Raw genomic sequence first — 452,147 nt, forward strand, 5'->3', positions numbered from 1 at the left:
CGATCAAGGCAGCTATGACGCGAATGCGATCAAATCCTGGTCCCTTGTAACGCTTTAGGGCCATTTGATCTGCCAGCCGCATCATCCCACAGCTCCTCCATCATTCACGCGCCGATGATTATGAAGGCATAGGACCATTGCAAATGCTGTCGGGCAATAACTCTTCTGGTTGGGCTGCGACGGATAGGTAGAGAAAACGGCAAATCGATCGGCATGTTGAGATCCGTGCCGCATGCGTTCGCGCCAGTATTCGAAGGCGTGATTCTCGCTTTCGGCGAAACAGAGTTTGCAAGGTTAACCGGTCAAACCACTATTTATCGCCACAGATGCCGAAGAGAGCTTTGGGAAAGTTCTTATGCCCGTCGCCTAAGAGCGTTGCTGAGCCAGTGGTACTTTTCTGGCTCAAACATGTGGATGCCTCACTTTCCTTTTGTTCCGGATGTCGGCGGAGGCCCGTCATTTGCCTTATTCGCTGAGTATGAATCCGGTGCGGTTTCTGGGGGGAGGCCCTTGTCCACATTGGTGTTGTTGGTCATGGTCGGCAGGCGGCCCTGGCTGTCGGCGGTGATCTTCTCGTAGCCGTAATAGCCCTTGACCACATAATTGTCCGACCAGGTCACGTTGGTGATCGGCGACTTGGTGTAGGTGCCCATGTTGTAGACCGGGAAATTGCCCGGCGACGACAGGTAGTTGTGATGGATCGAGACGTTGTCGACCGGACCGAAGGTGTTGGCCACGAAGATCGCCGAAACGCCGATCGGGCTGCCGTCGTTGATGATCGTGTTGTGCGCGATCTCGATGTTCTTCATGGTGCCGACATCACCGAAGATCTGGATGCCGTCGAAATGCTCGTCGGGGCCGCCGCGGAAATCGTGGATGTAGTTGCCGATGATCTTGGAGCCGACCGCACCCTCGAGGTTGATGCCGTTGACGACGCCGCGGATGTCGTTGCCGAGGAACGTGCCGGCGCCGCCGATGCCGGTGCCCGAGCCACCCTGGCCGTCGATGTCGCAGTTCTGCACCACGGCACCTTGGATGCCCTTGTCGATGCGCACCACGTAGAAGTCCTTAGTGGTGATCTTGCAGTTCTTGAGCGTGACGTTATCGGCCTTGATGTAAACCTGGCCACGGATGTCGAGACCCTCGAGCACCGTGCCGGGCTTGGTCACCACGATCCCGCCCGACGGCAGAAGCTTCACCCCGTCCGGAACCCCAGTCGTCGCTGATGTCGGAAATGCCATGGAGGCAGATTGGGACTGCTGGCGAGCAGGTATAGGCAGGTCCGGATTTGCGCTCTGCGCAATTGCCAATAGAGACCCACATATGAGCGGCAAGAACGTGAAGCAGGATTTCATGGGAAAAGTCCCCGTTCACTCGTGGCTCATGCCCCACATTGGCAGGCAATGCAGGTGCCTGAAAGCCTGCAGATCATGGAAATTACCATGCCCATATGTTCACGGCATATGATCCTCTGCGCGTCCGGTAGCCTGCTAAACAGCGACCCTGCAGCTACGATACAGCGCGAATGTTCGAGACCTGCTTGGTTAGCGGACCAACTGACATCTAAATATCCGGACGGACAGAATTCACGCCGACCGATCACGCTATCGAAATGTACCAGCTTACCGGAGGCGCGAACGCATAATGCAGCAGGTCGTTGCAGGATAAGTTGGACGATGCAGAACACATACGGCTGTTACGATTCTTGCAGAAACTGACTTTGCTTACACCGTTCTCAAAGGGAGTAAGCCCTATTCCCGGCTCCCTGGGGTTTTGATTGCTATAAAATGAAAGAACTGAGGAAGACTGACCAGGGATATCATAAGGCGTGAAAGATACAGAATCTGCCAGTATTGCGATTATCATTCCGCACTACAACGATCTCGACCGGCTGGATCGATGCCTAAGGGCACTTTCTGCGTGTGACGGTATCTCCAATGCTGATGTTGTTGTTATCGATAATGGATCTGATGCAGATCTTGTGCCTCTTCAGATGCGCCATCCATCCATACGGTTCATCATAGAATATGCTCGCGGAGCCGCGGCCGCTCGTAACCGTGGGGTTCGCGAGACGTTTGCGCCAATGCTGTTCTTTCTGGATTCCGATTGTGTGCCAAAACGCAATTGGATCATTGCGGGCCTTAGATCTCTTAAGTGCTTCGATATCGTAGGCGGTTCAATCGAGCTCTTCGACGAAACACCTCTTCCTCGAAGTGGTGCGCAAGCCTTTGAATCGGTCTTTGCCTTCAATCAAAGGCAATACGTTGAAAAGAAAGGCTTCTCTGCCTCGGCCAATCTACTTACTTGGCGGCATGTCTTCGAAACCGTCGGGGGCTTTCGATCAGAGATCTCAGAGGATGTCGATTGGTGTCATCGCGCGGTCAAAAAAGGCTTCTTGCTAGGCTATGATGAGCATGTCAAGGTCGCGCATCCAACACGAACAAGCATGGCGGACCTGGAAAGGAAATGGCGTCGGATGACGCGAGAAAGGTTCGCGCTAGAGGTGCGTCAGCCTTATGGGCGCCTCCGCTGGATCATGCGCGCTGGCTTGGTTCTTTGTTCTCCAATGATCGACTTTTGGCGAGTCCTGTTCAGTAAAAGCTTGCATGGACCGACAGAGATTGGACGCGGAATCTACGTCCTGTTTCATCTGCGTATCATGCGTGCCTTATGGATGGTTCAACAGGCCCTTTCTCTGGATTCGACCAAGGCGCTTAGGCAAAAGAAAGAGGGTGCGCTGTGAGGTGCGGTCGCGGCCCCACGCACTACAGCAAAGGCTCGACCGTGCAAATTCCTCGCCAGGACTCACACCTTTACGTCGGGCGACGAGGCGTAAGAGGGCAATGTTCGCATAAGTTGGGCCTGAGCGCTGCTATGGGCCATTGGGGCGTGCCGTTCCGATCTCGCGATAGAAGCTATTCATATGAGAAATAGCGCGCATCGTACTCGTCCGCTGCCGTCCCGGGCATCGGAGATGCGCCTACAGGATCTGAGCGTGGATCGCTCTGGTCTCCCGCAATCACAAAACCGATTGGTCGTTCCGCATGGTAGGCGGGGCGAACTCAGGGCACAGCACTGGCATATACGGTGGCAAGTTCTATTGTTCCTCATAGGACTTATCATACCATGCATGTTCTGGCTCGGTCCGTTGAGACTATCCGTTTATAGGATCGCCCTGCTCATCACCATATTACCATGTCTATACATATGGGTGACCGGGAGGGCTGGCCGGATCCTCATGGCCGATATTGCTCTCTTGCTGTTCTGGCTATGGGGTACTCTGAGCCTCGCGATACATCACGGGCTTGCTGCCGCTCTCCAGTCCGGCGGGATCACATTTATCGAGACGATGGGAGCCTACCTGCTCGCGCGTTGTTATATTCGGACGGCCGATGATTTTCGAAGCGTCGTCAAATTTCTGTTCTGGATCGTGATATTTCTGCTTCCGTTCGGAATCCTTGAAGCCACAACTGGTCGGAAGCCTCTCATAGAGTTTTTCCAGTTGGTGGTTGATACGGTCCCGATCAACACGGATCCGCCCAGAATGGGTTTAACGCGTGTTCAAGGTCCGTTCGAGCATCCTATCCTGTTCGGCGTTTGTTGCGGCAGCATCTTCGCGATGGCCTACCTTGTCCTCGGTTATCAGAAGACCTTTTTTCAACGCGGCATCAGAGCGCTTCCGGTCCTCTTTGCTGCGTTCCTGGCTCTCTCTTCGGGGCCCTTAAGTGCGGTAGCAATCCAAGGGATGTTATTGTCATGGGATCGGTTGCTGAAGGGCATCCAGGCGCGATGGAAGATACTCTGGGCGTCGTTTGGGACAATCTACGTATTCTTGTCGCTGGCGTCGAATAGATCCGTCTATGCCCTTGCCGTTGGCCATGCTCCCTTGTTTGATCAGCAAACCGCTTATTACCGCCTCCTGATCTGGAAGTATGGTTCGGCTTCGGTTCTAAAGCACCCGCTTTTTGGAATCGGATATAATGAATATGAGCGCGAATCGTGGATGGTTTCCAGCATAGACATGTTCTGGATCATCCATTCTGTAATGTTTGGACTCCCTGCTGGCTTAATGCTCTTCCTGGCTTTTGGTTCTCTCATATATGCCGTGAGCCTTAAGAAAGGACTGGACCAACGGACAACGGAATACCGTACGGCCTATCTGATCTGCATGGCCGGCTTCTTTATCGCTGGCTGGGCCGTGCATTTCTGGAACGCAACCTATGTCTGGTTCGTGTTCCTTCTCGGGAGCGGGAGTTGGATTCTCGAGGCAAGAAGCGAGGGTAGCGTCACAACAAGCGCGCGAAAGCAATCCCGCCGCTCACCAGGCGGTGAGAGCGTTTATACACGTAAGAAAGTCGTGTCGATCAAGCGCGACTTGTAGGTCGGCACGACCGAAAAACCGCTTTCGGCCAGTACTCGATTGGTCGGGACGTGGAAAACACATTACGTGGAGTGTGTCCGGTTTCATGAGTGACCCGGCGTTGGGCGAGGATATCCGCCAAGCCAGTCTGCTCTCGAGTCCCATACCGCCTGCCATTTTTCGGCATCAGCAGCGAAGCGCTTCGGCACGAGCCGAGCGAGCACTTTGCTGGCGATACGGCGATTGGCACACCACAGCCACATCATGAGCATTCCCCATGGCACAGAAGGAGATGACCAATGGCGCCGGATCAGCGTCGTGCGCGCCTTCGCGATAAGGATCGTCCGGCTTGCCCGTCCAGAACTCGACGCCCCGACAAGATGCACGATCGTTGCATGTGGCGTAATCATGGGTGTGAATCCCAATGCTCTGGCTCTCAGGCAGAGATCTGCCTCCTCACCATACATCCAGTAGCTCGTATCGAGCCCATCGAGCCTATCCCACAATGTCTTTTGTATTAAGAGAAAGCACCCAACAACGATATCGACTTGTCGGATCTGATCGCGTTGGAAGGATCCCATCGCCTCCAGGTCGAACAGGTTGCTCCCTTTGAAGACAGTGGATAGGCCGACTGCCTGGCAGAAGGAACTCCACGGGGTTATACGTCCCCAACATGATGCGATATTCAGGCGTCCATCGGCGAAGACCGTGCGTCCCCCATAGATGCCCGCGGTCGGATGGTCTTCTCCAAATTCAACGATGTTGTCGATGGCGCCGTTAAGAATGATCGTGTCAGGATTTAACAGGAGCAACCATCTGCCCCGAGCTTGCTCCGCCGCAAGATTGTTCGCTCGGGCAAAGCCTAGGTTCTCAGTTGCGCGAATGAGTCTCACAGTTGGAAACATGTCGGCAATAGCGTCAGCCGAGCCGTCGCTCGAGGCGTTGTCGACAACGATAAGTTCAAAAACCGTTCTTTTCGTTTGATCAAAGACAGATTTTAGGGCCGCAAGAGTAATGTCCTTTGTGTTATAGCTGACGACAATTATCGTCAGGTCCGGTGTCGCAAGAGATGGGTTTGATGCTCGCGTTGCGGAATTCGATTCTTTCACCGGCATCAATTCCTCCGTCACCAAGTGGGCATTACAAGCTATAGTCCTGATATTGGCTAAATTTATACCATGCTTGCTGTGCAAGAACGTGGGCCTTATGGTTTCGCAGAATACCTCAAAAGATGTGCGATCGGCCGCATCTTCAATTCCCTCGCTAGAGGTATATATTAACGAGGGCGACGGTAGCTGGCCGCTGGAATACGTCTGGCTAGAAGCTCTTCCTCGGCAGCTTGGGCTGTACTGGAAATGGCCGTAGCTCCATTGCCGCTTGGGCGATGCCGCCTTGAGAGGGCCTTCGTCTGGGTGGGCACACAGACTATCCAAAATATTCAGTGAACTACAGTGCGCCTTGAGGCCATACTTGAAGTCCAGGTTCTGACATCCGGACGTTTCTTCGCTATCGCTTAAGGTCTCAGGGGGCAGGGAAAGTGAGTTCAGTAAATCATTCTGCCGCACATATTACACGGCGTGTCCGGCAAATCCGACAAATATGGAGTTCTCAAGGACCGCGCGCCGTTGGAGATCGCGCCAGATTGTTCTTAGCGGAACGGATCAGGCCAAACACGATACCACTGCCTGTTCGGCCCGCTGACGTCCTTGCAGCAGACCTGTCGCGCCGGCCGGATGTTCAGCTGCCGAGAGCGGAACCCGGGGAGCCGATAATTCTCAACTGGGTCATGACGCCACCTGCTCGGGGATCTGGAGGACATACGACCATATTCAGAATTCTAAATTACCTGGAGAGGAACGGTTACGCGAACCGGGTCTATTTTTATGATCCTTACGAAGCGGACCATGAATATTACGAACAAATTGTTCGAACCTATTACGGTTTCAATGGCCCAGTTGAGAGCGTGAAGAATCCTATGAAGGATGCTCATGGTGTGATAGCCACAAGTTGGCCAACCGCATATGCGGTATTCAACTCAACCTGCGCAGGAAAGCGGTTCTATTTCGTTCAGGATTTTGAGCCTTTCTTTCACCCTGTCAGCGCCGCCAGTATTCTGGCGGAAAATACTTATCATATGGGCTTCCATGCCATTACGGCGGGCCGTTGGCTGGCCGAGAAGCTTGGAAAAGAGTATGGCCTCACGGCAGACTACTTCGAATTCGGTTGCGACAGTTCTTGCTACATGCTGCAGCCGGAGAACAAGCGGAGTGGAATCGTCTATTACGCTCGCCGCGAGGCTCGCCGCGGTTTAGAGCTTGGCATCATGGCGCTTGAATTGTTTGCGAAGCGCCGGCCGGACATCGAGATCCATGTTTATGGCGATAAGATTGGTGCGCTGCCATTCAATATAATCGATCATGGGTGGGTTACGCCCAGCCAACTGAACGGGATTTATAACCGTTGCTTTGCGGGTTTGAGTTTATCTCTGACGAACGTGTCTCTCGTGCCTCATGAAATGTTGGCTGCCGGTTGCATTCCGGTGGTCAATGACGCTGAACACAATCGCATGGTGCTTAGCAACCCGTTTGTGCACTATGCCCGGCCGACGCCTCAAGAGCTTGCGACTGAACTTGAAGCCCTTGTGAAGCATCCAGATTTCGAGGCCCTGGCTCGCGCGGCTGCAGCCAGTGTGCGATCCGCGACCTGGGAAGGGGCTGGCGCTCGTGTCGACACCGCCTTGAGGAATGCCATTCAGTCTCAAAGCATGCCGAACAATTTGAGGATTGTCCCGATGGAGGTGAGCAGGGTGAAGCTGCCGGAGGCAGGTTAGACAGGATTCACCCAGACCATTCTGCTCACGGATGATTCTCTGGGTGATTGTTCCGGGAGCTTGATCCATTGAGCTGCCGTCGCGCGTGGCTCGGAGACATTCCCGTCCACCGCTGGAATGCATGTACAAATGAGCTTGCCTCTGCGTAGCCGAGCAGCCAAGTGATTTGAGAAATCGAGAGCTCCTTGTTACGAAGATAGCTTCTCGCAAGCACGGCCCGAAGTTCGTCGAGAATGCTGCTAAATGTCAGGCCTTCCTCGGCCAGGCGTCTTGAGAGGGTCCGAGGACTCATGCCGAGATCATTGGCAATGCTCACAATGCTGACATTTCCATGGGGCAGGCGTGGAGTTATGGCATTCTCGACACGTGTTCTGAGTGGGTTCTGGTTCGACTGACGCTGCGCAATAACCTTGTCGTAGTCCTCCACCAGGAACCTGTTAAGGAAAGGGTCAGCCGTGATGAGAGGTAAATCAGCTGTTTGAAGATCGAATGAGATTCGATCCGCTGGAGCTCCGAAGTTCAGGGCGCATGCAAAATAGCGCTCCATTTCGGAGAGGTCGCCTTCATGACGATGGACGAAACCTACATAAGCTGGCGTTAGCCCGCGGTTTGTGAAGAAGCGGCTTTTTCGAAGAGTGCAGGTTATCCAGAACTCCATTTCGTGGCGATCGAGATGGCGCTGAACACCGATATATTCAAAATCAATCGTGAAGACACTGGTCTTCTGATATGAGATCCGCAATCCTTCATTGACGATGGAGCTATAGTGCGCTTCGCGCGAGATTGCGTCACCCAGTTTTTCCGATGACGCCATGACGTAGTAAAACGGGCCAAGTTCGCGCAGGTCGAACTCCTGGGCGATATGAAAACCGAGGAGGTTATCCTTGATTGCCTCCGCCACCATATTGAGAAACAGAATCTGGCTTCGAACGCTAACGCGAACGTGGTTCTCACTTAGGAGGTTCGATGGCAGGCCAGCTTCTTTCAGCAGGGAGGTGACATCCTCGCCGGCTTGCATGGCACGCTCCGCCGCAAGTCGTGAGAGCACTCCAACGGCCGTTGGGAGCGCTGCGAGCCCCTTCCTTAGTGGCTGAAGTGAGTTTCTCTGGGGCATCTGTCTGATCTACCGCAGAGCTTCAATATCCGTTCACTTGAATATGCAGGCAAGGCCTTGTCGTAAACCGTTGTTAGCTATTCCGGACGACCCTAAGTGGAGACCGCATGAGGCACTTCCGTATCGAGCATTCACGCAAAGACCGGCATGCTTCGACTCGTGCGATGATTGAGGGTGGCACTTCGATCAACCGTAGCGTCGGTCTTGGATGCGCCTTCAGACCAGCCGCATGAGCCAGGGGCGGATTGCAGCGGGCAGGAACTCAGGAGGGTAAAGCGTGAGAAGAGTGCGGAGAGAATAGAAGCCCGTGAAGAGCAGAGCCGCGACTCCTATGCCGATTGCAGGCAAGGATGGAAGATACAATAAGCTGCAGAATACAACCCCTACCGTAGGCAAGAAAACTGCCGCGACTTTCATGTTCGCAGCCGACCACCGGAAGCCACTAAGCCGACGGACGACGATATAGCTCAGAATGCTATGCCAGACGTAAAGGATGAAAAAAGCGACACCTGCTCCGTCAATCCCAAACGAGATGACAAGAAGCCAAGCGGCTCCAACATGGACGAGAGTTGCCAGAACTTCGGTCCAAAAGAATATCTGCTGCGCTCCCTTTGCCAGGACGATGAAGCCCATCGGCCAGGCGATAACCCTCAGGACCATGCCGAGGCATATCCACCGGAGAAGGCCGATCGCGGCGTGAAAGTCGGAGGAATAGAATAGGGACACTACAATTGGTGCAAAGGTGAGTGTCGCGATAACGCCCGGGCCAGCGAGCAGGATGCTGACCTGAGCCTGCTCATTGACAAGGCGGTTGCATTCCGCGTTGTCCTGAGCCGACGCAGTGAGCCGTGGGTAGAAGTCTGCACCCATGGCCTGCAGAATGAAGCCGGCGTAAAGCCCTCCGAGCGTCCACGCAGCCTGATAGAGGCCAGCCGCGGAAACGCCGGCATTGGAGAGCACGATAATCCGAATTGCATATGCCGCCCCAAGGGTGAGGAAGCCGCTCGCCATGAACGCAAAGCCTAATTTGAGCAGCTTCGTGGATTCCGGCCACATTTGTTTTAAGGAGAGCGGATGCGTCGCTATCTGGATCTTCCGGCTGTACCACCACGAGGTGAGAATTGAAGCTGCCGCCATGGCTATCAGCGATGGCACGATGCCCTTTTCGCCAAACACGTAAATCAGAGGAATGCTGACCGCTGTGCTGAAAGCGGCTGCTAGAATGCTCATCCGGGCGAGGTCCGAGATTCGTCTCATGCCCTGGATCAGGGCCGCTTGGCCTGCCGATATGGACTTGAAGAATACGACGACGGCGAGCAACGCGACGCTAATAGCATGGTGGTCACTACCGAAAGTGAACTCTGAAATCGGTTGTGCGAATAACGCAAGGGCGAAGGCCCCGCAAAGCCCCAGAAGAAGAGAAATTCTGCGAAGGACGATAGTCGTTGTAGCAATTCTTTCCGCATCTTCCGTCCCGGCGGCCTCTGCAATCTGACGGACGCCGCTGCTCTGAATCCCCAGGCCTGCAACGCTTTGTGTGAGGTCGGCAATAGACGTATACAAGCCCATAAGGCCAACCCCCGATGGGCCAAGAATCATCGCAAGTGCTTTGTTTCTGATAATTCCGAAAGCAATGTTGATGACAGACGATCCGCCGATCTGAACTGTCGACTTAAGGATTTGAACATAAGTGTGCTTTTCTCGGCGATCGTCCTTAGTGAGCATATGTTCAACCGTTTGGAATGGAATCGGCTCTCACGTTCTAGCGGAAGGAAAAATGATCATCATTTATGGCCTCGCTAGACATCCGAAATTTTGCGTTTAGTAAGCCTACCGGCAATTCAGACCGGCGGCCGCATGAACCGAAGCTTCCCAGTAAGCAGGGCGCTATTGTGTCAATCCGCTCACCGTTGAGTTCGTCGGGCGCTTTCCAGCGGGTTCGCTGAGCGCAACCTTCACAACATCATTCGGCTTCAGCGGAGTCTGCTCCGAGGCGGATATTTCTTCGGCCTTTCCCTCGGACTGTCTTACAATTGTAAAGGTGAGGTTGGGTTCGACCGTATTCTCACGTTTGCTCTCACTGATCGGCGACGTGCCACTGACAACAAGAACTTTCTTTACGACGTCTTCCTTGATTTTCAGTCGCTCAAGATTGGCCTGAGCCTCCTGTAGTTCGACAGAGACGCTCGTCTGGTGCTTGTCTTTAAGGCTGAGGGCATTCCGAGTAGCTTCGCTTAAATTCTGCCGAGCGCGCATGGCAGCCGTGATCTCGTCGAGCCGATTGGACTGCAGATTCGATACAGCGAGTTCAAGCTCCGATCGTCTTGAGACTGTCGCAATGCCTCGCTCAACCAGCGACCTGACGCCGGCGAGCTCATCGCTTACAAGCTTGATACGGCTATCGAGTGTTTCGGTCTTCTTCTCCAGAATGTCGATTTCCGACGTGAACAGCTTTCTCAGCTCATCAAGGCTTTCGAGCTGGCGGCTAAGCTCGTTTCTGCGGGCGTTGAAAACAATCCGCTCCTGCGCCATGACTTCCGCGACTGTCGGATCCCCGGCCCGTGAAGTAAGATCGGCCGGGAAGCTGATGTCTTTAGCGCTGCTACTCTCTGCTTCCAGGCGGGAGATTCTGGCCAGGGTCCGAAGAATATCTTCCCGGAAGCTCTGCAGATCGCCCAGCATTCCGATCTGCCCTTTATCACCGTCCTGTGTCGCGGCTCGATAGCGCCCGCCGCTAAGGGCCAAGGCTTGGAGGACAGTCATGCCAGGCCGAAATTTGTATTCTCCCGGAGTGGTGACGCTCCCGACAATATAGATCGGTGGGTACTCCAGAATCTCTATTGTTGTATTCGGAGCGCTGATTAACCCAGTCTTATCCTTGAGTTGATCGGAGATTTTGGCAGCGAGTTCCACATTGTCCATCGTTCCAGTGGAAATGGTGCCGACCAAAGGCAACGATAGCGTGCCTGTAGAGGACACAGTAAATTCCCCGCCGATGGCGCCCCACGGCTGATACTCACCCTTCGACGGGACCCATTGCACAACGGAGACACGTAGTTTTGTTTGAGGGGCAATGGGGTAGGTGTCGGCATGTGACGCAAGGGGCCACGCGGCAAGAAGCCCAAAGGCGATGGCCGCGAGCAGTGGTGCGCGGGAAGATTGCATGGATACGCGGGCCCCTGACATGTTGAATTCCCTGCCATTGGGATGCTCGATAGCGTTTGAGCCGGACCGATTGTTGGCAAGTGAGCCCGCGACGTCAACGTTGTAGACGGCATGTAATACTTACGAGCCAAACCGTTAACTAGACTTCTCGCGACGCAAGAGTGTAAATTTAAGGCGTACGGCGAGAGGAAGTATAGGCTCTCTCTTAGCGTGAGGCTCATGAACTGCTCCTTTCGTCATCCCAAGAAATACGTAAAACGGACAGGAACTGGTGTGCGGCGCGCGCACTAATTCTTCCCAGATGAAGCGAGTGACCGCACGATGGGCAATATCGACGTCCGCTTTTATCTCTCGCTCTTTTTTCGGCGAATTCACTACTTCTTGGCGATAGTGGCGTTGGTTTCGACGGCGGGGGTTACGGTCGCTTATCTTCTTCCTCCCACCTATCGCGCAAACGCAAGAATCCTCGTGGAGTCCCCGCAGATTCCCACGGACCTGGCGCGCTCAACCGTGTCTGCTGAGATCCTGAAGCAGCTTCAGATTGTCGAGCTAAGACTGATGACGAGGGCCAATCTGCTGGCGCTAGCAGAACGGCTTAACCTCTACCGAAACCTGCCTGAGGCCTCGGAAGATGACATAGTTGACGACATGCGTTCGCGGATGAGCGTGGATCAGATGCAATTCGACGTCCCGCGCGGCAGGGATGCCGCTCTCGCCTTCACGGTATCGTACAAGGCGTCTCAGGGAGAGCTCGCGGCCAACATCGTAAACGAGTTCGTGAAACTTCTTATCCAAAAGAACACGGAGCTCCGCACTGAGCAGGCGAGCGAAACACTGCAGTTTTTTCAGCACGAAACGGACAGGCTGAGTGCGAAACTTGTACAGATTGAAGGGGAGATCTCTAGTTTCAAAAAGGACAACAGGGATGCGTTGCCAGAGGGGCTCAGCTTCCATTACAGCCAGCAACTTAATCTTCAGGACCGCTTGATGCAGCTTGGGCGTGAGGAGGCCTCGCTCCGCGATGGACGCTTACGGTTACTGCAGATGTACAACAGTACTGGACGGGTTGGGAGCGCCGTCAAGGGCGTCGAGGAGGTTACGCTCGACCAACTGCGCAAAGTGCTAATCGAACAGCGCACGATCTACTCAGATAGCAGTCCTGGCATTGTGGCTCTTCAAAAGCAGATTGCGGCACTTGAAAAAGCTGCGGCCGCAAAAAAGACGAGCGATGCCAAGTCTGGAGAGTCCGAAGAAAAACCCCTCCCTGCAGAGCTGAGCATGCAGCTTGCCGATATTGATCGCAGGCTGGAATTGATTGTCGATGACAAGGCTACAATCGAGCGAAACCTGTCGTCGATCAACAGGGCAATTGCCGCAACACCAGCCAACGAGGCGGTCTTAAACTCCTTGGAGCGTCAATATCAAAATATTCAGACGCAGTACAATGTTGCCGTATCAAGACTGGCAGACGCTTCCACGGGGGATCGAATCGAGCAGAGGTCCAAGGGTGAAAGACTTTCAGTCTTGGATTGGGCGCTGCCGCCGCAGCACCCCATCGGCCCCAAGCGTCTTGTTATCGCGGCCGGCAGCATCGTCGCCTCCATCATGCTTGGATTCGGTTTGATCCTGGCACTGGAGTTCCTGAACAAGACGATCCGTCGGCCCAGTGAATTGGTCGAAACACTGGAGATCGAACCGCTTGAGACCATTCCTTATATCCCCGTAAGGGGGCAGCCACCTTCTGGCGGTTTGAGACTAATTCCAACGGCATTCCGTCGTGCATCGGGGATGTAGGGGCTCATGATGGAGCGAATTCAATCTACATTAGAGAAACTGGAACGAGAGATCGCCTTGGTAGCGTATCGGGATAATGGAATGCCTCCTTTGCCGCCCTCGCAGGCGAGTGATCCCGTGTGGAAGAAGCTGCCTCAAGTGAGATTGGATCGGAAGCATACTGCACAGAGCCGGATTGTCACAATTGACCGCTTCGATGCAGCCAGCTTCAGATTTGACATACTCCGGACCAAGGTTCTGAAAGTCTTGCGTCAGAACAACTGGACCTCGGTTGCAATCACTTCCCCGACGCCGGGGTGTGGAAAGACCGTTCTTGCCGTCAACCTAGCTTTTAGTTTCGCCAACTTAAAGGATTGCAGGACCGTCCTTGTGGATCTCGATCTCAGGCGGCCTCAAGTCGGCAATGTCCTTGGCCTGGAGAAGAAGCACTCCATGGAACGGTTCCTGAGAGGCGACAGCTCCATCGAAGAATCCTTCACGCGGTGCGGCGAGAATATTGCTGTAGGTACGAATGAATATCCCGCATCCTGCGCCGCCGAGCTGTTGCAGGATCCTCGGACGGCTCCGGCCATAAGGAGTTTGAAAGAGAAGCTGAAGCCCGATGTTATGATCTTTGATCTACCGCCGATGCTGATCAATGACGACGTGCTGGCTTTCTTGCCGAATGTGGACTGCGTCATTCTGGTCGCCGCCGCCGAGACAAGCACCTTTAGTGAGGTGGATGCCTGCGAGCGGAATTTGGCTCGTGAGTCACAGGTCCTTGGGGTGGTTTTGAATAAATGCAGATATAGCCCCGAGCGGTACGGCTATTAGATCCTGCACGCTAACGAACGTGAGCATAGCTACGCTTTAAAAGGCCAGGCTTTCGCCAGGGGCTGCCTGACAATTGTGAAGCTCTTTCTACGCCCGAGATCTGTCTCGCTTGAATGCTGTACAAGAAGACGAAGCTCAAAGAGAAGCTGGGCGCAGGAGTCTCCTCCTGCGCCCAGCCCTTTGTCGGTTTTCGACTTACAGATAGAAGTCCGAAGCCGCCAGCTTCAGGTTAAGTCCGTGGAGGTCCACCTGGAACTTGAAGCCATCGGTGATGCCGTACAGATGGGTCACGTTGGCAGCCTTGTCCTCAACGGCCCAGATGTGGCCACTCTTTCCACCCTTGGCGTAACCGTCGAAGATGAAGGCCTGATCGCCGCTCCTGGAAGTGTTGGCGTCGATCTTGCGGAAGTCGAGCTTGTCGACGCCATGGACGAAGTCCATGACCTTGTCGCCGTTCGCGCTGTACTTGTCGCTGAACTCGAACACATCACGACCATTCCCGCCGATCAGGGTATCGGCTCCACCCCAGCCATTGAGCGTGTCGTTGCCATCGCCACCGTTGAGGATGTTCGATCCACCATAACCGGTGATGACGTTGTTCAGGCTGTTGCCCGTGCCGTTGATCGCACCCATGCCCGTAAGCTGCAGGTTCTCGACATTGCTGGGCAGTGTGTAGGTGATCGAGCTCTCGACGAGATCGGTGCCCTGACCGGCGAGCTCGATGACCTGATCTCCGGTGTGGTTAACCGTATAGGTATCGTTGCCGGCGAGTCCCTTCAGGATATCTCCGCCCGTCGTACCCTTCAGCGTGTCATGGCCGGAGGTTCCCGTGACAGTATGGTCCGGGTCGGGCGTGGGAGTGGGTTCAGGCGTCGGAGTGGGCTCGGGGGTGGGAGTCGGGGCGGGCGAGGAACCGGCGTATGAATCCGGTGCGGTCTCGGGCGGCAGACCCTTGTCCACATTGGTGTTGTTGGTCATGGTCGGCAGGCGGCCCTGGCTGTCGGCGGTGATCTTCTCGTAGCCGTAATAGCCCTTGACCACATAATTGTCCGACCAGGTCACGTTGGTGATCGGCGACTTGGTGTAGGTGCCCATGTTGTAGACCGGGAAATTGCCCGGCGACGACAGGTAGTTGTGATGGATCGAGACGTTGTCGACCGGACCGAAGGTGTTGGCCACGAAGATCGCCGAAACGCCGATCGGGCTGCCGTCGTTGATGATCGTGTTGTGCGCGATCTCGATGTTCTTCATGGTGCCGACATCACCGAAGATCTGGATGCCGTCGAAATGCTCGTCGGGGCCGCCGCGGAAATCGTGGATGTAGTTGCCGATGATCTTGGAGCCGACCGCACCCTCGAGGTTGATGCCGTTGACGACGCCGCGGATGTCGTTGCCGAGGAACGTGCCGGCGCCGCCGATGCCGGTGCCCGAGCCACCCTGGCCGTCGATGTCGCAGTTCTGCACCACGGCACCTTGGATGCCCTTGTCGATGCGCACCACGTAGAAGTCCTTAGTGGTGATCTTGCAGTTCTTGAGCGTGACGTTATCGGCCTTGATGTAAACCTGGCCACGGATGTCGAGACCCTCGAGCACCGTGCCGGGCTTGGTCACCACGATCCCGCCCGACGGCAGAAGCTTCACCCCGTCCGGAACCCCAGTCGTCGCTGATGTCGGAAATGCCATGATAAATCCTTCTCTAGGTTAAATAAAAAGGTGGATTGTTGAGACGGGCCAAAAGGGGAGCTCTCCGGCCGACATGCAAAGTCAGCCAGGTGATTGGTCGGCCCGACCAATGAGGTTACTCAGGCAGCAAGGTATCGGCGCAGATGTCGCGAGCGCATGCTCCACGGGAACCGAGCCGCAGCTATGAGGCCGTGGATTGCACGCACGTTCGGCATTTGCCAGAGCGCAATAGCGCCTTGGCTCTGCAGTCCCGAGGGACGACTACCGACTACTTGATGACTGAGATGCGAACGGCAGCGGAACTGAACGCACACGAGCTTCCGGCCGTCTCCAGCACTGGGAGAGGTACAGATACGACGTACCCATGTTGCCCAAGGCTTGGATACCTGTCGCTATCTCTCGGAGGTGAAAATGAGTGATTGCATGTGGCCCCTTTGTTTTTTCATACTTAAGCAAGCAGGATCCAGAGACGCCGCCTCTGCTCCAGCGTGCGCCGCACTTCTGGATACACTTAGTCGTTTTCTGTATGCTGATAGAGTGTCGATATATTCTCGAAGGGTCCCTATCTATACATGTAGTACACTTGAAACTGATACGCTCAAGTGCATGGCTCTGAACTACACATTAGGGCTAAGATCAGTCTTGTGATTATGCGCCACTTGCTTGGCAAAATGTGCCAGCTTGGCAAAAAGGCTGAATAAAATGCTCAGAATCATCAATATTGGCCATACTGTGGCACAGTTTAGGCGGAAATCAGCGCTACGTATTCTTGGTAGACGTAGGGGCGCCCCTATATTGGATGCGACAAGGGCGAAGGCGGTTAGTAACAATCATATGTAACATGGCATATATAGGAGAGAATTAGTTAAACAGCCTATGCAAATAGACAGGTCTCGCATTTGTCGAAGGGTCACTGGAAACATATCAGTTCCAATGGAAACCAGAATTGCGCCTGCTGTGGCTTGGACTAGCTCCTTGTGCACTGAAACGGCAATGTGAATTCATTCTGAATGCGTATGAATAGAGTTTTACACTTGGCTGCTATTGTTGCGTTTGCGACTTTCCTTCTGTGTTCGTCGGGCGCTCGAAAAGCGGCGCAATCGAGATATGTGTTGCGAGTCAGTTATTGATTGACGCGCGAGCCGGCTCCTCGACATCGCCTACGATCTTTGCCGGGCATCCCCAGGCTTTCTTGCCGGCAGGAATGTTGGCGTCAACATAGGACATGGCGCCGATGACCGCGCCTTTACCAATATGAACCCCCCGCCTAATAATACTGTTCGGCCCAATATATACGCCGTCTCCAACGGAGGTCGGTGAGTATTCTACAGGCTCTTGTCCTAAAGTGACGCTGCGCCTGACCGTGTCATGGGTATAAATCTGTACCCCTGCTGAAATCGAGCAGTGGCTTCCGATCGTGAGCCTACCTGAACCATCAAGAATAACATTCGGGCCAATCCAGGTGTATGGCCCCACTTCGACCTCACCCAGGATCAGGACGTTGTCATAGCAAGAGGAATTCTCTCCAAACCCATACTCGCGGGCATTCTCCCAGCGATCGGTTATCAGGTCTCCGAAGGAGACACGCCTTTTGAATTTTTCGAGCTTTTCCAATTGCAGAAGTTTCTGCAGTTCTCTCAAGTCCTCAAGCATTGCTGCCCCTTTCCATGATGGATCGCTAAGGCTTTCAGTACGCGCCGCCCGAGTTTCGTCCCAGGTTCAGTACAATTCAAGCCTTGGATGTCGCTTCCACAAATAGCAGTAAGAATAGCGAGGGAATTTAAAAGCAAGGGCAATATTCTATAAAGTTGACGGCCCTCAGCCGTGAGCTACGTCGCAAGTAGTACAACTCATGCCCAGGGTTATGCGCGTGCCGTAGCGCGATAGCTTATGAAACAGAGAGCTGCTTTCGGTTGGGGCAAATGCCTACGGTCAACGTCAAAACGAATGGTCGAATTCACATCACGCATCCTGATCTCGTCAATCTTTATGGGTGCACGATCGGCGACGGAACACGGATTGGGCCGTTTGTCGAAATCCAGAAGAACAGCTTCATTGGTGAAAGGTGCAAGATTTCCTCGCATTCCTTCATCTGCGAGGGCGTCACCATCGAAGATGAGGTCATGATCGCCCATGGCGTCATGTTTACGAACGATCTCTATCCCAGAGCCGTAAATGCAGATGGCGCATTGATGACCGAGCAGGACTGGGAAATGACCCCGACTTTGGTTCGGCGTGGTGCATCCATCGGATCCAACGCTACGATCTTATGCGGCATCGTGATCGGCCGAGGGGCCACTGTCGGTTGCGGAGCTGTGGTGACCCGCGATGTCCCGGATTTCGCAATCGTTGCAGGAGTTCCGGCACGCGTAATCGGCGATAGCCGCAGTCGAACCCGCATCCCTATTCGCGGCGGGGCTGAGAATATCACGCAGAGCATTCAACGGGGGCCGGCATGATCGGGATTGGCGTTATCGGGTACGGGTATTGGGGGCCTAACCTTGCACGGTGCGTGTCGGAGGTTGAGAGTTCAGAACTTGTCTCGATTGCAGATTTCTCTCCCGCCGCGCGCAAGCGCGCTGCATCGCGCTATCCTTCCGCTCGTATCGAGGGGGAATGGCAGACGCTCGTTAGCGATCCAGAGGTCGACGCGGTCATCGTTGCGACACCAACTCGCTGGCACTTCGAGATTGCTCTTGCGGCCCTTCGTGCGGGTAAGCATGTGCTCATCGAAAAGCCGATGGCCTCCTCATCCTGGGAAGCTGCCATCCTGATCGAAGAGGCTGAGAGACGTGGCCTTACACTCATGGTCGATCACACCTTCGTCTACACAGGCGCTGTCCAGAAGATCCGCAGCCTGATTTCAGACGGTGCTGTCGGAGACGTTTACTATTACGACTCGACTCGTATCAATCTCGGCCTCTTCCAGTCGGATGTGAATGTCATTTGGGATCTGGCGGTCCATGATCTCGCAATTCTCGATTTTGTCATGGACGCCCGTCCTTTGGCCGTTTCGGCAACGGGGGCAGGGCATATTCTCGGCAGTCCGGAGAACATGGCCCATATCACGCTTTACCTCGAAGGTGGGGCGACCGCGCATCTCAACGTGAACTGGCTTGCGCCCGTGAAGATCAGGCGAACGCTGATCGGCGGAAGTCAGCGTATGATCGTTTATGACGATGTTGAGCCGAGCGAGAAGGTCAAGGTCTATGATCGCGGCGTCTCCATCTCAGAAGAGCAGAGCGGGGCAAGCAGTACGGACGAAATTCACCGTATGCTTTTGAATTATCGCATGGGTGATGTGTGGGTGCCGCAGCTCTCCGTGAGAGAGGCGCTCCTCACAGAAATAGAGCATTTCACAGCCTGCATCGAAAATCGGCAGAGACCGATCACCAACGGCTCGAGCGGGCATCGTGTCGTCACACTCCTGGAAAGTGCAACGCAATCGCTCAAGAAGCGCGGCCATCCCGTGGAATTGGCCGAAATGAAGGAAGCGTCATGATCCCTTTTCTTGATCTCAAGGCTCAATATGAGACCATACGGGATCCCCTCGAGCAGGCTGTTCTCGATGCGCTCAGGAGTTGCGACTACGTCCTGGGCAGCCCGGTACAGAGATTTGAGACCGCATTTGCGGAGTACTGCGGAAGCCAGGAAGCCATTTCCGTCAGTAGCGGGACATCTGCCCTTCACCTGGCTCTCCTGGCGGCCGGGGTTCGTCCCGGCGACGAAGTCGTTACCGTGCCGATGACATTCGTCGCAACTGTTGCGGCCATTCTCTATGCGGGTGCCAAGCCCGTTCTCGTGGACGTGGACCCAGAAACGTTCACAATGGATGCGCAAGCATTCGAAGATGCCATTACGCCTCGGACACGGGCTGTCCTGCCTGTTCACCTCCATGGTCGCCTGGCCAACATGGCAGATATCTGTGACATCGCTCACAGACATGGAATTGTTGTGATCGAGGATGCCGCGCAAGCCCATGGTGCGGAGCGAGACGGAAAGAGGGCAGGTACCTTTGGGCTGATGGGATGCTTCAGCTTCTACCCTGGAAAGAATCTTGGCGCATGTGGGGAAGGCGGCGCGGTGGTTACAGATGACCCCGATATCGCCGCAACGCTCCGCTGCCTCCGGGATTGGGGGCAAAAGGGGAAGTACAATCATGTCCTTCACGGATACAATTATCGGCTGGACACAATTCAGGCCGCAGCCCTCGATGTGAAGCTCCGGTTTTTGCCTTCCTGGACGGAAAGTCGCCGGAGGATCGCAGCTCTCTATGATGAACTCCTGGACGAGACGGGCATTCAATATCCTGGGTCTGCCGGTCGCGATCACGTCTATCACGTATACGCTATACAGATTGCGGAGCGCGACCACGTAAAGACGCGGCTCGCCGATGCTGGTGTTTCAACGGGGATTCACTATCCGCTTCCAGTTCATCGACAGCCGGCGTATTCCAGCCTTGCCTCAGGCCTTGGATCATTCCCGGTCTCGGAGCGCCTTGCCAAGAACTTTCTGTCGCTCCCGATTTTCCCAGAGATGACTGAGACGCAAGTCCACGACGTCGTGGATGCACTGGCCAGAGTTGCTGAGACACGACATGTCGAGGCCGTTTGACAGCTGCCCAGCAGCGACGAAGGTCAAACTATCTGCTCATACCGGAGACGAGCATGACTTCCACGCATAGTGTTTTAGCGGGCAAACGTATTCTTGTGACAGGAGGGGCGGGATTTGTTGGGTCGCACATCGTCGACTTGCTGGTCGATGCTGGATGTCAGGACATCGTCGTCATTGACAACATGATCCGAGGGCGGCCCGAAAATCTGGATGATGCTATGGCCAGCGGCCGAGTGCGGCTGATCAATGGCGATATCCGTGACCGGAACCTGATGAACGAAGCCATCGCAGGAGTGGATACGGTATTCCATCAGGCTGCCATGCGCATCACCCATTGTGCAGCGGAGCCCCGCATGGCGATGGAGGTCATGGTAGATGCGACATACGATCTGCTGGAGCTTTGCGTTCGCGAGAAGGCCCGAAAGGTCGTCATGGCCTCGTCGGCTTCCGTATATGGAATGGCCGATGAGTTTCCGACGACGGAGCGACAAAACCCATATGGCAACCGCACTTTATATGGCGCCGCCAAAGCTTTTGGAGAGGGGTTGCTCCGTTCGTTCAACGATATGTATGGCCTTGATTACGTCGCTCTTCGTTATTTCAATGTCTTCGGTCCACGAATGGACATTCATGGCCGCTACACCGAGGTGATGATCCGCTGGATGGAGCGCATCGACGCAGGTTTGCCTCCCATCATTTTCGGCGACGGGTTGCAGACCATGGATCTGATCCATGTCAGGGACGTCGCTCGGGCCAATATCCTGGCTGCAATCTCTCCGGCAACGGATGTGGCTCTCAATGTTGGAAGCGGCCAAGAGACTTCTCTTCTCGATCTTGCCCGCTGTCTGGCACGTGTTATGGGGCGTCCAAGCTTGGTGCCTGTTCATGAAGCCGAGCGTGCCGTCAATCCCGTTCCACGGCGGCTAAGCGATCCACAGGCAGCACAACGCCTCATTGGATTCAGCGCGCAGCTTGATGCCGAGGCAGGCTTGGCGGAGCTCGTTGAATGGTGGCGAGGCCAGCAGGTTCAGCAGGAAGAGAGGGGTGTTGCCTAATGATCCCGATCATGACCCCCTTTATCGGAGAGGCAGAAGCCCAGGCCGCCTCGGCCGTCGTTCTATCAGGTTGGTTGTCCCAAGGGTCCGAGGTTGCGGCCTTTGAAAGAGAGTTCGCTGCAGCAGTCGGGTCCGACCATGCTTGTGCCGTGTCAAACTGCACAGTGGCGCTTCATCTCGCACTTTTGGCAGTAGGCGTCGGTCCAGGGGATGAGGTAATCCTTGCAAGCCACACCTTCATCGCCTGTGCGAATGTCGTTCTCCAGTGCGGTGCTGTGCCGGTATTCGTCGATATCGACCCAAATACTTTCAATATGAAGCCCGAACTCGTGGCGGCCGCAATTACGGAGCGCACCAAAGCCATCATGTGCATTCACCAAATGGGAATGCCGTGCGATATGGAAGCGATCATGCCGCTTGCCCGTGCCCATGGGGTCGCAGTGGTGGAGGACGCGGCTTGCGCCATCGGTTCTGAGATCCGCATGAACGGACAGTGGGAGCGGATCGGCCGCCCTATCGGGGATATCGCCTGCTTCTCCCTTCATCCCCGCAAGCTCCTGACAGTGGGGGACGGCGGCATGATGACGACGAGCAATGTCGAATACGACCGATTCGCTCGCCTCTTACGCCAGCACGGTATGAGCGTGTCAGACTCTGTTCGACATAACAGTCGTACTGTTATTCTGGAGGAGTATCCCGTTCCCGGCTACAATTATCGGCTAACCGATGTTCAGGCTGCTATCGGCCGCGTTCAGCTCACACGGCTTGACGAGATCGTGGCCCGTAGACGGCGGCTCGCTCAAACTTATCGGGAAATGCTAGCCGATATCCCGGGTGTAAGAGCTCCGTCTGAGCCGGAATGGGCAAAAACCAACTGGCAAAGCTATTGCGTCCGTCTGCCTGAAGGCGCCGATCAGCGCGAAGTCATGCAGAAGATGCTCGATCGCGGGGTCGCGACTCGACGCGGCATCATGTGCGCTCACCTGGAACGCGCATATGCACATCATGAATTGCGCCTTCCACTGCCTGAATCCGAGCGTGCTCACAGGGGCTGTATCCTTCTTCCCCTGTTCCATCAGATGACGGAGGATATGCAGGAGCAGGTTGTGTCTTCGCTCAAGGCGGCGCTTGTCAAACAGCCGGCTCTGGTCTGATGGAAGGCGCTTAGCTCGTTTGGACGCTGGAATTTCCTCTAGACAGCGGCTCGGATCCTGAGCCACGTATGAAATTCACTCGCGTCCAGACTTTCTGCCTCTGGAGAGTATTCCACCATATCGTATGACGTTGCCGCATAAGACTGGCCAGGGTGAAATTTCAAATTGTTCTGTTATGCGTGAGCAGCTCTATAACTGCCGTCCAACGAAGCGCATGATTTAACTTGTCATGGCTCTCGTATGCCTTCATCCAGACCCCGGAGAAGGGGATATAGGAAGTAGGACATGACGGTTCGCTGGCCAACCTTGACTTCTGCCTGAACGGACATGCCCGGGAGAAGGCGAAAGTCAGCCGGCGTGTCGCGAAGTTGAGTATCGTCGAGGCTCAGGCGAGCCTTGTACAAGAGATTCCCGGCCGCCTCGGAACCCTTCTCCTTATCCCCCGGAAAAGCGTCGTGGCTGATGGTTCTCACGGTGCCCGTGGCAGTCCCATGCTTCTGGAAGGGAAAGGCCTCGAACTTGATCCGGGCCGTCTGCCCGGTTCCGATATGGCCGATATCCTTGGGCTCGATCGATACCTCCGCTTCAAGGGGCACGTTGGAGGGGACGAGCACGAAAAGCGGCTCTGCCTGGCGTATGACCGAACCGACCGAACGCTGGGCGACTTCCAAGACGATAGCATCGGTCGGAGCCGTAAGAGAAACGAGGTTCCGGCGGAGCTCGGCTTTCTTCAATTCCTCCGCAGCCGCATCCCGCCGGCCGCGTGCCTCGACCAGCGACTCCAATGTGGCGCGCGTAAAATCGTTGATGAATTCCTGGCGTTGCGACCGGGCCTTCTCAAGCTCGTGCCCAGCTTCGACTTGAGCACCTTTCGTTCGCGCCAGCATAGCCTCCACATCGAGCCTCATGTCGCGAGCCTGAAGAAGATTGAGCTTCGAGCCGGTTTGATGCTCCAGGAGGACCATGCGCATCTGCTCGATATCCTGAATGCCAGTGAGCCTTTGTGACAAGATGGCCTCTTCTTGGCGGCTTTTTGCAAGACTGGCTTCCGAGCGCGCGATTTCCTCATCCAGATTGCGCAGACGGCTTTCACTAAAGGCTTTGCGTTGGGCCGCAAGCTTGGCTTCGACAAGCTGCTCGGGGCTTGATGGATTGGAAGGCTGGTAGGTTCGGTCGGCAAGCTCGGCCTCAAGCCTTTGCACCATAGCGTCGGCCGCATTGAACTTGGTCTGCACCTGTTGGACATCTGCTTCCGTGAAAGTGGGGTCTAGGACCCCAAGAAGCTGCCCGGCCGTGACCGCTTGGCCAACCTTGACCTTAACGCTCCTGACGACGGAGTTCTCAAGAGGCTGGATGATGATGTTCGGTTCTGTGGTGATCAGCTTGCCTTTGGCAACAGCGATCTCGTCGATTTCTGTGAGGCTGGCCCAGAGTATGGCCGTGCCGATGAGCGCAGTCGTGAAATAGAGCGTCAGCCGTGCAATTCTTGGTGGAGCGCGTTCCTCGACCTCAACGGCATCGGGCTGGAATTCCACCACATGGGCAGGGCGCTTCTTCGGTACAGGCGGCAGGATCTGCGGTGCAGGAACCTTTTCGCCGGACATGGGGCGGGTCGGAATCATGCCGCGTGCCTCGTTTGCTGGTTCCATAGATGGCGGTAGGTCGTGCACGAACTGAGGAGCTGATCGTGCCGACCCGCAGCGATGAGGCGTCCCCTGTCCACGACCAGAATGGCATTCGCATCCACGAGAGTGGACAGGCGGTGGGACACGATCAGCACGGTTCTTCCCTCGGCAATCTTCCGAAGGTTCTGCCTGATGATCATTTCGCTGTCCGGATCGAGGGCGCTCGTCGCCTCATCGAGGATGAGCAGGCGCGGGTCCGTCACAAGGGCCCGGGCGATCGCAAGGCGCTGCTTCTGGCCGCCGGATAGATTTTCCGCATTCTCTTCAAGCATCGTGTCGAATCCACGAGGCATGCGCTCGATGAATTCTTCCGCGCCGGCTGCCTTGGCTGCCCAGGCAATCTCCTCAAAGCTTGCCGACGGCTTCGCGGCCGCGATGTTTTCCCGAATAGTTCCTCGGAACAAGAAGTTGTCCTGCAGAACGACGCCGACGCACTTGCGAAGGTGAGCCAGATCGAGTTCCCGGATATCGTGACCGTCGATCCGGACGAGGCCTTTCTGGACCGCGTAGAGACGTTGAATCAGGCGCGTGATCGTTGTCTTACCTGAGCCGCTGCGCCCCACGATGCCAACGATGCTGCCTGCCTCGATGGTGAACGAGACGTCGTCAAGTGCCGGTGGACGGTCGGGCTGATATCCGAACGACACGTCCTCGAATTGGATCTCTCCCTGAAGAGGAGGGGAGAGGCCCCTTTGCGCCCCATCCGTCTCCGGCCTCTTGTCCATCACTTCCCCGAGCATGCGGACCGAGAGAGCGACCTCCTGATATTCATGCGCCATCGTCAGAATCTGGACGAGGGGCCCCGAAACACGCCCAGCCAGCATGTTGAAGGCAACCAATGCGCCGACGGTCATGGTGTGATCGAAGACATCGAGAGCGCCGAGGGCAATAATGGCGACGCTCATGAATTTCTCGAGAAAACCTGTGAGACTCTGCGCCGCCGCGGAGATCCTCTCGACATTGTAGCGCATCATCACGGACTGGGCCGATGAATTGTCCCAGCTGCGTCGATGGAGCGGCTCCATGGCAAGAGCCTTGATGGTGCGCATGCCGTGAACGGCTTCGACGAGAAGGGCCTGCCGTTCACCTTCCGCTTCATAGAGGGCCTGGAGGCGGCGGCGGAACGGCCCAATGAGAAGCCCGATCGTCACGGCAACACAGGCTGTGAACGCCAGAACCACAATTGTCAGCTTGACGCTGTAGAGCAGCAGAACGGGAATAAAGACCAGAAGGGAAAGGCCGTCGAGAATGGCCGTGAAGAGGCGGCCGGTCAGAAACTCCCGGATCCGATTGGCCTGCTGCATGTGCTTGATAAGAACGCCAGCAGGGATCCTCTCGAAAAATCCGAGGGGAAGCGAGAGAAGGTGCGCGAAAGTCCTAACGGCCACGCGCATGTCGATGCGATTGCTCGCGTAGAGCAGAAGATATTTTCTGAGAAAGCTGAAGACGGCATCGAACGCGAGTGCCAGCGCGACGCCGCCCGCAAGAACGTAAAGCGTTGCATAGGACTCGTGCATCAAAACCTTGTCGATCACGAGCTGGGAGAAGATCGGAACCGCGAGGCCCAAGGCATAGAGGACGAGCGCGGCTGCGATCACGTCCGTGAAAAGCCGGCGTTGACGTATCAGTTCGGGCGCAAACCATAGGAAGCCGAAGGGCCGCGTTGGATCCTTCAGACTTTTGCGGGCAGGCTTAACGAGGATGACGTCCCCATGCCAGGCTGCAGAGAAGTCATTTTCGTCCAGGTGCAATGGCTCGGGACGCGCGGCTTTGGGATCAAAGACGATGATCCTGTCGCCTTGGTCGCTTCTGTCGACACCTGCGACGACGACCCAATTGCCGTTTGCCAGGAGAGCGAGAGCCGGAAAAGCCGCGCCGAGCCCGAGGAGATCGGGCCATCCCAGATTGACCTTGCGGGCCCGCAGGCCCGATTCCCGCGCCATACGCAGGAGGAGCTGCCAGGAAACAGGCTCGTCCGTAATGGCATACGAATGAGCCAGTTGCTCGATGGTCAGGTCGGTGCCGTGGTGACGGGCGACTGCTACAAGGCAATGCAGGCCTGTTTCGGTTTCTGCGCCCACAGGATCGCCTCACGCTTAAGAAGAGAAATTGGGTGAGGAGTTGCGCTGTCCGTTCATGAACGGCGCCGCATCACCTTTTCGAGGCAGATGAGAGGCAGCGTCCTGTGGAGCCTGTGTCTGCTTGATGGCGCCGGCATCGATAAGGCCCTGCAGCGCCTTTTGCATCAGCTCGACCGAGTTCGCGAATGCCTCGACTGACATGACGATGCGCTGACGCAGCACGGGCTTAGGATTGTTCTTTGCATCGCGCTCTGTCGGCGACAGGCTCATGAGATCGACTCTCACGATCGGGCCTGTAACGGTGATCTCGGCAATGCCGTCCGAATAGACTTCCTGGTGCATGGGGGGCCTTCTGGTTTAACGGGGGTGGAGAAATATCTGAACGAGAGTGTGTTTGATCGTCGGAAGGTCCATGTGCTGCCCGCGCGTGAACCTTGCTTTGGCGGCATGCTCCGGAGAGAAGCATCGCGAGATGGAGGGCACGCGAACCAACACCGCGTGCTGTGGAGCGGCGGTTCCCGTTCCGGATGCAGATCGGCAAAGGGTGGGAGATCCCGTCCCAACCATTCGGAGGCTGTCCTCATCGAGCGTCCGCCAGTTGTCCTGGCTGTGTTGCCCTCCCAACATCAGCATCGCCAACCTCTCCAAGGCAAAGCCGTTGTGCCGCGCTCGTATAGGGTGTCACTTCAGAAATAGTCTTGGAAGTAGAAATTCCTTAGAGAACGTGTCCCTTAATGGGTATAGCCTGGAACAGAGGGCTCCGCGTCTTGAGGGATAGAGCAAATGTAGGCAGGAGACGCTGCCTATGCCTGACAAGCTTTCCTGCCAATGGCCTCTCTCATCTGCTTCAAGGAGCATTGTCTGAGTGCCTAAAGCTCGGTCCGGATGGCCGGTAGGCGGTTCTCGAAATGTGATGGCACGCGACGGTTGGGGGCGGCTCCTTACCTCGTGCGGAAGGCTCTAGATCCCCGATTGGCGGCTGATCGCGTGCTGGACCGATCGCAGGGCGTTCCAGCCTCTCGTGCCGATGGTGCGTTTGCCGGCAAGCTTCATCCACGGCCAAGAATATTTGATGTCAGGGCATGTTGAGAGCGCATATGTTCGGATCTGGTCGGAAAGATCCGGTAATCCTTCGTTGAAGGCAGTGCTCGCGCGTTTGATCGCGGCATGTCCAAATGACCGGTCAACATGCTGGCGAAGTTTGTCTGCGTCCGGCAGGGCCGATCCATCGTTCTCGAAGAAGTAGTCGATCGCGGCCTTTCGCTGTTGCAGGTCCGGAAAGACATTGGACATGTATCCTTGGGACATATTGCTTCTGTGCAGGCGATAGACTGCCTGGTGGGCGTTTACAAAGCCGACAGATCCGTGCGCTGCCAGGCGGAACCACATTTCCATATCGCCGCTATGGGGAAGCTCAGGCCGGTAGCCGCCGACCTGCTTCTGCAGGCTTGTTCGGACAACGGCTGTGGCTGTGGGAACAATGTTGGCCGCGCCACTGAAGGCGATGAACTCAGAGCCCTTCATCGTGCGATGCTTGGTTGTTTGCGTTAGCCGCCGCATAGGATCCATCGGCACCAACTCTCCATCTTCGTGGAGCAGGAACGCATTTCCGAATGAGAAGCTGATTTCGGGCTCGCTCTCCATAACAAGGGTCGCCCGTTCCAGTGCGCCCGGCAAAAGATAGTCGTCCGCCGACAGGAGCAGGAAGTAGTCCCGTGAGGCCCATTCGATGCCCTCGTTGTAGGTCGCGATGTGGCCCTTGTTGTCGGCATGCCGATGAAATGTGACCCGCGAATCCTCCCGCGCCAGCGCCTCGCCGACTTCAGGAGTGTGGTCGGGGGAGGCATCGTCCAGAACCAGCACGCGGACCTCGACGCCGGATTGGGTTAGGATGCTCTCCACGCATTGCCTCAGGAAATGTCCGTAGCGATAGCAAGGCACAACGACATCGACTGAACGCATCGCGAAATTCTCCTGCCAGGATCGCGGCTCCGTTATGCATCGTTCACGGCCGGCTGCCCTCTGCGGCGAGCAGATCTCCCGGCCGTTGCCGATGGTCATTCGTCTCGGTGCGAAATTCCGATGAACGGATGATGGTTTAATTTAACAGTAAGTAGCGTTCGGCTGCTTATGACTATTATGGATAGTCATGGCCACGCCTGCTGATTGGAGGGGGCAGCTTAGACTGTGTATCTGGTCGCGAGAGCGCCGGACAGTTTCGAATCATCTTTATAAAAATGTTTATTCGCGTACCAAAGCTAAGAGAATGTCCAAATTTCGCACGCTTTTGCTTCACGCATCAGCAATTTCGGTCGAGAGATTGCACGGTGTCTATGTAGGGATAGTTCAGCCCACTGGGCTCGCGGTCTGCCGAGCCTGGCCCTGAATCGGTTGGCGGTCATTCACCATGAAGGCTCGGAGCCTCTTCGTCTCGACCGCGTATCAAAAGGTCTTTGGTGACCGACGAGATGGACAGGAATAGCAGGGTCACGGCGAGGGGCAGATAAAGCAGGCGACTGCCACCCCATTCGAAAAAGATGGTTCCGGCAATCCCACCGACGAAGAACGAGCATAACAGAAGCCCCAGAAGCTTGAGTTTCCCCCGGTCCGCCAGGACCCGCGGCTTCGAATGATCCTGGTTCACGTAGCAGAACTTGCCGAGTTCGATGCCGATATCCGTCACGATGCCCGTGACATGTGTCGTTCGCATGCGGGCCCCGGAGATTTTCGTCACCGTGGCGTTCTGCAGCCCCATGATGAAGCAGAGCCAGGCGATCATCGCCGATGTAAAAGTCCAGGGCGACGTCAAGGCCCAGCCGTAGAGTCCAAAGGCCAGGAGCATCAGGCCTTCGAGCAGTAAGGGCAGGGCGTACTGGCTATCCAGGCCGCGTCGTCGGCCCCAGTTGATCAGGATGGCTGAGCAGGCCGCTCCAAGAGTAAATGAGCCGAGCGCCCCGAAGCCGAGCAGAAAAAGATCTAGCACGCCCAAAGCGAGGTGGTCGGCCATGCTTGAGACGATTCCCGACATGTGCGAGGTGTATTGCCCGACCGCAAGAAATCCCCCTGCATTGATGGCGCCGGCGACAAAGGTGAGGACCATGCCGAGTTGCAGGTCGGCCGCGCCCGTCCGCCTGGAGGATGCGACCGATCCGACGAGGGACACGGATCGAGCCGCGAGCCCCTTCCCGAGGACGTACTTCCTACCGTGCTGCCGTTGAGCCTTCGTCACGAGTCGCCTCTTATCTGCCCCTTCTCCCGCAGGGTGCTTCCATCCTGACAGGCGGTCCACTGTTTCTCATTGCGCAATGGTCGAGGACGAGGCGCGTTGGCCTGAAAGTGGAAAGGTGATCGTCTCCATGATCGAAACCTCTCCGACGGGTTCGGCCAGTGAATTGCTGCCGACAAAGACCTGGATCGCTCCAGCCTCGACCCAGTAGGTGCCGTCATCCTGATGGAAGCCCAGCGATTCTACAGGGACCCGCAGGGTAACGCGCTTTGCCTCTCCTGGTGCAAGGGCGATCTTCTCGAAGGCCTTCAACTCGCGCAAGGGGCGGCTCCGGCTCGCGATAGGATCCCGGGTATAGAGTTGCACGACCTCTTGGCCGGAGCGAGCACCCGTGTTGGTGACGGTCACGGTCAATTCCAGCGTGTCCCCGGCCCTGAGGCGGCGTTTCTTGAAAGCCGGGTCGCCATAGGAGAAATGAGTATAGCTCAGTCCCCAACCGAACGGGTAAAGGGGCGTAATCGGCGCATCGACGTATTTCAGCGTGAACCGGTTGTCCTCCAGGGTCGGACGGCCTGTGGGCAGGCGATTGTAATAGATCGGCAGCTGCCCGACCGTGCGTGGCCACGTGACGGGCAGTTTCCCGCTCGGACTGGCGTCTCCGAACAGGATATCGGCGACCGCTGGACCGCCCTCGGTCCCCGGATACCAGGCCATCAGGATGGACGGGATCAGGTCCGCAACCGCGCCGAGTTCCAGGGGGCGCCCCCCGACGATCACCAGCGCCACGGGCTTTCCGGTCGCCGCAAGCGCCTTCAAGGCCTCCGCCTGATGGCCGTTGAGGGTCAGGTGAGCGCGAGAGGCCGCCTCGCCCGAAAGATCGACCGGTTCTCCGAACACCGCGATGGTCAGGTCCGACTCCTTGGCGGCCTCGATCGCTGCCGGAAGGCTGTCCTGATTGTGGCAGAAGAGGTCGCAGCCGGGCGCGAACCTGACCTTGATTCCATCCCGGTCCGCCCTGCGACGAACACCCTCGAGAATCGAGACGCTGTCCTGCGCATGGCCCCGGGCCCCGTGGGGGCCGAACTGGTCCTGAGGCGCGTCCGCAAGAGGGCCGACGACCGCAATCGAGCGGACCGAGGACGGAATGGGCAGAACGTCATTCCTGTTCTGCAGGAGAACCAGGGTCTCGCGGGCTACCTCCCGCGCGGCCTTGCGCGCTTCCGGTGAGGGAAATGAGGAATCCACATGCTGCGGATCGACGTCGGGGCGATCGAACAATCCGAGGCGCATTTTGACCCGCAATACGCGCCTGACCGCTTCATCGACAGCGCTTTCCGGCACTCGTCCGGCCTGGACCTCTTCAGGGAGATACTGGATATAGAGCTTGCCCATCATATCCATGTCGACGCCGGCAAGGAGCGCCTTTCGCGCCGCTTCCGCCCCGTCGGCCGCAACGCCATGGCCGACCAGCTCCTTGATCCCGGCCCAGTCCGAGGTGACGAAGCCGTCGAACCCCCATTGGCGGCGCAGCACATCGGTCTGAAGCCAGGGATTGGCCGTCGACGGGACACCGTTCAGGGCGTTGAAGGCCGCCATGAAGCTGACGGATCCCGCCTCGACGGCCGCACGGAACGGTGGGAGATAGGTGTCATACATCTCCGCCCGCGGGATATAGGTGGTGTCATAGTCGCGCCCGCCCTGGGGAGCTCCATACCCGGCAAAGTGCTTGGTGGCGGTGGCGAGGCCGCCTTTCCGGAAGCCCTCTACCCGAGCGGCCGTGAGAACGGAGCCGAGATAGGGGTCTTCGCCGAAGCCTTCTACGATCCGGCCCCACCGGCTGTCGCGGGAGAGGTCCGCCATGGGCGCGAAGGTCCATTGGACGCCGACATAGGACGCCTCCCGCGCGGCCCATTCGGAGGCCAGGCTTGAAAGCCTGGGGTTGAAGGCTGCGGCCTCTCCCAGAGGAATCGGGAACTGGGTGCGAAAGCCGTGCAGCACGTCGAGGCCGAACAGGATCGGGATCTTGAGCCGGGATTGCCGGGCGGTGGCCTGGGCACGGGCGATGTCCTGGGCGTTGTTGAAGTTGAGCAGGGCACCCACCCGTCCCGCGGAGATGTCCTCCCATTGGAGGGGAGGGCCATTGGACACCAGGTTGAGCTGGCCGACCTTCTCTTCCAGGGTCATCTTGCCGAGAAGCTCGTCGACTTTCCGCTCGACGTCGTCCTGAGCCCGGAGAGCGGTCGCGGCGCCGATCAGGAGAAGGCCGGCAAGGCTCAGCCGCAGGGAGAGGGAAACACCGATACGCCGCACAACGATCTCCTCGAGACAGCACGGAAACTTTATCGCGGGGAGATCCCGCAGACCGCTCGTTCATGCTAAATAGGACATTTATGGGGAATGACGCGAGTTCTGTGCCCGGTCAACGCCATCCTCATCAGTCACGATCCGACGTGCTAAGTTTCTCGTGCCAAGTATCTCGTGCCATGTATCTGTTGCCGCCAAACCTGAGGCTTCTTCTCGCAGCCTCCTGTTTCACTCTGGTCCTCCTGGGCGGGGTCATCGGAGCGGCTGCCGTTTTGGGGCAGAGCGAGCTCGTGGCGATCTCCGCCATCGCCCTGACGGCCGTGGCTCTGGGGAGCATTCTCATGCTCGGCTGGCAGGCCGCGCGGCTCGTTCAGGCCCAAGGGCGCCTCTTGGATCGGCTCTCGGGACGCCTGACCGTTTTCGAAGAGACACCGGAGCCTCAGGTGGCCGTCGCGCCGCCCGCCCCGGAGAGCAGACCGAAACCTCCGGATGAGGACGTGCGCCATGCCCAGCAGGCTGAGGCCTTCGGGCGCCTTTGGAATGGGATTGCGCATGACCTCAACAACCGGCTCACGGTTATCGCCGGCAGCATGGATACCGTCGTCCGGCAGATGAAGGATCAGCCTGCCGTGCAGCGCAGGCTCCTTTCAGCGCTTGTCGCGGCCGACCAGGCTGCTGCGCTCATTGCCCGGTCAAGCGCCTTCGTGCAGCCGCGGGGCCAGAAGACACAGCATGTGAACCTTGCCGAAAGGGTCGAGTCCCTTGCCGCGCTGATGAGCCGTACTCTCCTGCGGGACACCGTGGAACTGCGACTGAGTTTGGAGGAGGGACTCTGGGGCACACAGGCCGATCCGGGCGATCTCGATACGGCCATCGTGACCCTTTGCGCCAATCTGCGGGATTCCCTCATGCAGGGGGATGCGATCACCATCGAGGCCAAGAACGTTACGGTCTCCAAAGGCGCCCTGTCCCGCACCGATCTTGAAGGGGATTTCGTCCGGATCACCATCGGCGCCAACATGTCCGGCGAGGTGCCGACAGGTTCCGGCACGCGGTCCGACAACATCTTCACCATGCAGGATATGGACCTCGCGAGTTGGGTCGAGTTCAACCGGAGCCTGCATTTCCTCCAGCCTCTCGGTGGAATGGCGGAGGTCGCGACCCTCGGCCCGAAATCCGTTGTCGCGCTTTACTTGCCGAGGGCAAAGGCGCCCGCGCATGCTCCCTTCCCGGCGCGGGTCGAGGAGGGAGTGGACGGAAAGGCTCCGAGCCGCACCGAAATTCTGGTCGTGGATGACGAAATCGAGGTTGCGCTCGCTTTCCAGGCTATGTTGGAGGAGCTCGGCTATCTCGTCCGCATCGGGACGGAGGCAGGTCAGGTGCTGAAGTCCCTGAAGACCCGCAAGCCGGGACTGCTCCTGGCCGGTGTTTCCATGCCGGGCCCCATGAGCGGGATTGCGCTGGCCCGCGAAGCCCGCAGCATCGTTCCCGGGCTTCCTGTCGTGCTGATTACGGGAAATCCCAGCGTCACCGAAAGCGACAGCGAGTTTCCGCTTCTTCGAAAGCCTATTGCCAGCCGGGATCTCCATGTGGCGATCCAAAGGCAGCTTGTGCCTGATGCGGGGAAAGTCGTTTCCCTGTTTCCCAGGGCCTCGCGACGGGTGCCCTAAATCACAGGGCGATTGCGGTATTTTCGAGTTTGGCCGGGGAGGCCAGGGCAGCCTCGACCAGGGCTGCGAACAGGCGTTGCTGGTGTCGTTTCCAGACCAGGAGTTCCGGGTGCCACTGGACCCCGAGGAGGAAGCGGGGGCCTTCGCCTTCGATAGCCTGGACGATCCCGCTTTCATCCTCGGCCGCAACCGCGAGACCATTTCCGAGTCTGTCGACGGATTGGTGATGAAGGGCATTCACGCGGCAGGGATTGCAGCCCAGGATCCTGTCCAGGCGTGAGCCGGGCACCACGGAAATGCGCTTGCGGGGCAGGACGGTCCTCATCTTGGGAGCCTGCATATAAACCTCGTAGATATCCGTGTGGAGCGTTCCTCCCAGGGCGACATTGATCATCTGTGAGCCCCGGCAGATTCCGAGAACCGGAACCTGTGACGGTAGCGCTACCTTCAGGAGATTGAGCTCCAGTTTGTCCCGGTCGGGATCGATTCGAACGTCGGGCAGGACCTTCCCGCCATAAATCTCGGCGCCGATATCGTCGCCGCCGCCGATCACCACCCCTTGCAGAGGCTCCTCCGGCAGGGGGTGGCCTGCCATGAGCCTGACCGCACGGGCGCCTGCACGGACGAGGGCCAGATGATGCATGAGATAGCTGCGCCACCCGCCCTGTCGTGAGGTTGTGACGCCGATGAGGGGCTTGGTCATGGCAGTGCGATACGTTCCACGATGTTGGCCCAGCTCTTGTCTTCTCCGGCAAAGGTGAGGAAGGCGGCGCCTAGGGCATTCAGCCGGTCACGATCCTCCGCCAGCCGCTCCACGGCGACCCAGCGGTTCCATTCCGGCGCGATGCTCCAGCCCGCGTCGCTGACGCGGGCATCAGGCAGTCGGTAGTGGAAAGTGGGGCGGCCGTTGATCTTCTCGTTGGGCAGCGCGGCCCGCACGCGTGGTGCATCGAAATGGTGCAGGAGCGGCAGGAGATCGAGATCCCGGTTCCGGGTCGGGTTGGCAGCCAGGTAATCATCGATGAAGGTGGCCATGTCCGGCCAGTACTCTGGTGCGACGATGTGGCGGACATAACCTGCCGGGAAGGGAGCGGCGAAGCCCAGCAGGTCGCGGGTTGCGTCTGGCGCGACCTCGCGGCGCAGCCAGGGGTTCAGCAGAACGAAGCTTTTCAGGACGGCCAAGGCCGTTTGCGCATCTTGGCGCGCAATTTCAGGGTTGAAATGCAGGCCGAAGGCATAGAAGGCCGCGTCCTGTGTTCCTTTCGCGCCGATGCCTCGCAGAACCGAAAGAACCTGGTCGATATCCTGCAGCCGGTCCATGGGAACGGGTGAGGTCACGAGCTCGCAGGGAACGATGTAGCTCGCCGCAAAACCGAACCATGCGGCAATGCGTGGCAGAAACCCGCTTTTTCCCTCGCTACTTTTGCTCGGGTGCAGCATGCGGCTGTCAAGCTCGATCGAAAGATCGCCGGCATTTGATCCCGTCAGCCGGTAGGCGTGAGGATCCTCCTCGACGATCCGTCCGCCAAAAGCGCGCTGAACGGCCTGCACGGCCGCCTCGGCCGAGGGCCCGGCAAACTCGACCTCGACGCCGACCGTGCGCATCTGTCCCGCCCCGTTTCGGAGCGTGGGAGGGAGAAGGAATTCGATCGAGGTAGGAAGCGCGGCCTGCGCCATCAGGAGCTCCGTGACGAACTGCCCAGGTGAACGAGCGCCGCACGGCGAGGTTCCGGTTTCACGACGATGCTGGGTCCGGGGTGTGGCGTTTCGTCCGCCGTTCGGGCTAAAAGCCCCGAAAGCGCCTTCCATGAGCATTTCCGATATGTCGAAAACGGATAAGTCCCTCTGGGCGGCCGAGCTGCGCGCGACTCTTGCGCTCAGCTGGCCCCTGGTCCTGACGAACCTGGCCCAGAACGCCCTCATGACGTCCGATGTCATCCTCATGGGCTGGCTCGGCTCGGAGGCTCTTGCGGCGGGTGCCCTGGGGACGAACCTCTATTTCGCGTTCCTGATCTTCGGAATCGGCCTGATCAATGCCACATCGCCTCTGATCGCCGAGGAGCTCGGCCGCAAGCGACATTCGGTCCGGGACGTGCGCCGGACGGTCCGACAGGGGTTTTGGGCCTCTGTCACCGTCGCAATTCCGATCTGGCTGCTGGCCTGGAACGGGGAGGCGCTCCTCCTGGCAATGGGCCAGGAGCCGGCCCTTGCCCATGCGGCCGGGGGGTATATTCGGGCCCTGCAGTGGAGCCTGCTGCCCTTCCTCCTCTCTCTGGTTCTGCGTTCCTTCATGTCGGCCCTGGAGCGGCCCGGATGGGCCTTGGTCATCGGCGTGCTCGCCGTTCCGGTGAATTTCGGAGCCGCTTATGTGCTGATGCTTGGCAAATTCGGCCTGCCGGCCCTCGGCCTTGTCGGTGCCGGCATCGGGACCGTCATATCGAGCAGCTTCATGTTTCTCAGCCTCGCCCTGGTCGTCGTCTACGACCGGCGCTTCCGGCGCTATCACCTCTTCGGGCGTTTCTGGCGTCCCGACTGGCAGCGCTACCGGACCCTGTGGCGGATCGGGGCCCCTATCGGCCTGACGGTCGCGTTCGAGGTCACGATCTTCAACGCCGCAGCCCTGTTCATGGGCTGGATCGGCGCCAATGAACTCGCGGCTCATGCCATTGCGCTTCAGATCGCCTCGTTCTGCTTCATGGTGCCGTTCGGTATCGGCCAGGCCGTAACCGTGCGGGTTGGGCGCGCCTTTGGGGCGCAGGATGCGCAGGGCGTAACCCGCGCCGGATGGACGGCCTTCGGCCTCGGCGTCGGCTTCATGATTTTGTCGGCCATGCTCATGCTCTTCGCCCCGCACTTGCTGATCGGGGCCTTTCTCGACCTCGCCGATCCTCGCAATGGCCCCGTGCTCCAGTTTGCCGTCTCATTCCTGACGCTTGCGGCCATATTCCAGCTGGCAGACGGAGCGCAGGCCGTCGGAGCAGGCATGCTACGGGGCCTCCAGGACACCCGCGTGCCGATGGTGTTCGCGGCTCTGGGCTACTGGGGCATCGGCCTGCCCCTGGGGCTGGCTCTTGCGTTCGGAACTGGTCTCCGTGGCGTGGGGATTTGGATTGGACTCGCTGCCGGGCTCGCCGTCGTGGCGTCTCTCATGCTCTGGCGTTGGCTGCGCCGTGACCGTCTGGGTCTGACCGAGCTGCCCATCGAAGACGCGCTCGCACGCTGAGGGTCCGGGCCCACTCGGAAAAGGTCAATCGGCTAAGCCGAGGGCATGGCAACTCGCTCAGTTTGCGTCATTTAAACGAAATAACATTATAAGTAAACGATAGGATATAACTTTATGCATCCTGTAGAGTTTTAAGATGATCTTAAGGATTAGCTTGGCGGTAAAAAGTAAGGCCACGTAAGGGAAAATCAGCTTCGCCTTATTCTCGCCCCTTTATCAGTCAGCTTTGCGGCAAGCACAAAGGAAGGGGAGCTTAATCCTTGAATAACATCCTCGCCCGCGCGCCTATTCTGGTGCCACTTCTTTTCGTTGCAGCTTGCAACACAACAGCGGGAGGACCGGTCAGTACCGGATCGGTCTCCTCAGTCGCCGAGAAGGCGTTTCAGAAAGGGACTGCCTCCTGGTACGGACCTGGTTTCCACGGTCGCCGCACAGCGAGCGGCGAAAAGTTCAATTCGCTGGCCATGACTGCTGCGCACAGGTCGCTGCCGTTCGGCACGAAGGTCCGCGTAGTGAACGAGAAGAATGGTCGTTCGGTCGTGGTCCGCGTCAATGATCGTGGGCCGTTCGCACGGCACCGGATCATCGATCTGGCCAAGGGACCGGCACAGGAACTCGGCCTGACCTCCAGCGGAACGGCCTACGTCTCCCTGCATCGGCTCGACTAAGGTTAGGCCCTTCTTAATTCCTTACGGCGATCCTTGGGCTGATTCGGGCCAAGGGTTGCATAAATGGATTCCAGATCGTTCTCGCCGTCGAACGTTGTCCGCTTTCCGGGCCCGCGCTCGACGAATTCCCCACGACGTGACCAGAAGAGCCTGATGGATGCCGTCTATGCGGCTGGCTCCCTGCCTATTGCCGCGGAGGACAGGACGACGAAGACCCTGGCAACGCGCCTGACCATTTTCGGGTTCGTGACCCTCGACGAGGTGCAGGCGGACGGCAGCGTCCGCCGTCTGCGTCCGTCGGAGGCGATCCATCTCTCGACCGAGCATCCGTGGCGGATATCGCGGCCCTCGAGTCGCTATGCGATCGGCAACGATTTTCCGGCATCCGATCTGGAGCTCTTCGCAGCCCAGATGGGATAAGGACTCGTCTTTCCGACTCTCTGCTCTAGTCTGAAGATCTCGACGATCCGAGGTCCTTCTTATTGGACCGGGGCAGGGGGCGGAAAACATGCATCTGGTGCAGATTCTCTTACCGTTGGCTGACAATGCCGGGCGCCGCTTCGCCAGCGCCGAATATGGACATGTCCGTTCCGAAATGTCGGAGCGCTTCGGTGGAATTACCAGCTTCACGCGCGCGCCTGCAGAAGGCACGTGGAAAGAGGGCGGCCATACCGCACATGACGATATCGTGGTCTTCGAAGTGATGGCACGCGAGATCGATCATGCGTGGTGGGAAAAGTATCGGGCGGAGCTCGAGCGCCGTTTCCAGCAGGAAACCATCGTCATCCGTGCAATCAAGGTCGAGATGCTCTAGCGGCGGAACCTTCGCGGCGGCGCTTGGCTTGTCTGATTGAAAGGAGCAGTGATGATGGCGAAACCCCTGATCGTGTCCATTCCCCATAACCTGGGCAAGGCCGAGGCGACACGTCGTCTGCATGGGGGACTGTCGAGCCTGAAATCCCAGTTCGGTGACAAGATCGCGTCCATCGAGGAAAGCTGGTCCGGCGACCGCATGGCATTCCAGGTCGGAGCCTTGGGGCAATCGATTTCCGGCCATATGGACGTCATGGAAGATCAGGTCCGGGTGGAAGTGCAATTGCCCTGGATTCTGTCGATGATCGCCGAAAAGGCCAAAGGGTTTATCCGCCAGCAGGGCACATTGATGCTCGAGAAGAAGTAGCCCCCGATCCTGAATAGTTGTTCATTTATATGAATGCGCTTGGAACTAAGTCGCATCTTTGGCGTTGATTGAGTGATTGCGACTGCGACCCTTCTGAGTCCGGTCGGCCAATACCAATGTCTTGCAAATCTCCGGACTGATCTTCTGTCCGCTCGTAACAACCTGCTTCACTTGAGGATCGCGCCATGCTCGAGCGTTCGATAACGCAGCCGCATGTTCTCCCGTCATCTGCCGAGCCTGCCAATCGAATGCCTCTCCTCGTCTGCTTTTCCCATCTGCGATGGGATTTTGTCTGGCAAAGGCCACAGCATCTTCTCAGCCGCGCCGCGCGCCAGTATCGCGTGCTGGTGATCGAAGAACCAATCTACAAGCCTGGTGCAAAGCCGCACATGGATATGAGCCCGCGTCCGCAGGGTGTTACGATTGCTGTCCCAATCCTGCCGGAGGGTATGGACCATCGCGACGCCCTCGCGGAGCAGCATGATCTGATCGAGCGTTTGATCGGACGTGAGGCCGCAGAGCCGCGTGTGTTCTGGTACTATACGCCCATGGCACTCGCCTTTACGAGCGACCTGGAATGCGATCTGTGCATCTACGATAACATGGATGAGCTCTCGCTGTTCAGAGGCGCATCACAAGAGCTTCTCACCTTGGAAGAGGAACTGTTCGCCCGCTGCGATCTCGTCTTCACGGGTGGCATGAGCCTCTATGAGGCCAAACGTGGCCGCCATCACAGCATTCACGCGTTCCCGTCGTCCATCGATTTCACGCATTTCGCAAAGGCGCGTAGCATCAAGAAGGACCCGGCGGATCAAGCGGGCATTCCGCATCCACGCCTCGGCTTCTTCGGGGTCATTGACGAGCGCATGGATATTGATCTGGTCGGTCAGGTTGCGGACATGCGCCCCGATTGGCATCTGATCATGATCGGCCCTGTCGTGAAAATCGATCCTGTCTCTTTGCCGCAGCGGCCCAACATCCACTGGCTCGGGGGCAAATCCTACAGCGAGTTGCCGCAATATCTCTCAGGATGGGATATCGGCTTCATGCCGTTCGCCCTTAACGAGGCGACGAAGTTCATCAGCCCGACCAAGACTCCGGAATTCCTTGCAGCGGGTGTTCCCGTGATCTCGACGGCGATCACCGACGTGGTGCGACCGTATGGCGAGAAGGGATTGGTCGAGATCGCCGGGAGTGCAGCCGAAGTGACTGCGAAAGCGGATGCGATTTTGCAACGCCGGCGGGATCCGTGGCTCGACAAAGTCGACCGTCATCTCGCATCGGGGTCGTGGGACAAGACCTGGGCGGCCATGCACCGGCTCATGCATGGCATCTCCGGCGATGCGGCGCCGGAGCGCACCGGTTCCTCCCTTCCGGCTTACGCTACGACGCCTGCGGAGTGACGCGAATGTACGACTGGCTAATTGTCGGCGCCGGCTTTGCGGGCAGCGTCCTGGCGGAGCGTCTCGCGAGCGAGCGCAACGAGCGTGTTCTTCTCATTGATCGCAGGCACCATATCGGTGGAAATGCCTATGACCGCTACAATGATGACGGTCTGCTGATCCACCAATACGGACCTCATATCTTCCACACCAATTCCAAGCAGATCTTCGACTACCTCTCCCGCTTCACGGAGTGGCGGTTCTACGAACACCGGGTGCTGGCCGAGGTGGACGGCATGCTGGTGCCGATCCCGATCAATCTGGATACGGTCAACAAGCTCTACGGCCTGAACCTGACATCGGAGGAGCTCCAGGCGTGGTTCGCCGAGCGGGCCGAGAAAGTGCCTGAGATCAAGACCTCCGAAGACGTCGTCGTTTCGGCGGTCGGCCGGGAGCTCTACGAAAAATTCTTCCGCGGCTATACGCGCAAGCAATGGGGGCTCGATCCCTCGGAACTGGACAAGTCCGTCACGTCCCGGGTTCCGACCCGCACGAACAGGGACGACCGTTACTTTGGGGACGAGCTCCAGTTCATGCCCGAGCACGGCTATACGCGCATGTTCGAACGCATGCTCGATCACCCTAACATTCACGTGATGACCCAGACGGATTACGATGACGTCAAAGACGTCATTCCGCATCGCAGGGTCATCTATACGGGACCGATCGACGAGTATTTCGGCTTCCGGTTCGGGCGGCTACCGTACCGCTCTCTTCAGTTCAAGCATGTCACGCTCGATCAGTCGTGGCATCAGCCGGTCGCCGTGGTCAATTATCCGCAGACGAACGACTACACGCGCATCACCGAGTACAAGCACCTGACCGGTCAGGAGCATGCCAGGACGGCCCTGACATACGAATATCCTTCTGCCGAAGGGGATCCCTATTATCCGATCCCGAAGCCCGAGAACCAGGAGCTCTTCAAGAAGTACGAGCGCCTCGCTTTGGCGACGCCGGATGTATGGTTCGTCGGCCGTCTCGCGACTTACCGCTACTACAACATGGACCAGATCGTCGGACAGGCCCTGGCTACCTTCCGGCGCATCAACGAGGCGCTGCCGGTTGAGGCCGATACCGCGACGGTCAAGGCCGTATCGTCGTCGGCCGCCCTCGCCTCGTAAACTTGCGTCTCCACGAAACAGCGCCCGGAAGGATGGGATTCCTTCCGGGCGCTGTTTTTCTTTTGAGCGGGCAGGCCGAGAGCGCCGCCTGATGCGAACACAATCAGGCGGCAGCCTCCGCAGCCCGTACAGCCTCCTCCAGGCGCGCCATTCGCGACTCGACGGCCAGTTCCACCAGACTGTCGAGGAGCATCGTGGCGGTCGGATCAGCCATCGGCTCGTCCCGGAACAGACGGAAGGTCGAAGCCACGATCCGCCCGCGCCCATAGGAGCGTTCCACGCCAAGCGCCACGGGCTTGTGGATCCAGCCGACGACGAGCCCAGCGAAGACACGAGCCTGGAAGTCGAGCAGGTTGCAGCCGGAAATGACGTAGTCAGGGATGACGCGGTCCATGGTCTCGTCGAGGAGCGGGCCGCTCGGGAAGCGGGCGAAATGTCCCGCCCGGCGCAGCCACGCGAACGACGATGCCCAGTCGCCGCGCCAAAGGGTGCCGTCGCGGGACTTGACCTGTACGTTCTGCCAATGAGGAAAGAACGGATACAGGCTGAGTTCGGTTTCCGGCAGGAGCAGAAGGCTCGCGCCCTGGCGGACGTGGTCGGCAATGGCCTTGTCGTGGCTGCGCGAGACCACGATGGCGGCCTCCTCGAGGCTGCGTGCCAGGGTATATCCCATCAGCTTCATCCGTTCCCGGATATCCTCGTCCGGTGACCAGATCGGTTGCCGCGCATGGGAGGGCTTGCCGCGTTGCGCATGGATGGCGAAGTCCACGTGGTTCTGCGCGACGAGGCGTCCGTCGGAGGCTCGCAGCTCAAGGGAGAGGCGCCGCAGAGCCGGCTCGCTGAGTTCGGGGACCGGAAGGTCCACATTGCCGAGATCGAGCACCGTTGGCGCTTCCAGTCGCGGGATCGGGAGGCGACGTGTCTCGTCGCACAGGCGGATTTCCAGCTGGCAATCTTCCAGGACAGGTCCGGCGCCATGGGCAATGGAGAGCTGGAGGCTCGCCGTCTCGCCCGTCCAGTACGAGACGCGCTCCCATTTCGGCACGATGACCGTATCGGCGTTGATGATGTGGAACAGCTCGTGGAAGACCCGCGGATTGCGGCGCATGTCGAGGAGACCGTTCGACTCCCAGTGACAGTCGTGGAGCTCGGTGATGACATAGCCGGCCAGGCTGGGCTTACGCCGCATCGCCTCGATTTCATACTTCAGGGCGCGGAATTGCTGCCACTGCGCCGCCATCACGAAGCGGCGCAGATCGCCGAACACGCGGTCCATGCTCCAGTCGGAAAACCGGTTCTCGACGCCGTGGGCATACATGACACCCTCGCCCCAATCATGCCCGGTCTCGAACCACCAGGGCTCCTCGCCCTTGTCGTTGCGCAGATCCTTCGGATAGGGCAGGCCCCAGTTGCCGAACTCGGAACACATGAGCGGCTCGCGCCCTGTAATCACTGCGTCGCCATGGGGCGAGTACAGCCAGGAGGCCCGTGCCGCGAGCTCGTCCACGAACCTGTCCCACTCGTCGCGGTGGTCCGGCACGGCCGCATAGAAGTGATAATCGGCGATGTCCGATTCCACGTGAAAGCTCGGAGCGAGCGGCGAATTGTCCACGACCAGGCGGGTCGGATCGTAAGCCTTGAGCCAGGCGAAGGTGCGCTTCAGCCAATCACGATGGTCGGGATCGTTGACGAGGTCGACGCCCCAGTTCTCGTTGATAATCGTCCAGATGATGATCGACGGATGGTTGCCGTCCCGGTCGACGATGCCCTTCAGGAGCTTTTCCTTGCGTCCGCGAGAACGATCGGTCGCCATGCCGCCGTTGGGCAGCTCCGTCCAGATGAGCAGGCCCATCCGGTCGGCGACCTCGTAGTACCGCGGATCCGCTGCCTTGATGTGGCAGCGCAGGCAATTGAGGCCGAGCTCCTTCGCCTTGCGGAACTGGTCCTCGAGAAACTCCACGGAGGGCACCGTGCAGATCGTATCGGGATAGTAGTCCTGATCGAGAGCTGCGCGCAGATAGAGCGGCTCGCCGTTCAGGTAGAACTTGCCGTCGCGGGTCTCGATGGTGCGGAAGCCGAAATGGTCGCCGAGCTCGTCACGGGGAGCGCCGTCCCGGACCAGAGACAGACGGATCGTGTAGAGGTGAGGTTCGTCCGGTGACCATGACTTGACATCCGCGAGGGTGAAGTCGAACGGCATGCTGGTCACACCGGCCTGAATCCCATGCGTTTCATCGAGGACCAGCGTCCCTGAGGGATCGCGCACCTCGATGCGGATCTCGGCCGTATCGCTGAGGGGGCGGGCGAAGAAAACGCCGGCCGTAACATGGCCCGTCTCCCGCTTGGGCACGAGACGAATGCGCGTCATGTGGTCGGGAATGCGGCGCTCGAGAAACACCGATTGCCAGATGCCGGACAGGGGCCCGTACCAGCTCTGCTTCCCAAAGGGAATCTCGGCAAAAGGGGAATCGGGGAATTCGGCCGGATTGTCGGTGGGAGAATCCACCCGCACCTTGATCTCGTTCGGGCCGGGCTTGAGATAGGGCGTCACGTCGAAGGAAAACGGCAGGAACCCACCTTCGTTCGTCCCGACAGGCTCGCCGTTCACGAAGACTTTCGCGTTGTGAAAAACCGCCCCGAAGCGCAGCCATATGCTGTCGCCGAGCCAGTCTTCCGGAATGTCGAGAAGCCTGCGGTAAATCCCGATGCCGGCACGCATCCGGAGATCGTGAAACTGGGCCTGCCAAGGGCTTGGGACCACGATCTCGCGCACTTCTGCCGGGCCGGGCATTCGGTCGTCGGCCACGTGCAAAAATTCCCAGTTCCCATCCAAGCTGATGCGATTGTCTTGCATGACAACTCCTTGAATCAGCGATTACCCAAGGGCATTCAAAGCGGCAAAAACATGACTGAGAGGGCGAGGAGCGGCGCTTTCGGCATCGGCGGTGCCGGATCCGTCTCCGAACATCGATTGTTCCGACATTTTTCGATCCGTGATCCCTTTTCCGGCGCCTTGTCCCGGTCTGACTCCTCAACGGCCAAACCCTGACATTGGATCCCCCGCGAGGGTCCCGGGCCTCCGACAGGCAGCCGGACGGGAGGGAGCTCACGTCCATGGAGGAACCGCTCCTGTCATGTGACGTTGGCCTTCCACAGTCGAGCCTCGCGGCTCGGCAGATTCCCCAGCAACGAGGCTCACAATGACTCGAATTGTTCCTGACGACCGCGCGCGGCAAGGCCCCCCGGGCCGGCCCGTGCTCGGCGTACTGATCGGAGGCTTGGTCCTGTGTGCCATCCTTCTTGGCGGTTACTTCATCTGGGCCAGCAGGACGGTGCCGGACGATCCCGGACAGGCGGCCTCCCGCGCGGCAGTGACCGGCTCGCCTTCCGGCTCCTCGGCAAATCCGACGGATCGCACATCCCCGGCCAACCCCGCCTATCCGGCGCCTACGGATCCTTCCGCCACAGGCACCACGAAGACGAAGTGATTGCAGAGCGTTGAACTCCATCCCGGGAGCGGTGGATCGCCACCGCTCCCGGTCCTTCTTGCCAACGCCCTCTCGGGCGGCGACTTTTCGCCTTATTGATTCGCATAACGAGCCTTCAAAGAGTTGCGACGGGGCGAAACCGCATGACATGGACGGGACGAGGGCGGCTTCTTCTGGCCGCGATGCTGGCTTTCGGGATCACCACGGCCGGCCTGGCTCAAGGGCCGAAGAGCCCCCCGGCTGCCCCCGCGCAAACCCAGGCTCCAGCACCTGCCCCTGCGGCAGCAACGCCGCCGGCTCCTGCGATCTCGGCAGACACGAAAGCGGTGCGGGCCAAGCTCGACGGTTTCAAGGCCGATCTCGAGCAGAAGGAACTGGCGATCCAGGGACGCGCGCAATCCGACGCGGAACTCCAGAATCTCAGGCAGCAGCTCGAACCCATTATCGGCAGTATCCGCGCCATTATCGCCGAACAGGCGCCCAAGCTCGAAGCCAGCAAGGCTCGGCTGGCCCAGCTCGGGCCCAAGCCCAAGGAGGGCGAGCCTGACGAGAGCGCCGATGCCGCCCGGGACCGCAGCGAGCGCGAGGCGGCCGTGGCCGAGCTCGACGAGACCCAGCGGCTCAGCCGGGCGCTCCTCGTCCAGGCGGAGCAGCTCGATGCCCAGATCAGCGATCTTCGCCGGGCCGGGTTCACCCGTGCCCTGTTCGAGAAAAGCGACAGCATCCTTAGTCTCGGGCTGTGGATGGACGTCATTCAGGCCGTTCCGCGGGAGCTGCGGGCGCAGAAGATCACCTTCGGCGACACGCTTGGCCAGATGCAGCGCAGCGCCACTCTCGGCGTCCTGCTCCTCATCGGCCTGTCCCTGGGCGTGGCCATCGCCCTCTATGCCGGTCGCCGGTCGATTGCGCCACGCCTGGTGCGGCGCGACCCGGCCATTCTCGACCCGGCCCGGCGCAGCCGGCTTCTCGCGGCTTTCGCGGTTCTCCTCCTGGGCACGGTCCCGGCCATTGCGGGGAGCTGGATCTTCTGGATCGCCTTCGACGCGGTCGATCTTTTTCCGCCCCGCCTGGAACAGGTCGTCGCCGCCATCCTGCGCGGCATCGCGTTCATCGCCTTCGTGCGGGCCCTCCTCGACGCCATCCTGGCCCCGGACCACGGATCATGGCGACTGGTTTCGGTGAGCGAGGCGTCGGCCGGGCGCATCATGAGCTTCGGCATCACTCTGGCGACCGTCATGGTGGTCGGAAAGGTGCTCGATTCCTTCAATCAGGCAATTGCGGCGGCCCTGCCCATCACGGTCGTCACGCGGGCGGTGTTTGCCCTGGCCTCGGCTCTCATCTTCGCCGAATTGCTGCGCCGTTTCGCGTCGCGGGCGAACCAGGACGAGGCCTGCCTCGGCCCCTATGTGGCGCCTGAGGTTTCCATCGGCGGACCTCTGCGGACATTGGGCTGGATCGTTGTCGCCATCGTCGTCGGCAGCGTTCTCGGCGGCTATGTGGCGCTGGCGTCCTTCATGGTGGACCAGGCCGTCTGGATCTCCATCCTCGTGGCCCTGCTGATCCTCATGATCGCCCTGGCGGACGAATTCATCAGCAATACCTTCAGGACCCAGAGCCGCGTCTCGACGATGCTCCAGGCCAATACGGGCCTGCGCCGGCGCTCCCTGGAGCAGATCGGCGTGCTGGTGAGCGGCGCATTGCGGCTGGCCATCATCATCATGGCGATCCTGCTCGCCCTGGCTCCGTGGGGGATCGAATCCACCGACCTGGTAGGCTCCCTGCGGGCGGTCTTCTTCGGTTTCAGCGTCGGGGACGTGACGATTTCCCTGTCGTCGATCCTCATCGCGGCGCTCCTGTTCACCGTCGGCTTCACGGTGACACGGGTTATCCAGCGCTGGCTCGACAACACGTTCCTGCCGGCGACGGAGCTCGATGCGGGCCTGCGGAACTCCATCCGCACGGCGGCGGGCTATGTGGGCGTCATCTCGGCGGGCGTCATCGCCTTCACTTATCTAGGCCTCAGCCTGGAGCGGGTCACGATCGTTGCCGGCGCGCTGTCGGTCGGTATCGGTTTCGGCCTGCAATCCATCGTCAACAACTTCATCTCAGGCCTCATCCTGCTCTGGGAGCGGCCCATCCGCGTCGGCGATCTCGTCGTGGTGGGCGACGGGGAGGGGTACGTACGCCGGATCAATGTGCGCTCCACGGAGATCCAGACCTTCGACCGCTCGACCCTCATCGTGCCGAACTCGAACCTCATCTCGGGCATCGTCCGCAACCGGGTCCGCAACGACCGGATCGGGCGCGTGCTCGTGTCTCTGCCGGTTCCCCGCGCGTCGGACCCGGATCATGTGGCGGAGATCATGCGGCAGAGCGCCCTGGCGCACCGGGAGGTGATGAGCGAGCCGGCCGCGCGGGTGATCTTCAAAAAGGTCACGGAGAACACCATCGATTTCGATCTCGTCTGCTTCGTCGACGACATCGATTCGGCGGGCCGCGTCGCGAGCGATCTGTATTTCGAAATCTTCCGTAAGCTGCGCGAGGAGGGGACCGGCGCGCCGCCTCCGGCGCCCGCCCAGCCGCCTGCGCCGCCGAAGGAGGAAGAGGAGCCGGAGGCCAAGCCCAAGGCCGCCCAGGACGAGGATGAAGGCTTAACCCTTCTCAAGGATAAGTAGGCCTCATGAAAAACCTCACCCTCCTCAGCGTCCTGGCGCTCGCGCTCGCGGCCTGCCAAGGCACGCCCCCGGCCAGCCGCACCGGAACCCCGAGCTTTTACGCATCCATGGCCAGGGCGGATGCCACGGTCGATGCCGCCATGGCCCGCGACATGATCAACGCCTATCGCCGCAACAAGGGCCTTCCGCCCCTGGCGCTCGACCCGGAGCTCCAGGCAGCCGCCGAGTCCGAGGCGCGGGCCATGGCGGCGGCCGACCGGCCGAGCTCGGCGGATGCCTTCAAGGCCCGCCTGGCCTCAGCCGGATACAAAGCCCCAGCCGCGAACCTGTCGGCCGGCTATCACACCCTGGCCGAGGCCTTCTCGGGCTGGCGCGAGAGCCCGCAACACGACCGGGTCCTCACGGATCCCCAGGCCTCCCGGATCGCCATCGCGACCGCTTATACGCCAAGCTCGAAATACAAGGTCTACTGGGCTCTCGCGGTGGCGGCCGACAGGCGCTGACCGGTCTTCCGACGCCAGAGCGGGGCTTTTCCCGAACAAAGTCACGGGAACGCCGTTGATTGTCGCAGGCTTCGCTTTATGAAGCAGGCCCCGGGACAGCGAGGGCGATGCGATGCAGGGACGGGTTTGGGCAGGCTCCGGCTCTTGGGCCGGGAGGATTGCGGCGGGTGACGGCGCATGTGGCTGATCCGTCTTTATGTCCGCGTCCTGGGCCAGCTCGGCTCCGATCTCCGGATCGGGGCGCTCCTGGCCATGGCGAACGTGGCCCTCGCCATCTCGGCCTTCGCCGAGCCCATCCTGTTCGGCCGCATCATCGACGTGCTGACCCGGGCCCAGACCCCGAACGCGGCGCCGATCACCTTCTCGGACCTCCTGCCCCTCATCCTGGCCTGGGTCGCGTTCGGCTTCTTCTCCATCGGCGCCGGAGTGCTCGTCGCGCTCCATGCGGACCGGCTCTCCCATCGGCGCCGCCTGGCCGTGATCGCGAACTATTTCGAGCACGTCCTGGAGCTGCCGCTGGCCTTCCACACATCGACCCATTCAGGACGGGTCCTGAAGGTGATGCTGGAAGGCTCCAACGGCATGGCCTGGCTCTGGCTCGGCTTCTTCCGCGAACATTTCGCGGCACTGATCGCCCTTGTCATTCTGCTGCCCCTGACGGTGTTCCTCAACTGGCGCCTTGGGCTCCTCCTTGTTGCCCTCATGGGCGTTTTCGCGGTGGTGACGACCATCGTGCTGCGCAAGACCGAGAGCCTCCAGGGCGCTGTCGAGCGCTATCATTCGAGCCTCGCGGAGCATGCCTCGGATGCCCTCGGCAACGTCCCGGTGATCCAGTCCTTCACGCGGGTCGAGGCGGAGGCCGGGTCCCTGCGGGCCATCATCGGCCAGCTCCTCCAGGCACAGAATCCGGTGCTCTCCTGGTGGGCGGTCGCGTCGGTGGCATCGCGCGCGTCCGCGACCATTACCGTCACGGCGATTTTCCTCGTCGGCACGGGGCTTCACCTGAACGGCCTTGCGACCATCGGCGAGGTCGTGATGTTCATGAGCATCGCCACGATGCTGATCGCGCGGCTGGAGCAGGCGGTGAGCTTCGTGAATCAGCTCTTCATGCAGGCGCCGAAAATGCGGGAGTTCTTCGAGATTCTCGATACGGCGCCGGCGGTCCGCGACCGCCCCAATGCCAAGGAAATTCCGCGCTTCGCCGGAAAGGTCGCGTTCGAGGACGTGAGCTTCTCGTATGACGGCAAGCGTCCGGCGATTCAGGACGTCACCTTCACGGCCCAGCCGGGCGAGACGATGGCCCTCGTTGGCGCTACAGGGTCCGGCAAGTCGACGACGCTCGGGCTCCTGCACCGGGCTTTCGATCCCCAATCCGGCGCCATCCGCATCGACGACATCGATATCCGGGACCTCACCCTGTCCTCGCTCCGGCGCAATATCGGCGTGGTGTTCCAGGAGCCGATGCTCTTTGCACGCACGATCCGCGAGAACCTTCAGGTCGGGAGGCCGGACGCCACCGATGCCGAGATGATCGAGGCCCTGGAGCGCGCGCAGGCGGTGGAGTTCATCTCCCGCCAGGCCGCAGGGCTCGATACCCTGATCGGAGAGCGCGGGCGCTCCCTGTCCGGCGGCGAGCGTCAGCGGCTCTCCATTGCCCGGGCTCTCCTGAAGAACCCGCCGATCCTGATCCTCGACGAGGCGACGAGCGCCCTCGATGCCGCAACCGAGCGAAAGCTGCAGTTGGCCCTCGACGAGGTCATGAAAGGCCGGACGACCTTCGTCATCGCCCACCGGCTTGCGACGATCCGCAATGCCGACCGGATCCTGGTCTTCGATCAGGGGCAGATCGTCGAATCCGGCACCTTCGACGAACTCGTCGCCCAGGGCGGGCGCTTCGCGGAGCTGGCGAAGGCGCAGTTCATCGCCAGCGAGGAGACCGCGCAGCGCCGGCCCGAGTCGGGCCGTCTGGAGGCGGTGCCGCTGCCGTAAGGCAAATTCCGGCTGCGGGCTTCAGGCCCGGTTTCGCCGCGCCACCAGCGCGGATGCCTCGTCGGCTTTCCGGGCGATCGCCAGGGGCGTGATCCTGAGGGCCGTGATCCGGTTGCGCGACTTGCGCAGGACCTGGAAGCGGAAGCCGTGGAAGGTGAAGATCTGGCCCGTATCCGGGATCGCCTGGGCCTCGTGGATGACGAGCCCGGCAATGGTCGTCGCCTCCTCGTCGGGCAGGTTCCAGTCCATGACCCGGTTGAGGTCGCGGATCGGCACGGAGCCGTCCACGTTCACGGAGCCGTTCGGCTGCGGCCGCACGCCCTGAACGGACAGGTCGTGCTCGTCCTTGATGTCGCCGACGATCTCCTCGAGGATGTCCTCGAGGGTAATGAGGCCCATCACCTCGCCGTATTCGTCGACCACGAGCGCGAAGTGGGTCTTCTTGGCCAGGAAGGCCTTGAGCTGGTCGCGCAGGGACGTGGTGTCGGGCACGAACCAGCTTTCCAGCGCGATGCTCTCCACCGAGAGCCTGCTCGCGTCACCGCCGACGGCGTCGAGGGCCCGGAGAAGGTCCTTGGCGTGGAGGACGCCGATGATGTTCTCCTGGCTGCCCCGCCAAAGCGGCAGGCGCGTATAGGGGGAAGACAGCACCTCGCGCACGATATCCTCGGACGAGAGGTCGGCATTGATGGTGCGCATCTTGGTGCGGTGAACCATCACCTCGGAGACGCTCAGCTCCTCCAGGTCCAGGAGACCGCCCACCATGTCGCGCTCCACCTTGGCGACGTTGCCTTCCCGATGCAGAAGATCGAGCTGGCCGCGGAGTTCCTCGCTGGCGGACAGGATCGGTGTGTTGGCGCCGATCCGGATGCCGAACGGCCGCAGCATGAGGCGCACCAGGCGCTCGATGGCTATGGCCAGGGGGCCGATGATCGCCACCACCCAGGTCATAGGCCGCGACAGGGCCAGGGACACGGTGTCGGGGGACGAAATGGCGATGGTCTTCGGCATCACCTCCGCGAAGACGATCACGAGGACCGACATGATGACGGTCGCATAGAGCGCTCCGCCGTCGCCGAAGATCGCCACGAGCACGCTGGTCGCAAAGGCCGAGACGCCGATATTGACGATGTTGTTGCCGATCAGAACCGTGCCGATGAGGCGCTCACGCATCTGGAGCAGGCGGTTCACCAGGGCGGCGCGCCCGTCGCCGTTCTTCTCCAGGAAGAGCATGCGCGAGCGTGAGGCGCCCGTGAAGGCGGTCTCGCCGGCCGAGAAGAAGGCCGAGAGAAGCAGGCAGAAGATCACGACCAGGGCCGCGACCCAGAGCTCGCCGGAGGAATCCTCGATCATGGTCAAGCTACGTTGATTTCCTTCGCCAGGAACGACTGGACATCGTCCACCGCGACGCCGGGAGCGATGAAGCTTTGCCCGATGCCCCGTGCCAGGATGAACGTGAGGGCTCCGCCCTTCACCTTCTTGTCCTGCGCCATGGCGTCAAGCAGCTCCTCCACGGTGCCGCAGCCTCCGGGAACATGGCTCAGGCGCGTCGGAAGTCCAGCGGCGGCGAGGTGAGCCTCCACGCGCTGAGCATCAGCCTCGGGGCAGAGCCCGAGCGAGGCCGAGAACCGGAAGGCCAGGCACAGGCCGATTGCCACGCCTTCTCCATGGACGAGCCTGGCGGAATCGTAGCGTGTGATCCGCTCCAGGGCATGGCCGAAGGTATGGCCGAGATTGAGCAGGGCGCGATCCCCGTCCTCCCGTTCGTCGCGCACGACGACGGCGGCCTTGGCCCGGCAGCTCCGGGCGACAGCCTCGTCACGCTCCGGTCCGCCCGAGAAGACTCCGCGCCAGTTCGCCTCGCACCAGTCGAAGAGGGCGGCATCGTCGATGAGGCCGTACTTCGCCACCTCCGCGTAGCCGGCCCGCATCTCACGCAAGGGAAGGGTGTCGAGGGCGGCCGTATCGGCCAGGACGAGGCTCGGCTGATGGAAGGCGCCGACGAGGTTCTTGCCGTGGCGCGAGTTGATGCCGGTCTTGCCGCCGACGGACGAATCCACCTGGGCCAGCAGGCTGGTGGGCACCTGGACGAAGCGCACACCACGGCGCACGACGGCAGCCGCGAAACCCGCGAGATCCCCGACGACGCCGCCGCCGAGGGCGATCACGAGATCGCCGCGCTCGATCCTTGCCTCCAGGGCGAAGTCGCAGACCTTCTCCAGGGACGTGTAGGATTTTGTCGCCTCGCCCGGGGGCAGGGTTAAGGTCTCGACCCTCAGCCCCTGCTGCCGCAGGCTCTCGGCCAGGGTCCCGGCATAGAGCGGTCCCACATGCGCGTCGGTGACGATGGCGGCGGCGCGGGCACCCAGGGCCGCGATGCGCGACCCCGCGCTCTCGAGCAGGCCGCGCCCGACCAGGATCTCGTAGGCCCTGTCTCCAAGGGGAACCGGGACCGTGATCGTCCCTGTTTCCGGCAACCGTGCCGCCAGACTACTCACCGGAAGAACTCCCATGCTCGTCGAACCAATCCTTGAGGGCCTGGATGGTGTCGGCCACGACCCGCTCATGCGGCGCCTCGTGCGAATAGACCGTCACGTCGGCGGTTGCATAGACCGGATAGCGGATCTCCATCAGGCGGCGCATGGTCCCTTCCGGGTCGGCGGTCTTGAGCAGAGGGCGTGTGGCCCTCTTGCGCACCCGCCGCATGAGGATGTCGAGATCCGCCTTGAGCCAGACCGAGACGCCGTTTTCCGCAATGGCGATCCGGGTCTCCTCGTTCATGAAGGCGCCGCCCCCGGTCGCCAGGACCATGGGGCCCTCCTGGAGGAGGCGGGCGATGACGCGCCTCTCGCCATCGCGGAAATGATCTTCGCCGTGAATAGCGAAGATGTCCGCGATGCTCATGCCCGCGGCGGCTTCGATCTCGTGATCCGCATCGCGGAACGGCAGGCCGAGCTTCTGGGCGAGCCTCCGGCCCACGGTACTTTTCCCGGCGCCCATGAGGCCGACGAGCACGAGGGAACGCGAGCCGAGTTGCCGGGCGATGGGGTGGCCGCCCCGGTCTCGGTCGTCCTGCCCGCCGGCTTCATCGAGGGAGTTGAAGCGGCTGATGGTGTTCATGGTCCTGTCCTAGCACGAGGCCATTGCTCTGTCACAGGATCGGGCAGGCGATCTCGGAAAAGCTTGCCTTTGTCCGCCATGCATGGTTGTACCTTGGAGATCTTGAAGAGGGGCCCGTGCCGACTTTATTCCGGTTTCTTGTCGTCGTCGCCATTCTCGCCGGGATCGGTTTCGCAGCCATCTTCGCCCTGGCGACCCTGGTCGAACCCGAGCCGCGGGAGATCTCCGTCCCGATTCCGAGCAGTCGCCTGTCCACTCCATGAGCGGGGCGCGGCACGCCAGCCTTTTCCTGGACATGCTTGCGGCCGAACGGGGCGCATCGAAGAACACCCTCGATGCCTACCGGCGGGATCTCGACGATTACCTGGCCTATCTGACTGAGACCGGCGGCCGGCCCGACAGCGCCTCGGCCGCCACGGTGCGTGGTTTTATGGCCAGCCTCGAGGAAAGGGGGCTGAAGGCCTCCTCGGCGGCGCGGCGCCTCTCGGCCGTCCGTCAGTTCCACAAGTTTCTTTACATGGAGGGCTACGCTCCTGCCGATCCGACCGCGGCCGTCTCGGCGCCCAAGCGGGGCAGGGGGCTTCCCAAGGTCCTCTCGGTGGATGAGGTCGACCGTCTCCTGCAGGTGGCCCATGCGGCGGCCGGGCAGGAGGAGGCTTCGCCAACGGAGCGGCTGCGTGCCGCACGTATGGGTTGTCTTCTGGAGCTCCTCTACGCCACGGGACTGCGCGTCTCGGAACTCGTCGCACTGCCTCGCGGCGCGGCGAAGACCCGCGACCGCTTCCTCGTCGTCCGGGGCAAGGGCGGCAAGGAGCGCCTCGTGCCCCTGACAGAGGCCGCGCGGGAGGCGAGCCGCGCCTATCTGGCACTTCTCGAAGGGCAGGGGAAGGCGGCCGGACCCTGGCTTTTCCCAGCCGACAGCGAGAGCGGCCACCTGACGCGCCAGGCCTTCGCCCGCGATCTGAAGGCCGTCGCAGGGGCGGCAGGACTGCGTGCCGACAAGGTCAGCCCCCACGTGCTGCGCCATGCCTTCGCGAGCCACCTCCTCCAGAACGGGGCGGATCTACGGATCGTTCAGGAACTCCTCGGCCATTCCGACATCTCGACCACGCAGATCTATACCCACGTGCTGGACGAGCGCCTGAAGAGCATGGTGCGCGACCTGCATCCGCTTGCGTCGGGAGCGAGTCCGGAGGGGTAACGGACCCTTTCGGCGCCAGGGCTGCGGCCGGCTGACGCTGGACGGCATTCTCTTCCCGACACGCTAGAACCCTCGATGATTCCATGCGTTAGCCGTGTCCCAAACGGGCAATCATGGAGTGTTGAGTGATGGCAAGCCGTTCTGGATCTTCGAGCCGTGGCTTCGGTTCGATGGACAAGGAGAAGCAGCACGAGATCTCCCGCAAAGGCGGCGAGAGCGTTTCGGCGGAAGATCGCTCCTTCTCGAAGGATCGCAATCTGGCGAGCGAGGCCGGCCGTAAGGGCGGTCAACGTTCGCGCGGCGGCAATTACTAGCGCCGCAACAAATCGGACTCCTCCCGGAGGGCTGCCGAAAGGCGGCCCTCTTGCTGTGAGAGCTTCCTCCCGAGAGACGGCACCCGCTTTATCGCCGGGTCAGCAGGAACACGCCCTGCTCGCCCAGTAGATTCCAGGCCCACCATGGCAGGACAACACGCACGGGGTGCCCTCCGGCGTCGAGGGCTGCCGCCTTCTCCATCTGTGCGCCGACCTCCCGGCACAACTCGACGAAATCGCGGATCGTGCAGAAATGGATATTGGGCGTGTCGTGCCAGGAATAGGGCAGGTTCTCGGTCACGGGCATCCGGCCCTTGAACAGAAGCTCCAGCCGCACGCGCCAATGGCCGAAATTCGGGAATGACACGATGGCGCGCCGCCCGATGCGCAGCAGCTGCTCCAGCACGACCTTGGGCTGGCGCGTCGCCTGGATGGTCTGCGATAGGATGACGTAATCGAAGGCGTCGTCCGGGTAATCGGCAAGGTCCGTGTCGGCATCGCCCTGAATCACCGGCAGGCCCTTGGCGAGGCAGGCATTCACGCCCTCGCGGGAGATCTCGATCCCGCGTCCGTCGACGCCCTTGCGGTCACGCAGCAGCGCCAAGAGCGATCCGTCGCCGCAGCCGACGTCGAGCACCCGCGAACCGGGCGCGACCATGTCGGCGACTAGAAGAAAGTCGAGGCGGGTTCCGTCCTGAGAGGCGGCCGTTCGCGGATCCATCAGGCGATCCCTCGAACACGGGCCGCCGCATCGATGAAGCCGCGCGCGGCCGCGAACATCTCGGGCTCGTCGAGGAGAAAGGCGTCGTGGCCCTTGTCGCTCTCCACCTCGACGAACGCGACGGACGCCGCGGCGGCATTGAGGGCATGGACGATGGCGCGGGAATCCGATGTGGGGAACAGCCAGTCTGACGTGAACGAGATGACGCAGAAGCGCGTCGCCGATCCCTTGAAGGCGCGCGCCAGGCTGCCGCCGTAATCGGCCGCGAGATCGAAGTAATCCATGGCCCGGGTCACGTAGAGGTAGGAATTGGCGTCGAAGCGCTCGACGAAGGACAGGCCCTGGTAGCGCAGATAGCTCTCGATCTGGAAATCCGCATCGAACGAGAAGGTCGGCGCGCTGCGATCCTGGTAGTTGCGCCCGAACTTCCTGTGGAGGGCCATTTCGGACAGATAGGTGATGTGCGCGCCCATGCGGGCGACCGCGAGGCCCTTCGTCGGCCGCGTTCCCTCGACGAGGTAGCGGCCGCCGCGCCAATCTGGATCGGCCATCACGGCCTGCCGGCCCACCTCGTGGAACGCGATGTTCTGCGGCGAATGGCGCGCCGCGGCCGCGATGGGCAGCGCCGCGAAGACCCGTTCCGGATAGCTCGCGGCCCATTGGAGCACCTGCATGCCGCCCATGGAGCCGCCGATGACGCAGAACAGGCTCTCGATCCCGAGCCGGTCGATCAGCGCCGCTTGTGCCCGCACCATGTCGTGGATGGTGATCACCGGAAAGTCGACCGCATAGGGCTGGCCGGTCTGCGGGTTGGTGGAGGCCGGGCCCGTCGTGCCCATGCAGCCGCCGATCACGTTGGCGCAGATCACGAAGAAGCGGTCCGTGTCGATCGGCCGCCCCGGTCCGACCATGGTGGTCCACCAGCCGGGCTTGCCCGTCACCGGGCTGACATTGGCCACATGCTGGTCGCCCGTCAGGGCATGGCAGATGAGGATGGCGTTGGACCGCTCGGCGTTCAGGGTCCCATAGGTCTGGTAGGCGATCTGCCAAGGGCCCAGGAGGACGCCCGCATCAAGCACCAGGGGCTCGTCCGCGCCGAAGCGTGCGACCGGGCTCGACGGATCGTCGACCTGGCTTCGCGGCTCGGGCGGTTGAAAAGCACTGGTCATACTCAGCCTGGCGAACGCGTTCGATCTTTCGAACAGCGGTAATGCGGCGCCGCGTCGAGGTCAACGAACATGACCGCATGGCAGGGAAGCGAAGGCCCATTCGAGGCCTCTTGAGAGCTTATTGAGACTTGGCAGGGGCGTTCCAGGCTGCGAAGAAGAGCGCCGTCATTCAGGAATGTCCCATGTCCACCGATAATCCGACCCCCGCGCCCGCCCTGGCCCAGCTGCGGCAGGAAATCGACCGGATCGACGAGGCCATGCACCGGCTTCTGATGGAGCGGGGCACGATCATCGACCGGCTGATCTCGGTCAAGAAAACCTCCGAATCCGGTTCGGCCTTCCGTCCGGGCCGCGAGGCCTCCATGATGCGGGCCCTCGCCGAGCGGCATAAGGGCCTCCTGCCCCTCGACACCGTGGAGAGCATCTGGCGGGTCATCATCGCGACCTTCACGTATGTCCAGGCGCCTTATGCGGTGCATGCGGACATTTCCGGCGGCGATGCGCCAATGCGCGATTCGGCCCGGTTCCACTTCGGCTTTACGGTTCCGTATCTCAGCCATCCGAGCGCCGCCGCCGTGATCGAGACCGTGGCGTCGAGCCGCGGCGATCTCGGCATCTTCCGGATCGACCAGGGCGCCTCCAGCGGCGCCTGGTGGCGGGCGCTCGCGGACAAGGACCGGCCGAAGATCATCGCGCGCCTGCCCTTCATCGAGCGGCCCGACCATCCGGCCGGCACGCCCGTCTACGTCATCTCCAAGCCCCTGACCGATGCGGCCGTGCGCGATGTCGTCCTCTATGCGGCCCAGTTCGAGCGCTGGCACAAGGACGTGACCGGGGCCCTGGCGGGCCTTGGCGGCGAGGCGGTCGCCAGCGCGGCCGATGCCTATGGCCTGTCCGTCCTGATCGCCGTTCCCGGAACCGTGGAGCCGTCCCGGCTGCACGGGGCTCTGACCGACGCGGGCGCGAGCCTGTCCGAGCTCGTCGAGATCGGCAGTCATGCGGAACGTTTCCGCGTGAAATGAGCCCAAAGCTGCGCTAGAGCGATGTCCACCTTTCGCGGCGATGGTCGAGAGCCATCCCGCATCCGGTCCCTTTTCCAGGAAGCGTCCCCATGTCCGCCCGTCCCGAACCCCGTCCCGGCGTCCTGAAGATCGAGGCCTATGTGCCCGGCAAGAGCGCGGCCGCAGGGGTTTCGAAGATCCATAAGCTCTCGTCCAACGAAACGCCCCTAGGCCCCTCGCCGAAGGCCATCGAGGCCATCCGCTCCTTCGACCATCTGGAGCTCTATCCGGACGGATCGGCCACCGCCCTGCGGGAGGCCATCGCGGCCAAATACGGCCTCGATGCCGGCCGCATCGTCTGCGGCGCCGGGTCCGACGAGCTTCTGGCGCTCCTCACTCACGCCTATGTGGGCCCGGGAGACGAGGGGATCTTCTCGGAGCACGGCTTCCTGGTCTACCGCATCGCCATCCTGGCGGCGGGTGGCGTGCCCGTGGTGGCGCCCGAGAAGGATTACCGCGCCGACGTGGACGCGATCCTGGCCCGGGTGACCCCGAAGACCCGGATCGTCTTCCTGGCCAATCCCAACAACCCGACGGGCACGTATCTTCCCTTCGACGAGGTGAAGCGCCTCCATGCGGGCCTGCCCCCGAACGTGCTCCTCGTGCTCGATGCGGCCTATGCGGAATACGTGCGCCGGAACGATTACGAGGCGGGCCTCGAGCTTGTGGCCACGGCCGAGAACGTGGTGATGACCCGCACCTTCTCGAAGATCTACGGCCTCGCCAATCTCCGGATCGGCTGGATGGTCGCGCCCGCGCACATCGTGGATGCGGTCAACCGGATCAGGGGGCCGTTCAACGTGAATGGTCCCGCCCTGGCGGCCGCCGTCGCGGCGATCCAGGACGACGCCCATGTGGCGAAGTCCATCGAGCACAACGAGACCTGGCTCGCCTGGCTCACCCGCGAGATCGAGGCGCTGGGCCTGACCGTGACTCCGAGCGTGGGCAACTTCCTGCTCATCCATTTCCCCCGGGAAGAGGGCCGGACCGCCAAGGACGCGGACGCCTTCCTGACGAGCCGGGGCCTCATCCTTCGCCGGATCGACGGCTACGGCCTGCCCCATGCCCTGCGCCTCACTATCGGGGACGAGGAGGCGAACCGGCTCCTGGTCGCAACCCTGCGCGAATTCCTGGGCAAGGGCGACCATGCCTGAGCGTCTCGGTCCTCCCCGTCAGACGCCGCTCTTCGGGCGCGTCGCCCTCATCGGCCTCGGCCTGATCGGCTCATCCATCGCCCGGGCCGCGCGGCACCTCAATCTCGCCGGCACCCTCGTGGCCATCGATCGGGACGAGGGCGTCCTGGCGCGGGTGCGGGCGCTCGGGCTCGCCGAGGAGGTGACGGCCGATTTCGCGGCCGGGGTCCGGAATGCGGATCTCGTCATCCTGTGCGTGCCGGTCGGGGTCTGCGGAGCCGTGGCTGCCGCTATGGCGCCCGGTCTCAAGCCTGGCGCGATCGTGTCCGACGTGGGCTCCGTGAAGGCCTCGGTGATTGCCCAGGTCCAGCCACATCTTCCAGCCGGAGTCCATTTCGTCCCGGCCCATCCGGTCGCCGGAACGGAGCATTCCGGCCCCGATGCGGGCTTCTCCACGCTGTTCTTCAACCGCTGGTGCATCCTCACGCCGCCTGAGGGCGCTGACGAGGGGGCCGTCGAGCGGGTGCGGGAATTCTGGTCCGCCATGGGGTCCAACGTCGAGGTCATGACGGCGCAGCACCATGACCTGGTCCTCGCCATCACGAGCCACGTGCCCCACCTCATTGCCTACAACATCGTCGGCACGGCCGCGGACCTGGAGACCGTGACCCAGTCGGAGGTGATCAAGTTCTCGGCCGGCGGCTTCAGGGATTTCACCCGCATCGCCGCCTCGGACCCGACCATGTGGCGGGACGTGTTCCTCCACAACAAGGAGGCGGTGCTGGAGATGCTCGGCCGCCTCAACGAGGACATCGCGCTCCTCGCCCGGGCGATCCGCTGGGGTGAGGGCGACAAGCTCTTCGACCTGTTCACCCGCACCCGGGCGATCCGCCGGGGCATCATCTCCGAAGGGCAGGAAACGCCGGAGCCCGATTTCGGGCGCCGCCGCGACGGTCAGTAGATCGCAGGCAGTTTCACGCTGGGGATCACGAAGGGGCCGAGCGCCAGGACACCGTTGTCGAGCCGCAGGGGCGGCAGCGGCGTCAGGGCCGGTTGCCCGGGCTTGGTGGCGTTGCCTGAGGCGCGCGCCCCGCCCAGCAGGGCTCCGAGCAGCGCGCCGCCGGTGCGGTTGCCCATGACGGAGCCCAGAATCCCGTCGAGGCCAGCGGCCGAGACGTTGAGGAGGCCCGAGGGGCGGTGCTGCGCGTCGAGGCCGAGCTCTCCCTTGGCCTCCACCCGGCGGGCCCCCTTGCTCAGGGACAGCATCTCGACGGCGAGACGGCCGCCGTCGCTGCGCCAGCGTTCCAACTCCTCAGCCATCGGCCTGCCCCGGAAGCCTTCCGCCTGGGTCACGGTCAGGTCGGCCCGAAGATCCGTCGGCTCGGCGCCGCCGATCAGGTTGCCCAGGAGCGGAAGCCGCGCCTTGTCGACGGAGAATGCCAGGTCGTAGGCCTTGTCCTGGCTGCGGGTCGGATCGGGCCTGACATGAAATTCCATCTCGCTCCCGGTCACGGCGATAGGGTCCGGCGTCACGCCGGTCACCGTGACGGCGGGGTTTTGAGCCACCGTCGAGAGCCGCTGCAGGCCGGTATTCGTGGCATGGACGCTGGTCTGGAGCAGGTCCCAACGGGCTTCGACCACGACGGTGCCGTCCGTCCAGCGGAAGGGGCCTTCGACCTCGGTGATGACGAAACGCGGCTGGTAGACCTGCGCCACCGATTCGACGCGGCCGAACGAGGCCTTCACGGCCCCATGGGTCAGATTCAGGGCGCTGCAGGTCACCTCCATGCGGAACGGGAAGCCCCCGACGCTCCGGTCCTGGCAGGTCCATTGCCGACCGGCCTTGGCCTCCAGGCCAAACCAGGTGTCGATGGAATCGCTCGTCCGGCTGCGGATCACGAACCAGGCGATGCTCCAGGCGACCGCTACCAGGAGCAGGAGCACGAAGGGCGTATAGAGCCAGAAGCGGCTGGAGCGGCCATTCTCTGCGGGGGTCTCGCCCATACGGGTCTCCTATTGTGTCGCTTCTTGGTAACTGATAGCCCATCCACCGCCGTGGAGGCGGCGGCTCCGGCAGGCCATGCGCTTCCATAAGGGAGAGCGGGATCGGGCGCAAAACCCATTCCCTGGGGCATCGTGCTTTAATCCCCGATCCGGGCAAGGATCGGGCATGGCGGTGAACATGCAGGACACCGACTTTTTGTGGGTTTTCGGGTACGGCTCGCTCATGTGGCGGCCGGGTTTCCCTTTCGTCGAAAGGCAGCGCGCCCAGCTCTTCGGCTATCACCGCTCCCTCTGCGTCTTCTCCCATGTCCATCGCGGCACGCCCGAGAGGCCGGGCCTCGTCCTCGGCCTCGACCGGGGCGGGCGCTGCCACGGGGTCGCGTTTCGCGTGGCGCCGGAGGAGGCCGACGCTACGGTCCATTACTTGAGAGAACGCGAGCAGGCGACCGCCGTTTATCTGGAGCGGCAGCTGCCCGTGCGCCTCGTCGATGGCCAGAGAATCACGGCCCTTGCCTATGTCGTGGACCGCAAGCACCCGCAATATGCGGGCCGCCTGTCCTTCGAGGAGACTGTGGACCTGGTCCGCCGTGGGGAAGGGATTTCGGGCCGCAATCCGGACTATGTCCGCTCGACCCATGAGCACCTGATCGGAATGGGTGTCGTCGATCCGCTGCTGGAGCGGTTGAGCGGGGCGGTGGAATAGTAATTTGCCCTCCGTCATTCCGGGGCGGCTCTGAGAGCCGAGCCCGGAACCCCTAACCACCAGCGTCTCAGAACAAGGCATTGCGAGAACCGCTGTGCTTTATCCTGCATCGTCAGCGGTTATGGGTTCCGGGCTCCGCGGCGTGGCCCCGGAATGACGGGGGCGATGCCATCAGTCTTAGCCGACCGATTCGTCGTCCTCACGCAGATCGTCGATCATGGCGCGCCGCTCGCCCTCGTCATGGGCGAGGCGGTGGACATGCATCTCGTTGGCGCCCCGGTTCTGGACCTCGGCCACCCAGCGGGCGCGGGCCTGCTCGCCCGGGTAGGACGCAATGGTGGCGACATCGATGACGTGGGCGGTTCCCGTCGCGTCGCGCTTGACCGCGAGAATCACCGCGTCCGTCGTCACCTCGAAGACCTCCGTCTCGACCAGGGGATGCACGCCGACGATGTAGCGCCGGCCGGAGCGGCCACGCCAGGAACTCAAGGTTTCGGTGGTCCTCAATCCCGCGGTCGCTCTCAGGCGCTCCTCACGCACACCTGCTCTCCTCGCCCGATCGTTGCGGAGATCCCGCATGGCCATGGACCATGATATGGTTCGTTTGTTCGCCATTTGTTCTAAGATAAGAATTGCCGACGCAAGCGTCAAGAATCCTTGAGGCGTAAACGTTCCAAACCCTTGTGAGGTCAGGCGGCGGACTCGTTCGGCGAAGGGGCCCGGAGGCCCAGCTCCCGGCGGCCTTCGGCCACGAGCCGTTCGGACGTCCCTTCGATGGCCTCCTGCATGCGCCGGAAGAAGGCGTCACGGGGCAGCCCCGGCGGGATCGGATCCAGGATCTCAACCAGGATCGTCCCGGGCCGCCGGATGAACTGGCGCCGGGGCCAGAAGAGGCCGGAATTCAGCGCGATCGGCAGGCAGGGAGCGTCCAGGTTCTGGTAGAGGTGGACGACGCCGAACTTGTAGGCCGGAGCGGCGCCGGGCGGACGCCGCGTCCCCTCGGGGAAGATCACGATCTGGCGGCCTTCCTTCGCCTCCTCATGGGCCCGCGCCATCATGCGCATCAGGGCCTGCGAGCCGGCCTTGCGGTTCACCGGCACGCAATCCGCCTTGCGGGCGTACCAGCCGAAGACGGGGATCCACATGAGCTCCCGCTTCAGGATGAAGGTCGGGTCCTTGAAGAGGGGCAGGAGCGCAAAGGTTTCCCACAGGGACTGGTGCTTTGCCGCCACGAGGAGACCGCCCTCGGGAATTCGCTCGCGCCCGCGAATCTCCACCTTCGTTCCGGCGATCACGCGAAGCAGCCAGAGGGACGAGAGGGCCCAGAGCTGCGCACCGCGCATGAAGACCCGCCGGGGCAGCGCGAACGTCGGAATCAGCGCGATCATCCAGAGGATGATGTTCACGTAGAAGGCGATGTTGAACAGAAGGGAGCGGAGGATCAGCATGGCTTCGGCGGGAGGGGCGGGTTATTCCCCGCATGCCTCTCTAAGCCATGTTCGTGCCCGGGGGACAAGGAAAAACCGGCCCCGGGGATACGGGACAGAGGGGAGCGCTCCCCGTCAGCGCCAGAGCGGACCCGCCGAGACGTGCTGGATCGGCCGGCCGCCGCTCAGGATCTTCGCGGCCGAGGAATGCTCGGGATCCTTCTCGAACCGGGTGCGGACCCAGACGACCAAGAACTTCAGATATTCGGAGAAGATCACCTTGGCGGTGGAGAGGTTGCGCCACCAATCGTGCGGGTCGATGGTCGCCGCTACGGGGTAGGGGATCTTCTGCAGGTTCGGCAGGGCGTGGTCGAGTTCCACCAGGGTGCGGGGCATGTGGTAGTTCGACGTGACCACGATCAGGGCGTCGAACTGGTGCTGCTCGGCCCAGCGCCGGGTCTCGATGGCGTTCCCGATGGTGTTGCGGGCGCGATAATCCAGGTCGACGCAGCAATCGAACAGGCGCCGCTGGCCGGGATTGAGGCGGAAGATCTCGTCCCGGCTGGTCTTTTCATTGACGCCGGAGATGAGGAGGCGCTTGGCATAGCCCTGGGCGAGCAGGTCGATGGCGTCGCCGATTCGCTGGGCGCCGCCCGTCAGGGCCACGATGCCGTCGGCCCGGGTCTCGGGCTTCTGCTCGAAACGGTCGAGGGAATAGACGAAGACGAGGAAGCCCAAGAAAAGCAGCACCAGGCTGGTTGCCGCAGCGTAAAATCCTAAACGCAGCACGCGTCTCCTCCGCGACCGTCTACCCGGAGCAGCGGGCGATCCCGACATGGTCCAGCCCCAGCCCAGGGCTTCCATCGTGTCTGCGGCACTGGCTATGGCCAGGTTCTGCGTGCGCGAGGTCATCTCGGCGGACGATAATGCAGAATGCGGCAATGGAGAGGCAACCCTTTTGACTGAGGGGAATCATCAACCATTTCCGTTAAGAAAGCGTCTCACGGTCAGTCGGGACACGATTCCTGTGATCAGCGCCACCGCGAGGGCGATCAGAATCACGACCAAATAGCCGCGCCAGCCGATGTTGAAGGAGCCGAACAGGGCCTCCAGCTGGTCGCCTGCGGGGCTTGCGCGCCAGGACTGGGTGAGAAGCCCGAGCCCGATGGTCATGGCGAGGGCCGCGCCGGCGCCCGCAGCGCTTCCGCGCAATCCGAGCTTGAAGAAGCGGCGCTGGAACTCGCGGGCGATGAAATCGTCGGTCGCTCCCACGAAATGCAGGACATCCACAACCTCCCGGTTCCCGGCCATGGCGCCCCGCGTCGCGAAGGTCACGGCGAGCCCGGCCGCCAGAAGGACCAGAGCGACGAGGACGACGCCCACGCCGATAATGGTATTGGCCATGGTCGAGAGGCGGGAGACCCAGAGCGCATGGTCGTCGAGGCTGGCGCCGGGCACTTGTTCGCGCAGGGATTGCCGCAGCTTCGTAAAGTCCGGTTTTGCCCCGGCCTCCAGTTTCAGGACGATCAGGCGCGGCACCGGCAGGTCGTTGAAGTCGAGCCCCGTGCCGAGCCAGGGCTCCAGGAGCCGCTCCGATTCGGCCTTCGAGAAGGCCTGGGTCTCCTCGATCCCGGGCGTCTGCCGGGCCAGGGCCACGGCGCGGGCCACGTCATCGTCCATCGAGCGCTGCGGGTTCGGGCGGACCTGGATGGTGACCTCCCGGGCCACGTCCGAGCGCCACTGGGTCGAGCTCGAGGCCACGAGCTCGGCGCCGCCGGCGCAGAGGGCCGCCAGGAAGGTCAGAATCGCGATTACGGCGGCGAGCGCCTGGCCCCCCGCCGAATCGACCGGCACCAGGGGCGCGTTGCGCCGCAGGGAGGCCGGCAGGGGACGCTTGTCCTGGGCCTGCGGGCGCGGACCGCGCGTGGGGGTGAGGTCGTTCATGTCGCTCACCCGCCGCTCACTCGTCGATATGCAGCCGGCCGTCGCCGAGAACGAGGCGGCGGACGTCGAGCTGGTCCATGAGGCTGAAATCGTGGGTCGCGATGACGACCGAGGTGCCGAGCCGGTTCAGCTCGATGAACAGGCGCAGGAGCCGCCGGGCGAGGGATGGGTCGACGTTGCCGGTGGGCTCGTCGGCGAGCAGCAGGTCGGGGCGCACGATGAGCGCGCGGGCGATGGCGGCGCGCTGCTTTTCGCCGCCCGAGAGGACCGGCGGCAGCACGTGCATGCGGTCCCCGAGGCCGACCCAGCGCAGCAGCTCCACCACCTCGGCCCGGTAGCTCGTCTCTTCCTTGCCCTGGACGCGCAGGGGAAGCGCCACGTTCTCGTAGGTGGTGAGGTGGTCGAGAAGGCGGAAATCCTGGAAGACGACGCCCATGCGCCGCCGCAGGTCCGTCAGGGAATCCTTGGAAATGCCCGACACGTCCTCCCCGAACAGGGAGATCAGCCCGCGCGTCGGCTTCACAGCGAGGAGGATCAGGCGCAGGAGCGTGGTCTTGCCGGCGCCCGACGGGCCGGTGAGGAACTGGAAGGAGTGGGGCTCGATCGAGAAGGTAAGATCCCGCAGGACCTCGGGGCCCATGCCGTAGCGTACGCCCACATTCTCGAAATGGACGACCGGGGCCGCGTCCCGGTCGAATTCGCTATCGTAAAACGCTTCCACGCGCAGCCAGACCGTCCTTCACGGGGTTTCGTTCGAGCGGCAGGCGGCCCGCCGCTTTTCGATTCGCATCGTTTATGGGCCACTCCCTGCAAACAAGTCCATAAGATCCGGGACGTCGAAGGGCGGGAGGATCCAGGCGTCGCGATGCTAGCGGAACTTCGTTGCCGGATGAACCTCCCCCGTCGCCCGGGAGCGAGTTGAAGCCGCAGGGGCGGCGTGTCCCGACTTCTCCGTTTGACTTCCCGGCGCCGTCATGGTCACGAAGGGGAAATTCTCCCGGCCCGGCCGTCCGCAGCGGGCCTTTCTGCGTGAACGGATTGACGATGACAGGTATCCCCCGCATCCGGGTTCTCTTCGACGAAGAGACGATCGCCAGGCGTAACGAGGAGCTGGCGCAGGACATCGCGCGCGCCAAGCCCGAAAACCTTCTGGTTGTCGCCATCCTGAAGGGCAGCTTCATGTTCGCGGCCGATCTCATCCGTGCCCTGCACCGGGCCGGGCTGGAGCCGCAGGTGGAGTTCGTACACCTCTCCAGCTATCTCGACGGCACCGTGTCGTCCGGGCAGGTGGCGATCCTGCGCGATGTGGAGAGCGACGTGCGCGGGCGCGACGTGCTCCTGGTGGACGACATCCTGGAATCCGGCCGCACCGTCACGTTCGCCAAGGACCTGCTGATGGCCCGCGGCGCCAAGCGCGTGATGACCACCGTGCTCCTGGAGAAGCCCGGCAAGCGGGCTGTGTCCATCGATGCGGATTTCGTGGGCTTTACCTGCCCGGACGTGTTCGTGGTCGGCTACGGCATGGACGTGGCCCATTCCTACCGCCAGCTGCCCTTTGTCGGGGTGGTCGATCACCTCGACAAGAACCCGGACCTGTTCGACCAGCCGGCCAAGGCTCCATCGGCTAAGGGTTGAGCCGCCAGATGGCGGCATTCAGCGCCGTCGCATAGGTCACCCAGGCGAGATAGGGCACGAGCAGCAGGGCCGCGGCGCGGTCCAGGGGCCAGAAGGCGCGGATCGTCGCCACGATGGCGACGATGAGCGCGAGAATCACCACGAGGCCCGCCAGCGGCGCCTGCGCGCCGAAGAAGGCCCAGGACCACAGGGCGTTGAGGGCGAGCTGGACGAAGAAGGCCGCGACGGCTCCCGGCCGTCCCGGGTGGTTCTTCGGCAGGGACAGGATGCGCCAGAGCGCGTAGGCCATCATGGCATAGAGCAGTGTCCAGACCGGGCCGAACAGCCAGTTCGGCGGCGTGAAGCCGGGCTTGGCGAGGCCCGCATACCAGGTCGGGATATTCGGGGTGGTGGCGATCGATCCCAGCACGCCCGCCGCCGCGACCGGCAGGACGGCAGCCAGAAAACGCCTGAAAGGCGGCGTCGGGCGGTCGGGCAGGGCGGTATCGCCGGGGTGCATGACGGTTCGATTCCCTGTAAAGGCCATGTGCTGTCCTGTCTGCAACCCGTCCCCCTTTTCGGAGGTTCCGATGTCGCCGTCGCATCTGCTCTGGTCTAAGCGTTCCCTTACGGCACAGGCCATGGGCCACGTGGATCCGATCACCAAGGCGGTCGTGCCGCCGATCCATGTCGCGACGACCTATATCCGTGACGAGGACAATGCCTATTCGTCGGGCTTTGTCTATGGGCGCCCGGACAACGCCACCGTCCGGGAGGCGGAGGCCGTGCTGGCCATGCTCGAAGAGGCGGATGCAGGCGCCCTGCTGTTCTCCTCCGGCATGGCGGCCGCGACCGCGGTGTTCCAGGCGCTGGAGCCGGGCGACCATGTGGTCGCGTCCAAGGTCATGTATTGGGCCCTGCGCAATTGGCTCGCCACCGAGGCGGCCCGTTGGGGCCTCGTGATCGATTTCGCCGAGACGGACGACCTCGACGCCCTGCGCAAGGCCGTCATCCCCGGGCGGACGAAGCTGGTCTGGGCCGAGACACCCTCGAACCCTCTCTGGACCATCACGGATATCGAGGCCGCGGCCGAGATCGCCCATGCGGCCGGCGCGCGGCTCGCGGTCGATTCCACCACCGCATCTCCGGTCCATACCCGGCCCCTGGCGCTCGGAGCCGACATCGTCATGCACGCGGCCACGAAGGTCCTGAACGGCCACTCGGACGTGGTGGCGGGTGTGCTCGCGGGCGCGAAGGCGGACGAGTTCTGGAACCGGATCGTCTCCATCCGCAAGATGCAGGGCGCGATCCTCGGGCCGTTCGAGGCCTATCTCCTCATGCGCGGCATGCGCACGCTCCACCTGCGCGCCGCCGCCCAGGCCCGCAGCGCCATGGTCCTGGCCGAGCGCCTGAGCGAGCACCCCAAGGTCGCCCGCGTGCTCTATCCGGGTCTCCCGCAGCACCCGGGACATGACGTTGCGGCACGGCAGATGGAGGGCGGGTTCGGCTACATGCTGTCCATCCAGCTCACGGGCGGGGAGGCGGCCGCCATTCGAGCCGCCGCGCGGGTCGGTCTGTGGAAGCGGGCCACGTCCCTCGGCGGGGTCGAGAGCCTGATCGAGCACCGGGCTTCCATCGAAGGGCCCGGCACGCCCTGTCCGCCTGATCTGCTTCGCCTCTCCACCGGCATCGAGGACGTGAACGACCTCTTCACGGATCTGGACGAGGCCCTGCGCGCGGCCTGAGGGCCCGTGTTGATCTTGTCACAAAACTCGTGTTCTCCTGGAGGCAAGAAGAACGACCTTCCGAGAGAAACACACATGACATCGCCCTCGATTACCCGCCGGCGCGTCCTGCAGACCGGCGTCGCCGCCGCTGCCGTCGTGGCCCTGCCGAAGGTCGGCTTCGGCGCCGAGCCGGTGGTGAAGCTCCGCATCCTGGAGACCACCGACCTGCACGTGAACATCATGCCGTACGATTATTATCGTGACGCGGCGGACGACACGGTGGGCCTGGCCCGGACCGCGACTCTCGTGAAGGATGCGCGGGCGAGGCGAAGAACAGCCTCCTGTTCGACAACGGCGACCTGATCCAGGGCTCGCCCCTCGGCGATTTCGTGGCCTATCGCCGCGGCATGAAGAAGGGCGACGTCCATCCCATGGTCGCCGCCATGAACACCCTGAATTACGATTGCGGGACGCTGGGCAATCACGAGTTCAACTACGGGCTCGAGTTCCTCGAGAATTCCCTTGGGGAAGCGAAATTCCCCATCGTCTGCGCCAATGTGATCAAGGCCGATGGCTCGCCTCTGCGTAAGCCCTGGCTCATCCTCGACCGGGAATTCACGGACGAGGCCGGCGCCAAGCAGAAGCTGAAGGTCGGCGTGATCGGCTTCGTGCCGCCGCAGATCGTGCAGTGGGACAAGGCCAATCTCGACGGCAAGGCGACCACCATCGACATTGTCGATGCGGCGCAGAAGCATCTGCCGGATCTCAAGAAGGCGGGTGCCGACATCGTCGTGGCGCTCTGCCATTCGGGCATCGCGGGCGGCGAGCGCAAGGGTGGCGAGGAGAACGCGGCCCTTCACCTCGCCAAGGTGGACGGCATCGACGTGATCCTCACCGGGCACCAGCATTTCACCTTCCCGGGCGGCAAGGAGTTCAACAACATTCCGGGCGTCGACGTGAAGGCCGGCACCCTGCACGGCAAGCCTGCCGTCATGGCGGGTTTCTGGGGCAGCCATCTCGGGATGATCGACCTGGAGCTGGCACGCGACGGCAGTGCCTGGAAGGTTGCGAATTTCCGCACCGAGCTGCGCCCGATCTACGACCGCGTCGACCGCAAGGTGGTGGCGAAGACCGAGTCGGACGCCGCCGTGCTGGCGGCCGTGAAGGCCGATCACGAGGCGACGCTGAAATACGTGCGCGAGCCGGTCGGCACCACGGCCGTTCCGATCCATTCCTATTACTCGCTGGTGGCGGACGACGCGTCCGTGAAGCTCGTGGCCGAGGCGCAGGCCTGGTATGTGGCGGACCTGCTCAAGACCACGCCGCACAAGGACCTGCCGCTCCTCTCGGCGGCCGCGCCGTTCAAGGCTGGCGGGCGCGGTGGCCCGAACTACTACACCGAGATCAAGCCGGGCCCGCTCGCCATCAAGGATATGGCGGACATCTACATCTATCCGAACACGATCCGCGCCGTGAAGGTGACGGGCGCGCAGGTGCGCGAATGGCTGGAGCGCTCGGCCGGCATCTACAACCAGATCGATCCGGCGAAGAGCGACGAGCAGGAGCTCATCAATCCCAAGTTCCCGGCCTACAATTTCGACGTGATCGCCGGCGTGCAGTACAAGATCGATCCGACGCAGGCCTCCCGCTACGACAATGACGGCAAGCTCGTGAACCCGGATGCGCACCGTATCAAGGACCTGACCTATAACGGCAAGCCCGTGGCGGACGATCAGGTCTTCATCGTGGCGACGAACAATTACCGCGCCGGAGGCGGCGGCAACTTCCCCGGCAACGACGGCACCACCATCGTGCTCGATGCGCCGGACCTCACCCGTGACGCCATCATGCGCTACATCATTGAACGCAAGGAGGTGGCGCCCAAGGCAGACGGCTCATGGTCGCTCCTGCCGCCGCCCGGCAACGCGACCGTCATCTTCACGACGGGTCCCAACGCGGTGGCCTACCAGCCGGCCGGGATCAAGGTGGAGAAGATGGGCGACGCGCCCGAGGGCTTCATCAAGTACCGCGTCGTCGGCTGACGAGCCCCTGCGAACAGCATTCGGCGGCCGGAAACCCTCTGGCCGCCTTTTTCGTGAGCGGAAGCCCTCCGCGCTTACGGCAGCTTCACCACGTCCTCGACCTGGTCGTAGCCCTTCATGTCGTCCAGGCGTCCCTGCTTGGCCGCCTGGATGGTGCCATTGAGCTCTCCCCCGAAAAGGAAGATCGCCCCGAGGGTGTAGAGGAAGATCAGCGCCACCATGGCGGTGGACAGGCCCCCATAGGTCGACGCATAGGCGCCGGGGTAATATTCGAGGTACCAGCCGAAGCCGAGGCCGCCGAGGAGCCAGAGCAGGAGCGTCACGCAGACCCCCGGCAAAATCGAGAGGATGCTGCGCCGTCCGGCCGGGATGAACTTGTGGGCGACGAGAAGCCCGGCCACGATGATGAGGGTCGCGGTCCCGATGCGGACGAAGCCGATCAGGCTGTCCAGGGGCCGGAGGGCCGGAACCCAGTAGAGCGCGCCGCGCCAGACGAAGGGCCCGAGCACCACGAGGAGCGCGAGGGCCAGCATCACCAGGGCGCCACCCATGACGAAGGCCAGCGATTCGAGGCGGGTGAGCCACCAGGCCCGCGTCTCGCGCAGGCCATAGGCGCGATTGAGGCCGACCCGCAGGCTTTCGACGCCGCTCGACGCGAAGTAGAGGGCCAGGACCAGGCCTAAGGTAAGCACATCGCTGCGCCGCCCGGTCAGGATCCGGTGAATCTCCCCGGCGATCGGCTCCGCCACTTCCCGCGGCCATGCTTCCAGAATGATGTTCGCGGCCTCGTCGGCCAGGGTCCCGGTTCCGAACAGGCCCGCCAGCGCCGTGAGCAGGATGAGGAATGGGAACATGGAGGTCAGCACCGAGAGGGCGATATGGCTGGCAATCGCCCAGGCGTCGTGAAGCAGGAAGCGGTTGGCGGCGACCGTAACGAGTTCAAAGCAAAGGCGCAGGCGGCTCAACAAACTTCCCCGACCGGTAAAACACGAGACAGGGAACTTAGGATGCTTCGCGTGCGAATCGATAGGCCTTTGCGGCCGTCCTTGCCTCTGGTCCGGTATTTCCTCTTCGAATGAGAGCATCGTCTAAGTGCAAACCGGGTCCACTTTTCCGCGGGATGCTCTAGGATGCCGGCCCGTCGCGGCCCGGCGCCGTGGCTCTTCCTCCCGTGTCCTGATCCCATGTCCTCCGACGCCCCGACCTCCGAACCCCTTCTGGCGCGCCTCGCGCCGCCCCTCTTCGTCGCGATCTGGGCCACGGGCTTCATCGTCGCGCGGATCGTCGCGCCCTATGCGGAACCGCTCACGTTCCTGCTGGTGCGCTACCTTCTCGCCCTCACGGTGCTCGTCGCGGTGGTCACCGTCGCGCGGGTGCCCTGGCCTCGGACCGGGCGGGAATGGACGAATGGTCTGGTCGCCGGAATCCTGCTGCACGGCTTCTACCTGGGCGGTGTCTTCTGGGCCGTGAAGAACGGGCTGCCGGCCGGGATCATGGCCCTGATCGCGGGCCTCCAGCCGCTCGCGACCGCCATCCTGTCCCGACCTCTCCTCGGCGAGCGCGTGCCGCTCCGGGGCTGGGCCGGAATCGCCATTGGCTTTCTCGGCGCCGCCCTGGTGATCCTGCCGAAGCTCGGGGAGAGCAGCATGCCGCCCGCGGCCCTCACGGTCGGCCTTCTGGGCATGCTCTCGATCACGCTCGGCACGGTCTGGCAGAAGCGGAGGGGCGGCACGGGCGATCTCAGGGCGAACGTCGCTATCCAGTATCTGGGCGCGGCCGCCGTGACGGTGCCGATGGTGCTTCTGACGGAAGAAGGGCGGATCGAATGGGCGATGCCGCTCATCGGCGCCCTGGCCTGGGCGGTGCTCGGCCTGTCCATCGGAGCCATCGGCCTCCTGCTCTATCTCATCCGCCGCGGAGCCGTGGTCGGGGTCGCGACCCTTCTGTATCTTGTGCCGCCGGTCGCGGCCCTCATGGCCTTCGCCCTGTTCGGCGAGACCCTGAGCCTCGTGCAGATCGTCGGCATGGGCTTCGCGGCCTTCGGGGTCGCCATCGCGAGCCGGCGCTAGGGTTTGCTCGCCTTCCCCTTGTGGAGAAGAAATCGCGGCGAACCCTATCGTCATTCCGGGATGGTCCGGAGGGCCAGGCCCGGAACCCAGAACCGCTGACAAAGCAGAAGAAATTGCAGCGGTTCTCGTAATGCCTCGTTCTGAAACGCTGGCGATTATGGGTTCCGGGCTCCGCTGATGCGGCCCCGGAATGACAGTGTATGACCTTCCCGTCATGGCGGGCTTGACTCCGGAATGACGAGGGAAACACTCTTCCTCTGGAGGATCCAGGCTCCAGATGCGCGAAAGCCCCAGGCGGGAGGCCTGAGGCTTTCAGGGGATGGCAGGATCCTACTTGGTGATCTTGACCGAGACCGGATCACTGGCCGGGAAGGTCTCTTCCACGCCCTCGTCGAGCTTGCGGTCGAGGCTTTCCTTTGAATTCTCGGGCAGCTTCTTATCCTTGATATCGCTCTTGTTGTGTTGCGACTCTTGGTTATGAGGCTTGTCCTTCATGAACGATCTCCTGCTCGGGCGAAGTCGGCCCGTTGTGGAATGACAACGCCCGAGAGCCGGATCCGATCCCTTTAAGAGGCAAGCGTTGCGTCAGCGCGGCTGGCCCTGCTGGGTATAGACGAAGTAGTCGAACGGCAGTTCGGCGATCCGGAACCAGGTATATTCCTTCTCGCGGAACGCATTCCACGAATCGTAGATCTTCTTGAACTTCGGATTGGCGGCAGCGATCTCATTGTAGAACGCGTAGGCTTCCTTGTAGCTCGATTCGAGAATATCCCGTGGGAAGGCGCGCAGCTGTGCGCCCTGCGCCACCAGGCGGCGGACCGCCTCGGCGTTCTCGGCGTCGTATTTCATGACGCACTGGGCGTTCGCCTCCGCGCAGGCCGCCTCAAGGATCGCCTTGTAGGAGGCCGGCAGCCCGTTCCACTTGTCCATGTTGACGTAGAGCGAGGGCTGGGCCGACCCTTCCCAGAAGCCGGGGTAGTAATAGTATTTGGCCACCTTCACGAAGCCGAGCTTCTCGTCGTCATAGGGGCCCGAGAACTCCACCGCATCGAGGGTGCCGCGCTCGAGGGCCGGGTAGATGTCGCCCGCGGCAAGCACCTGCGGCACGACGCCGAGGCGGGACATGATCTGCCCGCCCATGCCGGCAATGCGCATCTTCAGGCCCTTGAGATCCTGCGCGGCCTTGATCTCGCTGCGGAACCAGCCACCCATCTGCGCGCCGGTCTGGCCCGCCGGGAACGGCATGACATTGTAGTCCTTCATGAATTCGCGCACGAGCTGGAGCCCGCCGCCATACATCATCCAGGCGTTGTGATGGCGCACGTTCATGCCCCAGGGCATGGAGGTCTCGAACTGGAATGTGGGGTCCTTGCCGATATAGAAGCTCGACAGGGTGTAGCCGCATTCGACGGTGCCGTTCTGGACGCTGTCGAGCACCTGAAGTCCACTCACCAGCTCACCGGCCGCGAAGACCTGGATCTGGAACTTGTTGTCGGTCGCTTCGGCCACACGCTTGGCGATCTGGGCACCGGCACCATAGAGGGTGTCGAGGCTCTTCGGATAGCTGGAGGCCATGCGCCAGCGGATTTCCGGCTGGGTCTGCGCGATGGCCGGAGAAGCCACGCCTGCGGCGGCGGCCAATCCTGCACCCTTGAGCATCGTTCTTCTGTCCATGGGGTTCCTCTCCCTGCGAAGTTTGTCGGTCCGGTCGTGGCACGAGGCCTGTGCCGGGGCTGCGAACAGGTAGCATCGCACATCACGTAAGGGAAAGGCACGAGCCGGAAACGAATGGGTGCCGAGGGGTTCAGGGCATGGCTCGACGCCAGACGGCCTCCGCCCGTGGAGACGGGCGGAGGCCGGATCAGGCTTAGAGGGCAGGCCCTCCGGCTCAGCGTTCCTCGCTGCCGCCCTTGGACAGGGGCCGGCTCATCTGCGGGCCGTCGCCGCGAGCGGAGCGCTTCGGGGGCTTCTCGTCACCGGTGGAGGATTGCGAACGCCCGCCGGCCTGCGTCGCCGTGGGATGCCCGCGCACGAAGGCGCCCTTCGGAGCCGCGACCGCATTGCCCGGAGCGGGCACACGCTGGCGGCCCGAATCGGGCGTGATCCCCTTGGGCCGCCCCGCAGAGGACCCTTCCGATGCGCGCGCGGGTGCCTTTGCGGGGCTTTTGATGGCCGTGGTCGGCACGCTCTCGGCGATTTCAGCGTTGGTGAGCGTGACGCTCACATCCTCGGCGCCGCGCTCCGGCGGAACTTCGTGGAAGCCGCGGATTCCCGCATTGGAGCCGCTCCTGATGCGGCCATCCTCCACATGAGCGATGTCGAGATCGGGATCGAGCTTCTTGGTCGCGCCCATGATGCCGGTGGCCTTTGCGGCAGCGCGCTTGGCATTGCCGACCTCATTGCGCTGGGTCGGCCCCGCGATGAAGTCCGGGCCGCCTTGCTCTGCCTGCAGTTCCTCATTAAGCACCTCGTCCACATCCGGCTCCGGCGGACGGCCGCGCTTGTCCTGCGCCATGAAAAGCTCCTTTTTGCTTGTCGCGGGCCTCATGCCCACCTCTTCAAGGGCCAACGCCCCTTCGGGAAGACGGGTTCCTGAAACGGCGCGCCTGTAGCCTTGCTACTGGCCAAGCTCCTTCTGGATGTCCTGGAGCAGGGCGATGTGCTCCCTGATCTGGCCCATTGCGAGCTTCGCGACATTCATGAGTTCGCGGTTTTGCGGATTGCCCTGCAGGTAGCGCTCCTGGACGGCGAAGAGGTCCTGGTGGCCCTTGAGCTGCATGGCGACGTAGTCCTTGTCGAAGGCCGGACCACCTTGCGCCTTCGACATGCGCTCCATGGCGGCCGCATCATTCTGCGGCAGCTCCGGTGCCGTCGAGGCCGCCTGCTGCGCTCCTTTCGTGGTGGAGGAGGTGGCGGTCGGCTCGGCCATGGAATGCATCACGTCCGACAGGGTGTTCTGCTCGGCGATCTCGAACCCGGCGAATTGCTTCACGCGCGGGTTCTGCGCTTTCGTGGCGGCGAAGTTGGAGGCCTGGAGCGAGACGGTGCCGGCCGCGAGGGTCTGCTCCACATATTGCCGGTCGGCCTGGGATTGCTGCTGGCCCATCTGGGCCGTAGCGCCGGCCTGTCCCTGGTTCGTCTGCGCCCGGGTATCCTGAGGTGCGCCGCCCTGGCGGACCCGCTGCTCGCGCTGCTGGACATTCTGGCCGAGACCCTGGTTGGTCTGCGTTTCCGCAGGCTGCGGTGTGGTCGGATAGGGAATGGCCTGGTTCTGCTGCACCTGCTGGGCGAGGGCCGGACAGGCGAGAACGGCGGCAAGGCCGACAATGGCGAGACGGCGGGGCATCGGATGTCTCCTGCTGGGTTCACGGGGCGAACGCGCGTCGGAGGCGGTTTGTTCGGCCGAAGACCATGCAAAAAGCCCCGCGGTCTCCCGCGGGGCTTTGGTTTCAGGATAGTCCGAACGGCTTTAGTTCAGCCGCACGCCCTCCGGCGCGCGCTCGGCGGTCCTTGCCACCGGCACGCCGCCGATCGTCAGGCCCTCGGGGCCCGCTTGGACGGCCACGTGTTCGCCGTCGTGGATCTCGCCGGCCAGGATCTGCTCGGCGAGCGGGTCCTGCACGTTCTTCTGGATCACGCGCTTCAGGGGGCGCGCGCCATAGGCCGGGTCGTAGCCCTTGTCGGCGAGCCACTCGCGCGCCTCCGGAGCGAGCTCGAGGGTGATCTTGCGATCCTCTAGGAGCTTCTGCAGGCGGGCGACCTGGATATCCACGATGGCGCCCATCTCGGACCGCTTCAGCCGGTGGAACAGGATGATCTCGTCGACGCGGTTGAGGAATTCGGGCCGGAAATGCGCCCGCACCACGCCCATCACCTCGTCGCGGACCGCATCGGTGTCCTGGCCTTCCGGCTGGTTCACCAGATATTCGGCCCCGAGGTTAGACGTCATGATGATCAGCGTGTTGCGGAAGTCCACGGTGCGGCCCTGGCCGTCCGTGAGGCGCCCATCGTCGAGCACTTGGAGCAGCACGTTGAACACGTCCGGATGCGCCTTCTCGATCTCGTCGAACAGCACCACCTGATAGGGCCGGCGGCGGACGGCTTCTGTCAGCGCGCCGCCCTCCTCATAGCCCACATAGCCGGGAGGCGCGCCGATGAGCCGGGCGACCGAGTGCTTCTCCATGTATTCCGACATGTCGATGCGAACGAGCGCCGTCTCATCGTCGAACAGGAAGCTCGCCAGCGCCTTGGTCAGCTCGGTCTTGCCGACGCCTGTGGGGCCGAGGAACATGAACGAGCCGATGGGCCGGTTCGGATCCTGCAGGCCCGCGCGGGCACGGCGCACCGCTGTCGAGACGGCTTCCACCGCCTCGCGCTGACCGATGACGCGCTTCGCGAGCTGCAGCTCCATCTGGAGGAGCTTCTCGCGCTCGCCTTCGAGCATCTTGTCGACAGGCACGCCGGTCCAGCGCGAGACGACCTGCGCCACGTGGTCGGGCGTCACCGCCTCTTCCATCATGCCGGCGCCGTCGCCCTTGGCCTCCGTGTCGGCGAGCTCCTTCTCCAGACCCGGAATGATCCCGTAGGAGAGTTCGCCCGCCTTTGCCCAATCGCCTGTGCGCTGCGCCTGGCCGAGTTGCGTCCGCGCCTCGTCGAGGCGCTTCTTGAGCTCCGCGGCGCGGCCGAGCTTGTCCTTCTCGGATTTCCAGCGCGCCGTGATGGCGGCCGACTGCTCCTCGAGATCGGCAAGCTCCTTCTCGAGCCGCGCAAGGCGGTCCTTGGAGGCCGTATCGGTCTCCTTCTTGAGGGCCTCCTGCTCGATCTTCAGGCGCACGATCTCGCGGTCGATGTTGTCGAGCTCCTCAGGCTTCGAATCGACCTGCATGCGCAGGCGCGAGGAAGCCTCGTCCACGAGGTCGATGGCCTTGTCGGGCAGGAACCGGTCGGTGATGTAGCGGTTCGACAGCGTCGCGGCAGCCACCAGCGCCGAGTCGGTGATGCGCACCCCGTGATGCTGCTCGTACTTCTCCTTCAGGCCGCGCAGGATCGACACCGTGTCCTCCACGGTGGGCTCGCTGACGAAGACCGGCTGGAACCGGCGAGCGAGCGCCGCATCCTTCTCCACGTGCTTGCGGTACTCGTCGAGGGTCGTCGCGCCGACGCAGTGCAGCTCGCCGCGGGCAAGCGCGGGCTTGAGGAGGTTCGACGCGTCCATGGCGCCGTCCGCCTTGCCGGCTCCGACCAGCGTGTGCATCTCGTCGATGAACAGGATGATGCCGCCTTCCGCAGCCGTGACTTCGCTGAGCACGGCCTTCAGGCGCTCCTCGAACTCGCCGCGATATTTCGCGCCCGCAATCAGCGCGCCCATGTCGAGGGCGAGCAGCTGCTTGTCCTTGAGCGATTCCGGCACGTCGCCGTTGACGATGCGCAGCGCCAGGCCTTCAACGATGGCGGTCTTGCCGACGCCGGGCTCGCCGATGAGAACCGGGTTGTTCTTGGTGCGCCGGGACAGAACCTGGATCGTGCGGCGGATCTCCTCGTCGCGGCCGATCACCGGATCGAGCTTGCCCTCGCGGGCCGCTTCCGTCAGGTCGCGGGCATATTTCTTGAGCGCGTCATAGGCGTTCTCGGCAGTCGCGTTGTCGGCCGTGCGGCCCTTGCGGAGCGCATTGATGGCGGCGTTCAGCGATTGCGGCGTCACGCCCGCCTGCGCCAGGATGCGGCCGGCATCCGTGTCCTTCTCCATGGCGAGCGCCAGCAGCATGCGCTCCACGGTGACGTAGGAGTCGCCTGCCTTCTCGGCGGTCTTCTCGGCATTGTCGAAGAAGCGCATCAGCTCGCGCGTCGCCTGCGGCTGCGAGGCCGCGCCGGACACCTTGGGCTGCTTGGCGAGCCATTGCTCGACCGCGGCGTGAGCCTCGCGGGAGCGGCCGCCGGCCCGGTCGATCAGGCCTGCGCAGAGACCCTCCGGGTCGTCGAGCAGCACCTTCAGCACATGGCCCGGAGCCAGCTGCGGATGGCCTTCGCGCATGGCCAGATTCTGGGCCGCCTGCACGAAGCCGCGGGCGCGCTCGGTATATTTCTCGAAATTCATCTGTCACCCCTCCTGGAGCCTGTCCGTCCGTCACGCGGCCCGGGCAGGTCCTTTCGATGTCGGACCTTCCTTGCGAAGCATCCGCTGAGGATAAGGTGGTGTGGCGGATCAGCCACAACAAGAGGGGGAACCCCTTTGCAAGGCTGGCATTGACCTCCCATCAATCGAGGAGGTGAGCATGACACGCGATCCGCGTTCCGATGCCGAGAAAGCCCGGGCCGATCTGGCCCGCAATTCCGAGCTCGGCATGGCGGTTCCGGAGAGCCCGGCAGAGCGCAAGCCCTCCGTAACCCCACGGACCTTCGGCGACACGACCCAGAAAGCCAATGATTTCGTAGCCCAGGAGGGGCTGCAGGCCGGCCCCGAATGGGATGACGGCGATTCCACCGGTACCGGCACGATCCCACCGAGCGGACAGGTCCCCGTCTGGCCCGAAGGGTCCGAGCCGAACCGTAATCCAGACGAAACCGACGAGGACGTGCTCTCGCGCGCCAAGGAGTAAACGATGATCCTATCCAAGCTGACCGGTGCCCTGTCCAAGCTCAACCCGAGGACCCGCCGGGCCCAGAAGGCGCGTGAGGAGTTGCGCGCCAATGCCGAGAAGGCCCTGCGCATGAAGCAGGAAGCTGAGTCCGGTTCGCACGTCCCGCCGCATCGGACGGCGAATGAGGGCATGCAGCCGCACGAGGCCAAGAACCGCGATCACATTCCAGCCCGGGAAGGCTTCAACACCGCAGAACTCAAGCGCTCGCGGGTCGCCCGGTCGGGCGATGCCTCCTAACTCTTCGCGATAGGATTGCTGAAGGATACCTCCGGCTTAAGGCCGGAGGATCTTGTCGGCCACTTAAGGGCCGATTATCGAGGGAGGCATGAGCATCCGCATCGCCTCCCTCCAGCGCTATCCCGTCAAGGGACTTTCCCCCGAACGGCTGTCTTCCGCGGCCCTGACCCGGGGCAGCTACTTTCCGGGCGATCGGCTCTTCGCCATCGAGAACGGTCCGTCGGGTTTCGACCCTGATGATCCGCAGCATCAGCCGAAGATCAAGTTTCTGATGCTCATGCGCAACGAGTGCCTGGCACGCCTGAAGACCCGGTATCTCGATACGATCACGACCCTCTTCATTGAGGACGGTGGGCGTGAGGTCGCGCGGGGCGATCTCTCGAACCAGCAGGGGCGCCTCGCCATCGAGGCCTTCTTCCGCCGCTTCATGCCGGCGGAGCTGCGCGGTCCGCCCAAAGTACTTTCGGCTCCGGATGGCTTCCGCTTCACGGATTCCCGGCGCGGCTTCGTCTCTCTCATTAACCTCGCCAGCGTTAGGGATCTGGAAGGGGTCGTGGGCGCGCCCGTCGATCCCTTGCGCTTTCGCGGCAATCTTCATCTGGAGGGGCTTGCCCCCTGGGCCGAGCTCGATCTCGTGGGCCAGGTTCTGACAGCGCCGTCGGGGCTTCGCCTGAAGGTGACGAAGCGGATCGAGCGTTGCGCCGCCACTAACGTGGACCCGGAGACCGGGATCCGCGACCTGCAGATCCCCAAGAGCCTCATGGCGGCCTACGGGCATGTCGATTGCGGCGTCTACGCGGAGGTCCTGTCGGACGGCGTCATCGCCGAGGACGACAGCCTCGTGCCCGAGCAGGCGACGCTCGCGCTCTGAAGCGTCCTTCATAGATCAGACCACCAGACACAGCGCCGGACATGAAAAAGGGAGAGCCTGAGGCTCTCCCTTTCGATTCTCGTTCCCGGATCCGGGGCCTTACTCGGCGGCCGGAGTCTCGAAGCTCGGAGCCGTCTCGGCTGCCGCTTCCTCAGTGGTGCGGCGGGTCGTGGTGCGCCGGGTGCGGCGGCGGGGACGGGCGTCCTCGTCGTTGGCGGCTTCCTGCGGCGCCGGTACGGCACTCGCTTCAGGCGCCTCGACAACCGGCGGTGCACTGCGGACCGGGTTGGTCAGGAAGGCCGGGAGGCCTCCCGAATCCTGAGCCTCGGCAGCTTCCTCACGCTGGCGGTCGCGGCGGTAGGGCGCGCGTCCATTGCGTTCCGGGCGCTCGGCCCGCTCCGGACGTTCTGTCCGCTCCGGGCGTTCCGTCCGTTCCTGGCGCTCTGCGCGCTCCGGCCGGTCGAACTCGAGCCGGGGCTGCTCGTCCCGGGCGAAATCCTGGCGGGGCCCACGATCGCGCTGGAAACGCTCGCGCCGTTCGCCGCGATCCTGACGGTCGCCACGGTCCTGGCGCTCTCCACGCTCGCCCCGGTTCTGGCGCTCTTCGCGGTCGAAGCGGGAGGGGCGTTCACGATCGCCGTCCTGGCGCGACTCGAAGGGCTGCGGCTGGGAGCCGAGATCCCCGTCCTCGCCATTGGCGTAGGGCTGGCGGTCATTGGCCGTGAAGCCCTCGTCCTCGCCATCCTCGTCATAGGGACGCTGCTGATAGCCGTACTGCTCGCGCAGCTGCTCCTGGGCGGCTGCGATGATGCGGAAATAGTGCTCCGCATGCTGGAAGTAGTTCTCGGCCGCCACCGGGTCGCCGCTCGCAGTCGCGTCGCGGGCCAGCTGGCTGTATTTCTCGGCGATATGCTGCGCGGTGCCGCGGATTTTCACGTCCGGACCGTTCGATTCATAGCTCCGGGTCAGGGGATTGGGCCCCTTGTTGCCGTTGCGGTTACGACCGCGCATGCGCCTGTTCTGTCCTGGTCTCATTCTGGTCTACGACCCTCGCTGGTTCTTCAAGCCCACGCGATGCAAGCCTATCTCTCACCGAACGGGCTCAAGCCCACCGTTCGCGTGGAAACCGTCTGTCGTTAAGCCATAGCTTTCAAAGCCTTGGCCATCCTTCAGTGTCGGGTTCAAGTGATCGCGCCTGGCTGTTCAAATTGCCCCTGCCTGCGCGATTGATATCGTTTGGTCTCCGGCATTCGCCCGTTGGGGTTTCACCGATTTATGTCGACCGAGGACGATCTCTGAACCCGAATCTAGCGGGTTCCGCCCCGTCCAACAAGCGATATTTCAGTCTTTATCCCCTGCCGGAACGGAAAACGTCCTCCCATGGGATCGTGTCCGTTTCAGGGCAATGCAGCGGGTGTTACCTGATAGATCGTGCGCCAGGCGCAAAGTTTCAAGGCCAGAGGCCGCGGCCAGATGGCTGACTGACTCCCCCTGATCGTAGCCGATCTCGAACACCATCAGGCCATCCGGCGCGAGAAGGCGGTCTGCCTCGCCGAGCAGGACACGGTAGGGTTCGAGACCATCCGGGCCACCGTCGAGGGCAAGGCGTGGATCGTGCTCCCGTACCTCCCGATCGAGGGTTCCGACCACCTCCGAGGCGATATAGGGCGGGTTCGACACCACGAGCTCGAAAGGGCCCTTGAGGCAGTCGGCCCAGTTCCCGACGACGAAAGAGGCCCGGTCTCCGACGCCGTTCGCTCGGGCATTCTCCCGCGCCATCCGGGCCGCTCCTTCGGCAAGATCGACACCGATGCCCCAGGCCCGAGGCAGCTCGTGAAGGAGAGCCGTCAGGATCGCGCCTGAGCCCGTCCCGAAATCGACGATCCGGAGGGGCGCCTGCCGGTCCGGCAGTAGCGCAAGGGCGGTCTCGATGACCGTCTCAGTGTCCGGGCGCGGCACTAGGGTGTCGGCGGACAGGCGGAAGGGCATGCCCCAGAATTCCCGCTCGCCGAGGATCCGCGCCACGGGCTCACGGGCGAGGCGGCGGCGGGCGAAGTCTGCCAGGATTTCGGCCTCCCGCTCGGTCAGGAGCGCCTCGGGCCGCATCACCAGCTCCGCCGGAGAGATACCGAGAGCCGCGAGAAGCAGCAGGCGGGCATCGAGGGCCGGATTCTCGATCCCGCCCTCGGCCAGGCTGTGCCTGAGCCGGGCAAGCGCTTGGGCGCGGGTGATGGAGGCCGGATCAGGCGGGGAGGTCGAATCTCTGCTCATCGCTTTGGGCCGTCATCCCTTCCCTGATTATCTTCGGGGTACGCTGCCGGAGGCATCTACAGGGGGGTTACGCCCGCTCCGGCGAGAGTGCAAACCGTTGCGTATCCTGCCCCGTCATTCCGGGGCCGCGTAAGCGGAGCCCGGGACCCATAACCACCAGCGTCTCAGAATAGAGAACCAGGAGAGCCGCTGCGTCCTATTCGTGAAGCTCAGCGGTTATGGGTTCCGGGCCTGGTCCTCCGGACCATCCCGGAATGACGTTGGGAAAAAGGCTCGTCAGGCCGCCTCGTCCTGGGCGGCGAGTTGGGCCGCCTGGTGCTCGGTCACCAGGGCGTCGATCAGCTCGTCCAGGGCATTGCCGGCCAGGATCTCCTCAAGCCGGTAGAGCGTGAGGTTGATGCGGTGGTCGGTCACGCGCCCCTGCGGAAAGTTGTAGGTGCGGATGCGCTCCGAGCGGTCGCCGGAACCCACCTGGGACTTGCGGTCGGCCGCGCGGGCCGCGTCCTTGGCGGTGCGCTCGGCGTCATAGAGCCGGGCCTTGAGCAGGGCGAGCGCCCGGGCTCGGTTCTTGTGCTGGGAGCGCTCGTCCTGCACGAAAACCACGGTGCCCGTGGGGATATGGGTGATGCGGATGGCCGATTCTGTCTTGTTCACGTGCTGGCCGCCGGCACCCTGAGCCCGCATGGTGTCGATCTTCAGGTCAGCCTCGTTGATCGCGATATCCACATCCTCGGCTTCCGGCAGCACCGCCACGGTGGCCGCGGAGGTATGGATGCGCCCTTGCGTCTCCGTATCGGGCACCCGCTGGACCCGGTGGACGCCGCTCTCGAACTTGAGCCGGGCGAAGACCCCGCGTCCCTTCACCTCGGCCACGACCTCCTTGTAGCCGCCCGCCGTGCCCTCGCTCTCGGACACGATTTCGACCTTCCAGCCCTTCAGGTCAGCATAGCGGGTATACATGCGCAGGAGGTCCCCGGCGAAGAGAGCCGCCTCGTCGCCGCCGGTGCCGGCGCGGATTTCGAGGATGGCGCTCTTCTCGTCCGCCTCGTCCTTGGGCAGCAGCATGAGGCGCAGGCCCTGGGCGGCATTTTCCAGCTCCTCCCGGGCCCGGGGCAGCTCCTCGCCCGCGAGGGCCCGCATCTCAGGGTCGGAATCCTCCAGCATGGCCTCGAGCCCCGAGAGGTTGTCCTCCATGGAGCGGTAGGTTTTGATCGCCGCCACCACGTCGTCGAGTTCGGACAATTCGCGCGAGAGCGACACGATGGTCTCGGCATCGGTCGCGGCATTGAGCGTCGCCGTCACGATGTCGTGACGGGCCAGGATGGCGTCCAGGCGATCAGAGGGAGGCGATATCGACATCAGATCGGAATACCATGACTTTCCGCGAATTCGAGAAGCTTGGGCCGCAACGTATCGCCGCCCCCGCAATGCTCCAGCTCCTCACGGATGAAGGCGCCGAGGCGGCCCGCATCGAGGGCCAGCAGCATGGCCTTCACGGGGCCGATGGCGGCGGGAGACATGGACAGGGACCGGAAGCCGAGGCCGATCAGGGTCATGGCCTCGAGGGGACGTCCGCCGATCTCGCCGCAGACGGTCAGCTGGCAGTCCGTCGAGGCGGCCTCGTCCACCACCATCTTGAGGGCCCGCAGCATGGGCGGGCTCAAGGGGTCGAACCGGTCCGCAACCCGGCGGTTCTCCCGGTCGCTCGCGAAGAGGAACTGCATCAGGTCGTTGGAGCCGATGGACAGGAAATCGGCGACTGCGCAGATCTCCTTGAGCTGGAACAGTAGGGAGGGCACTTCCAGCATGGCCCCGAGCTTCAGGTCGCTCGGCAGGGTATAGCCGTGGCGCGACAGATGGGCCTTTTCCCGCTCGACGATCCGCTTCGCCCGGATGAACTCGTCGCAGGTCGCGATCATCGGGAACATGATCTTCAGGGGATGCCCGCCGGCGGCCTTCAAAAGCGCGCGAATCTGCACCCGCAGCAGGCCCGGCCGGTCGAGCCCGATGCGGATGGCGCGCCAGCCTAAGGCGGGATTCTCCTCCTCGATGGCGTTCATGTAGGGCAGGATCTTGTCGCCGCCGATATCGAGGGTCCGGAAGGTCACCGGCAGGTCGCCCACCGCCGCCACCACGGCGCTGTAGAGGGATTGCTGCTCGGTCGCAGTCGGCATCCGCTCCGCGATCATGAACTGCAGTTCCGTGCGGAACAGGCCGACGCCTTCCGCGCCGGTCTCGGCCAGGTGCGGCAGGTCCACCAGGAGGCCCGCATTGAGCTGCAGGGTGATCGGGACGCCGTCCGTCGTGACGGCCGGCACGTCGCGGAGCTTGAGATACTGCTCCTGCCGGCGGGCACGCAGGCGCGCCTTTTCGGCATAGGCCGCTTCCACGTCCGGAGTAGGACGGATCTGCACCTCGCCGGCCGCCCCGTCCACGATGATGGCGTCGCCCTGCTCGGTGAGCGATGTGGCGTTCGCCACCTCACCCACGGCCGGAATTCCGAGCGCCCTCGCCACGATGGCGATGTGGCTGGTCGGCCCGCCCTCTTCGAGGACGAGGCCGCGCAGGCGCGAGCGGTCGTAATCGAGGAGCGCCGCCGGTCCCATGGAGCGGGCCACGAGGATGGCATTGTCCGGCAGGGAGCCCCGCTCGGCCACAAGATCCCGCCCCACGAGGCGGTGCAGCAGCCGGTTGGCGAGGTCGTCCAGATCGTGGAGGCGCTCGCGCAGATAGGGATCCATCTGGCGCTGCATCCGGGCGCGGTTGTCGGACTGCACCCGCTCCACGGCGGCCTCGGCGGTCAGGCCCGAAATCACGGCCTCGCGCATGCGCCGCAGCCAGCCCTGGTCGTGGGCGAACATGCGGAAGGTTTCCAGCACCTCCCGGTGTTCCCCATGATGAGCCACGTCGCCGCGCTCGATCAGCTCGTCGATGGAGGTGCGGACCTCCGCGATGGCATGTTCGAGGCGCTGCAGCTCCGCCTCGACATTCTCGGCAATTAGGTTCCTGACCACCACCCGGGGCTCATGGGGCACCACGTAGCCGAGGCCGACCCCGTCCGCCAGGGCGGTGCCCTTGGAATGGACCGGCCGGCGCAAGGCGATGCCGGTCTCCACAGGCGCCAGGGCCTGGAGCTCTCCGGCGGCGATCATCTCGGCCAGGACCATGGCGGTGGTCTGGAGGGCCTCGATCTCCTCCTCGGCGTAGATCCGGTGGGTGCGGTTCTGGACGACCAGGACCCCGAGGGTGTTGCCGGCCCGCAGGAGCGGCACGCCCAGGAAGGCGTGGTAGATCTCCTCGCCCGTCTCGGGCTTGTACGAGAAGGCCGGGTGGCTCTGCGCGTCCGACAGGGACAGGGGTTCGGCGGTGGCGGCGATCAGGCCCACGAGGCCCTCGCCGGAGCGCATGGTGGTCCGGTGCACGGCCTCCCGGTTGAGGCCCTCGGTCGCGAACAGCTCCAGCATGCCGTCGCCGCGCATCACGTAGACGGAGCACACTTCCGCCACCATGTTGGCGGCGATCAGGACGACGATCTTGTCGAGGCGGTCCTGGGCCCCCACCGGCTCCGCCATGATCTCGCGGAGGCGGCGCAGCAGAAGGCGCGGACCGCCGGGGGCGCTTGGCATGAGAATTCGAATTCCCGTCCTGGTTGGCCGACGGGCGGTGCCGCCGGCTTCTTATGGTAAGTGTCGCAGCCTCATGGACTGGCCGTCAATCAGGCTTGATCAAGGCCGTATAGCGAGTGGAGCGTGCGCACCGCAAGCTCCGTGTAGGCGGAGTCGATGAGAACCGAGAACTTGATCTCCGAGGTCGTGATGGCCCGGATGTTGATGCCCTTGTCGGCCAAGGCCTTGAAGGCCCGGGCAGCCACGCCCGCGTGGCTGCGCATGCCGACCCCGATGGCCGAGACCTTCACGACGTCCGTGGCACCCTGGAGGTTCTTGAACGCGATCTCTTCCTTGTGCTGGTTCAGCACCGAGCAGGCGCGCTCGTAATCGGCGGCCGGGACCGTGAAGGTGATGTCCGTGGTGGTCGTGTCGTCGGACACCACCTGGATGATCATATCCACGTTGATGTTGGCCTCGGCCAGAGGCACGAAGATGGAGGCCGCGATGCCCGGTTTGTCCGCGACATTCCGCAGCGTGATCTGGGCTTCGTCACGCGAATAGGCAATGCCCGTGACTACCTGCTGTTCCATGATGTCTTCCTCGTCGCAGATGAGGGTGCCGAGCTTCGGGTCGGCGGGATCGTCGAAACTGGAGCGGACATAGGTGGGGACCCGGTGCATCATGGCGAGCTCGACCGAGCGCACCTGGAGCACCTTGGCGCCCAGCGACGCCATTTCCAGCATTTCCTCGTAGGACACCTTGTCCAGGCGGCGCGCCTTGGGGACGATCCGCGGGTCGGTGGTGTAGACGCCGTCCACGTCCGTGTAGATGTCGCAGCGTTCCGCCTGGATCGCGGCCGCGAGGGCCACGGCGCTCGTATCGGAGCCGCCCCGCCCGAGGGTGGTGATGCGCTGAGTCGGCTGATGCAGGCCCTGGAACCCGGAAACCACGGCGACTTCCCGGTCCCGGCCGAAGGCCTGGAGGATTCCGGTCCCGTCGATGGCGGCGATTCGCGCCGAGCCATGGGCGTCCGAGGTCATGATCGGGATCTGCCAGCCCTGCCAGGAGCGGGCCTTCAGGCCCATTTCCTGCAGCGCGATGGCCAGAAGGCCCGAGGTCACCTGCTCGCCGGAGGCGACGACCGCGTCGTATTCGCGGGAATCGTAGAACGCGGAAGCGTCCTTGACCCAGCCCACGAGCTCGTTGGTCTTGCCCGACATGGCCGAGACCACGACGGCCACGTCATAGCCGGCCTCGACCTCGCGTTTGACGTGCCGCGCCACGTTGCGGATGCGTTCAACATTGGCGACGGACGTGCCGCCGAACTTCATGACGAGACGAGGCATGGGATTCATGAGGCCGAGCAGGAGGAGGAACGTGCCTCTCCGCCGGGAGCGGAAGGCGCCCATACATGACTGTGGGGTAGCGCCCTGTCAACGCACCGTTTTGCGATCCTCCCCCTTGCGGGAGAGGGGGAGGGGGCTTAGCGGAGGGGGCTTGGCGGAGAAGGCTTGGCGGAGGTCGCAAAGCCGGAAGGCCTCGGCTATCGTCGATGCGCCTCTCCGTTTCCCTCCGGGGAGGCGAGGGCCGGGAGGGAGCACAGGAGTTTCATGATGCCTGATGGCGCCAGCACCACCATCGACCCGGCCGAGGTCGCCCGCTTCGAGAAGATCGCCGCGACCTGGTGGGACCCCAAGGGGCCCATGAAGGTCCTGCATCGCTTCAATCCGGTCCGCCTGGCCTATATCCGGGACGAGGCCTGCCGCCGGTTCGGCCGCGACCCGCGCTCCGCCCGGTCCCTGGAGGGCCTGAGCATCCTGGATGTGGGCTGCGGCGGTGGCGTGCTCTCCGAGCCCCTGGCCCGGCTCGGGGCCCGGGTGACGGGCCTCGACCCCGCGCCCACCAACGTGTCGGTGGCCCGGCTCCATGCGGAGCGGGCGGGGCTTGCCGTCGATTATCGTAACGAGACGGTCGAGGCGGTGGCAGCCCGTGGCGAGACCTTCGACCTGGTGCTCGCCATGGAGGTGGTGGAGCACGTGGCGGACGTGCAGGCCTTCGTGTCAGCCTGCGGGCAGGCCGTGAAGCCGGGCGGGGCCCTGGTCATGGCGACCCTCAACCGGACCCTGCGCTCCTTCGCGCTCGCCATCGTGGGCGCCGAATACGTGCTCGGCTGGCTGCCCAAGGGCACCCACGAATGGGACCGGTTCGTGACCCCGCAGGAGCTGGAGGACGCTCTCGGCGGAGCGGGCTTCGCGGTCGAGGACCTGACGGGCGTGGCCTATAACCCGCTCACCGGCGCCTGGTCCCTCTCGTCCGACACGGCCGTCAACTACATGCTCATCGCGGCCCGCCGCTGAGGCGCTACCCTCGGCGCGAAGCGCAGGATCAGGAAGCCTGCGATCGCCGACAGGAAGGACCCGGCGAGCACGCCGATCTTGGCGGAATCGACCAGATCGGCCCTGTCCCCGAACGCGAGGGCGTCGATGAAGAGGCTCATGGTGAAGCCGATCCCGCACAGGAGCGCGACCCCGTAGCATTGCAGGCGGGAGGCGCCGGCCGGCATATCCGCGAGGCCCAGGCGCACGGCGAGCCACACGGAGCCGTAGACGCCCACCTGCTTGCCGACGAACAGGCCCAGGGCCACTCCGAGCGGCAGGGATGCCACGAGGGACGACAGGGACAGGCCAGCGAAGGACAGGCCCGCATTGGCAAGGCCAAAGATCGGGATGATCCCGTAGGCGACCCAGGGCTGAAGCCAATGTTCCAGCCGGTGCAGGGGCGAATCCTCGGCCCGCGTCTTCTTGGGCTCGGGCTGGAGCGGAATGGTCAATGCGAGGGCGACGCCCGCGAGGGTCGCGTGGACGCCCGATTTCAGAACGAAGAACCAGAGCAGGGCGCCGACGGCCAGATAGGGCACAAGGGACGTGGTCCCGAACCGGTTGAGAAGAACAAGGACCACGAGGCACAGCGCGGCGAGGCCGAGCATCGGCAGCGCAAGTCCGCTCGTGTAGAACAGCGCGATGATCACGATGGCGCCGAGATCGTCCAGGATGGCGAGTGCCGTCAGGAAGATCTTCAACGAGGCCGGGACCCGCGGCCCTAGAAGGGTCAGCACGCCGAGTGCGAAGGCGATGTCCGTGGCGGCCGGGATCGCCCAGCCGGCCCTCAACGCCGGATCGCTCCAAGTTACGGCCGTGTAGACCAGGGCCGGCACCGCCATGCCGCCGAGGGCCGCAATCCCGGGCAGCACCCGGCGCGGCCAGGTGGAGAGCTGCCCGTCAAGGAATTCGCGCTTGATCTCGAGGCCGACGAGCAGGAAGAACACGGCCATGAGGCCGTCATTGATCCAGTGCAGGACGCTCAGGCCGAGGACATAGGTCTTGAGGATGCCGAAATAGGCTTCGCTCAAGGGAGAATTGGCGATCGCGAGGGCCGCTACCGTCACGCCCATCAGGAGGATGCCGCCCGACGCCTCGCTGTCGAAGAATCTCCGCATCAGCGAGACACGCCGCTTCACCTCTCGTTGACCGTCCATCCGCATCTCCTGTTCGGGTCCCTCCTAGGGTGAAGGGCCCGGGAGGGGAACCCTCATGGACCGGTTTTGCGATGACGAATTCGAGAGGAGCCCAGGATCTGCTCCAGGGTGATGGGGCGGTAATCCCACGCGTCGACGCCCACGTCGAACTGGCGGGTCTGGGGTTTCAGCTTGCCATGCGAGTGGCCGTGCAGGTCGATCCAGCCGCGCCCCATGTTCTTCCAGGTGCGGAAGGCATAATGGCAGAGAACCAGGCCGTAGCCCTCCAGCTGGAGCTCCGCATAGGCCTGCACGCTCGCCCAGTCCTTGGCGGCGAGCGTGTCGGGCCCGTCATTGTTGCCGGTGATCAGATGCTTGCGCCCGTGAAGCCGGGCGAGCAGTTCCTCGATGCGGCCCGGCCTGACGTGCAGCGCAAAGTCACCGAGGTGCCAGATCTCGTCCTGCGGGCCCACGGTCTCGTTCCAGCGCTCGATCAGGGCCTCGTCGTGCTCAGGGATATTCGCGAAGGGCCGCCTGTCGATCCTGAGCACCCGCGGGTCGCCGAAATGGGTGTCGCTGGTGAAGAAGACCGTCACGACGCCGGCGCAGCCGCCTAGTTCCGGTCGTCGGGAACGAGCGGCAGGGGCAGCACGTCGATGCCCTCCTCGATGAGAGCGCGGGCTTCGGCCGGCTCAGCCTCCCCGTAGATCGCGCGCTCCTCGGCCTCGCCGTAATGGATCTTGCGGGCCTCCTCGGCGAAGGCCTTTCCGACATTTTCCGAGTTCTGCATCACATGCTCGCGCACGGCGCGGATCATGGCGCGGATCTGCCGCTCCTTGTCGGACAGCATGGCGACCGCCTGCGGCTCCGGCGCGGAGGGCAGGGCGGCCTTGTCGGTCCGGCCGACGGAGGGCGCCATGATCTGCTTCTCCACCTTGTTCGACTGGCAATAGGGGCAGGTCACGAGGCCGCGCGTGCGCTGCGCCTCATAGGCCTCGCTCGAAGGAAACCAGCTTTCGAATTCGTGGGCCTGGTCGCAGGCCAGAGCGTACTTGATCATGTCCTCTTCAAGATGGGGGCAATGTCATCCTTGTCCAAGAGCGCAAGTCGGGCCTGAATGCAAGCCGAGGAAACGGACCGCTCAGGCATTGGCGGCTCGCCGCTCGGGCGCCGCGGAGACGATCTCCACGCCGAAGGAGCGGGCATTCTTGAGGGTCGGGATGCGCCCGCGCGCATCGGCCACCAAGCCGACATCGATCTCGGCCAGGATCACGCTGGGCTCGGTGCCGGCTTCCGCCAGCACCCGTCCCCACGGGTCCACGATGAGCGAATGCCCGAAGGTCTCGCGCCCGTCCTCATGCATGCCGCCCTGCGCGGCCGAGATCATGAAGGAGCCGGTCTCGATGGCCCGGGCCCGGTGCAGCACGTGCCAATGGGCCTCGCCGGTCTGTTTCGTGAAGCAGGCGGGGGCTGACAGGAATGCGGCGCCGTTCTCGGCGAGAGCCCGGTAAAGGGCCGCGAAGCGCACGTCGTAGCAGATGGTCAGGCCGAGATAGCCCCACGGGGTCTCGGCGAGGACGGCCTTGTCGCCGCCCGTATAGGTGGCCGATTCCCGCCAGCTCTCGCCATTCGGCAGGTCCACATCGAAGAGGTGCACCTTGTCGTAGGAGGTGACGAGCTCGCCGTCCCGGCCGATCAGGAAGGCACGGTTGGCGATCCTGTCGCCCTCTTTTACGGCGATGGAGCCGATCTGGATGACGATGCCGCGCTCCCGGGCCACCTCGCGAAGGGCCGCGAGGGTCGGGTCCCGGTCCTGCGGGCCGACCTTGTCGAAGAGGGCCTTTCGGTCGCGGTCCACCAGGGATGTCATTTCCGGGGTCTGGACGAAATCGGCGCCCTTGCCGGCCGCCTCCCGCACCAGGGCGACGGCCGCGTCGCGGTTGGCCAGGACGTCGCGCCCGGAGCGCATCTGCACGCAGGCGGCGGTGAAGCGGGAAGCGGTCATGGGATTCTCGATCTCCGTCAGGCCTGCAATAAGGCCTCAAGCCGGCCCTTCTCGTCCAGAGCATAAAGATCGTCGCAGCCGCCCACATGGCGCTCGCCGATGAAGATCTGCGGCACGGTGGTGCGCCCGCCGGCCTTCTGGACCATCTCGGCGCGCTTTTCCGGCTCTTCCTCGATATCGATCTCCGTGTAGGCGGCGCCTTTCTCGTCAAGAAGTCGCTTGGCGGCGGCGCAATAGGGGCACCAGCTCTTGGAGTAGATCGTGATCGGGGGCATGGCGGACCTTTCATTGAGGGTGCCCTGCATATAGGTGCCCTTCATGCTTCCGTCACGACCCGCGCGAATGCCAGCACGTCGACCGCGGCGGCGCCGGCGCGCAGGAGCGCTCGCGCGGCCGCATTCGCGGTGGCGCCGGTGGTGAGCACGTCGTCCACGAGCAGGACCCTCCGGCCCTTGAGCCGCGCCCGCGCCCCGGCCGGGACCAGGAAGGCGCCCTGGAGGTTCTCCTGCCGCTGCGCCCGGGTCAGGCCCACCTGCTGCCGGGTCCGCTTCACGCGGGCGAGAAGGAAGGGATCGCAGGGGACGCCGCTCGTCCGGGCGACGACGCTCGCCAGCGCCATGGCCTGGTTGAAGCGCCGCCGCCACAGGCGCCAGCGGTGGAGCGGGACCGGGACGATGATGTCGGCCTCGCCGAGAAGCTCTGCTCCGGCCTGGGCCATCATCCGGCCCATCGCCCGGGCGAGTTCCGGCCGGTCGCTGTATTTGAGCCGGTGCACCAGTGCGCTCGCGGTCCCGTCATAGCGCGCCACCGCCCGGGCGCGCTCGAAGACCGGCGGGTCCGCGATGGCGGCGGGCGAGAGCAGGGGCTGACCCAGATCGACCGGGAACGGGGTGCCGAGCCGCTCGCAATAGGGCCGCGCGATGAAGCCGATCCCGGACCAGCAGGCGGCGCACAGGGCATGAGGCTCTCCCGTCGCGCCGCCGCAGGCGATGCAGGCAGGCGGATAGAGAAGGCCGAGCATCGCCTCCTTCAGGCCGTCCATGGTCCGGCGGCAGGCCGGTCCGGCCCACTGCCGCAGGCGCTTTGCGACATCCGTCATGGGAGAAGACTAGCGGGGCCGGACGGCTGGGCCATCTCTCCGTGCGGAGGGGGCGGGCCGTTTCGGGCCGGCTTGCGATTTCTCTTGGCTCCCGCCGCTTTGCGCGCCATACCGGCGTTCCATGACAGCTCCCCTCGTCTTCGACCGCTCCCTCGTCCGCCGCCGTCTCGCGCGGGCGCTGCGCTCGGGCTACGCGGATTTCCTGCTCGAGCGTGCCGTCGCCGATCTCGACGAGCGGCTGGCCCCAGTGCTGCGCACCTTCCCGCAGGCCCTCGACCTGGGCACGCCCACACCCGCCGCCGCCGCTCTCCTGCGCTCCACGGGCCGGGCCGGGCATGTGCTGCGCGTGGCGCCGGTTCCTGAGACAGGAAGCGTTCTGGGCGACGAGGAGCGGCTGCCGGTCGTGGCCGGGCACTTCGACCTTGCCGTGTCCCTCCTGGCCCTTCAGGGCGTCAACGACCTGCCGGGCGCCCTCGTGCAGATCCGACGCGCCCTCAAGCCCGACGGGCTCTTCCTCGGGGCGCTGCTCGGCGGCGCGACACTGACCGAGCTACGCCAGGCCTTCACCCAGGCCGAGGCGGAGCTGGAGGGAGGCGTCAGCCCTCGGGTGGCGCCCTTTGCGGATGTGCGCGATCTCGGCGGATTGCTGCAGCGGGCGGGCTTCGCGCTGCCGGTGGCGGATTCGGAGATCGTGCGGGTGCGCTACGGCGATCCTTTCGCGCTCATGCGTGACCTGCGCCAGATGGGGCTGACCAATGCCCTCGTTCACCGGCGGAAAACGCCCTTGCGCCGCGCCACGCTCATGCGGGCGGCCGCCCTCTATGCGGAGCGCTTCGCGGATCCCGACGGACGCCTGCCTGCCACCTTCGAGATCGTCTGGCTGACCGGCTGGGCGCCCCATGAGAGCCAGCAGAAACCCCTGCGCCCCGGCTCGGCGAAGATGCGCCTTGCGGATGCGCTCGGCGTGAAGGAGCGGCCGGCCGGGGACGCGCCGAAAGGCTGAGGCACCTCTTCCTTCGGGAAACTCTTGCGGGAAGCGCTTGGGCTCCATGCGTCTCGCCCTATGTCTTTCAGGACGATCCTGGAGCATTGCCCGATGAAGACCCCCGGTCCCGACCACCCGATCACGATCACGCGGAACCCGCACCGGATCCGGGTCATGCTCGGAGGTTTCATCGTGGCCGAGACGACGGAGGCGTTGACCCTGCGGGAGGCGACCCTGGAGCCGGTGCAGTACATTCCGCGCAAGGATGCCCAGATGGATCTGTTCGAGCGGACGGATCATGCCTCACACTGCCCCTACAAGGGCGATGCCGCCTATTTCACCGTCACGGCCGGGGGATTGGTGCGGGAGAACGCGGTCTGGACCTACGAGGAACCCTATCCGGCCGTGAAGGAGATTGCCGGCTATCTGGCCTTCTATCCGGAACGTGTCGACGCCATCGAGGAATTCGAGCGCTGAGGATAGGCCTCAGGCCGTCTCCCGATCCTGCGTATAGGCTGCCAGATCCCGCCGCAGGCCGAGCGCCATCAGCGCCTCGGCCATGATGAACATCGGGCCGATGAAGGCCTGGAACAGGTTGTCCGTGAAGGCGGGCCGCCGGCCCTCATAGGCATGGCCGAGGAATTGCAGGGCCCAGCCGCCGATGAAGAGCACCCAGAACAGGATCCAGACGGCCCCTGACCCGAGATGGGACGTCAGCCAGCCCGCGACCAGCACCATCACGAGCGTCGCCACGGCCATGGCGAGGCCGATCGTGAGGTCGAGGGCGATCCAGCCCGCCACCGCCAGGAGCCCGACGATCCAGGCGCCGGATACCGCGTGTTCCCCCACCGGCAGCCGCCACAGGCTCAGGGCCAGGAGCAGCGAGAACACGATGGCCGGGATTCCGACAAAATGGGTCGCCCGGTTGCGATGGTCCCGGTGGTAGCCAGAATAGGCCTGGAGCTGGCGTTCGAACAGGCTGGCCATGGTCGGCTCCTCTGGTTCCCAATATAATGTAACAGAGAGGCGGGCCAGGAAAAGTCCCCGGGCGGACGCCCGTTGCGCCGCGCAGGCCGGAGCGGCACAGTGCGCGGCTCGCCAGCGAGGAAATCTCATGCGCCTGTTCTGCCAGGATCATCCGGATGTTTTCACCCTGGAGGCCGCCGTGATCGATGCGCGCCCGGGCGCCATCCTGCTGGCGCAATCCCCGGTCTTTCCGGGCGGTGGAGGGCAGCTCGCCGACAGGGCCACCCTCGCCTGGTCTCACGGCGAGGCGATGATCCTGGCCGTGCGGCCGGAGGAGCGGGGGCTTTGGCATGAGATCGAGGGCGGGGCCGACATCCACGGCACCGTCCGGATCATGGTCGATCCGGATTTCCGCCGCCTCATGAGCGAGCTCCACACCATGGCGCATGTGGCGAACAGCATCGTCTATCGGGAGTTCGGGGGCGCGCTCCTGACCGGCGCGCAGCTCTCAGGCGACGGGACCTTCCGGGTGGATTTCGACCTGCCGGGCGCCGATGCGGACCGCCTGCGGGCTCTCGACGGGGCCATGAACGACGTCATCCGGCAGGATCTGGCCGTGCGCGCCTTCCACATGCCATGGGACGAGGCGGCGGCCGTCCCTGGCCTCTTCCGCAGCAAGGCCGTGGCTCCGCCGCGGCAGCCGGACGGTCAGGTGCGCATCGTCGAGATTGCCGATCTCGACCGGCAGGGCTGCGGCGGCACGCATCTGTCCTCCACCGGCCAGGCGCGGCCCGTGACGGTGCTCAAGGTCGACAACAAGGGGCGGCAGAACCGGCGCCTCAAGGTCGGATTCGCGGCCTGAGAGAAGCCGTCAGGCGGGGCGCTTCGCTTTTCCGCTGAAGGTCACGATCGCGACGCCTGCGAGCACCACGGCGCCGCCGAGGATCTCACGCCCGCCGACCCGCTCGCCGAGGAAGAGCACGGCCAGGATGGCGGTCCAGACCGGCAGGAGATAGCCCACCATCGAGGCCCGGGTGGGGCCTGCGCGCCGGATCATATGCATGAACATGAGCATGGGCAGGGCGGTCGCGACGATGCCGAGGGCAAGCAGGGGCGCAACGAGCGAGGGCACTGCCGCGAAGGCGTCCGGTCCCGTGATCGCCAGGGCCAGCAGGGTGGCGGGCAGGCCTGAGCAGACCTGTTGGCCGAGGGCCAGCCGGGAAGGGTCCGCCTGCTTGATGGTGCGCACGAAAATATTCGCGGTCGCATAGCTCAAGGTCACGGCCACCATGGCCAGGGAGCCCATCGGGCTGATCCCGCTCTGCGGGATGGCCGCAGGGCCGATGAGAACGCCCATGCCGGCGAAGCCGACGAGGACGCCGACGAAGCGCAGGCGCGTCAGCCGCTCGTCCGGAAACAGCGCATGGGACATCACGGCCACGATGAGGGGGCCGGCGGCCTGCACCATCGCGGCGGACGCGGTGGTGATCTGGGTCAGGGCATAGGCCACGAGCACGTTGGGCAGCCAGCCGTTGAAGGTGCCGAGGACGATCCAGTTCTTCAGCTCATGCCGCTCCGGCAGGAGGCGCTTACCCTTGAGCTTGAACCAGACGGCCAGGGAGGTGGCGCCGAGGAGGCCGCGCATGGCTGCGATTGCGAAGGGGCTGAGATCGTCGCTGAGCTTGATGAACAGGAAGCCGCTCGCCCACAGGATCGAGCAGCCGAGGAGGTGGGACACCAGAAAGCTCTGGCTCACGGCCGGGGAGGGCGCAGCGGCCTGTACGGAGCCCGACATGATGAGAACCTCAGGCGCCGAGGAGATCGACGAGAAACGGGATCAGCGGCTCGTCCGCCGGCGGCATCGGATAGGCGCGCAGCTCCTGGGGCTTCACCCATTTCAGGGCCTGTCCCTCGAGGGACTGCACGAACCCTTCCCAGCGGCGGCAGATATAGAGCGGCATCAGGAGATGAAAGCTCTCATAGGCGTGGCTCGCGAAGGTTAGGGGCGCAAGGCAGGCCTCCTTCACGGTGATGCCGAGTTCCTCATGCAGCTCGCGGATCAGGGTCTCCTCGGGCCGCTCGCCGGGCTCCACCTTGCCGCCCGGAAATTCCCAAAGCCCCGCCAGCTGCTTCCCCTCCGGGCGCTGCGCCAGGAGGATGCGGTTGTCCGTGTCCACGAGGGCGACGGCGACGACGAGGGTGAGCTTGAGCGAGGACACGTTCGTTCCATTCGGCGGGGCCGGACGGGCCCGGCCTGACATCTGCAAGGCGCCTCTCATACCCTGCTTTGCCCCGCGCGCGAACCGATTTGCACGGCTTGATGAACGTGACGTTACGGTATATCCGAAAAGATAAAAATCATAATTCCGGAGGAAACCATGACACTGCTTGCACGGGTAGCCCCCGTTCTATGGGGGCTTGGCCTTGCGGCCGTCTGCACGCCGGCTGCCGCGGAGTGCGAGGCGGCCGCCGTCCCGATCAATTCGGCCGATTTCGAAGGGACCGGAACCTTGAAGGTGAGGGCCGGGACGGGCTGCCGGTTCAGCATCGGCAACGTTCCGGGCGTGGTCCAGAAAACCAGGATCGTCCAGGCGCCAAAGAGCGGAAAAGCGGGCGTGATCGGCCTCATCCCCTTTTATGCCGCCTCGCACGGCTACAGGGGATCCGACGAATTCGCCTATGAGATTACCGGGTTCGACCAGTATGGCGGCCCCATGAACGTGACCGTCACGTGGAAGGTGACGGTCATACCGTAAGGGCGGGCCGCCTCAGCTCCGGTAATCGCCATTGATCTCCACATAGGCCTTGGTGAGGTCGCAGGTCCACACGGTGGACTCGCCGCGGCCGAGGCCGAGATCGACCCGGATCGTGATGTCATCGCCCTTCATGTAGGTGGAGGTCCGGGCCTCGTCGTAATCCGGGTCCCGGGCGCCCTTCACGGCAACGCGGATGTCGCCGAACCAGATCGCGAGCTTGTCGCGCTCCGCCGGCTCGCCGGCCTTGCCGACCGCCATCACGACGCGGCCCCAATTGGCGTCCTCGCCGGCCACAGCGGTTTTCACGAGGGGCGAGTTGGCGATCGCCATGGCGATGCGCTTCGCCGAGGTGGCGCCGGTGGCGCCGGTCACCTTCACGGTCACGAACTTGCGCGCCCCTTCGCCGTCCCGCGCCACCTGCCGGGCAAGGTCGCAGAGCAGGCTCTCGAGGGCCTGCCGGAATTCCTTCAGGCGGCGGTCGCTCGGCAGCGCGATGGACGGCGCGCCCCGCTTGGCGGCGGCGCCGGTGGCGAAGAACAGGAGCGTATCCGAGGTCGAGGTGTCGCTGTCGACCGTCACGCAGTTGAAGCTCTTGTCGGCGCCCTTCTTGAGCAGGGCCTGCAGGACCGGCGCCGCGAGCGGCGCATCCGTGAAGACGAAGGACAGCATGGTGGCCATGTCGGGAGCAATCATGCCCGCGCCCTTGGCGATGCCATTGATGGTGACCTCCACGCCCCCGATGGTGGCCGTGCGGGTCGCGACCTTCGGGAAGGTGTCGGTGGTCATGATGGCCTTCGCGGCATCGACCCAGGCCTTCGGGGTCGCCTTCTGCTCGCAGGTCTCCAGCACGCCCGCGAATTTCGAGGCATCGAGCGGCTCGCCGATCACGCCCGTCGAGGCGATGAAGACCTGGGAGGCGCGGCAGCCCGCCGCCTTGGCGGCGATGTCGGCCGTGAGCTTCACGGCTTCCGCGCCCTTCCGGCCCGTGAAGGCGTTGGCGTTGCCGGAATTCACCACGAGCGCCCGAGCGACGCCCTTCTCCAGGTTCTTGCGGCACCAGTCCACCGGGGCCGACGGGCATTTCGAACGGGTGAAGACCCCTGCCACGGTCGTCTCCTTGGCGAGGGCCACGTAGAGCACGTCTGTCCGGTTCTTGTATCGGATCCCGGCTTCCGCCGTAGCAATCCTGACGCCCTCGATCTCGGGAAGCGTGGGATAGGACTTGGGCGCCAGCGGCGAGACGGTCTTGGACATGGAGGGACCCGGAAAAATGTGGAGAAAAAAGGCCTCAGCGACCGGCGACCTGTGGCTTTCCAAGGCTTTTTGTCAAGCCCGCGTTTCGTCGGGAGAGGTCCGCGGTGCCCACCCGCGGATGGAACGGCCGATTCCTCCCGCCGCTGACCCGACTGGCAAAAGGGAGACTTCCTCAAGCAACCGAAGGCCGAGCCCGGCGCTCCATCGTCCCGTCGACCGGCAGTCCAGCTCCCAAAACGAAAAGGGGCGGCCTTTCGGGCCGCCCCCTGTTGCCTCGATCCCTTAAAAATCAGGGCTTCTTCTGCTCGACCAGGTTGCCCTTGTCGTCGAGCTTCTCAATCTTGGCGTCCTTGCGCAGGCCGACGATCAGGTCCTGCTGGGCCTTGCGCTCCAGATAGGCGTTCACCTGGTCCTTCATCTCGTCGAAGGACGGGACGGGCTTGGCGCGCCGCTCCTCGACCTTGATCACGTGCCAGCCGAACTGGGACTTGACCGGGTCGGAGATCTCGCCGGGCTTGAGCTTGAAGGCGGCCTCGGCGAAGGGCTCGACCATGCGGTCCTTGGTGAAGAAGCCGAGATCGCCCCCGTCGGTCTTGGAGCCCGGGTCCTTCGAAAGCTCGCCCGCGACCTTGGCGAAGTCCTCTCCGCCCTTCACGCGGGCGGCCGCCTTCTTGGCATCCTCTTCGTTGTCCACGAGGATGTGGCGGGCATGGACCTCCTCTTCGGGGGTCATGTTCTTGGCGGTCTCGTCATAGAGCTTCTTGGCCGCCTCGGGGGTCACGGCCTTGCGGGCCTCCTGGTCGAGATACTCGTCGAGGAGGGTCTTGTCCCGGTTATAGGCCAGCTTGCGGGCGAAATCGGGGTTGTCGCCCACCTTGGCGGTCTCAGCAGCCTTGGCGCCGAGCTTGAGATCGATGAGGTAGCTGATCAGGAGCTCGCGCTTCTGCTCTTCCGGGATGCTCGGCAGCTGCAGGGCCGGGTCGGAGGCCGCCACGGCGAGGTCCGCTTCGGTGATGTCCTGGCCGTTGACCCGGGCGACGACCTTGTTGCCCGCCGGGGCAGTGGCCGCTGGGGCGGCCGGAGCCGCCGCGGGGGCTGTCCCCTGGGCAAAGGCCACGCCTGCCGTCAGGGGAAGGGCGACGCCGAGAGCCAAAACGCCCCTGCGCAGCGATGGTGAAACTGACATGTCTGATCCTCTCATGGGTATCGCCCACTGTCCCGTGGACCGATGACCGAGTTCATTGCCGTTTGCAAGCGACAGCCTATCTGTGGCACATCCGCGCCGGCGCGGATGGCCGGTGCCGAGCCGGCTGGGCGCCATGGGAGCGGGTCTCGAACGGGTCTTGGATATGCGCCCTCCTGGCGCAGTCTTTTAGATGCGCTCCTGCATAATTAAGTCTATAACGCGGCTCAAATTAACGTTTCTCCAGAATCCCAGAAGTCTGAAGGCTCTCGATGTTCGGAACACTCGCGAAGAAAATCTTTGGCTCGGTCAACGATCGCCGACTGAAGTCCTATCGGCCGAAAGTAGCGGCCATCAACGCGTTGGAGCCCGAGCTCGAAGCCCTTACGGACGATCAGCTCCGCGCCCGGACCGAGGAATTCAAGGCACAGATCGCCGCCGGCAAGTCCCTGGACGACCTGCTGGTCCCGGCCTTCGCGACGGTCCGCGAGGCCGCCAAGCGGGTCCTGGGCCAGCGGCACTTCGACGTCCAGCTCCTCGGCGGCATGGTGCTGCACGAGGGCTCCATCGCCGAGATGCGGACCGGCGAGGGCAAGACCCTGGTGGCCACCCTGCCGGTCTATCTCAATGCCTTGGCCGGCAAGGGCGTCCATGTGGTGACCGTGAACGACTACCTCGCCAGCCGCGACGCGGAATGGATGGGGCAGGTCTACCGCTTCCTCGGCCTCACGGTGGGCGTGATCGTCCATGGGCTCGACGACGGTCAGCGCGCCGCCGCCTATGCGGCCGACATTACCTACGGCACCAACAACGAATACGGCTTCGACTATCTTCGCGACAACATGAAGTACGAGATGTCGCAGATGGTCCAGCGCGGGCACAACTTCGCCATCGTGGACGAGGTGGACTCCATTCTCATCGACGAGGCCCGTACGCCCCTCATCATCTCCGGCCCCCTCGACGACCGCTCGGAGCTCTACAACGCCATCGACGTGGTCATCCCGCGCCTCGACAAGAGCGACTACGACCTCGACGAGAAGCAGCGCGCCGTGTCGCTGACCGAGGCCGGCACCGAGAAGATGGAAGGCCTCCTGCGCGAGATCGGCCTCCTGACCGAGGGCGACCTCTACGATGCCCATAACGCCACCCTGGTCCACCACATGAACCAGGCGCTGAGGGCCCACACCCTGTTCCAGCGCGACAAGGACTACATCGTCCGCAACGGCGAGGTGGTCATCATCGACGAGTTCACCGGCCGCATGATGCAGGGCCGGCGCTACTCGGAAGGCCTCCACCAGGCTCTCGAGGCCAAGGAGCGGGTCCAGGTTCAGCCCGAGAACCAGACCCTCGCGTCCATCACGTTCCAGAACTATTTCCGCCTCTACGACAAGCTGGGCGGCATGACCGGCACGGCCGCGACCGAGGCCGACGAGTTCCTGGAAATCTACAATCTCGAGGTGGTCGAGATCCCGACCAACCGGCCCGTCGCCCGTATCGACGACGATGACGAGGTTTACCGGACCGCCGAAGAGCGCTACCGGGCGGTGATCCGCGACATCGAGGAATCCTCCAAGAAGGGCCAGCCGATCCTCGTCGGCACCACCTCTATCGAGAAGTCGGAACTCCTGGCCGAGCTCCTGATCAAGGACGGGTTCAAGCTGATCGACTTCGAGAACCCCCAGGCTCTGGAGCCCCTCTACAAGGCGGCCCGCGAAGGCAAGGCCACGAAACACTTCGCCGTGCTCAACGCCCGCTTCCACGAGCAGGAGGCCTTCATCGTCGCCCAGGCCGGCGTGCCGGGCGCAATCACCATCGCGACCAACATGGCCGGTCGCGGCACCGACATCCAGCTCGGCGGCAACGCCAAGATGCGCATCGAGCGCGAGCTCAACGGTCTCGAGGGCGAGGAGCGCGCCCGCCGCGAGCGGGAGATCCTCGACGAGATCGCGGCCTTCAAGGAGAAGGCGCTCAATGCCGGCGGCCTCTACGTGCTCGGCACGGAGCGCCACGAATCCCGGCGCATCGACAACCAGCTGCGCGGCCGTTCGGGCCGTCAGGGCGACCCGGGCCGTTCCAAGTTCTACCTGTCCCTCCAGGACGACCTGATGCGCATCTTCGGGTCCGAGCGAATGGACGGCATGCTGCAGAAGCTCGGCCTGCAGGAAGGCGAAGCCATCATCCACCCCTGGATCAACAAGGCGATCGAGCGGGCACAGGCAAAGGTCGAGGCGCGCAACTTCGACATCCGCAAGAACATCCTCAAATACGACAACGTCATGAACGACCAGCGCAAGGTCGTGTTCGAGCAGCGCAAGGAGTTCATGGCCGAGGAGAGCGTGCGCGAGACCATCGACGACATGCGCCATGGCGTCATTGACGACCTCGTTGCCCGCACCATCCCCGAGCACGCCTATGCGGAGCAGTGGGACATCGCGGGCCTCAAGGAAAGCGTGGCCAACTTCCTCAACCTCGACCTGCCGGTGGACGAGTGGGCGAAGGAGGAGGGCATTGCCGACGACGAGATCCGCGAGCGCATCCGCAAGGCGGCGGACGAGTCCTATGCCAAGCGGATCGAGGAGAACACCTCCGATGTGATGAACTACGTCGAGAAGCAGGTGCTCCTCCAGAGCCTCGATCATCTCTGGCGCGAGCATCTCGTGACCCTCGACCACCTGCGCCAGGTCATCGGCTGGCGCGGCATGGCCCAGCGCGATCCGCTCAACGAGTACAAGTCCGAGGCCTTCGACCTCTTCAACGACCTCGTCGGGCGCCTGCGCGAGCAGGTCACGGGTCAGCTCATGCGCATCCAGGTGGTGTTCCAGCAGCCGGAGCAGCAGGAGCTTCCGCCCATGTTTGCCCAGCACCTCGACCCGGCGACCGGCGAGAACGAGTTCGACCTGGCTCAGGGCGCGTCCCCGGCCCTGGGCTTCGCGGCCTCCGAGGCCGGCTCGACCCGCGACCCGAACGACCCCTCCACCTGGGGTCGCGTCGGACGCAACGAGCCCTGCCCCTGCGGTTCCGGCAAGAAGTTCAAGCATTGCCACGGACAGTTCGTGGCCTGACGGCCTCAACAATTATCGAAGTTAAAGCCCGGCCCAGCGGCCGGGCTTTTCCTTTGGGGCGGTACCCGTGGTCCGGCATAAGGGCTTGCGTCACAGGGTGACCGTGGAGAAGCTGACGGCTTCAGCACGCGAGAAGCCGCATGACCCCTGATGATGTCCGCCGCCTTGCCCTCGCGCTTCCGGAAACGGTCGAGGGCATGCACATGAACCATCCGGATTTTCGTGTCGGCGGAAAGGTTTTCGCGACCCTGTGGCCGGACGAGAAGCGCGCCGTCGTCAGGCTCGAGCCGGACCACCAGCGGATGCTCGTGGAAAGCGAGCCCGCGGTCTTCGCGGCTGTGCCGGGAGGCTGGGGTCTCAAGGGCTGGACGAACGTCATGCTGGCGGAGAGCGACGAGGCAGGCCTGAGAAGCGCCCTTGCGGCCGCCTGGCGGAATGTGGCGCCCAGGCGCCTCCATGCTCGGCTGTGAGCCCGGGGCGTCCTGCATTTTCGGTCCGTGAACCGGTTCCCACATCGCGTGAGAATGCTCTACAGCATCGGACCCAAAAGTGGACCCACTTTTGGGATCAATCCGATGCTTCTTCTCTGGGCTGGAGCATCGTTCGGGGCGGAAAACCGGGTCCACTTTTCCGCACGATGCTCTAGTCTGGACGGAATGGAGGTCGCAACGTCCTGCCCCGCTCGATCGATACCTTTCTCGTCTCGGCCTGGCCCCGTCTTCTGGGATATGCCCTGAAGCTGACGCGCGAGCCGGACACGGCGCGTGACCTGATGCAGCAATCGGCCCTTCGGGCGTTGTCGTCCCGCGAAAGCCCGTCCGACGAGAAGGCCGCCCTGGCATGGCTGTTCACGATCATCCGCAATGTCTGGATCGACCAGACCCGCCGGCGCGCCGTGAGGGACCTTGCGGAAACCGGGCCGGAAGATGAGGCCCCGGGGTCGTTTCGCGATGACATGATTACGACCCTCGCCGTGAAACAGGCGTTGTCCGCCCTTTGCCCGACCGACCGGCAGGTGCTGATGCTGGTCGATCTCGAGGGCCGGACCTACCGGGAGGCGGCCGCCATCATGGGGGTGCCGACCGGCACGGTCATGAGCCGCCTGTCCCGCGCGCGTTCGCGCATGTTGGCGGCCATCGCGGCCGATCCGGCCCAAAACCCCGACCGGGAGACCCGCTGATGTGGGAGGCGATCAACGCCTATGTGGATGGCGAACTCTCGCCGGAGGAGGCCGAGGCGATGGCCGAACGTGCGGCGCAGGATCCGGAGCTGCGGGCCCGGATCGCGACCCTGTCCCGCCTGAAGTCCGCCACGGCGCAGGCGCTGCACGAGAGACGGCCTGCGCACGCCGCTCGCTCCTCCCGGCTCGTCTGGGGGCATTGGCCGTCGTGGCGGCCCTGTCCCTGACGGTCATGGGGCCGATGACCGGTTCCTTTACGTTCGGCGATGGGGAGAGGCCGGTCGAGCTCTATCGCAGCTGGCTCGCCGGAACCGAGCCGGCGGGCGTTCCCGTATCGAGCCATGTCGAGGTCGCAGCCTGGCACGGGGCTCCGCCCGATCTGGGAGCCGCGCATCTCGAGCTTGTCCGTGCGATCCCGGACGAACGTTCCGGCCGTGGATTTCTTCTCGGATATCAGGGTCCGCATGGGTGCCGCGTCGGGCTCTGGATCGGCCGCTCGGCCGACATGCCGCGGCAGGGTGCGGACAGGCGCGAGAACGGCATCCGGATCGTCGGTTGGGAGGTCGACGAAACGGGCTTCCTGCTCCTGACCCACGGCATGGACGATGCCCGCCTGGCCGCGCTCTCCGATGCTCTGGAGAGGCTCACGCACCGGGCCGATCCGGGCCAGGTGCGCATCGCCTTGGGCCAGAGTGCCGAACGGGGCGCGCCTTGCGCGGGCTGACCGCCAAGATTTTTTCGCGGCCGACCGAATAAACGGGCGGCCTCGCGCGTCTCTTCTCTCAAGGCACCCGTCGGCCGGTACTCCGGAGGCGGGTTGCGCAACAACGACAAGGGAGGGGAGCGCTCATGCTCGACAGACGGGAACTTCTCAGGCGGGCGGGAGCCGGAATGCTCGCCCTCGGCGGCAGCACGCTGACCGGATCGCTCAAGGCCCTGGCCGCCGATATGGTCACACTCCCCTTTGGGAATGGCGAGCGGCCCCTCGTCAAATATCCCGGCAAGCGGCCGCTGATCCAGATGACCGCGCGGCCTCCGCAGCTCGAGACTCCGTTCTCGGTTTTCAATGAGGGCGTCATCACGCCGAATGACGCCTTCTTCGTCCGTTACCACCTCGCGGATATTCCGCTCTCGATCGATCCGGAAACCTACCGGCTCGAGATCAAGGGCAAGGTGGAGAAGTCGCTCTCCCTTTCTCTGGCCGACCTCAAGGCCATGGATGCGGTCGAGATCGTCGCAGTGAACCAGTGCTCGGGCAACAGCCGTGGCCTCGTGGAGCCGCGAGTCGCCGGCGGCCAGCTTGCCAATGGCGCCATGGGCAATGCGCGCTGGAAGGGCGTGCCCCTCAAGGCTGTGCTCGACAAGGCCGGCGTGCAGGCGGGGGCGCGCCAGGTGACCTTCAACGGTCTCGACGGGCCGGTCGTCCCGGAGACGCCGGACTTCGTCAAGGCGCTCGACATCGATCACGCGCGGGACGGCGAGGTCATGATCGCCTATGCGATGAACGGCGAGGACCTGCCCTGGCTCAACGGCTTCCCGATCCGCCTCGTGGTGCCGGGCTATTACGGGACCTACTGGGTCAAGCATCTCAGCGAGATCACCGTCATCGACAGCGTCTATGACGGATTCTGGATGAAGTCCGCCTACCGGATTCCGGACAATGCCTGCGCCTGTGTCGAACCCGGCAAGGCGCCGTCGGCGACCGTGCCGATCAACCGTTTCGACGTGCGCTCCTTCATCACCAGCCTCACCGACGGCGCCGACGTGAAGGCCGGCGCCGATACGCTCGTCCGCGGGATCGCGTTCGACGGAGGATACGGCATCACCGACGTGGTCCTCTCCAGCGACGGCGGCAAGACCTGGACCGCGGCACGGCTCGGCCAGGATCTCGGGCGCTATTCGTTCCGGGAATGGCAGGCGACGATCAGGCTGCCGGCCGGCACGCACGACCTCAAGGTACGGGCGATCAACCGCATCGGGCAGACGCAGCCGATGGAGCCTCTTTGGAATCCGGCCGGCTACATGCGCAATGTCGTCGAGACGATCCGCGTGAAAGCGGCATGAGAGGGGGCAGAACCATGGCCAGAAAGATCCTTGTCGCCGCCATGCTCGGCGGAGCCTTCGCGGCATCGGCCGGCATCGTGGTGGCGAAACCGCTCACCTATGAGCTGCCCGAGGAAACCGCGACCTTGAAGCCCGGCCCTGGAGTCGATGTGGCCCAGAACAATTGCACGGCCTGCCATTCGGCGGACTACATCGCCATGCAGCCGCCCAAGAAGGGCAAGGCGTTCTGGGAGGCCGAGGTCACCAAGATGATCAAGACCTACCGTGCTCCCATCGACGAGGCCGATGCGAAGACCATCAGCGACTATCTCGCACAGACGTATTGATACAAAAAGGTCCGGACAGATCGTGAGATCTGCCCGGACCTTCAGGTAGGAACTTCCCCAGGCGGTCTTCATTCCGCTGGGGAATCCTCTGGCTCGGGATTCCGGCGCGGTCGCGCGGAATCGAAGTCTCAGCAGCCGTCAGTTCGCCACGGCGACCGCATGCGCCTTGCGCGGCGCCGCCGCGCTGACCGGCCTCTGCACGGCGCCCGGTTGGGCAGGGGCCGCCTGGGCCACATCCGTCGTCGGCTGGGCCGCAGACGAGCCGAACAGGTCGCCGATGCCGTTGAACATCTTCTTGTAGAAGGGCGTCTCGCCAGGAGCGCCCGCGGGCGCCGGAGCGGCGGCCGCAACCTTCGCGGCGGGAGCAGCAGGCTTCTCGGCAGGCGCGGCCTTGGCCGGCGCGGCAGGAGACTGATCGAGCGACGCGAAGGCGAGGGCCGTCGAGGGCAGCTCGGGCTTCGCCTTGCCAGTCTCGTCGAGAACGATCTGCTGCGGGCCGGACGAGAGGCCTTCCGGCCGGCTCACGGCGCCGAACTTGTTGCGCATCCGGGAATCGACCACCAGGGATCCGTCGGAGCCCATCGCGTCCGCCAGGGCGGTGCGGAAGGATTCGTGCGAATCGCCGTCATGGTAGACGAGCTTCACGGGCTTCTCGCCATGGGCGACGAGTTCCGCGACCTCCTGCTCGTCCTTCTGGCGCTTGGCCGCCATGGCCGAAGCGATTGCGGCCTCCGAAGCGTTGAACTGGTAGCGCCCGCCGGCCACGGCCACTCGGGGCTCTTCCTTGGTGATCTCGAAATAATCCGAGCCTTCCTTCAGGTTCTTCCAGAAGCCGATATTCGGATCGAGCCGGTGCTGGGCGAGGTTCTTGGCCGTCATCCGGAACGGGTAGGACTGGAACTGGAAGGCCCGCTGGCCGCTGGCGAAGGACTCGCGCGCGATGGCGTAGATCTCCGCAATATTCTCGTCGGTCATGGCGAAGCAGCCCCGCGACGAGCAGGAGCCGTGCACCATGATGTCTCCGCCGTTACGGCCGAGGGAGCGGTCGAAGGCGTTCGGATAGCCCGTGTCGAAGGACAGGTAATAGGCGGAGTTCGGGTTCATCTGCGACGGCGAGACCGTGTAGAAGCCCTCCGGCACCTGGCGGTCGCCCTCCCGGGTCTTGGGGCCGAGCTGGCCCGACCAGCGGCAGACCGGATAGGTCTTGAGGAGCGCGTAGCGTCCGTCGGAGCCGCGCTTCCAGATCTCCATCTCCGATTCCTTCTTGTAGGCTCGGATCAGGATGGGGTCGGTCTTGGACATCCCCTTGCTCGACATGAGCGCCATGGTGGCGGCCGGAATCGGCGTCAGGTGGCGCGTGGAGCTTCGGGAGAAGCCGTCATCCTGGCAGGCGGCAAGCGCGAGCGTCAGGCTCGCGGCCAATGCGATACGCTTCATCATAGGGGACCCCGCATTTTTTGATCTGTCCGGACGGTCTTCCGGACAGTTCCCCGATAGGCCTAGATTGTTAGCCTTAACTCAGGCTTACCGCAAGCGGTACCGTAACGGAGTTATACTGAACGAAGCCCTAAGGGAATGGTGTCGGGAGGTCGCACCAGCGGGCGGGGAATTTTGCGGAAAGCTTAGCAATATCAGCGAGATGGCGGGCGGTCTGGGTTCGCCCGACAGTCACGCTTCCCGGTCCGGCAAGCTGTCCACTGCTCGAAATTGCCACGGATCGTCAGGCGCTTTCCCGGGCCCGTTTCCGGTCGTGCCGGGACAGGGCATGGCCGATCAGGGCATCCATCAGGTCACGCTGGGTCAGGCCTGCGGCCTCCCACAGCTTGGGATACATGCTGATCGCCGTAAAACCCGGCAGGGTGTTGATCTCGTTGATGTAAACGCCCGCCGGATCCTCCGGGTCGACGAAGAAGTCGACCCGCGCCAGGCTTTCACAGCCGAGCACGCGGAAGGCCGCGAGGGCGAGGTCCCGGATGCGGTCGGAGAGGGCCCGGTCGAGAGCTGCCGGGATGCGAAGGTCGGCGCCCGCCGCATCCTCGTATTTGGCGGTGTAGCTGTAGAAGCCGTGGGATTGCGCCGGAGCGATCTCGCCGAGCGGGGAGGCGCGCAGCGTGCCGGAGGCCTCCTCCAGGACGGAGCATTCGATCTCCCGCGCTCCCGAGACGCTTCTTTCTACGAGGATCTTGGTGTCGTGGCCGAAGGCCAGGTCGCAGGCCCGGACGAAATCCTCCGCCGAGCGGGCAGGGGACACGCCCACCGACGAGCCCATATTGGCCGGCTTGACGAAGAGGTCCGTGGTGCCGAGCGCTTTGGCGGCAGCCTCGTAATCCACCCGGTTCTGTCGGGTTATGGTCAGGAACGGGACGATGGGCAGGTCAGCGTCGCGCAGCAGGCGCTTGGCGACGTCCTTGTCCATGCAGGCTGCCGAGCCCATGACGCCCGAGCCCACATAGGCGAGGTTCGCGAGTTCCAGCAATCCCTGGACGGAGCCGTCTTCCCCGTTCGGCCCATGCAGGACCGGGATTGCGATGTCGAGACGGATGGGGCCGGTCCCGCCGCTCAGGGCAACGAGCTCGCCGTTGCGGCCGGGCGGAAGCACGACTTCAGGGGCGCCGGAGGGGATTTCGAGGGATTTCGCGTCCGGCGGGGCGGAGTTGCCGAGGAACCATCGCCCGTCCCGGCGGATCCCGATGGGCACGATGTCGTATTTCGCAGGATCCAGGGCGCGCAGCACGTTGGCGGCCGACATCCGGGAGACGTCATGCTCTGCCGAGCATCCGCCGAACATGAGCCCGACGGTTCTGCGCGTATGAGTCATCGTCCATCCTCCGGCCGGTTTCAGGATGGGCCGGAGAGGTTGAGGGCCCGTTAAGGCCGCTTACAACTTCCGGCCGATATTAAGGAATTTGTCCGCGCGGTGATCGCGCAGCTCCGCCGGGCCCATGTTGTTGAGGTCCTGGAGCGCTTCCTCGATAGCCGTGCCGGCCGCCGCGATGGCGGCCTCCGGGTCCCGATGGGCGCCGCCCGTAGGCTCGGTGACGATCCCGTCGATGATGCCGAGGCGCAGGAGGTCCTGGGCCGTGATCTTCATGTTGGTGGCTGCGTCCTGCGCCCGGGCGGCGTCGCGCCAGAGGATCGAGGCCGCGCCCTCGGGCGAGATCACGCTGTAGATCGCGTGCTCCATCATGAGGACCTTGTTGGCGGTCGCAATCGCGATGGCGCCGCCGGATCCGCCTTCGCCGATCACCAGCGAGACGTTCGGAACGCCAAGGCCGAGCTGGGCCTCGGTGGAGCGGGCGATCGCCTCCGCCTGGCCGCGTTCTTCCGCCTCGATGCCCGGATAGGCGCCGGCGGTGTCCACGAAGGAGAGTACCGGCAGGCCGAAGCGGTCCGCCATCTCCATCAGACGCACGGCCTTGCGGTACCCCTCGGGCCGGGCCATGCCGAAATTGTGCCGGATGCGGGTTTCGGTGTTGTAACCTTTTTCCTGCCCCAGCACGCAGACCGGCTCGCCCCGGAAGCGGCCGAAGCCGCCGACGATGGCCTCGTCCTCGGCGAATTTGCGGTCGCCCGCGAGGGGCGTGAAATCCGTGATGAGGCCCGCGCAGTAATCGACGAAATGCGGGCGCTGGGGATGGCGGGCGACCAGGGTCTTTTGCCAGGGCGTGAGCTTGGCATAGAGGTCCTTCAGGGCCTCCGCGGCCTTGGCCTCCAGGCGGTTGATGTCGTCGGAAATCGAGACGGCATCCCGGTTCTCGCCGAGGGCCCTGAGCTCTTCGACCTTGGCCTCCAGCTCGGCGACCGGCTTTTCGAAATCGAGATAACTGCGCATCAGACTCTATGAAAATGAAAAACCGGCGCCGACCTTCGCGGCCCCGCCGGGTCGCGCGGACACTGGCGATTTGCCGGCCTCAAGTCAAGGCAAAGCCCGTTTTCACCCCCAGCCGGGGCCGTGCGGGCCGGGCTCCAGTGGGAGAATCCGTCCCCGATCTTCAGGTGCGAGCCGGGTTCGTGAGGCGGGCGCGGGAGCCGGCACGAAGACCGGGGCGAGCCGGGCCGAGCGGCGTACGGCGCGGACCGCGCCCGGCCGGTAGAGCTGCTTCGTCGCCTCCACGATGTGCAGGCCCGCGAAGGGCAGCGAGAAGCCGATGCCGATCTGCTCCCAGGCCTGGGCCGTCTGCAGGAGGAAGCGGTTGCGCAAGGGGGGCACGTAGAGGGTCTCGGCCCAGCCCTCCGGCGAGAACCAGGTCTGGCGCATGAGGCTCTTGAGCTGGGAGCGGCTATAGGGCTGGCCGTGGCCGAACGGGGTCGTATCCATGCGGGCCCAGAGCCCGCGTCGGTTCGGCGCCACCACGATGATGCGCCCGCCCGGGGTCAGGATCCGCCAGATCTCGTGAAGAAGCTCGGTGGGGCTTTCCACCGTCTCCAGGGCGTGGATCACGAGCACCCGGTCAATGGAGGCGTCCGGCAGGGGCATGATCAGCGGATCGACGAGGGCCGAGGCGGAGGGGCCCGTGGCCGGCCAGTTCACCACCCCCTGGCTCGCCGGCATGAACGCCAAGGTCCGCTCGCTTTCGACGCGAACCGCGGTCAGGTACGGGGCCGCATAGCCGAGCCCGAGCACACGCAGGCCCGTGAGCGGCCCCCAGAAACGGCCGATCGCCCGTCCGACGAAGCGGCGGGCGACGCCCCCGAGGGGGCTCGCATAGAAGCTGCGCAGGTCCGTGATGTCGATGCTCATGCGCCGTCCGTCGGTTCTCTTCCGTCGAGCCGTCCTGAGTTCCCGCGCGGTCCGGGGCTGGTTTCCTTTCCGGACTGTCCCATGATAACCGGTGATCCATCAAGCCAAGGTCGTTTCATGTCCGCTCAGATCCACGTCTTCCTCTGTCGCGAGGACAATATCGGTGCCCTCGTCCACGATCCCAAGTCGGGCGCCTGCGCCGCCATCGATGCCCCCGAAGAGGGCCCGATCCTCAAGGCGCTCTCCGAGACCGGCTGGTCCCTGTCGGACATCCTCATCACGCACCGGCATGGGGACCACGTGGAGGCGGTGGCGCCGCTCAAGGAACGTTTCGGCTGCCGGGTCGTCGCGCCCCTCAAGGCGAAAGGTGCGGTGCCGCAGGCCGACAGGCTGGTGCAGGAGGGCGATTTCGTGCAGGTGGGCGAGTTGCGCGCCGACGTGTGGGAGACGCCCGGCCATTGCAACGACCACATCTCCTACTGGTTCGCGGCCGACCGGGTCCTGTTTGCCGGCGACACGATCTTCACCCTCGGCTGCGGCCGGCTTCTGGAGGGGGATTACCCCACTTTCTGGGCCTCGCTCCAGCGCATCGCGGCCCTGCCGGACGATACCCGCATCTATAGCGGTCACGACTATACCCTCTCGAACGGCCGCTTCGCGCTGGCGGTCGAGCCCGACAACGCGGCGCTCAAGCGGCGCATGGCCGAGGCCGAGAAGGCCAAGGCGGAGGGGCGTTTCCTGATCCCCTCCACCCTCGGCGACGAGAAGGCCACGAATCCCTTCCTGCGGGCGGGTGAGCCTGATGTGGCACGGGCGGCAGGCCAGGAGGGGGCAGCCCCCGCCGAGGTGTTCCGGGCGCTGCGCGAATGGAAGAACAGGTTCTGACGGCCGACGGGCCGGCGGATCCTCTCGACGATGCTTCAGTCCGTCATCGGTCTGCGGGCCGGGAGAACGCGATACCATGAGCGACCACGACCACATCCTCGCCCTTGAGAGCCGCCTCATGAATGCCTGGCCGGCCTTCGACTACCAGGCCTATGAGGGGTGGATCCTGCGTCTCGCCAACGGCTACAGCAAGCGCGCCAATTCGGCGACGCCGTTCATGCCCGGAGCCCGCCTCGACGACGAGCTGATCGACTACATGATCCTGCGCTTCCTCGACGCCAACGTGCGGCCGACCTTCCGGCTCACGGGCCTGCAGGATCCGGCGGTCGACGGCACGCTCAAGGCGCGCGGCTTCCTGGAGATCGAGCCGACCTTCGTGCTCACCGCGCCGGTGAACGGGGATTGCGAGCCCGATCCGGAGGTGGCGATCGAGTCCCAGGTCTCGAAGCGGTGGGTGCGCGAGGCCGCCCAGTCCTATGGGGGCGACAAGGCGGACGACACCACCCTGATCGAGATCGTCTCCCGCATCCGGCAGAAAGCCGCCTTCGCGACCTTGAGCCTCGACGAGCGGCCCGTGGCTTGGGGGCTGGGCGTGGTGGAGCGCGGCTATGTGGGGCTCTACGACATCGTCGTGGCGCCGGACCTGCGCGGCATCGGGCTCGGGCGGCGGGTCGTCGCGAGCCTCATGGCCTGGGGCTGCCGCGAGGGCGCGCACACGGCCTATCTCCAGGTGCGCGAAGAGAACGAGATCGCCCTGTCCCTCTACCGGGCCTTCGGCTTCACGCCTGCCTACCGCTACACCCACCGGGTCATGCCGGGCGGCGCCTAGAGCATCGGGCGCAAAAGCGGGAACCGGTTTTGCGTGAAAAGATGCTCAAAAATCAGTAACTTCAAGCTTCGGGCGTGAGTGTGAACTCACGACCGAGACTTAGGCGTGACGGTGGCGACGAGCGCGCCGATGACGATGAGCCCGCACGCGATGGCGAGGGCGAGCGTCGGCTTGTCATATCCAAGCATGACGAGCAGCAGGGTCGACAGGACGGGCGCAGCATAGGATGCGATGCCCAGGAGACGGATATCCCCGTGCTTCATGCCGATGTCCCAGACGTAAAACGCCCCTCCCAGGGGGCCGACGCCGAGGGCCAGGATCGCCAGCCATTGCTGCAATGTCAGAGGCCAGACGGTCACTTCGAAGAGGATGTGACAGAGGAAGCTCAGAAGCGCGGTGGCGAGGCAGAAGCCCGCCACTGCGCTTGTGGGCACTTGACCGAAACGCCGGGACAGAACCGAATAACCTGCCCAGACGAAGGCAGCGACGACAGCGCAGCCATAACCAATCAGATACTCGGTGCGCACCTCGAGCGTGTCTCGTCCGGCGAGAAGCACCACGACTCCCGTGAAACCGAGCAGCGCTCCTGCGATATGGGCCCGTTTCAGATACTCGCCCGGCAACAGCGATGAGAACAGCACGATCAGGAGCGGCCAGAGGTAATTGAGCAACCCGACCTCCGCCGGCGCCGCCGGGGCAAGACGCAAGGCGGCTATGTAAAGGGCGTGATAGCCGAACAGCCCGCCAAGGCCGAGAACCCAAACAACCGGCTTTTGACGCAGCGACTTGAGACCGGCAGGCCGCTTCAGCCAGTTCGCCATGCCGATAAGTCCTCCGATGAGAAAGGTCATCGCCAGGAGCTGAAATGTCGGGACCGCGGACTGATACGAGGGAATCTCCCCCGTCAATACCGTCAGCAGGGCCAGGAGAGACCAGAGGAGGATGGCCGTGAAGCCGATCGAGGTGGCGGTGCGCGTCGTCATTCCGCCCGCATAGCCGAAAGAGTTTCGTCTGGGGAGAGCTTTCGTTTGTGCGGCAGTGGTTTGGGTTCGGACTTGGGTGACGGGGAGGGGGCGCACTTTCTCTGCTGGCTACGGATCTCGTGCGTTCGCGGGAAGCGCCACCTGCTCTCTCCCCCCTTGTGGGGGAGAGTTGGAGAGGGGGGTGAGCGCTGGACTTTCAAAACGTAGCGCCGACACCCCCACCCTGGCCCTCCCCACAAGGGGGAGGGGAGTAGGTCGAGCCAAGTCGCCGGCGTGTGACCTCTTCCCGTCATTCCGGGGCGCCTAAGGCCGTCCCGGAATGGCAGGGGAGGGGCGGTCTTCGTGTCCCTGTTTCCTCAGGCCATATATTGCCCGCCGTTCACCGTGAGCGTCGAGCCGGTGATGAAGCCCGCCTCGTCTCCGGCCAGGAAGAGAACGCTGCGCGCGATCTCGTCGGCCTCGCCCAGGCGCCCGACGGGGATGAGCGGCAGGATCTTGGACTTGAGGACTTCTTCAGGCACGGCCTGGACCATCTCGGTGGCGATGTAGCCCGGCGCGATGACGTTGACGGTGATGCCCCTGTTGGCATTCTCCAGGGCGAGCGCCTTGGCGAAGCCGATGACGCCGGCCTTGGCGGCCGAGTAGTTCGCCTGGCCCATCTGGCCCTTCTGCCCGTTGATGGACGAAATCAGGATGATGCGCCCGAAGCCCCGCTCGCGCATGCCCTCGATGACCGGGCGGGTGCAGGTGAACATGGAATCGAGGTTGGTGCGGATCACCGCAGACCATTGCTCGAAGGTCATGCGGTGGAACATCCCGTCCCGGGTGATGCCCGCATTGTTCACGAGAACTTCTATAGGGCCGAACTCGGACTCGATGGTGCGGATGCCGGCCTCGCAGGCGGCCGGATCGGACACGTCGAACTTGTAGACGGGGATCCCCGTCTCGGTCTTGAACCGGCTCGCGGCTTCGTCATTGCCGTGATAATTGGCAACGACCTTGTAGCCGGCCTCCTTCAGCTTCCGTGAAATCGCAGCTCCGATGCCACGGGTTCCTCCCGTGACCAGCGTGACGCGCGCCATCCTCGTCTCCTTCCCATAAGCCGTTCCGGGACGGTGCCCTCGTCGAAGCCCGTCTCTTGTGACGGCCCGATCGAGCGGGCCGTCATGGAGCATAACTTAGGACAATGGGCAGAGCCTAGGAGGGGCGCCCCATTCTTTGGGATGGCTCCGGACCGACGCCGCTCAGCGCTCCAGGCACATGGCGATGCCCATGCCGCCGCCGATGCACAGGGTCGCGAGGCCCTTCTTGGCGGTGCGGCGGCCCATTTCGTGCAGCAGCGTGACGAGGACGCGCCCGCCCGAGGCGCCGATGGGGTGGCCGATCGCGATGGCGCCGCCATTAACGTTCACGATGGATGGATCCCAGCCCATGTCCTTGTTGACCGCAAGCGCCTGGGCCGCGAAGGCCTCGTTGGCCTCGACCAGGTCGAGATCCGAGACCTTCCAGCCGGCCTTCTCCAGGGCCTTGCGGGAGGACGGGATCGGGCCCGTACCCATGATCGCCGGGTCGACGCCCGCAGTGGCCCAGGAGGCGATGCGCGCCAGAGGCGTCAGGCCGCGGCGCTCGGCCTCGGCCTCGGTCATGAGGACGATGGCGGCGGCGCCGTCATTGATGCCGGAGGCGTTGCCGGCCGTCACCGTGCCGTCCTTGGAAAAGGCGGGCTTCAGCTTCGCGATGGCCTCGATGGTGGTGCCGGGGCGGATGTACTCGTCCTGGTCCACCACGATGTCGCCCTTGCGGGTCGAGATGGTGACCGGCGTGATCTCGTCCTTGAAGCGCCCGGCCTTCTGGGCGGCTTCGGCCTTGTTCTGGGACGCGACCGCGAACTGGTCCTGCTCCTCGCGGGTGAGCTGCCAACGCTGGGCCACGTTCTCGGCGGTATTGCCCATGTGGTAGCCGTGGAAGGCGTCCATCAGGCCGTCCTTGAGCATGGTGTCGATGAGCTTGAAATCGCCCATCTTGGTGCCGCTGCGCATATGGGCCGCATGGGGCGCCTGGGACATGGATTCCTGGCCGCCGGCCACGATGATGCTGGCGTCGCCGTTGGCGATCTGCTGAAGGCCGATGGCGACCGTGCGCAGGCCCGAGCCGCAGAGCTGGTTGAGCCCCCAGGCCGTCTTCTCCTGCGGGATCCCGGCCGCCATGGCGGCCTGACGGGCCGGGTTCTGGCCCTGTCCGGCCGTGAGGATCTGGCCGAGGATCACCTCGTCGACCTCTGCGGCCTCCACCTTGGCGCGCTCGAGGGCGGCCTTGATCGCCACGGCGCCCAGCTCGTGGGCAGGGGTGTTGCCGAACGCGCCGTTGAACGAGCCGACGGCCGTGCGTGTCGCGCCGACGATGACGATGTTGTCCCGGGCCATTCCGATCTCCTGTGCGGTTGAGGCGAGCCGCCTCTTGACGTTCGATCAAAGCGCCGGACGAAGGGAAGTCAAGCGCCGACGCTCGCCGGGGGCTCCGAATATTCCGGTATATAGGGGCGGGGCTGGGGTACGCCCTTAGACTTTTAGGGCTTTGATCGCACGGCGGATTGCCTATAGCTTGATGCCGACGGCCCGGCTCGCGCGGGGCCGGGGCGCCGGCGCGCCGGTTTCGCATTCAAGCAGGACGTATCGGGTTCCATGGCGACGGACAAGCAGACCGAGACACAGACGGACAAGCAGCCCACTGTCATCAAGAAATACGCCAACCGACGTCTCTACCACACCGGCACCTCCACCTATGTGACCCTCGAGGATCTGGCCGGAATGGTCCGGCAGGGCGAGGATTTCGTGGTCTTCGATGCCAAGACCGGCGAGGACATCACCCGCTCGGTGCTGACGCAGATCATCTTCGAGCAGGAGAATAAGGAGGGGCAGAACCTTCTGCCCGTCACGGTCCTGCGCCAGCTGATCGGCTTCTATGGGGACAGCCTGCAATCCCTCGTGCCCAGCTACCTCGAATTCTCCATGGAGAACCTCTCGCGCGAGCAGAAGAAGCTGCGCGAGCAGATGACCCAGGCCTTCGGTCCCTCGGCGTTCCAGACCATGGAGGAGCAGGTCCGCAAGAACATGACCTTCTTCTCCGAAGCCATGCGCATGTTCTCACCCTTCGCCCAGCGGGACGGAGGCGCGGCCCGGCCGAAAACCGAGGCCGGCGAGGAAGGCTCCGCCGAGCTTCAGGACCTGAAGCGCCAGATGGCCGAGATGCAGGCCAAGCTCGACCGGCTCTCCCACAAGTAACGATCACGGGCTGCGCCGGCGCCTCAGGCGCGCCGGGCCCGCAGCGGCAGGAGACCCGGGAGCGGCAGGGGCTCGGCCTCGCCCGTCACCGTGCCCTGGAGATAATCCACGCCCCATGTGGCGAGCCTGCGCGCCTCCGCTTCGTCGTCCACCCCGTCCGCCAGGGTCGCGATGCCGAGATGCTGGGCAATGTCGATGAGGCGCCTCACGAAGAGCCGGTCCTCGGTCGAGCCGCAGAGAATCCGCGTGAAGACCCCGTCGATCTTCAGAATGTCGATGGGCAGGTGGCGCAGATGCGCCAGGGTCGCGTAGCCGCTCCCGAAGCCTGAGAGGACAACCCCGACGCCGAGCGCCTTGAGGGCGTCGAGCCGTCCCCGGGTCACGCCCGGATGCCGGAGGACGGATTCGGGCAGCTCGATCAGGAGGCGGGACTCGATGCCCGGCCGGGCGCCGAGATGGGCGGCCAGCATGGGCAGCCATTCGCCATCCCGCAGGGTCGCCGGGGCGACCGGAAGGCTTACCCGCGCATCGGGTCGCCGGGCCAGGTGATCCGCCGCCAGCTCCAGCATGCGCGCATCCACCAGGAGCGGCAGGTTCGCGCCCTTGAGGGGCCGGGCAGGCGCAAGGGGCCCGCCCTGATCGCCGGGCTCGCCCACCACGAAGGGCTGCGCATGGGCCAGGACGGCGCGACGGGTCTGCGCATCCACGACCGGCTGCAGGGCCAGGGTGAGGCGGCGTGCATTCAGGATGTGAACGGTGTCGAGCGGGTCAGGCGCAGGCCGGGCAGGCTGCGGCGCGCGGCGGCGTGCCTCGTGCAGGACGGTGGCGTCCGGTCCGGCCAGGGCCGTCTCGAGCGCCTGCTCCGCGAGGCGCAGGAGCTCCATGGCCCCGAGGGCATGTTCGGGGGCGGAGGCCGCTCCAAGCTTCACCGGCAGCCCATGGGCGGCCAGGAGCCCTGCAAGGCGCTTCATGGCGCTTGCCGCATCCCAGGCCGCGCAGGAGGCGAGCACCATGGCGAAGCGGTCGGACCCGAGCGCCGTGAGGAGATCGCGCCGGCGCATCATCGGTGCGAGAAGGCGGGCGAGCCGTTCCGGGGCCGGGCCGTCCTCCCCGTCCTCGATGCGGCCGAGGATGAGGGTGATGGAATGGGAGAAGCGCAGGGCCTCGGCGATGTCGGCATTGAGCCGCGCCAGGAGGGCGGAGCGCCGCCCGACCGCTCCGGGCAGCATGTCCTCGCTGGCCTTCTCGATCCGCAGGAAGCCGCGCACGGCGCTGACACCGCCTTGGCCGTCCGGGGTCGCGCGTCCGGCATCCCGCACCATGACGACGCGGTCGGTACCGAAGCGCAGGGCATAGCGCAGGTCGTAGGCGCGTCCCGCTGCCGCGATTGCCCCGGCCCGGTCGGCCGGGCCAGTTCCAGGCTCGACGAGACCCGCCAGGGCCTGCCCGGTCGGCGGCAGGGCGTCGGGCGGAAGGTTGAGCACCTCGGCCGCATTGGGCCCCCAGGCCAGCGCGTTGCTGGCCGCGTCCCATTCGTAGATCGTGCCCTGGAGCGCCGCGAGGGCGGCCTGCGGATCGGCGACAGGCGGGGAGTGGGTCGGCCGGGTCAGGGTCGCACCCTTGAAAAACCCAGTCCGCCCCTGCCGCTTCCGTGTCATGACCCGATCCTCGATACGCAATACGTGAGGACGGAGGAGCAGCGTGAATCGCTCCCTCGACGGCCCTCGACAACACGGGCCAGGATCGGGCCGGAGGCTTAACGAAGCCTAAAGGGAGGCGTTATCCACCGGTTGTTCAACAACAAAAAACCGGCGCTTGCGGCGCCGGTTCGATGGTCTGCGTCTGGCAGCCTGGGATCAGGCTTCCGACTTCACCTTGAGGACCTGACGGCCACGGTACATGCCGGACTTCAGGTCGACGTGGTGAGGACGGCGCAGCTCGCCGGAATCCTTGTCCTCGATGTAGGTCGGGGCCTTCAAGGCATCGGCGGAGCGACGCATGCCGCGCCGCGAAGGCGACGTTTTTCTCTTTGGAACGGCCATTTCTCGTCTCCGGTCAATAGCAGAGCGCCCGCTCAAACCGGGGAACGCTCACAATGGGAACTTGATGAGGTTGCGCCTCATACAAGGTATTTACGGAAATATCTAGCCCCAAACCGCTCTCTTTCGGGCTTCAGGGCGCCGTAAGACAACCCAATGCCGGAGGCCTACTCCCTGAGGCAGTCGCTGAAGGGGGCGGCCACGACCATGCGCTTCATCAGCCGGGCCGCCAGAGCCTGATGCCGGCGCTTGGGGCTGCCGGGATTGCGCGCGATCGGGTTGGGCAGGGCGGTCGCCAGGAGGGCGGCCTCCCGCCGGGTCAGGTTCTTGGCCGCCTTGCCGAAATATTTCCGCGCCGCCGCCTCGGCCCCGAAGACGCCGTCACCCCATTCGGCGATGTTGAGATAATTCTCCATCATCTTCCGCTTCGACCAGATGAGGTCGAGATAGAGCGCAACCGGCAGCTCCAGGCCCTTGCGGAGATAGGAACGCCCTGACCAGAGGAAGAGATTCTTGGCTGTCTGCATGGGGATCGTGGAGGCGCCCCGGGCCGGGCCGTCCTCATCCGCGGCCTCCACCACATCGCGCAGGGCGTCCCAGTCGACACCGCGGTGGTCGCAGAAGCGGCCGTCCTCCGAGGTCAGGACCGCGAGCGGAAGCTGCGGCGAGATCTCGTCGAGGCTCACGTAGGTGCGCTCCACCGGCTGGAGGGTCAGCCAGCGCCCGAGCATCAGGGTCGAGACTGGCGGTACGCCCCAGTACAAAAGGCCTAGCCAAAAGACCGCGGCCGCCCATAAGAGGATGAGCCCGAGGCCGAGCCCCACAAGGCGGCGGAGCCAGCGGGAGGCCGCCCAAGGCTTGCGCCGCAGGACCGGCTCCTGCGGCGGGCTCGGGCCCTCGTTTCCTTCGGACCGGTCGCCTTCGGCGCCCGAATTCAGGCTGAACATGATACCATCCACCGACTCTTTTCTGATGCGACTGACCGGCGTCGCAAGGGATGTCGAGGCCTGCCTCGAAGCGTTGCTATCAAACGAACCCCGTTCGGGCGAGATGGCAAGGCCCGATCGCCTCCTTTCGGCAATGCGTCATGCCGCCCTCGGCGGCGGCAAGCGCCTGCGCCCGTTCCTCACGGTCGAGACGGCGCGCCTGTTCGCCTGCACCGGGCCGGGACCCTTACGGTCGGGAAGCGCCATCGAGCTCCTTCATTGCTACTCTCTGGTCCATGACGATCTGCCCTCCATGGACGACGACGATCTCCGGCGCGGCCAGCCGACCGTCCATCGGGCCTTCGACGAGGCCACGGCGATCCTGGCGGGCGATGCCCTCCAGGCCCTGGCCTTCGAGATCCTGGCCGACCCGGCGACGGATCCGGACGGGTCGGTCCGCGCCGAGCTGGTGCTGGGCCTCGCCCGGGCATCCGGCCTCGGCGGCATGGTGGGCGGGCAGATCCTCGACCTTGCGGCCGAGGGCCGCTACGGCGAGGCGACCCTCACCGAGGGCGAGATCCGCCATCTCCAGATGATGAAGACCGGTGCCCTGCTCATCTTCTCGGTGGAGGCCGGCGCCATCCTTGGCCGGGCGGACGCAGCGGCCCGGGCTGCCTTGCGGACCTACGGCCGGGCCCTCGGTGCCGCCTTCCAGGTGGCGGACGATATCCTCGACCGGGAGGCTTCGGCGGAGGCGCTCGGCAAGCGCACCGGCAAGGACCTGGAGAAGGGCAAGGCGACCCTCGTCGACCATCTCGGCATGGAGGGGGCGAAGGGGGAATGCCGCCGGCTCGTCGAGGAGGCGCAGGGATCCCTGGAGATTTTCGGCGAGAAGGCCGCCACCTTGCGCGATGCGGTCCGCTTCGTGGCGGAGCGGGAGGTTTAAGGCCTCATACCTCCGCCGAGCGGCGCTCCTTCGCCCAGCGCGGCGGCTTGAGCTCGCTCACGATCACGCCGGCGACGATGAGGGCCGCGCCGATCAGGGCCGCGGCGGGCAGGCGCTCGCCCGCGAGGCGACCGACGATGCCGGCCCAGACCGGTTCGCCCGCGTAGATCACGGTGGCGCGGGTGGGCGAGACGGTCTTCTGCGCCCAGTTCATGGCGAGTTGGATCCCGGCGCTCGCGATGCCAAGACCGACGGCGCTCGCCACCAGCAGGCTGGACATGGCCGGAATAGGCTCCCCCATGGGTACCATGCCGCCGAAGGCCAGGAGCGACGCGGTGGCGAGCTGCACCACCGTGACGCGGCGCACGTCCACCCGGCCCGCATAGCCGCCGATGAGGATGATCTCGGCCGCGATCGCGATGGCGCTGATGAGCGTCAGCACTTCGCCGATGCCGAGCCCGATGGAGGTCCCGTCGGGGCCGGCGAGCAGGACAAGGCCGCCGAAGGCGAGCGCGATGCCGAGCCAGGACATGAGCCCGGGCGGACGCCGCAGGACGAACCATTGCAGCAGGGGCACGATGGGCACATAGAGCGCCGTGATGAAGGCGGATTTGCTGCTCGGGATCGTCTGCAGCCCGTAGGTCTGGAGCGTGTAGCCGAGGAAGATGCAGATCCCGATGAAGATTCCGGCCCTGGCCTCATGCCAGGTCAGCCCGCGCAGGACGGGCGCCGCGAAGAGGCCCATGAGCAGGGCGGCAGTGCCGAAACGCAGGCCCACGAAGAACAGCGGACCGCTGACCGCGAGTGCGTTCTGGACGGTCAGGAAGGTCGCGCCCCAGATTACCGTGATCACGATGAGGACGGCTTCGCTCTTGCTGAAGAAGAAGCGGAAACGGGGAGCGGAGGAGGTTGCGGCGACCACGGGCGATCCTTGCGCGAGAAGCGCTGTGGGTATGGGCAACGGCCCGGCGGGTCAAGCGGGAGGGCCCGCATTCGGAATGGACGGCCGCCGTGAAGCCGCCGGTCAACGCCTCCTGACGGCGGTGGCGTGCAGCCAGCGCGTCGGCAATCCGTCGTAGCCGCCGCCCATCTCCTCCTCGATGGCGATGCTCTCCCAGAGCGCGGGGTCGTAGGCCGAGCGCAGCCAGTCCGCGGAGGGGTAGTTGTAGTAGCGGTCGAGGCTGTCGCGCCCTTCCTGCTCGCCCGCCTTGAAGCTCGCATAGAAGACGCCGCCCGCCTTCAGAGCCGCATGGATGCGCCGGACGATGCGCGGCAGGTCCTGGCGCGGCACATGCAGCAGGCAGGCATTCGCCCAGATGCCGTCATAGGCGCTCTGTGCAACGAGTTCGTCGAACAGCAGCACGCGCACGGGCCGCCCGAGCCGCTTTTCGGCCTCCCGGGCGATTTCCGGCGTGCCATCCGTCGGCGTCACGTCGAAGCCCCGGGCCAGCATGGCCTCGCTGTCCTGACCACCCCCGCAACCAAGCTCCAGGATGGAGCCTCCGGCCGGCAGGGCCTTCAGGAAGCTGTCGATTCGCCGGTGGCTGGCTTCCTGTCCGCGCGCCGCATAGGTCTCGGCTTCGCCGGCATAGAAGTTCAGGGTCACGGAATCATGGCCGGACATGGGGTTATCCTTGCGGAAGAAGATCAGTGTGCCGGACCGTCACCGATGGTCGACACCCAGAACCGGAGCTTGGTCTGCCCGATTTGGCTCGGATGCACGAACGTGCCGTCGAGAATGCCGCCATTGGCGAGAATCACCTTCCGGGAGGCCTCGTTGGATTCGTCGCAGGTGATCGTGACCCGCGAAAAACCCTCCGCGCGCGCTACCGGCAGGATCAGGCGCAGGGCCTGCGTGGCGTAGCCGCGGCGCTGTTTCCACGGCACGATGGCGTAACCGATATGCCCGAGGCAGGTCGGCGGCAATTCTTCGGTGCCAGGCTGGAAGCGAAAGCCGATCCGGCCGCAGAATTCCCCGTCGCTGATCCAGAAATCACGGGACGGCAGGCGCGGCACCTCGCGCCCGTCGGGCAGGCGGAGGGTCGGGCTGCCATAGACCTCGTGGAGAAAGCTTGCCGGGTCGCGCCGCAGCCGCTCCAGCTGCTCCTGGCTTACGTCCTGGACCGTGTCCGGGGACCAACCCTGGGCGAGGGCATGCTCGTAGCCGGGCAGGTCGTCGAGGTTCGGCTGGATGAGAGTGATCGTCGTCATAGCGGCGCGAGACTGACACCGCGCCACCCTGATGACAACCGTCCTGGAGCCCCGTGCGGACCTGGAGATCCGACGGTGCTCTCATTTCAATAGAACGCTTCGGATCGATCCCAAAAGTGCAAATCCACTTTTGGGTCCGAAGCTCTAGACAGTCACCTGCGTGCCCACCTCGACCACGCGGCCCGTGGGGATCTGGAAGAAGTCGGTGGCATCGCTCGCCGACTTGGCGAGGCTGATGAACACCTTGTCCTGCCACAGCGGCATGCCCGACTGCGCGGCCGGGCGGATCGAGCGCCGGGACAGGAAGAACGACGTCGCCATGATGTCGAACTTGAAGCCCTGCTTGCGCAGGATCGCGAGGCCGCGGGGAATGTTGGGGGTTTCCATGTAGCCATAGGCGATCTGGACGCGCCAGAACGAGTCGCCCACATGCTCGATCCGGACCCGGTCCTCGTCCTCCAGGCGCGGGACGTCCTCGCTGCGCACGGTCAGGATCACGTTCTTCTCGTGCAGGACCTTGTTGTGCTTGAGGTTGTGGAGGAGTGCAGCTGGAGCTGTCTCCGGGTCGCTCGTCAGGAATACGGCCGTGCCCTTCACCCGGTGAGGTGGGCTCTTCTCCAGCATCTTGACCAGCTCGAGGAGCGGCACGTCGATCTTGCGGGTCTTCTCGAACAGGATGCTCGTGCCCTTCACCCAGGTCCACATGAGGGTCATGAGGGCGGCCGCGAGAATCACCGGGACGTAGCCGCCCGTGAAGATCTTCAGGAGGTTGGCGCCGAAGAACGCGAGGTCGATGAACAGGAAGGGCAGCATCACCAGGAGGGTGAGCCCCAGCGACCACCGCCAGCCCTTCCAGATGACCAGGATGGCCAGGACCGCGTCCACCGCCATCGCGCCGAACACCGACACGCCGTACGCGTGGGACAGGTTGCTCGACGAGCCGAAGATCAGGACCAGCACGACCACGCCGAAGAGCAGGAGCATGTTCACCCGCGGCAGGTAGATCTGGCCCTGATGCGTCTCGGACGTGAAGCGGATCTCGAGGCGGGGCAGGAGCCCCAGCTGCACCGCCTGGCGGGTCAGCGAGAAGGCTCCGGTGATCACGGACTGGCTCGCGATGATGGTCGCGAGGGTCGCAAGCCCGATCATCGGGAGGAGCGCCCAGTCAGGCACCAGGCGGAAGAGGGGCGATTCGGCTGCGGCCGGATGAGCCAGGACCAGGGCGCCCTGCCCGAAATAGTTGATCACCAGGGCCGGAAACACGATGTAGAGCCAGGCGCGGCGGATCGGCTGGGCGCCGAAATGGCCGAGATCCGCGTAGAGCGCCTCGGCTCCCGTCACGGACAGACAGACGGCCCCTAGCACCGCGAGCGACACGGCCGAATGGTTGTGGAAAAACGTGAGGGCATAGACCGGGTTCATGGCGAACATCACGGTCGGGTCGTCGGCGATGTGGAGGAGACCGGCCACCGCCAGCGCGGCAAACCAGGCGAGCATGACCGGGCCGAAAAAGGCCGCCACGCGCCCGGTCCCCCGGCTCTGCACCATGAAGAGGGCCGCCAGGATCGTCAGGGTGATCGGCACCACGTAGGGATCGAGCTCCGGGGTGGCGAGCTTCAGGCCCTCCACGGCGGATAGGACCGAGATGGCAGGGGTAAGCACCGCATCGCCATAGAACAGCCCTGCGCCGGCGATGCCCAGCACGAGGACGATGCCCCGCCGCTTGCCCAGGGCGCGCTGGGCGAGGGCCACCAGGGTCAGGGTCCCGCCCTCGCCCCGGTTGTCGGCGCGCAGCAGGATGAACACGTATTTCGCCGTGACGACCAGCACGAGCGACCACAGGATCAGGGACAGGACACCCAGGATGATGTCCCGCGTCACCGGCCCGCCGGCCGAGGCCGCCGCGACGGATTCCTTGAAGGCATAGAGAGGACTCGTGCCGATATCGCCGAACACGACGCCGATGGCGCCCATCATGAGCGTCCAGACGCTCACCTTGGGATGAGATTCGGGGAGGGTAGCCTCCGGCGCCGCGGAATCCGCGTGCCCGGGGGCGACAGCATGCTGTACCATAATGACTGTTCTTTGCGGATGCTCCGCGGACGGCCCTCGTTGAACGTCTCGGACGAATTGAAGAGCGGCCCCCCTCATCGGAAGCGGCAGCCGCCGGTGCCGGCGCGGCGGGCTCTCTAGCACATCACGCCAATGCGTAAAACGGAATTTGAGCTTACGGTTCCATGCCGGCGCGGCGGGGGGAGGGAATTGGCCCGGCCGAAACGGCGCCGGGCCGGCCATAATTCCGTTCGATATAATCCAGAACGATCTTCTGGAAATCCTGTGCGAGGGTCGGGCCCCGCAGGGTCATAGCCTTGCGTCCGTCGATGAAGACCGGAGCGGCCGGCTGCTCCCCCGTGCCGGGAAGCGAGATGCCGATATGGGCATGCTTGGATTCGCCCGGGCCGTTCACGATGCAGCCCATGACGGCCACGTTGAGGCCCTCGACGCCCGGATAGCGCCTGCGCCACTCGGGCATGGAATTGGAAATCCAGTTCTGGATGTCCTGCGCCAGCTCCTGGAAGACCGACGAGGTGGTCCGCCCGCAGCCGGGGCAGGCCGCCACGAGGGGCACGAAGGTGCGGAAGCCCATGGTCTGGAGCAATTCCTGGGAGGCCTTGACCTCCAGGGTCCGGTCCCCTCCCGGCTCCGGCGTAAGGGAATAGCGGATCGTGTCGCCGACGCCCTGCTGCAGGAGGATGCCCATGGCGGCCGAGGAGGAGACGATGCCCTTCGAGCCCATACCTGCCTCGGTGAGCCCGAGATGGAGCGCGTAATCGGACCGGCGGGCAAGTTCCTGGTAGACGGCGATCAGCTCCTGCACGGCCGAGACCTTGGCCGAGAGGATGATCCGGTCCCGCCCGAGACCGATCTCCTCGGCCCGTGCGGCGGACATAAGGGCGGACTGGATCATCGCCTCGCGGGTCACCCAGCGCATGTCGCGCGGCCGGCGAGAGGCGGCATTCTCGTTCATGAGGTGGGTCAGGAGTTCCTGATCGAGGGAGCCCCAGTTCGCGCCGATGCGCACCGCCTTGCCGTACCGGATCGCCATCTCGACGATGGCGCCGAACTGCCGGTCCTTCTTATCCTTGAAGCCCACATTGCCGGGGTTGATCCGGTACTTGTCCAGGGCCTCGGCGCAGCCCGGATGGTCTGCAAGGAGCTGGTGGCCGATATAATGGAAGTCACCCACCAGGGGCACCGCGACGCCGAGCCGGTCGAGCCGCTCACGGATACGCGGAACCGCCGCGGCGGCCTCGTCCCGGTCCACGGTGATGCGCACCAGCTCCGACCCGGCCCGGGCCAGGGCCGCGACCTGCGCGACGGTGGCGTCCACGTCAGCCGTGTCGGTATTGGTCATGGACTGCACGACGATGGGAGCGCCGCCGCCCACCATGACGGACCCGACCCGGACGCCGACGGTGCGGTGGCGGGGCGCAGGGCCAGCCACGTCGTCGGGAAGGGTCAAGGCGTCGGAGGACAAGGGGGTTACAGACATCGATCATCCTGAACGGCGGCATTCGGGCCGCGATGGCGGCATAGAGGCCGCCGCCGTTTAGCTGAGGCCTAATCGCGCCTCCGTCAAGCGTGGCTTGATCCTCTTATCGGCAATGGGCGCAGCATCCGACGATTTCGAGGAGCTTCGTCCTGGGGGCGAATCCCTCCCGGGACAGGAGGGCCGCGACCGTTTCGCTGAGATCGGCGGCGCTCGCCTCGTCCACCCCTCCGCAGGCCTCGCAGATCAGGAAAGCCACCGTGTCAGGGGCGCTGTCCCGGTGGAAGCTGCCGATATAGGCGTTCTGGCTGGCGAGCCTGTGGGCAAGGCCCTGCTCGGTGAGAAAATCCAGGGCGCGGTAGACCGTGATCGGCGCCAGGCGCCGGCCGGAAGTGCCGAGCCGTTCGGCAATCTCATAGGCTCCGAGAGGCTTGTGCGTGGCATAGAGAGTTTCGAGAACCTCGCGGCGGATCGCCGTCAGGCGGACGCGGCGGGCACGGCAGAGCTCCTCGGCCTGCGCCAGGGCCGGGCCGGCGCGCTCGGCCTGCCGTTCGGCATGAGGACAGGTCGTTTTCCGATCAACGAGAAAGGAGAGGGCGGTTCTGGTCACGGTTATGCCTCAGCTTCGGGACCCACCCTGTTCGTATAGGTTATACTGCTACTCTTTCATAGGGGGTGTCAGGAGCGGAAGCGCCAGACCCCGGTTTTCTTGATCTCCGCATCCTCCAGGGTCCGGGTGACTGGGACCTCATACAGGGCCACCTGGTCGAGCCGGTCTTTGGGGAGATAGCTGCGCCCCGGATCGCCGATGAGGACCGTTGCGCCGCGGCCGTTGAGGGCAAAGAGCCAGTCGACGACCCGCCGGGCGAGATCCTGCTCGTAGCAGATATCCCCGGCCAGGACCGTGTCCCAGCCCCTGTCCTTGCCCACGAGATCAGTCTGGAGAATGTCGAGATCGACCCCGTTCGCCTCCGCGTTGATCCGAATCGCCGCCACGGCGAAGTCGTCGATGTCGCAGGCCGTCACGGCCGCCGCGCCCGCCTTTCGGGCCGCGATGGCCACGAGGCCCGAGCCGGAGGCGAAATCCAGCACGCGCCGGCCGCGGACCGTCTCCGGATGGTCGAGGATATAGCGGGCAAGCGCCTGCCCACCGGCCCAGGCAAAGGCCCAGAAGGGTGGCGGCAGGCCGATGGCGCCGAGCTCCTCCTCGGTCTTCTGCCACAGCGCCGTGGCCTCGTCGGCCACGTGCAGCAAGATTTCCGGCGCATGGGGCACAGGCAGAAGCCGCGTTTCGGCGCGGATGAAGGCGGAGCGGTCCGTGATCACGCGGCCAGCACCTCCCGGTAGAGCTGTTTCACGGCGTCCATCACCTGCCGCTCGGTGAAGCCGTCGAGGACTCGGGCGCGGGCCGCCTGTCCCATCCGGGCAACGATGTCGGGCTGTCCGCTCAGGCTCACGAGCGCTTCAGCAAGTTGCCCGGCATCGCCCGGAGGAACGATTCTTCCCTCGATGCCGTCCCGGACCAGGGTCCGGCAGCCGGGAACGTCCGTGGTCACGATGGCGCGGCCGCAGGCGGCTGCCTCAAGGAGTGTCCGCGGCAGGCCTTCGCCGCCCCGTGAGGGCAGGCAGGCCACGTGATGCTCACGCCAGACGCCCGCCACGTCCCGGGTCGGCCCATGCCAGGCGATCCCGGGCTCCGCGCTCCAGGCCTTCAGGGTCGCTTCCGGGATCGCCTTGGGGTTGGAAGGGTCGGGCGCTCCGTAGAGGGACAATTCGACAGCGGCGCCGCGGGCCCGCGCCGTCCTGACCGCCTCCACGGCGAGGTCGACGCCCTTCGACCAGAGCATCCGGGCGACGAGCGCCACCTTCAGGGGCGGCTGGGCGGGAAGCGGCGCCGGCGCCAGGGCGTCCGGGTCTATCCCTGCGCCGCCCACCAGGGTGACGCGCGGATCCGCCGGGTCAAGCCCGAGAAGCCGAGGGTCGTCCGCATTCTCAAAGAGATAACGCGTTTCTTTGGTCTGGAGGCCGCGCACGAGCAGGCGCACCGCCTTGCGGGCCATGCGCGCGACCATGTCGGTCCGCGCCCCGAGGAAGCCGAGCCCGGTCAGGGCATAGACCCGCCGGCCGATCCCCGCCATGGAGGCGGCGGTGCCGCCGATCAGGATGCTGCGCAGCGCGATGCAATGGACGAGATCGGCCTTCTCGGCCTTGAGAATGGCCGCAAGCTGCCCCGCCGCATAGCCCGCGCTCATGGGGTTCAGGCTGCGGCGCTCCGCGTCGAGGGGCACGACCTTGCCGCCGAGCGCCTCGATGGCGTCCCGATGGGCGCGCACCCGCGTCACGACCGTGACGTCGAGCCCGAGCTCCTTCGCGGCGCGCAGCATGGGAAGGAAATGCGAGACGAAGAACCAGTCCTCGGTGACGACAAAGACGAGCTTTCGCCCGTGAAGGGCAGGGGAGGCAGCAGGCGGATGGGTCACGGTCGCTCCGAACAAGAGACGGGTTCTTCTAGGGCATTTTAGGCGCCAGGGAACCTCCTCCGCGACCGCCCGTTCTCCGCGTCCGGGCCGGTTGGTCTTGTAAAGGAGGGCCGGGCGACGTTCATGGGCGAGTGGTTTCCGACGGTTCTGGGCGTGACGGCGGGACTCGTTTCCACGTCCAGCTTTGTCCCGCAGGTCATCAAGGCGTGGCGGGACCGCGACACGGCTGCCCTCTCGAAGCGCATGTATGTCGTGACCGTGACGGCCTTCACGCTCTGGTCGCTCTACGGCTTCCTGATCGGCAGCGCCCCTATCGTCATCTTCAACCTTCTCAGTCTCGTCTTAAGCGGCACGATCCTGGCCCTGAAGATCCGCGACGAGCGCCGGGGCGCCATGGCACAATCTTCGGGAAGGGAACCCGAACCGACGCGATCCGGTTGACGCAAGCCCCCGAACCAAGGCGCGCCATGTCCCTTGACCCGTCCCTCGACTCGAAGCCCTCCACCGACGACATCGTCGATCCGCGCGATGCGGCCGAAACGGCTGGCCTCCTCTACGTGTCCGACGAAGAGCCCGGCATCCGGCGGCGCAAGGCCGGGAAAGGCTTTTCCTATAAGGGGCCAGACGGCCGCAAGGTGACCGACAAGGCGACCCTGGAGCGCATCCGGTCCCTCGCGATTCCCCCGGCCTATACGGATGTGTGGATCTGCGCCAAATCCAACGGTCATATCCAGGCGACGGGGCGCGATGCGCGTGGGCGCAAGCAGTACCGCTACCATCCCGCTTTCCGGGAGATCCGCGACAGCACGAAATACGAGCACATGCTCGATTTCGCGAAGGCCCTGCCGAATATCCGCAACACCATCGACACCCATATGTCCTTACGGGGGTTGCCGCGCGAGAAGGTGCTCGCCACCGTGGTGCATCTCCTCGAAGACACGCTCATCCGGGTCGGCAATTCCGACTATGCGCGGCAGAACAAGAGCTACGGGCTCACCACGCTGCGTGATCCTCACGTGAAGGTCGAGGGCGGGGAGCTGCGTTTCCAGTTCAAGGGCAAGAGCGGCAAGACCTGGAACCTCAAGGTCAGGGACCGACGCATCGCGAGGATCGTCAAGGCCTGCCAGGATCTGCCGGGGCAGCATCTCTTCCAGTATCTGGACGAGACGGGCACGCAGCAATCCGTCACGTCCGCCGACGTGAACGCCTATCTGCGCGAGATCACCGGGCGCGACATCACCGCGAAGGATTTCAGGACCTGGGCCGGAACCGTGCTCGCGGCCCTCGCCCTGTCCGAGTTCGAAGAATTCGACAGCGAGGCCATGGCGAAGAAGAACATCCGCTCCGCCATCGAGACGGTCGCTGCACGCCTCGGCAACACGCCGGCCATCTGCCGCAAATGCTATGTGCATCCCGAGGTCTTCTCGACCTATCTCGACGGTGGGCTTCTCCTGGAAATCCGGGAGGAGGTGGAGGCGGAACTGCGCGAGAACCTGCCGGCGCTCAAGCCCGAGGAGGCAGCTGTTCTCTCGCTCCTGCAGGCCCGCCTGTCGGCGGAGGCCGCCTCGTCCAAGGCAAAGTCCAACTCCAAGGCCGTATCCAATTCCAAGGCGCCGAAAACAAAGCGCAGCCCGCGCAAAACGAGCCACGGCGCGGAAGCGCGGGCCTGAACGAGAGGGCGTCGCGCTTCCGCGCCTGATCGCCTTTGCCGCACCTCTACGCCCTGGTTTTCTTCCCATCCGGCCCTAGAAGCTTGAGGGAACCGTTCGAAGGAGTGCGGACATGGAACTCGATGCCTTGATGTTGTCTCGGATCCAGTTCGCCTTCACGATTTCCTTCCACATCATCTTCCCGGCCTTCACCATCGGCCTCGCCAGCTGGCTCGTCGCCCTGGAATTCAGCTGGCTGCGCACGGGCAATCCGATCTACCGCAACCTGTTCCGGTTCTGGGTGAAGATCTTCGCGATCTCGTTCGGGCTCGGCGTCGTGTCCGGTATCGTGATGAGCTACCAGTTCGGCACCAACTGGTCCCGCTTCTCGGAGGTCGCCGGGAATATCGTGGGCCCGTTGATGGCCTACGAGGTGATCACGGCCTTCTTCCTGGAAGCGGCCTTTCTCGGGATCATGCTGTTCGGCTGGGAGAAGGTCGGCGACCGCCTGCATTTCTTCGCCACCTGCATGGTGGCGCTCGGCACTCTCACGTCCGCCTTCTGGATCCTCTCGGCGAATTCATGGATGCAGACCCCGGACGGCTTCGCGGTCGAGAACGGCCAATTGGTGCCCGTGGACTGGTTCAGGATCGTGTTCAATCCCTCGTTCCCCTACCGCTACGCGCATATGGTCCTGGCCTGCTATCTCACCACGGCCTTCGCGGTGGCGGGCATGTCCGCCTGGATGCTGCTGCGGGCGCGCCAGGAGCCGGAGGTGCGGCTTGCCGGCGCGCGGCGCTCCATGTCCATGGCCCTGTGGTTCGCGGCGATCTTCGTTCCGATCCAGATCGGCATCGGCGATCTCCACGGTTCGGGCGTCCTCAAATATCAACCGACCAAGCTCGCGGCCATCGAGGGCAATTGGGAGCGGCAGGGCAATATGCCCCTGCGCCTCTTTGCATGGCCCGATCAGGAGGCGGAGACGAACCACTACGAGATCGGCATTCCGAAGATCGGAAGCTTCATCCTCACCCATGCGTATGACGGCATCGTGCCGGGGCTGAAGGATGTGCCGCCCGACGAGCGCCCGCCGGTCTGGCCCGTGTTCTTCTCGTTCCGCATCATGGTCGGCATCGGCCTTGCCATGCTGGGGCTGGGGCTTTGGAGCCTTTATCTGCGCTGGAAGGGCGGGCTTTACACCAACAGGCTCTTCCTGACCGCCACTATGCTCATGACGCCGTCCGGATTCGGCGCGGTGCTCTTCGGCTGGTTCACGGCGGAGATCGGCCGGCAGCCATGGGTGATCTACGGGCATCTGCGCACCGCCGATGCGGTGTCGCCCGTGACGTCCACCGCCGTGGCCGCCTCGCTCGCGACCTTTGTGATCGTCTACACCTTCATCTTCGGCTTCGGCTCCTATTACCTCGCCAAGCTCCTGCGCAGAGGGCCCGAGCTGATCGAAGAGCTGGACGAGGACAGGCTGTCGAAAAAGCCGAAGCGGCCGTTCTCGGTGCCTGACGAGCGCCTGGAGGGACCAGGCAGCCAGCGCACTCTGCCGGTGCGATAGGAGACGGCCATGTTCGGATTCGGAACGGAATATGAGGGTCTCGCCTTCTGGCTGCCGCTGGTCTGGGCCGGGCTCATCGCGATCGCGGTCGCCATGTACGTCATCGTCGACGGGTTCGATCTCGGAATCGGCATCCTGTTCAAGAGCGCACGGGACGAAAACTGGCGCGACCGGATGATGTTTTCCGTTGCGCCGATCTGGGACGGCAACGAGACATGGCTCGTCTTGGGAGGAGGCGGGCTTCTGGCGGTCTTCCATATCGCCTATGCGATCCTGATGCCGGCACTCTACGTGCCCGTCATCGTCATGCTGATCGCCCTGATCTTCCGGGGCGTCGCGTTCGAGTTCCGGTTCAAGGCGAACCGCTCGAAATTTCTCTGGGACAACGCCTTCCATTACGGGTCGCTCGTCGCGACCTTCGCTCAGGGAATGGTGCTGGGCGCCTTCGTCCAGGGCTTCTCCCATGACGGACGCCAGTTCACCGGCGGGACCCTGGATTTCTTCACGCCGTTCAGCGTACTGACCGGCATCGGCCTTGTCTGCGGTTACGGCCTCCTCGGCGCGACCTGGTGCGTCATGAAGACCACCGGGGAACTCGAGATCTGGGCGCGGCGCATGTCCCTGCGCTTCCTCGTCGCGACTCTCGTGGCCATGGTGCTGGTCTCCCTGTGGGTGCCGTTCCTCGGGCGGCAGATCGAGGCGCGGTGGTTCTCCTGGCCCAACATCGCCCTCCTGGCGCCGATCCCTCTCGTGACCGCCTTTACGGCCTACAGGCTCTATCAGGACCTCGAGCTCGGCTACCACAGACGGCCCTTCTTCCTGGCCATCGGCCTCTTCCTGCTCGGCTATCTGGGCCTCGGCGTCAGCCTGTTCCCCTACATCGTGCCGCCGGCGCTGACGGTCTGGCAGGCCTCCAATACGGTGAGTTCGCAGCTCTTTGCCCTCGTGGGCTTCGCCATCGTCATGCCGGTGACCTTCGCGTACACGGCTTACGCCTATTACGTGTTCCGCGGAAAGGTAGCCGAGGAGGTCCAGGCTGGGGGCTATGGATACCACTAGGCCCAAGCCCGGCTCGCGCCCCCCAGGGTCTCGAAGCTCCCTGAAGCGGGTGGCCTGGTTCGTCCTGATCTATCTGGCAAGCCTCGTGGTCTTTGCGGCCGCCGTCTATGGCCTGCGTGGGTTGATTCCCCACTGAAACCCGCCGGACCTGCGGTTCTCGGTCGGGGTCGGAATGTCCCGATTCGAGCGGTGGGACGCCCTATCCTGTCCTTACGGAACGCCGGCTGCGACCACATGTCAGCCGCGTCACGGCATGGTGAATGGCGGTTAAGCCGCGGCGATTCCAGCCAAAAATCCCTTTTCCGCAGGCAAATTGCTCCTCCGGCAAAAAAAGGTTGCGCGCCTTTCAGTTGACATAATTACATGGAATAGGGTTACAAAAGGCGTGGCGTAAGGTAAACACCATGCCGGGGGCTTCCTCCTGATATGAACGTGATCGTCGAAGAAAGCGCTGTCCGAAAGGCGCTCGCGAAAGCCTTCATGACGTTAGCCCGCACCGTCGCCATCGCGAGATGGCCCCACGCCTCGGACGGCCATTCGCTCCGTTCGAGGGGTAACCGCAACGCATCGGCGCGGTTCGGCTCCGGCCGGTCCGCTTTATGGGACGACAGATGACGCAGGCATCGAAAAGGCACCGGGAAGACAGCACAGAGGTCTATGACGCTCTGAAAGCTTGCAGCCCCTCATTCATCGGCGTCGCCGCATTCTCGGCGGTGGTCAATCTCCTGGCCCTCACGGGCTCCCTCTACATGCTCCAGCTCTATGACCGGGTTCTCTCGAGCCGGAGCATCCCGACCCTGATCGGTCTGTCCCTCATCATGCTCGCGGCCTATGCCTTGTCGGGCGCCCTGGACATGCTGCGCGGCAAGATGCTGGCGCGCATCGGCGCCCGCTTCGACGAGCAGCTCTCGGCCCGCGTCTTCGACCTCGTGGCGCAGATGCCCCTGCGCGGCGCCAGGCAGACCGAAAGCCTCCAGCCGGTTCGCGATCTCGATCAGATCCGTGGCTTTCTCTCGAGCCTCGGCCCCACGGCTTTGTTCGACATGCCGTTCATGCCGATCTTCTTCATCGGCTGCTTCATGATCCACCCCTGGCTCGGCTGGATGTCCGTCATCGGCGGTATCTGCATCATCCTCCTGACCCTCTACACGGATGCCAAGAGCAAGGGCCCGTCCTACGAGATGACCAAGAGCTCCGCCGAGCGTCATGCGATGGCCGAGACCAGCCGCCGCAACGCCGAGGCGATCCGGGCGCTGGGCATGCTGGGCTTCCTCGCCAAGCGCTACGATGCGGTCCATTGCCGTCACGTCAATGACGGCCTGCGCGCCAGCGATTCGGCGTCCGGCATCAGCGCCTTCGCCAAGGTCTTCCGCATGGTGCTCCAGTCGGCCGTGCTGGGTGTCGGCGCCTATCTGGTGATCCAGGGCCAGATGTCCGGCGGCCTGATGATCGCGGCGTCCATCATGACGTCCCGCGCTCTCGCCCCGATCGAGATTGCAGTCGCGCACTGGAAAGGATTCACGGCCGCTCGCCAGGGCTATCGGCGCCTGCAGCACATCATGTCCCTGATCCCGCCGCAGTCGCAGCTTCTCGACCTGCCGGCACCCAAGACGACCCTTGCGGTGGAGGACGTCTTCGTCGGAGCGCCGGGTGCGCAGCAGCCCATCGTGCAGGCGGTGTCCCTGCAGCTTCAGGCCGGCCAGGGGCTCGGCCTCATCGGCCCCAGCGCCTCGGGCAAATCGACTCTGGCGCGTGCCCTGGTGGGCGTGTGGCCGAGCCTGCGCGGCGAGATCCGCCTCGACGGCGCTGCCCTCGACCAGTGGGAGGCAGACGCACTCGGACGCCACATCGGCTATCTGCCGCAGGATGTTGAGCTGTTCGACGGCACGGTGGCCGAGAACATCGCCCGCTTCCAGCCCGACGCGAAGCCCGACGACATCATTTCGGCTGCCCAGATGGCGGGCGCGCACGACCTGATCCTTGGCTTGCCGGAAGGGTACAACACCCGGATCGGCGAGGGAGGGTCGGCCCTGTCAGGTGGCCAGCGTCAGCGGGTGGCTCTAGCGCGCGCCCTTTACGGCGATCCCTTCCTGGTCGTGCTGGATGAGCCCAATGCAAGCCTGGACGGCGCGGGCGACGACGCCCTGAACCGGGCGATCCTGTCGGTGCGTCAGCGCGGCGGCGTCGTGGTGGTCATCACGCACCGCCCGGCTGCTCTCGGCCAGGTGGACCAGGTCGCCATCATGGAAGAAGGACGGATCAGGGCCATGGGCCCGCGGGACGAGGTTCTGCAATCCGTCATGAAGCGCAATACGACGCCTGCCCCAGCTGCTGCCGCACGGCCGCAGACCTCGGCGCCGGCCGGCACCCTGCGAGAGGTGGGTTAACATGACGACGATGATCCTTCAGAAGCCGAAGCCGAAGGCCTCGATTCACGAGAAGGCCCTCCGCCAGGCGACGATTGCGGGCAGCGCCATGATTGCGCTGTTCGCCGGCACCATCGGCCTCTGGGCCGCGACCGCGACCCTCTCGGGCGCTGTAGTGGCGGGCGGCCAGTTCGTGGTCGATACCAGCGTCAAGAAGGTGCAGCATGCTACGGGCGGCATCGTGGGTGAGTTGAAGGTGCAGGAGGGCGACAAGGTCGCGGCCGGCGATCTTCTGGTCCGCCTCGACGAGACCGTGACGCGCGCCAACCTCCTCCTGGTTACCAAGCAGCTCGACGAGTTCGTCGCCCGCCGCGCCCGCCTCGAGGCGGAGCGGGACGGGGCCGGCCAAGTCAAGGACCCGGAAGAGTTCGCCAATCGCCTTGATGAGCCGGGCGTCAAGACCATCATGACGTCCGAGCGGACGTTGTTCGATGCCCGCCGCTCGGCGCGCGACGCGCAGAAGGACCAGCTGCGCAAGCGGATCGCCCAGTCGCAGGACGAGATCGTCGGCCTGAAGGCGCAGCAGGACGCAAAAGCCCGCGAGGCCGAGTTCATCAAGGAAGAACTCAAGGGCGTGCGCGAGCTCTACCAGAAGAACCTCGTGCAGCTTCCGCGCCTGAACGCGCTGGAGCGGGACGCGGCGAGCATCGAGGGCCAGCGCGGCCAGCTCATTGCGGCTGTGGCGCAGGCCGAGGGCCGCATCGCCGAGACCCAGTTCCAGATCATTCAGATCGACGAGGAGATGCGGGCTGACGCGCTGAAGGAGCTGCGCGAGATCCAGGGCCGCATTGCGGAATACACGGAACGGCGCGTGGCCGCCGAGGACCAGCTCAAGCGCACCGACATCCGGTCGCCGAGCGCGGGCTTCGTGCATCAGCTCAACGTGCACACGATCGGCGGCGTGATCTCGCCGGCCGAGCCCGTGATGCTGATCGTGCCGACGAATGACAAGCTCGAACTCGAAGCCAAGGTGATGCCCAACGACATCGACCAGGTGAAGATCGGCCAGCAGGCGACGGTGCGGGTACACGCTTCGAACCAGCGCATGATCCCCGAGTTGCACGGTTCTGTGAGCCGGATCTCGGCGGATGTGTCGCGGGATCAGCAGACGGGCGTGACCTATTACACGATCCGGGTGGATCTGCCGCCGGATCAGATCAAGCGCCTGGAGAACCTCAAGCTCATGGCAGGCATGCAGGCCGAGGTGTTTGTGCAGGTCAACGAGCGCACGCCCTTCGAGTATTTCTTCAAGCCCATGGAAGAGCAGATCGCCCGCGCCTTCCGCGAGCACTAAAACACCCTGCTCCGACGAGACTGGAAAACGGCCGCAAGGCCGTTTTCTTTTTGCCCTTCACGGAAAGGGGCTCATCCTCGTGCCATGGCCCCGAACGCCTGGGCGATCTTCATCGCGGTGTTCCAGTTGCGGTTGGTCCCGACCGTCCCGAGGGCTTTCAAACTGAAACCCGCTGGGATCTTGGATTCCGAGATGAGAGACTCGCCGAACCAGACGTAAAGGTCGCCGCTTTCGGTGCGCGCGATACGCTCCGGGCCTCTGGCCCGGCGGAGAAGCTGCTCCAGTCCTTTGTCCGGGAGGGGCGTGCGCATGGCCCAGACCAAGAGACGGGACGGGGCGCGGGCGGCCTCCTCCGGAAAGGGATTAGCCGCAAGGAGCGCCTGCCATTCACCCGAGGTCTTGACCACCATCTCGGTCGCCCGACCGTAGAAGTCGCTGCAAGCCTTCTCCAATGCGTCCTCAAGGATTCGTGGTGCCTCGTCCGAGCGGAAAAGCAGGTTGCCGGTCGCGATCACCGAGCGCACATCCTTGCCACCCACTTTAGTCACGAGGGCACGCGCGTCCTCCATCTTCACCCGCTGGCCATTGACTAGGATGCTGCGCATGAGGGCGACTTTGAGAGACATGCCGATGGAGTCCGTATCGTACCGGCGCAGCTTGCGCCTCTTCGGGCGAGCCGATCAATCCCTGTCGGGAGCGCCGAGCGGAAAGAGCTGACGATAAGGTCTGGCCTCATCGACCGCACGGGCGAAGGAGGGGCGGGTGAGGAGTCGCGGGCGGTAAGCTTTGAGGACGGTGTGATCTGCGCCGATCGGATGCACCCAATCCGCATAGAACAGCGACGGTGCCGCTGCACAATCCGCCAGGCTGAACCCGTCGCCAGAAGCCCATTCCCGGCCTGCGAGAGCGCGGTCGAGCCAGGCATAAGCGGAATCGAGCATCTTCCGCGCCTCGGCAACCCCATGGGCATCACGCTGCGGTTCCGCCTGGATGCTGTCGAAGACGATCTTCTGCACGGGCGTCATGACGTAAAGGTCGAAGACCCTGTCCAGCTTCCGCACGTCCAGCGCCGCGCGGGGATCCTCGGGCAGCAGACGGACCGGGCCCGGATGCTCCAGGCCCAGATGCTCGATGATGATGCTCGATTCCATCACGGCCCGGTCCCCATCCAGAAGCACCGGCATGCGCTTGAGAGGCCAAAGGTCGGCCCACTCGGCTCCGGTTTCAGGTTCCTCAGGCCCGAGGAAGCGGAGCGTGAAGGGGGTCTAGTTTTCATAGAGGGCCGTCAGCACCTTCTGGCAATAGGACGAGAAGGGATGGGCGAAGAGCTGCAGGGACATGGTCTTATCCGATTTCACTTTGCAAGCAGTTGCAGCCTAAACAGACTGGTTTTATTTTGCAAGCAGTAGGAGCTTGCCATGAACGCCACGCACCGGTCGGGTTGTCCGATCAACCTGACCCTCGAAATGCTGGGGGATCGCTGGAGCCTGATCGTCATTCGGGACATCATCTTCGGGAACCGGCGCCATTACCGGGAATTGCTGACCCGGTCGGAGGAGGGGATCGCCTCCAACATCCTGGCCGACCGCCTGCGGCGGCTCGTGGATGCGGGGCTCCTGACGAAGAGCGATGATCCCACCCATCGGCAGAAGGCGCTCTACAGCCTGACGGAGCCTGCCATCCAACTCGTACCCCTTCTCGCACAGATGGGCGCCTGGGGCCGGCGGCATACGCCGGTATCGGCGGAGCTTTCGATCCGCGCCCAATTGCTTGAGGAGGGAGGCCCGGCTCTCTGGAACGATCTTATGGCCGAGTTGCGCCATATCCATCTCGGCCAACCGGAGCCTGGTCGATCCGTGCGCGAGGGATTGCAAAAGGCCTTCGAGCACGTCGTTGCGGCTGAACCCGGGAGGCGTATCGGTCGGCAAGACAATGATGTCGGCTCCTAGATTGACCGGTTATCCGGTCCCATAAGTCGCGGAGGAAACTTTGCCAGACCTCGCGAGTTAAAGCGTGGCCGTTCCGATTCCGCCGCATTCAACCCCCATTCAAGAGAAAGACGCTATTTAAGAAGTTTCGCTCCAGGACACGTCGCGTCCATGCAGGCGCCCAGCGTGCGAAACGCCTGCCGTGACAGCAAGCGTTGGCGTGGTCGGAGGACAAACCAAGCAGGTGTAAGGCAGCCGCGTGTTCATGCATGAGATTCTTTTGAAAACCGCCCCGCAATCCGAAACGCAGGAGAATTGGGCGCTCTTCCTCGATTTCGACGGGACGCTCGTCGATATCGTCGAACGGCCCGATGCGGTCTTCGTCGATCCTGCTCTTCCGAAGGTCCTGGCAGAGCTCGAAACCCGCCTCGGCGGCGCTCTCGCGGTCATCAGCGGGCGGCCCATCGCGTTTCTCGATGCGCGCCTCGGCGAGCACCGTTTCGACATTGCGGGCCTGCACGGGCTCGAACATCGCATCGGCGGACACCTGTTTCTGTGCGATCCGGACGATCATCCGCGGTTGCGCGAGATGGTGGACCGCCTTCAAACCGTTTTCCGCCCGAAGCCCGGGATCCTGATCGAGGACAAGGGGTGCTCCGTCGCCATTCACTGGCGCCTTGCGCCCATCGAGCGCGACTTCGTGCATGCCACCGTCCACGCGGCGCTTGAGGCGCTCGGAAGCGATTACCGGGTCCAGTTCGGCAAGGCCGTGGCCGAGATCCTTCCGTCCGCTGCCGGCAAGGGAAAGGTGATCGAGAAGTTTCTCCAGCAGGCTCCGTATCGGGGCCGCCGCCCCGTCTTCATCGGAGACGATCTCACCGACGAGAACGGCTTCAGGACGGTGAACGCCATGGGAGGCTTTTCGGTCCGCATCGGAGCGGGCGAAACGGTCGCACATGAGCGTCTTGGATCGCCTGCCGAACTGAGGCATTCCCTGTCGGTCTGGGCCGAAGGGGGCTCCTTTCCTTTCCAAGGGGGCAATTGACCATATGAGTTCGCTCGACCTTGCCGTCATCGGCAATTGCATGATCGCGGCTCTCGTGAATCGCCGTGCTCATATCGTCTGGAGCTGCTTCCCGCGCTTCGACGGCGATCCGGTCTTCTCGCACCTGCTCGACAGCCCGGAGGACCAGCCGGATGCCGAGCAGCGCGGCATCTTCGCCATCGACCTGGTCGGCCTCGAGACCTGCGAGCAGCATTACCTCGAGAACACGGCCGTTCTCGTCTCCACGATGACCGATTCCTTCGGCAACATCGTCGAGATCACGGATTTCGCGCCGCGCTTCAAGCATTACGACCGGACCTTCCGCCCGCCGCTTCTCATCCGCCGCGTCCGTCCCGTGAAGGGGCGGCCGCGTATCCGCGTGCGGCTGCGGCCGCATTTCGAATGGGGCGAACTGCCTCCTGCCAAAACGCGCGGCAGCAACCATCTGCGCTTCGTCGGTCCGCACCGGTCGCTGCGGCTGACGACGGATGCGCCGATTTCCTATGTGGACGAGGAGCGGCCCTTCGTGGTGGAGCGCCCCATCTCGTTCTTCTTCGGCGAGGACGAGCCTTTGCGCTCTGAAGCCGACACCACGGCGCGCGAGTTCCTCGACAAGACCGTCGATTTCTGGCGCGACTGGGTCCGCTCCCTGTCCATTCCGTTCGACTGGCAGGAAGCCGTGATCCGGGCCGCGATCACCCTCAAGCTCTGCAATTACGAGGAGACCGGCGCCATTGTGGCGGCGCTCACCACCTCTGTCCCGGAGGCACCGCACACCCAGCGCAACTGGGATTACCGCTATTGCTGGCTGCGTGATGCCTATTTCGTGATTCAGGCCCTGAACAGGCTTGGAACCACGAAGACCATGGAGGAATACCTCACCTACATCACCAATATCGTGGACGATGCGGAGGCGAAGCCCGAGTTGCGGGATATGCCGCCACTCTTCAGCATCACCCGCTCGCCCGACCTGGAAGAGCGCGAGGCCACGGCGCTCGCGGGCTATCGCGGGATGGGCCCTGTCCGCGTCGGCAACGCCGCCTATACGCAGATCCAGAACGACGCCTATGGCAGCATCGTCCTCGCCTCGACCCATGCGTTCCTTGACAAGCGTTTGATCCGGACGGGCAACCAAGCCCTCTTCGAGCATCTCGAAAAGCTCGGCCAGCGCGCCATCGAGGTGTTCGACAAGCCCGATGCCGGCCCCTGGGAGCTGAGGACGAAGGCGGCCGTTCACACATTCCCAAGCGTCATGTGCTGGGCCGCCTGCGACCGACTGGCCAAGATCGCCAAGGCCCTGAACCGTGCGGATCGCGCCGCCTTCTGGCGCGAGCATGCTGACCGCATGCACGCGATCATCGATGCCCGGGCCTACAATCGGGAGAAGGGGACCTTCGTCTCGTCCTTTGGCGGCGATCATCTGGATGCAACCCTGCTGCTCCTTGCGGAGCTGAGCTTCGTCGCTCCGGAGGATCCGCGTTTCGTCGCCACCGTCGACGCTATCGGGGCGGCCCTGCGCCGGGGCAACCTGCTCCTGCGCTATGACGTGGAAGACGATTTCGGCCTCATGCACACGGCGTTCATGATCTGCGGATTCTGGTACGTGGACGCTCTCAACGTCACGGGGCGCAAGAAGGAAGCGTGCGAACTCTTCGAGGAGATCCTGAAACTGCGGAACTCTTTCGGCCTCTTTTCGGAGGATGCGGACTTCACGACCGGGGAATTATGGGGCAATTTTCCGCAGACCTACTCCATGGTGGGTCTCATCAATTCTGCCGTTCGCCTCAGCCGCGGCTGGGAGGAAGCGTTCTGATCCTCCCGCAACGGCCACAAGAGCAGAAAGGTCGCTAAGGTTCGATGTTCGCGTTTCCCGTTCTGCTCGGCGATATCGGCGGCACCAATGCCCGTTTCGCCATTCTTCCGGCGCCCGAGGAACCCGTTCGTCTTCTGCCCCGTACCCTGACCGCACAGGCGTCCGGCCCGGTCGAGGCCATCGGAAAGGCACTCGAGGGCTATGACGGCCCGGCTCCGCGGTCTGCGATCTTTGCCGTGGCGACGCGGGTGGACCGGCCCGTCATCCGGCTCACGAACGCACACTGGACCATCGACGCGCAGGAGATCGGCACGGCTCTCGGGCTGGAGCGGGTGGTCCTCGTCAACGATTATACGCCGGTTGCCGCCTCCGTGACGGTCCTCGACGAGGCCCGGGGCGACCTTGCAGCCCTGGGTGAGGCAGGACAGGCCGGGCCTGGGACAAGGCTCGTCCTGGGGCCCGGAACAGGGTTCGGGGCGGCGGCGCTCGTCCCGGTCGAGGATCGCCTCGCAATTCTTGCCACCGAGGCGGGCCACGTGGAGTTCGGTCCCGTGGACGCCGACGAAATGGGCCTCTGGCCCCATCTCGAGCGGGTGGGCGGGCGTGTGACCGCCGAGGTCGTCCTGTCCGGCCCCGGCATTTTCCGCCTGTCCAAGGCGCTGGCCTCGAAACGGGGTGAGCCCTGTCCTTTCACCGTCCCGAACGACATCCTCGATGCCGCAAAAAGTGGGAACACCCTGGCCCGGGAGACCCTGGACTGTTTTTCCCGCTGGCTCGGGCGCTTTGCCGGCGACCTTGCACTCACGTTCGAGGCCGCCGGAGGGGTCTTCATCGCCGGCGGCATTGCGCCGCGCATGGTCGACGTGCTGCAGCAGGGCGGCTTCAGGGAGGCCTTTGACCGCAAGGCTCCCCACGACAGCTGGGCCCGGTCCGTGCCGGCTTTCGTGATCGTCAACCGGGAGCCCGCCCTCCAGGGGCTGGCCGCCCTGGTGACCTACCCCAGGCGCTTCGTCTACCAGTCCCAGGGCTGGATACGGGCCTGAGCCTCAGACGGAGGCGAAGAACCGAAGGCAAAAAAGAAAGGCCGCCCGGAGGCGGCCTTTCCATTGTCGGGTCCGCGGTCCGACAGGACCGCGCCTTGTGCGTTACGCACGAATCTCGGCAGAGGCCAAGATCCAGGCCACGGTGGTCGGGAACCGCTTCGTATGACAATGAGACACTGGATCACCTCCTTTCACTGTTGACGGGAAAGACCAATATGGGTTGAAACCCCATGAGACGTAAGGGGGCGGCGCTGCGGCGTCTTGCCCTCATCCCCAGGGCTTTGCCCAGAGAACTACGAGAGCCATGACCGATCTTCCGGCCCCTGTGGGCCGCCGCCGCACCTTTGCCATCATCTCCCACCCGGACGCCGGTAAGACCACGCTGACCGAGAAGCTGCTCCTCTTCGGAGGAGCGATCCAGCTGGCAGGCGAGGTGAAGGCCAAGAAGAATCGCGTCTCGACGCGCTCCGACTGGATGGGCATCGAGAAGGAGCGCGGCATCTCGGTCGTGACTTCGGTGATGACCTTCGAATATGGCGGGTGCGTCTTCAACCTGCTCGATACGCCCGGCCACGAGGACTTCTCGGAGGATACTTATCGCACGCTCACGGCGGTCGATTCCGCCATCATGGTCATCGACGCCGCCAAGGGCATCGAGGCGCGCACGCGCAAGCTCTTCGAAGTCTGCCGGATGCGCGACATTCCGATCGTGACGTTCATCAACAAGATGGACCGGGAGGCCCGCAGCCCCTTCGATCTCCTCGACGAGATCGAGAAGACCCTTGCGCTCGATACGTCGCCCGTTACCTGGCCCATGAGCCAGGGCCGCAGTTTCGCCGGCACCTTCGATCTGCGTCGCAACGTGGTGCGGCGCATCGACACGGACGAGGAGCCGATCCAGGTGTCCGGTCCCGAGGATTCTGCCATCGACAAGCTCCTCCCGGCCGAAGAACTCCAGACGTGGCGCGAGGAGGTGGAGCTCGCCCGCGAGGCCTGCAAGCCCTTCGATCTCGAATCCTTCCGCGAGGGCCATCTTACGCCCGTCTTCTTCGGCAGCGCCCTTCGCAATTTCGGCGTGCGCGATCTCATCGACGCCATGGCCGAATATGCGCCGCCACCGCGCGGCCAGGAGGCGGACAAGCGCCTTGTGGAAGCGGGTGAGCCGAAGATGACCGGCTTCGTGTTCAAGATCCAGGCCAACATGGATCCGAACCACCGGGACCGCATCGCCTTCATGCGCATCTGCTCGGGCAAGCTCACCCGCGGCATGAAGGCGAAGCTCGTGCGCACCGGAAAGCCCATGAGCCTCAACGCGCCGCAATTCTTCTTCGCTCAGGACCGGGCCATTGCCGACGAAGCCTGGGCCGGCGACGTGGTCGGTCTCCCGAACCACGGCACCCTGCGCATCGGTGACACGCTCACGGAAGGCGAGGACATCGTCTTCCGCGGTGTTCCGAGCTTCGCGCCGGAGATCCTGCGCCGCATCAAGCTGCAGGACGCCATGAAGGCGAAGAAGCTGCGCGAGGCCTTGCAGCAGATGGCCGAGGAGGGCGTGGTGCAGCTCTTCGTGCCGCAGGACGGGTCCGGTGCCATCGTGGGTGTCGTCGGCGCGCTCCAGCTCGACGTGCTGAAGGAGCGCCTGCAGGCCGAATACGGCCTGCCCATCGACTACGAGCCGACGCGCTTCTCGATCTGCCGCTGGATCTCGTCGGACGACCGGGTCGAGCTCGACAAGTTCGTCGACAGCCACCTCTCGGCCATGGCGCGGGACCTCGACGAGGCGCCCGTTTTCATGGCGGCCAATGCCTTCAACCTGCAATACGAGCAGGACCGCTACAAGGCGATCCGCTTCTCGGACGTGAAGGACTATCAGAAGAAGGCCTGAAGAGGCCGCGTTCCCGGCGAGGCACAGCTTCGCCGGAAATATTCTAGCCCGCGCTCTTCAGCCCGCGCTTTTGCGGCGCATCTTCCATGACGAACGCGCCCAGGCGGTTTTCCGGGAAGGCCGCTTGCGTTGCCGCGATGTCCGCAAGGGTCGGGAGGCTCGCCTCGTTGCCGAGATGCTGGATCGCGTAGGCCGAAGCCGCGCGTGCCAGAATGAAATGCTCGCGCCAGGGAAGATCCGGTCGCGCCATGGCCGAGTAGACATAGGCCCCGTGGAAGGTGTCGCCTGCGCCGTTGGTGTCGATCACCGCTTCGGCCGGGACGGACAGGGCCGGCATGACGCTTTCGGCGCCCGTTTCGTCGTACCAGAGAAGACCACGCTCACCCAACGTCACGCCGCCGATCCTGCAGCCCCGGCTCTTCAGGTAGGTGAGCATCTCACCATGGGTCAGGTTCATCTGCTCGCAGAGGCGGTCGGCCACGATGGCGACGTCGATGAACTCGAGGAGTTCGTGCGTGTTCGAGCGCAGGCCGCCGCCGTCGAGGGACGTGAGGATGCCCGCTTCGCGGCAGGTGCGGGCGTAATGCATGGCGGCATCGGCCTGGTGACCGTCCAGGTGCAGCGCCCGGCATCCCGTCAGGTTGAGCGGCGGAACGGGGTGAAGGTAATGGTCGTCGCGGCAGCGCACGATGGCGCGCTTGCCGCCGCGCGGCATGATGAAAGACAGGGAGGATTCCCGGACCTTCCGATGATGGACCGGGATCGTATATTTCGCCGCCATGTCGATGAACATGCGGCCCAGATAATCGTCCGCGACGGAGGTCAGAAGATCGGGCGCGATGCCGAGTTTGGCGCAGGCAAAGGCCGCCGTGACCGCATTGCCGCCGAACGAGATGGCGTAATCCCGCGCCACCGTCTTGTCGTCCCCGGTCGGAATCTCATCCGCCAGGAAGGTCACGTCGATATAGGTCTGGCCGACGAAAAGAGCATCCATTGCGCAACATTCATCCCATGATAAGGGCAACGAGCTTTGCCCAAGGCCCGGCGATTGTGCAACCTTCCTCCGGCAAGCTCAAGGCACCGCCGGCTTCGAGATGACGTGCAGCGCCTCCATGATGGGCCGTGGGGAAATGCGCCACGGGCCGTCGAAAGGTCGCTCACGGATTGCGATGAGCCCCAGGGTCGTCACGGCTGCCGTGGAAAAGATTACGAGAGCCGCGACCTGCGCCCGTGGGCGCTCCAGATGCACGATGCCGATAGCCACCTGGGTAATGAAGGCCAGGATCAGGACGGCGGTCCACTTCGTCCTGTCGGTCTGGTCTCCACTCAGGGCAAGCCGGTCGTCCCTGGTGGTGCGGAGCTTGAGCACCGTATCGAGGAGTGCCGTTTGGGCGGCAGACCCTGCCTCTACGGCAATTTGCGGATTCGAGATGCGCGTGAGCAGGTCGAGCAGGGCCTGCCCCGCCTTTGCCGAGCTCTCCTGATCAAGCATGCGCGGCCATTCTTCCTGAACCAGGGCCTCGGCATAAAGCCGCGCGGCCGCGCGGATGTCCTCCATATCGGTCACGGTCGCGGTGCTGATGGCCTGCACGGCCAGCAGGCCCTCTCGTTCGCCCAGAACGGTGCGCGCCGCCTGGCGGTTGCGCTCCCAGACCTCGTTCGCGAGGAAACCCGCCATGAGGGCGAACAGGACGGCCACAGCGCCGAAGAAGGGCGCCACGACTCCCGTGAAGGTGGAGGAATAAGGTTTGACGTATTTCCCGAAGCTCAGCCAGTAAATGACAAAGGCGGAGAGCGAGAAGGTCACGACAAGTGAGATGAAGATCCCCCAGATGGGCATGTCGAGCCAAGTTTCGAAAATCAAAGGTCTCTCCAGGAACGCAAAAGGGACGCGACACTAGAATGTGATGAAGAAAAGGGGAATCCCGCTTTGGTTCGATGGTTTGCGGCTTCTGTTGCGGCCCATGCGAGGAGGCGGGCGCTCCTTCCGGCTGGGTGGGCTGCCTTTCGCGACTCATGCGTGGAGGAGACTCACTCGACCAGTGCCGCCAGCCGGGCGGCCGTCATCGCGGCATCGACATCCGTATCGATCACGTCGACGGGCGCGCATAGCTCCTGCCGGAAGGCCGCCCCGATGATCGGATGAAGGCGCGTCCCGCCACCGACCAGCGCGACAGGGCGCGGCCCGACGCGCTTGATCAGGCTGTTGGCGAGCCGCGCCAGCTCACGACCCGCCTCGCGAAGGATGTTCAGGGAGAGAAGGTCGCCCGTCTGTGCGGCATCCGCGACGGCCCGGGCCAGGAGGCCGATTCGGCCCCGGTCGCCCCCATAGACGAAAGCGCGCACCGTGTCCCACTCGGTTCCCCCGAGCGCCTTTGCGAGCGCGGTTCCGACAGGGGTTGTCCACCCGTCGCCGGGGCTCTCCTCCTCCTTGCGCAGAACCGCTTTCAGCGCCTCCCGCGCAATCCAGAAACCGGATCCGCCGTCATCGATGAGGTTGCCCCGGCCGCCGATGCGGATCGCTTGCTTGTCCGACGAGAGATAATAGCCGATGGAGCCGGTTCCCCCGTAGACAAGGATGCCTTCGCCGAGAGCGAAGTAGGACAGGTAGGCGATCCACATATCCTCGGCCACGAAAATCCTGGCGGAGGGAAGGTCGAAAGCCTCGGCAAGAATGCCGCGCATGACGGCCTCGGCCCGCGTATCGCGGGTCAGGCCCGTGATGCCGGCGACGATTCCCGCAGGCCTCCCGGTCTGGGTGACGGCCTGGGCGAGCTCGCTGCTGATCCGCTTGGCGCGCTCTTCGGCGGCTGTCGAGAACAGGTGTCCGGTGAGCGGCTCCACGGAGCCTTGCGCAAGGCAGGTGCCCTCACGATCGACGAGGCGCCATCGCGTCGCCGTTCCTCCCGCGTCGATGCCAAGCCCCAGCCCCATGGTGCCCTGCTTCTCCGATATTCCGTCTGCCGGTTCGGGACGCTATCCTAGGACGAAATCCCCGGGAAGTGCGACAGGGCCTCACGAAGATTTCCATCGCTCTGCGTCAGGGCGCCCTGCGCCTCCGACGGGTCGACGCCTAAGGCGATGAGGGAAGCGAGTTTCATGTCGCCGTTCGCCCGGCGCAGGGCCTCGATGGCGGTGGCGTCATCGCAGCCGGTGATCTGGGACACCATGATCTCGCTGCGGCGGCGCAGTTTCGCGTTTGTGGCGCGCATATGCACCATCAGACCGCGATAGACGCGCCCGAGCCGCACCATGATGAGGGTGGACAGGAGGTTGAGGATGACCTTCTGCGCGGTGCCGGCCTTCATGCGGGTCGATCCCGCAATGACCTCCTCGCCCGTATCCGCCAGGATAGGATGCGAGCAGGCGTCCAGGATGGGAGCGGCAGGATTGTTGGAGATGCCGATGGTCTGGGCGCCACGAGCCCTCGCTTCCTCCAGGGCCGCGATGGTGAAGGGTGTCCGGCCGCTGGCCGCCACGCCGATCACGATATCGTCCGGCCCGACGCCGGAGTCCCGGATGCCGGCAATTCCCTGCTCGACCGAATCCTCCGCGTTCTCGACGGCCTTCAAAAGCGCGCCTTCGCCGCCCGCAATGAGGTACACGAGCTTGTCGTCCGGCCAGTTGAAGGTCGGAGGCAGCTCCGTGCCGTCCTGAACGCCGATCCGGCCCGAGGTTCCCGCGCCCACATAGACAAGGCGCCCGCCCCGGCGGAGCCTCTCAACGGCCGCTTCGGCCGCGGCCGCAATAGCCGGAAGCGCGGGCCGCACCGCCGCGACGGCGGCGAGCTGCCCTTCATAGAAGGCGGAGAGAATGTCGGAGCTCGGCCAGGCGTCGAGGTCTTGGAAACGGGTGCTGAAGTTTTCGGTGGGCATGATCGCTTGCTTTCTTGCAGACCAATATAGGTCCAGTTGCGGCTTTCAGCAATCGGCGCAAGGCTTGGCCCGAGAGATCCGAGGCGTGCTTCGCCGAAGATTTTCAGGCCTGTTGCGTAAGGGCATCGAACCGCGCGATCACCTGCTCGCCGGTTGCCCGGCGCAGGGGCAAGATCCCGCTATCCGTGTGGCGAGAGGGATGGACGCGGTTAGTGAGCAGGGACCACGCAAGACCACGCTCGAAGTCGATCCAGAGCCCGGTGCCCGTGAAGCCCGTATGGCCGATGGTGGAGGGCGAGCAGGCATCCCCGCCATGCCAGCCCGCATAAGCTCCCTCCCAGCCGACGGTGCGCTTCTCCGATTCGCGTTTCCTGATGGCCTCAAGGGAGGAGGGGGACAGGGCTGAGCCGTCGAGGATGGAACGGGCAAAGCCCAGCACGCCGTCGATGGTCCCGAACAGGCCCGCATGGCCGGAGGCGCCGCCGAGCGCGAAGGCGTTCTCATCATGCACCTCGCCGCGGATGACGCGCCCGCGCCACGTGCAGCGCTCGGTGGCGGCGCAGTGGCGCGGGTTGGGCCGGAAGGTGAGAAGCGGCGGGAGCGGCTGGTCGATCAGCGCCTGCCCGGTGAGGCGCTCGATGGCGATGCCGAGCAGCATGAAATTAATGTCGGAATAGACCGGAGGGCCGGACTGCCACACGCGCTGGAGGATGAACGCACGCAGGGTCTGCGGATCCTGCCCGTAGGTATAGAGCGGCTCGACCGCCGGAAGATGCGTCTGGTGTGCAAGGCACTGGCGGAACGTGAGCTTTCGCTCGGCGGCGTTCATGTCGTACTGGCGCAGGTCCGGAAGCGCCGTCACCAGGGGTGCATCGAGGTCGAGCTTTCCCTCCTCGGCCAGGCGCAGGATGCGCGTGGTCGTGAAGATGACCTTGGTGAGGGAGGCAAGATCGAACCAAGTGTCGCGGGAGATATCCTCCTGCTCCGGCTCGATCTGCGCCGCTCCGGCAAAGTGCACGGCGCTGCGTCCATCCGCCGTCGCGATGCCGAGAACCGCACCGGGAATAGCGCCGCGGCGGATCGCTTCGAGAGCCGGCGCGAAGGCCTGTTCGACAATGTTATTCAGCATCTCTTTTCCGGAATATCAGGCGGCGCGGTGCAATTCGCCGCCCGGCATCGGGTGCGGAACTCCGGTCGTGGTCGGAAGGCTCAATGGCAGCCCGCGCACGGAGCGAACTGCGAGATAGCCGAAGGCCTGCGCCTCGAGGAAATCCCCATTCCAGCCGACGCTCTCCACGGGATCGACGCTCACGCCAAGCTTTTCGCGCAGGCGCTTCATGAAATGGGCATTGCGCCGTCCACCGCCGGTTACGAGCCAGCGTCGGGGCGCCTGCGGCACATGACGGAGAGCAGCCACGACGGACTCGATCGTGAACTCCGCCAATGTTGCGGCGCCGTTCTCGTCCGAGAGCGCCTCGACGCCCTTGGCCCTGGCATGGAAATCCTGCCGGTCGAGGGATTTGGGGGCAGGGCGGTCGAAGAACGGGTTTGCCATGAAGGCGGCGACGAGCTGCGGATCGGCAGTGCCCGATGCCGCGAGGCGCCCGCCCTCGTCGAAGGCGATGCCGCGGCGCCGGAGAACGAAGTCGTCGAGCAGGGCGCTTGCTGGGCCGGTGTCGAACGCGATCACCGTGTCGCCGTCGATATAGGTAACGTTGCCGACGCCGCCGAGGTTGAGGATCATCAGGGGCTGGGCAAGGCCGCTTGCAAGGGCGCGGTGATAGAGTGGAACGAAGGGCGCGCCCTCGCCGCCGGAAGCGACATCCGCATGGCGGAACCGGTCCACCGTGTCGATGTTGAGTGCCGCGGCGACGCGGGTGCCGAGCCCGAGCTGGCGGGTGAATCGGACTTCCGGGCGGTGATAGACCGTCTGCCCGTGAAAGCCGATGAGGCCGACCTCTGCCGGATCGATTCCGTTCTCGCTCATGAAGCGGCGGATGGCGTCCACGTGCGCATCCGTGACGGCTTTGTCGAGGTTCTCGAGCGGCTCGCTCTGGGCGCGCGCGGGCTCGGCGATCAGCGCCAGCAGCTCCCGCCGAAGGTCGTCCGGGTAGGGATAGGTCCGGCCGGCGCCGGGGCGGACCATCGTGTCCCCGTCCGTCTCGACGATCGACACGTCGATCCCGTCCATGGACGTGCCGCTGATGACTCCGATTGCCTTCATGGGAAAACGCTGGACCATCGACCTCTCCGGAATGCCTGTCCGGCGGAACCATAGCATAGCCCAACAGCCGGTCTAGAGTGGTATGATATTGGACCATGACAGGTCCTGAGGGATGGCCTATAAAACCTCAGCGGCTTGCAAGGGAGAAAAGACGCATGTTCAGGTCGGTACTGCGCGGCGCCATCGGCGCAGGCTTCATGATGGCGGCCATGGCCTCGGCCTCGGCCCAGGTGCTGGAGATCGGCATGGATAACGGGCCCACGGGCCTCGATCCGCACCTCATCACCGCCTTTCCGAGCTTTATGGTGGTGAACGGCAACATCTATGAGGGCCTTACGGCCATCGACAAGGACCTGAAGGTCATTCCCGGCCTTGCGGAATCCTGGAACGTCTCGGCTGACGGCAAGACCTACACGTTCAAGCTGCGCTCCGGCGTGAAATTCCATGACGGCTCGGACATGACGGCCGAGGACGTGGTCTCGACGATCCGGCGCGTGCAGAGCAAGGACATTGCCTCGCCGCTCGCGAGCCGCCTGTCCGCCATCGAGAGCGCCAAGGCGGTCGATCCGCTGACCGTGGAACTGACGCTCAAGGAGCCATCCGCGCCGCTCCTGTCGTCGCTTGCGACTATCGCGGTCGTGCCGAGCGAGGTGGAGGCCAACAAGGACGCCCTCCAGAAGGCGCCGGTGGGCACGGGCCCGTTCAAGTTCCAGGAATGGCAGCCCAACGGCTTCATCCTGCTCGCGAAAAACGACGCCTATTGGCAGAAGGGCACGCCGAAGCTCTCAGGCCTCAAGTTCAACATCGTGCCCGAATCGGCGACTCGCCAGGTCGGCCTGACTAACGGCCAGTATGCACTGCTTCCCAATATCGACGCTGCGACGGCCCTGCAGCTGAAGGGCAAGCCCAACGTGAAGCTCGGCGAGACTCTGGACCTCGCCTACATGCTCATCGGCATGAACGTCTCGAAGCCGCCCTTCGACAACCCGAAGGTGCGTGAGGCGGTGAACTACGCCATCAACCGCCAGGAGATCGTCGATGCGGCGCTCTTCGGCGCCGGCGTCCCTGGCGGCCCCCTGTCGCCGGCCCTGAAATCCTGGGCGCTCGATGTCAAGGAATTCTCCTGCTACAAGCCCGACCCAGCCAAGGCACAGGCTCTGCTCAAGGAAGCCGGCGTCGCGATGCCCGTGGCCGTGACCATGAACGTCCTGCCGCGTCAGGACGTGAAGGACATCGCCCAGGTTGTCCAGGAGCAGTTGAACAAGGCCGGTTTCAAGGTCGAGCTGAAGAACCAGGAGCAGGGGCAGTTCATCCAGGACTGGCGCAACAGCAATTTCGACATGTTCGCCTCCATCAATGCCGGCAGCCCCGATCCGGACGAGTATTTCTACCGCACGTTCCGCACCGGCGGTTCGACCAACGTGTTCAAATACTCGAACCCGGAGATCGACCAGCTGCTCGACAAGGCGCGTACTCTCCAGGACCAGGCCGCGCGCAAGACCGCCTACGATCAGGTGCAGAAGACTCTCGCCTGCTCGGGCCCGGTGGCGCACCTGACCTACGGCACTCTCTTCTCGGCCATGCGCGATAAGCTGAAGGGCTACGACGTGATGCCGAACCGCTCGCTCGTGACCCTGAAGGACGCGAGCCTCTAATCCTGTATTCCCCGGCGCCGCATCGGGCGGCGCCGGGATTTTTTTTGAGCGTCAACACGAATTCACGATGAGTCGTATCCTGCTCTCGCGTCTGATCGATCTGGTCGTCGTTCTTTTCGGCGTCTCGATCATCGTCTTCCTGATGATCCGCCTCATCCCGGGCGACGCGGTGGCGATCATGCTCGGCGCCAATACGGAGATCACGCCCGAGCGCATGGCGGAGCTCAACAGCCGCGTCGGCCTCGACCGGCCGTTCGTCGAGCAGTACCTGAGATGGGCCGGCGCTGCCCTGCAGGGTGATTTCGGCACATCCCTGTGGACCGGGCGGCCCGTTGCGACCGAGATCCTCATCAATCTCTGGCCGACGCTCGAGCTGACCTTCCTGTCCCTCCTCATCGGTGCCGTCCTGGCCGTGCCACTCGGCTGCTGGATGGCGCAGACGCGGGGGCGCGGCGCCGATGTCGCGATGCGTATCGGAGCCATTGCCGGGCTGACGATCCCGTCCTTCTGGCTCGGAATCGTCCTGATCCTCCTGTTCTCGGCCTATGCACCTGGCTTCGCGTCTCTCGGCTACGTGCCGTTCTCGGAGGATCCCGTCGGCAATCTTCAGCGCATGATCCTGCCCTCCGTCGCGCTGGCGTTGCCGATCCTCGCCAATCTGTCGCGTCTCGTGCGGTCCGCCATGCTCGATGCCCTCGGGCAGGATTACGTCCGCACCGCGCGCGCCAAGGGCTTGAGCGAAAGCCGCGTCGTCTACAAGCACGCGTTGCGCAATGCCCTGATCCCCTTCCTCACCAGCGTCGGCATCATGACGGGCTATCTTCTCGGCGGTGCCATCGTAGTCGAGCAGGTCTTCGCCATTCCGGGCCTCGGCCGCCTCATCCTCGGCGCCATCGCGGAGCGCAATTATCCGCTGATCCAGGCCACCATCCTGGTGGTGACGGCAGGGTTCGTCTTCGTGAACTTCCTCGTTGATTTTCTCTACATGATCGTCGATCCGCGGGTGAGGGCCTGAAGCCGTGTCGCGTCTCGCCAAGAACAAACTCCTGACCTTCGCCGTCATCCTCGTGGCGCTGCAGATCATTCTTGCGATCGGCGCGCCGTGGTTCGCGCCCTATGACCCCATGGCACAGAGCATCGCTCGCCGTTTGAAGGGGCCGACTGCCCTCAACTGGCTCGGGACTGACCAACTGGGACGCGACGTGCTGGCGCGCATCCTCTACGGATACCGGACATCGCTCATCGCCTGCGTCCTGGCAGTCGGCATCGCCCTCATGGCTGGCGGGACTCTCGGGCTCGTGGCAGCTTACTACCGCGGCTGGCTTGACCGCATCATCATGCGCGTCATGGACGTGCTCTTTGCCTTCCCGGTCATGCTGCTCGCCATCGGTATCATCGCGGTTCTCGGGCCACACACCTACAGTGCAGCGGCTGCCATCGCGGTCGTCTATACGCCGATCTTCGCCCGTCTCCTGCGCGGCCCGGCCCTCGTCCTGTGCGAGAGCGAATACGTGGCGGGCGCCAAGGCCATCGGCGCGTCAGACGGGCGCATCATCTTCCTTCATATCCTGCCGAACCTCGCCTCGGTCATCCTGGTCCAGACGAGCCTTCTCCTCTCGGCCGCGATCCTGGTGGAGGCCTCGCTCTCGTTCCTTGGTCTGGGGACGCAGCCACCGACGCCGTCTCTCGGGCTCATGCTCTCCGAAGGGCGCAACTTCCTCCAGCTCTCCCCGTGGAGCGCGATCTTCGCCGGGTTCGCGATCCTGTTCCTGTCGTTCGGCTTCAACCTGCTCGGTGACGCGCTGCGCGACACGCTCGATCCGCGTCTCCGGGGACAATCGTGAAAGTGAGGGATGCGACGTGGGAGGATACTCCGGCGCTCGCAGACATCGCAGAGGCATCCTACCGCGCCGCCTTCTCGGCAATCCTCGAGGAAGAGGTCCTCGCTGGGCGCGATGCTGCCTTCTTCGCGCACCGCTTCGAGGAGGCATGGAGGCGGATGCTCGTAGTCTGTGCGGACGAGGTCCCGTCGGGATTCCTCCTCATGACCGACGGGCATATTGACATGCTCTTCATGACACCGACAGCCAGCGGGCAGGGCGGCGGTTTTAGCCTGCTTCGCGAGGCGGAGAGGCGCGGAGCAAAAAGCCTCGAATGCTTCCGCGACAATGCCGGTGCACGCCGATTTTACGAACGGCATGGCTGGCGCGTTGAGCGGGAATACGAACGGGACTTTGCAGGAAAAATCCGCAGCTTCGTCCTCTACGTCAGGGATTGAGCCTTAGAGGCTGACAACCTGACCTGAGCGCACCGACTCGTCTGCCGCAAGCACAATCCGCAGGGATCGGACCGCATCCTTCATATGGTCGGTCAGGTCCAGGTCTTCGTCGATGGCGCGCAGGAGGAAACGCTGCTCGCGCTCGCACAGGGCATCGTGATCGGGCTCGTCAGCCGTATCGATGGGCTCGTCGCGGCGAGCGAAGGTGCCATCCGGGTTCAGGCCTGCATGATGAAGCAGGATCCGGTTCGTTTTGGTGTGGGCATTGATGTCGTCCGACCGGATGCCACCTGCGGTCTCGGCCATGACGATGCTGACGCTGCCCTTCGGGCCGATGACGTCCTTCACGAAATAGGCCGTCTCGCTCATCATCGGTCCCCAGCCGGCCTCATACCAGCCCACGGAGCCATCCTCGAACTTCACGTGGAGGTGGCCGTAATTGTACATGCCCGCCGGCATGTCGTCCGTCAGCCGGGCGCCGACCGCATGGACCTGCACAGGCCTCGCGCGAGTGATCTGGCACATCACGTCCACATAGTGCACGCCGCAATCGACGATGGGCGAAAGGGATTGGAGCAGTCTTTTATGAGCTTCCCAGGCCGGGCCGCTCGATTGCTGGTTCAGGTTCATGCGGAAGACATGGGGCGGCCCGAGGGTCTTGGCGATCTCGATGAACTTCATCCAGGATGGATGGTGGCGCAGGATGTACCCGATGACGAGCTTGCGCTTCGTCCGAATTGCCGTCTCGACGACGCGCTCGGCATCCGCAACCGTGTCGGCCAATGGCTTCTCGACGAACACATGGGCGCCGGCTTCCATGGCCCGGATCGCATAATCGGCATGGGTGTCCGACCAGGTGTTGATGGAGACCACGTCGGGCTTGAGCGCCGCGAGTGCATCCTCATAGCGGCTGAAGCGCTGGGCCGATTGCAGGGATGCCGGCAGGGGCGCCTCGTCGATGTTGCGGGTGCAGAGCCCCACGACCTCGAACCCCTCGATGCGGTCGTAGGCCATTGCATGGGACATGCCCATATTGCCGAGCCCGACCACCAGAACCCGCTTCGTGCCCATGGCAGTTCCTCTATTCGCCGTCTATCCAGGTTTGCCGCACTTCGAGCGCGTCGTCGAGCAGCACGAGACTTGCCCGGTAGCCGGGCGCGATCCGTCCGAGTTCCCGGTCGAGGCGCAGGAATGCTGCCGGAGCCAAAGACGCCATCCGGAGGACATCCCGCAGGGGCAGGCCAAGGCGGTGGACGGCGTTACGCACGGCGCTCGCCATGTCGAGGTCCGACCCGGCAAGAGTGCCGTCCGCGGTGGTGAGCTTTCCGTCCCGGCGATAGATCATCCGGCCATGGAGCTCGAAACTGTCGAGATCGGTTCCTGTCACGGACATGGCATCCGTGACCAGCATCATCCGCTCGGTCCCCTTGGCCGCGATAGCGACGCGCAGGGACGCATCGTCCACATGGTGCCCGTCGACGATCAGGCCGCACCAGGTATCCCGGCTGTCCAGCGCCGCGCCCACCGGGCCCGGATCGCGTCCTGCAAGGGGCGGCATAGCGTTGAACAGATGGGTGAAGCCGCGCAGGCCGTGGCGATAGGCTTCCATGACTTCGTCGTAGCGGCCTGCCGTGTGGCCGGCGCAGACAAGGGCGCCCGCGTGGGTGAGCCGTGCGATCGCCTCCAGGCTGTTCCTCTCGGGAGCCAGGGTGACGAGGGTACGTCCTTCGCTCAGGGAGGTCAGGATGGCGATATCCTCGTCCTCCATGGGGCGCATATAGGTCGGGTTGTGAACACCCTTTCGTTCGGGATTGATGAAGGGGCCTTCCACATGGATACCGAGGATTCCAGGAACGCGCGCCGCCAGAGCCTGCCGCATGGCCGCAACCGCTTCCGCCATTTTCTCACGGGTATCCGTGATGAAGGTGGGGAGGAGCCCAACGGTTCCGAAGGTCCGATGCGCAGCCGCGATCCGGCGCAGCCCCTCGACGTTCCGCTCGTCGTTGAAGAGAACGCCGCCGCCGCCATTGACCTGTACGTCGATGAAGCCCGGGGCGAGAAGCCCTTTCGTCTCGCGTCGGTCGACGCCCGCGGGGAGATCCTTCTCAAACGGAATGGCGATGATCCGTCCGTTCTCGACGACGACAGCGCGGCCTTCGAGCATGTGGTCGCCGTCGAAGATGCGGGCTCCTGTCAGCGCGAAGGTCATCACATCGTCTCCGTCACCTTGCGCAGACGCGGCGGATTGTCGGGGTCCCGGCCCCGGGCCTGCGCAACGGCATTCACGAGGGGATAGAAGCTCTGGATCAGCGCGAGAGGAGCCACGAAGGGGTGAAGTCCATCAAGCCAAGGCAGCGTCACGGTTGCGGGTCCCTCCGCTGCACCGGCGACGATAACTGGGACGTTCTGGCTGCTCAGCTTCGAGACAAGATCGTTCACACCGCTCAAGGTCTCGTCACGCTGGCTGAGGACCAGGACGGGAAAATGTGCGCCCGCAAGCGTCCAGGGGCCGTGCATCAGCTCGGCGGCGCTCATGGCCTCCGCGTGAATGCCCGAGGTTTCCTTCAGCTTGAGCGCCGTCTCCTGGGCCATGGCAAAGCCGACGCCGCGCCCGACCACGAAGAGATTGTTGGAGTCCTTCAACAGAGGTAGCGCTGCCGACCAGTCAAGGGCCGCGGACTTTTCCAGAACGTCTGGGAGGCTATCGAGAGCCGCGAGCAGCTCCCGATCCTCGGACCAGTGGGCCACGAGCTGAAGGGACGCTGCAAGTGCCGCGATGAACGACTTCGTCGCGGCGACGCTTTTCTCAGGGCCGGCATGGAGAGGCAGGACGATTTCGCAGGTCTCTGCCAGCGGCGAGGATGTGTCGTTGACGAGTGCAACCGTCAGGGCGCCATCGTCGCGTCCGGCCTGAGCGAGGTTGAGGATGTCCGGGCTGCGCCCGGATTGCGAGACGGCGAGAAAGAGGGCATCCCGCATGCGCGGACGCGCCTCGTAGACCGACGTGACGGACGGGCCGACCGAGGCGGTCACGAGGCCGGAATGAATCTCCAAAAGATATTTGGCGAAAGTCGCTGCATTATCGGAGCTGCCACGGGCGCAGGTAACCGCAAAGGGCGGGGGGTCTGCACGCAGGCGCGCGCCGAGATCACGGCACAGATCCGCATTGATCGCGAGAAGACGCGAAACGACCTCCGGCGCTTCGCGAGCCTCGCGCAGCATGGCGGTCGATTTGGGTTGGTTCTTGTCAGGCATCATGTTGAGTCCGGTCAGGCGGGCTGATGGTTAGCTCAGCCACAAAGTCATAGGCATCGCCCCGGTAATAGGACGAGGTGAATTCGACAGGTTCTCCCGATCCCGTGAAGGAGCGGCGTTCGATGTAAAGCGCCGGGCTCTGTGTGGGTACTTGGAGGAGGGAGGCCTGTTCGTCGGACAGGAGCACGGCATGGAGCCGCTGCAGCGCCCGGGTCGGCGTGACGCCCTGTTCGTGCAGGACGGCATAAAGGGATTGCTTGACGAGGGACGGGTCGGGAAGGAAGCGGCTCGGCACCACCGCGTGCTCGATCGCCATCGGAATGCCGTTGGCCAGCCGAAGGCGATTGACGCGGCTGACCTGATCGCCCGGCGAAAGGCCCAGCGCCATAAGCTCATTAGGCGAGGCCTGCCCCACGGAGCGGCTGAGGAGGATAGCCGATGACGGAAGTCCTCGGGCCGACATATCGTCGGTGAAGCTGGAAAGTCGGGACAGGGGCTGCTCGAGGCGCATCTGTGGGGCGATGAAGGTGCCCGATCCCCAGCGCTGAACGAGAACGCCCTTCTTGACGAGACCTGTGATCGCCTTGCGCACCGTGACGCGCGAGACGCCCAGCTGCTTCGCGAGATCGCGCTCACCCGGCAGGGCGTCGTCCGCCTTGATGGTCCCCTTGCGAACAGCCTCCTCGATGGATTGCTGCAGCTGGAGATAGAGCGGCGTGGGATTGCCTTCGTCGAGAGGCAGCAGGGCGAGTGAGGCAGGGCTCTGGTCGGTCATCGACGCCTCCGGACCAACGGCTCCTGCGTCGCCTGTCTCGCCAGAAGGATCGCTCCGTCGAGCGCATCTGCCTGCGGTGGCACAATGACCTGCTGCAGAGGAGGCGGCAGCCATGGGCGGAGCGGCTCCGCCAGGCCACCGAACAGGCACAGGGCTGGTGCGCCGAGGTCGAGAAGACGAGTGGCGATCTGCGCCATCTGGTGTGCTGCGTCCGTAATCAGGTCGAGCCCGAGCGGATCACGCTGGAGAGCGTGTTGGAGGGCGATGGGTGCATAGCGGGCATAATCCGCCGGGCGGGCCTTGCCGACCCAATCCACGATCGCTTCCGGACTGTGATCGAACTCTGCCAGGATGGCCTGTGACAGCGCGCTTTGAGGGATGCGCCCATCATAGGCCCAGATCGTCCGGCGCAGGGCTTCGCGCCCGATGGCGGCACCGCTGCCTTCGTCCGAAATCTCATAGCCCCAGCCGCCCACATAGCGCCGCTCTCCGCCAACGACTCCATAGCCGCAGGAGCCCGTCCCGACGATGAGTATCGCGCCGTCGTTGCCGCTGAAGGCGCCGAGCCAGGCCGTGTGGGCATCCGTATCGATTGCAAAGGACGCAAACGGGTGGGGCCGCGCCATCAGCCGCTCGACGGCACTGGATTGCCCGGCTCCGGCAGCGCCCATTCCCGCATGGATGCGGCCGAGATCCGCTTCCCCAAGCCTTGCCTGATCGAGCGCAGCCCTGCAGGCGGTCAGAATCGCATTCCAGACAAGGTCAGGGTCAAGCCGGATGTTCGAAGGCCCGCCCGTGCCTTCGCCCAGGAGATTGCCTGCAGCGTCGCGTAACCGCGCCCGGCACTTGGTGCCGCCGCCGTCGATGCCAAGAAACAGGGAATCAATCATGGTCGCTGGGCTGTAAGTGACTATCCGCGAGGGTTGTGGCTTTGCGGAGCCACCATGCCACTTAATATCCAGTTCGTGAAGGGCGCATTTGGGAGAAAGGACATGTCCCCAAAAGCCCGTGCCCGGACGCCGCTTTCACACAGGGAGCGGAGCTCATCCAAGGGGATATGGTGTTCGATTTGCCAACGGCAAGGCGCTTGCCGGGTAGCAAAAGTGGCGATACCAATATGAGGTCACTTGTCCTTAAATACCTCAAACAGAATAGCCGGAAAGGCCCGAGAGGCAACACAAGAAGGCGGTTTCATCCGCACGGGGCAGGTCGAGGGTTCGAATAGAACGGGCATGGCAGGCGCCCGAAGCCTGCAGGAGGAAGACGACGATGAATCGTGTCGATACGAAAGCTTTTATGAAGCGGGCGGGTCGGTTCCTGGCCACCGTCTCCGTGGCTGCTTCTGCCCTTGCGTTCGCTCAAGCAGCATCGGCTCAGACGCTGACGATCGAAAGCTGGCGCAACGACGATGCGGATGTCTGGAACAACCAGATCATTCCTGCTTTCAACAAGAAATATCCGAACATCAAGGTTCAGTTCAAAGCGGACCCGCCAACGGAATACAATGCCGCCCTCAACGCGCGCCTGGCAGGCGGAACGGCCGGCGACCTCATCACCTGCCGTCCCTTCGACGCTTCTCTCGACCTGTTCAAGAAGGGGCAGCTCACCTCCGTCAACGACGTGAAGGGCATCGAGAATTTCTCGGATGTTGCCAGAAGCGCCTGGTCGACCGATGACGGTAAGACGACCTTCTGCATGCCCATGGCATCGGTCATCCATGGCTTCATCTATAACAAGGCCATCTTCGACGAGCTGAAGCTGACGCCTCCAAAGACCATGGCGGAGTTTCATGCCCTGCTCGACAAGATCAAATCGGACGGGAACTATACCCCCATCGCCATGGGAACGGCCGATCAATGGGAAGCCGCGACCATGGGCTTCCAGAACATCGGTGTGAACTACTGGAAGGGCGAGGAGGGACGCAAGGCTCTCATCGAGGGCAAGCAGAAGCTCACAGACCCGGCTTATGTGGAAACCTTCAAGGAGCTGGCGAGCTGGGCACCCTATATGGGTGACGGTTATAAGTCCCAGAAGTATCCAGACACCCAGAACCTCTTCACCCTCGGCCGCGCCGCGATCTATCCGGCAGGCTCCTGGGATATCCCAATCTTCCGCAAGCAGGCCGATTTCGAGTTCGATGCCTTCGCGCCTCCGGTGCCCGATGCATCCGGCAAATGCTATATCAGCGACCACACGGACATCGCGCTCGGCATCAATGCGAAGTCGAAGAATATCGAGGCTGCGAAAACCTTCCTCAGCTGGATCGCGTCTTCGGAATTCGCCGACATCTATGCGAATGCCCTGCCGGGATTCTTCCCGCTCTCCAAGGAAAAGGTCACGGTCAAGGATCCGGTTGCGGCCAAGTTCGTCGGCTGGCGCGATACATGCGAGAGCTCGATCCGGAACTCCTACCAGATCCTGTCGCGCGGAACGCCGAATCTGGAGAACGAGCTCTGGAACGTGAGCGCGCAGGTCATCAACGGCACCATGAAGCCTGATGAGGCCGCCAAGAAGGTCGAGGACGGTCTCGCCAGCTGGTACAAGCCCCACAAGAAGTAATCGCTTCATCGGCGAAGCGGGCCACCCACGGGTGACCCGCCCTTCACACGTCGGATGGCCATGCGATGCCGACCCAGTCAATCCAGTCGAGCCTGCCCCTCGAAAGCGCCCCAAGGCGCTCGGGCTTCCCCATGCATATCGCCGTCTTTCTGGCGCCGGCGGTGATCGTCTATTCGGTTTTCTCCATCTATCCGCTCATCGACACGATCCGGCTCAGCTTCTATGCCGGCGATCAATCGGGTGTCCGCCATTTCGCCGGATGGGATAATTTCCGGACCCTCCTTGCTGATCCCGCTTGGTCGGGTCAGTTCTGGAACGCCCTACGCAACAATCTCATGTTCTTCGCGATTCATATGGTCGTTCAGAATGGGATTGGTTTAGGCCTTGCGATGCTGCTCAGCCTGCCGCGCCTGACCGGCGGCAGCATTTACCGGACACTCATCTTTCTGCCGACCATGCTCTCTGTGGTCATCATCGGCTTCATCTGGCAGCTGATTCTCAATCCTCTTTGGGGGATCGCGCCGAGCCTCCTGAAAACCGTGGGCCTGGGCAGCCTCTTCAGGCCATGGCTTGGGCAGGAATCGACCGCCCTTGTGACGGTTTCGCTCATATCCGTATGGCAGTTCGTCGGCATTCCGATGATGCTGATCTACGCTGCCCTCATCAACATTCCGGACGATCTTCTGGATGCCGCAACGGTCGACGGCGCCGGCCCATTCAGCGTGTTCTGGTTCGTTCGCCTTCCCCTGATCCTGCCGACGCTCGGGGTCGTTTCGATCCTGACCTTCGTGGCGAATTTCAACGCTTTCGATCTGATCTATGCCGTCAAGGGCGCGCTCGCCGGGCCGAACTTCTCGACCGACATTCTCGGTACTTTCTTCTATCGCACCTTCTTCGGCTACCAGCTCCAGGTGGGCAGCCCGACCATGGGCGCGACGGTCGCAACCGCCATGCTGGTCGTCATCCTGATCGGCGTGATGATCTATCTGTTTGGCGTGCAACGGCGGTTGCAGAGACATGCGTTCTGAGGGTGCCATGAACCGATCCATCCGGCCGGGCCGCATCGCCGTTCATCTGGCTCTTATGCTCTATACGGTCATCGCCATCGGGCCGATCCTTCTGATCGTGATCAACTCCTTCAAGACGCGGAGGGCCATCTTCGCCGACCCTCTCGGATTTCCGGACGCGCGAACCTTCACGACCATTGGCTTCGATCAGGTTTTCGCGAAGTCCGACTTCGGGCTTTACTTCTTTAACAGCATGACCGTGACGGTCCTGTCGCTGGTTCTGATCATCCTCATCGGCGCGATGGCCGCATGGGCACTGACCGAATACAGGTTCCCGGGCAACACGCTTCTCACCCTCTATCTGGCGATCGGCATCATGGTGCCGATCCGTCTGGGAAGCGTCAGTATCCTGCGCATGATGGTGGAGTTGAACCTGGTCAACACTCTGACGGCGCTCGTACTCGTCTATGTGGCGCAGGGCCTGCCCCTGGCGATCCTGATCTTGGGGGAGTTCATCCAACAGATTCCAAAGGATCTCCGTGATGCGGCACGTTGCGACGGCGTTAGCGAATATCGCATCTTCGCCAGCATCATCCTGCCTCTCATTCGGCCTGCAATCGCCACGGTCGCGGTCTTCACCATGGTGCCGATCTGGAACGACCTTTGGTTTCCTCTCATCCTCTCGCCGGGGGATGGCAAGCAGACGATCACACTCGGCGTTCAGCAATTCATCGGGCAATATGTGACCGACTGGAACGCCGTCCTGGCTTCGTTGACCCTGGCGATTGCGCCGATCCTGGTGCTCTACGTCTTCTTCTCCCGCTATCTCGTCCGAGGCCTTACGGCTGGGGCGGTCAAGTAGTATCCTTCCTGCGACAGGTTGCATTGCATGGCTGATGTTTCTCTCCATGGATTGGCGAAGTCCTTTGGACCGGTCGACATCCTGCATGACATCAACCTGACGGTGGAGGACGGAGAGTTCGTCGTCTTCGTTGGCCCTTCGGGCTGCGGCAAGTCCACCCTCCTGCGCATCATCGCAGGACTTGAAAGCGTGAGTGCCGGCGAGATCCGGATCGGAGGAAGGAGGGTCAACGAGTTGCCGCCCGCCGACCGGAAGATCGCCATGGTCTTCCAGTCCTATGCCCTTTACCCACACATGTCAGTGTATAAGAACATGGCGTTTGGGCTTAAGTTCGCGAAGACGAACAGGGCCGAGGTCGATCGCCGCGTGAGACAGGCGGCCGAGATCCTGCAACTCACTCCCTACCTGAATCGTAAGCCCCGTGAGCTTTCCGGCGGGCAGCGCCAGCGTGTCGCTATCGGGCGGGCCATCGTGCGCAATCCAAGTGTTTTCCTGTTCGACGAGCCGCTCTCAAATCTCGATGCTGCCCTGCGCATCAACACAAGGCTGGAGATCGCAAAGCTCCACCGGGAGCTTGGTGCGACGATGATCTACGTTACCCACGATCAGGTCGAGGCGATGACGTTGGCATCGAAGATCGTTGTCCTCAACCACGGTCGGGTCGAGCAGGTCGGTGCGCCGCTCGATCTTTATCATCGTCCCAACAACCTCTTCGTCGCCGGGTTCATCGGATCTCCCAGGATGAACTTCATCGAGGGTACAGTGCGCACCGTAACGGAGAGCCACGTGACGATCGGCTTTGCCGGCGCCGAGGCGGTGATCGAGGGAGCGGTGGCGAGACTTGCGCCAGGTGATCCGGTGACGGTCGGGATCAGGCCCGAGCACATGGCGGAGCAGGGAGCCGAGGTCATCTCGCTCACGGGTCGGATCGACGCTGTGGAGCGGCTAGGGGAGGCCAGCTATATCTATATGAAGCTGGCATCCGGTAACGATGTGGTTGCCCGCATTCCTGGTGATTTGGAGTTGAGCCCGGGAAACGAATTCACGGCCCGCTTCGCGTCGCGAGCGCTTCATGTCTTTGACGCCGAGGGCCGCTCGGTCCATGCCGCGAAGGCTCTTTGATGGGCCAGCCGAAAAGGCAGGTTTTAGAATCAGGTACTGCGGACCCAGTTGATCACGGGTTTCTCCCGCCACATGCAACGTTCCAACCGCAAGCCGATCAAATGCTGCATGCGTGCAAGGGATTGCTCGTCCTCTGCTTCGACGACGAGTGTCAGATAGCGGTTTGAAGCCCGCATGATGCAATGGCCGAAGTCGAACTCTGCCCGCCCCTTGGTGCCCGAATAGGTGGCGGGGGTGCTGGGAGCGAACTGCTTGCAGAGCTGCGCGAGGTAGAGATCGGGCACCTCGGTTCCGATACTGGCCTCTGATCTCAAGGCTGGCATCACAGTCACTCTCATTCTTAGAAATAGCGGAATCCTGGGGGCCAATCTCTCGAATGGCAGCTCCCAGGTGACTTAAAATGCCTCATCTTGAGATGAGATTTCAATCAGCATTTTTAGTAAAGCGCTCTAAAGTAAGGATATTTCCTGTTATATCGTAAGGACTTTCTCTGGGATCAGAAGGATGCGGCCGACCAGTTGCGCAAAAAGGCCGGAACCTCTGCGGCGGCCATAGGATGCGCGAAGAAGTTCCCTTGGGCCTGGTGGCAGCCTTTTCCCCGCAGGAAATGGGCTTGCTCTGCAGTCTCTACCCCCTCGGCGATCACGATCAAGCCGAGACTGATACCCAGTTCGATGACGGCAAAGACGATAGCGGCGTTGTCCGGATCCGCCTCGAGGCCTTTGACGAAACTCTGATCGATCTTGATTTCATCGACCGGAAATTGCTTGAGGTGGATGAGAGAAGCATAGCCCGTTCCGAAGTCGTCCAGGGCAATTCGGATATTGCTGTCGTGAAACTGTTTCAGAGCTTGCGACACATGGGCCGCGCTCCGTCCTAGAAAAACGGTTTCGGTGATCTCGACATCCAGGCGCTCCTTGGGGACGCCGGCCGTGTGCAGAATATCGAGAAAGCGCTTGGCAAGGCCGATCCAGTTAAACTGGGCCGATGACAGGTTGACAGCGACCCGTCCGCAATCGATCTCCTGGCTGAGCCAGCGGCGGATGTCCGACGCAACTTGACGGAGGATGCTCTCCCCTACGCCGATGGACAGTTCGGGGTCGTCGAAGGCGCTGGAGAAGGATGCTGGCGTCAGCAAACCATATTGCGGATGGCGCCATCGGGCCAAGGCTTCAAAGCCGACGACCTGCCCTGACGCCAGGTCGATCTTCGGCTGGTAGAAGGGGACGATCTGGCCCTTCTGCAACGCCTCCTCGATGCCGCGCGCAACCGCAGCCTTGTGCTCGATATGATGGCGCATGTCAGGGGAGTAGACGACAGCACAGTTCTTGCCGCGTGCCTTCGCTGCGTAGAGGGCGAGATCCGCATCCTTCATCAGTTCGGCCGGCTTGTCGTCATGGGCCGGGTAGCTGGCAATCCCGATGCTGGCGTGGCAGGATAGAACGCTGTCCCCAAATGGAACTGGTTGCCGAAGCTCCATTAGAACCTGCTCCGAGAGCGCACGGGCACGGGCAAGAGCGTCGACACCTGTCGCGACGAGGACGAACTCGTCCCCACCCAGCCGTGCAACGGTACCGGTATCCTGTGCCAGACCGCGCAGTCGTTGAGCCACGGTCCTCAGTAGCGTATCCCCGGCATCGTGCCCGAGCGTATCGTTAGTCAGCTTGAAGTTATCAAGGTCGATCAGGAGAAGGATCACCCCATCCCCGTTCCGCTCGGCTTCGGCGAGCGCCTGCTCGAATCTGCTCTGGAAAAGGGCGCGATTGGGCAGATCCGTCAATGCGTCGTGGCTCGCCGCCCGCCAGGACCGCTCTTCGGCTGCCTTACGTTCTGTGATGTCCACGACTGCGGACATGATGTGCGGAACGCCACCAATATCGAGAGCTTTTCCTGCCAGAAGGACTGTACGGAAGGAGCCGTCGGCAATGCGGATCGTTGCCTCGAAGTCATGAACGTAGCCATCTCTCTCCAATGCCTCGAGGAAGGCCTGTCGTTCGGCGGGATCGACATAGATCTCATCGACGGTCTGAATGCCCAGCGTACGCCAATGGGCGCCGAAGAAGCGCATTCCTGCCTCGTTCGCATCGATGATCGTTCCATCTGCTCGGACTACTGCCAAGGGAATGGGAACGGTCTTGAACATCGTCTCGAACATGGCTTTGCTCTCGGCAATTTCCCGGTTGGCTTGCCGGAGGGCATCGCTTGCAAACCATTCCGTTCGCTGCAGGCGGTTCGAACGAGCGAGAACCAGAATGAGAGCCGCGTTCAGCGTGATCATTGCCAGAATGAGGCCCGGTATCGTGAGACTGGAGCGCTCAGGAGAGAGATAGCCGACGAGCATCAGGGTGCTGCACGCCACCCCGGACACAACCGACCAGCGGAAGGCCGTTGGAACGGCGAGATAGTAGATGGACGGCAGCAGGAGGACTGCAAAGAGCGCGATTTCGCTATGGGAGCTGACAAGGAACGCAACAGCTATTCCGGTGATCGACTCCCAGACGATCAAGTGCTTCTGGATTTGATGAAAGCTTGTGGCTTCTCGGACCAGCCATAGGCAGACGACGGCGGTCAGAACTACGACCAGTCGGGCCGGGATCGCAACCAGGAGGTGCGGTGTACCGTAAAAGCGCCAATCGCTGACGAGGAATAAGGCGTTGAGGATTGCCGAGAACATGAGAAGCAGGCGGACATGCCGCAGCGTCTCAGGGAAACGGCTGGCCTGGAACGCAGCCTCACGGTCGGGAGCGGTGAACTCCCCGCCGATGGGGGTTAAAGACGGAGATTGAGATTCTGGCATCAGGTCACGCAATGGTCCGTCGTCCAGTTAATGTCAGCTCCAGTGCCCTCCGCAAGAGGAAACGTCAGGGATTGTGGCTAAGTCCAGGGGAAGCAAGACTTATTTGGATGAGAGCTAGCGGTGGGCGGCCATGTTGGCTGAAAATTGACGCTAATGGCTGAGCCCGTAGGCTCAGATGAGTCTTTCGAGATCTGAGAAATTACGCCTTCGGTGTGAGGGAAGCCACCTTTGTGGCCGGATCCTGCAAAACAGCCGCGGGGGAGCCCGAAAGAAGGACTTTCCCTTGAGCGACCAGGACCATTTGGTCTGCCATATCTCTCACGTCCACAGGTGTGTGAATGGACATGATGACGGTTACGTTCTGCCGGCGTCGAAGCTTGTCCACAAGAGCGATCATGGTGTGACGCAATTGAGGATCAAGGCTGCTGAAGGGTTCGTCGAGCAGAACCAGTGGCCGGCTGGACACGAGGGCGCGAGCCAGGGCAACACGCTGTCGCTGGCCACCGGACATCTCGCCAGGGCGGCGGTCCTCAAAGTCCTTTAGCCCCACGGCGTCCATCATCTCGGAGACTCGGCTGCGCTCCTCCGCGCTCAGCCTGAGGGACGGACGGATTCCAAGGGCCACGTTCTCTGCAGCAGACAGGTGGGGAAAGAGATTATGGTCCTGAAACACAATGGCGACGGGCCGTTCGGACGGAGCCAGTGGCAGGAGATCCCGGCCACGGAAGGTAAGCATCCCGCGTTGAGGAGTTTCGAAGCCCGCGATCATGTGAAGCAATGTCGTCTTGCCTCCACCCGAAGGGCCGATAACGGCGCAGAAAGTCCCTTCCTTCACGTGGAGTGAATAGTCAGCCGTGAAATCCGGCCATGACAGATGGCAATTCTCAATCGCGAGCATAGGACAACCGGCCGGAAAGGCGTGCGAGGAAAAAGGCCACGAGAACGATGATCAGGCCGATCGCGGAAGCTTCTTCAAAACGGTAGGCGCCCAATCTTTCGTAGAGAAGATAGGGCAAAGTCCGCAACTCGGCCCCTCCGAACAGCGCGATGATGCCAAAATCGCCGAAGGACAGGGCCATCGCGAGAGCGAACGCTGAGCCCAGCGGGCGCTGCAGGAGTGGCCAGTCTACGATCCTGAGCTTGGCAAGACCTTCCAGGCCGAGTGCAGAGGACAGGCGTCCATAGCGCTCCTCGGCCAGCATGAGGCGCGGCGCGACGGAACGGTAGACGAAGGGGAGGGACGCTAATCCGTTGATGAGCGGCAGGAGCGCCAGACCGGCGAGTGACGGATCCGCAAAGGGTCTGACAATCAGGTAGAGGCCGGCCGTCAGGGCAAAGGGCGGCATAGCCAGGAGAAGACTCGGGATAAGATCGAACAACGCTGCCGTGCGAGGCGAGCGGAGCACAATACGGCGATTTCTTGCGGCTGCGCCCAGAAACAGGGCCAGGCAGCAGGCCAATGTGGCGGCTGTCGCTGCGATCCCGAGGCTTGTAACAAGCGCCTGGAGGAGATCGAGTTCCGTTATCGCGCCTATGTGGCTGAAGCCCGTGAGAATACTCAGGACCAAAGGCCCGATGAAGAGGAGGCCGATGGAGAGTACGACGAAATCAAGTGCTCTCAGACGGCGATCTGCGGCGTCGGGACGAGGAATGGCACCGCGCAGGGTTGTGGCTACAGGCGGTCGTGCCAGGGTGCCGTGAAGAAGAAGGGTTATCGTGAGGCAGATGGCGATCTGCACAAGAGACAGAGAGGCCGCGCGAGCGAAATCCAGATCGACCTTCAGCGCCTCGTAGATCGCTACCTCCAGCGTTGCGCGGCCTGGACCGCCTCCAAGGGCCAGAACAATGGCAAAACTCTTGAAGCAAAGAAGAAAGACCAGGCTGGCGAGGCCGGAAATCTCCGCACGGAGAACGGGCCAATCCAGATGCCGAAAGATCTGGGAGGGGCCGAAACCGAGCGATGATGCGAGGCGCCATTGTTCGGCAGGCACCGTGCCGAGCGCGTCCAGCGCAATCTTGGCTACGAACGGTGCGTTCAGGAACACATGTGCGATGAGGATGCCAGGGTAGCCGAAGATGCTCAAGGGAGCATCGATCCCGAATCCAATGAGGAGCTGGGCCAGCCAGCCGCTGCGGCCATAGACCGTGAGAACCGCAAAGACGACGACGATGGTCGGCATAACCATCGTCGTGCCGAGCAGGGCCAGAAGGGGCTCACGGCCCAGGAAACGCCGGCGGGTCAGTGCGAGCGCCAGCGCGACGCCAAAACTGAGCGACAGGATTGTCGAGATCCCCGCCTGGATAAGGGAGAAGGCGAGGACACGAAGAAGATAGGGGCCGATCGCAAGAAGGTTCGATCCCTCCGAGCCTGTCTGCAGAAGCGCGAGGAAGCCGCCCGCAACCAGTGCCAAAATGGCAAGAGCCACGAGGCTGCCGGGATGAGGCGGCTTGAGGCGCATGGCTTCGATCTTACCGGGCGGTGGCGTTAAGCCAACTGTCCACGAAGGCACGGCGGTTCGCCTGGACTTCGGCCGGGGTGAAGAGGAGTGCCTTGCTCGGTTCGATGATATCCTTGAAGGCTTCCGGCAGGCCGGACTTCGGGGCTTTAGCCGGCATCATCCAGTTGCCCTCGGGCATAGCGGACTGGAATGCCTCGGAGAGGACGAAGTCCATGAATTTCCTGGCGAGCTCGGGATTCTTGGAGGTTCTCGTCATCCCGGCAAGCTCGATATGGAGATAGTGACCCTCTTCGAAGGACGCTGCCTTGTACTGATCCTTTTTTTCGATCACCACATGGTAGGCTGGCGATGTCGTATAAGACATCACCATGTCGGCCTCGCCCTTGAGGAACAATCCATAGGCTTCCGACCATCCTTTGGTGAAGGTAACGACGCGGGGCTTCAACTGTGCCCAAGCCGCATCGCTCCGATCCCCATAAACCTTCTGCATCCAGAGCAGGAAGCCGAGACCCGGTGCGCTGGTCCGTGGATCCTGAAGCACCACCTTCGGCCCGCTCGGATCTTCCACCAGCTCTTTCAGACTCTTGGGAGGCTGAGGAAGTTTAGTGGCGTCATAGACGAAGGCCAGATACCCCCAGTCGTAGGGGATGAAGGTGTCGTCCGTCCAAGCGACGGGCAGGGTGAGGCCTGCCACATCCACACCATGCGGTGCGAAGATGTTGAGAGCCTTCGCCTCCGCGGCCAGGTTCATATCAAGGCCGACAACCGCGTCTGCCTTCGTTCCTTCCCCCTCCAGCCTCAGACGGCCAACGAGGCTGCCCGCGTCCTCAGCAGTCACCCAAGTGAGTTCGCAGTTGCAAACGGCCTCAAAGCGCTCCTTCACGATCTTGCCGGGCCCATACTTCCCGGCAAACGAACTGTAGGTATAGACCGTCAGAACCGGCTTCATCTGGGCAGAGGCGATGCCGCCTGCAAAGCAGAGCGAGAAAAAGGCAAGGGCAAGTCGGTAAAACATCAGGAGCGCTCCCATGCGTGGAATCGGCCGGGTCCGCGGCGTAGCGTGCAGGGGGCGCAGGTCTTCCCGCGATGTTGCATGCTCATTCCCTCCGCCGGCATGACCCGGATCAGGTTCAACGGGTCGGCAGCTCCGCTGCCTCTCAGCCCTTCAGGGCTCCCCGTGAGACGACTTCGCTTCTAGAACAGTTCGCCCGATGGGACAAGCTGGCCCTAGGCGGCAGGCGTTGAGGCTCGAAGGGAGAGAAAGCGACGGGACGTTGCCGCTCAGGGCAATTTCTGTTTGGAATGGCAGTACAGAGCGACAGGAGAGCAGATGGCGGAGCGGATATCGACTTATGACGTCGCCGTAGTGGGTTTGGGCGCTATGGGAGCGGCAGCCCTCTATCAGCTCGCCAAGCGGGGTGCGAAGGTCGTTGGCATCGACAGGTTCGCCCCGCCGCACGACAGGGGCTCGACCCATGGAGAAACCCGGATCACGCGGCAGGCGATCGGGGAAGGTATAGCCTATGTGCCTCTGGCCCTGCGCTCCAACGAGATCTGGCGGGAGCTGGAGGAGGAAACCGGCGACAAGCTCCTCAGCCAAGTCGGTTGCCTGATCATCGGAGCGTTAAGGCCGCCCGTGAGTGGGCCGATCCGTACGAGTTTCCTGGCAACCACGAAGCAGGCCGCGGAGGATTATGGCATCGCTCACGAGATCCTCAGCTCTGACGATATCCGGGCCCGCTATCCCCAGTTTACGCCGCGCGAGGACGAAATCGGCTATTTTGAGCCGGGTGGCGGATATCTGAACCCGGAGCGCTGCGTTGCCACGCAAATCGCCAGGGCACAGGCTCTTGGGGCTGATCTGCAGCTTGATACATCCGTGCGCTCCCTCTCGCCCGAAGGAGGCGGGGTCAGGATCGAGACCGGAAACGAGGATATCCATGCCTCTCAGGTCATCGTCTCTGCCGGCCCTTGGGCGCCAGCGCTCCTCGGGGCGCCGTTCGACAAGCTGCTTACCCCGAGCCGCCAAGTCATGCATTGGTTTCCCGTGAATGGTGATTGGTTGCCTCGCTGGACAGAGAGCCCCGTTTTTATCTGGGCACCTGGGGGAGATCCGAAGGACTTCTTTTACGGCTTCCCCTCCCTGACCGGCTCTGGAACTCTGAAGACGGCGGGCGAGCAATACGATGAGGCGACGACCCCTGAAACAATTGACCGTGTCGTCGCCCCAACAGAGGCTCAGGCTATGTATGGCGGCCATTTGGCGGGCCGCCTCCAAGGTATTGGGCCGCAGGCAGTTCGGTCCATCACGTGTCTTTATACGGTCACACCAGACTCGCACTTCTTGATTGATCGACACCCGGACAGTCAACGGATTCTCGTGGCGTCGCCCTGTTCTGGTCACGGCTTCAAGCATTCGGCCGCAATCGGAGAAGCCTTGGCGGAGATCATCATCGAGGGGCGAAGCCGGATCGACCTGTCGCCGTTCGCTCTCTCACGGTTCCAATCGGCCTTGGGGGTGGGATGATATTGCCGAGCTCGCATCCGTAGATCACAACGGTAGCACGTTCGAGATGTAATAAGATTATCATCCTGGACGATCCCTCGGAAGGCCTTGCCCCAAAGATCGGAATGCTGCTTTGCTTCACCAGGAGAGCGGTTTAATGATGAGGCAGCCGCAACGATGTGTGAGACGCGAGAAGCACCTTAGGATCGGTTGATGGAAGAGCTGCCGATATATAATGGGCAAGCGATCTTTTATGTCTTCATCGGGTGCCTAGCGCTCGCCGCTGCATGGCTGGCCGGACGGGCGTCCGCTCAGCGGCCGCTGGCTGCATTCAATCAGGCTGTCGAGCGGTGGCGGAGGGGTGATCTCCAAACCCGGATCAAGGTCTTGGACCCGCACACGCCTGTCGGCCAATTGAGCCTCGCATTCAATGACATGGCGACGAAGCTCAGCCTCCGCGAGGCTGAGCGTGAAACTGTCCTGCGCGTGCTGCACGAAGGGGAAGAGCGCCTTCAGATCGCACAGGATGTGGCAGGTCTCGGCATCTGGGATTGGAACCACCTGACTGGCGAGATCTCGTGGTCTGTCCAGATGTATCGGCTGGTAGGGCTCGACCCGGACACGACGGATGCCAACCTGTCTCTTGTGTGGCAACAACTCATCCATCCCGAGGATCGGTTATGGATGGAACAGGAGGTGCGACGTTTTTCACGCACCCTCGACCCGCTGACAGCGGAATACCGCATCCTTCGCGAGGATGGGTCTGTCCGGTGGCTCCTCATGCGCGGACAGTCGCTTCCCGATGCGGACGGAAAGCCCGTTCGGACGGTGATCGTCAATCTTGATATTACGTCCAGCAAGGATAGCGAGGTGCGTGAGCGCTTCCTCCTGTCCCTGAGCGACAAGATTCGCGATCTGGACCGTCCGGACGAGATTCTCATGACCGTGGCTGAGGTTTTAGGGCATCACCTCGGCGTCACACGTGTCGGCTATGGGGATGTGGACAATGCCACGATGGTCCTATCCACGCTCGTCGACTGGCATACCGATGAGGCGCCGGACGTTTTTGGACGGCACCCGTTGAAGCCCATGGGGCCGTCCTTCTGTTCCGACTTGAAATCCGGCCGGACAGTCGTGTTCGACGATGCGCTTTCGGACCCACGCGCCGAGGGGCATTATGCAGCCTATGCCGCCCTCGACTGCATTGCGTCCATTTCCGTGCCACTCGTCAAGGAGGGGCAGCTTAGAGCGGCTCTCTACATTCACAGCGAAACGCCACGGCGCTGGTCCCAGGCAGAGATCGATCTGTGCCGGGATGTAGCCGAGCGTACATGGGCGGCGGTTGAGCGAGCCAAATCCGATGCCCGCCGCCGGCTGCTGATCAATGAACTCAATCACCGTGTGAAGAACACGCTGGCGACCGTTCAGTCGATTGCCGCACAGAGCTTCAAGGTCGGAGAGCCAAAGACCGCACGGGACGTCTTCGAGGCGCGCCTTTTCGCTCTTTCCAAAACCCATGACGTGCTCACCCGGGAGAACTGGGAACGGGTCGATCTGCGCGATATCGCTGAGGAGGCAGTTGCGCCTTACCGGCGAGATCAGGTGGAGCGGTTCGCCATCGAAGGGCCAGCGCTGCATGTCCCGCCGAGAATTGCGCTTCCCCTCGCCATGGCCCTGCACGAACTGTCCACAAACGCAGTGAAGTACGGAGCGCTTTCAGTTGATAGCGGTCGGGTGATCATTCATTGGGATCTCGTCGACGGCTGGGACGAGAAGGGCCTGATCCTTCATTGGGAGGAGCAGGGTGGACCCTTGGTCAAGACGCCCACTCGGAAAGGTTTCGGATCAAGGCTGATCGAGCGCAGCTTGTCCCGGGAGCTTTCAGGAAGAGTCACCTTGGATTATCGTCCGACTGGCCTGTTCTGCGCGATCAGCCTCCCACTTCCAGCCGCGCAGGCCACTCTGAGTCCCTCCGTGCACTTTGCCTGATTGGTCAGGCTCTTCTGGTTGAGCAGCGCCAGCAGGAGCTGAACGGAAGCCGTGGCGGAACAGCAATGCTCGGTTCTCGTTTGATAAGGGTATCGAGAATGTTCCATGGCAACCCTTCTGCACGGCCCCCTCACCGAACGGTCGGTCCATCTCTGCATTGACATGCAGCGCCTGTTTGCACCCGAAGGCCCTTGGCCTACCCTCTGGATGGAGCGGGTATTACCCACGGTGGCTCGCATCGCCGAGCGCTTTCCCGAGAGGACGGTCTTCACCCGCTTTATCACTCCCCAGCGCCCCGAAGACATGCCCGGTACCTGGCGAACCTATTATGAGCGCTGGCGCGAGACGACCCGGGAGCACCTCGATCCGCGCTTACTGGAGCTGATGCCGCCCCTCGCAGGCCTCGCACCTCCCGCCACCGTCATCGACAAGCCGGTCTATTCGGCCTTTGCAGGACACAAGCTCGCGGATCTCCTCAAAGAGCGGCAAGCCGACACACTGGTCGTGACGGGTTCGGAGACGGATGTCTGTGTCCTGGCGACCGTGCTGGGCGCCGTTGATCACGGCTACCGTGTCGTGATTGTCGCGGACGGACTCTGCAGCTCGTCCGACGAGGGGCATGACAGCCTGCTCTCGCTCTACAGCAAGCGGTTCAGCCAGCAGATCGAAACTGTCGACAGTGAGACGGTTCTCTCAGCGTGGACCTGACGCTGCCGAAATTCTAGCGACGCGTTTTCCCACCGCTGCCGGAAAGGCCCGCACGGCGCAGAGCTTCCGCCATTGCGCCCGATGCGCCTGCCTCGCCTCTGTCCGATTGTTTGCCGGCAGTGTGGGACGAGCGACCCTTTGAAGAAGGTGAGCCCATAGGCCCTCGTGAAGCCTGCTCTTTGCTGACGGGATCACTCATGCGCATCGTCAGGGAGATGCGTTTGCGGGCCTGGTCCACCTCGAGAACCTTGACCCGGACGATGTCGCCCGGCTTCACGACGCTGCGGGGATCTTTCACGAACGAGTCCGAAAGGGCCGAGATGTGAACGAGACCGTCCTGGTGTACGCCGATATCCACGAAGGCGCCAAAGGCCGCGACATTCGTGACGACGCCTTCGAGCATCATCCCGGGTTTCAAATCGCCGATGGATTCTACGCCGTCGAGGAAGGTCGCTGTCTTGAATTCAGGGCGAGGATCCCGGCCCGGCTTTTCCAGTTCGCCGAGGATATCCTTCACGGTCGGAACGCCGAACTTCTCGTCGGTGAAACTGCTGGGCTTGAGACCCTTGAGGAGCGACCCGTTGCCGATCAGGATCTTGATGTCACTCTTGGTCGCTTCAAGGATGCGCCTCACGACTGGATAGGCTTCAGGATGCACGCCCGAGGCGTCGAGAGGGTCGTCTCCACTTGGAATGCGCAGGAAGCCTGCGGCCAGTTCGAACGTTTTCGGCCCGAGGCCCATCACGTCATTCAGGGCCTTGCGCGTGCGGAATGGGCCGTTGGCGTTCCGATGCGCCACGATGTTCTGCGCAACCCATTCGCCGAGCCCCGAGACGCGTGAGAGAAGCGGAGCTGAGGCCGTATTGAGGTCGACCCCAACGGCATTGACGCAGTCCTCGACGACGGCATCAAGAGAGCGCGACAGTTTGTGCTCGGCCAGATCATGCTGGTACTGGCCGACGCCGATGGACTTTGGGTCGATCTTGACGAGTTCTGCCAGCGGGTCCTGCAGGCGCCGGGCGATTGATACGGCCCCGCGCAGAGAAACGTCAAGATTGGGAAGCTCCTGACTGGCATAGGCGGATGCCGAATAAACAGAAGCACCAGCCTCGGAAACCATGATCTTCGTCAGCTTAAGGTCGGGGTGCTTTCCAACCAGTTCTCCGGCGAGCTTGTCTGTCTCGCGGGAAGCGGTCCCGTTGCCGATTGCGATGAGCTCCACCTTGTGAAGACGGCAAAGGCGGGCCAGAACCGCAATCGACTCATCCCATTGGCGCTTGGGCTCATGGGGATAAATGGTGTCGGTTGCGACCACTTTTCCGGTCGCATCCACGACCGCGACTTTCACACCCGTACGATAGCCCGGATCGAGGCCAAGGGTCGGCCGTGCTCCTGCTGGCGCCGCGAGCAGGAGATCGCGCAGGTTTCCGGCAAAGATCTTCACGGCCTCATCCTCGGCGATCTGCCAGAGGCGCATCTTCATGTCGAGCTCGATGGAGAAGCGCAGTTTCGTCCGCCAGGCCCACCGCACGGTCTCGAGCAACCAGCGATCCCCCAAACGCCCCTTATCGGCAATGCCGAAAACCAGGGCCGTGCGGCCTTCATAAGAACTTACATAGCCGGGCTCAGCTGCGTCCTTACTTTCCTCCATGCGCAGGTCGAGGATCTCCTCCTTCTCGCCGCGGAAAAGGGCAAGAATCCGGTGCGAGGGAAGCTTGGTCAGCGGCTCTGAAAAGTCGAAGTAATCGGCGAATTTCGCTCCGTCCTTCTCCTTGCCGTCACGCACCTTTGAAGTCAGGCGGCCCTGCTGCCAGTAATTTTCCCGCAAGGCGCCCACAAGTTCGGCATTCTCCGAAAATCGCTCGACCAGGATTGCGCGGGCGCCCTCCAGGGCAGCCTCGGGCGTCACGACGTCCTTGCCGGGATCGACGAAGGCCGCAGCTGCTTCCTTCGGATCGCGCTCAGGATGGGCAAGCAACCGGTCGGCCAGGGGCTCAAGGCCCGCTTCCCTGGCAATCTGCGCCTTGGTACGGCGCTTTGGCTTGAAGGGAAGATAAAGATCCTCGAGCCGGGCCTTCGTATCGGCGCCATTAATCTGTGCCGCGAGTTCCTCTGTGAGCTTTCCCTGTTCCCGGATGCTGTCCAAAATGGTCTTACGCCGGTCCTCAAGGTCCCTCAGGTAGCGCAGGCGCTCCTCCAAGGTGCGCAACTGAGCGTCGTCCAGCGTTCCCGTTGCCTCCTTACGGTAGCGGGCAATGAAGGGAACCGTCGCTCCACCATCAAGGAGCGTAATGGCGGCCTGGACCTGCCATTCCTGGACGCTCAGTTCGCTCGCGATACGCTGGCCGATGGTTTGCATGAGTCGCTTCCTTGAGAACAAGGCGCGGCTTCTACGGGCCATCCCTTGCCCGGTCAACGGGCAGCCCCTCGGGCCATGGCCCTATGCCGCAACGGAAAGAAGCCCGTTCAGGAGAAATCCCCCTTGGCCTCTGAAGGCTTGAGCGATAGACCGTCCGGCCCATTTGCCACAAGGTCGCGCCCGCCATGCCCCCAGCTTCTCAAGATCTGTCCATCGGCATCGACTTCGGCACGAGCAACACAGTGGTGGCCATTGCCGATCCGGCCGGCGGAGTCGAAGCGCTGACATTCGACCATCGAGGGGAAAGACTGAAAGTCTACACCACTGCCCTTTGCTTCTGGGATGAGCGGCACGGAAACGGCCTGAGAACCCGCGTCGAGGGTGGGCCTTGGGCCATCGAGCGGTTTCTCGAAGGGCTCTCTGCCCACCGCTTCATTCAGTCCTTCAAGACCTTTGCGGCGAGCGCTTCCTTTCAGGAAACCAGGATTTTCAGGGAGCGCTTCCGCTTTGAGGACCTCCTGAGCACTTTCCTTCGGACGCTCCTGCGCCACGGTGGCGAGCGGTTCGATCTTTCGGCGCGGAATGTAGTCATCGGGCGACCTGTCGAGTTCGCGGGGCATCGTCCGGATGATGTTCTCGCGATGCGTCGTTATGGAGCGGCCTTTGGCAATCTGGGAGCGAGCCACGCCCGTTATGTTTATGAGCCGGTCGGCGCCGCCTTTTTCTACGCCCGGGAGCTTGATCGCGACGCGACCGTTCTGGTCGCAGATTTCGGGGGTGGCACCAGCGACTTCTCCGTCATGCGCTTTTCAAGGTCCGGTGGCGTATTAAGAGCTGATCCCTTGAGCCATGCGGGGATCGGGGTGGCCGGGGACGCATTCGATTATCGGATCGTCGACCAGATCGTTTCGCCCCGCCTCGGGAAGGGAGGAAGCTACAGGTCGATGGGAAAGGTTCTCTCTATTCCCAATCACTATTATGCCAATTTTGCTCGCTGGAACCAGCTCGCCCTCATGAAGGGCAGCGGTGACCTTAAGGAACTGCGGGAGTTGGCTCGTTCTGCGCTCGATCCGGAGCCGCTGGAGCGGTTCGTCGACATTGTCGAGTACGATCTGGGCTTCGACCTGTATCAAGCAGTCTCTGCGACCAAGGTGGCTCTGTCCTCAAAGGAAGAAACCGAATTCCATTTCAAGGCCGAAGGTGTCGATATTCGCGCTCCCGTCACCCGAGCTCAGTTCGAGAGCTGGATTGCAGAGGATGTCGACCGCATCGCCGAGACCGTGGACCGGGCTCTCCAATCGGCGCGTGTCAGGCCCGAAGAGATTGATCGGGTGTTCCTGACGGGCGGCACCTCCTTCGTGCCGGCAATCCGCCGATTGTTCCTGGAGCGGTTTGGTGAGAGCCGGCTCACCTCGGCGGACCAATTCGAGTCCATTGCTTATGGTCTTGCCCTGATCGGCCGTGCAGAGGATCCGGATCGGTGGGCCGTGAAGGGGGACGGCCGAGAAAAGGTACCGATGCCCTTGCCGTGAGACGCTTAGCGGGCTTTATTTGCACTGCAGCAAAACTGAGCCCAAAGCGAGGCCCTGGCCATGTCTCAATCCGCTCCTGACATGACCCCCGATAAGGATCTGCCGCTCCGTGAGGATATCCGCCTCCTGGGGCGTCTCCTGGGGGATACCATCCGTGAACAGGAGGGTGAGGCGGTGTTCGATGTGGTCGAACACATCCGGCAAACCTCGATCCGCTTCCATCGGGATGAAGATGCAGCCGCCCGGCAAGAGCTTGAGACGATCCTGAACAGTCTGTCCCATGGTCGGACGAACCAGATCATCAGGGCCTACAGTTACTTCTCCCATCTCGCCAATCTCGCGGAGGACCAGCACCATGTGCGTCGATCCCGGGCCCATGCCATGGCTGAATCCGCGCCCCGAGAGGGAACGATCGCCAGGGCGCTGGAGCTCGTCCGAGAGGCCGGAATTTCCTCGGAGGAACTGCAACGCTTCTTCGCCTCCGCCCTGGTCTGCCCCGTCCTCACGGCCCATCCTACCGAGGTGAGGCGCAAGAGTACCATCGACCGTGAAATGGAGGTGTCACAGATCCTGGCACAGCGCGACCGCCAGCACCTGACCCCGGAGGAGACCGTCGCGTGTGAGGAGGCCATGCGCCGCGCTATTCTGACCCTTTGGCAGACCAGCATTTTACGCCGGACCAGGCTCAAGGTCATCGACGAGGTGGCTAACGGTCTCTCTTACTACGACTATACCTTCTTCCAGGAATTGCCCCGCTTCTACGCTCATCTGGAAGATCTGCTCGCCGGGATGGACTCTGCCTGGTCGAAGATCGAGCTACCGTCCTTCCTGCGCATGGGAAGCTGGATAGGAGGGGACCGGGACGGGAACCCCTTCGTTACGGCAGATGTCCTGCGTCAGGCCCTGCTTCTCCAGAGCAAGCAGGCAATTGGCTTTTACCTGGAGGAGATTCATCTGCTTGGGAGCGAGCTGTCCTTGGATGGCCGCTATGTGAATGTCTCCGACCAGCTGCAGAAGCTCGTTGAGATGTCGCCGGACCATTCTCCTCACCGGCAGGACGAGCCGTATCGCCGGGCGATCTCCGGCATTTATGCACGGCTCGCAGCGACCGCAAAGGCATTGGGATTTGGCGAGGTTGTCTATCACCCCGTCGCGGAGGTTCCTGCCTATGCCAACGCGGAAGAACTTGCAGGTGATCTTTCGATTCTTCATCGCTCTCTCACGTCTCATGGATCGGATGCACTCGCCCGTGGACGATTGCGCACGCTTCGCCGTGCCGTGGATGTGTTCGGTTTCCATCTCGCCAGCCTCGACCTGAGGCAGAATGCCGATGTTCATGAACGCGTCGTTGCGGAGCTTTTCGAGCAGGCCAACCCCGGGACCGCCTATATGCAGTTGTCGGAGGCGGACCGTGTAGAACTCCTTCTCAGGGAGCTTCGCACGTCGCGACCGCTAACGTCCCCCTATTTGGCTTATTCTCCGGACACTATGTCGGAGCTTGCCATTGTCCGAGAGGCTGCCAAGGCTCATGGCCTCTATGGACGCATATCGGTCCCTAATTACGTCATCTCGAAGGCTAGCGACCCCTCGGATGTCCTTGAAGTCGCACTGCTCCTCAAGGAGGCAGGTCTCCTCAGGAGTCGGGATGGCGAGATGAGCATCAACATCGTTCCGCTCTTCGAAACGATCGAAGACCTACGCCAATGCGGAAAAGTGATGGATGCTTTGTTCTCCATGCCGGATTACATGCGCTTCCTGCGCAGCCGGGGCCAAATACAGGAAGTGATGCTGGGTTACTCCGACAGCAACAAGGATGGCGGTTTCCTCACCTCCGGATGGGAGCTCTATAAGGCGGAGATCACGCTCGTCGAGATTTTCGCGCGCCATGGCGTGGCCCTGCGTCTCTTCCACGGACGTGGAGGTTCCGTCGGACGTGGTGGCGGTCCAAGCTATCAGGCCATTCTTGCGCAGCCAGGCGGTGCTGTTCAGGGGGCGATCCGCATCACGGAGCAGGGGGAGGTGATTGCGGGCAAGTACTCCAATCCCGACCTCGGACGGCGCAATCTCGAGATTCTTGCATCTGCGACTTTGGAGGCAAGCCTCCTGCATTCCGGCACCCCCGCTCCGCGCGACGAGTATCTGAAGGCAATGGAGGAGCTCTCCGCCAGCGCCTACCAAGCGTACCGCAACCTGGTTTACGAGACAGAGGGCTTCGAGCGCTATTTTTGGGAATCGACGGTCATCGGTGAGATCGCCAATCTGAATATCGGAAGCCGTCCTGCCTCGCGGACGAATTCACGTCGTATCGAGGATCTGCGAGCTATCCCGTGGGTGTTCGGCTGGGCGCAATGCCGCCTGATGCTTCCAGGGTGGTATGGATTTGGCTCGGCGGTCAATGCCTGGCTCAAGAACCATCCCGATACAGGCCTTTCGCTCTTGCAGGAGATGCACCGCAAATGGCCATTTTTCGAAACTCTTCTCTCGAACATGGACATGGTCCTTGCCAAGAGCAACATCGCGATCGCTTCACGCTATGCCAAGCTCGTTGAGGACGAGGAACTGAGGAAGGCGATCTTCCCCAGACTCCGGCAGGAATGGGAAGATTCTATTGGACAGCTCCTCGCCATCACGGGTCAGAATGGTCTGCTGGACCGAAATCCTCTGCTGGCTCGTTCAATCAGAAACCGCTTTCCCTATCTCGATCCGCTGAACCATCTCCAAGTCGAACTCCTGAAACGCCATCGTGCAGGAGATGCAGATGAGCGTGTTGTCCAGGGGATCCACCTCTCTATCAACGGCGTGGCGGCCGGCCTGCGCAACAGCGGCTGACCGCATCCGTCAAAGCAAATCAGGACGCTGCGTCTTATCAGGGCGGCTTGATCCGCTGGATGGGAAGAGATTGACGATTTGTTCGAGGAGCCTCAGCCCTTAGCCTTGCGACTGCTCTTCGAGAAAGAAACACCGCGGTCTTCCGTCTCAGTCAGTTCGGAGAGACGGACTGTCAAGTCCCGAAGCTGATCCGCCGTCAGAACAAGTTTCGTGCGGCGTCCAGCGAAATCCTCGAAAGCGAGCTCATACTCATCATGAACCGCCGACACATCGAACCTAAATAACCGGCGCGTTCGTACAGGACCAGCCACGGCCAAGCTCTCCAATAGGACGGTAAGCCTTTCGTTTAAGAAGCCGCCATTGGGTTTTCAACCCTGTGCAGGCCGGAAAAAGGTCCTGATTTTCAGTGTGCGCAAATATGATGCTGGAAAACCAGCACGATTATCATTTGCTTGTAAAATAATATAACAAATCGAAAAATCTCAGCCGCGACATGCGGAGCCGGAGTTCCGGCTCCGCATGTCGGCAAAGGTTATTCTGCAGCTATCAGGGATGGATGACCCGCTGCTTCCAGCGCCACTGCCGTTGACTGGATCACGGCCGCAAAACGCACGGCTGTGTGAACCTCGGCGGCGCCGACACCGGCGTCCCGAAGAACTTTTTCGTGGCTGTCGATGCACAGACCGCAACCGTTGATAGCCGAGACGGCAAGGGACCAGAGTTCGAAATCGATCTTGTCCACCCCAGGATTGCCGATCACGTTCATGCGCAGCCGCGCCGGCATCGTGCCGTACTCCTTGTTGGAGGCAAGGTGCACGAACCGATAATAGACATTATTCATCGCCATAATCGATGCGGCCGCCCGGGCCGCATCGAGGGCCTGTGGCGACAAATGCGCCTTGGCCTCTTCCTCAAGTGCTTGCGCCACCACTGGGTTCCGGGTGGCAAGGCCGCAGGCGACGAGGAGGCCGTACTTCCGCTGGGGCGAAAGGCTGTCGTCTGTCGCAAGGGCAGACAGGTTCAGGCGCACGTCCTTCGCAAAGGCCGGCAGCTTTTCTTTGAGGCTTTCGATGGACATGTGAAACCTTAAGCAGCCTTCAGCGTGTCGCCGCCAACCTCGCGGTTGCAGGGGCAGAGCTCGTCTGTCTGCAGGGCATCGAGCACACGCAAGGTATCCTTGGGATTGCGGCCGACATTGAGATTGGTCGCATAGACGTGCTGGATCGTATTGTCGGGATCGACAATGAAGGTATAGCGGTAGGCAACCCCATCAGGTGCTCGTACACCCAGACCATCGACGAGCGACCCGTTCGTATCGGCAAACTGCCAGATTGGGAGCTTATCAAGATCCCGGTGATCACGGCGCCAAGCCAGCTTAACGAACTCATTGTCGGTCGATCCGCCTAGAACAACGGCATCACGATCGTCGAACTCACCGGCCAGACGGGCGAATTCCGCAATCTCAGTAGGGCAGACGAAGGTGAAGTCCTTCGGATAGAAAAAGATAATCTTCCACTTGCCCGGGAAGCTTGCCTCCGTAAGGGCCTCGAAGGCGCTCTCGCCATTTTCGACATGGTTGTTGAACTTCGGCTTCACGCCGGTGATGGAAAAGGCAGGCAGCTTCTGGCCGATACCCAGCATCGGAAATTCTCCTAAAGTGGAATGTTGCGGCGCAGTGATGCAAAAGCCTCGCCAAAAGGTCAACAGGGCTGTCTGAAAAAGGGCCGAACAGGAACTGAAGGGGCCGCGACCCCGTTGAGAGAAAAGAGGATGCCTTGGAGGCACGGCTTGCAAGGCATTGATCAGACAGGAGAAATATGATGCCCCGTGGTGACAAGTCGGCTTATACGGATAAGCAGAAGCGCCAAGCCCAACATATCGAGGAATCGTATGAAGACCGGGGTGTGCCCGAGAAGGAAGCGGAGCGTAGAGCCTGGGCGACAGTGAATAAGGATTCGGGTGGCGGCAAGAAGGGCGGCTCCGGCCGAAGCTGACGGAGATAATCTCGGTTCACGAGAACTAGAAAGTATGCATGGCACGGGCGGTCCCGATCGACTGCCCCGCCAGCACGGGCTGGTCTTCGTCCTTTAGACGCTAGCACCAAGCAAAATGCTGTGGTGCCGGGATATGGCGCAATCCTTGGATCGCTTCATGCGAGCTAGCGGGTGAGCTTGCCGTATGTCCGGCCGTTAGCGGTGCTGCTTGCTAAGCCATAGGCGGAAAGCTTCGGACGGCTGCCAAACTGCAGGATGGAGCCCAGACGGTTTGACTTGCGGTTCGGTACCCAATTTTCTGCCGTCTAAGGCCGCTCTCCGAGTCCTATAGGGGCTTTCATCTGCGTGATAATGCGGCATTATCTGGAACTCCTATCCATCTCAGATAGGGGCTTCCCACCGTTGTGCGGTCCCCGCTTCCCAGGAGAATGCCTTGCTTACGAGTTCCGCTGCCGGAGTCTTCGTGATTTGTCCTACGCCTTTCCACAATGACGGCAGTCTCGATACCGGGTCGACCGACACAATGGTGGAAGCCTTCCTGGCTGCAGGCGCGACTGGTCTTACCATCCTTGGGATCATGGGCGAGGCTCCGAAACTGGCTGCGGAGGAAGCACTTTCCTTTGCCAAGCAGGTGATCGCAAGGGTTGCAGGACGCGTCCCGGTCGTAGTCGGTGTATCTGCTGCTGGCTTTGCCGCTATGTCGGCTTTGTCACGCAAAGTCATGGATGCCGGCGCAGCTGGAGTCATGATCGCCCCACCAGCCCATCTTCGGACGGACGATCAGATTGTGTCCTATTATGCCGATGCGGCTGAGGCCGTCGGTCCGGAAACGCCTTTCGTGATTCAGGATTATCCTCTGGTCACCGGCGTTGTCATGACGCCTCAGGTCATCATGCGTATTATCGAGCAAAACCCATCATGCGTCATGCTTAAGCATGAGGATTGGCCTGGTCTCGACAAGATTACGACCCTGCGTCGGGCCACTGAGGCCGGTCAAGTGCGTCGGGTATCGATCCTCTGCGGAAATGGAGGCCTTTTTCTTCCTTTCGAGATGGAAAGAGGAGCCGACGGGGCAATGACGGGATATGCCTATCCGGAGATGCTCGTGGGCGTCGTCAACCTGATGCGACAGGGTAAGCGCCGAGAAGCGCATGATCTCTTTGACAGACACATGCCGCTCGTTCGATATGAAACTCAGCCCGGTGTCGGGTTGTCCGTGCGCAAGTATGTGCTCCAGAAGCGTGGCATCATCGCATCGGCAGCGCTGCGTAAACCCGCACCGAGGCTCACTCCTGAAACAATCGCCGATATTAACTGGATGATGGAGCGCATTGAGCGCCCGCACGAGGGAGCCTAAAACATGGAAACGAATCTCAGAGGGAAACGTGCACTTGTGCTCGGTGCCAGCAAGGGACTGGGTTTCGGAATCGCGCAGGGGTTAGCAGAGGAGGGGGCTCGCGTTGCCATCGCAAGCCGCACCATGGAGGGCTCGACGTCGGCCGCTGACAAGATCGGTGCCATCCCTCTCGTTTGTGATACGGGAAACGTTGACCAGGTCGATGCGTTGGCAAGGGATGCTGTATCCGCATTGGGTGGTGTCGATGTACTGGTCTTAAACAGCGGTGGACCACCACCCGGAAAGGCGCAGGGTGTTTCGTCAGAGCAATGGCGAAACTCTTTCGAAGCCATGTTCGTCAACTTGGTTCGGCTGACCGATCATTTGCTGCCTGGGATGATTGAGCGCAAGTTCGGTCGAATTATCTCCGTGATCTCATCGGGCGTGATCCAGCCAATACCGAACCTTGCTATCTCCAATGCGATCCGTCCGGCACTCGTCGGCTGGGGCAAAACTCTTGCCAGCGAGGTTGCTGCATTCGGCATTACCGTCAATGCAATTGCTCCCGGACGGATCGCGACTGATCGGCTGAAGCAACTCGATGCCGCCAATGCGGAGCGTACGGGGCGATCGGTCGAGGATGTTGCTGCAGCTGCGCGGGCCGGGATTCCGGCTGGGCGCTATGGAGAAATTTCGGAGTTTGGCGCAGCGGCAGTCTTCCTCGCCAGCGAGAGGGCTTCGTTCGTGACAGGATCCATCCTGCGTGTGGATGGCGGCCAGATCTCCTGCACTTGATCTCTGACGCTGTTCATCTTAGCCCAATCCAGAAGCCGCCGGAGTTATTACCTTCGACGGCTTCTATCGAAGACGACGCGCTATCGCGTCGTTGACCTTGCTTGTTGCAGGTAACTATTTCCCAATCATTCGCGCGAAAGACGCAACCCGCCCCGAACGAGCTTCTGCCAAACCTCCTCTGCATCGTCTGCGAAGTCCATAAGCTCGTGATCGAAAGGGTCCGTCATTCCGTGCTCGATCAGAGCAGGGAAATTAATGATGTGAGTCCAATATTCCTTATCAAACAGTACAATGGGCAGGGGGGGAGCCTTGCCTGTCTGACGTAAGTTTAGAATTTCGAATAACTCATCGAGTGTTCCGAAACCACCTGGGAAGACCACAAGGGCATTGGCTCGCATGGCCAAGTGCATCTTACGCATTGCGAAATAATGAAATCGGAATGTCAGCTCCGGCGTTGAATAGGGATTGGGGCCCTGTTCGTGCGGTAGAGTGATATTGAACCCGATTGATGGCGCTCCCACGTCTGCCGCCCCTCGGTTTGCGGCTTCCATAAGACCTGGGCCGCCTCCCGTGGCAATGACGTTGTCGCGAACACCGTTTCCTACCGTAAGAGCTCCGCCTCTTTGGGAAGCAATAGCCGCAAATGACCGGGTCTGCTCATACCAAAAGCCCTGGCGCCCTGGTCCATTCTCTCGAACGCGAGCGCTGCCGAAAACAACGATGGTCGAGCGGACGCCCCATGCACGCAGAAAATGCTCTGCCTTGGCGTATTCCAACTGGAAACGGACGCCTCGCATATCGTCGCCAAGAAGGAAGTCCTGGTCGAGCGCAGGAAGCCTGTATGACGGCGATGCGATTTGAGCAGCGTTCGAAGCGTTCTCGTCATCCATGATCGTCTCCTTCCTAATGCCGGAGTCTAGCCGACTAGACTTGAAGCATCGACTTTCGCCAAGACTTGAGGTCATCAAGCGAGACGTTCGAACCGCAAAGCACAAGTCCGATCACGGAGTCTTTCGGAAGGGAGGGTGCGACTTTCGCAGCGGCAGTCAGGACGCAGGCGGCTGCTGGCTCGCACAGGACCTTTTCAGTCTGAAGGAGCCAAGTCAGATCTTCGACGACAGGTCTGTCCTCGACAAGGATAATGTCCTGCAAAAACTGCTTTGCGGCGGACAATGTCCGGTGCGTAGCGAAGGGGGCGCCTAGTGTCCGGGCTATGGAGGTGGCATGGATGGTGACGGGCGCATTGGCCTTCAAAGCCTCGGTCATCGTCGGGGCACCTGTCGTCTCTACGCCGTATATTGTGAGGTCTGGCCGCTTTGCCTTGAGAGCAGTAGCCACACCGGACATGAAGCCGCCTCCGCCGATCGACACGAACACATGAGTGAGGTCTGGTGTATCCTCGAGAAATTCAAGGCCGAGTGTGCCGTGGCCGGCGATAATTGCCGGGTCGTCATAAGGATGAATAAATAGCATGCCGTCGTTTGCATAAGCTTCCGCTTTGGCAAAGGCCTCCGCCGCATCTTCACAAAGCTCTATCGCAGCACCGTAGCGCGTTGTCAGATCAATATTGAAGCGCGGTGTGGCCTTCGACATGAGGATGAGCGCTTTCATCCCAAGTGTGCCGGCCACATACGCAAGTGCGATGGCGTGATTGCCCCCTGACACGGTCACGAGGCCCTTCTGGCGCTCGGTATCGCTCAAGCACAGTATCTTATTGAGAACTCCTCGGACTTTAAAAGAGCCTGCAATTTGCAGAGCCTCCAACTTGAGAGCTGCACGGCGGCCGAGGCGTGTAGCGACCTCTTGACTATCGAAAGCGGGAGTCCGCCTTACACGCCCGGAAATTCGTCCGCGGGCAGCCTCGACATCGGAAAGTGCAACGTCAAACCTCTCCATTAATCTGTCCTCTCTACGCAAGGGCGATACAATCGATCTCGATGAGAATATGCCCTGGGAAACGTGAAACCTCTACGGTCGACCGAGCCGGATAAGGCGACGAGAACATGTGGGCATAGACCTCGTTCATGGCGACAAAATCATCCAAGTTTGCGAGAAAAACTGTGGTCTTGGCGACTTTCTCCAAAGAACTGCCGGCCTCTTTGAGAATTGTACCCAGATTTTCAAGTACGGCCTTCGTCTGAATCCGGATGTCGCCGGACCCGATCAGGTTCCCGCGTTCATCGAGAGGGAGTTGCCCGGACACGAAAATCATGTCGCCGAGTCGTACGGCTTGGGAGTAAGGGCCCATCGGGCGAGGGGCTCGGTCTGTCAGAATTTGGGTGAGAGTCATGGCGGGTCCAGAAAGATGGCGGATCATGGTCGTATGATTTGGACTTCGTCAATCCAGGACGCATCGCGACCTCACGAATGCAGGAGGCTTGACCATTGAGGGGAGCGGGCACGATGCTGGCTTCCTTGAAGGAGGTCTGCCGCATGTCTCTGTCACCTCGCGAGATGCTTGCCCGTCTGGTCGCTTTTCCCAGTGTCTCGACCGTCAGCAATCTCGATCTCATCAATTTCGTCCAAGAGTGGCTTCAGAGCCATGGCGTCGACAGCAACCTTGTTCACAGTCCCGAGGGAGACAAGGCCAACCTTTATGCAACGATAGGACCTAAGGTCGAAGGTGGCGTCGTGCTCTCCGGGCACACCGATGTTGTGCCTGTAGAGGGGCAAGTCTGGACAACGAATCCTTGGACGCTGACAGATCGAGACGGGCGCCTCTACGGGCGCGGGACCACGGATATGAAGGGGTTTAATGCCCTGGCTCTGGCGCTTGTCCCGGACATGCTCGCGGCTAATCTGAAGCGCCCCATTCATCTTGCTTTGTCCTATGACGAAGAGCTTGCCTGCAGGGGGGCTCCATCCATGGTCAGAGCAATGGCCGAGACAATCCCCACACCCGCCGCCGTGATTGTGGGAGAGCCGACGCGTCACTGCGTCGTTACAGGCCACAAGGCCTCCGTCCAACTGCGGACGCGGCTTGCTGGGCATGCGGTTCATTCGAGCCGGGTGGACCAAGGCGTCAGTGCGGTCATGAACGCAGCACGGCTGGTCGTCTGGCTCGAGGATATCATGGAGCGCAACCGGCAGGAGGCAGACCCTGAAAATCCCTTCGAGCCTCCTTATTCCACGCTACATTGTGGAGTGATGGAGGGGGGCAGTGCGGCGAACATCGTTTCATCTTCCGCTTGGTTTTTTACGGATATACGAGCCATCCCGACGGAGAACCCCTGGCAATACGTGGAGCGGTATAGGGAATATATCAAAGAGATCATCGAGCCTCGCATGAAGGCGATTGCTCCGGCAGCCGGCGTCGAGGTCGAGGTGGTGTCCGAGGTTCCGGGCCTGAGCCCGGAGGAGGATGGGCAGGCGGAGGGACTGATGCGGCGCCTAACTGGCGATAATGCTACGCACGTGGTCGCCTATGGCACAGAAGCCGGTCTCTTCCAGGCGAACGGCTGGTCGACTGTCGTCTGTGGCCCTGGAGATATCGCGCAGGCCCACCAACCCGATGAATTCATAGAGATCAGCGAGCTAGAGGCCGGAGAGCGCCTGCTTCGGCGCCTTATCTCGGAACTCGCGGCCTGATCGGCGACGCACTAAAGAAGACAGGGACTAGACCGTAGCCCTATTCCCTGGGTAACCTCCCGTTCGGAGGAGGCAAGATCGGCATAAAGCCAGGCTTCCAACCCATAAAACATCGCGCAACGACGCGGGACTTCCAGTGGAGAACCAACAGAGATGACGATCCGAGCCAAAATTCTTGCGGCTGCCGCCGCCGCCCTTCTTGTAGGAACGGCGCTGCCGGCCATGGCCGTAACGCTCCGATATGCGAACCAGGGAGACCTTAAGTCTCTCGACCCCTACACTCTTAACGAGACCACGACCAATGCTCATCTGGGCCATATCTACGAGGGACTGACCAAACGCGGACGCGACCTTAAGGTTGAGCCGGGTCTTGCAGAGCGATGGGAGGTCAGTGATGACGGGCTGACTTGGCGCTTCTTCCTTCGCAAAGGGGTGAAGTTTCACAATGGCAATCCTTTCACAGCAGACGATGTGGTCTTCTCGGCCAATCGGGTTCGCGCCCAAGGGTCCAACTTCCAGACGCGGGTGCCGAGCGATGCCGAATTCGTCAAAGTTGATGACTACACGGTCGATGTAAAACTCAAGAAGCCCAATCCGATCCTGAATTACCAGTGGGATACATGGTACATCATGGACAAGGAGTGGAGCGAGGCCAACAACACGGCCGCACCGACACCGGCCGCTGCTACAAGTCCTAGCTATTCCTCACTCAATGCCAATGGCACGGGGCCGTTTAAGATCGAAAGTCACCAGCCGGGTGTGAAGACTGTCTTCAAGAAGAATCCGGATTGGTGGGGCAAGGTCGAGCACAATCTGGACGAAATCGTTTTCACGCCGATCAATTCTGATGCAACGCGGGTGGCGGCTCTCCTGTCAGGTGAAGTCGATGTCATCGAGCCAGTCCCGTTGCAGGACATTCAGCGTGTCAACAGCAGCCCCAATGCGCAGGTTCTCACCGGTCCAGAACTGCGCACGATCTTCCTCGGATTTGACCAAACTCGCGACGAGTTGCTGTTTTCCAACGTCAAGGGAAAGAATCCATTCAAGGATCCGAAGGTTCGTGAGGCTTTCTTCAAGGCCATCGATATCGAGACCATCAAGTCGAGAGTCATGCGCGGTCTTTCGACGCCATCGGCCCTTATGATCGCGCCGGAACTCTTCACCTATTCGAAGGATTTTCAGCGCCCGAAATACGATCCGGACACCTCCAAGAAGCTTCTGGCTGAGGCCGGCTATCCTAATGGCTTTGAGGTCGGAATGGATTGTCCGAACGACCGCTATGTCAATGACGAGGCAATTTGCCAGGCAGTGGTTGGAATGCTTGCCCGCGTTGGCGTGAAGGTCAATCTCATGGCACAGCCGAAGGCGCAGTACTTTGCCAAAGTGCTGAAGTCCGGAAATTATCAGACCTCGTTCTATCTCCTCGGATGGACCCCGGGCACTTTCGACAGCCATAACGTGCTCTATGACATCGAAGGCTGTCGGGACGATCAGAGCTCCTCGCGTGGAGAGTCAAATCTCGGCAACTACTGCAATAAGAAGCACGATGAGCTTGCCGACAAAATCCTTGTCGAGAACGATAAGGCCAAGCGTGATCAGCTGATCAAGGAGGCGTTCCAGATCACGACCGCGGACTATGGCTACATCCCGCTGCATCAGCAGTCCCTGTCCTGGGGTGTCTCGAAGAAGGTGAAGCTCAGCCAGCGCGCCGACAATTCCGTGCTGCTCTATTGGGCACACAAGGAATGATGCGCTCTTGAACCTGGGATCCTGGGTGTTGCTTTGTGACACCCAGGACGCTTTTGGCACGAGCTGTGCAGTCCGATGCACAGCTGAAGGGATCATGAGCTTTACCAATGCTTGCTTTTATCGTCCGTCGTATATTCCAGGCTATCGGCGTCCTGCTCGCCGTTGGCATCATTGCTTTTTCAATGTTCCGGTTCGCAGGAGATCCGGTCAATCAAATCGTATCGATCGATACTCCGGCCGCTCAGCGCGAAGAGGTGCGTCGGTCGCTTGGGCTGGACGATCCTGTGCCTATCCAGTTCGCGCGCTACCTTGGAGGGGCGGTACAAGGAGACTTCGGTGTATCCTACCAGTTCCGGCAACCAGTTTCGGACCTCCTGGCAGAACGGATGCCGGCAACTCTCGAACTCGCGTTTTGTGCTACGGTCTTTGCTGTCGTTTTTGGTATTCTGATGGGAGTCTATTCGGGCCTGAAGAGGGATAGTACTCTTGCCAAGCTGTTTCAGACCGTTTCCTTGATTGGCATCTCACTGCCCACGTTTCTCATCGGCATCCTCCTGATCTATCTTTTTGCCGTGACCTTGGGTTGGCTACCCTCATATGGGCGAGGGGATACCGTTCGCATCGGCTGGTGGTCGACAGGATTGCTGACATCGACGGGCCTTCTTGCGCTGATCATGCCATCGATCACGCTTGGTCTGTTTCAGATGACGCTCATCATGCGTATTGTGCGTGCAGAGATGATGGAGGTGTTGCGAACCGATTATATCAAATTCGCACGTGCCCGTGGCCTCACGACGCGGGCGATTCACTTCGGTCATGCTCTAAAGAACACCTTGATCCCTGTCATTACGATCGTCGGCCTTCAACTGGGATCGGTAATCGCATTCTCGATCATCACGGAAACCGTCTTCCAGTGGCCGGGAATGGGGCTCCTGTTTGTCCAGGCAGTACAGAATGTCGATATCCCGATTATGGCAGCCTATCTGATGCTCGTGGCGTTGATCTTTGTGTTGATCAACCTCGCTGTCGACATCCTTTATACTGTCGTTGACCCGCGCCTGCGCTCCACCATTCGTCAACCAGCGTAACGGAGGCGGATATGACGATTTCTACGCAGGCACCCTCTGCTGCTCAAAGCCTCCCAACCTCTCGAATTGGGCGCCTTCTCGATAGCGATATTTGGGCAAGCTTCCGGCGTTCGAAGTTGACCATGACGGCAGCGGCACTCACGCTGATCTTTCTCCTAGCCGCGATTTTTGCAGGGATCCTCTCGCCGCAAAATCCGTTCAACCCGGCCGAACTCGATCTGCTCAACAGTCGCCTTCCACCCATATGGGAGGCAGAGGGACAGGCGCCGTTCTTGCTGGGAACTGACGAGCAGGGCCGAGATATTCTCTCTGCTATTCTATACGGATTGCGTATCTCGCTCCTGGTCGGCTTCCTTGGAGTCGCATTCTCGGCGACGCTTGGGATCAGCCTGGGACTGATTGCAGGCTACTTTGGTGGCCTCGCAGATACGTTGATCATGCGCGTCGCGGACGTCCAGCTCACGTTTCCGGCCATCCTGATCGCGCTTCTCATCGATGGTGTGGTTAAATCCGTCCTGGGAGGAAACCTCGATGCGACGACCATCCTTTCCGTTCTGGTATTCTCTATTGGGTTGAGCTTCTGGGTCCAGTACGCGCGTACGGTGCGGGGCTCCGTGCTGGTAGAGAAGAACAAAGATTATGTTGCAGCAGCGCGCTTGATCGGACTGCCGGCGCCCGCGATCCTGATCAAGCATATCCTTCCAAACGTGACGGGCCCCGTTCTTGTCATTGCGACGATCAATCTCGCTCTCGCGGTAATTACCGAAGCGACGCTGTCCTTCCTCGGCACGGGAATGCCCGAGACGATGCCATCCTTGGGAACCTTAATCCGGATAGGGAACAACTATTTGTTCTCCGGCGAGTGGTGGATCGTTGCATTTCCGGGCATAGCTCTCGCGGCTCTAGTTCTCGCCATCAATCTGTTGGGCGATTGGTTGCGCGATGCCCTCAATCCCAAGCTGCGTTAGGGAGGCGAAGTTATGGATGATCCTGTTCTTTCCGTTCGCGACCTTCGCGTTGAGTTCGTGACCCGGCGCGGCATTCTCAAGGCCATCGACGGTATCTCGTTTGACATAGGTCGAGGCGAAGTCCTTGGAGTAGTCGGTGAGTCGGGCGCGGGCAAGTCCGTAACCGGTTCTGCCGTAATCGGCCTGATCGATCCTCCAGGTCGCATCGCAGGGGGGGAGATCCTCCTGGATGGCCGGCGAATCGACAATTTGCCCCCTGAGGAAATGCGTCGGATCCGTGGCAAGCGGATAGGGATGATTTTCCAGGACCCTCTGACGAGTCTCAACCCGCTCTATACAGTCGGGGAGCAATTGGTTGAGACGATCAGGACGCATATGCCTCTGTCGGCATCCGGCGCTCGCAAACGGGCGATAGATCTTCTGGCAGAGGTTGGGATTCCTGCACCTGAGCGAAGGATCGACAGCTATCCTCACGAGTTCTCCGGAGGCATGCGGCAGCGTGTTGTCATTGCACTTGCACTTTGCGTAGAGCCTGAACTCATCATCGCCGACGAACCGACAACAGCACTCGATGTATCAGTTCAGGCCCAGATTATATCGCTCCTGAAAAAGCTCGGCCGCGAGCATGGCACGGCTATCATGCTCGTGACGCATGATATGGGTGTAATCGCCGAAACGGCAGATCGCGTGGCGGTGATGTATGCCGGCCGCATTGCCGAAATCGGTCCTGTTCGAGAGGTTGTACGGCAGCCGCTCCATCCCTATGCGCAAGGATTGATGGGAGCCATTCCCTCTCTTCGTGGTGAAGCACTACGTTTAGCTCAGATCCCTGGCTCGATGCCGCGACTTTCCGCGATCCCAGCAGGGTGCTCTTTCAATCCACGCTGCCAGTTCGCGTTTGATCGATGCCGAGTGGAGCGACCTGAGGCTATTTCGCGTGGCAAGCACCCTGTCGCCTGCCATCTCTACGATTCCGCCCCTGCTGCAGTTGAGGCCGTCGCGTGACCGAAAAGCCTTATGCCGAAGTGAAGAACCTGCACCGGGTTTTCGATGTATCGAAGCCTTGGCTCAACCGGCTCCTTGAGGGTGGAGAACAGCAATTTCTAAAGGCTGTTGATGGAGTGTCTTTCCAACTTCAGAGAGGAGAAACCTTCGCCCTTGTGGGTGAATCGGGGTCGGGGAAGTCGACAGTTGCCCGCATGGTCGTTGGTCTCCTCCCGCCGACGGGCGGGAGCGTGTCGATCGATGGCGTGTCCATGATCGGACGTTCCGCAGGTAACGAGCGTCAAAAATTGCGCCGTCGTATTCAAATGATCTTTCAGGACCCGTATGCCAGCCTCAATCCACGCTGGCGAGTCTCGGAGATCATCGCGGAGCCAATCCGAGCCTTTCGGCTCATTGAGGGGGAGAACAACATCCGCGCCCGAACCAACGAGTTGCTGTCGTTGGTTGGACTTCATCCGGCTGATGGAACGAAGTTCCCGCATGAATTCTCCGGAGGGCAGCGACAGAGAATTGCGATTGCGCGGGCTCTTGCGTCAAACGCAGAGTTCATCGTCTGCGACGAGCCAACCTCTGCCCTTGATGTTTCCGTGCAAGCCCAGATTCTCAATCTCATGCGAGATCTGCAGGATCGTCTGGGGCTTACATACCTCTTTATTAGTCATAATCTCGCTGTTGTGAAGCACATGGCAACGCGGATTGGTGTGATGTATCTGGGACGGATCGTTGAGATTTCAGGAGGACAAGAACTCTTCTCTCGCCCGCAGCACCCCTACACGCAAATGCTTCTCGACGCGGTGCCCGATATGGACATGGCGGGACGTGAGCGTGTGCCGATAAGTGGAGAAATCCCCAATCCTATCAATCCACCAAGTGGCTGCACGTTTAATCCACGTTGCCCCTTTGCCAATGACAGGTGCCGTCGGGAGGCTCCAGCGCTTGTCAATGGTGTTGCCTGCCATGCCGTTCATGAAGGACGTCTCGCTTCTCCAGCTGCAGCATAGGGTCGCGGCATCTATAGAAGAGACATCCGCTCCGTCCGGTGGAGGCGGACAAAGGCGGCTGACGTTCGGCAGCCGCCTTTATTGCGAACTATGCAGCTCGAACGTTCCTTAGGAAAGCTTCCACTTCCTGGTTCAGAACAGAGGAGCTCCGCGAGAGGTCGCCTGCAGATGATAGAACCTGAGCCGCCGCGGCGCCTGACTGTGTCGCCGCATCCTGAATATGGACGATATTGCCGGTTACTTCGCGCGTTCCACGAGCAGCTTCGTTAACGGAGCGGGCAATTTCCTGCGTGGCTGCCTGTTGTTCCTCCGCCGCTGCCGATACGGATGTCGCTATTTGGTGCATGTCCTCGATCGTCAAACCGATCTCTCGGATCGCCGCGACGGCAGCCTGAGTATCCTGCTGTATCCGAGAAATCTGGAGGGAGATTTCGTCAGTGGCCTTCGAGGTCTGATTTGCAAGTTCTTTTACCTCGGAGGCAACGACAGCAAACCCTTTTCCTGCCTCGCCGGCGCGGGCTGCTTCGATCGTAGCATTAAGAGCGAGGAGATTGGTCTGGCTTGCAACATTGCTGATAAGGGCAACAACGTCCCCAATTTTTTGTGCGCTTGCAGCCAGCGCTTCAACACGCTCATTCGTTACGCGTGCCTTCTCGACCGCAGCGGACGCGATGTGAGACGATTGCAGAACCTGCGTGCCGATCTCGCCCGCAGATGCAGCCAGTTCTTCCGTCGCGGCAGCAACGGCCTGGACATTAGAAGAGGTCTCCTCTGAGGCCTGAGTCACGATACTCGACTGTTGATGGGCTTGGTGAGCCATTGAGGCCATGGACTGTGCTGTTACTTCCATCTCTTGGGCTGCAGCAGACAGATGCTGTACTAGGCTGCCAATGCTGCCTTCAAAGCTATTGGCAAGCGTGACCATTTCAGCATGCCGTCTCTGAGCTGCCATTTCGTCGACATGCGCCTGGTTCCGTTTGATCTCCTCAGCCTCCGACATCGCGGATGAGAACACCAACATGGCGCGCCAAATCTCACCAACTTCGTCCGTCCCGTGTTTCACATTAGGAAGGCGAAAATCTCCTGACGCGAGCCTCCGAATAGCATCTGTAACCGCTTGAAGAGGACGAGAGATCTGTAAATAGCCCATCATTCCGCCGACGACCATGCTGCCGATGACGCCAATCAGGGTTAGGCTGATAAGAAGTGTAAGATGTTGAGTATAGGACTCGCGCGCATTGTTATTGATTGCCGAGAGGCCGTCGTTGCTCCTCTTGGTGATGTTATCTATGGCCTGCTGAAAGGCCTTGCGGTTGGCTCTATTCCCCTCATTGAATCCCTGCTCGGCTGCAGCCTCCGGCGAAACCTGAGTACCTAAACGAACGGTTTCCGTCCTAAACCTCTTAAACTCCGCTGCGTCTCTTTTTACTTGTTCAAAGTGGGGTTTGTCGGCGGCGGGAACGAGAGGGCCCCATTGCTCAAGAAGCCTGTCAATTTCCTCTAAAAAGGTTACAACACCCTTCGCGTATTGCTGAGCCTCGGTCGTATCCTTCGCGGCATAGATTCCTCTGGCATCCATAACGACTGCGGTGACAAGACGGTTCAGGCGCTCACTGTAAAGAGTTCTTGCCGAAGCCGCCTTGCTGTCTTCAAGCGCTGTATTGAAACCCTGAAGCGTATCGATGCTGACTGCTGCGATGCTGGCGGTTACCAAGCTGAGTGCTCCAATAAGAGCAAATATCTTCGTGCGGATTTTCATTGCGCTGCCCGAGAAGGAATTGACATGGAAAGCTAACGAACCAAGTTGTAAATTATATGTGAATAAATGCTCGCATTCGCCTTTGATGGCCAAGTCTCCCAAGCGAAAACCTCTATTGAAAGCTGTGTTTAGAATAATTTGGGGACCGCCTCTTTGCATGATGGAAACGAACGCGGGTTTGCATGGGCGCTTTATGCATGTATTGGCGTGGTAATTAACGGTTTATAGATGGCTTTGCCTCTATTGGTTGACCTTGAGGAAGGAGCTTCTAGGGAGTTCCTGGCCAGAGACTCGAGCGAGCTCGTTATCCACTTATTGAGAAGCCTAGCCCGTGAAACATTGCCTAATAGTCGATGATTCAGCCGTTATTCGTAAGGTTGCGCGCCGTATCCTAGAGGAACTCGCATTTACCATTACAGAGGCAGAGAATGGCGAGATTGCACTCTCCGTATGTAGGGATGGTATGCCCGACGTTGTGCTTCTGGATTGGAATATGCCCGTAATGAACGGGTATGAGTTCTTAACGCACTTGCGCCAAGCCCCGGGCGGAGAGAAGCCTAAGGTTCTGTTCTGCACGACGGAGAATGACATCGCGCACATTACACGCGCTCTGCAGGCAGGTGCAGATGAGTATATCATGAAGCCATTTGACAAAGATATTGTCGCTGCAAAGCTGCAAGAAGTCGGTCTCGTGTAATCTCAGCGAGCGGTTCGAATATTTTCAGATGTTAGGCTTTGATAATGCCGCTACCAGTTGCAGCTCAGATAAGTTCCCAGCCAGGGCGGGCGCGAACACGTGTCATGGTTGTCGATGATAGCGCGGTTGTTCGAGGGCTTGTGACACGCTGGCTTACAGAAGCCGGAGAATTCGATGTCGTCACGACAGCGTCCAATGGACGTCTTGCGCTTGAAGCACTCGATCGCTTTGATCCCGACATCGTTCTCCTCGATCTCGAAATGCCCGAGATGGATGGGGTCGATGCGTTACCCTTGTTATTGAAGCGCCGCCCGGGGGTGAAGGTTGTCGTTGTCTCGACCCTTACACAGCGTAATGCTCAAATCTCTCTCAAGTGCCTTTCTTTGGGAGCTGCGGACTACCTGGCCAAGCCGGGTGGGCAGCGGCAGTCTGCTGCTGTGGATGAATTTCGAAAGGAACTGATAGATAAGCTTAACGCGCTCGCTTCCAGAAAGAGCAGAGGGGCTGAGAACACTGCAGTCGCCACGTCACAGCAGCCGAAACTTCCGAGGAAGCCTATAGGAACGCGTCCAGAGTGCCTCCTGATCGGAGCATCGACGGGCGGCCCGCGTGCGGTCGAGCGGGTCCTTGTGGGGCTTGGTCCAGCAATCAAACAAGTCCCGATCCTAATCGTCCAGCATATGCCGGCTATGTTCACGAGCGTCTTTGCCGAGCATCTTAGAGGGCAAACAGGTGTACATGCGCGTGAGCCGCTGGATGGAGAGCTTATCCAGCCAGGTGTCGTTTTCGTCGCTCCAGGAGGGCGGCACATGGGGCTCCTGGCCAGCCGGAATGGTCCTATCGTCCGTCTTGATGACACTGCGCCCGTCAATTTCTGTCGGCCCGCTGTCGATGTGCTCTTTCGCGATGCTGCGGCAATCTACGGCGGCGCAGCCCTCGCGGTCGTGTTGACCGGGATGGGCTCCGACGGAACGCATGGTGCGCGCTTGGTCGCCAATGCTGGAGGGGCCGTCATTGCTCAGGACGAGAGCACAAGCATCGTCTGGGGAATGCCAGGAAGCATCGTAAAAGCAGGACTGGCGCAGGAGGTCCTTCCTCTTGAGGCAATCGGCCCTACGCTAAAAAATTACATCACAGGTCTCTCCTCATGAACGAGCCTGATTTCGAATATCTCCGAGCTTTCTTGAAGGCCCGCTCCGGGCTCGCACTTCCTCAAGAGAAGCGCTACCTTGTGGAAAGCCGCTTGGCCGCCATTTGCAGAAGTTTTGGTGTCGCCGATCTGACCGAACTAGTGAAAGCTGTTCGAGGCGGGCGAAACCTCGCATTGGAGAATGCCGTCATTGAAGCAATGACGACGAACGAGACCTTCTTCTTTCGTGACAAAGGTCCTTTTGACCTATTTAAGGATGTCTTGCTGCCGCGCTATCTAAGTTCCAGAAGTAACGTTCGGCATCTCCGAATCTGGTGCGCAGCTGCGTCGACAGGTCAGGAACCTTATTCTCTTGCGATGCTTCTTGAAGAGGCTGCGCCACGCCTTGCTGGTTGGAAGATCGACATCCTTGCGACGGATATATCGAATGATGTGTTGTCCAAAGCCAGGGCTGGACTCTACAACCAGTTTGAGGTTCAGCGGGGGCTGCCGATACAGTTGTTATTGAAGCACTTTACACAGGTCGGAGACCAGTGGCAGATTTCAGCGAAAATGCGATCGAAGGTCGAGTTTAAGCAGCTCAACCTCATTAAAGATTTCAAACATTTCGGTGCTTTTGATATCATTTACTGCCGGAACGTACTGATCTATTTCGATAGCCCCACAAAGAGTGATGTACTCAAGCGCATCTCCCATGTTTTGGCGCCAGATGGCTCCTTGATCTTGGGGGCGGCCGAAACAGTGCTTGGTCTTACAGATGCTTTCCAGCCCGATGCTTCTCATCGAGGTCTTTATGGAAAGAGCCCGGAAAAGGTGGGTCAGAATGTGCTGACGCCAGCGCTCGCCATGTCTCGCTAGGCTTCCGGTATCGTCTGGGCTGAGGATTTCTTGCCATTCGCTCTTAGCGCGCGGGCTATCCTCAGCCGTTTGCAGAACTTGTTGTCTGACTCTGCCATTTCCCTTTGGAGCACTAATGCTCCAGAGCGATACGCGATATTTGAACGAAGTTTCGCCCACAGTTTCGGATCTTATAGATTTTCTCAGGCAGCTAAGCCTTAGCGATATCAGGTGTCGAGCACATCCCAAAATCGTCTGACAATCGGGCGCTCGTTTGCAAGGAAGCGATAGATACGAATGTCGACACTGAGGTCCCAGGACGGATCTCCAGCGCGAACGATGCGGCCTGCGACAAGGTCATCTCCGAGAATACTCTCGGGGATCCAGGCAAGACCCCAGCCGCATAGCGCCATTGCCTTCAGACCTTCAGACATAGTGTTTTCATAAACTTGGATGCGCTCCAAGGGACGATGCTCGAACAGACTCGTCAATGCATGGCCGAAGAAAGCCCCAGGACCATAGGCCAGGTAGTGAACTGGATTGCAGAACTCATCGATTCGATGAAGTGGGCGACCTTCAGCATCTGGCGCTGAGACGGGGATGATGTTCTCCTGGCCTAAGGTTCGATACATGAAGCGGGTCTCGTCGATCATGATGGGAACGTCAGGATGGGCATAGATAAGAAGGAAGTCGCTTTCCCCTTCGATGAGAGAGTTTACAAAGCCTTCCATGCTGCTGTTATCGGCGCTCAGGCGAGTTGAAAGAGTGCCAAAGCGTGGCTCAAGGCTTCGAAGCCAGCGTGGATAAAAGGTGATCGACAGAGTATGGAGCGCAGCAAAGCTCAGGGTATTTGCTCTGATGCCCTGGCTTTCGCGAATCTCATTGCGGGTTCGATTAAGGCTGGTCACGGCTTCCCGCGCAACCGGAAGAAAGTCCTGGCCTGCCTGGGTAAGATGAGCCGGATAGGTGGCGCGATCGACAAGAGGGACGCCAAGCCACGCTTCAAGCTGCTTGATGCGTCGGCTGAAGGCGGATTGCGTGACATGACGCTCTTCAGCTGATCGGGAGAAGCTCAACGTGTTTGCGAGGCTGATGAAATCCTCAAGCCACTTGATCTCCATGTTGGGCTCCAAGTGTGACCAATGCACGCTTTCGCGTTGTCGAGGCGGAGCATCGACAGCAAACTATGTCGTGGTGACAGCAGCACACTATCCAAGTCACTCTGGCAAGCAAGATCGGGCCATTAAGCGCGGACATAAAATGATATAACGAACGCGCGCGCTAGAATGTTGAATGGACCTTACTGCGACCAGAACTCGCGATAAATCGAGGACATCAGTACAAATGCTACGTTATAAGCAAGGTGTTCTCGCTGGCCTTATGTAGCGCGCTCAAACTGGATTACTCGGCTCCTGTTCAGGAAAAGCGCGATATGATTGCCATCGAAGACGAGACTTGAGCGTTTCGTCCACGGGCCATCCATGCCATCCATGAGAAGTCGCTTGCCTCCAAGCGGTGAGAGAGCGGCGCTCGTTCTTGCAGGACCGACGCCCATCTCCAGTTTGTCGCCCCTGATCGTGAAATCCGAATGATAGGCCGGGCATATCCAGTGACCCTGGGCGTATGACAGGCAGTCATCAGGCTGAACAGGGAAGAAGCGGCGGGCAACATGTCCAACCTCACCCTCGATAGCATTTCCTGTCCAGCGCAGGCGCATCGGCATGTGGGCTGAAAGCGAGACTGACCATCCATCCTCCCCTTGGTAGAGAGTTTCTCCTGCACCAAGGAAGGTTGCAACACCATCCTTCATCTCAAGCCAGAATGGGCCACTGTCTGTCGCGTACAGGCCGTTCGGAATTGAGATGCTGCGCGATGGCAAAGCGTGCCCAAGAAGCGACGCCATAACCTGGAGTGCTAAACTCGACGGTGCAGTGTCCTCGCGGTTAGATACAATGACGATACCGATATTGCGCTGAGGATCGAGAAGAAAATAGTTCTTATAGCCGGCGTGCGAGCCGCCATGGCCGACGAGCCAGTTGGTGCCGATTTGTGACCAAGCGAGCCCAAGCCCATAGCGGGTTGCCCGTCCATCGGCGAGGAATCGCGGCGCAGAGAGCCGCTCCAGCCAACCTGCCCCGGGGCCTCTGTTGCCTAGAAGCGCCTGTAGCCAAATCGCCAAATCGCGCGCACTGCCCGTCAGGCTGCCGGAGGCTGAGAGGTGCAGGCCCGCTGTCCCAAGCTGCCAACCCTCTTTGGATCGCCAATATCCCGGTACCAAGCCGGGTACGGGGTCGAACCATCGTTCAGGAGCTCGAAGAGCGATCCCGAGCGGCCGTGAGGTGCTCTCCTGGATCAGCTCGTCGAAAAGCAGTCCTTTGTTCTTCAGGGCGGCTTCGACGAGGCGGTAGCCTGTATTGGAATAGGAAATTTCGTGTCCAGCCGGAAAGTTCACACTTCCTAAGCTATAGAGAAACTCCAGGATCGGCTGTGCGTCCGTCGCCGTATAGACGGATAGGCCCAGCAAGGACAATGTATCGCGCACATCAGGCAGACCGCCGGTCATGTCAAGAGCCCGCCCGACGGTGACATCGGCCATGGGGCTGCGCAAATTGGGTAAATGGGTCCCTAGGCGATCTTCAAGGGTGAGCTTGCTTCCGTGGCTTAATGCCATTGCGGCAAAGATATGTTTAGTGATTGATGCATATCGCACGACACTGCCGCTAGAGAATGGCGTGCCTGTTGCCAGGCTCTCAAGGCCACCGCAGGCTTCAATCTTGATGTCTTTCGCGTCGAAGAGCACGATTGCCCCGCCGGGACCTTCCTCCCGAGCCCACATGTCGGTGATATGGGCGGCAGCTTCCTGAGCCGAAGACCAGTGCAAATCGGTCGAAGCAACAGACATCATCAGTTCCTGAGCTGAAGGAGATGGAAGGCTTAGATGAATCGCGGATTAGGCAGCTTCTTCGAGGTCGATGCTCAGAGCGCGCAATTGAGCCGTATGCGGATGGCGAGTCCTGCCAGCCCGCAGATCCTCAGAACTCAGCTGCTCGACCATCTCTCCGCCGATCATAACTCCAATCCGAGGACACAGATGTGCAATAACCGCGAGGTTGTGGCTGACGAGGACATACGTCAAATGTCGTCTCTCGCGCAGATCCGCGAGGAGGTTTAGGATTTCCGCCTGGACAGATACATCCAGCGCACTGGTAGGTTCATCGAGAAGGAGGACCTCCGGCTCTGCAATCAGCGCTCTTGCAATTGCAACACGTTGACGTTGCCCTCCGGAGAGTTGATGCGGATAGCGGAAGCGCACTGTGCCCGGCAATGCAACCTCAGCCAGCACCGTGTCTATACGTCGATCGATGTCGCCGATCCCATGTACCAGAAGAGGCTCGCTCAGAATGCGATCAATTGTCTGGCGGGGATGCAAGGAGCCGTAAGGATCCTGAAACACCATCTGGGTTTTACGGAAGAATGATTTGTCACGGCGCGGGCGCATGACCTTTCCGTCGATCGTGATGTGTCCAGACCATTCGGAGTTCAGACCAGCAAGGGCACGAAGAACGGTTGACTTGCCCGAACCGCTCTCTCCGACGATCCCAAAGCTGTCTCCGGTCTTAACCTGGAAAGAGATCCCCTTCACGACCTCGTTGTCGCCAAAGCGGACGCGAAGCTGGTTAACGTCGATCATGATTGAAGCCATGCGGCGTCGCGGCTCAAAACCGGCAAACGCGATTTGGGATGAGCAAGAGAGGGCAGGCAGTTGAGCAGGCCCCGCGTGTAAGGATGCTTGGCTTGACTGAGGCTGCCTGCTGCAAGCTCCTCCACGATGCGTCCCGTATACATGACCGCAACACGGTCGCAGAAATGAGAAACGAGGGGGAGATCGTGACTGATGAGGATCAGACCCATGCCGCGACGGGACACGAGATCCTCCATGAGACGCAGAATCTCCGCCTGAACAGTCGCATCCAGAGCACTCGTCGGCTCGTCGGCAATCAACAGCGACGGGTCAGGCGCCAGCATCATGGCGATCATAATGCGCTGGCCCATGCCTCCCGACACCTCATGTGGATAAAGGTCGTAGACGCGGCGCGGCTCTCGGATCCGCACTTGGTCGAGGAGGTCGACGGCGGCGTCCCTAACTTCCTTGCGCCCGCCACCTTTGTGGGTTCGCCATGCCTCTGCCACTTGCCGGCCGATCGTCATGACGGGGTTGAGCGAGTATTTCGGATCTTGAAGGATGAACCCAACCCGTTTGCCGCGGATGCGGCGCATGGCACGCTCGTCGGCCTTCACGATGTCCATGCCATCGAAGGAGAGGCGGTCCGCCGTAATGGTTGCGCTCTGTGGAAGCAGGCGCATCAAGGCGCGTGCCGTGAGCGACTTGCCCGAGCCGCTCTCCCCCACGATTCCAAGCTTCTCGGTGCCAAGAGAGAGTGAAATGCCGCGCACCGCCTCGAAGGTGCCTGTTCGGGTCTTGAAAGACACCCGGAGATTTTTGATATCGACCAGCATCATCGTTGCTTCGGATCGAGAACATCACGAAGGCCATCCCCCAAGAAATTGAAGGCTAGGGAGGCCAGGAATATGGCAAGTCCAGGAATGGTGGGAACCCACCATTGCTCGAAGATAAAACGCTTGGTAGTCGCGATCATTGCTCCCCATTCGGGTGAGGGCGGCTGGGCACCCATGCCGAGAAAGCCGAGGCTCGCGGCCGTGATAATGATGGAGCTCATATCCAGTGTGATGCGCACGATGAGGCTCGGAACGCACAACGGAGCTACATGCCGGAGCACGATGCGTCCTGATGGAGCACCCGTCAGACGGCAGGCAGCGATGAAATCGCTGTTGCGCACGGTCAAGGTCTCGGCTCTAGCAAGGCGCGCGTAAGGAGGCCAAGCCGTCAACGCGATTGCTAGGATTGCGCTCTCCACACCCGGCTTTAGGGCGGCCACGAAGGCCAGGGCCAGGATGAGGCGAGGAAAGGCCAGAAAAACGTCGGTTACGCGCATCAGCATCCGGTCGACAATGCCGCCTGCATAGCCAGCGATGCATCCTATGGCGAGACCCAGCGGTGCCACCAGGACAACCACTGCGATCACCATGCCGAGTGTCACCCGGCCGCCATAGAGGATACGGGAGTAGATATCGCGACCGAGCTCGTCCGTGCCCAGCCAATGTGCCGCTGAGGGGCGGGCGAGGCGATTCGTTAGGTCCTGTGCACCGGGATCATATGTCGCAAGTAGCGGGGCTGCTAGGGACAAAGCGATGAAGGCCACAATGATTATGAGGCCTATCATCGCCAATGGATTTGATCGCAGGTCGAGCCATGCACGGTAGCGTCGGCCCCAGGCGGCCTGGGTTCGGGAGGCCGGCGTTTCCGCCAGCAACCATTCGCGAGAAAGGACTGTACTCATCTGACACGCGGGTCCAGCTGCCGATAGAGAGCGTCTGCCAGCAGATTAAGGCCGACATAAACCAAGCCGACCAGCAGAGTGGCACCGATTACCGGGTTCATATCGGCGTTCATAAGGGAAACAGTGAGGTACTGCCCGAGACCTGGCCAACTAAAGACCGTCTCGGTGACGACCGCGCCTTCCAAAAGGCCTGCATAGGTTAGGGCTAGCACGGTAACGAGCTGAACGCCGACGTTTGGAAAGGCATGTATCCAAATCACTGTCGCCGGCGATAGGCCCTTCGCTCGTGCAGTGATGACGTATTCGCCATGCAAGGCATCCAGCATGAAGGCGCGCGTCATGCGTGTGATATACGCCATGCTGAAATAGGCCAGAATACAGACGGGCTGCACCATATGGGCCAGAGCATCCCAGAACGCGTCCCAGTCCCCGGCAATCAAGGCGTCGATCGTCAGAAGGCCGGTTACATGGGGCACCATATCCTGGAATATGATGTCCTGCCGCCCAGGGCCTGGTGCAATCCCGAGAACTGCATAGAAGACGAGAAGCGAGATTAGAGCCAAGACGAAGACAGGAACTGAGTGGCCGGCAAGACAGACGACACGGATTGCTTGATCAATCCATGTGCCTTGCCGGACGGCAGCCCAGACCCCTAGAGGAATTCCGATCAGAGCTGCGACGATGATCGCTGCTGTGGCAAGCTCCAATGTTGCCGGAAAATAGCGGGCAATGTCGCTAGTAACGAGATTCCTTGTCAGGATTGATCGACCAAGGTCGCCATGCAGCAGTTGTCCTAGAAAATAAAGGAACTGCTGCAGGATTGGCTGGTCCAGACCCATTTCCTGGCGAACTCTTTCGACGACCTCCTGAGGGGCGTTGTCCCCAACCGCGGCGAGTACCGGGTCGATGGGCATAACACGCCCGATTAAGAAGGTGATGATCACGAGCCCGATGAGAGTGAGAGAAACGCTGGCGAGAAGACCCGCCAGCGCGCTAAGTCGCTTCTTCACGCCTTGCTGGCCCCCGCATAGGAGTGAGTGTCAGAGAGTGTGCCCAGGCGCACCCCAGAGACGTTTTTGCGGCAGGCGGCCGTTGTAACGGCCTGCATCATGATCGCGAAGGGGCTGTTGGCCATGTGGTCGCGCTGGAGCTTTTCGTAGAGAGCAATACGCTTGGCAGGGTCGCGCTCCTTAAGAGCTTCCACAGAGCGCTCCGACATCTGCTTGTCCTGCCATGACGAACGCCAGGCAAGCGTGCGGTTGCGGGCGTCGTCGCCGTTGTCCGTGTTAACGCAGAAAGCTTCCACATTGGTATTCGGGTCGAAATAGTCGGAGCCCCATGCGGTCAGGATGAGCTCATGCTGGCGAGCGCGCATTTTGGTCAGGACCTGGCGGTTCTCTGCAGCCATTAGCTTAACACGAATCCCAATCTCGGCGAGGTTCGCCTGGATGGTTTGGGCGATGTCCGGATAGGGCTGGGCAGAGTAGTGGTCCATGGTCACCTCAAAGCCCTCTGCCAGTCCAGCCTCCGCCATCAGTGCCTTCGCCTTCGCCAGATCCTTCTGGTAGGGCTTATCGTCGATCGCGCCCGGGAAGCCCCCTGGAACCATGCTCTGATGCACCGTGTGCGTCAGGGGCACGATATTCTTCTGAATGCCCTGGTAGTCGAGGGCCCATTTGATAGCCTGCCAGACCTGCGGCTTTGCAAGGTTGGAGCTCTTCTGATTCATGGAGATGACCATGAGCGAGGCCACTCCCTTCCGGACCAGATTGTAGTTGGCGTCGCCCTGAAGTGTGCGGAGCTGCTCGGTCGTCAGATTGCGCGCAACATCTGCATCGCCCTTTTGAAGCATCAGGAGTTGCGCGGACGGGTCGACAATGTGGCGGAGGATGATCCGCTTGACATTGCCTTTCTGGCGGGTGGGATTGGCATCGAGCATGATGCTCTCGCTCGGCTTCCAGGAACGAAGCACCCACTCACCGGATCCGGCCGTATTCTGACGCAACCAGCCGTTGCCGAGATCGTCGCCCTGCGCCTTTTCGACAGCCACCTTCTTCTCGACAACGCTGCCAACATTGGCAGAGAGGCAGTAAAGAAGGAAAGATGGAGAGGTTGGCTCTTCCAGTGTTAGCACCAAGGTATTGGCATCGCGGGCCTTAATGCGCTCAGCCGCATTGTCCTTCGTGAAACCAAACTGGTTAATGATGAAGGCCGGACCCTTGTTCATGATCACAGCGCGCTGCAGCGAAAAGGCCGCGTCCTCAGCGGTTACAGGCTGGCCGCTTGCGAACTTTGCATCCTTGCGCAGTCGGAAGGTAATGGACTTGCCATCGGCGGCCGGCTCCCAGGATTCTGCTAGATCGCCGACGATTTCGGAGGGTTTGTCCAGGCTAGGCTTGACCAGTTTCTGATAGCAGTTGCTACTGATCTCGCTCCCCACGGCCTCAAAGCTCTCGTGAGGATCGAGACTAGTCATGTTGTCGAGCTGCTGCGCGACGACAAGGATGTCCTTCGGAGTGTCTCCAAACGCGGCAGACAGCGCCGAGTAGCTGAAGAATGACGCGGCTGCGGAGCCCGCGAGAAATGTGCGCCGATTAAACATCCCTGTCATCACCTCTGTTCAGGAAGATTGGGCTCTTGGCCCTTGTTGTCAGCGGAGGCAACCTATCGTTCCGATGGATGGCCTTCCTCTGTATGTCTGGTTTGGACAACCTTGAAACCGCGTTCCTATGTCTCGCTTGGATCCATAGGGTTTCGACAAAGAATCCGCACTCCAAGGTCATCTGCCTGAGCCGAGGAACGTACACGGTGTAGCTTTTGCCTGACAAATTCGGAAAATGGCATTCCTTATGCAGGAAGTGCATCAAAGGCCACCTCGATAGCTCTTATGCAAGTCGAGCATGACATCCGTCGGAATTAGAATTGGCCGAACCACTCAATGAAAATCTACACGGAATGTCCCTGAGGCAGAACGCCTTGCTCGCGAGCTCGAACCCATGACACCTGAAACACTCATCCCAGTCTTTGATGGACATAACGATGTATTGCTGCGCCTCTGGCGGGCAGGCGATAAATCTGCTGAGCTTGTGTTCCTTAACGGGGGAGGGATGGGTCATTTAGATCTTCCGCGCGCCAAATCAGGCGGCTTTGCTGGTGGTCTTTTCGCTATCTTCATTCCATCTTCGGCCAATGGTGTCGGGAGCGATGGAAAGCCGGAGGCCCTGTCGCCCTCTCTCGAAGAGGCACAGGCCGCGACTATTGAGTTGATGTCGCTGCTCGCTCGGATAGAGCATGCATCCGACGGGCGGGTAAAGATCTGTCGCAGTGGCCGGGATATTCGTATCGCCATGGAAAGCGAGGCTCTGGCGGCCGTTCTCCACGTGGAGGGAGCCGAGATGATCGACCCTGAACTGAAGATGCTCGACGTGCTCTATCAAGCGGGGTTGCGTTCCATAGGGCCAGTTTGGAGTCGGCCGAACATTTTTGGTTATGGCGTTCCGTTTCGTTTCCCCTCCACGGCCGACATTGGACCGGGCCTGACCGAAATCGGGTGCGAGCTGGTGAAGGCCTGCAATCGCATGAGGATCATGATTGATCTCTCGCACCTTAATGAGCAGGGGTTCTGGGATGTCGTCAGACTTTCGAGTGCCCCGCTCGTGGCAAGCCACTCCAATGTCTATGCCCTCTCACCGCATTCGCGCAATTTGACCGATCGCCAGCTGGACGCGATACGAGACTCGGATGGTCTGGTTGGTGTGAACTTCGGCACAATGTTCATTCGCGCCGACGGCCGCAAAGATCCGGACACGAAACTCGAGGAACTCGTACGTCATGTCGATTATCTCGTCGACCGCATTGGGATCGACCGTGTTGGCCTCGGGTCCGACTTCGACGGAACTACGGTCCCGCAGGGGCTGGCCGATGCCGGTCATCTGCCGGATCTCGTCAAGTGCTTGAAAGATAAAGGGTATAATGAAGAGGCGATGCGAAAGATCTGCCATGAGAATTGGATTGGCGTCTTGGAAAGAACCTGGGGCGCCTAAAGCATTGCCTCGGTCAGGCATCCGACGATTGCAAGAGAATCCTAATACTGCAACCTGATACAGGGGCGAGCCTGGTCTGAAGGCGCGCCGTAGAAAGGTTAGGTTCGGCATCGGGCTCGGCAGGGCGCCTCGTCCACACGGATGTCCTCCAAGAGAGGCGAGCCTCCCTGATTAACTTGGCCGGTCTTCTAGGTCCGAGATCAGATCCCCCACAGAGGTGGACCTCTGCCCTATTCAACAGCCCTCCTCGTGAAAGCAGACCAAATTTCGGAGAACATCGCCTCTAGGGGTCAGCCTGGGGCAAGATTGTTGGCTTACCCAGACCCTCAGGATACCCGTATCGGAGGTCTCAGTGGGGGATATCTATCTTTTCGATGTCGCCTCGAGACAGGCGCAATGGCTTGCGGTTCGGCAAGCAACGATCTCGAGCAACATCGCTAACGCAAATACGCCGGGCTTCAAGGCCAAGGACGTCGAGCCCTTCTCGAAGGTCTTCGACCAGACGCAGCTGACGATGGCTGCAACCGATAAAGGTCATCTTGGGTTCGATGCTGTTCACGCAAAGCCGGCGAAGGTCAAGAAAATCGATAGCTGGGATGTCATGCATTCTGGAAACTCCGTGAGTGTCGAGCAAGAGATGATGAAAGCCGGTGAGATCAGCCGGGAATACTCGCTCAATACTAGCATCGTGAAATCATTCCATAGAATGTTGCTGGCCAGCACGAGGTCAGGGCAATGATCGATCCTTTACAGGCCTCATCGCGATTGGCTGGAGCAGGGCTTGAAGCGCAGTCCATGCGCCTCCGTATCGTTTCCGAGAATATTGCCAATGCTCAGTCGACTGGGAAAACAGCGGGATCCGATCCTTACGCTCGCAAGACAATTACTTTCAGAAGCGAGCTCGATCGCGCTCTCGATACAGCGTCCGTGAAAGTTAAGGAAATCGGTATCGATCAGGCCCCCTTCCGAGTGGAGTATGATCCCGGCAATCCCGCCGCCGACGAAAACGGTTACGTCAAGATGCCGAACGTGAACATGCTCGTTGAAATGGCCGATATGCGGGAAGCCAATCGGTCCTACGAAGCCAATCTTCAAATGATGAAGCAGACACGCTCCATGATTTCAAGCCTCATCGATCTCCTGAGAGGTGCATGATGCTCGAAGCAATTTCATCGATTACTTCGGCCATCGATAAGGCGAACACCCTCTCCTCAACGCGTGCCGTCCAGGCAACAAGGCTTGCCCCCGCAGCTCCTTCCCAGAGTGTCGATTTTGGCGACATCATGGTGCAGGTTGCCTCAAATGCTGCTCAGACCCTGCGCGCTGGAGAATCGGCCGCGATCGCGGGCATCCAGGGAAAAGCCTCAGTCCAGCAAGTTGTTGAGGCAGTAATGTCGGCTGAGCAGGCCTTGCAGACCGCAATCGCGATCAGAGACAAGGTTGTCGCAGCCTATCAAGAAATCTCGCGTATGGCGATCTGAGGAAACGGCTATGAGAGCACTCGCAATCGCTGCAACAGGCATGAACGCTCAGCAGCTCAATGTTGAAGTCATTGCCAATAACATATCGAACGTAAACACAACGGCCTTTAAAGGGGCGCGCGCCGAGTTCACCGACCTGCTTTATCAGGCGGAGCGCCTTCAAGGCATTCCCAATCAGGGTGGCGAGACACCTCTTCCGGAAGGTGCCATGCTGGGTCTCGGCGTGAGAACGGCGGCAATTCGCAATCTGCATCGTCAGGGGCCCTTGACTAACACGACGAACCAGCTTGACGTTGCCTTGAACGGTCGCGGCTGGTTTCAGGTGCAAGGGCCGAACGGCGAAGTCATCTATACGCGTGCTGGATCCTTCAACAAGAGTGACACCGGCGCCATTGTCACGCTTGAAGGATATGCGCTTCCCGGCCTCAATCCTGTCCCCCAGAACACGACCGACATTTCGATCAACCAGGATGGGCGAGTGTTCGCCAAAGTCAGTGGAGAGGTCGATCCGGTAGAGCTCGGAAGAATCGAACTGGCCAACTTTGCGAACGATTCTGGCTTGGAGCCGATCGGAAGTAATTATTACCGTGAAACGCCTGCTTCAGGTGCGGCTGTTGCCGGTTTTCCGAACAATGAAGGTTTTGGAAGCGTCCATCAGGGATACTTGGAAAGCTCAAATGTCGACCCAGTGAAGGAAATCACAAATCTCATTTCGGCTCAGAGAGCCTACGAAATGAACTCCAAGGTTATTCAGGCCGCTGACGACATGGCTGGCACGGTCTCTAAGGGCATCCGCTAAATTAGCATATCGGCAACAATGGAGCGTGCGATGAAGAAATCCTTGTTAGTCATGCTGGTTGCTATCTTTGCTGCCGGTATCGCTTCCCATGCGAATGCTCAAAGTATCATCCTGCCTGTGCCCGCTGTAACGATCTATCCTGGGGATACAATCAAAGAGTCGATGCTCAAGGAGAGGAGCTTTCTCTCGACATTCCGTTCCCGCGCCGCAGTCATTGAGACACCCGTCCAGCTTATTGGGAAAGTTGCAAGGAGGACGCTGCTTCCCGGAGAGGCAATCCCAACCAATGCTGTTGATGACGCTCAGTTGGTGACGCGTGGATCGACAACGCAGATCATTTTTCAGGAAGACGGCCTAACCATCTCTGCCATAGGATCACCCCTGCAGTCAGGTAGTTTGGGAGAGCAGATCCGCGTTCGCAACGTTGATACCGGAAGAATTATTCTTGGTGTCGTTCAGGCTGACGGAACAGTGCGCATCGGTGTACGCTGATGAGATTCCTGGCTGTTGTTCTCCTCGCCCTTCTGATGCCGTGCTTCGCAAGCGCGTCGACACGCATCAAGGATATCGCCTCTGTTCAAGGCGTCCGCGATAACCAGCTTGTCGGATACGGACTCGTCATGGGCCTTCAGGGAACAGGTGACACCCTTAGGAACTCCCAGTTCACTGAACAGTCTCTCCAATCAATGCTTGACCGGATGGGAGTGAATGTCCGGGATATGCCTCTTCGGACCAGGAATGTAGCGGCTGTTGCAGTGACAGCGGATCTGCCTCCCTTCATTGGCACAGGGTCGCGAATTGACGTCACGGTCACGTCTCTTGGTGATGCAACATCCCTCAAAGGCGGCACACTGATGCTGACGTCCCTCATGGGCGGAGACGGACAGGTCTATGCGGTAGCGCAAGGCCCTGTCGCGGTTTCAGGTTTCAATGCAACCGGACAAGCGGAGAGCCTGACACAAGGTGTTGCCACTGCAGGTCGGATACCGAACGGTGCCCTCATTGAAAGAGAGGTGCCCGGGGCAATGAGGGAAATGTCCACCCTGGTGCTGGAGTTGAAGAATCCTGACTACAAAACAGCCACCTTAGTGACCGACGCGATTAACGCATATGCGCTGGGGCGTTATGGAAAGCGTGTCGCAACACCGCGTGACTTCCGGACAGTCGCTCTGAACAAGCCGCGTGATATCGGCACGACGCGATTTATCGCGGAACTGGGGGATTTGCGTGTGCAGCCTGATACCCCCGCCCGTGTTGTCGTGGACCAGAGAACGGGAACGGTTGTCATCGGCAAAAATGTGCAGATTTCGACGGTTGCGATGACACACGGAAATTTAACAGTGCGCGTGACCGAAACACCTCTTGTGTCACAGCCTGAGCCGTTCTCGAACGGGCGTACGACAGTTGTTCCTCGAACACAAATTACGGCAAGCGAGCCCGATGCTCACCTTGCGGTGATTGGCGGTTCGGATCTTCAGACGCTTGTCAAGGGGCTGAACCAGATTGGCCTCAAGCCGACGGACATTATCGCGATCCTGCAAGCCGTGAAGACTGCAGGCGCTCTGCAAGCCGACCTGATCGTGCAATGACTCCGTCTGGACCCATTGGCTGGTGCGATGCCGTTGCCAAACGAACGGTGGCTGATACCGTGAAAATGGATCGTGATCTTATGAAGACTTTCTCGCTCCCGTTTCAGCTCCTTCTCGCCACAGGCCTTATTCTAGGATCGCAAGGAGCGAGTATCGCTCAAGAGAAGTCGACGCAGGCGGCAAACAGTTTGCCGAAGGCGGAAGCTATAAAAGAACCGAAGCAGAACCCATACTGCGCTAACATTGCGGATGCCGCGGCAGATGCCCGATATGCCTGGCAGAAGGAAACTCTGACGGCTCTCGAGAAGGAAATTGAGGGCAGAATCAAGGTTCTCGAGGGAAAAAGAGCCGAATACGAGGAATGGCTACGCAAGCGCAATGAGTTCCTTGCGAAGGCTGATGAAACGGTCGTGGCAATCTATACCAGAATGCGCCCTGATGCTGCCGCGCTCCAACTCGCCAATATGCACGATGAAGCTGCCGCTGCCATACTGGCAAAACTAAGCCCTAGAAATGCAAGCGCCGTTCTTAATGAGATGGAGCCTGCCCGCGCAGCCCAGCTGACCGGTGTACTTACTGATGCTGCGAAGCGTTCTCAGGAGAGCGAAAAGTCATGATGAGATATATCTCCCTCTCTGTGATCGCACTCTCTCTGGGAGCCTGCGCATCGAGTGAACTTGGCCGTGAGCCGGCAATGACGCCTGTTGGATATGGTCTCACCGTTGCAAGAGAACCGGTTCCAACGGTGTTCGGAGCCGCCGCCAGAACGTCTCACTATTCGCTCTGGACGCAAAACAGCGCCGATCTCTTTCAGGATCCGCGAGCAAAAAAGGTAGGCGACGTCATCACGGTCAGCATTCAGATCAACGACAAAGCCCAGTTTGACAACGCGAGCGATCGGTCGCGCAGTTCCAAAATCAATCTGGGCTTCGGGGCCAAGTATGGCTTCAATGGGAACACTGGGGACTACTCCGGGAGCGGAGACATTCGTTCGGGATCATCCACCGAGGGCCAGGGATCAATTGATCGATCAGAGAAGCTTAGATTGTCAGTCGCAGCGGTCGTGACTGAGGTTCTACCGAATGGAAATCTCATCATCAGTGGCTCCCAGGAGGTGCGCGTCAATTTTGAGGTTCGCGTTCTGAACATCGCGGGCATCGTTCGCCCGAACGATGTCTCTCGGAAAAATACGATCAGCTACGAAAAGATTGCCGAGGCGCGAATATCCTACGGTGGGCGAGGGCGCATCACGGACGTCCAGCAGCCAGCCTGGGGGCAACAAGTCTATGACGCGATCACGCCGTTCTGAACGAGCGTGGGAGATATCTTATGAAGCGGAAGAAATTAGGACTTCCTGCCTCAGGAGAGCGAGGAAGCTGGCTTGTAATACTGACAGTCCTTAGCCTCCTTGCCGCAGGAACCGGAGGAGCCTTTGGCTTGTATCTTGTTTCAAAGGTCGAAAAGGCCGTCGATGAAAAGAAAAAGGGTGAGGAGGGTAAGAAGGCCCCAACCCTCGCATATTCAGGAGAGCTGACGTCCAAAGCAATCTTGCCCGTCGTCACGAACCTCGCCAACGGAGACGACACTTGGATACGCCTCGAATCCTCTATCATCTTCACGAATGGGGCCTTGCAGAACCCTGATGTTGCTGTCGCGGAAATTAGGCAAGATATTCTAGCCTATCTTAGGACTCTTTCTGTATCACAGATCCAGGGCGCCAGCGGTCTCCAGCATCTTCGAGAGGATCTGAACGAGCGCGTTGCCTTGCGGACCAAAGGGCTGGTCCGAGAGCTCATCGTAGAAACTCTTGTTGTGCAATGAGGCAGCCCAATCAAACATAACGTCACGTCGAGTTTCCACGACCTAGCGCACGTCATTGATAATATAGTTCATGCTATAATGGTCTGATAGATAATGAAATTGAGACTACTTTTCATCGCCGCTTTTTCGACATTTGCGACTGCGGCGATTGCCCAAGTTCCGGGCTTGGACGCCCTTCTGCCCCCAGGCGATGGAGCTGCGAGCGGGCGGATTGTTCAGATCATCGCACTACTTACCGTCCTTTCGCTTGCACCGGGCCTCCTCATCATGGTGACTAGCTTTACACGGTTTGTGGTGGCCCTGTCCTTTTTAAGGTCAGGCCTAGGACTTCAAAGCACGCCGGCCAACCTCTTCCTTATCAGTTTGTCATTGTTCATGACGTTCTACGTCATGGCGCCAACCTTTGATCGCGCATGGAACGAGGGCGTTCGGCCTCTGACGGAGAATAAAATAACAGAAGCAGAGGCTTTCGCGCGTGTCGCCGATCCCTTCCGCGACTTCATGCTCTCTCATGTTCGACCAAAAGATTTGCAGACGTTCAGCGATATGGCAGCGATAAATTTTCCTAAAGGAGAAGAGGGCGCGAAGGTCGATCTAAGGGTCATCATTCCGGCCTTCATGATTTCAGAATTAAGGCGTGGCTTCGAGATCGGCTTCCTCATCGCTCTTCCCTTCCTTGTAATTGATATGATCGTCGCAACGCTTGTAATGTCTATGGGCATGATGATGATGCCGCCGACAGTCCTATCTCTACCTTTTAAAATTCTGTTCTTTCTGCTGATCGACGGCTGGAATCTATTGATCAGCGGCCTCGTTCGATCCTACTTCTGAGCATCTGTGCTGACCGGGTTCAGCAGGTTGTCACTCGCAATGTGCTGATCAAATTCGACGAGAAGGTCGCACACACTTATGCCGGCAAGTCGATCCCCGCTGGATTGTAACGCGCTGCCGGCATCGCATAACCCTTTTTTGCGAGCAATGCGGTCTCAGCCCTTGCGTACACAGAGCGCCGGTATCGCGCATAGCCGTCCTTTGTAGATCCTGCGTAGGGTGACCGCTTCTCGCCTGCGCAATCTCCACACAAGGTTGAATAGTGAAATTGCCGCGACATTAGACGCTTTATATATCGAGCCATTGAATGACCGGTCGTCAGCACGCTGAAAAACTCTGGACGAATATTCTTGAGCTTGGAGCGCGTCGTCTAGCTGCGCTCGGACTGATCGGGCTAGCCGTTTTCCTGGGCGTTGGCATCGGCGCGTACTATTTGAGTCGCCCTGCCCAGGAAGCTCTGTATGTCGGCTTAGAGCGTGAAGACGTCAGCCGCATCGGTGCCGTCCTGAAGGATGCCGGAATTCCTTTCGATGTTAGCTCCGACGGAACGTCGGTTCTGGTTCGATATGGACATACGGCGCAGGCTCGGATGCTTCTTGCCGAGAAAGGTCTGCCCCAGAGCTCGAAGTCTGGATACGAGCTATTCAACGACCTGGGATCGCTCGGTCTGACTTCGTTTATGCAGGAAGTCACCCGCGTGAGGGCGCTGGAGGGTGAGATCGCCCGCACGATCCAAACCATGAAGGGCGTTAAGGCTGCTCGTGTCCATATCGTTTTGCCAGATCGAGGGTCCTTTCGCCGCGACCAGCAGCCTGCATCTGCCTCGGTCGTCGTTCGTACAGAGCCAGCAGATGATATGGGTTCAGCGCAGGCTATTAGACATCTTGTAGCCTCCGCCATACCCGGCATGAAAGCCGATCGCGTCACCGTTCTTAATACAGACGGAATGCTCCTCATGTCGGGAGACGACGGAGCGAATGCCTCAACGGGACGAATGGCAAGTCTGGAGCGAAATGTTGGCCGCGAGATACAGGAGAATATCCGCCGGACCCTGACCCCCTATTTGGGCCTTGGAAATTTTGAGGTCAGTGTCGCGGCACGCTTGAATACCGATAAAACCAGCATCAACGAGACCATCTTTAATCCTGAGTCTAAGGTCGAGCGTTCAATTAGAACCGTTAGAGAGACTGAGGTCTCGCAGAATCGTGCCAATCAGAAGCCTGCGACTGTCCAGCAGAATCTGCCTGAGGAAAGAGTAAGGGCAGAGGGTGGAGAAAGCTCCAGCGAGGATAATCAGCGTCGTGAAGAGCTGACGAACTACGAAATCTCTTCCAAGACAATCCAAACTGTGAGTGACGGATATGCAATCAAGAATCTATCGGTTGCTGTTCTGGTTAATAAGAGCCGCTTGTCTTCTCTCTCAGGTGGGGAAAGCGCAGATCAAGCAGCCATTGATGCAAAGATAACTGAGATCGAGCAGCTTGTCTCGTCCGCGGCAGGATTCGAAAAAGGACGGGGTGATCAGATTAAGGTTGCTGCTGTCGGGTTTGTCGACGACGGCCGCATGATGGAGCCGACGCCGGCGCTCGGATTCGCGGATGTTCTTATGCGCCAGTTTGGAAATGTCATCAATGCCCTGACGATCTTGGTTGTCACAACACTCTTGATTTGGTTCGGCCTGCGTCCGGCTGTGACCGCAATCCTCGCAAGGTCTGAAGCTGAGAAGGCCTTTGCGAGCGAAACGCCGGCACTAGAGAATGCTGAATCCATACTTGCGGAGGCCAATGCACAAATTGAGTCGGCCGAGACCGTGCCTAACCTGATTGAAGACCTTACCGGAAAGTTGAGCCGCTCGCCTCAGAAGAAGCTTGAGCAATTGATTGAGTATGACGAAGAGCATGCTGTATCCATTCTCAAGCAATGGCTGATTCAAGAGGCGGCATAGTGGCAGTCTCGATCGCTGACTACTTAATGGAATTCGACTTGGGGAACGGAGGCGAAAAGCCGCGACCGGTCCAGGCGAGCCTCATTGTTACACCTCATGAAGAAGCTCGAAACATTCAGGAGGAACTAATCAGGGCCGCGGAACTGCGCGTCCGTAATGAGGAAAGACAGACGGCTGAGCGCACACTTGAGGTGACTTTAGCTGCTGAGCGCGCCGCAGCAGAAGATCGCCTTCGCGTAGAGCGGGAACGTTGGGCGCGAGAGGAGGCTGAGAAGCTCTCCGCAGAGCTGACGACCGGCCTGAAAATCATTGAGGAGAAAGTCAGCGACAAGGTCGCTAAGATTTTAATTCCCTTCCTTGGCGCTACGCTTCGTGAAAAGGTTCTAAGCGAGCTTGCGTCCACTCTCGATGCATTGCTCGCTCGTGGGAATGCAACGTCTGTTACGATTGCGGCATCGGCTGATCTCATATCCGAGCTTGAGCCGCGCCTCAATGTCCCGAGCGATTCCATAAAATATCTTCGCAATCAGGAATCTGATTTTCGAATTGTCGCTGACGAGACCATTATCGAAACGCGATTAAGTGCTTGGCTGGGTCGGCTATCTGAACCCTTGAAGGGAGTTTAAATATGTCCGATTCCGATAAGCAGGAAATTATCATCGTCCGCCGCTATGAGGTTGAGGAAGAGAGCCACAAAGGCGGGGTTTGGAAGATCGCTCATGCTGACTTTATGACAGCCATGATGGCGTTTTTCCTCGTCATGTGGCTCATCAGCGTGACCGATAACGAAACGCGGTCTACAATTTCGAATTACTTCAATCCCTTAAAGCTGGCTGAAAGCACAACTGATCGCAAAGGGCTAAACGACCCTAAAAATGACTCTCATGAGACGAAGGAGGGGAGCAGCAAGACAACAACCCAGAAGGGGGCTGCTGACGACAAGGGGGGGCGTGCCCCGCAAACCAAAAAGTCTCGCTTTGAAGAAGGGGCCCTGTTCCAGGACCCCTATGCAGTGCTGGCAAAATTGGCGACTGAAGGCGAGCAGGACCAGGCGCGTGATACCTTAGGAGCAGACAGTCCCCTTGGCGAATCTGGCGATCCAGGTATGAACGGTGGCGAAGCATATCGTGACCCCTTTGATCCGCTCTATTGGCAGGTTGCCCCTATGCCAAAGGCCAAGACGAAGACGCCTGGAACTCCAGGAACGATGCCGCCCGCGCCAGAAGAAGGACTCATTGACGCGCTAGCGCCATCTTCCAAGGCGCAGATCGATGCGGCGAGTATGGATAGGGGCATGGGCCCCGGGGTGCCCGCGCCCTCTGCCGACAAGGTCGCTCCTTCCGAAAAGGCAACCTCGCTACAAGTTGCTGACAAGGCGGGGCTGGAGACGGAAATCAAGGCTGAGATTCAGAAAGCGGTTCCAACCTCAAGATCGGAACAGGCACCGAAGGTTGAGGTCAGCCGGACTAATGAAGGGGTCCTTATTAGTGTCACGGATGATCTTAATTTCAGCATGTTTGCGGTAGGCTCGGCTGAGCCTCAGCCAAAAGTAGTCCGTGCCATGGAGAAGATCGCGAAGGTTATCAGCAGTCGACCGGGCAAGATCGTCATTCGCGGCCATACAGACGGGCGCCCGTTCAAGTCAGCAACCTATGACAACTGGCGTTTGTCGACGGCGCGCGCACACATGGCGGCTTACATGCTTATCCGTGGAGGGATTGACGAAGCGCGGATTGCCCGAGTGGAGGGACATGCGGACAGGAGCTTAAGAAACTCCTCCGATGCTAATGCGGCTGAGAACAGACGGATCGAGATACTCCTGCAGGAGGGGTCGTAGTGCTGGCTCTTCGGCGTTCAGTACTGGCGTTTTTCGCGGTTCTATCCGCAGGGATGTCTTCTGCTGTGGCGCAGCAGAATCTGAACACATTGGAACCAGGTGCATCGCCGGTTGAACTTGTGCGAACACTCCAGATTTTGCAGGATCAAATTGCCTCTGGTTCAACTAATGCACATGTTGCTCAAAGAGCCCTGTTGACGCGGATCGATGAGAAGCTCACGTCCATGGACCCGTCAGTTTGGCGGGAACCAAAGAATACGAGGGCGGCTGTAACCTATGTTCTCAGTGGAGGTCGGCCCGATGTGCTCAAGAAGATCCTTCCAATAGAGGGACGAGAGCCACGGGACGATGCGCTTGTGAAAGGGGCGCTGGCTTACGTAGAGGGTCGGGAGGAAGAGGCACAAAAGATCCTTGGTGATATCGATCCAAATACGCTCCCTCCTACCATATCGGGCCAGGTCGCATTGGTGCAGGCGGCTCTTCATGTTCGTGACGATCCGTCTAAATCAATCATATTGCTGGACTTTGCGCGACTTCAGCTTCCGGGCACTCTCGTGGAAGAGGCGGCCCTAAGAAGAGAGATCTTCGTGGTCAGTCAAGCTGGCGATACGAAGAAATTCGATTTCCTGTCGCGGCAGTACCTGAGGCGATTCCGGTACTCCGTTTATGCAGGAAACTTCAGACAGCGCTTTGCTGCAGCACTCATGCGACTTGAGTTCACCCGTGATCCGGGCTTCTTCTCCAGGCTTGTGGCGATGCTAAGTGAACTGGAGCCAGCAGGGCAGCTTGAACTATATCTCCTAGTTGCTCGTGCGGCTGTCAGTCAGGGACAAACCCAGGCTGCAATTCTCGCCTCGGATAAAGCGGCTGAGCTTTCGTCAAGGGACAAGCTTAGCGCCAACAGAGCTCAACTTTATAGAGCTGCCGCTCTGATCGTCACGCGTCAAGGGTTTGAAGAGGCTGCTCGCCAGCTAGGAAGCGTTGATCGCTCTATTCTCGAGGCGACTGATATGGCGTTGCTGGATTCAGCGCTGTCAATGGCGACATACATTCGCAAAAGCCCTGGCGAGGCAGTTGCTGCTGCAGCCAATACTTTGCCTTCTCTGCCTCCGAAGGATGTGGACAGCCCCGCTCAAGCGCCTACCCCCACGATATCGCGTGCGCAGGAAGTTCTTGGTCAGATTGATAAGCTCGTTCGGAAGGGAAACTGATGACGACATTGGAATTCCTGGCCCAAAACCTAACTAGGAAGACTGAGGCGCAGCCTCACAAGGCTGGGATGATCCACGCCGGGGCCACGGAGGGAGACGCAGGCGAGGGCGCAGGGGCAAGCTTCGGTACTCTTCTGAATGCCTTATCGGCAAAAGAAGGGGGCCCAGATATACTTCTGCGAGCGAACTCTGCTGCGCCGGGGGGCAAGGACCCACGGGCTGACCAGAGGGCGTCGACTGAGAAACACCCGAACCTAATAACGGATCCGGGACTGCCTCTGGCGGACGCTTCGTCGTCCGGACCAGAAGGGTATGCCGAGGCGTTAGTCCAAGGCATTATCCCTCTTCTGGTACAGTCGCAGCAGGCCTCGACTGTGTATGCAACTCCCTCTGCCGCCACTTATGGATCAGGCCCCGAGGGTAACATAGGAAAAGGTCAAGGTAGCAGTGCCAGAGAAGGCCAAGGTATCGAAGGGATCTCATCGCTCAAGGTGAGCGTCCTTCATCAGGAGGCTCATTTCAAGCCTGTGCTAGGGAATAATCTCCCTCAGAATCCCCATCAAAGGGCTGATGAGACTAGTCCCGGCAATCATTTTGCGTCTCTTGTCGCAGGGTCCGGTGATGAAGCCGACGGCGCATCCCGAACCCATCCTGATGCCGAACAAGCCGTGAGCAACACTAGAGTGAGTTCCTCGGCAGTAAAATCCTCCGGAATCGATCTTGGGACTTCAACCGGGGAGACGCTCTTTCAACAGCTGACGAGTGCGATCGCAAAGGAAGCCATCAATTCTTCTGCGCAACAGGAACAGGATGTCGTTGGGGTCAGCCCCACTTCTACGAACATCGTCCTGAAGCCCTCGGAGAATGCTCTAAGAGTTCTAAACGTCCAGCTTCATCCCGTTGAACTCGGTGTTGTGACAGTCAAGATGCGCTTGTCAGGGGACCAGATCGAGATGGAGCTTCATGCGCACAACGAGGAGACAGCCGATCTCCTACGCAAGGATGTCGAGAAGCTTTCGGGCTTGCTTCGAACATCGGGATATCGGGCCGATATTGTGACGGTTCATACGATGCGAACCGAGATGCTGCAGCAGGAGAGCGCGGCCCGTGGGAATGATTCATGGGCATCCCAGCCGCAGTCCGGAGGCTCTCAACAGGGGCAGGCTGGACAACATGGCAGCGCAAGGCAATCTTCGGTCGATATGGATGAGCTGAAACATCGAGTGCGAGGCAATGGGGAAAGCGAGCGGGCTGCTGAAGGTCATTCTGGCGGTATCTATCTCTAGCTTTGTGTCGGAAGCTCGGGCCTCCAACAATGCCTGCGAGCGCGAGATGATACGGGCTGCTTCAAAGCATGGTGTTCCTCTTGGAATGCTTTACGCTGTGGGTTTAGCTGAGACAGGTAATCGTGGCTCTCTTCAGCCATATGCCATGAACATCGAAGGGCGCGCTTACTTCGCCCAAAGCGCCAGTGATGCCTTACGACGTTTCGAAGAGGCGCGACGCACTGGTGCCAAGCTCATCGACCTGGGATGTATGCAGATCAATCACTACTATCACAGGGAAAGGTTCGATTCCCTCGAGAGCATGCTGAGCCCCGAGAGAATGTCGAGTACGCGGCTGAGTACCTGAAGCAATTACGATTGAGAGAAGGCAGTTGGACGATGGCCGTCGCTCGCTATCATGCGGGCCCTAACAATGACCCAGCTCAGAAGCAGTATGTTTGTCGCGTCATAACGAACATGGTCGCGACTGGCTTCGGACAATGGACACCCGCGGCTCAGACCTTCTGTCAATAAAGACGGTTGGGGCGGTGACGCCGCTCTGCTGAAATCAGCGCGTCATTGATAGATCACGGTTCTCGATGCGCCCGCCATATGCGGAGCCGTTTGGCTCTAGATGGACGATCACGCGCCCTTTTGAATAAAGCTCAAGCGATTCGCCCCGTAGCGCCCAAGTGTTGACGTCCCGCAATCTGGCGTCATTGCAGCGACTTGTGGAGGCCTTGTAAAGGTCAAGCGTTGACGACGTAGATAGTTGGATCTGACATGTGTCCCGGCCGAGCCGAAGCATCCACCTTCCCGATAAAGAGGCGACGCTGACGGGCTGGGGTCCGATACTCGACTGCGGTCTGATTGCGTCCGTAGTGGCATCCGGCCCTTGTGGGGGCAGGGCTGGGGCCGAAGGGGAAGACGCTTCGGCATGCATCGGAACCGGCTCGTGTAAAACACTAACCGATTTGCTCGGTAAAGCCGCATGGCGAGACACCCAAGGGCCTACCGGTTCAAGTGGCACCTGTGCCTCGGACTTTCGTGGCACCACCTCTGACGGGATAAGGTAAGGCGGCGGCTCGGCCGGCTCCGGAAGCGGTGCGTTCCACGGACTTGAGTACAATGACAACGAACGGTCCCAATACTCAGCCGGCGCCCATGGAGAAGTGTAGGGAGTGCCGGCTCCCATGCAGCCCGACAAAATAAACAGGCAGGGAATAACTAGGGACGTGCGCACTATCACGGAATGAGATCTTCAGGCTTGACGGTGTAGAATGAGGAGGATTGTTTCCGCATATAGATTTTCCGACTGCTGGGAGGCTGCCACAGCCTTGTCGAAGTAAAAATCTGCCAGTGGTGAAGTTCGAAGTCCCACATATTGATCAGCCGACGAAGGTATATCCGATGTATCGTTTTGCCTCGATGGGATCGTAGCCGAGGCGGGCGCGCAGCTTCTTGCGCAGCTTGCTGACATGCCCCTCAATCACGCTCTCCTCGACATCGTTGGAATAGATGCCATAGATGGCGTTGAAGATCTGGGTCTTGGTCAGGCGCCGGCCCTTGTTGCGCACCAGATATTCGAGAATATGCCGCTCGCGGCGGGGCAGCGGCAGGCTGGTGCCGTCGATCTCAGGATCGCGCCCGTCGAAATACACCTTCAGGCGCTCCGTTGCCGCCGGCCCGGCCTGGCTGGAGCCGTTGACCCGGCGCCAGATGGCCTCGGAGCGGGCCAGGATCTCGCGCACATGCACAGGCTTGCGCACCACATCGTCGAACTTGGCGGTGAACAGCGCCAGGGTCTGCTCGAGGGAGCGGATTTCGCTCAAGGCGATGATCGGCGCCCGGGAATGGCGGCGAATGGCCTCGGCGCAGGCGATGCGCTCCTGGAACTCGCCGAGCAGGAAGCCCTGAATGGCATCGAGATCGGTGCTGGAGGCGGCTGTGAGCCAGTCCTTGAACTCGCCGGCGATGAGCCCGAGCGAGGAAACGCCTTCGCGATCGAAGCCAGCGACGTACGCAGCCGTCACCATCTGTCGTTCATCGACGACGATGTACATGATAGAAGCCCCCCGGCCTATGCAGTTTATAGTCGAACGCAGGTACGCGCGATGATATCGCGAGTTGCTGGCGGTGAACGCCTGAGCAACGACTTTTTTACTTTTACGTTTTACTACTGCTGGTGGGCGAGTGTGCTTGGTTGGACCGCTCTGGCCCCCCGAATCAGTAGGATTATTGATAAATGCCGGGTGGGCGCCGTTGCGTCAATGACAAAGGCGTGCGGCTTGGAGTTGGGCCGGTGCTTCTCTCCGAGTGTTGCAGGCAGGTCATACGGCCGCGCCCAAAGGCAACCCCGCCAACAGCAACGTCCACGCGCAAAAAATAGTCCAAGCGGCAACACACAAGGCCGCTCCTAATCACAGAGCTTTGCACGACCTTAGGCTCTCACTCCCCAGGCAGGTTAGGGATCAGTAGACCCTAAGTGACTGAAGAAGTGAGAGCCGAAGTTTGACTCTCTGTGAAAAGGAGCGATGTGGACGAAGGGGAAGCTGCGTTACGCCTAAGGATCCTATAAGAGATGTCTAGCGAGCAATTTTGAAACTAAGTATCAATTTCGCGATTTCTTACGTTAGACCGGCGACTATTGGAAACCTTAACTTTTTATAGAGACGGGGATTGTTATTTCTTTGCCATGAAATTGCCCGTTTCGTGGATCGGAGCTTGAGATGCGCCTTCTCAACAAGCTAAGGGTTATGACGAAGATTGCCATACCGGTTGCAATCTTCGTCGTTATTGCGATTGGCCTTGTTGCTCTTGCTAGAGCCGAGCTCGATCGTCTGGCCGCTGATACGCAGGAAGTTATCGAGGTCGACGTAGCTCATCTCAGAATGGTGATGGCGCTCGACTCTAAGATCAATCAAGTCACTATACATGAGAAGAGCATTCTCGGAGACCGTAACGTCGAGGGTCGCGGCGTCTACGGCCAGCGCTACGAAGAAACGAAACAGGAAGCACTGGCAGAGCTCGATAAACTGATGAAGTCGCTCGGGCCCGACGATGATCGTGCGGCTTACGACAAAGTAAAAGATACGATCCTCGGCTATTTCGCACTATCCGACCAGAGCGTCACCCACGGCCTAAAGGGATACATGGACGATGCTGCCATGAAGATCTCTAATGGCGAAGGGCAGGATATGCGGATCAAAGTCCGAGAAGAGCTCGCAGCCCTGGTTGATGCAAGCTCCAAAAAACTCGAGCAGTCCCGCAATGAGGCAATGGATCTTGCACGTCAAACTTCCACCATTCTTATTGCCTCTGCGGTCGTTGGAATCTCTGTCGCGCTGGTGCTTCTGGGTTCCATCATTATCTTTGGGATTGTCCGCCCTCTGTCCGGAATGACAGCCGCGATGTCACGATTGGCGGACGGAGATCTAACGGTTGCCGTTGCTGGCGCTGATCGCAAAGACGAGATCGGTCAGCTCGCCCGTGCGCTACAGGTGTTTAAGGACAATGCCGAAGAGGCAAAGCGTCTGGCAGTAGAGCAAGAAGTCGAGAACGACACTAAAATGCGTCGCGCCCAGCTCCTGGACCAACTTACCAGGCAGTTTGATCAAAAGGTATCTGCGCTAACCCAAAGCCTCGCGGCGGCTGCGACACAGATGGAGTCGACAGCGCAGACGATGACCCACGTGGCTGATCGCACAACAGATCAATCCACTAGCGTCTCAAGCGCTGCCGAAGAGACCTTCGCGAACGTTCAAACCGTTGCAGCTGCGACTGAAGAGTTGTCGATCTCTATCCGTGAGATTGCAAGTCAAGTCTCTCAGTCATCGCAAATTGCCGAGCGGGCCGTTCTTGATGCACAGCGTACGAACAACACCGTACAGACACTAGCGGTCTCGGCGGAGAAGATCGGAAACGTCATCGCGCTAATTAATAATATCGCCTCTCAAACAAACCTTCTGGCTCTCAATGCAACGATCGAAGCTGCGCGTGCGGGCGAGGCAGGTAAAGGGTTTGCGGTTGTCGCGAGCGAGGTCAAGGAGCTAGCAAACCAGACATCCAGGGCGACGGATGAGATCTCGCATCAAATCAATGCCGTCCAGCAGGCAACAGAAGAAGCCGTAGGTGCGATCCAACAGATTGCCCAAACGATTGCCGAGATGTCTCAGATCTCCACATCCATTGCAGCTGCGATGGAAGAGCAGGGCGCTGCCACTCAGGAGATCTCGAGGAACGTGCAGGAAGCTGCGCGTGGCACAGAAATGGTGACGAGCAATATCGGCGAGGTGCGCCAAGGGGCGAGTGAAACCGGATCTGCGGCTTCGCAAGTTCTATCAGCCGCGCAAGAACTCGCGCGACACTCGGAGAGCCTTGGCCGAGAGGTCGAGGACTTCCTCTCCGGTGTTCAGGCCGCTTAAAAACAAGCCAGAGGCGGAGGCCTGTTTCAATCCCCCGCTTAATGGTTCTCCTAGTAATATCGTATGTGAGTAGCTCTGATGGACGATCTTCTGCGTGAGTTTCTAACAGAGACGGCAGAACACCTCGACACTGTCGACGTAGAACTGGTGCGCTTTGAGCAAGACCCGAACAATAAGGCTATTCTGAGCAACATATTTCGGCTTGTGCATACGATTAAAGGAACCTGCGGCTTCCTCGGCCTGCCTAGGCTAGAAGCATTGGCCCACGCGGCCGAGACCCTGATGGGCAAATTCCGGGACGGCATGCCTGTCACCACGCCGGCAGTGTCGCTCATCCTGTCGACTCTCGACCGTATTAAGGACATCCTCGCTGAGCTGGAAAAGCATGCCGCTGAACCTGAAGGATCAGACAACGACCTGATCGAAGCGCTTGAAGCTATGGCTGCGGATGCGCAGACATCGACGGCGCCTGTGCGGGAGAGTGGAACCAGCGTTGGAACGCTGGCATATCAGGTCCTCGAAAGAGCTCTACTTCCAGGTGAAGTGCCGCTTGATGAGCTGGAGCGTGCATTTCGGGAGGCACCCGGCCCAGAAGTTCCCAAAAAGGAGGTAACCCCAGTCCAGGCGAGCGAGAGTGCTGCGACCGCAGCGGCTTCGGAGGAGAACGGAGAGGCAGTCGCGGCTAAAGTTCAGACCATTCGTGTGAATGTCGACACGCTCGAGCATCTCATGACAATGGTCTCGGAGTTGGTTCTGACTCGAAACCAGCTCCTTGAGATATCTCGTCGCGTCGATGACGGTAGCTATAAGGTTCCACTGCAGCGTCTCTCTCACGTTACTGCCGAGTTGCAGGAAGGCGTGATGCGGACGCGGATGCAGCCCATCGGGAACGCCTGGCAGAAGCTGCCACGTGTCGTACGCGATCTCTCTGCAGAACTTTCGAAAAAGATCGAGCTTGTCATGCAGGGGGCTGACACGGAGCTTGATCGCCAAGTCCTGGAGGTGATTAAGGATCCCCTCACGCATATGGTGAGGAACTCAGCGGACCATGGCATTGAGTCTCCTCTTGAGCGAAAGGCCGCGGGCAAGCCCGAACGCGGGACAATCCGCCTGAATGCCTATCACGAAGGTGGTACGATCACGATCGAAATTGCCGACGATGGGAAGGGTTTAAACTTCGGGGCAATTCGCCGGAAGGCTGTCGAGCGCGGCGTCGCGTCCGAGGCAGAAGTTGAGCGTATGAATGATGCTCAAGTTGCCAAGTTTATCTTCCACCCGGGCTTCTCGACCGCAGCCGCCGTCACTTCCGTTTCGGGGCGTGGCGTCGGCATGGACGTTGTCAAGACCAATATCGAACTGATTGGTGGCACAGTCGATATTCGCTCAGTGCCTGGCCATGGCACGACTTTCACGATTAAGATTCCGCTCACTTTGGCAATCGTTGCAGCCTTAATCGTCTCGTCGAAAGATCAGCGCTACGCAATCCCTCAGGTTGCGGTACTTGAACTGGTTCGTGTCACGCCGGGGTCTGAGCATACGATCGAGCGCATCAATGGGACGCCTGTGCTTCGTTTGAGAGATCGGCTCCTGCCAATCATCCCGCTCTCAAAAGTCTTGGACGTGTCAGACGAAGGGGAGGTTAATGAGGGCTTCGTTGTCGTCACGCAGGTCGGCAGACAGAGATTTGGAATTCTTGTCGACGGCGTGTTCCATACGGAAGAGATTGTCGTTAAACCGATGTCGTCCAAGCTGCGACATATCCAGCTCTTCTCTGGCAATACCATTCTCGGCGATGGCGCGGTCGTCCTTATCGTCGACCCAAATGGTTTAGCACGAATGGTCGGCTCAGGGACCGAGGACGGGCAGCTTCAGGGTGATATGGCCTTTGAGCAGTCAAGCGTCGCAACCGAGGAGACGACAACGCTTCTAGTTTTCCGGGGTGGTGGAGAGAGTTTAAAGGCCGTGCCTCTGTCTCTCGTAACTCGCCTGGAGGAGATTGATGCTTCGACTATCGAGTGGCTCGGAGGCCGGCCTCTAGTCCAGTACCGAGGACGCCTCATGCCCCTTGTCCCCTCTGACAGCGATCTTGAGATACGGCGAGACGGCATGCAGGCTCTTGTTGTCTTCTCCGATGACGATTTTGCGATGGGACTGGCGGTCGACGAGATTGTCGATATCGTCGAGGACAAGCTCGATATCGAACTTGTGGCCGATCGCTCCGACCTCGTCGGCTCAGCCGTTATTCGCGGCCGTGCCACTGAGGTCGTAAACGTTGCCCATTATCTGCCGCTCGTTGCGGAGGCATGGATGAGGTCTGCTCATCCGTCTACGAGCGCGCAGAGTAAGTCCGTCCTTCTGGTCGATGGCTCAGCTTTCTTCAGGGACATGCTATCGCCGGTACTCAAGGCGTCTGGGTTTAGGGTCCATACGGCAGCCAGCGCAGCTGAAGCTCTGCAGACCCTATCGTCCGGACCGGTGATTGATGTCCTTATCAGTGAACTCGATCTGCCGGACCGCTCCGGATTTGAGTTAATTGCTAGCTTACGTTCCTCGACACGCTATGGGCATCTGCCTGTGATCGGTCTCACGGTGAAGAACGATCCTAAGCAGATCGCCCAGGCACACAAGCTGCAGGTGACGGAGCTAGTCGCAAAGTTCGATCGAAGGGGCCTGATAGCAGCCCTATCCGAGTTGCAGGAAAATCTTGAAGAGGCGGCATAAGCATGACCCCGTCTAGCTTGAATAACACGAGTGCTAAGGTGTTCTCGAGGCAGATCGAGTATATTACCGTGACGGTCGCAGGTCAGTTGCTCGGCTTGGCAATCGACCGAGTTCATGACGTATTTGTCGCGAGCGAGATGACATCCGTGCCGCTCGCATCCCGTGAAATTGCCGGGCTCTTGAACCTCCGTGGTCGCGTTGTGACCGCAATATCACTGCGAAAAAGGCTACATTTGCCTGATTTGGAGGCCTGTGAACGCCGGATGGCTGTCGGCCTTGAATATCATGGTGAAGCATATGGTTTGCTCGTCGACGAAGTTGGTGAGGTTCTCAAGCTCGACCCTGAGGGCCTTCAGCCAAACCCTGTCCACATGGATCCCAAGTGGGCGGGTCTTTCCGAAGGTGTGTACCAGCTTCACGACAGGCTGTTGATTATCCTAGATGTAGAGTCTGTCCTTAAGTTCGATACCCAGCTCGCAGCATAGGAAACTTTCCTTTCGCATTTCTAAGAAGGTTCTGAACGTGAGTCTTGACTATTCTATCCCGGTTCTTGTCGTTGACGATTACCAGACGATGGTTCGCATTCTGCGCAACCTCCTCAAGCAGGTCGGTTTCAAGGACGTCGATGACGCTTCCGACGGCACGGCAGCACTGGCGAAGCTGCGGGAGCGGAAATACGGCCTGGTCATCTCGGACTGGAACATGGAGCCGATGACCGGCTACGAGCTGTTGCAGCAGGTGCGGGCGGACGAGCAGCTGCGGGATCTTCCCTTCATCATGGTCACGGCAGAGGCCAAGACGGAGAATGTGGTTGCGGCCAAGAAGGCCGGTGTCAACAACTACATCGTGAAGCCGTTCAATGCCCAAACCCTCCAGTCCAAGATCGCCGCCGTTCTCGGCGCAGAATAGTCTCTGAGAACGAAACATGAGCACGCCGAAGGTCTACAGCATCGAGATAACTGGCATCCAAATGCCGGACGATGCACATGAAGTTCAGCGTCATGCCGAAATTATGGAGGCTATCGCTTCTCTGAGAAGGCATGTGCAGCCGGCTCAGGTTTCGATCATGAGCGAGGAGCGTCGACACGATCTCCTCGAAGTGCAGCGGTTGAAAGCGGAGCTGGAAGCTATATCGAATGCAATTCAGCAGACGAAGCGCGAGATCGCTACGCTCCATTATACGGGAGCTCAGGGCCGAGAAATTGCACGCGTAACGGACGAACTCGGGGCCATCGTCGTGGGGACGGAAGCAGCAACTCACTCCATTTTGGAAGCGACGGAGGCCATAAACGACATTTCGGAGCAGCTGGTGGCCCGCCTCTCTAATCAGGACCGGGAAATGGTCTGCCAGATCAGCGAACGGATCGTCAGCATTTTTGAAGCCTGCAATTTCCAAGACATTACCGGTCAGCGGATCAGCAAGGTCGTCGGGGCCATGCGCTTCGTCGAAGAGCGCGTGGAGCAGATGATCCAAATCTGGGGAGGGCTCGAGGGCTTCAAGGACGTTGCAACTGCGGAGAACCCTGACCGTGAAGGTGATCGGGCCCTTCTAAATGGGCCGGCACTGGAAATGGAAGACAGTACGTCTCAAGCGGATATCGACGCATTCTTCAAATAGCTTGAAGTGCTGTATCGCGTCGGAGGGACATATACCTGTTCGCGCGGATTACACTGCGCCAGGATGGGTCATTCTATATAGAATTTGCTAAGATTGGGCTTTGGCGCCACAGCGCTAGAGGTCCGCATCGGCGCCACAGCGCTAGAGGTCTGCATCGAAAGACAGCATTTTCTAACTATTCGCGAGTCTATGTCGGGCGGTCTATAGTCTACCGTGCTCTAACTTGAGGTTCTGAACGTGAGTCTTGACTATTCTATCCCGGTTCTTGTCGTTGACGATTACCAGACGATGGTTCGCATTCTGCGCAACCTCCTCAAGCAGGTCGGTTTCAAGGACGTCGATGACGCTTCCGACGGCACGGCAGCACTGGCGAAGCTGCGGGAGCGGAAATACGGCCTGGTCATCTCGGACTGGAACATGGAGCCGATGACCGGCTACGAGCTGTTGCAGCAGGTGCGGGCGGACGAGCAGCTGCGGGATCTTCCCTTCATCATGGTCACGGCAGAGGCCAAGACGGAGAATGTGGTTGCGGCCAAGAAGGCCGGTGTCAACAACTACATCGTGAAGCCGTTCAATGCCCAAACCCTCCAGTCCAAGATCGCCGCCGTTCTCGGCGCAGAATAGTTGAGTCAATAGAATGACAATACGCAAAAGCTATCGCATAGAGAGTCATTCATCGTCAGGCTCTCCAGATGGCACATCAGAGATGCAACGGCATGCGGAGATCATGGCAGCCATTGCATCCGTAAAAGAGCTAATTGAACCAGCGCAAAGCGTTTCCTACTCTCTTCTGGAGGAGCATCGCAAAGATATGCACGAGGCTCTTCGGCTCAAAGTCGAGCTGGATGCTATCTCGGAAGCGATCCAACGGACCAAGCAAGAGATAGCAACATTGCACTATGCTGGTGTGCGGGGTCGAGAGATGGCACGAGCCACGGATGAACTCGGCGCGATTGTCATGGGAACAGAGACCGCGACGAATACCATTCTCGCAGCTTCCGAGCGGATTGATGAGTTGGCTGGGAATCTCGCTGCGCGCATTGTGGGCGACGATAAGGAGATTGCGCGCGAGATCTCCGATCAGGTGATCAGTATATTCGAAGCCTGCAATTTCCAAGACATTACCGGTCAGCGGATCAGCAAGGTCGTCGGGGCCATGCGCTTCGTCGAAGAACGCGTGGAGCAGATGATCCAAATCTGGGGAGGGCTTGAAAGCTTCAAGGAGATCGAAACCTTGGAACTGGCAGAGCAATCGGGAGACCGCGCTCTTCTTAACGGTCCTGCTCTCGAGAGCGAAAACGGATGTACGTCTCAAAGCGACATTGACGCGCTCTTCGGATAGGAAACATAGCCTCAAAAGGCGTTCGCTTAGTTAAAGCAAAAAATAAGCGTCACGTATGCATGGCCTGACAGGCGGACTTCGCTGCGATGAATAGAACGAAATGAGCTATCAAGTAGCATCGGGAACAGGCGTTGAGGCCTTCGAAATATCCACCGCTAGGATATGCAAGACTGAAATTTTAAGAAAAACTGCTGCATATGGGGCATATACTGGTTTCTGAAGAAATGTAGGAAGCGCCCCAGGGACTAGGATGAGGGTGGGCCTATCCTAGCCTCCATGAGGGCTTCCTCAAAGCGCTTAAGATCTTGATCCGGATCGCCGGTTTTTGTGCTCAACAAGATGCGCTGAATCGAAACCCCAACGTAATAGCCGTGCAATACGAGTTTGAAAAAGACAGTCATCCAGGAATTAACAAACTCCATATCTAGAATAACGGCTGGTGCCTTTCCCCATTCAAAATTGACATCCGCACCATGCCCATAAGTTAGTGTTCCGTCCCTAAAAAACAATTCGGTTGAAGAAGAAATAAGATCGTTAATGTTGCCGTGGTGCTCATCCAAAATGTAGGAAATTAGTATACTTGCATCGATGAGACAAATTTCGCCAACAACATCCTTAATATTGTAAGCCAAAATCTTCTCATATGGCAGTAAATCCGCCTCAGATGCGGGCTGCCTTGTATCAAATTCTTTCTCTTTAGGGCTCACTTTGCTCTCGTAAAGATGAAGAAAAGTATCTGGGCAACAGCCCGGTAAAAGTCGGGTGGAATCATGCGGTCTACCTCGACAAGATCATACATGGACCTTGCGAGAGCCTTGTCCTCTACCACGGGCACTCCATGTTTTTCCGCTGTCTCGCGGATCCTCAAGGCAATAAGATCCGTGCCCTTAGCAAGAACAATAGGGGCGCTAGTCTCCTGTCTATCATAGCGCAAAGCAATAGCATAATGGGTCGGATTTGCGATCACAACTGTTGCCCGCGGAACCGCAGCAAGCATACGTTTCCGTGATCGATCTTGGGCGAGGGACCTTAACCTTGACTTGACGAGCGGATCGCCCTCCATCTGTTTGAACTCATCCTTGATTTCCTGACGGGACATACGCAGGTCCCGGTGCCACCGAAACCGAGCCCAGATCAGATCGCCGGCCACAAGCACAATGGTTGCAATGCTAACGGCTGAGACTAGTCGGATAGCCATCGTCAGGATCATTTCCGGGACGAGACTCGGATCACTGAACATGGCGTTCACGACCTTGTATTGCTCTGACTTTAGGAGCAGACCACAAACAACAGCAATCGTGAAAAATTTAAAAACAGCTTTCAGAAATTCAACAAATCCAGATTTGCCAAAGATCCTGCTCCACCCACTCATAGGTGATATGCGCGACCATTGGGGGCGAATCCTCTCATAAACCACCTGGGGAAGGTTCTGGAGAATGGTGGATGCGAGGCCTGCAACAGACAGCACCGCAATTACGGGGGTTAAAAAGCGACCGACTTCAAGAGCAATGGCCTGAATAAGCTGAGTGACATCCCGCCCGGATTCCAACGAAAATTTATCAGGGGAGTCGATAAAAACAGAAAGCTTGTCGACAAGAACCGCCGCATTTTGCCGGGAAATAAATACCAAGACAATCAGTAGGGCCGCTATCGACGCGAATGTCGATAGCTCCCGAGATACAGGGATATTTCCTTTTTCGATCGCGTCGCGGATTTTCTTATCAGTTGCCGGTTCTGTTTTGCTTTCCTTGTCCTCCGTTCCGGCCATAATAAATTCCTGACGATGTAAAACTGACCAAATTGCTACTCGGCAGATGCAACACGGGCAGGGTGAGGTTCGAACGACCCCATCGCATGCAAGGCGGACGCAAACCTAGCGGAAATAGGCATCTCCATCATTGTCGGAGTTAAGCTCGATCTCTCCACGCCCCGCCATCTCAAGTGCGAGGTCGGTAATTGCGCGTCGAGCCTCGAGGACGTCGCGCTGAGAGGCGGGCTCCTTGCTATTCAACTCATGCTCAACCATGCGCCTAACGCGCGAGGCAAGAGAGCTGAGAATAATATTACGGAAAGTGTCTTCTGTACCCTTGAGTGCAAGAACAACACGATCATTCGGAATCTGGTCGAAGAGAGCGGTGCGGGCCCTGGGAGTAAGTCCTACAATATCGTCGAATGTGAACAGGAGCCCCTTCAGGATTTCCGCCGATTTCGGGCGAACCTCGCTGAGGCTCTGAAGCACATCTTCCATATGATCGCGCTCCATCTTGTTGATAATGTCTGCCATCTTGGCATGGGTATCCGCGCCCATATTCCTTGAGAAGTTAATCATGAAGTCCTCATGAATCGTCTTCTCAATGTGCCGCATGGTTTCATCAACAATTGGCTTGAACGTCAGCATCCGGCGCATAAGGCTGTTGCGCAATGGTGTCGGGAGATGCCCCATAACTTTTGCAGCGCAAGCAGGCTTCACTTTGGATAAAATCAACGCTGCCGTTTGAGGATGTTCCTTCATCAGATAGGTCGCAAGGACCGTCTCTGATACGTTGGAAATACGGTCCCAGATTGAGCGATTGGAGTTCCCCAGGACATCAGTCAACAGCTCGGCGATTTGTTCAGGTGGGAGGACGCCACTCAGTAGTTTCTCCACCTCGCTCGCAGTTCCGAATAGACTCGATCCGTTCGAGAATTGCGTGGCAAATTCATCGACAAGAGTTTCGAGCTGGGCAGCCGAAACAGGACCGAGTTCGGCAGCCGAACGGGTGATAAGTTTAATTTCCTCAGAGCTGAAGTGTTTGAGCAGCCGCCCTGCAGCGGGCTTCCCCATCGCTAGTAGGAGTGTAGCCACGCGGTCTACGCCCTGCAGGGGCTTGGCGCCAGAGTTGGCCTTGACTGGGGCACGCGTCACCATCGCCGATGATCCGATTAGCTGCTAAACTCGGAGCCCGATGGACCGACGATCTCGGTGAGAGATACGCCAAACCGCGAGTTGTCGTCCTCCACGACAACGACTTCCCCGCGAGCGATAACGCGCCCATTCACCACAACATCGACGGGCTCACCCACCCGGTGATCCAAGGGGACGATCGCTCCTCTACCGAGCTTCATAAGGTTCGCGACAGGCATTGTTGCGGATCCAAGAACGACTTGGATGAGAACCTGAATCCGGAGAATCGATTCAAGATTCTTGCCGCTCCCCATTTTCTCGTCCCGAAAGCCCATTTCGGCTGAAGCCGAATCTGATTTCGTGAAGAGCGCCTCATCGTGCCATGTGCCTTGCTCTTCTTGCATAGGCTTTGATTTCTCTGACATCAAATCAACCCTTGGTATTTAATGACAATTGCGCCAAGCGCGTGAAGACAAGTCGACTGCGAATCCTAGGACAGTGCAACTTCGACAGGAGAAGGGTCATTTAGAGGTGCGTTGTTCGAGATGAGACGGGCGCCCTTCGGCAGCAGAGCGTATGCTTTCAAGCGCGCGTATCATTTCTCTGGCCTCTTCGATCCTCTGCTCAAGAGAAAGGAGGATTTGCTGGCCGTCCTGATTCAATGTCCGAATAGCATCGCCAGCTTTTGAAAGCGCTTCCGATGTTTTTGCAAAAGCGCGGTTGTACTCGGCATGATGATTTTCAAAGCGCTTGAGTTTAAAATACATTGCGGCAACGCATATGCTCGTTATGACGAGCGCCACAAAGAGTATAAGATTAACGAGAGAGGACGTCATCGATGAATTCCTGCTCTTGATCAATGAAATCGTCTACGCGCAAAACGTATGACCCATCCGCCTTGCCAACGTGGCACCAGAAAAGAGGGTGGTCGTTCCCTTCAAGTTTAACCCTACTCCGTGGTGTCGCTTGCAACTCCAAAATCTGTCCGATCTTTAAATCGGCAATTTCCCCAAGCGACAAATAGCGTTCTTCTAAGACAGCCTTAAGGGTCACCTCAGTGCGCTTGACCTCACTGGCGATCTGCTTTGTCCAGCGAGGATCGCGCGCCGAAGAATCGCCGGAAAGTACTCGTGCCAAGGTCTGACGCATTGGGTTGAGAACAGACTGCGGAATGATGACAAACATCTCCCCGCCGCGGTTGAGAGCCTGAAGAAGAAATTTCGCGACGACGGATTGATTGTTGCGGCGACCAATCACCGCAAAATCCATGCGCGTCTCAAGTCGCTCAAATTTAAATCGCGTATCTGTTACAAGTGCAAAGGACGCCTGTAAGGCTTTACCGATTTGTTCGAAGATTGCCTGAGCTATTCTTAATTCGATATTGGAGAACCCGCGCTCCTCGTCGACTGGCGGTTCGGAACCGTCCGAGCCGAGCAGGACCTCCACCATTGTGAACACGAAATCCCGGTCGAAGCCAACTAGGACATGGCTGTCCCATTCAGGAGCGTGGAAAACGCCGGCGATAGCATTGGCTTCATACATCTCCAGAACGTCACCGATGCGTCCGCTCTCGATGCTGCTCAACGAATAGTACATTGGAGAGGCGGCCAGGTGCCGCAAGTGATCTGCACAGTGAGTTGCCATGCGATCAAAAATCACATGGAGCATAGGAAGGCGGTCGAGTGACAGCCCTGCCGCGTCGAGAAGCCGATCGCGAATGTCATTCGCATTGTGAGAGGCGTTCATGACTATGCAGCCTCCTTCTGTTCAGTATCGCCTCTCGAGCCGCCGGAGATGGTTGCCGCTTCCACTTCGTCGATTGTGGGGCGGTCTGCTGACGAGATTGCCTTTCGTCCGTGCTCAACGGCGATTTGCGGAAGAGCACCATTCAAAGATGCGAGAAGTGTCTGCTTGACAATAATGTAGACCCGACACTGCTTCTCACGGGTCGCCTTTATCTTCTGTGCAAGCGGCGACAGTATCGCGTATGACAGAAAGATACCTGCGAACGTGCCGACGAGAGCGGCGCCAATGAGGCCTCCAAGCAGCTGGGGCGACTGATCGAGGGCGCCCATCGCCTTTACGATGCCAAGAACCGCCGCCACGATTCCGAGAGCCGGAAGGGCTTCTGCGACCGTTGTGATCGTCATATAAGGCTTAAGCTTGTCACGCCGCAAGGTCGCGATCTCTTCGTCCATGAGCGCCTCGATTTCGTGCGGCCTGGCGTTGCCGATGATAATCAGGCGAACATAATCGCAAATGAAGAGGGTGAGTTCAGGATCTTTCTGAATTTCAGGGTAATTGTCGAAGACAGCGGAATTTTGGGGGTCGTCGATGTGACTTTCAACTTCGTTACGCGGCTTCGAGCGTAGCTCACGCATCAAGGCATAAAGTAAGCCGAGGAGCGCTAAGTACTTGGCGCGCTTTGGTACGACACCGAGAATTGCCTCAACAGAGGCACGTCCAGTGTCGGCCACAACGGACATCGGGTTAGCAACGATGTAGGTTCCAACCGCAATTCCGCCGATGATGACGAACTCCCATGGCTGCCATATGACAGCCAAGTGTCCTCCCATCGCGGCGAAGCCGCCGAACAATGAGCCGATGGCGATGAGCAGACCAATAGCAACGCCCAAGGATATAGCCTCAGAATAACACCTTCTGGAAAGGCTCCTTTAAAAGGAGAGGCTTGCGCGAGGCTGGAAGGCGGGATGAAAGGTTCAGGCAAGCTAGACAGCTTAAGACTGCCGAGAGGCGACAGAAAGTGAATTCGACAGATATGTGCTTCCGGCCAGTATTGCGCGGAAGGTTCTGTTGAGTAACTCCTTTCGTAAGGATTCCAGACCGCCGCGGTAATTGTGGAATCGACGGCACAATAGGCAAGCTTAAGGCAACTCAGGTGCAGTAAGACAATGCCAAAAGCGCTTCATTGTCGGAACGTGGCGAGGCGGCGTGATGTTGCCCCCCTGGTTTGGAGCCTAGCTGCACATGTCGCAAATCCGCTCGTAACGAAATCACGTGCATACGAAAAGGCAAATCAGGAAGTGATGCTTTAAACATGCAATCATCTCTCTATGTAGCTCTATCGGCTCAGGTCGCTCTCGAAAAGCGCTTGAATACTGTCGCCAATAACATTGCGAATATTAATACCGGCGGATACCGGGCCGAGGAGATTAAGTTTGAGACTATTCTCTCGCAAGCTGGTGCGGGAACCGTATCTTTTGCCTCTTCTGGCGAAACTTATACGTCGCGCCGTATAGGATCCGTGACCAGAACTGATAATCCGCTCGATGTTGCCATTCAGGGCGATGCCTGGCTGAGCATTAGTACACCATCAGGCCTCGCATACACGCGCGACGGCAGAATGAAGATGAATGAAGCAGGGGAACTGCAGACCATGGACGGCTATTCCGTTCTGGATCCTGGAGGGGCCCCCATTCTTCTGAATCCGCAGGATGGCGAGCCGACGATAGGGCGTGACGGGATGATCACGCAGCGAAATAATCAAATTGGTGCACTCGGTCTGTTTAAAATAGACAATAAGAGTCAACTCACGCGCATGGGAGGGTCAGCCGTGAAACCGAATCTTCCTGCGACGGCTATGCAGGACTTCACGTCCGTTGGAGTGCAGCAGGGATACGCCGAAGGTTCAAACGTCAATCCTGTGTTAGAGTTGACAAAGATGATCACGATCTCAAGGACCTTCGACAACGCAGCGGCGACAATATCTGAGACGGAATCGTCCATGATGAACGCTATTCGGTCGCTAGGCCCGAGCGCTTGACAGTATTGGGTGTTCTCTCTCCGAGGCCTTTAAGCTGTCTGTCTCGGATAAGGACTTGCCCTACAATGGATGTGGGAGACTGCGTCGGGCGGTTTACACAAGGATCTAATCATGCAGGCGCTGGATCGCCTCGAGTCCGCTATATTTGATGGTTTGCAGACCTTGCCGACAATTCTCGTTGGCGGAGAGGTCCGTGAGGTTACGCCGAGCTATTTTCGCGTTGCTGGAGTATCTTCATCTGTAAAGCTTGGAGATCGTATCGGATTCGAAAGCACATCTGGAATCCAGATCGGTGAGGTTGTCCGCATCGATGATGCTGGCGTAACAGTTAAGCCCTTTGACGGTCGCATCGATGCAACAGTTGGCGCTTATGCGTATCGAATAAGTGGGACGGGACTCAGCCCGCATCCGAGTTGGAAAGGGCGCGTTATTAATGCGCTCGGGGAGCCCATTGACGGGCTTGGAGCCCTTGTGCCGGGCGATTGTGCGATGTCGGCTGACATGGAGCCTCCGGCAGCGATGTCACGATCCCGCGTTTCAAAGCCCCTGCGGACCGGTGTGAGGGCGATAGACCTTTTCACACCTCTTTGTGCTGGGCAAAGGATTGGCATCTTCGCAGGCTCGGGGTAGGTAAGTCTACCCTTCTTTCGATGCTAGCGCGCTGTACAGGCTTTGATACAATCGTCATCGCTCTTGTGGGAGAGCGAGGGAGAGAAGTCCGGGAGTTTCTAGAGGGGCCAATTCTCGCAAATCGCGCCCGCTCGGTGACGATCGTCTCTACGGGTGACGAGAGCCCAATGATGCGTCGCCAAGCCCCAAAAACAGCCTTGAGCATTGCAGAGTATTTCAGGGACCTCGGCGAATCCGTTCTCCTAATCGTTGATTCCGTTACACGGTATGCTCATGCGGCACGAGATGTTGCTCTTGCGGCAGGTGAGCCGGCGGTAGCACGCGGATATCCTCCGAGCGTCTTCAGTGATCTTCCAAGGCTTCTGGAACGGTCGGGCCCCGGACTTGAGGGAAAGGGGACAATCTCAGGGATATTCTCCGTCCTCGTCGATGGAGATGATCACAACGATCCTGTGGCTGACAGTATCCGCGGGACGCTCGATGGTCATATTGTTTTGGATCGAGCGATTGCTGATCAGGGACGGTATCCAGCGATCAACGTGCTTGGCTCCATTTCACGCCTGTCCGAACATGTATGGTCATCCGAGCAAAAGGAACTCGTTCGACGATTGCGGACGCTGATTTCCCGCTACGAGGATACGCGCGACCTGCGACTAATGGGCGGCTACCAAGCCGGGAGTGACACGGAACTCGACCAAGCTGTCGTCCTCGTTCCTAGAATATATGAGGCATTGCGTCAGGATCCCTCCATGCCTCCCAGCGGAGACGCATTCATGGAACTCGCTCAGCTTTTGCGTCAGTAGAACAGTACTGACTGCCAGAGTGATTGGGTGGATGTAAAAACTGCAAAGCCAGCCTCACACAAGCCATTCGCCTTTTACTGAGTGGGCGACTTTTACCTTTTGGAGCCTAGCATGAGTCTCTATGGCGTTCTCCGCACTGGCGTTTCTGGTATGAATGCCCAGTCCAACAAGCTCGGGACAGTTGCCGAGAACATTCAGAACGCAAGCACGACGGGCTACAAGCGCTCCTCGACAGAGTTCTCATCGCTCATTTTGTCTTCGGGTAAGGGCGCATACAATTCCGGTGCCGTGACCACCACTGTCCGTTACTCGATCGGGGACCAGGGGCCGATTTCGTATACGACATCGGGAAGTGATCTGGCGATTTCGGGAAACGGATTCTTCGTAGTGTCAGACGGGGCCGGGACACCATATCTGACCCGAGCAGGAAACTTCGTTGTCGATGGACCGTCCGGGAATTTGTACAACGCTGCTGGCTTTAAGCTCATGGGCTACAATCTGTCCAAGGGGGATCCCTCGGTAGCGCTAAACAGTCTGGACGGGTTGGAGCCGGTCAATATTTCTTCGATGGCGATGCAGGCTCGCCCCTCTCGCACTGGATCCATTACAGGCAACCTGCCGTTTGATGCGACAGCCGTCGCTGCTGGGACCAGTCCCGGGGCTGGCGGAGCCGCATATACAAAGAAGTCGTCCCTTGTGACATATGATAATGTCGGCAACAAGGTGAAGCTCGACATCTACATGACTAAGATTGCAGATGCGGATCCTCTTGCTACCCCCCCAACAAGCGGGCAATGGGAAGTATCTGTCTTCGATTCTTCGGCGACTCCGACGCTGCCTGGAACGCCGATTACAAGTGCCACAGGAACGTTGACCTTTGACGCAATGGGGCAACTGACTGGGACGGACACGCTATCGTTTGACATACCCAACGGTCAGGCGGGATTTTCTCTTAGCATGAAGGGTATGACTCAGCTTGCAGGGGAGTATGACGTCGAGGGCGCCGCCGACGGAAATGCGCCTACTGCTGTGAAGGGGGCCGAGTTTGGGCCCGACGGCACGATCTTTGCCGTCTATGAGGATGGCACGCGCATTAAGGCCTACAAAATCCCGATCGCAGACGTTCCTAGTCCTGATAACCTGACCCCGCGAGCCGGCAATATTTACGAAGCCAGTATCGATTCCGGTGGGATTCAGGTTGGATTCGCAGGTCAAGGGGGACGAGGCACAATTGCAGTAGGGGCTCTCGAACAATCCAACGTAGATATTGGAACCGAGCTCACGGCAATGATCGAAGCACAGACCGGTTATACCGCAAACTCAAAGGTGTTTCAGACAGGGTCGGAGCTACTAGACGTTCTGATGAATCTGAAGCGCTGAGTGGATTGGTTTAGGAGGTCGGAATATGGGTCTGTCATTAGCGCTTAATACTGCGCGCTCGTCCATCCTTGCATCGTCGTCGCAGATGGCCGTAGTGTCCCGGAATACAGCTGGAGCGTCAGACCCAACATACTCGCGAAAGATCGCTACTCTGGTCGCGGGTGGAGGGGCTGCCCGTGTTGTCGTACAGCGCGCAGCAGATTCGGCTCTCTTTTATAAAATGCTCGAGACGACCTCTGACACTGTAAAGCAACAGGCAGTTCTCGAAGGCATAGACAAGCTAAAGCACACGGTTGGAGATTCCAACCTGAACCAATCGAGTGCAGCGCGGATTGGAGCGCTTAGTGCCGCACTTGAGCAATACGCGAACAAGCCGGATGACCCAATCTTGGCGCGAGCGGTCGTTGCGCGCGCCAATGAGCTTGTAACGATGCTCAATGATGCGACTGCGACAATTCAGAGGACACGTCAGGAGGCAGACGCCAGCATTGCTGGATCCGTTGCCCGTGTGAACGATCTTCTGTCTCAGTTTAAGTCGGTCAACGATGCTGTAGTCAAAGGCACCGCTTCAGGCATTGATGTTAGCGACCAACTCGACACGCGGGATCATTTACTCGCCCAGCTTTCAGAAGAGATGGGGATCAGTGTCGTCACTCGCGAGAACAACGATATTGCAATCTATACCGACAGCGGCGTGACGCTGTTCGAGAGGGTTCCCCGTAAGGTTGAGTTTTCTCCGACAAATACCTTTAACGCAAGTACAGTCGGATCGGCTGTTATCATTGATGGTGTTCCTGTAACGGGTTCAGGACCGATGCCCCTTAATTCAGGGAGATTGGTTGGACTTGTCCAGATACGTGACCAGGATGCGGTTCTTTATCAGCAGCAGCTTGACGAGGTCGCTGAAGCCCTGATTGCCTCCTTTGCCGAGCAGAGCAAGGCCGATCCAACTTTATTCAAGGCTGGTCTTTTCGCGCAGTCCGGAACGATCGATATGCCTCCGGGATGGGACGATGATCCGGCGAGCCAAGCTAGCGCAGGCCTTGCAGGCAAGATCACCGTGAACGCAGGTATCGATCCAGCGAAAGGTGGGGTCCTGGACCGTCTCAGGGATGGAGGGGCCAATGGGGATCCGGACTTCGTAGAGAACCCAGGGGTTCCGACGGGCTCAAATGCTGCCTACTCGGATCGGTTATACAAGCTTTCCCAAAACCTTAGCTCGGATCGTCCGTTCAACTCGGCGCTCGGGCTGGGCGATAAAACAAGCATCAAAAATTTTGCGGCCTCATCGGCGAGCTGGTTGGAGGGGAACCGCAAGACCGTATCGACAAACGTCAACTATCAGATGACGCTCCTAAGCCACGCATCGGAAGCACTATCGAACGCAACCGGCGTGAATATGGACGACGAAACGGCGCTCATGTTGCAGCTTGAGAAATCTTACTCCGCATCAGCAAAACTCATCTCTGTCGTCAATGAGATGCTGCAGACCCTTCTCAACGCAGTGCGGTAAGGCGATGAAGACAACATTCATTTCCACAATCAGTCTCTGGAATTCGCCTCGTAACGCGCTGGCAAAGATGCAAGTGGATCTTGCCAAAGCGAACCAAGAGATTGCTACCGGTCGTTATTCGGACGTTGGGCTGGAGCTTGGATATCGAGCCGGGCAGGGAATATCACTGCGGCAGGAACGTTCCGAGCTCGATGCGCTCATTGATGGAAACGGCACGGTTTCCCTGCGCTTGAATGTTACGAAGACTTCTCTCGACAATATCCGCAGCACAGCGGAAACGTACCTCAATTCCCTTCTGTCGTTGCCGCCGCTCGAACGCGGTGCGGAAACCGTCAGAGACAGTGCGGCACTTAATTTGAAAGCCTTGACGGCGGAGCTCAACAAATCCAGCGGCGGTCAGTATCTTTTCGCGGGAACTAACACGAAGCAAAAGCCGGTGAATGATTATATTGCTGGCTCTCCTGCGAAGACAGCTGTCGATGCAGCGTTCTTGGGACACTTTGGTAGGACGCAAACTGCCCCAACGGTCTTTGATATTACCGCGGAAGAGATGAGACTCTTCCTTAACGACAGTACCAATGACTTCAACAAGCTCTTTGATGGCTCTGATTGGGACAAGTGGTCTGCTGCGGCCGACAAGAATATTGAGAGCAAAATCTCGACATCAGAAAAGATCGAAACCTCAACGAACGCCAATGAAGCCGCCATGCGAAAGCTGGCCAAGGCCTATACGATAGCCTCGGATCTCGGCATAGCCGGGATGCGGACGGAGACCCAACAAGTTGTTGTTGATAAGGTAATGCAACTGCTCGGTGAGGTGACTAACGATCTCGTTGAGATCCAGGCGAGGCTTGGAGATGCCGAGACGAAGGTCAAGAGTGCCAATGATCGAATGGATCTGCAGCGGAAGATCCTCGATCAAGGAGTAGGCCGTCTTGAAGAGGTCGATCCGGCCGAAGCTAAGACAAGGGTCGATGCTCTGACGACGCAGATTCAGATGTCATATTCGCTGACGGCCCAGTTGAGGCAGCTAAGCCTCTTAAACTACCTTTGATATCAGTAGGATGCATGATGTACCGCTTCTCATATGCCGAGATCCTTGAGGATGCTTCCGATGGTTGCCGTGAGAGGGAGCGATTGGCGTTCGACCGAGCCATCGATCTCTTGAAGGCGGCTAACAATGCTCCTCAAAATGCACCCGAGCGTTCCGATGCGATCTCCTTCGTGCAGCGCCTTTGGACAATTCTTATCGAGGATCTCATGAGCTCTGAGAATGGCCTGCCGGAAACTCTAAGGGCACAACTTGTCTCCATTGGTCTGTGGGTTATGAAAGAGGCTGATCTTGTTCGGCGGGGAGATTCGCAGAATTTTACGGCTCTCATCGAGATCAACACCATGATCCGCGATGGCTTGAAATGAGCAAGTCGATGCACCTGTCCTTAAAAGCCGGGGAGCGGATATTTATCAATGGCGCCGTTCTGCGGGTTGATCGGAAAGTGTCCATCGAGCTTCTGAACGATGCCACGTTTCTGATGGAAAACCACGTTTTGCAGGTCAGCGACGCGACAACACCGCTCCGGCAGCTATACTTTGTAGTCCAGGCGATCCTTATCGACCCGAGTAGTGCAGACAGGGCCCGCTCTGTCTTTAAGGATTTGTTTGCTGCAACCCTCGAGTCCTTCTCGAATGAGGAGATCGTTCAAGGTCTGCATGATGTAGCGGCAATGGTTGAGGCAGAACGCCCCTTTGATGCGCTCAAGATTATTCGTGGTCTATACCCTGCTGAGAATGCAGTGTTATCCGGCGTCCCGCTTCCTCCTCATCGGGCCGCTTGAATAAGGAGATCAGCAATGGATGTCAGCAATGTCATGATGGCCAATGCGACTAATACGAAACAACGATCGAACTCGGCGGAAACAAACGCATCCGCAGCAAGCTTGAACTATAATACATTTCTTAAGCTGCTACTCGAGCAAATGCGGAACCAGGACCCGACAGCCCCCATGAAATCGACTGATTACATGGCGCAGCTCGCTACCTTTTCGCAGGTTGAACAGAGCATGATCGGCAACAACAAGCTTGATGCCTTGCTCTCGTCCTCAGCACTATCCCAGGTCGATAGCGTAATCGGCCGCACAGTTACGTCCGCGGATGGCTCCATCTCGGGTCAGGTCTCCTCGGTCCGGATCACCAACGATGGCGCTGTCGCGAAACTGTCGACTGGCGACGAAGTTCTAATCGGTCCGGGCATCGTGATCAGCTGAGATGAACGAGGTTGACGCCCTGGAGCTTGTTCGCTCTGCCATCTGGACGATTATTGTCGGTGCCGGGCCGGCGGTCGGCGCTGCCATGGTTGTTGGTATTGTTATCGCCCTGATCCAAGCTCTCACACAGATACAGGAAGTGACCCTTACATTCATTCCTAAGATCATAGCCATTCTTTTGGTGACATTGTTGACCGGTTCTTTCATTGGTTCGCAAATTTTTGCGTTCACTGAACAGGTCTATGCTCGGATTGAAACCGGGTTTTAAAGACGCTTCATGCTTCGGGTGCGCTCGTGGCGCTACTGGAGAGCCTCGCACAAGCTTTGTGGCTGAGTCCTACGGTTGAGAAACCGAACCGGACTCGAGTTGAATGGCCGTTACAGATGCTATAGCCCCGGAGCGCAACAAAAGCAGGGATATCGCTTTTGCTGGCGGTATCGTCGCTATCCTGGCGATCCTGTTTCTGCCCATCCCTGCACTTCTGATTGATATGGGGCTTGCCCTTTCGATCGCGCTCTCCGTCCTCATCCTCATGGTGGCGCTGTGGATTCAGAAGCCCCTTGAGTTCTCGGCCTTTCCGACGGTTCTTCTGATCGTAACTTTGCTTCGCCTGTCCTTAGGCATCGCAACGACCCGCTTGATCCTCGCGAAGGGACATGAGGGCGTTTCCGCTGCGGGCCACGTTATCTATGGATTCTCCCAGTTCGTGATGAGCGGTGACTTCGTCATCGGAATTGTCGTCTTTCTCATCCTCATCACGGTCAATTTTCTTGTCATCACCAAAGGTGCAACCCGTATCGCCGAGGTCGGCGCTCGTTTTACCTTGGATGCAATTCCAGGAAAGCAGATGGCCATCGATGCGGACCTTTCTGCAGGGCTCATTGATGACAAGGAGGCTCAACGCAGGCGCAGGGAACTCGAGGAGGAAAGTGCCTTTTTCGGTTCCATGGACGGTGCGTCGAAGTTCGTCCGTGGCGAAGCCGTAGCGAGCTTGATCACCATTGCGGTTAACATCTTCGGTGGAATCATCATTGGAGTGACCCGTCATGGCATGACCCTGTCTCACGCCGCAGATGTGTTTACTAAACTCTCCGTTGGCGACGGTCTTGTTGCTCAGATTCCGGCTCTGGTCGTGTCCTTGGCCGCTGGCCTGCTAGTCTCCAAGGGGGGAACACGCGGGACTGCAGAGCAAGCAGTCATGGGGCAATTGGGGGCTTATCCGCGGGCATTGTTTGTTGCCGCTATCCTTATGTTTGTCTTTGCCCTCGTGCCGGGGCTGCCATTTATCCCATTTATGGGGCTTGGGGGCCTCATGGCCTTCATTGCATATACTATTCCAAAGCGCCTGGCGGAGCAGCGGGCAGCCGAAAAGGCGAAAGCAGTTGCGGCTGAAGAGCAGAGCCGGACGGATACGAAGGACTCGGTGAAGGAATCTCTTAAGACCGCTGAAATTGAGCTCTGCCTAGGTAAGCATCTCGCGGTGCAGCTACTCAGTTCCCATAGCGAGTTGGCGCATCGTGTTAGCAAGATGCGACGGAAGTTTGCGCAACAGTATGGATTTGTTGTCCCGGATATTAAGCTATCTGACAGTCTCACAATTCCTCCGAAAAGCTATCAGGTGAAAATCCACGGCACGGTCGTCGTGAGCCAAGAGACACGTCCTGGCGAACTCTTGGTAGTCATCGGCGATGGCCCTAAGCCCGATGTGCCCGGCGATGAGGTTCGTGAGCCCGCTTTCGGCATGAAAGCGATGTGGATCTCCGATGCCTATGCCAGTGAAGTAAAGCGCGAAGGGTTTAGCCCTGTCGACAGCAATTCTGTTCTTCTGACTCATCTGAGCGAAGTCATCCGAAACAACCTGCCTCAGCTCTTGTCCTACAAGGACATGCGCTCACTCCTTGACCGGCTTGACCCGGAGTACAAGAAGCTTATCGATGATATTTGCCCTTCTCAGATATCATATTCTGGCCTTCAGGCGGTTCTAAAGCTGCTCCTGGCGGAGCGTGTCTCCATCCGCAACTTGCACTTGATACTCGAGGCAATCGCAGAAATTGCTCCGCATGCCCGTCGATCTGAGCAGATTGTGGAGCATGTTAGAATGCGTATTGCGCAGCAGATATGCGGGGATCTGGCGGATGGTAGTGTACTGAACGTCCTGCGCTTGGGTAACAGATGGGACCTTGCCTTCCACCAGAGCCTGAAGCGCGATGCAAAAGGCGATGTGGTTGAGTTCGACATCGACCCGCGCCTCGTTGAGCAATTTGGCTCGGAAGCTTCAGAGGCAATTAAAAAGCGCATGAAGGAAGTTCACAGCTTTGCGCTAGTGACTGCGCCGGACGCACGACCTTACGTGCGAATGATCATCGAGCGTCTCTTTACGACGCTTCCGGTGCTCTCACATCTGGAGATCGCTCGCGGCGTCGAAATCAAGTCGCTTGGGACAATTTCGTGATTCCGGTCACACAAGAGACGTTTCTAGCAGTCTTCCTCATTTTCTGCCGCGTTGGTGGGTGCCTGCTGATCGTCCCTGGCTTTTCAAGTGCCCGGATCCCTCCGCAGGTCCGGCTTTTCATGGCACTGGCCGTCAGCCTATCGATCTCGCCGTTGCTGATCAGCAAATTTCAAGGAGATCTCAAAGGGATAGCCCCAGGTACGACACTGTTCTGGATATTTTCTGAAAGTGTCACAGGGCTCCTGATCGGCCTTCTCGGGCGTATCTTTTTCATGGCTCTGCAGACCCTTTCGACGGCAATCGCTATGGGGATCGGCTTCGGTAGCCTAGCGGGCGCACCTATGGATGATGGTGAATCCCTCCCTGCGATCGGATCATTAATTATGATGGTCGCCACGGCACTGGTTTTCATGGCGGATCTGCACTGGGAGCTCTTTCGAGGATTAATTGCGTCCTACTCAAGATTACCGCCGGGCGAGAGCTTTGGCACACAACTCGCTCTGGTCCAGATCACTGACCAGATTACGGCTACATTCCTTCTTGCGCTTCGGATCAGTAGCCCATTTATCGTCTACTCCGTTATCGTGAATCTAGCGGTCGGACTTGCAAATAAGCTGACCCCAACTATTCCAGTCTACTTTCTGGCGACCCCTTTCGTGCTGCTGGGCGGTATGCTGATGCTATACTTCCTGTTCAAAGAGTTCATGCTCCTGTTCATTGCTGATTTCGCTGCATGGTTAAGCCGAGGGTAGAGTTTCTATGAACCAGCGCCTTACCAAAGCCAAACGTCTCTTAAAACTTCAAGAGCAGTTGCACGAAATCGAGAAATGGAAGCTCGCTGGCCTCCGGAAGAAAGGAGGGGAGCTTCGTGAGGCTCAGGCATCCCTCATTCAGACATTAAATGACGCCGAGGCCCTTTATGGTCTTTTTGTTGACGCCAGAGCTAGGCGGCTGCAGCAACTTGCATCTCAGGAAGCTCACAACAAGCAGCTTGAGGAACAACAAAGCGAGGTTGCTCTTGATCGAGCGAAGAAAGTCAAGCGTATCGAAAGAGCGGTTAGCCGCCTGAAGGTGGATGATCGGCGTGCGGTCGAGAAAGCTGACTACATGCAACTTCTGGATATTTTGACTTCAAAGCCGAAAGCAAGCCTCCCGTAAGCTAAAGACACTAAAGAGAGGCAAAGGGGAGAGCAAGAAGGAGCATTCATGGGAATCAAGCCGCCCTCAGACATCGTGCTAGATGTGGCACGCGCTGCGGATCCCGTGAAACTTCAGACTGCAAGCCGTAAGCTGATGGAACTATCTGATAGCGGTGGCGCCACCGAATTTGCGGAAGTTTTTAACTCCATGCCGCATAGAGGTGGAACAGCGACAAAGGATCCTTATGCAATTCAAGTGATCTCCCAGAATCAGACCACTCTGGGCAGTGCTGCGAAGCCTGGGTCTGCTTACCAGCAGTTTGAAGCCTTCGTTCTGCAGAGTTTCATAGAGTCGATGTTGCCGAAAGACTCCGAAGCGACCTTTGGAAAAGGGACTGCTGGTAGCGTATGGCGATCTATGATGGCTGAGCAGATTGGCGCACAAATCGCCAGGGCAGGAGGCATTGGGATCGCATCAAAGTTGCTCGCGGGGCGCGCAGTTTCAGCTAATGAAAACGCTGTGGCAAGCCCCACAGTGGCCGGACATGCGTCGGAGAGCGAGACCTAGAACTCGTCTTCTGTGAAGTAAGCGATCTTTGGGCATATCAGAGGGTACAGCCTTGTCGATGTTAAGAAAATCTATTGAGCGCCTTGAGGAGACAATTGAGGCTGAAACCGCCGCTCTTCTTGCTCATGTGCCAATCGATCATCAGGAATTCAACAGGCGTAAGAATCAGAGCCTTCTGGAGCTCACGCGTCTTGTTCGCCATTTGCAAGACGAGCCTACGAAGCAGGACCTGACAGAGCAACTTCAGAGCCTAAAGACGAAACTTGATCAGAACCACGCCGTTCTCGAAATGAATCTTCGAGCTGTTCAGGAGGTTGCTACCATCATTTCGGAAGCAATTCAGAGTTCCGAGTCAGATGGTACATACTCTGCTGGTATCCTTCCCGTATCGCCAGAGTAGTTGGTCATGGGGCGAATTCTGGTTACGGGCTTCTGGATTTGTGCGATCACGCTTCTGTCGTGCTACGGCGCGGTTTATTGGGGTACAGGCCTAAAGATTGTCAAGCAAGATGAATACTTAGAAGGACTAGAATATCGCAAGGTTCGAGCAATCAATGTCCCGGTGATTGCAGAGGGCGCCGTTCAGGGCTACGTGATTGCCAACTTGGTCTTCACAGCGGATGCAAGAACGCTCCGCAACCTCTCGGTGCCGATAGAGACGTTCTTTATCGATGAGACGTTTCGCCAAGTTTATTCCGATGAAAAATTAGATTTCAGGAAGCTCTCGAAATATGACGTGCCGGCTTTGCTTGCCAATGTTAAGCGTAAGGTAAACGAGCGGATGGGCGCGGAGATCGTTAGGGATGTGCTTGTTGAGAATTTCAATTTTGTCAGCAAGAGCGACATTCGTTCGTAGTTAGTGGAGTGTTCCTCCAATTGCACAGGATAATCCCTGCATTGACTAAAGCAGCTGCTCTAAGCCGAAAGCGGCGATCTCAGAGCTTTGAGGCTGCCCGTCGTTTGACGGTTCCTGGGTGAAATTTGAACTGTAAGCCGCTGCCCAAATTGTCGGTGTTTAATGTGGCGAGCTGAGCAGCTTCTCCCCCGCATATGACCGGATTGTATTCATAATTGTTTTATAGCTGGCTTCATCCATGGCCAGGACAGCGCCGCCGCAAACATTGCCATTTCCTTTGAAGCCGTAGCGAAGGACGTTCGTTGTTTGCAGAGGGCCCGGGCCGCGCGAGATATATCCCTGCGTGCCCAGAGAGCCGCTTCGGCCGTGAATAACTTCAAGGCCATCGGACGTGCCGGAGAGCCCCACTGGAACGATCCTTAGCCTTTGTCTCGATTGAGACCCGACCGCCAGTTGAGAGCCTGCAATAGAGACCATCGTTTCTGGCTCAAAGTGGAGAAACGCCTCGAACGATATCGGGTTGTGTAGACGGGTAAAGTGGTCGAAAACTGCAAGAGCCCCAAGGTTTTCGAGCACAATAAAAATCCTCTGGTGATTAAACGATGGGCCGTAGATGTTGCTGCCAACCTCGTAGAGATGAACGCCTGAGGTGCGGGTATGGGATGTAAGCCAGGATGTTCCCGAGCCAGGCTCACATCCGTTTGGAATCGCGAGGTTGTGGGCTTGTGGAGATCCTAAATAGCGGCGTGCTTCCTCGGTTTGGGGCGACAAGGACCCTGATGCCTCGGTGATCCACCGCCGGCCACCGCTCGCGAAGACGAAGGATGTTGAATCCCTGTGCCCTTCCAGGGAACTTTGTTCGGATAAATTTACGCAGAAGTACCCCCAACTGCGTCCCTGCTCGTAGAATCTTGTGGCGATTATGTCCGATGAAGGGCTCACAAAGGTCCTTGCGCCTTGAGGGTAGGAAAGCTCTGCGCGTATCCCTTTGTCGTGCATCCAATGTTTGCCGTAGCCGGACAATAGCTTCCGGATCCAAGCAGCATGACGGAGGTTAAAGGGGGTGTCGCCAAAGGGAGGAAGTGCCCCACCAGGGTCTGTTAGTGAAATGAGCTGTTGTGTCGCTTCCCTCAGCCGCGGCGCGAGATACTGACAGAGAGGCGCAACTTCCGGCATGCCATTCATGACCTCGTTGAGGATCACGCCTAATGAGACAAGCTCCAAACGCCCATGAAGCGAGTCTATAGTAAACTCACCATTCCGGCCCATGAGTTCGTCGAAACCTTCGCGGAGCTTGGATAGTGCTAAGAGCGTCCAGTATGGTGCCAAGGGGGCGCGAGAGAGCGTTCGTGACGCGTCGAGCAATGCGGCCGAGGCGAAGACATGGGACAGCGAATGGCAATGTGTATTCTGGCCAATGATCTCGGCTAAAGCGAAGCCATGGCGGATCACTTCTCCTAATAACCCTCGTATCTGTCTGGCATCATTCTTTTGACCCAGCGTTGCTCGACGGTACAGAAGCTCTAAAAGCACCTCCATCCGCTGCGCTACAGCTGTTGGATCGAGACTTATTTTGTCCCTGACATGGTTCCACGGGTTTGCCCGCGACCATGATAAAGCAAGCTCAATCGAGCGATTCAGTGCTTCAGGTTTATTCAGGCCCGGGAGGTCAAGCAGCCAAGTAAGGGATTGATACTGCGTCCGCCAAGCCGGCGATCCATAAGGATCCTCATCCCATGATGGAGAGGCAGGTAAAGGCCAGGCTGGAAAACCCTCGATGTTCAAATCGCCGGAGATGACACGATTGACGGGATGCTGTTGAAGGCCCCTCAAGCGGTAGAGCATTTGGGCTGGCCGTACGAGGTTTGTTGGCTCCGCCCATTCAGATATGGGTTTCGTTGGCTCGTCAGCTCCTGGGCCTGAAATGTCGCTTTTTAAGCGCCGAACAGCAGTACTGACGAAGTCGGCGTCCTCGTCAATCTCACCTTCGATATTCTCAAGAAGAAGATCGTACCCAAGAGAGATTTCCAGCGGCAAAACCAGTTCAACGCGCGAAGAGTCATTCCAAGTGCAGAAGCCCAGCTCCACAGTTGTGGCATTTGGTGGTGCTATGAGCTCAAGCGTAAAGCGCCGAGCCCGGGACCGCGTAGGAATGCCGATGAAGGCGCCGATCGTAGGAGCTGTAAGTGTCTCCGGATAGGGCTGCGGAATTTCGACTCCCTGCCCATCGCGATATGTCACGCGTACAAGCGCGCCCTCGGAGGCGGTGTCATCTGTAATTACTTGACCGCGAACGAAAAGATTATGACCTGGCACTAGACCGAAGTGAAGCCAGTGCGGACGAGATGACAAGATCAGCCAGTTTCGGCGAGCATCGAACGTGGCTTTGTTCTCGGCGCGAGAAGGTATCAGCGCGTCTGTGGATGAATCTGCCTGTCCCCCAGGCTGAACGAACTGAACCAGAGATACATCTCGGATCACGAAAGGCTTCGTGTTGCGCCAGCTTCGTATCGTTACCTGAACCTGCGTTGCAGGCGCTGGTACAAGAAAGCCGCTTCTAATGGTTCGAGTTCGTCTAAGGCGTGCCGTTCCAGGGCCGCTAACCGGATAATGGTATGGGTCGATCTGGCCCCGCACGAGACCTGGTACATAAGCAAAGTCGATACTCGAGCCATCCTCCGCCTGAAAGTCGACACCTATGACGGCGCAATCAGTCGCGTCATTCTCCGCCTCATCGCTTTGGAATTCGATCTCGAAGCTGAATTCGCACCAGACGTCAGGAGTAAGTTCCCGAAAAAGCAGGATGAGACGAGACCATCTGTTCTTCGTGGCAATGACGTGGGAGCCATCTTGCGAACCTGGCTCAGTGTCACCTGCATGTTGGATCAAAGCCGGCAAGATTTGTCTTACGCCCAACATGGAACCGGAGGTCTCCAAAACTCAGTAGCGATCGGACAGTCGCAGGACTGGACGATATCGTTTCAGCCCATTCTGCCCCGAGGCTAAACTCATCAGGATCCTTTGAGCAATCCTGGTCTTCGAAGGGTAGGTCCACCGAGCTACAGAAGCAACGAGAGCCCTGACAGGTCCCACATATTGATCAGCCGACGAAGGTATATCCGATGTATCGTTTTGCCTCGATGGGATCGTAGCCGAGGCGGGCGCGCAGCTTCTTGCGCAGCTTGCTGACATGCCCCTCAATCACGCTCTCCTCGACATCGTTGGAATAGATGCCATAGATGGCGTTGAAGATCTGGGTCTTGGTCAGGCGCCGGCCCTTGTTGCGCACCAGATATTCGAGAATATGCCGCTCGCGGCGGGGCAGCGGCAGGCTGGTGCCGTCGATCTCAGGATCGCGCCCGTCGAAATACACCTTCAGGCGCTCCGTTGCCGCCGGCCCGGCCTGGCTGGAGCCGTTGACCCGGCGCCAGATGGCCTCGGAGCGGGCCAGGATCTCGCGCACATGCACAGGCTTGCGCACCACATCGTCGAACTTGGCGGTGAACAGCGCCAGGGTCTGCTCGAGGGAGCGGATTTCGCTCAAGGCGATGATCGGCGCCCGGGAATGGCGGCGAATGGCCTCGGCGCAGGCGATGCGCTCCTGGAATTCGCCGAGCAGGAAGCCCTGAATGGCATCGAGATCGGTGCTGGAGGCGGCTGTGAGCCAGTCCTTGAACTCGCCGGCGATGAGCCCGAGCGAGGAAACGCCTTCGCGATCGAAGCCAGCGACGTACGCAGCCGTCACCATCTGTCGTTCATCGACGACGATGTACATGATAGAAGCCCCCCGGCCTATGCAGTTTATAGTCGAACGCAGGTACGCGCGATGATATCGCGAGTTGCTGGCGGTGAACGCCTGAGCAACGACTTTTTTACTTTTACGTTTTACTACTGCTGGTGGGCGAGTGTGCTTGGTTGGACCGCTCTGGCCCCCCGAATCAGTAGGATTATTGATAAATGCCGGGTGGGCGCCGTTGCGTCAATGACAAAGGCGTGCGGCTTGGAGTTGGGCCGGTGCTTCTCTCCGAGTGTTGCAGGCAGGTCATACGGCCGCGCCCAAAGGCAACCCCGCCAACAGCAACATCCACACCAAAAAGCGCGGACACCGAACCACATCAGCTACTGGAACGTGGTGGCTCTCGCGTCCTTATGGATCGGAAGCAGGAGCGGGTGCTGCTTTAAAAGAACGAAAGCTGTAAGCAGGCTCCAGTGCGTCCGCTGCCTCCAACCTGGCGCCCGCATAGTGCGATACTTTGTATCTATTCGTCCGGGCGAGACCAGTGACACAAGCGCCCGCTATCAAAGGTGAGCAAGTTAGAGAACTGCCCGACTGATATGTTATTAGATAAATTGAAATCTTCCCGTATCGCGACCGCGGAGGCCCTGTGAATGCGCATCCCTCGGAATTAACCTGACGCCTAGCTTTCTTTGGGATTGCGCTTAATCCGTTTGCCGATTCAGGCTTATAACTCTAGGTAAGCGGGGAGTTTCCGCATTTGCCCTGGAGTGCACGCCAAATGGTTTCAACAAGACGTTTTCTCATGGCCTCCTCTCTGGCGCGGCTTATCCGGAAGGAGCGCGGCGGCACGCGCGTGACGGAGGGCCACTTTCCCAACCAGGCAGACCGTAGCTCCTACGTGCACATCGAAGGGGATCAAGGCAGCCTCGTTCTCATCACAGGAGGCCCAGGATCCCCCCTTGAGGAGCGTACGGCTGTTCCCCGCTCGCATGCCGAGGCACTCCTTGATGTAACGCCTGGGAAGGTCGACTATGTTCGGACTGACCTGTCCATCGGCTCTCGCGAAATCCAGATAAACCGCTTCGTCACACCGGGCCCTCTCGACCTCATCGTGGTTGAGTTCGACGATAATGACGAACCTAAGGATTTCCGTCCTCTGCCGTGGTTTGGGCCCGAAGTCACCGCCGAGGCCGCGTACCAGAACCGTTCAATTGCGCTCAACGGGCTCCCGTCGGCCTTGGACGTTCCGCTCTCTAATGCTGCCCTCAACAGCCTGTTAGACACTCTGGAGAACCGCTTCAGCTCGTCCCGACAATTCTCCTATGCACCGTCGCAGAGCCATGCAGAGCAGTCGGAGCCACGCCGTCGCTCTGGAGGGGCATCTGAAAAGCAGGCTTCCTCGACGCCGCCTGCGAAACAGGCGCAAACAGCCGCAGCCTTAGAAGGGCCCTCCAGAGAGGAATTAAACCTCGACATCGAGGATAGCGTCATCCGAGAGCTTGCACGTTCGCTGCGGCCCCAACAAAGATAGGCGGAGAAAGCAGGCTTCTGCACCTCCCAACCTCTTGGGAAACAGGCACGCGCGAAGGCGGGCGAATTTTTATTGGCTCGCTGATGCTGCTCAAGGGAGCCTTCTATGCTAGCGGTTCAGGGTGATATCGCCCTGAACCGACCTCTCGCGCTCATAATGCGTACTGCTGCCAAGCTCAGCAGCATATTTACCTTTGGCGAACAAGCTATGATCCAAGTGGCAGGCGAAATCGCCTTGGCTATCGGCGATCCTGCGGCACGTAGCAGATTGATTGTAGGCATTGAGCCATCAGTGAATCGCGGTCCGGTCACGTGCCAACTGAGATAAGGCCGAAGCGAATTAAAGAGTTCGGGGGCTGTCGATTCCAAAATAGCAGATGCCGTCTCCCGGAACCGCATTTGCATTTGGAAACACGATATAGCCCGCTCTAGGCGCTGTAACCGGATCGCCATTCGCGCGCCGAGCGATGACCGCTCCTGACGGAACCGAATCCCCTGTCTTCCAGCTTCCCTCAAGGCTGTCGCCATTTTCCCTGCAGAGGACAACATCAACGATCTGAATGACTTTCTCGACGGAAGCTTTAGGCAAGGGGGCCTCAATTAATCCGAGATGCGCAAGAGCATTAAGGATTGCCCGATAGCCCACTTCGACGGCGGCTGGATCTTCATGGGTGCCACACTCCAGCGTGACGCCATAGCCACCAGAAAAGCGCATGTACTCTGTCGTGCCGACGCCCTCGGAAATCAACTTGTCAGTAAAGCCGAGTTGCTTCCGCTCGTTCAAAAAGCGCTCGTAGACATCGAGCCAGCCGTGAATCACGACCTGCACACCAAGGCTTGCCGCGAATGCTCCCTCTTGAGAGGCAAATCGGAAAGTCTCCATAAGGCCCCTGTTGTCTGGAGGGCCGGCGAAAATAAAGGGTTCGCCTTTGCCGCGGAATGAATGGATATCGAGAAGGACATCATGCTCACGCAAAAGGGCGCAGATTCGATTTCCAACCTTGTCTTCATAGTCGGCCGGGATCGTCTTTTCGCGCAGATCGCGATTGAGATTCCTGTCGCCTTCTCGCGTTCCCTGTCGATAGGCCTTCATGTTCGCAACGGGAACGAAGGTCACTTCTCCGCGGCGAATATTGAGCCTCCCGGTACGACAATCCGAAATTGCTTTTAGGATAGCTTGAGGACCACAAATTTCGTTGCCGTGAACAGCCCCTATGATGATCAGCCGAGGGCCGCGCTCAAGGCCAATAAAACGCACGACCTCGAGGGGTGTTGTTTCTGTATGATGCAGGGGGGCATCAGTGTCATCGTAATTGATATCGATCAGCATCCCGGGTTTTAGGTGTTGCGAGAACTCTGAGATTCGATCTGCTGGGATTCCGATGCACCCGGCCGTCCCGCTCATATCGGCACTTGCCGCATGAATGAAAAGAGCGCTGCCGCGTCCGACTTCAGGCATTGCATCATTGAAACCGATAGGCACGACAACTTCGAAAAGGGCCTCGTCGCGGGGCCTCTGCAATCTGTCATGGATACGCTGGTCATCTTCTGCGTAGACGAGACGGTTGTAAGCCTCCCCGTTCTCCTCCCAAATCATGCCATCCGACATGGGGACAAATGGGAATGCAAGATTATGTGCGAAGTCAGGGCGGGCAGACTCATTGAACAAGCCATAGCGCAATGGAAAGATCCCGATGGGGGTGCGCTTGTCGCCCTCGCGCTTAAGAGAGGCCTGAATTAGCCCCGCCGCTCCAACTGTGCATGGTGTTTGCCATTGGCCGATGGATAAGGTGCCGAGATGAAGCTCACCATTTTTGCGGGGAACGCGGACCCGTATCGTCGGGGCAGATGTCATCGGCGGGATCTTTCTGTCGCATACATGCTGAACGAGTACTTCAGCCTAAGGAATTTCTGGTTCGCTCATGACGTTGTCGGGAGCTCTTAAGACGCGTGAGGCTCCCATGCCGGAAGCTCGTTGTTGCGGCGGCAGCGAACAAAGTGGTGGGTTCCGACCTCCTTCAGATCCGGCCCAGGAGGCACCCGACAGAGATCTCTTGCCTCGGGGCAGCGTGGGTTGAACCCGCACCCAGCCGGAGGATTCAGAGGATTTGGAATCTCTCCGGTGATTTTATTGCCTTGGCGATTTCTGAATGGGTCGGGAATAGCCTCAATGAGTGCGCGTGTATAAGGATGGCCAGGTGTCGAGAAGATCGTCTCCCAACCACCCGACTCGACAATGCGGCCGAGATACATGACGGCGACCCTGTCGCTCATGTGTTCGACGACGCCGAGGTCGTGGCTGATCATGATATATGAGAGGCCGAAAGTTTCCTTCAGCTCTAGAAGAAGATTGATGATCTGTGCCCGGATCGACACGTCAAGTGCCGAGACAGGTTCATCCAGAATAACGATCTGAGGCTTCAGAATGAGAGCCCGGGCGATGCCGATCCGCTGCCTTTGGCCGCCAGAAAACTCATGGGGGTAGCGCTTCGCAACATCGGGACGCAGTCCGACACGGCGCAGCATGTCCGCAATTCTATCGTCGATCTCGCTTTTCGTCGTGATGCCATGAAGGCGTAACGGAGCTTCGAGGGTTGTACGCACCGTCTGACGCGGGTTTAGAGACGAGTATGGGTCTTGGAAGACCATCTGCGTCATGCGGGCTCGGTCCATCCGATCCTTCGCATCGCCCGAAATGGGTTGACCGTCGATAATGATCCTTCCTCTGGTCGGCGCTTGCAGACCCAGAATAGAAAGGGCCAAGGTTGACTTCCCGCAACCTGACTCGCCGACGAGCCCAAGGCACTCGCCTCGCTTCAATTCCAGGTCGACACCATCGACTGCATGTACGACCTTGTGGCCCCCGGCAAATAGACGGCCACCAACGGGGAAATGGACGGCTAGATCTTCGACCTTCAAAATGGTGTCGAGCATTGCCTCAGCCATGATGGTGACACCGTACAAGCCCGCCTCGCTCAAGCATGGTTGCGCCTGGCTCCTCAGTCCGGCAAATGTCGGTCGCCATGTGACATCTTGGATTGAACCGGCAGCCATTCGGAAAAGCCGACACTGGCGGGACCACTCCCTCGATTTCTTGGAGACGTTTTCTCCCATGTCGCGCCCGGGCACCGAGGAGGGGCAGCGAAGCCACCAGGCCATTCGTATATGGGTGACTGGGAGAGCGAAAGATATCTTCTGCGGCTCGCTCTTCCACAATATGGCCCGCATACATGACGCCGACACGACGGCACATATTGGCAATCAGGCCAAGATCATGGCTGATCATCAAAACCGCAGTCCCTTGAGCGGAGGATAATTCGCGAATGAGGTCCAGGATCTCAGCCTGTACGGTGACATCAAGCGCCGTGGTCGGCTCATCCGCCAGCAGGAGGTCAGGGCTGCAGGCGAGGGCAATGGCAATCATAACGCGCTGCCGCATGCCTCCGGACATCTGGTGCGGATAGTCCTTCACGCGACGATCAGGGGCGGGGACACGAACGCGCGCAAGGGCCTCGATAGCGAGTTTCTCAGCTTCATTCCAAGTCGCTCCTCTATGGAGAACGAACATTTCCGCGATCTGCCGCCCCACTGGTGAGAGTGGGTTGAGAGCCGTCATCGGCTCCTGAAAGATCATAGAGATCCGATTTCCTCTAAGCTTTCGCATCTCACGTGAAGGGAGCGCACGGATGTCGCGCCCGTCGAACCTGATCTCTCCTCCTGTGATGATCAGAGGGGGGCGAAGTAGCCCAATCAGTGCAAGAGCCGTGATACTCTTGCCGCAACCGGATTCTCCGACGAGGCCCAGGGTTTCACCTTTTTCGATCGTAAGGGATACGTTCTCGACGGCATGAAAAAGCGTGTTCCCAACAGCGAGACTGATCTGAAGATCTCTAACCTCTAGAAGTGGCGGCGCGCTCATATCCGACGTGTCCGGGATTGAGGGTCCAAAATATCTCGGAGGCCATCGCCCAAGAGGTTCAAGCCAAGAACGGTTACGAAGATCGCCAGCCCTGGAAAGATGGAAATCCACGGGGCTGTCGTGATTTGGTCGCGGGCGTCAGACAGCATGCTTCCCCAACTCGGATAGGGAGGGCGGATCCCAAGCCCAAGAAAGGACAGTGAAGCCTCTGCGAGAACGGCTCCCCCCATCCCAAGGGTTCCGATGACGATAATCGGGCCAAGCATGTTGGGCAGGAGTTGCGTGAGCATAATCCTGATATCGCTGTAGCCGAGCACCTTAGCGGCCTGAACGTAGCCCTGGCTTTTGAGAGAGAGCGTTGAGGCACGCGCCAGTCGGCATGTGAATGACCAGTTGGTTAGGCCCAGCGCGATTAAAAGGCTCGTCAAGCCCGGATTGAGAATGGCCATGATGGCGAGGGCAAAGATCAGGGACGGAATTGCCAGCATGAGGTTGGTAAGACCACTCACGAAGTCGTCCCACCAGCCTCCCCAGTAGCCAGCCGAAAGGCCGAGACATACTCCGATAATGGTGTTGATCAGCTGAGAGACGATGCCGACAGTGAGCGAGATCCGCGCCCCGTGCAGGACCCGGCTATAGATGTCGCGACCCTGCGCGTCAGTGCCAAACCAAAACTCGGCACCTGGAGGCTCCTCGGCATACATCAGGTTTGCATCCATGACAGGATCCGTGTGCGCCAGCAATGGAGCGAGCAGACCAGCTACGACCACAATCGCAAAAAGGATGCCTCCAATCAGGAGATTGGCTCTGATCTTCATTCTACGCTCTTATGTATATTTGATGCGTGGATCGATAAGGGCACAGAGGACGTCCACTAGGGTGTTAATGACTAGAAATGACAGGACAATCAGTAGAATTGCACCTTGAACGACGGGAATATCGCGCAAGGTCACGCTGTCAACGAGGAGAGATCCAAGTCCTGGCCAAGAGAACAGTTTTTCGATTACGACAGCCTGTCCGATAACGGTGCCGAACTGCAGGCCGATGGTTGTCAGGACAATGACGAGGGCATTACGTGTGAGGTGCCATTGAACCACCTTGCGCTCACTCATGCCTTTTGCGCGGGCCGTACGCACGAAATCGGCGTTCATGATCTCGAGCACAGCGGCTCTGGTCGTTCGTGCAAGCAGGGCCATCGGAGCGACGCCCAGAGCGATAGAGGGCAGAACTAGGTAGCGTAAACTGCCATCGCCATAGCCAAAGCTCGGGAGCCATCCGAGGACCAAGGCGAAGAGATACATCATCAGCAGGCCCAGCCAAAACTTTGGCAGCGACAGGCCGGAAACGGCGCCGACCATTGAAACCGTGTCGACCCAACTTCCCGGGCGCAGAGCCGCAATGAAGCCAAGCGGAACTCCAACGACAATGGAGAACAGCATCGACGCAAATGTGAGCATAAGGGTCGGCCACATGCGTTCCGCAAGGACCTTCGTCACTGGCTGGCGAGTTCGGAACGACGTGCCAAGATCGAGCTGGACCAGCTGGGCTACATACTTTCCGAAGCGCACATAAACAGGATCGTTAAATCCGAACTCCTTGTTCATGCGCTCCATCACCTGCACGTCGATGACACTGCGACCATCATCGCTCATGCTCGACGCGAAGGTGCCCGGTATGACGCTGAACAAAATGAATATGATCAGCGCCACAGCGAGCAGGATGGGAACGGTTTGAAGCAGGCGTCGAAGGAGAAAAGCAGCCATTCAGGAAACCGTTCCTGGCGCTTGGTCCAAGAGGACGCAGCGCCAGGATCCTTTCAGGACAAGAGGTTCTAGGTCGATGGTTTACTTTGCGGCTGGCGAAGATTCGTCGACCCACATCTCCTCGAAGTTCTGAATCGCGAGTTCGGTCGCGTTCGGCTGCAGGCCCTTGAGCCAAGGCTGATGGGCCATAACGGCTTTGTTGTAGTTGAAGAACCAATAAGGCGCTTCATCAAAGACGATGTTGTTGACCTTTGTGAGGTTCTCTACTTTTTTGGTCGCGTCATTGGTCGAGCCAGCTTCGTCCAGAAGTTTGTCGACTTCCTCGTTCTTGAAGAGGGTGTAGTTACAGGCAGTCTGGGGCGTCTTAGAGTGGAAGCACTTCAAGGCTGCCTGCGGATCCGGACCCGTGGAGAGAGACCAAAGGAAGGCCTGATATTCGCCCTTGCGGACGACTTCGGACAGAACCGATCCTTCAACCGGCTTAATCTTAGCCTTGATGCCCACTTTCTCGAGCATGGGGATGACGGCTTCAGCAATCGGGATGCCCCAACTCTCATTGGAGGTCGCGGTCCACTCGAACTCGAACCCGTTAGGATAGCCGGCTTCCGCAAGCAGCTTCTTGGCTTTCTCGGGATCATAGGGGTAGGGCTTCACGGACTTGTCGAAACCCGGCGAGGTCGGGGGGAGCCAGCTTGTCGCCCGGTATGCCTTATCCTTCACGAGACGCTTGATAATGAGGTCTGCATCGATGGCGTAATTGATGGCCTGCCGCACCCGCTTGTCCGCGAAAGGCTTGAATTCAGGGTTCATTCCCATGACGCGGGTATAAACCTCTGCGACTTCGAGCAGGCCCTTCGACAATTCGGGGTCATTTTTGTACGCCACGTATTGAGCCGGGCCCAAGATTGAGGCGTCGATTTCCTTGTTGCGGAATGCAACGTCACGGGCCGATGCTTCGCCCATGATCATGATCGCGACCTTATCGGCGTAGGGCTTGCCGGTATTATAGAATTTGTCCCAGCGCTCTGCCACCAGACGGGAGCCGGGCACGTACTCTGCGAGTTTGTACGGGCCGAGACCAATTGGGTTCGACGCGAAAGCCTCGTTCTGCGATTCCCCAGTTGGATAAATAGACGTTGTCGCTGTCCAGAAATAGAAGCCTGGGTCAATCCGCTCGGTAAGCGTCATCTCGAATGTGTTGTCGTCGATCTTGCGAAGGCCAGATATGGTCTTCGCTTGACCTTTCTCGACATCGACTGCGCCCTTGATCATGCGAACATAGCGCGCGCCGGGATAGGCCTTTCCGCCATCCATGAGATGGTTGTAGGTCCATATAATGTCGTCGGCACTGAGCTTTCGGCCGTTATGGAAATAAGCGTCGTCGCGCAGTTTGAAAGTATAAGTCAGGCCATCGCCGGAAGCCTCGACCGATTTCGCAAGCTCAAGGACAGGCTTTCCGGCTGCCGCATCCCAATTATAGAGGGAGCGATGGATTGCCTTTGCCCAAATCTCATCCTGCGCACGGTTTGACGTGTGAATGTCGAGATTCGCGAAGCTTGATCCGTAAGGGGCGGTGAAGCGGATCGTTCCTCCCTTCCGCGGCGTCTGCGCTTCTGCGACGCCGCCAATGGCCAAGGCGATCGCCGTTGTAATCAAAAGTCTTTTCAGCACGGTGGTCCTCCAGATATGTGGTCATGCGTGAAAAACCCTGCGGGCTGATCCATGCATGTCAGGCACCCATTGAAAGAGTGCCGGTTGCTGTCCAGGCGCGTCCCTCTTTATTTTTAAGCAACGCCATGGCGGTCGTGAACGATCACACCTCCTCGAATGGTAAGTTCACAGCTAGTGTTGTCAAGAATATCCTCAGGGGCAGCCGTCAGCAGATTCCGGGAGAAGACAGCAATATCGGCAAGTTGCCCTGGAATGAGGCGACCCTTAATGTGTTCGAGCTTCTGCGAGAAAGCCCCGAATTCGGTGTATGCTTGTAGTGCGTCCTCGATAGACACTCGCTCACGAGCGTCCATGACGGTACCCTTCCATGTTTTGCGGGTCAGCATGGCATAAAAGTTCGGGAAGGGATTGGGCTCGCAAACGGGAGCATCGCTCCCTGTCGCAGGTTTTAAACCGAGATCTATCCAGGTCCTGAAGGGATAGCTTCCTAACGACCTCTCTTCTCCGAGAACGGAAACGTAAGCATCTCCGAAGTCGTAGATGAATACCTGTTGAGGGCAGGGGTAGATCCCTGCAGCGACCATGCGCTGATGCTGCTCTGGTGTTGAAAAGCCGGAATGTTCAATCCGATGACGCCGATCTGTGTCTGGAATGGAAGCGAGCGCACGCTCATAGGCCGTGATCAGCTGCTCGATCGCAGCATCCCCGATCGCGTGACAGGCAAGCTGGTAGCCTTTGGCATGCGCGTCCATGACGAGTTCATTCACCACCTCGTCCGACATCATCTGCACGCCGGTTGTCTGGTCTTCGCCGAGGTAGGGGTAAGACATCCATGCCGTTCGGCCTCCGGCCGAGCCGTCGAGAAACAGCTTCACGGCACCGATCATCAGCATATCGTCTCCGGTGCCTGTAATTAGGCCGGCCTCAAAGCACTGCGGAACAATCGATCCGTCCGGATCTCCTAGCAGCGTCAGCCAAGTTCTGACGGGCAGGCGCCCTTCACGCTTTGCGCGATGATAGGCTGAAATTTCGCTAAACCCACCTCTTTGGCCAACGGCAGCATCCATGCAGCTCGTAATGCCATATGAGAGCAGATGTCGGCCGCCTCTTTCAATTGCAGAGACGAGTTGCTCCTCATTGGGTGGAGGAATGACTGCCCAAACCGGAGCGCGCGCATTCTCAGCCAGAAGACCGGTCAAGCGCCCGTTTTCCTGCTCGATCAATCCTCCGGGCGGGGTGGCCGATGACTCATCGATGTTAGCAAGCTTTAGAGCTAACGAGTTGCAGATCGACACATGCCCGCAAGTTCGGGTCAGCATTACGGGATTGTTAGGTGCGACCTTGTCCAGCTCGCTGCGATGTGGATGCCGCTGAACATCGAGCTTGGTCTGGTCATAGCCGCGCGCCAGAATCCACTCGCCAGGCTGAGCCTGTAAGGCCCGCGCCTGTATGTTCGAGAGCAGCCCGTCAAGAGTCGGCACGGTTGTCGGCCGAGCGTCGACCCAGTCCATCACAAGGCCAAGCGAGATGAGGTGGAGATGGGAGTCGTTCAGGCCCGGCGTTGCAAAGCGCCCCTCTAAATCTACCACACGTGTCGCTGGACCAATCAGCGTAGCGATTTCATCATCGCTTCCGACTGCCAGAACGCGCCCTTGCCATACAGCGAGGGCTTCAGCGACCCCGTCATTCCGCCCACACCAGATTGACCCATTACGCAGAACCAGATCCGCCTGCATTTGCACCATTCCCTCTCGAATTTTGTACTGTGTGATGTGCCCAGCATCCTAAAGAGCTCGCTCACTTTGGCAATCTCATATCGGATCGAGAGGCCAGATGGGGCGGCGAACCTTTCTATAGGGACGCTCCTTGAAATTACGTGTCGAGAGTGCGCCAGTGTCAACTTCGATGACCTCGCGTGCGATGGGTTCGAACGCAGCGCGGAAGTGCTGCATCGACTTAACCACCAATGTCGACTTTCGCGTCGGGTCGATGCCAAGTGACGTGAATTGCGCGAGATCCGTCGCCTGGCCATTGTGACTTATCACGATGATATCGACGCCACCAACGCGCAGAAGAAGACTTAAACCATAATTGCGCTGCGCCCCGCCACCCATCGGCCCATAAGCAATGAAGCGCCCATCCGTGATGGCTGCGACATGTCCCGTGACCTCCAATGGACCTCCCCCCATGCTGGGATCAGTCTTGCCTCCAAGCAGCATCGTAACCTCGTTCCCGACGCCGGCTGCCTGGGCCTGTCGCACAGCCTCGGGGTCGCAAATGGCGTGGAATCCGACGTTCTGGAGATCTGCATCGAGGATCGCTTTTAGAAGCGTCGTGGCGTCTCCGTAGGCTCCGGAGCCAGGATTGTCAGAGTAGTCAGCGATGACGAGAGGTTTCGAGGCGCTAGTTCCATCTTTAGCTTTCGCTATAGCCTCGTCGAGAGGCGTGAAATGAATCGAGGAGAATGCTCGCTGCTCCCACGCATAGTCCATGAGCTCCTCTGCGAGGGCCTGCGCCGCATCTCGGTCATTTCCTGTGACTGCAATGGAAGGGCCGATATCGTGGACATCGGCCGATGAGAAGCCTGCCTGGACGCTGACGACGAGAGCTTTTCCGGCGGTCTCGATAAGCTCTCCGCGGCGAAGCAGCTCCATCATAGGCGGCGATGTCGTCCGGCCTCCGTCAAGCGCGTAAAGGATAGGTCGCCGCGCTATGGCGACTTTTGGGCCGATTTTGCTCTCAAGGGCTTGCTGTAGAAGTGAAGCGCCCTGCCAGGTTCGCTCGTACTGATCCACGTGAGGATAGGTGCGATATGAAATCAAGGCATTGGCATGATCGGCCATCTGCTGCGTCACGGTCGCGTGCAGGTCGAGGATCACGACGATTGGAACATCGGGACCAACGCGAGTACGGAGACGGGACAGAAACTCTCCTTCGCCGTCGTCATAATCGTCCGTCGACATCGATCCATGCAGATGAAGGAGGATGCCGTCCACGTTATCGCTTGCGGCGATGACCCGTCCGGTCAACGAATCGAAACAGGCTGTTGTGACGCGACCTGACGGATTGGCCGATGCGACGAGCGGGTGAATGAGGTCCCATTGGAACCGCTCTGCGGCCTCGAAGGCTGCGCCCATCGACGTTCTGGTTCCACGGAAGGCTCGAGGGATTTCGTCATCGAGATAAAAGCTAGACTTTCTGAACGCGTCCTCATCTGTCTTTTGGATGCTGAATGTATTCGTCTCGTGCATGAATTCCGCAACAAGAACCCGCCTTCCCATGTCGCCTCCCTCCTCGAACGCAGATAGCGCGCTTGATATTTTATTTCGCTTGGGCGTGGCATTTAGCCTGAACTTTGCCAGGATCATGTCAAGGACGAAAGGATTCTTCAAATGCGAATCCCATTTTTGGTTTCATGATGATATGATGTTACAAAGAGATTTCTCTTACTAAGAAAATCTAGAGCGAGCATCTGGCGACCTTCTCGCCGGGATGACCGAAGCCAGCGCCTCTTCCGGTTTAAAAGCATATCTGCCGTTCTGCCTCTGCGGCCGTTTTTAATAGGGCGCCCATGACCATAGGGCCGTCCAGCGGACGCTATGCCTGGCATCAGGGGAATGGCTGGAGGCGGAAAAGGGCGGTAACGCAGATCGCTGATCCGAGAGGAGCTTGTATTCTTTTAAAAGGCAAGGCTTTGGCTCCGAGCGATTTTGAACTCGAGGATTTTCGGGAGGCCGATCTCATCTACTTGTCTGCACGCGGGCCTGTCATTGTGGGATCCTCGCGGATTATCAACATCAGGGTGCGCGGAGAACGTCCCGTCTCGGAGCGATGACGGTAGTGTGATTATGCGCCACTATGGCACTAGGGTTGGGCACGTCCCAGTATCCTAATGAAAGCCAGCCGATACTTAGATAGGCGCAGAACACGGCGCCGCTTGTCAGTGTCGAATTTTTCCATTGCCGGGATTTGCGGGCGCTCAAGGGCGAAGGATGGGGAAACGCATTCAGTCCAAGTGATGGAATTAAGCGTCTATTCTGGTTCTGCGTGCTCTGAGAGCGCTTTCAAAAGCTCGAAGCATTTCTCGGCCACAATCGGAGGGACCTTTGCGTCCCCATCGTAATGGCGCATGAGCACGGCATTCGCTTGCTCATAAAGGTCATTCAGGTTCCCTGAGATCCCAGGACGGCAGCTTGGAAACGCCTCTCGCTTACGGGTTTTGCGGCCTTTGATGTGGTGTGCTGGCTCTTTCTCGAAGAGAGACAGAATTTCCTCTTGCTTTGCGCTTTTTCTGAGATCTGCAAAAGCAATGATATCGGCCATACGCATCTCCACTACAACTGCCTGCAAACTTACCGCCTTTGACGAAAGGGCTCGGGGCAATTTCGAGTTATTTCAAAACTCTGCCGGAGGTGCTCCAGTTCCCGAACTTCGGTGGTCGTCCCCTCACCACCCTTCAATGTGCATATCGAGTGCGGCCTCAGGAATAAAATCCACAGCCTGCACAACTTGTTGACTGATTATGATCCGCCAGAAGCTTCAAAGTCGCTCGTGGCAAATTTAATTCAATTACCTTTGGAATAGGGCCGTCTGTAGGAAAATACGAAGAGAGTTTTAGCGGCCGCAAGGAATCCGCACCAAATAGGTGATCAAGATTGGTCAGAAGCTCCATAATTGATTGTATATGGGTTTCTATGGGGGATGCCTGACCTACATTCTGCTCCCGAGAAACTCAGGGGGCGTTCCCCTGCACAGAGCGGAAGGGAAGGATATAGGTTCTTATTGCATAAATATGTGGCACCCGTATCAAGCGGGCGATACCAAGCCGCCCTCTGTCTCGAGCCTGCCCTGAACAGACCGACCTCCGCTTCAAGATTAAGTATTTAACGTCGAAAGTCCGCAACGCTATGTCTGGCTTCAATCTCAAAGCCGCTTTCTTGAGGATTGCTGGGGTTCCCGAGACTGCCGATCTTCCTCCTGCTGTGAAGTTGTCGATCTCGGTTGCGGTTGTGATCGTCTTGACGGTCGTCACCACAATCGCTGCGTTCCTGTATAACAACCAGACCCAGCAAAGACTGTCGTCTTTACGTATCGAGAGCCGAGATGTCAGAATCGTCCAATTGGCGCTTCTGGATGTCGAGACCGGGGCGCGCGGCTTCGTTCTGACAGCGCGCCCAGAGTACCTGCAGCCCTATAGCGTCGGACTGCAGGTGCTAGACAACAACCAGCCGACGCTCGATCTGCTCGACAGATTTGTCGCTGACGAGGCTGGGGCGGCCCCAGGAACGCATGCATTCTCGGCGCTGGTGGCCCATTTTCGGTCTCAAATCGGAAAGATGATAGAGCCCGTCCAGGTTGGCGGTTCCAACGCTGCCGACCAGCGGATGTACCTGGACGGTAACAAGGCTGCCATGGATACGCTGCGGCAGTACATCGGTCAGTTTTTGGCCGCGAAGGCTGTTCAGGTCAATAAGGCCGAAGACAGTCTTGCGATGCTTCAGACGCTTCTCCTTGTGCTGCAGATCGTGAGTGGCATCGCCATCATGTTGGCGCTCTATTTGGCCTTCCGCGCCTTGGCGAGCCAAGCTCGCTCCCGTGCGGCCGCAATGTCAGCTTCCGTGCAGAGCCGAGAACAGGTTGAACATCTCCTCGCCATGGCAGACATGTTGCAAAGCGCAATGGGATACGAGGATGCAAACGCTGTCCTCCGAGCCACAGCGAAACGCCTGCTTTCCGGTTTGGGCGGCGCACTTTACATCTTCAATAATTCGCGTGATCGGCTTGACCTCTCGACCGCTTGGGGAGCCGACGAGGTCGACCCAACGTTGCCGCAAGTGATTTCACCCTCGCAATGCTGGGCGCTGAAGCGCGGCAAGCCTCATATCAACCAAGAGGGGTACGCGGCGTTGAAGTGCGATCACGCCCTAGAGGGACGAAGTGCACTGGAAATCCCGATGCTCGCGCGGGGTGAGATCCACGGTCTGCTCCAGATCTTCAGCAACGATTCGAGCGGAACACGGTTGGAGGCGCTCAAGCCCCTCGCAGTTGCGCTGGCTGATAATATGTCTTTGGCACTCTCAAGCATAGCGCTTCGGGAGCGGCTCCGAAATCAAGCGTTGCGTGATCCGCTGACGGGACTCTACAACCGCCGCTTCATGGAGGAGGTTCTTGAGAGCTTCGCGGTTCAGGCTGAGCGGCGCAACTCGCCAATGTCGGCTATCATGGTGGACCTGGACCATTTCAAAAAGCTCAACGACGAGCACGGACATGCTGTGGGCGACACCGTGCTCCGCGATGTTGCTGGCGTTATCCTGGCAACGATCCGCAAAAGCGATATCGCGTGCCGATATGGTGGCGAGGAACTGATCATTCTGATGCCGGACAGCGATCTGCCGGAAGCTAGGACGAAGGCAGAGGAAATTCGCAAGCGAATTGCTGAGCTCTCTCCGTCAGCTGATGTTGCTGTCAGCGCATCTCTCGGTGTTGCGTCAATCCCTCAAACATCCGCCGACCCGACCGAACTCCTCACGATGGCCGATGCCGCTCTATACAGAGCCAAGCATGAGGGGCGGAACAGGGTTGAGGCAGCTCCTCTGCGAATGGCCGCGGCAAGAAGATGAGGGAGAGCCCGTTCGCTGTCGGTGCAAGTTTGGCACTTAGAAGTCACTAGCATCTGCAAGGGAAAATGTACGCAGTCGCGTATTTCTGACGCTGCGACTGCGCCACCTTCTCGATTTCGGAGCTGCAGTCCTTACGCGCGCTCCTCCCAGATCCTGGCGAGCTCTACAACCGTTCTGACGGCCTTTTCCATATCCTGGCTGCTGACGAATTCTAGTGGAGAATGGAAGGCATGGCCACCGGCGAAGAGATTGGCACAGGGTAGCCCCATGAAGGACAGGCGTGAGCCGTCAGTGCCGCCGCGAATGCTGCCACGTACAGGTGTCATGCCAGCCCGGCGGATCGCCTCCATCGCGTATTCTGCAATCTCCGGATGCTGCTCAAGGACAACCTTCATGTTCCGATACTGCTCCTTGACCTCGAAGGTATAGCTGGAGCCTGGATAGTCTTTCAGGACCTCTCTCGCGATCGTTTCCAGCAAGGCTTCCTTGCTTTTGAGCCCCTCCTCGGTGAAATCGCGAATGATGAAGCTGAGATTTGCCTTCTCCATCACGCCTGAGGCGGCAATCGGGTGAATGAAGCCTTGACGGTCTCGTGTCGTTTCGGGGGCCATGTCCCTGGGTAGGCGCTCAATGATGGCGCTCATAATCTTGATGGCATTCTCCATTTTGCCGTAGGCGAAACCTGGGTGGATCGCCACGCCCCTGACGGTGATGTCGACGCCATCGGCTGAGAACGTCTCGTCTTCGAGCGTACCAGCCGTTTCCCCATCCAGGGTATAGGCAAAGGCAGCGCCGAGCTTGTTGAGGTCAACTTTGTCGACCCCACGTCCGATCTCCTCGTCCGTTGTAAAGAGGATCCGGATCGCACCATGCTTGATGTCAGGATTGTTGATCAGGAACTCGGCTGCCGTCATGATCTCGGCAATGCCGGCCTTGTCGTCGGCGCCGAGAAGGGTCGTGCCATCCGATGTGACGATATCATGCCCGGTAAGATCCTTCAGTACCGGATGATCGCCTACGCGAATGATCTGGTCAGGATCTCCCGGCAATTGAATGTCGCCACCCTGGTAGTTCCTCACGATCTGGGGCTTCACGTTGGTGCCACTGAAGTCCGGCGCCGTATCCATGTGAGCACAGAAGCATATGACGGGAACGCCGCTCTTGGCTGTGTTCTGCGGAATCGTCGCGTAGACGTAGCCGTGCTCGTCCAGATGCGCGTCGGAAATACCGATGGCGAGCAGTTCCTTGACCAGCAGGCGACCTAGGTTTTTCTGCTTTTCGGTCGAAGGCTGGGTCGATGAAGCGGGATCGGATTGAGTGTCAATGACGACGTAACGAAGAAAACGATCGGTAACGCTGGCGACCATGTTCGCAATCCAAACTATGAAGCGGGTCGTTGACTTTTAGCGGAGGAAAGCCGTCTCGTGAATGGGCTGCCCATAAGGCTAGTACCTAGGTCTCTTCTTCAAGCATTCGCACTCGCAAGGAGGGCTGCCCAAGACCGCTCTGCGATATTGTTATAGGGTCTTAGGTCCGCGCTGGAACAAATTACATCTGTCGAGCGGGCCGCCAAACAGTGCTTGGCCAAGGAACTCTGACGCTGATCAACAACGAAATCGATCAGGCCAGCGGGACCATCAAGCTGAAGGCGTCGTTCGAGAACAAGGATCAAGCCCTCTGGCCGGGGCAATTCGTGACCGTCCGGACTTTGCTCGAGACCCTCGATGCCCTGACCGTCCCGGCTGACGCGGTGCAGAGAACGCAGCAGGGACTTGCCGTCTACGTAGTGACAGCGAACGACACGGTCGAGTTCCGCAGTGTCAAGGTCGGCCCCATCACGCAGGGGCTCGCGGTCCTGGAGGATGGAGTGTCCGAGGGCGAGCGGATCGTCACCGCAGGCCAATACAGGCTCCAGCCTGGAGCGAAGGTGCATGTTGCGACTGATCGGCCGCCGCAGGAGGCGGCAGCGGACGGCACCACGAAAGCCCGGAGCCTCGCCAAGGATTAGGGAGACAATTCCCATGGCCCATGATCACCGCAACGACAGGGCGGACATTTCTAACGGCCGCACCGGAATTTCAGGTCCCTTCATCCGGCGACCCATTGGGACACCGCTGTTGATGCTGGGGCTCCTGTTCGTCGGGATGGTCGCGTATCCGTTCCTGCCCGTCGCACCGCTGCCGCAGATCGTGATGAAGTAGGCGATGAATATATTGGCGATGCCGTTTTCGTCGACGATAGGATAAGTAACTAGCAATACATATCACACGGCTTAGAGCCATGGCTGGGTCTCCGGCATACGAGTAGGGGTTAGGACTAGTGTACCTTGATTGAGCGCTGGCTAAGTAACTCAATTCATCTAATGCTTCGTGCAAGGTGCAAACCAGAACACAATCAGTACAATGACATACTTTTTTCTGGTGAGAGAACAGCCGTCGCAAGCTAAGCTCTTCAATAGTTTTTTGCTTCCTCGCGCAAATCAATATGCGGGCGCTTTGAGTCCCCTTCATTTCCAGGATTTCTGGGCATTTGATTGCGCTTAAGCATTTCGCCCCGGCACCTATGCACGCATAAGCTGCGTACAAGATATGCCCTCTTCTGAGTACATTATGCTTCAGCAGAAATAGCCCGCGAAGCTATGGGCCCAGGAAGTAGTAAGCCGAACAAACAATCACCTTTGGAGGGCCACTGTGCAGTTCGGGTGCGTTCTATAGGTGATTGTGAAAGTAGGTCCCGATCAGATCGCTGGAGCTCGTCTGTAACAAAGCCAAGGATCACGATGCCACCGTAGCTTTAGCTTGCTCAGGCTGATCAAGTCGCAGCCAGTTCGCCACGGTCTAAGGTGGTAGACAAAATTTTTATCAGCTAAGGAACTTTGGGGGTGCGTCTCCTTTAGTTCTAGATGCTGGCAGAAGCGGCTGCTTTCCCGACGCCTGCGGGTGACATACCTGCTGAAACGCCCGTCGGCCTGGATGTCAAGATGATGTTCAGAGTTTCAGGTAAAAGAGGCAACGACGTCGCCAAGGCTTGGCTTCGATGCATCCAAGCGCGTTATAAAGAAGCCGAAGCTTTTACGGCCGGGCTCACACTCAGCGGGTTGATAAGGGCGAGACCTTTACGGCCATTTTCAGCCGCGATTCATCTCTGCGGAAAGTGATCTATGGGCAGGAGGATATCAAGCCAGCGTGTCGCATTCTGCTGATCCACCGAAGCATTGCATACATCAATAAGTCGTTAGACCTAGAGAGTGAGATATTAATCAAGAACTTACCGTCGGTGCCTAAACGCTCGGATCAAAATTATGCCCAAGAGGTAGAAGGTGAGTATTCGAAAACTATGGATAGATCCCTTAGGACGTCGTTGACCGCAGCGAACGTCAAACGGCGTTCTCTACGACAGGACAAGATGCCCTTGGCATGGAGCTTGACGCCTGACGAGGTTGTAACGCGCTGCCAATTGGGTAGGCTTGGCCTGCCCGACATCGAACGGTCTCCGAAGCCAAGCAAGACCAAGTGCGTTCAGCTCGAGCTATGTCTCAAATCAAATGCGCGGACCTGTACATTCCGGACACTTCGCCTGAGCGGTTTCGCGTGGAGCACTGAATGTTCCATCCCTATATTGTCATTCGCATCGGATAATGTAGTTGTTCCAGACTGATCGAGCATCATGAAATTTGCCAATCGTGTTTTCGGCTCGAAAGCGATCGAGGCGGTAGCAACAGCCAGAGCTACCTCTGTGCCGCAATGGGACGCGATTGCCAATATTGAGGACCTCCGCGCGGTCGCTAGAAGTCGGGTTCCAAGAACCTTCTTTGAGTATGTTGAAGCCGGCTCCTACGATGAATTGACCTTGCGGGCGAATAGGGCTGCTCTCGGCGCGCTGGAGCTGCGCCAGCGGGTTATGGTGGACGTTTCCTCTCGAGTCCAAGCAACCACCATCGTCGACCAACCGGTCTCAATGCCGGTTGCGCTCGCGCCGGCTGGCCTGACAGGTGCGGTTCATGCCAACGGCGAGATCTATGCCGCACGGGCAGCGGAGGCGTTCGGGGTTCCGTTCTGCCTAAGCACTATGTCCGTCTGTTCAATCGAGGATGTGGCGGCCGCAGTCGTGAAACCCTTCTGGTTCCAGCTTTACCTGATGAAGGATCGTGGATTCAGTCGGTCGCTCATAGAACGAGCCCATGCGGCGCGATGCCCGGTACTCGTCCTGACGATGGACCTGCATGTGGAGGGGCGACGCACGGTTGACGTGCACAATGGCCTCGGCATTCCGCCAAGACTGACGCTGGCCAATATCCTGGACATCGCCATGCATCCGCGCTGGGCATTGGGAATGCTGCGGAGCAAGGAGTTTACTTTCGGCAATCTAAAGGATGCCATCAGGAACTCAGGCAATCTTGGCGCTCTGTCAGAATGGGTCAAACAGCAGTTCGACCCATCGTTTGATCGACACGATCTCGAGTGGGTACGTCAGCTCTGGCCAGGCAAGATCATCGTGAAAGGCATCCTTGATCCGCAGGATGCTGAGTTGGCGGTTGCCGCAGGCGCGGATGCAATCCTCGTTTCGAATCATGGGGGGCGGCAGCTCGACGGTGCACCCTCTACGGTGGAGGCATTCCCGGCCGTACGGGATGCAGTGGGCGAACGAGCCGAGCTCCTTCTCGATAGCGGAATCCGGTCAGGCTTAGATCTTTTGAAGGCACTCGGTCTTGGAGCGCGCGGGTGCTTCATTGGACGAGCTTATCTTTACGGGCTCGGTGCCTGGGGAGAGGCCGGCGTCCACAAGGCGTTGTCCCTGATATCAGAAGAGCTTGACGCTGGGATGGCCCTCACGGGCGTGACGGATGTGAAGATGGTTCCGCGTGACGTCCTCATGGGACGGGCGGGGTAGCACGCAAGCGATCGTAATCGGAGGACGCAAAGATGGCCAAGGTGGTGATGACTGAGGCCGACGCGCTGTCATCGGATAACCGCCGAAGGCATGCAGACCGGCGCATCGAGCGGGCGCCGGACGGGCGAATCAGAACCGCCTATACGGAGGTTCCCAATCTCGACGAAAGGGCACTCTTCCGGGAGCTCGAAGCTGCGCTCGAAGGTGAGGTTCGTTTCGATGACGGCAGCCGGGCGCTTTATGCAACCGATTCCTCAAATTACCGTCAGGTGCCCATCGGAGTGGTCATTCCGAAGACACGCAACGATGTCGTGAGAGCTGTTGAGATCTGCCGGCGTTATCGCGCCCCTGTTCTGCCGCGGGGCGGCGGGACGAGCCTTGCCGGGGAGTGTTGCAACACTGCGGTTGTAATCGATTTTTCGAAGTACCTGAACCGGGTGCTCGAGATCGATCCCGTGCGTCGTCTGGCGCGCGTCGAGCCGGGCTGCATTCTGGATGATCTGCGAGAGAAGGCTGCTCCGTATGGCCTCACATTCGGACCCGATCCGGCCACGCACGATCACAACACCCTGGGCGGCATGATCGGCAACGATTCCGGCGGCGTTCATGCGGTGATGAATGGGATCACGGTGCACAATGTGCACATGTTAGACGTCTTGACCTATGACGGACTGCAGCTGAGCGTTGGCCCAACAGACGATGAAGCTTTTCGCTCAATTCTTCGTGCGGGTGGACGCCGGGCGGAGATTTACCGCCGGCTTGATGAGTTGCGACACCGATACGGGGACCTCATCCTGGAGAAGTTTCCGGATATCCCACGCCGGGTTTCCGGTTACGAGAATCTCGACCAGCTCCTGCCCGAGAAGGGGATGAATGTCGCCCGTGCGCTTGTCGGGACAGAAGGCACATGCGTGACTGTTCTCGAGGCAACCCTGAACCTTATTCATAGCCCGCCTGAACGGGTCATCACGATTATCGGCTTCCCGGACATTTACCAGGCGGCCGATGCCGTGCCTCATGTTCTCAAGCATCATCCGGTCGGCCTTGAAGGCTTTGACGAAACCTTCGTGGATCGATATCGGGAGCGGGGGCTGCATGTCGATGACCTGAAGGTCCTGCCAGAAGGCCAGGGATGGCTCCTGGTCGAGTTCGGTGGTGAGACCGTCGATGATGCTGTAGCGAGGGCTCAAGGGCTCGTCGACGATGTCCGCAGCATGAAAAGCGTCGACCCGAAGCTTATCCGCGATAAGGCTCAGCAGAAGCGAATCTGGAACGTGCGCGACGATTCCCTCGGAGCTGAATCCTATGTCCCGAACCATCCTGACACATGGCCGGGATGGGAGGACAGTGCAGTTGCACCCGACCGGCTCGGGGACTACCTCAGGGAGTTGAAGGCCCTTTTCCGTAAGTACGGTTACGACCCTGTCATATATGGACATTTCGGCGGCGGGGTCGTCCATTGCGCCATCGCGTTCGATCTTTACGACGAGCCGGGAATCGAGCAGTGGCGCCGGTTCCTCGATGAGGCGGCGGAGCTTGTCGTGCGCCATGATGGCTCACTCTCTGGAGAGCATGGAGACGGCCAAGCTCGCGGAGCCCTCCTCGAGAAGATGTATGGGCCGGAGCTGGTCCAGGCATTTCGCGAATTCAAGGGCATTTGGGATCCACAATGGCGCATGAATCCCGGCAAGGTTGTCGATCCCTATCCGATCATCGCGGATCTTCGGGTTGGGCCAAGCTATCATCCGCGTAAGCTGAAGACCTATTTCAGCTTCCCGAACGAGGGGGGATTCGAACGGGCTGCCCAGCGCTGTGTCGGTGTCGGAAAATGCCGACGCCACGATAGCCATGAGGAGGTCATGTGCCCTAGCTATCTCGTGACGCACGAGGAGCAATATACGACACGAGGGCGAGCGCGACTGCTCTTCGAGATGTTGCACGGGGGGCCACTCAAGGACGGCTGGCGCAGCAAGGTGGTCGAAAATGCGCTAAGCCTGTGCTTGGCCTGCAAAGGGTGTAAGAGCGATTGTCCCGTGAACGTCGACATGGCGAGCTACAAGGCCGAGTTTCGCGCCCACCATTATGCTTGGCGGTTGCGGCCGCGACATGCCTACGCCATGGGGCAGATCCATCGACTTGCGCGCGCAGCAGCACGAACGCCCCGTATCGCCAACATGGTCACGCAAACACCGATTCTGCGGAGCCTTGCCAAGGCGGTTGGTGGGATTGCACAGCAGCGGTCAATCCCACCTTTTGCTCGCGAGACGTTCACGGACTGGTTCCGCCGTCGCGAGGTGCAGCAGGCTACGGGACCACGCGTCCTCCTCTGGCCTGATACCTTTAACAACTACTTTCGGCCTGGAACGGCCATCGCCGCGACGAAGGCTCTTGAGGCCCTAGGCTTTCAAGTCGCCATCCCGGATAGGCCGCTGTGTTGCGGGCGCCCCCTCTATGATTGGGGATGGCTTGGACAGGCTGAGCGGTTATGGAGGCAGACCATGACCACGCTTCACGACGACATTCGAGCCGGCACGCCGGTCATCGGCCTCGAGCCAGCTTGCATGGCTGCCTTCAAAGACGAGTTGCTCAACCTCTTCCCGGAGGATGACCTCGCTAAGCGTCTTGCCAGTCAGAGCGTCTTCTTCAGCGATTTTATCAGTGGACACATTGGTGATATCGAGCCCCCAGCGGGAGCCCGTGACGAGGCGCTAGTGCAGATTCACTGCCATCAGCATGCGGTTATCAAGTCCGATGGCGAGCGCAGGCTGCTCGATCGGATCGGACTCTCCTATCATGTCGTCCCTTCAGGTTGCTGTGGCATGGCGGGCGCTTTCGGTTTCAGCGCTGAAACCTACGATGTCGCGATAGCGGCGGGCGAGCGGGTGTTGCTGCCGACCGTGCGGGCTGCGGATGCAGAGACCCTCATCCTGGCAAACGGGTACAGCTGCCGGGAGCAAATCGAGCAAGGTACCGGCAGAGCGACGCTTCACGTAGCTGAACTCATAGCCCAGCGCATGAGGCTGGGATGTGACGATCGCGATCTATGAGGAAGGGGTCTACTGCCACTGTGGGGAGTAACAGCTCTCTGTAAAGCAGAGGAGAGGATTAAGGCATGCTGCCCGAGAGGGCCGGGAGCGCGCATTGCTACAAGAGTGGCTCAAGGAGTTCGACGATCCCGATATACCCTCCGGTCGATCGATTCGCATTCCGGCCTGGGTTACTTGAAATGTGGGATTTGGCGGGCTCTGAGCAGGCCAAAAGCTGCCTTATTCTTAAGGTCTCATAAGCAGGAATACTTGAGGCTTGCCCTTGATGTGGGAACGGCTCAGCTGGGCTTCGTTTAGCAAGGGCTGATATCATTCCACCGCAGTCTGTGGAGATGCTCATGCGTGTGAGCCAAGCGTCCAAGCTCTCAGCGATGGGAATATTTGCTAGAGCCAACCAAGCTTGGCGGAACACCGGACAGTTGAAGTCGTTGATCTAGGCTCTTCGCGCGAGGGGGGAGCAGTCTGACCGGGCAGGATACAATGCCTCAGATCTTCACGGCGAGCGCGGACACCAGGCTGAGGGTAGCGGTTTTCCTGCTTGGCACCGGAGTGGTGGGGGCGCTTCTGTTCGGAGGAGGGTACGTCAACTCCGCTTATGTCACGCGTGTCGGGTGGACACGTCATCAACCTGTTCCTTTCAGCCACAAGCATCATGTCGGCGATGACGGCATCGATTGCCGCTATTGCCACGATAAGGTCGAAGTGAGCTCGGAAGCGGGGCTTCCCTCGACCCATACCTGCATGACCTGCCATTCACAGCTCTACACCGGTGCGCCAGTCCTCGCCCCGGTGCGCCAGAGTTTCTCGACCGGCGAGCCCATCCGCTGGAATCGGGTCGCGAAGGTGCCCGACTATGTCTTTTTCAATCACGCGATTCACATCAGTCGTGGCGTTCCATGCGTTACTTGCCATGGACGTGTCGACCAGATGGCGCTCACATTTCGGGCGCAGCCCTTCCAGATGCAGTGGTGCCTCGATTGCCACCGCAATCCCGAGCCACACCTTCGACCACCCGAAATGGTGACACGCATGGACTGGTCAGACTGGGATCCTGACGCACATAAGGACTTTGGACGCCTTGCCGTAAAAGCCTATGGGATCGACCCGAAGCGTCTCGATGCCTGCACGGTGTGCCACCGATGAGATCGAGCGGACTACATACCGGCGATGCCGATTGGATTCGTCGCCACCTGGACGGGAAAAGCGGCCGCGCGTTCTGGCGCGGTCTCGAGCAGCTGAGCGAAGCTCCTGAATTCAAGCGTCTGCTCGCTGCCGAGTTTCCATCGCTAGCTCAAGGCCCGATGGATTTTGCGCGGCGCGATGTTCTGAAGTGCCTTGGCGCTTCGCTTGTCCTCGCCGGTCTCACCGGTTGCTCCGAGGACTTGAACTACAGCGTGCCCTATGTGGAGGCGCCGGAGAATATCATTCCCGGGCGCCCAAAATACTATGCAACGGCAGTCCTGATGGGAGGATATGCACAACCGGTTCTGGGCGAAACCCATGTGGGGCGGCCGACGAAGCTTGAAGGCAATCCGGACCATCCTGCGTGCCTCGGTGCAACGGATGCCTTTACGCAGGCAGCGGTCCTCAGCCTCTATGATCCTGATCGCTCACGGTCTCCGCGCTACATGGGACGTCCCGCGGCGTGGGCCGAACTCGATGCGATGCTGGTGTCCCAGGCCGCGCGCCTCGACGCGACGGCAGGACAGGGCTTCTGCCTTCTGACCGGTGCTACAAGTTCGCCAACCATGGGCCGCCAGCTGAAAGCGCTGACGGAGCGTTGGCCCAGGGCCCGCTGGTATATCCACGAACCAGCCGGAGAGGAGGGGCGCTTCGAAGCAACACGCCTTGCCTTCGGACAAAGGCTGGAACAGCGATTTCATCTCGATAGAGCTGAAGTCCTTGTCTGCCTTGACGATGACGTCTTAGGGCCAGGTCCGAAGCAGACTTATCACGCGCGCTGCTGGGCGACACGACGTCAGGCTGCGCAGCGGGGCGAAGGGGGCTGTAAGATCTGGGTGGCTGAGCCGACCCCATCGCTGACAGGCGTCATGGCAAGCCGGCGTGCCATTGTGACGCCTGGGAGGATCTCCGCTTTGGTTGCCGCGCTGGCTTCACAATTGGGCGTTCCTTCCGGACCAGCCCACTCTCTCGCTGAGGAGGAGCGGCGGTGGATCGAGGGAGCCGCAGCAGCACTTGAGGCTCACGGGGGGCGGGGCCTTGTGAGCGTCGGACATCAGCACGATCCTGCGGTGCAAGCCCTCGGGCTTCTCATTAATGCGAAACTTGGAAATGTAGGAGCGACACTGACTTTCGCCGAGCCAAGCCTTCTGCAGGCATCGGATGAAGGTGCCACCCTCCCCGATCTTGTTCGGAGGATGGAGGCCGATGAGGTCTCATCCCTCGCAGTCCTTGACTGCAATCCGGCCTATACGGCCCCGGCCGACCTGGGCTTTGCAGGAGCGATGGAACGGGTCGAGACGCGATTTCATGCAGGGTTATATTTCGACGAAACTGCGGCTCTGTGCCAGTGGCATGCTCCTCTGAAGCATGATCTCGAGACTTGGAGCGACGCACGTGCGGCCGATGGGCTCGCGACGATCCTTCAGCCGCTAATTGGTTTCTCTTTCGGCGGACGCTCCCAACACGTCATTCTGGAGAATTGTCTTGGTGACGTCTTCACCGAGGACCGTGCCGTTGTGGCTGAGACTTGGCGCGCAATCTGGGGCGAGCCATTCGAGGAACGCTGGCATTCTGCACTGGTTGCGGGCTTCATCCCAGGCAGTGCTCCGCCTGAGGTCGTGCCCCAGTTTCCTCTCGAATCCGCTCCACCTGTGGCAAGCGTATCCCGGGCTGAAGAGCTCACTGTCGTCGTCAGGACTGACCCTACGGTCTGGGACGGGCGCTTCGCCAATATTGCGTGGCTTCAGGAACTGCCGAAGCCTCTAACTAAGGTGACATGGGACAATGTGATCCTTGTGAGCCCGGCCCTCGCAGAGAAGCTCAAGATCGAAACCGGAAGCGAGGTCAGGCTCGAGGTTTCAGGTCGCTCGGTGACGGGCCCGGCATGGGTCATGCCAGGTCAGGAGCAGCGGACGGTCACGGTTTTCCTGGGCTATGGCCGTACGATGCCCGGGCGTGTGATGGAGGGGACGGGCTATGACGCCTACCGGATCCGGACATCCCGAGAGACCTGGCAGTTCGGCGGCGCAAGGCTCGCGCCAACTGGCAAGAAATGGCAGCTCGCCTCCACGCAACTTCACTTCGCCCTTGAAGGCCGGGACATGGTGCGCTTCATGCCCTCAGAGGAGGCGAGGGCTAACCGCAGCGGTGCGGAACAGGCGAAAGGGAAGGGCGCGCAGAGGGAAACGATCTATCCAGTCTTTGGCTATGAAAGCCCATCCTGGGGCATGTCGATCGATACGGATTTGTGCATCGGGTGCAATGCCTGTGTCGTGGCCTGCGTGGCGGAAAACAACATTCCGATGGTAGGGAAGGAACAGGTCGCCAAGGGCCGTGAGATGTTCTGGCTACGGGTCGATCGCTATTATGAGGGGCCGCCTGAGGATCCGAGGACCGTTTTCCAGCCCGTGCCTTGCATGCATTGCGAGAAGGCGCCGTGCGAGATGGGCTGTCCGGTGAATGCGACCACCCACAGCCCCGACGGCCTGAATCAGCAGGTCTACAACCGCTGCATCGGCACTAGGACCTGTTCGTCGTTCTGTCCCTACAAAGTACGCCGGTTCAACTGGTTCGACCTTACGGGCAATGACCCACCGGAGATTCAGGCCTTGCGAAACCCCGACGTGACCGTTCGCGCCCGGGGCGTCATGGAAAAATGCACCTACTGCGTCCAGCGAATCCGGTCCGCCGAGATCCAAGCCAAGATCGAGGGGCGCGCCGTTCGTGATGGGGAGATCCAGACAGCATGCCAGCAAGCCTGTCCGACCAGTGCCATTGCGTTCGGTGACGTAGCCGATTCTGAAACGATTGTGAGCCGCCGGAAGGCATCGCCCCGCGACTACAGCCTGCTGGAGGAAGTCAATACTTGGCCCAGAACAACCTACCTGGCCCGGATCGAGGACGAGACGCCAGGTAATGGGTCAAAGAGGGGATAGAGATCGTGGCTCAGGATGTCTCCATTCGAACAGCGTCCTCACGTAGCCGCTACGCTGAGATCACGCAGGAGGTCGTCGGCATTCCACTGAGCTATCCTCGCTGGCGCAACTGGTGGATCTGCTTTGGCATCGCTTTGGCACTTCTGCTCTTGTTCTTTGTCTCGGCTGGCGTGCTGTTCTGGAATGGTGTCGGGGTCTGGGGCAATAATATCCCGGTCAATTGGGGCATTGCGATCTCGAATTATGTCTGGTGGCTCGGGATCGGGCACGCCGGCACGCTGATCTCCGCCATGCTGCTTCTACTGAACCAGCCTTGGCGCAATGCTCTGAACCGGTTCGCCGAAGCGATGACGCTGTTCGCCGTCACATGTGCCGGGCTGTATCCGATTCTCCACCTTGGGCGTCCTTGGCGATTCTACTGGATGGCGCCCTATCCGAACACGATGAACATTTGGCCCCAGTTCAGGAGTCCCCTGACTTGGGATTTCTTTGCGGTGCTCACTTATCTCACAGTGTCGATCCTGTTCTGGTATATTGGGACCGCGCCGGATCTCGCCGCATCCCGGGATCGGGCCAGGGCCCGCTTCTGGCAGGTGTTCTACGGAATTCTGGCTCTCGGTTGGCGCGGGTCGGCAATTCACTGGGCCCGGTGGCGGCAAGCCTATCGATTGACGGCAGCCATTGCGGTGCCTCTCGTCGTTTCCGTGCATTCGGAGATTTCGCTCCTTTTCGCGGCGGGGCCGATTCCCGGCTGGAACTCGACGGTCTTTCCGCCTTATTTCGTTCTTGGTGCTGCCTTCTCAGGATTCGCGGTCGTGTCGATGATTGCGATTGTCCTGCGGCGTGCGTTCTACCTTCAGAATCTGGTGACTACACGACACCTCGATCTCCTCGGCAAGCTCCTGCTCGCGACGGGATTGATGACTGCCTATGGCTATATCATCGAGATCTACGCTGCGTACTATGGCGGAGAGCGGTATGAGATGGAAACGCTGTGGGATCGTTTCACGGGCGTCTATGCGTTCAGCTATTGGGGCGCGATTGCCTGCAACTTTGTGCCCTTGCAACTGCTCTGGCTGCGCGGTGCACGAACGAGTCCATTCCTGCTCTTCGTCATCAGTCTGTCGGTTGCTGTCGGCATGTGGTTTGAGCGCTACATGCTGCTCGTGACGGGGCTTTACAAGGATTATCTCCCGTCCTCCTGGGGCCTGTACGACGTCAGTATATGGGAATGGACGCTCTACGCCGGAATGATGGGCGTGTTCTTCGTGCCGTTCCTGCTCTTGATCCGGTTCTTACCGATGATCTCGGCTTTCGAGGTCAAGGAAACCCTTTACGAAGGCAAGGTTCAGCATAGCCCATCCGTTGAACGGACCGGCGCGGAAAGGATCTCCGGCCATGCGTGAGCCCCGGGCGTATGGCGAGACGTTACAGGAACTTTACGGGGTCATGGCAGAGTTCAAGAGCCCGGATGCACTCAAGCAAGCCGTGCATCAGGCGCGTATGCGTGGATACCGTCGACTGGATGCGTTCACGCCCTTTCCTGTGGAGGGGCTCGCGGAGGAGATCGGATTCTCAGACTGGCGCGTTCCGCTAGCCACACTTGCTGGAGGCGCTTTCGGTACGGGCTTGGGGTATGGCATGCAGGTCTACACGAACCTGAACTATCCCTTGAATGTCGGCGGACGCCCCATCGTGGCTCCCTCTGCGTTCATGCTGATCACGTTTGAGCTGCTCGTCCTGTTTGCAGTCGTGTTTGGGATCGGCGCGATGTTGATCCTCAATCGTCTGCCACGACTTCATCATCCACTGTTCGGTGCGGACCGTTTCGACACAGCATCGTTGGATCAGTTCTTTCTCGTCATTTTTAGTGATGACGAGAAGTTCGATGCCCGTCATATCCAGAATTTCCTCTGGTCCCTCGGCCCGGAGAGGGTTCAGACTGTCCCTTCAGCGGGAGGGCCTGGATGAACGGCCTCCGCTATATAGCAATCCCTGGTCTCTGCGCGATTCTTGCCGGCGGAATGGCAGGATGCCGCGACGAAATGGCCGATCAGCGGCGCTACGACCCCTATGGTGAAGCGAAGCTGTTCCCGGATAATAAGGTGATGCAGGCACCGCCTCCCGGAGCTATCGCGCGGGACGATCCCGCGTGGCAGCTCCCATACCTGGAGCGACCGCCGCTGACGGCGGCATTGCTGGCACGCGGGCGGGAGAGGTTCGATATCTATTGCTCGCCATGCCACGGCTATGCTGGGGACGGACATGGCATAGTGCCGAGCCGTGGTTTTCCTCAGCCTCCGACCTTTCATTCCAAGCGCCTGCGCGACCTGCCATCCAGACATGTCTTCGACGTGATCAGCAACGGGTATGGCGTGATGTACGCCTATGCCGACCGCGTTTCTCCGGCAGATCGATGGGCGATTGCCGCCTATGTGCGCGCACTGCAGGTAAGCCAAGGTGCTCGCGCCGATCAGCTCCCGGCGGATGATCGCGACGTGCTGAAGACACGCTCGCAAAAAGTGCCAGTGAGGCAGGGAGGCGCAGGATGAGCCATTTGGCACTGCACATTTCTCGTCGAGGGCCCGGTGATAGAGGCTCGTACCGCCGGATGGTCGCCATGACGGGCGGAGTGATCTGCCTTCTCGTCCTGGCTGCGTCCTGGCTCGCTCCCGAGGCGGTGATGCGCGCTTGGCTTGCCGCGACATTCGTATGGACGAGCGTTCCGATGGCGGCGCTGATGCTGCTGATGATGATGCGCCTCATCCCAGGTGCATGGAACATCGAGATGATGATTGCCACCGAAGCTGGCTGCCTCCTAGTGCCGGTTGCGGCGCTTGCATTCGTGCCAATCCTTCTGGGGCTGCGGAGCCTCTACCCCTGGGTCGATCAGGAACAGCAGACGGCGTTCCGAGCGATCTATCTTTCGGCACCCTTCTTCATCGGAAGAACTGTTTTATGGTTTGGGATTCTCTACGGTTTGACGATCCTGCTCATTCGTCGGCGGACTTGGTCCGTGCCGGTATCCTGTTTCGGGCTCATTGCGTTCACGTTGGGTGGAACTGTTGTCACAACCGATTGGCTGATGACGCTTGATCCCGATTTCCGCTCTTCCGGCTTCGGCCTGTACGCTCTGTCCGCACAGGCATGCATTGCCCTGTCCGGCATTGCTATCATGGTGCTCGTCTCTTCAGGCAGTCAGATCCGCTCCCCTTCGGTCCTGGGCGGACTTCTGCTCACGGCGGTCCTATTATGGGCCTATTTCTCGTATATGCAGTATATCGTTATCTGGTCGAGCGACTTTCCGCCATTGGTGCGCTGGTATCTCGAACGGGCACAGGGCTTCTGGGGCGGTGTCCTGTGGGTGTTTGCCCTGATTCATGGGGTCGCCGCGTTGCTCCTGATTTTGCCTCCCATCCTGCGGCGCCCCGGGATTCTACTTGCCCTTGCGTATGCAATTCTCGCGGGCAAGGTGCTTGAATGTGCCTGGCTCGTTCTTCCGGCCGGCGGCCAGGAGGCAGGCCTCCTGGCTTGTGCCTTGTTCCTACTTGCGGTCGTTGGCCTCGGTGGCATCTTCGTCAGTGTCTGGTCGATGGCATTTGACCTGCGGATCGTCGAAAGATTGCCGAAAGGAGTTCGGAGGGAGCGCTATGCAGGAGCCTCCTGATCATGTCTCCGCGTCAGGGAACACCATCCGAACGCGCGATGAGGAGCATCACGGCGTCGTCCCCAGCCAAGGCGAGCGTCGGACTGAAGTCGGTTTGGTCAGAACGCAGCGGGGTGCGCTGGAGGACATTCCCGAAGATGTGCGCCGTCGCGGCCACGAACCGACAGATGTGCGCGCCAGGAGCATCTTTTACGCCATTCTCGGCCTGATCGTGGCGATTGCCGTGTCAGGCGCCTTTGTGGGAGGTGTCTTGTTCACTATGCGAGATCGGGATGAGCAGGCTCGCGAAGGCTCGGTGGCCCGTGTTCCTGCCCGCGTAAGCCTCTATCCACCAGAGCCCCGCCTGCAGATTTCTCCGCAGGAGGATCGCAGAGCTTTTGAGGCAGCAGCTCGTGCCCAGCTCGACGGCTATGGTTGGACTGAGGAACGCGGACGGGCCCATATCCCGATTGGGCGCGCCATGGAATTGCTCGTTGCTCATGGATGGCCCGATCTCGACGAGCCGAATGCAAGCGCCGGAAATGAAGTAAACGCAGGGTCGCCGCCTCCACCTGCGCCAGAATCTCGGACAATGCGGCAGCCAACGCCGCGGGAGCCGTCCAATCCCGGTGCATCATCACTCGAGGCGCCCCCATGAGACGGTGGACTGGCCTTCTCATCATGCTTTTCGCCATCGGGGTCACGCCCTCGACAGTTCGGGCAGCTTCGTTCGATCCATTCGATGCCGCGGGAATCGACTCCGAGCCGGGTGCGCAGATACCGCTCGACTTGACCTTTCAGGACGAGACAGGGCGCACGGCCAGTCTGCGTTCCCTCGGAGGGGGCAGACCCATCGTTCTCGCACCCGTGCTGCATAAATGCCCCAATATCTGCGGTGTGACGCTGGGAGGATTGGCCGATGCAGTTGTGAGTCAGCCGCGCGATCCCGATTTCGTCGTAGTTGCTCTCAGCATCGACCCGCATGAAACACCCAGGGACGCTGCGGCCTCCCTGTCGGCGCTCGCGGCTCGGCAAGCAGACGGACCGTCGAGGAGCTACCATGCTTTGGTCGGAACCGCAGAAGCGGTGGAATCGATCACGGGTTCTTTGGGGTATCGCTACGCCTATGATCCTGAACTCGGTCAGTTCGCCCATGCGGCTGCCGTCGCCGTGCTGTCCTCAGAAGGACGTCTTGTGCGATGGGTCTACGGTCTGGCCCCCACTTCGGACGAGCTTAGGGATGCGATAGCTTCCGCGCAAAAAAATAGGGTCGGCGGCCTCGGTGAACGACTGATCCTGCTCTGCTACCATTATGATCCGCGTACAGGACGCTACACGCTCTTGATTAACCGCCTCGTGCAGATGGCCGGAACCGCGACGGTGCTGATCCTGGCCGCTGCGGTCGTGGTCTTGTGGCGCCGGGAGCGGGCAGTCCGGAGTGGGGGGCAATGAGCGGCTCTCTGCAACTCTGGCCGCAACAGGCCTCAGGTCATGCCGCACAGCTCGACACGTTTATCATGGCCTTCACGGTTTTTGTGGCCTTGCTGGTTATCCCAGTCGGAGTGCTGGTTTTCGTCTTTGCCGTCAAATACCGCCGCGGCAAGACTGTCGATCGCCAGCATGCGCCTAACCGTAAGGTCTGGCTTGAAGTATCTTGGTCCGTTGTGCCGTTTCTTGCCGCGCTCGGTTTCTATGTCTGGTCGACATCCCTTTTCTTCGAACTTAGGAATCCGCCGTCCGACACGCTCGATATTTTCATCGTTGCCAAACAGTGGATGTGGAAAGCTCAGCATCCCGGCGGCCAGCGAGAGATTGACGAATTGCACATTCCCGTCGGTCAGCCGGTGCGCCTGGTCATGAACTCTCAGGACGTGATTCATAGTTTCTATGTCCCGGCCCTGCGCGTCAAACAGGACGTTGTGCCCGGAAGGGTCTCCTCCCTATGGTTCAAGGCGGATAAGCCGGGCGTCTATTGGATGACATGCGCCGAGTTCTGCGGCACCGACCATTCGGTCATGGGCGGCAGGTTCTATGTACAGACGGCCGACGAATATGCCGCTTGGCTCTCCAGTTCCGGCGTCGATCAGTCGTTGGTGGCCTCAGGCGAGGTTCTGTTTCGCAAGTATGGCTGCAGTGGGTGCCATGCGGCCTCTTCGGCCGTTCACGCGCCCGATCTTGCAGGCCTCTACGGCCGCGCCGTCGCGCTCGCGAGCGGCGAGACCGTTATCGCCGACGAGCAGTATATCCAGGACAGCATTCTTCTGCCTCAAAAGCAGATTGCGGCCGGGTACGAGCCCATCATGCCGACATTCAAGAACATCTTGAGAGACGATGAGGTGATCCAGTTGGTCGCTTACATCAAGTCCCTCCGGCCAGCTTCGTGGAGAGTGAAGTGACAGTCGGTGCAACTCTTGAAACACCGTCCGAAAGGGCGAGTTACCTGAGGGCCGGATATAGTCTGCGGTCCTGGCTCACGACGACCGACCATAAGCGCATCGCTGTCCTGTATCTTTACGCGATCACGGCCTTTTTCTTTATCGGCGGCATCGCGGCCGCTCTGATAAGGCTCGACCTTGCGACTCCCGGCGGGGACCTGCTGTCGAACGAGGGCTATAATCGAGCCTTCACGCTCCACGGAGTCGTCATGGTGTGGTTCTTCCTCATTCCGTCGATTCCAGCCACGTTCGGCAATTTCCTCATCCCACTCATGATTGGTGCGCAAGATCTCGCCTTTCCCAGGATCAACCTGGCGAGCTGGTATCTGTACGTTCTGGCTGGTCTGTTTACGCTGTATGCCTTGATTGCAGGGGGCGTCGATACGGGCTGGACATTCTATACGCCGCTCTCGACCCTCTTCGCCAATGGCTACGTGGTGGCTGCCCTCCTGGCCGTGATCATCGTGGGCTTCTCGTCGATTTTCACGGGCATGAACTTCATCGTCACAGTGCATAAGCTGCGCTGCCCGGGGATGACGTGGTCGCGCTTGCCGCTCTTCGTCTGGTCACTCTATGCGACAGCCATGATTCTGGTTCTGGCGACGCCTGTGCTGACGATGCTGCTCATCCTTGTCTGTATCGAGCGCCTCTCCGGCATCGGAATTTTCAATCCGGATCTGGGCGGTGATCCACTGCTCTACCAGCATCTCTTCTGGTTCTACAGCCATCCGGCCGTCTATATCATGGTGCTGCCGGCCTTCGGCGTCTTGAGCGAGCTTGTCACCGCCGCGGCCCGTAAACGCATCTTTGGCTACTGGTTCATCGCCTATTCGAGCGTGGCGATTGCCGTCATCGGGTTTCTCGTGTGGGGACACCACATGTTCGTGGCCGGCGAGTCCACATATGCCAGTGCAGTGTTCTCCTTCCTGAGCATCGCCGTTGCGGTGCCGTCCGGGATCAAGGTCTACAACTGGATCGCGACGCTCTACAAAGGTTCGATTTCCCTCGACCCCGCTTTTCTCTTCGCCATGGGCTTCATTGGTCTTTTTGTAATCGGTGGCCTTACCGGTCTCATGCTCGCTATGCTTGCCGTCGACGTGCATGTCCATGACACGTATTTCGTCGTGGCCCACTTTCACTACATCATGGTCGGGGGTGCGGTCACGGCATTCTTCGGTGCGCTGCACTTCTGGTGGCCCAAGATCACCGGACGGATGTACAACATCACCTGGGGCCGGATCACGGCGGCGCTGATTTTCCTGGGATTTAACCTGACGTTCTTTCCGCAGTTCATCCTCGGCTATCTCGGAATGCCCCGGCGCTATCACGTGTATCCGCCGGAGTTTCAGGTCCTTCACGTACTGTCTTCGGCTGGGGCGAGTATTCTGGCCGTCGGATATCTTCTTCCTCTCATATATCTCCTCTACTCCCTGCGGCATGGACAGCCTGCAGGCTCAAATCCTTGGGGGGCGACCGGCCTTGAATGGACAGTTCCGTCACCTCCGCCAAAGCAGAACTTCGCCGAGATGCCTGTCGTTACGAGACCCCCGTACGACTATCCGATCAGGGATCCGATGAGCCGTGAGTGACCAGCCCGCCGCCCATTCGCCCTATGCGGAGCCAGCACAGCAGCGTGAGGCCGATCTTTTAGGCATGTATATCTTCCTCGTGACCGAGATCATGCTGTTCGGGGGCTTTCTGACTGCGGTCTACGTGGTGCGCGTCTTGCACCCCGAAGAGGCTTCATCGGCCGCAAAGCATCTGAATCTATGGCTCGGCAGTCTCAATACGGCAGTGCTCCTGACGTCCAGCCTGGCGATGGCGCTCGCCGTCCAGCTGTCACGTGAAGGAAAGTTCCGTGCAACCTCTGCTTGGCTTTGCCTGACGGTTGCACTCGGGCTTGTCTTCCTGGCGATCAAGAGTGTCGAGTACTACCAGGAATACGCCGAGGGCCTGATGCCGCTCTCTGACGGGATGAGGCCCCTGTCGAAGCCCGGCGAGCAGCTCTTTTTCAATTTTTACTTGGTGGGAACCGGCCTGCACGCCCTCCATCTCACGATCGGCATCATCCTGGTGTCCGGGCTTGCATGGCGTGTCGCACGTTCCGAAACTCCCTTGCCGCGCCGAGCCGTGACGGTGGAAATCGTGGGGCTCTACTGGCACCTCGTCGATGTGGTTTGGGTATTCATTTACCCGATCTTCTATCTTGCCCGGTGACTGCGATGACGGCCCATATTCGTACCCTCGTCCTCGTCTGGATTGCGCTCATGGCGCTTCTGGGACTGACACTCGGCGCAAGCTTTCTGCCGCTGGGTGCGTTCAAGCCGGTGGTAAATGTCGGTATCGGATTTGCCAAGGCGGCCCTGATCTTCTGGTTCTTCATGCACCTGAGGGAGGTAAGCGGGCTGATCCGGCTCGCTGCACTCGCAGGAGCAGTCGGCATCATCATCATGCTCGCCTTAATTTCGAGCGACTATCTCACCCGGCATTGGTTGGAGGTCCCTCTTTAAGCTGCTGTCCGACGAGAGCGGATCAAAGCACCTCAAAGATTCCATCGCACATCCGGGAGATTTCGTAAGGCAACCGGTCTCTAATATTCCACTTACGCCTTAAGGAGGCGTAACGCTTATAGAGCAAGAACTGTCTTCTATAGGCATATTTGCTTCCTGCACTCGCATGTGGCCAATTGATCGCCTCCGCAGTTGCCGACCACGCGACCAGCCGGCTAGGGAATTTTCAAATCAACAATAGACGATGAGGTCAAACTCTATAAAACCTTTTGAAGGCAGCAAGTGCTTATCCGAGGGTAATTGCCCGAAATTGCAGGGTGAATCCAGCCCTTGAGGCAGGTTTCGCAAGGGAAATCCAAAAAATCTGGGCTGGTCAGGTAATGGCGGAGGGAGAGGGATTCGAACCCTCGATACGGTTGCCCGTATACACACTTTCCAGGCGTGCGCCTTCAACCACTCGGCCACCCCTCCGTAAAGCTCTCAGGCTTTTCCGGCCGCTTGAGGGTTACTCCCCGACGGCCGAACATTCCGCATGCAGCGGAGGGCGTCCGTGTAGCTCCAAATGGACATAAAAGGCAAGATGCAAGTTGCATCGAAAAGGCGGCGACACTTTGCCTTCTTGCGAAAAGGCCCTAAAATAACCCCTTCGTTCGGAGAGGAATCTTGTTGAAGTTTCTGGCGCGTATGTTCGGCTTGCTGCTGGTCGCCGCTGGCTTCGTCGGTCTTGTGATCGACGGAACCCGCTCGATCGTCAATAATGTGATATCGTTCACGACGGTCGACAGCCTTATCGGCTTCCTTGTCCCGGGCGGCGTACCGGAGCTTCAGACCCGCGTTGCGGCTCGGCTATCGCCCTGGTTCTGGGATACCTTCCTCATCCATCTTCTCCAGTTCCCGGCATCCGTTACGGCTTTCCTTATCGGCGCCTTCCTGCTCTGGGCGGGGCAGAGATCCATGGAGCCTATCGGCTATCTGGCCGGGCGCTGATCCTCCCCGGAGGAGCCTCGCGGAATGGTGACGGAAGCAGGCCTTCGTTCGGAAACGAAGCGTCACTACATGTGAGGAAACGAGGACCCGCCATGTTTGGATTTCGCAAGCGACTCGATCTTCCCACGGCCTCGGAGGCCTTGCCGGGGCGTGAGATGCCCCTGGAGACGGCGCCGACCCATTTCATCAATGGGCATCCCCTCAAGCCGCCCTATCCGGAGGGCTTCGAGAAAGCCATGTTCGGGCTCGGCTGCTTCTGGGGAGCGGAGCGGAAGTTCTGGCAGCTCGAAGACGGTATCTGGATCACGGCTGCGGGATATTCGGCCGGGGTTACGCCGAACCCGACCTACGAGGAGGTCTGCACGGGTCTGACGGGCCATAACGAAGTGGTGCTCGTGGTCTTCGATCCCGGAAAGATCTCCTATGAGGCGCTCCTGAAAACATTCTGGGAGAGTCATGATCCCACCCAGGGGATGCGCCAGGGCAACGATATCGGCACCCAGTACCGCTCTGGGATCTATGTCTTTGACGAGAGCCAGCGACAGGCTGCGGAGGCCAGTCGCGGCGCCTATGAGACGGCGCTTGCCGGCAAGGGTTATGGGCCGGTGACGACCGAGATCCTCGAAGCCGGGCCTTTCTATTTTGCTGAGGATTATCATCAGCAATATCTGGCGAAGAACCCCAACGGCTATTGCGGGCTCGGCGGAACGGGCGTGGCCTGCCAAATCGGAACCGGTATCGCCGCCGAGTAGCGCGCCATTTCAGGCGAAAAGCAGCCCCACCTCAAAAAGAAAGGCCCCTGGTTGACGAGAACCAGGGGCCTTTCTTTTGGAGTGCGCATCGCGCTGCCCCATGATCAAGGGGCTGCCAGCACTCGACGGCATTCGGACGGAAGCTGTGCCAGCGTCAGGGGAGGGCGCGGCTTGCCCGGCTTCGGGTGGAGAAATTCGGGCGTGAACCAGCGGGCAAGTTCCGCTCCACAGCCGTCGCCGGCCGGAGGCGGGCTCTGGTCTTCGCAGGCCTCACTACCGCCCGGGCAGGCGAGACGGACATGGAAGTGGTAATTGTGCCCGAACATGGGCCGTATCTTTCGAAGCCACGCCCGGTCCTCACCGGCCTCACGGCAGAGCGCCTTCTTGATGGCAGCATTCACGAAGATGCGGGCAACGCTCCGCTGCGATGCGGCAGCACGCAGGAGGGCCGTGTGCTGGGGAGTCCAGGCCTCAGGATCCACGTCGATCCCATCCGGTCTCACGACATTCGTTGCGGACATTTCCTCGCGTTCGGCGCGGCTCAGGCGACGCGACGGCATGGGCGTCAGCCAGATGTCGGCATCGAGGCCGATCTGGTGAGAAGCATGACCTGTGATCATGGGGCCGCCGCGCGGTTGCGCCATGTCGCCGACGAGCAGGCCCGGCCAACCATTGACCTGGGGCACTTTCGCCGACAGCTGCCGGAGAAAGGCGACCATGTCGGGGTGGCCCCAGTTCCGGTTGCGGGACAGGCGCATGACCTGCCAGGTCTCCCCGTCTACCGGAATCTCGGCTCCGCCGGCCAGGCAACCGCGGGCATAGCCGCCGATGGAATGCGCCGGCAGTGCGGCGGGCTTTTCCCGGCGGCCGAACAATTCCTTCGCGGCGACGGACGGATCGTCGGGACGCGCCAGGGGTGGAAGCGGCTTGGGGTTGACGCTTCCTTTGTCCTGGGCCTGGGCCGCGGTGGCGAGGATGAGGAGAAGGCTCGAGGCGAGAATTCGAATCACATGCATGGAGGAAGGCTAGAGCATCGTACCGGAAAATGGAGTCGGCTGACCGGACTCCCAGGACAGGCGGGAGGTTGAGGCCGGAGGAGGTCTCCGGCTTCCCGTTCTCCCAAATCGCGATCGTGACCGGTCAGTGCCGTGCCTGCGGGCGGGCACCAGGTTCCATGCGCCGGGACATGTAACCAGGGCCGGGACCATGCTTGTCGTGGCCATTTCCCAGGCGGCGCGTCACGGTGCGGTAGGGTGGCGCCGGACGGCGGTGCGGACGGCGGCGAGAAGACCTGAGGGGAAGCAGCAAGGCCGCCACTGCGGCTCCTATGCCGGCAAGGATCGCGGTTGTGGCGACGGGATGCATCTGCGCCTCGAGAAGCAGGCTCGTCTTGCGCGGCTCACCCGGAAGCGAGGAATACATGTCCCCGTCCTGCCGGGCACGATAAAGATTGTCCCTCATTCCCGGGCGCTCCGGATGATGTGTGGTCTGGCTGGAATAGCCGGTCCATTCCATGGCGCGATCGACCATTCGCGGAGCGACCTTGCCCATGGCGCCGATGGCCCAGCCGCCGAACCCGATGGTCATTTCCCGCCGCTTGTTCTCGGCCGCAAACACAATGGCCCTCGCGACCAGGTGCGGATCGTAGCTGGGGGGCGGCACGGCGGCCTCCGCATCGAGGTAGTTGCGGGCATGCTCCACATAAGGCGTGTCGATGGACGACGGTTTGATCAGGCAAAGCCAGACCGGGGCGCCCTCGTTTTCCAGCTCCATGCGGAACCCGTCGGTAAAGCCCTTCACGGCATGTTTGGAAGCGGAATACTGCGTCTGGAGCATCATGGCGCGCTCGGACAGCACGCTTCCTACGTTGATGATGGTGCCGCCCCGTTTGCGCAGATGCTCGGCCGCAATCGTCGAGCCATAGACGACACCCCAGTAATTCACCTCGAAGAGCCGGCGCTGGTCCTGCATGGGGATGCGGTCGAGGGAGCCGTAGAGGGTCACGGCTGCGTCGTTGATCCAGGTATCGAAGCCGCCGAAGGTGTCGATCGTCTGTCGGGCCACCTGTTCCAGATCCTCGTATCTGCTGACGTCGGCCGGGACCGCAAGGGTCCGCGTTCCTGCCCGGTTCAGCTCATCGGCGATCTGTCGGAGGGCATCCGCATTGCGCGCGACGAGCACGAGGCGCCGTGCTCCGCGCTCGGCAAGAAGCCGGGCCGTAGCGAGCCCGATCCCGCTCGAAGCGCCGGTGACGACGACGACCTGTTCCTCGACCGGCTTCTGCTGAAATCTCATCTTTTGCTCCTCCGCTCCCATGGCGTCCGCGAACCCGGTTCAACGTGAGGGTAAAAGACGGGTTCCCAGGCCGTGCGGCGGCGGTCCGTCGCTCCCTGAGGCGAGCCGCGTCCGCATCCAGGCGCGCCAACGCTGAAAATGGCCCGGAACCGGCGTTTTTGCCCGAGCGTTGCCATGGCATCGAAGGACAAAGGAGAAGACGATGGAGACGACGACACAGAGCAGCGCCGTTCGTGAGACCCACAGTCTGATCGCCAGTGACAAGGTCGAAGGAACGCCGGTTCGGCGGACCGACGGCGACAAGATCGGGACGATCGAGCGCGTCATGATCGACAAGCGCTCCGGCAAGGTGGCCTATGCGGTCATGAGCTTCGGCGGCTTCATGGGCCTCGGAGAGGAGTACTACACCCTTCCTTGGGGCGTCCTGAAATACAACACGGAGCTGGATGCTTATGAGCTGAATCTCACCGAGGATCAGCTTCGCGGTGCCCCGCGCCGCACGGCGGAGGGGCACGATGCCTCCTACGATCGCCAGTGGGAGGAGCACGTCCACCGCTATTACAACGCCACGCCCTACTGGGGAGAGAGCGATCCGCTGAGCACCGGCCGCTGAGCCGATGCTCTACGACGGCCCTGAACGACAATCGCCCGGCTTTCGCCGGGCGATTTTTTGTCGGGTCCGGCGAGCAGGGAAGATCCCGCCGGCCGTACCGAACGGTTCAAGCTCAGCGCTTCGACTTCGTCGGAGACTTGCGAGAGCCGGAGGAGCGCTTCGTGCCGACGGCGCTCGACTTCTTGGTCGAGGACGTGCGGCTCGTGGCAGCTGCCGCGCGAGCCGGCGCCTTAGCCGTGCTGCGAGACTTGCCCGCGCTGCGGGACTTGGACGCAGAGCTCTTCGAGGGGCTCTTGGCCGCGGTGCGAGCCGAGGACTTCGAGGCCGAAGACCGGGTCGAGGACTTCGCCGCGGTCGACCGGGCGGACGACTTCGAAGCCGAAGACCGGGCCGCGGGCTTGGCGCTGCTGCGAGCCGAGGTGCTGCGGGATGCGCTCGAACGCGAGGACGCTGCGCTCCGGCTGGCCGTCTTGGACGGAGCCTTCCTGGCCGTCGTGCTGCGGGAAGCAGCGCTGCGGGTCGAGGACTTTGCTGCCGACTTGGCGGGTGCCTTCTTGGCGGCCGAACGCGAGGTGGTGGCCTTCGCGGCCGTCTTCTTGGCGCCGGACTTCGCCGCGCTGGTCCTGCTCGCGCTGGACTTGCTTGCGCCGGTCTTGGACGCTGCGCTCCGGCTCGTCGTCCTGGACGGAGCCTTCTTGGCCGCCGTGCTGCGGGAAGCAGCGCTGCGGGTCGAGGACTTCGCGGCCGACTTGGTGCCGGTCCTGGAAGCCGTCTTCGTGCCGCTCTTCGCGGCGCTCTTGCGGGACGAGGTCCCGGCCGATTTCGCGGCGGATTTACGGGCCGTCTTCGTGCCGCTCTTGGCACTGGACGATCCGCTCTTCTTGCTGGAAGAGCTGCGGCGGGCGCTGCTCTTCTTTTTGGTGCTGGTCGCACCAGAGTCACCCGTGAACAGCATCGTCAGCGGGTTTGACTTTTCGTCTGTCGGCATAGCCGCCTCCTTCAAGGGCCTTCGCGTGCAACCGTCACGCTTCGAAGGCAACGTCGTTATACCAAGCGGGTTCCGATTAACGGAAAGTGTAGAAAGTAAAACGGGCACATTTTCTGTGGATACTTTTCGCCTGCTGCTGCTTTCAGGCTTGCGCTCAGAGGGCGCGATGCACCCCGCAATACTGCTGTTCGATGTGTTGTGCCGTGTCTGTCGGTCGCTGCCATGTGATATGACGATGATTGTAAAAAGATCGTTTTATCAATGAGATAGAGCGTGTCTCGCATCGGATGAATTGCACGCTTTTCGATGCACCCTCTTCGTACGGAGAGGTATGATGTGCGCAAGCAATGCATGCTGGATCGTGTCCCAAAAGCGTGCCGAATGCGGGTGCAAATTTTTTTGCGATCCGTGTCCCGTGTCACGCTTCCCGCGACCTGAGCGGCACGCAAATCATGCTCTCGTGAGAGCCGAACCGGCATGCTCTGTGTATGACTCCGCATCGATCGGACATCCGACGCCCCCTCTGCTGCTGGTGCAGACGACACGCGCGGGGACCGTCGCTTGCCAGGAGCTGATCATCGCTCACGGCACATGCGCCTGACTGACCGAGAACCTTGGGCGCACCTGATGCTTGATCCTCCGGCCCGCATCCGACGATGCCTCTTGGCGGTTTGCACGGTGCGAAGCAGACGGCATCGGGCGAACTCCTGCCCTGTGAAAATTCCTTCACGGGAAAGGGATCTGGCGTTAATCCAGAGGGTGCTCCTCCACCGACTCCATTCGGCTTCCAGACGTGTCCCATCGCAGCATCCTTGCCGTCGTCTTTTGGATGACCGGCGCCCTCCTGTCCTTCTCGACGACGGCCGTTGCCGTGCGGGCTCTCTCGGGGACCTTCTCGGTGTTCGAGATCCTGTCCATCCGCAATGGTACGGCGGTCGTGTTTCTTCTTCTCCTTGCGGCGTTCCGGCCGGTGCTGCGCCCGGGTCTCATGTCAGGCCGCATCGGGCTGCATCTCGTGCGCAACGTGGTGCATTTCGCCGGCACGGCAGCCTGGGCGTTCAGCCTGACGATCCTGCCTTTGGCCACCGTATTCGCGCTCGAATTCACCACCCCCGCATGGGTGGCGCTCCTGGCTATCCCGTTCCTGCGGGAGCGGTTGACGCAGGGGCGTTTGGTGGCCGTGATACTCGGCTTCGTGGGTGTCCTCGTCATCCTCCGGCCAGGAGCCGAGACTGCACAGCCCGCGAGCCTCCTGGTTCTCGGCGTCGCGCTCGCATTCGCTCTGGTGGCCATCGTGACCAAGCGGCTCACGGCAACCGAGAGCACCTTCTCGATCATCTTTCTCATGAACCTGATGCAGCTGCCGATGAACCTCATTGGGGCGGGCTGGGGCTTCTGGCAGCGTCTGGAGGTTTCTCAGGCGCTGCCTCTCCTGGGGCTTTGCGCGGGTGGCCTGCTCTCGCATTTCTGCCTGACGAACGCCTATCGCCATGGGGATGCGAGCATGGTCGTGCCGCTCGACTTTCTGCGTATCCCCCTGATCGCTTTTGTCGGCTGGAGGCTTTATGGCGAGCCTCTCGATCCCTATGTGTTCGTCGGCAGTGCCTGCATCATTGCCGGAATCCTTTACTCCCTGCGCCGCGAGACGAAACTCTCATGAGCTGGTCCCCACAACAGGATGCCGCCCTCAAAGCCGTCGCCGAATGGCTACGGCGCGGAGACCGCCCGGTCTTCCGCCTCTTCGGCTATGCGGGCACGGGCAAGACGACCCTGGCGCGGCATGTCGCCGAAGGGGTGGATGGCGAGGTCGCCTTCGGTGCCTATACGGGCAAGGCAGCCCTGGTGCTGCGCTCCAAAGGATGCCGCGACGCTTCGACGATCCATTCCATGATTTATCGCTCCCGCGAATCCGACGAAGGTGGGCCGCAATTCGTCCTGAACAGGCAGAGCCAGGCCGCCAAGGCGGATCTGATCGTGATCGACGAATGCTCGATGGTGGACGAGGAACTCGGCCGCGACCTCCTGTCCTTCGGTCAGCCCGTTCTCGTGCTCGGCGATCCGGCACAGTTGCCACCCGTGAAGGGCGGTGGATTCTTCACCGAGGCGGAGCCGGACGTGATGCTGACGGAGGTGCATCGCCAGGCGCAGGACAACCCCATCGTGCACATGTCCATGAAGGTGCGGGAAGGGGGGCGTCTGGAACTCGGGACCTATGGTGAGAGCCGCGTCATCCGCCGTCGCGAGATCGACGCAGCCCGCGTGATGGAGGCTGACCAGGTGCTGGTCGGCCTCAACAAGACGCGGCGCATGTACAATACACGCTTGCGCGAGCTCAATGGCTACCGTGACCCCATGCCCGCAGCGGGCGAGAAGCTCGTGTGCCTGCGCAACGACAAGACGAAGGGACTTCTCAACGGGGGCACCTGGAGCATTCAGGCCCTGCGCGGCATCCGGAACGACTTCATCCGCATGGATGTGCTGCCCGACGACGATGGACGTCGGAAGACCGTGGAGGTCTCGGTTCACAAGGCCTTCTTCGAAGGAGGCGAGGAGGAGATTCCTTTTGCGCTACGCCGTGAGTCCGATGAATTCACCTACGGCTATGCGCTCACCGTCCACAAGGCTCAAGGCTCGCAGTGGGACGACCTGGTCCTGTTCGACGAATCCTATGCCTTCCGCGAGCACCGCAGCCGCTGGCTCTACACGGGCCTCACGCGGGCCGCCGAGAAGGCTACCGTGGTGATCTGACCGAGACGAGGGGTGAGCGGGCCTTCTTTTGTCGGAGAAACCGTTGATATGTGTGGGGCTACGCCCTATCGGTTATGCGGCACCCCAACAGGCAATATCCCGGTTGGCGGACAAGCCCTGTAACCGCCAACCCCGAGGGACATGGTGCCCGATATAGAAACGGCGACACGGATTGAGGAGCTTGAGCGTCAGATCGTCGATCTGCGTGATGCGGTTGCTGCGAGGGATGCCTTTCTGGCGATGGCCGCCCACGAATTGCGCAACCCCATGACGCCGATCCTGGCCCATGTACAACGTCTGCGCCGGATCATCGACGCGCCCAGGCCGCTGGGGGACGGCTCCGCCAGAGGCGATCTCGCAGGTGGGCTCGCCCGTCTCGAGAAACTGGTCGAGCATTATGTGCGCCGTGCGACCGCCCTGCTCGAAGTCTCGCGCATGACTACCGGCAAACGGAACCTGGATATCGAGTCCTTCGATCTGGCCGAACTGGCGCACGAGATCGTCGAGGCGGCGCAGCCTGCGGCCCATTACGCCGGCTCGTCCATCGCTCTCGATGCCCCGGATGCAGCCGTGGTCCGCAGCGACCGGCTGGCCATGGAGCAAATCCTCGACAATCTGGTCTCGAATGCCATCAAATATGGCCAAGGGCGTCCAATCGACCTCAAGGTCCGCTCGGATACGGATCGTGCCATCGTCTCGGTCCGGGATCGGGGCATCGGCATATCGGCTGCGGATCGGGCCCGAATCTTCGGCCAGTTCGAACGGGCCGTCGGCCTGGGATCGTCGATCGGAGGCTTCGGAGTGGGGCTGTGGGTGGTCGGACAATTGGTGGACGCAATGGGAGCGAGGATCCAGGTGGAAAGCTCGCCCGGGGAGGGGACGACCATGACGCTTCACCTCCCTCGAAACGAAACGGATCTGACATGAACGACAAGATGAGGGGCATCCGGTGAGCGACAGGCGCATCGAAAAGCTCTCGACAGGCATCGAGGGGCTGGACACCATCCTTGAGGGAGGCGTCCTCCGCGGAGGAATCTATATCGTGCAGGGCACCCCCGGTGCCGGCAAGACGATCCTCGGCAACCAGCTCTGTTTCAATCACGCGGCGCGGGGCGGGCGGGCACTCTACGTGACCCTGCTCGCCGAAACGCATGGGCGGATGCTCGCCCACATCAGTCAGCTTTCCTATTTTGACGAGACCGCCATTCCGGATGGCGTGTCGTATCTCAGCGCCTTCAGAATTTTGGAGACGGAGGGCCTCAAGGGACTTACCGAAGCACTACGGCGGGAAATCCGCGCACGACAGGTCGATCTCCTGATTCTCGACGGACTCGTCTCGGCCGAGGAAACCGCAGGTACACCCCGGGAGTTCAAGAAGTTCATCCATGAACTCCAGATCCAGGCAGACCTAGCGGATTGCACCATGGTTCTTCTCACCAGCGCAGCCGCCGATCAGGGCTTCGCGTCTGCGGAACACACGATGGTGGACGGCCTCATCGAGCTGAGGACCCGCCTGCGGGGGCGGCGCTCCGAGCGCGAGCTGATCGTTCACAAGATGCGTGGCGGCGGATTCATCCGTGGCCTGCATTCCTTCCAGGTCACGACGGACGGCATCGTTGTCCAGCCGCGCATCGAGGCTCTTCTCGCAACGCCCAGCCGCCCGGTCGCGACAGACGGGCCTATGCTGTCAACAGGCATCCCGGCTCTCGATGGGCTGCTCGGCGGCGGCCTGCACCGCCATTCCACGACCCTCGTGATGGGACCGGCCGGTTCCGGAAAGAGCACGATCGGTCAGCATTTCCTCGGCGCTGCGCATGAGCCGGGTCTCTATTTGAGCTTCGACGAGGACCCGAAGGCGATCCGCTTCAAGGCCCAGTCCCTGAACCTTCCGGTGGCACAGCTGTTCGACAGCGGAGAGGTCGAGATCATCTGGCAGCCATCGACGGAGGGGATCTTCGACGAGGTCTGCATCCGGCTTCTGGATCAGGTCCGGTCGCGGGGCGTGCGACGGGTATTCATCGACGGCATCAACGATTTCGTCCACATGACCGGCGAGGAGGACCGGATCGGCCCTGCATTGACCGCGCTGGCCAACGAGTTCAGCGCCCTCGGTGCAACCCTGGTCGGGACCTTCGAGCTGGACTTCAATGGCATCGTGCCGGGCCAGCCTCTCACGGGCCTGCCGATCCTGGGGCTGTCTCCGATTGCGGAGAACATCGTGGCCATGCGCTTTGCGGCCCTCGGCGCGGATATTCACCGCCTCATCGTGGCTCTGAAGGCGCGCGACAACGCTCTGCGACCTCAGTTCCGGCGCTATGAGCTGACCGCGCGGGGCGTCGAGATCGAAGCCGATTCCGGCCAGGCCGACCTGATCCTGCAGGAATTGGTGCGTCAGGGCGGAGCAAGTCCCGCTCCCTTCTCGACGGCTCCGTTCTATCCCGACAGGCCTTCGGGAGACGGCACGTGAAGACCATTCTCGTTGTGGACGATGAATGGGCGATCGCCGAGGTTCTCGAGGCACTGCTCGGGGATGAGGGCTATCGGGTCATCGTCGCCAATAATGGAAAGCAGGGGCTTGAACGCCTGGGGGAATGGCGTCCCGACCTCATCATGCTCGACTTCATGATGCCGATCATGGACGGGCCGGCGACGTTCGCGCTCCTCAAGGCGAACCCCGCCACATCCTCCATCCCGGTCATCCTCATGAGCTCCCTGCCGGAGGAGACCGTCGCGGAGCGATGCGCCGGCTACAGTGCCTTCCTGCGCAAGCCCTTTCGGATCGCGGCCGTTCTGGACGCCATCGACAAGGCCCTCGGCTGACGCGATCCTGATCCGTATGCGCGCCGCATGGAACCTGAACGGTTCCGTGACTTTATGTCTGGGAAGCGACCATGTTCCGGACAGGAGTCGGCGATGCTGAAATGGGCCCTCATCTTTCTCGTGATCTCCCTCGTGGCAGGGGCCCTGGGCTTCACGGGTGTCGCATCGGGCGCCAAGACCATCGCCAAGATCCTCTTCGGCCTATTCCTCGTTCTTTTCATCATCCTGCTGCTCCTTGCCTGGAGCGCGGGCGAAATGATGTTCTAGCTTTTTCAGCCCGCCGGCGCGGTCCCTGCATATTGCTCCGCTCACTCATGCGCGCAGTGCATGAGGACCCTGCTTCGTTGGGGTATGTTCCCTTAAGGAAGGCCCGCTAAGAGAGGCCCAAGCCAAACTCGTTCGTTTCCGGCCCGCTTCTCGAAACGTTCTTTCGTGCGGAAGTGGGCTCGCAACATCTTCCGAAAGGGACTTTCATGAAGCGTCGCACTTTCCTTCAGGCTGCCACGCTGGGAACGGCCGCCGGGACCGTTGCCATGCCGGCCATCGCCCAGTCCTCCCCAGAGATCCGCTGGCGTCTGACCTCGGGCTTCCCGAAATCGCTCGACACGCTCTTCGGTGGGGGCGAGCTCCTGGCAAAGTACGTGTCCGAGGCGACGGACGGCAAGTTCCAGATCCAGCCCTTCGCGTCGGGTGAGATCGTCGGCACGCCGCAGGCCGCCGATGCGGTCGGCAACGGCACCGTCGAGATGGCCCACAGCTGCTCCTACTACTACATCGGCAAGGATCCGACCTTCGCGATCGGCACGAACCTGCCCTTCGGCCTCAACTCGCGCCAGACCAATGCCTGGCTGTACCATGGCGACGGCAACAAGCTGCTCAATGAGTTCTACGCCAAGTACAACCTCTTCGCGCTGCCGGCCGGCAATACGGGCGCCCAGATGGGCGGCTGGTTCCGCAAGGAGATCAAGACCGTTCAGGACCTCCAGGGCCTGAAAATGCGCATTGCGGGCCTCGCCGGGCAGATCATGGCGAAGCTCGGCGTCGTGCCGCAGCAGATCGCCGGCGGTGACCTCTATCCGTCCCTCGAGCGCGGCACCATCGACGCCGCCGAGTGGGTGGCGCCCTACGACGACGAGAAGCTCGGCCTGAATAAGGTCGCGCCGTACTACTACTATCCCGGCTTCTGGGAAGGCGGCCCGGCCATCCATTTCTTCATCAACCTGGAGAAGTGGAACTCCCTGCCGAAATCCTATCAGGCGGCCATCCAGGCTGCGGCCGGCTACGCCAATGTGGACACGCAGGCCAAGTACGACGCACGCAACCCGGCCGCCCTGCGCAGCCTGATCGGCGCCGGCGCACAGCTGCGCCCGTTCTCCCAGGAGATCATGGAGGCCGCCTACAAGGCCGCCAATCAGATCTACGACGAACTCAGCGCCTCCAACCCGGCCTTCAAGAAGCTCTACGACAGCTACAAGGCCTTCCGGGGCGAGGAATATCTCTGGTTCCAAGTGGCGGAATACGCCTACGACAACTTCATGATCCGCGCCCGCGCCAAAGGCTGAGGCAGGGGCTGAGATCAGAATTGCGTTCGGGGCGGGCGTCGATGCGCCCGCCTCACGGCCTTACTGACTTGCGCCTTCGACGGCCATGTCCCGGCCAGCCAGCTTGCTGGCGAAATAGGCGACGGTCTGCGAATAGACCTGCGACTTGTTCCATTGCCGCAGAGCCTCGAAATTGGGCGTGCCGGGCGACCAGTCCGCGCCGCGCACCCAGCCGTGGCCCTTGAGGTAGTTCGCCGTGGAGGCGAGCACGTCGATCGGGCTGTGAAGCAGGTCCGCCCGTCCATCGCCGTCGAAATCGACCGCGTAGCGCACATAGGATGTGGGCATGAACTGAGTCTGGCCGAGCTCACCGGCCCATGCGCCGCGCATTTCGTCGGGCCTCAGGTCTCCCCGGTCCACGATCCGCAGGGCATCGAAGAGCTGCCCCTGGAACATCTCCGTGCGCCGGCAATCGTACGCGAGGGTCGCGACGGACCGGATCGTTGCCATATTGCCCTTCACGGCCCCGAAATCGCTCTCCAGCCCCCAGATCGCCACCAGAACAGGGCCCGGAACGCCGAATTGCTGCTCGATGCGCGCCAGCGCGCCCGCATGCTTGCGCAGCAGCGCCGCCCCGTTCTTGAGCCGGTAGGCCGAGACCATGCGGCCGGCGAACTGCTCGAAGCTCTGCTTGAAGACGCCCTGGCCGCGATCTTTCCGGATCACGCTCGGGTCGAAGGTGACGCCCGCCAATCCGGCCTCGACGGCCGCTGAGGAAATGCCCTGCTGAGCGGCTTCCTGGCGAATGTCGCCGAGCCATTTCTCGAAACCGGCAGGATCCCGGCAGGTTGCCGCACTGACCGGTCCCGCCGCCATCAGGCCCATCGCGAGAATCCAAAGGCGCATCGTGGCCGACATCGGTTCTCTCCAAATTTTGCCAAGTTTGCTTTGTCAAGGTTTCTGGCGACCTAGGGTCCGATCGGGACAACTCAAGAGGACGGCGCAACCGGAAGCTCCGCAGGGCGTTTCCATGACGAGCCCTTCTGCTTGCGGAGACATCCATGACATTGCGAGTGTGGCCGATTCATCTTCCGGCATTTTTCCTGGCCGCAATCGTCCTGTCGGTGGCTGGCGTTCCCGGGCAGGCGGCGGCACGCCTTGCCGGCGATATCGGATCCGGCATCTCGGCGGATTTCGACATGCGAGCGGACCGGACCCGCATTACCCGGCGTGTCGGGAATGCCTGTATGACGATGGTGCTTCCCCGCGCGTGGAATGTCGCATCGCAGGATGCGGAGCGTACCGTCCTGTCTGCCGCCGATGGTGTGGAACTCGAACTGGTCCTGCGCCCCGCCCGCGCCGCAAAGGACCTGCCGCAATCCGATATCGCGAGCCGGGACGCGGCGCTCCTCCAGCGGGATCACGAGGGCCTGTTCGGACGCCCTGCCCAGGCGGCCACCCTGGTGTCCCTGCCGGCAGGCGCCAAGCGCTGGACCGCCACATGGGTGGATGCCAGCCTGCCGAGCGCCTCCCGGGAGGTGACCCTGGACACCCTCATCGTCCCATTCTCCGACGAATGGGTGATCGAGTTGTCCCTGGCCCAGGCGGGAGCGCCCGCAGACTACGAGCGGCTGATGACGAACCTCCTCCTGAGCTTGCGGCGTGAGCCTGCCGAGACTTGCCCTGCCCGAACGCCGTGATGCGCCGCTCTCGTCCGGAGCCGCTCACGCCCTATCATGCGGGAATGCTCCGACCGTTCCGTCACCCACATCCGGAAAGCCGTTCATGGACGTCATCATCTATCACAATCCCGCCTGCGGCACCTCGCGCAACACCCTCGGGCTCATCCGCAACGCCGGCATCGAGCCGCACATCATCGAATATCTGAAGACGCCGCCGACCCGGCTCCTCCTGCGGCAGCTGATCGACAGGATGGGGATTCCGGTTCGGGATCTCGTCAGGGAAAAGGAAGACCTCTTTCGAGAGCTCGGCCTCGACCGCCCCGATGTGACCGACGATGCGCTTCTCGATGCCATGGTGGCGCATCCGAAGCTGATCAACCGCCCCATCGTGGTGACGTCGCGCGGCGTCAGACTGTGCCGCCCCTCGGAAGCGGTGCCCGATATTCTGCCCGCGCCCCAGCAGGGCGAATTCCGAAAGGAGAGCGGCGAGATCGTCATCGATGCGGCCGGCCGACGTGCCGGGACGGCCTGAGACAGGACCGAGGAAAGGACACGGGATGGAACTCGAAGGCAAGGTCGCTCTCGTTACGGGAGCCGGCTCGGGAATCGGCAAGGCCGCGGCGCTCCGGCTCGCGAAGGAGGGGGCTGCCATCGGCGCGCTGAGCCGCACGGAGAGCGAAGTTCGTAAGACCGTCGCGGAGATCGAGCGCAACGGCGGCAGGGCCGTCGCCCTGGTGGCGGACATTGCCGAGGAAGAGCCGATGAAGCAGGCGGTTTCCGATCTCGTCAGCGCTTTCGGCCGCCTCGACATCGTGTTCGCCAATGCGGGCATCAACGGCGTCTGGGCGCCCATCGACGATCTTACGCCTGCCGAGTGGGACCGGACCATCGGCATCAATCTGCGCGGCACCTATCTGACCCTTCATTATGCCGTCCCTCATCTCAAGAAGGCCAAGGGCGGCGCCATCGTGATCACGGCGTCGATCAACGGCACGCGCACCTTCACGAGCGCCGGCGCGACGGCCTATTCGGCTACGAAGGCGGCTCAGGTCGCCATGGCGCAGATGCTTGCCCTCGAACTCGCCAAACACCGCATCCGCGTCAACGCCATCTGCCCCGGTCACATCGCCACGAGCATTCCCGACAATACGTCCTGGCGCCACACGGACGAGGCGAGGGTCGCGGCGGAATACCCGGACGGCGACATCCCGCTCACCGGCGGCGAGGCGGGGACCAGCGAGGAGGTAGCCGACCTCGTGCTCTTCCTCGTCTCGGACCGGGCGCGGCACATCACCGGCACGCCGGTCTGGATCGACGGCGGGCAGTCTCTCCTGGTCTGACGATGTCCGGTCAGGAACTGGGCACCAGCTCGGTTCCCACCGGCACGGCAGGCTCCGGCACGAAAGCTTCCTTCTCGGCCTCGGGCGGCGCCGCGCGCTGCCTGATGCGATAGACGCCCCATGCGGCGATCAGCACTTGGGCCAGGATGGTCGTATAGGCAAGGCCGCGCGGCCCGAACAACGACATCGCCATTCCGGACACGATAGGGCCCGCGGTCGAGCCGGCACCGAGGACGATCAGGAGGCCGCCCGAGGCCGCCACGAACTCGCCCGGCTTCACCATGTCGTTCACGTGCGCCGTGACGATACTGTAGGTGGGGATGACACTCCCGCCGAAGACCGCGACACAGAAATAGAGCACCCAGGCGGGCGGCTTCGCGGGCACGAAGGTGAGGAGGGCGAGAATGATCGCGGCAGCCGCGCCCGCGGCCGCGATGATGACGAGGCGCCGGTCCATCCGGTCCGAGAGCCAGCCCAAGGGCCAGGTCATGGCGAAGCCGCCGAGGGTGCCGCAGGCCATGAAGATCGCGATACCGCCCGTATCGAGCCCCGCTTCGTGCGCGAACAGGGGGCCGAGGGCGAAGAAGGATGCGCTGGTGACGCCGCATAGGAAGGCCGCCACCAGTCCGAAAGGCGATTGCCCATAGAGCCGAGGCAGGCTGATTCCGGCTTCGCCCGTTGCGTGAGCCGGCGCCGTTGCGCGGGACAGGGCAATCGGCACGAGCGCCAGGGAAATGATCATCGACACAGCGCAGAACAGGCGAAATCCAGCCGGGTCGCCGGCCGGCAGGAGAAGCTGCCCGCCGATTCCCGCGATGAGCCCGGTCATGCCGTAAAGGCTCAGGATCTGACCGCGCGTCTCACCGCTGGCTGTGCTGTTGAGCCAGCTCTCTACCACCATGAAGAGCCCGGCGAAGCAGAAGCCCGTCAGAGCCCGGGCGGCGATCCACACGACCGGATGAATGGCGAGCAGATGAAACAGGGCCGTGGACGCGGCGACCGCTGCGAGCGCCGCGAAGGTGCGGGTATGCCCCACCCGCGCGATCACGGTTCCGGCCCAGAGCGAACCGAGCACGATCCCGGCCCAGAAGGCAGCGCCGACGGCCCCGACCTCCGTGGGCGAGAAGGTCTCGATGCTTCCGCGAATGCTCAGGAGCGTACCTTGCAGCGTGTTGCCCATCTGCATGAGGCCATAGCCCAGAAGGAGTGCCAGCAGGGTCGGCAGAACGTTGCGAAGGGAAGTCTGCATGAGGTGTCCTTCGGGAGTCATGGCGGTTCGCGTCAGGGGACGGATCCTCGATGGCTGGATTTTCGGCGCAGGTCCGAAGCGCGTAGGGCGGGCAATCCGCAGGATGCCCGACGAAGGGGCACGGTTCCTGGGTTGAACTCATCCCCGGAAGGACGGTTCCGTCTCCGCATGATCGTGCCGGAAGGGAGATTCGGGATAAGCGGACTGGCTCATGAGGGTGAGGCATGAGATGCGATGCGGGTCATGATGTCGCCACAGTCGAGCCGGCTAATCCGCGTCCTCGATCAATGGCCGAGGTTGTCGTGCGGGCCCACACCGGCATCGGTGCATTGTGGCCTAGCGACGAAGGAGGTGGCTGATGGACGACAATGTCGAAGAGACTGCCACGACCCATGCTGGCATCGTTCGCCCGCATGTCCTTCCGAGGTCAGAGCCGCATCTTGCGCGCGGCCAAGCGCTCCTGTCCTAAAACGCTTCTGTCGTAAGTCCCGTCTCTCCAGCCGAGGTTTCCGATGCGTTGCTTTTTCAATCTGACGAACGGCAAGTGTCATGTTGCCGACCGGGAAGGGGTCGAGGTCGCGAGCCTCGATCAAGCGCATGGAGAAGCCGTGGACGCGATCCGCGAGACCTTCCGGCATCACGAGGCGGCTGATCTCGATCTGGAGGGATGGGCTCTCGACGTCGTCGATCTTTCGGGGCGCGTCCTGTTGTCGATGTCCCTGGAGGACGCCATGGAGGCGCCGCGGATGCGCGGACGGTTCGACCGTCCGCTCGGCATCATGCAGTGATCGTTGCCTCGACGGAATGGACGGGTGGATCGGCGCCCGGGCAAGCCCGCTCCGGTCCGGTCAGCTGTCCATCTTGAGCGCTGCGATGAAGGCTTCCTGCGGGATGTCGACCTTGCCGAACTGGCGCATCCGCTTCTTGCCTTCCTTCTGCTTGTCGAGCAGCTTGCGCTTGCGCGAGGCGTCGCCGCCGTAGCACTTGGCGGTCACGTCCTTGCGCAGCGCGCGAATGGTTTCGCGGGCGATGATCTTGCCGCCGATGGCGGCCTGAACCGGGATCTGGAACATGTGCGGCGGGATCAGCTCTTTCAGCTTCTCGCACATGGCGCGGCCACGGCCCTCGGCGCGGTCGCGGTGGACCAGCATGGAGAGCGCGTCCACCGGCTCCGCATTGACCAGAACCGACATCTTCACGAGGTCGCCTTCGCGGTAATCGGAGATGTGATAGTCGAAGGAGGCGTAGCCCTTCGAGATCGACTTCAGGCGGTCATAGAAGTCGAACACCACCTCGTTGAGAGGCAGGTCATACACCACCATGGCGCGCTTGCCGACATAGTTCAGGTCGATCTGCACGCCACGCCGCTCCTGGCACAGCTTGAGCACGGAACCGAGATACTCGTCGGGGGTCAGGATCGTGGCGCGGATCCACGGCTCCTCGATGGTCTCGATCTTCATCACGTCCGGCATGTCGGCCGGATTGTGCAGTTCGATGATCGAGCCGTCGCGCAACTTCAGGTGATAGACCACGGAAGGCGCGGTGGAGATGAGGTCGAGGTTGAACTCGCGCTCCAGGCGCTCCTGGATGATTTCGAGATGCAGCAGGCCGAGGAAGCCGCAGCGGAAGCCGAAGCCCAGCGCCGCCGAGGTTTCCATCTCGTAGGAGAAGCTGGCATCGTTGAGGCGCAGCTTGCCCATGGCGGCGCGCAGGTTCTCGAACTCGGCCGCATCGACCGGGAAGAGGCCGCAGAACACCACCGGCTGTACGGGCTTGAAGCCCGGAAGCGCTTGCGCCGTCGGCTTGCGGTCATCCGTGATGGTGTCGCCGACGCGGGTATCGGCCACTTCCTTGATTGAGGCGGTGAAGAAGCCGACCTCGCCGGGGCCGAGCTGAGCCATCTCGGTCATCTTCGGCGAGAACACGCCGACACGATCGAGTCCATAAGAGGCGCCGGTGCCCATCATCTTGATGGTCTGGCCCTTCTTCATGGTGCCGTCCACGATGCGCACGAGCACGACCACGCCGAGATAGGCGTCGTACCAGGAATCGACCAGGAGAGCCTTCAGCGGCGCATCCGGGTCGCCCTTCGGGGGCGGCAGCTTGGTGACGATGGCCTCCAGCACACCCTCGATGTTGAGGCCGCTCTTGGCCGAAACCGGCACGGCCTCGGAGGCGTCGATGCCGATCACCTCCTCGATCTGCTCCTTGATCCGGTCCGGATCGGCGGCGGGCAGGTCGATTTTGTTGAGGACCGGGACGATCTCGTGATTGGCGTCGATGGCCTGATAGACGTTGGCCAGCGTCTGGGCCTCCACGCCCTGGCTGGCATCCACCACCAGGAGGGAGCCCTCGCAGGCCGCCAGCGACCGGGACACCTCATAGGCGAAGTCCACGTGGCCGGGGGTGTCCATCAGGTTCAGGATATAGGTCTTGCCGTCCTGCGCCTTGTATTCCAGGCGCACGGTCTGGGCCTTGATGGTAATGCCCCGCTCGCGCTCGATATCCATGTTGTCGAGCACCTGCTCCGTCATTTCACGGGCCGAAAGGGCGCCCGTGGTCTGGATCAGACGGTCGGCAAGCGTCGACTTCCCGTGGTCGATATGGGCCACGATGGAGAAGTTGCGGATGTTTTCGAAGGTGCGTGCGGTCATTTAAAGTTGCAATTACGACAATGTCTGTCGGCAGGGCCTTAGCAGCCTCGCCCCCTAATGCCAAGGGAAGTCGGTGTCGCGCAGTGGGTCAGATATTGGGCGGGCACCAAATATTTGGGCAGGAATGCCGAAAAAACGAGCGCCGTCACGGGGCTCGGCGGAAGCGTGGCCTGCCGCCGGAATGGTAGAACCGTCCGCAAAGGGTCGGGCGGTCAGACCTGCCGCGGCCCGTCCGAGGATCCGAACGATGACGATTGCCGTCAGGCCCGCCGCGGAGGCCGATCTCCCGGCCATTCTCGCTCTCCACAACCACCATATCGTCCACACCCTGTCCATCTGGCGCTATGCGCCCGTGGATCTGGCCGAGCGCCAGGCCTGGTTCCAGGAGCGGCTGTCCAAGGGCTATCCTGTCCTGGTGGCCGACGAGGGCGGCGAGGCGGTGGGATATGCGTCCTACGGTCCGTTCCGGACCGGCGAGGGCTATGGTCGCACCGTCGAGAACTCGATCTATGTCCGCCAGGACCGGCAGGGAAGGGGGATCGCCCGCACGCTCATGCAAGCCCTGATTACGGAGGCGCAGAACCAGGGGCGGCACACGATGATGGCCGGGATCGGGCTCCCCAACGGGGCCTCGGTGCGGCTGCACGAGAGCCTCGGCTTCGTCGAAGTGGGACGGCTCAAGGAGGTCGGCTGGAAATTCGACAGGCCCCTCGACCTGCTCCTGATGCAGCGGATGCTCTGACCCAACCGGCAACGCTTTTTCCGGTTGCGCGTTGACGTGTGTCTTCCCTTGCGGAAGGCATATTGCCCTATGCGGGTCGTTCCTCCCTCTCCTGCAGGAGTTTTCATCATGGCCAAGGTCCGCGCCCTGCCGCAACGCAAGAAGGTCGCTCCCCTCGACACGCCGACTGATCTGAAGCCGGAAGGCGTCGCGGCAATCTCCAAGGCCCTCAACGCGCTTCTGGCGGACACCTTTGCGCTCTACGTCAAGACCAAGAACTTCCACTGGCACGTGAGCGGGCCGCATTTCCGCGATTACCACCTCCTCCTGGACGAGCAGGCGGCCCAGATCTTCGCCACCACGGACGACATCGCCGAGCGGGTGCGCAAGATCGGCGGCATGACGCTGCGCTCCATCGGGCAGATCGCGTCCCTGAAACGGGTCGAGGACAATGATGCGGACTACGTCCCGCCGCTCGAGATGCTGCGCGAGTTGATGAACGACAACAAGGCTTTCGCCACGAACCTGCGCGAGGCGCACGAGGCCTGCGAGAAATACGAGGATTTCGCGACCGCGAGCCTGATCGAGAACTGGATCGACGAAACGGAGCGCCGCACCTGGTTTCTGTTCGAGGCAAGCCGCGGCGCCGATCGGTCCGGCCACTAAAAATGCGGGCCCTTCCGGGGACGCTGCGTCAGCGTCCCCGCTCCAGCAGGCGGGAGATTACGCGGGCGGTGTAATCCACCATCGGCACGATGCGCGCATAGTTGAGCCGGGTCGGCCCGATGACGCCGAGCACGCCGACGATCTTCTGGCTCCCGTCCCTGAACGGGGCAGCGATCATCGAGGAGCCGGACAGGGAAAAGAGCTTGTTTTCCGATCCGATGAAGATCCGCACGCCCTCGCCATCCTCTGCGCGGGTAAGGAGATCGATGACGTCGGTCTGCGTCTCCAGATCCTCGAACAGCAGGCGGATGCGGTCGAGGTCCTCCGCGGCCTTCAGGTCCTCGAGGAGGTTCGCCTGACCGCGCACGATGAGCTGGCGCGTCTCCGTTGCGCCGACCGGCGTAGCAAGCCCAGCCTCGACCAGTTTCGCCGTGAGGGCATCGAGCTCGCGCTCCATGTCGCTGCGGCGGATTGCGATCTCCTGCTTCACGTCCGCCAGGGTCTTGCCGCGGATGCGGGCGTTCAGGAAGTTGCTCGCTTCCGTAAGGGCACTCGCGGGCAGGCCGGCAGGAAGTATGAGGAGGCGGTTCTCCACCGATCCGTCCTCGCCCACGAGCACCACGAGGGCGCGGCTCGGGTCGAGGCGCACGAACTCGATATGCTTGAGGCGGGCATTCGACTTGGACGTCACGACGACGCCGGCGCCTCGCGAGATGCCGGACAGGAAAGCCGATGCCTCGGCCAAGGCCGTCTCCAGGGTGTGGCCGGAGGCCGCGGCCCTCATCTGGGCCTCGATGCGGGCGCGCTCCTCGCGGCCCACATCGCCGATCTCCATCATCGCGTCGACGAAGAAGCGCAGGCCCAGCTCGGTCGGCAGGCGGCCGGCGCTGGTATGGGGCGCAAAGATCAGGCCCGAGGCCTCGAGATCCGACATGACGTTGCGGATCGAGGCCGGGGACAGGGCCATGGGCAGGATGCGGGACAGGTTGCGCGAGCCGACGGGCTCCCCGGTCGCGAGATAGCTCTCCACGATCCGGCGGAAGATCTCCCGGGAGCGTTCGTTCAGCTCCGCCATGGCGCGGGTCTCGCCGAACGGTGCGGATGGGCTCTGCCGATTCATCGGGGCGCGTTCAATCCTCGGTTCACCTTGCCGTCTCATTATGTGAAGAGTGTCGCGGCCAAACGCAAGCCCATTGCGGGGCTGGCTTTTTCCGATGGCCCCAGGCTCTCCTTGCCGTCCTGCGTTCAGACCGATAAGACCACCGGAGCTTCGAAAACCCCATCCTCAAAGTCCTACGGAGACGAACCGAGATGCGCCCCTCCCAACGTGCCGCCGACGAACTGCGCCCCGTCAGCCTGGAGCGAGGCGTCGCGCGCTACGCGGAAGGGTCCTGCCTCGTCTCCTTCGGCAATACCCGGGTGCTGTGCACGGCCTCCCTTGAGGAGAAGGGGCCGCCATGGCTGCGCGGCACCGGCAAGGGCTGGGTCACGGCCGAATACGCCATGCTGCCCCGCGCCACCCACGAGCGCACGCGCCGGGAGGTCAATTCCGGTAAGCCGTCGGGCCGGACTCAGGAGATCCAGCGCCTCATCGGCCGCTCCTTGCGCGCCGTGGTCAATCTTCCGGCCATCGGCGAGCGGCAGATCGTGATCGATTGCGACGTGATCCAGGCGGATGGCGGCACCCGCACGGCCTCCATCACGGGCGCCTGGGTCGCTCTCCACGAGTGCTTCGCCTGGATGCAGAGCCGCTCCATCATCTCGATCAATCCCCTGCGCGAGCCGGTGGCGGCGATCTCCTGCGGCATCTACCAGGGCAAGCCAGTTCTGGATCTGGACTACGCCGAGGATTCCGCTGCCGAAACGGACGCCAATTTCGTGATCACCGGGTCCGGAGGTCTCGTCGAGGTCCAGGGCACGGCGGAAGGAAAGCCGTTCTCCGAGGAGGAATTTTTCAACCTCCTGCGCCTGGCGAAGGCCGGCGTCGCCCAGCTCGTCGAGTTGCAGAAGAAAGCGGTCGCCTAAAGGAAGTGATGTCCCGGCCGTCCGCCGGAGCCGGGAGCGACCCGTTTCGACCGTATGGAGGTTCACGATCATGCCCCGTCCCCTGACCGGAAAGGTCGTCATCGCCACCCACAATCCCGGCAAGTTGCGCGAGATGCGCGAGCTGTTCGCGCCCTTCGGCGTGGAGGCCGTCTCGGCCGGGGAGCTGGGGCTGCCGGTGCCGGCCGAGACCGGGCACATGTTCGCCGAGAACGCCGCCATCAAGGCCCACGCGGCCGCGCAGGCGACCGGGCTGCCGGCCCTTTCGGACGATTCCGGCCTGTGCGTCGATGCCCTGGACGGTGCGCCGGGGCTCTTCACGGCCGATTGGGCGGGCCCGACCAAGGATTTCGCCGCCGCCATGGCGCGGGTCGAGCGCGAATTGCAGAAGCGCGGCGTGACGGCGGAGGGAAACCGCAAGGCCCATTTCGTGTCGGCCCTGGTGGTTGCGTGGCCCGACGGACACGAGGAATTGTTCGAGGGCCGTGTCTTCGGCCAGGTGGTCTGGCCGCCGCGGGGAAGCCAGGGCTTCGGCTACGACCCCATGTTCCAGCCGGAGGGGTTCGACGAAACCTTCGGAGAGCTGTCTTCCGAGCGCAAGCACGGCATCGACTGGTCGGCCCCGACGGCGCAGGCCCTTTCCCACCGGGCGCGCGCCTTCGTGACGCTGGCAGCCGGCTGCCTGCGCAGGGGCTGAGCGGCCCCGAGATGACGACGGTTGTTGTCGTCAACGGTCCGATCAACAGCGGCAAGTCCACCCTGGGGCTTGCCCTGTCGCGCCGTCTGCCGGACGCCTGCTTCATCGACGGCGACGATCACGATGCGCCGGATGACGCTCCCTTGCTGGTGAGGGTCGAGGCGGCCCTGCGCCGAATCGAGGCTCGGATCGTCGGAGCTGAAGGCCGCTTCCTGGTCGTCGCCTATCCCTTGCGGCAGGAGGATTTCGAGCGCATCGGAAGGGCCTGCGGCCGGCGGGAGGCCGGTCTCCGGGTGATTACGCTCGCGCCGCCTCTCGCGGTCGCGCTCGCTGACCGGGGCGTGCGCAGGCTCGAACCCGCAGAGAGGAAGCGCATCGTCGAGATGTACCGGGAGGGATACCATGCCCGCCCATTCAGCGATCTCATCCTCGACACTGCCCGCCTTGATCCGGACCAAGCCGCCGACGAAGCCGCGGCCGCTGTCCTCAAAAGCGCAGCCCGCCTGGACCCGCAGGGCTGACTGAAAACGGAGGGCGGATCCGTGGACGCATGAAAAACGGGACGCCCGAGGGGCGTCCCGTCTGTCCGGGAACCGGCGGTTCTCCGGCCGAGCCATGCGAGGGGGCTGTCAGGCATTCGGCCGACCCGGAAGTCCGGACCTTTAGCCGTTCGCAGGGCCGCTCTTGTCGGCGCGACGCTTCGCCATGAAGGCGTCGAACTCCTCGCGGTCCTTCGCGCGCTTCAACTCCTCGACGAAGTCGCGGAACTCACGCGCTTCCTCGTCGAGCCGGCGACGCTCCTCTTCGAGGCGCTCCAGCTCGCTGCGGCGATACTCGTCGAAGGCTGCATTGCCCGTACCCATGCCCGCTCCGAACCCGCCGGCCGGGCGGCGATAGGCGAACAGGTCGTCGATCGGACGCCCGAAGTTCTCACGGAAGAAGGCCTTCGCCTCGTCGTATTTTGGATATCCCATGACTTTCCAGACCAGATAAGCGACCGCGAGCGGCCAGAACCAGATGAAGGCAAAGACGATGCCGACAATCTCCAGGGCGCGGCGGGGCGGACGCCCGCAGCGGTGGTGACGGCCGGCGCCGTTGTTCCAGGGCCCTGAGCGGCCTGGGCCGGGCCCGCCGGAGCCCGGAAAACCGGAGCCTGGAGTCCAGGCGGAGGAAGCAGAATCAGACATCACAGTTCCCGCATGTTAATGCTAACAACATTAACATGCGGATCGATTTGGGCGCTTTCAAGAGTTTTCGAGGCTGGCCATGTCGATTTTCTTGGCGAGTCTGCGGGCGACAGGCGACGGGCCGCTCTATCGACTCGTCCAGAGGGCAGGCTTGGGCGCTCGGATCGGCCTAGACGGCGGGAATCTTGCGCTGGAGCGCGCCATGGACGAGGGCGAGCACGCCGGCCCGCAGCAACTCGTACTTGTCCGGCAGGCCCGGACCTTTGGGAAGTTGGCCCGCCGCATCGAGGGTGGCGATACCGTGGGAGAGAGCCCAGACCTCGATGGCGATGAAGCGCACATCCACGTCCTTGAAGCCGTCCGGGAAGGTCTCCGAGAGAGCGCGCACCAGGAACGAGAAGGCATCGCCCTGACCGGCGCCCCCCTCCGGCTCCTTGACACCGGTCGCTTTGGTGCCCCGGGCCCAGGGCGGCCCGCAGGTCTCGGCTTCGGCCGGGCGGGGTGAGAACATGGCCGCGTAGAAGCCCGGCTCCTGCTCGGCGAAGGCCAGATAGGCCTCTCCCATGCGGGTGAAGCGCTCGAGAGGAGTGCCTTCGCCCGCCAGAGCCCGACCGAGCCGCTCGGCGAGCTGCGTGTAGCCCCGGAAAGCGACCTCGGCCACCAGGGCGTCGCGGCCCCGGAAATGGCGATAGAGCGCGGCGGGCGTCACGCCCACGAGCTTGGCCGCATCCGCCAGGGTGAATCCGCCAAGGCCCCGCTCGGCGATGAAGCGCTGCGCCGCCTCGATGAGCGCTTCCTTGAGATTGCCGTGGTGGTAGCCCTGCCGGTCGAACGGGGCGCGCCAATGCCGCATAACGATACCTGTACTGTCTCGGCCGCCAGCCTAAGCCTTCGAGCCCCGGGAGGCCAGCCAGGAACCTGAGGGGTGAACAGCGGCCAAGCGGAATGGTTCGCTCTTCGCACGGACTTTCGCCGTGCGGCAAGCCGGTGCGTGACGGAAAGGGGCCGAGATGCCATAACGCCGCCCATGATCGATCATCCGACGCGCGATGTGGGTTTCGGCGTTTACATCCACTGGCCCTTCTGCGCCTCCAAATGCCCCTATTGCGACTTCAACAGCCATGTCCGCCACCAGGGTGTGGACCAGGAACGGTTCCTGGCCGCCTTCCGGCGGGAGATCGCCCATACGGCCGCCCGAATCCCGGGACGCACGGTCACGAGCATCTTCTTCGGCGGCGGGACGCCCTCGCTCATGCGGCCCGAGACCGTGGGCGCGATCCTCGATGCCATCGGCGGCGCCTGGGCCGTGGCGCCGGACGCGGAAGTCACCCTGGAGGCCAATCCGACGAGCGTCGAAGCGGAGCGCTTCCGCGGCTATCGCCAGGCCGGGGTCAACCGGGTCTCGCTCGGCGTGCAGGCCCTCAACGACCCCGATCTCAAGCGCCTCGGCCGCATGCATAGCGTCGAGGAGGCGCTGGCGGCCGTGAAGGTCGCGGCCTCGATCTTCGAGCGCTATTCCTTCGACCTCATCTATGCCCGTCCCGGCCAGACCCCGCAGGCCTGGGCGGCCGAGCTGAAGGAGGCCATCGGCCATGCGGTGGAGCATCTCTCGCTCTACCAGCTCACCATCGAGCCCGGCACCTGGTTCGAGCGCCTGTTCAACGCCGGCAAGCTCACGGTGCCGGATGAGGAGACGGGCCGCGCGCTCTACGACGTCACGCAGGAGGTCTGCGAGGCTCATGGGCTACCGGCCTACGAGATCTCCAACCATGCCCGTCCCGGCGCCGAATCGAGGCACAACCTGCTCTATTGGCGCTATGGCGAATATGCGGGCATCGGGCCCGGCGCCCACGGGCGGCTCGTCACCGGCAATGCCCGGATCGCCACCGCGACTGAAAAGCACCCCGAGACCTGGCTGGCGCAGGTCGAGCGGGAGGACCATGGGGTGATTGAGGAGGAGATCCTCACCACCGAGGCGGCAGGCGACGAGTTCCTGCTCATGGGCCTGCGCCTGAAGGAGGGCATCGACCCGCGCCGCTACGAGGCCTTCGCGGGCCGCCCGCTGAACGCGGGTCGCGCGCGCATTCTTGAGGAAGAGGGCCTGATCCGCATGGATGGCACACGCCTGGCCGTAACCGAGAAGGGCTTCCCGGTGCTGAATGCGGTGATTGCGGAACTGGCGGCTTAAGGGAAGTCGCGGCGCGACGGATCTTGCTCCCCACAAGGGGGAGAGAGCAGGGCCGTGCTTCCACCGTCATTCCGGGGCCGCGTCAGCGGAGCCCGGAACCCATAACCACAAGCGGTTCAGACCAAGGTATTGCGATATCCACTGTGCTTTATCCTGCCTCGTCAGCGTATATGGGTTCCGGACCCGGCCCGAGGGCCGTCCCGGAATGACGGAGGAAAGGATCCTCAGGCGCGCCCGATCTTCGATTCGATCACGTCCCACACCTTCACGGAGAGGTCCGGCCCGCCGAGGCGCTTGATGGCGCGCAGGCCCGTGGGCGCCGTCACGTTGATCTCGGTGAGGTTGCCGTCGATCACGTCGATGCCGACGAGGATGAGGCCCATGCGCTTGAGCTCCGGCCCGATGGTCTCGCAGATCTCGCGCTCGCGCGGCGACAGGTCCGTCGGCTTCGCGGCGCCGCCGCGCACCATGTTGGAGCGGATGTCGTTGGCGGCCGGAACCCGGTTCACGGCGCCCGCCGCCTCACCGTCGATGAGGATGATGCGCTTGTCGCCCTCGGTGACCCGGGGCAGGAAGCGCTGGATCACCCACGGCTCCCGGAAGGTGGCCGCGAAGAGATCGTAGAGCGAGCCGAAATTCGGATCCTCCCGGCCGATCTTGAACACGCTCGCGCCGCCATGGCCATAGAGCGGCTTCATCACCACCTCGCCGTGCTCGCGGCGGAATTCCTCGATCTCGGCCTTGTCCCGGGAGATCAGGGTCGGCGGCATCAGGTGCGGAAACAAGGTGACGAAGATCTTCTCGGGCGCATTGCGCACATGGGTCGGATCGTTGACCACGAGGGTCTTCGGATGGATCCGCTCGAGGAAATGCGTCGCCGTGATATAGGCGAGGTCGAAGGGCGGGTCCTGGCGCATCAGCACCACGTCGACCGTCGACAGGTCCACCCGTTCGGTTTCGCCCAGGGTGAAGTGGTCCCCTTCCACGTCGCGGGCCTCGATCGGCTCCGCCATGGCCGTCACGGCGCCGTCCCGCAGGCTCAGGCGGTCCGGCGTGTAGTGGAAGACCCGATGCCCCCGCCGCTGTGCCTCGAGCAGCAGCGCGAAGCCCGTATCGCCCGCGATCTTGATGCTTCTGATGTGATCCATCTGGATCGCGACGGTCAGGGTCATGCGTTAGCCTCCGTGAGCAGCGAGGTTATTGGACGGAAATGCCGCAATGGCAACAGCCATCGCGGCGACGGGAGCAGCTATCGGGTGGACAGGCACGGAAGGCCGCATCCGGAAGGCTTTACGGCCCCGCCTCTTGCAGATGAGGCTCAGGTTGCCATCTGTAAGGCCATGTCCCGCCGCGCCCTTCTCATCGTCAATTCTCACAGCCGCAGCGGCGCATCCCAATGCGAGAGAGCCGTGGCCATCCTCAAGGCCCATGGGATCGAGCCCCTTCACCGGGAGTGCGAGAGCCGGGAGGATCTGTCGCCTCTGATCGCCCGGCATGCGGGCGATGTGGATTGCGTCGTCGTCGGCGGCGGGGACGGGACCTTGAATGCCGCGGCGCTCGGGGTGATCGACGCGAAGCTGCCCCTCGGCATCCTGCCCCTCGGCACGGCCAACGACCTTGCCCGCACCCTCGGCATCCCGTTCGATCTCGATGCGGCCGCCGACGTTATCGCGGCCGGGAAAACGCGCCGGATCGACCTCGGGCTCGTGAACGGGCAGCCCTTCTTCAATGTCGCGAGCATCGGCCTCTCGGCGGAACTGGCCCAGAAGCTGACGCGGGACATCAAGCGCCGTTTCGGCCGTCTCGGCTATGCGCTCGTCGCCGTGAAAGTGCTGGCGCAGGCGCGGCCCTTCAGGGCCACGATCATCGGCGAGGGCGAGTCCGTGCGGGTGAAGACCCTGCAGATCGCCATCGGCAACGGGCGCTATTACGGCGGCGGCAACGCGGTCGAGAAGGATGCGGCCATCGACGACGAGCATCTCGATCTCTACAGCCTCGAATTCAACCGCGCCTGGAAGCTCGCCCTCATGGCGCGCTCCTTCCGGAACGGCGCCCATGGGGCGTGGCGGGAAGTGAGGGCCGTGCGCGCCAAGGAGTTCGACATCCGGACGCGGATTCCGCGCCCCGTGAATGCGGACGGGGAAATCGTGACCCATACCCCCGCCCATTTCTCGATCAGGCCCAGCGCCGTCACGGTTTTCGCGCCCTAGGGAAAGTTGCTCACCGCCACTCCGTCAGGGAGAGGGGCAGGGAAGAGACTTCCTCCGAGAGAGCCGGCTCGACGATTCTCGAACGACCGAGCGACGGGCGTCCGTGCCGCACCGCATCCTCGACGCTGCCGCGCACCAGGCCGATATCGTGGAGCGCGGCGTCTCCGAAACCGGACAGAGCGCGCATGTCGCGGCGGATGCGGATCTCCCTCACCAGGGCTGCGGCGAGCCGGGCCAGGAGGGAAGGGCGGGAGGTGCGGGAGGTGCCGTTCCCCGCGAACGGGACCGAAAGGGGCGCAAGGGTGGACGACATGACGGATCTCCTGTGTGTTGCCCGCGGCCCCGGCCTTCGGCATGAGCCCTCCTTCGCCGTCCCGGAGGGCGGCGTCCCAAGAATGGCTGGTGCCGATGCTGTGGCGGCGGTTTCAGTCCCGCTGGACGGGTCTTTCGAAGCTCCCGTCCGGCGGCGATGAGAGAACCCTACGCCCAGCCCTTGCATAAGTGAAACGAATGTTCATAATGATGAAAATAATGGATCATTATGGATGTGAGCCATGGCCCGCAATCTCGACATCAGCCTGCTGCGCGCCTTCGTGGCAGTTGCCGACACGGGCGGCATGACCGCCGCGAGCGGTGTCCTGAACCTCACCCAGGCGGCCGTGAGCCAGCAGATCAAGCGGCTGGAGGAGCAGATCGGCGAAGAGCTCTTCGCCCGAGACCGGCGCGGCATGAAGCTGACGGGAGCGGGCGAGCGCCTGTTCGGCCGGGCGAAGCGCCTGCTCGCCCTCAATGACGAGATCTGGACCGAGATGACCACGCCCGAATACGAGGGCCAGGTCCGGCTCGGCATACCAAGCGATATCATCACGACCTATCTCCCGACCTTCCTGAAGAATTTCGCCCGCTCCTATCCGCGGGTGCAGATCTCCCTGCAAAGCGGATCGAGCGCGAGGCTGCGCTCCGAGCTCCAGGCCGGCAGGGTCGACGTGGTGCTCGCCACGGAGCTGTCATGCGATCCCGAGGGCGAGAACCTCGTGATGGATCGCCTCGTCTGGGTGGGCGCGCGCGGCGGCGAGGCGGCCCGGCAGCGTCCGCTGCCGGTCTCCATCGGGTGTTCGGATTGTGCCTTCAGGGCACCGATCCGCGAGGCGCTGCAGCAGGTAGGCATCGAGTGGCGCTCGACCTCCGAGGTCACCAACACGTCCGCTCAAGTGGCGACGGTCGCGGCCGACATCGCCGTCATGGCCTGGATGGCCTCCACGGTGCCCGAGGGGCTGGAGGTATTGGGCCGCGATTCCGGCCTGCCTCCGCTGCCGCCCTTCACGGTCAATCTCTACCTGCCCCGGGACGGGGGCGATCACATCGTGCAGGAACTGGCAAGGCACATCCGCGATGCCGTGGCAGGCCCGCGCCGCATGGTGGCCTGAGCCCCGGATCTGGGATTGCAGTCTTACTCTCGCCGTATTGGGCCTGCCTTTTCGGAGGCTTGGCCGTTCCATGATTCCCGCCCGAACGAGAGAAGATCCATTGCCCCGCATTACAAAGGCCGGCAGGTCATTTGCCCTTGCCATCATCGCGTCGTGCCTGCTCCCCATCGCAAGCCGGGCCGCCGACGGTTCCGCTGAAATCTCCGCCGCCGTGGACCGCGCCTTCCGTCCGCTGATGAAGGAATACGATGTGCCCGGGATGGCCGTTGCCGTCACGGTCGGCGGCCAGCAGCATGTCTTCACTTTTGGCGTCGCCTCGAAGGAGAGCAGGGCGCCCGTGACGAAGGATACGCTCTTCGAGATCGGCTCCGTCAGCAAGACGTTCAACGCGACGCTCGCCGCCTATGCGCAGGCGCAGGGCCGGATGTCGCTGGACGATCATCCGGGACAATACATGCCGCCCCTGCGCGGCAGCGCCATCGACAAGGCGAGCCTGCTTCATCTCGCGACCTACACGGCGGGCGGCTTGCCGCTGCAGTTTCCCGGCAATGTCACGAATGACGCCGGGATGACGGCCTATTTTCAGAAATGGAAGCCGGCCGCCGCTCCGGGCGAACAGCGGCGATACTCCAATCCCAGCATCGGCCTTTTCGGGCATGTTGCCGGTCTGGCGATGGGAGGCGATTTCGCTGACCTTGCCGAGACCGAACTCTTCCCCAGACTCGGCCTTGGCCAGACCTACATCCGCGTGCCGCAGGCCAAGATGAAGGATTATGCCTGGGGCTACGACAAGGCCGGCAAGGCGATCCGGGTCAGCCCAGGCGTTTTCGACGCGGAGGCGTACGGCGTCAAATCCACGGCTGCCGACATGATCCGCTTCGTCGAGGCCAATATCCGGCCGGAGAACCTCGAACCGCCGATGCGGCGGGCCGTCGAGGGCACGCATGTCGGGTATTTCAGGATCGGCGGAATGGTGCAGGGGCTCGGCTGGGAGCAATATCCCTATCCGGTCACCCTGGATGGGCTCCTGGCCGGCAATTCCGCCAAGATGGCCTTGCAGGCCAACGCCGCGACACAGCTCACGCCGCCGCTGGTCCCCTCAGGGCCGACGCTGTTCAACAAGACCGGCTCGACGAACGGGTTTGGGGCCTATGTGGCCTTCGTGCCGGAGAAGAAGATCGGCATCGTGATGCTGGCGAACAGGAGCATCCCCATGCCGGCACGCATCATGGCGGCCCATGCGGTGCTCGAGCAGCTGTCCGCCCTGAGTGGTCAAAATCGGGCGCAGCCGTAACGGAGCGCCTCGGCCGCCGCCGCTCGCATGAGCAAGCCGGCGCTAAAGCATCGGACCCAAAAGTGGATTTGCACTTTTGGGACCCATCCGGTGCTTTCTCCTTGAGTAAGAGCATCGCTGACGCGACCCGAAGGGCCGCGTCAGCGAATAACCGGGTCCACTTTTCGCTGCCGCGGCCCTCCGGGTCCGCACGATGCTCTAGGTGATCTCCAGCTCGAATGCGGACACGATGTGCTGCGGCCAGCGGCGCGGCGCGATGAAAACGGCGTCGGCCCGCCAGATCCGGTCCGCGGCCCAGGGATGGCGTGCGAGCCATGCACGGGCCGCGCGGGAGAAGCGTCGGCGCTTGGTGGCCGAGATGGCCGACAGCGCATCGTCCATCACGCCGCGCGCCTTCACCTCGATGAACGCAATGGTGCCGCCACGCGACATGACGAGATCGATCTCGCCCCCGGCAGCCGAGAAGCGGCGTGCGAGCGGACGATAGCCCTTAGCGATGAGGAAGAGCATTGCGATCCACTCGGCGCGCTGGCCGCGCAGGAACGTTGCGCGTCGCCGCTCGAGGGCCGTCCTCATGTGTTCCTTTTGGCGAGTTCGAGGGCGCGGGCATAGACCTCGCGCTTCGGCAGGCCGAGTTCCGCCGCGACGAGCGCGGTCGCGTCCTTGATGGAGTGATGTTCCAGCGCCGCCGTGAGCCTGCCGTCGAGGGCGGCATCGGCTTCGGCCGCGTGCATTTCCTTCGAGGCCTCGCCGATCAGCACCACTATCTCGCCTTTCGGCGGGCCCTCCTCGGCGAATTGCGCCGCGAGCTCCGGCAGGGTGCCGCGCCGGATGGTCTCGAACATCTTGGTGAGCTCGCGCGCTACCACCGCCTGCCGCTCCCCGAGAACGGCGGCCGCATCGGCCAGCATCTCGGGCAGGCGGTGCGGGCCCTCGAAGAGCATCAGCGTGCCAGGGATCGCCGCGAGTTCAGCGAGCCGCGCGCGCCGTGCCGCGCTTTTCGGCGGCAGGAAGCCCTCGAAGAAGAAACGGTCGGTGGGCAGGCCCGAAGCCACGAGTGCGGTCAGCACCGCAGACGGTCCCGGAATGGGCGTGACCGGCAGGCCTTCCTCGATGGCCGCCTGGACGAGCTTGTAGCCGGGGTCCGAGACGAGCGGCGTGCCGGCATCCGACACCAGGGCCAGGGCCTGGCCCTCCCGAATGCGGTGGACCATCCGCTCGCGCACCGCCTCGTTGGAATGCTCGTGATAGGCCACGAGCGGCGTCGTGATGCCGTAATGGGCGAGGAGCGTCTTGGTGACCCGCGTGTCCTCCGCGAGGATCGCGTCGGCCGCCGCGAGCACGCTCAGGGCCCGGAAGGACACGTCCCTCAGGTTGCCGATGGGCGTGGCGACCACGTAAAGGCCGGGCGCAAGGGGCTCGGCTTCGGCCGCGAGGCCGAAGGCCGTGAAGGTGGCGACCCGTGCACCGGGCTCACGCCGCCGGGTCCTGTTGTCGATTCTCTGCGTCATTGTCCGTCACTGTCGCACGAAGGCCGGGTCGAGCGGAAGCCGCCCGAGACGGGCGCCAGGCCTGGCTTGGATACAATGTTTACCATTTCGTGCGAGCCTTGGGCTGATCTGTCCGTTTCCGCGCATGCGGAAGGAGCAGGGAAGGGATGGGGGAAAGGATGACGGACTTTGCTTCCATAACGGCCGGAGCATCGCGGGTGTCCCGGCGCATGAACGCGCGTGCCGCAACGGCACTGACGCTCGCTGCGACCATGATGCTCGCCGGATGCGTCGGTTCGGGCAGCATGACCCCGCCACGCCGGAGCGCGAAATCCTCCCCTCCGTCGCAACCCGTCTTCGATGCGGACCTTCCGGTGACCGGCGCCACGGGCGGACTCGGCGCTCCCGCCGGTGCGCCGGCCGCAGCCCCCAGCGGCGAGACCATCGGCAACGGTTCCGTGCGCGTGGCGCTGCTCCTCCCGCTCTCCGGCGCCGGCCAGGGGGCCGTGGCGGCGCAGAGCATGCGCAACGCGGCGGAACTCGCCGTGACCGAGATCCAGAGCGCGCCCATCACGGTCCTCGTGAAGGACGACCGCGGCACTCCCGAAGGCGCGCGCGAGGCGGCGAGCCAGGCCATTGCCGAGGGGGCCGAGCTGATCATCGGCCCGCTCTTCGCAAGCTCCGTGCAGGCGGCCTCTCAGGTGGCGCGGCAGTCGGGCCGTCCCCTGGTCGCCTTCTCGACCGATACCAGCGTGGCATCGCGCGGCGTCTACCTCCTGAGCTTCCTCGTCCAGGAGGAGGTGGACCGGGTCGTGTCCTTTGCGGCCTCTCAAGGCCGCCGCTCCGTCGCGGCGCTCATCCCGCAATCGACCTATGGCAGCGTGGCCGAGGCGCAGTTCCGCGAAGCGGCGGCGCGGCAGGGCATGCGGGTCGTGGCGGTCGAGCATTATCCGCCGGGGCAGCCGCAGGCGGCGGTGCAGCGCATCGCTCCCCTCATCGGCGGAATGGCGCCCCAGGCCGATACGCTGTTCGTGCCTGATGGCGGCGATGGTTTGCCGGCGGTCGCCTTGGCGCTGCAATCCACGAGCTTCAATCCGCAGCGCGTGAAGCCCATTGGTACCGGCCTGTGGAACGAGGCGCGGGTCTTCGGCCTGCCGGCCTTCCAGGGCGGCTGGTTCTCGGCGCCCGACAATCGCGGCTTCGAGGCCTTTGCGGCCCGCTACCGGGCCCGCTTCAGCACCGACCCGATCCGGCTCGCCACCTTGTCCTACGATGCCGTGACGCTCGCCGCGACCCTGACGCAGGTCCAGGGCTCGCAGCGCTTCACGGAAGGCGTCCTCACCAATCCGTCCGGGTTTGCAGGCGCCGACGGCGTGTTCCGGTTCAATCCGGACGGCACGAATGGCCGGGCGCTCGCCGTGCAGGAGATCCGTGGCGGTGCAGCCGCCATGGTCAGCGCGCCGCCACGGTCTCTCGTGGCGACGAACTGACGATTGCATGGATCAGGCGCGGCGCGTTGCGGTCGCGCTCAGCTCCGGCCGGTTGTTCAGGGTCTGGAACACCACGCAATAGCGCTCCGTCAGCTTGAGGAGCTGGTCCAGCTTGTCCTGCGGCGCATCCGTATCGAGGTCGAAACTCAGGCGGATCGCCGTGAAGCCGACGGGCGCGGTCTTGTCAACCCCCAGCGTGCCGCGGAAGTCGAGATCGCCCTCGGCCTTCACGGTGCCGTGGCGCAGGTCGATCTCGAGGGCCGTCGCGACGGCCTTCAGGGTCACGCCCGCGCAGGCGACGAGCGCCTCGAGGAGCATGTCGCCGGAGCACAGCTCGGCGCCTGAGCCGCCGGTGGCCGGGTGCAGGCCCGCCACCGCGAGCGCCCGCCCGGTCTCGACCTTGCAGGCGATGTGCTGGTCGTCGAGGGTGCCCTGCGCCTTCAGGGTGATGGTGGCCGCCTCCGGTGTTTCCCGATAGCGGTCCTTCAGGGGCGCCTGCAGGGCGCGCAGTTGCGTCGAGTCCATGGAGCGGGTCCTTATCTTAGGCTCACCACCAGAGCGCGGCCGCCTCGCGGTCGCGTTCCCGCTGCGGCGAGCGGCGCGCGGGGTCGAGGGATTCGTCGAGCGCCGCCAGCACACGCCGGGCGGCCGCCTCGAAGGACGGCGCCGCCCTGTCGCGTGGACGGGAGAGTGCCAGCGGCAGCTCGTCGAAAATCCGTCCAGGCTTGGGTTGCATGACAATGGCCCGGTCCGCAAGTGCCACGGCTTCGTGGACGTCATGAGTCACCAGGAGGATTGTCGGGCGGGTCTCCCCCCAAAGGCTGAGCAGATGCTCGTGCAGGCTCGCGCGCGTGAAGGCGTCGAGGGCCGAGAACGGCTCGTCGAGAAGCAGCACCTTCGGATGCGTGACGAAGGCCCTGGCGATGGCGACGCGCTGCTGCTGCCCGCCGGAGAGGTCACGCGGCCAGCGCTGCGCATGTTCGCGAAGGCCGATCCTTTCAAGCGCATGGGAGACGCGGGCCCTGCGCTCCGCGGCGTTCAGATACGTGAGCCCGAACGCGATGTTGTCGGAGACCGTGAGCCAGGGCAGCAGGCGCGGTTCCTGGAACACGATCCCGACCGCCGGATGCGGCTCCCGGATGGATTCGCCGTCGAGGCCGATGGCCCCAGTGCTCGCCCGGTCGAGGCCGGCCACGAGGCGCAGCAGGGTGGTCTTGCCGCAGCCCGAGCCGCCGATCAGCGCGACGATCTCGCCCTTGCGGACCGAAAGGTTGATGTCCGAAAGGGCCTGGGTTCCGTCCGCATAGGTCTTGGAAAGGTGTTCGAGTTTGAGCATCACAGGCGCTCCCGCGCGACGTCCTGCCAGCGCACGAGGGGGCGCGTGAGAAGCACGATCAGGCTATCGGCCGCCTTGCCGAGAAGCGCGAACGCGATGATCGCCGCCAGGATCTGATCGGGCTTGCCCATCTGCTGCCCGTCGATCAGCAGGTAGCCGAGGCCCTCCGACGCACCCATGAACTCCGCCGCGACCACGAACATGAAGCCGAGGCCGAGCCCGGACCGGAGGGCGATGACCGCCTCCGGCAGGATCGCCGGCAGCAGGATGCGCCGGGCGAGGCCGATCCGCGACAGGCGGAAGACTCGCCCCACCTCCACGAGCTTTCGGTCGACCGACAGGATCGCACCGGCGATGCCGAGATAGACCGGGAAGAAGACGCCCACGGCGATCAGGGCCACCTTCGAGGCCTCGAAGATTCCGAGCCAGAGGATGAAGAGCGGCACCCAGGCGATGGACGGGATGGCCCGCAGGGCCTGGAGCGTGGGATCGAAGAGACGGCGTAAGGATTCGCTGGAGCCTGAGATGGCACCGAAGACGATGCCGGCCGCCGCTCCGATCGCGAAGCCGGCGAGGATCCGCCACAGGGTCACGGCGACATGGACCCACAATTCACCGGTCTGCGCGAGGCCCCACAGGGTCGCCAGGATCCGGCTCGGCGGGGGAACGAGGCGGCCCTGGGCAAGGCCCGCCTGAACGGCACCCTCCCAGAGGAGGGCCGCAAGAACGGGAAGGAAAAGGCCGAGAAGCACGCGCCCGTTAAAGGCGCGCCGCTTCCCGGCGAGGCGAGAAGCCGCGAGAGCGGCGGCTTCCTGTGGGGAGGACCAGCCTTGGCTCGCAGAGTGGATCGTGCCTTGGCCTGTCACGGCGCTCTCCCGTGATGAAGAGTGTTAGCGGGACGCGGTGGCGAAGCGGCGATCGACGAGGCTGTCGACGGCGGCGCGCACATCCGTGTCGGCTGGAATGACGCCCGCCTGCTGGAGGGCAAGGCCTGCGGCCAGGATCGTGTCGATCTGCGGCTGGCCGATGGCCGAGTGGGTCAGCTCCGTGCGCTCGAGCTGGCGCGTGATTACCGGATCGGGCAGCTTGGTGTAGGTCGCGAGGGACTTCTTGAGCTCTTCCGGATTGGCGAGCGCATAGGCGCGGGCCTCCTCGTAGGCCTTGAGGACCCGGGTCACGAGGGCGGGGTTCTCCTTCGCGAAGGCCTCGCTGACGTTGAGCACGCCCCAGGTATTGGCCGCCGCGTTGCGGTAGAAGAGCTTTGCGCCGCTTTCGATCTCGGCGGCGGCCATCAGAGGATCGAGCCCGGCCCAGGCATCCACGTCGCCACGCTCCAGGGCCGTGCGCCCGTCCGGATGCTGCAGCAGCACGAGCTTCACGTCCTTCTCGGTCAGCTTGGCCTCCTGAAGGGCGCGCACCAGGAAGATGTGCGGATCGGTGCCGCGGGTGACGGCGACCCGCTTGCCCTTCAGGTCCTCGACCTTGGCGATGGGGCTGTCCTTGGCCGTGACAAGGGCCGTCCATTCGGGGCGGGAATAGACATAGATCGACTTGATCGGGTTGCCGTTGATCCGGCCGATCAGCGCCGCGGCGCCGGCCGTGGAACCGAAATCGATGGAGCCGGCATTGAGGAATTCGAGGGCCTTGTTGGAGCCGAGCGTCTGCACCCAGCGCACGCCGATGCCGTCCTTCGCCAATTCCTTCTCCAGGAAGCCCTTGTCCTTCAGGACGAGGCTGACCGGGTTGTAGGTGGCGTAGTCGATGCGGATTTCCTTCGGCTGCGCGAAGGCTGCCGAGGTCAGGCCCGTGGCGAAGGCGGCGGCAAGGAAGAGACGACGGGACAGGCTCATGACGGTGCTCCTGGTTCGGCGCAGGAGCGTCCTTTTGGGGCCACCCGGCGCTTTAGCTGCATTTGTTTCGCGCCCGCAAGCTGCATGCTCAAATCGGCGCGTGTCCTTTTTGTAGGACCGAATCGTTCCTTATGTCAAACGTAGGTTCATAAAAAGAACAGGACTCCCTGCCATCACGCTGACCCCACAGGTCCCCGTTTCTCGAAGGCCATGGGCGAAAGCCGGCCGGGATGGTAAGCGAAAGGACCGAACAGGGTTTGCCATGGCCGCCTCCAGTGTCGAGACCGTTCTGACCCGCCTGGGCGACAGGCCGCTGCGCGATGCGGCAGAGCTGCGGGCGCGTCTTGTCCCCGAACTTAAGAGCCTTCTCGACGAGACGCGGGCGGCCGCGGAGGCGCGCCTTCTGGAGAAGGGGGACGGGCTCGCCTGCGCCCGCTTCCTGTCGGGCCGGATGGACGAGGTGATCCGCATCGTGCACGAGGCGGTGGTCCGCCATCTCTACCCTGCCGACAACCCTTCCATGGCCGAGCGTCTCGCGGTGGTCGCGACGGGCGGATACGGGCGCGGGACCCTGGCACCGGGCTCGGACGTCGATCTCCTGTTTCTCCTTCCCTACAAGAAGACCGCCTGGAGCGAGAGCGTCGTCGAGGCGATGCTCTACGTGCTCTGGGACCTCAGGCTGAAGGTCGGCCACGCCACCAGGTCGGTCGAGGAATGCCTGCGCGAGGGCGCAGCCGACATGACGATCCGCACCTCACTCCTTGACGCGCGGTTCCTGCTCGGCGACAGGAGCCTCTACGACGATCTCGTCACCCGCTTCGACCGGGAGATCGTCGCATCCTCGGCGGCCGAATTCGTCGACGCCAAGCTGAAGGAGCGGGATGCGCGCGTCGCGAAGGCAGGCGCATCGCGCTATCTCGTCGAGCCGAACGTGAAGGACGGCAAGGGAGGGCTGCGCGACCTCAACACGCTCTTCTGGATCGCCAAATACGTCTACCGGGTGCGCGAGCCGGAGGAGCTCGTGAAGGCCGGGCTCTTCACGCCGGAGGAGTTCAAGCTCTTCGCGCGCTGCGAGGAGTTTCTGTGGCGCGTGCGCTGTCACCTGCATTTCCTGACGGGCCGCGCGGAGGAGCGCCTGACCTTTGACCTGCAGCGCGTCATCGCGGAGCGCATCGGCTTCACGGGGCGTGGCGGGCTCTCGGGCGTCGAGCGCTTCATGAAAGCATATTTCCGCATTGCCAAAGATGTGGGCGACCTCACGGCCATCGTCTGCGCGGAGCTCGAAGCGCGCCAGACGAAGAAGCGCCCCGTCCTCGACCGCATGCTTGGACGCTTCCGTCGCCGGCGCGGCGGCGCGCTCGAAAACGACGCCTTCTTCATTGACAACAACCGGATCAACCTGCGTGGCGAGGATGCGTTCGAGCGCGATCCAGTGAACCTCATCCGCCTGTTCTGGCTCGCTGACCGGCATAACCTGCCGATCCATCCGGATGCCACGCGCCTTGCCACGCGCTCGCGCTCGCTGATCGGTCCGACCCTGCGCAACGATCCGGAGGCGAACCGCCTCTTCGTCGACATCCTCACGTCGCGCAATGCCCCGGAGGTGGTGCTGCGGCTGATGAACGAGGCAGGAGTGCTGGGGCGCTTCATCCCGGATTTCGGCCGCATCGTCGCGATGATGCAATTCAACATGTATCATCACTATACGGTAGACGAGCATCTGATCCGCTCCATCGGCGTCCTCACCGAGATCGAGAGCGGCGCCGGCAGTGCCGACCACCCGCTCGCGACGCAGATCGTCGGCACCATCCACAACAGGCGCGCGCTCTATGTGGCGGTGTTCCTGCACGACATCGCCAAGGGGCGGCCGGAGGACCATTCGACGGCGGGCGCTGCCATTGCGCGCAAGCTCGGCCCGCGCTTCGGTCTGACCGGGTCGGAGACGAATACGGTCGCGTGGCTCGTCGAGCATCACCTGCTCGCCTCAAACACCGCGCAGAGCCGCGACCTGTCGGACCCCGCCACCATCAAGGGCTTTGCCGACACGGTGCAGACCATGGAGCGCCTGAAGCTGCTCCACGTTCTCACCATTGCGGACATCAAGGCGGTGGGGCCCGGCGTGTGGAACGGGTGGAAGGGCCAACTTCTGCGCAACCTCTATATCGAGACCGAAGTCATGCTCGGCGGGGGTGCCGCCGATCTCGCCCGCTCGGATCGCATCCGCCTCGCGCAGGAGCAGCTGCGGGCCGCTTTGCCCGATTGGACGCAGGAGGAATTCGACGCCTATGCGGCCCGCCATGCGCCGGCCTATTGGCTCAAGACCGACGAGACGCGGCGCGAGAAACAGGCGCATTTCGTCAGGGCCGCGGATCGGGGAGGGCGCAGTGTCGCGACCGCTTACGAGACGGACAGTTTCCGCGGCGTGACCGAGTTCACCATCCTGTCTCCCGACCACCCGCGCCTGCTCGCCATCGTCACAGGCGCCTGTGCGGCGGCGGGCGGCAACATCGTGGATGCGCAGATCTTCACCACCACGGACGGCATGGCTCTCGACACCATCGTGCTTTCGCGCGCATTCGACCGGGACGAGGACGAGCTGCGCCGGGCCGAGCGGGTTGCCGTCTCCATCGAGCGCGCCCTGAAAGGCGAGGTGAAGATCGCCGATCTCGTAGCCGGCAAGCGCCCGGCCAAGGAGCGGGCGCGCACATTCCAACTCGCGCCGGAAGTCTCCATCGACAATTCCCTGTCGAGCCGTCAGACCGTGATCGAGGTGTCGGGCCTCGACCGGCCGGGCCTGCTCTACGATCTCACCACGGCGCTGGGCAAGCTCAACCTCAACATCGCGTCGGCCCATATCGTAACCTTCGGCGAAAAGGCCGTGGACGTATTCTACGTAACGGACCTCACGGGGACCAAGGTCACCCATGCGGGCCGCCAGGCCTCCATCCGGCGGGCCCTGCTCGAAGCCTTCAAGGCGGACGAAACGGAACCGGCCCATCGCCGCAGTGCTTGATTTGTCGGCCCCGGGACCTGATATGTGGCCCGACAACCCATTCTTCCCACTCAGTAGATCGACGATGAAGCCGCACGATACGGAAAACCAGAATACGACGCCGCAGACCGAGCCGAACGGCCAGGCCGCCAGCGACGCCGCTCCTCAGGAAACCGCCGATCCGGTGGCCGTTCTCGAGGCCGAAAAGGCCGAGCTGAAGGATAAGATGCTGCGCCTGATGGCCGATATGGAGAACCTGCGCCGGCGCACCGAGCGCGAGATCTCCGATGCCCGGGCCTATGGGGTGACCAATTTTGCCCGGGACATGCTGAACGTGGCCGACAATGTGCGCCGGGCCATCGAGAGCGTTCCCGAGGACGCGCGCAAGGCCGCCGAGGGTCTTTTCAAGGGCCTGATCGAGGGCATCGACCTTACCGAGCGTGACCTGCTCAACACCCTGGAGCGTCACGGGGTCAAGAAGCTCGACCCGCAGGGGCAGAAGTTCGATCCGAACCTGCACCAGGCCATGTTCGAGGTTCCTAATCCCGACGTCCCCGCCGGCACGGTCGTCCAGGTGGTCCAGTCCGGCTACGTGATCGGCGACCGGGTCCTGCGCCCCGCCCTCGTGGGCGTGGCCAAGGGCGGCCCGAAAGCAGCCGGCAACGGCGCCCAGGAAGCCGACAACCCCTCGACAGCGTCTTAAGGCGAACGTGTCATTCCGGGGCGGCATAGGCGAGCCTGGAATGACACGGGTAGCGCTTCTCCCTCTCCCGTGTGGGAGAGGGTTGGGGTGAGGAAGGGACCTCTCCGGAGAAGGCGTGACCCTCACCCGGACCTTCGGTCCGACCTCTCCCACACGGGAGCGGTGAGGGGGAGCGCTAACCTGCTCTCCTCCCCGTAGGTCTAGCGAGTTCGCGGGAGGCGCTATGCGGCCCTCTCCCCCCTTGTGGCGGAGAGTTGGAGAGGGGGGTGTGAGCGCCAGCCTGGATTCAGTTTTGCGCCGACACCCCCACCCTGGCCCTCCCCACAAGGGGGAGGGAAACAGGGCGCAGCACGTCGCTATCGTGCGCAACCTCTCCGCCGCGCATCTCCCTCTCCCATGGGGAGAGGGGCAGGGGTGAGGGGCGTGCCCTCTCCGGAGACGCCGCAACCTTCACCCGGGAGAGGTAAAAGGCGGCGCCGTTTGTTCTTCTTTCGTTCTTGACAGGTCGATCAAGCTAAGCTATATCCTTTCACATCTGCTCCCGCCGAGGGGCGCGCTCGCGAGGCGTCGCCGAATGCGGGGAGCGGAACGGTCCTGTGGTCCCACCCGACGCAAGGTGGGGCGCAGGTGGCCCCGGCAGAGCCGGAGGTCCGGGCTGGCCCGGCGCCGCGTGCGGTTCTCACCGCAAGGCCGCGTCCGGGCAGTACGTGGACCTCTCGCGGCCGGTCCGCCGAAACAAACCGTGCGCGCTGACGCTTCGGCTCACCGCATTATCCCTCATCCCCTCAGAGCCGGAGCGATCCTCTCGTCCCCCTCGATCCTGCATTCTCCTCCGGGCCTCACCGCCCGGAGGACGCAGCGGCATGCCTTTTCGACCCATCTTGCCACCACTGCAATTTCGGAAGAGAGGGTCCGCGGGACCGGCCGGTTCCACGGTCGCTCGGGGTGGGCTAAACTTGGCTTTGCCGCATTGCCCGCGGCGACAGAACTCTCGATCGAAAGCGCATTCCCGTGGGCCCCATCGGCAGCATTCCCTATGAGACCATCGGCGTGGCCGTCTTCGCCCTCACGGGGGCCCTGGTGGCGGCGCGCAAGGGCATGGATCCCTTCGGCTTCGCCCTCCTGGCCATCGTCACGGGTGTGGGCGGCGGGACCTTGCGGGATCTGCTGATCGGGACACGGCCGGTCTTCTGGGTGGGCGATCCGAGCGACGTGCTCGTCTGCATCGTGGTCGCCGGGGCCGTCTTCCTTCTCGGACCGGCCAGGGTCGCGGCCCTCGACGGCGGGCGGCGGGGGCGTATGCTCCTGTGGGCCGACGCCCTGGGCCTTGCGCTGTTCGCCGTCGTCGGGACCAACCGGGCCCTGATGGCGGGCGTTCCGCCTCTCTCGGCGGTCGCGCTCGGCACGGTCACGGCGACGTTCGGCGGCATCACCCGGGACATCCTGGCCGGTACGACTCCGCTTGTCCTGCGCAAGGAGATCTATGTCACGGCGGCGGCCCTGGGCGCGGCCGTCATGGTCGGCCTGCGTACCCTCGGGCTCGAGGCCATTGCGCCCGTGGCGGGCTTCGGGGCGGCGTTCAGCCTGCGAACACTCGCGATCCTGCGCGGCTGGTCCCTGCCGGTCTTTCCGAAGCGGGATGGGGAGGCCTGATCAGAAGGCCGTCTCCACTCCGTCAATCACCTTGCGGAAACGCGGCAAAAAGGCCTGGCGGTCCGCCACGCGGGCCATGCCGACCATCCGCACATAGCGGCCATTGTCGAAGCGGATCGTCTGCATGACGACGACCGGCTCTCCGGAGGCCGCCTCCTTGGCCTTGGCGACGATCTCGTGCCAGTCCTGCCCCTGGAGCCTGAAGGATTCCGAGCGCTCGATCGCGACCTCCTTCAGGATTTCGTTGGAATTGAGCGCCGCCTGGGCAAACTGGTCCCGCCGATCCGCCGGAAGCGCCATGGGGGCCTGGGACGCGGCCAGGATGAGGATCGGCTGTTCCACGGCCTTGATGGTGTCCTTGGGACCGTCCGTGAAGAGCACCGAATTCCCGGCGATGACCCGCACTGGCCGGAAGCCTGCCGGGTCGCGGATGCGGAACGGCAGGGCCCCGATCTGCTCCTCCAGGGAGACCGGGCCGCGCAGGGCCACGCTCTTCAGGGCTGCCCGGACCTCGGCTTCGCTGTACCCGTCATTGCCGCCCTCCACCTGGGCGACGAGGAGGGCAGTCAGATCCGCTCCCTTCAAGGCCAGCACCCATTTGCGGCCCTTGACCGGGCCCGTCATGGCGCCGGAGATCAGGAGCCCGCTCCGGCCGTCGATCTTCAAGGTCTCCCGCGACGTGACATCCAGCCCCTGCCGCCGCAGGGATTCCTTGGTCATCCCGGCCACCAGCTGCTCATAGGCCTGGGATGGCAGCTCCGTGATGGTGATGGCGGCGGCCTTCTGCGGGTTCTCGAAACCCGTGAAACGCCGGGAGGGCACCATGTCCTCGAGCGGCACAAGCCCGACCCGCGAGGCGGGCGGGTAGACCGGCTCGGCGGCCAGGGCGGCCTGAAGGGACAGGAGGAGACCAAGAGCGGCGACGGCGATTTTCATGGCCAGGAAGCTTCCGGAGGCGATGTCATGAGGTTTCCTCCTATGAATAGCCGCTGGAGGATTGGAGGCAAGCGCCCTCAGGGGCGGCTCACGGTCGCCCGGAAATGCTCCGGACGAAGGAGCGCAGGCGGGGCATGATCTCGTCCTGCCGGCTCTCCGGCGCGGTCATCACCACGCTCAGGGGCGTGCCGCCCGAAAGGAGGACCGTCACCGTGCGGATCGTTCCCAGCCCCGATCCGGCGGCCTTGCCCCGGGCCATAGCCTCGTAGCGAAGGGTGTCGTCCACCTGGATGGAGCCCAGTCTCTCCACGACGGCATCCGTCAGCTCGGGATCGTTGAGGGCGAACTGGCGCAGGATCTGGTCCCGCTGCACGTTCGGGACCACGGATAGGCTGCGGAATTGGGGTGAGGGCGAGAGGGTGATCGTGGCCCGCCCGCCGGCTCCGGCATCCGAGCCCTCATCCGTGAAGGATGCGCTCTCGCCCGCCACCCGCACCGGACGGAAGCCCGCGCGGTCACGGACCCGATAGGGCAGGGCGGCCATCTCGGCCTCGATGTCAGGGGCGGCGCGGGCCGCGGAGTCCTGCCGCATGGCCAGCGCATCCGTGGCTCCCTGGTCGGGTTTCACACTGGATGGCTGTGCATCGGCCGGGGCCGAGAGGGCAACGACCGGAAGAAGCAGGATGGCGGCAGTCCTGGGAAAGAAGGGGTTCATGATACGAAATTTACGATATTGCGTATCATAAGCTAATGCTGGGCACGACCTTTCTCAAGGTGAGATTCAGTCGACCTCCTTGGGGCAAAAGGTCAGAGGTCGCTGCAATCAGGCGGTCGACGCCGTGATGGATCAGCCGCGCCGGTCCGCCGAATACGATGGCGTCCCCGGATCGCAGCCGGACCGAGCGGGTCGGATCCTTCCGGTCGAGGCCGCCATAGCGGAACAAAGCCGTGTCCCCGAGGGACAGGGATACCACCGGCGCCGCGAGCTCTGCCTCGTCCTTGTCCTGGTGCATCCCCATCCGGGCCGCTGGCTCGTAGAAATTGATGAGGCAGGCATCCGGCGGATGCGGATAGCCGCTGAGCTCCTCCCAGGCCCGCAGCACCATAGGCGGCATCGGAGGCCAGGGCGCTCGGGTCTCCGGATGGGTCGGCTGGTAGCGGTAACCCCGCTCGTCCGAGACCCAGCCGAGGTGACCGCAATTGGTCATGCGCACGGAAAACGGCTTTCCCGTACGCGGCATGCGCGGAGCGTAGAGCGGCGCCGCACGGACGACGTCGCGCACGGCCTGGAGCAGCGCCTCCTGCGCGGGGCGGTCGAGGTAGTCAGGATAATAAGTCAGGCCGGGAGCAAGGGTGATGGCGTTCATGTGGGCTCCATCGCGTAGTGACGCCGATCGTTCCCGTCATCGAGGTGACTGGTCCTTGTCGCCTCAATGGCCGACCGTACGGGAGAACAGGTTGATCACCAGCACGCCCGCCAGGATCAGCGCAATCCCAAAAAGCGCGGGCAGGTCGAGGGTCTGGCGGAAGGCGATCCAGCCGACCGCTGCGATCAGCACGATCCCGATGCCCGACCACAGGGCATAGGCAATGCCGACTGGCATGGCCCGCAGGGTGAGTGAGAGACAGAAGAATGCCAAGCCGTAGCCGGCGACCACGATCACAGAGGGCCAGAGGCGTGTGAAACCCTCCGAGGCCTTCAGGGCAGAAGTCGCCACGACCTCGCTGACGATGGCGATGAACAGGTAGAGATAGGTCATGGGGCCTCGGTACACTGAAGGAACGTGCCGTCGGTCATACCCTGGATCGTGGGATTTTCGGAAGCGGCGAGGCTATCGCTTCCTTGCGCAAGACAACGCCGCCGCACGGGTGTTTTGGGAAAAGAGGCACGCTCCCGTGAGCAAGATTTCCCTCGAACATGCCCCTTCGAGATATATCTCGATGAAGGGCGCTTGTATTCCGCCTGGACGTTCAGATCATTTCTGTGAGGAGGCCGGATGATATCATGAATAGAATAAGTTAATAGGGCTTCATGCTTGCCAATACAGCCTATTTAAGTAGCTATATATTTATATGGTATTTTGCGAGATGGCTTGAGTGCGGAAATTTTGTTGATGGATCATTTATCTTTTGTTCCCTGTTCGATCTGGATAAATGTGTAACATTATCCGAAATGGGTAGCGAGTTGGCTGTTCCTCGTGAACGAAACGGGAATATGGCCCGTTCGGCCCGCTTGCCGGGCCGCAGACAGCAAAAAGGCCGGGCTCGAACCGCCCGGCCTCTTCATGTGGTCCCGCCGACTCAGATCACGATCACGGGCGCGCCCACCGGCACCCGGTTGTAGAGATCGATCACGTCCTTGTTCAGCATGCGGATGCAGCCGGAAGACACCGCCTGGCCGATGGTGTGCGGCTCATTCGTGCCGTGGATGCGATAGAGGGAGGAGCCGAGATAGAGCGCGCGGGCACCAAGGGGGTTGTCGGGCCCGCCCTCCATGTGGCGCGGCAGGTCTGGGCGGCGCTTCAGCATGTCGGACGGCGGACGCCAGTCGGGCCATTCGCGCTTCATGCTCACCGTCTTGCGGCCCGCCCATTCGAAGCCCGGGCGCCCGACACCGATTCCATAGCGAAGGGCGCGGCCCCCGGATTGGACCAGATAGAGATACCGGTTGGGCGTATCGATGATGATGGTCCCGGGCTTTTCCCGGCCGTTATAGGCGACGACCTGGCGCTCGTATTGCGGCTTGATCGCATAATCGAGCGCTCCTCCGATCTCGGCCCCGTACTCCGATTCGTCCGGCAGGGCGGCGCTGGCGCCGTAGGCGTAGCCGGTCAACGGGTCGGCTCCCCGATAGACCTGGCCGCGGGGAACAGGGCGCGTCACGCTCGGATAGGTCTCCCGATAGCCATCCTGGGGATAGCCTGGCGGGTAGCTGTATCCAGGCACCGCCAGCACGTTGCCGTAGACGTCGCGCGGGGCAGCGTAATAGCCGACCGGCTGAGCGAAGGCGGAAGACGAGGCGAAGAGGAAGAGGAGGGCGGTCGAAGGAAGCAGAGAACGCATCGAGGCATCCTGTCGTTTCAAGCTTTGACATTCACCCGGAATAACGACAAGCGCGGCGATTGTTTCCGGGATCATGGCAGGAAGGAGGGCACGGGTCCCGATTCCTTGCTGATTTTTGTCGATACACGAAAACCGCAGGTGATAAAGCCTTCCGACTGCGGTATGAGCCGGCCCTGGCCTGCGGCGGCACCATCCCGGACGCCCTTTTTCAGCGGTCGAGACAACATGCAGTTCGGTCCCGCCTTGCGGGCTGCCGCGGGAATCGCGGTCCTGTCCATCATGGATGCGGTCATCAAAGCGATGGCCGCCCATTACCCTATTTTCCAGATCGCGTTCCTGCGCTTTGCCTGCGGAACTCTCGTGGCCACCGGCGTGGTGGCGGTCATGCGTCCCGGCTGGCCCTCCCGGGAGACCGTAAAGGCCAACCTGTTGCGCTCCGTGGCGGCAGTCATCACGGCTCTGAGCTTCTTCTACGCCCTGGGGCAGCTGCCGCTCGCCGAGACGCTGGTGCTGTCCTTCCTGTCGCCCATGTTCATCGCGCTCTTCGGCGTCCTGCTCCTGCACGAAAGGGTGGACAGCCGGATCGTCCTTGCCATCGCGGTCGGCTTCGGGGGCACGCTCATCGTGGTCTTTGGCCAGACGGAGGGCGCGCACGCGGCGCGCTCCTGGTCCGGCGTCGCGGCGGCGCTCATGTCCGCCGTCACCTATGCGTTCAGCCTCGTCCTCCTGCGCCAGCGGGCCCAGCGGGACAAGTTCATACACATCGTCTTCTTTCAGACTACGGGGCCGGGGGTGCTGGTCGCCCCCCTGGCGCTCTGGGTCTGGCAACCCGTGGAATGGGCGCATATGGGCTGGTTCATGCTCATGGGCATGCTCGGGGTCCTCGGCCATATCCTCATGGCGACCGCCTATGCCAAGGCCGAGGCGGCCCGCCTTGCGCCCCTGGAATACACGGCCCTGATCTGGGCGGCTGCCATCGGCTATGGGGTCTTCAGCGAAATTCCGACCTGGGCGACCCTCGGCGGCGGGACCCTCATCGTGCTGGCGGCTCTCCTCACGTCGCGCCGCTAGATTGTTGCCGGATAAAGGAAATTGCGCCGTTCGGGCGAAACCGTCATGCGAGGGGAACGAGGTGGCGACACTTGGCCGGCACCTGCTCCGAGGGCGGATATTCACGATATCCGTTCGGGCGTCTTGACTCCTCCGCGGCCTCTCCTTATCTCGCGAGCGATGTTGGCACTCGATCCTTGACAGTGCTAACAGCCGAAAGACAAGGACGTGGCCATTGGGGGCTACGCTAACAGTCGAAGAGGAAGTTCCATGAAGTTCCGTCCGTTGCACGACCGCGTCGTCGTCCGCCGCCTCGAGAGCGAAGAGAAGACGAAGGGCGGCATCATCATCCCCGATACCGCCAAGGAAAAGCCCCAGGAGGGCGAGGTCGTCGCCGTCGGGCCCGGCGCCCGTGACGAGAGCGGCAAGGTGGTTGCCCTCGACGTGAAGGCTGGCGATCGCGTGCTGTTCGGCAAGTGGTCCGGCACCGAGGTGCGTATCGACGGTCAGGATCTCCTGATCATGAAAGAATCCGACATCATGGGCGTCGTCGCAGGCTAATCGCCGCGTCCGGCCCTTCCCCATCCGTTTTATCCAAGTCAACTGGAGGCTTAGCCCATGGCTGCCAAAGACGTAAAGTTTTCCTCCGACGCACGTGAGAAGATGCTGCGCGGCGTCGACATCCTCGCCGATGCCGTGAAGGTCACCCTCGGTCCGAAGGGCCGCAACGTGGTGATCGAGAAGTCCTTCGGCGCTCCGCGCATCACGAAGGACGGCGTCACTGTCGCCAAGGAAATCGAGCTTGCCGACAAGTTCGAGAACATGGGCGCCCAGATGGTCCGTGAGGTCGCCTCGAAGACCAACGACATCGCCGGCGACGGCACCACGACGGCGACCGTTCTCGCCCAGGCCATCGTCCGCGAAGGCGCCAAGGCTGTTGCGGCCGGCATGAACCCGATGGACCTCAAGCGCGGCATCGACCTCGCTACCTCCGAGGCCGTGAAGGACATCCAGGCCCGCGCCAAGAAGGTCGCTTCGTCCGATGAGGTTGCCCAGGTCGGCACGATTTCGGCCAACGGCGACAAGGACATCGGCGAGATGATCGCCCATGCCATGCAGAAGGTCGGCAACGAGGGCGTGATCACGGTCGAGGAAGCCAAGACCGCCGAGACCGAGCTCGATGTCGTGGAAGGCATGCAGTTCGACCGCGGCTACCTCTCGCCGTACTTCATCACGAACGCCGAGAAGATGGTGGCCGAGCTCGAGGATCCCTACATCCTCATCCACGAGAAGAAGCTCTCCTCGCTGCAGTCCATGCTGCCGATCCTCGAGGCCGTGGTGCAGACCGGCAAGCCGCTGCTCATCATCGCCGAGGACGTCGAGGGCGAGGCGCTCGCCACCCTCGTGGTCAACAAGCTGCGTGGCGGCCTGAAGATCGCCGCCGTGAAGGCTCCGGGCTTCGGTGATCGCCGCAAGGCCATGCTCGAAGACATCGCGATCCTGACCGCCGGTCAGACGATCTCCGAAGACCTCGGCATCAAGCTCGAGAACGTGACCCTCGACATGCTGGGCCGCGCCAAGCGCATCCGCATTGAGAAGGAAAACACCACGATCATCGACGGCGCCGGTTCCAAGCAGGACATCGAGGCCCGCGTCGGTCAGATCAAGGCGCAGATCGAGGAGACCACCTCGGACTACGACCGTGAGAAGCTCCAGGAGCGTCTCGCGAAGCTCGCAGGCGGCGTCGCGGTGATCCGCGTCGGCGGCGCGACCGAAGTCGAGGTGAAGGAGAAGAAGGACCGCGTGGACGACGCCCTCAACGCCACCCGCGCGGCAGTCGAGGAAGGCATCGTCCCGGGCGGCGGCACGGCTCTGCTGCGCGCCAAGGCCGCGGTCGCGAAGCTCTCCAGCGATAACGCCGACGTGAAGGCGGGCATCAAGATCGTCCTGCGCGCCCTTGAGGCGCCGATCCGCCAGATCGCCGAGAACGCCGGCGTGGAAGGCTCGATCGTTGTCGGCAAGATCAACGACAACACGAAGTCGGATACGTTCGGCTTCAACGCCCAGACGGAAGAGTTCGTCGACATGCTCCAGGCCGGTATCGTCGATCCGGCGAAGGTCGTGCGCACGGCTCTGCAGGACGCGGCCTCGGTCGCCGGCCTGCTCGTCACGACCGAAGCCATGGTCGCCGAGGCTCCCAAGCGCGAATCCGCTCCGGCCATGCCGGGCGGCGGCATGGGCGGCATGGGCGGCATGGACTTCTAAGAAGTCCTCGCTGAACAGCGCTGACTATAAGAAGGCCCCGGAGGAAACTCCGGGGCCTTCTCATTGGAGAGACATATTGCAAACTATATGAAATGATGTAACAAATAGGATTGAAATCAGTGGACTCGCCCTATGACCACCTATGTGATCGATCCTACTAATCCTCTTCCACCTACCACGCGGGACTACGAGCACGCCCTTCAAACTACCGAGGGTGATACAGTTATCCTTAGGGAAGGCGCTGACATCCGGGCCTCCGGCTACTTCGCAGACGGCATTCATGCCTCGGGATGGGTCAATCTGCTGATCGACGGAGGCGTTAGTAGCGCTCAATCTTTCGGGATTTTGATGAGCGGCACGCTCTCGATCGGGCAGTCCGGGAAGGTGGTTGGAGAGGAAGGGGTATTCCTCGAAGGGGGCTTCGATCACCTCAGCAACTTCGTCAACAACGCGGGGACAATCTCAGGAGAGGATGCTGGCATTTTCGTCAAGGCGTCCCAGACTGCGATCTACAACTCGGGCACGATCACGGGAGACCATGGTATTTGGTCATATCCGACTAACAGCAGCACGGCATCTCTGACGATCACCAATACCGGCGTCATCGAAGCCACTGGCGGTGAAGCGATCTTCGGTAGCGCTCACGGAAGAAACACAGTCATCAATTCAGGCATTATCAAGGGATCGGTGCTCCTAGGTTATGGCAATGATCTCTATGATGGACGAAGCGGTAGCCTGACGGGTGATATCTACCTTTACAGTGGCGATGATGTCGCTTTTGGCGGCGCAGGCTCAGAAACCTTCCGTATCGACGGCGGCACACATGTCATCGACGGTGGAGAGGGAAGCGATACAATTCAATTTCGCCGACAGGCCTTCGTGGATCTGAGGGTCACCGACGAGCAGAAGACGTCCGACACATCGTGGGATACGATCCGTAACGTCGAGAACCTGATCGGCAGTCCTTTGGCAGACCGCCTGTACGGAAGCGACGATGCAAACATCCTGGATGGGGCTGGGGGGAATGATCTTCTCGAGGGAAATGATGGGGACGATCTCCTCATTGGAGGTTCGGGAAGTGATTCCATCTCCGGAGGCTCTGGCGTTGACGTCTCCAAATACAGCGGAAACTTCGCGGATTATACCATCCGCAAGCAAGCTGACGGCAGCTACGCGATCCTGGATACTCGCACCGGCCTGAACGACGGCTCCGATGTGCTGATCGGTATCGAATATGCTCAGTTCGCCGATCGCACCATTGCCCTGACGTCCACGTCGAACTCTGCTCCGACCTCTGTCAGCCTGGATACGACGAGCGTCGATGCTAGCGCTAAGCCGGGCGCGCTCGTCGGCCACCTGAGTGGCGTCGATCCTGACGGGGATGCACTTGGGTATTTTCTGGCGTCCAACCCGGGCGGCCACTTCCGCATCCAAGGTGATCAGCTTCTCGTGGAAAAGGCTTTCGCACACGGAGACACGACTTTCGACGTCGTCGTGCGCGCCAGCGATCCTAAGGGCGCATCTCTCGATGAGCACTTCACTATCAAGGTCGTCAATGGAAGCGTAAGCGTCGTTCCGAAAGGACAGGTTTCGGGTCCAGCCCAGAGCGCCGATGATCCGTCGCGCCCTGAAGAAGTGGCTCCATCTCTCTCCCTCGGAGGCAGCAAGAAGGCGGACCGTCTCGTGGGGGGAGCGGGCGACGACCGGCTCGACGGGAAGCTCGGCGCGGACAAGCTGACGGGCGGGGCGGGCGACGATGTGTTCGCCTTCACGACGAAGCTCGGCAAAGGCAATGTCGACCGCATTCTCGATTTCAAGGCTGGCGACGACATGATCCAGCTCTCGGGAAAGATCTTCGCCAAGATCGGCAAAGGTCATCTGGACAAGGGCGAGTTCCGGCTCGGCACGAAAGCGCTGGATGAGGATGACCGGATCATCTATGACCGGAAGTCCGGCAACCTCTTCTATGACAAGGATGGTTCGGGCACTGCCTATGCGGCTGTGAAATTCGCTCACGTGAAGGCCAAGGCCGATCTGAGCGTGCACGATTTCCTGATCGTCTGACTCTCTTGATGAGGGAGCGCCCCTTGCTTCGGGCGCTCCAAAATCCTCGCCGTTCCTCATATGGCGTGAGAGGCGATGTCGCGCCTCACAGCAACGGGCTCACCAACCGCGCGATGTTCTCGATCACCTTGGAGGTCATGGGCCTGGCGCGCCAGGTTTCGAGGGAGAGTTCCTCGCTCGTGGCGAAGTAGCGCTCCTGTTCGGCGCGCAGCTCGGCGTTCACGTCCCGGTTGAAGATGATGAGGCTGACTTCGGAATTGAGGACGAAGGAGCGCATGTCCACGTTGCTGGAGCCGATCAGCGACACGCGACGGTCGACGCTCAGGTGCTTCGCGTGGAGGAGCTTGTCCCGGTAGAGGTGGATCCGGACACCGGCGGCCAGGAGCTGCGAATAATAGGAGCGCTGGGCGAGGCTCACGAGGATCTGGTCCACGGGCTTCGAGAGGACGAGATGCACTTCCACGCCGCGCAGGGTTGCAGTGCTCAGAGCGTTGAGAAGCGCTTCGCTCGGGATGAAATAGGGCGTCGTGATGACGACGCGTCGGCGCGCACCGTGGACGAGCGCCTCGATCAGGCGGCCGACGCTCGCTTCCGGATAATCGGGGCCGCTCGGCAGGACCTGCGCCACCGCATTGCCCGTGCGCGGCAGCTCGGGAAAGAGCTCGTGGGACTCCAGCACCTGCTGGGTCTCCATGAACCAGTCCGCCACGAACACGCCCTGCAATTCCTGCACGACCGGACCGGTGACGCGTACCACCAGTTCCTGGTTGACGATGCCCGGCTTGAAATCCGCATCGACGATGTTCTGCGAGCCCACATAGCCGATCCGGCCGTCGATCACGGCGATCTTGCGGTGGTTGCGCAGATCCGCGCGGGCGGATTTACGCCGCAGGAGGCCTACGGGCAGGACGAGGTAGACCGCAACGCCCCGCTCCGCGAGCGCCGCCACGACCCGCGGCGCCCAGGCCCGCGAGCCGAGGGCATCAATGAGGACCCGGCAGGTCACGCCCCGCTCCACCGCCCGCGCCAGGGCGTCGATCACGCTCCAGCCGGTCCGGTCATCGGCAAAGATGTAGTAGAGCAGATGCACGTGGTTGGTGGCGCCGTCGATATCCGCGACGAGCCGTGCGACGGAGCCGTCATAGGATGACAGGAGCGCAATGTCGTTCCCGTCCATGGTGGGAAAGCGCCCGAGATTCTGGATCAGTGTCGCAGCCTGCTGGAGGTTGCCGGGCAGCTCCGGCTCCTGGCAGGCGCTCAACGCTCCGATGCGCGCGGTGACCTGCGCGAAGGCTGCCGGCAACTTGGCAAAGCGTTCGCGCCGCCAGCGCGGATAATTGGGACGGCCGATGACATGGTAGAGCAGCAGAGCCGGCCAGGGCAGGAAGAACACGAAAAGCAGCCAGCCTTTCGCAGCCTCGGGCGAGCGCCGGAACGGCACCACGATCAGCATGACGAGACGGATGATCCACTCGGAGGCGAAATAGATCGCACCCCAGGAGAGATGGCCGAGAATATTCATGCGGAGTGCCGCAATGTGGTCATGAAACCTCGTCTCCGCCTGCTGTGCGCCCGGATGCACCTGTCGCCGGGCCCTGAAGGCCCTGCGGGGCGGCCGCATTCTGAGGGGGCGGTGCGCGCCTGTCCAGCGGGCGAGGGCCTTGCCCGATTGCCCGGCAGGGGCCGGGTCTCTAAGGATCGGGCCGTGAATGACCGCCGGTCTCGAGTCTCCGCCCTTGATCCTGATTGCCGCCTGCGACGCCTATCCCGATCCGACGCCGAGCGTCGAGGCGCTCCTGCGCGCCCTGCATGCGCAAGGGGTACGTGCGGATTACCGAAGCTGGAAGCGAACGCCGCCGGAGGCTTTGGCGGCAGCCGACGCGGTGCTGCCCCTGTGCTGTTGGGATTATCACGACCGCCCGGAGCAATTCCTGGACTGGGTCGCCGAAATTGAGGTTCGCGGCGGACGGCTTCTGAACACGCCCGCCACTCTGCGCTGGAACTTCCGCAAGACCTATCTCCTGGATCTTGCCGCACAGGGGCTGTCCGTGCCCCGGACGATCCACCTGACCCGCGCCTCCCGGTCCTCCGTGGAAGCCTGCCTCCAGCGGGAGGAATGGGGCACGGCCGTGCTGAAGCCGGTCTCCGGTCAGAGCGGCTACGGTGTCCGCAAGGTCGACCTTGCGGATCCTGCATCATGGTCGGACGACGCTTTTGCCGGCGAGGCCCTGGTCCAGGAGTTTCAGGACGATATCGGGCGTCTGGGCGAAACCACGCTCACCTTCATCGACGGGATTTTCTCCCATGCGATCCGGCGCGTCCTGCGGCCCGGCGAGTGGCGGGCCAATCTGCAATACGGAACGGTCCCCGAGCCGGTGGAGGTTGCGGCAGATGTGGTCTCGGCCGCGCAGCGTTTCCTCGAGGCGGTGCCGGACGCTCCCCTCTATGCCAGGGTGGATGGGCTCGTCCGTCCCGATGGCTTCATGCTCATGGAGCTGGAGCTGATCGAGCCCTATCTGTATCTCGAATTTGCTCCAGGCAGCGCCGACAGGTTCGCGCAGGCTCTGCTCCGGCGCCTCGCCTGAGGGGCAGGCCCGCCCGGCCTCAGGGCCGGACGGGCACGCGGCTGCGGGCCTTGCTTAAACCCCGGTAATCGGTGAGTTCCTTCAGGAACGAAGCGGCCCACCAGCTCACGTCGTAATCCTGGATCGTCTTCATCATGCGCCGCCAGCGCGCGATGCGCTCCTCACGGTCCATGTGAAGCGCGTCGCGGATGGCCTCGGCCACCTCGAACTTGTCGTTGGGGTTGACGATGAGCGCATCGGTCAGTTGCTGCGCGGCGCCTGCGAACTTGGACAGGATCAGGACGCCCGGATCCTCCGGGTTTTGGGCGGCCACGTATTCCTTCGCGACAAGGTTCATGCCGTCGCGCATGGGCGTGACCAAGCCGACCCGGGCAATCTTGTAGAGGCTCGCCAGGACAGTGCGCGGATAGGCGCTCGTGACATAATGGATCGGAACCCAGCCCGGCTCGCCGAGAGTGCCGTTGATGCGCCCCAGGGTCTCGCTCGCGGTGCGGCTTAAGGAGGCATATTCCGGCACTTCGCTGCGGCTCGTCGGAGCGATCTGCAGGAAGGTCACATGGCCCCGCTGGTCCGGGTTGGCGATGAGGAAGCGCTCGAAGGCTTCCATCCGTTCGGGGATACCTTTCGAGTAATCCAGGCGGTCGACGCCGATGATCAGCCGGCGCGAGCCGAGGCTCGCAAGGGTCTGCTTCACGACCCGGTGTGTCGGTGTCCGCCGGGCGACCTGCTGGAAGCCTTTCACGTCGATGCCGATAGGAAAGCCCTTCACACGCGTCTGATGCCCATTGAGCGTGATGACGTCCGCGCCCTGCTGGGTGGCGCCGACCTCCTGCACGATGGCGCGGCGCAGGTTATCTGCGTCGCGGTCCGTCTGCACGCCGACAAGGTCGTAATCGGCAATGGCGCGCAGAAGCTCGCGGCTTCCCGGCAGCGTCCCGAAGACTTCCGGGGCCGGCCAGGGGATGTGGTGGAAGTAACCGATCCGGTTGGTCACTCCCAGCGCCCGGAGTTCGGCCGCCAGCGGGATCAGGTGATAGTCGTGCACCCAGATCAGGTCGTCGGGGCGTATCATCCGCGACAGGGCATTGGCGAAGCTGCGGTTGACGCGCAGATACCCGGCATAATCCGCCCGCGAGAATTCGGACAGGCCGAGCCGGTAATGCATGTTGGGCCACAGGGCCCGGTTGGCGAAGCCGTTATAGTATTCCTGCCGGTCGATGGGTGTGAGGTCCATCAGGGCGTAGTGCACGTTCCCCTTGTCGACCAGTTTCGGCTCGATGGACGGCTGGGACGCGACACGCCCGCTCCAGCCGAACCAGAGCCCCTGATAGGCCTGAAACGCTTCCCGCAGAGCGACCGCGAGACCGCCGGCCGATCCTTTGCCGGTCGGGTCCGGAATGGCGACCCGATTGGAAACAACAACAAGTCGAGGCAACAATACTCTCCAATCGTTCTAAGACACTGCGATGCCCGAAATTGAAAGATGGCCGTGTTAAATAGCGCAGCTTGACGCGATGACAGCCTCAGCTGGCCCGTAAACATGGCACGTGCTTGCCCCAAATGAAAACCGCCAGAGCCGGAAACCCGCCGTTGGTGGCGTTTTCTCCTGAATATTGTGAGACTTAAGGGGTAGCCTCATGGAACTTCGTGCACCGCTACTTTTTCTGAAAGGCAATGCTGTCACGGCGACGCCGGTTCCGTCCGGCGCGCGGAACAAACGCAACGGCGACCACGTTCCGCAGCCGAGCTTTCGTGACATCGTGAGGAGAGCGCCGTGCCCGCACCGGAGCCGCGTAAGGGAACGCCGGACCCCACCTTGAGCGAAGAGGAGTTCCGCAGGCGCTTTCGCGGCCAGTTTCAGGACCCAGCCTTCGATCCGCTCTCGGCAGAGCTCGACCGCATTACGGCAGCTGCCTGGGATGCCTACAGCCACTCCCGCAAGAGCCCGCGGACCCGCAAGGCCGGGCCGGGCTTTGCGGATCCGGACTACGACCTCGCCGTCGATTGGAAGGCGGCTCAAGATGCGATCATCGACGCTCAGCGACGGCATGAGGATGCGGACGGGCCAACGCGCATTCTGCTGATCAGCGCGTCCTCCCGCAGCGAGCATACCTGCCCGGGCGAGATGTCGAAGAGCTATCGCCTGGTCGAGATTGCGCAGCAGGTCTTCGCCGGCGTGCCGGACATGGTCGTCGAAGTGCTGGAGCTGAGCCGGCTTGCGGCCGAATACGGCCGCCATATCCATCCCTGCAAGGCCTGCTTCTCGACTGCGGCTGCGCTTTGTCACTGGCCCTGTTCCTGCTACCCGAACTATTCCTTGGGCCAGACGCAGGACTGGATGAACGAGATCTATCCGAAATGGGTCGAGGCCCACGGAATCATGATCGTGACGCCCGTGAACTGGTATCAGGCCACGTCGCCCCTGAAGCTGATGATGGACCGTCTCGTCTGCGCCGATGGCGGAAACCCGGATCCGACGCGTACACACGGCAAGGATGCAAGGCGCGCCAAGGAGATCGAGCTGGAAGGCTGGGATTATCCCAAGCACCTGGCAAGGCGCCTGTTCTCGGTCGTGGTGCACGGAGACGCGGCGGGCGTCGAGAATTTGCGTCGCCTGATCGCCGACTGGCTCACCGACATGGAACTCATCCCGGCCGGCGCGCCTGCTGAACTCGACCGCTATATCGGCTACTGGCAGCCCTATGCGACGAGCCACGAAGATCTCGACCGGGATACCGCCGTGCAGGAGGAGGTACGCAACGCCGCCTATGCGCTGTGCGAGGCCGTCGTGGCGAAGCGAGCAGGACGCCTCGTCACGGCCGGACGAAACCTCAAGGAGCCGCGGCAGAAATGAGAAAGGCGCCGGGCCCTGGAGCCGCGGCGCCTTTCATTCCGTCGTGAAACAAAGCTCTATTTCGGAGCCGACTTCACCTCGGCGTCCCACTTCTTCAGGAGGCGCGTGCGCTCGGCCACCGAGCCGTATTTCGCGGTGTCATAGGTGATGAGCTTCATCTCGGAGAGCTTGGGCGCATCGGCCGAGACCGGAGCGCTCTTGTTGGACGGGATCGAGTAGATCTTCAGGTCCGCGCCAACGAGCTTCTGCGCATCGGCCGAGAGAGCCCAGTCCACGAATTTCTGCGCCGCCTCTGGGTTCTTGCCACCCTTCACGATGGAGACCGAGCCGGTCTCGTAGCCCGTTCCCTCGCAAGGTGCGATGGTCTTCACGGGCGCGCCGTCGGCAATCATCGTCACCATGTCGTGCATGAACGCGATGCCGATGGCGGTCTCGCCGAGGGCCGTGGCCTTCACGGGGGCGGCGCCGGACTTGGTGTACTGATTGATGTTCTTGTGCAGGGCCTTCATGTAGTCGAAAGCCTTGTCCTCGCCCATGAGTTGCACGAGGGTGGCCAGGAACACATAGGCCGTGCCGGAGGAGTTCGGGTCGGAGACCTGGACCTCGTCGTGATACTTCGGATCGAGCAGGTCGGCCCAGCATTTCGGCTCGGGCAGATTGCGGCTCGCCAGCACTTTGGTGTTGTAGCCGATACCCAGCGCACCGAGATAGGTGCCTGTGGAGCGGTAGCCCGCCTGCTCGGCGAAGCGGGCGGCCCAGTCGTGAAGCTGCGGCAGCATCGGCGACTTGTACTCGGCCGTCAGCCCTTCCTCGGCCGCCTGGATGTGCGAGTCGCCGGGGCCGCCCCACCACACGTCAGCGCGCGGGTTGGAGGCTTCGGCGCGGATCTGTGCGAGCGTCTCGCCTGTGCTCTTTCGCACCATCGTGACCTTCGCGCCCGTCGCCTTCTCAAAGGCCGCCACGCCGACGCGGCACTGCTCCTCGAGGATGGAGCAATAGACCGTAAGCGGTGCCTGCGCCTGAGCGGCGAGCGGCATGGCGCACACAGCGCTCGCCAATGAGAGGCCGAGGATCGAAAGACGCATGAGATTCCCTCCCGAATGCCGGAATCGTGAGCCGGCTTATTTCATCTGATGATCAAGGATGGATGCCGGGTTCTTGTCAAGCATGGGCCCATTCGAACCAAAGATTGTGGCGGGCGTTATCGCCCGCCCTATTTCGGAGCTGCTGGAACGGAGGGCCGTGTCCCGTCCGCTTCCGTAATGCAACGAGGTTCTCATGGTTTCGTCTATCAGCCGGCGTCATGTCCTAGCCGTGGTGGCCGCGCTGGCCCTTGCCGGAACAGGGCGCGCGATGGCACAGAACAGTCCGCTCAACCGCTACATGGCTACATGGAATGCACTCGCGGGCGGAGAGGTCCTGGGGCACCGCGAAATCGCCGCGCTGGTCGACGATCCTGCTGCCATGGCGGACGGGCCCGTCGATCTCGGTCGCTTCAGCGGCGCGCGGCCACATCTCGACGTGCTCTATGATGCCATTGCGCTGCAAATCCACAACGTGCTCGACCCGCAAGCCAAGGGTCTTCCTGCCATCGAGGATCGCGGGCAGGTCTTTGCGTGGTCCTGGTCCTATACGGGACGTGCCGCGATCCTCCTCTGGACGGTCAGCGGACAGGAGCGTTTCCGAACCCTGTTCGTCGATGCGGCTCGCCGGATCATGGCCCTGCGGGACGACCGCACGGGACGCAAGGACGAGGTAGCGGGCCGCGTGGTCAAATCCTGGGGGGCGCCCTGGCCGGTCCATGGCGCGACGAAGCGCATTACGGATGTAACTGTCACGGGACTCGTCTCCCTCCCGATCGCGGTCTTCGCTAACGCGCTTCCGCGAAACGATCCGCTCGCGGACGAGTTCGCCGCGCACATACATGATCTCTCCCAAGGGCTGTGGGAGTTCGACCATCTCTTCGCCGTGATGAAGGGCGGTCGGGAGGGCTATTATCGCTCCTGGCTGTCGCCCCAGACTTTCGAGGCACAGAACCATGTTCATGCGCTCGCGGCCGCAGGCACCGAAATCTATCGCGTTACGGGCGACCGCAAGCTCATGGGGCGCCTGGAGCTGCTCTGGAACGGGTTCAGGCGCGTCAGCATACAGGACGAGCGGGGCGCCGCTTATTGGGCTTATATCCCAGACCCCTTCTCAAAGCGGCCCGCTACGCCGGAGGCGTTCTGGAAGGCGGCCGTCACACTAGAATTTCCGCTCGCCTGCCAGCGTGCCGGCATCCTGGTCTCCGAGGCCGATATGGCTGCCTTCGCGCGCATCTATTCGGAGAATGTGCTCCTCTCCGACGAGACCTACAACGACCTGATTGGCCTACGCGGCCCCGCATCCACCCACCGCTGGGACGCGCTACCTGCCAGTGCCGAGCTCGAATCGCTCCTGCCGTTTATCCACCGCGGCCTGTGGTTCGCGACATATGAGCCGTCACTGAAGCCGCGGCTCACGAGTCTCCTGCGTCGCTTCCCTCACAGATTTCCCAACGGGCTTCTGGCCTCACCCTTCGGGCTCCTGGCGCGGGCCGCCTTATGGGCGGAGCTGCCGTGAACAGGCCATAAAAAGGCCGGGCATGGCGCCCGGCCAGTTCGGGAGGAATGGTTTCGACCGGCTTACCAGCTGGTCAGGACCGCGCCCTTGAAGGTCTTCTCGACGAACTCCTTCACCTCGGGCGTGTGGTAGGACTCGACCAGGGTCTTCACCCACGGCTTGTCCTGGTCCTCGCTGCGCACGACGATGATGTTCACGTAAGGACCCTTCGGGTTCTCGCGGGTCAGCGCGTCCTTTACTGGGTCGAGGCCGGCCTGCGTGGCGTAGTTGGTGTTGATGACGGCGATGTCCACGTCGTCGAGCACGCGGGGCGCCTGAGCGGCGTCGATCTCGACGAATTTCAACTTCTTGGCGTTCTCGGTGATGTCGATGATTGTCGGCTTGAAGCCGACACCGTCCTTCAGCTTCAGGAGACCTTTGTCCTGCAGCAGCAGAAGCGCGCGGCCGCCATTCGTAGGATCGTTCGGGATCGCCACGGTGGCGCCGTTCGGCAGCGCATCGAACGCCTTGTGCTTCTTCGAATAGACGCCGATCGGGAAGTTCACGGTCGTCGCCACGGTCTCAATCTTGTAGCCGCGGTCGGCCTTCTGGTTGTCGAGATAGGGCTGGTGCTGGAACGAGTTCGCCTCCAGTTCGCCGGACGCGAGCGCCGCGTTCGGCACCACATAGTCGGAGAACTCGACGATCTTGATGTCGAGGCCCTTCTTGGCCGCGATGGGCTTTACGGCTTCGAGGATCTGCGCGTGCGGGCCCGGCGTCACGCCGATGCGGATGGTCTGCGTCTGCTGCGCCAGGGCGGGCAGGCTAGCGAGGGAGAGAAGGGCTACGAGGCCCAGACGTTTCAGGGACATATCGGTCTTTCCTGTTCGACGAGTGAAATCAGGCGTGGCGGATGCGCTTGTTGACGTGGCGGGCAATGAGATCGCCGAGGCTCTGGAGAGCCTGCACGAGGACGATCAGCACCACGACCACGGCGAGCATCATCTCGGGCATGAAGCGCTGGTAGCCGTAGCGGATCCCGAGATCGCCGAGGCCGCCGCCACCGACCGCGCCGACCATGGCCGAGTAGCCGATGAGCGACACGACCGCGAGGGTCAGGCCCAGCACGATGCCGGGCAGCGCTTCCGGGATCAGCACCTTGAGAACGATCTGCAGCGGGCTTGCGCCGAAGGCGCGCGCGGCCTCGATCAGGCCCTGATCCACCTCGCGGATCGCACCTTCGATCAGGCGGGCGATGAACGGCGCGGCCGCGACCGTGAGGGGTACGATCGCCGCATTGGTGCCGATGGAGGTTCCGGCGACCAGACGCGTGAACGGGATGATCGCAACGACCAGGATGATGAAGGGGGTCGAGCGGGTGGCGTTGACAATGACGCCGAGCACCCGGTTTGCCCAGGGCGCCGCGAAGAGTTCGCCGCGTCCGCTGGTGGCCAGAAAGACACCAAGCGGCAGGCCAAAGAGCGTACCGAGGCCGGCCGAGATTGCGACCATGAGGAGGGTCTCGCCGGTAGCGCCGGCGAGCAGGCGGATCATCTCAGGCGACATGGCCGAGAACCTCCGTGTCGAGTCCGTATTGCTTGAGGAACGCGAGGGTCTTGTCGAGGGACGCCTCGGGCACGCCGACCACCAGGGTGCCGCAGGGCCGCCCGGCGATCTCGTCGACCGATCCGGCCAGGATATTCGCCTCGATGTTGAGGTTCCGCGCCAGTCGCGCGAGGACCGGGTCCGTCGCGTGGGGGCCGCGGAAGCCGATGCGCACCACCGCCTGGCCGCCCGGCTGGACGTCTGGCCGCAGGCGGTCCGCCACGTAGGGCGGCAGGGCGCGGCCGGTCTCGTCGGCCAGGAATGAGCGCGTCACCGCGTGCTGCGGCCGGGTGAACACGTCGAACACGTCGCCTTTCTCGACGATGCGTCCGCCGTCGATCACCGCCACTTCCTTGGCGATGGAGCGGATCACGGCCATCTCGTGGGTGATCAGCAGGATCGTGAGCCCGAGCTCCGCATTGATGCGGGAGAGCAGGTCGAGGATCGAGCGGGTCGTCTCCGGGTCGAGGGCGGAGGTCGCCTCATCTGAGAGAAGCACCTTCGGGTTGGTGGCGAGCGCGCGGGCGATGCCGACGCGCTGCTTCTGCCCGCCCGAAAGCTCGGACGGATAACGGTTGCGCTTGTCCGAGAGGCCGACGAGGGCCAAAAGCTCGTCCACCCGCGCCGGGATCGCGGCCTTGTCGTAGCCCGCCACCTCGAGGGGCAAGGCCACGTTCTCGGCCGCCGTGCGGGAGGAGAGCAGGTTGAAGTGCTGAAAGATCATCCCGATGGAGCGCCGCGCATGACGCAGCGCCTTCTCGGGCAGGGCCGAGATGTCGGACCCGTCGACGATCACGCGGCCGGAGCTTGGTTTCTCGAGTCCGTTGACGAGGCGGATCAGGGTCGACTTGCCGGCCCCCGAACGGCCGATGACACCCAGCACCGAGCCTTTCGCGACCGTGAGGTCGATGCCGTCCAAGGCCGAAACGGGCGCGCCGTGGCGGCCGGGATAGACCTTGGACACGCCCACGAGCCGGACGATGGGCTCAGCCGGCACGAGGCGCTGAAGCGCAGGATCGTCGAGATATCCAAGAGGTGCATTCATTCGGGGCCGTCGCTTTCTTCGGCGGAGCAATGCCCGATGGTGTTCTCTATGTCAATCTTTTCGTTCTATAAATCGGATAATCCTGACGGACAGAACGTCGCGCTGCCGGTCTATAAGTCCTGTGTCGACGCCCGTTCGGCGTGCAAGGTTCCGTGGCATTCCCGGCTAAGGTCGGGGCCAAATTCCAGCCAAGTAAGGCTTTCTCCGCATTACGAAAAATTCAGTCGCAACAAAACAGAAATCTGTCCATATCTTTGCCACGGCTTCGTCGGATCGGCTGCCGGGCCGGCCCCGGGCCGTGGCGTATGATTAAGAGGATCATGTGATGGTGAAGGCCAGCCTAGCGGCGGGACTCCTGGGTCTTGCCCTGTTCTCGTTCCCGATGAGCGGGGTTCCCGTGTCATTTCTGCTGCCGGTCTCCCTGCTCGGGCTGGCCGTGGCCCTGTTCCTGGCGCGGGACATGCCCAAGTTTCTCAAGGTCTTCGTGGCCGTGCTGGCGGGCGTGGAAGTCCTCATGGCCGGGCTTCTCGTCGCGGATGCGTTCGGGCTCATCACGGGAGACCTGGGCGGCTACGTGCCGCCGGCTTCGATGCCAGTGGGCGCGACAATCTTCGCCTTCGTGATCTACGGCGTGTCGCGAATTCCCGTGATCCGGAAGATCATGGGGATCGCCGACCGCTATTTCGACTCCGCTGCGCCGAGCGAGATTCGCATCCCGATCATCGGCACGGTGCGGGCCTCCGAGGGGGCGATCGGCACGGCCCTGCTCGCCTTCCTGATCCTGATCAATCTGGGCCAGGTGGCGCTCAGCGTCCGGTTCAACTTCTTCAGCCGCGACATGTTCAACGCGCTCCAGGCGAAGGACGGGGCGGCCTTCTGGTATCAGCTGTTCTGGATCTTCGTGCCGCTCGCCGCCGTGTACATCTCCGTGGCGCTGGTCGAGATCGTGTCGCAATACGTGCTGCGCATCCGCTGGCGCACATTCCTCAACGGCCTTTATGTGCGCGAATGGCTGGGGGACGGGACCCACTACCGCATGCAGCTCGTCTCGCGCGAGGCGGACAACCCGGACCAGCGTATCGCGGACGATCTGCGCAATTACGTGGACCAGACCTATACGCTCTCCATCGGCCTCATGAACCAGTCGGCGACCCTGGTCTCCTTCATCGCCATCCTGTGGGCCCTGTCCCGGGACTTCACCCTGCCGGGAACCGACATCCCCGTGCCGGGCCTCCTGGTTTGGGTCGCGATCCTCTACGCCCTGATGGGCACTTGGCTCACCCACGTGATCGGCCGGCCGCTTATCGGCCTCTACTTCCAGCAGGAGAGGGTGGAGGCGGATTACCGCTTCTCCCTGGCGCGCCTGCGCGAATACACCGAGCAGGTCGCCCTTCTCGGCGGTGAGGATGCCGAGAAGCAGGCCCTCGGCGGGCGCTTCGGCATGATCGTCGACAACTTCATGCGCATCGTGCGCCGGGTGATGAACCTCACGATTTTCCAGGCTGCCTATTTCCAGGCCAACGTGGTGGTGCCCTACATCCTGACCGCGCCCTACTACTTCATCGACAAGATCAGCCTCGGCCAGATGCAGCAGACCGTGGGCGCCTTCTCGAGCGTCCAGGGGGCGCTGGACTTCTTCATCACGTCCTATTCGACGATCGCGAGCTACAAGGCCGTGGTCGACCGTCTCCTGACCTTCGAGGCCGCCATCGAGAATGTGCGCCGGAGGGGCAAGGACGAGCATGTGGAGCTGGTCGAGACCCCCGAGGCGGACCTGGAGGTCTCGGGCCTCACGGTGGCGCTGCCGGAGGGCCGGCCGCTCATGCGGGCGGACGGCATCGCGTTCCGCCAGGGCGAGACCACGCTCCTCACCGGGCCTTCGGGCTCCGGCAAATCCACCCTGTTCCGCGCCATTTCGGGGATCTGGCCCTACGGCGAGGGGCAGATTCGGATCCCGGCCGGGCAGACTATGATGCTCCTGCCCCAGCGGCCGTACATCCCGATGGGCTCCCTGCGCGCGGCCGTCACCTATCCGGGCATGCAGGGCATCTACGACGATGCTGTCATCCGGGAGGCCCTGCGCGCCGCCAGGCTGCCGGCCCTCGTGGACAGGCTCGACGAGGAGCGCGCCTGGGCGCAGACCCTCTCGCTCGGCGAGCAGCAGCGCCTTGCCATCGCCCGCGCCGTGCTGGCGCGGCCCGACTGGCTCTTCCTCGACGAGGCGACGGCGGCCCTCGATGAGCCGACCGAGGCCGAGATCTACGACATGTTGAAGGCCAAGCTGCCGGAGACCACCATCGTGTCCATCGGCCATCGCTCCACTCTCGCGGCCTTCCATGACCGGCGTGTGGACATGCAGAAGCAGCCGGACGGCCTCTACGCCCCCGTCGATCTGCGCCACCAGCCCCAGCCGGCCGAGTAGGGCACTTCGCGGAGACAAGCGCGACGGGTTTCCCTCCCCCTTGTGGGGAGGGGCTCCCGCCTTTCACCAGAAATCAGCGCGCATCAAATCCGCGCACGAAAAAGGCCGGCGTGAAGCCGGCCTTCGTTCCATTTTCCGAACGTGGAGCCTCAGAGGGCTCGCTCGAACTTCAGTTCGCCGTTCTGGGTGCGGATGGTCAGGATCGGGCCTTGGATGTCCCACTGGGCCGCGGTGCGCAGGGCGATCAGGAAGGCCTGTTCGGATGCCATGGCGGGCTTGGCGCAGTTCTTCTTCGTCAGGGCGAAGGGGCCGACCGCGAGGCGCTGCTCACGCAGCGGATAGGCGGTCGCCGAATAGTTGTTGCAGCCCCCGAAGCCGCGGGCACGCAGCTGGTCGTCCAGGGTGAAGCTGGGACGGTCGCCCGTGAAGGGCTTGCCGTTCAGGCTGACGGCGGTCCAGCTGGAGCCGAGGGGGAAGATCTTGTCCTGCTGGCCCGGCTGCGGGACCTTGGAATCGACCGTGCGCGTGGGTCCGGCCTGGCGGCCGGGCGGGGGCGATGACTGAGCGTAGGCGGCGGGCACCGCGGCCAGGGCGGTCAGGAGCGCCGCAAGTCGAAGCGCATTCATGGAGACCTCATTCACAGAGACGGCGGGACCATAAGGGGCCTTTGCCGCAGAGGCAACGCCCATCGTATCGTTGTCCCGTTGCCGGACGATAGGGAAGGCGGAAGGGGCGGCTCAGCCGAGCCGCCTCAGGAGCCGCTCGGTCAAGGCGTTGCTGGAGCCGAACAGGTAGTCGAAGGCGCGCACGCTGATGTTCCGTGCCCCGAGATTCTGGAGCCCGGCGACGATCTCGAAGGCTGTGGAGGCCTTGCAATGGATCACCGTCTCGCGGCCTTCCGGCTCGCCGAACGGCAGGGTGGCGCCGAAATCCTGGAGGATCGCCGCAAGCCCCGCGGCCCGGGCCGGGTCGAGGGCCGCCCGGATCTCCCGGCTGTTGCGGGCTTCTTCCTCAGCGGCAATGCGGGTCAGCACCGTGGTCGCGGCGTCCCGGGCGGCCGGGCTCCAGGAAGCCCGGACCGAGGCCACGAGGTTGGCCTCCGAACGCAGCATGACGCCGTCGTCCAGGACCTTGAGGGCATTGGCCGTCAGGGTCGCGCCCGTGGTGGTGATGTCGACGATCAGCTCCGCCGATCCGGCGCCGGGTGCGCCCTCGGTGGCGCCGAGGCTCTCGACGATCCGGTAATCGGCGATGCCGTGCTCGGCGAAGAACCGGCGGGTGAGGTTCACGTATTTGGTCGCGACCCGCATCTTGTAGCCGTGGCGGGCGCGAATGTCGGCCGCCACCTCGTCGAGATCCGCCATGCTGCGCACGTCGATCCAGGCCTGCGGCACGGCCACCACCACGTTGGCATGACCGAAGCCGAGGGGTGTCAGCATCTCGACCGTCGCATCCGCGTCAGCGATCTGCTCGCGGACCAGGTCCTCGCCGGTCACGCCGAGATGGGCGGCTCCGGTGGCGAGCTGGTTGACGATCTCGGAGGCCGAGAGGAACGCGACCTCCACGTTAGGCACGCCGGCGAGCGTTCCGCGATAGTCGCGGGCGCCGCGGGACTGGGTGAAGACCAGCCCGGCGCGGGCGAAGAAGGCCGTCGCGTTCTCCTGCAGCCGCCCCTTGGACGGGACTGCCAGGATGAGGGGAGAATCGGTCATCGGGCGCTCCCTGCGATACGGTCGAGCCAGAAGGAGCAGCCGACCGCCGGGATCGTCTCGTCGGCGCCGAGATGCTCCAGGAGGCGGTCGTAGCGTCCGCCGCCCACCACCGGCTTACCGTCGGCCCGGCCGGGATCCTGCACCTCGAAGATGAAGCCCGTATAATAGTCGAGATTGCGCGCGAAGGTGGCCGCGAACGAGAAGGCGCCCACATCGAGCCCCCGCGCGGCCATGAAGCCGGTGCGCTCCTCGAAGAGGTCGAGGGCCGCCGACAGGTCGAGGCCGGCCTCTTGGGCGAGCTGTCTGACGGCCTCTGCCGCCTGGTCCGGATCCCCTGAAATCGCGAGATAGCGCTCGAGCACCGCCCGCGCCTCGTCGCCGAGCCCGCCCCGGTTCGCCGCGCGGGCCAGGAAGCGCTCGGCGATCTCGCCGGCGCTGCGTCCGCCGACCCGGGCGATGCCGGCGATCGACAGGATATCCTCCACGAAGGCCTTGGCGGCCTGCGGGGCCTGGCCCTCAATGGCCGCAAGAAGGCCCGCATGCTCCGCCTGGCCCTGTGGCTCCGGCTCGTTCAGGGCCGCAAGCCCCCGGCCTGACACGATGGCCCGGATCACCCGGCGCCGGGCTGCGGGCGCGAGGCCCAGGGCATCGACGAGGGCGTTGAGAAGGCCCATGTCGCCGATTCGGACCCGGACATTCGTCAGACCGATCTGACCCAGGCCCTCGAGTGCAAGTCCCAGGATCTCGGCATCGGTCGCCGAAATGTCGCGCCGGCCGATGGATTCGAGGCCCGCCTGCAGGAATTCGCCCGTCTCGCCGGGGCGCATGCGGAACACGGGCCCGCCATAGCTGTAGCCGGCGGGCTCCGCCCCATGGGTGCCGAGATGCCGGAGGCAGACCGGGATGGTGTATTCCGGACGCAGGCACAGTTCCGTGCCGGAGGCGTCCTGGGTCACGAACATGCGTCGCCGCATGTCCTCGCCGGACAGGTCCACGAAGACGTCCGCCGGCTGCAGCACCGGCGGCTCGACACGCGCATAGCCTTCGCGCTCGAAAAGCGCGATCAGCGCAAGAATGGCATCCGTCTCCGTCACTGGCTCGCTCAAACCCTCGTGGTCGCCTGCTCTCTAGCAATGCTTGGCCGCGAACGCGACCGTTTTCGACCGGAAGGGTGAATGGCGGCCGGGCGGGATCGGGATCAGGCCTGTTTCGCGGCCCCTCCGCCCTTGCCGGATTTCTCCGTCTTGGCGACCTTGCGGGTGGTCTTGCGCTTGCTGTGGTCGCTCGTCCGGTGGACGTAGCGGGGCTTCGTCTCCTTGGCGGTGGAGCGGGCCGGGGCGCGCTCGTCCTTGTCCTCATCGCCCAGGAGGGTGGCGGGCAGGAACTGGCGGGCGGTCTCGCTCACCACGCCGGCCACCGCGCCGGCGGCGGTCTGCATGGCGTCCCGGGTTGCGTCGGCGGCGAGGCTGCCCGCCTCGGCGGTCGCGGCACCGGCCTTCTTGGCCGTGCGGCTGCGGGTCAGCGCCGCGGCGGCGGCGCCTGCGGCCGCGATCAGCGCATCGGCCAGGAGCTCGCGGCCGAGATCCGAGTTCATCAGATCCTTCAGGGGCGCGAACTTGCTCAGCGCCTTCGAGAGCTTCGCGCCGGAATCCTTCTTGCCCTTGCCTTTGGTCTTGTCGGAACTCTTCTTCGCTTTGGCTTTCGCCATGATGTCCTCCTGATCGGTCAAGCTTGACGGGACAACCCGGGAAGCCGTCGCGGGGTTCCCGAGACGGCGGAACAAGAGGGGAGGCGGAACAGCGCGGGTGGCCCTGTCCGCTCGCCTTTTCCAGGGTGAGTGCCTTCGCGCGACAGTGACAGGGCACGACGGATTTCCCTCCCCCTTGTGGGGAGGGCTAGGGTGGGGGTGTCGGCGCTGAACTGAATCCAGCGTAGCGCTCGCACCCCCTCTCCAACTCTCCCCCACAAGGGGGAGAGGGCCGGATAGCGCCTCCCGTAAACCCTCGCGAACCGCGGCAGGAAGGCGAATGCGGCCCTACCCGAAATGCCGGCTCAGCACCTCGCGCACGGCTTCCACCAGGCTGTCCTCGGAGACCGAGAACTGGGCCGGGCGGGCGGCTTTCCATTCGGCGTTGGACGCGATGGCGTCTGCCGCCTTGGCGCCCTCGATCAGGTCCTTGATCTCGACCTCGCCCCGCTCGCGCTCGTTGGAGCCCTGGATCACCACGCAGGGGCTCTGGCGCTTGTCGGCATATTTCATCTGCGCCTTCATGCCCGAGGAGCCGAGATAGAGCTCTGAGCGGATGCCGGCCTGCCGGAGCCGCGCGACCATGCGCTGGTAGGCGGCGGTCTGGTCCCGGTCCATCACGAGCACCACCACGGGGCCGGGCTGCTCGGCGCCGGATACGACGGAGCTGTTCACCATGCGCAGGGCCGAGAAGAGGCGCGAGACGCCGATGGAGAACCCGGTGGCGGGCACCGGCTCGGAGCGGAAGCGTCCCACGAGCCCGTCATAGCGCCCGCCGCCGCCCACGGAACCGAAGCGCACCGGGCGCCCATCCTCGTCCTGGACCTGGAAGGTCAGCTCGGCCTCGTAGACCGGGCCGGTATAGTATTCGAGGCCGCGCACCACGGAGGGATCGATCACGATGCGATCCCCATAGCCGGAGGCGGTCACGAGGGCGGCGATCTCGGCGAGCTCGTTCGTCCCCTCGAGTCCCCGGGCCGAGGAGCCCACGACCTGGCGCAGGTTCTCGACCGTCGCGGCGTTGTCCGCACCTTTGGCGTCCGTGAAGGCCAGCACCCGGGCGATGGCTTCCGGGTCGAGCCCCGCACCCTTGGTGAAATCGCCGCTCTCGTCCTTGCGGCCTGCGCCAAGGAGCTGGCGCACGCCCTCGGGGCCGAGGCGGTCGAGCTTGTCGATGGCGCGCAGCACCGTGAGGCGCTGGCCCGCCTGGTCCTCCCCGCCGAGGCCGATAGCCTCCAGCACGCCGTCGAGCACCTTGCGGTTATTGACCTTGATGACGAAGTCGCCGCGCCCGATGCCGACCCGCTCCAGGGTGTCGGCCGCCATCATGCAGATCTCCGCATCGGCCGCCACGGAAGCCGCGCCCACCGTGTCGGCGTCGAACTGCATGAACTGGCGGAAGCGGCCGGGGCCGGGCTTCTCGTTGCGGAACACCCAGCCGGCCCGATAGCTGCGATAAGGCTTTGGCAGGGCGTCGAAATTCTCGGCCACGTAGCGGGCGAGCGGCGCCGTCAGGTCGTAGCGCAGCGAGAGCCATTGCTCGTCATCGTCCTGGAACGAGAACACGCCCTCGTTGGGCCGGTCCTGGTCGGGCAGGAACTTGCCGAGCGCGTCCGTGTACTCGACGAAGGGCGTCTCGACCCCCTCGAAGCCGTAGAGTTCGTAAACCTCGCGGATCGCCGCGAGCATGCGCTCGGTCGCGGCGATTTCGGCAGGGCCGCGGTCGGCAAAGCCGCGCGGTGCACGCGCCTTGAGTTTGTCGGGCTTGGACATGGGTCGGAATGGCCGGTTCTGTGAGAAAACGTGAGGCGTCCTAACCCTTCGGACCCGGAGGGGCAAGGGTTGAGGCGTGGCGAAGGGCTCGCCGCCACGAACCGTTGCGCCGTAGGACCTACGTCACGGCGCATCTTCAGGGTGCGAGTGGCGTGCCGAGAGGATCCGGCTTCCGGCCGCCATGGCGAGCGCGAGGACGATGAGACCCGCCGCGACCCTGAAAGTGGTCCCCATGCCGGCGGCCACGGCTTCGGGGCGTGCCGACGTGATGTCGGTCGTCGCCGACCCGAGGGTGAATACCGCGCCCAGAACGGATGCTCCCGTGATGAGTCCGAGATTGCGCGACAGATTGAGCAGGCCGGACATGACGCCCCGCTGGTCGGGGCGGGCATTCTTCATGACAGCGGTGTTGTTGGCTGCCTGGAAAAGCGCATATCCGGCCGTGAGAACGACGAGCGGGGCAATGTAGCCGGCGATTCCGAACCGCAGCGGCATCAGGGACAGAATGAAGGAGCCGGCCGCCATCCCGGCGAGCCCAGCCACCGTCATGCGATCCGTGCCGAAACGGTCGACAGCGCGGCCAGCCGGCACACCGGTCGAGGCGGCGACGATCGGGCCGACCGACAGGACCAGGCCGACAACAGCCGCATCGAGCCCGAGGGCACGGGAAAGATAGAAGGGCCCGACGATCAGGGTTGCCATCATCACGGCCGAGACAAGGGCGCTCATGGAAAGGCTCGCGTTCACCCGCGAGTCGCGGATCATAGTCGGTCGGATCAGCGGGGAGACTGCCTTCGCCTCGGCGAGCGCGAGCAGACCGGCGCCGAAGGCCGCCGCCGCGAGCAGGGCCACGTTGAGCATGCCGAAGCCGCCGCGCCCAACCGTCATGGCGAGCGCATAGGCCGCAAGCGTCAGAGAAAGCAGCAACGTGCCCAGGATGTCCAGGTCCGCCCGGTCGGATTTCGGCCCTTGGCGGTCGACCGGCAGGGCACGCTGCACGAGCAGAAAAGCCAGGAGCCCCAGCGGCACGTTCACCAGGAAGATTGCCGGCCAGCCAAGAGCGGCGATCAGAACGCCGCCGAGCGACGGACCGAGTGCGGTGCCGATCGCTGACATCGTTCCGAGGAGTCCCATGGCGCTACCGGTCCGCGCTTTCGGTATCGCCTCGCCGACCAGTGCCATGGCAAGAGCCATCATAACGGCGGCTCCGAGGCCCTGCATGGCCCTTGCGGCGATCAGCAGCCAGAGCATGGGCGCAACGCCACACAGGGCCGAGGCGGCCGTGAACAGACCAATTCCCGTGAGCAACAGCCGTCGGCGACCGATAACGTCGCCAAGCCGCCCGACACCGACAATCAAGGCCGTGACGGCAAGGAGATAAGCGAGGACGACCCACTGGACATGCTGGAAGGAGGCCCCGAAGGCCTGCGCCAGGGTCGGCAAGCCGACATTGGCGATGCTGGTGCCGAGCGAGGAAAGCAGCATGGACAGGGACAGGCCGGCAAGCGCCCAAGGCGCCGAAGAAGCTGATTGCCCATCGCCGAGCCCTATCCCGTCCCTCTCCGCGACTGTCGGTTTCATGATCAACTCCGCTTTCTGGCGGCTCCGAAGGGAGCTATCGGGCAACGTAAGCACCTGTCAGACAAGGCGGAACACGCATCATTTGCACTTTATTCGTGCGTCTGGCGCCATATGTCGGCAATGCCGTGCTAGAGTCGATCCATGCCGAGACCCGATCTCAACCTGCTCGTCACTCTCGATGTGCTACTTACGGAAGGCAGCGTTGCGCGCGCCGCCCGGCGGCTGCGGCTCAGCCCCTCGGCCATGAGCCGGGCCTTGGCGCGGTTGCGTGAGACAATGGGCGATCCGCTGCTGGTCAGGGCCGGGCGCGGTCTCGTCCCCACGCCCCGGGCGCTCGAACTCCGTGAGCGGGTCGGGTCTCTCGTGCAGGACGTGGAGGCGGTTCTACGCCCTGTCGAGGCGCTCGATCTCCAAAAGCTCGTCCGGACGTTTACGCTGCGGACCGGCGAGGGCTTCGCCGAGAATTTCGGGCCAAGCCTCCTGGCACGCGTCACTGCGGCCGCTCCCGGAGTGCGGCTGCGCTTCATGCCGAAGCCGGACAAGGACAGTACATCCCTTCGCGACGGGACCGTCGATCTCGAAACGGGAGTCGTCGGGAAGGCGACTGGTCCGGAGGTACGTGCACAAAGCTTGTTCCGGGACCGGTTCGTCGGTGTCGTGCGGCAGGGGCACCCGCTGAGCAAGGACGAGATCACCCCCGCCCGTTATGCGGCCGGGCGGCACATTCTTGTTTCGCGGCGAGGGCTAGACAGGGGGCCGATCGATGATGCTCTGGTGCCGTTCGGGCTCGAACGGGAGATCGTTACGATCGTCGGGGGCTTCTCGACCGCGCTGGCTCTCGCGCGGGTCTCCGATCTGATCGCCAGCGTCCCCGAACGACATACCGGCAACCTGCGCGCCGGGATGTACAGCTTCCCCCTCCCGGTCCCCATGCCGGAGGTTACGGTCTCGTTGCTCTGGCATCCGCGGCTCGATGCCGATCCGGCCCATCGCTGGCTGCGCGGATGTGTTCGAGACGTTTGCGACACGCAGCGGCATGGTGCGCCGCCGATGCCCCAAACCGGCCGCTCCCTTTAGAGCAAGGTGGAAGCGTGGCGCTGCCTGCGCCTGTCCGTCGCCTTGCTGTCGAAAACAGTCATGGCCGGGACGGGCCCGGCCATGACGGAATGGTAGGTCTCACGCCACCTTCTTGATCACCCGGGCGACCTTGTCGGCGATTTCGCCGATCTGGTTCTCGGTGATGATGAGCGGGGGCGAGAGCGCGATGGTGTCGCCCGTGATGCGGATCATCAGGCCCTCTTCCTGGAAGCCGCGGTCCATGGCCTCGAAGGCGCGGGCGCCGACCGCGTCGGGGCGCGATGCGAGGTCGATGGCGCCCACGAGGCCGATAGTGCGGATGTCGAGCACGTTCGGCAGGCCCTTCAGGCCCTGGATCGCGTCCGCCCAGATGGGCTCCAGCGTCTTGGCGCGCTCGAAGAGCTTCTCGTCCCGGTAGATGTCCTGGGCCGCGAGGCCCGCCGCGCAGGCGAGCGGATGGCCCGAATAGGTGTAGCCGTGGAAGAGCTCGATAGCGTGGTCCGGACCCTTCATGAAGGTGTCGTAGATGCCTTTGCGCACCAGCACGCCGCCCATGGGCACGGCGCCGGAATTGACGCCCTTGGCGAAGGTGATCATGTCCGGCACGACCCCGTAGCGCTCCGCCGCGAAGGCGGTGCCGAGGCGGCCGAAGCCCGTGATGACTTCATCGAAGATCAGCAGGATGCCGTACTTGTCGCAGATCTGGCGCAGGCGCTGGAGATAGCCTTTCGGCGCCGCCAGCACGCCCGTGGAGCCGGCCATCGGCTCGACGATGACGGCCGCGATGGTGGAGGCGTCGTGCAGGGCCACGATGCGCTCCAGGTCGTCCGCCAGATGCGCGCCCCATTCGGGCTCGCCGCGCGAGAAGGCCTGTTCGGCCCGGTTGTAGGTGTGAGGCAGGTGGTCGACGCCGGCCAGGAGCGAGCCGAAGAACTGGCGGTTCTTCACGATGCCGCCCACCGAGATGCCGCCGAAGCCGACGCCGTGATAGCCGCGCTCGCGGCCGATGAGCCGGGTGCGGCTGCCTTGGCCGGAGACGTTCCAATAGGCGAGGGCGATCTTGAGCGCCGTGTCGACGGCCTCGGAGCCCGAATTGCAGAAGAACACGTGGTCGAGGTCGCCCGGCGCCAGCTGGGCGAGGCGGGACGCGAGCGCGAAGCCGGCCGTATGGCCGAACTGGAAGGCCGGGGAATAGTCGAGCTCGGCCGCCTGGGTCTGGATCGCAGCCGTGATCTCGTCCCGGTTGTGGCCCGCATTGCAGCACCACAGCCCGGCGGCGCCGTCGATCACCTCGCGGCCGTCCGGAGTGTAGTAGTACATGCCCTTCGCCCGGGCGATCATGCGCGGGCGCTGCTTGAAGGAGCGGTTCGCCGTGAACGGAAGCCACCAGGCTTCGAGGTCGTTGGGCGCGGACAGGTCGTTGGCGGCTCTGGAAGGTTGGGCGTTCATGGCTTTCCCCGGAACGATGGATTCGCCGGAGCCTAGCGCATCGGGCGGAAAAGGGGAGCCGGTTCTTCGAGGGCGCCCGCTGTCCGGCTCCTAAGCCAGCCCGTCTGGATCAGCCCGTCATGGCCTCGGCCTCGTAGCCGGCGGCGTTGAGGGCCTGGGCGACCTCCAGGCTCTGGGCCTTCGTATGGACGTGCACGCGCCCATGCGCGAGGTCGACCTCCACCTGCGCCCCGGGGTCGAGGCTCTGGATGGCCTTGGTGACGGCATTCACGCAGCCCTGGCAGGTCATGCCCTCGACCTGCATGAGGAGATCCTTGCGGGGTTCGTCCATGATGGCATTCCTCGGTCCGGCGCCCGCGAGGCAAGCGCCGGAACCGCCACGGGAAATCCCATCGTTTCGGAACGGTAACGCTTGCGGTTCTGGACTTGGTCGGACAACATCGTTGCAATAGTGATTCGCCTTTTACCACGGGAGCGGGGGCACCCATGGTCATAACGGCCAAAAGGCCATATTCCATGTTTAAGGGCCGGGGAGCGAAATGGTTCGCCCTCGGCGCCGGCGTCGCAACGGCCGCAATTGCCGTTGCGGCAGCTATTGCGGCCGAAAGCCTTCTGCCGCTCGTCGCCATCCTCAATATCGCGGCTCTTGTGGTCACGGGCGCCATCGGCCTGCGGATGGACGGAACGTCGCAGGAGCTGCGCCGGATCGCGTCCGATCTGGGCGGACTGGCGATCCGCGTCACCCGGCTCGAACGGCAGACCCAGAAGGCGGCGCAGGACCCGAGTGGGGCGTCCGCTCCTATCCTGCGTTCCACGGTGGCGGAGGTCACCGGGACGGTCGGGCTCCTCGGCGGCGTGGTGCGCGAGCTTGCGCGCAACGTGGCCGCCCAGAACCAGGACGTCGCCGATCTCAAGAGCACCCTGCGCCCCGCCAACTCGGAGACCGCACAGGCGCCGGCCCTCAGGGTCGGGCCGGAGCTGCGCGCCCGGGCCATGCCGGTTCAGACCCTGCCCGCCGAAGATGTCGCCGGGCCGGAGCCCTCGCTTCTGCCTCTGCCGGGGCAGAAGGGAGCGGGCCGGGACCAGCCGGCCGGTCCCATTCTCCGGGCTTTCGAGGCGGAGGATATCGAGCTGCATCTTCAGCCCGTGCTCGCCCTGCCGGAGCGCCGGGTTCGCGCCTATGAGGCGCTCGCCCGGCTTCGGCTTGCGGACGGCACCCTGATCGGCCCGGGCGAGTTTCTGCCGCTCCTGGAGCGGATGGGCCGGGCCCCGGCCTTCGACCGTGCCATGCTCCGGCGCGCCGTGACCGTGGCCCGCCATCTGGTGGCGCGAGGGAGCGAGGCTCTCATCACGGTCAATCTCTCGCCCCGCTCCTTGAGCGAGCCCGGCTTCCTGCTCTCGGTTTTGCGGCTCCTCGAATCCGCCCCGGAAGTGACCGGCAAGATCGCACTCGAATGGTCCCGAACCTGCTGGCAGGCCCTCGATGGGCCGAGCCGGGACGTGGTGCTGGCCCTGTGTGGGCATGGCGTTCCTCTCTCGGTCGACGGAACCGGGGGGCTTCCGCTACGGGACCTGCATCTCGATGTGCGGTCCCTGGCGGAGCACGGGATCCGGTTCGTCAAGCTGCCGGCCGAGACGATCCTCGCGGCGGCCCAGGGCCCGGACGGCGATGCGGATATCCGCGACCTGATCGCGCATCTGCGCCGCTCGGGAATCAGGCTGGTGGCCGAGCGGGTGGAGCGGGACGAGACAGTTCCGGCCCTGGTCGCGCTGGGCGTGCCGCTTGCGCAGGGCTTCATCTTCGCGGCGCCCCGGGCGGTGCGGGCCGAAATCCTCGGCAGCCCATCCCGGCAGGCGGATGTCGCGCCGATGCCCTTACGTCGCGCCGGTTGACTTCACGCCGCCGAGGGCCTACCGCCCGGCGGAACTGTGCGATGCGGCCGGGCCGAAATCGCATCCGACCCAAGTCCGGGGACGGTTCGGATCCCGCGTGCCGCACCGGCCCTCAAGCTGTGAGATCCGATGACCGTTTCGCTCCGCCCCGCCCTGATCGATGGGCTTCAGCCCATGGCAGGCCGCTACGACCTGATCCTCTGCGATGTGTGGGGGGTGCTCCACAACGGCGTCAAGGCTTTCGCGCCGGCCAGTGAGGCCCTCGTCCGCTTCCGGGAAGGGGGCGGCCGGGTGGTGCTCGTCTCCAATGCGCCCCGTCCGGGCTCCGCGGTGGTCACGCAGCTCGACGGGTTCGGGGTTCCGCGCCGGGCCTATGATTCCATCGTCACGTCCGGCGACCTGACGCGGCTCGCCATCGAGGAGCGGATCGACAAGGTCGTCTACCATATCGGCCCGCCCCGGGACATGCCGATCTATCAAGGGCTTAATGTGCGTTTCGGCTCCGTCGAGGAGGCCGATTACGTGGTCGTCTCGGGCTTCGAGGACGACGAGCGGGAGACGATCGAGAATTATCGGGAGCGGCTCGAGGCCATGCGGGCGCGGGAGCTTCTGATGGTCTGCGCCAATCCCGATCTCATCGTGGAGCGCGGCAACACGATTGTGCCCTGCGCCGGAACCATCGCGCTCGCCTACGAGGAGATGGGCGGGCCGGTGTTCTATGCGGGCAAGCCCCACGGGCCCATTTACGACCGGGCGATTGCAGTCGGCGCCAGGCTCAAGGGCGCGCCCATCGGCAAGGACCGGGTGCTCGCCATCGGCGACGCTATCCGCACCGACATCGCGGGCGCGGCCGGCTACGGCATCGATTCCCTCCTGGTGGCCCGCGGAATCCACGCGGAGGAACTCGGCGCCCATCGCGGTCCCCTCGTGTCCCAGCACGTGCAGGACTGGGTCGACCTCCAGCCCGTGAGGCCCCAGGCCATCACGGACGCCCTGTCCTGGGCGGCTTGAGCCGGTTCTTTTGCCTCTGGCTTTGGGAGAGGGAGAGGCATTATCCCGTCATTCCGGGGCGCACCTTTAGGTGCGAGCCCGGAACCCATAACTGCTGACAGTGTAGGATTAGGCACAGCGGTTATCGTTAGCTTTGTTCTGAGACGCTGGTAATTATGGGTTCCGGGCTCTGCTGCGCAGCCCCGGAATGACGGTGAGCCCGTCCATGCTCTCTTGACCCTCGCGACGCTTTTCGACAGGGTCGCGGCCGTTTCAGCCCGCCCCAGGTCCCATGCGTTCCGACCCTTCCCCATCCCGTCCCTTCATGGTGTGCCGCGACGGTGAGGCCGTGCCGGGAGGCCTTGAAGGCGCCGTGGCGGCCATCGGCAATTTCGACGGGGTCCACAGGGGCCACCAATCCCTGATCCGCATGGCCCTGGAGGCCGGTCGCCCCGCCGCGGTGGTGACCTTCGAGCCGCACCCGCGCACCTTCTTCCGGCCCTCCGAACCGCTGTTCCGCATCACGCCGGAACCGGTGAAGCTCGCCATCCTCCGCCGCATCGGCCTGGACGGCGCCTTCGTGCGGCGGTTCGATGCGCGGCTCGCATCCTTGAGCGCCGGGGAATTCGTGGATCTTCTCGCCCAGGACCTGAAACTCTCCGGGGTGGTGATCGGGCACGATTTCCATTTCGGCCGCGGACGTGAGGGGACGCCCGCGCTGATGAAGGAGCTCTGTGCTGCCCGCGGCCTCAGCTGCCGCATCGTCGAGGCGGTCCGTGACGGAGCCGAGCCGGTCTCCTCCAGCGCCATCCGGGCTGCCTTGGAGGCAGGCGACGTGGCGCGGGCCAACGAGCTCCTCGGTTATCGCTGGTTCGTGCAGGGCGAGGTGCGCCACGGGGACAAGCGCGGCCGGCTCCTCAACTATCCCACGGCCAATATGCGCCTGCCGGAGGATTGCCGCCTCCGCTACGGGATCTATGCCGTCAGGGCCGCGGTCGACGGCCGCCCGGTGGACGGCGTCGCGAGCTTCGGGCGTCGCCCCACCTTCGACAACGGCGCGCCGCTTCTCGAAACGCACCTGTTCGGCTTCGACGGCGATCTCTACGGAAAGGTCCTGGACGTGGAACTCGTCGGCTGGATCCGCGGCGAGGAAAAGTTCGACAGCGTCGAGGCGCTGGTCGCCCGGATGGACCGGGACTCGGACGAGGCCCGCCAGATCCTGGCGACGGATCGCACCGCCTCGATGATCGAGTGAAGAGTTACGCCGGATCGGAGAGGCGCCTCCCTCGTCATTCCGGATTGCCGTCAGGCAAGTCCGGAACCTATATCCGCTGATATTGCTGGAGAATGCGCAGCGGATGCCGTTGCTCCCTATCCTCTACCGTCGGTGTTTATGGGTTCCGGGCTCCGCTCCGCGGCCCCGGAATGACGTGAATCACACCCCCTTCAGGGCTTGGGCTGCCATGGCGTAGCCACCCATGGCGCCGTCGACGAAGTGGATGTGGTCGCTGCGGGTGACGGAGGGGACGAAGCAGGTCATCAGGGCGGCATCCTGCCGGTGCAGGCCGTAGCGGGCGATGCCCTGACGGGAGGCCCGAGTGAGCAGGGCCTCGATCCTGTCCGCGAGGGTCGGGGTGCAGTCGAGGGTCATGCGCAGGCCGTCATCGAACTTGCGGAAATCCGTGTTTTCCACGAGCTGGCGCCGGTAGCGCGTCGTGTCGAAGCTCCCGACCCTCAGCCTGAGACGGTAGATCGTGAAGGACGCGAGCCTCTCCAGTCCCAGAACGGCTTTATGCAGGCCCTTCCATCTCCGACCGCCCTTGGCCTTGACCTCCAGATCGAAGCCCAGGAAGGGCGAAGACATGTCCGGCCCCATCTCGGGCACCGGCCGGCGGGCCTCGGCCCGGTCCTCCGCGAGGGCCAGGATGCGGTCGACGAGGCCCGCGAAGGCCGCCGCATCCGCCGCCTCGCCTGGGACCACGATCAGGGACAGGATAACCCCGCGCTCGGCGGGGATCTGGTCGAAGCGGCACGCAAGCCCCGTCAGGTCGGGGCGGGTGCCGGGCTCAGCCGGCGGCAGCGCGAAGGCGCCCTCCTTCATCCGGCGCTCCGCATAGGCCATGCCGCCGCCGTCGAACATCGCATAGGCCACGTCCGGCGAGGCGGCGAAACGGGCGACGCGCACATCGTGCCCGGCTTCCCGCACGGCCCCGACGGGCACGAGGGCGACCCGCAGATCGAGGCCGAAGGCGTCCCGCACCCAGGCGGCCACGCCCGACAGGGCCGTGCGGGCGATCTCGGCCCGGTCCGGCGGCAGGGCGAAATTCGCCCCGTCGCCCCCGAATACGAAGGGAAAGTCCTCGTCCTTTGGCAGGGCATTGGCGACGGCGGCGATCACGGCTGCGGCTGCCGTGTTCACCTCCTTGTAGTGCCCCGCCGCAATGGCGGCCGTCGAGCGCACGATGTCCGCGAGCCCCAGCACCCAATCCTCAGGCAGTGGCGCATAGATCGCCGGGTCTGTGAGCCGCGAGAACCGGTCGAAGACCGGCAGCCGGCCGTAGAAGCCGGTCGGCTCCGTCTCCGGGGCGTCCGGGTTCAGGCGGTCGGGGCGCATGGGCCTGTCCGGGCGGTCAGGTCTGGGCCTCGCCCTCGGGTGCGCCCCGGTCCAGCAGGTCCGGCAGGGGCTCGCCCTCGGGGACGAAGCTCAGGGAGACCGAGTTCATGCAATAGCGCTCGCCCGTGGGGGGAGGGCCGTCGTTGAACACGTGGCCGAGATGGCCGTCGCAGCGGGTGCAGCGGATCTCGGTGCGGACCATGCCGTAGCTCGTATCGCGCACGAAGGCCACGTGGGAGCGGTCGATGGGATCGAAGAAGCTCGGCCAGCCCGTGCCGGATTCGAACTTGGTGCCGGAGCGGAAGAGCGGCAGGCCGCACTGGCGGCACGTATAGGTGCCCCTGGCCTTGGCTTCGTTGAACACGCCGCAGAACGGGCGCTCCGTTCCGTGCTCCAGGATGACGTGGCGCTCCTCGTCGGTCAGGTCGGCCACGAGGCGCTCGCGCTGCGCCGGGGTAGGGGGCGTGAGGTCGAAGCCTGCCTGCGAGCGCCGCTCCGTGGCGGCAGGGGTCGGGTGGTCCATGGCGCGGTCCTTCTCGAAAAAATGGAAGCGACAGCCAATATGGTGGACCTGCCCGCCAATAAGAAGCGTTCCCGGCCGCGGTCACGCTTTATTCTCGGCCTGCGCGCTGCTAAAAGGCTCGCCATGTCCGTGCTTTTCCAGGCTTCAGGCGGGATCGTCGCCCGCGCTCCGCGAATTATCGGCCCGGCCCTCGTTTGAGCGCGAGGGTCCGGGATTCAAGCCTTTTCGCCCCGATACGACCCGATTTCGAATGCCTGATCGTCCGCATGCCAGCGGACAGACGAGATTATCGACCGCCATGTCAGACAAGACGACCGACAAGACCGCCACGCCTGCGCGCGATTATTCCGAGACCCTGTTCCTGCCCCAGACGGATTTTCCCATGCGGGCCGGGCTGCCGCAGCGCGAGCCGGAGATCCTCCGGCGCTGGAACGAGATCGACCTTTATCGGCGGCTGCGCGAGGTCCAGAAGGGCCGTGACCGCTTCGTGCTCCATGACGGGCCTCCCTACGCCAACGGCAACATCCATATCGGCCACGCCCTCAACAAGATCCTGAAGGACCTGGTCGTCCGCTCCCAGGGGATGCTCGGCTACGATTCCAACTATGTCCCCGGCTGGGACTGCCACGGCCTGCCCATCGAGTGGAAGATCGAGGAGGAATATCGGGCCAAGGGCAAGAACAAGGACGAGGTGCCGATCGTCGAGTTCCGCCGCGAGTGCCGGGCCTTCGCCGAGAAGTGGATCGACATCCAGCGCGAGGAGTTCAAGCGCCTCGGCGTCGAGGGCGACTGGTCCCATCCCTACCTGACCATGTCGTATGACGCGGAGGCCCAGATCGCCCGCGAGATCATGAAGTTCGCGGTCTCGGGTCAGCTCTACCGCGGCTCCAAGCCCGTCATGTGGTCCTCCGTGGAGCGGACCGCGCTGGCCGAGGCGGAGGTCGAGTACCACGAGAAGACCTCGACCACGATCTGGGTGAGGTTCCCCATCGTCCGGACCCTCGATGGCGACCTCGACGGCGCCTCGGTGGTGATCTGGACGACGACTCCCTGGACGATCCCGGCGAACCGCGCCATCGCGTTCGGGTCCGAGATCGCCTATGGCCTCTACCGGGTCACGGAAGCCGCCGACGACAACTGGGCCAAGGTGGGCGACCGCCTCGTGATGGCGGACAAGCTGGCCGCCGACGTGTTCGCGGCCGCCCGCGTGACGGGCTACGAGCGCGTGAAGGACGTGCTGCCGGTCATGATCGAGCGCTGCGCGCATCCGTTCCGCGGGCTCGAAGGCGCGAACGGCTACTGGGACTTCGACGTGCCCGTGCTGCCGGCCGACTACGTCACGGACGATGCCGGTACGGGCTTCGTGCACACGGCCCCCGGCCACGGCGCGGACGACTACAACACTTACGTGAAGCACCGGGACGTGTTCGCGGCCTGCGGCATCAAGGAAGTGCCGCACACGGTGGCGCCGGACTCGTCCTACTTCCCGGACGTGCCGTTCTTCGCGGGCGAGCGGATCTACGACGACAAGGGCAAGGATGCGGGCGCCAACGAGGCGGTGATCCGGAAGCTGGTCGAGGTTGGCGCCCTGATCGCACGTGGGCGCCTCAAGCACCAATATCCCCATTCCTGGCGCTCCAAGGGTCCGCTGATCTTCCGCAACACGCCGCAATGGTTCATCGCCATGGACAAGCCCCTCGACCGCGAGGGCGACACCCTGCGGCAGCGGGCGCTCCATGCGATCCGGACCGTCGAATGGGTGCCGGAGGCGGGCGAGAACCGCATCACCGGCATGATCGAGAACCGCCCCGACTGGGTGGTGTCGCGCCAGCGCGCCTGGGGCGTGCCGATCGCCGTCTTCGTGCGGAAGGGCACCAACGAGATCCTCAAGGACGAGACGGTGAATGCCGCCATTGCGGACGCCTTCGAGCAAGAGGGCGCGGATGCCTGGTACAAGGATGACGGCGCGCGCTACCTGAAGGCGGGCGGCTACGACATCGCGGATTTCGACAAGATCGGCGACATTCTCGACGTGTGGTTCGATTCCGGCTCCACCCACGCCTTCGCGCTGGAGAAGCGTGACGATCTGAAGGTGCGCCGCAAGGTCGATGGCGGGCCCGATCAGGTCATGTATCTGGAAGGGACCGACCAGCACCGCGGCTGGTTCCACTCCTCGCTGCTCGAGAGCTGCGGCACCCGCGGCCGCGCGCCCTACGACATCGTGCTGACCCACGGCTTCGTCCTCGACGAAAAGGGGCAGAAGATGTCGAAATCCGTCGGCAACGTGGTCTCGCCGCAGAAGGTGATGCAGGATTCCGGCGCCGACATCCTCCGCCTGTGGGTGGCGGCATCGGATTATTCCGACGACCTTCGCATTGGCCCGGAGATCCTGAAGACCTTCGTCGAGACCTACCGGAAGCTGCGCAACACGATCCGCTGGATGCTGGGCTCGCTTGCGCATTTCCACGAGGCCGACCGGGTCGAGCCGGCCTCCATGCCGGAGCTGGAGCGCTTCGTGCTCCACCGCCTTGCCGAGCTCGACGGCGAGATGCGCGAGGCCTACCGTGCCTTCGACTACAAGCGGGTGGTCGCGCTCCTCAACTCCTTCATGACCACGGATCTGTCGGCCTTCTATTTCGACATCCGCAAGGACGCGCTCTATTGCGACCCGCTGTCGAGCCATGTGCGCAAGAGCGCGCTCACGGTGATCGACCAGACCTTCCGGGCGGTCGCCACCTGGATCGCGCCGATCCTGGCCTTCACGGCCGAGGAGGCGTGGCTCGCGCGCTACCCGCAGGCGGAATCCGTGCATCTGGAGACCTTCCCGGCCATTCCGGCGGAATGGCGCAACGAGGCGCTCGCCGAGCGCTGGGCCAAGGTCCGGCGCGTGCGCCGCGTCGTCACGGGCGCCCTTGAAATCGAGCGGGCGCAGAAGCGCATCGGCGCGAGCCTGGAGGCGGCCCCGACCGTCTTCATCGCCGACGAGGCGCTCCTCGAGGCCGTGCAGGGCCTCGACCTCGCGGAGATCGCCATCACGTCCGGCATCCGGGTGGAGCGGGGCGAGGGTCCAGCGGAGGCCTTCCGGCTCGACGAGATCAAGGGCGTGGCGGTGGTGCCCGCCCTGGCCGAGGGACGCAAATGCGCCCGGTCCTGGAAGGTCTCGCCCGAAGTCGGGTCCGACCCGGATTATCCGGACGTCACGCCCCGCGACGCCGAGGCCCTGCGTGAGTGGGACCGTCTCAGGACGGCCGCCGAATGAGCAGGAGCAGCGAACCCGATATGCCCCTGGGGCCCGGCGATGACGGGCTGAGCGACGCTGCACCGAGCAGCCCCGCCCCCGCGCGTCCCGCATCCCCCCGCCGCGCCTCCCCGGCAAAGGGAGGCGCCGGCAAGGGAGCGGGCAAAGGAACAGGGAAAGGCAAGGGACGGCGAAAGGCCTCCGGCGGTCTGTCGCTCGCGGCCATGATCGGCTTCTCGCTGGCCTTCCTGACCCTGGTCCTCGATCAGGCGAGCAAGCTCTATTTCCTGTTCGTCTACGACCTGCCCATCCGCGAGCCGGTGGTCGTCAACCCGTTCCTGAGCCTGATCGTGGTCTGGAACCGGGGGATCTCCTATGGCCTCTTCCAGCAGCACAGCACCCTTGGGCGCTGGATCTTGATCGTCGTGTCGATCGCGGCCGCCATCGGCCTGTCGGTCTGGATCCGCCGGACTTCGGCCAAGCTCCTGGCCGCCTCCCTGGGGCTGATCGTCGGCGGCGCCGTCGGCAACGTGATCGACCGGCTCGCCTACGGGGCCGTGTTCGATTTCATCCAATTCCAGGTCGGAGGCTGGTCCTGGTACGTGTTCAACGTGGCCGATGCGGCCATCGTTGCGGGGGTGGCCGGTTTGCTTTATGACTCCTTCCTGCTGGAAAGACGCCGCAAGGCTTGACCGGGCGCGGGAGAATGCCCGGCTGCCTTATGTTCGCCAGAATGAGCAATCAGGCGTTCCGGCAAGAATGGAACAACCAGGTGGTGGGTACCATGAAGGGATTGAAGGTCATCGGTTGCGCAGGCGCTCTCGCGCTCTTCGTCGCCGCCTCGGGCGCCTCGGCCGAGGAGGGTGAAGCCGTGAAGAGCCTGCTCGGCAGCATCGGCATCATCCCCAAGGAGAAGGCTCCCATCATCTATAACGAGCGTCCTCCGCTCGTCCTGCCGCCGAAGATGGACCTGCGTCCCCCGGCGCCGGGTGGTGGGGCCGAGGCCCGCAACGCCAATTGGCCCAAGGACCCCGACGTGATCGCCGCCCGCAAGGCGGCCGCCGAGGCCCGCACGCCCTATACGAGCTCGGAGCTCTACAAGAACAGCGAAGGCAAGCGCCTCTCTGTCGAAGAGATGCGGGCCGGCCGCGACCCGAGCAACTACGTCTCCGGCAATGCCATGCCGGCCCCGGTTGGCCGCCAGCTGGACAAGAGCGTCATGAGCCCGGACGAGCTCAGGGCCTTCGACACCAAGGGCGATGACGTCAAGCTCGCGGGAGACGGCCTGGAGCGCCGCTATCTCAGCGATCCACCCTCCGGCCTCCTGAAGGCCGCCGGAGGCGCGCCGCTCAAGGCCTCGGCCGATCCGGTCCCGATGGGCGACCCGGATAGCCCGCTGGCCTTCATTCGGCAGCAGCAGCAGCGCTAAGGCCACCCTCATAGGCACTCATTCAGGCGAACGGTTTTCCCCCGGTTCGCCTGAAGTCGTTTTGGGGCAAGCGTAGCCGGCCTTTGGCCCGCATTTCCCGTAAAAGGTGTGCTGCTTCGCTTGCCTGGCCTCTCAATTGCAGTATTCCCCTGAATTCGGACCCAAGAGCCGTATTGATTCCGCTAAGATTGGAAATGTCATGGACACAGCCCTGAAGCCCCTGTCTCGTACCGTAACCCCCTCGGAGGGACGGACCGAAGGCGGTGGGCCGGACGTTTCCTCTTTCACGCTCGACAACGGCCTCGACGTGGTGGTCATCCCCGACCACCGGGTGCCGGTCGTCACCCATATGGTCTGGTACCGCAACGGTTCGGCCGACGATCCGCTCGGCCAGTCCGGTATCGCCCACTTCCTCGAGCACCTGATGTTCAAGGGCACCGAGAAGCATCCGGCGGGCGAGTTCTCGAAGGTGGTCTCCGGCCTCGGCGGCCAGGAGAACGCCTTCACGTCCTTCGACTACACGGCTTATTTTCAGCGCGTCGCGCGCGAGCACCTCAAGACCATGATGGCCTTCGAGGCCGACCGCATGACTAACCTCCTCCTGGAGGAGGACGTTATCGGGCCGGAGCGGGACGTGGTGCTGGAGGAGCGGCGCATGCGCGTCGAGACGGATCCGGCCTCCCAGCTCTCGGAGGCCATGGCGGCGGCCCTCTTCGTGCATCATCCCTACGGGATCCCGATCATCGGCTGGATGCACGAGATCGAGACCCTCAACCGGGACCATGCCCTCGATTACTACCGCCGCTTCTACACGCCCGAGAACGCCATCCTGGTCGTGGCCGGCGACGTGACGGCCGACGAGGTGCGCCGCCTGAGCGAGGAGACCTACGGACGTGTCGCGCCCTGCGGCAAGCGGCCCGTGCGCTTCCGCCCGCGCGATCCCGAGCCGGTCGCGGCGCGCCACATCACGGTGGCCGATCCCAAGGTCGAGCAGCCGACGCTCCAGCGCCTCTACCTCGTCCCCTCCTGCCGCACGGCCAAGGACCGGGACTGCTACGCCCTCGAGCTCCTCGCCGAGGTGATCGGCGGCGGCCCGACCTCCTATCTCTACCGCAAGCTCGTCCTGGAGCGCGGCATCGCCGTGAATGCGGGCGCCTGGTACATGTCCTCCGCCATGGAGGAGACCCGGTTCTGCATTTATGCGGTGCCGGCAGAGGGCGTGTCCCTCCCGGCTCTCGAAGAGGCCGTGGACGAGGCCCTGCGGGCGATTTCCGCCGAGGCGCTCGATTCCGAAGCCATCGAGCGGGCCAAGACGCGCCTGGTGGCGGAGACCATCTATTCCACCGACAGCCAGTCATCGCTCGCCCGCATCTACGGCTCCGCGCTCGCCATCGGCGAGACCCTGGAGGACGTGCGTCGCTGGCCGCTTGAAATCGAGGCCGTGCTCAAGGACGACCTGGCCTCCGCCTCCGAGCGCTACCTCATCCCACGCCGGTCCGTGACGGGCTACCTGCAGAAGCCGGCCTCCTGAGGCCGCTCCCCCGCACCACGAGGTTTCCGAGACGAAATGATCATGACCGCTTCCGCCGATACCCGCCCCGCCGTTTCCCCCACCATGGTGAAGACGCTCACGTCTCCCGGCGGCGTCGAGGCCTGGCACGTGGAATCCGACGTGGTGCCGCTGATCGCGGTCGCCTTCACGTTCGAGGGCGGCTCCGCCCACGACCCGGAGGACAAGCCGGGCGTCGCCCAGATGCTGGCGCGCCTGCTCGACGAGGGCGCCGGACCTTACGATTCCGACGCCTTCCAGGAGCGCCTGGCCGCGCGGGCCATCGAATTATCGTTCAATGCGGGCAACGATGCCGTGGGCGGGTCGCTCAAGACCCTGGTCAAGCACGCGGACGAGGCCTTCGAGCTTCTGCGCCTGGCGCTCCTGGAGCCGCGCTTCGACCAGGATTCCATCGAGCGCGTCCGTGCCCAGACCATCGCGGGCCTGCGTTACCAGCAGAACGATCCCGGCGTCATGGCGACACGGCGCTTCTTCGAGGAGGGCTTCGCGGGCCATGCCTATGCGCGGCCGACCTCTGGCACCGTGGAGAGCGTCGGGGCGATCACGCGGGACGATCTCGTGTCCATGCACCATGCCCTCATCGCGCGCGGCCGCGTGAAGGTCGCGGTGGTCGGCGCCATCGATGCGGAACGTCTCTCGGTCCTCCTCGACAAGGCGTTCGGCGATCTGCCCGAGGCCAAGCCGCTGAAGCTCGTCGAACCTCTGGTGCTCCAGAATCTCGGCACACGCCATGTGGTCGATCTCGACGTTCCGCAATCGGTCATCCGTTTCGGCACGCCCGGCATCGCTTGGCGGGATCCCGGCTTCATTCCGGCCTATGTGCTCAACCACATCCTCGGCGGCGGCGCCTTCACGTCGCGCCTGTTCCAGGAGGTGCGCGAGAAGCGCGGCCTCGCCTATAGCGTCGGGACCTCCCTCGTGAGCTACCGGGCCGCCGCCATGACCTGGGGCTACACGGCCACCAAGAACGAGCGGGTAGCCGAGGCGCTCGACGTGATCGCCGGCGAGATGATGCGCCTCAAGGAGGAGGGGCCCTCGGCCGAGGAGCTTCAGAAGGCGAAGGACTACCTGATCGGCTCCTATGCGCTGGGCTTCGACACCTCGACGAAAATCGCCCACACGCTGGTGCAGATCGCCTTCGAGGATCTCGGCATCGACTACATCGCCCGCCGCAACGACCTCGTAGCCGCCGTGTCTCCCGAGGACATCGCCGGCGCCGCGGAGCGCATCTTCGGCGACGGCCGCATGCTCACGGTCATCGCCGGCCGGCCGACGGGGTTGTAACGGCAAGCGCCGTTTTGTGACCGGTTGTTCTCGTCATTCCGGGACGGCCCTTCGGGCCGGGCCCGGAACCCATAAACACAACGATTCACAATAAAGATCTGCGATATCCGCTGCGTTCTATTCGGGAAGTTTAGGGATTATGGGTTCCGGGCTCTCGCTGCGCTCGCCCCGGAATGACAGCGGGGCGCCCTAGCCGTAGCCGTCCTGCTGCCCTAGTGTTCCGCTCCCCTATGACGAGTTGGAGCATCCGGATGGCCCTGCAGCAATCGATCGACCTTGCCCTTGCGTCCCAGATCGGCGACGGCGGCCTGCCCGGGACGGCGCTGGAGGCTGCACTGGCGGTGGTCGGGCGGGCCATGAAGCGCCTGGCCGAGGACGACGCGACCGGACGGCTGCCGCTCCTGCACATGCCACGCACCACCGACGACCTCGACAGCATCCGTGAAGCCGCGTCCTGGCTGCGCCGGGATGCCACCGACGTGGTGTTCCTCGGCACCGGCGGGTCGAGCCTCGGCGGCCAGACCCTGGCGCAGCTCAAGGATTATGCGGTGCCCGGCGCAGGCCGCTTCGCAGACGGGCCGCGGGTGCATTTCCTCGACAATCTCGATCCCATCACGTTCGACCGCATTCTCCACAAGCTGCCGCTTTCCTCGACCCGCTTCGTGGCGATCTCGAAATCCGGCGGCACCGGCGAGACCCTGATGCAGACGATGGCTGTCCTCTCGGCGCTCGACAAGGCGGGCCTGAAGGCGCGTCCGGCCGAGGCGTTCCTCGGCCTGTCGGAGCCGCGCAAGAACGGGGGCAAGAACGCCCTGCGTGACCTCCTCGAGCCCGAGGGCGTGCGCTTTCTCGAGCATCACACGGGCATCGGCGGGCGCTATTCGGTGCTGACCAATGTGGGCCTCCTGCCGGCCGCCGTACTGGGGCTCGACATCGCGGCGATCCGCCAGGGCGCCGCGGAGGCCTACGAGCCCTTCCGGGCCGGCCGGCCCGCCCAGGAGGCGCCGGCGGCCGTCGGCGCCGCGCTCAACATCGCCATGTCGCTCGAAGGCCGGAACATCGCCGTTACCATGGCCTATGCGGACCGGCTGGAGCGCTACACGCGCTGGTGGGTGCAGCTCTGGGCCGAGAGCATCGGCAAGGACGGCAAGGGCTCCCAGCCCGTGGCGGCCATCGGCCCGGTTGACCAGCACAGCCAACTCCAGCTCTATCTCGCGGGCCCGAACGACAAGCTCTTCACGGTGATCACCACGAACACCGAAGGGCAGGGGCCTGTGATGGATGAAAAGCTCGCGCAGCGCGCAGGCGTCGCGGAGTTCGGCGCCAAGCACATCGGCGATCTCGTGGCCGCGCAGGGCCGCGCCACGGCCGACACGCTCGCCCGCAACCGCCGCCCGACCCGCCGGATCCATATCGAGACGCTCGACGAGCGCGCCATGGGCGAGCTGCTCATGCACGGCATGCTGGAAACGATCCTCACCGGCTACGCGCTCGGCGTCGACCCGTTCGATCAGCCCGCCGTGGAAGAGGGCAAAATCCTCGCCAAGAAGTACCTCGCTCAGGAGAAGTGAGGGGGCGGGTGGCGCTTCCCTTCACCTCTTCAGGAGGAAAAGGACGCGCACCGTAGCTTCAGGCGCGACGGCTTTCCCTCCCCCTTGTGGGGAGGGTTAGGGTGGGGGAGTGAGCGCTGAACTTTCAGAACGAAGCGCCAACACCCCCCTCTCCAACTCTCCCCCACAAGGGGGGAGAGAGCCGCGCGGCGCTTCCCACGTCATTCCGGAGCGCCGACCGGCGCGAATGTCGCGCCGTCTGGAAAGCCTTGGCCCGGCGCCTTATTGTCTTGTGTCGATTCTCGAAAATCCGAAGGATTTCATGGCCGTTCGCCGCCTCGATCCCGTTCTGGTCGACCGCATCGCCGCCGGCGAGGTGGTGGAGCGCCCGGCTGCCGCCGTGAAGGAGCTCGTGGAGAACGCCATCGATGCGGGCGCCACCTCGGTCGAGATCGCCGTCGAGGCGGGTGGGCGCCGGCTGATCCGCATCGTGGACGACGGCGCCGGCATGACGCCGGAGGATCTCGAACTCGCTGTCGAGCGCCACGCCACCTCCAAGATCCCGAATGGGGACCTGTTCGCCATCGACACCCTGGGCTTCCGTGGCGAGGCGCTGCCCTCCATCGGAGCCGTGGCGCGGCTTGCCATCACGACCCGCACCGCCGATGCCGAGACGGGGTCCGCCATCGTCGTGGAGGCGGGCGCCAAGGGGCCGGTCCGGCCCGCGGCGGCGCCGAGGGGCACCAAGGTCGAGGTGACGGACCTGTTCGCGGCCACGCCCGCCCGGCTGAAATTCCTCAAGAGCGACCGTTCCGAGGCGCAGGCCGTCGCCGAGATCGTCAAGCGTCTTGCGATCGCGCATCCGACCGTGCGCTTCACCCTCACGGGCGAGCACATCACGCCCTTCACCTATCCGCCGGAGCCTGAGGGCGAGCACGGTTTCCTGCGGCGCCTGTCACGGGTGCTGGGGTCCGAGTTCAACGACAACGCCATGGCCGTGTCGGTGGAGCGCGAGGGCGTGCGCCTGTCGGGTTTTGCGGGGCTGCCGACCTTCCATCGCGGCACGTCAACGCAGATCCATTTCGTCGTCAACGGGAGGCCCGTACGCGACAAGCTCCTGCTCGGAGCAGTGCGCGGCGCCTATGCGGACGTGATGGCGTCTGACCGGCATCCGGTGCTCGCGCTGATGGTCGATTGCGACCCGCGCATCGTCGACGTGAACGTGCATCCGGCCAAGACCGAGGTGCGCTTTAGAGACCCCGCCTTCGTGCGCGGCTTCGTGGTAGCAGCCCTGAGGGAGGCGATCACCCGCTTCGGCTTCCGCTCCGCCTCGACGGGCGGCGCGCGTACCCTGGAGAGCTTGCGCCCGCAGGTGGCGCCGCCCCTGCGGCCCGCCTCCGTGGCGCACCGGGCGCCCTCGTTCCGGCATGTCCAGGCCTTCGCTGGCTGGCAGGCGCCGCACGAGGGTGCTGCGCGGGCGGTCGGGCTCGCCGAAACCCAAGCGCTCTTGCCCGATCTCGCGGCGCCTTCGGCCGACAGCCGGGCGGCCTATGCGGAGCCTGAGACGGGCGCCGAGCAGGCGCCACTCGGTGCGGCCCGGGCGCAGATCCACGGCACTTACATCGTCGCGCAGACGGGGGACGGCATTGTCATCGTCGATCAGCACGCGGCCCATGAGCGGCTCGTCTATGAGCGCCTGAAACGCGAGCGTGCCGCCTCCGGCATCGCTCGCCAGCTCCTGCTGATCCCCGAGGTGGTCGATCTCGATCCGGTCGATGCGGACCGTGTCATGGCGGAAGCCGCGACCCTGGAGAGCCTCGGGCTGGTGCTGGAGTCCTTCGGGCCGGGCGCGCTCCTGGTGCGCGAGGTTCCGTCCGCCCTGGCGGGCGGGCGCATCAAGGCCCTGGTTCAGGACGTAGCCGACGCCCTCGCCGAATGGGGGCAGGGGGCATCAGCGCCGCTGGAGGAGAGGCTCGACGCGGTGCTCTCCCGCATGTCCTGTCACGGCTCCGTGCGGGCCGGCCGGCGCATGAGACCGGAGGAGATGAACGCCCTCCTGCGCGAGATGGAGGCCACGCCCCTGTCGGGCCAGTGCAACCACGGGCGGCCAACTTATGTGGAATTGAAGCTCTCCGACATCGAGCGCCTGTTCGGCCGGCGCTGAACTATCGGACCAGGTTAAGACAGACGCGGCCCGGCACTATTTCATTCGCCACGACAGAGGCCATGCTGGGCCTGCCAGCACAGCTTCCTCATGCGCCAATGCCGATTCAGTGTCAGGCGGCGCGGCTGTCGCGCACGAAATGCGTGGGCGACACTTCTCTCATCGGCAAATGATGAGGGACAAAGTCCAACGCGCGAACGGCACTTGGGATCTCGTCGAAAATCGGTGTTCGACCCTCCGGCCGGCGCGTGGGATCCGCCACCGGCACGGTTGACAGGAGTTTGCGCGTATAAGGGTGCTGTGGATTCCCGAAAACCGAGCGGCGGTCCCCAATCTCCACGATTTCACCGAGATACATCACCGCGACCCGGTGTGCGATCCTTTCGACCACAGCCATATCGTGACTGATGAACAGGATCGCGATGCCCATCTCGCGCTGCAGGTCCATCAGCAAGTTGATGACCTGCGCTTGGATCGTGACATCAAGGGAGGCAACCGCCTCATCGGCAATGATGAGGCGGGGATCGAGAGCCAAGGCACGTGCGATGCAGATCCGCTGACGTTGCCCACCGGAGAATGCGTGAGGATAGCGCTCCAGATGCTCCGCTGACAGTTCCACTTTGGCCAGAAGATCCGCAGCCCGGGCCCGCATGGCCGCCTTTGATCCGAGACGGTGTACGCGCATAGGATCCATCAAGGCCTGGGCAATGGTCATTCTGGGGTTCAGCGAAGAGAACGGGTCCTGAAAGATCATCTGCACTTCGCGGCGGAAGCGCGTTATCGCCTTGCCTGATCCTCCAATCAGCTCCACGCCGTCGTAGCGTATCGATCCAGCCTGCGGCCGGTCCAATTGCATGATTGTCCGTGCGACCGTCGACTTTCCGCAGCCGGACTCGCCGACCAGAGCCAAGGTTTCACCGGGAAAGATGTCAAAGGACACCTTTTCCACCGCGTGGACACGACCTGAGGGGCGGCCCAGGACGCCTGACCTGAGATCAAACCGCGTGACCAGATCACGCACTTCGACAAGCGGCGCGAGAGCTTCTCGTTTCAGCATCGGCGTCACGTTAAACTTCTGCCCGCTCACTAGCTGGTTCATAAACTACCAATGGGAATTTCTCGGGCGCATCCTTCTCTGCCATGCTTCCGAGCCGCGGAACCGCGGATATGAGCGCGCGGGTATATGGGTGTTTGGAATTTGCGAAGATCTCGTAAACACTGCCAGCCTCCACAATCTCGCCCTTCAGCATCACGCAGACTCTGTCGGCAATCTCCGCCACGACACCCATATCGTGCGTAATGAACAGAACCGACATGCCGATCTCGTTCTGCAGTGCGCGCACGAGGTCCAGGATCTGCGCTTGGATCGTCACGTCCAGTGCTGTCGTCGGCTCGTCGAGGATCATCAGCGAGGGCCGGCACGCCAATGCTATCGCGATCATCACCCGCTGCCGCATTCCGCCGGACAGTTGATGAGGATATTGATCCAATCTGCGGGCCGCATCAGGAACACGAACCAGCTTCAGCACATTCAAGGCAATCTCGCGCGCTTCGCTGCGAGTTTTGCCCTGGTGCCGAATGACTGCTTCGGCAATCTGATCGCCAACGGTAAAAACCGGGTTCAGGCTCGACATGGGGTCCTGAAACACGATCGAGATTTCGGATCCTCTGAGCTTTTCGATCTGCTTTTCGGTCAAATGCGCCAGATCGACGACCCTTTCGTCCTTGAGGCGCATGAGAATGCGCCCATGGGTCACTTTGGCGCCATCATGCTCCGTAAGTCGCATAATGGTCATCGCCGTGACCGACTTACCCGAGCCTGATTCTCCCACAAGAGCGACCGTCTCACCTCGGCCGATGGAGAACGAGACCCCGCGAACAGCTCGGATCGGCGTCAATGAGTTGTTCGCGTAGCTGACTTCCAGAGCCTCGACCACCAGGATGGCATCGTTTGGGACGGTCGAAATATCGGCTTCAGTTCTGGGCAAGACTGTACCTGGGATCAAATCAGCTGCGCTCTCCCATATCGAACGCGTTCCCCCCGAACGATGTCAATAGTCGCAAGACGCCAATTCTGTTCGAGAGAGGCGGAGCATCAATCATTCCGCAGGCGAATATTCTATCGGCTGGTCTACGCGTGGGCATAAACAACCTTCTTGCGGAGCATAATTATGCGTTTTTTGCATTGCGCCGCAAATTTTCACATAGCGCGGAGTTGTGCTCTGGCGGCTTTCCATGTGCCTTGTTTGACGGACTCGGCTCAGCGCGTGATGGGAAGAGCTCTGCCGGGCCTCCGCTCGGCGTGATCGGCAAGATGCCGCCAAAGGAGTTCGCCTGCCCGGCCCATGGAGCCTGCTCGGCGGAAGATCCGTATTTCCATCGCTAGGGACATCTGTTGACCGCCAATTTGGACGAGTTCACGCTCTGCGATGGACTTGCGGACGCAGATTTGCGGAAGCCAAGCGATGCCATGTCCTGCAACCACCATGTGCTTCAGGCTCTCGGCAAGCGAGGATTGATAGACGGTGTTGAGGTTCAAGGGGCGCCGCCAGCGTGAACGAATGAGCGAGATCAGTTTTCCCAGATAGCCGTCGTTCCACGAATAGGCGAGAAACGGAATCTCATTGTCGCCGGCCTGGTTGATGTCGAAAAGCGGCCTGCCGGATTGGTCCGTTCCGGAAACGAGAATGAGCCTGTCGGCGCCAATCTGAAGGGATTCAAAGGGGCCGGTTTTCAGAACTGGAGGCCCGTCAGGATGATCGTAGGTGATTGCAAAATCGCATCGGCTCGATGACAAATGTTCGATGCATTCCATGAAATCCGTGGCATGCATGCTGCTGCGCATTCCGAGAGCCGATATGGGCGCTGACCCGATCCAGGGTGGGAAGAAGTAGATCGAAAGGGTATGCAGAGCCGCGAATGTGACGAGCTGCGAGTTGGCTCCCGCGGCATTGCGACAGTCAGTGCGCAGTCGATACATCTCACGCACCTGCTCCTGACACCGCGGCAGGAACAGGTTACCTGCCTCCGTCAAATGCACAGGATAGGTACTTCGATCGACTAAATCAGCCCCAATCCAGGCTTCCAGAGATTTAATGCGTCGACTGAAGGCCGGTTGGGAAATGCTGCGGGCCGTTGCGGCAGTGGAGAAGTTTCGCGTCGCGACGAGCGCCAGAAAATCCTCTAGCCAGGCCAGCTCCATACGCGGCTCCATGCTTTTTTTGCATGGTCAATCCTATCTGCACATTGGACAGTAGCACAAGTGTGCTTTTAGCTTTCCGCCAAAAGAAGAAGACGGCCGACCTCCAGCCAGTAGGAACAATGAACGATGCGAGCTCTTACTATTGCCGCAGGCCTTCTTCTAGGTCTTGCCGCTTCCTCCGCTAGCGCTGAAACGAAAAATCCGGGAACTTTCGTCTTTCTCTGGACGGATGACGTTCAATCCTTCGATCCGGCCTATATCGCCAATACTCCAAGTTCATATGGAGTGCTGAACGTCTATAGCCGTCTGTTGAATTACAAGGGATCCGAAATATCGGAATTCGTCCCCGCCATCTCGACCGAAGTGCCGTCGCTTGAAAATGGCCTGATCAAGCAAGGTCCGGACGGATCGGTGACCTACACTTTTCCCATCCGCAAAGGCGTGCGCACCCACAAGGTCGGCGTGAAGGGCGCTGACGGGAAGGTCACCTGGGAATATCTCGATACCCTCACGGATGCCCAGAAATCCTCAGTCGAACCCGGTTACGGCGAGATCACGGCCGAGGATGTGCGCTACTCATTCTTGCGCGCGATCCTCATGGGGCAGTCGTGGATGTCCAATGCCATCACGGAGGTCATCACGGCGGGCAAATACCCTGATATTGCCAAATGGGTGGAGGCAGAAGGCGGCGGCGCGAAGATCAAGGAAGCAAGCCCGGACGTCTTGCGCAAGGTGTACGACCAGCTTGCATCACAGATCACCGTAGAAGGTGATAAAGTAACAATGAAGCTGCCGAAGTCGTTTCCTGCAACCCTTGGCGTCGTCGCTTTGCCGTTTGGTGCCTCGATCGTCGACAAGGAATGGGTCGCGTCGGTCGGAGGCTGGGATGGTTCGGGTGATACTTGGATCAAGTACTACCGCCCGGAGCTGAGCGCCGATCCTCTCTTCGCACAGGAGAACGGCAGCGGCCCCTTCATGCTCGAGGACTGGAACCGAACCGAGCGGCGCATCACTTTGAAGCGCTTCAACAACTACTTCTTGGAGCCTGCTTCTCTTGAGCGGGTCGTCATGCGCACCGTCCCCGAGTGGACGACGCGGCGGCTCCAGCTATTGTCGGGAGACGCGGACTTCGTGACGACGCCAGTCGAGTTCCTGGACGAGTTGAGCAAGACGGACGGCATCAAGGTCGTCGATGGTCTTCCCAAGGTCTTCGGCCGAGGCCTGTTTTTTGCCTGGCCGGTGGATGATGCGGACAATCCAGCGATCGGCAGTGGCAAGCTCGACGGGGCGGGCATTCCGCCGGACTTCTTTGCCGATATCGATGTCCGCAAGGGCTTCAACTATGCGCAGAATTATGACGCGCTCCTGAAGCAGGTCCTGCTCGGTAAGACCGTGCAGTCGCGTGGTCCGTCCGTGCGTGGGATCATGGGGTACCGTCCGGATTCGCCGGTCTATTCCTACAACCCGGCAAAGGCCGCGGAGCACTTCAAGAAGGCCTACGGAGGCAAGCTGTGGGAGACCGGCTTCACCCTTACGGCGTATGTGCAGGAGGGTACGCCTCAGGGAACGGCGGCATTGTCTGCCTTGCAGCAGGGCCTGCAGCGCATCAACCCGAAGTTCAAGCTCAAGATTCAGTCGCTCCCGTGGGCCTCGATCTCGGACAAGCTCAATAACCGGGCAAAGCCGGCGTCGCCGCTGACCTACATGGGTTGGGGACCTGATTACTCCGATCCGGGCGGGCCGCTCGGAGCTGCGTCCTATTACCTTTCCCCCACGGGCCTCGTCGGCGGCATGGTCGGCCAGGGCTATCGCGACCTGATGGCCGAGAAGTTCAAGCCTCTCCTGGATGAGGCGTGGGCCTCCAACGATCCGGCCGTGCGCGAGCCGATCTACGCGAAGCTACAGGAAATGTCGTACGAGTATGCGACGACCCAGTTCCTCTGGGAGGAATTCGGATACATCGTGACACGCAGCAACATCGATGGTTTCGTCAATAACATGATCCTCTACGGGGCCTGGGACTTTTCGACCATCAAGAAGGCGAACTGAGCCCGATTCACAGCCGGACGGCTCGTCCGTCCGGCTCCTCCTTCTCCAATCGGAACGCTACGTGTGCTGAACTACGCTTTTCGGCGGCTCCTCATGCTGCCCGTCGTGATGTTCGCTTTATCCCTGATGATATTTGCGTTGCAGATGTCATTGACTCCAACCCAGCGGCTTGCGGCCTATGCTCCCTCGCCGGACTTCTTGAAAGGCGGACAGGAGAGCATCCGCGCGCTCATCGAGCAGTATGGCCTGAACGATCCATTCTACATTCAATACGGCCGCTGGATCGGAAACATCCTCACGGGAAATCTGGGCTGGTCTGAAACCGCCAGGCAGCCAGTTGGGGTCGCACTCGCGTCTCTTCTGCCGGCGACGATCGAACTGGTCTTCCTGGCCTTCTTTCCAGGACTGTTCCTCGCCATCTATCTCGGCTCGCGTGCCGGAATCCATCTCAACCGCTGGCCCGATCACCTCATCCGCGTCTTCACGATCCTCGGCTGGTCGTTCCCCGTCTATGTCTTCGGCCTGCTGATGCTGCTGATCTTCTATTCTGCGCTCGACTGGTTCCCGCCAGGACGCCTGAGCCAATGGGCACAAGCCGTCGTCTCCTCGCCCGATTTCGTCCGCTATACCGGAGCGAACACCGTGGACGCGCTCCTGAACGGCAACTTCTCCGTCTTCCTGGATGCGCTCCGCCATCTCGTGGCTCCCGTCGTCACCCTGATCTACGTCAATCTGGCGAACATGACGCGCGTCATGCGCACATCGATGCTTGAGACGCTGCGGCAGGACTATGTGCGAACCGCACGAGCCAAGGGAATGCCGCGGCGTGTTGTGGAGCTCCATCATGCCCGGCGCAATGCTCTGCTCCCGGTTGCCACGATCGCCGGAATGGAACTGGCCTATATGATGGGCGGCGTCGTCATCACGGAAACGATCTTCGATTATTCCGGCCTCGGGCAATTTGCCGCAAAGTCTGCAGCGAACCTAGATTTCCCGGCGATCCTGGGCTTCGGCCTCTACTTTGCGGTGGTCCTCGTCGTTCTCAATCTCTTGGTCGACCTCATCTATCCGCTCCTCGATCCTAGAGTGAAGACAAAGTGAAAACGCTCCGGTACTTCGCTAGAAATCCCATGTCGGTCCTCGGCGTGGCCATTCTCGTGGCCTTCGTGCTGATCGCCATCTTCGCGCCCGTCCTGGCACCTCCGCAGGAGTTCCAGATCACGCCCTACGACACCCCGAGGGCCGGCTTCACGGCGACGCCGCAGCCGCCCTCAGAGGAAGCGATCTTCGGGACGACCGAAGGGCAATACGACATCTACTATGCGGTGGTGTGGGGCACACGGACTGCGTTCAAGATCGGGCTCGGTGTCGTTGCGATCTCGGTCCTTGTCGGAACCATCGTAGGGGCCATCGCCGCATACTACGGAGGGATGGTGGACGAAGTTCTGATGCGTACGGTCGACGTGTTCATGGCAGTCCCCTTCCTGATCGCCGCGATGGTGCTCACGGCTCTGCTCGGCAAGGGTATCGTTCCCGTCACCATCGCGTTGGCGACTTTCGGCTGGATGGGTTACGCCCGCATCATCCGCAGCGAGATGCTCCGCATCCGTGAAATGGACTACGTCCACGCGGCAAGGACATATGGAGCGAGCGACCTCAGGCTCATCGCGCTTCATATCATCCCGAATGCCTTCTTTCCTGTGCTTGTCCTTGCGACGATGGCCACAGGATCGATGGTCCTGTCGGCATCGGCTCTCAGCTTCCTCGGCGTCGGCACCGAAGAGGGCTATGCCGACTGGGGGCAGTTCATCGCCTATTCGCGCAATTGGATCGTCGGACAACCAGGGAACCCGTTCCAGTACTGGTACACGTTGGCATTCCCGGGCGCCGCGATTTTCCTGTTCGTCTTATCGTGGAACCTCGTAGGTGACACGCTGCGGGACATCCTGGATCCCCGCCACTCTCATTGACAAAGGAGACGGTCATTGACCTCACTCAACGCCACTGCCGTCGAGCAGTTCGAAGACTTGATCCGTCATGAGGTAGAGGACAAGGCGATCCCCTCGATCTCATACGCCCTTGTCGACCGAGACTTCGTTCTGGCGCAAGGTCACATCCAGCGGCACGATCTTGACTTCGATATGCGCGAGGATACGTGTTTCCGCATTGGCTCCATCACCAAGACCTTCACGGCTGTTGCGATCATGCAGCTCGTGGAGGAGGGTCTCGTCGATCTCGATGCAGACGTGTCGGAGTACCTGCCAGGATTTCAGCCGCTGAATCCGTTCAAGGGTCGTGAAACGGGACCCTATGGATCCCAGATCAGCCTCCGGAAACTGATGAGCCACACGGCCGGTATCGTTCGCGAGCCCAAAAGCGGCCACTATCTGGATTCGACACGGCCGCCCCTCGCCGAAACCGTGGCCGAGCTTGCGACATCGACGCTGAAGCAGGATCCGAGCGCAGGCGTCATGCATTATTCCAACGCGGGCATCGCGGTAGTCGGCATGGTCATCGAGAAAGTCACCCGCAAGACCTATTCCGAGTACATCAGCGAGAAAATCCTGCGGCCGCTCGGGATGCATCATACCTCGTCCGGGATGGCCCCCGGCATCCGTGAGCGGCTTGCGCCTGCCAATATGTGGACGCTCGATGGGGACAGCCCTGCGCCGGTCTTCAGCCTGGGAGGCTCCCCGGCCGGGAATATCTTTTCGACAACAGGCGATATGGCGAAATATGCACAATGCCTGCTCCGGGGCGGATTCGGGCCCGATGGAAGTGCAATCGTCTCGCCCGCTTCGCTAAGGGAAATGTGGCAGCCGATCGGAAAGCGCCCTTCCGGTCATGACAAGGCGCTGAACGGATACGGCCTAGGCTTCGGCATCGGCGACATCGATGGTTGGACATCGGTCGGCCATGGCGGCGCTGTTTACGGCTATGCATCGCAGATGATGTTGCTGCCAAGTGCGGGCTTAGGCGTTCTCATCTTCGCAACTCTGGACTTCGTCAATCAGATTGCCTCGAGAATCGGTGCGGATGGGCTGCGGATCGCTTTGGCTGAGCGAAATATGGGACCGCGTCTTCCCCGGCTGCAGAATCCTCCACCCATCACGGACGAGCAGCTGGCGACGCTTCCCGGTCACTATCGGCATGAATCGACCGGCGAGATTGTGGAGGTCAAGGAGCATACGAAGAAGCTCTACCTCATGGGCGAAGGAGTCCCGCTCCAAATCAAGCCTGTTGCCGGTACCGATTTCGTCATCGATGGTCGCATCTACGGCCGAGGCTCAGAATATCCGCATATGAATCTCTCATTTCCCGAGCCGGAGACTCTGGTTTGGAAAGGCGCCCGCTGGAAGCGCATCGCAACGCTCCCGACCGAACAGGTGCCACCCGAGATAGCGCCTCATCTGGGTGAATATGGCCCGGACTTCAATATAACGTACCTGTATTACAGTCACGGTGAACTGCGGTGCCTCATCGAGTATTTCTGCACGCATGTATGCGAACCGGTCGATGCAGGACGGTTCCGTATGCACGGGCTTCTATACGAAGAAGAGATCCTCGAGCTTGGCGCCGTGGATGACCAGGGACGCAGCGGAATTCGCGTCGGCCCCATGTTTCTTGCTCGGCGCAATCAACCGGCAGAGTGTGCAAGTTGAGTGCGGTTCCCAAAGTGAACGATCTCACGACCATGGAGTCTCCGCTCGGTCCGAGAATGCGGATCAATGGTCGTGAGGTCGATTATTTTTGTGGCACCAGCTACTACTGTCTCCATGGTCATTCCGAGGTCATCGATGCTGCATGTGCGGCAACCCGCCAGTTCGGAATGGGGCCCGGCACCCTTGCTCAGATGGGCGTTTATCAGGACCTTCAAGAGCGGCTGAATGCGTGGTTTGGCGTCGAGCACGTTGTCAGCCTCATGTCGGGCTATTCAAGTCCGATGGCGCTTTTGCAGGGCCTGCGCGATGACTTCGATGTGGTCTTTGTCGATGCTGCCACCCATTACAGTGCCCGTGATGCCCTCGGCACGCTTTCCAAGCCTATCTTCAGCTTCCGCCACCTCGATCCCGAATCCCTGGCCGACGCTCTTGCGCGCCATGTCGGAGCGCGGCAGCGACCTCTCATCGTCACGGATGGCGTCTTCCCTTCATCCGGAGCGCTCGCGCCTCTCAAGGACTACAGGCGCGCGATGGAGCCGTACGAAGGAGCCTGTCTTGCTGTCGACGATTCCCACGGCGTTGGCACGCTCGGCAGCAGCGGACGCGGCTCACTGCAGCATGCCGGGATCGAAACCGAAGGCAATTTTCTTGCAGGTACATTGAGCAAGGCCTTCGGGGCATCCGGCGGTATTGTTCCGGGCAACCGTGCGCTTGCGGACAAGATATCCGCAAACGCAATGGTCATGCGCGGTGCCTCGCCCATGACGCCGGGGGCGGCGGCGGCCGCCACCGCAGCGTTGAAGATCCTACAATCCAAGCCTCAGATGCGCGAGAATCTGATACGGAACGTCCAGCATATGCGCGGCGGGCTTCGGAAGATCGGCTTCGATATCGCCGATACGCCCGTCCCGATTGTCAGTGTCCGCGGCGCGGTCGATTTCGATCGCCTCCGTGAGAGGCTTGACGCTAGGGACATCATCGTCAAGGTGGTCAAACCGTCAGGATACTCGGATGCGCCGGATGTCCCGAGCATGCGCCTGGCTGTGTTCTCGGAGCATTCCCCCGAGCAGATCGACGGCCTTCTATCGTCAATCTCAGAACTCGCATAATCAGAGGAACGTATGAAAGTCTTCATCAGCGCAGACATTGAAGGCACGGCAGGAATCACCGCCTGGGACGAAGCCAAGAAGGGCAACCCGGAATACGCGGAGTTCCGTGAATACATGACGGACGAGCTCGTCGCCGCATGCGAGGGCGCAAAGGCTGCGGGTGCTACGGAAGTGTTCGTGAAGGATGCGCACTCCACGGCACGAAACCTGAACCTCTCCCGGTTGCCCGAATACGTCCGCATCATGCGCGGCTGGAGCGGGCATCCGGACATGATGATGTTCGGTATCGATTCGAGCTTTTCCGCGGCTCTCTACACCGGCTATCACAACAAGGCAGGAACGGATACAAATCCGCTGGCTCACACTCTGACTGGCACCGTTTCGAGACTTTTGATCAACGGCGAAGTTGCCTCCGAGTTTACGATCAATGCCCTCTGCGCGGCGCGCTATGGCGTCCCGTCGGCGTTCCTTTCCGGTGATGCCGGCATGTGCGAAGACGCAAAGGCCATTGTGGCCGGCATCGGAACAGTGGCGACGAGCGAAGGCTTCGGTCCCGCAACGTCTTCGCTGTCGCCACGTGCATCCGTGGAGGCGATCCGCAACGGCGTCGAGGCGGCGCTGTCGGGCGACCTTTCAAAATGCTTGCCTCGCCTTGCCAAAGACTTCGAGCTGATTGTCGAATATACGACGCCGACCGAAGCCTTCCGCGGGAGCTGGTATCCGGGCATGGAGCACATGGCGCCGCGCAAGCTTCGCTACCGGTCGAATGACTTCTTCGAAATCCAGCGAGCGATCCGTTTCATCGTCTGAGCCTCGGCTGAAATTTTAGGTTGACGCCTGCTCAATGGATTGATGGTCCGTACATCCGTGCCTAGCGCACGGATGTTCATCTTTGTCGGTCATGCACCCGGCAATTCGGAACGTTATTGAACAACATGCCCAGCATATATGGTCAGCCCTGGTCGCCTCCGACACCGGGAACATAGCCCATCAAGCGCCAGTTGCAGGATGTTGTTATGTCACGCCGGAGGTGAAACTGTGAGGGGTAGATGGGCGGGCATGGCTACGCCTATCAATGCCGCGGGCCATTCTTTACTCGCGAAATTTTAGAACATGCGCGGGGCACCTGCACGAATGCATCATGAGACTGGCGGTGTCTCGCGCGGCCCATTAATACACCTCTCGACGCATTTATGCCCGCCCGTGGGCACGCCTCATAGTCCGATGACAGGAGCAGACATCAATGGCCGCGGTTCTTGACGCATTGCGCGATGTGCTTGGCAGCGGTGGCCTCAAAACCGGAGACGACATTCCGCGCAAGAACTTCGGCGATGCAAGCAGCGCTAAGCCCCATGCGCCTCTTGCCCTTCTTCTCCCTCGCTCGACGGAGGAGGTGTCACGCTGTCTGGCGATCTGTAATACCTTTAACCAAAGGCTTGTTCTACAAGGCGGAATGACTGGGCTGGCGGGCGGCGCGAATCCGCAGGAGGACGAGATCGCTCTCTCGCTCGAACGGATGGTGGGCGTAGAGGAAATCGACCGTGACAGCGCGACGTTGACGGCGCTTGCCGGCACGCCGCTCGCCGTCATCCAATCCGCAGCCGAGGAAGCGGGCTTTATGTGTGGAATTGATCTCGGCGCCCGCGGAAGCTGCACCATCGGCGGGAATGTCGCAACGAATGCAGGCGGCAACCAGGTTTACCGCTATGGAATGACGCGCCGGAACGTTCTCGGGCTCGAGGTTGTGCTGGCCGACGGCCGTATCGTCCGATCGCTCAACAAGATGATGAAGAACAATGCCGGCTACGACTGGACGCAACTCTTCATTGGCAGCGAGGGCACGCTTGGTGTCGTGACCCGCGTGGTGATCCCCTTGCATCCGCGCTCATCGGGGCTCGCATCTGCTCTCTGCGGGATCGATACCTTTAGCGATGCGCTCACGGTGCTTCGTCGATTCGACAGCCGCTTTCCCGGCCGGCTTCTCGTGTTCGAGGCCATGTGGCGGGAGTATATGGATATTGCCATCGATCGATCGGGTCTCGCGCAACCGTTCGGGGAACGGCATGAAATTACCCTGCTCGTGGAGGCAACTATGGGGGATGACGCAGGCGGAGAGGAAGCCTTTACGGAGACCCTTGCAGAACTCATCGAGCAGGGTGTCATCAAGGACGCGCTGATTGCGCAATCGGGCAGTGACCGCAATCGATTCTGGGCATACCGTGAGGCCAATTACGAGTTTGACCGTGTCCTCCCCAAGGGATCCCACTTTGACGTGAGTGTCCCTTTGTCCCGGATGGCGGAGGCTGTCGATCTGCTGCGCCAGCGAAGCCGTGGCCGGTGGCCAAATTCGGTGCTGATCGTGTACGGCCATGTGGCGGACAGCAACATCCACCTCTCACTTTTCGACGCGGGCTACGACGAAACCGTCGGCCAAGAGATGAATGCGGTCGTTTATGGCATCATCTCTGATGTGGGCGGCACTGTCTCGGCAGAGCATGGGATCGGCTTTCTCAAGCGCCCCTATCTCGCCATGAGCCGCACCGCGCCGGAGCTCGATCTGATGAGGGTCATCAAGCAGGCACTCGATCCAAATGGAATTCTCAATTCGGGTCGCATTCTTGCTCCGGCATAAGCCGGATATCCGAACGAAGTTTTCCCAGATGATGCAAGGAAACCTCTATCCATTCGGATGGGCGTGCGGCTCATGTCGACGATCACGAAAGCCTACGACAGTTTCCCCTACCTAGCGCAGGGGAGCTGCCTCGCGAGCCCATTCTTCGGATGAAGGACTCTTCGCAGCTCCACAAGATTGTATCATGTTGCTGGCCGGGCTTTGCGTCCACGTGATGAAGCACAGGCGGCCGCATTCCCGAGCACTCCCGTGAATACGAGGTGGACATGCGCCTTCATTCCAGCCTTAAGAGCATCCACCGTCATCGTCTCGTCCGAGATGAACAGGCTGAAATGATGAGTGCCGAGGGCCGTAATCAGTGTGGCCAGCTCGGAGATATTCACGTGCTCCCCGATCACCCCGCGAGCGCGCATTCCATCGAACATCTTCACGTAGTGCTTGATGATCAGCCAGTTGAAGAAGATTCCGGCGCGGTGGAGGCGGTCGCCGGGCTGAGTATACGGCGTCGCGAGAATCACACGCCAGCATTCCCGGCCTAACGTACGTAGTGCCTGGTCTGCGAGGAGATTCTCGAACCCCTGGACAGCCTCGACAGGATCCCGCGGTGGATTGCGGATATAGGCCCTCCGCTCTGGCAGAGCAGTTCGCGCATGCCGCATTGCGAGCGCTGTAAGAATGTTCGTCTTCGTCGAGAAGTAGTTATAGACCGTCGCGGGTGCAACGCCCGCCGCTTCCGCGATCTCCTCGATCCGTGTGCCTTCGTACCCTTGGGACGCGAACAGCTGTGATGCAACCGTCAGAATGAGTTCGTGACGATTGCGCCGGTTTCGGCTTCTTCGGCTTATTGAAGGCTTGGTCGCTTCCATTGGTACGAGAATGGAGAAGAAAAAACTTAGAGTCCACTCTTTTTTGTACTTGACTCCAAATTTGAGCCGTTGTCCCCTGATGGTGCCCAGGACATTACGCTTCGGCAGTATGTCCTCATAATCCAAATAAAGAGGGACGGGGCGTAAGTATGAAAACAGAAGAGACCGGGCGCGATCTGCATATCGATCGAGTTTGCAAGCAATTCGGTTCGTTCAAAGCGGTCGATGACCTGTCACTGGATATCGCGCAGGGGGAGTTTCTTACACTCCTCGGCCCCTCCGGCTCGGGAAAGACAACACTTTTGATGATGATTGCCGGCTTCGTGCAGCCCAATTCCGGCAACATCTTTCTCGACAATCGTCCCATTATCCATTTGCCGCCGGAGGCGCGCAACTTTGGAATGGTTTTCCAGGGCTACGCACTCTTCCCTCACATGAGTGTGTTCGAGAACGTGGCCTTTCCGCTCAAGGTCCGTAAGGTTCCGCGGGAGGAGATCAAGCGCCGCGTCGAAGCCGCCCTCGACTTGGTGCAACTCCGGGCCAAGATGGATCGGCTTCCGCGCCAGCTCTCCGGCGGCCAGCAGCAGCGAGTTGCGCTCGCCCGAGCCATGGTGTTCACCCCGCATCTGCTGCTCCTCGACGAGCCGTTGAGCGCTCTCGACAAGAAACTGCGCGCGGAATTGCAGGACGAGCTCAAGCGGCTGCATCGAAAGGTCGGCCTGACATTCATCTACGTGACGCATGACCAGGACGAGGCGCTCTCCATGTCGGACCGGATCGCGATCATGCGCGACGGCCAGCTGGTCCAGCACGGCACGCCTACGGATCTCTATGAACGCCCGCGGACGACTTTCGTCGCCGACTTCCTCGGCAAAAGCAATTTCATCCGCGGCCGGGTCAGTGCCGTTTGTGAGGGCGAGTTTCGCTTCACGACGCCGCAGGGCGAGTTCCTGCAGAAGACGAACGGGCCGCAGCCGCAACTGGGAGCAGACGTGGCAATTGCCGTGCGGCCGGAAAAGATGTCCGTCGTCGGCGCAGGCGACGAACCCGGCAACGTCATTTCTGGCACCGTCGCCGAGTGGAACTATTTCGGTTCCGAATTCCGCCTGGTCGTCGATGCAGGCGAGGTCGGTCCTATTGCCGTGATGCTGCCCGCTTGGCGGTCGGGCGGTGCACCGGAACTCGGCCAAAGGCTGAAGATCGGCTGGGAGCCGCGTGCGGGAATGCAGGTGATGGAAGCCTGAGACGAGAACCGCCGCCGTCAACTCAAAAACAGAGAGGGATCATCATGACGCTACAAACCTTTGCCGAGGATTGCCGGGAGATTGCAAAGGAGGAGGGGAAGGGGCTGTCACGCCGCGACATGCTGCGCGCTGCCTTCGCGCTTGGCGTCGCACCCGCCGTACTCGGAAGCGGATCAGCCCTGGCGCAGGACCGCAAGGAGGTCGTCCTCGTTAATTTCGGTGGCGAAGCCATCAAGGCATTCGAGGAAGCCTATGTGAAGCCCTTCGCCGCGCAGGGCGGCCGCATGGTCCTCGACGGCAGTGGCGCTCTCAACGGCAAGATCCTGACGATGGTGCAGTCCGGGCACGTGACCTGGGATATCTGCGACGCAGGAATAACGACCCTGGCCGAGCTCGGGCCGAAGAACGCCCTCGAAAAGATCGACTATACCATCGTAGACAAGTCCAAGGTGCCGGCCGAGTTCGCTTACGAAGACGGCGTCGTGAACTACATGTTCAGCACGGTTCTCGCCTGGGACAAGAGCAAGATTCAGGGCCAGCCGACTCTTGCGGATTACTTTGACGTGAAGAAATATCCGGGTCGCCGGATGATGCGCAAAGATTCGCAGGGGATGCTTGAGCTTGCGCTCCTTGCGGACGGTGTGCCCATCGACAAGCTCTATCCCCTCGACGTGAAACGCGCCTTCGCGAAGATCGAAAGCATCAAGAAAGATCTGCTCTTCTGGAGCAGTGGCTCCGAGAGCCAGAGCCTGATGCGGGACGGCGAGTGCGTCATGGGCCTTCTGTGGCACACCCGCGGCAACATTCTGCGCCGCGAGACGCAGGGTCGGGTGGATTATACCTTCAAGGACGGCCTGCTCCAGCCCGGCCTCTGGGTCGTTCCGCGCGGAAATCCCGCAGGCAAGGAAGCCTTCCGTGCTATCGCGTCCATGCAGCAGCCGGAGGGCCAGGTGAAGCTTCTGGCAGCCATGGGCAACGGCCCGGCGAACCCGGCAGCGCAGGCTCTCGTTCCGCCGGACCAACGCACGCAGAACCCGGCCGATCCGGAGAACGCGAAGGTCCAGGCGAAGATCGACGCGGCCTGGTACCGGGAAAATCACTCGAAGACCTTCCAGAATTTCCTCGACCTGATCTCGTCTTAATCCGGCTAAGGGGCGCCGGCCATGCCGGTGCCCCATTCATTAAACGACGTCGTGCCCGACGCCGGTTCCCGGCGAACGCGGCACCATGCCATCCCGCGCCACCGAACCGGACAGCCCGATGACAATCGTCACCAGAGCGAATGCCCCGCGTGCCATCACCCGGCCGTTCTTCACGCCAACGACGCGCTACTGGCTGCTGATTGCACCGGCGCTCGCCATGATGGTTGTGTTCTATCTCTATCCGGTCGGTCGGGTCCTTTGGATGAGCGTGACCGAACCGAGCCCGGGGTTAGACAATTACGCACTTCTCGCAACCAGCGCCTCGATCCAAAGGATGCTGATGACTACGGCGAGGATCGGTGTTCTTACGACAGTAATCACGCTGATCCTCGCCTATATCGTTTCGTACGCTCTGGTGCACGCTTCTCCATCGACGCAACGCTGGATGTTCCTCGGCGTCCTGATTCCTTTGTGGATCTCGGTCCTTGTACGGGCCTTCGCCTGGTTCGTGCTCCTGCGCCGCGAAGGTCTCATCAACACGGCGCTCCTTTCCACCGGGCTCGTGGATACGCCCCTGAACCTGATCTGGAACGAAACCGGCGTGATGATCGGCATGGTGCATTACATGCTGCCGCTCGGCATTCTTCCGATTTATGCGAATATGCGCGACATCGATCAGCGATGCATTGCGGCCGCCCGCGGCCTAGGTGCGACCCCGTTTGAAGCATTCCGAAAGGTGTTCCTGCCTCTCTCCCTTCCGGGCGTCGTCGGTGCGAGCATCCTGGTCTTCATCTTCTCCCTAGGCTTCTTCGTCACCCCAGCGCTTCTGGGCGGCGGGAAGACGCTCATGATCGCCGAGTACATCAAAGTGCAGATCCTCGAAGTGGTGCGCTGGGGTGTCGGCACCATGCTCGCCGCAACCCTGCTCATCGTGATCGCTTCTCTCCTGGCCGGCCTTAGCCGCGTCGTCGACCTTCGCAAACTTTTCGGGGCCGGCTGATCATGACCGCGAACGGCTTCGGCAACATCTCCATCATGACGCGATCCCTCGCGTGGGCGATCATTTGCTTCCTCGTCCTTCCGATCACCATCGTGTTCGCGGTATCGGTGACCGACCGGCATTACCTCTCGTTGCCGGAGCACGGCATCTCCTTCCAGTACTACCGCAATCTATTCACCAGCGGGCCATGGCTCAGCAGTATCGCCCAGAGCTTTGTGATTGCTTGCGCATCGACGGCCATCGCGGGCGTCACGGGTACGCTGTGCGCCATCGGCTGCTGGAGGCTCGGGAATCGCGCCAGCAACTTCATCCGGTTGCTCATGCTCGCCCCGATCATGGTGCCGACAATCGTCTATGCGCTCGGGATTTATCAGTTCTGGATCGATCTCAGGTTGCTCGACTCCTACACCGGGCTGATCATCGCCCATGCGGTGACGGGCATTCCCTACGTGGTGATCACCGTTTCGACCGCCCTGGCGGGCTTCGATCCGCGGCTCGAACAGGCGTCGCTCAATCTCGGCGCGTCAATGTTCCAGACCCTCCGGCTTGTCATCATTCCGAGCATCATGCCGGGTGTCGCTTCGGGCCTGATCTTCGCCTTCATCCACAGCTGGGACGAGCTCGTCCTCGCGCTCTTCATCGCCGGACGAGGCGTGTTCACCCTCCCGCGCCGGATGTGGGACGGCATCAACGAAGCACTCGATCCGACCATGGCCTCGGTCGCAGCCGTGCTCGTCCTCATCACGGTCGGGCTCCTTGTCGCCGACATCGCCATTCGCGCCAGCCGCAAAGCCTAGCATTGGAAGGACAAGAAAATGTCGTCACATTCATTCGGCCCTGAAAAGGCGGCCGCCCTGGCCTGGATTGAGGGCAACACGGAAAACCTATCCCGAGATCACAAGACGATCTGGGATCTGCACGAGCCTTCATGGCGGGAATATCGCTCCGCCGCCTGGTACGTGGAGCGGCTGCGTCGCGAAGGCTTCACGGTCGAGGAAGGGTCAGGGGATATGCCCACGGCCTTCTGTGCCGAGTGGTCGAACGGATCGGGCCCCACGATCGGCGGATATGCGGAATACGACGCCGTGCCCGGAACCTCGCAGGAAGCCGTGCCCTATCGCAAGCCCCGGGAAGGCGTCAGCAGGCATGCCGCCGGTCACACCGACCCGCACTCGGCCCTCGGCATCGGATCCTTTACGGGCTTCCTCGCAGCCAAGCACGCGATGGAGAAGCACGGGATCAAGGGCCGTCTCAAATTCATGGGCGAGCCGGCCGAGAAGATGTGCGGCTCGAAACCCGTGCACGCCGCCAAGGGTTACTACGACGACCTCGACGCGGCGATCAGTTTTCACCCTCACTCCTTCCCGGCACTCGCGAACAGCTGCTTCTGGGACACGCACAGCGCCCCCTATTGGAGCCGCATCTACACCTTTGAATGCCCTCATCCGGAGACTTGGCAGCGCTCGGGCGCATTCGCAGGCGTTACCCATAGCCATTCGACTGCGCGTGCGCCCGGGGCCATCGACGCGGTGTGCCTCATGTACACCTCTTCGAAGTACACGAAGGAAGCTATGCTCCCCCATCATGGGAGTTGGAGCCTCAACGAGTTCATCCTCCATGCCGGCCACGCGGCGGCGGACAATCTCGCGCCTGGACTCGCGCAGATCCAGTACTCGCTGCGAGCGCCAACTCTCGATATGTGCGAGCGCGTCTTCGAAGTGCTCGATCGCAACGCGGAGCATTGCGCCGCCATGGCCCATTGTACGGTCAAGTCGGCATGGATCACGCGGACCCGCGCAGGCCTGCCCAACCACGCCATGGCAGAGACGGCTTGGCGGAATTTCGAGGCCATCGGGGCACCGCAGTGGAGCGAGGAGGCTCGTGCCTTCGGTCGCGAGATCCAGAAAAGCCTCGGGGTCGAGCCGATGGACGACCCGTTCATGCCCGAGATCCAGAAGTTGACGCCGCCATGGGAGGGCGAGAAGGCGTTCCGCGAGCAGCTGCCCTCCTGGCAGAAGAACCTCGCTGCCGACGATTACGTGGACTACACCTGGCACGCTCCGACAGTTCGTCTCTATGTCGGACGTCCAACCCTCAAGGCGCCGCCCGGATACCGTTATCCGGAATGGACCCGCTATGCGATGGGCGGCATGCCCGCCTGCATCGACCCCATGTGGACGACTGCGGGCAAGGTGATCGCCGCAACCATCGTCGATCTCCTCACCGACGGAACGTCTCTCGCCAAGGCACAAGCCGAATTCCGAGAGCGGACGGGCGGCGGCATCGGTGGCGAGCGATGGGTCGCACCGCTGCTGCCCGCCGATTTCGAGCCGCCCGTGAACTACCGCTGGCCGGAATATGTCGCGACACCCCGCGGCACCGAGTGGACCATTCCCACTGCCGCCGAATGAACCCTAGTGTTTCCAGGAGAAAATGATGTCCATCATCTCTGAAGGCGAATATCGCTACAATATGCTCATCAAGACTTTCGCGTCCCGGCCCGAGCCACCGTTCCACGACGAGAGCGAGCAGGTCGAAGTCTGGGGCCAGCGCTGGGGCTGCAACAACGACGTCGGTCAGATCCGGAAAGTGCTCATGCACCGGCCGGGACCTGAGCTGAAGATCGTCGATCCGTCCATGCGTCTGCCCGACATCGGCGCTTTTGGCGACCCGGAAAAGGGCTGGTACTGGCGCGGCGACACGGTTCCGGATCTTGCAGCGCAACAGGAGCAGCACGACGGCCTTGTGGCGGCGCTGCGGGAGGAGGGGGCGGAGGTCGTCTTCGTCGATGAATGTGCCCCCGGCAAGATGAAGACGGTCTATACCCGTGACAGCGTGATCGCCGTTGACGGGGGAGCGATCGTCACCCGGCTCGGCCCCCCGGTTCGCCGGGGAGAGGAAGCGCCTGTGACGCGCTCGCTCGCCAAGATCGGCATGCCGATCCTGCGCACCATCACCGGGACCGGCCTGCTCGAAGGCGGCAGTTTCGCGTTCCTCACGCCCAAAGTCGCCGTCCTGGGATTGTCGAGCCGGGTTAACGAAGAGGGTGCCCGCCAGCTCGAGGAAGTGCTGCGTACGCAGGGAGTCGAGCTTCTGCGAGTCGAACTGACCGGCTACCGTCTTCACATCGACGGCATGATCGTCATGGTCGACGCAGACACCGCCTTCGTCAATCCGACGCTGCTTCCATTCTGGTTCCTGGAGCGGTTGAAGGAGCTTGGCATCCGGCAGATCGAAGTCTGCCCGGACGACGGGCCGTGGGTCATCAACTGCCTTGCGGTGCGACCTGGCCGGGTCCTCATGGCGGGCGGATTGTCGGATCGTACCGCTGAGAAGTTCGACAAGGCCGGGATTTCCGTGCGGGTCGTTCCTTACGACAAGGTTGGTCTTGGCGGCGGTGGCATCCACTGCTCGACTGCGCCGCTGATCCGTGATCCTCTTTAAGAGGCACTGAGCCGCGCGGTCTTGCCGCGCGGCTCCCATGTCCTGACCACGGGCCCTGTCTTCCTACGAGGTTCCTTCATGAACGGCGCCGAAAGCCTGGTGCGCACGCTGATCGCGAGCGGCATCGATACATGCTTCGCCAATCCCGGCACATCCGAGATGCACTTCGTCGCCGCCCTCGACCGGGTGTCGGGGATGCGCTGCGTCCTCGGCCTTTTTGAGGGGGTCGTGTCGGGGGCAGCGGATGGTTATGCGCGCATGGCCGACAAGCCGGCCGCAACGCTGCTCCACCTGGGGCCTGGGCTCGGCAATGCGCTCGCCAATCTTCATAATGCCCGCAAGGCGGGGACGCCGATCGTCAACATTGTCGGCGATCATGCCACCACTCATCGTCGCTACGACGCACCGCTCACGGCCGACGTGGAAGGGGTCGCCCGCCCGATGTCGGCCTGGGTGCATACCTCTATGGATGCCAAGAGCGTTGCCCGCGACGGCGCGGAAGCCGTGGCCGCCGCTCTTTCGCCTCCCGGCTGTGTCGCAACGCTGATCCTGCCAGCCGACACGGCATGGAACGAATCCGACGGCCCCGCTTCGGCTGTTGCACCCAAGCAATCCGCGAAGGTGAGCGACGAGGCCATTCGACAGGCAGCGGCACATCTGCGATCGGGCGAGCCGACTCTTCTCCTCGTCGGCGGCAGGGCGCTGCGCGCGAAACCACTGGAGCTGGCAAGCCGCATTGCGCAGGAGACCGGTGCCAAGCTGATGGCGCCTACGTCCAATGCGCGGATCGAGCGCGGCGCGGGCCGCGTCGCCATCGACCGGATCTTCTACCCCATAGGGCAGGCTCTGGAGCAGCTTGCCCCCTATAAGCGCGCCGTCATCATAGGCACTCAGAACCCGGTTGCCTTCTTTGCCTATCCGGGGAAGCCCAGCCTCGTGCTGCCGCCCTCCTGCGAGGTTCAGGTCCTCGCCGAGCCTGGAAACGATCTCCTCGACACTCTCGAGCGTCTTTGCGACGAGCTCGGAGCGCGCAGCCAAGCTCCTCAGCTGCAGGCAGGCTCACGGCCCGAGCTCCCCCGAGGCAGCCTGACCCTCGATGCCATTGCGGCGGCAGTCGCCGCGCTCGTTCCCGAAAACGCCATTCTCGTCGACGAGAGCATCAACTCGGGCGGAGCGATTTATCCGTTCACGCAGGGCGCGCCGGCCCATGATTGGCTGCAGCTCACCGGCGGCTCTATCGGTATCGGTCTTCCCCTCGCGACCGGCGCCGCCGTCGCCTGTCCTGACCGACGGGTCGTGGCGCTCCAGGCGGACGGGAGTGGGATGTACACCCTTCAGGCCTTGTGGACACAGGCACGCGAGAAGCTCGATGTTACGACGATCATCTTCGCGAACCGAGCCTATGCCAGCCTCGATATCGAGCTGCGGAACGTGGGAGCATCGCAGCCAGGCCAAGTTGCTCTCGACATGCTGGACCTGTCCCGGCCGGACCTCGACTGGGTCAAGATGGCCGAGGGTATGGGCGTCGAGGCCGCCCGGGCCGATACGGTCGAGCGCCTGATCGATCTTCTGCGCGGCTCCTTCGCCCGGCGCGGCCCCTTCCTCATCGAAGTTCCTTGCTAGGAGAGTGCCATGCGGACGCCAAACCTTATGATAGACGCCGAGCGGTTGTGGTCCGACCTCATGGAAACAGCCCGGATCGGAGGTACGACGAAAGGTGGCATCCGGCGTCTGACCCTGACTGACGAAGACCGGGCGGTACGCGAGTGGTTCCGGAGCCAGTGCGAACGGATCGGCTGCACGGTGCGCATCGACGAAGTCGGCAACATGTTTGCTCTCCGCCCGGGCCGCCGGGCCGATCTAGCGCCCATCGCGATTGGCAGTCATCTCGATACACAGCCGACCGGCGGCAAGTTCGACGGTGTGCTCGGCGTGCTCGCAGGGCTTGAGTGCCTGCGCACGCTTCACGAAGCCGGGTATGAGACCAATGCGCCGCTGGCTCTCGTCAACTGGACGAATGAGGAAGGATCCCGGTTCGCTCCGGCGATGCTCGGTTCCGGCGTTCATGCGGGCGTGTTCGATAGGGCCTATGCTGACGCGCGCCAGGATCCGGCCGGCGTTCTCTTTGGCGAGGCCCTCGACGGCATCGGCTTCCGCGGCGACGAGCGGGTGGGAAGCATCGCTCTCGGCGCCATGTTCGAGCTGCATATCGAACAGGGGCCGATCCTGGAGGAGGAGGGCCGGACCATCGGCGTGGTCAAGGGCGTGCAGGGGATGCGCTGGTATGACGTAGAGATTGTCGGCCGAGAGTCTCACGCTGGCTCGACCCCCATGCGCTCGCGCAAGGACGCCCTTTCGGTGGCCGCTCGTCTCGTCATTGACGTCGAGCGTCTCGCACGCGACGTCGCTGACGCAGTCGCGACCGTGGGGATGGTTGCCGTGCACCCGAATTCGCGGAACGTCGTTCCTGGCCGCGTCAACCTCTCGATCGATCTTCGCCATCCGGATGCGGCGGTGCTCGATGAGCTCGAGCTCGGCTTCGAGAAGGTCCTGAAGACTTTGGAGGCGGAGAACGCTATAACGGCGACGCTGACCCGGATCTGGGACTCGCCTCCGGTTCCGTTCGACGAAGGATGCCTCGCATCCATCCGCAAGGCGTCGGAGGATGCCGGTTTCCCATGGCGCGAGATGGTTTCTGGAGCGGGGCACGATGCAGCCTATATCGCCCGCATCGCCCCGACCGCGATGATCTTCATTCCGTGTGCCGGCGGCCTTAGTCACAATGAGGAGGAAGATGCCTCCTTCGACGATTGCCGCGCCGGCGCACAGGTGCTGCTGCAGGCAGTGCTCGACTACGACCGCCGCTTCGCCGACAGCGTTCCTGAGTTTCAGCGGTCGCGGAGCGGGGCAAGGTGAGGCACAGGTTCGGTCCAGAATGGAACATCCTCGGTCCTGGGTGTCCATTCGCCGTTCGCCACGAGCTGACGCACGTGAGCAGCGATCTCGCTCATGGGTGCGAACCAGACGCTGCCCTTGGCGATCATATGCTCGATCAGTGCGATCATGGCTTCTGCGCGTGACAGGCGTCCCGAGAGAAAAGGGTGCCAGATCGAAATCCAAAGACCGCCATGGTTCCAGGCCGCATCGAACTCGGCCTGGTACACCTCCAGCGCCCGCGCCGGTGCTCGAATGGGCATGCGCCAGGAAAATTCCTCTAGGCTCGCGTACTGATTCCAATCGTCGAGGGAGAAGTCGGACGGAATCTCGATGAGGGATCCACGCTGCGTTTGAAGAAGATAGGGCACGTCGTCGCCAACAAGCGAGGCGTCGTACGTGAAGCCTCGCTCGACGAGGAGTTCGACGGTATGTTCGGACAGAGCATATCCCGGCGCACGGTATCCGACCGGAGCATTCCCGACGAGATGCTCGAAGGCCTTGATCGCGCGGTCGAGCACGCGGGCTTCCCCGTCGCGGGTAATGGTATTCGGCCGCTCGTGCAGCCAGCCATGGTGACCAATCTCGTGCCCAGCCTCGACGAGGGCAGTTACAGCATGCGGATAGGCCTCCATGGTCCAGCCCGGAATGAAGACGGTCTGCCGCAGCTTATAGGCCTCCCATATCTTGATGAGGCGCGGTATCGCCACGAAGGGGCCGTAGCGGAGAGCCGAGGACAGCGCCAACCGCGAGGGTGCGCTCTGTTGGTGATAGATGTGGAGGAGGCTTTCCGCGTCGAGATCGAAGGAGAAGCACACCGCGCAGCGGGCTCCGCCTGGCCAGGGTGGAGGATTGGCGAGAAGGGGCCGAGGCATCTCAATATCTTCCTGGACGCGAAGAGCGTCGGCCCAATTAAATCAGAGCATTTTGGATTCGCAAAGGCGGACGGAGAACGCCGCGTTGGCCGCTCCCGCCGTGTGCGCGCTCGATCATGCACAGGGTTTTGTCGCAAATTCAGGAGTGGACGAGAGGAGAGCAATTGCGCGGTCGGGCAGCGCGCAGGTGAAACTGTTCGCCGAGCGTTGGCCGCCTTTAGCCAACCACTACCGAATGCAGAGCAGAATCGATCAAATGCCTGCTCTTGAACACGTCCCCTCCGCTCGCGGGACTTGGCGAATGGTCATCGCAACATAAAAGCAAAAGGATTGCGGCGAATCCCTTAGCATAGCCGCCTTCGATCTACCCTCGAGTCATCGACGACAATGCTGGATTTCTAGGTATCTGCGGCGCAGGAGGGTGCTATTCCCAAGCTGAACATGGCTGGCGTACCACCCGTATGGACGATGCATGCGGCCTCATGGCTGGGAATATCCCCTCGCCCGAGGCAGCTCAGCAGCCCTGCGAAGGTCTTCGCCACATAGGTTTGTTCGAGCATGAGCGCCTCGAGGCGCGCAAACAGACGACAGGCCTCGATGGACGCATCGGTCGGGATGCCATATCCGGCACCCAATTGATCCATGTGAATCTGGACACGCTCCAGCATGTCGTATGCGGGTCTGAAATCGATCAGCCGGCACAGATCCATGAGGATGGCCCCAATCAGCGCTTTAAGTTCCTCGGCGACATACTCGACGCTGACGAGATGAAAGGTCCACGGCAGGTCGAGCATGGCCGCACCCAGGATCATCCCGGCTTCCGTGACGCCCATGGAGCCGGGCAGAACGATGTGGCGCAGATCGACGCCGGCCGCGACGGCCTGCTCGTAGAGTTCCCGGGCAGCGTTGACGTAACCGAGTGCGCCGATCACCGGATCGCCTACCAGATAGGGGCGACGCCCGGCAGCGGCGAGCTTTGCGACGGCATCGCTCGCCAAGCGTGAGCGCTCCGCCTCGTCGACTTGGCCCAGGTAACAGATACGCGCGCCCATCATTTCCGTCAGCAGGCGATTGCTATGCATGGGCGAGGAGTCGGACCCCGCATAAAGCACCAAGCATTCCAGTCCTATTCTGGCTGCAGCCGCTGCCGTCAACCTGACCTGGTTCGATGCAGCTGCGCCTGCGATGACCAGAAGATCGCTGTTCCGCTCCAGCGCTTGGCCCAGCCAGAACTCGAGATTGCGCAACTTATTGCCGCCGAAGGCGAGGGGCATGCAGTCGTCGCGCTTGACCCAGAGCTGCGAATGCCCGGCATGGGCCCCAGCCCGCACCATCGGCTCCAGAGGCGTCTGCCCTGACAAGAGTGACACGCGCGGAAAAGCATCCAGCATCCGGTTAATCCAGATCGACGGGTCGGGCCGCTCCCACGCGGCGCTCGGCCCAGCGCGCGAAGCGTAGGACAGGATAGCAATACAGGAAGTAGATGAACGCGATGAGCCCGTAGATGAACAGAACGTCCCGCGGGAAGCGCAGGATCGACACCTCGCCCTGGCGGGTTAGTTCCGAGATGCCAACCACCGAGAGAATCGCGGTGCTCTTGATGATCATCACGTAGACGCCGCTCATCGGCGGCACAGTCAGCTTCAGCGCCTGCGGGATGACGACGTGCCAGAGGCGCTGCAGGCGGGTCATGCCAAGCGCGGTCGCCGCCTCCGATTGGCCGCGCGGTACGGCCTCGATGGCGGCCTTCACGATCTCGGCCACATAGCTAGAGGTGTAGACCGAGAGCGCAACGAAGGCAGCCGTGCGCGAGTCCCAGCTGAGCCAGGAGACCCCCGTGTTCGGGAGCACGAAGTAGAAGACATAGAGCTGCACGAGGAACGGGGTTCCGCGCAGCGCATGGATGTACAGGCCGAAAAGCCCCGTGAGGAAAGGCACACGCTGGCTGCGTACGAGGCCAATCACCGCGCCGATCAACGAGCCGGCCACAATGGCCACGAGGGAAACGTAGAGCGTCTCCAGAAACCCTTTCCAGAGGAACGGCAGTAGGGACGACGTGATGGACCAGTAGCGTTCGAGCATCGCATCAGCCCTGCGCATTCCAGGCTGGGCCAGCCAGCCACTGCTTCGCGCCGCGGGAGAGAAGGAGAACCACGAGGTATATGAGCAGGTAGCCAAGAGCAATCGTCAGGAAGCTCTCGTTAGGCCGTACCCGTTCGCTGTTCAGAAGAATGCCGGCGCTCGTGAACTCAAAAACCGTAATGATGGACAACAGGGACGTGTCCTTGATGAGAACCGCCGTCTGGCCGATCAGTGGGGGAAGCGTGTTGGCGAAAGCCTGCGGCAGAACGATGTAGCGCATGCGTTGGCCGTAATTCATCCCGACCGCCTTGGCGCCCTCGATCTGGCCCCGGGGAACGGATTCGATCCCGGCGCGGATGATCTCGCCCATATAAGGGGCGCTGTTCAGGGTCAGGGCGGCAATGCCGAAATACATGTCGTTCCAGCTCTTCGCGAAAGGCAGAAGGGCAGGGAGGCCGTAGTAGACAAGATAAATCTGGACGAGGAGCGGCGTCGCCCGGATGAAGGCCACATAGCCTTCGATCGGCTTGCGGAGACCCATGCGGTTCGACAGGAGCGCGAGGGCGACGAACGTGCCGAGCAGAAGCGACAGGACGAGGCTCGCTCCGGCAGCCGTTAACGTGTTGCCCAGTCCCTCGGCGAAGCGACCGAGATACTGCGCCACGATTCGGTAATTATAATAGTCGAGGAGCCAGGTCATCACTGTCGAGGGAATTCTTGTGCGAGGGGCGCAGCCGGCCGTCTGGCCGGCTGCCGGTGGATAGACCGCTTACTTGTGGTCTTTTTCCCAGTCGCTGGTGTTCCACCAGTAGTTCACCAGGTTCTCAAGACGGCGGTCCGCCGTAATCAGCTCCACATAATTGTCGAGCCAGAGCTTCAGGTGGAACGCATTGGCTTGAGTGGCGAAAGCGAGGGGCTCGCGGGTGATGACGCCCTCGAGGATCTTCAGGTTGCCGAATTCGCGCACGAAGTTGGTGACGTTGCCGAGGTCCGATACCGCGCCGTCGAGACGGCCGCTGGAGAGAGCCTGGGCCACGGCCGCCGTGCCGCCGGCGAATTCCTTGAGGTTCGCCTTGGGCATGAATTTCTTCACCGCATCGCCATAGGAGCTGGCCTGGGTGGCGCCGATGTTGAGGCCATCCTTGTTGATCTCTTGCCAGGTCTTGTAGGGCGCATCCTTGGCGACAACCGCGACGGTTTCCTGATAGAACATTGGGCGGGAGAACAGGAGCTGCGCGGCGCGCTGGGGCGTCGGGGTCATGTCGGCAGCGATCATGTCGACCTTGCCGGACAGGAGCGCCGGGATCAGGCCCTTCCAATCGTAGTCCTGGAACGTGACTTTCACGCCGAGATCCGCCGCCATCATTTTGGCGAGCTCGACCGCGAGGCCGGTGCGCTCCCCCTTCTTGTCGACGAAGCTGACTGGCGCACCCTGCGTCTGAACGGCGACACGGAGCTCACCGCGCTTCAGGATATCGTCCATTTCGTCCGCTTGAGCGGCACTGGCGAAGCCCAGGCAAGCCGTCACGGCCGCCATGATCAAGTTCCGTAGTTTCATCATGTGGTCTCTCCCTCTGTCAGTCTTTTGGCATGTTCCTCAGGAGCCCGCGGCTCAGAGGATCTGGTCTAGAAACGCCCGGGTCCTTTCGTGGGATGGTGACGCGAAGAAGGGGCCGGGCTCTCCTTCTTCGACAATCCGTCCCTCGTCCATGAAGACGATGCGATCCGCGACCTCGCGGGCGAAGCCCATCTCGTGGGTCACGACTGCCATCGTCATACCTTCCGCCGCCAAATTGCGCATGAGATCCAGAATGCCGCCAACCATTTCCGGATCAAGAGCGGAGGTTGCCTCGTCGAACAGCATGATCTTTGGATTCATGGCAAGCGCGCGAGCGATTGCGACGCGCTGCTGCTGCCCGCCAGAGAGTTGGCTCGGATAGTGGCTGGCACGGTCCGCAATGCCGACCTTTTCTAGCAGGTCCCGTGCGCGTGAGACCGCCTCCTCGCGCGAGCGCCTGCGCACGACCATCTGGGGAAGTACGACATTATCCAACGCCGTCTTGTGCTGGAAAAGGTTGAAGTGCTGGAACACCATTCCGATCTCGGCCCGCAGGCGGTTGAGATCCGTATTCTTGTCGCTCAGAGAGACGCCATCGATCATGATGCGGCCGGTATCAAAGCTCTCCAAAGCGTTCAGGGTGCGCAACAATGTGCTTTTGCCGGAACCGGACGGACCGATAATGACGAGCACCTGACCCGGCTCGATGGACAGTGACACATTGTCGAGAGCGCGATGCTCACTGCGCCCGTGAGCTGCTCGAAACGTCTTGGAAATCTGGTCAACAAGGACAATGGGGTTGGCGGTCATCATGCTACTTTCAAGTCGATCGGACGCTCGCCCGAGAATGCGACGGCCGCGGGGAGACGCCATGATCGCTCGCGCACGCCGCCTTTATCATCCCGCCGAGAGTTTCCAGGATGAGACGGATGCAAACGCGTACACGCAGCAGGAGCCACTTGATGCGCGGGAGTGCATTCAGTCCTGCCTGGGCTTCAGCTCCGTCGATATTGTCGATTCGCATTCGCGCAGGGGCGCCTGTTGTCGCGGCCGGTTCGATCAGCGGCCGCTGGTCTCTGCTGGTGCCGATATGACGATTGCAGACCCAATAGATCTCCTCGTGCGCGGGCTGAAGCAGCTCGTCACGACCATCAACAACGACGCAATGGTTGCCAAGGCCATGCATTTTCAAGAACCGACGGGCACTAGGAATAATGAAGTTATCACATTATATCGCTTCATACCAGGAAAGCCGACACCCAATCCGTCTTCGATGGGGATGTGAACACTGGGTTCCGTCTCAGGGCGAGTCAAGGCGGGGCTCCCCCTCGCAAATTAGACAATAGTTAGCATCGAAGTTAAAGCACATGGCAAGTTTCATCTGGCATCGCTTCCCCCGCGGACGATGGCGAGGGGCAGTGTCGTTACGCCAGGCTGCTTCCGGTCGAAACCCTTGCCGCAACTGCGGGCCTGAGCCCATCATCCTTTTACGAACATTTCCGCGCTGTGACGTCTCTGACGTCTCTGCAATTTCAGTAGCAAGTGCGCCTGACCGAGGCCCGGCGCCTGGTGATGACTGCAGGTGCGAGTGCGAGCCTCGCCGTCTGTTTGGCCGGGTATGAGAGCGTGCAACAGTTCACGTGCGAGTGTAGGCGGATATTCGGCCTGCCATCCTCGCGGGACGTGGAAGTAGCAAAGGGCGGGCTGGAGGGGGTTGCCTGAAGGCGTCGACGGGATTGGATTGGGGCGGGTTCAGACTTATCCAGCATCCCCTCGATGCCGTAGCGGACTGCGCCTCAGGCCGCGAGATTGCGAACCATCTCGAACTGGCCGATCGGCGTCCGCTCGAATCCCATTCGGGTCATGAAGCCAGGAGCGAGGTCCTCCGGGACGTTGGCGGTGACCAGGAGATCCTGCTGCGGATGGGCGGCCGCCACGGTAGAGATCATGGCTTGCCCTAATCCGCGTCCCCGCGCATCGCGGTTTACGAAGAGGGTCCGCAGGGCGAGGCTTCCGGGCTGCGGTGCAGGCTCCACGATGGCAAAGGCGGTCCCTTCCAGGGACAGCCCGCGCGCGGGTGCCGCAATCGCCGCCAAGGTCTCGGGAGCCAGAAACCACGGGAGATCGGCCGGGCCTTCTTCGGCGAGCTTGCGGGCGATCGACAGCGGGTCGACCTCCACGAGGTCAGCCACGGCGGCGGGTATCCCGGCCGTCGCAGCGCGGCGATATCCGATCAGCCGGCGGCGGCTCTCAAATCCGAGGCTGCGATAGAGGCGCACGGCAGGCTCGTTGGTGTCGATGACCTCCAGCAGCAGGTGACGGTCGCCGAGCTTGCGCAGGTCTTCGATGACCTTGCCCAGTGCGAGCCGCCCCAGGCCGCGAGCCCGGTGGGAGGGCACGATGCCCATCGCGGCGATCCGGGCCGTCCAGCCGCGGCGGGCCACGAGGATGAGGGCGACAGGGTGCTCCCCGTCCGTGAACACGCGGCTGGCGCGAAGGTCGAGGGTCTCACGCCGGAAGCGAGCGTTGAACATCTCCCCGTTGATCGCCTGCGGAATGACATAGCCTTCGAAGCAGGCGGTCATGATCTCGGCTAGGGCGCTGGTCGTGAACGCGAGGGCAGGATGGCTGACCACGCCGGCAGGCAGGGGCATCGGGAAGGTTTCCATTGCGTGGATCTCTGATGGCGAAAACTGAAGTAAGGGCTAGTCCGGAAGCCACGCGGCGATCTGCTGCGGTGTCAGGTTTGCGCCGCACAGGACGCTGGCCACGCGGGAGCCCGCATAGTCCTGCTGTTTCTGGATCAGCCCGGCGAGACCTGCGACGCCTGCCGGCTCGACCACCCGGCCGAGATGCCGCCGGACGAGCCGCATGGCTTCGAGGATCAGTTCGTCGCTGACCAGCACCACCTCGTCGACCGTGTCCCTCATGGAGGTGACCGCAAAGGGTACCGGCACCCGGACGGCAATGCCGTCGGCGATTGTGTTGACGGAGAGTGTTTCCAGCGGCTGGCTCGCCGCGAAGGAATGCGCCATGCACGGCGCTCCCATGGCCGCGACCGCGACGATCCGGGTCTGGGGCGACCGATGCCTGAGCCACGATCCCATGCCTGTTGCGAGCGCACCGTTGCCGAGAGGGACGAAGATGGCATCGAGCGGCGGCAGGGCTTCCGTGATCTCGAGCGCGATCGTGCCGGCTCCCTCGGCAATGGCTGGCTCCGCCCCGTCTTCGACGAAGCGGAAGTCCTTATCGGCCGCAAATGCCCGTGCCTCAGCCTTCGCTGCATCCAGATCGGGCCCGTGAAGGATCACCTCGGCCCCGAGCCGGCGCATAGCCTCGATCTTGAGGGGGCTTGCCGTCTCGGCGGCAAAGACGATGACCCGGTGTCCGGCCCGGACGGCCGCATAGGCGAGCCCCTGACCGAAATTGCCGGCCGAGGCCGCGACCAGCGTGCTGCCTTCGCTCAGGTCACGGGCGACGAACAGGCTCGTGCCACGGCCCTTGAAGGAGCGGATCGGGTTGTCGGTCTCGTCCTTCAGCCACAGGGACAATCCCAGATGCCGGTCGAGATCCGGCGACGTTCGCAGGGCGGAGCCGCGGAAGACAGGCGGGATCTGGTGGCGGGCCTCGGCGATCCGAGCAGGGGACAGGGAAGTGATGTTCATAATAAAAAGCTTAGCAGGATCGCGCGATGCGTGTTCCCAATATTTGCGCTAAGTGCGCTGCAAAGCCGCGTAAGCTGACGCTTCCTTGCAGGATTCTCGCATGCCCGATCTTGATGAGCTTGATCTCCGAATCCTTGACCTTGTCCAGGATGATGCCGATCAGTCGAGCGAAGCGATGGCTGGCGCGGTGGGGCTGTCGGCCTCCGCCGTGCAGCGGCGGTTGGCGCGCCTGAAGCGCGACGGCATCATCGAGAGGGTCGTCGCCCTGGCGGAGCCCCGATCCGTAGGCCACACCGTGACGGTGCTGGTCGAGGTGGAGATCGACAACGAGCGCCGCAGTGCCCTGGAGGGCTTCCAGCGCTGGGTTCTCGATGCGCCGGAGGTGCAGTCCTGCTGGTATGTCACGGGCGACGCCGACTACGCGCTCCTGGTCTGCACCCGGGACCTGGACGCCTACAATGCCTTCATCGAGCGCCTGATGACCGAGCAGCCGGTGGTGCGCAAATACAAGAGCCTGATCGCGCTCAAGACGATCAAGCGCGGGCTGAAGGTCCCTGTGAGGTGCTCGGACCCGGGCACTGGCGCATAAGGAAGCCATACCGTCAGGCTCCTCATAACCGCTATCGCGGTTCATGAAACAGCGCCAGGGCGGGGTGCTACGTGGTCTTCTGGCCGGTCAGAGGGGCCGGCCGACATCCGTCATCAGGTTGTACAGGCAGTCGCCCCGGGCAGTCATCGTCGGGAAGCGCCGGCAGCTGACCATGCCGCCCGTCGGGAAGCGGAGCACCACGGGCGGGGTCAGGGGACTCTCGTAGGAGTGGATGCAGCCCGCCTCCTGGCCGGCTTCCACGACGTCGCCGACTGCGGCGAACGGTTGGAACAGCCCGCTCTCGGTCGCGTAGACGGCGGCGTTGCGGCCGAGCGATCTCATCAGCCGGCACCCATTCGTCTCCCGCACGGCCATGTCCGGTACGATCCCGTAATGCTTGAGGACCCGGCGGACCCCGGTCTCGGCGATCGCCAAGCCGACGGGCGAGAGGGTCGCGCCTCCGCCGAGTTCGGTCGTCAGAGCCGGAATGCCCCGCTGCTCGGCCGCGGCGTAGAGCGTCGTGGCCCCGCCGCCACCCTCTCCGTCGGTGAGCACGCCGACCGGGGCGTCGAACGCCCGCAAGAGCTCCCGCACGGCCTCCTGGTGCTCGGGCGTCAGCCCCGGCCGGGCCAGCGCGAGCGGCAGATATTCGAGCGAGCGTCCGCCGGAGTGAAGATCGATCACCAGATCGGAGATCGGGAACAGGACGTCGTCGATGTAATGGGCGAGCATCTCGGTCGGCGAGCCATGGGCCTTGCCCGGGAACAGGCGGTTGAGATTGCCTTCGTCAATTGGGGACACCCGCTGGCCCGCCGCCACTGCCGGATAGTTCAGGGACGGCAGGATGATGATCCGCCCGTTGACCTGGGACGGAGAAATCTCCCGGGCCAGCTTGATCAGAGCAATTTGGCCCTCGTACTCGTCTCCATGATTCCCGGCCGAGAGCAGGATTGTCGGGCCGCGGCCGTTCCGGATGCAGATCAGCGGGATTGGAATCCAGCCATAGGCCGACATGTTCGACGAATACGGAAGCCGGAGGTAGTCCGCTTGCTTGCCGTCCAGATCGAAATCGATGGCCGTCCAAATGCGGGTGGTGTTCGACACGACGTGTTCTCCAGTGGCAAGCGGTACTTATTGGACGGGGGATTTTGTCGGCTCAGAGGATTTGACGGAGAAAGGCCCTCGTCCGCTCGTTCTGCGGGTTCGTGAAGAACTCCGACGGAGGAGCGCTCTCGACAATGCGGCCGCCATCCATGAACACGATCGAGTCGGCCACCTTGCGGGCAAACCCCATCTCGTGCGTGACGCACATCATCGTCATGCCGTCCCGCGCGAGCTCTATCATGACATCGAGCACCTCGTTGATCATTTCCGGATCGAGCGCGGAGGTGGGCTCGTCGAACAGCATCACCTTCGGCTTCATGCACAATGCGCGCGCAATCGCGACACGCTGCTGCTGCCCGCCGGAGAGCTGGCTCGGGAACTTGTGCACCTGCTCGGGGATCCTGACCCTTTCCAGATAGTGACGAGCAATGTCCTCGGCCTCTCGGCGCGGGATGCTGCGGGCCCGTCGCATCGCCAGGGTGCAATTCTGCAGGACCGTAAGGTGAGGGAACAGGTTGAAGTGCTGAAAGACCATGCCGACGTCGCGCCGCAGCTCATGGAGGCGCTTGGCGACCGCTCCGACCTCCTGGCCGTAGATGAAGATCTGGCCGTCCTGATGGCGCTCAAGCTGGTTGACGCACCGGATCAGGGTCGACTTGCCCGATCCCGATGGACCGCAGACGACGACCTGCTGTCCCACGTGGATGCGCAGATCGATGTCCTTCAGGACATGGAACGTCCCGTACCACTTGTTCAGTGACTGGATGTCGACTGCGACCTCGCGCGGCTCCGCGACACTGCTTCCGGTTTTAAGGGTGCTGATTTCCATCACGATGTCCGGTTAGCGTTTGGCGGATTTCAGGAGCCGGGTTTCCATCAGGCGCACGAGCTGGGCGATTGAAACCGCGAGGACCAGGAAGATGACCCCGACGGTCAGCATAGGCTCGGCATATCTGAACGTGTCGGATGCGATCTCCATCGCCTGCCCGAGCATCTCCGGGACTGCGATGATCGCCAGATACGGCGTGGCCTTCAGGATCGACACGAAATAGTTCCCCATCGGGGCCGCGATGTTGCGCAGCATCTGGGGCGCGATGACGAAGATCACGATGTCGAGCCGCCGGAGACCGAGCGCGTGTGCGGCCTCGAACTGGCCGCTCGGGATCCCGTCGATTCCGGCCTTGAACACCTCTGCAAGATACCCGCTGTAGTACAGGCTCAGGCCGAGGATGCCGACCACATAGGACGGGAGGGTGACTCCGTAGAACGGCAGGACGAAGTACAGGAAATAGAGCTGCACCAGGACGGGAGTGGAGCGGATGAAGTCGATCAGGAACCGCATCACGTAGGACATGACGCGGCTGGAGCGGCGCAGGATCTCGAAGGTAAAGCCCAGGAGCGCCGCGCCAAGGCAGCTCACGATCGTCACCCAGATGGTTGTCCCCAGGGCGGATAGAATGATCGGCAGGCTCGCGATGGCGAAATCGAGGTTAAAATTCACCGCGGGTCCTTTCGCTGACCGCCACCCGCTTCTCCACCCACCGGCCGAGGATCGTGGCCGGGTAGCAGACGATGAAGTAGGCGACGAGAAGGGCCGAATAGGTGCCGACCGGGTCGTATTGGAGCTGCGAGATCTCCTTTGCCCGGAATGTCATGTCGGTCAGCGTGATCAGGGACACCAGGGCGGTACCCTTGATCAGCTGGATGACCTGGTTGATGAAGGTCGGCGTCATGGCCTTGAAGGCCTGCGGCAGCTCGATCAGCGCGAGGATGTGCAGGCGGCGCAGGCCGAGGGCCCTACCGGCCTCGACCTGGCCCGGATCGAGCGCCTGCAGGGCCGCACGGACTGCCTGGCTGCCGTAGCCGCCGATGTTCAGCCCGAGCGCCATCGCCGCAACGGTGATGCCCGACAGAGTGATGCCGAAACTCGGCAGAGTGTAGTAGAAGACGAACAGCAGAACGATGACGGGCGAGCTTCGCCAGAACTCGATGATCGCCGTAACGATCCATCGCGCCGGGCCAGTGGTGAAGTGCTGCAGTATTCCGAACACCAGCGCAAAGGGGACAGCGTAGGCCATCCCCCACAGCGTGACGGTGGCCGTGACGCCGAAGCCTTCGAAAATGCCGGCCAGGATCTCGACGAAGCTCATTCCCGCACATCCTCAATGTCGCATGAGCGATCAGTCGCCCTTGCAGACATCCGCGGTCTTGATTTCGGGAGCCATTTCGGCATCGGTGAAGCCGTAGGTCTCCATGATCTTTTTGACCGTGCCGTCGGCCTTCAGCTTCGCCAGACGCTCGTTGAACAGGTCGCGAAGCGCCGCGTCGTTGGTCCGGAACGCGATGGCCGTATACATGGCGGACGGAAGGCCGTTCTCCTTGGTGAGGCCCGTGAATGGCGCCGCCCGTTCGAGGCCCTTGACGTTCTTGTCCTGCAGCAGGGAGACGACGCTCGGCGCCGAGAGCGTCGCTGCATCGGCGCGCCCGCCAAGCACGGCGGAGACGAGATCAGTGGTCTCGTGGAGCTGGAGAATCTGGTCCTGCGGAACTCCGGCCGCGATGGCGTTCTTGGTGTTCTCAGTGCCCCGGCCACCGGCAAGACGGATCTTCGGATTCGACGCAATGTCCGCGTAGCTGTGAATGTTCAGCGGGTTGCCCTGCTTGACGATGAGCCCGTCGCCGACTGCGAGGTCCGGCTCGCTGAAGATCACTTCCTGGCAGCGCTTGGGCGTGATCGCGATTCCGGAAGCGATCATGTCGAACCGATTAGCATTGAGGCCCGGGATGAGTGCTCCGAACTCCGAGATGACGAAATTGATGTTCTTGATGCCGAGAGGCTCGAGCGCCGCCTTGACCAGATCGGGGTGATAGCCCTGGACTTCGCCCGTGCTGCTGCGGAAGCCCCAGGGCGCGCGGTTATGGATGCCGATCGTCAGGGTCCCGGAGGCGAGGCGCTCCTTCGCATCCGACTGGGCCAGCGCCGCAGGCCCGCTGCCCGCGAAGGCCGCGAGCGCAAGCGCCGCGAGTCCTGCCTTGATGGTCAGTCTTCTGGTCATGTTCAACATCACAAGTCCCTCTCGTTGTTGGTTTGCTGTGTGAAGAATTCGGGCGTCACGCACCCGCCGGCGCGGGAGACGCGGTTTCGCAGAACGTGTCGAGCGCCGCGAAGAACCGGTCGAGATCCTCCTGCAGATCCGACAGGGCCTCCACGCCGATGCTGACGCGCAGGACCAGATCCTCTCCGGGCCATGGTTGAGCGGTGCGATTGGCCTTGACGGGCATCGGGGCCACCAGGCTCCGGGTCCCGCCCCAGGATGCCCCGATGGCGAAGATCTTCAGGGCATCGAGCGCCGCGAAGACATGCGGCGTTGCGGCCGGGGTGAAGATGATCCCGAAGACGCCGCTCGCTCCGTTGAAGTCGCGCTTCCAGAACTCATGGCCCGGATTCCCCGGCAGGGGAGGGTAGAGGATCCGATCCACACTCGGCTGATCGGCGATTGCGGGCAGCAGGCGCCTGGTCGTCTCGGCGCAGTAGTGGAGACGCACCGCCATCGTCTCCATCCCCCGGAGAACGAGCGAACAATCGTCAGGGGAGACCCCGATGCCCAGGCGGCTCAGTTTGCCCTTGACGGTGGACGCCATCGCCTGATCGCGAACCGTAATCGATCCCATCAGCACGTCCGAGTGGCCGGAGAAATACTTCGTCAGCGCCTCGACGACGATATCGGCGCCGTGTTGGAGAGGCTTGAAGAGCAGTGGGGTGGCCCAGGTATTGTCACAGCCGAGCAGGGCGCCGTGTCGATGGGCAATCTCCGCGAGGCGACGCATGTCCTGGACCTCCATGGTCGTGGAGCCGGGCGATTCCGCCCAGATCATCCGCGTCCGGCGATCCATCATGCGCTCGAGCTCGTCCGGCGCCGTCGGGTCGTAGAACGCGACGTCGATCCCGAGCGTCCTGAGATCCTTCTCGGCGAAATCCCGGAGGGGCGGGTAGACCGTGTCGGCGATAAGGATTCGATCCCCCGCTTGGACGAAGGACAGAATCGCGACCGTGATCGCGGCCTGGCCGGACGGGACCAGGAAGGTCCTATGGCCTTGCTGGAGAGCGGTGATCTTATGGGCGAGCGTGCGCGAGGTCGGCGTTCCGGACAACCCGTAGCTGTAACCCTCGTCGCCGCGCTCATGGCGCTTCTGATAGCTCTGCGCATTCGGGAACGGGATCGTGGATGCCCGATAGACCGGAACTCCAAGGCTCGCGAAGCCGTCCCGGCTAGCTTCGGAGGAAATGACGCAACGTGTCCAGTCGTCCATAGGCGCTATCCTTGCTGGGTTCCCTATAGATCATGGTGACCCTATTCCGTCCAATACGAATATTGTGCCTGACTATTCTCTGTGGTTATATGTTTCCTATCCTGTGAGGGCGGCATGAATCAGCGCCAAATCGAAGTCTTTCATGCCGTAATGACGGCCGGGACGGCCTCCCGCGCGGCGGAGGTCCTGCGTATCTCGCAGCCCGCCGTCAGCAAGGCGATCCAGGAGCTAGAGCGATCTGTCGGGTTCGCGCTCTTCGAGAGGATCAAGGGCCGTATGGTCCCGACGCCAGAGGGCCAGCTCTTCCAGCGGGAGGTGGAAGCCTCCTTCCTCGGCATGGCGCACCTGCGCAGCATCGCGGCACGGATCCGGGACTTCGGCTCGGGTGAAATTCGTCTGGCCAGCCTCTCGGCGCTGAGCACGAATATCGTTCCGCTCGCCCTTCGCCGTTTCAGGGACAGGCACCCGCAGGTGGCCATCACTTTGCAGGCCCAATTGTCGTCGACCATCCGCGATCTGGTCGCGTCTGGGCAGTTCGATCTCGGCATCGCGGCGGACGAGGTCGACGTCACGGGTGTCGTTGCCCGGCCCTTCATGACCTGTCGCGCCTCGATTGCCGTCTATCCGGGGCACCGGCTCGAGAGCGCCCGCTCCATAACGGCGGCGGATCTGCATGGCGAGGAATTCATTGCTCTGGCGCCGCAGGACACGACGCGGATGGAGGCGGATTCCATCTTCGCCGCTGCGCAGGTGCAGCCCCGCATCGTCCTCGAGACGCCGTTCTCGTCAACCGTCTGCGCGATGGTGCGGGCAAAGCTCGGTTGCGGCCTCGTGAATCCGCTGACCGCCGAGATCTATCTGAACAACGGATTGATCCTGAAGCCGTTCGAGCCGGCCGTGCATTTCCGGACCCTGCTGCTGTTCCCGCTCAATCCAAGGCCGTCACGGATTCTCCAGGACTGCGTCGAGGAACTGGACCGCGCCGTGGCCGAACTGTCCTCGCAGCTCGGAACCTCCGACGCCGACCTCTTGTGAACCATTCCGGTGCCGCCCGGTACCGCGGCGTGCCCGATCCTTGGGGGCATCGCCCCGGCATTGAAAAGCAGCGGCACGGCGACATAACCTCGGCCGAGAGGGCGGGAGGTCCGACATGACCACAATGACGGTCCGGTTGCGGAGCGTTCCCGAGACGCAGGCCTGTCTCGGCTGGGCGGGCGCCCATTCGGTTGTCGTCGACCGGCCGGCCGGCAAAGCCGGTGGGCAGGGGCTCGGCTTCAATGGCGGGCAGCTGCTTGCCCTCGCCATCGGCGGCTGCTTCTGCAACGATCTCCATTATGTCGCTCACGCCATGGGAATCGAGCTCGTCTCGGTGGCCGTCGACGTTACCGTGAAGTTCGAAGGCGAGCCTCTCCTGGCGACGGGTGCGGATGTTCGGGTCTCTGTCGAGGCCGCCGACGCGAAGGCCGATCTGGACGCGTTGATCGCGCGGGCGCAGGCGACGTCCACCGTCAGCAATTCCATCGCGCGCGGCGTCCCCGTTCGCGTCTCGCCGGTTTCCGGTCCGGCGCCGGAGATCCTGGCGCTCTCCCGCTAGAACGACAAAGGCTTGCCCGAGACCGGCTCCAGGGCGTCGCCCTTGCGCTCGTAGATGACCGTGGCAGGCGGCAAAGGCTTGCCGTTGCGCTTGCCGCGATAGGCGAGGGTCAGACGGCCTGCGGGATCCACCTTCCAGGATCCGTTGATGTCCGTGCAGGACTTGCCTTTCTCGACCGCATCGCAATCGCTCCGCGAGAGCACGATGCCGTCCTCCGGGCTGATCCGCACCGCATGCCCGTCGCGGAAGATGAAGACCTGAAGGATGCTCGTGGTCTCGCCCTGGAACGTGCCGCCGCCCTGAATGACGATCCCGTCATCGGCGCCCATGCGCATGGGCGTGATGGCCGTCACGTCTCCCCAGGAGCCCGCCTCCGTGAATTCCGGGTGCCGCGCCACCGTCACGAGCTGCTTCCCGTCCCGCCGCAGGAAGGTGGCGGTGATTTTCGCGCCGCAGCCATGGCAGGCTTCGCCCGGCACCTGGCCGAAGGTGAAGAGCACCACCGCGTCGCCGAAAGCGTTCGCCTGGTACGGGTAGATGCAGGGCTCGGGCTCCCCCTCGTCCGGATCGGCCTTGCGTTCGGGCACATTCGGATAGGCGGCCTGCATGGCGCTGCGCAACAGGGCGTGCCCACGCAGGGCGGCTGCGGAACCGGGGCAGAGCGGGCCCGCCCCGCCCTGGGCCTGCACCTCCGGGGCGGTCATCAGAAGGCTCGCGGCTGCGAGCAGAACAAGACGCCCGATCATGGGAACGACACCGACCCTCAAGGCCGATGACGGCCCGCGGTTCCATAGCCGATTTCCATTGCGCCGCAACGGAAACTTCGCAGTGCTCCGCCACACTTTCCGGCCCTGTGGCGCCCTTGCGACGGACCGGAGATGTTTTTAGCGGGAAGGGCCGGGACGCTCCGAGGAGGCCGCCCAGATGTTCACGCCGCCCTCGACCGCGTGCCGGTCGATCTCGGCCAGTTCCTCCGGCGAGAACGCGAGGGTCTTCAGCGCCGCCACGCAATCAGCGATCTGCTCGGGGCGGCTCGCGCCGATGAGCGCGGTCGTCACCCGCGGGTCACGCAGCACCCAGGCCAGGGCCATCTGGGCCAGGGTCTGGCCGCGCTTCTCGGCGATGGCGTTGAGACCCCGGATCCGGCGCAGGTTGTCCTCGCTCAGGAAGCTCTGGCGCAGGGACTTTCCGGCCGCCGCGCGGCTGCCTTCCGGAACTCCGCCGAGATATTTGCCCGTGAGCATGCCCTGGGCGAGGGGCGAGAACACGATGGTGCCCATGCCGGATTCTTCCAGCACGTCGAGGAGCCCGTCCTCCTCGATCCACCGGTTAATCATGGAATAGCTCGGCTGGTGGATGATGCAGGGCGTCTTCAGTTCGCGCAGGATCGCCACCGCCTCGCGGGTGCGGCGGGCATTGTAGGACGAGAGGCCCACATAGAGCGCCTTGCCCTGCCGCACGGCGGAATCGAGGGCCATCATGGTCTCTTCCAGCGGCGTCTCCGGGTCGAAGCGGTGGGAATAGAAGATGTCCACGTAATCGAGACCCATGCGCTTCAGGCTCTGGTCGAGGCTGGAGAGCAGGTATTTGCGGCTGCCCCATTCGCCATAGGGGCCCGGCCACATGCGGTAGCCCGCCTTGGTGGAGATCACGAGCTCGTCGCGAAAAGCTCGGAAATCCGTGCGCAGCACCTCGCCGAAGAGGCTCTCGGCGGCGCCGGGCGGCGGGCCGTAATTGTTGGCGAGGTCGAAATGGGTGATGCCGAGGTCGAAGGCCGTGCGGCACATCTCACGGGCATTGGCGGCGGTCCGGTCCTCGCCGAAATTGTGCCAGAGCCCCAGGGAGATCGCCGGCAGCTTGAGGCCGCTGCGGCCGCACCGGTTGTAGATCATCGAATCGTAGCGGGTCTCGGCGGGCAGGTAGGACATGGTCGTCTCCGGAAATTCGCGCGTCGGACTGAACGCTCGCACATCGCGCCCCGCCGGTTCAAGACGGCTTCGTCAGAAGCGGGTGATCACCGTGATGCCCGTCCCCTCGAAGCGGTCCATGGCCATGAGCGCTTCGGGTGCCTCGTCGAGAGCGATATGCCGGCCGATGAGCCGCTGCGGCGCGAGCTTGCCGGTCGCGATCATGGCCATCATCGCGTCGTAGCGGAAAGCCTGCATGCCGTGACTGCCGTAGATCTCGAGCTCATGCGCGATGACCTTGTCCATGGGGATGACCGGGCGGGCATGGTCCCCGAGCATCAGCCCCACCTGCACGTGGCGCCCGCGGCGGCGCAGATTGGAGATGGAGTTGAAGCAGGTGGCAGGATGCCCGAGCGCATCGATGGAGACATGCGCGCCGCCATCCGTGACGTCCCTGACGGCCGCCACCACGTCCGTGCCGGGGGAGGCTTGGATTGTCGCGACGGCGCCGAGCGTGCGCGCGAGATCGAGCTTGTCGGGCGTAAGGTCCACCGCCACCACGTTGGCGCCCATGGCGGACGCGATCATGATGGCCGAGAGGCCGACGCCGCCGCAGCCATGTACCGCCACCCACTCGCCCGGCTTCACGCGGCCCTGGTCCACCACGGCCCGGAAGGAGGTCACGAACCGACAGCCGAGGCTGGCGGCGGTCGCGTAATCGAGGCTCTCCGGCAACGCAACGAGGTTGAGGTCAGCATGGTCGAGCGCCACGTATTCGGCAAACGAGCCCCAGGCCGTGAAGCCGGGCTGGAACTGGTGTTCGCAGACCTGCTGGTTGCCCGAATGGCATTCCCGGCAATGGCCGCATCCGGCCACGAACGGCACCGTCACCCGGTCGCCGACCTTGAAGCGCGTCACCTGCCGGCCGGTGGCGAGCACCGTGCCGGCGAGCTCATGCCCGGGCACGTGCGGCAGCACGATGTCGGGGTCGTGCCCCATCCAGCCGTGCCAGTCGCTCCGGCACAGACCCGTCGCCTCCACCTTCACCACCACGCCCTCGTCGGAGGGCTCCGGATCCGGCACATTCATGATGCGCGGCGGCGCGGAGAACTGCTCGTAGACGACGGCTTTCATGGGCGGCCTTTCCTCATCTCGCAACGGGGAGGTTTAGCCCGAGGGTGACGATGGGGCAAATACATCGCGGGCCCTTCCAGGAGAGGTGAAAGGAGGAGGGGATCAGGCCCGGTAGCGCCCGAACACCACCTTGGTCTCCCCGTAATCCCGCCGCTCGATCTCGTCGAAACCGTCCGGCAGCGAGACGGTGACGCCTTGCGCTTCCTCGACCACCACGAGCGCATCGGGCACGAGCCAGCCGCCGGCCGCGCAGGAGGTGAGCGCCTTCGGGGCCAGGTCCTTGCCGTAGGGCGGGTCGCAGAAGACGAGCGAGAAGGGGGCGTTCGGTGCCGCCGCACCCATGCGGGTGGCGTCGCGGCGGAAGAGGCGCGTGGCGCCGCCGGCGCCGACGGCTTCCACGTTTTCGCGGATCAGGCCGCGCGCCTGGGCGCCGTCGTCCACGAACAGCGCGAAGGCGGCCCCGCGGGAGAGTGCTTCCAACCCCATGGCGCCGGTGCCGGCGAAGAGGTCGAGCACGCGCGCGCCCTCGACCGGGTCGTCATAGGAATGCTGGAGGATGTTGAAGAGCGTCTCGCGCAGGCGGTCCGAGGTCGGGCGGATCGCATCCGAGCTCGGCCCCTTGAGCGAGCGGCCGCGCCAGCGCCCGCCCACGATTCTCATGGATCAGCCCTCACGGACGGCGGCCTCGCGGCCCCCCTTTGGAGCCGCCGCGCGGACCTCCCTTGAAGCCGCCACCTTTCGGGCCGCCCTTGCTGAAGCTGCCGGGACGTCCCTTCCCGGCGCCGTGCGGCGCGGAGCCACGGGGCGAGCCGTCGCCCCGGGGCGGGCCACGGCGGGGCCGGTCGTCGTCCCCACGGGCGCGGAAGGGCCTGTCGCCCTCGTCGCGCCGCGGCTTGAACGGCCGTCCGCCGGCCTCATCACGGGATCGGAAGGGTCGATCCCCCTCCGGGCGTGGGCGGCGCGGGCGCTCGCCCTCATCGCTGCGGGCCCTGAACGGCCTGTCGCCGGCTGCGCGGCGCGGGCGGTCCTCGTCGTCCCGTCGCGGACGGGAGAACCCGCCCTCGCGTTCGCCCCTCGGGGTTCCTTTCGACACTCCCCGCGGGCCCGGCCTGCGGGTCCGCTCCTCGTCGCGGGCCGGAGCTTCGTCCCGCGTCTCGCCGACCAGGCGCTCGACCACCACCTTCCGGCCTTCGCCGGACTCGATGGCGCCGACTCGCTGGCGCGGTCGCTCCGCATTGGCCGCGCGGGCCGCCTTCGGGTCGGCACCGCGGCGCGGCGCCTTGTGCGGCGCGGATTCGTCCTCGTCGGTCGCGCGCCAGACGCTCCGCTTCGCTTCCAGGCGGGAGGGGCGCTTCTTCGGCTCCTCATCCTCAAAGCCCCGGCGCTCGTCGCCGCCGCGGCTGCGGAAGGGCCGCTCGTCCTCGTCCCGATGGCGGCGCGGGCGCTCGTCGTCCCGTCCCCGGCCGAAGCGGGAGGGGCGCTCCTCGCGGTGCTCGCCGCGTTCCGCACGTTCCTTCTTCGGCGACCCGAAGGGCGCGATGGGCTCACGTACGGGGCTTTCGAAATCGACGCCCGCCTCAGTCGCGAGCGCAGTGCCGAGCTGGTCCTTGAGGACCTTGGTGCGGACTTCCTCGACCAGGCCCTGCTCGATGTCCCCGAGCTGGAACGGCCCGAAGGACAGGCGGATCAGCCGGTTCACCTGAAGGCCGAGATGCTCGAGGATGCGCTTGACCTCACGGTTCTTGCCCTCGCGCAGGCCGAGTGTCAGCCACACGTTGTCGCCCTGCATCCGGTCGAGCCGTGCCTCGACGGGGCCGTATTCCATATCGTCGACCGTGACGCCGTCCTTCAGCCGGTCAAGGTCCGCCTGGGTCACCTCTCCGTGGGCGCGCACCTTGTAGCGGCGCAGCCAGCCCGTTTCCGGATGGGCGATCACCTTGGCGAGGCCGCCGTCATTGGTGAGGAGCAGGAGCCCTTCCGTGTTGATGTCGAGGCGGCCGATGGCCACCACCCGGGGCAGGTCCTCCGGCAGGCTCTCGAATACGGTGGGGCGTCCCTCCGGGTCGCGGGCCGTGGTCACGAGGCCGCGCGGCTTGTGGTAGAGCCAAAGGCGCGTGCGCTCCTTGGCCGGCAGGGGCTCGCCGTCCACGGTGATCTTGTCGGCCGCCGTCACGTTGATGGCCGGGGAGGTAAGCACCTCGCCGTTGAGGGTCACGCGGCCCTCGGCGATCAGCACCTCTGCGTCCCGGCGCGATGCGATGCCGGCCCGGGCGATGACCTTGGCGATCCGCTCTTCGGCCGGCTCGATGGCCCGGGTCTCGGGCTGGGCTTCGCGGGCCGCGCGCGGGCGCTCCTCGCGCACAGGCGCGGGACGGCGCGGGCGCTCGTCGCCGCCACGGCCGCGGAAGGGACGGTCTCCCTCCTCGCGGCGGGGGCGGAAAGGCTTGTCGCCATCGGCCCGCGGACGGCGCGGACGGTCGTCGGCGTCACGGCTGCGGAACGGCTTGTCGTCGCCACGCGCGCGGAACGGCCGGTCGCCGGCCTCGCGGGGCTTGCGGAAGGGCCGGTCACCGGAAGTGCGGCCACGATCGGGGCGTCCGGGAGGACGGCCCTTACGATGATCATCGTTGCTGTCGGTCATAGGAGCCTGATAGCAGAGGAGAAGAAGAGAAGCGAGGACAATGGATAAACCCGTTTCCGGCAAAACCGATCCCGGACTCGATCCGATGGGTGCGGCCTTCGCGGAGGCCCATGCGGCGGCCGCGCGCGGCGAGGTGCCGGTGGGCGCGGCCGTGGTCAAGGACGGCCGGGTAATCGCCTCCGCCGGCAATGCCCCGCGCGCCCTGCGTGACCCCTCGGCCCATGCAGAGATCCTGGCCATCCGCCGGGCCTGCGAGGCCCTGGACGACGAGCGCCTGGCGGGCTGCGATCTCTATGTGACGCTCGAGCCTTGCACCATGTGTGCGGCCGCGATTTCCTTCGCGCGCATCCGCCGGATCTATTTTGCGGCCTCGGACCCGAAGGGCGGCGCCGTCGAGAACGGCGTCCGCTTCTTCCACCAGCCCACCTGCCACCACGCCCCGGAGGTCTATGGCGGCATCCGCGAGGGGGAGGCGGCGGCTTTGCTCAGGGAGTTCTTTGCGGAAAGGCGCGAGGGATCCATGCCCCCGGGCGAGGGGAGCTGACGCACCCTGGAATGGTGCGGGCAGCGCTGCCTTTTACCTCTCCCGTGTGGGAGAGGTCGCGCCGCAGGCGCGGGTGAGGGTTGCGGTTTCTCCTGGGAGCGATCTCCTCTCACCCCTGTCCCTCTCCCCACGGGAGAGCGAGAAGTGCGGTGGAGAGATTGCGCACAACCGGGACGTAGCACAGCAGAATCCCCTCCCCACAGGGGGAAGGAGAGCCGGTTGAGGGTCTCCCTCAGACGAAGAAGAAGTCCTTTTCGGTCAGCTTGAGGCCCTTCTTGAGGGTCGCAATCTCCACCGCTGCCTTCGACCCGGACCCGTCGGCATCATAGGACAGCACGCCCGTCTTCTTGTCGTAGATGAAGAAGTCGTTGGCATCCTTGGCCTTGTCGCCGACCGTGAAGAACTTGCTCGCCATCTTCGCCGGCTTGGCCTCGCTGCCCTTCTTGATCGCGGCGTAAAGCGTCTTGTTCGCCTTGAACAGGCTGTTCTCCAGCCAGAGCGTGTCGTCCTTGACGGTAAAGTCGGCGATCTTGTCGAGGTTGGTCTTTTTGTTGAACTTGGCATCGAACACAAAGATGTCCTGGCCGGCGCCACCATAAAGCACGTCCTTGCCGGCCCCGCCGTAGAGCTTGTCGTTGCCGGCTTGGCCCTTGAGCACATCGTTGCCAGCGAGGCCCTTGATCACATCGTTGCCGTCCGCGCCGGTGAGCCGGTCGGCCCGGGACGTGCCTTGGAGAACAGGAGCCGAACCGGCGGGATTGCTCGGCTGGCTGGGGGTGTCCGGCGTGCTTGGCCCCGAAGGCACATCGGCCGTGCCGAAAAGTTCTGTCTTGAACGAGAACCCTTCGTCCCTCCAGCCGATGATGAATGAGCCGTTCGCAAGAGGCGCCACGAAGGGATTGTATTGTGAGCCCGCCGTAGTAGTTCCCACCGTGGCCGCTTCTTGGGTAATCGTGCCGTCGGCTGAGCAGGCAGCTACATAGATGTCTGTATCGCCGGCGCCCACCCGAACCGTGAAGCTGACGGCAAAGCCGCCATTTGCCAGAGGCGAGATCTGAGGGGAGCCTTCGATCGGCAGATTGGGCATCGCGAACAGCACGGGCTTCCCGACCGCCTGGCCCTCGGAGCTGAAGACCTGGAGGTGCATGACCGGGCTGTTTGCCGCCGATCGATCGTCCCAGGCCGCCACAAACCCGCCATTCGCAAGGGCCGTGAGGCCTGGATGGGTTTCCTCCGTCGTCGCAATCGTCGCGAGAGTCCAGATTTTCTTTGGATTATTGATGATATCCGGGATTGCCAGGAGCGTCGTATCTGTCGTGCCGGCTTGCGCGACCAGGGTCGTGACGTTCCCATTGGGCATCGCTTGAGACGCAACTATGCCGCCTTCATGAGCAGGGGAGCTGTGAACCGCCTCGGCGACATGGCCCCACGTTCCGTCGTTCTGTGTCACAGCGCTTCGGATCAACCAGTTTTCGGAACCGGATTCGGTCGTGATGGAGCCTGCATAGACAACGGAGAACCCGCCATTTGCCTGGGCTGCGACGCTATGGGGAATGACGGTCGAAGTATCCGCATCGCTTATGACGAGCGGATCCCCTGACTTCAACTCATGGCCCTGTTGGGGAGGGCCGAAAAACTTGACCTGTATTTTGTCGACCGAAGGGTCGCTCCACACGAGGACCGTCGAGCCGTCCGATAGGGTTTTCCCTATGACGGTCATAAAATCCGTCCCCTGTTTCTGGTAGACGGTCTCCTTCCCGCGTAGCACCGTGCCATCTGGCCTGAGGATCATGTCGTAAATGGAGGCGACCTGGGTCTGGCCCTCGGTCTCCGCCCACGCGACCATGTAATTCCCGTCCGACAGGGAGACGATGGTAGCGCCAAAGGTGCCGGACAGATTCACCTGCATGGCGTGGGGAAGCGATACTGACATATGGAGCTCCGATGCTCATTATTCGATATGTTATATCGAATAATGAGCATCGGAGCTTCGAAGTGTGCCTTCGCACATGGGGCCGTACGGTACGCCGGCCGGGAGCGCCTATGTCCCTAGGAACTCCCGCAGGGCCGCCAGCGTCGCGCCTGGCATCTCCTCCGCCACGAAATGGCCGGACGAGACGCCGACGCCCGTGATATCCGGCGCGAAGGTGGAGCGCCAGATGTCGAGCGGGTGCTGGTTCTCGCCGCTCGTGCCGCTCACCAGGTAGAAATCGCTCCAGATGAGCTGCACGGGGCACTGGATCGTACGGCGCGCTGACCGGTCCGCCTCGTCGGCCTCGATGTCCCGGGTCGCGCCGGCGCGGTAATCCTCGCAGAAGGCGTGGATGCGGGTGGGCTCGTTGAAGCCGTCCCGGTAAGCGCGCATGGCGCGCGGGTCGAAGGCGGACAGGTCGCCTGGGGCGGACCAGAGCTTCATGAGGCCCTCGAAATAGGGAATCGGATTACGGCCGATTTCTTGCTCGGGCTCGGGGGCCGGCCGGGAGAGGAAGCCCCAATGGGCCTCCGGAACGTGGCCTGCCTTCATCTGCGCCCAGACATAGGAGGTCGGCAGGATGTCGAGGAGCGAAAGCCTCTCGACGCGGCCCGGATGGTCGAGGGCGAGGCGATAGGCGACCCGCGCGCCCCGGTCGTGCCCCGCGAGCGCGAAGCGCACATGGCCCAGGGCCTCCATGACGGCGATCACGTCCCGCCCCATGGCGCGCTTGGAATAAGTCTCGTGCGCGGCATCGCTGCGCGGGACCGAGGACCAGCCGTAGCCGCGCAGGTCCATGCAGACCACCCGGTGCGTCTCGGCCAAAGCGGGCGCGAGGCGGTGCCACATCACATGGGTCTGAGGAAAGCCGTGCAGCAGCATGAGGGGAGGGCCGTCGCCCTTCGAACGTGCGAAGATGCGCCCCGCCTCCGTGTCGATCCAGTGGGATTCGAAGCCGGGAAAAAGATCGTCGCTCATGGGGTTCGCTCGTGAAAGGTGGCGGTGTTCCCCATACCTAGGCCAGCGTGGCGTTTCGTCAGCCCCGCTCGCGCTCCACCGCGCGCCAGCCGATGTCGTGTCGGCAGAACCCCTCCGGCCAGTCGATGCGGGCCACCGCCTCGTAGGCGCGCTTCTGCGCCGCCGTGATCGTGGTGCCCAGGGCAGTGACATTGAGGACCCGCCCGCCCTGGCTCACGATCCTGTCGCCCTCCTGCTTCGTGCCTGCGTGGAAGACGATCACGTCCTCCATGCCCTCGGCCTGGGCGATGCCGCGGATCTCGGAGCCCTTCTCGACCGGGCCGGGATAGCCCTTCGCGGCCATGACGACCGTGAGCGCCGCCTCCGGCCGCCATTGTAGCGAGATGCTGTCGAGAACGCCGTCGCAGGCGGCGAGGAAAGCAGTCACGAGGTCCGACTTCAGGCGCGGCAGCAGGACCTGTGTTTCGGGGTCTCCGAGGCGCGCATTGTATTCGATGAGCTGGGGACCATCCTTCGTGAGCATCAGGCCCGCATAGAGGATGCCCGTATAGGGCGTGCCCCGAGCACGCATTCCGGCCAGCGTTGGCTCGATGATCTCGCGCATCACGCGCGACTGGAGTTCCGGTGTCAGCACCGCGGCGGGCGAATAGGCGCCCATGCCGCCGGTATTCGGCCCTTCGTCGCCATCATGGACGCGCTTGTGGTCCTGCGCGGTGCCGAACGGGATCGCAGTCTTTCCATCGCACAGGGCGAAGAAGCTCGCCTCCTCGCCTTCCAGATAGGCCTCGATCACCACTTCGGCCCCAGCCTCTCCGAAACTTCCGCCGAGCATGGCGTCCACGGCGGCCTCCGCCTCCTCGAACGAGGTCGCGACGACCACGCCCTTGCCGGCCGCGAGGCCGTCCGCCTTGACGACGATCGGCACCCCATAATTTCGGAGATAGGTCTTGGCCGCCTCCGCATCCGTGAAGCGGCGGTAGGCGGCTGTCGGAATGCCGAATTCGGCGCAGAAATCCTTGGTGAAGGCTTTCGAGCCTTCGAGCTGCGCGGCCGCCCGGGTGGGCCCGAAAGCCTTGATCCCGGCAGCCGCCAGATCGTCCACGAGCCCCGCCACGAGCGGCGCCTCCGGCCCGACCACCACGAAATCGATGCTCTCCCGGCGACAGAACGCGATGACGGCCGCATGATCCGTCACGTCGAGGGCGACGTTCTCGCCCTGCTGCGCCGTGCCCGGATTGCCGGGCGCGACGAAAAGCCGGTCGCAGAGAGGGCTCGCCGCCATGCTCCAGGCCAAGGCGTGCTCGCGCCCGCCGGATCCGATGAGAAGGATGTTCATGCCCGCCGTCCTGTGATGACAGGCCGCTCTTAACCGGAGGAGCGCCCCCCATCAACCGGGCAGCGTTGTCTCAGTTACTTCCTACAGAAGGATAGGTCAGTGCGAAGCACCGAGCGAGGGGTTGCGTCAGATCCGAAGGAGCCGCGCCCGATAGCGATGAGGCGCAACGCGATTCCCTCCCCCTTGTGGGGAGGGTTAGGGTGGGGGTGTGGGCGCTAAGCTGGATTCAGTTCAGAGCCAACACCCCCACCTCCACCTCCTCCCCACAAGGGGGAGGAGAGCAGCGCTTCTCCCTTAGACGAAGAAGAAGTCCTTTTCGGTCAGCTTGAGGCCCTTCTTGAGCGTGGCGATCTCGACCGCAGCCTTCGACCCGGACCCGTCCGCATCATAGGACAGCACACCCTTCTTCTTGTCGTAGATGAAGAAGTCATCGGCGTCCTTGGCCTTGTCTCCCACCGTGAAGAACTTGCTCGCCATCTTCGCTGGCTTGGCCTCGCTGCCCTTCTTGATCGCGGCGTAAAGCGTCTTGTTCGCCTTGAACAGGCTGTTCTCCAGCCAGAGCGTGTCGTCCTTGACGGTAAAGTCGGCGATCTTGTCGAGGTTGGTCTTTTTGTTGAACTTGGCATCGAACACAAAGATGTCCTGGCCGGCGCCACCATAAAGCACGTCCTTGCCGGCCCCGCCGTAGAGCTTGTCGTTGCCGGCTTGGCCCTTGAGCACATCGTTGCCAGCGAGGCCCTTGATCACATCGTTGCCGTCCGCGCCGGTGAGACGGTCAACCCGCGCCGTGCCGATCAGAGTCAGCGAGACCGGACCGGGCGGAGGAGGTGGAGGAGGAGGCGAAACGGACTGCGATAGATCGAGGAGCTGGTCGCCAAACTGGGCGAACTGGATGTCCTTGAGAACGTCGGTGCCGTCCCCCGTGGCCCGCATGTCCGTGATTGTGACACTGCCATCGGCATTCCGGATGATCGAATACTGGTCCTTCGCGCCGGAGAACATGGCTGTGTCCGTGCCCGTACCGCCGTCGAGGGTGTCATTGCCTCCGCCGCCCGTGAGGGTGTCGTTACCAGCGTCTCCATAGAGCATGTCGGCATCGTTGCCCGACTCATGGATGCTGTCATCTCCTTCGCCGCCATGGACCGTATCGGCACCTGTCGCTCCATAGAGTTGGTCGCGGCCGGCACCGCCGTCGAGGACATTGTTGCCGTCATTTCCGAAGATCGTGTTGTCGAGATCGTTGCCGGTTCCGTTGATGTTGCCGCCGGCATTCTCCAGAGCGAGATATTCGACGTTCGCGCTCAGCACATAGCTGATCTTGGCGATTACCCGGTCGAATGTGCCGCCGGACGCATCCTCGGTCACCGTGTCGCCGGTGGAATCGACGAAGTAGAGGTCGTTTCCGGCCCCGCCGGTCATCACGTCATCGCCCGCTCCACCGACGAGCATGTCCTCACCTGCGCCGCCATCAAGGCGGTCGGCGCCGGCACCGCCGTCGAGGGTGTCATTGCCGCCGCCTCCGCTGAAAACATTGACGCCGCTGTTGCCGGTCAGAAGATTGTTCAGCGTGTTCCCGGTCGCCGTGAAGTCGCGTGTACCAGTGACTGTTAGATTTTCGATATTGTCCACCAATGTATAGGAATTCGGCGTAAAGGCATCGGTGATCTTGATGGTGTCCGTACCTTCGTCCTTCACCTCGACGACGGTGTCGCCAGCATCGATGATGTAGACATCGTCCCCTTTGAGGCCTCCTAGGAGATCATTTCCTCCCTTGCCGTCCAAAATGTTGTTGTGGTCGTTGCCGAGGATCTCATTGCTCAGATCATTGCCGGTCCCGTCGATATCGCCGGAGCCAGTCAGGGTAAGGAATTCCACGAAATCCGTCAGGGTATAGCTGACGGAGGCCCGGACAGAGTCGATGCCTTCATCATTGGCTTCGACCACGACATCTCCGGCATCGTTGACAACGAAGGTGTCGTCGCCCAGTCCACCGATCATCTGGTCCGCCCCGAGTCCGCCGTCGAGGATATCGTTTCCTTTGCCACCATCCAGCAGATTGGCTTCGGCGTTGCCCGTCAGGCGATTATCGTAATCATTGCCGGTCGCCTTCTGGCCGACCATCAGCTCGATATTCTCGAGCTCAGTCCCGACGAGGGAATAATCGAAGAGAGCGTAGACTGTATCGTCCCCGCCATCGGCAAGCTCGACGATGACGTCGTTGACATCATCCACAAAATAGACATCGTGGCCGAGCCCGCCGATCAGATGATCGCTACCCTTGCCGCCGTCCAGAGTGTCATTGCCTGCGCCGCCATTGAGAATATTGGCGAGATCGTTCCCGTAGATCTGGTTGTTCGCGTCGTTTCCGGTTGCCTCCTGAGCTTGTCCCTCAAGCAGGACGTGCTCCACGTTGGCGTAGTCCTTCAGATCGATGTTGAAGTGCGAGATGATCGCATCCTCGCCCTCGTCGGCGAGCTCTGTGACCACGACGCCTGCTCCTGCATCGTAAAGCACATAGAGGTCGTCCCCCTTGCCCCCGATCAGGGTATCCTTGCCTTCCTTCCCATCGAGCGCATTGCTCCAATCGTTCCCCGTCAGGATGTTGTCCAGGGCGTTGCCGATGATGCTGGCGTCGGCATCGCTCGCTTGCAGCGTGTAGTTCTGCTCCTGGTCCGTGAGCGTGTAGGTCTTGGTGACGGGATCATAGGTCGGCACGGAAATTCTCCTCGCGGGTTTTTCGCAAGGTATTTTATTCTATATAACGTATCAGTATATTTATCGGAGCGGTCTCACTTACCGCTGCGGATGCAGGTCAGGGCCGGTGCGGAAGAACTTCGCCCCGAAGGAAACCGGCCAGATCGTCCGTGATGTGGTCGATGTGGAGGGCTCTCACGGCCTCCTGCTCGAACTCCTCGCGGAAGGGATCGGCCGTCCGCGGCACCACGAGGGTGGTGGTCATGCCCAGATCATGGGGAACGACCAGGTTCTTGGCGATGTCCTCGAACATAGCGGCTCGCTTCGGCTCGACCGCGTGCTTGTCCAGGAAGCTCTCATAGGCGCGTCGGTCGGGCTTGGGCACGAAATTGGCCGCCGCGATGTCAAACACGTCGTCGAAATGGTCGAGGATGCCGATCTTCCGGGCCACGTTCTCCGCATGCTTGCGGGAGCCGTTGGTCAGGATCAGCTTCCGCCCGGGAAGCTTCTCGATCGCGAACCCTAAGCGCTCGTCCAGGGCGATGTCCGTGTGGTCGATGTCGTGGGCGAAATCGAGGAAGTCGTAAGGATCGATGTCGTATTCGTCGATCAGGGCCCGCAGGGTCGTGCCGTATTTATGGTAGAAATACTTCTGCAGGGCACGGGCCGAAAGGCCGTCGATCCCAAAGAGCTCGGCAATATACAGGGTGATCCGCTCGTCCACCTGTGGCCAGATCCGGGAGGTATGGGGATAGAGCGTGTTGTCGAGATCGAAGATCCATGTGTCCACATGGGAGAAATCCCGTGCTTCCCCTAAGGACAGTTTGTCGTCGATCGGCAGAGCTTTCATGGCACCCTAAAGATGAATATGGGGCCGCAGCGGCCCCATATCGGTAATATAGGCACGGAATGCGTGCATTTGAAGGGGCCTACCCCCGCCGGATGAGGGTGCCGGCGCCGTGGTCCGTGAAGAGCTCGAGCAGAACCGCGTGGGGCACCTTGCCGTCGAGGATGACGACCGCCTCGACGCCCCGCTCCAGGGCATAGATGCAGGTCTCGATCTTCGGGATCATGCCGTCCGTGATAGTGCCGTCGGCGATCAGGCGGCGGCAATCCTCGATGGTCAGCTCGGGGATCAGGTTCTTGTTCTTGTCGAGGACGCCGGGCACGTCGGTGAGCAGAAGGAGGCGCTTCGCCATCATGGCGCCCGCAATGGCGCCCGCGAAGGTGTCGGCGTTGACGTTGTAGGTCTCGCCGTCATGGCCCACCGCCACCGGCGCCAGGACCGGGATCAGCTCGGCGCTGAGAACCTGGTCCAGAACCGCGCGGTTGACGGAATCGGGTTCGCCCACGAAGCCGAGATCCACCACCTTCTCGATGTTCGAATCCGGGTCCACAGCCGTGCGGGTCACCTTGCGGGCCGTGACCATGTTGCCGTCCTTGCCGCACAGGCCGACCGCCTTGCCGCCCTCGGCGCCGATCCAGCCGACGATCTGCTTGTTGATGGAGCCGGCCAGGACCATCTCCACAACCTCGACGGTCGCCGCGTCGGTGACGCGCAGGCCCGCCTTGAACTCGGACTTGATGCCGAGCTTGTCGAGCATCTTGCCGATCTGCGGACCGCCGCCATGCACCACGATGGGCTTGATCCCCGACTGCTCGAGCAGCACCACGTCCTCGGCGAAATCCTCCGCGGCGGCGCGGTCCCCCATGGCGTGTCCGCCGTACTTGATCACCACGACCTGCTGGTCGTAGCGCTGCATGTGCGGAAGGGCCTGGACCAGCACTTCGGCTTGCACATGGACGTCGGGCAGCTGCTGGGCTGCGGGATTGGAACTGGACATGAACGGCCCCGGCGCGTGAGAGAACGGAACGGCGAGGGTTCTAGCCGAAGGGGAGCGCTCTGCAAACAGAGACTTCAGCCCCGCGGGCGAAGAATCCCGGCCACGCCCGCAAGCAGCCAGCCGCCCATGAGCAGGAAACCGCCGGTCGGGGCCGCCATGGGCGCGAGGGCCACGCCCGAAAAGGCGCGGCGGGAAAGGTCGCCGCAGAACAGGGCGAGCCCGAGAACAAGCGCGAGGCCGGCGAGGCGCCCCAGGACAGAGTGGAGAGCGCCCAGGGCCATGAGGGCAGCCAGCGCCAGGAGGGCCGGGGCGTGGAACAGGAGGAATTGCGCAGCGGTCTGCAGCTGGCCGCCGCCGGTCAGGTGCGAGGCTGCGGCCGAGAGGGCGACGCCCAGGCAGCCGGCGAGGCCCGCCATCAGGACCAGGAGGCGCTCCGGCAGGGTCACGCCTCGCCCCGCTCGCTCAGGAGGCGGGCGATCTGTGCGCGAAGTTCCGGGATGCCCGCGCCCGTACGGCTCGAGGTGGGCATGATCACCGGAAAGGCCGCGGCGCGCTTGGCGATCTTCTGGGCCGTGTCGGCGATCCGCTTCTCGATCTCGCCATTCTTCAGCTCGTCCGCCTTGGTCAGCACGATCTGATAGGACACGGCAGCCTTGTCGAGGGTCTCCAGCACCGCCTCATCCACCGGCTTGATGCCGTGGCGGGCATCGATCAGGACATAGACGCGGGCCAGGCTTGCCCGTCCGCGAAGGTAGTCGTGGATCAGTTTTGTCCAGGCCTGCACCTTCTCCTTCTCGACGGCCGCATAGCCGTAGCCCGGCATGTCGACGAGGTGGAAGCGCCCGCCGATGTCGAAGAAGTTGAGCTGCTGCGTCCGCCCGGGTGTATGGGAGGTGCGCGCCAGGGTGTTGCGGCCCGTCAGGGCGTTGACGAGGCTCGACTTGCCCACGTTGGAGCGCCCCGCGAAGGCGATCTCCACCTTGCTCATGGGAGGCAGGTTCGTCAGGGCGTTCGCCGCCCATTTGAAATCCGCCTCGCCGGCAAAAAGCTTGCGGCCGGGCTCGAGGAAGGGTTCGATATCGGATGCCGTGTCTGTCATGGGCTCCTTATCGACGCTCACACGGCGTTGTTCAAGGCGCTTTACCGGTTCCGGCTGCCTTGCGGCTCCAGAACGGCTTTGCCTTCTCCAGCCGCCCCGCCAAGGTTCCCGCCCGGGACAGGTGGCGCTTTCTGCGTCGGGCTGCCATGCGTTCGTCCCACGAGGCGGGAGAGAGCTGCCTCGCCATGACGAGATCGTTCAATTCTCCGAGCTCGTCCTGAAGGTCCTGGAGGATCGGCCGCATGATCCTGTGCCGCTTTTCTGCCTTTTCCCCCGGAAATGTTGCGGAAAAGAACTCGATTCCGTAGCGCAGCCCCTTGATCCGGATCCGGAGGCGGTGCCGCTTTCCGTCGCTGACCTTCGTCAGGCTACGGGTCGCCTTGCGGATCTGTTTCCACCGGCATCCCAGCTCCCGGCGCGCCCTGTCCATGGCCGGGACCGAGCGGGCACTGCGTGCCTTTTTGCGGCTCGCCCACCGGCCTGCCTCGATCCAGGCGGCGAGCCGGAGGATCGCGGACCGGAAGCGGGGCTTTTCGAGCGTCTTGAGCAGCGCCGCATACGCCCGGACCTGCTCCTTCTCGGCCTTCGCCAAAGCCTCCGGATCGAGCTCGGCGCCCGCGTTCCGCAGGGTGTCGATATGGACGTCGACATCGCGCACGCGGCCCAGTTTCTTGCCGATCCAGCGCAGATCCTTCATCGCCGCGAGGCTCTCCCGGTCGTCGAGCATGTCTTCGAAGAGCGAGATCGCTGCCTTGAGGCGCCGCGTTCCTACCCTCATCTGGTGCAGGGCTTCGGGCGCCCGCGTGCGCCGGAGGACCTCCTCGTTCCTGACAACCTGGAGGAGGCAGGAGCGGGCAATGGTCCGGAACGCATCGGCACTGCTCCAGGTCGGCGGCACGAGGATGGGAGCGGCGTGAGCCGCTTCCACCTCCGGAGCGTGCAGAAGCCGGTAGCCTCGCTCGGACTTGGTCAGGAGCGAGAGGCGTACCGTGTCGGCAAGGTCCCGGGCCAACGAAAACAGGGACGAGACGTCTCCCCGCTGCAGCTCGAACTCGATCTCGGTGAAATCCGCCGTCTTCGGTCCTGCCGTGACCCGGCCCTGATCGAGACTGATCTCGATGAGCGAATCCCGATGCGCGCATTCGAAGACGCGCCGTTCCGTTTCGAGGGTGAAGGCGGGAGCGAGGCGCTCGGTGAGGCCGGGCCGAGCGAGAAGGGAGGCGAGCGGCGTCGCGGCCGCGACGTCGAGGGCAAGGCGGTTCTCCGCAAGGGGCCATTCCCATTCGGGCCTGCCCAGGGCAAGCCCCTGATCCGCATCCTCCGCCTTGAGAGTCTGGACGAAGCGTCCGTCCCACTCCCGGATGCGCAGGGACAATCCTGCCTGCCGCAGCGCGAGGTCCGGCGTATCGTAATAGGTGGTGCGCAGGGTCCCGCTCCGTTCAGGGAGCGGCTCCGCCCTCTGGAACAGGGGGAGGGCCAGCAGGTCCGTTATGGGGCCTGCCGCCCATTCGAGTTTCAGCTCGATCTCGTGTGGGGTCGGCACGGGGTTTGCTCGATGCATCGTGCGCCATCCGGATTCTGCAACGGGGCTTCGCTTCACGGCGGGGCGGTAGCCTGTCCGAATAAGGATGTAGAGGAGGGACGGCGACGAGCAATGTCAGCCGGAGGTTCCTCAAGTTTGATGGCCTGGGCCACGAACCTGGCGGGGTGTTCTTTTGAGCCGCTTGTGCTTTCTTCCGGATGCGGAGGCTCGGCTCGCCCCGTGCAGGAGAGAAGCGCCATGAAGACCGACCCGGTCCGCATCTATTCCGTCGAAATCCTGTCGGACGATTGGGCGGTGCTGAAGAAGGTGACCTTCGACTATACGCGCCGGGACGGGCGGGTCGAGCGGCAGGTCCGCCAGACCTATGACCGGGGCAACGGCGCCGTGATCCTGCCCTACGATCCTGACCGGAAGACCGTTCTGCTCGTTCGGCAGTTCCGGCTTCCGGCCTATGTGAGCGGCCATCCCGCGCCCCTCATCGAGGCCTGCGCCGGGCTTCTCGACGACCGCGATCCCGAAACCTGCATCCGCCGGGAGGCCGAGGAGGAGTTGGGTTACCGCCTGCGCGAGCCCCGGCGCGTCCTGAGCGCCTTCATGAGCCCGGGCAGCGTCACCGAGCGGCTCGCCTTCTTCGTGGCGCGCTATTCCCCCGCCGACCGAATCGGCGCTGGCGGCGGCGCCGAGGGGGAGGGCGAGGACATCGAGGTGCTGGAGCCGACCCTCGACGAGGCTCTTTGCATGATCGACCGGGGCGAGATCATCGACGGCAAGACCATCATGCTCCTGCAGCACGTGAAGCTGAAGGGACTGATGGAGGCCTGAGCCGCGCCTCTCAGGCGGCCCCGCGCAGGGCCGCGAGGTCCGATCCGCGGATGGCCTCGAGGTTGCGGGAGATCTTCCCGGCATCCCAGTCCCACCAGCGGATCGTCAGGAGTTCTGCGATCACGTCGTCTGGGAAGCGCCTGCGGATGAGCCGCGCCGGATTGCCGCCGACGATCGCATAGGGCGGCACGTCGGCGGTCACGACGGATTTCGCCGCCACGATGGCGCCGTCGCCGATGGTGATTCCCGGCATGATCGTCGCCTCCTGGCCGATCCACACGTCGTTTCCGACGATTGTGTCGCCCTTCAGCCCCGCCTGGATCGTCGCCCAGTCGAATCCTTCCTCCCAGCCGTTCCCGAAAATGTTGAACGGATAGGTGGAGAAGCCCGTCATGGCGTGGTTGGCACCGTTCATGATGAAGGTGACGCCGCTCGCGATGGCGCAGAACCGCCCGATCACCAGCCTGTCGCCGATGAAGTCGTAATGGTGCTGGACGCAGCTTTCCACGAAATGCTCGGGGCCGCGCGGATCGTCGTAATAGGTGTAGTCGCCGACCTGGATGTTGGGCTGTTTCACGAAGGCCTTGAGAAAGCCCACCCGCGGGTGGCCGGGCATCGGATGCGGCGTCCTGGGATCGGGTCCTGCGGTCATGTGGGCTCCTTTGAAACGAAAATCCCCGGAGCAGGGCTCCGGGGATCCATGATGTCGCTCGGTTCCGGTCCGGTCAGCCCTTGGCGGGCGTCTTCCGGCCGAACGTTCCGCGCAGGTTGTGCCAGAGCTCGATCCGCACCCCGTTGCGCTTCATGATGAAGGCCTGCTGGGTCACGGAGAGGAGGTTGTTCCAGGCCCAGTAGATCACAAGACCTGCCGGGAACGAGCCGAGCATGAAGGTGAAGATCACCGGCATCCAGGCAAAGACCTGCTTCTGGACCGGGTCCGGCGGCTCCGGGTTCATCTTCATCTGGAGCCACATGGTCACGCCCATGATGAGCGGCCAGGCGCCGAGCATCAGGAAGTGGCCGATCACCGGAACGGCGCCCGGATCGTAGGGCAGGAGGCCGAACAGGTTGAAGACGGAGGTCGGGTCCGGCGCCGCGAGGTCGCGGATCCAGCCGAAGAACGGCGCATGGCGCATTTCGATGGTGACGAAGAGCACCTTGTAGAGCGCGAAGAAGACCGGGATCTGGATGAGCACGGGCCAGCAGCCTGCCACCGGATTGATCTTCTCCTTGCGGTACAGCTCCATCAGCGCCTGCTGCTGCTTCATCTTGTCGTCAGCATAGCGCTCGCGGATGGCCGCCATCTCCGGCTGCACGGCCTTCATCTTCGCCATGGAGGCGTAGGACTTGCTGGCGAGCGGGAAGAACAGCGCCTTCAGGACCACCGTGACGAGAAGGATCGCGATGCCGAAATTGCCGAAGAGCTTGTAGAAGAAGTCGAGGACCTTAAAGAGCGGCTTGGTGATGAAGTAGAACCAGCCCCAATCGATCAGCAGGTCGAAGTTCTTGATGTTCAGGTTCGAGGCGTACTGATCGACCGTCGCAACTTCCTTTGCGCCTGCGAACACGCGCTGAGTCGTCTCCACGGTGGCGCCCGGCTGCACCGTCTGGGGCGCGCCCAGGACGTTGGCCTGATAGGTCGGGCCGGTCGGGTTCTGGCGGACCGTGAAGGAGCCCTGATAGCCCTGAGCCTGGTCCGGAATGACCGCGGCTGCCCAGTACTTATCCGTGATGCCGAGGAAGCCGCCGGTCACATTGTCCCACGTCTTGCCGACGAGGCCCTGCCCGGGGACGGGGTTCTCCTTGTCGAGCTTGGCATAGGTGAATTCCTGCAGGCCCTGGTCGCCGAGGACGCCGATCAGGCCCTCGTGCAGGACGTAGTAGCCGAGGGTGGTGGGCTTCCCGTGGCGGGAGACGAGGCCATAGGGGTGGAGCGTCACGGGCTCCGTGCCGCGGTTCTCGACGCTGTCCTTCACGGTGAACATGAACTTGTCGTCCACCGAGATGGTGCGGTGGAAGACCTGGCCCTTGCCGTTGTCCCAGGTCAGGGTCACGGGGCTTGCGGGGGTCAGCCTGTCCTTGTCGGCGGTCCAGACCGTGTTAGGGCCCGGGACGGAATCGGCCTGGGGACCGACCCAGCCGAAATCGGCGTAGTAGGGGTTCTGGCTCCCGGAGGGCGACAGGAGCACGATGTTCGGGCTCTTGGGGTCGACCGTCTCGTGATAGTGCCGCAGCGCCACGTCATCGAGGCGGCCGCCGCGGAGGTTGATGGAGCCGAGGATGGCGGGCGTCTCGACGGGCAGGCGCGGCGAGCGGGCGAGGGCGGCCTCGCGGGTCTCGACCGTCGGGGCGGCAGGGGTTGCCGGAACGGTGCCCGGGACCGGTGCCGAGGGGCCTCCGGCCTGACTCGGGGTCGGCGTCGGCGTCGCCGGATTGGCCTGCTGAGCCGTCTGCTGGGCGTGCTGGGCGGCCTGGCGCTGCCGTTCGGCTTCGGGGGCCGCGAAGAAGTATTGCCAACCGATCAAAACCGCCATCGACAGCACGATGGCGACGATGAGGTTCTTGTTCTCATTGCGCATGGGAATGTCCGCGACGCTCGCCGTTGGGAGGTGAGGAGGGGGTAGGGCGGCCCTCGGGCCGCGCCGTCTTCGGCTTGGTGACGACACGCAACGCCCGCCGAAGGTCGTCGATGAGCACGTCGTAATCCGCAGCCAGGATGTCGCGCCGTCCGATCACCACGATATCGGCACGAATGTCGGCATAATCCAGACCGACCATCCCGCATGCGCTCCTGAGTCGCCGCTTGATCCGGTTGCGCTCAGTGGCGTGACCGACCCGCTTGGTTACGGTCAGGCCGATCCGGAGACCGTCTTCGGGAAGGCGGCTGGTGTTCCGGTCGTCGCGCAGGAGGCCCTGGACCGTCATCCGCTCCGTATGAAAGCGGCGGCCCGAGGCCGCCGCAACGAAATCAGATCGTTTCGTCAGGCGCCCGACCGTGGTTGCGCGAGGCTCGCGCACCGGTCAGTCCTGAACGCCGGGTTACGCCGACAGGCGCTTGCGGCCATGGGCGCGGCGAGCCGCGATGACCTTGCGGCCACCCTTGGTCGCCATGCGCGCACGGAAGCCATGGCGGCGCTTGCGAACGAGCTTGCTCGGTTGATACGTCCTTTTCACGGCTCTTCTCCGGTCGAAAGGGGCAGCGGTGCTCGAGGCTCGCGCCCGTCTGGATTGTGGGGGAAACCCCGAAACTGTCTCGAAAAAACGATCAGCGCCCGAAACGAGCGCCGTCAGCTTGCGGGCTTATGACGGAAGGGCGGCCCAAAGTCAACGCCGCAACCGCCCTCGATCATGCCGCAAAACGCCCTCACGAGGAAGTGACCGGCGCAGGGGGTCGCTGCGCCGCTTGGGTCCGCGGCGCATCCGTTCTAGATGAGGGGCACGAACGGGGGAACAGCGTGGCGGGCAGCAGGCAGCGGGAGGAGGCGGAGAAGCCGGGCGGCCTGTGGCGATTCCTTCCCCTGGTTCTCGTCGCCCTTGCGGCCGGCGCATTCTTTGCCAGCGGGCTTCATCGCAGCCTGACCCTGGACAGCCTCATGCGCCACCATGACGCCGCGCAGGCCTTCGCGACGGACCATCGAGCCGCCGCCCTCGGCTTCTATGCCCTGGCCTATATCGTCATGGTAACCCTCTCGATTCCGGCCTCTGCGCTCCTGGCCACCCTGGGAGGCTATCTCTTCGGCTGGGTCCTGGGGGGCAGTATCGCGGCCCTTGCGGCCACCATCGGAGCCGTGAACATCTTCCTGATCGCGCGCACCTCCCTCGGGGAGCTGCTCCGGCGCCGGGCTGGGCGGCGGCTTCAGGCCCTCGCCGAGGGCTTTCGACGCGAGGCCTTCTCCTATGTGCTCTTTCTGCGCCTCCTGCCGGTCATGCCCTTCTGGGTGACGAATCTCGCGGCGGCCCTGTTCAGGGTGCGCCTGAAGACCTTCGTGCTGGCGACGCAGATCGGCGTCCTGCCCACCACATTCGCGTTTGCGGTGGCGGGTTCAGGCCTAGACGAGGTCGTCGATCGACAGGAGGAGGTTTATCGGCAGTGCCTGGCGGCTGGCGGGAGCGCATGCAGCCTCTCCTTGAGCCCGCAGAACCTCCTGACCTCCGAACTGGTGATCGCTCTGGCCATACTGGGTACCCTTGCCCTGGCGCCCATCCTGTTTCGGCAATGGCGGGGACGGAGCCGAGAGGAGAGACCGTGACGAACGAATCTGCCCCCACCTTGACCCTCAGGCCCGACCTCTGCGTCATCGGCGCGACCCCGGCCGGCCTTTCGGCCGCCTCCCTGGCAGCTGCCCTCGGCGCGTCCGTCGTCCTCGTGGGGAAGAGGCCCTGGGGCGTGGAGCGCCCTGAGCCGGGTGACCTATCCTCCAGCGCGCTCATCGCCGCTGCCGGTCATGCGGAAGCCCTGCGCCGGGCGGGCGCTTTCGGGATCGGGCAGGGCCTCGAGCCGGGCGTGGATGCCGCGAAGCTCCGGGCTCACGTGCAGGAGGTGGTGCGTTCCGCCGCTCCCATGGATTCGCCGGAACGCTACAGGGCGATGGGCGTCCGGGTCATCGAGGCCGGGGCGTGCTTCATCGATCGGCGGACCGTGACGGCCGGCGAGCACGTGATCAGGGCGCGCCGATTCGTCATCGCCATGGGGGCGCGGCCGGCAATGCCCGAGCTCCCGGGTCTCCAAGATATTCCTTGCCTGACGGATGAGAGTCTTCTCGACCTCGCGGTCAGGCCCGACCATCTGGTGATCCTGGGCGGGGGCGTGACCGGCATCGAGATGGCCCAGGCCTATCGCCGCCTTGGCGCCCAGGTGACGGTGATCGAGGCCGGGGAGCGCATTCTCACCCGGGAGGATCCCGAAATGGCCGCCGTGATCGGGCGGGCGCTCCGGGCCGAGGGTGTCACGATCCGGACGGACGCGACGGTCCTGCGCGTCGAGCGCCGGGCGCAGGAGTGCCTTGCCATCGTCCTGAAGAGCGGTGAGCGGGAAAAGATGGTCGAGGGAAGCCATCTCTTCGCCGCGGCCGGCCGAACGCCCGACATCGAAGGCCTCGATCTCGATAAGGCCGGGATCGAGGCTGGGCCTGCGGGAATCAAAGTCGGCAGCGGCCTGCGGACGACGAACGCGAAGGTCTATGCGATCGGCGGCTGCGTCTCGGGTCAGGCCGAGGATCCCCCTCAGGTGGCGAATCATCAGGCGGGTCTCGTGGTCCGTAATGCCCTCTTACGGGTGCCCGTCGGGTACGGCGCCGTGCCGATCTCGCGCGTGGTCCGGACAGATCCCGAGCTCGCAAGCGTCGGACTGACCGAGGAGGAGGCACGCGCCCAGCAGCACGACATTCGGATCCTGCGTTGGCCCTTTGCCGACAATGAACGGGCCCTGGCCGAGCGGGAGGTGGCCGGACACGTCAAGGCTATCGCGACCCGAAACGGCCGCATCCACGGCTGCGCTATCGCAGGTCCTCGGGCCGGCGAGCTGATCGCACCCTGGTGCCTCGCCATGGCCAAGGGCCTGAGGGTGGGCGACCTGGCGGGGCTGGTCTATCCCTATCCGACCCTGTCCGAGGCGACGCGGAGCGCCGCAGTGGAATTTTTGAAGCCGTCGGCGCAGAATCCGTGGATCAGGCGCCTGATCGGCTTCGTCGGTCGCCTGGGGTAAGGGTCCGGATGAGAGCTGAGCGGCCGCATTTCCTGAAAGGGGGTTTTTCGAGGTACCTGGGACTCTCCGGGCGCCTGCTCCTGCTCACCGCGCTCTTCGTCATGGTGGCGGATGTGCTCATCTATGTGCCGTCTGTCGCCAATTTCCGGCTGACCTGGTTGAATGATCGCCTCGCGGCGGCGCAGATCGCCGCCCTCGTGCTCGATGCCGCGCCCGACCAGAATCCGTCCGGCGAGCTCGAGATGCGCATCCTGTCCGGCGTTGGAGCCAAGGCCATTGCGATTCGGGGTGGCGGGCGGCGAAGCCTCCTCGCCGCCGGCGACATGCCGACCGAGGTGGGCAAGACCGTCGACCTGCGCAGCGTGACCTGGGCCCAGAGCATCCGTGACGCCTTCGCGCTCATGCTCCATCCGCCGAGCCACCCCATCCGCGTCATCGGGTCCGGCATGGGCGTCGAGTTCGTCGAGATGCTGCTCGACACCAAGCCCCTGCGCCACGCGATGCTCATCTTCTCGCGCAATATCCTGCTGGTCTCCCTGTTCGTGTCGGGGCTGACCGCGTGCCTGCTCTATCTCGCGCTGCAATGGGGGATCGTGCGCCCTGTGCGGCGGCTCACCGGCAACATCGCCGAGTTTTCCAGCAACCCGGAGGACGCCTCGCGGGTCATTCGGCCGAGCGGCCGGGCGGACGAGATCGGGCTCGCCGAACAGGCTCTGGCGCGCATGGAGACGGCCTTGGCGGACGAGTTGCGCCAGAAGCGGCGCCTGGCCGAACTCGGCCTCGCGGTCAGCAAGATCAATCACGAGCTGCGCAACATGCTCACGACCGCCCAGCTCCTCACGGACCGGCTCGACCGGGTGAACGACGAGCGGGTGCAGCGAATCGCTCCACGTCTCGTGGCGACGCTCGGCCGCGCCATCGCGTTCTGCGAGGCAACCCTCGCATATGGCCGTGCCACGGAACGCCTGCCGCAGCGCCGGATGCTGCCGCTCGCACCCCTGGTGGCCGATCTGGCGCACCTGACCGACCTCGCGCCGGAGCGGGGCATCGTGTTCGAGCAGGACGTCGCTGAGGAGCTGATGATCGATGCTGATCCCGACCAATTGTCGCGGATCCTGGTGAACCTCGTCCGCAATGCCGTGCAGGCGCTGAGCCAGGCGGGCGCGTTCGAGGGCGAACCCCGGGTCACGGTGTCGGCCTGGAGGGAGGGTGATACGGTCCTCATCGACGTGAAGGATAATGGACCAGGCATCCCCGGCCGCCTGCGGGCCGGGCTCTTCACGCCGTTCCAGGGCTCCGCTCAAAAGGGTGGGTCGGGGCTCGGCCTCGCGATCACGGCGGAACTGGTCCAGCTACACGGAGGCACGATCTCGCTCGCAGAGAGCAACACCGGAACATGTTTCCGGGTGCGGATTCCCGACCGTCAGGGCTCCTGAAAATTTTTTTTGGTCCGCCTGCGCAGCTTCGTCAGAAAGAGGCTTGCCAACCCGATCCGAACCCATTAACTCAGCGGTCCTCCGGACAACGCTGCTTCTCGCAAGCAGCTGCCGAGTAAGCGCCCGTAGCTCAGCTGGATAGAGCACCAGACTACGAATCTGGGGGTCAGAGGTTCGAATCCTTTCGGGCGCGCCATTATCTTCGATCAGCGATGAGCTGCTTTGAGGAGGGACTACCCTCAGAATCCGGCCGCCAGGCTCGGGAGCTGAGGCATGACATCGCAGTACGGTTTGGGGCCATAGCTCAGTTGGGAGAGCGCTTGAATGGCATTCAAGAGGTCGGCGGTTCGATTCCGCCTGGCTCCACCAAACCGGACCGCATGGAGCGTGCGGGTGTAGCTCAGGGGTAGAGCACAACCTTGCCAAGGTTGGGGTCGAGGGTTCGAATCCCTTCGCCCGCTCCAAATACGATCGATGCGCGGGCGTAGCTCAGTCGGTTAGAGTGCCGGCCTGTCACGCCGGAGGTCGCGGGTTCGAGCCCCGTCGCCCGCGCCAGTCGATCCGCTCCCCAAGCACGGCGGGGCCTCCGCCGGCCGATTTCACGGCATTCGAAACGGGGCCGCAACCTTAGCCACTTCTGTGCGTTTCCTGTGTGCTACCGGACACGGGGAACATCTCATGGGTATTATCTGGACAATCATCATCGGTTTCGTCGCTGGCGTCATCGCCAAGCTCATCATGCCGGGTCGGAATGAGCCCTCGGGCTTCATTCTCACGACCATCCTGGGCATCGTGGGCGCGTTCGTGGCCACCTATCTCGGCCAGGCGCTCGGGTGGTACCGGGCTGATGAGGGCGCCGGCTTCATCGGCGCCATCGTCGGCGCGATCATCGTCCTGTTCATCTGGGGCCTGATCGCAGGACGCAGCCGCTCCACCTCGTCCTACTAAGGGCGATTCGGATCCGTCGATACGAAAACGGGCTGCAAGATGATCTTGCAGCCCGCTTTTTCATGGCCGCGCCGCGAAAGGGGGCACGGTCGTTTTCTTAAATTCGCTCAGCGCAGGCGCGGGGTCGAATCGTCCGGGCCGAAGAGGGCGGCCTTCACGGGGCAGTTGCCCACATAGCCCCGCCACGCCAGATAAGACCCGCCAAGCAGCGCGGCGACGTTCAGGAGCGGATTGGGGCGCGGCTTGGCGCCCGCCGCAGCCAGTCCGAGCCCTGCCACAATATAGGCGGCACGCTCCATGGTCGTCAGGTTCTGTTCGTCGGAAGCCGCATTCACCACGTTCATCTCCTTTGAAAATTCGTAACCGAAACGCGACGCTTGCGCCGTTGTTCCAGGCCGGAGCGGCCAGGCCCGGCATCGCAAATCGGGGCGGAGAAAACTCGGGAACCAGCCAGCTTGGCTGTCGTTGAGTCCACGCTCAACGATAGGGAGTTGCCGCTATGCCGAGTAAGGAAAAGACTTTGCACGACCTGTTCCTTCATACCCTGAAGGACGTCTATTACGCCGAGAAGCAGATCCTGAAGGCTCTGCCGAAAATGGCGAAGAATGCCGAATCCGAGGAACTCAAGCAGGCCTTCGAGAAGCACCGTGACGAGACCGAAGGGCAGATCGAGCGCCTGGAGCAGGTGTTCAAGCTGCTCGACAAGCCGGCTCGCGGCGTCCAGTGCGAGGCCATCAACGGAATCATCGAGGAAGGCAAGGAAGTGATGGAGGACTTTGCCGAAAGCGAAGCCCTCGACGCCGGCATCCTCGCGGCCGCACAGGCGGTCGAGCATTACGAGATCACCCGCTACGGCACCCTGCGGACCTGGGCGATGGAGCTCGGCCTGAAGGATGCGGCCCGGCTTCTGGAGCAGAATCTCGAGGAGGAGAAGAAGACCGATCAGCTTTTGACCAAGCTGGCCGAAGCGCGGGTCAATACCAAGGCCGCCTGAGCACTCTCATAGGTCCGGAATTCCCGACGCGCCGCGAGCCATCGCGGCGCGTCTCGTTTGGGCAGACGTTCAGTGCTTCTGAGCCTGGGCAGCGCCCGGCTCTGCGCTCAGGGTAAGACGCAGGTCCCCCGAGGCGCCGACCTCGAGGCGGGTCCGCAAGGAATCCGGCTTCTCGAGAAGGTGCAGGAAGGCCAGGATCCTCAGGCGCGAGACCGGCCCCAGCCCGGCAATGACGCGCAGGATGCTGTCGCTCAGCGCGAGCATCAGCTCCTCCTGGATCCGCTCCTCCTGTGGGAGAACCCCGCAGGGCAGGTCGTCAGGCCGCCGCATGGGGCACCTGCCGCAAAACTGGGACGGACAGATTGTGTCTGACAAGACACGGGCCCCGAAGCCCCGCCAGCTGGCGGAGGTGATCGAGGCTCTGGGGTGAGACCGCGATCGCGACCGCGAGGCAGGGCTGTCCCTCGATCGGCGTCGGAAGGCCCAGGGGGCGAACCTTGAAGCCGGCCTGTTGCCATCGCGGGAGCCACCACATCTCGACCACCGCCGTGACCTCCGTGATGCCCTCTTCCAGGCAGAATTGTTGGAATGCCGCGAGAAGGCGGCAATCCGTCCGGCCCGTGCGCCGCTCCCGCACGACGAAATAGCGTGTGCATTCGAAGATGGTCGGGCCGCACAGGGGGCGACCATGCACGAGGTGGGGAAAGGCCTCGCTGATCATGTGCGGCAGGAGTGTCGGGTAGAGCCGCAGGCCGCCGACGGGGCGGTCGTCCTCCAAGGCCAGGAGATAGATGGCTTCGTCGTTGTCGTAGGCGTCCACGTCGCGGCCATCGCCACGGTCGAGGGCACGCCAGCCCCTTTCCTTCACGAAGACCTCGTGGCGGGCGCTGTGATAGGCGTCGAGAACGTGGCGATAGGACGATCTGTTTTCCGCAGTGATGACGTGGACCGATGTCATGCCGGTGACCTCCGATGACTCGGACAGCACTGTCCACGGCGGGCGCCGGATGCCTATTGTAGGAAATTACAGATGCCGCAGCGTCAGGGTCGGATGAGGCGGTGCTGGAGCGCGCGGGCCACCGCATGGGTCTTATTCAGGGCCCCCAGCTTGTGGCATGCATTGGCGATATGAGCCGTGATGGTCCGCTCCGTCACGCCCATGATGATGCTCGTATCGAGGGCGGACTTACCGGCGGCGGCCCAGCAAAGGGCCTCCCGCTCGCGGGCCGTAAGGGGATTGGTGTGGTGTGGAGGCGCCAGGATCTGCCGGATCCGCTCGAAGGCATACATGGCCATCAGGTGGATCGCCGGTTTCGTCTGAGGCGTGAGGTCGAGCTGCGGGCCGCTCATGGACAGGCAGGCCTCGTAGCCGTTCAGCCCATGGATGGGCAGGCAAAAGCCCTCCCGCATGCCGAAGGCGCCGGCCCCGTTCATAACCTCGGCGGCCCGAGGCTCGGTTGCCGGGTCATAGGAGGCTTCCGACCATTCGAAGGGCTGAACGGTCTGGCGGCAGAGGCGGATTACAGGGTCGAAGCGGTCGTAGGACCGGCCCGTATAGAGCAGGTACCATTCCATGGGCCATTTCTTGAGCAGCACCAGCGTCTCGATCCGCTGGTCGGGATGGGGCAGACCGGTGACGATGAAATTCTCGAAGCCGAACCGGGAGAAAGAGCGCTCCATGGCGTCGATCACGGCCTGAGCGGCTGTCAGCAGATCGAGTTCCTCGATGAAGGCGAAAGCATCTTTTGCGTAATCGACGCTGCGGCCGGTCACGGCATCCTCCCCAAATTTATACAATTATGAGGTGAATTCACAATAAATTCAACTTTGGGTTTGAGATCGGGAGGGCTCCCGTTATGGTGGCGCCAACGCAGGAGGTGTTCGTGCAGAAGAAGTCCCCCGGCCCGATCGACAGGCATATCGGCAACCGTGTCCGCCTGCGGCGGATGTCGATCGGCATGAGTCAGGAAAGGCTGGGAGAGGCGCTTGGCCTGACGTTCCAGCAGGTCCAGAAATACGAGAAGGGCACCAACCGCATAGGCGCAGGCCGGCTCTTGGCCGTTGCCAAGATCCTGGGCGTCGGCATTGAGTTCTTCTTCGAAGGCCTGCCGGAGCTGGAGCCGTCGGGTGATCCGGGCGAACGGATCATGAACGCGTTCATGCTGGTCCCCGAGAGCGAGCGCCTCGTCCGGAGTTTCATGCGCCTTCCGGATGGGGAGGCGCGCCGCAAGGTCGTCGATCTGGTGGATTGGCTTGCCTCGAGCCGCTGAGACAGCCCGGAGAGGTCAGGCCCTCGCCTCGCCGACATCGTCCGCCATGGTCGCTCCGCGCGCCCCCAAGGGCTTGGTCGGGCCGACCGTGGTGTCCTGCGCGGTCTGGTGCTCGATCTCCGCATTGAGCTCGGCGCCCACGAGCACGACCCAGAGAGACAGATAGATCCACATCATGACGCCGATGATGGTGCCGAGAGAGCCGTATGTGGCGGAATAATCGGTCCAGTTGGACAGGTACCATGAAAACAGGATCGAGAAGACGAGCCAAATCGCGGCGGCCGCGGCGGAGCCGGGCGTGATCCAGTGCCACCGCGCCTCCCGACGGCTCGGGCCGTAGCGGTAGAGCAGGGCGAGCCCGAAAAGAGCGACGCCGAACATCAGGATAGCGGGCAGGAACGTGACCAGCATCTCGCCCACGAAGCCCAGATGGAGGAACCGCACGAGCAGCGGAACGCCGATCACGAGATTGATGAGCACCACGAAGAACACGATGGCGCCGAGCGTGAAGCCGAGGGACACGAGGAGCAGCCGGAAGAAGCTGCGCTTCTCGGTCTCGTCATAGGCGACGTTGAGCGCGGCGAACAG

At 62.1% G+C, this 452,147-nt stretch carries 412 protein-coding genes, 5 tRNA genes, 7 pseudogenes and 2 riboswitches (2 of these 426 running past the window's edge); of the genes and pseudogenes, 224 read left to right on the forward strand and 200 right to left on the reverse strand.

Annotated features, from left to right (window positions below; all coding sequences use genetic code 11):
* Together C4E04_RS02360 and C4E04_RS02365 are read right to left on the reverse strand one after the other, a co-directional pair.
* A protein-coding gene (locus C4E04_RS02360) for an acyltransferase (protein ID WP_109594602.1) crosses the window boundary here: on the reverse strand, nucleotides 1-85 show its 5' end (the start). It extends 1,022 nt beyond the left edge of the window; only the first 85 of its 1,107 coding nucleotides appear in the window; the start codon lies at nucleotides 83-85; the stop codon falls past the left edge of the window.
* Between the two features lie 334 nt (nucleotides 86-419).
* Complete coding sequence (locus tag C4E04_RS02365) at nucleotides 420-1,241, reverse strand: right-handed parallel beta-helix repeat-containing protein (protein ID WP_162559241.1); 822 nt, start codon at nucleotides 1,239-1,241, stop codon at nucleotides 420-422.
* A 587-nt stretch (nucleotides 1,242-1,828) separates the two neighbouring features.
* On the opposite strand from C4E04_RS02365, the gene C4E04_RS02370 reads away from it, so the two are divergent.
* Nucleotides 1,829-2,743, forward strand: coding sequence for a glycosyltransferase family 2 protein (locus tag C4E04_RS02370; protein ID WP_109594607.1), 915 nt, complete (start codon nucleotides 1,829-1,831; stop codon nucleotides 2,741-2,743).
* Nucleotides 2,744-3,238: 495 nt separating this feature from the next.
* Nucleotides 3,239-4,381: an O-antigen ligase gene (locus C4E04_RS20750; protein WP_162559242.1), complete on the forward strand. Its 1,143-nt coding sequence runs from the start codon at nucleotides 3,239-3,241 to the stop codon at nucleotides 4,379-4,381.
* An 83-nt stretch (nucleotides 4,382-4,464) separates the two neighbouring features.
* Here the strand turns inward: C4E04_RS20750 and C4E04_RS02380 are convergent, their stop codons facing one another.
* Nucleotides 4,465-5,475 (reverse strand): glycosyltransferase family 2 protein, encoded by a 1,011-nt coding sequence (locus C4E04_RS02380; RefSeq protein WP_109594609.1) that lies wholly within the window; start codon nucleotides 5,473-5,475, stop codon nucleotides 4,465-4,467.
* 860 nt (nucleotides 5,476-6,335) lie between these two features.
* Here C4E04_RS02380 and C4E04_RS02385 point away from each other — a divergent pair.
* Nucleotides 6,336-7,190, forward strand: a complete 855-nt coding sequence (locus C4E04_RS02385; RefSeq protein ID WP_210204594.1) for a hypothetical protein — start codon at nucleotides 6,336-6,338, stop codon at nucleotides 7,188-7,190.
* 25 nt (nucleotides 7,191-7,215) lie between these two features.
* On the opposite strand, the gene C4E04_RS02390 is transcribed toward C4E04_RS02385, so the two are convergent.
* The 3 genes from C4E04_RS02390 to C4E04_RS02400 form a co-directional block, all read right to left on the reverse strand.
* Nucleotides 7,216-8,208, reverse strand: a complete 993-nt coding sequence (locus C4E04_RS02390; protein ID WP_162559243.1) for an AraC family transcriptional regulator — start codon at nucleotides 8,206-8,208, stop codon at nucleotides 7,216-7,218.
* A 312-nt stretch (nucleotides 8,209-8,520) separates the two neighbouring features.
* Nucleotides 8,521-10,029 (reverse strand): O-antigen translocase, encoded by a 1,509-nt coding sequence (locus C4E04_RS02395; protein WP_109594613.1) that lies wholly within the window; start codon nucleotides 10,027-10,029, stop codon nucleotides 8,521-8,523.
* 162 nt (nucleotides 10,030-10,191) lie between these two features.
* Nucleotides 10,192-11,469 carry a polysaccharide biosynthesis/export family protein gene (locus C4E04_RS02400; protein ID WP_162559244.1) on the reverse strand — a complete coding sequence of 426 codons (1,278 nt, stop codon included), beginning with the start codon at nucleotides 11,467-11,469 and terminating at the stop codon, nucleotides 10,192-10,194.
* 321 nt (nucleotides 11,470-11,790) lie between these two features.
* Here C4E04_RS02400 and C4E04_RS02405 point away from each other — a divergent pair, with 321 nt between their 5' ends.
* Together C4E04_RS02405 and C4E04_RS02410 are read left to right on the forward strand one after the other, a co-directional pair.
* Entirely contained in the window at nucleotides 11,791-13,263 is a 1,473-nt protein-coding gene (locus tag C4E04_RS02405; protein WP_109594617.1) for a Wzz/FepE/Etk N-terminal domain-containing protein, read from the forward strand.
* A gap of 6 nt (nucleotides 13,264-13,269) precedes the next feature.
* Entirely contained in the window at nucleotides 13,270-14,076 is an 807-nt protein-coding gene (locus tag C4E04_RS02410; RefSeq protein WP_245416207.1) for a CpsD/CapB family tyrosine-protein kinase, read from the forward strand.
* Nucleotides 14,077-14,271: 195 nt separating this feature from the next.
* Here the strand turns inward: C4E04_RS02410 and C4E04_RS21595 are convergent, their stop codons facing one another.
* Together C4E04_RS21595 and C4E04_RS02420 are read right to left on the reverse strand one after the other, a co-directional pair.
* Nucleotides 14,272-15,759, reverse strand: coding sequence for a M10 family metallopeptidase C-terminal domain-containing protein (locus tag C4E04_RS21595; protein WP_109594619.1), 1,488 nt, complete (start codon nucleotides 15,757-15,759; stop codon nucleotides 14,272-14,274).
* Between the two features lie 1,119 nt (nucleotides 15,760-16,878).
* Nucleotides 16,879-17,412 (reverse strand): DapH/DapD/GlmU-related protein, encoded by a 534-nt coding sequence (locus tag C4E04_RS02420; protein ID WP_109594621.1) that lies wholly within the window; start codon nucleotides 17,410-17,412, stop codon nucleotides 16,879-16,881.
* Between the two features lie 269 nt (nucleotides 17,413-17,681).
* Between C4E04_RS02420 and C4E04_RS02425 the strand changes: the two genes are divergently transcribed.
* The 5 genes from C4E04_RS02425 to C4E04_RS02445 are packed head-to-tail and all read left to right on the forward strand — an operon-like array spanning nucleotide 17,682 to nucleotide 22,582.
* Entirely contained in the window at nucleotides 17,682-18,218 is a 537-nt protein-coding gene (locus C4E04_RS02425; RefSeq protein WP_109594623.1) for an acyltransferase, read from the forward strand.
* Nucleotides 18,215-19,261: a Gfo/Idh/MocA family protein gene (locus tag C4E04_RS02430; RefSeq protein ID WP_109594626.1), complete on the forward strand. Its 1,047-nt coding sequence runs from the start codon at nucleotides 18,215-18,217 to the stop codon at nucleotides 19,259-19,261. Before C4E04_RS02425 ends, C4E04_RS02430 begins: the two co-directional genes overlap by 4 nt.
* Nucleotides 19,258-20,373, forward strand: a complete 1,116-nt coding sequence (locus tag C4E04_RS02435; RefSeq protein ID WP_109594628.1) for a DegT/DnrJ/EryC1/StrS aminotransferase family protein — start codon at nucleotides 19,258-19,260, stop codon at nucleotides 20,371-20,373. The genes C4E04_RS02430 and C4E04_RS02435 overlap by 4 nt, the downstream gene beginning before the upstream one ends.
* Nucleotides 20,374-20,426: 53 nt before the next feature.
* Nucleotides 20,427-21,428 (forward strand): NAD-dependent epimerase/dehydratase family protein, encoded by a 1,002-nt coding sequence (locus tag C4E04_RS02440; RefSeq protein WP_109594630.1) that lies wholly within the window; start codon nucleotides 20,427-20,429, stop codon nucleotides 21,426-21,428.
* Nucleotides 21,428-22,582, forward strand: a complete 1,155-nt coding sequence (locus C4E04_RS02445) for a DegT/DnrJ/EryC1/StrS aminotransferase family protein (RefSeq protein ID WP_109594632.1) — start codon at nucleotides 21,428-21,430, stop codon at nucleotides 22,580-22,582. The genes C4E04_RS02440 and C4E04_RS02445 overlap by 1 nt, the downstream gene beginning before the upstream one ends.
* A 227-nt stretch (nucleotides 22,583-22,809) precedes the next feature.
* Here the strand turns inward: C4E04_RS02445 and C4E04_RS02450 are convergent, their stop codons facing one another.
* From C4E04_RS02450 to bglX, 6 genes are all read right to left on the reverse strand, one after another.
* Entirely contained in the window at nucleotides 22,810-24,204 is a 1,395-nt protein-coding gene (locus tag C4E04_RS02450; protein WP_245416208.1) for an HlyD family type I secretion periplasmic adaptor subunit, read from the reverse strand.
* Complete coding sequence (locus tag C4E04_RS02455) at nucleotides 24,201-26,348, reverse strand: peptidase domain-containing ABC transporter (protein ID WP_109594634.1); 2,148 nt, start codon at nucleotides 26,346-26,348, stop codon at nucleotides 24,201-24,203. The genes C4E04_RS02450 and C4E04_RS02455 overlap by 4 nt, the downstream gene beginning before the upstream one ends.
* A 15-nt stretch (nucleotides 26,349-26,363) precedes the next feature.
* Entirely contained in the window at nucleotides 26,364-26,690 is a 327-nt protein-coding gene (locus tag C4E04_RS02460; RefSeq protein ID WP_245416209.1) for a hypothetical protein, read from the reverse strand.
* Between the two features lie 618 nt (nucleotides 26,691-27,308).
* On the reverse strand, nucleotides 27,309-28,310 hold the full coding sequence (locus tag C4E04_RS02470) for a glycosyltransferase family A protein (protein WP_109600688.1): 1,002 nt from the start codon (nucleotides 28,308-28,310) through the stop codon (nucleotides 27,309-27,311).
* Between the two features lie 436 nt (nucleotides 28,311-28,746).
* The gene (locus C4E04_RS02475) at nucleotides 28,747-29,577 is read right to left on the reverse strand and encodes a YoaK family protein (protein WP_371682027.1); all 831 of its coding nucleotides are present in this window, start codon (nucleotides 29,575-29,577) and stop codon (nucleotides 28,747-28,749) included.
* Between the two features lie 66 nt (nucleotides 29,578-29,643).
* Nucleotides 29,644-31,884, reverse strand: a complete 2,241-nt coding sequence (gene bglX, locus C4E04_RS02480; RefSeq protein WP_109594638.1) for a beta-glucosidase BglX — start codon at nucleotides 31,882-31,884, stop codon at nucleotides 29,644-29,646.
* A gap of 173 nt (nucleotides 31,885-32,057) precedes the next feature.
* Here bglX and C4E04_RS02485 point away from each other — a divergent pair, with 173 nt between their 5' ends.
* A complete protein-coding gene (locus C4E04_RS02485; RefSeq protein WP_162559245.1) occupies nucleotides 32,058-33,548 on the forward strand; it encodes a response regulator in 1,491 nt (496 codons plus the stop codon).
* Nucleotide 33,549: 1 nt separating this feature from the next.
* Here C4E04_RS02485 and C4E04_RS02490 read toward each other — a convergent pair whose 3' ends face one another.
* Nucleotides 33,550-34,251, reverse strand: coding sequence for a gamma-glutamyl-gamma-aminobutyrate hydrolase family protein (locus C4E04_RS02490; protein WP_109594643.1), 702 nt, complete (start codon nucleotides 34,249-34,251; stop codon nucleotides 33,550-33,552).
* Nucleotides 34,248-35,153, reverse strand: a complete 906-nt coding sequence (locus tag C4E04_RS02495) for an amidoligase family protein (RefSeq protein ID WP_109600692.1) — start codon at nucleotides 35,151-35,153, stop codon at nucleotides 34,248-34,250. The genes C4E04_RS02490 and C4E04_RS02495 overlap by 4 nt, the downstream gene beginning before the upstream one ends.
* 217 nt (nucleotides 35,154-35,370) lie before the next feature.
* Here C4E04_RS02495 and C4E04_RS02500 point away from each other — a divergent pair, with 217 nt between their 5' ends.
* The 7 genes from C4E04_RS02500 (at nucleotide 35,371) to glf (ending at nucleotide 41,182) form a co-directional block, all read left to right on the forward strand.
* Complete coding sequence (locus C4E04_RS02500) at nucleotides 35,371-36,771, forward strand: MATE family efflux transporter (protein WP_245416210.1); 1,401 nt, start codon at nucleotides 35,371-35,373, stop codon at nucleotides 36,769-36,771.
* 260 nt (nucleotides 36,772-37,031) lie between these two features.
* Nucleotides 37,032-37,439 (forward strand): septal ring lytic transglycosylase RlpA family protein, encoded by a 408-nt coding sequence (locus C4E04_RS02505; RefSeq protein WP_109594647.1) that lies wholly within the window; start codon nucleotides 37,032-37,034, stop codon nucleotides 37,437-37,439.
* A gap of 63 nt (nucleotides 37,440-37,502) precedes the next feature.
* On the forward strand, nucleotides 37,503-37,859 hold the full coding sequence (locus tag C4E04_RS02510) for a hypothetical protein (RefSeq protein WP_162559246.1): 357 nt from the start codon (nucleotides 37,503-37,505) through the stop codon (nucleotides 37,857-37,859).
* Between the two features lie 88 nt (nucleotides 37,860-37,947).
* Nucleotides 37,948-38,253, forward strand: coding sequence for a hypothetical protein (locus C4E04_RS02515; protein WP_109594651.1), 306 nt, complete (start codon nucleotides 37,948-37,950; stop codon nucleotides 38,251-38,253).
* A gap of 54 nt (nucleotides 38,254-38,307) precedes the next feature.
* The gene (locus C4E04_RS02520) at nucleotides 38,308-38,619 is read left to right on the forward strand and encodes a polyhydroxyalkanoic acid system family protein (RefSeq protein ID WP_109600694.1); all 312 of its coding nucleotides are present in this window, start codon (nucleotides 38,308-38,310) and stop codon (nucleotides 38,617-38,619) included.
* Between the two features lie 185 nt (nucleotides 38,620-38,804).
* Complete coding sequence (locus C4E04_RS02525; protein ID WP_109594653.1) at nucleotides 38,805-40,022, forward strand: glycosyltransferase; 1,218 nt, start codon at nucleotides 38,805-38,807, stop codon at nucleotides 40,020-40,022.
* A 5-nt stretch (nucleotides 40,023-40,027) separates the two neighbouring features.
* The gene (gene glf / locus C4E04_RS02530) at nucleotides 40,028-41,182 is read left to right on the forward strand and encodes a UDP-galactopyranose mutase (RefSeq protein WP_109594655.1); all 1,155 of its coding nucleotides are present in this window, start codon (nucleotides 40,028-40,030) and stop codon (nucleotides 41,180-41,182) included.
* A 103-nt stretch (nucleotides 41,183-41,285) separates the two neighbouring features.
* Here the strand turns inward: glf and C4E04_RS02535 are convergent, their stop codons facing one another.
* Nucleotides 41,286-44,036 carry a glycoside hydrolase family 2 protein gene (locus C4E04_RS02535; RefSeq protein ID WP_109594658.1) on the reverse strand — a complete coding sequence of 917 codons (2,751 nt, stop codon included), beginning with the start codon at nucleotides 44,034-44,036 and terminating at the stop codon, nucleotides 41,286-41,288.
* A 346-nt stretch (nucleotides 44,037-44,382) separates the two neighbouring features.
* Between C4E04_RS02535 and C4E04_RS02540 the strand changes: the two genes are divergently transcribed.
* The 4 genes from C4E04_RS02540 to C4E04_RS02555 all read left to right on the forward strand — a co-directional run bounded on the left by C4E04_RS02540 (nucleotide 44,383) and on the right by C4E04_RS02555 (nucleotide 49,837).
* Nucleotides 44,383-44,670 (forward strand): hypothetical protein, encoded by a 288-nt coding sequence (locus C4E04_RS02540; RefSeq protein WP_109594660.1) that lies wholly within the window; start codon nucleotides 44,383-44,385, stop codon nucleotides 44,668-44,670.
* A 143-nt stretch (nucleotides 44,671-44,813) separates the two neighbouring features.
* The gene (locus tag C4E04_RS02545) at nucleotides 44,814-47,345 is read left to right on the forward strand and encodes a DUF3772 domain-containing protein (protein WP_109594662.1); all 2,532 of its coding nucleotides are present in this window, start codon (nucleotides 44,814-44,816) and stop codon (nucleotides 47,343-47,345) included.
* Nucleotides 47,346-47,350: 5 nt separating this feature from the next.
* Nucleotides 47,351-47,848, forward strand: a complete 498-nt coding sequence (locus tag C4E04_RS02550) for a CAP domain-containing protein (protein ID WP_109594664.1) — start codon at nucleotides 47,351-47,353, stop codon at nucleotides 47,846-47,848.
* Nucleotides 47,849-48,025: 177 nt separating this feature from the next.
* The gene (locus C4E04_RS02555; RefSeq protein WP_109594666.1) at nucleotides 48,026-49,837 is read left to right on the forward strand and encodes a glucan ABC transporter ATP-binding protein/ permease; all 1,812 of its coding nucleotides are present in this window, start codon (nucleotides 48,026-48,028) and stop codon (nucleotides 49,835-49,837) included.
* Nucleotides 49,838-49,858: 21 nt separating this feature from the next.
* Here the strand turns inward: C4E04_RS02555 and C4E04_RS02560 are convergent, their stop codons facing one another.
* From C4E04_RS02560 to C4E04_RS02570, 3 genes are read right to left on the reverse strand one after another with little or no spacing between them, the layout of a single operon-like run.
* The gene (locus tag C4E04_RS02560; protein WP_109594668.1) at nucleotides 49,859-51,190 is read right to left on the reverse strand and encodes an HlyC/CorC family transporter; all 1,332 of its coding nucleotides are present in this window, start codon (nucleotides 51,188-51,190) and stop codon (nucleotides 49,859-49,861) included.
* A gap of 2 nt (nucleotides 51,191-51,192) precedes the next feature.
* Nucleotides 51,193-52,335, reverse strand: a complete 1,143-nt coding sequence (gene aroB, locus C4E04_RS02565) for a 3-dehydroquinate synthase (protein ID WP_245416211.1) — start codon at nucleotides 52,333-52,335, stop codon at nucleotides 51,193-51,195.
* The gene (locus tag C4E04_RS02570; RefSeq protein WP_109594672.1) at nucleotides 52,328-52,957 is read right to left on the reverse strand and encodes a shikimate kinase; all 630 of its coding nucleotides are present in this window, start codon (nucleotides 52,955-52,957) and stop codon (nucleotides 52,328-52,330) included. The genes aroB and C4E04_RS02570 overlap by 8 nt, the downstream gene beginning before the upstream one ends.
* A gap of 116 nt (nucleotides 52,958-53,073) precedes the next feature.
* Between C4E04_RS02570 and C4E04_RS02575 the strand changes: the two genes are divergently transcribed.
* From C4E04_RS02575 to C4E04_RS02585, 3 genes are all read left to right on the forward strand, one after another.
* Nucleotides 53,074-53,220 carry a histidine kinase gene (locus C4E04_RS02575; RefSeq protein ID WP_109600696.1) on the forward strand — a complete coding sequence of 49 codons (147 nt, stop codon included), beginning with the start codon at nucleotides 53,074-53,076 and terminating at the stop codon, nucleotides 53,218-53,220.
* Nucleotides 53,217-54,158, forward strand: a complete 942-nt coding sequence (gene xerD / locus C4E04_RS02580; RefSeq protein WP_109594675.1) for a site-specific tyrosine recombinase XerD — start codon at nucleotides 53,217-53,219, stop codon at nucleotides 54,156-54,158. The genes C4E04_RS02575 and xerD overlap by 4 nt, the downstream gene beginning before the upstream one ends.
* 128 nt (nucleotides 54,159-54,286) lie before the next feature.
* Nucleotides 54,287-54,472 carry a general stress protein gene (locus tag C4E04_RS02585; RefSeq protein ID WP_109594677.1) on the forward strand — a complete coding sequence of 62 codons (186 nt, stop codon included), beginning with the start codon at nucleotides 54,287-54,289 and terminating at the stop codon, nucleotides 54,470-54,472.
* A gap of 88 nt (nucleotides 54,473-54,560) precedes the next feature.
* Here the strand turns inward: C4E04_RS02585 and metW are convergent, their stop codons facing one another.
* Nucleotides 54,561-55,193 (reverse strand): methionine biosynthesis protein MetW, encoded by a 633-nt coding sequence (gene metW / locus C4E04_RS02590; protein WP_109594679.1) that lies wholly within the window; start codon nucleotides 55,191-55,193, stop codon nucleotides 54,561-54,563.
* Nucleotides 55,193-56,362: a homoserine O-acetyltransferase gene (locus C4E04_RS02595; RefSeq protein WP_109594681.1), complete on the reverse strand. Its 1,170-nt coding sequence runs from the start codon at nucleotides 56,360-56,362 to the stop codon at nucleotides 55,193-55,195. Before C4E04_RS02595 ends, metW begins: the two co-directional genes overlap by 1 nt.
* Before the next feature lie 182 nt (nucleotides 56,363-56,544).
* Between C4E04_RS02595 and C4E04_RS02600 the strand changes: the two genes are divergently transcribed.
* From C4E04_RS02600 to C4E04_RS02610, 3 genes are all read left to right on the forward strand, one after another.
* Nucleotides 56,545-57,384, forward strand: a complete 840-nt coding sequence (locus C4E04_RS02600) for a chorismate mutase (RefSeq protein WP_109600698.1) — start codon at nucleotides 56,545-56,547, stop codon at nucleotides 57,382-57,384.
* 89 nt (nucleotides 57,385-57,473) lie between these two features.
* Complete coding sequence (gene hisC / locus C4E04_RS02605) at nucleotides 57,474-58,577, forward strand: histidinol-phosphate transaminase (RefSeq protein ID WP_109594683.1); 1,104 nt, start codon at nucleotides 57,474-57,476, stop codon at nucleotides 58,575-58,577.
* Nucleotides 58,570-59,517 carry a prephenate/arogenate dehydrogenase family protein gene (locus C4E04_RS02610; protein WP_109594685.1) on the forward strand — a complete coding sequence of 316 codons (948 nt, stop codon included), beginning with the start codon at nucleotides 58,570-58,572 and terminating at the stop codon, nucleotides 59,515-59,517. The genes hisC and C4E04_RS02610 overlap by 8 nt, the downstream gene beginning before the upstream one ends.
* Here the strand turns inward: C4E04_RS02610 and C4E04_RS02615 are convergent.
* The gene (locus tag C4E04_RS02615; protein ID WP_109594688.1) at nucleotides 59,511-60,560 is read right to left on the reverse strand and encodes a DUF2125 domain-containing protein; all 1,050 of its coding nucleotides are present in this window, start codon (nucleotides 60,558-60,560) and stop codon (nucleotides 59,511-59,513) included. The genes C4E04_RS02610 and C4E04_RS02615 overlap by 7 nt on opposite strands.
* Nucleotides 60,561-60,726: 166 nt before the next feature.
* Between C4E04_RS02615 and C4E04_RS02620 the strand changes: the two genes are divergently transcribed.
* Nucleotides 60,727-61,263, forward strand: a complete 537-nt coding sequence (locus C4E04_RS02620) for a gamma-glutamylcyclotransferase (RefSeq protein WP_245416212.1) — start codon at nucleotides 60,727-60,729, stop codon at nucleotides 61,261-61,263.
* Nucleotides 61,264-61,440: 177 nt separating this feature from the next.
* Here C4E04_RS02620 and C4E04_RS02625 read toward each other — a convergent pair whose 3' ends face one another.
* The 5 genes from C4E04_RS02625 to C4E04_RS02645 form a co-directional block, all read right to left on the reverse strand.
* On the reverse strand, nucleotides 61,441-61,803 hold the full coding sequence (locus C4E04_RS02625; RefSeq protein WP_371682028.1) for a hypothetical protein: 363 nt from the start codon (nucleotides 61,801-61,803) through the stop codon (nucleotides 61,441-61,443).
* Nucleotides 61,804-61,952: 149 nt separating this feature from the next.
* Nucleotides 61,953-62,711 (reverse strand): 1-acyl-sn-glycerol-3-phosphate acyltransferase, encoded by a 759-nt coding sequence (locus tag C4E04_RS02630; protein WP_109594692.1) that lies wholly within the window; start codon nucleotides 62,709-62,711, stop codon nucleotides 61,953-61,955.
* A gap of 114 nt (nucleotides 62,712-62,825) precedes the next feature.
* Complete coding sequence (locus tag C4E04_RS02635) at nucleotides 62,826-63,527, reverse strand: YdcF family protein (RefSeq protein ID WP_371682073.1); 702 nt, start codon at nucleotides 63,525-63,527, stop codon at nucleotides 62,826-62,828.
* A gap of 138 nt (nucleotides 63,528-63,665) precedes the next feature.
* Nucleotides 63,666-64,634, reverse strand: a complete 969-nt coding sequence (locus C4E04_RS02640; protein WP_109600705.1) for an ABC transporter permease — start codon at nucleotides 64,632-64,634, stop codon at nucleotides 63,666-63,668.
* A gap of 16 nt (nucleotides 64,635-64,650) precedes the next feature.
* A complete protein-coding gene (locus C4E04_RS02645; RefSeq protein WP_371682074.1) occupies nucleotides 64,651-65,274 on the reverse strand; it encodes a cell division ATP-binding protein FtsE in 624 nt (207 codons plus the stop codon).
* Nucleotides 65,275-65,678: 404 nt separating this feature from the next.
* Between C4E04_RS02645 and hpt the strand changes: the two genes are divergently transcribed.
* Nucleotides 65,679-66,269 carry a hypoxanthine phosphoribosyltransferase gene (hpt, locus tag C4E04_RS02650; protein ID WP_109594696.1) on the forward strand — a complete coding sequence of 197 codons (591 nt, stop codon included), beginning with the start codon at nucleotides 65,679-65,681 and terminating at the stop codon, nucleotides 66,267-66,269.
* On the opposite strand, the gene C4E04_RS02655 is transcribed toward hpt, so the two are convergent.
* Nucleotides 66,259-66,795, reverse strand: coding sequence for a TspO/MBR family protein (locus C4E04_RS02655; protein WP_371682029.1), 537 nt, complete (start codon nucleotides 66,793-66,795; stop codon nucleotides 66,259-66,261). The two genes, hpt and C4E04_RS02655, sit on opposite strands and share 11 nt — an antisense overlap.
* A 43-nt stretch (nucleotides 66,796-66,838) precedes the next feature.
* On the opposite strand from C4E04_RS02655, the gene C4E04_RS02660 reads away from it, so the two are divergent.
* Both C4E04_RS02660 and C4E04_RS02665 read left to right on the forward strand, forming a co-directional pair.
* Nucleotides 66,839-67,993, forward strand: coding sequence for a PLP-dependent aspartate aminotransferase family protein (locus C4E04_RS02660; protein WP_109594700.1), 1,155 nt, complete (start codon nucleotides 66,839-66,841; stop codon nucleotides 67,991-67,993).
* A 75-nt stretch (nucleotides 67,994-68,068) separates the two neighbouring features.
* Nucleotides 68,069-70,017 (forward strand): annotated as a pseudogene (locus tag C4E04_RS02665) (bifunctional 2',3'-cyclic-nucleotide 2'-phosphodiesterase/3'-nucleotidase).
* A 74-nt stretch (nucleotides 70,018-70,091) separates the two neighbouring features.
* Here C4E04_RS02665 and C4E04_RS02670 read toward each other — a convergent pair.
* Nucleotides 70,092-70,982, reverse strand: a complete 891-nt coding sequence (locus C4E04_RS02670; protein ID WP_174219246.1) for a YihY/virulence factor BrkB family protein — start codon at nucleotides 70,980-70,982, stop codon at nucleotides 70,092-70,094.
* Between the two features lie 219 nt (nucleotides 70,983-71,201).
* Between C4E04_RS02670 and C4E04_RS02675 the strand changes: the two genes are divergently transcribed.
* Nucleotides 71,202-72,086, forward strand: coding sequence for a DMT family transporter (locus C4E04_RS02675; RefSeq protein WP_109594704.1), 885 nt, complete (start codon nucleotides 71,202-71,204; stop codon nucleotides 72,084-72,086).
* A gap of 330 nt (nucleotides 72,087-72,416) precedes the next feature.
* Here C4E04_RS02675 and C4E04_RS21080 read toward each other — a convergent pair whose 3' ends face one another.
* The 5 genes from C4E04_RS21080 to clpB form a co-directional block, all read right to left on the reverse strand.
* The gene (locus tag C4E04_RS21080) at nucleotides 72,417-72,581 is read right to left on the reverse strand and encodes a hypothetical protein (RefSeq protein ID WP_174219247.1); all 165 of its coding nucleotides are present in this window, start codon (nucleotides 72,579-72,581) and stop codon (nucleotides 72,417-72,419) included.
* A gap of 90 nt (nucleotides 72,582-72,671) precedes the next feature.
* Nucleotides 72,672-73,760: a TRAP transporter substrate-binding protein gene (locus tag C4E04_RS02680; RefSeq protein ID WP_109594706.1), complete on the reverse strand. Its 1,089-nt coding sequence runs from the start codon at nucleotides 73,758-73,760 to the stop codon at nucleotides 72,672-72,674.
* A 214-nt stretch (nucleotides 73,761-73,974) separates the two neighbouring features.
* Nucleotides 73,975-74,601, reverse strand: a complete 627-nt coding sequence (locus tag C4E04_RS02685) for a hypothetical protein (protein ID WP_162559247.1) — start codon at nucleotides 74,599-74,601, stop codon at nucleotides 73,975-73,977.
* Nucleotides 74,602-74,703: 102 nt separating this feature from the next.
* The gene (locus C4E04_RS02690; protein WP_109594709.1) at nucleotides 74,704-75,432 is read right to left on the reverse strand and encodes a DUF4142 domain-containing protein; all 729 of its coding nucleotides are present in this window, start codon (nucleotides 75,430-75,432) and stop codon (nucleotides 74,704-74,706) included.
* 123 nt (nucleotides 75,433-75,555) lie between these two features.
* A complete protein-coding gene (clpB, locus tag C4E04_RS02695; RefSeq protein ID WP_109594711.1) occupies nucleotides 75,556-78,180 on the reverse strand; it encodes an ATP-dependent chaperone ClpB in 2,625 nt (874 codons plus the stop codon).
* Nucleotides 78,181-78,358: 178 nt separating this feature from the next.
* Between clpB and C4E04_RS02700 the strand changes: the two genes are divergently transcribed.
* The 3 genes from C4E04_RS02700 (at nucleotide 78,359) to C4E04_RS02710 (ending at nucleotide 79,832) form a co-directional block, all read left to right on the forward strand.
* Nucleotides 78,359-78,682: a hypothetical protein gene (locus C4E04_RS02700; RefSeq protein ID WP_109594713.1), complete on the forward strand. Its 324-nt coding sequence runs from the start codon at nucleotides 78,359-78,361 to the stop codon at nucleotides 78,680-78,682.
* 3 nt (nucleotides 78,683-78,685) lie between these two features.
* Nucleotides 78,686-78,961 (forward strand): hypothetical protein, encoded by a 276-nt coding sequence (locus C4E04_RS02705; RefSeq protein WP_109594715.1) that lies wholly within the window; start codon nucleotides 78,686-78,688, stop codon nucleotides 78,959-78,961.
* A gap of 88 nt (nucleotides 78,962-79,049) precedes the next feature.
* Nucleotides 79,050-79,832, forward strand: a complete 783-nt coding sequence (locus C4E04_RS02710) for an MOSC domain-containing protein (protein WP_109594717.1) — start codon at nucleotides 79,050-79,052, stop codon at nucleotides 79,830-79,832.
* 99 nt (nucleotides 79,833-79,931) lie between these two features.
* Here the strand turns inward: C4E04_RS02710 and C4E04_RS02715 are convergent, their stop codons facing one another.
* The 5 genes from C4E04_RS02715 to C4E04_RS02735 form a co-directional block, all read right to left on the reverse strand.
* Nucleotides 79,932-80,843: a DUF4167 domain-containing protein gene (locus tag C4E04_RS02715; RefSeq protein WP_109594719.1), complete on the reverse strand. Its 912-nt coding sequence runs from the start codon at nucleotides 80,841-80,843 to the stop codon at nucleotides 79,932-79,934.
* 330 nt (nucleotides 80,844-81,173) lie between these two features.
* Complete coding sequence (prmC, locus tag C4E04_RS02720; RefSeq protein ID WP_109594721.1) at nucleotides 81,174-82,103, reverse strand: peptide chain release factor N(5)-glutamine methyltransferase; 930 nt, start codon at nucleotides 82,101-82,103, stop codon at nucleotides 81,174-81,176.
* A 276-nt stretch (nucleotides 82,104-82,379) separates the two neighbouring features.
* Nucleotides 82,380-83,462 carry a peptide chain release factor 1 gene (gene prfA, locus C4E04_RS02725; RefSeq protein ID WP_109594723.1) on the reverse strand — a complete coding sequence of 361 codons (1,083 nt, stop codon included), beginning with the start codon at nucleotides 83,460-83,462 and terminating at the stop codon, nucleotides 82,380-82,382.
* Nucleotides 83,462-85,729, reverse strand: coding sequence for a phosphoenolpyruvate--protein phosphotransferase (gene ptsP / locus C4E04_RS02730; RefSeq protein ID WP_109594725.1), 2,268 nt, complete (start codon nucleotides 85,727-85,729; stop codon nucleotides 83,462-83,464). The genes prfA and ptsP overlap by 1 nt, the downstream gene beginning before the upstream one ends.
* 89 nt (nucleotides 85,730-85,818) lie before the next feature.
* Nucleotides 85,819-87,057: an aspartate kinase gene (locus C4E04_RS02735; RefSeq protein WP_109600707.1), complete on the reverse strand. Its 1,239-nt coding sequence runs from the start codon at nucleotides 87,055-87,057 to the stop codon at nucleotides 85,819-85,821.
* 267 nt (nucleotides 87,058-87,324) lie between these two features.
* Between C4E04_RS02735 and ubiG the strand changes: the two genes are divergently transcribed.
* Entirely contained in the window at nucleotides 87,325-88,068 is a 744-nt protein-coding gene (gene ubiG / locus C4E04_RS02740; RefSeq protein ID WP_109600709.1) for a bifunctional 2-polyprenyl-6-hydroxyphenol methylase/3-demethylubiquinol 3-O-methyltransferase UbiG, read from the forward strand.
* Here ubiG and nhaA read toward each other — a convergent pair.
* The 6 genes from nhaA to C4E04_RS02770 form a co-directional block, all read right to left on the reverse strand.
* Nucleotides 88,041-89,246 carry a Na+/H+ antiporter NhaA gene (gene nhaA, locus C4E04_RS02745; RefSeq protein ID WP_109594727.1) on the reverse strand — a complete coding sequence of 402 codons (1,206 nt, stop codon included), beginning with the start codon at nucleotides 89,244-89,246 and terminating at the stop codon, nucleotides 88,041-88,043. The two genes, ubiG and nhaA, sit on opposite strands and share 28 nt — an antisense overlap.
* 53 nt (nucleotides 89,247-89,299) lie before the next feature.
* A complete protein-coding gene (locus C4E04_RS02750; protein WP_109594729.1) occupies nucleotides 89,300-89,821 on the reverse strand; it encodes a metallophosphoesterase family protein in 522 nt (173 codons plus the stop codon).
* 17 nt (nucleotides 89,822-89,838) lie between these two features.
* On the reverse strand, nucleotides 89,839-90,285 hold the full coding sequence (locus tag C4E04_RS02755; RefSeq protein ID WP_109594731.1) for a DUF1178 family protein: 447 nt from the start codon (nucleotides 90,283-90,285) through the stop codon (nucleotides 89,839-89,841).
* 81 nt (nucleotides 90,286-90,366) lie between these two features.
* The gene (locus tag C4E04_RS02760) at nucleotides 90,367-91,230 is read right to left on the reverse strand and encodes a carbon-nitrogen hydrolase family protein (RefSeq protein WP_109594733.1); all 864 of its coding nucleotides are present in this window, start codon (nucleotides 91,228-91,230) and stop codon (nucleotides 90,367-90,369) included.
* 17 nt (nucleotides 91,231-91,247) lie between these two features.
* Nucleotides 91,248-91,505, reverse strand: a complete 258-nt coding sequence (gene grxC, locus C4E04_RS02765) for a glutaredoxin 3 (RefSeq protein ID WP_109600711.1) — start codon at nucleotides 91,503-91,505, stop codon at nucleotides 91,248-91,250.
* Nucleotides 91,506-91,546: 41 nt separating this feature from the next.
* Nucleotides 91,547-92,272, reverse strand: coding sequence for a ComF family protein (locus C4E04_RS02770; RefSeq protein ID WP_174219312.1), 726 nt, complete (start codon nucleotides 92,270-92,272; stop codon nucleotides 91,547-91,549).
* A 178-nt stretch (nucleotides 92,273-92,450) separates the two neighbouring features.
* Here C4E04_RS02770 and C4E04_RS02775 point away from each other — a divergent pair, with 178 nt between their 5' ends.
* Nucleotides 92,451-93,332 (forward strand): methyltransferase domain-containing protein, encoded by an 882-nt coding sequence (locus C4E04_RS02775; RefSeq protein ID WP_109594737.1) that lies wholly within the window; start codon nucleotides 92,451-92,453, stop codon nucleotides 93,330-93,332.
* A 93-nt stretch (nucleotides 93,333-93,425) separates the two neighbouring features.
* Nucleotides 93,426-93,791: a DUF427 domain-containing protein gene (locus C4E04_RS02780; RefSeq protein WP_109594739.1), complete on the forward strand. Its 366-nt coding sequence runs from the start codon at nucleotides 93,426-93,428 to the stop codon at nucleotides 93,789-93,791.
* A gap of 9 nt (nucleotides 93,792-93,800) precedes the next feature.
* On the opposite strand, the gene C4E04_RS02785 is transcribed toward C4E04_RS02780, so the two are convergent.
* Nucleotides 93,801-94,301, reverse strand: coding sequence for a DUF962 domain-containing protein (locus C4E04_RS02785; protein ID WP_162559248.1), 501 nt, complete (start codon nucleotides 94,299-94,301; stop codon nucleotides 93,801-93,803).
* Between the two features lie 127 nt (nucleotides 94,302-94,428).
* Here C4E04_RS02785 and C4E04_RS02790 point away from each other — a divergent pair, with 127 nt between their 5' ends.
* Complete coding sequence (locus tag C4E04_RS02790) at nucleotides 94,429-95,142, forward strand: alanyl-tRNA editing protein (protein WP_109594743.1); 714 nt, start codon at nucleotides 94,429-94,431, stop codon at nucleotides 95,140-95,142.
* 9 nt (nucleotides 95,143-95,151) lie between these two features.
* On the opposite strand, the gene C4E04_RS02795 is transcribed toward C4E04_RS02790, so the two are convergent.
* Together C4E04_RS02795 and mutT are read right to left on the reverse strand one after the other, a co-directional pair.
* Nucleotides 95,152-96,075, reverse strand: a complete 924-nt coding sequence (locus C4E04_RS02795) for a DMT family transporter (protein WP_109594745.1) — start codon at nucleotides 96,073-96,075, stop codon at nucleotides 95,152-95,154.
* A gap of 10 nt (nucleotides 96,076-96,085) precedes the next feature.
* Nucleotides 96,086-96,541, reverse strand: a complete 456-nt coding sequence (mutT, locus tag C4E04_RS02800; protein ID WP_109594747.1) for an 8-oxo-dGTP diphosphatase MutT — start codon at nucleotides 96,539-96,541, stop codon at nucleotides 96,086-96,088.
* 117 nt (nucleotides 96,542-96,658) lie between these two features.
* Between mutT and C4E04_RS02805 the strand changes: the two genes are divergently transcribed.
* Nucleotides 96,659-97,036, forward strand: a complete 378-nt coding sequence (locus C4E04_RS02805; RefSeq protein WP_109594749.1) for a hypothetical protein — start codon at nucleotides 96,659-96,661, stop codon at nucleotides 97,034-97,036.
* Nucleotides 97,037-97,048: 12 nt separating this feature from the next.
* On the opposite strand, the gene argJ is transcribed toward C4E04_RS02805, so the two are convergent.
* Together argJ and C4E04_RS02815 are read right to left on the reverse strand one after the other, a co-directional pair.
* Nucleotides 97,049-98,290, reverse strand: coding sequence for a bifunctional glutamate N-acetyltransferase/amino-acid acetyltransferase ArgJ (argJ, locus tag C4E04_RS02810; RefSeq protein WP_109594751.1), 1,242 nt, complete (start codon nucleotides 98,288-98,290; stop codon nucleotides 97,049-97,051).
* Between the two features lie 289 nt (nucleotides 98,291-98,579).
* Entirely contained in the window at nucleotides 98,580-99,476 is an 897-nt protein-coding gene (locus tag C4E04_RS02815; protein ID WP_109594753.1) for a peptidylprolyl isomerase, read from the reverse strand.
* 269 nt (nucleotides 99,477-99,745) lie between these two features.
* Between C4E04_RS02815 and secA the strand changes: the two genes are divergently transcribed.
* The 7 genes from secA (at nucleotide 99,746) to C4E04_RS02850 (ending at nucleotide 106,105) form a co-directional block, all read left to right on the forward strand.
* Complete coding sequence (gene secA / locus C4E04_RS02820; RefSeq protein ID WP_109594755.1) at nucleotides 99,746-102,535, forward strand: preprotein translocase subunit SecA; 2,790 nt, start codon at nucleotides 99,746-99,748, stop codon at nucleotides 102,533-102,535.
* Between the two features lie 140 nt (nucleotides 102,536-102,675).
* Nucleotides 102,676-103,005, forward strand: a complete 330-nt coding sequence (locus C4E04_RS02825) for an MmcQ/YjbR family DNA-binding protein (protein WP_109594757.1) — start codon at nucleotides 102,676-102,678, stop codon at nucleotides 103,003-103,005.
* Nucleotides 103,006-103,268: 263 nt separating this feature from the next.
* Nucleotides 103,269-103,715, forward strand: coding sequence for an RNA polymerase sigma factor (locus C4E04_RS02830; protein ID WP_245416383.1), 447 nt, complete (start codon nucleotides 103,269-103,271; stop codon nucleotides 103,713-103,715).
* A complete protein-coding gene (locus tag C4E04_RS02835) occupies nucleotides 103,715-103,942 on the forward strand; it encodes a zf-HC2 domain-containing protein (protein ID WP_109594761.1) in 228 nt (75 codons plus the stop codon). Before C4E04_RS02830 ends, C4E04_RS02835 begins: the two co-directional genes overlap by 1 nt.
* On the forward strand, nucleotides 103,924-104,439 hold the full coding sequence (locus C4E04_RS02840) for a hypothetical protein (RefSeq protein ID WP_162559249.1): 516 nt from the start codon (nucleotides 103,924-103,926) through the stop codon (nucleotides 104,437-104,439). The genes C4E04_RS02835 and C4E04_RS02840 overlap by 19 nt, the downstream gene beginning before the upstream one ends.
* 125 nt (nucleotides 104,440-104,564) lie before the next feature.
* Entirely contained in the window at nucleotides 104,565-105,779 is a 1,215-nt protein-coding gene (locus C4E04_RS02845) for a molybdopterin-dependent oxidoreductase (protein WP_109594765.1), read from the forward strand.
* 14 nt (nucleotides 105,780-105,793) lie between these two features.
* Nucleotides 105,794-106,105 carry a sulfite:cytochrome C oxidoreductase subunit B gene (locus C4E04_RS02850; RefSeq protein WP_109594766.1) on the forward strand — a complete coding sequence of 104 codons (312 nt, stop codon included), beginning with the start codon at nucleotides 105,794-105,796 and terminating at the stop codon, nucleotides 106,103-106,105.
* 138 nt (nucleotides 106,106-106,243) lie between these two features.
* Here C4E04_RS02850 and C4E04_RS02855 read toward each other — a convergent pair whose 3' ends face one another.
* The 4 genes from C4E04_RS02855 to C4E04_RS02870 form a co-directional block, all read right to left on the reverse strand.
* A complete protein-coding gene (locus C4E04_RS02855; protein WP_109594768.1) occupies nucleotides 106,244-107,545 on the reverse strand; it encodes a murein L,D-transpeptidase family protein in 1,302 nt (433 codons plus the stop codon).
* 280 nt (nucleotides 107,546-107,825) lie between these two features.
* Nucleotides 107,826-108,923 (reverse strand): D-alanine--D-alanine ligase family protein, encoded by a 1,098-nt coding sequence (locus C4E04_RS02860; RefSeq protein WP_109594770.1) that lies wholly within the window; start codon nucleotides 108,921-108,923, stop codon nucleotides 107,826-107,828.
* A 60-nt stretch (nucleotides 108,924-108,983) separates the two neighbouring features.
* Complete coding sequence (locus C4E04_RS02865; RefSeq protein WP_109594772.1) at nucleotides 108,984-109,937, reverse strand: acetyl-CoA carboxylase carboxyltransferase subunit alpha; 954 nt, start codon at nucleotides 109,935-109,937, stop codon at nucleotides 108,984-108,986.
* 102 nt (nucleotides 109,938-110,039) lie between these two features.
* On the reverse strand, nucleotides 110,040-110,846 hold the full coding sequence (locus C4E04_RS02870) for a methyltransferase domain-containing protein (RefSeq protein ID WP_109594774.1): 807 nt from the start codon (nucleotides 110,844-110,846) through the stop codon (nucleotides 110,040-110,042).
* 117 nt (nucleotides 110,847-110,963) lie between these two features.
* Here C4E04_RS02870 and gloB point away from each other — a divergent pair, with 117 nt between their 5' ends.
* Both gloB and C4E04_RS02880 read left to right on the forward strand, forming a co-directional pair.
* Nucleotides 110,964-111,731 carry a hydroxyacylglutathione hydrolase gene (gloB, locus tag C4E04_RS02875; protein WP_109594776.1) on the forward strand — a complete coding sequence of 256 codons (768 nt, stop codon included), beginning with the start codon at nucleotides 110,964-110,966 and terminating at the stop codon, nucleotides 111,729-111,731.
* A gap of 76 nt (nucleotides 111,732-111,807) precedes the next feature.
* A complete protein-coding gene (locus C4E04_RS02880) occupies nucleotides 111,808-112,560 on the forward strand; it encodes a GNAT family N-acetyltransferase (protein ID WP_162559250.1) in 753 nt (250 codons plus the stop codon).
* Between the two features lie 86 nt (nucleotides 112,561-112,646).
* Here C4E04_RS02880 and C4E04_RS02885 read toward each other — a convergent pair whose 3' ends face one another.
* The 3 genes from C4E04_RS02885 to C4E04_RS02895 all read right to left on the reverse strand — a co-directional run bounded on the left by C4E04_RS02885 (nucleotide 112,647) and on the right by C4E04_RS02895 (nucleotide 115,966).
* The gene (locus tag C4E04_RS02885; RefSeq protein ID WP_109594780.1) at nucleotides 112,647-113,543 is read right to left on the reverse strand and encodes a DMT family transporter; all 897 of its coding nucleotides are present in this window, start codon (nucleotides 113,541-113,543) and stop codon (nucleotides 112,647-112,649) included.
* Nucleotides 113,544-113,899: 356 nt separating this feature from the next.
* Nucleotides 113,900-114,625, reverse strand: coding sequence for an acetoacetyl-CoA reductase (phbB, locus tag C4E04_RS02890; protein WP_109594782.1), 726 nt, complete (start codon nucleotides 114,623-114,625; stop codon nucleotides 113,900-113,902).
* 162 nt (nucleotides 114,626-114,787) lie between these two features.
* On the reverse strand, nucleotides 114,788-115,966 hold the full coding sequence (locus tag C4E04_RS02895; protein WP_109594784.1) for an acetyl-CoA C-acetyltransferase: 1,179 nt from the start codon (nucleotides 115,964-115,966) through the stop codon (nucleotides 114,788-114,790).
* Between the two features lie 258 nt (nucleotides 115,967-116,224).
* Between C4E04_RS02895 and phaR the strand changes: the two genes are divergently transcribed.
* Nucleotides 116,225-116,824: a polyhydroxyalkanoate synthesis repressor PhaR gene (gene phaR / locus C4E04_RS02900; protein ID WP_109594786.1), complete on the forward strand. Its 600-nt coding sequence runs from the start codon at nucleotides 116,225-116,227 to the stop codon at nucleotides 116,822-116,824.
* A 23-nt stretch (nucleotides 116,825-116,847) separates the two neighbouring features.
* Here the strand turns inward: phaR and C4E04_RS02905 are convergent, their stop codons facing one another.
* The 3 genes from C4E04_RS02905 to mtgA form a co-directional block, all read right to left on the reverse strand.
* Nucleotides 116,848-118,482, reverse strand: a complete 1,635-nt coding sequence (locus C4E04_RS02905; protein ID WP_109594788.1) for a GGDEF domain-containing phosphodiesterase — start codon at nucleotides 118,480-118,482, stop codon at nucleotides 116,848-116,850.
* A gap of 198 nt (nucleotides 118,483-118,680) precedes the next feature.
* Entirely contained in the window at nucleotides 118,681-118,866 is a 186-nt protein-coding gene (rpmF, locus tag C4E04_RS02910) for a 50S ribosomal protein L32 (protein ID WP_109594790.1), read from the reverse strand.
* A gap of 164 nt (nucleotides 118,867-119,030) precedes the next feature.
* Complete coding sequence (mtgA, locus tag C4E04_RS02915; RefSeq protein ID WP_109594792.1) at nucleotides 119,031-119,810, reverse strand: monofunctional biosynthetic peptidoglycan transglycosylase; 780 nt, start codon at nucleotides 119,808-119,810, stop codon at nucleotides 119,031-119,033.
* On the opposite strand from mtgA, the gene C4E04_RS02920 reads away from it, so the two are divergent.
* Nucleotides 119,809-120,735, forward strand: a complete 927-nt coding sequence (locus C4E04_RS02920; RefSeq protein ID WP_109594794.1) for a polyprenyl synthetase family protein — start codon at nucleotides 119,809-119,811, stop codon at nucleotides 120,733-120,735. The genes mtgA and C4E04_RS02920 overlap by 2 nt on opposite strands.
* Nucleotides 120,736-120,739: 4 nt before the next feature.
* Here the strand turns inward: C4E04_RS02920 and C4E04_RS02925 are convergent, their stop codons facing one another.
* From C4E04_RS02925 to C4E04_RS02960, 8 genes are all read right to left on the reverse strand, one after another.
* Nucleotides 120,740-121,657, reverse strand: a complete 918-nt coding sequence (locus tag C4E04_RS02925; protein ID WP_109594796.1) for a DMT family transporter — start codon at nucleotides 121,655-121,657, stop codon at nucleotides 120,740-120,742.
* Nucleotides 121,658-121,759: 102 nt separating this feature from the next.
* Nucleotides 121,760-122,359 carry a bifunctional 2-polyprenyl-6-hydroxyphenol methylase/3-demethylubiquinol 3-O-methyltransferase UbiG gene (locus C4E04_RS02930; RefSeq protein WP_109594799.1) on the reverse strand — a complete coding sequence of 200 codons (600 nt, stop codon included), beginning with the start codon at nucleotides 122,357-122,359 and terminating at the stop codon, nucleotides 121,760-121,762.
* Between the two features lie 23 nt (nucleotides 122,360-122,382).
* Nucleotides 122,383-122,946: a GNAT family N-acetyltransferase gene (locus C4E04_RS02935; RefSeq protein ID WP_109594801.1), complete on the reverse strand. Its 564-nt coding sequence runs from the start codon at nucleotides 122,944-122,946 to the stop codon at nucleotides 122,383-122,385.
* 144 nt (nucleotides 122,947-123,090) lie between these two features.
* Nucleotides 123,091-125,019, reverse strand: a complete 1,929-nt coding sequence (locus C4E04_RS02940) for a potassium transporter Kup (RefSeq protein WP_109594803.1) — start codon at nucleotides 125,017-125,019, stop codon at nucleotides 123,091-123,093.
* A gap of 154 nt (nucleotides 125,020-125,173) precedes the next feature.
* Complete coding sequence (ispG, locus tag C4E04_RS02945; RefSeq protein ID WP_109594805.1) at nucleotides 125,174-126,499, reverse strand: flavodoxin-dependent (E)-4-hydroxy-3-methylbut-2-enyl-diphosphate synthase; 1,326 nt, start codon at nucleotides 126,497-126,499, stop codon at nucleotides 125,174-125,176.
* A gap of 103 nt (nucleotides 126,500-126,602) precedes the next feature.
* Entirely contained in the window at nucleotides 126,603-127,106 is a 504-nt protein-coding gene (locus tag C4E04_RS02950; protein WP_245416215.1) for a Fur family transcriptional regulator, read from the reverse strand.
* A 68-nt stretch (nucleotides 127,107-127,174) separates the two neighbouring features.
* Entirely contained in the window at nucleotides 127,175-127,822 is a 648-nt protein-coding gene (locus tag C4E04_RS02955) for a methyltransferase (protein WP_109594807.1), read from the reverse strand.
* Nucleotides 127,819-128,976 carry a glycosyltransferase family 4 protein gene (locus C4E04_RS02960; RefSeq protein WP_109600715.1) on the reverse strand — a complete coding sequence of 386 codons (1,158 nt, stop codon included), beginning with the start codon at nucleotides 128,974-128,976 and terminating at the stop codon, nucleotides 127,819-127,821. Before C4E04_RS02960 ends, C4E04_RS02955 begins: the two co-directional genes overlap by 4 nt.
* Before the next feature lie 123 nt (nucleotides 128,977-129,099).
* Between C4E04_RS02960 and C4E04_RS02965 the strand changes: the two genes are divergently transcribed.
* The 7 genes from C4E04_RS02965 to C4E04_RS02990 all read left to right on the forward strand — a co-directional run bounded on the left by C4E04_RS02965 (nucleotide 129,100) and on the right by C4E04_RS02990 (nucleotide 136,971).
* On the forward strand, nucleotides 129,100-129,417 hold the full coding sequence (locus C4E04_RS02965) for a SemiSWEET family sugar transporter (protein WP_109594809.1): 318 nt from the start codon (nucleotides 129,100-129,102) through the stop codon (nucleotides 129,415-129,417).
* A 26-nt stretch (nucleotides 129,418-129,443) separates the two neighbouring features.
* On the forward strand, nucleotides 129,444-130,646 hold the full coding sequence (locus tag C4E04_RS02970; RefSeq protein ID WP_109594811.1) for a DNA topoisomerase IB: 1,203 nt from the start codon (nucleotides 129,444-129,446) through the stop codon (nucleotides 130,644-130,646).
* A 112-nt stretch (nucleotides 130,647-130,758) separates the two neighbouring features.
* Entirely contained in the window at nucleotides 130,759-132,192 is a 1,434-nt protein-coding gene (locus C4E04_RS02975; protein ID WP_109594813.1) for a cytochrome ubiquinol oxidase subunit I, read from the forward strand.
* A gap of 9 nt (nucleotides 132,193-132,201) precedes the next feature.
* Nucleotides 132,202-133,251, forward strand: coding sequence for a cytochrome d ubiquinol oxidase subunit II (gene cydB, locus C4E04_RS02980; RefSeq protein WP_109594815.1), 1,050 nt, complete (start codon nucleotides 132,202-132,204; stop codon nucleotides 133,249-133,251).
* Complete coding sequence (locus C4E04_RS20760) at nucleotides 133,238-133,387, forward strand: hypothetical protein (protein ID WP_162559251.1); 150 nt, start codon at nucleotides 133,238-133,240, stop codon at nucleotides 133,385-133,387. The genes cydB and C4E04_RS20760 overlap by 14 nt, the downstream gene beginning before the upstream one ends.
* Before the next feature lie 475 nt (nucleotides 133,388-133,862).
* Nucleotides 133,863-135,638 (forward strand): type I secretion system permease/ATPase, encoded by a 1,776-nt coding sequence (locus C4E04_RS02985; protein ID WP_109594817.1) that lies wholly within the window; start codon nucleotides 133,863-133,865, stop codon nucleotides 135,636-135,638.
* A 1-nt stretch (nucleotide 135,639) separates the two neighbouring features.
* A complete protein-coding gene (locus C4E04_RS02990) occupies nucleotides 135,640-136,971 on the forward strand; it encodes an HlyD family type I secretion periplasmic adaptor subunit (RefSeq protein WP_109594819.1) in 1,332 nt (443 codons plus the stop codon).
* 71 nt (nucleotides 136,972-137,042) lie between these two features.
* Here the strand turns inward: C4E04_RS02990 and C4E04_RS02995 are convergent, their stop codons facing one another.
* The gene (locus tag C4E04_RS02995) at nucleotides 137,043-137,597 is read right to left on the reverse strand and encodes a DUF1697 domain-containing protein (RefSeq protein ID WP_109594821.1); all 555 of its coding nucleotides are present in this window, start codon (nucleotides 137,595-137,597) and stop codon (nucleotides 137,043-137,045) included.
* A 54-nt stretch (nucleotides 137,598-137,651) separates the two neighbouring features.
* Nucleotides 137,652-138,311 (reverse strand): annotated as a pseudogene (locus C4E04_RS03000) (glutathione S-transferase family protein).
* A 78-nt stretch (nucleotides 138,312-138,389) separates the two neighbouring features.
* Between C4E04_RS03000 and C4E04_RS03005 the strand changes: the two are divergent.
* The 5 genes from C4E04_RS03005 to C4E04_RS03025 all read left to right on the forward strand — a co-directional run bounded on the left by C4E04_RS03005 (nucleotide 138,390) and on the right by C4E04_RS03025 (nucleotide 144,685).
* The gene (locus C4E04_RS03005; RefSeq protein ID WP_109594823.1) at nucleotides 138,390-138,920 is read left to right on the forward strand and encodes a helix-turn-helix domain-containing protein; all 531 of its coding nucleotides are present in this window, start codon (nucleotides 138,390-138,392) and stop codon (nucleotides 138,918-138,920) included.
* Nucleotides 138,921-139,164: 244 nt separating this feature from the next.
* A complete protein-coding gene (gene otsB, locus C4E04_RS03010) occupies nucleotides 139,165-139,944 on the forward strand; it encodes a trehalose-phosphatase (RefSeq protein ID WP_109594825.1) in 780 nt (259 codons plus the stop codon).
* A 4-nt stretch (nucleotides 139,945-139,948) separates the two neighbouring features.
* Entirely contained in the window at nucleotides 139,949-141,757 is a 1,809-nt protein-coding gene (locus C4E04_RS03015; RefSeq protein ID WP_109594827.1) for a glycoside hydrolase family 15 protein, read from the forward strand.
* Nucleotides 141,758-141,858: 101 nt separating this feature from the next.
* The gene (locus C4E04_RS03020; RefSeq protein ID WP_371682075.1) at nucleotides 141,859-142,800 is read left to right on the forward strand and encodes a glucokinase; all 942 of its coding nucleotides are present in this window, start codon (nucleotides 141,859-141,861) and stop codon (nucleotides 142,798-142,800) included.
* A 304-nt stretch (nucleotides 142,801-143,104) separates the two neighbouring features.
* Complete coding sequence (locus C4E04_RS03025) at nucleotides 143,105-144,685, forward strand: peptide chain release factor 3 (protein WP_109594831.1); 1,581 nt, start codon at nucleotides 143,105-143,107, stop codon at nucleotides 144,683-144,685.
* 43 nt (nucleotides 144,686-144,728) lie between these two features.
* On the opposite strand, the gene C4E04_RS03030 is transcribed toward C4E04_RS03025, so the two are convergent.
* The 6 genes from C4E04_RS03030 to C4E04_RS03055 all read right to left on the reverse strand — a co-directional run bounded on the left by C4E04_RS03030 (nucleotide 144,729) and on the right by C4E04_RS03055 (nucleotide 150,802).
* Nucleotides 144,729-145,679: a sugar kinase gene (locus C4E04_RS03030; RefSeq protein ID WP_109594833.1), complete on the reverse strand. Its 951-nt coding sequence runs from the start codon at nucleotides 145,677-145,679 to the stop codon at nucleotides 144,729-144,731.
* Between the two features lie 78 nt (nucleotides 145,680-145,757).
* Nucleotides 145,758-146,549, reverse strand: a complete 792-nt coding sequence (locus C4E04_RS03035) for a DUF4239 domain-containing protein (RefSeq protein ID WP_109594835.1) — start codon at nucleotides 146,547-146,549, stop codon at nucleotides 145,758-145,760.
* A gap of 167 nt (nucleotides 146,550-146,716) precedes the next feature.
* Nucleotides 146,717-147,619: an N-acetylglucosamine kinase gene (locus C4E04_RS03040; protein ID WP_109594837.1), complete on the reverse strand. Its 903-nt coding sequence runs from the start codon at nucleotides 147,617-147,619 to the stop codon at nucleotides 146,717-146,719.
* 47 nt (nucleotides 147,620-147,666) lie between these two features.
* The gene (locus C4E04_RS03045; protein ID WP_109594839.1) at nucleotides 147,667-148,560 is read right to left on the reverse strand and encodes an N-acetylmuramic acid 6-phosphate etherase; all 894 of its coding nucleotides are present in this window, start codon (nucleotides 148,558-148,560) and stop codon (nucleotides 147,667-147,669) included.
* A 103-nt stretch (nucleotides 148,561-148,663) separates the two neighbouring features.
* Nucleotides 148,664-149,689, reverse strand: a complete 1,026-nt coding sequence (locus C4E04_RS03050; RefSeq protein ID WP_109594842.1) for a serine hydrolase — start codon at nucleotides 149,687-149,689, stop codon at nucleotides 148,664-148,666.
* 15 nt (nucleotides 149,690-149,704) lie between these two features.
* Complete coding sequence (locus tag C4E04_RS03055; RefSeq protein ID WP_109594844.1) at nucleotides 149,705-150,802, reverse strand: anhydro-N-acetylmuramic acid kinase; 1,098 nt, start codon at nucleotides 150,800-150,802, stop codon at nucleotides 149,705-149,707.
* 137 nt (nucleotides 150,803-150,939) lie between these two features.
* Here C4E04_RS03055 and C4E04_RS03060 point away from each other — a divergent pair, with 137 nt between their 5' ends.
* The 4 genes from C4E04_RS03060 to C4E04_RS03075 all read left to right on the forward strand — a co-directional run bounded on the left by C4E04_RS03060 (nucleotide 150,940) and on the right by C4E04_RS03075 (nucleotide 154,717).
* Entirely contained in the window at nucleotides 150,940-152,439 is a 1,500-nt protein-coding gene (locus C4E04_RS03060) for an ABC transporter substrate-binding protein (RefSeq protein WP_109594846.1), read from the forward strand.
* 67 nt (nucleotides 152,440-152,506) lie between these two features.
* Nucleotides 152,507-153,454 (forward strand): ABC transporter permease, encoded by a 948-nt coding sequence (locus C4E04_RS03065; RefSeq protein ID WP_109594848.1) that lies wholly within the window; start codon nucleotides 152,507-152,509, stop codon nucleotides 153,452-153,454.
* Between the two features lie 4 nt (nucleotides 153,455-153,458).
* Entirely contained in the window at nucleotides 153,459-154,283 is an 825-nt protein-coding gene (locus C4E04_RS03070) for an ABC transporter permease (RefSeq protein ID WP_109594850.1), read from the forward strand.
* Entirely contained in the window at nucleotides 154,280-154,717 is a 438-nt protein-coding gene (locus tag C4E04_RS03075) for a GNAT family N-acetyltransferase (RefSeq protein ID WP_162559252.1), read from the forward strand. The genes C4E04_RS03070 and C4E04_RS03075 overlap by 4 nt, the downstream gene beginning before the upstream one ends.
* A 3-nt stretch (nucleotides 154,718-154,720) precedes the next feature.
* Here the strand turns inward: C4E04_RS03075 and C4E04_RS03080 are convergent, their stop codons facing one another.
* Genes C4E04_RS03080 through C4E04_RS03100 form a run of 5 tightly spaced genes read right to left on the reverse strand, consistent with a single transcriptional unit; the run spans nucleotide 154,721 to nucleotide 159,637 of the window.
* A complete protein-coding gene (locus tag C4E04_RS03080; RefSeq protein WP_109594854.1) occupies nucleotides 154,721-155,788 on the reverse strand; it encodes a Gfo/Idh/MocA family protein in 1,068 nt (355 codons plus the stop codon).
* A gap of 10 nt (nucleotides 155,789-155,798) precedes the next feature.
* Nucleotides 155,799-156,926, reverse strand: coding sequence for an N-acetylglucosamine-6-phosphate deacetylase (gene nagA / locus C4E04_RS03085; RefSeq protein WP_109594856.1), 1,128 nt, complete (start codon nucleotides 156,924-156,926; stop codon nucleotides 155,799-155,801).
* Nucleotides 156,926-157,975 (reverse strand): SIS domain-containing protein, encoded by a 1,050-nt coding sequence (locus C4E04_RS03090; RefSeq protein WP_245416216.1) that lies wholly within the window; start codon nucleotides 157,973-157,975, stop codon nucleotides 156,926-156,928. Before C4E04_RS03090 ends, nagA begins: the two co-directional genes overlap by 1 nt.
* Nucleotides 157,965-158,747 carry a GntR family transcriptional regulator gene (locus C4E04_RS03095; protein WP_109594858.1) on the reverse strand — a complete coding sequence of 261 codons (783 nt, stop codon included), beginning with the start codon at nucleotides 158,745-158,747 and terminating at the stop codon, nucleotides 157,965-157,967. The genes C4E04_RS03090 and C4E04_RS03095 overlap by 11 nt, the downstream gene beginning before the upstream one ends.
* The gene (locus C4E04_RS03100) at nucleotides 158,744-159,637 is read right to left on the reverse strand and encodes a BadF/BadG/BcrA/BcrD ATPase family protein (protein WP_109594861.1); all 894 of its coding nucleotides are present in this window, start codon (nucleotides 159,635-159,637) and stop codon (nucleotides 158,744-158,746) included. The genes C4E04_RS03095 and C4E04_RS03100 overlap by 4 nt, the downstream gene beginning before the upstream one ends.
* A gap of 406 nt (nucleotides 159,638-160,043) precedes the next feature.
* Here C4E04_RS03100 and C4E04_RS03105 point away from each other — a divergent pair, with 406 nt between their 5' ends.
* From C4E04_RS03105 to C4E04_RS03120, 4 genes are all read left to right on the forward strand, one after another.
* Nucleotides 160,044-161,306, forward strand: a complete 1,263-nt coding sequence (locus C4E04_RS03105; RefSeq protein WP_245416385.1) for an ABC transporter substrate-binding protein — start codon at nucleotides 160,044-160,046, stop codon at nucleotides 161,304-161,306.
* Between the two features lie 131 nt (nucleotides 161,307-161,437).
* Nucleotides 161,438-162,334 (forward strand): carbohydrate ABC transporter permease, encoded by an 897-nt coding sequence (locus tag C4E04_RS03110; RefSeq protein WP_210204622.1) that lies wholly within the window; start codon nucleotides 161,438-161,440, stop codon nucleotides 162,332-162,334.
* Between the two features lie 7 nt (nucleotides 162,335-162,341).
* On the forward strand, nucleotides 162,342-163,175 hold the full coding sequence (locus C4E04_RS03115; protein ID WP_109594867.1) for a carbohydrate ABC transporter permease: 834 nt from the start codon (nucleotides 162,342-162,344) through the stop codon (nucleotides 163,173-163,175).
* A gap of 27 nt (nucleotides 163,176-163,202) precedes the next feature.
* Nucleotides 163,203-164,297, forward strand: a complete 1,095-nt coding sequence (locus tag C4E04_RS03120; protein WP_109594869.1) for an ABC transporter ATP-binding protein — start codon at nucleotides 163,203-163,205, stop codon at nucleotides 164,295-164,297.
* A 29-nt stretch (nucleotides 164,298-164,326) separates the two neighbouring features.
* Here C4E04_RS03120 and C4E04_RS03125 read toward each other — a convergent pair whose 3' ends face one another.
* From C4E04_RS03125 to thiB, 5 genes are all read right to left on the reverse strand, one after another.
* Nucleotides 164,327-164,581 carry a DUF2218 domain-containing protein gene (locus C4E04_RS03125; protein WP_162559253.1) on the reverse strand — a complete coding sequence of 85 codons (255 nt, stop codon included), beginning with the start codon at nucleotides 164,579-164,581 and terminating at the stop codon, nucleotides 164,327-164,329.
* 212 nt (nucleotides 164,582-164,793) lie between these two features.
* The gene (locus C4E04_RS03130) at nucleotides 164,794-167,106 is read right to left on the reverse strand and encodes a bifunctional diguanylate cyclase/phosphodiesterase (protein ID WP_109594873.1); all 2,313 of its coding nucleotides are present in this window, start codon (nucleotides 167,104-167,106) and stop codon (nucleotides 164,794-164,796) included.
* Nucleotides 167,107-167,293: 187 nt separating this feature from the next.
* Complete coding sequence (locus tag C4E04_RS03135) at nucleotides 167,294-167,992, reverse strand: ATP-binding cassette domain-containing protein (protein WP_109594875.1); 699 nt, start codon at nucleotides 167,990-167,992, stop codon at nucleotides 167,294-167,296.
* The gene (locus tag C4E04_RS03140) at nucleotides 167,979-169,553 is read right to left on the reverse strand and encodes an ABC transporter permease subunit (RefSeq protein ID WP_109594877.1); all 1,575 of its coding nucleotides are present in this window, start codon (nucleotides 169,551-169,553) and stop codon (nucleotides 167,979-167,981) included. Before C4E04_RS03140 ends, C4E04_RS03135 begins: the two co-directional genes overlap by 14 nt.
* 10 nt (nucleotides 169,554-169,563) lie before the next feature.
* Nucleotides 169,564-170,568: a thiamine ABC transporter substrate binding subunit gene (thiB, locus tag C4E04_RS03145; RefSeq protein WP_109594879.1), complete on the reverse strand. Its 1,005-nt coding sequence runs from the start codon at nucleotides 170,566-170,568 to the stop codon at nucleotides 169,564-169,566.
* Between the two features lie 68 nt (nucleotides 170,569-170,636).
* Nucleotides 170,637-170,741, reverse strand: a riboswitch (TPP riboswitch).
* 142 nt (nucleotides 170,742-170,883) lie between these two features.
* Here thiB and solA point away from each other — a divergent pair.
* From solA to C4E04_RS03160, 4 genes and pseudogenes are all read left to right on the forward strand, one after another.
* Complete coding sequence (gene solA / locus C4E04_RS03150) at nucleotides 170,884-172,080, forward strand: N-methyl-L-tryptophan oxidase (protein ID WP_109594881.1); 1,197 nt, start codon at nucleotides 170,884-170,886, stop codon at nucleotides 172,078-172,080.
* A gap of 192 nt (nucleotides 172,081-172,272) precedes the next feature.
* A pseudogene (locus C4E04_RS21700) lies at nucleotides 172,273-172,449 on the forward strand (hypothetical protein); the annotation flags it as partial.
* Nucleotides 172,450-172,494: 45 nt separating this feature from the next.
* The gene (locus C4E04_RS03155; RefSeq protein WP_245416217.1) at nucleotides 172,495-174,048 is read left to right on the forward strand and encodes a sensor histidine kinase; all 1,554 of its coding nucleotides are present in this window, start codon (nucleotides 172,495-172,497) and stop codon (nucleotides 174,046-174,048) included.
* A 105-nt stretch (nucleotides 174,049-174,153) separates the two neighbouring features.
* A complete protein-coding gene (locus tag C4E04_RS03160) occupies nucleotides 174,154-174,756 on the forward strand; it encodes a cysteine hydrolase family protein (RefSeq protein WP_109594885.1) in 603 nt (200 codons plus the stop codon).
* Between the two features lie 13 nt (nucleotides 174,757-174,769).
* Here the strand turns inward: C4E04_RS03160 and C4E04_RS03165 are convergent, their stop codons facing one another.
* The gene (locus C4E04_RS03165; protein WP_109594887.1) at nucleotides 174,770-177,115 is read right to left on the reverse strand and encodes a Tex family protein; all 2,346 of its coding nucleotides are present in this window, start codon (nucleotides 177,113-177,115) and stop codon (nucleotides 174,770-174,772) included.
* A gap of 185 nt (nucleotides 177,116-177,300) precedes the next feature.
* Between C4E04_RS03165 and C4E04_RS03170 the strand changes: the two genes are divergently transcribed.
* Nucleotides 177,301-178,647, forward strand: coding sequence for an Hsp70 family protein (locus C4E04_RS03170; protein WP_109594890.1), 1,347 nt, complete (start codon nucleotides 177,301-177,303; stop codon nucleotides 178,645-178,647).
* Nucleotides 178,648-178,707: 60 nt separating this feature from the next.
* Entirely contained in the window at nucleotides 178,708-181,476 is a 2,769-nt protein-coding gene (gene ppc / locus C4E04_RS03175; RefSeq protein ID WP_210204597.1) for a phosphoenolpyruvate carboxylase, read from the forward strand.
* Between the two features lie 532 nt (nucleotides 181,477-182,008).
* Here ppc and C4E04_RS03185 read toward each other — a convergent pair.
* Both C4E04_RS03185 and C4E04_RS03190 read right to left on the reverse strand, forming a co-directional pair.
* Nucleotides 182,009-182,554 (reverse strand): carboxymuconolactone decarboxylase family protein, encoded by a 546-nt coding sequence (locus C4E04_RS03185; RefSeq protein ID WP_109594896.1) that lies wholly within the window; start codon nucleotides 182,552-182,554, stop codon nucleotides 182,009-182,011.
* 8 nt (nucleotides 182,555-182,562) lie between these two features.
* Entirely contained in the window at nucleotides 182,563-183,117 is a 555-nt protein-coding gene (locus C4E04_RS03190) for a peroxiredoxin (RefSeq protein WP_109594898.1), read from the reverse strand.
* Nucleotides 183,118-183,296: 179 nt separating this feature from the next.
* Between C4E04_RS03190 and C4E04_RS21130 the strand changes: the two are divergent.
* The 3 genes and pseudogenes from C4E04_RS21130 to C4E04_RS03200 all read left to right on the forward strand — a co-directional run.
* Nucleotides 183,297-183,464 (forward strand): annotated as a pseudogene (locus C4E04_RS21130) (plasmid stabilization protein); the annotation flags it as partial.
* Nucleotides 183,465-183,903: 439 nt separating this feature from the next.
* Nucleotides 183,904-184,827, forward strand: a complete 924-nt coding sequence (locus C4E04_RS03195; protein ID WP_109594901.1) for a dihydrodipicolinate synthase family protein — start codon at nucleotides 183,904-183,906, stop codon at nucleotides 184,825-184,827.
* Between the two features lie 3 nt (nucleotides 184,828-184,830).
* The gene (locus C4E04_RS03200; protein WP_109594903.1) at nucleotides 184,831-185,601 is read left to right on the forward strand and encodes an SDR family oxidoreductase; all 771 of its coding nucleotides are present in this window, start codon (nucleotides 184,831-184,833) and stop codon (nucleotides 185,599-185,601) included.
* 125 nt (nucleotides 185,602-185,726) lie between these two features.
* Here C4E04_RS03200 and C4E04_RS03205 read toward each other — a convergent pair whose 3' ends face one another.
* The 3 genes from C4E04_RS03205 to C4E04_RS03215 are packed head-to-tail and all read right to left on the reverse strand — an operon-like array spanning nucleotide 185,727 to nucleotide 187,918.
* Nucleotides 185,727-186,491, reverse strand: coding sequence for an LOG family protein (locus C4E04_RS03205; protein WP_109594905.1), 765 nt, complete (start codon nucleotides 186,489-186,491; stop codon nucleotides 185,727-185,729).
* A 34-nt stretch (nucleotides 186,492-186,525) separates the two neighbouring features.
* The gene (locus C4E04_RS03210) at nucleotides 186,526-187,497 is read right to left on the reverse strand and encodes a threonine/serine dehydratase (protein ID WP_109594907.1); all 972 of its coding nucleotides are present in this window, start codon (nucleotides 187,495-187,497) and stop codon (nucleotides 186,526-186,528) included.
* A 13-nt stretch (nucleotides 187,498-187,510) separates the two neighbouring features.
* Nucleotides 187,511-187,918, reverse strand: a complete 408-nt coding sequence (locus C4E04_RS03215; RefSeq protein ID WP_245416218.1) for a Rid family detoxifying hydrolase — start codon at nucleotides 187,916-187,918, stop codon at nucleotides 187,511-187,513.
* An 86-nt stretch (nucleotides 187,919-188,004) separates the two neighbouring features.
* On the opposite strand from C4E04_RS03215, the gene argE reads away from it, so the two are divergent.
* The 6 genes from argE to C4E04_RS03245 all read left to right on the forward strand — a co-directional run bounded on the left by argE (nucleotide 188,005) and on the right by C4E04_RS03245 (nucleotide 195,000).
* On the forward strand, nucleotides 188,005-189,189 hold the full coding sequence (gene argE, locus C4E04_RS03220) for an acetylornithine deacetylase (RefSeq protein WP_245416219.1): 1,185 nt from the start codon (nucleotides 188,005-188,007) through the stop codon (nucleotides 189,187-189,189).
* A gap of 153 nt (nucleotides 189,190-189,342) precedes the next feature.
* Nucleotides 189,343-190,938 carry an ABC transporter substrate-binding protein gene (locus C4E04_RS03225; RefSeq protein WP_109594909.1) on the forward strand — a complete coding sequence of 532 codons (1,596 nt, stop codon included), beginning with the start codon at nucleotides 189,343-189,345 and terminating at the stop codon, nucleotides 190,936-190,938.
* 107 nt (nucleotides 190,939-191,045) lie between these two features.
* A complete protein-coding gene (locus C4E04_RS03230; protein ID WP_109594911.1) occupies nucleotides 191,046-192,026 on the forward strand; it encodes an ABC transporter permease in 981 nt (326 codons plus the stop codon).
* Between the two features lie 11 nt (nucleotides 192,027-192,037).
* Entirely contained in the window at nucleotides 192,038-192,994 is a 957-nt protein-coding gene (locus tag C4E04_RS03235; RefSeq protein WP_109594913.1) for an ABC transporter permease, read from the forward strand.
* 12 nt (nucleotides 192,995-193,006) lie between these two features.
* Complete coding sequence (locus tag C4E04_RS03240) at nucleotides 193,007-193,999, forward strand: ABC transporter ATP-binding protein (protein ID WP_109594915.1); 993 nt, start codon at nucleotides 193,007-193,009, stop codon at nucleotides 193,997-193,999.
* Nucleotides 193,996-195,000 (forward strand): ABC transporter ATP-binding protein, encoded by a 1,005-nt coding sequence (locus tag C4E04_RS03245; protein WP_162559254.1) that lies wholly within the window; start codon nucleotides 193,996-193,998, stop codon nucleotides 194,998-195,000. Before C4E04_RS03240 ends, C4E04_RS03245 begins: the two co-directional genes overlap by 4 nt.
* An 88-nt stretch (nucleotides 195,001-195,088) precedes the next feature.
* On the opposite strand, the gene C4E04_RS03250 is transcribed toward C4E04_RS03245, so the two are convergent.
* Nucleotides 195,089-196,852, reverse strand: a complete 1,764-nt coding sequence (locus C4E04_RS03250) for a methyl-accepting chemotaxis protein (RefSeq protein ID WP_371682030.1) — start codon at nucleotides 196,850-196,852, stop codon at nucleotides 195,089-195,091.
* A 238-nt stretch (nucleotides 196,853-197,090) separates the two neighbouring features.
* Here C4E04_RS03250 and C4E04_RS03255 point away from each other — a divergent pair, with 238 nt between their 5' ends.
* From C4E04_RS03255 to C4E04_RS03265, 3 genes are all read left to right on the forward strand, one after another.
* Entirely contained in the window at nucleotides 197,091-197,456 is a 366-nt protein-coding gene (locus C4E04_RS03255; RefSeq protein ID WP_109594917.1) for a response regulator, read from the forward strand.
* A 104-nt stretch (nucleotides 197,457-197,560) separates the two neighbouring features.
* Entirely contained in the window at nucleotides 197,561-198,607 is a 1,047-nt protein-coding gene (locus C4E04_RS03260; RefSeq protein WP_109594919.1) for a chemotaxis response regulator protein-glutamate methylesterase, read from the forward strand.
* Nucleotides 198,604-199,464, forward strand: a complete 861-nt coding sequence (locus tag C4E04_RS03265) for a protein-glutamate O-methyltransferase CheR (protein WP_109594921.1) — start codon at nucleotides 198,604-198,606, stop codon at nucleotides 199,462-199,464. Before C4E04_RS03260 ends, C4E04_RS03265 begins: the two co-directional genes overlap by 4 nt.
* A 206-nt stretch (nucleotides 199,465-199,670) precedes the next feature.
* On the opposite strand, the gene C4E04_RS03270 is transcribed toward C4E04_RS03265, so the two are convergent.
* The 7 genes from C4E04_RS03270 to C4E04_RS03300 form a co-directional block, all read right to left on the reverse strand.
* Complete coding sequence (locus C4E04_RS03270) at nucleotides 199,671-200,564, reverse strand: LysR family transcriptional regulator (RefSeq protein ID WP_109594923.1); 894 nt, start codon at nucleotides 200,562-200,564, stop codon at nucleotides 199,671-199,673.
* 257 nt (nucleotides 200,565-200,821) lie between these two features.
* Nucleotides 200,822-202,345: a serine hydrolase gene (locus tag C4E04_RS03275; protein WP_109594925.1), complete on the reverse strand. Its 1,524-nt coding sequence runs from the start codon at nucleotides 202,343-202,345 to the stop codon at nucleotides 200,822-200,824.
* Between the two features lie 48 nt (nucleotides 202,346-202,393).
* A complete protein-coding gene (locus C4E04_RS03280) occupies nucleotides 202,394-203,134 on the reverse strand; it encodes an ABC transporter ATP-binding protein (RefSeq protein ID WP_109594927.1) in 741 nt (246 codons plus the stop codon).
* Nucleotides 203,131-203,961, reverse strand: coding sequence for an ABC transporter ATP-binding protein (locus tag C4E04_RS03285; RefSeq protein ID WP_109600727.1), 831 nt, complete (start codon nucleotides 203,959-203,961; stop codon nucleotides 203,131-203,133). Before C4E04_RS03285 ends, C4E04_RS03280 begins: the two co-directional genes overlap by 4 nt.
* Nucleotides 203,961-204,863 (reverse strand): ABC transporter permease, encoded by a 903-nt coding sequence (locus C4E04_RS03290; RefSeq protein WP_109594929.1) that lies wholly within the window; start codon nucleotides 204,861-204,863, stop codon nucleotides 203,961-203,963. Before C4E04_RS03290 ends, C4E04_RS03285 begins: the two co-directional genes overlap by 1 nt.
* Entirely contained in the window at nucleotides 204,860-205,873 is a 1,014-nt protein-coding gene (locus C4E04_RS03295) for an ABC transporter permease (protein ID WP_109594931.1), read from the reverse strand. The genes C4E04_RS03290 and C4E04_RS03295 overlap by 4 nt, the downstream gene beginning before the upstream one ends.
* Complete coding sequence (locus C4E04_RS03300; protein ID WP_109594934.1) at nucleotides 205,870-207,465, reverse strand: ABC transporter substrate-binding protein; 1,596 nt, start codon at nucleotides 207,463-207,465, stop codon at nucleotides 205,870-205,872. Before C4E04_RS03300 ends, C4E04_RS03295 begins: the two co-directional genes overlap by 4 nt.
* 394 nt (nucleotides 207,466-207,859) lie before the next feature.
* On the opposite strand from C4E04_RS03300, the gene C4E04_RS03305 reads away from it, so the two are divergent.
* The 17 genes and pseudogenes from C4E04_RS03305 (at nucleotide 207,860) to C4E04_RS03385 (ending at nucleotide 222,219) form a co-directional block, all read left to right on the forward strand.
* Nucleotides 207,860-208,906: a dipeptidase gene (locus C4E04_RS03305; RefSeq protein WP_109594936.1), complete on the forward strand. Its 1,047-nt coding sequence runs from the start codon at nucleotides 207,860-207,862 to the stop codon at nucleotides 208,904-208,906.
* 352 nt (nucleotides 208,907-209,258) lie between these two features.
* Nucleotides 209,259-209,645, forward strand: a complete 387-nt coding sequence (flgB, locus tag C4E04_RS03310) for a flagellar basal body rod protein FlgB (protein WP_109594938.1) — start codon at nucleotides 209,259-209,261, stop codon at nucleotides 209,643-209,645.
* Nucleotides 209,642-210,061 carry a flagellar basal body rod protein FlgC gene (flgC, locus tag C4E04_RS03315; RefSeq protein ID WP_109594940.1) on the forward strand — a complete coding sequence of 140 codons (420 nt, stop codon included), beginning with the start codon at nucleotides 209,642-209,644 and terminating at the stop codon, nucleotides 210,059-210,061. Before flgB ends, flgC begins: the two co-directional genes overlap by 4 nt.
* A complete protein-coding gene (locus C4E04_RS03320) occupies nucleotides 210,061-210,387 on the forward strand; it encodes a flagellar hook-basal body complex protein FliE (protein WP_109600729.1) in 327 nt (108 codons plus the stop codon). Before flgC ends, C4E04_RS03320 begins: the two co-directional genes overlap by 1 nt.
* Nucleotides 210,388-210,397: 10 nt before the next feature.
* The gene (gene flgG / locus C4E04_RS03325; protein WP_109594942.1) at nucleotides 210,398-211,186 is read left to right on the forward strand and encodes a flagellar basal-body rod protein FlgG; all 789 of its coding nucleotides are present in this window, start codon (nucleotides 210,398-210,400) and stop codon (nucleotides 211,184-211,186) included.
* Between the two features lie 30 nt (nucleotides 211,187-211,216).
* Nucleotides 211,217-211,678: a flagellar basal body P-ring formation chaperone FlgA gene (gene flgA, locus C4E04_RS03330; RefSeq protein WP_174219248.1), complete on the forward strand. Its 462-nt coding sequence runs from the start codon at nucleotides 211,217-211,219 to the stop codon at nucleotides 211,676-211,678.
* The gene (gene flgI / locus C4E04_RS03335) at nucleotides 211,678-212,775 is read left to right on the forward strand and encodes a flagellar basal body P-ring protein FlgI (RefSeq protein WP_109594946.1); all 1,098 of its coding nucleotides are present in this window, start codon (nucleotides 211,678-211,680) and stop codon (nucleotides 212,773-212,775) included. The genes flgA and flgI overlap by 1 nt, the downstream gene beginning before the upstream one ends.
* Nucleotides 212,776-212,855: 80 nt before the next feature.
* A complete protein-coding gene (locus C4E04_RS21285; protein WP_371682048.1) occupies nucleotides 212,856-213,392 on the forward strand; it encodes a MotE family protein in 537 nt (178 codons plus the stop codon).
* Nucleotides 213,389-214,084: a flagellar basal body L-ring protein FlgH gene (gene flgH / locus C4E04_RS03345; protein ID WP_371682031.1), complete on the forward strand. Its 696-nt coding sequence runs from the start codon at nucleotides 213,389-213,391 to the stop codon at nucleotides 214,082-214,084. Before C4E04_RS21285 ends, flgH begins: the two co-directional genes overlap by 4 nt.
* Nucleotides 214,085-214,104: 20 nt before the next feature.
* Nucleotides 214,105-214,596: a flagellar basal body-associated FliL family protein gene (locus C4E04_RS03350; protein WP_109594948.1), complete on the forward strand. Its 492-nt coding sequence runs from the start codon at nucleotides 214,105-214,107 to the stop codon at nucleotides 214,594-214,596.
* 93 nt (nucleotides 214,597-214,689) lie between these two features.
* Complete coding sequence (gene fliP, locus C4E04_RS03355) at nucleotides 214,690-215,427, forward strand: flagellar type III secretion system pore protein FliP (RefSeq protein WP_109594950.1); 738 nt, start codon at nucleotides 214,690-214,692, stop codon at nucleotides 215,425-215,427.
* A gap of 307 nt (nucleotides 215,428-215,734) precedes the next feature.
* On the forward strand, nucleotides 215,735-217,372 hold the full coding sequence (gene fliF / locus C4E04_RS03360; protein ID WP_109594952.1) for a flagellar basal-body MS-ring/collar protein FliF: 1,638 nt from the start codon (nucleotides 215,735-215,737) through the stop codon (nucleotides 217,370-217,372).
* A complete protein-coding gene (locus tag C4E04_RS03365; RefSeq protein ID WP_109594954.1) occupies nucleotides 217,372-217,998 on the forward strand; it encodes a hypothetical protein in 627 nt (208 codons plus the stop codon). The genes fliF and C4E04_RS03365 overlap by 1 nt, the downstream gene beginning before the upstream one ends.
* 2 nt (nucleotides 217,999-218,000) lie before the next feature.
* Nucleotides 218,001-219,209 (forward strand): MotB family protein, encoded by a 1,209-nt coding sequence (locus C4E04_RS03370; RefSeq protein ID WP_109594956.1) that lies wholly within the window; start codon nucleotides 218,001-218,003, stop codon nucleotides 219,207-219,209.
* Entirely contained in the window at nucleotides 219,209-220,420 is a 1,212-nt protein-coding gene (locus C4E04_RS03375; protein ID WP_109594958.1) for a chemotaxis protein, read from the forward strand. Before C4E04_RS03370 ends, C4E04_RS03375 begins: the two co-directional genes overlap by 1 nt.
* Before the next feature lie 491 nt (nucleotides 220,421-220,911).
* The gene (locus C4E04_RS20765) at nucleotides 220,912-221,706 is read left to right on the forward strand and encodes a flagellar hook-length control protein FliK (protein ID WP_162559255.1); all 795 of its coding nucleotides are present in this window, start codon (nucleotides 220,912-220,914) and stop codon (nucleotides 221,704-221,706) included.
* A 46-nt stretch (nucleotides 221,707-221,752) separates the two neighbouring features.
* Nucleotides 221,753-222,219 (forward strand): annotated as a pseudogene (locus C4E04_RS03385) (transglycosylase SLT domain-containing protein).
* A gap of 34 nt (nucleotides 222,220-222,253) precedes the next feature.
* Here C4E04_RS03385 and C4E04_RS21705 read toward each other — a convergent pair.
* Both C4E04_RS21705 and C4E04_RS03395 read right to left on the reverse strand, forming a co-directional pair.
* Nucleotides 222,254-222,880 (reverse strand): AprI/Inh family metalloprotease inhibitor, encoded by a 627-nt coding sequence (locus tag C4E04_RS21705; protein ID WP_371682049.1) that lies wholly within the window; start codon nucleotides 222,878-222,880, stop codon nucleotides 222,254-222,256.
* A gap of 193 nt (nucleotides 222,881-223,073) precedes the next feature.
* Nucleotides 223,074-223,748: a response regulator transcription factor gene (locus tag C4E04_RS03395; protein WP_109594964.1), complete on the reverse strand. Its 675-nt coding sequence runs from the start codon at nucleotides 223,746-223,748 to the stop codon at nucleotides 223,074-223,076.
* Between the two features lie 666 nt (nucleotides 223,749-224,414).
* Between C4E04_RS03395 and C4E04_RS03400 the strand changes: the two genes are divergently transcribed.
* The 7 genes from C4E04_RS03400 (at nucleotide 224,415) to C4E04_RS03430 (ending at nucleotide 231,790) form a co-directional block, all read left to right on the forward strand.
* A complete protein-coding gene (locus tag C4E04_RS03400) occupies nucleotides 224,415-226,109 on the forward strand; it encodes a methyl-accepting chemotaxis protein (protein ID WP_109594966.1) in 1,695 nt (564 codons plus the stop codon).
* Nucleotides 226,110-226,187: 78 nt separating this feature from the next.
* Nucleotides 226,188-228,830 (forward strand): hybrid sensor histidine kinase/response regulator, encoded by a 2,643-nt coding sequence (locus C4E04_RS03405; RefSeq protein ID WP_109594969.1) that lies wholly within the window; start codon nucleotides 226,188-226,190, stop codon nucleotides 228,828-228,830.
* 2 nt (nucleotides 228,831-228,832) lie between these two features.
* Nucleotides 228,833-229,315 carry a chemotaxis protein CheW gene (locus tag C4E04_RS03410; protein ID WP_109594971.1) on the forward strand — a complete coding sequence of 161 codons (483 nt, stop codon included), beginning with the start codon at nucleotides 228,833-228,835 and terminating at the stop codon, nucleotides 229,313-229,315.
* 37 nt (nucleotides 229,316-229,352) lie between these two features.
* Nucleotides 229,353-229,739 (forward strand): response regulator, encoded by a 387-nt coding sequence (locus C4E04_RS03415; RefSeq protein WP_109594973.1) that lies wholly within the window; start codon nucleotides 229,353-229,355, stop codon nucleotides 229,737-229,739.
* A gap of 16 nt (nucleotides 229,740-229,755) precedes the next feature.
* Nucleotides 229,756-230,448: a protein phosphatase CheZ gene (locus C4E04_RS03420; protein ID WP_210204598.1), complete on the forward strand. Its 693-nt coding sequence runs from the start codon at nucleotides 229,756-229,758 to the stop codon at nucleotides 230,446-230,448.
* Nucleotides 230,449-230,685: 237 nt separating this feature from the next.
* Entirely contained in the window at nucleotides 230,686-231,072 is a 387-nt protein-coding gene (locus C4E04_RS03425; protein ID WP_109594973.1) for a response regulator, read from the forward strand.
* 103 nt (nucleotides 231,073-231,175) lie between these two features.
* Nucleotides 231,176-231,790, forward strand: a complete 615-nt coding sequence (locus tag C4E04_RS03430; RefSeq protein WP_245416222.1) for a protein phosphatase CheZ — start codon at nucleotides 231,176-231,178, stop codon at nucleotides 231,788-231,790.
* A gap of 245 nt (nucleotides 231,791-232,035) precedes the next feature.
* On the opposite strand, the gene C4E04_RS03435 is transcribed toward C4E04_RS03430, so the two are convergent.
* The 7 genes from C4E04_RS03435 to motA form a co-directional block, all read right to left on the reverse strand.
* Nucleotides 232,036-232,497 carry a hypothetical protein gene (locus C4E04_RS03435; RefSeq protein ID WP_109594977.1) on the reverse strand — a complete coding sequence of 154 codons (462 nt, stop codon included), beginning with the start codon at nucleotides 232,495-232,497 and terminating at the stop codon, nucleotides 232,036-232,038.
* The gene (gene flhB, locus C4E04_RS03440; RefSeq protein WP_109594980.1) at nucleotides 232,494-233,558 is read right to left on the reverse strand and encodes a flagellar biosynthesis protein FlhB; all 1,065 of its coding nucleotides are present in this window, start codon (nucleotides 233,556-233,558) and stop codon (nucleotides 232,494-232,496) included. Before flhB ends, C4E04_RS03435 begins: the two co-directional genes overlap by 4 nt.
* Before the next feature lie 105 nt (nucleotides 233,559-233,663).
* Nucleotides 233,664-234,698: a flagellar motor switch protein FliG gene (locus C4E04_RS03445; RefSeq protein ID WP_109594982.1), complete on the reverse strand. Its 1,035-nt coding sequence runs from the start codon at nucleotides 234,696-234,698 to the stop codon at nucleotides 233,664-233,666.
* A 14-nt stretch (nucleotides 234,699-234,712) separates the two neighbouring features.
* Nucleotides 234,713-235,099 carry a flagellar motor switch protein FliN gene (fliN, locus tag C4E04_RS03450; RefSeq protein ID WP_371682032.1) on the reverse strand — a complete coding sequence of 129 codons (387 nt, stop codon included), beginning with the start codon at nucleotides 235,097-235,099 and terminating at the stop codon, nucleotides 234,713-234,715.
* A 96-nt stretch (nucleotides 235,100-235,195) separates the two neighbouring features.
* Nucleotides 235,196-235,510: a hypothetical protein gene (locus tag C4E04_RS20775; RefSeq protein ID WP_162559257.1), complete on the reverse strand. Its 315-nt coding sequence runs from the start codon at nucleotides 235,508-235,510 to the stop codon at nucleotides 235,196-235,198.
* Nucleotides 235,491-236,420 carry a flagellar motor switch protein FliM gene (locus C4E04_RS03455; protein WP_109594984.1) on the reverse strand — a complete coding sequence of 310 codons (930 nt, stop codon included), beginning with the start codon at nucleotides 236,418-236,420 and terminating at the stop codon, nucleotides 235,491-235,493. The genes C4E04_RS20775 and C4E04_RS03455 overlap by 20 nt, the downstream gene beginning before the upstream one ends.
* Nucleotides 236,421-236,422: 2 nt before the next feature.
* The gene (gene motA, locus C4E04_RS03460) at nucleotides 236,423-237,310 is read right to left on the reverse strand and encodes a flagellar motor stator protein MotA (RefSeq protein WP_109594986.1); all 888 of its coding nucleotides are present in this window, start codon (nucleotides 237,308-237,310) and stop codon (nucleotides 236,423-236,425) included.
* 422 nt (nucleotides 237,311-237,732) lie between these two features.
* On the opposite strand from motA, the gene flgF reads away from it, so the two are divergent.
* The 15 genes and pseudogenes from flgF to C4E04_RS03535 all read left to right on the forward strand — a co-directional run bounded on the left by flgF (nucleotide 237,733) and on the right by C4E04_RS03535 (nucleotide 250,064).
* A complete protein-coding gene (flgF, locus tag C4E04_RS03465; protein ID WP_109594988.1) occupies nucleotides 237,733-238,458 on the forward strand; it encodes a flagellar basal-body rod protein FlgF in 726 nt (241 codons plus the stop codon).
* Nucleotides 238,459-238,569: 111 nt separating this feature from the next.
* Nucleotides 238,570-239,891, forward strand: a pseudogene (fliI, locus tag C4E04_RS03470) (flagellar protein export ATPase FliI).
* A 111-nt stretch (nucleotides 239,892-240,002) separates the two neighbouring features.
* Nucleotides 240,003-241,271, forward strand: a complete 1,269-nt coding sequence (locus tag C4E04_RS03475) for a flagellar hook protein FlgE (protein ID WP_109594990.1) — start codon at nucleotides 240,003-240,005, stop codon at nucleotides 241,269-241,271.
* Between the two features lie 25 nt (nucleotides 241,272-241,296).
* Nucleotides 241,297-242,784, forward strand: coding sequence for a flagellar hook-associated protein FlgK (flgK, locus tag C4E04_RS03480; RefSeq protein ID WP_109594992.1), 1,488 nt, complete (start codon nucleotides 241,297-241,299; stop codon nucleotides 242,782-242,784).
* Between the two features lie 4 nt (nucleotides 242,785-242,788).
* Entirely contained in the window at nucleotides 242,789-243,838 is a 1,050-nt protein-coding gene (locus C4E04_RS03485) for a flagellar hook-associated family protein (RefSeq protein ID WP_162559258.1), read from the forward strand.
* Nucleotides 243,839-243,855: 17 nt separating this feature from the next.
* Nucleotides 243,856-244,203, forward strand: a complete 348-nt coding sequence (gene flaF / locus C4E04_RS03490; RefSeq protein WP_109594996.1) for a flagellar biosynthesis regulator FlaF — start codon at nucleotides 243,856-243,858, stop codon at nucleotides 244,201-244,203.
* On the forward strand, nucleotides 244,200-244,619 hold the full coding sequence (gene flbT / locus C4E04_RS03495) for a flagellar biosynthesis repressor FlbT (RefSeq protein WP_109594998.1): 420 nt from the start codon (nucleotides 244,200-244,202) through the stop codon (nucleotides 244,617-244,619). Before flaF ends, flbT begins: the two co-directional genes overlap by 4 nt.
* A gap of 15 nt (nucleotides 244,620-244,634) precedes the next feature.
* Nucleotides 244,635-245,048 carry a flagellar hook assembly protein FlgD gene (gene flgD, locus C4E04_RS03500; protein ID WP_109595000.1) on the forward strand — a complete coding sequence of 138 codons (414 nt, stop codon included), beginning with the start codon at nucleotides 244,635-244,637 and terminating at the stop codon, nucleotides 245,046-245,048.
* 1 nt (nucleotide 245,049) lies between these two features.
* Nucleotides 245,050-245,316 (forward strand): flagellar biosynthesis protein FliQ, encoded by a 267-nt coding sequence (gene fliQ / locus C4E04_RS03505; protein WP_109595002.1) that lies wholly within the window; start codon nucleotides 245,050-245,052, stop codon nucleotides 245,314-245,316.
* A gap of 103 nt (nucleotides 245,317-245,419) precedes the next feature.
* Nucleotides 245,420-247,501 (forward strand): flagellar biosynthesis protein FlhA, encoded by a 2,082-nt coding sequence (gene flhA / locus C4E04_RS03510; protein ID WP_109595004.1) that lies wholly within the window; start codon nucleotides 245,420-245,422, stop codon nucleotides 247,499-247,501.
* Entirely contained in the window at nucleotides 247,498-248,253 is a 756-nt protein-coding gene (fliR, locus tag C4E04_RS03515) for a flagellar biosynthesis protein FliR (RefSeq protein WP_109595007.1), read from the forward strand. The genes flhA and fliR overlap by 4 nt, the downstream gene beginning before the upstream one ends.
* Nucleotides 248,254-248,260: 7 nt before the next feature.
* A complete protein-coding gene (locus tag C4E04_RS03520) occupies nucleotides 248,261-248,659 on the forward strand; it encodes a hypothetical protein (RefSeq protein WP_109595009.1) in 399 nt (132 codons plus the stop codon).
* A 48-nt stretch (nucleotides 248,660-248,707) separates the two neighbouring features.
* Nucleotides 248,708-249,208, forward strand: coding sequence for a rod-binding protein (locus C4E04_RS03525; RefSeq protein WP_109595011.1), 501 nt, complete (start codon nucleotides 248,708-248,710; stop codon nucleotides 249,206-249,208).
* Nucleotides 249,209-249,266: 58 nt separating this feature from the next.
* A complete protein-coding gene (locus C4E04_RS03530) occupies nucleotides 249,267-249,608 on the forward strand; it encodes a flagellar protein FlgN (RefSeq protein WP_109595013.1) in 342 nt (113 codons plus the stop codon).
* A gap of 6 nt (nucleotides 249,609-249,614) precedes the next feature.
* Nucleotides 249,615-250,064, forward strand: coding sequence for a hypothetical protein (locus C4E04_RS03535; RefSeq protein ID WP_109595015.1), 450 nt, complete (start codon nucleotides 249,615-249,617; stop codon nucleotides 250,062-250,064).
* A gap of 159 nt (nucleotides 250,065-250,223) precedes the next feature.
* On the opposite strand, the gene C4E04_RS03540 is transcribed toward C4E04_RS03535, so the two are convergent.
* Both C4E04_RS03540 and C4E04_RS03545 read right to left on the reverse strand, forming a co-directional pair.
* Complete coding sequence (locus C4E04_RS03540) at nucleotides 250,224-252,962, reverse strand: heparinase II/III family protein (RefSeq protein ID WP_162559259.1); 2,739 nt, start codon at nucleotides 252,960-252,962, stop codon at nucleotides 250,224-250,226.
* Between the two features lie 202 nt (nucleotides 252,963-253,164).
* Entirely contained in the window at nucleotides 253,165-253,839 is a 675-nt protein-coding gene (locus tag C4E04_RS03545) for a response regulator transcription factor (protein ID WP_109594964.1), read from the reverse strand.
* A gap of 766 nt (nucleotides 253,840-254,605) precedes the next feature.
* Between C4E04_RS03545 and C4E04_RS03550 the strand changes: the two genes are divergently transcribed.
* A complete protein-coding gene (locus tag C4E04_RS03550) occupies nucleotides 254,606-255,334 on the forward strand; it encodes a hypothetical protein (RefSeq protein WP_109595018.1) in 729 nt (242 codons plus the stop codon).
* 339 nt (nucleotides 255,335-255,673) lie between these two features.
* Here C4E04_RS03550 and C4E04_RS03555 read toward each other — a convergent pair whose 3' ends face one another.
* The 9 genes from C4E04_RS03555 to C4E04_RS03595 form a co-directional block, all read right to left on the reverse strand.
* The gene (locus C4E04_RS03555; protein ID WP_162559260.1) at nucleotides 255,674-257,188 is read right to left on the reverse strand and encodes a succinylglutamate desuccinylase/aspartoacylase family protein; all 1,515 of its coding nucleotides are present in this window, start codon (nucleotides 257,186-257,188) and stop codon (nucleotides 255,674-255,676) included.
* An 86-nt stretch (nucleotides 257,189-257,274) separates the two neighbouring features.
* A complete protein-coding gene (locus C4E04_RS03560) occupies nucleotides 257,275-258,279 on the reverse strand; it encodes an ABC transporter ATP-binding protein (protein ID WP_109600739.1) in 1,005 nt (334 codons plus the stop codon).
* Nucleotides 258,272-259,252 carry an ABC transporter ATP-binding protein gene (locus C4E04_RS03565; RefSeq protein WP_109595020.1) on the reverse strand — a complete coding sequence of 327 codons (981 nt, stop codon included), beginning with the start codon at nucleotides 259,250-259,252 and terminating at the stop codon, nucleotides 258,272-258,274. Before C4E04_RS03565 ends, C4E04_RS03560 begins: the two co-directional genes overlap by 8 nt.
* Nucleotides 259,249-260,070 (reverse strand): ABC transporter permease, encoded by an 822-nt coding sequence (locus C4E04_RS03570; RefSeq protein WP_109595022.1) that lies wholly within the window; start codon nucleotides 260,068-260,070, stop codon nucleotides 259,249-259,251. The genes C4E04_RS03565 and C4E04_RS03570 overlap by 4 nt, the downstream gene beginning before the upstream one ends.
* A 9-nt stretch (nucleotides 260,071-260,079) precedes the next feature.
* Nucleotides 260,080-261,015, reverse strand: coding sequence for an ABC transporter permease (locus C4E04_RS03575; protein ID WP_109595024.1), 936 nt, complete (start codon nucleotides 261,013-261,015; stop codon nucleotides 260,080-260,082).
* Between the two features lie 81 nt (nucleotides 261,016-261,096).
* A complete protein-coding gene (locus C4E04_RS03580) occupies nucleotides 261,097-262,686 on the reverse strand; it encodes an ABC transporter substrate-binding protein (protein ID WP_109595026.1) in 1,590 nt (529 codons plus the stop codon).
* A gap of 113 nt (nucleotides 262,687-262,799) precedes the next feature.
* Complete coding sequence (locus tag C4E04_RS03585; protein WP_109595028.1) at nucleotides 262,800-264,431, reverse strand: amidohydrolase; 1,632 nt, start codon at nucleotides 264,429-264,431, stop codon at nucleotides 262,800-262,802.
* Between the two features lie 66 nt (nucleotides 264,432-264,497).
* A complete protein-coding gene (locus C4E04_RS03590; protein ID WP_109595030.1) occupies nucleotides 264,498-266,078 on the reverse strand; it encodes a M81 family metallopeptidase in 1,581 nt (526 codons plus the stop codon).
* Between the two features lie 640 nt (nucleotides 266,079-266,718).
* The gene (locus tag C4E04_RS03595; RefSeq protein WP_109595032.1) at nucleotides 266,719-267,009 is read right to left on the reverse strand and encodes a hypothetical protein; all 291 of its coding nucleotides are present in this window, start codon (nucleotides 267,007-267,009) and stop codon (nucleotides 266,719-266,721) included.
* A gap of 584 nt (nucleotides 267,010-267,593) precedes the next feature.
* On the opposite strand from C4E04_RS03595, the gene C4E04_RS03600 reads away from it, so the two are divergent.
* On the forward strand, nucleotides 267,594-269,306 hold the full coding sequence (locus tag C4E04_RS03600) for a diguanylate cyclase (RefSeq protein ID WP_109595034.1): 1,713 nt from the start codon (nucleotides 267,594-267,596) through the stop codon (nucleotides 269,304-269,306).
* A gap of 131 nt (nucleotides 269,307-269,437) precedes the next feature.
* Here the strand turns inward: C4E04_RS03600 and pepT are convergent, their stop codons facing one another.
* Entirely contained in the window at nucleotides 269,438-270,673 is a 1,236-nt protein-coding gene (gene pepT / locus C4E04_RS03605) for a peptidase T (RefSeq protein ID WP_109595036.1), read from the reverse strand.
* 209 nt (nucleotides 270,674-270,882) lie between these two features.
* On the opposite strand from pepT, the gene C4E04_RS03610 reads away from it, so the two are divergent.
* From C4E04_RS03610 to C4E04_RS03685, 15 genes are all read left to right on the forward strand, one after another.
* Nucleotides 270,883-271,314: an efflux RND transporter periplasmic adaptor subunit gene (locus C4E04_RS03610; RefSeq protein WP_162559261.1), complete on the forward strand. Its 432-nt coding sequence runs from the start codon at nucleotides 270,883-270,885 to the stop codon at nucleotides 271,312-271,314.
* Between the two features lie 13 nt (nucleotides 271,315-271,327).
* The gene (locus tag C4E04_RS03615; protein WP_109595040.1) at nucleotides 271,328-271,507 is read left to right on the forward strand and encodes an efflux RND transporter permease subunit; all 180 of its coding nucleotides are present in this window, start codon (nucleotides 271,328-271,330) and stop codon (nucleotides 271,505-271,507) included.
* 1,465 nt (nucleotides 271,508-272,972) lie between these two features.
* Nucleotides 272,973-274,196 (forward strand): alpha-hydroxy acid oxidase, encoded by a 1,224-nt coding sequence (locus C4E04_RS03620; protein WP_109595042.1) that lies wholly within the window; start codon nucleotides 272,973-272,975, stop codon nucleotides 274,194-274,196.
* 32 nt (nucleotides 274,197-274,228) lie between these two features.
* Complete coding sequence (locus C4E04_RS03625) at nucleotides 274,229-277,243, forward strand: FAD-binding and (Fe-S)-binding domain-containing protein (RefSeq protein ID WP_109595044.1); 3,015 nt, start codon at nucleotides 274,229-274,231, stop codon at nucleotides 277,241-277,243.
* Nucleotides 277,244-277,723: 480 nt separating this feature from the next.
* Entirely contained in the window at nucleotides 277,724-278,386 is a 663-nt protein-coding gene (locus C4E04_RS03630) for a cytochrome c3 family protein (RefSeq protein WP_109595047.1), read from the forward strand.
* Nucleotides 278,383-281,361: a TAT-variant-translocated molybdopterin oxidoreductase gene (locus tag C4E04_RS03635; RefSeq protein ID WP_109595049.1), complete on the forward strand. Its 2,979-nt coding sequence runs from the start codon at nucleotides 278,383-278,385 to the stop codon at nucleotides 281,359-281,361. The genes C4E04_RS03630 and C4E04_RS03635 overlap by 4 nt, the downstream gene beginning before the upstream one ends.
* Nucleotides 281,362-281,366: 5 nt before the next feature.
* Entirely contained in the window at nucleotides 281,367-282,767 is a 1,401-nt protein-coding gene (nrfD, locus tag C4E04_RS03640; protein WP_109595051.1) for an NrfD/PsrC family molybdoenzyme membrane anchor subunit, read from the forward strand.
* The gene (locus C4E04_RS03645) at nucleotides 282,760-283,332 is read left to right on the forward strand and encodes a DUF3341 domain-containing protein (protein WP_109595053.1); all 573 of its coding nucleotides are present in this window, start codon (nucleotides 282,760-282,762) and stop codon (nucleotides 283,330-283,332) included. Before nrfD ends, C4E04_RS03645 begins: the two co-directional genes overlap by 8 nt.
* A complete protein-coding gene (locus C4E04_RS03650) occupies nucleotides 283,329-283,913 on the forward strand; it encodes a cytochrome c (protein WP_109595055.1) in 585 nt (194 codons plus the stop codon). The genes C4E04_RS03645 and C4E04_RS03650 overlap by 4 nt, the downstream gene beginning before the upstream one ends.
* Before the next feature lie 68 nt (nucleotides 283,914-283,981).
* The gene (locus C4E04_RS03655) at nucleotides 283,982-285,028 is read left to right on the forward strand and encodes a hypothetical protein (RefSeq protein WP_162559262.1); all 1,047 of its coding nucleotides are present in this window, start codon (nucleotides 283,982-283,984) and stop codon (nucleotides 285,026-285,028) included.
* Between the two features lie 633 nt (nucleotides 285,029-285,661).
* On the forward strand, nucleotides 285,662-286,459 hold the full coding sequence (locus C4E04_RS03665) for an SCO family protein (RefSeq protein WP_109595062.1): 798 nt from the start codon (nucleotides 285,662-285,664) through the stop codon (nucleotides 286,457-286,459).
* Nucleotides 286,456-287,403 carry a cytochrome c oxidase subunit II gene (gene coxB, locus C4E04_RS03670; RefSeq protein WP_109595064.1) on the forward strand — a complete coding sequence of 316 codons (948 nt, stop codon included), beginning with the start codon at nucleotides 286,456-286,458 and terminating at the stop codon, nucleotides 287,401-287,403. The genes C4E04_RS03665 and coxB overlap by 4 nt, the downstream gene beginning before the upstream one ends.
* Nucleotides 287,400-289,031, forward strand: a complete 1,632-nt coding sequence (gene ctaD, locus C4E04_RS03675; protein ID WP_109595066.1) for a cytochrome c oxidase subunit I — start codon at nucleotides 287,400-287,402, stop codon at nucleotides 289,029-289,031. The genes coxB and ctaD overlap by 4 nt, the downstream gene beginning before the upstream one ends.
* Complete coding sequence (locus tag C4E04_RS03680; RefSeq protein WP_210204599.1) at nucleotides 289,024-289,659, forward strand: cytochrome c oxidase subunit 3; 636 nt, start codon at nucleotides 289,024-289,026, stop codon at nucleotides 289,657-289,659. Before ctaD ends, C4E04_RS03680 begins: the two co-directional genes overlap by 8 nt.
* A 5-nt stretch (nucleotides 289,660-289,664) precedes the next feature.
* On the forward strand, nucleotides 289,665-289,952 hold the full coding sequence (locus tag C4E04_RS03685; RefSeq protein ID WP_109595070.1) for a cytochrome C oxidase subunit IV family protein: 288 nt from the start codon (nucleotides 289,665-289,667) through the stop codon (nucleotides 289,950-289,952).
* A gap of 381 nt (nucleotides 289,953-290,333) precedes the next feature.
* Here C4E04_RS03685 and C4E04_RS03690 read toward each other — a convergent pair.
* A tRNA-Ser gene (locus tag C4E04_RS03690) sits at nucleotides 290,334-290,423 on the reverse strand.
* Nucleotides 290,424-290,615: 192 nt separating this feature from the next.
* Between C4E04_RS03690 and C4E04_RS03695 the strand changes: the two genes are divergently transcribed.
* A complete protein-coding gene (locus C4E04_RS03695) occupies nucleotides 290,616-290,939 on the forward strand; it encodes a PetM family of cytochrome b6f complex subunit 7 (protein ID WP_162559263.1) in 324 nt (107 codons plus the stop codon).
* Between the two features lie 92 nt (nucleotides 290,940-291,031).
* On the forward strand, nucleotides 291,032-291,691 hold the full coding sequence (msrA, locus tag C4E04_RS03700) for a peptide-methionine (S)-S-oxide reductase MsrA (protein ID WP_109595074.1): 660 nt from the start codon (nucleotides 291,032-291,034) through the stop codon (nucleotides 291,689-291,691).
* 104 nt (nucleotides 291,692-291,795) lie between these two features.
* Here the strand turns inward: msrA and mepA are convergent, their stop codons facing one another.
* Complete coding sequence (gene mepA, locus C4E04_RS03705; RefSeq protein ID WP_109595076.1) at nucleotides 291,796-292,707, reverse strand: penicillin-insensitive murein endopeptidase; 912 nt, start codon at nucleotides 292,705-292,707, stop codon at nucleotides 291,796-291,798.
* Between the two features lie 124 nt (nucleotides 292,708-292,831).
* Nucleotides 292,832-293,986 (reverse strand): SDR family oxidoreductase, encoded by a 1,155-nt coding sequence (locus C4E04_RS03710; protein ID WP_109595078.1) that lies wholly within the window; start codon nucleotides 293,984-293,986, stop codon nucleotides 292,832-292,834.
* 202 nt (nucleotides 293,987-294,188) lie between these two features.
* On the opposite strand from C4E04_RS03710, the gene C4E04_RS03715 reads away from it, so the two are divergent.
* The 9 genes from C4E04_RS03715 to C4E04_RS03755 all read left to right on the forward strand — a co-directional run bounded on the left by C4E04_RS03715 (nucleotide 294,189) and on the right by C4E04_RS03755 (nucleotide 302,717).
* A complete protein-coding gene (locus C4E04_RS03715) occupies nucleotides 294,189-294,599 on the forward strand; it encodes a PRC-barrel domain-containing protein (protein ID WP_109595080.1) in 411 nt (136 codons plus the stop codon).
* A gap of 161 nt (nucleotides 294,600-294,760) precedes the next feature.
* Nucleotides 294,761-295,852, forward strand: a complete 1,092-nt coding sequence (locus C4E04_RS03720) for a hypothetical protein (RefSeq protein WP_162559264.1) — start codon at nucleotides 294,761-294,763, stop codon at nucleotides 295,850-295,852.
* 528 nt (nucleotides 295,853-296,380) lie between these two features.
* Nucleotides 296,381-297,247 (forward strand): DMT family transporter, encoded by an 867-nt coding sequence (locus tag C4E04_RS03725; protein WP_109595084.1) that lies wholly within the window; start codon nucleotides 296,381-296,383, stop codon nucleotides 297,245-297,247.
* The gene (locus C4E04_RS03730; RefSeq protein ID WP_109595086.1) at nucleotides 297,244-298,335 is read left to right on the forward strand and encodes an ATP-dependent RecD-like DNA helicase; all 1,092 of its coding nucleotides are present in this window, start codon (nucleotides 297,244-297,246) and stop codon (nucleotides 298,333-298,335) included. Before C4E04_RS03725 ends, C4E04_RS03730 begins: the two co-directional genes overlap by 4 nt.
* A 141-nt stretch (nucleotides 298,336-298,476) precedes the next feature.
* On the forward strand, nucleotides 298,477-299,262 hold the full coding sequence (locus tag C4E04_RS03735; protein WP_109595088.1) for a sensor histidine kinase KdpD: 786 nt from the start codon (nucleotides 298,477-298,479) through the stop codon (nucleotides 299,260-299,262).
* Between the two features lie 22 nt (nucleotides 299,263-299,284).
* Nucleotides 299,285-300,802 (forward strand): ATPase domain-containing protein, encoded by a 1,518-nt coding sequence (locus C4E04_RS03740; protein ID WP_109595090.1) that lies wholly within the window; start codon nucleotides 299,285-299,287, stop codon nucleotides 300,800-300,802.
* Nucleotides 300,799-301,155 (forward strand): response regulator, encoded by a 357-nt coding sequence (locus C4E04_RS03745; RefSeq protein WP_109595093.1) that lies wholly within the window; start codon nucleotides 300,799-300,801, stop codon nucleotides 301,153-301,155. Before C4E04_RS03740 ends, C4E04_RS03745 begins: the two co-directional genes overlap by 4 nt.
* 93 nt (nucleotides 301,156-301,248) lie before the next feature.
* The gene (locus tag C4E04_RS03750; RefSeq protein ID WP_109595095.1) at nucleotides 301,249-301,422 is read left to right on the forward strand and encodes a DUF1328 domain-containing protein; all 174 of its coding nucleotides are present in this window, start codon (nucleotides 301,249-301,251) and stop codon (nucleotides 301,420-301,422) included.
* 206 nt (nucleotides 301,423-301,628) lie between these two features.
* On the forward strand, nucleotides 301,629-302,717 hold the full coding sequence (locus C4E04_RS03755) for a TRAP transporter substrate-binding protein (protein ID WP_109595097.1): 1,089 nt from the start codon (nucleotides 301,629-301,631) through the stop codon (nucleotides 302,715-302,717).
* Nucleotides 302,718-302,777: 60 nt separating this feature from the next.
* Here the strand turns inward: C4E04_RS03755 and C4E04_RS03760 are convergent, their stop codons facing one another.
* Nucleotides 302,778-303,614 carry a lytic transglycosylase domain-containing protein gene (locus C4E04_RS03760; protein ID WP_109595099.1) on the reverse strand — a complete coding sequence of 279 codons (837 nt, stop codon included), beginning with the start codon at nucleotides 303,612-303,614 and terminating at the stop codon, nucleotides 302,778-302,780.
* Nucleotides 303,615-303,757: 143 nt separating this feature from the next.
* Here C4E04_RS03760 and C4E04_RS03765 point away from each other — a divergent pair, with 143 nt between their 5' ends.
* From C4E04_RS03765 to C4E04_RS03775, 3 genes are all read left to right on the forward strand, one after another.
* Nucleotides 303,758-304,396, forward strand: coding sequence for a hypothetical protein (locus C4E04_RS03765; RefSeq protein WP_162559265.1), 639 nt, complete (start codon nucleotides 303,758-303,760; stop codon nucleotides 304,394-304,396).
* A gap of 85 nt (nucleotides 304,397-304,481) precedes the next feature.
* The gene (gene arsC / locus C4E04_RS03770) at nucleotides 304,482-304,910 is read left to right on the forward strand and encodes an arsenate reductase (glutaredoxin) (RefSeq protein ID WP_109595103.1); all 429 of its coding nucleotides are present in this window, start codon (nucleotides 304,482-304,484) and stop codon (nucleotides 304,908-304,910) included.
* A 25-nt stretch (nucleotides 304,911-304,935) separates the two neighbouring features.
* The gene (locus C4E04_RS03775) at nucleotides 304,936-305,718 is read left to right on the forward strand and encodes an SDR family NAD(P)-dependent oxidoreductase (RefSeq protein WP_109595105.1); all 783 of its coding nucleotides are present in this window, start codon (nucleotides 304,936-304,938) and stop codon (nucleotides 305,716-305,718) included.
* Nucleotides 305,719-305,728: 10 nt separating this feature from the next.
* On the opposite strand, the gene C4E04_RS03780 is transcribed toward C4E04_RS03775, so the two are convergent.
* Nucleotides 305,729-306,967 carry an MFS transporter gene (locus tag C4E04_RS03780; RefSeq protein ID WP_109595107.1) on the reverse strand — a complete coding sequence of 413 codons (1,239 nt, stop codon included), beginning with the start codon at nucleotides 306,965-306,967 and terminating at the stop codon, nucleotides 305,729-305,731.
* Between the two features lie 512 nt (nucleotides 306,968-307,479).
* On the opposite strand from C4E04_RS03780, the gene C4E04_RS03785 reads away from it, so the two are divergent.
* Nucleotides 307,480-307,755 (forward strand): hypothetical protein, encoded by a 276-nt coding sequence (locus C4E04_RS03785; RefSeq protein ID WP_109595110.1) that lies wholly within the window; start codon nucleotides 307,480-307,482, stop codon nucleotides 307,753-307,755.
* A 60-nt stretch (nucleotides 307,756-307,815) separates the two neighbouring features.
* On the opposite strand, the gene lepA is transcribed toward C4E04_RS03785, so the two are convergent.
* Nucleotides 307,816-309,621, reverse strand: a complete 1,806-nt coding sequence (gene lepA / locus C4E04_RS03790; protein WP_109595112.1) for a translation elongation factor 4 — start codon at nucleotides 309,619-309,621, stop codon at nucleotides 307,816-307,818.
* Between the two features lie 247 nt (nucleotides 309,622-309,868).
* Here lepA and C4E04_RS03795 point away from each other — a divergent pair, with 247 nt between their 5' ends.
* Together C4E04_RS03795 and C4E04_RS03800 are read left to right on the forward strand one after the other, a co-directional pair.
* The gene (locus tag C4E04_RS03795) at nucleotides 309,869-310,363 is read left to right on the forward strand and encodes a GNAT family N-acetyltransferase (protein WP_109595114.1); all 495 of its coding nucleotides are present in this window, start codon (nucleotides 309,869-309,871) and stop codon (nucleotides 310,361-310,363) included.
* Between the two features lie 108 nt (nucleotides 310,364-310,471).
* Nucleotides 310,472-311,008, forward strand: coding sequence for a Dps family protein (locus tag C4E04_RS03800; protein ID WP_109595116.1), 537 nt, complete (start codon nucleotides 310,472-310,474; stop codon nucleotides 311,006-311,008).
* Nucleotides 311,009-311,036: 28 nt separating this feature from the next.
* Here C4E04_RS03800 and hrcA read toward each other — a convergent pair whose 3' ends face one another.
* Complete coding sequence (gene hrcA / locus C4E04_RS03805; protein ID WP_109595118.1) at nucleotides 311,037-312,128, reverse strand: heat-inducible transcriptional repressor HrcA; 1,092 nt, start codon at nucleotides 312,126-312,128, stop codon at nucleotides 311,037-311,039.
* Between the two features lie 191 nt (nucleotides 312,129-312,319).
* Here hrcA and rph point away from each other — a divergent pair, with 191 nt between their 5' ends.
* The 3 genes from rph (at nucleotide 312,320) to C4E04_RS03820 (ending at nucleotide 314,269) form a co-directional block, all read left to right on the forward strand.
* The gene (gene rph / locus C4E04_RS03810) at nucleotides 312,320-313,033 is read left to right on the forward strand and encodes a ribonuclease PH (RefSeq protein ID WP_109595120.1); all 714 of its coding nucleotides are present in this window, start codon (nucleotides 312,320-312,322) and stop codon (nucleotides 313,031-313,033) included.
* A gap of 70 nt (nucleotides 313,034-313,103) precedes the next feature.
* The gene (locus C4E04_RS03815; protein WP_109595122.1) at nucleotides 313,104-313,748 is read left to right on the forward strand and encodes a non-canonical purine NTP pyrophosphatase; all 645 of its coding nucleotides are present in this window, start codon (nucleotides 313,104-313,106) and stop codon (nucleotides 313,746-313,748) included.
* Between the two features lie 11 nt (nucleotides 313,749-313,759).
* Nucleotides 313,760-314,269 (forward strand): shikimate kinase, encoded by a 510-nt coding sequence (locus tag C4E04_RS03820; protein ID WP_109595124.1) that lies wholly within the window; start codon nucleotides 313,760-313,762, stop codon nucleotides 314,267-314,269.
* A 141-nt stretch (nucleotides 314,270-314,410) separates the two neighbouring features.
* Here the strand turns inward: C4E04_RS03820 and C4E04_RS03825 are convergent, their stop codons facing one another.
* Nucleotides 314,411-314,935, reverse strand: a complete 525-nt coding sequence (locus C4E04_RS03825) for a DUF2852 domain-containing protein (protein WP_109595126.1) — start codon at nucleotides 314,933-314,935, stop codon at nucleotides 314,411-314,413.
* 169 nt (nucleotides 314,936-315,104) lie between these two features.
* Nucleotides 315,105-315,788, reverse strand: a complete 684-nt coding sequence (locus C4E04_RS03830) for a TetR/AcrR family transcriptional regulator (protein WP_109595128.1) — start codon at nucleotides 315,786-315,788, stop codon at nucleotides 315,105-315,107.
* Between the two features lie 174 nt (nucleotides 315,789-315,962).
* On the opposite strand from C4E04_RS03830, the gene hemW reads away from it, so the two are divergent.
* Nucleotides 315,963-317,123 carry a radical SAM family heme chaperone HemW gene (hemW, locus tag C4E04_RS03835; protein WP_109595130.1) on the forward strand — a complete coding sequence of 387 codons (1,161 nt, stop codon included), beginning with the start codon at nucleotides 315,963-315,965 and terminating at the stop codon, nucleotides 317,121-317,123.
* A 224-nt stretch (nucleotides 317,124-317,347) separates the two neighbouring features.
* On the opposite strand, the gene gshB is transcribed toward hemW, so the two are convergent.
* Nucleotides 317,348-318,295, reverse strand: a complete 948-nt coding sequence (gshB, locus tag C4E04_RS03840) for a glutathione synthase (RefSeq protein WP_109595132.1) — start codon at nucleotides 318,293-318,295, stop codon at nucleotides 317,348-317,350.
* A gap of 168 nt (nucleotides 318,296-318,463) precedes the next feature.
* Here gshB and C4E04_RS03845 point away from each other — a divergent pair, with 168 nt between their 5' ends.
* On the forward strand, nucleotides 318,464-319,333 hold the full coding sequence (locus tag C4E04_RS03845) for a lipid kinase (RefSeq protein WP_109595134.1): 870 nt from the start codon (nucleotides 318,464-318,466) through the stop codon (nucleotides 319,331-319,333).
* 10 nt (nucleotides 319,334-319,343) lie between these two features.
* Here C4E04_RS03845 and C4E04_RS20780 read toward each other — a convergent pair whose 3' ends face one another.
* The gene (locus tag C4E04_RS20780) at nucleotides 319,344-319,646 is read right to left on the reverse strand and encodes a DUF1127 domain-containing protein (protein ID WP_162559266.1); all 303 of its coding nucleotides are present in this window, start codon (nucleotides 319,644-319,646) and stop codon (nucleotides 319,344-319,346) included.
* A 241-nt stretch (nucleotides 319,647-319,887) separates the two neighbouring features.
* Here C4E04_RS20780 and C4E04_RS03855 point away from each other — a divergent pair, with 241 nt between their 5' ends.
* Both C4E04_RS03855 and ampC read left to right on the forward strand, forming a co-directional pair.
* Nucleotides 319,888-320,760 (forward strand): LysR substrate-binding domain-containing protein, encoded by an 873-nt coding sequence (locus C4E04_RS03855; protein WP_109595138.1) that lies wholly within the window; start codon nucleotides 319,888-319,890, stop codon nucleotides 320,758-320,760.
* Between the two features lie 109 nt (nucleotides 320,761-320,869).
* Nucleotides 320,870-322,054, forward strand: coding sequence for a class C beta-lactamase (ampC, locus tag C4E04_RS03860; RefSeq protein ID WP_371682050.1), 1,185 nt, complete (start codon nucleotides 320,870-320,872; stop codon nucleotides 322,052-322,054).
* Nucleotides 322,055-322,252: 198 nt separating this feature from the next.
* Here ampC and C4E04_RS03865 read toward each other — a convergent pair whose 3' ends face one another.
* Together C4E04_RS03865 and rsmI are read right to left on the reverse strand one after the other, a co-directional pair.
* Complete coding sequence (locus C4E04_RS03865) at nucleotides 322,253-322,630, reverse strand: YraN family protein (RefSeq protein WP_109595142.1); 378 nt, start codon at nucleotides 322,628-322,630, stop codon at nucleotides 322,253-322,255.
* Nucleotides 322,627-323,565, reverse strand: coding sequence for a 16S rRNA (cytidine(1402)-2'-O)-methyltransferase (gene rsmI, locus C4E04_RS03870; RefSeq protein WP_109595145.1), 939 nt, complete (start codon nucleotides 323,563-323,565; stop codon nucleotides 322,627-322,629). Before rsmI ends, C4E04_RS03865 begins: the two co-directional genes overlap by 4 nt.
* A gap of 158 nt (nucleotides 323,566-323,723) precedes the next feature.
* Between rsmI and C4E04_RS03875 the strand changes: the two genes are divergently transcribed.
* Nucleotides 323,724-325,034, forward strand: coding sequence for a penicillin-binding protein activator (locus C4E04_RS03875; RefSeq protein WP_245416223.1), 1,311 nt, complete (start codon nucleotides 323,724-323,726; stop codon nucleotides 325,032-325,034).
* A gap of 12 nt (nucleotides 325,035-325,046) precedes the next feature.
* Here C4E04_RS03875 and C4E04_RS03880 read toward each other — a convergent pair whose 3' ends face one another.
* The 4 genes from C4E04_RS03880 to C4E04_RS03895 form a co-directional block, all read right to left on the reverse strand.
* Entirely contained in the window at nucleotides 325,047-325,559 is a 513-nt protein-coding gene (locus C4E04_RS03880) for an OsmC family protein (protein WP_109595147.1), read from the reverse strand.
* A 22-nt stretch (nucleotides 325,560-325,581) separates the two neighbouring features.
* Nucleotides 325,582-326,370 carry an ABC transporter ATP-binding protein gene (locus tag C4E04_RS03885; RefSeq protein ID WP_109595149.1) on the reverse strand — a complete coding sequence of 263 codons (789 nt, stop codon included), beginning with the start codon at nucleotides 326,368-326,370 and terminating at the stop codon, nucleotides 325,582-325,584.
* On the reverse strand, nucleotides 326,370-327,122 hold the full coding sequence (locus C4E04_RS03890; RefSeq protein ID WP_245416287.1) for an ABC transporter permease: 753 nt from the start codon (nucleotides 327,120-327,122) through the stop codon (nucleotides 326,370-326,372). Before C4E04_RS03890 ends, C4E04_RS03885 begins: the two co-directional genes overlap by 1 nt.
* Nucleotides 327,123-327,260: 138 nt before the next feature.
* Nucleotides 327,261-328,220, reverse strand: a complete 960-nt coding sequence (locus tag C4E04_RS03895) for an aliphatic sulfonate ABC transporter substrate-binding protein (RefSeq protein WP_109595151.1) — start codon at nucleotides 328,218-328,220, stop codon at nucleotides 327,261-327,263.
* Between the two features lie 32 nt (nucleotides 328,221-328,252).
* Nucleotides 328,253-328,330: riboswitch (SAM riboswitch) on the reverse strand.
* 152 nt (nucleotides 328,331-328,482) lie between these two features.
* Here C4E04_RS03895 and C4E04_RS03900 point away from each other — a divergent pair.
* The 3 genes from C4E04_RS03900 to C4E04_RS03910 all read left to right on the forward strand — a co-directional run bounded on the left by C4E04_RS03900 (nucleotide 328,483) and on the right by C4E04_RS03910 (nucleotide 333,568).
* The gene (locus tag C4E04_RS03900) at nucleotides 328,483-331,233 is read left to right on the forward strand and encodes a [protein-PII] uridylyltransferase (RefSeq protein ID WP_109595153.1); all 2,751 of its coding nucleotides are present in this window, start codon (nucleotides 328,483-328,485) and stop codon (nucleotides 331,231-331,233) included.
* Between the two features lie 64 nt (nucleotides 331,234-331,297).
* Entirely contained in the window at nucleotides 331,298-331,915 is a 618-nt protein-coding gene (gene grpE, locus C4E04_RS03905) for a nucleotide exchange factor GrpE (RefSeq protein WP_109595155.1), read from the forward strand.
* A 1,011-nt stretch (nucleotides 331,916-332,926) separates the two neighbouring features.
* The gene (locus C4E04_RS03910) at nucleotides 332,927-333,568 is read left to right on the forward strand and encodes a trimeric intracellular cation channel family protein (protein ID WP_245416224.1); all 642 of its coding nucleotides are present in this window, start codon (nucleotides 332,927-332,929) and stop codon (nucleotides 333,566-333,568) included.
* On the opposite strand, the gene C4E04_RS03915 is transcribed toward C4E04_RS03910, so the two are convergent.
* The 5 genes from C4E04_RS03915 to C4E04_RS21290 form a co-directional block, all read right to left on the reverse strand.
* Nucleotides 333,569-334,504 (reverse strand): hypothetical protein, encoded by a 936-nt coding sequence (locus C4E04_RS03915; RefSeq protein ID WP_109595157.1) that lies wholly within the window; start codon nucleotides 334,502-334,504, stop codon nucleotides 333,569-333,571.
* Nucleotides 334,505-334,592: 88 nt separating this feature from the next.
* Nucleotides 334,593-335,096 carry a hypothetical protein gene (locus C4E04_RS03920; RefSeq protein WP_162559267.1) on the reverse strand — a complete coding sequence of 168 codons (504 nt, stop codon included), beginning with the start codon at nucleotides 335,094-335,096 and terminating at the stop codon, nucleotides 334,593-334,595.
* 148 nt (nucleotides 335,097-335,244) lie between these two features.
* Entirely contained in the window at nucleotides 335,245-335,871 is a 627-nt protein-coding gene (locus tag C4E04_RS03925) for an alpha-ketoglutarate-dependent dioxygenase AlkB (RefSeq protein ID WP_109595161.1), read from the reverse strand.
* Between the two features lie 63 nt (nucleotides 335,872-335,934).
* The gene (locus C4E04_RS03930; RefSeq protein ID WP_109595163.1) at nucleotides 335,935-336,264 is read right to left on the reverse strand and encodes a multidrug efflux SMR transporter; all 330 of its coding nucleotides are present in this window, start codon (nucleotides 336,262-336,264) and stop codon (nucleotides 335,935-335,937) included.
* A gap of 541 nt (nucleotides 336,265-336,805) precedes the next feature.
* Nucleotides 336,806-337,567, reverse strand: coding sequence for a L,D-transpeptidase (locus tag C4E04_RS21290; RefSeq protein ID WP_245416225.1), 762 nt, complete (start codon nucleotides 337,565-337,567; stop codon nucleotides 336,806-336,808).
* A gap of 225 nt (nucleotides 337,568-337,792) precedes the next feature.
* Here C4E04_RS21290 and C4E04_RS03940 point away from each other — a divergent pair, with 225 nt between their 5' ends.
* The 4 genes from C4E04_RS03940 (at nucleotide 337,793) to C4E04_RS21600 (ending at nucleotide 342,946) form a co-directional block, all read left to right on the forward strand.
* A complete protein-coding gene (locus C4E04_RS03940; protein WP_109595165.1) occupies nucleotides 337,793-338,638 on the forward strand; it encodes a DMT family transporter in 846 nt (281 codons plus the stop codon).
* Nucleotides 338,639-338,887: 249 nt separating this feature from the next.
* Nucleotides 338,888-339,178 (forward strand): co-chaperone GroES, encoded by a 291-nt coding sequence (gene groES / locus C4E04_RS03945; protein ID WP_109595167.1) that lies wholly within the window; start codon nucleotides 338,888-338,890, stop codon nucleotides 339,176-339,178.
* Between the two features lie 57 nt (nucleotides 339,179-339,235).
* Complete coding sequence (gene groL, locus C4E04_RS03950) at nucleotides 339,236-340,882, forward strand: chaperonin GroEL (protein ID WP_109595169.1); 1,647 nt, start codon at nucleotides 339,236-339,238, stop codon at nucleotides 340,880-340,882.
* Nucleotides 340,883-341,014: 132 nt separating this feature from the next.
* On the forward strand, nucleotides 341,015-342,946 hold the full coding sequence (locus C4E04_RS21600; protein WP_109595171.1) for a calcium-binding protein: 1,932 nt from the start codon (nucleotides 341,015-341,017) through the stop codon (nucleotides 342,944-342,946).
* Nucleotides 342,947-343,031: 85 nt separating this feature from the next.
* Here the strand turns inward: C4E04_RS21600 and cls are convergent, their stop codons facing one another.
* Nucleotides 343,032-344,468 (reverse strand): cardiolipin synthase, encoded by a 1,437-nt coding sequence (gene cls / locus C4E04_RS03960; protein WP_109595173.1) that lies wholly within the window; start codon nucleotides 344,466-344,468, stop codon nucleotides 343,032-343,034.
* A 187-nt stretch (nucleotides 344,469-344,655) separates the two neighbouring features.
* Here cls and C4E04_RS03965 point away from each other — a divergent pair, with 187 nt between their 5' ends.
* Nucleotides 344,656-345,531: a RimK family alpha-L-glutamate ligase gene (locus tag C4E04_RS03965; RefSeq protein ID WP_109595175.1), complete on the forward strand. Its 876-nt coding sequence runs from the start codon at nucleotides 344,656-344,658 to the stop codon at nucleotides 345,529-345,531.
* A 19-nt stretch (nucleotides 345,532-345,550) separates the two neighbouring features.
* Here the strand turns inward: C4E04_RS03965 and otsA are convergent, their stop codons facing one another.
* Nucleotides 345,551-346,966: an alpha,alpha-trehalose-phosphate synthase (UDP-forming) gene (gene otsA / locus C4E04_RS03970; RefSeq protein ID WP_109595178.1), complete on the reverse strand. Its 1,416-nt coding sequence runs from the start codon at nucleotides 346,964-346,966 to the stop codon at nucleotides 345,551-345,553.
* A gap of 339 nt (nucleotides 346,967-347,305) precedes the next feature.
* Here otsA and C4E04_RS03975 point away from each other — a divergent pair, with 339 nt between their 5' ends.
* On the forward strand, nucleotides 347,306-348,385 hold the full coding sequence (locus C4E04_RS03975; protein WP_109595180.1) for a flavodoxin family protein: 1,080 nt from the start codon (nucleotides 347,306-347,308) through the stop codon (nucleotides 348,383-348,385).
* 56 nt (nucleotides 348,386-348,441) lie between these two features.
* On the opposite strand, the gene C4E04_RS03980 is transcribed toward C4E04_RS03975, so the two are convergent.
* A complete protein-coding gene (locus tag C4E04_RS03980) occupies nucleotides 348,442-349,470 on the reverse strand; it encodes an ABC transporter substrate-binding protein (protein ID WP_109595182.1) in 1,029 nt (342 codons plus the stop codon).
* Nucleotides 349,471-349,663: 193 nt separating this feature from the next.
* Between C4E04_RS03980 and C4E04_RS03985 the strand changes: the two genes are divergently transcribed.
* The gene (locus tag C4E04_RS03985; protein WP_109595184.1) at nucleotides 349,664-350,986 is read left to right on the forward strand and encodes a hypothetical protein; all 1,323 of its coding nucleotides are present in this window, start codon (nucleotides 349,664-349,666) and stop codon (nucleotides 350,984-350,986) included.
* A 62-nt stretch (nucleotides 350,987-351,048) separates the two neighbouring features.
* Here C4E04_RS03985 and C4E04_RS03990 read toward each other — a convergent pair whose 3' ends face one another.
* From C4E04_RS03990 to C4E04_RS04000, 3 genes are read right to left on the reverse strand one after another with little or no spacing between them, the layout of a single operon-like run.
* On the reverse strand, nucleotides 351,049-351,837 hold the full coding sequence (locus tag C4E04_RS03990; protein ID WP_109595186.1) for a MetQ/NlpA family ABC transporter substrate-binding protein: 789 nt from the start codon (nucleotides 351,835-351,837) through the stop codon (nucleotides 351,049-351,051).
* Nucleotides 351,838-351,865: 28 nt separating this feature from the next.
* Entirely contained in the window at nucleotides 351,866-352,531 is a 666-nt protein-coding gene (locus C4E04_RS03995; protein ID WP_109595188.1) for a methionine ABC transporter permease, read from the reverse strand.
* Complete coding sequence (locus C4E04_RS04000) at nucleotides 352,521-353,615, reverse strand: methionine ABC transporter ATP-binding protein (RefSeq protein WP_109595190.1); 1,095 nt, start codon at nucleotides 353,613-353,615, stop codon at nucleotides 352,521-352,523. Before C4E04_RS04000 ends, C4E04_RS03995 begins: the two co-directional genes overlap by 11 nt.
* Before the next feature lie 325 nt (nucleotides 353,616-353,940).
* Here C4E04_RS04000 and C4E04_RS04005 point away from each other — a divergent pair, with 325 nt between their 5' ends.
* The gene (locus C4E04_RS04005; protein ID WP_109595192.1) at nucleotides 353,941-356,037 is read left to right on the forward strand and encodes an ABC transporter ATP-binding protein/permease; all 2,097 of its coding nucleotides are present in this window, start codon (nucleotides 353,941-353,943) and stop codon (nucleotides 356,035-356,037) included.
* A gap of 149 nt (nucleotides 356,038-356,186) precedes the next feature.
* Here C4E04_RS04005 and C4E04_RS04010 read toward each other — a convergent pair whose 3' ends face one another.
* From C4E04_RS04010 to C4E04_RS04035, 6 genes are all read right to left on the reverse strand, one after another.
* A complete protein-coding gene (locus C4E04_RS04010; protein ID WP_109595195.1) occupies nucleotides 356,187-356,663 on the reverse strand; it encodes an META domain-containing protein in 477 nt (158 codons plus the stop codon).
* A 111-nt stretch (nucleotides 356,664-356,774) separates the two neighbouring features.
* The gene (gene hisG, locus C4E04_RS04015; protein ID WP_109595197.1) at nucleotides 356,775-357,749 is read right to left on the reverse strand and encodes an ATP phosphoribosyltransferase; all 975 of its coding nucleotides are present in this window, start codon (nucleotides 357,747-357,749) and stop codon (nucleotides 356,775-356,777) included.
* Complete coding sequence (locus C4E04_RS04020) at nucleotides 357,746-358,843, reverse strand: ATP phosphoribosyltransferase regulatory subunit (RefSeq protein WP_109595199.1); 1,098 nt, start codon at nucleotides 358,841-358,843, stop codon at nucleotides 357,746-357,748. Before C4E04_RS04020 ends, hisG begins: the two co-directional genes overlap by 4 nt.
* 104 nt (nucleotides 358,844-358,947) lie before the next feature.
* The gene (locus C4E04_RS04025; RefSeq protein WP_109595201.1) at nucleotides 358,948-359,457 is read right to left on the reverse strand and encodes a hypothetical protein; all 510 of its coding nucleotides are present in this window, start codon (nucleotides 359,455-359,457) and stop codon (nucleotides 358,948-358,950) included.
* A gap of 327 nt (nucleotides 359,458-359,784) precedes the next feature.
* Nucleotides 359,785-361,269 carry a histidine--tRNA ligase gene (gene hisS, locus C4E04_RS04030; RefSeq protein ID WP_109595203.1) on the reverse strand — a complete coding sequence of 495 codons (1,485 nt, stop codon included), beginning with the start codon at nucleotides 361,267-361,269 and terminating at the stop codon, nucleotides 359,785-359,787.
* Between the two features lie 123 nt (nucleotides 361,270-361,392).
* A complete protein-coding gene (locus C4E04_RS04035) occupies nucleotides 361,393-362,850 on the reverse strand; it encodes an MFS transporter (protein ID WP_109600745.1) in 1,458 nt (485 codons plus the stop codon).
* A gap of 141 nt (nucleotides 362,851-362,991) precedes the next feature.
* Between C4E04_RS04035 and C4E04_RS04040 the strand changes: the two genes are divergently transcribed.
* Nucleotides 362,992-363,927 (forward strand): LysR family transcriptional regulator, encoded by a 936-nt coding sequence (locus tag C4E04_RS04040; RefSeq protein WP_109595205.1) that lies wholly within the window; start codon nucleotides 362,992-362,994, stop codon nucleotides 363,925-363,927.
* A gap of 99 nt (nucleotides 363,928-364,026) precedes the next feature.
* On the opposite strand, the gene C4E04_RS04045 is transcribed toward C4E04_RS04040, so the two are convergent.
* Nucleotides 364,027-365,376 (reverse strand): aspartate aminotransferase family protein, encoded by a 1,350-nt coding sequence (locus C4E04_RS04045; protein ID WP_109595207.1) that lies wholly within the window; start codon nucleotides 365,374-365,376, stop codon nucleotides 364,027-364,029.
* 109 nt (nucleotides 365,377-365,485) lie between these two features.
* Nucleotides 365,486-365,707 carry a heavy-metal-associated domain-containing protein gene (locus C4E04_RS04050; RefSeq protein ID WP_109595209.1) on the reverse strand — a complete coding sequence of 74 codons (222 nt, stop codon included), beginning with the start codon at nucleotides 365,705-365,707 and terminating at the stop codon, nucleotides 365,486-365,488.
* Nucleotides 365,708-365,892: 185 nt separating this feature from the next.
* Between C4E04_RS04050 and C4E04_RS04055 the strand changes: the two genes are divergently transcribed.
* The 3 genes from C4E04_RS04055 to C4E04_RS04065 all read left to right on the forward strand — a co-directional run bounded on the left by C4E04_RS04055 (nucleotide 365,893) and on the right by C4E04_RS04065 (nucleotide 369,514).
* Nucleotides 365,893-367,269 carry an EAL domain-containing protein gene (locus C4E04_RS04055; RefSeq protein ID WP_162559268.1) on the forward strand — a complete coding sequence of 459 codons (1,377 nt, stop codon included), beginning with the start codon at nucleotides 365,893-365,895 and terminating at the stop codon, nucleotides 367,267-367,269.
* Between the two features lie 129 nt (nucleotides 367,270-367,398).
* Nucleotides 367,399-368,280, forward strand: coding sequence for a TIGR01459 family HAD-type hydrolase (locus tag C4E04_RS04060; RefSeq protein ID WP_109595213.1), 882 nt, complete (start codon nucleotides 367,399-367,401; stop codon nucleotides 368,278-368,280).
* 271 nt (nucleotides 368,281-368,551) lie between these two features.
* Nucleotides 368,552-369,514 carry a bifunctional riboflavin kinase/FAD synthetase gene (locus C4E04_RS04065; RefSeq protein WP_109595215.1) on the forward strand — a complete coding sequence of 321 codons (963 nt, stop codon included), beginning with the start codon at nucleotides 368,552-368,554 and terminating at the stop codon, nucleotides 369,512-369,514.
* Nucleotides 369,515-369,694: 180 nt separating this feature from the next.
* On the opposite strand, the gene C4E04_RS04070 is transcribed toward C4E04_RS04065, so the two are convergent.
* Nucleotides 369,695-370,873 (reverse strand): DUF3095 domain-containing protein, encoded by a 1,179-nt coding sequence (locus C4E04_RS04070; RefSeq protein WP_109595217.1) that lies wholly within the window; start codon nucleotides 370,871-370,873, stop codon nucleotides 369,695-369,697.
* Nucleotides 370,874-370,889: 16 nt separating this feature from the next.
* Nucleotides 370,890-371,396, reverse strand: coding sequence for a peptide-methionine (R)-S-oxide reductase MsrB (gene msrB, locus C4E04_RS04075; protein WP_109595218.1), 507 nt, complete (start codon nucleotides 371,394-371,396; stop codon nucleotides 370,890-370,892).
* A gap of 298 nt (nucleotides 371,397-371,694) precedes the next feature.
* Between msrB and ileS the strand changes: the two genes are divergently transcribed.
* The 7 genes from ileS to mutL all read left to right on the forward strand — a co-directional run bounded on the left by ileS (nucleotide 371,695) and on the right by mutL (nucleotide 382,631).
* On the forward strand, nucleotides 371,695-374,655 hold the full coding sequence (gene ileS, locus C4E04_RS04080) for an isoleucine--tRNA ligase (protein WP_109595221.1): 2,961 nt from the start codon (nucleotides 371,695-371,697) through the stop codon (nucleotides 374,653-374,655).
* Between the two features lie 203 nt (nucleotides 374,656-374,858).
* On the forward strand, nucleotides 374,859-375,326 hold the full coding sequence (gene lspA / locus C4E04_RS04085; RefSeq protein ID WP_109600747.1) for a signal peptidase II: 468 nt from the start codon (nucleotides 374,859-374,861) through the stop codon (nucleotides 375,324-375,326).
* Nucleotides 375,327-375,367: 41 nt separating this feature from the next.
* The gene (locus C4E04_RS04090; protein WP_162559269.1) at nucleotides 375,368-376,063 is read left to right on the forward strand and encodes a hypothetical protein; all 696 of its coding nucleotides are present in this window, start codon (nucleotides 375,368-375,370) and stop codon (nucleotides 376,061-376,063) included.
* Between the two features lie 199 nt (nucleotides 376,064-376,262).
* Nucleotides 376,263-377,594 carry a pitrilysin family protein gene (locus tag C4E04_RS04095; protein WP_109595226.1) on the forward strand — a complete coding sequence of 444 codons (1,332 nt, stop codon included), beginning with the start codon at nucleotides 376,263-376,265 and terminating at the stop codon, nucleotides 377,592-377,594.
* Nucleotides 377,595-377,636: 42 nt separating this feature from the next.
* A complete protein-coding gene (locus tag C4E04_RS04100) occupies nucleotides 377,637-378,917 on the forward strand; it encodes a pitrilysin family protein (RefSeq protein WP_109600749.1) in 1,281 nt (426 codons plus the stop codon).
* Between the two features lie 251 nt (nucleotides 378,918-379,168).
* Nucleotides 379,169-380,488 (forward strand): glucose-6-phosphate isomerase, encoded by a 1,320-nt coding sequence (locus tag C4E04_RS04105; RefSeq protein WP_109595228.1) that lies wholly within the window; start codon nucleotides 379,169-379,171, stop codon nucleotides 380,486-380,488.
* 301 nt (nucleotides 380,489-380,789) lie between these two features.
* Complete coding sequence (gene mutL / locus C4E04_RS04110) at nucleotides 380,790-382,631, forward strand: DNA mismatch repair endonuclease MutL (RefSeq protein WP_109600751.1); 1,842 nt, start codon at nucleotides 380,790-380,792, stop codon at nucleotides 382,629-382,631.
* A gap of 112 nt (nucleotides 382,632-382,743) precedes the next feature.
* On the opposite strand, the pseudogene C4E04_RS21710 reads toward mutL, so the two are convergent.
* Nucleotides 382,744-384,619: pseudogene (locus C4E04_RS21710) on the reverse strand (dipeptide ABC transporter ATP-binding protein).
* Nucleotides 384,620-384,891: 272 nt separating this feature from the next.
* Nucleotides 384,892-385,833: a LysR family transcriptional regulator gene (locus tag C4E04_RS04125; protein ID WP_109595232.1), complete on the reverse strand. Its 942-nt coding sequence runs from the start codon at nucleotides 385,831-385,833 to the stop codon at nucleotides 384,892-384,894.
* Nucleotides 385,834-386,118: 285 nt separating this feature from the next.
* Here C4E04_RS04125 and C4E04_RS04130 point away from each other — a divergent pair, with 285 nt between their 5' ends.
* The 7 genes from C4E04_RS04130 (at nucleotide 386,119) to C4E04_RS04160 (ending at nucleotide 395,285) form a co-directional block, all read left to right on the forward strand.
* Nucleotides 386,119-387,882 carry an ABC transporter substrate-binding protein gene (locus C4E04_RS04130; protein WP_245416226.1) on the forward strand — a complete coding sequence of 588 codons (1,764 nt, stop codon included), beginning with the start codon at nucleotides 386,119-386,121 and terminating at the stop codon, nucleotides 387,880-387,882.
* Between the two features lie 144 nt (nucleotides 387,883-388,026).
* Entirely contained in the window at nucleotides 388,027-388,983 is a 957-nt protein-coding gene (locus C4E04_RS04135) for an ABC transporter permease (protein ID WP_245416227.1), read from the forward strand.
* Nucleotides 388,984-389,012: 29 nt separating this feature from the next.
* The gene (locus C4E04_RS04140; RefSeq protein ID WP_245416228.1) at nucleotides 389,013-389,852 is read left to right on the forward strand and encodes an ABC transporter permease; all 840 of its coding nucleotides are present in this window, start codon (nucleotides 389,013-389,015) and stop codon (nucleotides 389,850-389,852) included.
* 15 nt (nucleotides 389,853-389,867) lie between these two features.
* On the forward strand, nucleotides 389,868-391,544 hold the full coding sequence (locus C4E04_RS04145) for a serine hydrolase (protein WP_109595238.1): 1,677 nt from the start codon (nucleotides 389,868-389,870) through the stop codon (nucleotides 391,542-391,544).
* Between the two features lie 14 nt (nucleotides 391,545-391,558).
* The gene (locus C4E04_RS04150; RefSeq protein ID WP_245416229.1) at nucleotides 391,559-392,653 is read left to right on the forward strand and encodes a pyridoxal phosphate-dependent aminotransferase family protein; all 1,095 of its coding nucleotides are present in this window, start codon (nucleotides 391,559-391,561) and stop codon (nucleotides 392,651-392,653) included.
* Between the two features lie 12 nt (nucleotides 392,654-392,665).
* Entirely contained in the window at nucleotides 392,666-393,463 is a 798-nt protein-coding gene (locus C4E04_RS04155; RefSeq protein WP_109595242.1) for a M55 family metallopeptidase, read from the forward strand.
* Nucleotides 393,464-393,896: 433 nt separating this feature from the next.
* Nucleotides 393,897-395,285 (forward strand): FAD-binding oxidoreductase, encoded by a 1,389-nt coding sequence (locus tag C4E04_RS04160; protein WP_109595244.1) that lies wholly within the window; start codon nucleotides 393,897-393,899, stop codon nucleotides 395,283-395,285.
* A 182-nt stretch (nucleotides 395,286-395,467) separates the two neighbouring features.
* Here the strand turns inward: C4E04_RS04160 and C4E04_RS04165 are convergent, their stop codons facing one another.
* Nucleotides 395,468-396,277, reverse strand: coding sequence for a TetR/AcrR family transcriptional regulator (locus C4E04_RS04165; RefSeq protein ID WP_162559270.1), 810 nt, complete (start codon nucleotides 396,275-396,277; stop codon nucleotides 395,468-395,470).
* A gap of 23 nt (nucleotides 396,278-396,300) precedes the next feature.
* Here C4E04_RS04165 and C4E04_RS04170 point away from each other — a divergent pair, with 23 nt between their 5' ends.
* The 8 genes from C4E04_RS04170 (at nucleotide 396,301) to C4E04_RS04205 (ending at nucleotide 405,897) form a co-directional block, all read left to right on the forward strand.
* On the forward strand, nucleotides 396,301-397,395 hold the full coding sequence (locus C4E04_RS04170; protein WP_109595249.1) for an ABC transporter ATP-binding protein: 1,095 nt from the start codon (nucleotides 396,301-396,303) through the stop codon (nucleotides 397,393-397,395).
* A gap of 44 nt (nucleotides 397,396-397,439) precedes the next feature.
* Nucleotides 397,440-398,537: an ABC transporter substrate-binding protein gene (locus C4E04_RS04175; protein ID WP_109595251.1), complete on the forward strand. Its 1,098-nt coding sequence runs from the start codon at nucleotides 397,440-397,442 to the stop codon at nucleotides 398,535-398,537.
* 118 nt (nucleotides 398,538-398,655) lie between these two features.
* Nucleotides 398,656-399,537, forward strand: a complete 882-nt coding sequence (locus tag C4E04_RS04180) for an ABC transporter permease (protein WP_109595253.1) — start codon at nucleotides 398,656-398,658, stop codon at nucleotides 399,535-399,537.
* Between the two features lie 2 nt (nucleotides 399,538-399,539).
* Entirely contained in the window at nucleotides 399,540-400,334 is a 795-nt protein-coding gene (locus C4E04_RS04185) for an ABC transporter permease (RefSeq protein ID WP_174219249.1), read from the forward strand.
* A gap of 18 nt (nucleotides 400,335-400,352) precedes the next feature.
* A complete protein-coding gene (locus C4E04_RS04190; protein WP_109595255.1) occupies nucleotides 400,353-401,948 on the forward strand; it encodes a peptidase M20 in 1,596 nt (531 codons plus the stop codon).
* Between the two features lie 22 nt (nucleotides 401,949-401,970).
* Nucleotides 401,971-402,981: a dimethylarginine dimethylaminohydrolase family protein gene (locus C4E04_RS04195; RefSeq protein ID WP_109595257.1), complete on the forward strand. Its 1,011-nt coding sequence runs from the start codon at nucleotides 401,971-401,973 to the stop codon at nucleotides 402,979-402,981.
* Nucleotides 402,982-403,059: 78 nt separating this feature from the next.
* Nucleotides 403,060-404,604, forward strand: a complete 1,545-nt coding sequence (locus tag C4E04_RS04200; RefSeq protein WP_109595259.1) for an acetolactate synthase large subunit — start codon at nucleotides 403,060-403,062, stop codon at nucleotides 404,602-404,604.
* Nucleotides 404,605-404,613: 9 nt separating this feature from the next.
* Nucleotides 404,614-405,897: a M20 family metallo-hydrolase gene (locus C4E04_RS04205; protein ID WP_109595262.1), complete on the forward strand. Its 1,284-nt coding sequence runs from the start codon at nucleotides 404,614-404,616 to the stop codon at nucleotides 405,895-405,897.
* Here C4E04_RS04205 and C4E04_RS04210 read toward each other — a convergent pair.
* The 6 genes from C4E04_RS04210 to C4E04_RS04235 form a co-directional block, all read right to left on the reverse strand.
* Nucleotides 405,870-406,790 carry a polysaccharide deacetylase gene (locus C4E04_RS04210; RefSeq protein WP_109595264.1) on the reverse strand — a complete coding sequence of 307 codons (921 nt, stop codon included), beginning with the start codon at nucleotides 406,788-406,790 and terminating at the stop codon, nucleotides 405,870-405,872. The two genes, C4E04_RS04205 and C4E04_RS04210, sit on opposite strands and share 28 nt — an antisense overlap.
* 398 nt (nucleotides 406,791-407,188) lie before the next feature.
* Nucleotides 407,189-408,181, reverse strand: coding sequence for a 1-aminocyclopropane-1-carboxylate deaminase/D-cysteine desulfhydrase (locus C4E04_RS04215; RefSeq protein WP_109595266.1), 993 nt, complete (start codon nucleotides 408,179-408,181; stop codon nucleotides 407,189-407,191).
* Between the two features lie 4 nt (nucleotides 408,182-408,185).
* Nucleotides 408,186-408,872 (reverse strand): amino acid ABC transporter permease, encoded by a 687-nt coding sequence (locus C4E04_RS04220; RefSeq protein WP_109600760.1) that lies wholly within the window; start codon nucleotides 408,870-408,872, stop codon nucleotides 408,186-408,188.
* Nucleotides 408,873-408,876: 4 nt separating this feature from the next.
* On the reverse strand, nucleotides 408,877-409,572 hold the full coding sequence (locus tag C4E04_RS04225; protein WP_109595268.1) for an amino acid ABC transporter permease: 696 nt from the start codon (nucleotides 409,570-409,572) through the stop codon (nucleotides 408,877-408,879).
* Between the two features lie 69 nt (nucleotides 409,573-409,641).
* Nucleotides 409,642-410,433 (reverse strand): ABC transporter substrate-binding protein, encoded by a 792-nt coding sequence (locus C4E04_RS04230; RefSeq protein WP_109595270.1) that lies wholly within the window; start codon nucleotides 410,431-410,433, stop codon nucleotides 409,642-409,644.
* 51 nt (nucleotides 410,434-410,484) lie between these two features.
* Complete coding sequence (locus C4E04_RS04235) at nucleotides 410,485-411,243, reverse strand: amino acid ABC transporter ATP-binding protein (protein WP_109595271.1); 759 nt, start codon at nucleotides 411,241-411,243, stop codon at nucleotides 410,485-410,487.
* Nucleotides 411,244-411,301: 58 nt separating this feature from the next.
* Between C4E04_RS04235 and C4E04_RS20785 the strand changes: the two genes are divergently transcribed.
* Nucleotides 411,302-411,715 (forward strand): hypothetical protein, encoded by a 414-nt coding sequence (locus C4E04_RS20785; protein WP_162559271.1) that lies wholly within the window; start codon nucleotides 411,302-411,304, stop codon nucleotides 411,713-411,715.
* Nucleotides 411,716-412,226: 511 nt separating this feature from the next.
* Here C4E04_RS20785 and C4E04_RS04250 read toward each other — a convergent pair.
* Together C4E04_RS04250 and C4E04_RS04255 are read right to left on the reverse strand one after the other, a co-directional pair.
* Nucleotides 412,227-413,084, reverse strand: a complete 858-nt coding sequence (locus C4E04_RS04250) for a GNAT family N-acetyltransferase (protein WP_162559272.1) — start codon at nucleotides 413,082-413,084, stop codon at nucleotides 412,227-412,229.
* A gap of 51 nt (nucleotides 413,085-413,135) precedes the next feature.
* The gene (locus C4E04_RS04255; RefSeq protein WP_371682034.1) at nucleotides 413,136-414,095 is read right to left on the reverse strand and encodes a threonine/serine dehydratase; all 960 of its coding nucleotides are present in this window, start codon (nucleotides 414,093-414,095) and stop codon (nucleotides 413,136-413,138) included.
* 100 nt (nucleotides 414,096-414,195) lie between these two features.
* Between C4E04_RS04255 and C4E04_RS04260 the strand changes: the two genes are divergently transcribed.
* Nucleotides 414,196-414,684, forward strand: a complete 489-nt coding sequence (locus C4E04_RS04260; RefSeq protein WP_109595276.1) for an Lrp/AsnC family transcriptional regulator — start codon at nucleotides 414,196-414,198, stop codon at nucleotides 414,682-414,684.
* 87 nt (nucleotides 414,685-414,771) lie between these two features.
* Here C4E04_RS04260 and C4E04_RS04265 read toward each other — a convergent pair whose 3' ends face one another.
* Genes C4E04_RS04265 through C4E04_RS04290 form a run of 6 tightly spaced genes read right to left on the reverse strand, consistent with a single transcriptional unit; the run spans nucleotide 414,772 to nucleotide 420,099 of the window.
* Nucleotides 414,772-415,788 carry a succinylglutamate desuccinylase/aspartoacylase family protein gene (locus C4E04_RS04265; protein ID WP_109595278.1) on the reverse strand — a complete coding sequence of 339 codons (1,017 nt, stop codon included), beginning with the start codon at nucleotides 415,786-415,788 and terminating at the stop codon, nucleotides 414,772-414,774.
* A 52-nt stretch (nucleotides 415,789-415,840) separates the two neighbouring features.
* On the reverse strand, nucleotides 415,841-416,617 hold the full coding sequence (locus C4E04_RS04270; protein WP_109595280.1) for an amino acid ABC transporter ATP-binding protein: 777 nt from the start codon (nucleotides 416,615-416,617) through the stop codon (nucleotides 415,841-415,843).
* 12 nt (nucleotides 416,618-416,629) lie between these two features.
* Entirely contained in the window at nucleotides 416,630-417,289 is a 660-nt protein-coding gene (gene ehuD, locus C4E04_RS04275) for an ectoine/hydroxyectoine ABC transporter permease subunit EhuD (protein WP_109595282.1), read from the reverse strand.
* Nucleotides 417,279-417,938 (reverse strand): amino acid ABC transporter permease, encoded by a 660-nt coding sequence (locus C4E04_RS04280; RefSeq protein WP_109595284.1) that lies wholly within the window; start codon nucleotides 417,936-417,938, stop codon nucleotides 417,279-417,281. The genes ehuD and C4E04_RS04280 overlap by 11 nt, the downstream gene beginning before the upstream one ends.
* Before the next feature lie 30 nt (nucleotides 417,939-417,968).
* A complete protein-coding gene (gene ehuB / locus C4E04_RS04285) occupies nucleotides 417,969-418,844 on the reverse strand; it encodes an ectoine/hydroxyectoine ABC transporter substrate-binding protein EhuB (RefSeq protein ID WP_245416230.1) in 876 nt (291 codons plus the stop codon).
* A 55-nt stretch (nucleotides 418,845-418,899) separates the two neighbouring features.
* Nucleotides 418,900-420,099 (reverse strand): PLP-dependent aspartate aminotransferase family protein, encoded by a 1,200-nt coding sequence (locus C4E04_RS04290; RefSeq protein ID WP_109595289.1) that lies wholly within the window; start codon nucleotides 420,097-420,099, stop codon nucleotides 418,900-418,902.
* A gap of 114 nt (nucleotides 420,100-420,213) precedes the next feature.
* Between C4E04_RS04290 and C4E04_RS04295 the strand changes: the two genes are divergently transcribed.
* Together C4E04_RS04295 and C4E04_RS04300 are read left to right on the forward strand one after the other, a co-directional pair.
* Nucleotides 420,214-421,134: a LysR substrate-binding domain-containing protein gene (locus C4E04_RS04295; RefSeq protein WP_109595291.1), complete on the forward strand. Its 921-nt coding sequence runs from the start codon at nucleotides 420,214-420,216 to the stop codon at nucleotides 421,132-421,134.
* Nucleotides 421,135-421,249: 115 nt separating this feature from the next.
* On the forward strand, nucleotides 421,250-421,693 hold the full coding sequence (locus tag C4E04_RS04300; RefSeq protein ID WP_109595293.1) for an OsmC family protein: 444 nt from the start codon (nucleotides 421,250-421,252) through the stop codon (nucleotides 421,691-421,693).
* On the opposite strand, the gene C4E04_RS04305 is transcribed toward C4E04_RS04300, so the two are convergent.
* The 5 genes from C4E04_RS04305 to C4E04_RS04325 all read right to left on the reverse strand — a co-directional run bounded on the left by C4E04_RS04305 (nucleotide 421,690) and on the right by C4E04_RS04325 (nucleotide 427,375).
* On the reverse strand, nucleotides 421,690-422,439 hold the full coding sequence (locus C4E04_RS04305) for a hypothetical protein (protein WP_109595295.1): 750 nt from the start codon (nucleotides 422,437-422,439) through the stop codon (nucleotides 421,690-421,692). The genes C4E04_RS04300 and C4E04_RS04305 overlap by 4 nt on opposite strands.
* 138 nt (nucleotides 422,440-422,577) lie before the next feature.
* Nucleotides 422,578-423,621 (reverse strand): L-glyceraldehyde 3-phosphate reductase, encoded by a 1,044-nt coding sequence (mgrA, locus tag C4E04_RS04310; RefSeq protein ID WP_109595297.1) that lies wholly within the window; start codon nucleotides 423,619-423,621, stop codon nucleotides 422,578-422,580.
* A 72-nt stretch (nucleotides 423,622-423,693) separates the two neighbouring features.
* The gene (locus tag C4E04_RS04315) at nucleotides 423,694-424,734 is read right to left on the reverse strand and encodes a zinc-dependent alcohol dehydrogenase family protein (RefSeq protein WP_109595299.1); all 1,041 of its coding nucleotides are present in this window, start codon (nucleotides 424,732-424,734) and stop codon (nucleotides 423,694-423,696) included.
* Between the two features lie 102 nt (nucleotides 424,735-424,836).
* Nucleotides 424,837-425,394 (reverse strand): 16S rRNA (guanine(966)-N(2))-methyltransferase RsmD, encoded by a 558-nt coding sequence (rsmD, locus tag C4E04_RS04320; RefSeq protein WP_109595301.1) that lies wholly within the window; start codon nucleotides 425,392-425,394, stop codon nucleotides 424,837-424,839.
* Between the two features lie 10 nt (nucleotides 425,395-425,404).
* Nucleotides 425,405-427,375 carry a pseudouridine synthase gene (locus tag C4E04_RS04325; protein ID WP_162559273.1) on the reverse strand — a complete coding sequence of 657 codons (1,971 nt, stop codon included), beginning with the start codon at nucleotides 427,373-427,375 and terminating at the stop codon, nucleotides 425,405-425,407.
* Nucleotides 427,376-427,415: 40 nt separating this feature from the next.
* Here C4E04_RS04325 and C4E04_RS04330 point away from each other — a divergent pair, with 40 nt between their 5' ends.
* Entirely contained in the window at nucleotides 427,416-427,919 is a 504-nt protein-coding gene (locus tag C4E04_RS04330) for a nucleoside deaminase (protein WP_109595303.1), read from the forward strand.
* Between the two features lie 232 nt (nucleotides 427,920-428,151).
* Here the strand turns inward: C4E04_RS04330 and C4E04_RS04335 are convergent, their stop codons facing one another.
* The 9 genes from C4E04_RS04335 to C4E04_RS04375 all read right to left on the reverse strand — a co-directional run bounded on the left by C4E04_RS04335 (nucleotide 428,152) and on the right by C4E04_RS04375 (nucleotide 439,403).
* A complete protein-coding gene (locus C4E04_RS04335) occupies nucleotides 428,152-429,852 on the reverse strand; it encodes a calcium-binding protein (RefSeq protein ID WP_109595305.1) in 1,701 nt (566 codons plus the stop codon).
* 108 nt (nucleotides 429,853-429,960) lie between these two features.
* On the reverse strand, nucleotides 429,961-430,869 hold the full coding sequence (locus tag C4E04_RS04340) for an alpha/beta fold hydrolase (protein ID WP_109595308.1): 909 nt from the start codon (nucleotides 430,867-430,869) through the stop codon (nucleotides 429,961-429,963).
* A gap of 58 nt (nucleotides 430,870-430,927) precedes the next feature.
* Nucleotides 430,928-432,205 (reverse strand): phosphoribosylamine--glycine ligase, encoded by a 1,278-nt coding sequence (purD, locus tag C4E04_RS04345; protein ID WP_109595310.1) that lies wholly within the window; start codon nucleotides 432,203-432,205, stop codon nucleotides 430,928-430,930.
* Nucleotides 432,206-432,499: 294 nt separating this feature from the next.
* Nucleotides 432,500-434,920 (reverse strand): calcium-binding protein, encoded by a 2,421-nt coding sequence (locus C4E04_RS04350; protein WP_109595312.1) that lies wholly within the window; start codon nucleotides 434,918-434,920, stop codon nucleotides 432,500-432,502.
* 97 nt (nucleotides 434,921-435,017) lie between these two features.
* Nucleotides 435,018-435,749 (reverse strand): pyrimidine 5'-nucleotidase, encoded by a 732-nt coding sequence (locus C4E04_RS04355; protein ID WP_109595313.1) that lies wholly within the window; start codon nucleotides 435,747-435,749, stop codon nucleotides 435,018-435,020.
* A 79-nt stretch (nucleotides 435,750-435,828) separates the two neighbouring features.
* Entirely contained in the window at nucleotides 435,829-436,743 is a 915-nt protein-coding gene (gene argB, locus C4E04_RS04360) for an acetylglutamate kinase (RefSeq protein ID WP_109595315.1), read from the reverse strand.
* Nucleotides 436,744-436,817: 74 nt separating this feature from the next.
* Complete coding sequence (locus C4E04_RS04365; protein ID WP_109595317.1) at nucleotides 436,818-437,189, reverse strand: DUF423 domain-containing protein; 372 nt, start codon at nucleotides 437,187-437,189, stop codon at nucleotides 436,818-436,820.
* Nucleotides 437,186-437,842, reverse strand: coding sequence for a ribosome biogenesis GTP-binding protein YihA/YsxC (gene yihA, locus C4E04_RS04370; RefSeq protein WP_109595319.1), 657 nt, complete (start codon nucleotides 437,840-437,842; stop codon nucleotides 437,186-437,188). Before yihA ends, C4E04_RS04365 begins: the two co-directional genes overlap by 4 nt.
* A 31-nt stretch (nucleotides 437,843-437,873) precedes the next feature.
* The gene (locus C4E04_RS04375; protein WP_109595321.1) at nucleotides 437,874-439,403 is read right to left on the reverse strand and encodes a CYTH and CHAD domain-containing protein; all 1,530 of its coding nucleotides are present in this window, start codon (nucleotides 439,401-439,403) and stop codon (nucleotides 437,874-437,876) included.
* Between the two features lie 219 nt (nucleotides 439,404-439,622).
* Between C4E04_RS04375 and C4E04_RS04380 the strand changes: the two genes are divergently transcribed.
* Entirely contained in the window at nucleotides 439,623-440,207 is a 585-nt protein-coding gene (locus tag C4E04_RS04380; protein ID WP_109595323.1) for an NUDIX domain-containing protein, read from the forward strand.
* Between the two features lie 10 nt (nucleotides 440,208-440,217).
* Here C4E04_RS04380 and C4E04_RS04385 read toward each other — a convergent pair whose 3' ends face one another.
* The 4 genes from C4E04_RS04385 to rpmH form a co-directional block, all read right to left on the reverse strand.
* Nucleotides 440,218-440,859 (reverse strand): CatB-related O-acetyltransferase, encoded by a 642-nt coding sequence (locus C4E04_RS04385; protein ID WP_109595325.1) that lies wholly within the window; start codon nucleotides 440,857-440,859, stop codon nucleotides 440,218-440,220.
* Nucleotides 440,860-440,932: 73 nt separating this feature from the next.
* Nucleotides 440,933-442,786 carry a membrane protein insertase YidC gene (yidC, locus tag C4E04_RS04390; protein WP_109595327.1) on the reverse strand — a complete coding sequence of 618 codons (1,854 nt, stop codon included), beginning with the start codon at nucleotides 442,784-442,786 and terminating at the stop codon, nucleotides 440,933-440,935.
* Entirely contained in the window at nucleotides 442,776-443,225 is a 450-nt protein-coding gene (gene rnpA, locus C4E04_RS04395) for a ribonuclease P protein component (protein ID WP_109595329.1), read from the reverse strand. The genes yidC and rnpA overlap by 11 nt, the downstream gene beginning before the upstream one ends.
* A 21-nt stretch (nucleotides 443,226-443,246) precedes the next feature.
* Nucleotides 443,247-443,381 carry a 50S ribosomal protein L34 gene (gene rpmH, locus C4E04_RS04400; protein WP_027314822.1) on the reverse strand — a complete coding sequence of 45 codons (135 nt, stop codon included), beginning with the start codon at nucleotides 443,379-443,381 and terminating at the stop codon, nucleotides 443,247-443,249.
* 281 nt (nucleotides 443,382-443,662) lie between these two features.
* Between rpmH and C4E04_RS04405 the strand changes: the two genes are divergently transcribed.
* The 8 genes from C4E04_RS04405 (at nucleotide 443,663) to C4E04_RS04440 (ending at nucleotide 448,295) form a co-directional block, all read left to right on the forward strand.
* Nucleotides 443,663-444,457, forward strand: coding sequence for a TVP38/TMEM64 family protein (locus C4E04_RS04405; protein ID WP_109595331.1), 795 nt, complete (start codon nucleotides 443,663-443,665; stop codon nucleotides 444,455-444,457).
* On the forward strand, nucleotides 444,454-445,911 hold the full coding sequence (locus C4E04_RS04410; protein WP_245416231.1) for an NAD(P)/FAD-dependent oxidoreductase: 1,458 nt from the start codon (nucleotides 444,454-444,456) through the stop codon (nucleotides 445,909-445,911). Before C4E04_RS04405 ends, C4E04_RS04410 begins: the two co-directional genes overlap by 4 nt.
* A gap of 8 nt (nucleotides 445,912-445,919) precedes the next feature.
* Nucleotides 445,920-447,347: a HAMP domain-containing sensor histidine kinase gene (locus C4E04_RS04415; protein ID WP_109595335.1), complete on the forward strand. Its 1,428-nt coding sequence runs from the start codon at nucleotides 445,920-445,922 to the stop codon at nucleotides 447,345-447,347.
* A gap of 119 nt (nucleotides 447,348-447,466) precedes the next feature.
* Nucleotides 447,467-447,543, forward strand: a tRNA-Arg gene (locus C4E04_RS04420).
* Between the two features lie 97 nt (nucleotides 447,544-447,640).
* Nucleotides 447,641-447,716, forward strand: a tRNA-Ala gene (locus C4E04_RS04425).
* A 20-nt stretch (nucleotides 447,717-447,736) separates the two neighbouring features.
* Nucleotides 447,737-447,811: transfer RNA gene (locus C4E04_RS04430), tRNA-Gly, on the forward strand.
* 14 nt (nucleotides 447,812-447,825) lie between these two features.
* A tRNA-Asp gene (locus C4E04_RS04435) sits at nucleotides 447,826-447,902 on the forward strand.
* Between the two features lie 123 nt (nucleotides 447,903-448,025).
* Complete coding sequence (locus C4E04_RS04440) at nucleotides 448,026-448,295, forward strand: GlsB/YeaQ/YmgE family stress response membrane protein (protein WP_109595337.1); 270 nt, start codon at nucleotides 448,026-448,028, stop codon at nucleotides 448,293-448,295.
* Nucleotides 448,296-448,402: 107 nt separating this feature from the next.
* On the opposite strand, the gene C4E04_RS04445 is transcribed toward C4E04_RS04440, so the two are convergent.
* Nucleotides 448,403-448,633: a YgaP-like transmembrane domain gene (locus C4E04_RS04445; RefSeq protein ID WP_371682035.1), complete on the reverse strand. Its 231-nt coding sequence runs from the start codon at nucleotides 448,631-448,633 to the stop codon at nucleotides 448,403-448,405.
* A gap of 161 nt (nucleotides 448,634-448,794) precedes the next feature.
* Between C4E04_RS04445 and C4E04_RS04450 the strand changes: the two genes are divergently transcribed.
* Nucleotides 448,795-449,289, forward strand: a complete 495-nt coding sequence (locus tag C4E04_RS04450; protein WP_109595341.1) for a ferritin-like domain-containing protein — start codon at nucleotides 448,795-448,797, stop codon at nucleotides 449,287-449,289.
* A gap of 69 nt (nucleotides 449,290-449,358) precedes the next feature.
* Here the strand turns inward: C4E04_RS04450 and C4E04_RS04455 are convergent, their stop codons facing one another.
* The 3 genes from C4E04_RS04455 to C4E04_RS04465 form a co-directional block, all read right to left on the reverse strand.
* Nucleotides 449,359-449,619 carry a hypothetical protein gene (locus C4E04_RS04455; protein ID WP_109595344.1) on the reverse strand — a complete coding sequence of 87 codons (261 nt, stop codon included), beginning with the start codon at nucleotides 449,617-449,619 and terminating at the stop codon, nucleotides 449,359-449,361.
* Complete coding sequence (locus C4E04_RS04460) at nucleotides 449,606-450,247, reverse strand: acyl-homoserine-lactone synthase (protein ID WP_109595346.1); 642 nt, start codon at nucleotides 450,245-450,247, stop codon at nucleotides 449,606-449,608. Before C4E04_RS04460 ends, C4E04_RS04455 begins: the two co-directional genes overlap by 14 nt.
* Nucleotides 450,248-450,330: 83 nt before the next feature.
* A complete protein-coding gene (locus C4E04_RS04465; RefSeq protein WP_109595348.1) occupies nucleotides 450,331-451,062 on the reverse strand; it encodes a LuxR family transcriptional regulator in 732 nt (243 codons plus the stop codon).
* Nucleotides 451,063-451,172: 110 nt separating this feature from the next.
* On the opposite strand from C4E04_RS04465, the gene C4E04_RS04470 reads away from it, so the two are divergent.
* Nucleotides 451,173-451,559 (forward strand): helix-turn-helix domain-containing protein, encoded by a 387-nt coding sequence (locus C4E04_RS04470; protein ID WP_109600764.1) that lies wholly within the window; start codon nucleotides 451,173-451,175, stop codon nucleotides 451,557-451,559.
* Between the two features lie 15 nt (nucleotides 451,560-451,574).
* Here the strand turns inward: C4E04_RS04470 and C4E04_RS04475 are convergent, their stop codons facing one another.
* Nucleotides 451,575-452,147, reverse strand: the 3' portion of a protein-coding gene (locus C4E04_RS04475; RefSeq protein ID WP_109595351.1) for a YihY/virulence factor BrkB family protein. 420 nt of this gene lie beyond the right edge of the window; the window shows 573 of its 993 coding nt (coding positions 421-993); the start codon falls outside the window, past its right edge — the gene reads right to left on this strand; it ends in the stop codon at nucleotides 451,575-451,577.

The organism is Microvirga sp. 17 mud 1-3 (genome assembly GCF_003151255.1).
In the GTDB taxonomy this organism is placed as follows: Bacteria; Pseudomonadota; Alphaproteobacteria; order Rhizobiales; family Beijerinckiaceae; genus Microvirga.

What these genes read in the sequence shown, in the direction of transcription:
- C4E04_RS04450 (WP_109595341.1), top strand. Translation starts at nt 448,795, where the DNA reads ATGCCGAGTAAGGAAAAGACTTTGCACGACCTGTTCCTTCATACCCTG.
- C4E04_RS02785 (WP_162559248.1), bottom strand. Translation starts at nt 94,301, where the DNA reads ATGGCCAGCCTGTTCGAACGCCAGCTCCAGGCCTATTCTGGCTACCAC.
- C4E04_RS03885 (WP_109595149.1), bottom strand. Translation starts at nt 326,370, where the DNA reads ATGCTCAAACTCGAACACCTTTCCAAGACCTATGCGGACGGAACCCAG.
- C4E04_RS03990 (WP_109595186.1), bottom strand. Translation starts at nt 351,837, where the DNA reads ATGTCCCTGAAACGTCTGGGCCTCGTAGCCCTTCTCTCCCTCGCTAGC.
- C4E04_RS02380 (WP_109594609.1), bottom strand. Translation starts at nt 5,475, where the DNA reads ATGCCGGTGAAAGAATCGAATTCCGCAACGCGAGCATCAAACCCATCT.
- arsC (WP_109595103.1), top strand. Translation starts at nt 304,482, where the DNA reads ATGGACGTCATCATCTATCACAATCCCGCCTGCGGCACCTCGCGCAAC.
- cydB (WP_109594815.1), top strand. Translation starts at nt 132,202, where the DNA reads ATGTTCGGATTCGGAACGGAATATGAGGGTCTCGCCTTCTGGCTGCCG.
- C4E04_RS02635 (WP_371682073.1), bottom strand. Translation starts at nt 63,527, where the DNA reads ATGTCGGGATCGCCCGCTGCTCCGGGTAGACGGTCGCGGAGGAGACGC.
- C4E04_RS04220 (WP_109600760.1), bottom strand. Translation starts at nt 408,872, where the DNA reads ATGCTCGAACGCTACTGGTCCATCACGTCGTCCCTACTGCCGTTCCTC.
- C4E04_RS02430 (WP_109594626.1), top strand. Translation starts at nt 18,215, where the DNA reads ATGATCGGGATTGGCGTTATCGGGTACGGGTATTGGGGGCCTAACCTT.
- C4E04_RS02440 (WP_109594630.1), top strand. Translation starts at nt 20,427, where the DNA reads ATGACTTCCACGCATAGTGTTTTAGCGGGCAAACGTATTCTTGTGACA.
- flhB (WP_109594980.1), bottom strand. Translation starts at nt 233,558, where the DNA reads ATGGCCGGAACGGAGGACAAGGAAAGCAAAACAGAACCGGCAACTGAT.
- C4E04_RS21705 (WP_371682049.1), bottom strand. Translation starts at nt 222,880, where the DNA reads ATGGGAGCCGGCACTCCCTACACTTCTCCATGGGCGCCGGCTGAGTAT.
- mgrA (WP_109595297.1), bottom strand. Translation starts at nt 423,621, where the DNA reads ATGTCCTACCTGCCCGCCGAGACCCGCTACGATTCGATGATCTACAAC.
- C4E04_RS03560 (WP_109600739.1), bottom strand. Translation starts at nt 258,279, where the DNA reads ATGGCTGAGGCAATGCTCGACACCATTTTGAAGGTCGAAGATCTAGCC.
- solA (WP_109594881.1), top strand. Translation starts at nt 170,884, where the DNA reads ATGGCGGAGCGGATATCGACTTATGACGTCGCCGTAGTGGGTTTGGGC.
- C4E04_RS02860 (WP_109594770.1), bottom strand. Translation starts at nt 108,923, where the DNA reads ATGACTCATACGCGCAGAACCGTCGGGCTCATGTTCGGCGGATGCTCG.
- C4E04_RS02655 (WP_371682029.1), bottom strand. Translation starts at nt 66,795, where the DNA reads ATGGCCTTTACAGGGAATCGAACCGTCATGCACCCCGGCGATACCGCC.
- C4E04_RS03400 (WP_109594966.1), top strand. Translation starts at nt 224,415, where the DNA reads ATGCGCCTTCTCAACAAGCTAAGGGTTATGACGAAGATTGCCATACCG.
- C4E04_RS03730 (WP_109595086.1), top strand. Translation starts at nt 297,244, where the DNA reads ATGAGCTGGTCCCCACAACAGGATGCCGCCCTCAAAGCCGTCGCCGAA.
- C4E04_RS02570 (WP_109594672.1), bottom strand. Translation starts at nt 52,957, where the DNA reads ATGAACACCATCAGCCGCTTCAACTCCCTCGATGAAGCCGGCGGGCAG.
- C4E04_RS03045 (WP_109594839.1), bottom strand. Translation starts at nt 148,560, where the DNA reads ATGCCCACCGAAAACTTCAGCACCCGTTTCCAAGACCTCGACGCCTGG.
- C4E04_RS04185 (WP_174219249.1), top strand. Translation starts at nt 399,540, where the DNA reads ATGACCGCGAACGGCTTCGGCAACATCTCCATCATGACGCGATCCCTC.
- C4E04_RS03795 (WP_109595114.1), top strand. Translation starts at nt 309,869, where the DNA reads ATGACGATTGCCGTCAGGCCCGCCGCGGAGGCCGATCTCCCGGCCATT.
- gshB (WP_109595132.1), bottom strand. Translation starts at nt 318,295, where the DNA reads ATGACCCTGACCGTCGCGATCCAGATGGATCACATCAGAAGCATCAAG.
- C4E04_RS02405 (WP_109594617.1), top strand. Translation starts at nt 11,791, where the DNA reads ATGGGCAATATCGACGTCCGCTTTTATCTCTCGCTCTTTTTTCGGCGA.
- rsmD (WP_109595301.1), bottom strand. Translation starts at nt 425,394, where the DNA reads ATGAGAATCGTGGGCGGGCGCTGGCGCGGCCGCTCGCTCAAGGGGCCG.
- C4E04_RS20785 (WP_162559271.1), top strand. Translation starts at nt 411,302, where the DNA reads ATGATCGCTCGCGCACGCCGCCTTTATCATCCCGCCGAGAGTTTCCAG.
- C4E04_RS04090 (WP_162559269.1), top strand. Translation starts at nt 375,368, where the DNA reads ATGAGCAATCAGGCGTTCCGGCAAGAATGGAACAACCAGGTGGTGGGT.
- mutT (WP_109594747.1), bottom strand. Translation starts at nt 96,541, where the DNA reads ATGTCAGGCCGGGCCCGTCCGGCCCCGCCGAATGGAACGAACGTGTCC.
- C4E04_RS04065 (WP_109595215.1), top strand. Translation starts at nt 368,552, where the DNA reads ATGCGTTCCGACCCTTCCCCATCCCGTCCCTTCATGGTGTGCCGCGAC.
- C4E04_RS03915 (WP_109595157.1), bottom strand. Translation starts at nt 334,504, where the DNA reads ATGAAAATCGCCGTCGCCGCTCTTGGTCTCCTCCTGTCCCTTCAGGCC.
- C4E04_RS03350 (WP_109594948.1), top strand. Translation starts at nt 214,105, where the DNA reads ATGAAGCGGAAGAAATTAGGACTTCCTGCCTCAGGAGAGCGAGGAAGC.
- C4E04_RS02755 (WP_109594731.1), bottom strand. Translation starts at nt 90,285, where the DNA reads ATGATCAAGTACGCTCTGGCCTGCGACCAGGCCCACGAATTCGAAAGC.
- lepA (WP_109595112.1), bottom strand. Translation starts at nt 309,621, where the DNA reads ATGACCGCACGCACCTTCGAAAACATCCGCAACTTCTCCATCGTGGCC.
- C4E04_RS03520 (WP_109595009.1), top strand. Translation starts at nt 248,261, where the DNA reads ATGAACCAGCGCCTTACCAAAGCCAAACGTCTCTTAAAACTTCAAGAG.
- yidC (WP_109595327.1), bottom strand. Translation starts at nt 442,786, where the DNA reads ATGCGCAATGAGAACAAGAACCTCATCGTCGCCATCGTGCTGTCGATG.
- C4E04_RS02985 (WP_109594817.1), top strand. Translation starts at nt 133,863, where the DNA reads ATGACGCAGGCATCGAAAAGGCACCGGGAAGACAGCACAGAGGTCTAT.
- clpB (WP_109594711.1), bottom strand. Translation starts at nt 78,180, where the DNA reads ATGAATTTCGAGAAATATACCGAGCGCGCCCGCGGCTTCGTGCAGGCG.
- C4E04_RS02425 (WP_109594623.1), top strand. Translation starts at nt 17,682, where the DNA reads ATGCCTACGGTCAACGTCAAAACGAATGGTCGAATTCACATCACGCAT.
- flgC (WP_109594940.1), top strand. Translation starts at nt 209,642, where the DNA reads ATGATCGATCCTTTACAGGCCTCATCGCGATTGGCTGGAGCAGGGCTT.
- C4E04_RS02555 (WP_109594666.1), top strand. Translation starts at nt 48,026, where the DNA reads ATGTGGCTGATCCGTCTTTATGTCCGCGTCCTGGGCCAGCTCGGCTCC.
- C4E04_RS04055 (WP_162559268.1), top strand. Translation starts at nt 365,893, where the DNA reads ATGTTTAAGGGCCGGGGAGCGAAATGGTTCGCCCTCGGCGCCGGCGTC.
- flgI (WP_109594946.1), top strand. Translation starts at nt 211,678, where the DNA reads ATGAGATTCCTGGCTGTTGTTCTCCTCGCCCTTCTGATGCCGTGCTTC.
- C4E04_RS04000 (WP_109595190.1), bottom strand. Translation starts at nt 353,615, where the DNA reads ATGAATGCACCTCTTGGATATCTCGACGATCCTGCGCTTCAGCGCCTC.
- argJ (WP_109594751.1), bottom strand. Translation starts at nt 98,290, where the DNA reads ATGTCCAAGACCGTCTCGCCGCTGGCGCCCAAGTCCTATCCCACGCTT.
- mtgA (WP_109594792.1), bottom strand. Translation starts at nt 119,810, where the DNA reads ATGTTCAGCCTGAATTCGGGCGCCGAAGGCGACCGGTCCGAAGGAAAC.
- C4E04_RS02620 (WP_245416212.1), top strand. Translation starts at nt 60,727, where the DNA reads ATGGCGGTGAACATGCAGGACACCGACTTTTTGTGGGTTTTCGGGTAC.
- C4E04_RS02975 (WP_109594813.1), top strand. Translation starts at nt 130,759, where the DNA reads ATGGAACTCGATGCCTTGATGTTGTCTCGGATCCAGTTCGCCTTCACG.
- C4E04_RS03190 (WP_109594898.1), bottom strand. Translation starts at nt 183,117, where the DNA reads ATGCTGGGTATCGGCCAGAAGCTGCCTGCCTTTTCCATCACCGGCGTG.
- C4E04_RS03025 (WP_109594831.1), top strand. Translation starts at nt 143,105, where the DNA reads ATGACCGATCTTCCGGCCCCTGTGGGCCGCCGCCGCACCTTTGCCATC.
- C4E04_RS03655 (WP_162559262.1), top strand. Translation starts at nt 283,982, where the DNA reads ATGACGGGCGGAGTGATCTGCCTTCTCGTCCTGGCTGCGTCCTGGCTC.
- C4E04_RS03785 (WP_109595110.1), top strand. Translation starts at nt 307,480, where the DNA reads ATGCGTTGCTTTTTCAATCTGACGAACGGCAAGTGTCATGTTGCCGAC.
- C4E04_RS03760 (WP_109595099.1), bottom strand. Translation starts at nt 303,614, where the DNA reads ATGTCGGCCACGATGCGCCTTTGGATTCTCGCGATGGGCCTGATGGCG.
- C4E04_RS02870 (WP_109594774.1), bottom strand. Translation starts at nt 110,846, where the DNA reads ATGAGCATCGACATCACGGACCTGCGCAGCTTCTATGCGAGCCCCCTC.
- C4E04_RS03215 (WP_245416218.1), bottom strand. Translation starts at nt 187,918, where the DNA reads ATGATCCGCCATCTTTCTGGACCCGCCATGACTCTCACCCAAATTCTG.
- hrcA (WP_109595118.1), bottom strand. Translation starts at nt 312,128, where the DNA reads ATGAATCGGCAGAGCCCATCCGCACCGTTCGGCGAGACCCGCGCCATG.
- phaR (WP_109594786.1), top strand. Translation starts at nt 116,225, where the DNA reads ATGGCGACGGACAAGCAGACCGAGACACAGACGGACAAGCAGCCCACT.
- C4E04_RS03650 (WP_109595055.1), top strand. Translation starts at nt 283,329, where the DNA reads ATGAACGGCCTCCGCTATATAGCAATCCCTGGTCTCTGCGCGATTCTT.
- C4E04_RS03040 (WP_109594837.1), bottom strand. Translation starts at nt 147,619, where the DNA reads ATGGGGCTGGGGCTTGGCATCGACGCGGGAGGAACGGCGACGCGATGG.
- C4E04_RS04375 (WP_109595321.1), bottom strand. Translation starts at nt 439,403, where the DNA reads ATGCATCGAGCAAACCCCGTGCCGACCCCACACGAGATCGAGCTGAAA.
- C4E04_RS03800 (WP_109595116.1), top strand. Translation starts at nt 310,472, where the DNA reads ATGGCCAAGGTCCGCGCCCTGCCGCAACGCAAGAAGGTCGCTCCCCTC.
- C4E04_RS04230 (WP_109595270.1), bottom strand. Translation starts at nt 410,433, where the DNA reads ATGATGAAACTACGGAACTTGATCATGGCGGCCGTGACGGCTTGCCTG.
- msrA (WP_109595074.1), top strand. Translation starts at nt 291,032, where the DNA reads ATGTTTGGATTTCGCAAGCGACTCGATCTTCCCACGGCCTCGGAGGCC.
- C4E04_RS03140 (WP_109594877.1), bottom strand. Translation starts at nt 169,553, where the DNA reads ATGCGCCTCAAGCCGCCTCATCCCGGCAGCCTCGTGGCTCTTGCCATT.
- C4E04_RS02640 (WP_109600705.1), bottom strand. Translation starts at nt 64,634, where the DNA reads ATGAACGACCTCACCCCCACGCGCGGTCCGCGCCCGCAGGCCCAGGAC.
- C4E04_RS02885 (WP_109594780.1), bottom strand. Translation starts at nt 113,543, where the DNA reads ATGACGACGCGCACCGCCACCTCGATCGGCTTCACGGCCATCCTCCTC.
- C4E04_RS03185 (WP_109594896.1), bottom strand. Translation starts at nt 182,554, where the DNA reads ATGTCCATCGAAAGCCTCAAAGAAAAGCTGCCGGCCTTTGCGAAGGAC.
- C4E04_RS04205 (WP_109595262.1), top strand. Translation starts at nt 404,614, where the DNA reads ATGCGGACGCCAAACCTTATGATAGACGCCGAGCGGTTGTGGTCCGAC.
- C4E04_RS04455 (WP_109595344.1), bottom strand. Translation starts at nt 449,619, where the DNA reads ATGCGGCGGCCTGACGACCTGCCCTGCGGGGTTCTCCCACAGGAGGAG.
- C4E04_RS03595 (WP_109595032.1), bottom strand. Translation starts at nt 267,009, where the DNA reads ATGGCCGATATCATTGCTTTTGCAGATCTCAGAAAAAGCGCAAAGCAA.
- C4E04_RS03930 (WP_109595163.1), bottom strand. Translation starts at nt 336,264, where the DNA reads ATGACCTATCTCTACCTGTTCATCGCCATCGTCAGCGAGGTCGTGGCG.
- grxC (WP_109600711.1), bottom strand. Translation starts at nt 91,505, where the DNA reads ATGCCCCCGATCACGATCTACTCCAAGAGCTGGTGCCCCTATTGCGCC.
- C4E04_RS03395 (WP_109594964.1), bottom strand. Translation starts at nt 223,748, where the DNA reads ATGTACATCGTCGTCGATGAACGACAGATGGTGACGGCTGCGTACGTC.
- C4E04_RS03645 (WP_109595053.1), top strand. Translation starts at nt 282,760, where the DNA reads ATGCGTGAGCCCCGGGCGTATGGCGAGACGTTACAGGAACTTTACGGG.
- C4E04_RS04305 (WP_109595295.1), bottom strand. Translation starts at nt 422,439, where the DNA reads ATGATCGGGCGTCTTGTTCTGCTCGCAGCCGCGAGCCTTCTGATGACC.
- C4E04_RS02495 (WP_109600692.1), bottom strand. Translation starts at nt 35,153, where the DNA reads ATGCGCACGGTCGGCGTCGAGGTCGAGTTTGCCGGGCCCTCGGCCGAG.
- C4E04_RS02560 (WP_109594668.1), bottom strand. Translation starts at nt 51,190, where the DNA reads ATGATCGAGGATTCCTCCGGCGAGCTCTGGGTCGCGGCCCTGGTCGTG.
- C4E04_RS03895 (WP_109595151.1), bottom strand. Translation starts at nt 328,220, where the DNA reads ATGAGCCTGTCCCGTCGTCTCTTCCTTGCCGCCGCCTTCGCCACGGGC.
- C4E04_RS03780 (WP_109595107.1), bottom strand. Translation starts at nt 306,967, where the DNA reads ATGCAGACTTCCCTTCGCAACGTTCTGCCGACCCTGCTGGCACTCCTT.
- C4E04_RS03055 (WP_109594844.1), bottom strand. Translation starts at nt 150,802, where the DNA reads ATGGTCCAGCGTTTTCCCATGAAGGCAATCGGAGTCATCAGCGGCACG.
- C4E04_RS04260 (WP_109595276.1), top strand. Translation starts at nt 414,196, where the DNA reads ATGCCCGATCTTGATGAGCTTGATCTCCGAATCCTTGACCTTGTCCAG.
- C4E04_RS04325 (WP_162559273.1), bottom strand. Translation starts at nt 427,375, where the DNA reads ATGACCGACAGCAACGATGATCATCGTAAGGGCCGTCCTCCCGGACGC.
- C4E04_RS03015 (WP_109594827.1), top strand. Translation starts at nt 139,949, where the DNA reads ATGAGTTCGCTCGACCTTGCCGTCATCGGCAATTGCATGATCGCGGCT.
- fliQ (WP_109595002.1), top strand. Translation starts at nt 245,050, where the DNA reads ATGAACGAGGTTGACGCCCTGGAGCTTGTTCGCTCTGCCATCTGGACG.
- C4E04_RS21080 (WP_174219247.1), bottom strand. Translation starts at nt 72,581, where the DNA reads ATGAAGGACAAGCCTCATAACCAAGAGTCGCAACACAACAAGAGCGAT.
- phbB (WP_109594782.1), bottom strand. Translation starts at nt 114,625, where the DNA reads ATGGCGCGCGTCACGCTGGTCACGGGAGGAACCCGTGGCATCGGAGCT.
- C4E04_RS03105 (WP_245416385.1), top strand. Translation starts at nt 160,044, where the DNA reads ATGAAGCGGGCGGGTCGGTTCCTGGCCACCGTCTCCGTGGCTGCTTCT.
- C4E04_RS20780 (WP_162559266.1), bottom strand. Translation starts at nt 319,646, where the DNA reads ATGTCGTCCACCCTTGCGCCCCTTTCGGTCCCGTTCGCGGGGAACGGC.
- C4E04_RS04385 (WP_109595325.1), bottom strand. Translation starts at nt 440,859, where the DNA reads ATGACCGCAGGACCCGATCCCAGGACGCCGCATCCGATGCCCGGCCAC.
- C4E04_RS03820 (WP_109595124.1), top strand. Translation starts at nt 313,760, where the DNA reads ATGACGACGGTTGTTGTCGTCAACGGTCCGATCAACAGCGGCAAGTCC.
- C4E04_RS03320 (WP_109600729.1), top strand. Translation starts at nt 210,061, where the DNA reads ATGCTCGAAGCAATTTCATCGATTACTTCGGCCATCGATAAGGCGAAC.
- C4E04_RS02825 (WP_109594757.1), top strand. Translation starts at nt 102,676, where the DNA reads ATGACCCCTGATGATGTCCGCCGCCTTGCCCTCGCGCTTCCGGAAACG.
- C4E04_RS02365 (WP_162559241.1), bottom strand. Translation starts at nt 1,241, where the DNA reads ATGGCATTTCCGACATCAGCGACGACTGGGGTTCCGGACGGGGTGAAG.
- gloB (WP_109594776.1), top strand. Translation starts at nt 110,964, where the DNA reads ATGTCCGCTCAGATCCACGTCTTCCTCTGTCGCGAGGACAATATCGGT.
- C4E04_RS03565 (WP_109595020.1), bottom strand. Translation starts at nt 259,252, where the DNA reads ATGAGCGCGCCGCCACTTCTAGAGGTTAGAGATCTTCAGATCAGTCTC.
- C4E04_RS03715 (WP_109595080.1), top strand. Translation starts at nt 294,189, where the DNA reads ATGGAGACGACGACACAGAGCAGCGCCGTTCGTGAGACCCACAGTCTG.
- C4E04_RS03615 (WP_109595040.1), top strand. Translation starts at nt 271,328, where the DNA reads ATGGCCCATGATCACCGCAACGACAGGGCGGACATTTCTAACGGCCGC.
- argB (WP_109595315.1), bottom strand. Translation starts at nt 436,743, where the DNA reads ATGTCCAGTTCCAATCCCGCAGCCCAGCAGCTGCCCGACGTCCATGTG.
- grpE (WP_109595155.1), top strand. Translation starts at nt 331,298, where the DNA reads ATGAAGCCGCACGATACGGAAAACCAGAATACGACGCCGCAGACCGAG.
- nhaA (WP_109594727.1), bottom strand. Translation starts at nt 89,246, where the DNA reads ATGGACGGTCAACGAGAGGTGAAGCGGCGTGTCTCGCTGATGCGGAGA.
- C4E04_RS03865 (WP_109595142.1), bottom strand. Translation starts at nt 322,630, where the DNA reads ATGAGGACGGCCCTCGAGCGGCGACGCGCAACGTTCCTGCGCGGCCAG.
- C4E04_RS04440 (WP_109595337.1), top strand. Translation starts at nt 448,026, where the DNA reads ATGGGTATTATCTGGACAATCATCATCGGTTTCGTCGCTGGCGTCATC.
- ileS (WP_109595221.1), top strand. Translation starts at nt 371,695, where the DNA reads ATGTCAGACAAGACGACCGACAAGACCGCCACGCCTGCGCGCGATTAT.
- C4E04_RS02550 (WP_109594664.1), top strand. Translation starts at nt 47,351, where the DNA reads ATGAAAAACCTCACCCTCCTCAGCGTCCTGGCGCTCGCGCTCGCGGCC.
- msrB (WP_109595218.1), bottom strand. Translation starts at nt 371,396, where the DNA reads ATGGACCACCCGACCCCTGCCGCCACGGAGCGGCGCTCGCAGGCAGGC.
- C4E04_RS04380 (WP_109595323.1), top strand. Translation starts at nt 439,623, where the DNA reads ATGAAGACCGACCCGGTCCGCATCTATTCCGTCGAAATCCTGTCGGAC.
- C4E04_RS04180 (WP_109595253.1), top strand. Translation starts at nt 398,656, where the DNA reads ATGACAATCGTCACCAGAGCGAATGCCCCGCGTGCCATCACCCGGCCG.
- ubiG (WP_109600709.1), top strand. Translation starts at nt 87,325, where the DNA reads ATGCCTGATGGCGCCAGCACCACCATCGACCCGGCCGAGGTCGCCCGC.
- C4E04_RS03535 (WP_109595015.1), top strand. Translation starts at nt 249,615, where the DNA reads ATGGGGCGAATTCTGGTTACGGGCTTCTGGATTTGTGCGATCACGCTT.
- mepA (WP_109595076.1), bottom strand. Translation starts at nt 292,707, where the DNA reads ATGCATGTGATTCGAATTCTCGCCTCGAGCCTTCTCCTCATCCTCGCC.
- rsmI (WP_109595145.1), bottom strand. Translation starts at nt 323,565, where the DNA reads ATGACGCAGAGAATCGACAACAGGACCCGGCGGCGTGAGCCCGGTGCA.
- C4E04_RS02510 (WP_162559246.1), top strand. Translation starts at nt 37,503, where the DNA reads ATGGATTCCAGATCGTTCTCGCCGTCGAACGTTGTCCGCTTTCCGGGC.
- C4E04_RS04200 (WP_109595259.1), top strand. Translation starts at nt 403,060, where the DNA reads ATGAACGGCGCCGAAAGCCTGGTGCGCACGCTGATCGCGAGCGGCATC.
- hisG (WP_109595197.1), bottom strand. Translation starts at nt 357,749, where the DNA reads ATGACCGATTCTCCCCTCATCCTGGCAGTCCCGTCCAAGGGGCGGCTG.
- C4E04_RS02705 (WP_109594715.1), top strand. Translation starts at nt 78,686, where the DNA reads ATGATCCTATCCAAGCTGACCGGTGCCCTGTCCAAGCTCAACCCGAGG.
- otsB (WP_109594825.1), top strand. Translation starts at nt 139,165, where the DNA reads ATGCATGAGATTCTTTTGAAAACCGCCCCGCAATCCGAAACGCAGGAG.
- C4E04_RS04215 (WP_109595266.1), bottom strand. Translation starts at nt 408,181, where the DNA reads ATGCTGGATGCTTTTCCGCGCGTGTCACTCTTGTCAGGGCAGACGCCT.
- C4E04_RS03625 (WP_109595044.1), top strand. Translation starts at nt 274,229, where the DNA reads ATGGCCAAGGTGGTGATGACTGAGGCCGACGCGCTGTCATCGGATAAC.
- C4E04_RS02710 (WP_109594717.1), top strand. Translation starts at nt 79,050, where the DNA reads ATGAGCATCCGCATCGCCTCCCTCCAGCGCTATCCCGTCAAGGGACTT.
- yihA (WP_109595319.1), bottom strand. Translation starts at nt 437,842, where the DNA reads ATGACAGACACGGCATCCGATATCGAACCCTTCCTCGAGCCCGGCCGC.
- C4E04_RS03750 (WP_109595095.1), top strand. Translation starts at nt 301,249, where the DNA reads ATGCTGAAATGGGCCCTCATCTTTCTCGTGATCTCCCTCGTGGCAGGG.
- C4E04_RS03155 (WP_245416217.1), top strand. Translation starts at nt 172,495, where the DNA reads ATGGCGACGAAGCTCAGCCTCCGCGAGGCTGAGCGTGAAACTGTCCTG.
- flhA (WP_109595004.1), top strand. Translation starts at nt 245,420, where the DNA reads ATGGCCGTTACAGATGCTATAGCCCCGGAGCGCAACAAAAGCAGGGAT.
- C4E04_RS03830 (WP_109595128.1), bottom strand. Translation starts at nt 315,788, where the DNA reads ATGCGGCATTGGCGCGCCCCGTTCGACCGGCAGGGCTACCACCACGGC.
- C4E04_RS02775 (WP_109594737.1), top strand. Translation starts at nt 92,451, where the DNA reads ATGACAGCTCCCCTCGTCTTCGACCGCTCCCTCGTCCGCCGCCGTCTC.
- C4E04_RS03875 (WP_245416223.1), top strand. Translation starts at nt 323,724, where the DNA reads ATGACGGACTTTGCTTCCATAACGGCCGGAGCATCGCGGGTGTCCCGG.
- C4E04_RS03475 (WP_109594990.1), top strand. Translation starts at nt 240,003, where the DNA reads ATGAGTCTCTATGGCGTTCTCCGCACTGGCGTTTCTGGTATGAATGCC.
- C4E04_RS04135 (WP_245416227.1), top strand. Translation starts at nt 388,027, where the DNA reads ATGTCATTGACTCCAACCCAGCGGCTTGCGGCCTATGCTCCCTCGCCG.
- C4E04_RS02930 (WP_109594799.1), bottom strand. Translation starts at nt 122,359, where the DNA reads ATGTCCGGCCATGATTCCGTGACCCTGAACTTCTATGCCGGCGAAGCC.
- C4E04_RS03260 (WP_109594919.1), top strand. Translation starts at nt 197,561, where the DNA reads ATGGTTGTCGATGATAGCGCGGTTGTTCGAGGGCTTGTGACACGCTGG.
- flgF (WP_109594988.1), top strand. Translation starts at nt 237,733, where the DNA reads ATGCAATCATCTCTCTATGTAGCTCTATCGGCTCAGGTCGCTCTCGAA.
- C4E04_RS03845 (WP_109595134.1), top strand. Translation starts at nt 318,464, where the DNA reads ATGTCCCGCCGCGCCCTTCTCATCGTCAATTCTCACAGCCGCAGCGGC.
- fliP (WP_109594950.1), top strand. Translation starts at nt 214,690, where the DNA reads ATGAAATTGAGACTACTTTTCATCGCCGCTTTTTCGACATTTGCGACT.
- C4E04_RS04460 (WP_109595346.1), bottom strand. Translation starts at nt 450,247, where the DNA reads ATGACATCGGTCCACGTCATCACTGCGGAAAACAGATCGTCCTATCGC.
- C4E04_RS03065 (WP_109594848.1), top strand. Translation starts at nt 152,507, where the DNA reads ATGAGTCGTATCCTGCTCTCGCGTCTGATCGATCTGGTCGTCGTTCTT.
- C4E04_RS03270 (WP_109594923.1), bottom strand. Translation starts at nt 200,564, where the DNA reads ATGGAGATCAAGTGGCTTGAGGATTTCATCAGCCTCGCAAACACGTTG.
- C4E04_RS02850 (WP_109594766.1), top strand. Translation starts at nt 105,794, where the DNA reads ATGGCCAGAAAGATCCTTGTCGCCGCCATGCTCGGCGGAGCCTTCGCG.
- xerD (WP_109594675.1), top strand. Translation starts at nt 53,217, where the DNA reads ATGAGCGGGGCGCGGCACGCCAGCCTTTTCCTGGACATGCTTGCGGCC.
- C4E04_RS20760 (WP_162559251.1), top strand. Translation starts at nt 133,238, where the DNA reads ATGGATACCACTAGGCCCAAGCCCGGCTCGCGCCCCCCAGGGTCTCGA.
- C4E04_RS04225 (WP_109595268.1), bottom strand. Translation starts at nt 409,572, where the DNA reads ATGACCTGGCTCCTCGACTATTATAATTACCGAATCGTGGCGCAGTAT.
- cls (WP_109595173.1), bottom strand. Translation starts at nt 344,468, where the DNA reads ATGAATATTCTCGGCCATCTCTCCTGGGGTGCGATCTATTTCGCCTCC.
- C4E04_RS04175 (WP_109595251.1), top strand. Translation starts at nt 397,440, where the DNA reads ATGACGCTACAAACCTTTGCCGAGGATTGCCGGGAGATTGCAAAGGAG.
- C4E04_RS04140 (WP_245416228.1), top strand. Translation starts at nt 389,013, where the DNA reads ATGTCGGTCCTCGGCGTGGCCATTCTCGTGGCCTTCGTGCTGATCGCC.
- flaF (WP_109594996.1), top strand. Translation starts at nt 243,856, where the DNA reads ATGTACCGCTTCTCATATGCCGAGATCCTTGAGGATGCTTCCGATGGT.
- C4E04_RS04300 (WP_109595293.1), top strand. Translation starts at nt 421,250, where the DNA reads ATGACCACAATGACGGTCCGGTTGCGGAGCGTTCCCGAGACGCAGGCC.
- C4E04_RS03300 (WP_109594934.1), bottom strand. Translation starts at nt 207,465, where the DNA reads ATGTTTAATCGGCGCACATTTCTCGCGGGCTCCGCAGCCGCGTCATTC.
- C4E04_RS02615 (WP_109594688.1), bottom strand. Translation starts at nt 60,560, where the DNA reads ATGGGCGAGACCCCCGCAGAGAATGGCCGCTCCAGCCGCTTCTGGCTC.
- C4E04_RS04045 (WP_109595207.1), bottom strand. Translation starts at nt 365,376, where the DNA reads ATGAACGCCCAACCTTCCAGAGCCGCCAACGACCTGTCCGCGCCCAAC.
- C4E04_RS02675 (WP_109594704.1), top strand. Translation starts at nt 71,202, where the DNA reads ATGTCCTCCGACGCCCCGACCTCCGAACCCCTTCTGGCGCGCCTCGCG.
- C4E04_RS04060 (WP_109595213.1), top strand. Translation starts at nt 367,399, where the DNA reads ATGACCGTTTCGCTCCGCCCCGCCCTGATCGATGGGCTTCAGCCCATG.
- C4E04_RS02790 (WP_109594743.1), top strand. Translation starts at nt 94,429, where the DNA reads ATGCGCCTGTTCTGCCAGGATCATCCGGATGTTTTCACCCTGGAGGCC.
- C4E04_RS02920 (WP_109594794.1), top strand. Translation starts at nt 119,809, where the DNA reads ATGATACCATCCACCGACTCTTTTCTGATGCGACTGACCGGCGTCGCA.
- C4E04_RS03925 (WP_109595161.1), bottom strand. Translation starts at nt 335,871, where the DNA reads ATGAACGCCATCACCCTTGCTCCCGGCCTGACTTATTATCCTGACTAC.
- C4E04_RS04295 (WP_109595291.1), top strand. Translation starts at nt 420,214, where the DNA reads ATGAATCAGCGCCAAATCGAAGTCTTTCATGCCGTAATGACGGCCGGG.
- ptsP (WP_109594725.1), bottom strand. Translation starts at nt 85,729, where the DNA reads ATGCCAAGCGCCCCCGGCGGTCCGCGCCTTCTGCTGCGCCGCCTCCGC.
- C4E04_RS03980 (WP_109595182.1), bottom strand. Translation starts at nt 349,470, where the DNA reads ATGCGTCTTTCGATCCTCGGCCTCTCATTGGCGAGCGCTGTGTGCGCC.
- C4E04_RS03485 (WP_162559258.1), top strand. Translation starts at nt 242,789, where the DNA reads ATGAAGACAACATTCATTTCCACAATCAGTCTCTGGAATTCGCCTCGT.
- C4E04_RS03170 (WP_109594890.1), top strand. Translation starts at nt 177,301, where the DNA reads ATGCCCCCAGCTTCTCAAGATCTGTCCATCGGCATCGACTTCGGCACG.
- C4E04_RS04335 (WP_109595305.1), bottom strand. Translation starts at nt 429,852, where the DNA reads ATGTCAGTATCGCTTCCCCACGCCATGCAGGTGAATCTGTCCGGCACC.
- C4E04_RS03200 (WP_109594903.1), top strand. Translation starts at nt 184,831, where the DNA reads ATGGAAACGAATCTCAGAGGGAAACGTGCACTTGTGCTCGGTGCCAGC.
- C4E04_RS04170 (WP_109595249.1), top strand. Translation starts at nt 396,301, where the DNA reads ATGAAAACAGAAGAGACCGGGCGCGATCTGCATATCGATCGAGTTTGC.
- C4E04_RS04040 (WP_109595205.1), top strand. Translation starts at nt 362,992, where the DNA reads ATGCCGAGACCCGATCTCAACCTGCTCGTCACTCTCGATGTGCTACTT.
- C4E04_RS03160 (WP_109594885.1), top strand. Translation starts at nt 174,154, where the DNA reads ATGGCAACCCTTCTGCACGGCCCCCTCACCGAACGGTCGGTCCATCTC.
- C4E04_RS03030 (WP_109594833.1), bottom strand. Translation starts at nt 145,679, where the DNA reads ATGGATGCTCTTTTCGTCGGCCAGACCTATATCGACGTGACCTTCCTG.
- groL (WP_109595169.1), top strand. Translation starts at nt 339,236, where the DNA reads ATGGCTGCCAAAGACGTAAAGTTTTCCTCCGACGCACGTGAGAAGATG.
- C4E04_RS03455 (WP_109594984.1), bottom strand. Translation starts at nt 236,420, where the DNA reads ATGAACGCCTCTCACAATGCGAATGACATTCGCGATCGGCTTCTCGAC.
- C4E04_RS02935 (WP_109594801.1), bottom strand. Translation starts at nt 122,946, where the DNA reads ATGACGACGATCACTCTCATCCAGCCGAACCTCGACGACCTGCCCGGC.
- C4E04_RS02400 (WP_162559244.1), bottom strand. Translation starts at nt 11,469, where the DNA reads ATGCAATCTTCCCGCGCACCACTGCTCGCGGCCATCGCCTTTGGGCTT.
- C4E04_RS02770 (WP_174219312.1), bottom strand. Translation starts at nt 92,272, where the DNA reads ATGGACGGCCTGAAGGAGGCGATGCTCGGCCTTCTCTATCCGCCTGCC.
- C4E04_RS02525 (WP_109594653.1), top strand. Translation starts at nt 38,805, where the DNA reads ATGCTCGAGCGTTCGATAACGCAGCCGCATGTTCTCCCGTCATCTGCC.
- C4E04_RS02535 (WP_109594658.1), bottom strand. Translation starts at nt 44,036, where the DNA reads ATGCAAGACAATCGCATCAGCTTGGATGGGAACTGGGAATTTTTGCAC.
- mutL (WP_109600751.1), top strand. Translation starts at nt 380,790, where the DNA reads ATGGCCGTTCGCCGCCTCGATCCCGTTCTGGTCGACCGCATCGCCGCC.
- C4E04_RS03430 (WP_245416222.1), top strand. Translation starts at nt 231,176, where the DNA reads ATGGCAGCCATTGCATCCGTAAAAGAGCTAATTGAACCAGCGCAAAGC.
- C4E04_RS03815 (WP_109595122.1), top strand. Translation starts at nt 313,104, where the DNA reads ATGCCCCGTCCCCTGACCGGAAAGGTCGTCATCGCCACCCACAATCCC.
- C4E04_RS02690 (WP_109594709.1), bottom strand. Translation starts at nt 75,432, where the DNA reads ATGCCCCGCCGTCTCGCCATTGTCGGCCTTGCCGCCGTTCTCGCCTGT.
- C4E04_RS04210 (WP_109595264.1), bottom strand. Translation starts at nt 406,790, where the DNA reads ATGCCTCGGCCCCTTCTCGCCAATCCTCCACCCTGGCCAGGCGGAGCC.
- C4E04_RS04025 (WP_109595201.1), bottom strand. Translation starts at nt 359,457, where the DNA reads ATGGCGAAAGCCAAAGCGAAGAAGAGTTCCGACAAGACCAAAGGCAAG.
- flgD (WP_109595000.1), top strand. Translation starts at nt 244,635, where the DNA reads ATGGATGTCAGCAATGTCATGATGGCCAATGCGACTAATACGAAACAA.
- C4E04_RS03570 (WP_109595022.1), bottom strand. Translation starts at nt 260,070, where the DNA reads ATGAAGATCAGAGCCAATCTCCTGATTGGAGGCATCCTTTTTGCGATT.
- C4E04_RS21600 (WP_109595171.1), top strand. Translation starts at nt 341,015, where the DNA reads ATGACCACCTATGTGATCGATCCTACTAATCCTCTTCCACCTACCACG.
- C4E04_RS02470 (WP_109600688.1), bottom strand. Translation starts at nt 28,310, where the DNA reads ATGCGTTCAGTCGATGTCGTTGTGCCTTGCTATCGCTACGGACATTTC.
- C4E04_RS04355 (WP_109595313.1), bottom strand. Translation starts at nt 435,749, where the DNA reads ATGAAAGCTCTGCCGATCGACGACAAACTGTCCTTAGGGGAAGCACGG.
- C4E04_RS02390 (WP_162559243.1), bottom strand. Translation starts at nt 8,208, where the DNA reads ATGCAAGCCGGCGAGGATGTCACCTCCCTGCTGAAAGAAGCTGGCCTG.
- C4E04_RS03555 (WP_162559260.1), bottom strand. Translation starts at nt 257,188, where the DNA reads ATGACATCTGCCCCGACGATACGGGTCCGCGTTCCCCGCAAAAATGGT.
- C4E04_RS04160 (WP_109595244.1), top strand. Translation starts at nt 393,897, where the DNA reads ATGGCCGCGGTTCTTGACGCATTGCGCGATGTGCTTGGCAGCGGTGGC.
- C4E04_RS02700 (WP_109594713.1), top strand. Translation starts at nt 78,359, where the DNA reads ATGACACGCGATCCGCGTTCCGATGCCGAGAAAGCCCGGGCCGATCTG.
- C4E04_RS03370 (WP_109594956.1), top strand. Translation starts at nt 218,001, where the DNA reads ATGTCCGATTCCGATAAGCAGGAAATTATCATCGTCCGCCGCTATGAG.
- C4E04_RS04005 (WP_109595192.1), top strand. Translation starts at nt 353,941, where the DNA reads ATGGTGAAGGCCAGCCTAGCGGCGGGACTCCTGGGTCTTGCCCTGTTC.
- C4E04_RS03060 (WP_109594846.1), top strand. Translation starts at nt 150,940, where the DNA reads ATGTTCAGGTCGGTACTGCGCGGCGCCATCGGCGCAGGCTTCATGATG.
- C4E04_RS04070 (WP_109595217.1), bottom strand. Translation starts at nt 370,873, where the DNA reads ATGCGCCCCGACCGCCTGAACCCGGACGCCCCGGAGACGGAGCCGACC.
- C4E04_RS04340 (WP_109595308.1), bottom strand. Translation starts at nt 430,869, where the DNA reads ATGAGCGACGATCTTTTTCCCGGCTTCGAATCCCACTGGATCGACACG.
- fliF (WP_109594952.1), top strand. Translation starts at nt 215,735, where the DNA reads ATGACCGGTCGTCAGCACGCTGAAAAACTCTGGACGAATATTCTTGAG.
- prmC (WP_109594721.1), bottom strand. Translation starts at nt 82,103, where the DNA reads ATGAGCAGAGATTCGACCTCCCCGCCTGATCCGGCCTCCATCACCCGC.
- C4E04_RS02845 (WP_109594765.1), top strand. Translation starts at nt 104,565, where the DNA reads ATGCTCGACAGACGGGAACTTCTCAGGCGGGCGGGAGCCGGAATGCTC.
- C4E04_RS03205 (WP_109594905.1), bottom strand. Translation starts at nt 186,491, where the DNA reads ATGGATGACGAGAACGCTTCGAACGCTGCTCAAATCGCATCGCCGTCA.
- thiB (WP_109594879.1), bottom strand. Translation starts at nt 170,568, where the DNA reads ATGTTTTACCGACTTGCCCTTGCCTTTTTCTCGCTCTGCTTTGCAGGC.
- C4E04_RS03755 (WP_109595097.1), top strand. Translation starts at nt 301,629, where the DNA reads ATGAAGCGTCGCACTTTCCTTCAGGCTGCCACGCTGGGAACGGCCGCC.
- hisC (WP_109594683.1), top strand. Translation starts at nt 57,474, where the DNA reads ATGTCCGCCCGTCCCGAACCCCGTCCCGGCGTCCTGAAGATCGAGGCC.
- C4E04_RS03110 (WP_210204622.1), top strand. Translation starts at nt 161,438, where the DNA reads ATGCATATCGCCGTCTTTCTGGCGCCGGCGGTGATCGTCTATTCGGTT.
- C4E04_RS03525 (WP_109595011.1), top strand. Translation starts at nt 248,708, where the DNA reads ATGGGAATCAAGCCGCCCTCAGACATCGTGCTAGATGTGGCACGCGCT.
- flbT (WP_109594998.1), top strand. Translation starts at nt 244,200, where the DNA reads ATGAGCAAGTCGATGCACCTGTCCTTAAAAGCCGGGGAGCGGATATTT.
- C4E04_RS03235 (WP_109594913.1), top strand. Translation starts at nt 192,038, where the DNA reads ATGACGATTTCTACGCAGGCACCCTCTGCTGCTCAAAGCCTCCCAACC.
- C4E04_RS04125 (WP_109595232.1), bottom strand. Translation starts at nt 385,833, where the DNA reads ATGGAGCTGGCCTGGCTAGAGGATTTTCTGGCGCTCGTCGCGACGCGA.
- C4E04_RS03940 (WP_109595165.1), top strand. Translation starts at nt 337,793, where the DNA reads ATGCAGTTCGGTCCCGCCTTGCGGGCTGCCGCGGGAATCGCGGTCCTG.
- C4E04_RS03825 (WP_109595126.1), bottom strand. Translation starts at nt 314,935, where the DNA reads ATGTCTGATTCTGCTTCCTCCGCCTGGACTCCAGGCTCCGGTTTTCCG.
- C4E04_RS20750 (WP_162559242.1), top strand. Translation starts at nt 3,239, where the DNA reads ATGGCCGATATTGCTCTCTTGCTGTTCTGGCTATGGGGTACTCTGAGC.
- C4E04_RS03005 (WP_109594823.1), top strand. Translation starts at nt 138,390, where the DNA reads ATGAACGCCACGCACCGGTCGGGTTGTCCGATCAACCTGACCCTCGAA.
- C4E04_RS04155 (WP_109595242.1), top strand. Translation starts at nt 392,666, where the DNA reads ATGAAAGTCTTCATCAGCGCAGACATTGAAGGCACGGCAGGAATCACC.
- C4E04_RS02805 (WP_109594749.1), top strand. Translation starts at nt 96,659, where the DNA reads ATGACACTGCTTGCACGGGTAGCCCCCGTTCTATGGGGGCTTGGCCTT.
- C4E04_RS03685 (WP_109595070.1), top strand. Translation starts at nt 289,665, where the DNA reads ATGACGGCCCATATTCGTACCCTCGTCCTCGTCTGGATTGCGCTCATG.
- C4E04_RS02645 (WP_371682074.1), bottom strand. Translation starts at nt 65,274, where the DNA reads ATGGGCCCCGAGGTCCTGCGGGATCTTACCTTCTCGATCGAGCCCCAC.
- C4E04_RS02600 (WP_109600698.1), top strand. Translation starts at nt 56,545, where the DNA reads ATGTCCACCGATAATCCGACCCCCGCGCCCGCCCTGGCCCAGCTGCGG.
- C4E04_RS02970 (WP_109594811.1), top strand. Translation starts at nt 129,444, where the DNA reads ATGTCCCTTGACCCGTCCCTCGACTCGAAGCCCTCCACCGACGACATC.
- C4E04_RS02895 (WP_109594784.1), bottom strand. Translation starts at nt 115,966, where the DNA reads ATGGCCCGGGACAACATCGTCATCGTCGGCGCGACACGCACGGCCGTC.
- nagA (WP_109594856.1), bottom strand. Translation starts at nt 156,926, where the DNA reads ATGACCTTCGCGCTGACAGGAGCCCGCATCTTCGACGGCGACCACATG.
- C4E04_RS03050 (WP_109594842.1), bottom strand. Translation starts at nt 149,689, where the DNA reads ATGCTGAATAACATTGTCGAACAGGCCTTCGCGCCGGCTCTCGAAGCG.
- C4E04_RS04035 (WP_109600745.1), bottom strand. Translation starts at nt 362,850, where the DNA reads ATGAAACCGACAGTCGCGGAGAGGGACGGGATAGGGCTCGGCGATGGG.
- C4E04_RS03090 (WP_245416216.1), bottom strand. Translation starts at nt 157,975, where the DNA reads ATGATGCCTGACAAGAACCAACCCAAATCGACCGCCATGCTGCGCGAG.
- C4E04_RS02760 (WP_109594733.1), bottom strand. Translation starts at nt 91,230, where the DNA reads ATGACCGCTTCCCGCTTCACCGCCGCCTGCGTGCAGATGCGCTCCGGG.
- C4E04_RS03855 (WP_109595138.1), top strand. Translation starts at nt 319,888, where the DNA reads ATGGCCCGCAATCTCGACATCAGCCTGCTGCGCGCCTTCGTGGCAGTT.
- C4E04_RS03225 (WP_109594909.1), top strand. Translation starts at nt 189,343, where the DNA reads ATGACGATCCGAGCCAAAATTCTTGCGGCTGCCGCCGCCGCCCTTCTT.
- flgH (WP_371682031.1), top strand. Translation starts at nt 213,389, where the DNA reads ATGATGAGATATATCTCCCTCTCTGTGATCGCACTCTCTCTGGGAGCC.
- rpmF (WP_109594790.1), bottom strand. Translation starts at nt 118,866, where the DNA reads ATGGCCGTTCCAAAGAGAAAAACGTCGCCTTCGCGGCGCGGCATGCGT.
- C4E04_RS21290 (WP_245416225.1), bottom strand. Translation starts at nt 337,567, where the DNA reads ATGCGTTCTCTGCTTCCTTCGACCGCCCTCCTCTTCCTCTTCGCCTCG.
- C4E04_RS03765 (WP_162559265.1), top strand. Translation starts at nt 303,758, where the DNA reads ATGACATTGCGAGTGTGGCCGATTCATCTTCCGGCATTTTTCCTGGCC.
- C4E04_RS03410 (WP_109594971.1), top strand. Translation starts at nt 228,833, where the DNA reads ATGACCCCGTCTAGCTTGAATAACACGAGTGCTAAGGTGTTCTCGAGG.
- C4E04_RS02610 (WP_109594685.1), top strand. Translation starts at nt 58,570, where the DNA reads ATGCCTGAGCGTCTCGGTCCTCCCCGTCAGACGCCGCTCTTCGGGCGC.
- C4E04_RS03920 (WP_162559267.1), bottom strand. Translation starts at nt 335,096, where the DNA reads ATGCGGCAGGACTCCGCGGCCCGCGCCGCCCCTGACATCGAGGCCGAG.
- C4E04_RS02630 (WP_109594692.1), bottom strand. Translation starts at nt 62,711, where the DNA reads ATGCTGATCCTCCGCTCCCTTCTGTTCAACATCGCCTTCTACGTGAAC.
- C4E04_RS04290 (WP_109595289.1), bottom strand. Translation starts at nt 420,099, where the DNA reads ATGGACGACTGGACACGTTGCGTCATTTCCTCCGAAGCTAGCCGGGAC.
- C4E04_RS03735 (WP_109595088.1), top strand. Translation starts at nt 298,477, where the DNA reads ATGGTGCCCGATATAGAAACGGCGACACGGATTGAGGAGCTTGAGCGT.
- C4E04_RS03600 (WP_109595034.1), top strand. Translation starts at nt 267,594, where the DNA reads ATGTCTGGCTTCAATCTCAAAGCCGCTTTCTTGAGGATTGCTGGGGTT.
- C4E04_RS04190 (WP_109595255.1), top strand. Translation starts at nt 400,353, where the DNA reads ATGTCGTCACATTCATTCGGCCCTGAAAAGGCGGCCGCCCTGGCCTGG.
- C4E04_RS03080 (WP_109594854.1), bottom strand. Translation starts at nt 155,788, where the DNA reads ATGGGCACGAAGCGGGTTCTGGTGGTCGGGCTCGGCAATATGGGCATG.
- C4E04_RS21285 (WP_371682048.1), top strand. Translation starts at nt 212,856, where the DNA reads ATGAAGACTTTCTCGCTCCCGTTTCAGCTCCTTCTCGCCACAGGCCTT.
- lspA (WP_109600747.1), top strand. Translation starts at nt 374,859, where the DNA reads ATGATCGGCTTCTCGCTGGCCTTCCTGACCCTGGTCCTCGATCAGGCG.
- C4E04_RS02420 (WP_109594621.1), bottom strand. Translation starts at nt 17,412, where the DNA reads ATGCTTGAGGACTTGAGAGAACTGCAGAAACTTCTGCAATTGGAAAAG.
- C4E04_RS03965 (WP_109595175.1), top strand. Translation starts at nt 344,656, where the DNA reads ATGACCGCCGGTCTCGAGTCTCCGCCCTTGATCCTGATTGCCGCCTGC.
- C4E04_RS02450 (WP_245416208.1), bottom strand. Translation starts at nt 24,204, where the DNA reads ATGATTCCGACCCGCCCCATGTCCGGCGAAAAGGTTCCTGCACCGCAG.
- C4E04_RS03550 (WP_109595018.1), top strand. Translation starts at nt 254,606, where the DNA reads ATGGCCTCCTCTCTGGCGCGGCTTATCCGGAAGGAGCGCGGCGGCACG.
- C4E04_RS03530 (WP_109595013.1), top strand. Translation starts at nt 249,267, where the DNA reads ATGTTAAGAAAATCTATTGAGCGCCTTGAGGAGACAATTGAGGCTGAA.
- C4E04_RS02905 (WP_109594788.1), bottom strand. Translation starts at nt 118,482, where the DNA reads ATGACACGGAAGCGGCAGGGGCGGACTGGGTTTTTCAAGGGTGCGACC.
- hemW (WP_109595130.1), top strand. Translation starts at nt 315,963, where the DNA reads ATGATCGATCATCCGACGCGCGATGTGGGTTTCGGCGTTTACATCCAC.
- C4E04_RS04050 (WP_109595209.1), bottom strand. Translation starts at nt 365,707, where the DNA reads ATGGACGAACCCCGCAAGGATCTCCTCATGCAGGTCGAGGGCATGACC.
- C4E04_RS02965 (WP_109594809.1), top strand. Translation starts at nt 129,100, where the DNA reads ATGGGCGAGTGGTTTCCGACGGTTCTGGGCGTGACGGCGGGACTCGTT.
- rph (WP_109595120.1), top strand. Translation starts at nt 312,320, where the DNA reads ATGCGCCCCTCCCAACGTGCCGCCGACGAACTGCGCCCCGTCAGCCTG.
- C4E04_RS03290 (WP_109594929.1), bottom strand. Translation starts at nt 204,863, where the DNA reads ATGAGTACAGTCCTTTCTCGCGAATGGTTGCTGGCGGAAACGCCGGCC.
- fliN (WP_371682032.1), bottom strand. Translation starts at nt 235,099, where the DNA reads ATGTCAGAGAAATCAAAGCCTATGCAAGAAGAGCAAGGCACATGGCAC.
- C4E04_RS04270 (WP_109595280.1), bottom strand. Translation starts at nt 416,617, where the DNA reads ATGGAAATCAGCACCCTTAAAACCGGAAGCAGTGTCGCGGAGCCGCGC.
- C4E04_RS03120 (WP_109594869.1), top strand. Translation starts at nt 163,203, where the DNA reads ATGGCTGATGTTTCTCTCCATGGATTGGCGAAGTCCTTTGGACCGGTC.
- C4E04_RS03880 (WP_109595147.1), bottom strand. Translation starts at nt 325,559, where the DNA reads ATGGACTCGACGCAACTGCGCGCCCTGCAGGCGCCCCTGAAGGACCGC.
- metW (WP_109594679.1), bottom strand. Translation starts at nt 55,193, where the DNA reads ATGGATCCGCGAACGGCCGCCTCTCAGGACGGAACCCGCCTCGACTTT.
- C4E04_RS03575 (WP_109595024.1), bottom strand. Translation starts at nt 261,015, where the DNA reads ATGGCTGCTTTTCTCCTTCGACGCCTGCTTCAAACCGTTCCCATCCTG.
- C4E04_RS03710 (WP_109595078.1), bottom strand. Translation starts at nt 293,986, where the DNA reads ATGAGATTTCAGCAGAAGCCGGTCGAGGAACAGGTCGTCGTCGTCACC.
- C4E04_RS02735 (WP_109600707.1), bottom strand. Translation starts at nt 87,057, where the DNA reads ATGCCTCGTCTCGTCATGAAGTTCGGCGGCACGTCCGTCGCCAATGTT.
- C4E04_RS04330 (WP_109595303.1), top strand. Translation starts at nt 427,416, where the DNA reads ATGGATAAACCCGTTTCCGGCAAAACCGATCCCGGACTCGATCCGATG.
- C4E04_RS04250 (WP_162559272.1), bottom strand. Translation starts at nt 413,084, where the DNA reads ATGCCCCTGCCTGCCGGCGTGGTCAGCCATCCTGCCCTCGCGTTCACG.
- C4E04_RS02835 (WP_109594761.1), top strand. Translation starts at nt 103,715, where the DNA reads ATGTGGGAGGCGATCAACGCCTATGTGGATGGCGAACTCTCGCCGGAG.
- C4E04_RS03585 (WP_109595028.1), bottom strand. Translation starts at nt 264,431, where the DNA reads ATGGTGCAAATGCAGGCGGATCTGGTTCTGCGTAATGGGTCAATCTGG.
- purD (WP_109595310.1), bottom strand. Translation starts at nt 432,205, where the DNA reads ATGAACATCCTTCTCATCGGATCCGGCGGGCGCGAGCACGCCTTGGCC.
- C4E04_RS02995 (WP_109594821.1), bottom strand. Translation starts at nt 137,597, where the DNA reads ATGTCTCTCAAAGTCGCCCTCATGCGCAGCATCCTAGTCAATGGCCAG.
- C4E04_RS02715 (WP_109594719.1), bottom strand. Translation starts at nt 80,843, where the DNA reads ATGCGCGGTCGTAACCGCAACGGCAACAAGGGGCCCAATCCCCTGACC.
- C4E04_RS02435 (WP_109594628.1), top strand. Translation starts at nt 19,258, where the DNA reads ATGATCCCTTTTCTTGATCTCAAGGCTCAATATGAGACCATACGGGAT.
- C4E04_RS03420 (WP_210204598.1), top strand. Translation starts at nt 229,756, where the DNA reads ATGAGCACGCCGAAGGTCTACAGCATCGAGATAACTGGCATCCAAATG.
- C4E04_RS20775 (WP_162559257.1), bottom strand. Translation starts at nt 235,510, where the DNA reads ATGACGTCCTCTCTCGTTAATCTTATACTCTTTGTGGCGCTCGTCATA.
- C4E04_RS02460 (WP_245416209.1), bottom strand. Translation starts at nt 26,690, where the DNA reads ATGCACCAGGAAGTCTATTCGGACGGCATTGCCGAGATCACCGTTACA.
- ispG (WP_109594805.1), bottom strand. Translation starts at nt 126,499, where the DNA reads ATGTCTGTAACCCCCTTGTCCTCCGACGCCTTGACCCTTCCCGACGAC.
- C4E04_RS03230 (WP_109594911.1), top strand. Translation starts at nt 191,046, where the DNA reads ATGCTTGCTTTTATCGTCCGTCGTATATTCCAGGCTATCGGCGTCCTG.
- C4E04_RS02515 (WP_109594651.1), top strand. Translation starts at nt 37,948, where the DNA reads ATGCATCTGGTGCAGATTCTCTTACCGTTGGCTGACAATGCCGGGCGC.
- C4E04_RS02990 (WP_109594819.1), top strand. Translation starts at nt 135,640, where the DNA reads ATGACGACGATGATCCTTCAGAAGCCGAAGCCGAAGGCCTCGATTCAC.
- C4E04_RS02680 (WP_109594706.1), bottom strand. Translation starts at nt 73,760, where the DNA reads ATGGACAGAAGAACGATGCTCAAGGGTGCAGGATTGGCCGCCGCCGCA.
- C4E04_RS04100 (WP_109600749.1), top strand. Translation starts at nt 377,637, where the DNA reads ATGACCGCTTCCGCCGATACCCGCCCCGCCGTTTCCCCCACCATGGTG.
- C4E04_RS02490 (WP_109594643.1), bottom strand. Translation starts at nt 34,251, where the DNA reads ATGACCAAGCCCCTCATCGGCGTCACAACCTCACGACAGGGCGGGTGG.
- C4E04_RS03775 (WP_109595105.1), top strand. Translation starts at nt 304,936, where the DNA reads ATGGAACTCGAAGGCAAGGTCGCTCTCGTTACGGGAGCCGGCTCGGGA.
- C4E04_RS02940 (WP_109594803.1), bottom strand. Translation starts at nt 125,019, where the DNA reads ATGGTACAGCATGCTGTCGCCCCCGGGCACGCGGATTCCGCGGCGCCG.
- C4E04_RS03210 (WP_109594907.1), bottom strand. Translation starts at nt 187,497, where the DNA reads ATGGAGAGGTTTGACGTTGCACTTTCCGATGTCGAGGCTGCCCGCGGA.
- C4E04_RS02660 (WP_109594700.1), top strand. Translation starts at nt 66,839, where the DNA reads ATGTCGCCGTCGCATCTGCTCTGGTCTAAGCGTTCCCTTACGGCACAG.
- C4E04_RS02855 (WP_109594768.1), bottom strand. Translation starts at nt 107,545, where the DNA reads ATGATGAAGCGTATCGCATTGGCCGCGAGCCTGACGCTCGCGCTTGCC.
- C4E04_RS03115 (WP_109594867.1), top strand. Translation starts at nt 162,342, where the DNA reads ATGAACCGATCCATCCGGCCGGGCCGCATCGCCGTTCATCTGGCTCTT.
- C4E04_RS02385 (WP_210204594.1), top strand. Translation starts at nt 6,336, where the DNA reads ATGAAGGATGCTCATGGTGTGATAGCCACAAGTTGGCCAACCGCATAT.
- C4E04_RS04010 (WP_109595195.1), bottom strand. Translation starts at nt 356,663, where the DNA reads ATGAATGCGCTTCGACTTGCGGCGCTCCTGACCGCCCTGGCCGCGGTG.
- C4E04_RS02780 (WP_109594739.1), top strand. Translation starts at nt 93,426, where the DNA reads ATGAAGACCCCCGGTCCCGACCACCCGATCACGATCACGCGGAACCCG.
- C4E04_RS04235 (WP_109595271.1), bottom strand. Translation starts at nt 411,243, where the DNA reads ATGATGACCGCCAACCCCATTGTCCTTGTTGACCAGATTTCCAAGACG.
- C4E04_RS03665 (WP_109595062.1), top strand. Translation starts at nt 285,662, where the DNA reads ATGAGACGGTGGACTGGCCTTCTCATCATGCTTTTCGCCATCGGGGTC.
- C4E04_RS02815 (WP_109594753.1), bottom strand. Translation starts at nt 99,476, where the DNA reads ATGTCAGTTTCACCATCGCTGCGCAGGGGCGTTTTGGCTCTCGGCGTC.
- C4E04_RS02410 (WP_245416207.1), top strand. Translation starts at nt 13,270, where the DNA reads ATGATGGAGCGAATTCAATCTACATTAGAGAAACTGGAACGAGAGATC.
- prfA (WP_109594723.1), bottom strand. Translation starts at nt 83,462, where the DNA reads ATGTCGATATCGCCTCCCTCTGATCGCCTGGACGCCATCCTGGCCCGT.
- C4E04_RS03620 (WP_109595042.1), top strand. Translation starts at nt 272,973, where the DNA reads ATGAAATTTGCCAATCGTGTTTTCGGCTCGAAAGCGATCGAGGCGGTA.
- C4E04_RS03305 (WP_109594936.1), top strand. Translation starts at nt 207,860, where the DNA reads ATGACACCTGAAACACTCATCCCAGTCTTTGATGGACATAACGATGTA.
- C4E04_RS04415 (WP_109595335.1), top strand. Translation starts at nt 445,920, where the DNA reads ATGAGAGCTGAGCGGCCGCATTTCCTGAAAGGGGGTTTTTCGAGGTAC.
- C4E04_RS21595 (WP_109594619.1), bottom strand. Translation starts at nt 15,759, where the DNA reads ATGGCATTTCCGACATCAGCGACGACTGGGGTTCCGGACGGGGTGAAG.
- ehuB (WP_245416230.1), bottom strand. Translation starts at nt 418,844, where the DNA reads ATGACCAGAAGACTGACCATCAAGGCAGGACTCGCGGCGCTTGCGCTC.
- hisS (WP_109595203.1), bottom strand. Translation starts at nt 361,269, where the DNA reads ATGTCCAAGCCCGACAAACTCAAGGCGCGTGCACCGCGCGGCTTTGCC.
- flgK (WP_109594992.1), top strand. Translation starts at nt 241,297, where the DNA reads ATGGGTCTGTCATTAGCGCTTAATACTGCGCGCTCGTCCATCCTTGCA.
- C4E04_RS02585 (WP_109594677.1), top strand. Translation starts at nt 54,287, where the DNA reads ATGGCAAGCCGTTCTGGATCTTCGAGCCGTGGCTTCGGTTCGATGGAC.
- C4E04_RS02540 (WP_109594660.1), top strand. Translation starts at nt 44,383, where the DNA reads ATGACTCGAATTGTTCCTGACGACCGCGCGCGGCAAGGCCCCCCGGGC.
- C4E04_RS03275 (WP_109594925.1), bottom strand. Translation starts at nt 202,345, where the DNA reads ATGTCTGTTGCTTCGACCGATTTGCACTGGTCTTCGGCTCAGGAAGCT.
- C4E04_RS04105 (WP_109595228.1), top strand. Translation starts at nt 379,169, where the DNA reads ATGGCCCTGCAGCAATCGATCGACCTTGCCCTTGCGTCCCAGATCGGC.
- C4E04_RS03445 (WP_109594982.1), bottom strand. Translation starts at nt 234,698, where the DNA reads ATGGTGACGCGTGCCCCAGTCAAGGCCAACTCTGGCGCCAAGCCCCTG.
- C4E04_RS04255 (WP_371682034.1), bottom strand. Translation starts at nt 414,095, where the DNA reads ATGAACATCACTTCCCTGTCCCCTGCTCGGATCGCCGAGGCCCGCCAC.
- C4E04_RS02445 (WP_109594632.1), top strand. Translation starts at nt 21,428, where the DNA reads ATGATCCCGATCATGACCCCCTTTATCGGAGAGGCAGAAGCCCAGGCC.
- C4E04_RS03240 (WP_109594915.1), top strand. Translation starts at nt 193,007, where the DNA reads ATGGATGATCCTGTTCTTTCCGTTCGCGACCTTCGCGTTGAGTTCGTG.
- C4E04_RS03095 (WP_109594858.1), bottom strand. Translation starts at nt 158,747, where the DNA reads ATGACCGACCAGAGCCCTGCCTCACTCGCCCTGCTGCCTCTCGACGAA.
- C4E04_RS02685 (WP_162559247.1), bottom strand. Translation starts at nt 74,601, where the DNA reads ATGGCGCAGGACAAGCGCGGCCGTCCGCCGGAGCCGGATGTGGACGAG.
- hpt (WP_109594696.1), top strand. Translation starts at nt 65,679, where the DNA reads ATGACAGGTATCCCCCGCATCCGGGTTCTCTTCGACGAAGAGACGATC.
- C4E04_RS04280 (WP_109595284.1), bottom strand. Translation starts at nt 417,938, where the DNA reads ATGAGCTTCGTCGAGATCCTGGCCGGCATTTTCGAAGGCTTCGGCGTC.
- C4E04_RS03635 (WP_109595049.1), top strand. Translation starts at nt 278,383, where the DNA reads ATGAGATCGAGCGGACTACATACCGGCGATGCCGATTGGATTCGTCGC.
- argE (WP_245416219.1), top strand. Translation starts at nt 188,005, where the DNA reads ATGCTGGCTTCCTTGAAGGAGGTCTGCCGCATGTCTCTGTCACCTCGC.
- C4E04_RS04315 (WP_109595299.1), bottom strand. Translation starts at nt 424,734, where the DNA reads ATGAAAGCCGTCGTCTACGAGCAGTTCTCCGCGCCGCCGCGCATCATG.
- C4E04_RS03135 (WP_109594875.1), bottom strand. Translation starts at nt 167,992, where the DNA reads ATGCTCGCGATTGAGAATTGCCATCTGTCATGGCCGGATTTCACGGCT.
- groES (WP_109595167.1), top strand. Translation starts at nt 338,888, where the DNA reads ATGAAGTTCCGTCCGTTGCACGACCGCGTCGTCGTCCGCCGCCTCGAG.
- C4E04_RS03405 (WP_109594969.1), top strand. Translation starts at nt 226,188, where the DNA reads ATGGACGATCTTCTGCGTGAGTTTCTAACAGAGACGGCAGAACACCTC.
- C4E04_RS03265 (WP_109594921.1), top strand. Translation starts at nt 198,604, where the DNA reads ATGAACGAGCCTGATTTCGAATATCTCCGAGCTTTCTTGAAGGCCCGC.
- C4E04_RS02520 (WP_109600694.1), top strand. Translation starts at nt 38,308, where the DNA reads ATGGCGAAACCCCTGATCGTGTCCATTCCCCATAACCTGGGCAAGGCC.
- C4E04_RS02485 (WP_162559245.1), top strand. Translation starts at nt 32,058, where the DNA reads ATGTATCTGTTGCCGCCAAACCTGAGGCTTCTTCTCGCAGCCTCCTGT.
- C4E04_RS03545 (WP_109594964.1), bottom strand. Translation starts at nt 253,839, where the DNA reads ATGTACATCGTCGTCGATGAACGACAGATGGTGACGGCTGCGTACGTC.
- C4E04_RS03900 (WP_109595153.1), top strand. Translation starts at nt 328,483, where the DNA reads ATGGCCGCCTCCAGTGTCGAGACCGTTCTGACCCGCCTGGGCGACAGG.
- C4E04_RS02595 (WP_109594681.1), bottom strand. Translation starts at nt 56,362, where the DNA reads ATGACCAGTGCTTTTCAACCGCCCGAGCCGCGAAGCCAGGTCGACGAT.
- ppc (WP_210204597.1), top strand. Translation starts at nt 178,708, where the DNA reads ATGTCTCAATCCGCTCCTGACATGACCCCCGATAAGGATCTGCCGCTC.
- pepT (WP_109595036.1), bottom strand. Translation starts at nt 270,673, where the DNA reads ATGGTCGCCAGCGTTACCGATCGTTTTCTTCGTTACGTCGTCATTGAC.
- C4E04_RS04195 (WP_109595257.1), top strand. Translation starts at nt 401,971, where the DNA reads ATGATGTCCATCATCTCTGAAGGCGAATATCGCTACAATATGCTCATC.
- secA (WP_109594755.1), top strand. Translation starts at nt 99,746, where the DNA reads ATGTTCGGAACACTCGCGAAGAAAATCTTTGGCTCGGTCAACGATCGC.
- C4E04_RS04095 (WP_109595226.1), top strand. Translation starts at nt 376,263, where the DNA reads ATGGACACAGCCCTGAAGCCCCTGTCTCGTACCGTAACCCCCTCGGAG.
- C4E04_RS03165 (WP_109594887.1), bottom strand. Translation starts at nt 177,115, where the DNA reads ATGCAAACCATCGGCCAGCGTATCGCGAGCGAACTGAGCGTCCAGGAA.
- coxB (WP_109595064.1), top strand. Translation starts at nt 286,456, where the DNA reads ATGAGCGGCTCTCTGCAACTCTGGCCGCAACAGGCCTCAGGTCATGCC.
- flgA (WP_174219248.1), top strand. Translation starts at nt 211,217, where the DNA reads ATGAAGAAATCCTTGTTAGTCATGCTGGTTGCTATCTTTGCTGCCGGT.
- C4E04_RS03280 (WP_109594927.1), bottom strand. Translation starts at nt 203,134, where the DNA reads ATGATCGACGTTAACCAGCTTCGCGTCCGCTTTGGCGACAACGAGGTC.
- C4E04_RS02865 (WP_109594772.1), bottom strand. Translation starts at nt 109,937, where the DNA reads ATGCGCAGTTATCTCGATTTCGAAAAGCCGGTCGCCGAGCTGGAGGCC.
- flgG (WP_109594942.1), top strand. Translation starts at nt 210,398, where the DNA reads ATGAGAGCACTCGCAATCGCTGCAACAGGCATGAACGCTCAGCAGCTC.
- C4E04_RS03985 (WP_109595184.1), top strand. Translation starts at nt 349,664, where the DNA reads ATGGTTTCGTCTATCAGCCGGCGTCATGTCCTAGCCGTGGTGGCCGCG.
- C4E04_RS02545 (WP_109594662.1), top strand. Translation starts at nt 44,814, where the DNA reads ATGACATGGACGGGACGAGGGCGGCTTCTTCTGGCCGCGATGCTGGCT.
- C4E04_RS02500 (WP_245416210.1), top strand. Translation starts at nt 35,371, where the DNA reads ATGTCGAAAACGGATAAGTCCCTCTGGGCGGCCGAGCTGCGCGCGACT.
- C4E04_RS02395 (WP_109594613.1), bottom strand. Translation starts at nt 10,029, where the DNA reads ATGCTCACTAAGGACGATCGCCGAGAAAAGCACACTTATGTTCAAATC.
- C4E04_RS03995 (WP_109595188.1), bottom strand. Translation starts at nt 352,531, where the DNA reads ATGTCGCCTGAGATGATCCGCCTGCTCGCCGGCGCTACCGGCGAGACC.
- glf (WP_109594655.1), top strand. Translation starts at nt 40,028, where the DNA reads ATGTACGACTGGCTAATTGTCGGCGCCGGCTTTGCGGGCAGCGTCCTG.
- C4E04_RS03630 (WP_109595047.1), top strand. Translation starts at nt 277,724, where the DNA reads ATGCCTCAGATCTTCACGGCGAGCGCGGACACCAGGCTGAGGGTAGCG.
- C4E04_RS02795 (WP_109594745.1), bottom strand. Translation starts at nt 96,075, where the DNA reads ATGTCGGGCTCCGTACAGGCCGCTGCGCCCTCCCCGGCCGTGAGCCAG.
- C4E04_RS03100 (WP_109594861.1), bottom strand. Translation starts at nt 159,637, where the DNA reads ATGATTGATTCCCTGTTTCTTGGCATCGACGGCGGCGGCACCAAGTGC.
- C4E04_RS02880 (WP_162559250.1), top strand. Translation starts at nt 111,808, where the DNA reads ATGAGCGACCACGACCACATCCTCGCCCTTGAGAGCCGCCTCATGAAT.
- C4E04_RS03285 (WP_109600727.1), bottom strand. Translation starts at nt 203,961, where the DNA reads ATGCTGGTCGATATCAAAAATCTCCGGGTGTCTTTCAAGACCCGAACA.